General features: G+C 64.9%; 436 protein-coding genes, 7 tRNA genes and 1 riboswitch. Of the genes, 245 read left to right on the top strand and 198 right to left on the bottom strand.

Translation table 11 applies throughout. The features are described from left to right. Positions 1 to 70: 70 nt before the first annotated feature. Together FHW64_RS21630 and kdpE are read left to right on the top strand one after the other, a co-directional pair. Positions 71 to 2,806 (top strand): DUF4118 domain-containing protein, encoded by a 2,736-nt coding sequence (locus FHW64_RS21630; protein WP_184530024.1) that lies wholly within the window; start codon positions 71 to 73, stop codon positions 2,804 to 2,806. Positions 2,807 to 2,810: 4 nt separating this feature from the next. After that, complete coding sequence (kdpE, locus tag FHW64_RS21625) at positions 2,811 to 3,503, top strand: two-component system response regulator KdpE (protein WP_184530022.1); 693 nt, start codon at positions 2,811 to 2,813, stop codon at positions 3,501 to 3,503. On the opposite strand, the gene FHW64_RS21620 is transcribed toward kdpE, so the two are convergent. After that, positions 3,485 to 4,336, bottom strand: a complete 852-nt coding sequence (locus tag FHW64_RS21620; protein ID WP_184530020.1) for a DMT family transporter — start codon at positions 4,334 to 4,336, stop codon at positions 3,485 to 3,487. The genes kdpE and FHW64_RS21620 overlap by 19 nt on opposite strands. Positions 4,337 to 4,423: 87 nt before the next feature. On the opposite strand from FHW64_RS21620, the gene FHW64_RS21615 reads away from it, so the two are divergent. Continuing rightward, positions 4,424 to 5,191, top strand: a complete 768-nt coding sequence (locus FHW64_RS21615; RefSeq protein WP_184530019.1) for a pseudouridine synthase — start codon at positions 4,424 to 4,426, stop codon at positions 5,189 to 5,191. Positions 5,192 to 5,298: 107 nt separating this feature from the next. Here the strand turns inward: FHW64_RS21615 and FHW64_RS21610 are convergent, their stop codons facing one another. Further along, positions 5,299 to 5,778 (bottom strand): DUF3761 domain-containing protein, encoded by a 480-nt coding sequence (locus tag FHW64_RS21610; RefSeq protein ID WP_184530017.1) that lies wholly within the window; start codon positions 5,776 to 5,778, stop codon positions 5,299 to 5,301. Between the two features lie 166 nt (positions 5,779 to 5,944). Between FHW64_RS21610 and FHW64_RS21605 the strand changes: the two genes are divergently transcribed. The 4 genes from FHW64_RS21605 (at position 5,945) to FHW64_RS21590 (ending at position 9,530) form a co-directional block, all read left to right on the top strand. Further along, positions 5,945 to 6,604, top strand: a complete 660-nt coding sequence (locus FHW64_RS21605; RefSeq protein WP_184530015.1) for a response regulator transcription factor — start codon at positions 5,945 to 5,947, stop codon at positions 6,602 to 6,604. A gap of 58 nt (positions 6,605 to 6,662) precedes the next feature. Beyond that, a complete protein-coding gene (locus tag FHW64_RS21600) occupies positions 6,663 to 8,024 on the top strand; it encodes a HAMP domain-containing sensor histidine kinase (RefSeq protein ID WP_184530013.1) in 1,362 nt (453 codons plus the stop codon). Between the two features lie 70 nt (positions 8,025 to 8,094). Continuing rightward, positions 8,095 to 8,430, top strand: coding sequence for a hypothetical protein (locus FHW64_RS21595; RefSeq protein ID WP_184530011.1), 336 nt, complete (start codon positions 8,095 to 8,097; stop codon positions 8,428 to 8,430). A 62-nt stretch (positions 8,431 to 8,492) separates the two neighbouring features. Further along, a complete protein-coding gene (locus tag FHW64_RS21590; RefSeq protein ID WP_184530009.1) occupies positions 8,493 to 9,530 on the top strand; it encodes an ABC transporter substrate-binding protein in 1,038 nt (345 codons plus the stop codon). 13 nt (positions 9,531 to 9,543) lie between these two features. Here FHW64_RS21590 and FHW64_RS21585 read toward each other — a convergent pair whose 3' ends face one another. The 7 genes from FHW64_RS21585 to FHW64_RS21555 form a co-directional block, all read right to left on the bottom strand. Further along, a complete protein-coding gene (locus FHW64_RS21585) occupies positions 9,544 to 9,888 on the bottom strand; it encodes a hypothetical protein (protein ID WP_184530007.1) in 345 nt (114 codons plus the stop codon). Positions 9,889 to 9,996: 108 nt separating this feature from the next. Next, the gene (locus FHW64_RS21580) at positions 9,997 to 12,075 is read right to left on the bottom strand and encodes an SdrD B-like domain-containing protein (RefSeq protein ID WP_184530005.1); all 2,079 of its coding nucleotides are present in this window, start codon (positions 12,073 to 12,075) and stop codon (positions 9,997 to 9,999) included. Next, positions 12,072 to 12,905, bottom strand: a complete 834-nt coding sequence (locus FHW64_RS21575) for a hypothetical protein (protein WP_184530003.1) — start codon at positions 12,903 to 12,905, stop codon at positions 12,072 to 12,074. The genes FHW64_RS21580 and FHW64_RS21575 overlap by 4 nt, the downstream gene beginning before the upstream one ends. Beyond that, positions 12,902 to 13,396: a hypothetical protein gene (locus FHW64_RS21570; protein ID WP_184530001.1), complete on the bottom strand. Its 495-nt coding sequence runs from the start codon at positions 13,394 to 13,396 to the stop codon at positions 12,902 to 12,904. The genes FHW64_RS21575 and FHW64_RS21570 overlap by 4 nt, the downstream gene beginning before the upstream one ends. Beyond that, complete coding sequence (locus FHW64_RS21565; protein WP_184529999.1) at positions 13,393 to 14,052, bottom strand: hypothetical protein; 660 nt, start codon at positions 14,050 to 14,052, stop codon at positions 13,393 to 13,395. The genes FHW64_RS21570 and FHW64_RS21565 overlap by 4 nt, the downstream gene beginning before the upstream one ends. 19 nt (positions 14,053 to 14,071) lie before the next feature. Further along, the gene (locus tag FHW64_RS21560) at positions 14,072 to 14,713 is read right to left on the bottom strand and encodes a hypothetical protein (protein ID WP_184529997.1); all 642 of its coding nucleotides are present in this window, start codon (positions 14,711 to 14,713) and stop codon (positions 14,072 to 14,074) included. Between the two features lie 47 nt (positions 14,714 to 14,760). Further along, positions 14,761 to 15,387, bottom strand: a complete 627-nt coding sequence (locus FHW64_RS21555; RefSeq protein WP_184529995.1) for a hypothetical protein — start codon at positions 15,385 to 15,387, stop codon at positions 14,761 to 14,763. Between the two features lie 264 nt (positions 15,388 to 15,651). On the opposite strand from FHW64_RS21555, the gene htpG reads away from it, so the two are divergent. After that, positions 15,652 to 17,691 (top strand): molecular chaperone HtpG, encoded by a 2,040-nt coding sequence (gene htpG / locus FHW64_RS21550; protein WP_184529993.1) that lies wholly within the window; start codon positions 15,652 to 15,654, stop codon positions 17,689 to 17,691. 40 nt (positions 17,692 to 17,731) lie between these two features. Here htpG and FHW64_RS21545 read toward each other — a convergent pair whose 3' ends face one another. Continuing rightward, the gene (locus FHW64_RS21545; protein WP_184529991.1) at positions 17,732 to 18,637 is read right to left on the bottom strand and encodes a DMT family transporter; all 906 of its coding nucleotides are present in this window, start codon (positions 18,635 to 18,637) and stop codon (positions 17,732 to 17,734) included. A 183-nt stretch (positions 18,638 to 18,820) separates the two neighbouring features. Here FHW64_RS21545 and FHW64_RS21540 point away from each other — a divergent pair, with 183 nt between their 5' ends. Then, complete coding sequence (locus FHW64_RS21540) at positions 18,821 to 19,594, top strand: DUF2189 domain-containing protein (protein ID WP_184529989.1); 774 nt, start codon at positions 18,821 to 18,823, stop codon at positions 19,592 to 19,594. A 5-nt stretch (positions 19,595 to 19,599) separates the two neighbouring features. On the opposite strand, the gene FHW64_RS21535 is transcribed toward FHW64_RS21540, so the two are convergent. The 3 genes from FHW64_RS21535 to FHW64_RS21525 are packed head-to-tail and all read right to left on the bottom strand — an operon-like array spanning position 19,600 to position 23,469. Continuing rightward, positions 19,600 to 20,736 (bottom strand): CaiB/BaiF CoA-transferase family protein, encoded by a 1,137-nt coding sequence (locus FHW64_RS21535; protein ID WP_184529987.1) that lies wholly within the window; start codon positions 20,734 to 20,736, stop codon positions 19,600 to 19,602. Between the two features lie 22 nt (positions 20,737 to 20,758). Then, on the bottom strand, positions 20,759 to 21,736 hold the full coding sequence (locus FHW64_RS21530; protein ID WP_184529985.1) for a tripartite tricarboxylate transporter substrate binding protein: 978 nt from the start codon (positions 21,734 to 21,736) through the stop codon (positions 20,759 to 20,761). A 38-nt stretch (positions 21,737 to 21,774) separates the two neighbouring features. Further along, positions 21,775 to 23,469: an acyl-CoA dehydrogenase family protein gene (locus tag FHW64_RS21525; RefSeq protein WP_184529983.1), complete on the bottom strand. Its 1,695-nt coding sequence runs from the start codon at positions 23,467 to 23,469 to the stop codon at positions 21,775 to 21,777. 105 nt (positions 23,470 to 23,574) lie between these two features. Between FHW64_RS21525 and FHW64_RS21520 the strand changes: the two genes are divergently transcribed. Next, a complete protein-coding gene (locus FHW64_RS21520) occupies positions 23,575 to 24,462 on the top strand; it encodes a LysR substrate-binding domain-containing protein (RefSeq protein WP_184529981.1) in 888 nt (295 codons plus the stop codon). Positions 24,463 to 24,967: 505 nt separating this feature from the next. After that, entirely contained in the window at positions 24,968 to 25,258 is a 291-nt protein-coding gene (locus FHW64_RS21515; protein WP_184529979.1) for a hypothetical protein, read from the top strand. Positions 25,259 to 25,270: 12 nt separating this feature from the next. Here the strand turns inward: FHW64_RS21515 and FHW64_RS21510 are convergent, their stop codons facing one another. From FHW64_RS21510 to FHW64_RS21485, 6 genes are all read right to left on the bottom strand, one after another. After that, positions 25,271 to 26,302, bottom strand: coding sequence for a serine/threonine protein kinase (locus FHW64_RS21510; protein ID WP_184529977.1), 1,032 nt, complete (start codon positions 26,300 to 26,302; stop codon positions 25,271 to 25,273). Positions 26,303 to 26,315: 13 nt separating this feature from the next. Further along, positions 26,316 to 27,437, bottom strand: coding sequence for a DUF2855 family protein (locus FHW64_RS21505; protein ID WP_184529975.1), 1,122 nt, complete (start codon positions 27,435 to 27,437; stop codon positions 26,316 to 26,318). Positions 27,438 to 27,566: 129 nt separating this feature from the next. Then, positions 27,567 to 27,995 carry an organic hydroperoxide resistance protein gene (locus tag FHW64_RS21500; RefSeq protein WP_184529973.1) on the bottom strand — a complete coding sequence of 143 codons (429 nt, stop codon included), beginning with the start codon at positions 27,993 to 27,995 and terminating at the stop codon, positions 27,567 to 27,569. A gap of 49 nt (positions 27,996 to 28,044) precedes the next feature. Continuing rightward, positions 28,045 to 28,506 (bottom strand): MarR family winged helix-turn-helix transcriptional regulator, encoded by a 462-nt coding sequence (locus FHW64_RS21495; protein ID WP_184529971.1) that lies wholly within the window; start codon positions 28,504 to 28,506, stop codon positions 28,045 to 28,047. Between the two features lie 83 nt (positions 28,507 to 28,589). Continuing rightward, positions 28,590 to 29,405 carry a crotonase/enoyl-CoA hydratase family protein gene (locus FHW64_RS21490; protein ID WP_184529969.1) on the bottom strand — a complete coding sequence of 272 codons (816 nt, stop codon included), beginning with the start codon at positions 29,403 to 29,405 and terminating at the stop codon, positions 28,590 to 28,592. Positions 29,406 to 29,437: 32 nt separating this feature from the next. Continuing rightward, positions 29,438 to 30,286 (bottom strand): 3-hydroxybutyryl-CoA dehydrogenase, encoded by an 849-nt coding sequence (locus FHW64_RS21485; RefSeq protein ID WP_184529967.1) that lies wholly within the window; start codon positions 30,284 to 30,286, stop codon positions 29,438 to 29,440. A 164-nt stretch (positions 30,287 to 30,450) separates the two neighbouring features. Here FHW64_RS21485 and purT point away from each other — a divergent pair, with 164 nt between their 5' ends. The 9 genes from purT to FHW64_RS21440 all read left to right on the top strand — a co-directional run bounded on the left by purT (position 30,451) and on the right by FHW64_RS21440 (position 40,569). Further along, complete coding sequence (gene purT, locus FHW64_RS21480; RefSeq protein ID WP_184529965.1) at positions 30,451 to 31,665, top strand: formate-dependent phosphoribosylglycinamide formyltransferase; 1,215 nt, start codon at positions 30,451 to 30,453, stop codon at positions 31,663 to 31,665. A 29-nt stretch (positions 31,666 to 31,694) separates the two neighbouring features. Beyond that, positions 31,695 to 32,636: an alpha/beta hydrolase gene (locus FHW64_RS21475; RefSeq protein WP_184529963.1), complete on the top strand. Its 942-nt coding sequence runs from the start codon at positions 31,695 to 31,697 to the stop codon at positions 32,634 to 32,636. A gap of 176 nt (positions 32,637 to 32,812) precedes the next feature. Further along, positions 32,813 to 33,556: an AraC family transcriptional regulator gene (locus tag FHW64_RS21470; RefSeq protein ID WP_184530462.1), complete on the top strand. Its 744-nt coding sequence runs from the start codon at positions 32,813 to 32,815 to the stop codon at positions 33,554 to 33,556. Between the two features lie 91 nt (positions 33,557 to 33,647). Further along, positions 33,648 to 34,523 (top strand): branched-chain amino acid ABC transporter permease, encoded by an 876-nt coding sequence (locus FHW64_RS21465; RefSeq protein ID WP_184529962.1) that lies wholly within the window; start codon positions 33,648 to 33,650, stop codon positions 34,521 to 34,523. A gap of 12 nt (positions 34,524 to 34,535) precedes the next feature. Next, the gene (locus FHW64_RS21460; RefSeq protein ID WP_184529960.1) at positions 34,536 to 35,612 is read left to right on the top strand and encodes a branched-chain amino acid ABC transporter permease; all 1,077 of its coding nucleotides are present in this window, start codon (positions 34,536 to 34,538) and stop codon (positions 35,610 to 35,612) included. Further along, a complete protein-coding gene (locus FHW64_RS21455) occupies positions 35,609 to 36,424 on the top strand; it encodes an ABC transporter ATP-binding protein (protein WP_184529958.1) in 816 nt (271 codons plus the stop codon). The genes FHW64_RS21460 and FHW64_RS21455 overlap by 4 nt, the downstream gene beginning before the upstream one ends. Positions 36,425 to 36,707: 283 nt before the next feature. After that, complete coding sequence (locus tag FHW64_RS21450; protein WP_184529956.1) at positions 36,708 to 37,481, top strand: ABC transporter ATP-binding protein; 774 nt, start codon at positions 36,708 to 36,710, stop codon at positions 37,479 to 37,481. A 3-nt stretch (positions 37,482 to 37,484) separates the two neighbouring features. After that, positions 37,485 to 39,362 (top strand): long-chain fatty acid--CoA ligase, encoded by a 1,878-nt coding sequence (locus FHW64_RS21445; protein WP_184529954.1) that lies wholly within the window; start codon positions 37,485 to 37,487, stop codon positions 39,360 to 39,362. A 34-nt stretch (positions 39,363 to 39,396) separates the two neighbouring features. Continuing rightward, entirely contained in the window at positions 39,397 to 40,569 is a 1,173-nt protein-coding gene (locus FHW64_RS21440) for an ABC transporter substrate-binding protein (RefSeq protein ID WP_184529952.1), read from the top strand. Here the strand turns inward: FHW64_RS21440 and FHW64_RS21435 are convergent. Then, a complete protein-coding gene (locus FHW64_RS21435) occupies positions 40,475 to 40,996 on the bottom strand; it encodes a cyclophilin-like fold protein (protein ID WP_184529950.1) in 522 nt (173 codons plus the stop codon). The genes FHW64_RS21440 and FHW64_RS21435 overlap by 95 nt on opposite strands. 74 nt (positions 40,997 to 41,070) lie before the next feature. Continuing rightward, on the bottom strand, positions 41,071 to 42,039 hold the full coding sequence (locus tag FHW64_RS21430) for an AraC family transcriptional regulator (RefSeq protein ID WP_184529948.1): 969 nt from the start codon (positions 42,037 to 42,039) through the stop codon (positions 41,071 to 41,073). Positions 42,040 to 42,179: 140 nt separating this feature from the next. On the opposite strand from FHW64_RS21430, the gene FHW64_RS21425 reads away from it, so the two are divergent. Beyond that, a complete protein-coding gene (locus FHW64_RS21425; RefSeq protein ID WP_184529946.1) occupies positions 42,180 to 42,605 on the top strand; it encodes a PaaI family thioesterase in 426 nt (141 codons plus the stop codon). Positions 42,606 to 42,612: 7 nt separating this feature from the next. Further along, the gene (locus FHW64_RS21420; protein WP_184529944.1) at positions 42,613 to 44,196 is read left to right on the top strand and encodes a phospholipase D family protein; all 1,584 of its coding nucleotides are present in this window, start codon (positions 42,613 to 42,615) and stop codon (positions 44,194 to 44,196) included. 14 nt (positions 44,197 to 44,210) lie between these two features. Here the strand turns inward: FHW64_RS21420 and FHW64_RS21415 are convergent, their stop codons facing one another. From FHW64_RS21415 to FHW64_RS21405, 3 genes are all read right to left on the bottom strand, one after another. Further along, positions 44,211 to 44,657: a universal stress protein gene (locus tag FHW64_RS21415; protein WP_184530460.1), complete on the bottom strand. Its 447-nt coding sequence runs from the start codon at positions 44,655 to 44,657 to the stop codon at positions 44,211 to 44,213. A gap of 95 nt (positions 44,658 to 44,752) precedes the next feature. Further along, positions 44,753 to 45,781, bottom strand: coding sequence for an RNA methyltransferase (locus tag FHW64_RS21410; RefSeq protein ID WP_184529942.1), 1,029 nt, complete (start codon positions 45,779 to 45,781; stop codon positions 44,753 to 44,755). A gap of 27 nt (positions 45,782 to 45,808) precedes the next feature. Next, complete coding sequence (locus tag FHW64_RS21405) at positions 45,809 to 46,795, bottom strand: ABC transporter substrate-binding protein (protein ID WP_184529939.1); 987 nt, start codon at positions 46,793 to 46,795, stop codon at positions 45,809 to 45,811. Positions 46,796 to 46,979: 184 nt separating this feature from the next. On the opposite strand from FHW64_RS21405, the gene FHW64_RS21400 reads away from it, so the two are divergent. The 3 genes from FHW64_RS21400 to FHW64_RS21390 are packed head-to-tail and all read left to right on the top strand — an operon-like array spanning position 46,980 to position 50,955. After that, a complete protein-coding gene (locus FHW64_RS21400; RefSeq protein WP_184529937.1) occupies positions 46,980 to 49,457 on the top strand; it encodes an ATP-binding protein in 2,478 nt (825 codons plus the stop codon). Beyond that, positions 49,454 to 49,831: a response regulator gene (locus FHW64_RS21395; RefSeq protein ID WP_184529935.1), complete on the top strand. Its 378-nt coding sequence runs from the start codon at positions 49,454 to 49,456 to the stop codon at positions 49,829 to 49,831. Before FHW64_RS21400 ends, FHW64_RS21395 begins: the two co-directional genes overlap by 4 nt. After that, positions 49,828 to 50,955, top strand: a complete 1,128-nt coding sequence (locus FHW64_RS21390) for an adenylate/guanylate cyclase domain-containing response regulator (protein ID WP_184529933.1) — start codon at positions 49,828 to 49,830, stop codon at positions 50,953 to 50,955. Before FHW64_RS21395 ends, FHW64_RS21390 begins: the two co-directional genes overlap by 4 nt. Here FHW64_RS21390 and FHW64_RS21385 read toward each other — a convergent pair. After that, positions 50,952 to 52,379, bottom strand: coding sequence for an NAD(P)/FAD-dependent oxidoreductase (locus tag FHW64_RS21385; RefSeq protein WP_184529931.1), 1,428 nt, complete (start codon positions 52,377 to 52,379; stop codon positions 50,952 to 50,954). The genes FHW64_RS21390 and FHW64_RS21385 overlap by 4 nt on opposite strands. A gap of 141 nt (positions 52,380 to 52,520) precedes the next feature. Here FHW64_RS21385 and FHW64_RS21380 point away from each other — a divergent pair, with 141 nt between their 5' ends. Continuing rightward, entirely contained in the window at positions 52,521 to 55,826 is a 3,306-nt protein-coding gene (locus FHW64_RS21380) for an autotransporter outer membrane beta-barrel domain-containing protein (RefSeq protein ID WP_184529929.1), read from the top strand. A gap of 77 nt (positions 55,827 to 55,903) precedes the next feature. Here the strand turns inward: FHW64_RS21380 and FHW64_RS21375 are convergent, their stop codons facing one another. From FHW64_RS21375 to FHW64_RS21350, 6 genes are all read right to left on the bottom strand, one after another. After that, entirely contained in the window at positions 55,904 to 56,248 is a 345-nt protein-coding gene (locus tag FHW64_RS21375) for a DUF4148 domain-containing protein (RefSeq protein ID WP_184529927.1), read from the bottom strand. A 148-nt stretch (positions 56,249 to 56,396) separates the two neighbouring features. Continuing rightward, complete coding sequence (locus FHW64_RS21370) at positions 56,397 to 56,738, bottom strand: hypothetical protein (RefSeq protein ID WP_184529925.1); 342 nt, start codon at positions 56,736 to 56,738, stop codon at positions 56,397 to 56,399. A gap of 204 nt (positions 56,739 to 56,942) precedes the next feature. Beyond that, positions 56,943 to 58,454, bottom strand: a complete 1,512-nt coding sequence (locus tag FHW64_RS21365; protein WP_184529923.1) for a tripartite tricarboxylate transporter permease — start codon at positions 58,452 to 58,454, stop codon at positions 56,943 to 56,945. Positions 58,455 to 58,464: 10 nt separating this feature from the next. Then, entirely contained in the window at positions 58,465 to 58,953 is a 489-nt protein-coding gene (locus FHW64_RS21360) for a tripartite tricarboxylate transporter TctB family protein (protein ID WP_184529921.1), read from the bottom strand. 110 nt (positions 58,954 to 59,063) lie between these two features. Next, on the bottom strand, positions 59,064 to 59,279 hold the full coding sequence (locus FHW64_RS21355) for a DUF3820 family protein (RefSeq protein ID WP_184529919.1): 216 nt from the start codon (positions 59,277 to 59,279) through the stop codon (positions 59,064 to 59,066). Further along, entirely contained in the window at positions 59,276 to 60,478 is a 1,203-nt protein-coding gene (locus FHW64_RS21350) for a low temperature requirement protein A (protein WP_184529917.1), read from the bottom strand. Before FHW64_RS21350 ends, FHW64_RS21355 begins: the two co-directional genes overlap by 4 nt. 56 nt (positions 60,479 to 60,534) lie before the next feature. Here FHW64_RS21350 and FHW64_RS21345 point away from each other — a divergent pair, with 56 nt between their 5' ends. Next, a complete protein-coding gene (locus FHW64_RS21345; protein WP_184529915.1) occupies positions 60,535 to 61,782 on the top strand; it encodes a DEAD/DEAH box helicase in 1,248 nt (415 codons plus the stop codon). Positions 61,783 to 61,785: 3 nt separating this feature from the next. Here FHW64_RS21345 and FHW64_RS21340 read toward each other — a convergent pair whose 3' ends face one another. Next, the gene (locus FHW64_RS21340) at positions 61,786 to 62,946 is read right to left on the bottom strand and encodes an acyl-CoA dehydrogenase family protein (protein WP_184529913.1); all 1,161 of its coding nucleotides are present in this window, start codon (positions 62,944 to 62,946) and stop codon (positions 61,786 to 61,788) included. 74 nt (positions 62,947 to 63,020) lie between these two features. After that, positions 63,021 to 64,022 (bottom strand): NAD(P)H-binding protein, encoded by a 1,002-nt coding sequence (locus FHW64_RS21335; protein WP_184529911.1) that lies wholly within the window; start codon positions 64,020 to 64,022, stop codon positions 63,021 to 63,023. A 95-nt stretch (positions 64,023 to 64,117) separates the two neighbouring features. Here FHW64_RS21335 and FHW64_RS21330 point away from each other — a divergent pair, with 95 nt between their 5' ends. Continuing rightward, positions 64,118 to 65,026 carry a LysR family transcriptional regulator gene (locus tag FHW64_RS21330; RefSeq protein ID WP_184529909.1) on the top strand — a complete coding sequence of 303 codons (909 nt, stop codon included), beginning with the start codon at positions 64,118 to 64,120 and terminating at the stop codon, positions 65,024 to 65,026. Positions 65,027 to 65,037: 11 nt separating this feature from the next. On the opposite strand, the gene FHW64_RS21325 is transcribed toward FHW64_RS21330, so the two are convergent. From FHW64_RS21325 to FHW64_RS21310, 4 genes are all read right to left on the bottom strand, one after another. After that, the gene (locus FHW64_RS21325; protein WP_184529907.1) at positions 65,038 to 66,675 is read right to left on the bottom strand and encodes a hypothetical protein; all 1,638 of its coding nucleotides are present in this window, start codon (positions 66,673 to 66,675) and stop codon (positions 65,038 to 65,040) included. An 82-nt stretch (positions 66,676 to 66,757) separates the two neighbouring features. Next, positions 66,758 to 67,582 carry an ABC transporter permease gene (locus FHW64_RS21320; protein WP_260306022.1) on the bottom strand — a complete coding sequence of 275 codons (825 nt, stop codon included), beginning with the start codon at positions 67,580 to 67,582 and terminating at the stop codon, positions 66,758 to 66,760. A gap of 36 nt (positions 67,583 to 67,618) precedes the next feature. Then, positions 67,619 to 68,563 carry an ATP-binding cassette domain-containing protein gene (locus FHW64_RS21315; protein WP_184530458.1) on the bottom strand — a complete coding sequence of 315 codons (945 nt, stop codon included), beginning with the start codon at positions 68,561 to 68,563 and terminating at the stop codon, positions 67,619 to 67,621. Positions 68,564 to 68,568: 5 nt separating this feature from the next. Further along, positions 68,569 to 69,459, bottom strand: coding sequence for a LysR family transcriptional regulator (locus FHW64_RS21310; protein WP_184529903.1), 891 nt, complete (start codon positions 69,457 to 69,459; stop codon positions 68,569 to 68,571). 107 nt (positions 69,460 to 69,566) lie between these two features. On the opposite strand from FHW64_RS21310, the gene FHW64_RS21305 reads away from it, so the two are divergent. Next, positions 69,567 to 70,211, top strand: coding sequence for a glutathione S-transferase family protein (locus FHW64_RS21305; protein WP_184529901.1), 645 nt, complete (start codon positions 69,567 to 69,569; stop codon positions 70,209 to 70,211). Continuing rightward, complete coding sequence (locus tag FHW64_RS21300) at positions 70,208 to 71,191, top strand: pyridoxamine 5'-phosphate oxidase family protein (protein ID WP_184529899.1); 984 nt, start codon at positions 70,208 to 70,210, stop codon at positions 71,189 to 71,191. The genes FHW64_RS21305 and FHW64_RS21300 overlap by 4 nt, the downstream gene beginning before the upstream one ends. Here the strand turns inward: FHW64_RS21300 and FHW64_RS21295 are convergent. Then, on the bottom strand, positions 71,163 to 72,314 hold the full coding sequence (locus FHW64_RS21295; protein WP_184529897.1) for a cytochrome P450: 1,152 nt from the start codon (positions 72,312 to 72,314) through the stop codon (positions 71,163 to 71,165). The two genes, FHW64_RS21300 and FHW64_RS21295, sit on opposite strands and share 29 nt — an antisense overlap. A 51-nt stretch (positions 72,315 to 72,365) precedes the next feature. On the opposite strand from FHW64_RS21295, the gene FHW64_RS21290 reads away from it, so the two are divergent. Further along, a complete protein-coding gene (locus tag FHW64_RS21290) occupies positions 72,366 to 73,052 on the top strand; it encodes a helix-turn-helix transcriptional regulator (protein ID WP_184529895.1) in 687 nt (228 codons plus the stop codon). A gap of 1 nt (position 73,053) precedes the next feature. On the opposite strand, the gene FHW64_RS21285 is transcribed toward FHW64_RS21290, so the two are convergent. From FHW64_RS21285 to FHW64_RS21255, 7 genes are all read right to left on the bottom strand, one after another. Next, a complete protein-coding gene (locus tag FHW64_RS21285; RefSeq protein ID WP_184529893.1) occupies positions 73,054 to 74,571 on the bottom strand; it encodes an AMP nucleosidase in 1,518 nt (505 codons plus the stop codon). A gap of 29 nt (positions 74,572 to 74,600) precedes the next feature. Beyond that, on the bottom strand, positions 74,601 to 75,956 hold the full coding sequence (gene gorA, locus FHW64_RS21280; protein WP_184529891.1) for a glutathione-disulfide reductase: 1,356 nt from the start codon (positions 75,954 to 75,956) through the stop codon (positions 74,601 to 74,603). Between the two features lie 61 nt (positions 75,957 to 76,017). Continuing rightward, positions 76,018 to 78,210, bottom strand: coding sequence for a DUF6600 domain-containing protein (locus FHW64_RS21275; protein ID WP_184529889.1), 2,193 nt, complete (start codon positions 78,208 to 78,210; stop codon positions 76,018 to 76,020). 147 nt (positions 78,211 to 78,357) lie between these two features. After that, complete coding sequence (locus FHW64_RS21270) at positions 78,358 to 79,332, bottom strand: PHB depolymerase family esterase (RefSeq protein ID WP_311733344.1); 975 nt, start codon at positions 79,330 to 79,332, stop codon at positions 78,358 to 78,360. A gap of 45 nt (positions 79,333 to 79,377) precedes the next feature. Continuing rightward, entirely contained in the window at positions 79,378 to 81,276 is a 1,899-nt protein-coding gene (locus FHW64_RS21265) for a TRAP transporter large permease subunit (protein WP_184529887.1), read from the bottom strand. After that, entirely contained in the window at positions 81,273 to 81,929 is a 657-nt protein-coding gene (locus tag FHW64_RS21260) for a TRAP transporter small permease subunit (RefSeq protein ID WP_184529885.1), read from the bottom strand. The genes FHW64_RS21265 and FHW64_RS21260 overlap by 4 nt, the downstream gene beginning before the upstream one ends. Positions 81,930 to 82,014: 85 nt before the next feature. After that, positions 82,015 to 83,124: a TRAP transporter substrate-binding protein gene (locus FHW64_RS21255; RefSeq protein ID WP_184529883.1), complete on the bottom strand. Its 1,110-nt coding sequence runs from the start codon at positions 83,122 to 83,124 to the stop codon at positions 82,015 to 82,017. Positions 83,125 to 83,281: 157 nt separating this feature from the next. On the opposite strand from FHW64_RS21255, the gene FHW64_RS21250 reads away from it, so the two are divergent. Continuing rightward, the gene (locus tag FHW64_RS21250; protein ID WP_184529881.1) at positions 83,282 to 83,716 is read left to right on the top strand and encodes a rhodanese-like domain-containing protein; all 435 of its coding nucleotides are present in this window, start codon (positions 83,282 to 83,284) and stop codon (positions 83,714 to 83,716) included. On the opposite strand, the gene lysM is transcribed toward FHW64_RS21250, so the two are convergent. Further along, positions 83,713 to 84,180, bottom strand: coding sequence for a peptidoglycan-binding protein LysM (gene lysM / locus FHW64_RS21245; RefSeq protein ID WP_184529879.1), 468 nt, complete (start codon positions 84,178 to 84,180; stop codon positions 83,713 to 83,715). The two genes, FHW64_RS21250 and lysM, sit on opposite strands and share 4 nt — an antisense overlap. A gap of 126 nt (positions 84,181 to 84,306) precedes the next feature. Here lysM and FHW64_RS21240 point away from each other — a divergent pair, with 126 nt between their 5' ends. Beyond that, positions 84,307 to 85,080 carry a type III pantothenate kinase gene (locus FHW64_RS21240; protein ID WP_184529877.1) on the top strand — a complete coding sequence of 258 codons (774 nt, stop codon included), beginning with the start codon at positions 84,307 to 84,309 and terminating at the stop codon, positions 85,078 to 85,080. A gap of 4 nt (positions 85,081 to 85,084) precedes the next feature. Here FHW64_RS21240 and FHW64_RS21235 read toward each other — a convergent pair whose 3' ends face one another. From FHW64_RS21235 to FHW64_RS21225, 3 genes are read right to left on the bottom strand one after another with little or no spacing between them, the layout of a single operon-like run. Further along, positions 85,085 to 86,185 (bottom strand): M14 family metallopeptidase, encoded by a 1,101-nt coding sequence (locus tag FHW64_RS21235; RefSeq protein ID WP_184529875.1) that lies wholly within the window; start codon positions 86,183 to 86,185, stop codon positions 85,085 to 85,087. Continuing rightward, the gene (locus FHW64_RS21230; protein ID WP_184529873.1) at positions 86,182 to 87,396 is read right to left on the bottom strand and encodes a M20 aminoacylase family protein; all 1,215 of its coding nucleotides are present in this window, start codon (positions 87,394 to 87,396) and stop codon (positions 86,182 to 86,184) included. The genes FHW64_RS21235 and FHW64_RS21230 overlap by 4 nt, the downstream gene beginning before the upstream one ends. Positions 87,397 to 87,450: 54 nt before the next feature. Then, entirely contained in the window at positions 87,451 to 88,641 is a 1,191-nt protein-coding gene (locus FHW64_RS21225; protein WP_260305997.1) for a glycerophosphodiester phosphodiesterase, read from the bottom strand. A gap of 112 nt (positions 88,642 to 88,753) precedes the next feature. On the opposite strand from FHW64_RS21225, the gene argE reads away from it, so the two are divergent. Both argE and FHW64_RS21215 read left to right on the top strand, forming a co-directional pair. Further along, complete coding sequence (gene argE, locus FHW64_RS21220) at positions 88,754 to 89,962, top strand: acetylornithine deacetylase (RefSeq protein WP_184529870.1); 1,209 nt, start codon at positions 88,754 to 88,756, stop codon at positions 89,960 to 89,962. Positions 89,963 to 89,975: 13 nt separating this feature from the next. Then, entirely contained in the window at positions 89,976 to 91,199 is a 1,224-nt protein-coding gene (locus FHW64_RS21215) for a DUF445 domain-containing protein (RefSeq protein WP_184529868.1), read from the top strand. Here the strand turns inward: FHW64_RS21215 and FHW64_RS21210 are convergent. Then, positions 91,196 to 92,317: an ABC transporter substrate-binding protein gene (locus tag FHW64_RS21210; protein ID WP_184529866.1), complete on the bottom strand. Its 1,122-nt coding sequence runs from the start codon at positions 92,315 to 92,317 to the stop codon at positions 91,196 to 91,198. The two genes, FHW64_RS21215 and FHW64_RS21210, sit on opposite strands and share 4 nt — an antisense overlap. A gap of 74 nt (positions 92,318 to 92,391) precedes the next feature. Here FHW64_RS21210 and FHW64_RS21205 point away from each other — a divergent pair, with 74 nt between their 5' ends. The 3 genes from FHW64_RS21205 to FHW64_RS21195 are packed head-to-tail and all read left to right on the top strand — an operon-like array spanning position 92,392 to position 95,895. After that, positions 92,392 to 94,437, top strand: coding sequence for a molybdopterin-dependent oxidoreductase (locus tag FHW64_RS21205; protein WP_184529864.1), 2,046 nt, complete (start codon positions 92,392 to 92,394; stop codon positions 94,435 to 94,437). Beyond that, positions 94,434 to 95,591 (top strand): aminopeptidase, encoded by a 1,158-nt coding sequence (locus tag FHW64_RS21200; protein WP_184529862.1) that lies wholly within the window; start codon positions 94,434 to 94,436, stop codon positions 95,589 to 95,591. Before FHW64_RS21205 ends, FHW64_RS21200 begins: the two co-directional genes overlap by 4 nt. Then, positions 95,572 to 95,895, top strand: coding sequence for a polyhydroxyalkanoic acid system family protein (locus FHW64_RS21195; RefSeq protein WP_221210435.1), 324 nt, complete (start codon positions 95,572 to 95,574; stop codon positions 95,893 to 95,895). Before FHW64_RS21200 ends, FHW64_RS21195 begins: the two co-directional genes overlap by 20 nt. 21 nt (positions 95,896 to 95,916) lie before the next feature. Here the strand turns inward: FHW64_RS21195 and FHW64_RS21190 are convergent, their stop codons facing one another. Next, a complete protein-coding gene (locus tag FHW64_RS21190; protein ID WP_184529860.1) occupies positions 95,917 to 96,171 on the bottom strand; it encodes an acyl-CoA-binding protein in 255 nt (84 codons plus the stop codon). A gap of 94 nt (positions 96,172 to 96,265) precedes the next feature. Here FHW64_RS21190 and FHW64_RS21185 point away from each other — a divergent pair, with 94 nt between their 5' ends. Beyond that, a complete protein-coding gene (locus FHW64_RS21185) occupies positions 96,266 to 97,561 on the top strand; it encodes an O-antigen ligase (RefSeq protein WP_184529858.1) in 1,296 nt (431 codons plus the stop codon). A 12-nt stretch (positions 97,562 to 97,573) separates the two neighbouring features. Here the strand turns inward: FHW64_RS21185 and FHW64_RS21180 are convergent, their stop codons facing one another. From FHW64_RS21180 to FHW64_RS21140, 9 genes are all read right to left on the bottom strand, one after another. Continuing rightward, positions 97,574 to 98,485 (bottom strand): 4-deoxy-4-formamido-L-arabinose-phosphoundecaprenol deformylase, encoded by a 912-nt coding sequence (locus FHW64_RS21180; RefSeq protein ID WP_184529856.1) that lies wholly within the window; start codon positions 98,483 to 98,485, stop codon positions 97,574 to 97,576. A 5-nt stretch (positions 98,486 to 98,490) separates the two neighbouring features. Continuing rightward, entirely contained in the window at positions 98,491 to 99,531 is a 1,041-nt protein-coding gene (locus FHW64_RS21175; protein ID WP_184529854.1) for a bifunctional UDP-4-keto-pentose/UDP-xylose synthase, read from the bottom strand. 29 nt (positions 99,532 to 99,560) lie between these two features. Beyond that, positions 99,561 to 100,511 (bottom strand): formyltransferase, encoded by a 951-nt coding sequence (locus tag FHW64_RS21170; RefSeq protein ID WP_184529852.1) that lies wholly within the window; start codon positions 100,509 to 100,511, stop codon positions 99,561 to 99,563. Further along, entirely contained in the window at positions 100,508 to 101,491 is a 984-nt protein-coding gene (locus FHW64_RS21165) for a glycosyltransferase (protein ID WP_184529850.1), read from the bottom strand. The genes FHW64_RS21170 and FHW64_RS21165 overlap by 4 nt, the downstream gene beginning before the upstream one ends. 18 nt (positions 101,492 to 101,509) lie before the next feature. Further along, positions 101,510 to 102,640 (bottom strand): DegT/DnrJ/EryC1/StrS aminotransferase family protein, encoded by a 1,131-nt coding sequence (locus FHW64_RS21160; RefSeq protein WP_184529848.1) that lies wholly within the window; start codon positions 102,638 to 102,640, stop codon positions 101,510 to 101,512. Next, complete coding sequence (locus FHW64_RS21155) at positions 102,637 to 104,367, bottom strand: glycosyltransferase family 39 protein (RefSeq protein ID WP_184529846.1); 1,731 nt, start codon at positions 104,365 to 104,367, stop codon at positions 102,637 to 102,639. The genes FHW64_RS21160 and FHW64_RS21155 overlap by 4 nt, the downstream gene beginning before the upstream one ends. 130 nt (positions 104,368 to 104,497) lie before the next feature. Beyond that, positions 104,498 to 105,328 carry a hypothetical protein gene (locus FHW64_RS21150; protein ID WP_260305986.1) on the bottom strand — a complete coding sequence of 277 codons (831 nt, stop codon included), beginning with the start codon at positions 105,326 to 105,328 and terminating at the stop codon, positions 104,498 to 104,500. Between the two features lie 17 nt (positions 105,329 to 105,345). Further along, positions 105,346 to 106,020 (bottom strand): TetR/AcrR family transcriptional regulator, encoded by a 675-nt coding sequence (locus FHW64_RS21145; RefSeq protein WP_184529845.1) that lies wholly within the window; start codon positions 106,018 to 106,020, stop codon positions 105,346 to 105,348. Positions 106,021 to 106,137: 117 nt separating this feature from the next. After that, positions 106,138 to 106,623, bottom strand: coding sequence for a phasin family protein (locus FHW64_RS21140; protein ID WP_184529844.1), 486 nt, complete (start codon positions 106,621 to 106,623; stop codon positions 106,138 to 106,140). Between the two features lie 156 nt (positions 106,624 to 106,779). On the opposite strand from FHW64_RS21140, the gene rfbB reads away from it, so the two are divergent. The 8 genes from rfbB (at position 106,780) to FHW64_RS21100 (ending at position 114,973) form a co-directional block, all read left to right on the top strand. Beyond that, a complete protein-coding gene (gene rfbB / locus FHW64_RS21135) occupies positions 106,780 to 107,850 on the top strand; it encodes a dTDP-glucose 4,6-dehydratase (protein WP_184529843.1) in 1,071 nt (356 codons plus the stop codon). Continuing rightward, on the top strand, positions 107,847 to 108,737 hold the full coding sequence (rfbD, locus tag FHW64_RS21130; protein ID WP_184529842.1) for a dTDP-4-dehydrorhamnose reductase: 891 nt from the start codon (positions 107,847 to 107,849) through the stop codon (positions 108,735 to 108,737). The genes rfbB and rfbD overlap by 4 nt, the downstream gene beginning before the upstream one ends. Before the next feature lie 22 nt (positions 108,738 to 108,759). Further along, the gene (gene rfbA, locus FHW64_RS21125) at positions 108,760 to 109,644 is read left to right on the top strand and encodes a glucose-1-phosphate thymidylyltransferase RfbA (protein ID WP_184529841.1); all 885 of its coding nucleotides are present in this window, start codon (positions 108,760 to 108,762) and stop codon (positions 109,642 to 109,644) included. Then, positions 109,644 to 110,192, top strand: coding sequence for a dTDP-4-dehydrorhamnose 3,5-epimerase (gene rfbC / locus FHW64_RS21120; protein WP_184529840.1), 549 nt, complete (start codon positions 109,644 to 109,646; stop codon positions 110,190 to 110,192). Before rfbA ends, rfbC begins: the two co-directional genes overlap by 1 nt. A gap of 198 nt (positions 110,193 to 110,390) precedes the next feature. Further along, entirely contained in the window at positions 110,391 to 111,104 is a 714-nt protein-coding gene (locus FHW64_RS21115) for a class I SAM-dependent methyltransferase (RefSeq protein ID WP_184529839.1), read from the top strand. A gap of 146 nt (positions 111,105 to 111,250) precedes the next feature. Beyond that, positions 111,251 to 112,654 carry an MBOAT family protein gene (locus FHW64_RS21110; protein ID WP_184529837.1) on the top strand — a complete coding sequence of 468 codons (1,404 nt, stop codon included), beginning with the start codon at positions 111,251 to 111,253 and terminating at the stop codon, positions 112,652 to 112,654. A 19-nt stretch (positions 112,655 to 112,673) separates the two neighbouring features. Continuing rightward, positions 112,674 to 113,804 carry an alginate O-acetyltransferase AlgX-related protein gene (locus FHW64_RS21105; protein ID WP_184529835.1) on the top strand — a complete coding sequence of 377 codons (1,131 nt, stop codon included), beginning with the start codon at positions 112,674 to 112,676 and terminating at the stop codon, positions 113,802 to 113,804. Positions 113,805 to 113,926: 122 nt separating this feature from the next. Then, positions 113,927 to 114,973: an FkbM family methyltransferase gene (locus FHW64_RS21100; protein ID WP_184529833.1), complete on the top strand. Its 1,047-nt coding sequence runs from the start codon at positions 113,927 to 113,929 to the stop codon at positions 114,971 to 114,973. A gap of 116 nt (positions 114,974 to 115,089) precedes the next feature. On the opposite strand, the gene FHW64_RS21095 is transcribed toward FHW64_RS21100, so the two are convergent. The 7 genes from FHW64_RS21095 to FHW64_RS21065 form a co-directional block, all read right to left on the bottom strand. Further along, positions 115,090 to 116,055 (bottom strand): glycosyltransferase, encoded by a 966-nt coding sequence (locus tag FHW64_RS21095; RefSeq protein ID WP_184529831.1) that lies wholly within the window; start codon positions 116,053 to 116,055, stop codon positions 115,090 to 115,092. Positions 116,056 to 116,067: 12 nt separating this feature from the next. Then, a complete protein-coding gene (gene gmd / locus FHW64_RS21090) occupies positions 116,068 to 117,105 on the bottom strand; it encodes a GDP-mannose 4,6-dehydratase (RefSeq protein ID WP_184529829.1) in 1,038 nt (345 codons plus the stop codon). A 49-nt stretch (positions 117,106 to 117,154) separates the two neighbouring features. Continuing rightward, entirely contained in the window at positions 117,155 to 118,804 is a 1,650-nt protein-coding gene (locus FHW64_RS21085) for a hypothetical protein (RefSeq protein WP_184529827.1), read from the bottom strand. Beyond that, complete coding sequence (locus FHW64_RS21080) at positions 118,801 to 123,537, bottom strand: glycosyltransferase (protein ID WP_184529825.1); 4,737 nt, start codon at positions 123,535 to 123,537, stop codon at positions 118,801 to 118,803. The genes FHW64_RS21085 and FHW64_RS21080 overlap by 4 nt, the downstream gene beginning before the upstream one ends. Positions 123,538 to 123,654: 117 nt before the next feature. Next, positions 123,655 to 124,356: an ABC transporter ATP-binding protein gene (locus FHW64_RS21075; RefSeq protein WP_184529823.1), complete on the bottom strand. Its 702-nt coding sequence runs from the start codon at positions 124,354 to 124,356 to the stop codon at positions 123,655 to 123,657. Between the two features lie 5 nt (positions 124,357 to 124,361). After that, a complete protein-coding gene (locus FHW64_RS21070; protein ID WP_184529821.1) occupies positions 124,362 to 125,165 on the bottom strand; it encodes an ABC transporter permease in 804 nt (267 codons plus the stop codon). After that, positions 125,162 to 126,580, bottom strand: coding sequence for a mannose-1-phosphate guanylyltransferase/mannose-6-phosphate isomerase (locus FHW64_RS21065; protein ID WP_184529819.1), 1,419 nt, complete (start codon positions 126,578 to 126,580; stop codon positions 125,162 to 125,164). Before FHW64_RS21065 ends, FHW64_RS21070 begins: the two co-directional genes overlap by 4 nt. A gap of 153 nt (positions 126,581 to 126,733) precedes the next feature. On the opposite strand from FHW64_RS21065, the gene FHW64_RS21060 reads away from it, so the two are divergent. Together FHW64_RS21060 and FHW64_RS21055 are read left to right on the top strand one after the other, a co-directional pair. Next, positions 126,734 to 128,053, top strand: coding sequence for a hypothetical protein (locus tag FHW64_RS21060; RefSeq protein WP_184529817.1), 1,320 nt, complete (start codon positions 126,734 to 126,736; stop codon positions 128,051 to 128,053). 71 nt (positions 128,054 to 128,124) lie between these two features. Then, positions 128,125 to 129,255, top strand: coding sequence for a glycosyltransferase (locus FHW64_RS21055; protein ID WP_260305955.1), 1,131 nt, complete (start codon positions 128,125 to 128,127; stop codon positions 129,253 to 129,255). On the opposite strand, the gene FHW64_RS21050 is transcribed toward FHW64_RS21055, so the two are convergent. Continuing rightward, on the bottom strand, positions 129,239 to 129,985 hold the full coding sequence (locus FHW64_RS21050) for a hypothetical protein (protein WP_184529814.1): 747 nt from the start codon (positions 129,983 to 129,985) through the stop codon (positions 129,239 to 129,241). The two genes, FHW64_RS21055 and FHW64_RS21050, sit on opposite strands and share 17 nt — an antisense overlap. Positions 129,986 to 130,234: 249 nt before the next feature. On the opposite strand from FHW64_RS21050, the gene FHW64_RS21045 reads away from it, so the two are divergent. Both FHW64_RS21045 and FHW64_RS21040 read left to right on the top strand, forming a co-directional pair. Beyond that, the gene (locus tag FHW64_RS21045; RefSeq protein ID WP_260305945.1) at positions 130,235 to 131,281 is read left to right on the top strand and encodes a glycosyltransferase family 2 protein; all 1,047 of its coding nucleotides are present in this window, start codon (positions 130,235 to 130,237) and stop codon (positions 131,279 to 131,281) included. Positions 131,282 to 131,303: 22 nt separating this feature from the next. Beyond that, entirely contained in the window at positions 131,304 to 132,356 is a 1,053-nt protein-coding gene (locus FHW64_RS21040; RefSeq protein WP_184529812.1) for a glycosyltransferase family 2 protein, read from the top strand. Here FHW64_RS21040 and FHW64_RS21035 read toward each other — a convergent pair. Beyond that, the gene (locus FHW64_RS21035; RefSeq protein WP_184529810.1) at positions 132,338 to 133,108 is read right to left on the bottom strand and encodes a glycosyltransferase family 2 protein; all 771 of its coding nucleotides are present in this window, start codon (positions 133,106 to 133,108) and stop codon (positions 132,338 to 132,340) included. The two genes, FHW64_RS21040 and FHW64_RS21035, sit on opposite strands and share 19 nt — an antisense overlap. Positions 133,109 to 133,152: 44 nt before the next feature. Here FHW64_RS21035 and FHW64_RS21030 point away from each other — a divergent pair, with 44 nt between their 5' ends. Further along, entirely contained in the window at positions 133,153 to 134,247 is a 1,095-nt protein-coding gene (locus FHW64_RS21030; RefSeq protein WP_184529808.1) for a glycosyltransferase family 4 protein, read from the top strand. Between the two features lie 50 nt (positions 134,248 to 134,297). After that, the gene (gene argB / locus FHW64_RS21025; protein ID WP_184529806.1) at positions 134,298 to 135,191 is read left to right on the top strand and encodes an acetylglutamate kinase; all 894 of its coding nucleotides are present in this window, start codon (positions 134,298 to 134,300) and stop codon (positions 135,189 to 135,191) included. A gap of 11 nt (positions 135,192 to 135,202) precedes the next feature. Here the strand turns inward: argB and galE are convergent, their stop codons facing one another. Then, the gene (galE, locus tag FHW64_RS21020; protein WP_184529804.1) at positions 135,203 to 136,222 is read right to left on the bottom strand and encodes a UDP-glucose 4-epimerase GalE; all 1,020 of its coding nucleotides are present in this window, start codon (positions 136,220 to 136,222) and stop codon (positions 135,203 to 135,205) included. A 124-nt stretch (positions 136,223 to 136,346) separates the two neighbouring features. Between galE and slmA the strand changes: the two genes are divergently transcribed. Further along, complete coding sequence (gene slmA / locus FHW64_RS21015) at positions 136,347 to 136,991, top strand: nucleoid occlusion factor SlmA (RefSeq protein ID WP_184530448.1); 645 nt, start codon at positions 136,347 to 136,349, stop codon at positions 136,989 to 136,991. A 16-nt stretch (positions 136,992 to 137,007) separates the two neighbouring features. Here slmA and FHW64_RS21010 read toward each other — a convergent pair whose 3' ends face one another. Then, entirely contained in the window at positions 137,008 to 137,406 is a 399-nt protein-coding gene (locus FHW64_RS21010) for a DUF2501 domain-containing protein (protein ID WP_184529802.1), read from the bottom strand. A gap of 138 nt (positions 137,407 to 137,544) precedes the next feature. Between FHW64_RS21010 and FHW64_RS21005 the strand changes: the two genes are divergently transcribed. Next, on the top strand, positions 137,545 to 138,906 hold the full coding sequence (locus FHW64_RS21005; RefSeq protein WP_184529801.1) for a TAXI family TRAP transporter solute-binding subunit: 1,362 nt from the start codon (positions 137,545 to 137,547) through the stop codon (positions 138,904 to 138,906). 65 nt (positions 138,907 to 138,971) lie between these two features. Here the strand turns inward: FHW64_RS21005 and FHW64_RS21000 are convergent, their stop codons facing one another. Beyond that, complete coding sequence (locus FHW64_RS21000) at positions 138,972 to 139,322, bottom strand: alpha/beta hydrolase (protein ID WP_184529800.1); 351 nt, start codon at positions 139,320 to 139,322, stop codon at positions 138,972 to 138,974. On the opposite strand from FHW64_RS21000, the gene FHW64_RS20995 reads away from it, so the two are divergent. Then, complete coding sequence (locus tag FHW64_RS20995) at positions 139,321 to 139,554, top strand: hypothetical protein (RefSeq protein WP_184529799.1); 234 nt, start codon at positions 139,321 to 139,323, stop codon at positions 139,552 to 139,554. The genes FHW64_RS21000 and FHW64_RS20995 overlap by 2 nt on opposite strands. A 17-nt stretch (positions 139,555 to 139,571) precedes the next feature. Here the strand turns inward: FHW64_RS20995 and FHW64_RS20990 are convergent, their stop codons facing one another. From FHW64_RS20990 to FHW64_RS20980, 3 genes are all read right to left on the bottom strand, one after another. Further along, positions 139,572 to 140,630: a malate/lactate/ureidoglycolate dehydrogenase gene (locus FHW64_RS20990; protein WP_184529798.1), complete on the bottom strand. Its 1,059-nt coding sequence runs from the start codon at positions 140,628 to 140,630 to the stop codon at positions 139,572 to 139,574. Positions 140,631 to 140,642: 12 nt separating this feature from the next. After that, positions 140,643 to 142,169 (bottom strand): UxaA family hydrolase, encoded by a 1,527-nt coding sequence (locus FHW64_RS20985; RefSeq protein ID WP_184529797.1) that lies wholly within the window; start codon positions 142,167 to 142,169, stop codon positions 140,643 to 140,645. 141 nt (positions 142,170 to 142,310) lie between these two features. Continuing rightward, the gene (locus tag FHW64_RS20980) at positions 142,311 to 143,012 is read right to left on the bottom strand and encodes a FadR/GntR family transcriptional regulator (RefSeq protein ID WP_184529796.1); all 702 of its coding nucleotides are present in this window, start codon (positions 143,010 to 143,012) and stop codon (positions 142,311 to 142,313) included. Between the two features lie 165 nt (positions 143,013 to 143,177). On the opposite strand from FHW64_RS20980, the gene FHW64_RS20975 reads away from it, so the two are divergent. From FHW64_RS20975 to FHW64_RS20965, 3 genes are read left to right on the top strand one after another with little or no spacing between them, the layout of a single operon-like run. Next, positions 143,178 to 143,912, top strand: coding sequence for an SDR family oxidoreductase (locus FHW64_RS20975; RefSeq protein WP_184529795.1), 735 nt, complete (start codon positions 143,178 to 143,180; stop codon positions 143,910 to 143,912). Then, on the top strand, positions 143,909 to 144,655 hold the full coding sequence (locus tag FHW64_RS20970) for an SDR family NAD(P)-dependent oxidoreductase (RefSeq protein WP_184529794.1): 747 nt from the start codon (positions 143,909 to 143,911) through the stop codon (positions 144,653 to 144,655). Before FHW64_RS20975 ends, FHW64_RS20970 begins: the two co-directional genes overlap by 4 nt. 33 nt (positions 144,656 to 144,688) lie before the next feature. After that, positions 144,689 to 145,537 carry a fumarylacetoacetate hydrolase family protein gene (locus tag FHW64_RS20965; RefSeq protein ID WP_184529792.1) on the top strand — a complete coding sequence of 283 codons (849 nt, stop codon included), beginning with the start codon at positions 144,689 to 144,691 and terminating at the stop codon, positions 145,535 to 145,537. Here the strand turns inward: FHW64_RS20965 and FHW64_RS20960 are convergent. Then, a complete protein-coding gene (locus tag FHW64_RS20960; protein WP_184529790.1) occupies positions 145,527 to 145,928 on the bottom strand; it encodes a LapA family protein in 402 nt (133 codons plus the stop codon). The two genes, FHW64_RS20965 and FHW64_RS20960, sit on opposite strands and share 11 nt — an antisense overlap. Positions 145,929 to 146,088: 160 nt before the next feature. On the opposite strand from FHW64_RS20960, the gene FHW64_RS20955 reads away from it, so the two are divergent. From FHW64_RS20955 to FHW64_RS20915, 9 genes are all read left to right on the top strand, one after another. Beyond that, a complete protein-coding gene (locus tag FHW64_RS20955) occupies positions 146,089 to 146,772 on the top strand; it encodes a TetR/AcrR family transcriptional regulator (protein WP_184529788.1) in 684 nt (227 codons plus the stop codon). 65 nt (positions 146,773 to 146,837) lie between these two features. Further along, positions 146,838 to 148,634 carry an acyl-CoA dehydrogenase C-terminal domain-containing protein gene (locus FHW64_RS20950; protein WP_184529786.1) on the top strand — a complete coding sequence of 599 codons (1,797 nt, stop codon included), beginning with the start codon at positions 146,838 to 146,840 and terminating at the stop codon, positions 148,632 to 148,634. 5 nt (positions 148,635 to 148,639) lie between these two features. Then, positions 148,640 to 149,074 (top strand): DUF2147 domain-containing protein, encoded by a 435-nt coding sequence (locus FHW64_RS20945; protein WP_184529784.1) that lies wholly within the window; start codon positions 148,640 to 148,642, stop codon positions 149,072 to 149,074. 33 nt (positions 149,075 to 149,107) lie between these two features. Continuing rightward, positions 149,108 to 151,507 (top strand): 3-hydroxyacyl-CoA dehydrogenase/enoyl-CoA hydratase family protein, encoded by a 2,400-nt coding sequence (locus FHW64_RS20940; protein WP_184529782.1) that lies wholly within the window; start codon positions 149,108 to 149,110, stop codon positions 151,505 to 151,507. Positions 151,508 to 151,518: 11 nt separating this feature from the next. After that, positions 151,519 to 152,718 (top strand): acetyl-CoA C-acyltransferase, encoded by a 1,200-nt coding sequence (locus FHW64_RS20935; protein WP_184529781.1) that lies wholly within the window; start codon positions 151,519 to 151,521, stop codon positions 152,716 to 152,718. 78 nt (positions 152,719 to 152,796) lie between these two features. After that, positions 152,797 to 153,630, top strand: a complete 834-nt coding sequence (locus tag FHW64_RS20930; protein ID WP_184529779.1) for an acyl-CoA thioesterase II — start codon at positions 152,797 to 152,799, stop codon at positions 153,628 to 153,630. A 4-nt stretch (positions 153,631 to 153,634) separates the two neighbouring features. Next, positions 153,635 to 154,381, top strand: a complete 747-nt coding sequence (locus FHW64_RS20925; RefSeq protein WP_184529777.1) for an SDR family oxidoreductase — start codon at positions 153,635 to 153,637, stop codon at positions 154,379 to 154,381. 12 nt (positions 154,382 to 154,393) lie between these two features. Then, the gene (locus FHW64_RS20920; RefSeq protein ID WP_184529775.1) at positions 154,394 to 154,987 is read left to right on the top strand and encodes a 2-hydroxychromene-2-carboxylate isomerase; all 594 of its coding nucleotides are present in this window, start codon (positions 154,394 to 154,396) and stop codon (positions 154,985 to 154,987) included. A 27-nt stretch (positions 154,988 to 155,014) separates the two neighbouring features. Next, on the top strand, positions 155,015 to 155,779 hold the full coding sequence (locus tag FHW64_RS20915) for an enoyl-CoA hydratase (RefSeq protein ID WP_184529773.1): 765 nt from the start codon (positions 155,015 to 155,017) through the stop codon (positions 155,777 to 155,779). A 5-nt stretch (positions 155,780 to 155,784) separates the two neighbouring features. Here the strand turns inward: FHW64_RS20915 and FHW64_RS20910 are convergent, their stop codons facing one another. Then, positions 155,785 to 156,204 carry an acyl-CoA thioesterase gene (locus FHW64_RS20910; protein WP_184529771.1) on the bottom strand — a complete coding sequence of 140 codons (420 nt, stop codon included), beginning with the start codon at positions 156,202 to 156,204 and terminating at the stop codon, positions 155,785 to 155,787. Between the two features lie 40 nt (positions 156,205 to 156,244). Here FHW64_RS20910 and FHW64_RS20905 point away from each other — a divergent pair, with 40 nt between their 5' ends. Continuing rightward, positions 156,245 to 158,077, top strand: a complete 1,833-nt coding sequence (locus FHW64_RS20905; RefSeq protein WP_184529769.1) for an ABC transporter ATP-binding protein/permease — start codon at positions 156,245 to 156,247, stop codon at positions 158,075 to 158,077. Positions 158,078 to 158,100: 23 nt separating this feature from the next. Beyond that, complete coding sequence (locus tag FHW64_RS20900) at positions 158,101 to 159,039, top strand: 2-hydroxyacid dehydrogenase (RefSeq protein ID WP_184529767.1); 939 nt, start codon at positions 158,101 to 158,103, stop codon at positions 159,037 to 159,039. Here FHW64_RS20900 and FHW64_RS20895 read toward each other — a convergent pair. Next, on the bottom strand, positions 159,036 to 160,490 hold the full coding sequence (locus FHW64_RS20895) for an amidase (protein WP_184529765.1): 1,455 nt from the start codon (positions 160,488 to 160,490) through the stop codon (positions 159,036 to 159,038). The two genes, FHW64_RS20900 and FHW64_RS20895, sit on opposite strands and share 4 nt — an antisense overlap. Before the next feature lie 38 nt (positions 160,491 to 160,528). Here FHW64_RS20895 and FHW64_RS20890 point away from each other — a divergent pair, with 38 nt between their 5' ends. From FHW64_RS20890 to FHW64_RS20870, 5 genes are all read left to right on the top strand, one after another. After that, a complete protein-coding gene (locus tag FHW64_RS20890) occupies positions 160,529 to 161,503 on the top strand; it encodes a LysR substrate-binding domain-containing protein (protein ID WP_184529763.1) in 975 nt (324 codons plus the stop codon). 341 nt (positions 161,504 to 161,844) lie between these two features. Next, complete coding sequence (locus tag FHW64_RS20885) at positions 161,845 to 162,738, top strand: amino acid ABC transporter substrate-binding protein (RefSeq protein WP_184529761.1); 894 nt, start codon at positions 161,845 to 161,847, stop codon at positions 162,736 to 162,738. A gap of 81 nt (positions 162,739 to 162,819) precedes the next feature. After that, positions 162,820 to 163,581: an amino acid ABC transporter permease gene (locus tag FHW64_RS20880; protein ID WP_184529759.1), complete on the top strand. Its 762-nt coding sequence runs from the start codon at positions 162,820 to 162,822 to the stop codon at positions 163,579 to 163,581. Between the two features lies 1 nt (position 163,582). Next, the gene (locus FHW64_RS20875) at positions 163,583 to 164,251 is read left to right on the top strand and encodes an amino acid ABC transporter permease (protein WP_184529757.1); all 669 of its coding nucleotides are present in this window, start codon (positions 163,583 to 163,585) and stop codon (positions 164,249 to 164,251) included. Positions 164,252 to 164,281: 30 nt separating this feature from the next. Next, complete coding sequence (locus FHW64_RS20870; protein ID WP_184530447.1) at positions 164,282 to 165,019, top strand: amino acid ABC transporter ATP-binding protein; 738 nt, start codon at positions 164,282 to 164,284, stop codon at positions 165,017 to 165,019. A gap of 53 nt (positions 165,020 to 165,072) precedes the next feature. On the opposite strand, the gene FHW64_RS20865 is transcribed toward FHW64_RS20870, so the two are convergent. Further along, positions 165,073 to 165,921: a GNAT family N-acetyltransferase gene (locus FHW64_RS20865; RefSeq protein WP_184529755.1), complete on the bottom strand. Its 849-nt coding sequence runs from the start codon at positions 165,919 to 165,921 to the stop codon at positions 165,073 to 165,075. Positions 165,922 to 166,039: 118 nt separating this feature from the next. Between FHW64_RS20865 and FHW64_RS20860 the strand changes: the two genes are divergently transcribed. Further along, positions 166,040 to 166,867 carry a DUF4399 domain-containing protein gene (locus tag FHW64_RS20860; RefSeq protein WP_184529753.1) on the top strand — a complete coding sequence of 276 codons (828 nt, stop codon included), beginning with the start codon at positions 166,040 to 166,042 and terminating at the stop codon, positions 166,865 to 166,867. On the opposite strand, the gene FHW64_RS20855 is transcribed toward FHW64_RS20860, so the two are convergent. The 3 genes from FHW64_RS20855 to FHW64_RS20845 form a co-directional block, all read right to left on the bottom strand. After that, on the bottom strand, positions 166,854 to 167,657 hold the full coding sequence (locus FHW64_RS20855) for an HAD-IIB family hydrolase (protein WP_184530444.1): 804 nt from the start codon (positions 167,655 to 167,657) through the stop codon (positions 166,854 to 166,856). The genes FHW64_RS20860 and FHW64_RS20855 overlap by 14 nt on opposite strands. A 35-nt stretch (positions 167,658 to 167,692) precedes the next feature. After that, positions 167,693 to 169,324, bottom strand: a complete 1,632-nt coding sequence (locus tag FHW64_RS20850) for a peptide chain release factor 3 (RefSeq protein WP_184529751.1) — start codon at positions 169,322 to 169,324, stop codon at positions 167,693 to 167,695. 120 nt (positions 169,325 to 169,444) lie between these two features. After that, positions 169,445 to 170,083: a hypothetical protein gene (locus tag FHW64_RS20845; RefSeq protein ID WP_184529749.1), complete on the bottom strand. Its 639-nt coding sequence runs from the start codon at positions 170,081 to 170,083 to the stop codon at positions 169,445 to 169,447. 95 nt (positions 170,084 to 170,178) lie between these two features. Then, positions 170,179 to 170,248: riboswitch (S-adenosyl-L-homocysteine riboswitch) on the top strand. A 63-nt stretch (positions 170,249 to 170,311) separates the two neighbouring features. Here FHW64_RS20845 and ahcY point away from each other — a divergent pair. From ahcY to FHW64_RS20825, 4 genes are read left to right on the top strand one after another with little or no spacing between them, the layout of a single operon-like run. Further along, positions 170,312 to 171,742: an adenosylhomocysteinase gene (gene ahcY / locus FHW64_RS20840; RefSeq protein ID WP_184529747.1), complete on the top strand. Its 1,431-nt coding sequence runs from the start codon at positions 170,312 to 170,314 to the stop codon at positions 171,740 to 171,742. Positions 171,743 to 171,762: 20 nt separating this feature from the next. After that, positions 171,763 to 172,560, top strand: a complete 798-nt coding sequence (locus FHW64_RS20835) for a TlyA family RNA methyltransferase (RefSeq protein ID WP_184529745.1) — start codon at positions 171,763 to 171,765, stop codon at positions 172,558 to 172,560. Beyond that, positions 172,538 to 173,371 (top strand): methylenetetrahydrofolate reductase [NAD(P)H], encoded by an 834-nt coding sequence (metF, locus tag FHW64_RS20830; protein ID WP_184529743.1) that lies wholly within the window; start codon positions 172,538 to 172,540, stop codon positions 173,369 to 173,371. The genes FHW64_RS20835 and metF overlap by 23 nt, the downstream gene beginning before the upstream one ends. Beyond that, a complete protein-coding gene (locus FHW64_RS20825) occupies positions 173,368 to 174,021 on the top strand; it encodes a septal ring lytic transglycosylase RlpA family protein (RefSeq protein WP_184529741.1) in 654 nt (217 codons plus the stop codon). The genes metF and FHW64_RS20825 overlap by 4 nt, the downstream gene beginning before the upstream one ends. A gap of 8 nt (positions 174,022 to 174,029) precedes the next feature. Here the strand turns inward: FHW64_RS20825 and FHW64_RS20820 are convergent, their stop codons facing one another. Next, on the bottom strand, positions 174,030 to 174,923 hold the full coding sequence (locus FHW64_RS20820; protein ID WP_184529739.1) for a 23S rRNA (adenine(2030)-N(6))-methyltransferase RlmJ: 894 nt from the start codon (positions 174,921 to 174,923) through the stop codon (positions 174,030 to 174,032). Positions 174,924 to 175,117: 194 nt separating this feature from the next. Between FHW64_RS20820 and rplM the strand changes: the two genes are divergently transcribed. The 4 genes from rplM to mdtD all read left to right on the top strand — a co-directional run bounded on the left by rplM (position 175,118) and on the right by mdtD (position 177,939). Next, the gene (gene rplM, locus FHW64_RS20815) at positions 175,118 to 175,549 is read left to right on the top strand and encodes a 50S ribosomal protein L13 (protein ID WP_184529737.1); all 432 of its coding nucleotides are present in this window, start codon (positions 175,118 to 175,120) and stop codon (positions 175,547 to 175,549) included. Positions 175,550 to 175,561: 12 nt separating this feature from the next. Further along, complete coding sequence (rpsI, locus tag FHW64_RS20810; RefSeq protein WP_088955203.1) at positions 175,562 to 175,954, top strand: 30S ribosomal protein S9; 393 nt, start codon at positions 175,562 to 175,564, stop codon at positions 175,952 to 175,954. 121 nt (positions 175,955 to 176,075) lie between these two features. After that, positions 176,076 to 176,441 carry an iron-sulfur cluster insertion protein ErpA gene (erpA, locus tag FHW64_RS20805; RefSeq protein ID WP_088955204.1) on the top strand — a complete coding sequence of 122 codons (366 nt, stop codon included), beginning with the start codon at positions 176,076 to 176,078 and terminating at the stop codon, positions 176,439 to 176,441. 79 nt (positions 176,442 to 176,520) lie between these two features. Further along, a complete protein-coding gene (mdtD, locus tag FHW64_RS20800; protein WP_184529735.1) occupies positions 176,521 to 177,939 on the top strand; it encodes a multidrug transporter subunit MdtD in 1,419 nt (472 codons plus the stop codon). A 19-nt stretch (positions 177,940 to 177,958) separates the two neighbouring features. Here mdtD and FHW64_RS20795 read toward each other — a convergent pair whose 3' ends face one another. Then, positions 177,959 to 179,068, bottom strand: coding sequence for an anhydro-N-acetylmuramic acid kinase (locus FHW64_RS20795; RefSeq protein ID WP_184529733.1), 1,110 nt, complete (start codon positions 179,066 to 179,068; stop codon positions 177,959 to 177,961). A 36-nt stretch (positions 179,069 to 179,104) separates the two neighbouring features. Continuing rightward, positions 179,105 to 180,454, bottom strand: coding sequence for a M23 family metallopeptidase (locus FHW64_RS20790; protein WP_184529732.1), 1,350 nt, complete (start codon positions 180,452 to 180,454; stop codon positions 179,105 to 179,107). Positions 180,455 to 180,621: 167 nt separating this feature from the next. Here FHW64_RS20790 and tyrS point away from each other — a divergent pair, with 167 nt between their 5' ends. Next, positions 180,622 to 181,854, top strand: coding sequence for a tyrosine--tRNA ligase (gene tyrS, locus FHW64_RS20785; RefSeq protein ID WP_184529730.1), 1,233 nt, complete (start codon positions 180,622 to 180,624; stop codon positions 181,852 to 181,854). Between the two features lie 39 nt (positions 181,855 to 181,893). Here the strand turns inward: tyrS and FHW64_RS20780 are convergent, their stop codons facing one another. Together FHW64_RS20780 and FHW64_RS20775 are read right to left on the bottom strand one after the other, a co-directional pair. Further along, a complete protein-coding gene (locus FHW64_RS20780; protein WP_311733343.1) occupies positions 181,894 to 182,505 on the bottom strand; it encodes an OmpA family protein in 612 nt (203 codons plus the stop codon). Next, a complete protein-coding gene (locus FHW64_RS20775) occupies positions 182,502 to 182,990 on the bottom strand; it encodes a FecR domain-containing protein (protein WP_184529728.1) in 489 nt (162 codons plus the stop codon). Before FHW64_RS20775 ends, FHW64_RS20780 begins: the two co-directional genes overlap by 4 nt. Positions 182,991 to 183,112: 122 nt before the next feature. Here FHW64_RS20775 and FHW64_RS20770 point away from each other — a divergent pair, with 122 nt between their 5' ends. Both FHW64_RS20770 and dtd read left to right on the top strand, forming a co-directional pair. Next, the gene (locus tag FHW64_RS20770) at positions 183,113 to 184,054 is read left to right on the top strand and encodes a cation diffusion facilitator family transporter (RefSeq protein ID WP_221210433.1); all 942 of its coding nucleotides are present in this window, start codon (positions 183,113 to 183,115) and stop codon (positions 184,052 to 184,054) included. Continuing rightward, positions 184,051 to 184,494 (top strand): D-aminoacyl-tRNA deacylase, encoded by a 444-nt coding sequence (dtd, locus tag FHW64_RS20765; protein WP_184529726.1) that lies wholly within the window; start codon positions 184,051 to 184,053, stop codon positions 184,492 to 184,494. Before FHW64_RS20770 ends, dtd begins: the two co-directional genes overlap by 4 nt. 15 nt (positions 184,495 to 184,509) lie before the next feature. Here the strand turns inward: dtd and ybeY are convergent, their stop codons facing one another. Beyond that, entirely contained in the window at positions 184,510 to 184,962 is a 453-nt protein-coding gene (gene ybeY, locus FHW64_RS20760; RefSeq protein ID WP_184529724.1) for an rRNA maturation RNase YbeY, read from the bottom strand. Between the two features lies 1 nt (position 184,963). Then, the gene (locus tag FHW64_RS20755; protein ID WP_311733342.1) at positions 184,964 to 185,905 is read right to left on the bottom strand and encodes a PhoH family protein; all 942 of its coding nucleotides are present in this window, start codon (positions 185,903 to 185,905) and stop codon (positions 184,964 to 184,966) included. Positions 185,906 to 185,939: 34 nt separating this feature from the next. Between FHW64_RS20755 and ruvA the strand changes: the two genes are divergently transcribed. Continuing rightward, the gene (gene ruvA / locus FHW64_RS20750; protein WP_184529720.1) at positions 185,940 to 186,512 is read left to right on the top strand and encodes a Holliday junction branch migration protein RuvA; all 573 of its coding nucleotides are present in this window, start codon (positions 185,940 to 185,942) and stop codon (positions 186,510 to 186,512) included. Positions 186,513 to 186,524: 12 nt separating this feature from the next. Here the strand turns inward: ruvA and FHW64_RS20745 are convergent, their stop codons facing one another. Then, complete coding sequence (locus FHW64_RS20745) at positions 186,525 to 186,959, bottom strand: hypothetical protein (protein WP_184529718.1); 435 nt, start codon at positions 186,957 to 186,959, stop codon at positions 186,525 to 186,527. A 101-nt stretch (positions 186,960 to 187,060) separates the two neighbouring features. Between FHW64_RS20745 and ruvB the strand changes: the two genes are divergently transcribed. After that, positions 187,061 to 188,116, top strand: a complete 1,056-nt coding sequence (gene ruvB, locus FHW64_RS20740; RefSeq protein ID WP_184529715.1) for a Holliday junction branch migration DNA helicase RuvB — start codon at positions 187,061 to 187,063, stop codon at positions 188,114 to 188,116. On the opposite strand, the gene FHW64_RS20735 is transcribed toward ruvB, so the two are convergent. Then, positions 188,086 to 189,852 (bottom strand): lysoplasmalogenase family protein, encoded by a 1,767-nt coding sequence (locus FHW64_RS20735; protein ID WP_184529699.1) that lies wholly within the window; start codon positions 189,850 to 189,852, stop codon positions 188,086 to 188,088. The genes ruvB and FHW64_RS20735 overlap by 31 nt on opposite strands. Before the next feature lie 144 nt (positions 189,853 to 189,996). Here FHW64_RS20735 and FHW64_RS20730 point away from each other — a divergent pair, with 144 nt between their 5' ends. The 15 genes from FHW64_RS20730 to FHW64_RS20660 all read left to right on the top strand — a co-directional run bounded on the left by FHW64_RS20730 (position 189,997) and on the right by FHW64_RS20660 (position 203,609). Continuing rightward, on the top strand, positions 189,997 to 190,875 hold the full coding sequence (locus tag FHW64_RS20730; protein ID WP_184529697.1) for a UDP-2,3-diacylglucosamine diphosphatase: 879 nt from the start codon (positions 189,997 to 189,999) through the stop codon (positions 190,873 to 190,875). Beyond that, positions 190,872 to 192,041 carry a glycosyltransferase gene (locus tag FHW64_RS20725; RefSeq protein ID WP_184529695.1) on the top strand — a complete coding sequence of 390 codons (1,170 nt, stop codon included), beginning with the start codon at positions 190,872 to 190,874 and terminating at the stop codon, positions 192,039 to 192,041. Before FHW64_RS20730 ends, FHW64_RS20725 begins: the two co-directional genes overlap by 4 nt. Before the next feature lie 122 nt (positions 192,042 to 192,163). Further along, the gene (locus FHW64_RS20720) at positions 192,164 to 192,361 is read left to right on the top strand and encodes a hypothetical protein (RefSeq protein ID WP_184529693.1); all 198 of its coding nucleotides are present in this window, start codon (positions 192,164 to 192,166) and stop codon (positions 192,359 to 192,361) included. A 60-nt stretch (positions 192,362 to 192,421) separates the two neighbouring features. Beyond that, on the top strand, positions 192,422 to 193,069 hold the full coding sequence (locus FHW64_RS20715) for a protocatechuate 3,4-dioxygenase (RefSeq protein ID WP_184529691.1): 648 nt from the start codon (positions 192,422 to 192,424) through the stop codon (positions 193,067 to 193,069). A gap of 172 nt (positions 193,070 to 193,241) precedes the next feature. Then, positions 193,242 to 194,519 (top strand): phage integrase central domain-containing protein, encoded by a 1,278-nt coding sequence (locus tag FHW64_RS20710; RefSeq protein WP_184529689.1) that lies wholly within the window; start codon positions 193,242 to 193,244, stop codon positions 194,517 to 194,519. Between the two features lie 77 nt (positions 194,520 to 194,596). Continuing rightward, a complete protein-coding gene (locus FHW64_RS20705) occupies positions 194,597 to 194,773 on the top strand; it encodes a hypothetical protein (protein ID WP_184529688.1) in 177 nt (58 codons plus the stop codon). 134 nt (positions 194,774 to 194,907) lie between these two features. Further along, a complete protein-coding gene (locus FHW64_RS20700) occupies positions 194,908 to 195,315 on the top strand; it encodes a hypothetical protein (RefSeq protein ID WP_184529686.1) in 408 nt (135 codons plus the stop codon). A 459-nt stretch (positions 195,316 to 195,774) separates the two neighbouring features. Further along, positions 195,775 to 196,002 (top strand): AlpA family transcriptional regulator, encoded by a 228-nt coding sequence (locus tag FHW64_RS20695; RefSeq protein WP_184529684.1) that lies wholly within the window; start codon positions 195,775 to 195,777, stop codon positions 196,000 to 196,002. Between the two features lie 183 nt (positions 196,003 to 196,185). After that, positions 196,186 to 197,079, top strand: a complete 894-nt coding sequence (locus FHW64_RS20690) for a hypothetical protein (RefSeq protein WP_184529682.1) — start codon at positions 196,186 to 196,188, stop codon at positions 197,077 to 197,079. After that, entirely contained in the window at positions 197,076 to 197,321 is a 246-nt protein-coding gene (locus tag FHW64_RS20685; protein WP_184529680.1) for a hypothetical protein, read from the top strand. Before FHW64_RS20690 ends, FHW64_RS20685 begins: the two co-directional genes overlap by 4 nt. Further along, the gene (locus FHW64_RS20680) at positions 197,318 to 198,184 is read left to right on the top strand and encodes a hypothetical protein (RefSeq protein ID WP_184529678.1); all 867 of its coding nucleotides are present in this window, start codon (positions 197,318 to 197,320) and stop codon (positions 198,182 to 198,184) included. Before FHW64_RS20685 ends, FHW64_RS20680 begins: the two co-directional genes overlap by 4 nt. Beyond that, positions 198,156 to 200,054, top strand: coding sequence for a ClpP-like prohead protease/major capsid protein fusion protein (locus tag FHW64_RS20675; RefSeq protein ID WP_184529676.1), 1,899 nt, complete (start codon positions 198,156 to 198,158; stop codon positions 200,052 to 200,054). Before FHW64_RS20680 ends, FHW64_RS20675 begins: the two co-directional genes overlap by 29 nt. 188 nt (positions 200,055 to 200,242) lie before the next feature. Further along, positions 200,243 to 203,035: a phage tail tape measure protein gene (locus tag FHW64_RS20670; RefSeq protein WP_184529674.1), complete on the top strand. Its 2,793-nt coding sequence runs from the start codon at positions 200,243 to 200,245 to the stop codon at positions 203,033 to 203,035. A gap of 38 nt (positions 203,036 to 203,073) precedes the next feature. Continuing rightward, positions 203,074 to 203,355: a hypothetical protein gene (locus FHW64_RS20665; RefSeq protein ID WP_184529672.1), complete on the top strand. Its 282-nt coding sequence runs from the start codon at positions 203,074 to 203,076 to the stop codon at positions 203,353 to 203,355. Further along, a complete protein-coding gene (locus FHW64_RS20660) occupies positions 203,352 to 203,609 on the top strand; it encodes a hypothetical protein (RefSeq protein WP_184529670.1) in 258 nt (85 codons plus the stop codon). The genes FHW64_RS20665 and FHW64_RS20660 overlap by 4 nt, the downstream gene beginning before the upstream one ends. Positions 203,610 to 203,815: 206 nt before the next feature. Here the strand turns inward: FHW64_RS20660 and FHW64_RS20655 are convergent. Beyond that, positions 203,816 to 203,892: transfer RNA gene (locus FHW64_RS20655), tRNA-Met, on the bottom strand. 129 nt (positions 203,893 to 204,021) lie between these two features. On the opposite strand from FHW64_RS20655, the gene FHW64_RS20650 reads away from it, so the two are divergent. After that, positions 204,022 to 204,678 carry a sigma-70 family RNA polymerase sigma factor gene (locus FHW64_RS20650; RefSeq protein ID WP_184529668.1) on the top strand — a complete coding sequence of 219 codons (657 nt, stop codon included), beginning with the start codon at positions 204,022 to 204,024 and terminating at the stop codon, positions 204,676 to 204,678. After that, positions 204,675 to 205,832, top strand: a complete 1,158-nt coding sequence (locus FHW64_RS20645; RefSeq protein WP_184529666.1) for a hypothetical protein — start codon at positions 204,675 to 204,677, stop codon at positions 205,830 to 205,832. The genes FHW64_RS20650 and FHW64_RS20645 overlap by 4 nt, the downstream gene beginning before the upstream one ends. A 6-nt stretch (positions 205,833 to 205,838) precedes the next feature. On the opposite strand, the gene FHW64_RS20640 is transcribed toward FHW64_RS20645, so the two are convergent. The 4 genes from FHW64_RS20640 to FHW64_RS20625 are packed head-to-tail and all read right to left on the bottom strand — an operon-like array spanning position 205,839 to position 210,348. Further along, on the bottom strand, positions 205,839 to 206,618 hold the full coding sequence (locus tag FHW64_RS20640) for an enoyl-CoA hydratase (protein ID WP_184529664.1): 780 nt from the start codon (positions 206,616 to 206,618) through the stop codon (positions 205,839 to 205,841). A 51-nt stretch (positions 206,619 to 206,669) separates the two neighbouring features. Then, positions 206,670 to 208,463, bottom strand: coding sequence for a M61 family metallopeptidase (locus FHW64_RS20635; protein WP_184529662.1), 1,794 nt, complete (start codon positions 208,461 to 208,463; stop codon positions 206,670 to 206,672). Then, positions 208,463 to 209,188, bottom strand: a complete 726-nt coding sequence (locus tag FHW64_RS20630; protein ID WP_184529660.1) for a DsbC family protein — start codon at positions 209,186 to 209,188, stop codon at positions 208,463 to 208,465. The genes FHW64_RS20635 and FHW64_RS20630 overlap by 1 nt, the downstream gene beginning before the upstream one ends. A 17-nt stretch (positions 209,189 to 209,205) precedes the next feature. Beyond that, positions 209,206 to 210,348: an FAD-dependent monooxygenase gene (locus FHW64_RS20625; protein ID WP_184529658.1), complete on the bottom strand. Its 1,143-nt coding sequence runs from the start codon at positions 210,346 to 210,348 to the stop codon at positions 209,206 to 209,208. Between the two features lie 80 nt (positions 210,349 to 210,428). On the opposite strand from FHW64_RS20625, the gene FHW64_RS20620 reads away from it, so the two are divergent. From FHW64_RS20620 to FHW64_RS20610, 3 genes are all read left to right on the top strand, one after another. After that, positions 210,429 to 211,310, top strand: coding sequence for an MOSC N-terminal beta barrel domain-containing protein (locus FHW64_RS20620; RefSeq protein ID WP_311733341.1), 882 nt, complete (start codon positions 210,429 to 210,431; stop codon positions 211,308 to 211,310). Positions 211,311 to 211,378: 68 nt separating this feature from the next. Then, positions 211,379 to 212,470, top strand: a complete 1,092-nt coding sequence (ychF, locus tag FHW64_RS20615; protein WP_184529654.1) for a redox-regulated ATPase YchF — start codon at positions 211,379 to 211,381, stop codon at positions 212,468 to 212,470. Positions 212,471 to 212,500: 30 nt separating this feature from the next. Then, the gene (locus FHW64_RS20610; RefSeq protein WP_184529652.1) at positions 212,501 to 213,175 is read left to right on the top strand and encodes a glutathione S-transferase; all 675 of its coding nucleotides are present in this window, start codon (positions 212,501 to 212,503) and stop codon (positions 213,173 to 213,175) included. Between the two features lie 12 nt (positions 213,176 to 213,187). Here the strand turns inward: FHW64_RS20610 and FHW64_RS20605 are convergent, their stop codons facing one another. Next, entirely contained in the window at positions 213,188 to 213,658 is a 471-nt protein-coding gene (locus FHW64_RS20605; protein WP_184529650.1) for a YqaA family protein, read from the bottom strand. Positions 213,659 to 213,840: 182 nt separating this feature from the next. Here FHW64_RS20605 and dusB point away from each other — a divergent pair, with 182 nt between their 5' ends. The 3 genes from dusB to purH are packed head-to-tail and all read left to right on the top strand — an operon-like array spanning position 213,841 to position 216,746. Further along, positions 213,841 to 214,899: a tRNA dihydrouridine synthase DusB gene (dusB, locus tag FHW64_RS20600; protein ID WP_184529648.1), complete on the top strand. Its 1,059-nt coding sequence runs from the start codon at positions 213,841 to 213,843 to the stop codon at positions 214,897 to 214,899. A 32-nt stretch (positions 214,900 to 214,931) separates the two neighbouring features. Then, complete coding sequence (locus FHW64_RS20595) at positions 214,932 to 215,168, top strand: Fis family transcriptional regulator (protein ID WP_068683508.1); 237 nt, start codon at positions 214,932 to 214,934, stop codon at positions 215,166 to 215,168. Between the two features lie 6 nt (positions 215,169 to 215,174). Beyond that, on the top strand, positions 215,175 to 216,746 hold the full coding sequence (purH, locus tag FHW64_RS20590; protein WP_184529646.1) for a bifunctional phosphoribosylaminoimidazolecarboxamide formyltransferase/IMP cyclohydrolase: 1,572 nt from the start codon (positions 215,175 to 215,177) through the stop codon (positions 216,744 to 216,746). Between the two features lie 26 nt (positions 216,747 to 216,772). Here purH and FHW64_RS20585 read toward each other — a convergent pair whose 3' ends face one another. The 3 genes from FHW64_RS20585 to FHW64_RS20575 are packed head-to-tail and all read right to left on the bottom strand — an operon-like array spanning position 216,773 to position 219,559. Next, entirely contained in the window at positions 216,773 to 217,252 is a 480-nt protein-coding gene (locus FHW64_RS20585) for a hypothetical protein (RefSeq protein ID WP_184529644.1), read from the bottom strand. Positions 217,253 to 217,260: 8 nt separating this feature from the next. Further along, positions 217,261 to 218,547 (bottom strand): glutamate-1-semialdehyde 2,1-aminomutase, encoded by a 1,287-nt coding sequence (hemL, locus tag FHW64_RS20580; RefSeq protein ID WP_184529642.1) that lies wholly within the window; start codon positions 218,545 to 218,547, stop codon positions 217,261 to 217,263. A gap of 55 nt (positions 218,548 to 218,602) precedes the next feature. Further along, positions 218,603 to 219,559, bottom strand: coding sequence for a bifunctional hydroxymethylpyrimidine kinase/phosphomethylpyrimidine kinase (locus tag FHW64_RS20575; RefSeq protein ID WP_184529640.1), 957 nt, complete (start codon positions 219,557 to 219,559; stop codon positions 218,603 to 218,605). Positions 219,560 to 219,670: 111 nt separating this feature from the next. On the opposite strand from FHW64_RS20575, the gene FHW64_RS20570 reads away from it, so the two are divergent. The 6 genes from FHW64_RS20570 to FHW64_RS20545 all read left to right on the top strand — a co-directional run bounded on the left by FHW64_RS20570 (position 219,671) and on the right by FHW64_RS20545 (position 229,825). Then, complete coding sequence (locus FHW64_RS20570; RefSeq protein ID WP_088955233.1) at positions 219,671 to 219,841, top strand: rubredoxin; 171 nt, start codon at positions 219,671 to 219,673, stop codon at positions 219,839 to 219,841. Positions 219,842 to 219,922: 81 nt separating this feature from the next. Continuing rightward, positions 219,923 to 220,315 (top strand): PleD family two-component system response regulator, encoded by a 393-nt coding sequence (locus tag FHW64_RS20565; protein ID WP_088955234.1) that lies wholly within the window; start codon positions 219,923 to 219,925, stop codon positions 220,313 to 220,315. A 3-nt stretch (positions 220,316 to 220,318) separates the two neighbouring features. Then, positions 220,319 to 220,684 (top strand): response regulator transcription factor, encoded by a 366-nt coding sequence (locus FHW64_RS20560; protein WP_184529638.1) that lies wholly within the window; start codon positions 220,319 to 220,321, stop codon positions 220,682 to 220,684. 22 nt (positions 220,685 to 220,706) lie between these two features. Continuing rightward, positions 220,707 to 221,240 carry a chemotaxis protein CheW gene (locus tag FHW64_RS20555; RefSeq protein ID WP_184529637.1) on the top strand — a complete coding sequence of 178 codons (534 nt, stop codon included), beginning with the start codon at positions 220,707 to 220,709 and terminating at the stop codon, positions 221,238 to 221,240. 40 nt (positions 221,241 to 221,280) lie between these two features. Beyond that, on the top strand, positions 221,281 to 223,620 hold the full coding sequence (locus FHW64_RS20550; protein ID WP_184529635.1) for a methyl-accepting chemotaxis protein: 2,340 nt from the start codon (positions 221,281 to 221,283) through the stop codon (positions 223,618 to 223,620). A 16-nt stretch (positions 223,621 to 223,636) separates the two neighbouring features. Then, entirely contained in the window at positions 223,637 to 229,825 is a 6,189-nt protein-coding gene (locus tag FHW64_RS20545; RefSeq protein WP_184529633.1) for an Hpt domain-containing protein, read from the top strand. A 15-nt stretch (positions 229,826 to 229,840) separates the two neighbouring features. On the opposite strand, the gene FHW64_RS20540 is transcribed toward FHW64_RS20545, so the two are convergent. Further along, complete coding sequence (locus tag FHW64_RS20540) at positions 229,841 to 231,343, bottom strand: deoxyribodipyrimidine photo-lyase (RefSeq protein ID WP_184529631.1); 1,503 nt, start codon at positions 231,341 to 231,343, stop codon at positions 229,841 to 229,843. Here FHW64_RS20540 and FHW64_RS20535 point away from each other — a divergent pair. The 6 genes from FHW64_RS20535 to FHW64_RS20510 are packed head-to-tail and all read left to right on the top strand — an operon-like array spanning position 231,342 to position 235,901. Then, positions 231,342 to 231,941, top strand: coding sequence for a YqgE/AlgH family protein (locus FHW64_RS20535; RefSeq protein WP_184529629.1), 600 nt, complete (start codon positions 231,342 to 231,344; stop codon positions 231,939 to 231,941). The genes FHW64_RS20540 and FHW64_RS20535 overlap by 2 nt on opposite strands. After that, a complete protein-coding gene (gene ruvX / locus FHW64_RS20530) occupies positions 231,938 to 232,375 on the top strand; it encodes a Holliday junction resolvase RuvX (protein WP_184529627.1) in 438 nt (145 codons plus the stop codon). The genes FHW64_RS20535 and ruvX overlap by 4 nt, the downstream gene beginning before the upstream one ends. Next, the gene (pyrR, locus tag FHW64_RS20525; protein WP_184529626.1) at positions 232,372 to 232,869 is read left to right on the top strand and encodes a bifunctional pyr operon transcriptional regulator/uracil phosphoribosyltransferase PyrR; all 498 of its coding nucleotides are present in this window, start codon (positions 232,372 to 232,374) and stop codon (positions 232,867 to 232,869) included. Before ruvX ends, pyrR begins: the two co-directional genes overlap by 4 nt. Continuing rightward, entirely contained in the window at positions 232,869 to 233,831 is a 963-nt protein-coding gene (locus tag FHW64_RS20520; RefSeq protein WP_184529624.1) for an aspartate carbamoyltransferase catalytic subunit, read from the top strand. Before pyrR ends, FHW64_RS20520 begins: the two co-directional genes overlap by 1 nt. A 35-nt stretch (positions 233,832 to 233,866) precedes the next feature. Further along, positions 233,867 to 235,138 carry a dihydroorotase gene (locus tag FHW64_RS20515; protein WP_184529622.1) on the top strand — a complete coding sequence of 424 codons (1,272 nt, stop codon included), beginning with the start codon at positions 233,867 to 233,869 and terminating at the stop codon, positions 235,136 to 235,138. 19 nt (positions 235,139 to 235,157) lie between these two features. Further along, a complete protein-coding gene (locus tag FHW64_RS20510) occupies positions 235,158 to 235,901 on the top strand; it encodes a 1-acyl-sn-glycerol-3-phosphate acyltransferase (RefSeq protein WP_184529620.1) in 744 nt (247 codons plus the stop codon). A 270-nt stretch (positions 235,902 to 236,171) separates the two neighbouring features. Here the strand turns inward: FHW64_RS20510 and FHW64_RS20505 are convergent, their stop codons facing one another. The 4 genes from FHW64_RS20505 to FHW64_RS20490 all read right to left on the bottom strand — a co-directional run bounded on the left by FHW64_RS20505 (position 236,172) and on the right by FHW64_RS20490 (position 239,549). Next, complete coding sequence (locus FHW64_RS20505) at positions 236,172 to 237,230, bottom strand: NUDIX domain-containing protein (protein ID WP_184529618.1); 1,059 nt, start codon at positions 237,228 to 237,230, stop codon at positions 236,172 to 236,174. 82 nt (positions 237,231 to 237,312) lie between these two features. After that, positions 237,313 to 237,852 (bottom strand): Rrf2 family transcriptional regulator, encoded by a 540-nt coding sequence (locus FHW64_RS20500; protein ID WP_184529616.1) that lies wholly within the window; start codon positions 237,850 to 237,852, stop codon positions 237,313 to 237,315. Positions 237,853 to 237,985: 133 nt separating this feature from the next. Then, positions 237,986 to 238,336, bottom strand: a complete 351-nt coding sequence (locus FHW64_RS20495) for a hypothetical protein (RefSeq protein ID WP_184529614.1) — start codon at positions 238,334 to 238,336, stop codon at positions 237,986 to 237,988. 319 nt (positions 238,337 to 238,655) lie between these two features. Then, positions 238,656 to 239,549, bottom strand: a complete 894-nt coding sequence (locus tag FHW64_RS20490; RefSeq protein WP_184529612.1) for a DUF72 domain-containing protein — start codon at positions 239,547 to 239,549, stop codon at positions 238,656 to 238,658. Positions 239,550 to 239,808: 259 nt separating this feature from the next. Between FHW64_RS20490 and FHW64_RS20485 the strand changes: the two genes are divergently transcribed. Next, entirely contained in the window at positions 239,809 to 240,072 is a 264-nt protein-coding gene (locus FHW64_RS20485; RefSeq protein ID WP_184529610.1) for a hypothetical protein, read from the top strand. 6 nt (positions 240,073 to 240,078) lie between these two features. On the opposite strand, the gene FHW64_RS20480 is transcribed toward FHW64_RS20485, so the two are convergent. From FHW64_RS20480 to FHW64_RS20450, 7 genes are all read right to left on the bottom strand, one after another. Further along, complete coding sequence (locus FHW64_RS20480) at positions 240,079 to 240,288, bottom strand: hypothetical protein (protein ID WP_184529608.1); 210 nt, start codon at positions 240,286 to 240,288, stop codon at positions 240,079 to 240,081. Positions 240,289 to 240,351: 63 nt separating this feature from the next. Continuing rightward, positions 240,352 to 240,426: transfer RNA gene (locus FHW64_RS20475), tRNA-Arg, on the bottom strand. Between the two features lie 36 nt (positions 240,427 to 240,462). After that, positions 240,463 to 244,500, bottom strand: a complete 4,038-nt coding sequence (locus FHW64_RS20470; protein WP_184529606.1) for a translocation/assembly module TamB domain-containing protein — start codon at positions 244,498 to 244,500, stop codon at positions 240,463 to 240,465. 2 nt (positions 244,501 to 244,502) lie between these two features. Beyond that, the gene (locus FHW64_RS20465; protein ID WP_184529604.1) at positions 244,503 to 246,356 is read right to left on the bottom strand and encodes an autotransporter assembly complex family protein; all 1,854 of its coding nucleotides are present in this window, start codon (positions 246,354 to 246,356) and stop codon (positions 244,503 to 244,505) included. A 78-nt stretch (positions 246,357 to 246,434) separates the two neighbouring features. Continuing rightward, complete coding sequence (locus FHW64_RS20460) at positions 246,435 to 247,622, bottom strand: VWA domain-containing protein (protein ID WP_184529603.1); 1,188 nt, start codon at positions 247,620 to 247,622, stop codon at positions 246,435 to 246,437. A 6-nt stretch (positions 247,623 to 247,628) separates the two neighbouring features. Then, positions 247,629 to 248,237, bottom strand: coding sequence for a GNAT family N-acetyltransferase (locus FHW64_RS20455; RefSeq protein ID WP_184529601.1), 609 nt, complete (start codon positions 248,235 to 248,237; stop codon positions 247,629 to 247,631). Positions 248,238 to 248,246: 9 nt separating this feature from the next. Continuing rightward, positions 248,247 to 249,089 (bottom strand): MoxR family ATPase, encoded by an 843-nt coding sequence (locus FHW64_RS20450; RefSeq protein ID WP_184529599.1) that lies wholly within the window; start codon positions 249,087 to 249,089, stop codon positions 248,247 to 248,249. A gap of 153 nt (positions 249,090 to 249,242) precedes the next feature. On the opposite strand from FHW64_RS20450, the gene FHW64_RS20445 reads away from it, so the two are divergent. Continuing rightward, entirely contained in the window at positions 249,243 to 249,926 is a 684-nt protein-coding gene (locus tag FHW64_RS20445) for a cytochrome c (RefSeq protein WP_184529597.1), read from the top strand. 66 nt (positions 249,927 to 249,992) lie between these two features. On the opposite strand, the gene FHW64_RS20440 is transcribed toward FHW64_RS20445, so the two are convergent. After that, the gene (locus FHW64_RS20440) at positions 249,993 to 250,427 is read right to left on the bottom strand and encodes a DUF1841 family protein (RefSeq protein WP_184529595.1); all 435 of its coding nucleotides are present in this window, start codon (positions 250,425 to 250,427) and stop codon (positions 249,993 to 249,995) included. Positions 250,428 to 250,489: 62 nt separating this feature from the next. Between FHW64_RS20440 and FHW64_RS20435 the strand changes: the two genes are divergently transcribed. The 16 genes from FHW64_RS20435 to FHW64_RS20360 all read left to right on the top strand — a co-directional run bounded on the left by FHW64_RS20435 (position 250,490) and on the right by FHW64_RS20360 (position 265,709). After that, on the top strand, positions 250,490 to 251,437 hold the full coding sequence (locus tag FHW64_RS20435; RefSeq protein WP_184529593.1) for a LysR family transcriptional regulator: 948 nt from the start codon (positions 250,490 to 250,492) through the stop codon (positions 251,435 to 251,437). A 9-nt stretch (positions 251,438 to 251,446) separates the two neighbouring features. Then, positions 251,447 to 251,815, top strand: a complete 369-nt coding sequence (locus tag FHW64_RS20430; RefSeq protein ID WP_184529591.1) for a hypothetical protein — start codon at positions 251,447 to 251,449, stop codon at positions 251,813 to 251,815. Positions 251,816 to 251,990: 175 nt separating this feature from the next. Next, positions 251,991 to 252,500 carry a hydroxyquinol 1,2-dioxygenase gene (locus FHW64_RS20425; RefSeq protein WP_184529589.1) on the top strand — a complete coding sequence of 170 codons (510 nt, stop codon included), beginning with the start codon at positions 251,991 to 251,993 and terminating at the stop codon, positions 252,498 to 252,500. A gap of 24 nt (positions 252,501 to 252,524) precedes the next feature. Then, positions 252,525 to 253,532, top strand: coding sequence for a hydroxyquinol 1,2-dioxygenase (locus tag FHW64_RS20420; protein WP_184529587.1), 1,008 nt, complete (start codon positions 252,525 to 252,527; stop codon positions 253,530 to 253,532). A gap of 132 nt (positions 253,533 to 253,664) precedes the next feature. After that, positions 253,665 to 254,135 (top strand): nuclear transport factor 2 family protein, encoded by a 471-nt coding sequence (locus FHW64_RS20415; protein ID WP_184529585.1) that lies wholly within the window; start codon positions 253,665 to 253,667, stop codon positions 254,133 to 254,135. 56 nt (positions 254,136 to 254,191) lie between these two features. Further along, positions 254,192 to 255,655 (top strand): aldehyde dehydrogenase family protein, encoded by a 1,464-nt coding sequence (locus tag FHW64_RS20410; RefSeq protein WP_184530438.1) that lies wholly within the window; start codon positions 254,192 to 254,194, stop codon positions 255,653 to 255,655. A gap of 9 nt (positions 255,656 to 255,664) precedes the next feature. Beyond that, a complete protein-coding gene (locus tag FHW64_RS20405; RefSeq protein WP_184529584.1) occupies positions 255,665 to 256,732 on the top strand; it encodes a maleylacetate reductase in 1,068 nt (355 codons plus the stop codon). Between the two features lie 51 nt (positions 256,733 to 256,783). Next, positions 256,784 to 258,043: an ABC transporter substrate-binding protein gene (locus FHW64_RS20400; protein WP_184529581.1), complete on the top strand. Its 1,260-nt coding sequence runs from the start codon at positions 256,784 to 256,786 to the stop codon at positions 258,041 to 258,043. 10 nt (positions 258,044 to 258,053) lie between these two features. Then, positions 258,054 to 258,773, top strand: a complete 720-nt coding sequence (locus FHW64_RS20395; RefSeq protein WP_184529579.1) for an ABC transporter ATP-binding protein — start codon at positions 258,054 to 258,056, stop codon at positions 258,771 to 258,773. Further along, positions 258,770 to 259,471, top strand: coding sequence for an ABC transporter ATP-binding protein (locus FHW64_RS20390; RefSeq protein WP_184529577.1), 702 nt, complete (start codon positions 258,770 to 258,772; stop codon positions 259,469 to 259,471). Before FHW64_RS20395 ends, FHW64_RS20390 begins: the two co-directional genes overlap by 4 nt. 15 nt (positions 259,472 to 259,486) lie before the next feature. Then, positions 259,487 to 260,344, top strand: coding sequence for a branched-chain amino acid ABC transporter permease (locus tag FHW64_RS20385; RefSeq protein WP_184529575.1), 858 nt, complete (start codon positions 259,487 to 259,489; stop codon positions 260,342 to 260,344). Positions 260,345 to 260,351: 7 nt separating this feature from the next. Then, positions 260,352 to 261,956: an alkaline phosphatase family protein gene (locus FHW64_RS20380; protein ID WP_184529573.1), complete on the top strand. Its 1,605-nt coding sequence runs from the start codon at positions 260,352 to 260,354 to the stop codon at positions 261,954 to 261,956. Between the two features lie 33 nt (positions 261,957 to 261,989). Then, positions 261,990 to 262,961 (top strand): tripartite tricarboxylate transporter substrate binding protein, encoded by a 972-nt coding sequence (locus FHW64_RS20375; RefSeq protein ID WP_184529571.1) that lies wholly within the window; start codon positions 261,990 to 261,992, stop codon positions 262,959 to 262,961. Positions 262,962 to 262,968: 7 nt separating this feature from the next. Further along, positions 262,969 to 264,054, top strand: coding sequence for a branched-chain amino acid ABC transporter permease (locus FHW64_RS20370; protein WP_184529569.1), 1,086 nt, complete (start codon positions 262,969 to 262,971; stop codon positions 264,052 to 264,054). Further along, positions 264,038 to 264,904, top strand: coding sequence for an intradiol ring-cleavage dioxygenase (locus tag FHW64_RS20365; protein ID WP_184529567.1), 867 nt, complete (start codon positions 264,038 to 264,040; stop codon positions 264,902 to 264,904). The genes FHW64_RS20370 and FHW64_RS20365 overlap by 17 nt, the downstream gene beginning before the upstream one ends. Positions 264,905 to 264,956: 52 nt before the next feature. Beyond that, positions 264,957 to 265,709 (top strand): class I SAM-dependent methyltransferase, encoded by a 753-nt coding sequence (locus FHW64_RS20360; protein WP_260305819.1) that lies wholly within the window; start codon positions 264,957 to 264,959, stop codon positions 265,707 to 265,709. Between the two features lie 3 nt (positions 265,710 to 265,712). Here FHW64_RS20360 and rbsK read toward each other — a convergent pair whose 3' ends face one another. Next, positions 265,713 to 266,651 carry a ribokinase gene (rbsK, locus tag FHW64_RS20355; RefSeq protein ID WP_184529563.1) on the bottom strand — a complete coding sequence of 313 codons (939 nt, stop codon included), beginning with the start codon at positions 266,649 to 266,651 and terminating at the stop codon, positions 265,713 to 265,715. A 117-nt stretch (positions 266,652 to 266,768) separates the two neighbouring features. Between rbsK and FHW64_RS20350 the strand changes: the two genes are divergently transcribed. After that, positions 266,769 to 267,785 (top strand): tripartite tricarboxylate transporter substrate binding protein, encoded by a 1,017-nt coding sequence (locus FHW64_RS20350; RefSeq protein WP_184529561.1) that lies wholly within the window; start codon positions 266,769 to 266,771, stop codon positions 267,783 to 267,785. Positions 267,786 to 267,794: 9 nt separating this feature from the next. Here FHW64_RS20350 and FHW64_RS20345 read toward each other — a convergent pair whose 3' ends face one another. Next, positions 267,795 to 268,580, bottom strand: a complete 786-nt coding sequence (locus FHW64_RS20345) for an IclR family transcriptional regulator C-terminal domain-containing protein (protein ID WP_184529559.1) — start codon at positions 268,578 to 268,580, stop codon at positions 267,795 to 267,797. Between the two features lie 143 nt (positions 268,581 to 268,723). On the opposite strand from FHW64_RS20345, the gene FHW64_RS20340 reads away from it, so the two are divergent. Genes FHW64_RS20340 through FHW64_RS20325 form a run of 4 tightly spaced genes read left to right on the top strand, consistent with a single transcriptional unit; the run spans position 268,724 to position 272,298 of the window. Beyond that, positions 268,724 to 269,425 carry a 3-oxoacid CoA-transferase subunit A gene (locus tag FHW64_RS20340; RefSeq protein WP_184529557.1) on the top strand — a complete coding sequence of 234 codons (702 nt, stop codon included), beginning with the start codon at positions 268,724 to 268,726 and terminating at the stop codon, positions 269,423 to 269,425. Then, positions 269,422 to 270,072, top strand: coding sequence for a 3-oxoacid CoA-transferase subunit B (locus tag FHW64_RS20335; protein ID WP_184529555.1), 651 nt, complete (start codon positions 269,422 to 269,424; stop codon positions 270,070 to 270,072). Before FHW64_RS20340 ends, FHW64_RS20335 begins: the two co-directional genes overlap by 4 nt. Positions 270,073 to 270,109: 37 nt before the next feature. Further along, positions 270,110 to 271,315 (top strand): 3-oxoadipyl-CoA thiolase, encoded by a 1,206-nt coding sequence (gene pcaF / locus FHW64_RS20330; protein WP_184529553.1) that lies wholly within the window; start codon positions 270,110 to 270,112, stop codon positions 271,313 to 271,315. Beyond that, entirely contained in the window at positions 271,315 to 272,298 is a 984-nt protein-coding gene (locus tag FHW64_RS20325; protein WP_184529551.1) for a tripartite tricarboxylate transporter substrate binding protein, read from the top strand. The genes pcaF and FHW64_RS20325 overlap by 1 nt, the downstream gene beginning before the upstream one ends. A 3-nt stretch (positions 272,299 to 272,301) precedes the next feature. Here FHW64_RS20325 and FHW64_RS20320 read toward each other — a convergent pair whose 3' ends face one another. Continuing rightward, positions 272,302 to 273,246 (bottom strand): ornithine cyclodeaminase family protein, encoded by a 945-nt coding sequence (locus FHW64_RS20320; RefSeq protein WP_184529549.1) that lies wholly within the window; start codon positions 273,244 to 273,246, stop codon positions 272,302 to 272,304. 57 nt (positions 273,247 to 273,303) lie between these two features. On the opposite strand from FHW64_RS20320, the gene FHW64_RS20315 reads away from it, so the two are divergent. From FHW64_RS20315 to FHW64_RS20305, 3 genes are all read left to right on the top strand, one after another. Beyond that, on the top strand, positions 273,304 to 274,062 hold the full coding sequence (locus FHW64_RS20315; RefSeq protein WP_184529547.1) for a sulfite exporter TauE/SafE family protein: 759 nt from the start codon (positions 273,304 to 273,306) through the stop codon (positions 274,060 to 274,062). A gap of 66 nt (positions 274,063 to 274,128) precedes the next feature. Continuing rightward, positions 274,129 to 274,356, top strand: coding sequence for a hypothetical protein (locus FHW64_RS20310; protein ID WP_184529545.1), 228 nt, complete (start codon positions 274,129 to 274,131; stop codon positions 274,354 to 274,356). After that, positions 274,353 to 274,730, top strand: coding sequence for a hypothetical protein (locus FHW64_RS20305; RefSeq protein ID WP_184529544.1), 378 nt, complete (start codon positions 274,353 to 274,355; stop codon positions 274,728 to 274,730). Before FHW64_RS20310 ends, FHW64_RS20305 begins: the two co-directional genes overlap by 4 nt. A gap of 10 nt (positions 274,731 to 274,740) precedes the next feature. Here the strand turns inward: FHW64_RS20305 and FHW64_RS20300 are convergent, their stop codons facing one another. From FHW64_RS20300 to FHW64_RS20255, 10 genes are all read right to left on the bottom strand, one after another. Next, positions 274,741 to 275,229: a MarR family winged helix-turn-helix transcriptional regulator gene (locus FHW64_RS20300; RefSeq protein ID WP_184529542.1), complete on the bottom strand. Its 489-nt coding sequence runs from the start codon at positions 275,227 to 275,229 to the stop codon at positions 274,741 to 274,743. 52 nt (positions 275,230 to 275,281) lie between these two features. After that, positions 275,282 to 277,006, bottom strand: a complete 1,725-nt coding sequence (locus FHW64_RS20295; protein WP_184529539.1) for an acyl-CoA dehydrogenase family protein — start codon at positions 277,004 to 277,006, stop codon at positions 275,282 to 275,284. Positions 277,007 to 277,016: 10 nt separating this feature from the next. Continuing rightward, positions 277,017 to 278,828: a tannase/feruloyl esterase family alpha/beta hydrolase gene (locus tag FHW64_RS20290; RefSeq protein ID WP_184529537.1), complete on the bottom strand. Its 1,812-nt coding sequence runs from the start codon at positions 278,826 to 278,828 to the stop codon at positions 277,017 to 277,019. Further along, a complete protein-coding gene (locus FHW64_RS20285; RefSeq protein WP_409350636.1) occupies positions 278,825 to 279,550 on the bottom strand; it encodes an ABC transporter ATP-binding protein in 726 nt (241 codons plus the stop codon). The genes FHW64_RS20290 and FHW64_RS20285 overlap by 4 nt, the downstream gene beginning before the upstream one ends. A gap of 148 nt (positions 279,551 to 279,698) precedes the next feature. Further along, positions 279,699 to 281,510 (bottom strand): ABC transporter permease subunit, encoded by a 1,812-nt coding sequence (locus FHW64_RS20280; RefSeq protein ID WP_184529535.1) that lies wholly within the window; start codon positions 281,508 to 281,510, stop codon positions 279,699 to 279,701. Positions 281,511 to 281,512: 2 nt separating this feature from the next. Continuing rightward, positions 281,513 to 282,553: a branched-chain amino acid ABC transporter permease gene (locus FHW64_RS20275; protein ID WP_184529533.1), complete on the bottom strand. Its 1,041-nt coding sequence runs from the start codon at positions 282,551 to 282,553 to the stop codon at positions 281,513 to 281,515. A 34-nt stretch (positions 282,554 to 282,587) separates the two neighbouring features. Beyond that, positions 282,588 to 283,730 (bottom strand): ABC transporter substrate-binding protein, encoded by a 1,143-nt coding sequence (locus FHW64_RS20270; protein ID WP_184529531.1) that lies wholly within the window; start codon positions 283,728 to 283,730, stop codon positions 282,588 to 282,590. Positions 283,731 to 283,766: 36 nt separating this feature from the next. After that, on the bottom strand, positions 283,767 to 284,531 hold the full coding sequence (locus tag FHW64_RS20265; RefSeq protein WP_184529529.1) for an SDR family NAD(P)-dependent oxidoreductase: 765 nt from the start codon (positions 284,529 to 284,531) through the stop codon (positions 283,767 to 283,769). Positions 284,532 to 284,555: 24 nt separating this feature from the next. Then, entirely contained in the window at positions 284,556 to 286,442 is a 1,887-nt protein-coding gene (locus FHW64_RS20260; RefSeq protein ID WP_184529527.1) for a feruloyl-CoA synthase, read from the bottom strand. Positions 286,443 to 286,459: 17 nt separating this feature from the next. Then, on the bottom strand, positions 286,460 to 287,233 hold the full coding sequence (locus FHW64_RS20255; RefSeq protein WP_184529525.1) for a crotonase/enoyl-CoA hydratase family protein: 774 nt from the start codon (positions 287,231 to 287,233) through the stop codon (positions 286,460 to 286,462). Between the two features lie 115 nt (positions 287,234 to 287,348). Here FHW64_RS20255 and FHW64_RS20250 point away from each other — a divergent pair, with 115 nt between their 5' ends. Continuing rightward, the gene (locus FHW64_RS20250) at positions 287,349 to 288,215 is read left to right on the top strand and encodes an amidohydrolase family protein (protein WP_184529523.1); all 867 of its coding nucleotides are present in this window, start codon (positions 287,349 to 287,351) and stop codon (positions 288,213 to 288,215) included. Between the two features lie 10 nt (positions 288,216 to 288,225). Here the strand turns inward: FHW64_RS20250 and kefC are convergent, their stop codons facing one another. Together kefC and FHW64_RS20240 are read right to left on the bottom strand one after the other, a co-directional pair. Continuing rightward, the gene (gene kefC / locus FHW64_RS20245) at positions 288,226 to 290,073 is read right to left on the bottom strand and encodes a glutathione-regulated potassium-efflux system protein KefC (RefSeq protein WP_184529521.1); all 1,848 of its coding nucleotides are present in this window, start codon (positions 290,071 to 290,073) and stop codon (positions 288,226 to 288,228) included. Positions 290,074 to 290,075: 2 nt separating this feature from the next. Then, positions 290,076 to 290,714, bottom strand: a complete 639-nt coding sequence (locus FHW64_RS20240; RefSeq protein WP_184529520.1) for an NAD(P)H-dependent oxidoreductase — start codon at positions 290,712 to 290,714, stop codon at positions 290,076 to 290,078. A gap of 67 nt (positions 290,715 to 290,781) precedes the next feature. Between FHW64_RS20240 and FHW64_RS20235 the strand changes: the two genes are divergently transcribed. Both FHW64_RS20235 and FHW64_RS20230 read left to right on the top strand, forming a co-directional pair. Next, the gene (locus FHW64_RS20235) at positions 290,782 to 291,402 is read left to right on the top strand and encodes a ParA family protein (protein WP_184529518.1); all 621 of its coding nucleotides are present in this window, start codon (positions 290,782 to 290,784) and stop codon (positions 291,400 to 291,402) included. Positions 291,403 to 291,492: 90 nt separating this feature from the next. After that, positions 291,493 to 291,951: a MaoC family dehydratase gene (locus FHW64_RS20230; protein WP_184529516.1), complete on the top strand. Its 459-nt coding sequence runs from the start codon at positions 291,493 to 291,495 to the stop codon at positions 291,949 to 291,951. Positions 291,952 to 291,972: 21 nt separating this feature from the next. On the opposite strand, the gene trmL is transcribed toward FHW64_RS20230, so the two are convergent. Both trmL and FHW64_RS20220 read right to left on the bottom strand, forming a co-directional pair. Continuing rightward, the gene (trmL, locus tag FHW64_RS20225; RefSeq protein ID WP_184529514.1) at positions 291,973 to 292,434 is read right to left on the bottom strand and encodes a tRNA (uridine(34)/cytosine(34)/5-carboxymethylaminomethyluridine(34)-2'-O)-methyltransferase TrmL; all 462 of its coding nucleotides are present in this window, start codon (positions 292,432 to 292,434) and stop codon (positions 291,973 to 291,975) included. Positions 292,435 to 292,463: 29 nt separating this feature from the next. Further along, positions 292,464 to 293,180, bottom strand: a complete 717-nt coding sequence (locus FHW64_RS20220; RefSeq protein ID WP_184529512.1) for a ComF family protein — start codon at positions 293,178 to 293,180, stop codon at positions 292,464 to 292,466. A gap of 22 nt (positions 293,181 to 293,202) precedes the next feature. Here FHW64_RS20220 and FHW64_RS20215 point away from each other — a divergent pair, with 22 nt between their 5' ends. The 8 genes from FHW64_RS20215 to FHW64_RS20185 all read left to right on the top strand — a co-directional run bounded on the left by FHW64_RS20215 (position 293,203) and on the right by FHW64_RS20185 (position 299,546). Continuing rightward, the gene (locus FHW64_RS20215; RefSeq protein ID WP_184529510.1) at positions 293,203 to 294,117 is read left to right on the top strand and encodes a biotin synthase; all 915 of its coding nucleotides are present in this window, start codon (positions 293,203 to 293,205) and stop codon (positions 294,115 to 294,117) included. Between the two features lie 121 nt (positions 294,118 to 294,238). Continuing rightward, entirely contained in the window at positions 294,239 to 294,715 is a 477-nt protein-coding gene (locus FHW64_RS20210) for a DUF2244 domain-containing protein (protein WP_184529508.1), read from the top strand. Positions 294,716 to 294,781: 66 nt separating this feature from the next. Continuing rightward, positions 294,782 to 295,960 carry a cytochrome c oxidase subunit II gene (gene coxB / locus FHW64_RS20205; protein WP_184529507.1) on the top strand — a complete coding sequence of 393 codons (1,179 nt, stop codon included), beginning with the start codon at positions 294,782 to 294,784 and terminating at the stop codon, positions 295,958 to 295,960. A 41-nt stretch (positions 295,961 to 296,001) separates the two neighbouring features. Next, complete coding sequence (ctaD, locus tag FHW64_RS20200) at positions 296,002 to 297,639, top strand: cytochrome c oxidase subunit I (RefSeq protein ID WP_184529505.1); 1,638 nt, start codon at positions 296,002 to 296,004, stop codon at positions 297,637 to 297,639. A 13-nt stretch (positions 297,640 to 297,652) separates the two neighbouring features. Continuing rightward, complete coding sequence (locus FHW64_RS34225; RefSeq protein WP_221210430.1) at positions 297,653 to 297,763, top strand: cytochrome oxidase small assembly protein; 111 nt, start codon at positions 297,653 to 297,655, stop codon at positions 297,761 to 297,763. Between the two features lie 10 nt (positions 297,764 to 297,773). Beyond that, positions 297,774 to 298,403: a cytochrome c oxidase assembly protein gene (locus tag FHW64_RS20195; RefSeq protein WP_184529503.1), complete on the top strand. Its 630-nt coding sequence runs from the start codon at positions 297,774 to 297,776 to the stop codon at positions 298,401 to 298,403. After that, on the top strand, positions 298,400 to 298,612 hold the full coding sequence (locus FHW64_RS20190; protein WP_184529501.1) for a DUF2970 domain-containing protein: 213 nt from the start codon (positions 298,400 to 298,402) through the stop codon (positions 298,610 to 298,612). Before FHW64_RS20195 ends, FHW64_RS20190 begins: the two co-directional genes overlap by 4 nt. Positions 298,613 to 298,664: 52 nt before the next feature. Then, positions 298,665 to 299,546 (top strand): cytochrome c oxidase subunit 3, encoded by an 882-nt coding sequence (locus FHW64_RS20185; protein ID WP_184529499.1) that lies wholly within the window; start codon positions 298,665 to 298,667, stop codon positions 299,544 to 299,546. 71 nt (positions 299,547 to 299,617) lie between these two features. Here the strand turns inward: FHW64_RS20185 and FHW64_RS20180 are convergent, their stop codons facing one another. Beyond that, on the bottom strand, positions 299,618 to 299,839 hold the full coding sequence (locus tag FHW64_RS20180) for a twin transmembrane helix small protein (RefSeq protein WP_177142633.1): 222 nt from the start codon (positions 299,837 to 299,839) through the stop codon (positions 299,618 to 299,620). 102 nt (positions 299,840 to 299,941) lie between these two features. Here FHW64_RS20180 and FHW64_RS20175 point away from each other — a divergent pair, with 102 nt between their 5' ends. Genes FHW64_RS20175 through FHW64_RS20150 form a run of 6 tightly spaced genes read left to right on the top strand, consistent with a single transcriptional unit; the run spans position 299,942 to position 304,901 of the window. Next, complete coding sequence (locus FHW64_RS20175; RefSeq protein ID WP_184529497.1) at positions 299,942 to 300,673, top strand: SURF1 family protein; 732 nt, start codon at positions 299,942 to 299,944, stop codon at positions 300,671 to 300,673. Beyond that, complete coding sequence (locus FHW64_RS20170) at positions 300,615 to 301,340, top strand: hypothetical protein (RefSeq protein ID WP_184529495.1); 726 nt, start codon at positions 300,615 to 300,617, stop codon at positions 301,338 to 301,340. Before FHW64_RS20175 ends, FHW64_RS20170 begins: the two co-directional genes overlap by 59 nt. A gap of 7 nt (positions 301,341 to 301,347) precedes the next feature. Further along, the gene (locus tag FHW64_RS20165; RefSeq protein WP_184529493.1) at positions 301,348 to 302,529 is read left to right on the top strand and encodes a heme A synthase; all 1,182 of its coding nucleotides are present in this window, start codon (positions 301,348 to 301,350) and stop codon (positions 302,527 to 302,529) included. Beyond that, positions 302,526 to 303,431, top strand: a complete 906-nt coding sequence (cyoE, locus tag FHW64_RS20160) for a heme o synthase (protein WP_184529491.1) — start codon at positions 302,526 to 302,528, stop codon at positions 303,429 to 303,431. Before FHW64_RS20165 ends, cyoE begins: the two co-directional genes overlap by 4 nt. Next, positions 303,428 to 304,054, top strand: a complete 627-nt coding sequence (locus FHW64_RS20155) for an SCO family protein (RefSeq protein WP_184529489.1) — start codon at positions 303,428 to 303,430, stop codon at positions 304,052 to 304,054. The genes cyoE and FHW64_RS20155 overlap by 4 nt, the downstream gene beginning before the upstream one ends. A 10-nt stretch (positions 304,055 to 304,064) precedes the next feature. After that, positions 304,065 to 304,901, top strand: a complete 837-nt coding sequence (locus FHW64_RS20150; RefSeq protein ID WP_184529487.1) for a DNA alkylation repair protein — start codon at positions 304,065 to 304,067, stop codon at positions 304,899 to 304,901. Between the two features lie 44 nt (positions 304,902 to 304,945). Here the strand turns inward: FHW64_RS20150 and rpoH are convergent, their stop codons facing one another. The 3 genes from rpoH to ftsY all read right to left on the bottom strand — a co-directional run bounded on the left by rpoH (position 304,946) and on the right by ftsY (position 307,823). Continuing rightward, a complete protein-coding gene (gene rpoH / locus FHW64_RS20145; protein WP_184529485.1) occupies positions 304,946 to 305,884 on the bottom strand; it encodes an RNA polymerase sigma factor RpoH in 939 nt (312 codons plus the stop codon). A gap of 135 nt (positions 305,885 to 306,019) precedes the next feature. Continuing rightward, a complete protein-coding gene (locus FHW64_RS20140; RefSeq protein ID WP_184529484.1) occupies positions 306,020 to 306,481 on the bottom strand; it encodes a DUF962 domain-containing protein in 462 nt (153 codons plus the stop codon). Between the two features lie 79 nt (positions 306,482 to 306,560). Then, on the bottom strand, positions 306,561 to 307,823 hold the full coding sequence (gene ftsY, locus FHW64_RS20135) for a signal recognition particle-docking protein FtsY (RefSeq protein ID WP_184529482.1): 1,263 nt from the start codon (positions 307,821 to 307,823) through the stop codon (positions 306,561 to 306,563). 29 nt (positions 307,824 to 307,852) lie between these two features. On the opposite strand from ftsY, the gene FHW64_RS20130 reads away from it, so the two are divergent. Genes FHW64_RS20130 through pcp form a run of 8 tightly spaced genes read left to right on the top strand, consistent with a single transcriptional unit; the run spans position 307,853 to position 315,003 of the window. Next, positions 307,853 to 309,310, top strand: a complete 1,458-nt coding sequence (locus FHW64_RS20130; protein WP_184529480.1) for a pitrilysin family protein — start codon at positions 307,853 to 307,855, stop codon at positions 309,308 to 309,310. A 17-nt stretch (positions 309,311 to 309,327) separates the two neighbouring features. After that, positions 309,328 to 310,674 carry a pitrilysin family protein gene (locus FHW64_RS20125; RefSeq protein WP_184530434.1) on the top strand — a complete coding sequence of 449 codons (1,347 nt, stop codon included), beginning with the start codon at positions 309,328 to 309,330 and terminating at the stop codon, positions 310,672 to 310,674. Between the two features lie 55 nt (positions 310,675 to 310,729). Next, positions 310,730 to 311,386 carry an RsmD family RNA methyltransferase gene (locus tag FHW64_RS20120; protein ID WP_184529478.1) on the top strand — a complete coding sequence of 219 codons (657 nt, stop codon included), beginning with the start codon at positions 310,730 to 310,732 and terminating at the stop codon, positions 311,384 to 311,386. A 46-nt stretch (positions 311,387 to 311,432) separates the two neighbouring features. Next, on the top strand, positions 311,433 to 311,936 hold the full coding sequence (coaD, locus tag FHW64_RS20115; RefSeq protein WP_184529476.1) for a pantetheine-phosphate adenylyltransferase: 504 nt from the start codon (positions 311,433 to 311,435) through the stop codon (positions 311,934 to 311,936). Next, on the top strand, positions 311,933 to 312,595 hold the full coding sequence (gene pxpB, locus FHW64_RS20110; protein WP_260305744.1) for a 5-oxoprolinase subunit PxpB: 663 nt from the start codon (positions 311,933 to 311,935) through the stop codon (positions 312,593 to 312,595). The genes coaD and pxpB overlap by 4 nt, the downstream gene beginning before the upstream one ends. Beyond that, a complete protein-coding gene (locus tag FHW64_RS20105) occupies positions 312,592 to 313,632 on the top strand; it encodes a biotin-dependent carboxyltransferase family protein (RefSeq protein ID WP_260305742.1) in 1,041 nt (346 codons plus the stop codon). Before pxpB ends, FHW64_RS20105 begins: the two co-directional genes overlap by 4 nt. After that, positions 313,622 to 314,359: a 5-oxoprolinase subunit PxpA gene (gene pxpA / locus FHW64_RS20100; protein WP_184529472.1), complete on the top strand. Its 738-nt coding sequence runs from the start codon at positions 313,622 to 313,624 to the stop codon at positions 314,357 to 314,359. Before FHW64_RS20105 ends, pxpA begins: the two co-directional genes overlap by 11 nt. Then, positions 314,353 to 315,003 (top strand): pyroglutamyl-peptidase I, encoded by a 651-nt coding sequence (pcp, locus tag FHW64_RS20095; protein ID WP_184530430.1) that lies wholly within the window; start codon positions 314,353 to 314,355, stop codon positions 315,001 to 315,003. The genes pxpA and pcp overlap by 7 nt, the downstream gene beginning before the upstream one ends. On the opposite strand, the gene FHW64_RS20090 is transcribed toward pcp, so the two are convergent. Next, the gene (locus FHW64_RS20090) at positions 315,000 to 315,725 is read right to left on the bottom strand and encodes an alpha/beta fold hydrolase (protein ID WP_184529469.1); all 726 of its coding nucleotides are present in this window, start codon (positions 315,723 to 315,725) and stop codon (positions 315,000 to 315,002) included. The genes pcp and FHW64_RS20090 overlap by 4 nt on opposite strands. Positions 315,726 to 315,793: 68 nt before the next feature. On the opposite strand from FHW64_RS20090, the gene FHW64_RS20085 reads away from it, so the two are divergent. From FHW64_RS20085 to glxR, 6 genes are all read left to right on the top strand, one after another. Then, positions 315,794 to 316,465 carry a histidine phosphatase family protein gene (locus tag FHW64_RS20085; protein WP_184529467.1) on the top strand — a complete coding sequence of 224 codons (672 nt, stop codon included), beginning with the start codon at positions 315,794 to 315,796 and terminating at the stop codon, positions 316,463 to 316,465. Between the two features lie 49 nt (positions 316,466 to 316,514). Next, entirely contained in the window at positions 316,515 to 317,549 is a 1,035-nt protein-coding gene (locus FHW64_RS20080) for a LacI family DNA-binding transcriptional regulator (protein WP_184529465.1), read from the top strand. A 97-nt stretch (positions 317,550 to 317,646) separates the two neighbouring features. After that, positions 317,647 to 318,615: a tripartite tricarboxylate transporter substrate binding protein gene (locus FHW64_RS20075; RefSeq protein WP_184529463.1), complete on the top strand. Its 969-nt coding sequence runs from the start codon at positions 317,647 to 317,649 to the stop codon at positions 318,613 to 318,615. Between the two features lie 13 nt (positions 318,616 to 318,628). Further along, complete coding sequence (gudD, locus tag FHW64_RS20070; protein ID WP_184529461.1) at positions 318,629 to 319,960, top strand: glucarate dehydratase; 1,332 nt, start codon at positions 318,629 to 318,631, stop codon at positions 319,958 to 319,960. 38 nt (positions 319,961 to 319,998) lie between these two features. Then, positions 319,999 to 320,787 carry an HpcH/HpaI aldolase/citrate lyase family protein gene (locus FHW64_RS20065; protein ID WP_184529459.1) on the top strand — a complete coding sequence of 263 codons (789 nt, stop codon included), beginning with the start codon at positions 319,999 to 320,001 and terminating at the stop codon, positions 320,785 to 320,787. An 11-nt stretch (positions 320,788 to 320,798) separates the two neighbouring features. Continuing rightward, a complete protein-coding gene (gene glxR / locus FHW64_RS20060) occupies positions 320,799 to 321,680 on the top strand; it encodes a 2-hydroxy-3-oxopropionate reductase (protein WP_311733348.1) in 882 nt (293 codons plus the stop codon). Position 321,681: 1 nt separating this feature from the next. Here the strand turns inward: glxR and FHW64_RS20055 are convergent, their stop codons facing one another. Next, a complete protein-coding gene (locus FHW64_RS20055; protein WP_184529455.1) occupies positions 321,682 to 323,022 on the bottom strand; it encodes a tetratricopeptide repeat protein in 1,341 nt (446 codons plus the stop codon). Positions 323,023 to 323,082: 60 nt separating this feature from the next. Beyond that, entirely contained in the window at positions 323,083 to 323,481 is a 399-nt protein-coding gene (locus FHW64_RS20050; protein WP_184529453.1) for a tautomerase family protein, read from the bottom strand. Between the two features lie 107 nt (positions 323,482 to 323,588). Here FHW64_RS20050 and FHW64_RS20045 point away from each other — a divergent pair, with 107 nt between their 5' ends. Continuing rightward, positions 323,589 to 324,458, top strand: coding sequence for a LysR family transcriptional regulator (locus FHW64_RS20045; protein ID WP_184529451.1), 870 nt, complete (start codon positions 323,589 to 323,591; stop codon positions 324,456 to 324,458). Positions 324,459 to 324,466: 8 nt separating this feature from the next. Here FHW64_RS20045 and FHW64_RS20040 read toward each other — a convergent pair whose 3' ends face one another. The 6 genes from FHW64_RS20040 to FHW64_RS20015 all read right to left on the bottom strand — a co-directional run bounded on the left by FHW64_RS20040 (position 324,467) and on the right by FHW64_RS20015 (position 331,086). Then, positions 324,467 to 325,873, bottom strand: coding sequence for an amidase (locus tag FHW64_RS20040; RefSeq protein ID WP_311733340.1), 1,407 nt, complete (start codon positions 325,871 to 325,873; stop codon positions 324,467 to 324,469). Continuing rightward, positions 325,870 to 327,357, bottom strand: a complete 1,488-nt coding sequence (locus tag FHW64_RS20035) for an ABC transporter substrate-binding protein (RefSeq protein ID WP_184529449.1) — start codon at positions 327,355 to 327,357, stop codon at positions 325,870 to 325,872. Before FHW64_RS20035 ends, FHW64_RS20040 begins: the two co-directional genes overlap by 4 nt. Positions 327,358 to 327,443: 86 nt before the next feature. After that, positions 327,444 to 328,265 (bottom strand): ATP-binding cassette domain-containing protein, encoded by an 822-nt coding sequence (locus tag FHW64_RS20030; protein WP_184529447.1) that lies wholly within the window; start codon positions 328,263 to 328,265, stop codon positions 327,444 to 327,446. Next, a complete protein-coding gene (locus FHW64_RS20025; RefSeq protein WP_184529445.1) occupies positions 328,262 to 329,251 on the bottom strand; it encodes an ABC transporter ATP-binding protein in 990 nt (329 codons plus the stop codon). The genes FHW64_RS20030 and FHW64_RS20025 overlap by 4 nt, the downstream gene beginning before the upstream one ends. A 6-nt stretch (positions 329,252 to 329,257) precedes the next feature. Continuing rightward, positions 329,258 to 330,139, bottom strand: a complete 882-nt coding sequence (locus FHW64_RS20020; protein WP_184529443.1) for an ABC transporter permease — start codon at positions 330,137 to 330,139, stop codon at positions 329,258 to 329,260. Beyond that, on the bottom strand, positions 330,136 to 331,086 hold the full coding sequence (locus tag FHW64_RS20015; protein WP_184529441.1) for an ABC transporter permease: 951 nt from the start codon (positions 331,084 to 331,086) through the stop codon (positions 330,136 to 330,138). Before FHW64_RS20015 ends, FHW64_RS20020 begins: the two co-directional genes overlap by 4 nt. 133 nt (positions 331,087 to 331,219) lie before the next feature. Here FHW64_RS20015 and FHW64_RS20010 point away from each other — a divergent pair, with 133 nt between their 5' ends. Further along, positions 331,220 to 331,513, top strand: coding sequence for a YfhL family 4Fe-4S dicluster ferredoxin (locus tag FHW64_RS20010; protein ID WP_184529438.1), 294 nt, complete (start codon positions 331,220 to 331,222; stop codon positions 331,511 to 331,513). Between the two features lie 9 nt (positions 331,514 to 331,522). Here the strand turns inward: FHW64_RS20010 and FHW64_RS20005 are convergent, their stop codons facing one another. The 8 genes from FHW64_RS20005 to FHW64_RS19970 form a co-directional block, all read right to left on the bottom strand. Beyond that, positions 331,523 to 331,930: a hypothetical protein gene (locus FHW64_RS20005; protein WP_184529436.1), complete on the bottom strand. Its 408-nt coding sequence runs from the start codon at positions 331,928 to 331,930 to the stop codon at positions 331,523 to 331,525. A gap of 93 nt (positions 331,931 to 332,023) precedes the next feature. Continuing rightward, complete coding sequence (gene pth / locus FHW64_RS20000) at positions 332,024 to 332,656, bottom strand: aminoacyl-tRNA hydrolase (RefSeq protein WP_184529434.1); 633 nt, start codon at positions 332,654 to 332,656, stop codon at positions 332,024 to 332,026. A gap of 83 nt (positions 332,657 to 332,739) precedes the next feature. Further along, positions 332,740 to 333,390 (bottom strand): 50S ribosomal protein L25/general stress protein Ctc, encoded by a 651-nt coding sequence (locus FHW64_RS19995; RefSeq protein WP_184529432.1) that lies wholly within the window; start codon positions 333,388 to 333,390, stop codon positions 332,740 to 332,742. 94 nt (positions 333,391 to 333,484) lie between these two features. Next, a complete protein-coding gene (locus tag FHW64_RS19990) occupies positions 333,485 to 334,459 on the bottom strand; it encodes a ribose-phosphate pyrophosphokinase (RefSeq protein ID WP_093163190.1) in 975 nt (324 codons plus the stop codon). 77 nt (positions 334,460 to 334,536) lie between these two features. Further along, positions 334,537 to 334,613 (bottom strand) — tRNA-Gln (locus FHW64_RS19985). A gap of 66 nt (positions 334,614 to 334,679) precedes the next feature. Further along, positions 334,680 to 335,540, bottom strand: a complete 861-nt coding sequence (gene ispE, locus FHW64_RS19980) for a 4-(cytidine 5'-diphospho)-2-C-methyl-D-erythritol kinase (protein WP_184529430.1) — start codon at positions 335,538 to 335,540, stop codon at positions 334,680 to 334,682. Continuing rightward, positions 335,537 to 336,019, bottom strand: coding sequence for a lipoprotein insertase outer membrane protein LolB (locus tag FHW64_RS19975; RefSeq protein ID WP_184529428.1), 483 nt, complete (start codon positions 336,017 to 336,019; stop codon positions 335,537 to 335,539). The genes ispE and FHW64_RS19975 overlap by 4 nt, the downstream gene beginning before the upstream one ends. Before the next feature lie 11 nt (positions 336,020 to 336,030). Next, positions 336,031 to 337,851 (bottom strand): tetratricopeptide repeat protein, encoded by a 1,821-nt coding sequence (locus tag FHW64_RS19970; protein WP_184530426.1) that lies wholly within the window; start codon positions 337,849 to 337,851, stop codon positions 336,031 to 336,033. 79 nt (positions 337,852 to 337,930) lie between these two features. Between FHW64_RS19970 and mutM the strand changes: the two genes are divergently transcribed. The 3 genes from mutM (at position 337,931) to mutY (ending at position 341,854) form a co-directional block, all read left to right on the top strand. Beyond that, positions 337,931 to 338,746, top strand: coding sequence for a bifunctional DNA-formamidopyrimidine glycosylase/DNA-(apurinic or apyrimidinic site) lyase (mutM, locus tag FHW64_RS19965; protein WP_184529426.1), 816 nt, complete (start codon positions 337,931 to 337,933; stop codon positions 338,744 to 338,746). Positions 338,747 to 338,835: 89 nt separating this feature from the next. Then, positions 338,836 to 340,797 carry a dynamin family protein gene (locus tag FHW64_RS19960; RefSeq protein WP_184529424.1) on the top strand — a complete coding sequence of 654 codons (1,962 nt, stop codon included), beginning with the start codon at positions 338,836 to 338,838 and terminating at the stop codon, positions 340,795 to 340,797. Next, complete coding sequence (mutY, locus tag FHW64_RS19955; RefSeq protein ID WP_311733339.1) at positions 340,787 to 341,854, top strand: A/G-specific adenine glycosylase; 1,068 nt, start codon at positions 340,787 to 340,789, stop codon at positions 341,852 to 341,854. Before FHW64_RS19960 ends, mutY begins: the two co-directional genes overlap by 11 nt. 20 nt (positions 341,855 to 341,874) lie before the next feature. Here mutY and rapZ read toward each other — a convergent pair whose 3' ends face one another. Genes rapZ through FHW64_RS19940 form a run of 3 tightly spaced genes read right to left on the bottom strand, consistent with a single transcriptional unit; the run spans position 341,875 to position 345,327 of the window. Then, a complete protein-coding gene (rapZ, locus tag FHW64_RS19950; RefSeq protein WP_184529422.1) occupies positions 341,875 to 342,750 on the bottom strand; it encodes an RNase adapter RapZ in 876 nt (291 codons plus the stop codon). Further along, entirely contained in the window at positions 342,747 to 344,429 is a 1,683-nt protein-coding gene (gene recN, locus FHW64_RS19945) for a DNA repair protein RecN (RefSeq protein ID WP_184529420.1), read from the bottom strand. The genes rapZ and recN overlap by 4 nt, the downstream gene beginning before the upstream one ends. A 1-nt stretch (position 344,430) precedes the next feature. After that, entirely contained in the window at positions 344,431 to 345,327 is an 897-nt protein-coding gene (locus tag FHW64_RS19940; protein WP_184529418.1) for an NAD kinase, read from the bottom strand. A 28-nt stretch (positions 345,328 to 345,355) separates the two neighbouring features. Here FHW64_RS19940 and hrcA point away from each other — a divergent pair, with 28 nt between their 5' ends. The 3 genes from hrcA to FHW64_RS19925 all read left to right on the top strand — a co-directional run bounded on the left by hrcA (position 345,356) and on the right by FHW64_RS19925 (position 346,652). After that, entirely contained in the window at positions 345,356 to 346,360 is a 1,005-nt protein-coding gene (gene hrcA, locus FHW64_RS19935; protein WP_184529416.1) for a heat-inducible transcriptional repressor HrcA, read from the top strand. A 38-nt stretch (positions 346,361 to 346,398) separates the two neighbouring features. Next, a tRNA-Ile gene (locus FHW64_RS19930) sits at positions 346,399 to 346,475 on the top strand. Positions 346,476 to 346,575: 100 nt separating this feature from the next. Further along, positions 346,576 to 346,652, top strand: a tRNA-Arg gene (locus FHW64_RS19925). Positions 346,653 to 346,751: 99 nt separating this feature from the next. Here the strand turns inward: FHW64_RS19925 and FHW64_RS19920 are convergent. Continuing rightward, entirely contained in the window at positions 346,752 to 346,919 is a 168-nt protein-coding gene (locus tag FHW64_RS19920) for a hypothetical protein (RefSeq protein WP_184529414.1), read from the bottom strand. A 729-nt stretch (positions 346,920 to 347,648) separates the two neighbouring features. Here FHW64_RS19920 and greB point away from each other — a divergent pair. Further along, complete coding sequence (greB, locus tag FHW64_RS19915) at positions 347,649 to 348,221, top strand: transcription elongation factor GreB (protein ID WP_184529412.1); 573 nt, start codon at positions 347,649 to 347,651, stop codon at positions 348,219 to 348,221. Between the two features lie 13 nt (positions 348,222 to 348,234). Here the strand turns inward: greB and FHW64_RS19910 are convergent, their stop codons facing one another. The 4 genes from FHW64_RS19910 to FHW64_RS19895 all read right to left on the bottom strand — a co-directional run bounded on the left by FHW64_RS19910 (position 348,235) and on the right by FHW64_RS19895 (position 352,368). Beyond that, positions 348,235 to 350,490, bottom strand: a complete 2,256-nt coding sequence (locus FHW64_RS19910; protein WP_184529410.1) for a bifunctional (p)ppGpp synthetase/guanosine-3',5'-bis(diphosphate) 3'-pyrophosphohydrolase — start codon at positions 350,488 to 350,490, stop codon at positions 348,235 to 348,237. Between the two features lie 92 nt (positions 350,491 to 350,582). Continuing rightward, positions 350,583 to 350,786, bottom strand: coding sequence for a DNA-directed RNA polymerase subunit omega (gene rpoZ, locus FHW64_RS19905; RefSeq protein WP_093162973.1), 204 nt, complete (start codon positions 350,784 to 350,786; stop codon positions 350,583 to 350,585). Between the two features lie 35 nt (positions 350,787 to 350,821). Next, positions 350,822 to 351,442 carry a guanylate kinase gene (gene gmk / locus FHW64_RS19900; RefSeq protein ID WP_184529408.1) on the bottom strand — a complete coding sequence of 207 codons (621 nt, stop codon included), beginning with the start codon at positions 351,440 to 351,442 and terminating at the stop codon, positions 350,822 to 350,824. An 11-nt stretch (positions 351,443 to 351,453) separates the two neighbouring features. Continuing rightward, positions 351,454 to 352,368, bottom strand: a complete 915-nt coding sequence (locus tag FHW64_RS19895) for a YicC/YloC family endoribonuclease (protein WP_184530423.1) — start codon at positions 352,366 to 352,368, stop codon at positions 351,454 to 351,456. A gap of 88 nt (positions 352,369 to 352,456) precedes the next feature. Between FHW64_RS19895 and FHW64_RS19890 the strand changes: the two genes are divergently transcribed. The 13 genes from FHW64_RS19890 (at position 352,457) to FHW64_RS19830 (ending at position 363,614) form a co-directional block, all read left to right on the top strand. Then, a complete protein-coding gene (locus tag FHW64_RS19890) occupies positions 352,457 to 353,464 on the top strand; it encodes a serine/threonine-protein kinase (RefSeq protein ID WP_093162977.1) in 1,008 nt (335 codons plus the stop codon). After that, a complete protein-coding gene (locus FHW64_RS19885) occupies positions 353,461 to 354,366 on the top strand; it encodes a PP2C family serine/threonine-protein phosphatase (RefSeq protein WP_184529406.1) in 906 nt (301 codons plus the stop codon). The genes FHW64_RS19890 and FHW64_RS19885 overlap by 4 nt, the downstream gene beginning before the upstream one ends. A 28-nt stretch (positions 354,367 to 354,394) precedes the next feature. Next, complete coding sequence (rph, locus tag FHW64_RS19880; RefSeq protein WP_184529404.1) at positions 354,395 to 355,123, top strand: ribonuclease PH; 729 nt, start codon at positions 354,395 to 354,397, stop codon at positions 355,121 to 355,123. A 24-nt stretch (positions 355,124 to 355,147) separates the two neighbouring features. After that, positions 355,148 to 355,747 (top strand): non-canonical purine NTP pyrophosphatase, encoded by a 600-nt coding sequence (locus tag FHW64_RS19875; RefSeq protein ID WP_184529403.1) that lies wholly within the window; start codon positions 355,148 to 355,150, stop codon positions 355,745 to 355,747. Positions 355,748 to 355,824: 77 nt separating this feature from the next. After that, positions 355,825 to 357,000: a radical SAM family heme chaperone HemW gene (hemW, locus tag FHW64_RS19870; protein WP_184530421.1), complete on the top strand. Its 1,176-nt coding sequence runs from the start codon at positions 355,825 to 355,827 to the stop codon at positions 356,998 to 357,000. Positions 357,001 to 357,014: 14 nt separating this feature from the next. Beyond that, complete coding sequence (locus tag FHW64_RS19865) at positions 357,015 to 357,683, top strand: TetR/AcrR family transcriptional regulator (protein ID WP_184529401.1); 669 nt, start codon at positions 357,015 to 357,017, stop codon at positions 357,681 to 357,683. A 39-nt stretch (positions 357,684 to 357,722) separates the two neighbouring features. After that, positions 357,723 to 357,807: transfer RNA gene (locus tag FHW64_RS19860), tRNA-Ser, on the top strand. 153 nt (positions 357,808 to 357,960) lie between these two features. Further along, positions 357,961 to 359,253: a CdaR family transcriptional regulator gene (locus FHW64_RS19855; RefSeq protein WP_184529399.1), complete on the top strand. Its 1,293-nt coding sequence runs from the start codon at positions 357,961 to 357,963 to the stop codon at positions 359,251 to 359,253. A gap of 175 nt (positions 359,254 to 359,428) precedes the next feature. Next, positions 359,429 to 361,780: a hypothetical protein gene (locus FHW64_RS19850; RefSeq protein WP_184529397.1), complete on the top strand. Its 2,352-nt coding sequence runs from the start codon at positions 359,429 to 359,431 to the stop codon at positions 361,778 to 361,780. A gap of 168 nt (positions 361,781 to 361,948) precedes the next feature. Further along, on the top strand, positions 361,949 to 362,302 hold the full coding sequence (locus FHW64_RS19845; protein WP_311733338.1) for a hypothetical protein: 354 nt from the start codon (positions 361,949 to 361,951) through the stop codon (positions 362,300 to 362,302). Between the two features lie 22 nt (positions 362,303 to 362,324). After that, positions 362,325 to 362,678, top strand: a complete 354-nt coding sequence (locus FHW64_RS19840; RefSeq protein WP_184529395.1) for an SH3 domain-containing protein — start codon at positions 362,325 to 362,327, stop codon at positions 362,676 to 362,678. A 147-nt stretch (positions 362,679 to 362,825) separates the two neighbouring features. Next, positions 362,826 to 363,128: a DUF4124 domain-containing protein gene (locus FHW64_RS19835; protein ID WP_184529393.1), complete on the top strand. Its 303-nt coding sequence runs from the start codon at positions 362,826 to 362,828 to the stop codon at positions 363,126 to 363,128. 108 nt (positions 363,129 to 363,236) lie between these two features. Continuing rightward, complete coding sequence (locus FHW64_RS19830) at positions 363,237 to 363,614, top strand: HU family DNA-binding protein (protein ID WP_184529392.1); 378 nt, start codon at positions 363,237 to 363,239, stop codon at positions 363,612 to 363,614. A gap of 60 nt (positions 363,615 to 363,674) precedes the next feature. On the opposite strand, the gene FHW64_RS19825 is transcribed toward FHW64_RS19830, so the two are convergent. The 5 genes from FHW64_RS19825 to ureE form a co-directional block, all read right to left on the bottom strand. After that, positions 363,675 to 365,918: a cation-translocating P-type ATPase gene (locus FHW64_RS19825; protein WP_184529390.1), complete on the bottom strand. Its 2,244-nt coding sequence runs from the start codon at positions 365,916 to 365,918 to the stop codon at positions 363,675 to 363,677. 34 nt (positions 365,919 to 365,952) lie between these two features. Further along, positions 365,953 to 366,225: a hypothetical protein gene (locus tag FHW64_RS19820; RefSeq protein WP_184529388.1), complete on the bottom strand. Its 273-nt coding sequence runs from the start codon at positions 366,223 to 366,225 to the stop codon at positions 365,953 to 365,955. 128 nt (positions 366,226 to 366,353) lie between these two features. Next, complete coding sequence (gene ureG, locus FHW64_RS19815) at positions 366,354 to 367,004, bottom strand: urease accessory protein UreG (RefSeq protein ID WP_184529386.1); 651 nt, start codon at positions 367,002 to 367,004, stop codon at positions 366,354 to 366,356. Positions 367,005 to 367,009: 5 nt separating this feature from the next. Continuing rightward, on the bottom strand, positions 367,010 to 367,699 hold the full coding sequence (locus FHW64_RS19810) for an urease accessory protein UreF (RefSeq protein WP_184529384.1): 690 nt from the start codon (positions 367,697 to 367,699) through the stop codon (positions 367,010 to 367,012). Then, on the bottom strand, positions 367,699 to 368,298 hold the full coding sequence (gene ureE, locus FHW64_RS19805) for an urease accessory protein UreE (protein ID WP_184529382.1): 600 nt from the start codon (positions 368,296 to 368,298) through the stop codon (positions 367,699 to 367,701). Before ureE ends, FHW64_RS19810 begins: the two co-directional genes overlap by 1 nt. A 72-nt stretch (positions 368,299 to 368,370) precedes the next feature. Between ureE and FHW64_RS19800 the strand changes: the two genes are divergently transcribed. Beyond that, positions 368,371 to 368,598, top strand: coding sequence for an AbrB/MazE/SpoVT family DNA-binding domain-containing protein (locus FHW64_RS19800; RefSeq protein ID WP_184529380.1), 228 nt, complete (start codon positions 368,371 to 368,373; stop codon positions 368,596 to 368,598). Beyond that, entirely contained in the window at positions 368,595 to 368,999 is a 405-nt protein-coding gene (locus FHW64_RS19795; protein WP_184529378.1) for a type II toxin-antitoxin system death-on-curing family toxin, read from the top strand. Before FHW64_RS19800 ends, FHW64_RS19795 begins: the two co-directional genes overlap by 4 nt. A 3-nt stretch (positions 369,000 to 369,002) precedes the next feature. Here FHW64_RS19795 and ureC read toward each other — a convergent pair whose 3' ends face one another. From ureC to FHW64_RS19775, 4 genes are read right to left on the bottom strand one after another with little or no spacing between them, the layout of a single operon-like run. Then, positions 369,003 to 370,721 (bottom strand): urease subunit alpha, encoded by a 1,719-nt coding sequence (ureC, locus tag FHW64_RS19790; RefSeq protein WP_184529376.1) that lies wholly within the window; start codon positions 370,719 to 370,721, stop codon positions 369,003 to 369,005. Next, positions 370,721 to 371,026 (bottom strand): urease subunit beta, encoded by a 306-nt coding sequence (locus FHW64_RS19785; RefSeq protein ID WP_088958853.1) that lies wholly within the window; start codon positions 371,024 to 371,026, stop codon positions 370,721 to 370,723. Before FHW64_RS19785 ends, ureC begins: the two co-directional genes overlap by 1 nt. A gap of 10 nt (positions 371,027 to 371,036) precedes the next feature. After that, complete coding sequence (locus tag FHW64_RS19780; protein ID WP_184529374.1) at positions 371,037 to 371,636, bottom strand: HupE/UreJ family protein; 600 nt, start codon at positions 371,634 to 371,636, stop codon at positions 371,037 to 371,039. A 34-nt stretch (positions 371,637 to 371,670) separates the two neighbouring features. Next, positions 371,671 to 371,973 carry an urease subunit gamma gene (locus tag FHW64_RS19775; RefSeq protein WP_184530417.1) on the bottom strand — a complete coding sequence of 101 codons (303 nt, stop codon included), beginning with the start codon at positions 371,971 to 371,973 and terminating at the stop codon, positions 371,671 to 371,673. Between the two features lie 79 nt (positions 371,974 to 372,052). Between FHW64_RS19775 and FHW64_RS19770 the strand changes: the two genes are divergently transcribed. The 4 genes from FHW64_RS19770 (at position 372,053) to FHW64_RS19755 (ending at position 378,158) form a co-directional block, all read left to right on the top strand. Further along, positions 372,053 to 375,547 (top strand): ATP-binding protein, encoded by a 3,495-nt coding sequence (locus tag FHW64_RS19770; protein WP_260306272.1) that lies wholly within the window; start codon positions 372,053 to 372,055, stop codon positions 375,545 to 375,547. Then, on the top strand, positions 375,544 to 376,560 hold the full coding sequence (locus tag FHW64_RS19765; protein WP_184529370.1) for a response regulator transcription factor: 1,017 nt from the start codon (positions 375,544 to 375,546) through the stop codon (positions 376,558 to 376,560). The genes FHW64_RS19770 and FHW64_RS19765 overlap by 4 nt, the downstream gene beginning before the upstream one ends. Positions 376,561 to 376,631: 71 nt before the next feature. Then, positions 376,632 to 377,300 carry a hypothetical protein gene (locus FHW64_RS19760; protein ID WP_184529368.1) on the top strand — a complete coding sequence of 223 codons (669 nt, stop codon included), beginning with the start codon at positions 376,632 to 376,634 and terminating at the stop codon, positions 377,298 to 377,300. Between the two features lie 321 nt (positions 377,301 to 377,621). Continuing rightward, positions 377,622 to 378,158 carry a hypothetical protein gene (locus FHW64_RS19755; RefSeq protein ID WP_221220712.1) on the top strand — a complete coding sequence of 179 codons (537 nt, stop codon included), beginning with the start codon at positions 377,622 to 377,624 and terminating at the stop codon, positions 378,156 to 378,158. A 23-nt stretch (positions 378,159 to 378,181) separates the two neighbouring features. Here the strand turns inward: FHW64_RS19755 and recJ are convergent, their stop codons facing one another. Both recJ and FHW64_RS19745 read right to left on the bottom strand, forming a co-directional pair. Further along, positions 378,182 to 379,891 carry a single-stranded-DNA-specific exonuclease RecJ gene (gene recJ, locus FHW64_RS19750; protein ID WP_184529364.1) on the bottom strand — a complete coding sequence of 570 codons (1,710 nt, stop codon included), beginning with the start codon at positions 379,889 to 379,891 and terminating at the stop codon, positions 378,182 to 378,184. 2 nt (positions 379,892 to 379,893) lie between these two features. After that, positions 379,894 to 380,865, bottom strand: coding sequence for a hypothetical protein (locus FHW64_RS19745; protein ID WP_184529362.1), 972 nt, complete (start codon positions 380,863 to 380,865; stop codon positions 379,894 to 379,896). A gap of 121 nt (positions 380,866 to 380,986) precedes the next feature. On the opposite strand from FHW64_RS19745, the gene FHW64_RS19740 reads away from it, so the two are divergent. Both FHW64_RS19740 and lolD read left to right on the top strand, forming a co-directional pair. After that, a complete protein-coding gene (locus FHW64_RS19740) occupies positions 380,987 to 382,243 on the top strand; it encodes a lipoprotein-releasing ABC transporter permease subunit (RefSeq protein ID WP_184529360.1) in 1,257 nt (418 codons plus the stop codon). After that, on the top strand, positions 382,236 to 382,931 hold the full coding sequence (gene lolD, locus FHW64_RS19735; RefSeq protein WP_184529358.1) for a lipoprotein-releasing ABC transporter ATP-binding protein LolD: 696 nt from the start codon (positions 382,236 to 382,238) through the stop codon (positions 382,929 to 382,931). Before FHW64_RS19740 ends, lolD begins: the two co-directional genes overlap by 8 nt. A gap of 21 nt (positions 382,932 to 382,952) precedes the next feature. Here the strand turns inward: lolD and FHW64_RS19730 are convergent, their stop codons facing one another. From FHW64_RS19730 to FHW64_RS19695, 8 genes are all read right to left on the bottom strand, one after another. After that, positions 382,953 to 383,711: an SDR family NAD(P)-dependent oxidoreductase gene (locus tag FHW64_RS19730; RefSeq protein WP_184529356.1), complete on the bottom strand. Its 759-nt coding sequence runs from the start codon at positions 383,709 to 383,711 to the stop codon at positions 382,953 to 382,955. A 24-nt stretch (positions 383,712 to 383,735) separates the two neighbouring features. Beyond that, on the bottom strand, positions 383,736 to 385,382 hold the full coding sequence (locus FHW64_RS19725) for a bifunctional aspartate transaminase/aspartate 4-decarboxylase (RefSeq protein ID WP_184529354.1): 1,647 nt from the start codon (positions 385,380 to 385,382) through the stop codon (positions 383,736 to 383,738). Positions 385,383 to 385,432: 50 nt separating this feature from the next. Then, positions 385,433 to 387,121 carry an aspartate-alanine antiporter gene (gene aspT, locus FHW64_RS19720; RefSeq protein WP_184529352.1) on the bottom strand — a complete coding sequence of 563 codons (1,689 nt, stop codon included), beginning with the start codon at positions 387,119 to 387,121 and terminating at the stop codon, positions 385,433 to 385,435. 27 nt (positions 387,122 to 387,148) lie between these two features. Further along, positions 387,149 to 388,864: an aspartate-alanine antiporter gene (aspT, locus tag FHW64_RS19715; protein ID WP_184529349.1), complete on the bottom strand. Its 1,716-nt coding sequence runs from the start codon at positions 388,862 to 388,864 to the stop codon at positions 387,149 to 387,151. Between the two features lie 142 nt (positions 388,865 to 389,006). Continuing rightward, a complete protein-coding gene (locus FHW64_RS19710; protein ID WP_184529347.1) occupies positions 389,007 to 390,047 on the bottom strand; it encodes a VWA domain-containing protein in 1,041 nt (346 codons plus the stop codon). Beyond that, on the bottom strand, positions 390,044 to 391,036 hold the full coding sequence (locus tag FHW64_RS19705; protein WP_184529345.1) for a DUF58 domain-containing protein: 993 nt from the start codon (positions 391,034 to 391,036) through the stop codon (positions 390,044 to 390,046). Before FHW64_RS19705 ends, FHW64_RS19710 begins: the two co-directional genes overlap by 4 nt. Next, positions 391,017 to 392,027, bottom strand: coding sequence for a MoxR family ATPase (locus tag FHW64_RS19700; protein WP_184529343.1), 1,011 nt, complete (start codon positions 392,025 to 392,027; stop codon positions 391,017 to 391,019). Before FHW64_RS19700 ends, FHW64_RS19705 begins: the two co-directional genes overlap by 20 nt. A gap of 24 nt (positions 392,028 to 392,051) precedes the next feature. Beyond that, positions 392,052 to 393,056, bottom strand: a complete 1,005-nt coding sequence (locus FHW64_RS19695; RefSeq protein WP_184529341.1) for a S1C family serine protease — start codon at positions 393,054 to 393,056, stop codon at positions 392,052 to 392,054. An 86-nt stretch (positions 393,057 to 393,142) separates the two neighbouring features. Here FHW64_RS19695 and FHW64_RS19690 point away from each other — a divergent pair, with 86 nt between their 5' ends. Next, complete coding sequence (locus FHW64_RS19690; protein ID WP_184529339.1) at positions 393,143 to 394,003, top strand: TatD family hydrolase; 861 nt, start codon at positions 393,143 to 393,145, stop codon at positions 394,001 to 394,003. A 140-nt stretch (positions 394,004 to 394,143) separates the two neighbouring features. Beyond that, entirely contained in the window at positions 394,144 to 394,557 is a 414-nt protein-coding gene (locus tag FHW64_RS19685; RefSeq protein ID WP_184529337.1) for a hypothetical protein, read from the top strand. Positions 394,558 to 394,624: 67 nt separating this feature from the next. Here FHW64_RS19685 and FHW64_RS19680 read toward each other — a convergent pair whose 3' ends face one another. Continuing rightward, the gene (locus FHW64_RS19680; protein ID WP_184529335.1) at positions 394,625 to 395,461 is read right to left on the bottom strand and encodes a mechanosensitive ion channel family protein; all 837 of its coding nucleotides are present in this window, start codon (positions 395,459 to 395,461) and stop codon (positions 394,625 to 394,627) included. A 44-nt stretch (positions 395,462 to 395,505) separates the two neighbouring features. Between FHW64_RS19680 and FHW64_RS19675 the strand changes: the two genes are divergently transcribed. Genes FHW64_RS19675 through FHW64_RS19660 form a run of 4 tightly spaced genes read left to right on the top strand, consistent with a single transcriptional unit; the run spans position 395,506 to position 398,862 of the window. Then, entirely contained in the window at positions 395,506 to 396,039 is a 534-nt protein-coding gene (locus FHW64_RS19675) for a DNA-deoxyinosine glycosylase (RefSeq protein ID WP_184529333.1), read from the top strand. Continuing rightward, positions 396,036 to 396,779: a spermidine synthase gene (locus tag FHW64_RS19670; RefSeq protein WP_184529331.1), complete on the top strand. Its 744-nt coding sequence runs from the start codon at positions 396,036 to 396,038 to the stop codon at positions 396,777 to 396,779. The genes FHW64_RS19675 and FHW64_RS19670 overlap by 4 nt, the downstream gene beginning before the upstream one ends. A gap of 21 nt (positions 396,780 to 396,800) precedes the next feature. Beyond that, on the top strand, positions 396,801 to 398,585 hold the full coding sequence (locus FHW64_RS19665; protein ID WP_184529329.1) for a GspE/PulE family protein: 1,785 nt from the start codon (positions 396,801 to 396,803) through the stop codon (positions 398,583 to 398,585). A 55-nt stretch (positions 398,586 to 398,640) separates the two neighbouring features. Further along, entirely contained in the window at positions 398,641 to 398,862 is a 222-nt protein-coding gene (locus FHW64_RS19660; protein ID WP_184529327.1) for a hypothetical protein, read from the top strand. Positions 398,863 to 398,883: 21 nt separating this feature from the next. Here the strand turns inward: FHW64_RS19660 and FHW64_RS19655 are convergent, their stop codons facing one another. Then, positions 398,884 to 399,696 carry a plasmid replication/partition related protein gene (locus FHW64_RS19655; protein ID WP_184529326.1) on the bottom strand — a complete coding sequence of 271 codons (813 nt, stop codon included), beginning with the start codon at positions 399,694 to 399,696 and terminating at the stop codon, positions 398,884 to 398,886. 155 nt (positions 399,697 to 399,851) lie between these two features. Between FHW64_RS19655 and FHW64_RS19650 the strand changes: the two genes are divergently transcribed. Next, on the top strand, positions 399,852 to 400,340 hold the full coding sequence (locus FHW64_RS19650; RefSeq protein ID WP_184529324.1) for a tripartite tricarboxylate transporter TctB family protein: 489 nt from the start codon (positions 399,852 to 399,854) through the stop codon (positions 400,338 to 400,340). Positions 400,341 to 400,350: 10 nt separating this feature from the next. Next, positions 400,351 to 401,868: a tripartite tricarboxylate transporter permease gene (locus FHW64_RS19645; protein ID WP_184529322.1), complete on the top strand. Its 1,518-nt coding sequence runs from the start codon at positions 400,351 to 400,353 to the stop codon at positions 401,866 to 401,868. Between the two features lie 55 nt (positions 401,869 to 401,923). Here FHW64_RS19645 and FHW64_RS19640 read toward each other — a convergent pair whose 3' ends face one another. Beyond that, positions 401,924 to 402,835, bottom strand: a complete 912-nt coding sequence (locus FHW64_RS19640) for a LysR family transcriptional regulator (RefSeq protein WP_184529321.1) — start codon at positions 402,833 to 402,835, stop codon at positions 401,924 to 401,926. A 112-nt stretch (positions 402,836 to 402,947) separates the two neighbouring features. On the opposite strand from FHW64_RS19640, the gene FHW64_RS19635 reads away from it, so the two are divergent. Genes FHW64_RS19635 through FHW64_RS19620 form a run of 4 tightly spaced genes read left to right on the top strand, consistent with a single transcriptional unit; the run spans position 402,948 to position 407,258 of the window. After that, positions 402,948 to 403,916, top strand: coding sequence for a tripartite tricarboxylate transporter substrate binding protein (locus FHW64_RS19635; protein WP_184529319.1), 969 nt, complete (start codon positions 402,948 to 402,950; stop codon positions 403,914 to 403,916). 2 nt (positions 403,917 to 403,918) lie between these two features. Then, complete coding sequence (locus FHW64_RS19630; RefSeq protein WP_221210427.1) at positions 403,919 to 405,532, top strand: gamma-glutamyltransferase family protein; 1,614 nt, start codon at positions 403,919 to 403,921, stop codon at positions 405,530 to 405,532. A gap of 3 nt (positions 405,533 to 405,535) precedes the next feature. Then, complete coding sequence (locus FHW64_RS19625; RefSeq protein WP_184529317.1) at positions 405,536 to 406,444, top strand: DMT family transporter; 909 nt, start codon at positions 405,536 to 405,538, stop codon at positions 406,442 to 406,444. Between the two features lie 16 nt (positions 406,445 to 406,460). Further along, entirely contained in the window at positions 406,461 to 407,258 is a 798-nt protein-coding gene (locus tag FHW64_RS19620; RefSeq protein WP_184529315.1) for an SDR family oxidoreductase, read from the top strand. Between the two features lie 8 nt (positions 407,259 to 407,266). On the opposite strand, the gene FHW64_RS19615 is transcribed toward FHW64_RS19620, so the two are convergent. After that, a complete protein-coding gene (locus tag FHW64_RS19615) occupies positions 407,267 to 408,166 on the bottom strand; it encodes a DMT family transporter (RefSeq protein WP_184529313.1) in 900 nt (299 codons plus the stop codon). A gap of 99 nt (positions 408,167 to 408,265) precedes the next feature. Here FHW64_RS19615 and FHW64_RS19610 point away from each other — a divergent pair, with 99 nt between their 5' ends. Further along, positions 408,266 to 409,249, top strand: coding sequence for a quinone oxidoreductase (locus FHW64_RS19610; protein WP_184529311.1), 984 nt, complete (start codon positions 408,266 to 408,268; stop codon positions 409,247 to 409,249). Between the two features lie 4 nt (positions 409,250 to 409,253). On the opposite strand, the gene FHW64_RS19605 is transcribed toward FHW64_RS19610, so the two are convergent. The 4 genes from FHW64_RS19605 to FHW64_RS19590 all read right to left on the bottom strand — a co-directional run bounded on the left by FHW64_RS19605 (position 409,254) and on the right by FHW64_RS19590 (position 415,457). Beyond that, positions 409,254 to 410,912 carry a Na/Pi cotransporter family protein gene (locus tag FHW64_RS19605; RefSeq protein WP_184529309.1) on the bottom strand — a complete coding sequence of 553 codons (1,659 nt, stop codon included), beginning with the start codon at positions 410,910 to 410,912 and terminating at the stop codon, positions 409,254 to 409,256. Positions 410,913 to 410,965: 53 nt separating this feature from the next. Next, the gene (lspA, locus tag FHW64_RS19600) at positions 410,966 to 411,466 is read right to left on the bottom strand and encodes a signal peptidase II (RefSeq protein ID WP_184529307.1); all 501 of its coding nucleotides are present in this window, start codon (positions 411,464 to 411,466) and stop codon (positions 410,966 to 410,968) included. Next, complete coding sequence (ileS, locus tag FHW64_RS19595) at positions 411,466 to 414,309, bottom strand: isoleucine--tRNA ligase (protein WP_184529305.1); 2,844 nt, start codon at positions 414,307 to 414,309, stop codon at positions 411,466 to 411,468. The genes lspA and ileS overlap by 1 nt, the downstream gene beginning before the upstream one ends. Positions 414,310 to 414,419: 110 nt before the next feature. Next, positions 414,420 to 415,457, bottom strand: a complete 1,038-nt coding sequence (locus tag FHW64_RS19590) for a bifunctional riboflavin kinase/FAD synthetase (RefSeq protein WP_184529303.1) — start codon at positions 415,455 to 415,457, stop codon at positions 414,420 to 414,422. A gap of 162 nt (positions 415,458 to 415,619) precedes the next feature. Between FHW64_RS19590 and FHW64_RS19585 the strand changes: the two genes are divergently transcribed. Further along, entirely contained in the window at positions 415,620 to 416,177 is a 558-nt protein-coding gene (locus FHW64_RS19585; protein ID WP_184529301.1) for an HNH endonuclease, read from the top strand. 6 nt (positions 416,178 to 416,183) lie between these two features. Here FHW64_RS19585 and FHW64_RS19580 read toward each other — a convergent pair whose 3' ends face one another. From FHW64_RS19580 to FHW64_RS19570, 3 genes are all read right to left on the bottom strand, one after another. Next, a complete protein-coding gene (locus FHW64_RS19580) occupies positions 416,184 to 417,563 on the bottom strand; it encodes an alpha/beta fold hydrolase (RefSeq protein WP_184529299.1) in 1,380 nt (459 codons plus the stop codon). Between the two features lie 85 nt (positions 417,564 to 417,648). Beyond that, positions 417,649 to 418,764 carry an acyl-CoA dehydrogenase family protein gene (locus FHW64_RS19575; protein ID WP_184529297.1) on the bottom strand — a complete coding sequence of 372 codons (1,116 nt, stop codon included), beginning with the start codon at positions 418,762 to 418,764 and terminating at the stop codon, positions 417,649 to 417,651. Positions 418,765 to 418,788: 24 nt separating this feature from the next. After that, a complete protein-coding gene (locus FHW64_RS19570) occupies positions 418,789 to 419,970 on the bottom strand; it encodes an acyl-CoA dehydrogenase family protein (protein ID WP_184529295.1) in 1,182 nt (393 codons plus the stop codon). Between the two features lie 143 nt (positions 419,971 to 420,113). On the opposite strand from FHW64_RS19570, the gene purN reads away from it, so the two are divergent. Further along, positions 420,114 to 420,704, top strand: a complete 591-nt coding sequence (gene purN, locus FHW64_RS19565; RefSeq protein WP_184529293.1) for a phosphoribosylglycinamide formyltransferase — start codon at positions 420,114 to 420,116, stop codon at positions 420,702 to 420,704. Positions 420,705 to 420,759: 55 nt separating this feature from the next. Here purN and FHW64_RS19560 read toward each other — a convergent pair whose 3' ends face one another. Continuing rightward, positions 420,760 to 420,996 carry a DUF1653 domain-containing protein gene (locus FHW64_RS19560; protein ID WP_184529291.1) on the bottom strand — a complete coding sequence of 79 codons (237 nt, stop codon included), beginning with the start codon at positions 420,994 to 420,996 and terminating at the stop codon, positions 420,760 to 420,762. 35 nt (positions 420,997 to 421,031) lie between these two features. On the opposite strand from FHW64_RS19560, the gene FHW64_RS19555 reads away from it, so the two are divergent. The 3 genes from FHW64_RS19555 to FHW64_RS19545 all read left to right on the top strand — a co-directional run bounded on the left by FHW64_RS19555 (position 421,032) and on the right by FHW64_RS19545 (position 425,537). Continuing rightward, positions 421,032 to 422,891 (top strand): M48 family metalloprotease, encoded by a 1,860-nt coding sequence (locus FHW64_RS19555; RefSeq protein WP_184529289.1) that lies wholly within the window; start codon positions 421,032 to 421,034, stop codon positions 422,889 to 422,891. Positions 422,892 to 422,919: 28 nt separating this feature from the next. Further along, positions 422,920 to 424,191: an RsmB/NOP family class I SAM-dependent RNA methyltransferase gene (locus FHW64_RS19550; RefSeq protein ID WP_184529287.1), complete on the top strand. Its 1,272-nt coding sequence runs from the start codon at positions 422,920 to 422,922 to the stop codon at positions 424,189 to 424,191. A gap of 131 nt (positions 424,192 to 424,322) precedes the next feature. Next, complete coding sequence (locus FHW64_RS19545; protein ID WP_184529285.1) at positions 424,323 to 425,537, top strand: fatty acid desaturase; 1,215 nt, start codon at positions 424,323 to 424,325, stop codon at positions 425,535 to 425,537. Between the two features lie 131 nt (positions 425,538 to 425,668). Here the strand turns inward: FHW64_RS19545 and rpmG are convergent, their stop codons facing one another. The 3 genes from rpmG to trxB form a co-directional block, all read right to left on the bottom strand. Beyond that, positions 425,669 to 425,842, bottom strand: coding sequence for a 50S ribosomal protein L33 (rpmG, locus tag FHW64_RS19540; RefSeq protein ID WP_007830291.1), 174 nt, complete (start codon positions 425,840 to 425,842; stop codon positions 425,669 to 425,671). 11 nt (positions 425,843 to 425,853) lie between these two features. Beyond that, entirely contained in the window at positions 425,854 to 426,087 is a 234-nt protein-coding gene (rpmB, locus tag FHW64_RS19535; protein WP_088955402.1) for a 50S ribosomal protein L28, read from the bottom strand. Positions 426,088 to 426,286: 199 nt separating this feature from the next. Next, the gene (gene trxB / locus FHW64_RS19530) at positions 426,287 to 427,237 is read right to left on the bottom strand and encodes a thioredoxin-disulfide reductase (protein ID WP_184529283.1); all 951 of its coding nucleotides are present in this window, start codon (positions 427,235 to 427,237) and stop codon (positions 426,287 to 426,289) included. Between the two features lie 163 nt (positions 427,238 to 427,400). Here trxB and FHW64_RS19525 point away from each other — a divergent pair, with 163 nt between their 5' ends. From FHW64_RS19525 to FHW64_RS19490, 8 genes are all read left to right on the top strand, one after another. Continuing rightward, a complete protein-coding gene (locus FHW64_RS19525; protein ID WP_184529281.1) occupies positions 427,401 to 428,075 on the top strand; it encodes a Crp/Fnr family transcriptional regulator in 675 nt (224 codons plus the stop codon). 132 nt (positions 428,076 to 428,207) lie between these two features. Beyond that, on the top strand, positions 428,208 to 430,586 hold the full coding sequence (locus FHW64_RS19520; protein WP_184529279.1) for a DNA translocase FtsK: 2,379 nt from the start codon (positions 428,208 to 428,210) through the stop codon (positions 430,584 to 430,586). A 28-nt stretch (positions 430,587 to 430,614) separates the two neighbouring features. Next, entirely contained in the window at positions 430,615 to 431,253 is a 639-nt protein-coding gene (gene lolA, locus FHW64_RS19515) for an outer membrane lipoprotein chaperone LolA (RefSeq protein WP_184529277.1), read from the top strand. 17 nt (positions 431,254 to 431,270) lie between these two features. Next, positions 431,271 to 432,560, top strand: a complete 1,290-nt coding sequence (locus FHW64_RS19510) for a replication-associated recombination protein A (protein WP_184529275.1) — start codon at positions 431,271 to 431,273, stop codon at positions 432,558 to 432,560. 248 nt (positions 432,561 to 432,808) lie between these two features. Beyond that, complete coding sequence (locus FHW64_RS19505; RefSeq protein ID WP_184529273.1) at positions 432,809 to 433,738, top strand: branched-chain amino acid ABC transporter permease; 930 nt, start codon at positions 432,809 to 432,811, stop codon at positions 433,736 to 433,738. A 10-nt stretch (positions 433,739 to 433,748) separates the two neighbouring features. Next, the gene (locus FHW64_RS19500; protein WP_184529271.1) at positions 433,749 to 434,930 is read left to right on the top strand and encodes an ABC transporter permease subunit; all 1,182 of its coding nucleotides are present in this window, start codon (positions 433,749 to 433,751) and stop codon (positions 434,928 to 434,930) included. Positions 434,931 to 434,947: 17 nt separating this feature from the next. Next, complete coding sequence (locus FHW64_RS19495) at positions 434,948 to 435,718, top strand: ABC transporter ATP-binding protein (RefSeq protein WP_093163080.1); 771 nt, start codon at positions 434,948 to 434,950, stop codon at positions 435,716 to 435,718. A gap of 1 nt (position 435,719) precedes the next feature. Then, positions 435,720 to 436,436 carry an ABC transporter ATP-binding protein gene (locus FHW64_RS19490; protein WP_184529269.1) on the top strand — a complete coding sequence of 239 codons (717 nt, stop codon included), beginning with the start codon at positions 435,720 to 435,722 and terminating at the stop codon, positions 436,434 to 436,436. 104 nt (positions 436,437 to 436,540) lie between these two features. Here FHW64_RS19490 and FHW64_RS19485 read toward each other — a convergent pair whose 3' ends face one another. Both FHW64_RS19485 and FHW64_RS19480 read right to left on the bottom strand, forming a co-directional pair. Next, complete coding sequence (locus FHW64_RS19485) at positions 436,541 to 437,515, bottom strand: tripartite tricarboxylate transporter substrate binding protein (protein ID WP_184529267.1); 975 nt, start codon at positions 437,513 to 437,515, stop codon at positions 436,541 to 436,543. Positions 437,516 to 437,547: 32 nt separating this feature from the next. Continuing rightward, positions 437,548 to 438,612, bottom strand: a complete 1,065-nt coding sequence (locus tag FHW64_RS19480; protein WP_184529266.1) for a CDP-6-deoxy-delta-3,4-glucoseen reductase — start codon at positions 438,610 to 438,612, stop codon at positions 437,548 to 437,550. 36 nt (positions 438,613 to 438,648) lie between these two features. Between FHW64_RS19480 and FHW64_RS19475 the strand changes: the two genes are divergently transcribed. Beyond that, the gene (locus FHW64_RS19475) at positions 438,649 to 439,578 is read left to right on the top strand and encodes an SDR family oxidoreductase (RefSeq protein WP_184529264.1); all 930 of its coding nucleotides are present in this window, start codon (positions 438,649 to 438,651) and stop codon (positions 439,576 to 439,578) included. Between the two features lie 49 nt (positions 439,579 to 439,627). Here FHW64_RS19475 and FHW64_RS19470 read toward each other — a convergent pair. Then, positions 439,628 to 439,712: transfer RNA gene (locus FHW64_RS19470), tRNA-Leu, on the bottom strand. A gap of 40 nt (positions 439,713 to 439,752) precedes the next feature. Here FHW64_RS19470 and cysM point away from each other — a divergent pair. Genes cysM through FHW64_RS19455 form a run of 3 tightly spaced genes read left to right on the top strand, consistent with a single transcriptional unit; the run spans position 439,753 to position 441,475 of the window. Then, positions 439,753 to 440,655, top strand: a complete 903-nt coding sequence (cysM, locus tag FHW64_RS19465; RefSeq protein ID WP_184529262.1) for a cysteine synthase CysM — start codon at positions 439,753 to 439,755, stop codon at positions 440,653 to 440,655. An 18-nt stretch (positions 440,656 to 440,673) separates the two neighbouring features. Continuing rightward, on the top strand, positions 440,674 to 441,225 hold the full coding sequence (locus tag FHW64_RS19460) for an NUDIX domain-containing protein (protein WP_184529260.1): 552 nt from the start codon (positions 440,674 to 440,676) through the stop codon (positions 441,223 to 441,225). Between the two features lie 22 nt (positions 441,226 to 441,247). Next, a complete protein-coding gene (locus FHW64_RS19455) occupies positions 441,248 to 441,475 on the top strand; it encodes a sulfurtransferase TusA family protein (RefSeq protein WP_093163094.1) in 228 nt (75 codons plus the stop codon). A gap of 23 nt (positions 441,476 to 441,498) precedes the next feature. Here the strand turns inward: FHW64_RS19455 and galU are convergent, their stop codons facing one another. After that, entirely contained in the window at positions 441,499 to 442,389 is an 891-nt protein-coding gene (galU, locus tag FHW64_RS19450; RefSeq protein WP_184529258.1) for a UTP--glucose-1-phosphate uridylyltransferase GalU, read from the bottom strand. Positions 442,390 to 442,492: 103 nt separating this feature from the next. Next, positions 442,493 to 445,363, bottom strand: a complete 2,871-nt coding sequence (locus FHW64_RS19445) for a valine--tRNA ligase (RefSeq protein WP_184529256.1) — start codon at positions 445,361 to 445,363, stop codon at positions 442,493 to 442,495. Positions 445,364 to 445,487: 124 nt separating this feature from the next. Between FHW64_RS19445 and yaaA the strand changes: the two genes are divergently transcribed. Genes yaaA through queF form a run of 4 tightly spaced genes read left to right on the top strand, consistent with a single transcriptional unit; the run spans position 445,488 to position 448,895 of the window. Continuing rightward, entirely contained in the window at positions 445,488 to 446,294 is an 807-nt protein-coding gene (gene yaaA, locus FHW64_RS19440) for a peroxide stress protein YaaA (RefSeq protein ID WP_184530413.1), read from the top strand. Beyond that, positions 446,291 to 447,127, top strand: a complete 837-nt coding sequence (locus tag FHW64_RS19435; protein WP_184529254.1) for a 2OG-Fe(II) oxygenase — start codon at positions 446,291 to 446,293, stop codon at positions 447,125 to 447,127. Before yaaA ends, FHW64_RS19435 begins: the two co-directional genes overlap by 4 nt. A gap of 20 nt (positions 447,128 to 447,147) precedes the next feature. Next, entirely contained in the window at positions 447,148 to 448,041 is an 894-nt protein-coding gene (locus FHW64_RS19430; RefSeq protein WP_184529252.1) for an alpha/beta fold hydrolase, read from the top strand. Further along, positions 448,038 to 448,895 (top strand): NADPH-dependent 7-cyano-7-deazaguanine reductase QueF, encoded by an 858-nt coding sequence (gene queF, locus FHW64_RS19425; RefSeq protein ID WP_184529249.1) that lies wholly within the window; start codon positions 448,038 to 448,040, stop codon positions 448,893 to 448,895. Before FHW64_RS19430 ends, queF begins: the two co-directional genes overlap by 4 nt. Positions 448,896 to 449,149: the final 254 nt, after the last annotated feature.

The following is a 449,149-nucleotide window of genomic DNA, read 5'->3' as shown; positions in this document are numbered from 1 at the left end:
CCGCATGGCCTGCTCGGGGGTAGCCGCACACCTGGTGCGTTGGTCGATGCGGTAACCTGCCCTCGACTCGATGAACGACGACGCCCGCCCCGACCCCGACGTGTTGCTCGCGCAATGGCGCGCCGAGGAGGCGCGCGCGCGGCGGGGGCGGCTGCGCATCTACTTCGGTGCCAGCGCGGGCGTCGGCAAGACGTGGGCGATGCTGAGCGCGGCGCAGCGCGAGCGCACGTCGGGCCGCGACGTGATGGTCGGCGTCGTCGAAACCCACGGCCGCAGCGAGACGGCCGCCTTGCTTTCCGGGCTCGACGTGCTGCCGATGCGCAGCGTCAACCATCGTGGCCGCACGCTGGCCGAGTTCGACCTCGACGCCGCGCTGGCACGCAAGCCGGCGGTGCTGCTGGTCGACGAGCTCGCGCACACCAACGCCCCCGGTTCGCGCCACGCCAAGCGCTGGCAGGACGTGGAAGAGCTGCTCGCTGCCGGCATCGACGTGTGGTCGGCACTCAATGTCCAGCATCTGGAAAGCCTCAACGGCACGGTCGGCGCGATCACCGGCGTGCGCGTGCACGAGACGGTGCCCGATTCGGTACTCGACGAAGCCGACGAGGTGGTGCTGGTCGATGTCACGCCCGACGAGCTGACCGCACGACTCGCGGCCGGCAAGGTCTACGTGCCCCACCAGGCGGAGCGCGCGGCGCAGAACTTCTTCCGCAAGGGCAACCTGATCGCATTGCGCGAGATCGCCCTGCGCCGCACCGCCGAGCATGTGGAAGACGATGTGCGCAACTGGCGCATCGAGCAGTCCGGCCCGCTCGGCGATGCAGGGCCGCCGGCCTGGAACACCTCCGGCGCGATCCTCGCCTGCGTCGGCCCGGACGAAGGCGCGGCGCAAACCGTGCGCACTGCCGCGCGGCTGGCCGGCCAGCTCAATGTCCGCTGGCATGCGGCGTATGTCGAAACACCGCGCCTGCAGCGCCTCGATGCGACGCAGCGCGACCGCGTTCTCGCCGTGCTCAAGCTCGCGGAAGGCCTCGGCGCGGAAACCGCGGTGCTGACGGGCGAGGACATCGCCGCCGCGCTCGCGGCCCAGGCGCAGCGGCTCAACTGCGCGACGCTCGTGGTGGGGCGTGCGACGCCCGCGACCGGTTGGGCGCGCTGGTGGCCCGTGCCTCCGCTTGCGCGTCGGCTCGCACGCGATGCGCCGGGGCTCGACATCGTCGAAGTCGCGCGTGCCGAGAGTTCGCGGCGCCTGTCGAATGGTCCGGTGGGCGTGCGGCGCGCCGATTCGCCGATGGAAGACCGGCCCCGCGCACGCTGGCCCGGCTATGCCTGGGCGGTCGCGATCAGCATCGCGGTCACGCTGCTCGCGGCGCCGCTCGTGGGCGTGCTGGAGCTTGCGAACATCGTGATGGTTTTCCTGCTCGGCGTGGTCGGCGTCGCGATGCGCTTCGGCCGCGGGCCGGCGGCGCTGTCTGCACTGCTCAATGTCGCTGCGTTCGATTTCTTCTTCGTCCCGCCGCGCCTGTCGTTTGCAGTGGGCGACATCCAGTTCGTGCTGACCTTCGCGGTGATGTTGGCCGTGGGCTTGCTGGTGGGGCAGCTCACTGCGGGCCTGCGCTTTGCGGCGAGCGTTTCGGCGAGCCGTGAGCGGCGCGCGCAGTCGCTCTTCGAGCTGACACGCGAGTTGTCGGCGGCGCTGGAGAGCAGCCAGGTCGCGGAGATCGGCGCAGCCGCGGTGCAGGGGCATTTCGGCGGTCGTGCGCTGGTGTTGCTGACCGATGCGAACGATCGCCTCGTGATGCCACAGGATGCCGCGTCAGGCTTCGACGCGAGCGTGGCGGACTGGGCCTTCCGTCATGGCCAGCCCGCCGGTCTTTCCACTGCCACGCTCGCGGCACAGCCCTGGCACTACGTTCCGCTGAAGGCGCCGATGCGCGTGCGTGGCGTGCTCGCGCTCGAACCAGCGCAGCCGCGCTGGCTGCTGATCCCCGAGCAGGCACAGCAGCTCGATACGCTGGCGCGGCAGATCGCGATCGCGCTGGAGCGGGTGCACTACGTTGAAGTCGCGCAGCAGGCCGTGGTGGAAATCGAATCGGAACGGCTTCGCAATGCGCTGCTCGGCGCGATCTCGCACGACGTTCGCACGCCGCTGACGGCGCTGATCGCGCTCGCCGAATCGCTGCAGACGTTGCCCGAAGGCGGCGAACAGCGCGAGGCCGCGCGCGCGATCGTCTCGCAGGCGCACCAGCTCCATGCGCTGGTCAGCAACCTGCTGGACATGGCGCGGCTGGAGAGCGGCATCGGCGGCGGCGCGGTCAATCTGCGGCGTGACTGGCAGTCGGTCGAAGAGGTCGTGGGCTCCGCGATCCGCGCCGCGCGGCCCGCGCTGGGCGACCTGGCCGTGCGGACCGATCTGCCGGCGGACCTGCCGCTCGTGGAGTTCGATGCGGTGCTGATCGAGCGCGTGCTGGTCAACCTGCTCGAGAACGCTGCGAAATACGGCGCGCCGCCAATCGTCGTCAGCGCACGTGCGCCCGAAGGCACGCTGGAGCTGAGCGTGCGCGACCATGGCCCGGGGTTGCCGGCCTCGCTCAAGGGCCGCGAGCAGACGCTGTTCGACAAGTTCACCCGCGGCCAGGCTGAATCGGCGACGCCGGGCGTCGGCCTGGGGCTCGCGATCTGCAAGGCGGTCGTGAGCGCCCACGGCGGCCAGATCGAGGCGGCCAATGCGGAGGCCGGCGGGGCAGAATTCACGGTGACACTGCCGCGTCGCACACCCCCTGAACCCGTCGAAATCCCGCTCTGAAGCCATGCCCACCCCCACCGCCATCGTGATCGAGGACGAACCGCAGATCCGCCGTTTCGTGCGCGGCGCGCTGGAGGCCGAAGGCTGGCAGGTGCACGAGGCTGGCACGTTGCGCGATGGCCTTGCGGCGGCAGGGACGCGCCAGCCCGACCTGGTGGTGCTCGATCTCGGATTGCCCGATGGCGACGGCGTGAACCTGATCCGCGATGTGCGCGGCTGGTCGGGCGTGCCGATCATCGTGCTCTCCGCACGTAGTGATGAGGCCGACAAGATCGCCGCGCTCGATGCCGGCGCCGACGACTACTTGACCAAGCCTTTCGGCACCGGCGAACTGCTCGCGCGCGTGCGTGCCAACCTGCGCAGGCCGCGCGCCGCGGTCGGCGGCGAAGAGCCCGAGCCGGTGTTCCGCTTCGGCGAGGTCGAGGTCGATCGCGCGGCGCGCATCGTGCGGCGAGCGGGTGCGGAGGTGCACCTGACGCCGACCGAATACCGGCTGCTGTCGGTGCTGATCGCGAACGCCGGCCGCGTGCTCACTCAGCGGCAGCTTCTGCGTGAGGTGTGGGGCCCGTCGCATGGCGAGCAGAGCCACTACCTGCGCATCTACATGGGCCATCTGAGGCAGAAGCTCGAAGCCGATCCGGCGCAGCCGCGCCATCTGCTCACGGAAACCGCGGTGGGCTACCGGCTGGTGGCCTGACGGCTGCGCACCAGCAGCACGATCGCCACGCCGCCGAGCACCAGCACCGACGCCACCATCAGCCGCACGCTCGCGGATTCGCCGAGAAAGGCCACGCCGCCGAAGGCCGCGATCACCGGCACGCTGAGCTGCACTGTCGCGGCGCTGGTCACCCTGAGTTCGCGCAGTGCGGCATACCAGATCACGTAACCGAGCCCTGAGGTCAGCGCGCCCGATGCGACTGCATAGGCGATGCCGGCGGGGCTCCAGCGCATCGACGAGAGCATCGCGGCGCTGACGGCCAGCGCCATCGGGGCGGAGCGCGCGAAGTTGCCTGCGGTGACCTGCGTCGGATCACCCGCGCCCTTGGCGCGCAGCGAATAGGCCGCCCATGCAATGCCCGCCAAGATCATCAGCAGTGCACCCTGCAGCGGCGGCGCCGCGATCCCCGGCAGGAGCAGGAAGACCAGCCCGCCCACCGCCAACATGAAACCGATCGCCTGCCAGCGCGAGAACCTTTCGCCCTTCGACAGGCCCCAGCCGAGCATGCTGATCTGGACCGCCGCGAACAGCAGCAGCGCGCCGGTGCCGGCCGGCAGGCTGATGTAGGCGAAGGAAAACGCCTCGGCATATGCGAACAGGGCGAATGCCGAGAGCCATCCGCCTGCGAGCCGCCGAGGCTGTGCGGTGGCCTGTCGCGATGCGATCACCCAGAGCACCAGCGCACCCGAGACCAGCCGCACGGAAGTGAAGGTGGCCGCGTCGATGCCGGTGTGCTGCAGCGCGAGCCGGCAGAGCAGCGAGTTGCCCGCAAAGGCCAGCATGGCGACCGAAGTGAGGACGACGATGTTCATCGAGGCAACGGGCAGCGAGGACGGTGCGATTGGAACACCGGCGCACGGATGTCGGAAAATCGCCGCATTCCGAGTCCGCCGATCCTCATGTCCGATACCGCTGCACCCTCCCGCCTCAACAAACGCATGGCCGAGCTGGGCCTGTGCTCGCGCCGCGAGGCCGACGACTGGATCGCGAACGGTTGGGTCAAGGTGAACGGGCAGGTGGCGGAGATGGGCGTCAAGGTCACGCCGGCCGACCGCATCGAAGTCGATCGCAAGGCTCAGAGCCAGCAGCAGCAACAGGTGACCATCCTGCTGAACAAGCCCATCGGCTACGTGAGCGGGCAGGCCGAGGACGGGCACGACCCCGCCGTGGTGCTGATCAACTCACGCACCCACTGGCGCGAAGACCAGAGCCGGAACCGCTTCGCGCCGCAGCAGCTCAAGGGATTGGCGCCGGCCGGCCGGCTCGACATCGACTCGGTCGGGCTGCTGGTGCTCACCCAGGACGGCCGCGTGGCGCGGCAGCTCATCGGCGAAGACTCGACGATGGAGAAGGAATATCTCGTGCGCGTCTCCTACGGGCCGGTGGCGCAGAACTCACAGGCCGCCTTCCCGCGCGAACAACTCGCGAAGCTGCGCCACGGCCTGAGCCTCGACGGTCAGGCGCTCAAGCCGGCGCGCGTGGACTGGCAGAACCCCGAGCAACTGCGCTTCGTGCTGACCGAAGGCAAGAAGCGCCAGATCCGCCGCATGTGCGAACTCGTTGGCCTCAAGGTCGTCGGCCTGAAGCGCATCCGCATCGGCAACGTGGTCCTAGGCAACCTGCCGCTGGGACAGTGGCGTTACCTAGCCCCGAACGAACGCTTCTAGCGGAGGCCAGGAACCCCGCGGAACCGGCTTAGCCGGGCCGCCGGGGTTGCCCCCGGAGAGGGGGTGCCCGAGCCACACGCAGTGGGCGAGGCTGGGGGTGAACTCAGTCACCCACAGGCTTTGTTGTGCGAGGCGTGCATCCCCTTGGCCTTGGCATCGGCCTCGGTCATGTATTCGCCCTTCTTGGTCTTGCCGTAGTAGCGGTCGCCCATGCAGTGATAGACCTTGGTCTCGTCGTTGGCCCAGACCTTGCCGGCGCCGCCGCCGGGTGCTGCGGCCATCTTCGACGGGTCGGACTTGGCGGCGGGCGCCGCAGCCGGGGCAGCAGCGGCCGTCGCTGGGGCTGCTGCTGCCGGTGCTGCTGCAGCTGCAGCTGGCGCGGCCTTGGCGTCGGCCTTGCCGTACCAGGTCTTGATGCCCTTGTGGCCGCGGCAGGCTCCCGACTTGGTGTCGGGTGAGGCGTAGCTTCCATCCTTGCACTGGACCGTGGTGCCGGCGGGCGCATCCGCCGGGAGTTGTTGTGCCTGGACGCAGAACGCGCCCAGGAGGCCAGCGGCGAGGAATACAGCCTTGAGTTGGAACTTCATCCCGATTTGCTCCTGAAACCTTGTGTGTGGACAGACACCTCCATGTTCTGGACCCAATCCCAGCAGAAGCTGACCAAATGGCGCGATCGGCCGTCCGCGACTCATGCAAAGCTAAGAAAACGGGCGTAGCCTCGCGGGAACCGTGTTCGCGTCACAAGGAGACCCCGTGCGCGCATTGCTTGTGGAAGACGATGAAATGATCGGCCGCAGCCTCTCGCATGCGCTCGACAGCGCCGGCTGGTCGGTGGACTGGGTGCGCGACGGCGCCTTGGCGCACAGCGCGCTTGCCGATGGCGGCTACACCTGCGTGCTGCTCGACATGGGCCTGCCGAAAGTGGACGGGACCGAAGTGCTTCGGCGCGCCCGCCAGCGTGGCGACGCGACGCCGGTGCTGGTGCTCACCGCCCGCGACGGACTCGACGACCGCATCGAGACACTGGACCTCGGCGCGGACGACTACCTGCTCAAGCCCTTCGAACTGCGCGAGCTGCTGGCACGCATGCGCGCCGTGGTCCGGCGGCGCGACGGCGCGGCGCATTCGGTCATCGGCACCGCCACCTTGCAGCTCGATCTCACCACACGCGACGTGGTCGTCAACGGCGTGCGCGAGGTGCTCACGGCGCGCGAGTTTGCGCTGCTGCATGCGCTGCTGGAGCGCCCCGGCGCGATCCTGTCGCGCGAGCAACTGGAGGACCGCATCTATGGCTGGGGCGAAGAAGTCACGAGCAACGCCATCGACGTGCTGATCCACGGCATGCGGCGCAAGCTCGGCGCGGAAGCGATCCGCAACGTGCGCGGCCTCGGCTGGCGCGTTGCGCCGGCGTGAGCCCCCGCCCGGCCGCTCCGAAGGGGGCTCGCACCGCAGCGCGAAGCGCGGAGGTCCAATGAACCGCGTGCTGCCGCGCTTCAGACTCCGATCGCTGCGCAGCCGCCTGCTGCTGTGGCTGGTGGCGCTGTACCTGGTGGCGATCGCGGCGACCGTCTGGTTTTCGTATGGCGCCTACGGCCGTCTGGTCAACAACTTCATGGATGACCAGATGCGGCTGGTGGCCGAGTCGCGTGCGACCCACCACCGTGCGCCGCCGCTGCAACCGGTGACGAGCGACGAGGTGATTCGCCGCGGCGCCTTTGTCGTGCAGGTCTGGAGCGGTGACGGGCGCACGCTGCTCGGCACTTCGTGGCCCGATCTCGAGGTTCCGCTGCAGTCGGATGCGGGCTTCAGCGACGTGCGGGCGGGGCCGCGCAACGAGGATGCATGGCGCGTCTTCACCGCCGAACCGGGCGCCGCCGCTGATGCCCCGCGCGTGCAGGTGGTGCAGAACGACGGCTTCCGCCGCAACCGCATCGTGCGCCGCGCCTTGCTGGAGAGCCTGCCGATCCTGCTGATGCTGCCGATCACGTTGCTGATGTTGCTGTTGATCGTCTCGGCTGCTTCGCGCTCGCTGCGCGCGGTCGCGCGCGACGTGGCGGCGCAGGAGGTGGGCGATACGGCTGAGGTCGGGAGCGCTCGGGTGCCGGAAGAGATATCGCCGCTGGTCGATGCATTCAACAGCGTGCTCGGGCGTTTGCGCAGCGCACTGTCGACGCAGCGCCGGTTCATGCAGGACGCCGCGCATGAGCTGCGCACGCCGATGGCTGCGATCCGCCTGCAGATCGAGAACCTGCGAGGCCACGTCCCGGCTGGAGACGCAGCCGAGCGCTTCGCGCAGCTCGAAGGCGGCGTGGAGCGCGCGCAGCACCTCATCGAGCAGCTGCTGCGACTGTCGCGGCAGGAAGGCCCGCCCCCGGCCGCACGAGGGCCGGTCGATGTCGCAGCGTTGCTGCGCGACAGCGTGGGCCAGCTCATGGTGCTCGCGGACCAGCGCCGCGTCGACGTGGGCTTCGAGGGCCGCGTCGCGCCGCTGGTGTCGGCACCGCCGTCGGAGCTGCGCAGCGTGTTCGACAACCTCATCGACAACGCGGTGCGCTACGCGCACGAAGGCGGCGTCGTCGACGTGCGGCTGCACATGATCGACGGACATCCGGTGGTCGATGTGCTGGACGACGGGCCCGGCATTCCGCCGGAGCATCTCGACCGTGTGTTCGACCGCTTCTTCCGCGTCACAGGCGCGCCTGTCGGTGGCAGCGGGTTGGGCCTTGCCATCGCTCGCACCGCAGCGTTGCGCAACGGGCTGCGCATCGTGCTTGCGAATCGCGCCGATGGCCCGGGCTTGCTGGCACGCGTGTACTTGCCGGCCTCATCCTGATCTCATTTTTCGCTCACGTCGGTCTCAGACTGCCTGCCTAGAGTGGCAGGCGTAACTTCAGGAGACCCAAATGCATGCTTCCCTCAAGGTTCTGGCACTCGGAACCTTCGCGACCCTTGCGGCCTTTGCTTCGTTCGGCGCAATGGCCCAGTCGGACGGATCGGACTATCGCCCGATGCAGACGAGCAACACGGCCTCGATGCCCGAGGTGGACGCGGGTGCCATGGCTGCGGCCCGTCCGACCGGTACCGAGGCAGTCGGTCAATCGACGAGCGCGCCGCTGCCCGGCCAGCGCACGCGCGACGAGGTCTACAAGGAAGCGGTCGAGGCAGCACACCCGATGCAGACTGAAGCGATCGGCCAATCCACTGGCATGGCCGGCATTACCGGCGGCACCGCCCACTGATTGGCCGGCGCGAGCGGCTAGCGGCTATCCTGCGGTTTCCTTCGTGAAACCCGGGATGGCCGATGCACGTTCTCGCTTCCAGAAGAATCATTGCCGCCGCTGGCACCTTGTTGGGCCTGCTGACGGCGACGAGCGCAAGTGCGCAGGGCACGGTCAATGCGCTGTGCAGCACCGACGCAAGTTGGTGCGAGGCGGCCGCCGCCGAGTTCACGCGCGCCACCGGCATCCGCGTGTTGCAGGCGCACAAGGGCACCGGCGAGATCGGCGCCCAACTGCGCGCTGAAGCGGCCAACCCCAAGACCGACATCTGGTGGGGCGGCACGGGCGACCCCTTCCTCCAGGCGGCCGAGCAGGGGCTGCTCGACCCCTACCGACCGGCGTACATCAACGACCTCTATGACTGGTCGGTGCGCCAGTACGCGATGTCGCAGAACATGGTCGGCGGCTTCTACACGAGCGCGATGGGCTTCGGCTTCAACACCGACGTGCTCAAGAAAAAGAAGCTGCCCGAGCCGCACTGCTGGGCCGACCTCATCAAGCCCGAATACAAGGGCGAGATCGAGATGTCGCATCCCGCGACCAGCGGCACCGGCTACACGATCGTGGCCGGCCTCGTGCAGCTCATGGGCGAGGACCAGGCCTTCGACTACCTGAAGAAGCTGCATCGCAACACCATCGCCTACACGCGCAGCGGGCAGGCGCAGGCGCCCAACGTGGCCAAGGGCGAAGTCGCCATCGGCATCAGCTTCATCTTCGGCTTCGACCGCTGGCGCTATGACAAGTACCCGGTCAAGTCCGTCGCGCCGTGCGAGGGCACCGGCTACGAGATCGGCGGCATCGCGCTCGTGAAGGGCGCACGCAACAAGGCCAACGCGCTCCGCTACTACGACTGGCTGATGAGTCCGGCCGGCCAATCGATCGGCGCCAAGGCGGGCAGCCTGCAGTCGCCGGCCAACAAGACTTTCAAGCCGGATCCACGCATTCCGTCGATGAGCGACGTGCGGCTCATCAAGTACGACTTCGAGAAATACGGAAGCGCGACAGAGCGCAAGCGGTTGATCGACCGCTGGACGCGCGAGGTCGAATCGCAACCGAGGTAGCGTCCGCCCCGGCTCAGAGCCCGTGGACGACGAAGATGCCTTCCGGCGGGGCGGGAATGGTCAGCGTCGTCTCGCCGACGCGGGTGAAGCGGTATTCGATGCCGTTGAGCAGGATGGACGGCATGTTGGTCCAGATGCGGTACTGGTAGCCCTCCTTGACCGGCGTGATCTGCATCACGCGGAACACCGGCGGGATGACGATCCTGAAAGAGAGATGGGCGGACGCGCTGTTGGCGCCCGGCGCGGCGATGCCGGTCTCCGCCGCGCAGACCATGGGCGCGAGCATCAGCGCGAGCAGAAAGCTCCTGGCTTCGCGTCCACCAACGCGGCGATTCGCACCGATCTCGTTCCCCGACATTGAGCACCACCCTCGCTGACATGGCGCGACGTCCCAACGACGCCGACCTCGGGATATCGGCAGTTTGATCCAAAAGTGAAGGGTGCGACACCCTCCTTTGGAAGGAGGTCAGCGGTCGCGCTGGATGGCGAAGTCGGCGGTTGTGGTGTCGCGCACGAACACGTCGATGCGACGCGTCGCGGGGCCCGGATTGCTCCACGGCAGGGGCAGGTTGTCGGGGATGAGTTCGATCTCGTGATGGCCGGGCGCCACGGCCGGGAAGCTGTACAGCCCCTGCGCATCCGTGCGCGCGACGAAGCGGCCGTTGAGCACCACCGTGACGCCGGCGATGCCGCCTTCATTGGCTTCGCGTACACCGTTGCCGTTCTGATCGAAGAACACATGGCCTTCGAGCCGGCCGGAACCACCGGCCGAACTGCCGCCGATGGGCACCGTCGTCGTGCCTGCGCGCGCCTCGTAGCGGATCGCCATCAGCAGCGTCCGGCTGGACGGCAGCACCACCACGGGCGGCAGGGTGGCCGCGGTCAGCGCCGACACCACGGCCGGATTGAGCGATTCCTGCCCGTTCGCAGCGGTGTATTGGACGTAGAACGACCAGCCCGCACCCAGCGCCCAGCTCACGCGTGCGTTGCCGCTGAGATAGCGCGCGTTGTAGCTGCCGATGCCGTTGCTGCCGCGCACGCTCAGGTCGAGCCGGCCGCTCGCGAGAAAGGGCAGGCTGCCGAGCGCGCCCCAGATCACCGAACGCGCGGTGACGCCGAGTTGCTCGGCTTGCTCGACCGCGAGCGTGGTCGACAGCGAGCTGTTTTCCGCCACCTGCCAGGCCTGGTCGAGGCCGAAGCGCACCACTTGCGAATCGCGGCCGTGCGCGATGTCCGTGCGCCACTGACTCTGGCCCCAGGTCGGCGAGATGTGTTCCCACGTGACCTCGATCGACTGCGCCGCCTGGCTGCCGGTGCGCGCGGCGAAGGTGGAAGAGATCGCATCGCGCGAATCGAAGCGGTAACGCCCGAAGACATTGCCGAAGAGCGAGCGCCCGGTGAGGCCGCTCACGCTTTCGCTCAACTCCAGGTTGGTGCCGAGCTGCCATTGCCGGGTCGAGACGTCACCGCGCCAGCTCACGCCTTGCAGGTCGCCCGCGATCGGCGTGCTGCCCCAGCGAAGCGCCGGATCGAAATAGAAGGCGCTCGCGCTCTGGCGCGCCCAGTCGCCGCGCCAGTCGGCATCGACCCAGAAGCCATTGGCCGAATCGCGCGGCGCGAGCGAGCCGATGGTCGACGGCTGGCCTTCGCTGTGTGCGTAGTTGGCCTGCACGCGCATCCCGCCAGGGCGTTCGGTCAGTGGGCCGATCCCGGAGCCGACCGAATCGGCCCAGGGCGACACGCCCTGCCACGAAAGCGCGCCCCAGTACGAGCGCGTGTTCTGCGCATAGCCGGTCACGCCGTTCAGGTTGACGTCGCGCGCGTCGACCCACTGGAAGGCGGCGTCCGTGCGATTGATACCGAGCGGGTTGTCGTCTCCGGTGAGCTGCTGCTGCGCGCCGAAGGTGGATGCGTTGCCGCGCCCGACAGTGAAGCCCTGCGAGTTGATCCCGTCGAAGAAGCCCAGCCGGCCGCTGGACGCGTTGATGCTGGTGCGGCCCGGGTTCTCGAAGCTCGTTGAGAAGCCTTCGATCGGCAGCGATGGGAGGAAGACGCGCCCCAGGCCGCGCGACATCGGCGTGGCGGCGGTATTGATGTCGCCGATGCTGTTGTTGGCGTACCAGCCGTTGTTGAACGGCATTGCGCGCTGGTCGATGCGGCCGGTGTTGCCGCTCAGATACGAGAGGTTGTAGAGCGTGCCATTGAGCCCGGTCTGGTCGAACACCGTCACCGGACTGCGGTAGCGGTTCAGGCTCACGTCGGCGGAGAAGGCGCCGTAGTTCGGCGTGTCGAGAAAGCCGGTGAACTGCAGTGTCTGGTTGCGCGTTTCGCTGACCACGCGCTGGCGCTGCGATTGCAGCTCGACGCTGCCGCCACGCGGCCAGCCGGTGGAGGGCGCTTCGACCGCGGATTCGTCGACCTCTGCTTGCGGACCGCTTTCGAGCACGCGGTCTTCATAGGCTGGCGCCGGCTCTTCGGCCCGGCTGTCCAGCGCGGAGCCCGCGCCGAGCATGCCGAGCGCGAGGCAGGCGAGCCGGCCCCTCATGGAGCGAATCGCTGATCGATCTCTGTCGACCCGGAATCACCCCATTCGAGCTTGCCGCGCACCGTCACCGGAAAGCTGACCTGCACCGCGGCATCCGCATTGCCGGGGCGCGCCGCGCTCAAGGCGATGTCGCGTGTTTCCCCGGGGAGGATGGGCAGCGTGGCGGCGGTGAATTCGAGCGCGGTGCCGCTGGCATCCGTGCCCTTGAGGAAGCCGGCGAGCCTGCCGTGCGCGGTGCCGTCGTTGCGCACCTTAAGCACCGGCACCTTCATGCCGTTGACCGTCTGCACCGTGGCGCCGACCACGCTGAGCGCCGGCTTCACGTCACCGACTGCCACGTAGACGACGACGCCGACCCGGGCCGACAGGCCGATCGGCATGTTCGCGCTCGCAGCCTGCTCCTTGCCTTCGACGAGGATCGCAAAGCGGCATTCCATCGGCGGCGTGTCCGCCGGCGGAGTGACCTCGAAGCGGAACCGGTAAGGCCGCCCGGGTGTGACGTTGATTTCCTTGCGTTCGATGGCAACCCACGGACGGCAGCTGTCGGGTGCCAGCGTATCGATGAAGTCGACGGTGGCGTCGGGCTTGAAGGTCCAGTCCGCTGTGCGCACCGTGTAGACGCCCGGGCGTGCGTCGATCTGCGACAGCTCGATCACTTCGCGGATCGGCGTGCCGGGTTTGCCCTTCAGCTCGAAGCGCGGCGGCGAGACCGCGAGCGCGAACTGCGCGAAGGCGGCTTGACTCAGCGCGCCGAAGCCCAGTGCGAGCAGGGTCAGCGATCGAAGGCGTCCGGGTTGGCGGAGCAGGCGAAGTGCGGTCAGTCGGTTCAAGGCGATACCTCGATCTCGAAATAGAACTGGAGCTGCTGAGTGCGCGTCAGCAGCCGGCCATCTGCCATCAGGTTGAGCTGGATGGTTTCATTCAGGAAAGGTTCGAGGACCACGCCATCGAACACCAGCGCGCGCCCGCCGCCACGCACTGAGCCCGGCAGCAGGCGGCCCTGTGTGCGCCAGGTGGCGATGAGCTGTTCGCCCTCGGTGGGCGCGAGCACCATGTAGATGCGCGCCGGACGATTGATCCAGTTGGTGAGATTGAGGCGCAGTGAAACGCTCAGCTGGCCTTCCACCGCGTTGTCGCCGGTGCGCGACGGCACCACCTGGCGCCATTTCATCGACGTGACCGGCTGGCTGACCAGCGTGCCGGTGTCGTCCACGCGGAACGTTGCGGCTGGCGCCAGCGAAGGCATGGCCAGGAGCGCGAAGATGATGGCGCACAGCGCGAGGAAGATGCCCTTGAGGATCTGGCGCGGATTGATCTTCACGGTGCCACCAGTTCGTAAACGGCGCGGCCGGTGAAAGTGCCGGCGGGCGCGAGTTGCGCGTTGGAATAGGTGAAGGTCAGGCAGCTCTCGAACCAGTTGTTGCGCGCCACCGAGAGCAGCAGCTGGCGCGAGCCATTGAAGGTGCCGCTCGGGATCGTCGCCGATGTGTCGCCGGTACCACTGGACACCCACGAGATCGTGCTGATCGGGATGGTGTCGCTGGTCGCGTTGACGAGATAGGCCGGCGCAGTCACCGTCAGCGTCGCGTTCTGGCTGGAGTTGTTCGACCGGTAGAAACCGCCCACGTAGACCTGCCCGCTGCTCGGGGTGCAGAACGCGTAGTTGTCGTAGGGGCTGTTGGTGGTCGTGCTGTTGGTCGCCATCGTCTGCGGACCGGTGCCGATGGCGTTGGCCGGGACGGTGGCGGTGACCGTATTGACGGTCGTGTTGTTGCCCGGCGTGCCGCCGCCGGTGTAGGTGCCGCTGAAAGTGCCGGTACCCACCTGCAGGTAGATCGCTCGTGCACCCGGCGTGATGCTGACCAGGTAGGCCTGGGCGCCCGTCGCGGCAAAGAGCCCGGCGACGGCCAGCCCAGCGGCCGCAAAGGCTCTGGCACCGGAAGCGGAGGGCGGTGGAAGGCGCATCACGTTGGGCATTGTCGCGATCTCCCGGGGTTCAGGGCATGGTCGCCGTGTAGGTGACTCGGCCATTGTTGACGCCGGCGCCACCGTAGGTGCCGGCCGCCACCACATTGTTGTTCGCGTAGCTGTAGGTCCACTTGCCCTCCTGCCGAACCATCTTGTTGGTTGCAGGCAGGAGTACCGATGAGCCCGCACCGCCCGTGGCATTGAAGCTCGGGTGGGTGATGCTGCCATTGTTGAAGTTGGCCGTGGTGTTCGGCAGTGCGGCGCTGGCGACGTTGATCTGGTTCCAGCCGATCTGCTGGCTGGCCGTGCCGTTGTTCAGCGGGCCGGTGGTGCTGGAATTGAGCGTGATGTCGCCGCCGTTGCCCATGACGCGCACCGTGACGGCGCCGTTGCCCAGGTCACCGCCGGTGCCCGCCACCGCCGTGCCGTTGCCGACCGAAGCGGCCGGTACGGCGAAGTTGATCATGTCGACCGTGCCGTTGTTGGCGTACTCGGTGCCGGTGCCCACGCGCAGGTACAGGATGCGCGGGATGGTCACCACGAGATCGAGCTTGGCCTGCGCCGTCAGCGTGGCGCTTGCGCCACTGACGAATTGAGATTCGGCGTGGGCCGAGCCCAGCGCAGCAGCGGCGAGCCCGGCCAGCAGCGCCAGCCGCGCCCAGGTCCGCATGATCGTTTACGAAGGTTGAATGAGTCGGAAGTCGGGATGCCGCTCGCTCAGGGCATCGTGGCGGTGTAGACCACACGGCCGTTCTGCGTGTTCACGCCGCCGTAGGTACCGGCTGCGGCCACGTTCTGGTTCTTGTAGCCGTAGGTCCACTTGCCTTCCTGGCGGACCAGACCGTTGGTGGCGGTCAGCGTGGTGGCGGTGCCGTCGCCGCCGCTCGCCGCGTTCGTGTTGAACGCAGGGTGCGTGATCGCGCCGTTCGTGTAGCCGCTGGTCTGGGCCGGCAGTGCGGCTTCAGCCACGGTGATCTGGTCCCAGCCGATGGTGCTGCCGGAGCCGTTGTTCATCGCACCCGTGGTCTTCGAGTTCAGTTGCACGCTGCTGGCGCCGTTGGCAAGCACGCGAACCGTCACCGCGCCGTTGGTCTGGTCACCGCCCGTCGCCGACACCGCGGTGCCGTTGCCGATGCCCGCGGCCGGAACCTGGAAGTCGAGCAGGTCGACGCTGTTGGCCGCACCGATCTGCAGCGAGAGAAGACGCGGCACGGTGATCTTGAAGTCCAGGTTCGCATTGGCCTTTGCATTCGAGCCTGCGTTGGTGACCACACCGGAATCAGCCAGTGCTGCCAGCGGCGAAACGAGAGCCGCAACGATCGAGACCAGGAGAAGCTTTTTCATGATTGATTTCCTAAATTGGAGGGGGCACAGCGATGAAGTCGATGGGTGAACTGTAGGAGGCCTCCCACAAACGGCGTAGGACATAGTTCTCAGAAAAGTCTCAATGAGTACTTTTGGGGGCCCTTTTGTGATGTAAGTCTTTGTAGCTGTAGGTTGGTGCCCACTACGGCCGTGAATTCGGTCACGGTTGGTAACGCCAAGGGCCTTTAGTAAAGTTGTCGGTTCGCCATCGGCGATGTGTTTTCTCTCGACTGACAACGCGTCATGACAATTTCCAAGACCAAACTTCCTTTTCAGGCTGAAGTCGCGCAACTTCTTCACCTCGTCACGCATTCGCTCTACTCGAACAAAGAGATCTTTCTGCGTGAGCTGATCTCGAACGCGTCGGATGCTTGCGACAAGCTCCGCTTCGAGGCGATCGACCAGCCCGCGCTCTACGAGGACCAGCCCAACCTCGAAGTGCGGGTGTCCTTCGACCAGGCCGCCAAGACCATCACCATCGCTGACAACGGCATCGGCCTGAGCCAGCAGGAAGCGATCGACAACCTCGGCACCATTGCCAAGAGCGGCACGCGCGAGTTCATGAGCAAGCTCTCGGGCGACCAGAAGGCCGACGCGCAGCTCATCGGCCAGTTCGGCGTGGGCTTCTACTCGGGCTTCATCGTGGCCGACAAGATCACCGTCGAATCGCGCCGCGCGGGACTGCCGGCCGAAGAGGGCGTGCGCTGGGTGAGCGCGGGCGCCGGTGACTTCGAAGTCGACAGCATCAACCGCCCGCAGCGCGGCACCAGCGTCACGCTGCACCTGCGCGACGACGCGGACGAATACCTCAACGCCTGGAAGCTCAAGTCGGTGATCGGCAAGTATTCCGATCACATCTCGCTGCCCATCCTCATGGAAAAAGAGGAGTGGAAAGAAGGCGAGGAGAACAAGGGCGGCTCGATGGTCAAGACCGGCGAGTGGGAGACCGTCAACCAGGCGAACGCACTCTGGAGCCGTCCGAAGAAGGACGTCACCGAAGAGCAGTACGTCGAGTTCTACAAGAACATCAGCCACGACTACGACGCGCCGCTCGCATGGAGCCACAACCGCGTCGAAGGCAACACCGAGTACACGCAGTTGCTGTACATCCCGGCCAAGGCGCCGATGGACCTCTGGAACCGCGACAAGCACGCCGGCGTGAAGCTTTACGTCAAGCGCGTCTTCATCATGGATGACGCCGAATCGCTGCTTCCGAGCTACCTGCGCTTCGTCAAGGGCGTGATCGACTCGGCCGACCTGCCGCTCAACGTGAGCCGCGAACTGCTGCAGGAAAGCCGCGACGTGAAGGCCATCCGCGAAGGCAGCACCAAGCGCGTGCTCGGCATGCTGGAAGACCTCGCGAAGAAGCAGAAGACCGGCAGCGAAAGCAGCGAAGGCAAGATCGACGTGGGCTCGGGCGAGGCCGTGCCGTCGCCCGAACCGACCGAGGGCGTGACCGACGTGGTCGACAAGAACGCCAAGCCGACGCCCGCAGCAGAGGCCGCCGCGGACTTCGCCGACGAATCGGGCAAGTACGCGAAGTTCTACGCCGAGTTCGGCGCGGTGCTCAAGGAAGGCCTCGGCGAGGACTTCGTCAACCGCGAGCGCATCGCCAAGCTGCTGCGCTTTGCATCGACCACCAGCGACACCGCAACCGTGAGCCTGGCCGACTACAAGTCGCGCATGAAGGAAGGCCAGGACGCGATCTACTACATCACCGCGGATACGCTGGCGGCCGCCAAGAACAGCCCGCAGCTCGAGATCTTCAAGAAGAAGGGCATCGAGGTGCTGCTGATGACGGACCGCGTCGACGAATGGGCGCTCAACTACCTCACCGAGTTCGACGGCACGCAACTCCAGAGCGTGGCCAAGGGCGCGGTCGATCTCGGCAAGCTGCAGGACGAGTCCGAGAAGAAGGCGGCCGAGGAAGCAGCCGAATCGTTCAAGCCGGTGCTGGAACGCCTCAAGGAAGCGCTCAAGGACAAGGCCGAGGACGTGCGCGTGACCACGCGTCTCGTCGATTCACCCGCCTGCCTCGTCGTGCAGGACGGCGGCATGAGTACGCAGCTCGCGCGCATGCTCAAGCAGGCCGGCCAGGCTGCGCCCGAAGTGAAGCCGGTGCTCGAAGTCAACGCCGACCACCCGCTCGTGAAGAAGCTCGAAGGCTCGGCACACTTCGACGATCTGGCGAACATCCTGTTCGACCAGGCGCTGCTCGCCGAGGGGGGCTTGCCGGCCGATCCGGCAGCCTATGTGCGACGTGTGAACGCACTGCTGGCCTGAGTCAGCGTGCCGGGCCGACCGAGGCGCGAGAACGCGCGCGTCAGGTCGCCCGGCCGTTCAGCCACACGGTTCCGATGCCACCCAGCCCGATGAGGCAGATGCCTGCGACCGCCCAGATGTCAGGCGCATGGGCGAACAGCAGCCACCCGATCGCGGTCGCAAAAATGATCTGCGCGTAGGCGAAGGGCATCAGCACGGAAAGCGGCGCGAGGCGAACCGCGCCTGCCATGCTGACGTGGCCTGCGGTTGCGAAGGTGCCCATCAGCAGCAACAGGGCCCATTGCTTGCCGCTCGCGAGGCGTAGCGTCGGCGCGAGATCGAGCGGAAGCGCCAACAGAACAAGCCCCAGCACCAACGTCACTAGCAGCGCCGAAAGGAAGTTGGTGACGACAAGATCGTCAGCGCTGGCGATGCGGCGCGTCACCAGCTGGAAGGCCGCATAACAGAGCGCGCTGGAGATAGGCAGCAGCGCACCCCAGCCCAACGCACCCGCACCTGCGGGCCGAACGACGGCCAGCATGCCGACGACGCCGAGCGCGACCATGGCCCATCGCGCCGGGGAGACCCGCTCCTTGAGCACGAGCGCACTCAGCACGGTGGTGGCCACGGGCGCGAGCAGCATGAGGGCGGTGAATTCGGCGAGCGGAATCAGCTGAACGCCGTAGAACGAAGCCGCCGAATTGCAGAGCAACAAGACGGCGCGCAGGCACTGCAGCGCGGGCACGCGGCTTCGGACCTTGAGCGCGCCGCCCCGCATCAGATGCCATCCCGCCATCGTGGCGGTCTGGAACATGTAGCGGACCCACAAGAGGACCAGCACGGGAATCGATCCACCGAGGTACTTGATCGTCGAGTCGCTGCCGGCAAACATGCATGTGGTCAGCAGGACGAGCGCGATGCCGGTGCTCAGGTCCGGGGCTTTTGGGGCCTTGTTCGCGGGGGACATTCCAGGAGAGGTGAGGTGGTCGCAGGCAGCGCATCGCGATCACGTCGGCACCTGGCCGCACATTATCTCCGCCGGAAGCCCGGGCCCTGGAAAGAAGGCAAGCCTTGATTGGCGTCAAACCGCAGCGATGCGCATTGACTATGCTGGTCATCGCGCCGAGGGCACGGCGAAGGAGTGCGCGCGATGGACCATCCGCTCGACAGTCAATCCCCTCTGGAGGCTCCCGCGGTGCGCCGGGTCGGCGCGCTGCGACCATTCGCATGGCTGTGGATGGGGGCACGGGACCTTGCGTTCCGTCCCGGTGTGAGCTTCGGCATCGGTGCGGTGGTTGCGGTCCTCGGCCTGATCCTGACGACAGTGACTTGGCAGGCCACCTACCTTGCACCAGCGCTGCTTGGCGGATTCCTGCTGGTGGCCCCCTTCATTGCCATGCCGATGTATGCGCTGTCGCGCCAGCGGGAGCAGTCCGCCGCTCCGGACACCACGCAGGCCTTTCAAGCGTGGCGCGGCAACGGGGATTCGATTGCGATGTTCGGTCTGGTGCTTGCGCTGGCGTACCTGGCCTGGGAGCGCCTGGCGGCCATCGTGTTCGCAATGTTCTTTACCGAGCAGGTGCAGCGCGTGCCGCATCTGCCTCCGTCCCTGCTCCTGCCGGGCCAGCCGGTCAGTCTCGTGCTCGCCTTCCTCGCGGTAGGCGCCGCGGTGGCTGCGGTGGTTTTTGCGCTGGGTGTCGTCAGCGTGCCGTCGCTGATGGATCGGCCCGTGGACGTGATCACCGCGGCGCTGACCAGCTTGCGGTGCTGTGCCCGCAATCCGGTAGCCATGCTGCTGTGGGCTGCGTTGATCGCAACCCTGACAGCCGCGGGCTTCGCGACGTTCATGCTCGGGCTCATCGTGACCTTCCCGTGGCTCGCACATGCGAGCTGGCATGCCTACCGCGAGATGGTCGACACCTAGAGGTCTCAGCAGGTCGGATCGATGAAGCGCTCGCCCGGCGTGAGCGGCGCATGCCGGTACGTCGCCGGCGTGCGACTGAGCTTCACCGGTGAGCCGATGCCGCGATAGCCGCCTTCGAGCTCCACCACCATGCCGCGATGCGCGGTGTGCGGATGCGTGAGCGCGGCGTCCACCGGCAGCACTGGTGCCGCGGGCACGCCGGCCGCCATCAGCGTGTCGACCAGTTCGCGGCCATCGAAGTCGGCCAATGCGGCTTCAAGTTGCTGCTTGAGTCCATCGCGGTTGACGGACCGCTGCCCTGCAGTGGCGTATCGCGGGTCTTCCGACAGTGGCTGCTGCCCGATGCACGCGCAGAAACTTGCGAACTGCCGGTCGTTGCCCACGGCCACGAAGATCGGATCGGTACGCGTCTTGAGCGCGTCGTAGGGGTAGATGTTCGGATGCGCATTGCCGGTGCGCTTCGGCGCGGTGCCGTCCATGAACCAGTTCGCCGCATGCGGATGCAGCAGCGAGAGGCCGCTGTCGTAGAGCGCCGCTTCCACGAATTGGCCGCGTCCGCTGCGCTGGCGTTCGTTCAGCGCGAGCAGCACGCCGATCACCGCGTTGAGGCCGGTCACCATGTCGACCACCGGCAGTCCCACCCGCAGCGGGCCGCCATCCGCTTCGCCGTTGATGCTCATGATGCCGGTCATCGCCTGCACCGCAGCGTCGTAGCCCGGTAGCGCGCCGAGCGGGCCATCCGCGCCGAAGCCCGAGACGCGGCACCAGACGAGGCGCGGGAAGCGCTTCGACAGCGTGTCGTAGCCGATGCCCCAGCGTTCCATCGTGCCGGTCTTGAAGTTCTCGATCAGCACATCGGCCTCGGCGACCAAAGCCAGCAGTGCCTCGCGCCCCTCGGGCGATCCGAGATCCAGATGCTGGACGCGCTTGTTGCGATTGAGCCCGTGGTAGTAAGACGCCACGCCCTCGCGGAAGGGCGGGCCCCAGGTGCGCGTGTCGTCGCCTTGCGGAGGTTCGACCTTGAGCACGTCGGCGCCGTGATCGCCGAGGATCTGGCCGCAGTAAGGGCCACCGAGGATGCGGGAGATGTCGAGCACGCGGACACCCGCGAGGGCGCCGGTGGGGCGGGCGTTCGTGGTCATGGCTATGGCTCCTCGATCCGGCTCAGTCGAGCTGCGCGCCCGATTGCTTGACCACCGACGCCCACATGTTCATCTGCTCGGGGATGAACTTGCCGAGCGCTTCAGGCGAAGTCGACGGCGCGGGCTCCAGGCCCTGGCTTGCGAACTGCTGCTTCACCTTCGGCGATGCGAGCACCTTCGCGAAGGCCTCGTTGAGCTTCTTCACGCGGTCCGGCGGCGTACCGGCGGGCGCGACGATGCCGAAGAACACGCTCACGTCATAGCCCTTCAGGCCTTGCTCGGCGAGGGTAGGCACGTCGGGCAACGCCTGCGAGCGCTGGGCAGTGGTCACGCCCAGTGCGCGCAGCTTGCCGGTCTTGAGGTAGGGCATGGCGGTCAGAACGTCGGTGAAGCTCATGCTCACCTGGCCGCCCAGCAGATCGGTCAACGCCGGACCGGTGCCTTTGTACGGAATGTGCTGCAGGTCCACGCCGGCCATCGAGTTGAACAGCACGCCCGCGAGGTGCGACGAAGCGCCGTTGCCCGACGAGGCGTAGCTCAGCTTGCCCGGATTGCTCTTGGCGTAGGCGATCAGCTCCTTGACGTTCTTGACCGGCACCGAGGGATTCACGACCAGGATGTTCGGAAGGTGACCGACCTGGATCACCGGCGCGAAGCTCTTCGACGGGTCGTAGTTGATCTTGCGATAGAGGCTCGAGTTGATCGCGAGCGGCCCGGAGGTGCCGAACAGCAGCACATAGCCGTCCGCCGGCGCGCGCGCGACCAGCTCGGCACCGATGTTGCCGCCCGCGCCGCCTCGGTTGTCCACGATCATCGTCTGGCCGATGACCTCCTTGATCTCGGCGGCGAGCGTGCGCGCCATCGCATCGGTCGGCCCGCCTGGCGGGAAGGGCACGACCAGCGTCAGGGGCTTGTCGGGAAAGCTGTCGGCGTGGGCTGCAGGCACCATGGGCAGCACCGAGGCGCAGGCAACGAGAAGGGGTGCGAGGAATCGTTTCATGAATGTCTCCTGTAGTCGTGATCGTGGAATGCGCAGATTCAGGCAGTGGCGAGCGCGGGCGTCGCGGCTTTCGCGGACCAGTCGGCAGGCACCGCGTCGGGCGTGAGCGGATCGCGCGGCAGCACGCGATGCAGCAGCACCAGCTGTGCCCACTCGACGCGCTGCGCGGAGCCCGTGCGAGAGCCCTCCCAGGCCATCGCGATCGCACTGCAGGTGTGATAGAGCGCGGATGCGGCCTGGCGCGCGATGACATCGCCGCTTTCCTGCGTGGCGGTTGCGGCCAGTGCGGCGGCGCGAGTGAGCGCGTCGCGCAGCGCGGTCGCAAAGGCCGGTGCGATCGTCGCTTCGTCAAGCAGCTTGCCGAAGTGCGCCTGGAGTGCAGTCAACGAATCCTCGCGCTTGATGGCGCGCAGGACGTCGAGCGCGACGATGTTGCTCGTGCCTTCCCAGATCGAGCCCAGGTGCGCATCGCGCACGAGTCGCGGATCGGACCATTCTTCGATGTAGCCGCAGCCGCCGCGCACTTCCATTGCGTCACCGGTCACCTTGCGTGCATCGCGGCAGGCGCGGAACTTGATGAGCGGCGTGAGGATGCGCAGCAGCGGATAGGCAGACGTGTCGCCGCCGTCCGAACGCGCGAGCGCCAATGCGGTCTGGAACACCATCGTGCGCGCCTGCTCGGCCGGCAGTCGCAGCTTGGTCAACTGGCGCTGCATCAGCGGCATGTCGACGAGGCGCTTGCCGAAGGCGCGGCGTTCGCTCGCGATGTATTCGGCTTCGGAGACCGCGCGGCGCATCAGCCCTGCGGCGCGCACGCCGTTCGACAGACGCGAATTGTTGACCATGTCGGCCATCTGCACGAAGCCGCGGCCCTGTTCGCCGACGAGGTACGCGACGGCTCCTTCGAGCCGGATCTCGCCGCTGGCCATCGAGCGCGTGCCCAGTTTGTCCTTGAGCCGGATGATGCGGTAGTGGTTGGCGCTGCCGTCGTCGAGCTGGCGCGGCAGCAGGAACAGCGACACACCCTTCATGCCCGCCGGCGCGCCTTCGACGTGCGCGAGCACCATCGCGAAATCCGCGTCGGGGTTGGAGCAGAACCACTTGTCGCCGGTCAGGCGCCACTGGCCTGATGCGTCTTGCGCGGCGCTGGTCGCCGTGGCCGCGATGTCGGAGCCGGCGGCCTGCTCGGTCATGAACATCGCGCCCTGCGCCAGCGTGTCGAAGTCGACCGACTGGAAGCGCGGCAGGAAGCGCTCGACCAGCTCGGGGCTGCCGAACTTCTTGAGCGTGCGCGCCAGCGAGTCGGTCATCGAGACCGGGCAGCACAGGCCGAACTCGGCCTGCACGAAGAGATAGGTCAGGATGTACTTGACCAGCGGCGGCATCTTGCCCTTCCAGCCCAGGGTCTCTTCGCGGTGTGACATCGCGGCAAGGCCGAACTCGCTCAGTGCGAGGCGTTCCATCTCGACATAGGCCGGATGCTTGATCACCTTCTGGTCGTCGATGCCGGTGCGGGTACGCAGCTTGAGCGTCGGCGGATTGCGGTCGGCGGTCTGGGCCAGCTCATCGAGCGGGCCGCCGGCGAGTGCGCCGAGGCGCTCGAAGTGCGGCTGCATGTGCCGCGCCAGATCGGGCGGAAGGTACAGCGCGATGAGCTTGTGCAGCTCGGTGTCGGTGGTGAAGAGGTTCTGCCCGTGGCGGTCGGGCACGGGGTGGGCGGCGGTGCTGAACATGGCTCGTCTCCTTTGTGGATGGATGTTCGAGCGCGCGACGATTCTTGTCCAATATCGAATTGGTCTCGATTGATCCGATTTGCCTATCGTGGGAGACTGCGCCGCATGGAACTGCGACATCTGCGCTACTTCGTTGTCCTAGCCGAAGAGTTGCACTTCGGACGTGCCGCGCGTCGGCTGTCGATTTCGCAGCCACCGCTGAGCGTCGCAATAAGGCAGCTGGAAGACTCCGTCGGCGCGCGGCTGTTCGACCGCAACAGCAAGGAAGTGCGCCTGACTCCTGCCGGCGATGCATTGCTGGCTTCGGCCCGCGCGCTGCTGCGGCAGGCCGAAGAGGCAGCGCTCGAGGCGCGCGATGTCTCGCAGGGCTCGGCCGGACGGCTGCGCATCGGTTTCGTCGGCGCGATGCTCTACCGGGGGTTGCCGCAGGCGCTGCGCAAGTTCCAGGCAAAGCACCCGGCGGTGCGCGTCACGCTGTCAGAACTCAATTCGGGTGAACAGATTTCAGAGCTGCTGCATGACCGCCTGGACTTTGGCTTCGTGCACACGAGTCGCATGCCGGCGGAGCTTCGGCATGTGCTGTTGATGTCCGAACCCTTCGTCGCCTGCCTGCCGGTCGGTCATCGCCTTGCGCGGCGGCGCACCGTGCCCACGGCGAGCCTGCGCGATGAACCGTTCGTGCTCTTTTCGCGCAATGTGTCGCCGGACTATCACGAGCGCATCCTCGCCATCTGCGCCGACGCGGGATTCCGGCCGGAAGTGCGCCATGAAGTGCGCCACTGGCTGTCGGTGGTGTCGCTGGTGTCGCAGGGGATGGGCGTCGCGCTGGTTCCGAATGCGCTGCATCACTCGGCATTGCGCGGCGCAGTCTTCCGGCCGCTGGAAGAGCAGGGCGCGCACTCCGAGTCCTATTGCGTGTGGCGCGACGGACCGGAGAACGCAGTGGTGCAGGCTTTTCTGCGCACTGTGCAGGCCGGCCGCGGGAACGCTTAGGGCTAGATTCGCAGTGAGTTGGTGCTTGAGAGCCAGAACGGTCCGTCATGCGTCCGCCGGCTACTCGCGGTCCAGACTCGCTGCAGGACTTCGACGTGGCCAAGGAGTTCGACTGCTTCAATGTGATTTTCGGACGAGCACGTCTCGCCGGATGCGCTCGCCGCCTATCTGTCCGGCTCACGCGAGCGAAGCCTACTGACGGTGGTCGCCCCATGCGCGGTAGCTGGTGCGCCAACCCCATGGCTATACTGCGCCGGTCACGTCAGAGAAAAACGTGATCGGGATTGGACTCCCGCAAACCCGCTGCGATGCAAGCCGCAGCAACCGCAGAGGTTCTGCGGCTTCGTCGTTCGTGCCACCATTTTTTGGCGGCTCGGGCGGGGAGCCGCGAGGCTCGCCGGTTCGCGCAAGCGGGTTCCCGGTAGTCCAACCCGTTCGAGTCGCCGCCTCCGATTGGACTCGGTAGCGGCGGTTCTTTAAAACCGAACCCGCAGGGAGGCCATCCATGGCTAAATCCAATCGCGCACCCGTGTCACCGCTGCGCAAGGCGTCGTTATCTGCTGTGCAGCTCGACGACGATTTCTGCAATCTCAAGCGAGCCCTTCGCGCCGTCACATGCCTCGAAGGCCTGCTGACGCCGATCTACCTGACGCCACCTCACGAGCAGTTCAGCTTCGAGCCCGGCGATTTGCGCGCGCTGGTCGCGGTGATCAACGCAGAAGTGGTCCGCTGCACAGAGCCCGTCGACGCTTCCATTCGCTCGTTGCGCAAGGCCCTCAAGCACAAGGTGCACTGAGCGGGGTTCGGGTCAGGCGTAGAGCGGATCTTCCGCCATCGCCTCGCACTGGTCCTGCAGCATCTGGATCTGCCCCTTCCAGTAGTCGCTGGTGCCGAACCACGGGAAGTTGATCGGGAAGATCGGGTCTTCCCAGCGACGCGCAAGCCACGCGCTGTAGTGGATGAGCCGCAGCGTGCGCAGCGGCTCGATCAGGGCCAGTTCGCGCCGGTCGAAGCTGCGGAACTGCTCGTAGCCGTCGAGCAGGCCGCTGAGTTGCCCGGTGCGCTGCGCGCGGTCGCCAGACAGCAGCATCCAGAGGTCCTGCACTGCGAAGCCCGTGCGCGCGTCGTCGAGGTCGACGAAGTGCGGGCCGCCGTCGGGCCGGTCAGTCGGCGTCCAGAGGATGTTGCCGGGGTGCACGTCGCCGTGCAGCCGGAGTTTGGCGAGCGGTGGGTCGGCATCGCCCGGCCCGTCGCCGAGCGCCGTCGAGGCAATCATCTGGAACGCTTCGCTGCAGGCCGCTTCCCATTCGCGCTGGACATCGAGCGGCACCATGTGATGCCCGATCAGCCAGTCGCGCGACGCGATGCCGAAGGTCTGCAGATCGAGCGCGGGCCGCGAAACGAAGGGCTTCTGCGCGCCGACTGAATGGATGCGCGCGAGGAAGCGGCCGATCCATTCGAGCACTTCGAAATCGTCAAGCTCCGGCGCGCGACCGCCGCGATAGGGGCTCACGCTGAACGCGAATCCGCCGTGGTGGTGCAGCGTGCGGCCATTGATCGCCATCGGTGGCACGGCAGGTACTTCTGCGGCGGCGAGTTCGGTGGAGAAGCTGTGCTCTTCGAGGATCTCGGCTTCGGTCCAGCGACCCGGCCGGTAGAACTTGACCACCACCGGGACGCGGTCTTCCAGGTAGACCTGGTAGACCCGGTTCTCGTACGAATTGAGCGCGGTGAGCCGGCCGTCGCCGTAAAGGCCGAGCGTGGCCAGTGCGTCGAGCACCACGTCCGGCGTGAGGCTCTCGTAAGGATGGGCGTTGGCGGGTGCCGCAGACTGGGTCATGCGGAGATTGTCGCTAGCTTGAGACCGGATTCCTCGCGAACGAAAGGATGTGGCCGACGCGCGGGTCGCCCTTGCCGGCGAGCACTTCGGCGTAGGCGGCCTGCACAGCGGCGTCGCCGTCGTGGTGTTCCACCCGCAGCCACGGCGTCTTCGTGTCCGTAACCCGGCCGGTGAAGGTTCGCCAAGCCTCGGCCAGCCGCTGGCCGAAGGTCGCTTCGCCCCATTCGCCGACACGCTTCTTGATCTGCGCTGGAGCGAAGAAGAAGGTCGCGCGTGGACCGGGAAGTTCCTTGGCGGTACCGCCCGGCGCAAGCTGCTCGACGTGCGTGCCGCCGATCACGGCGCTGTGCTTGAGCTGGGTGAAGCGCGTGTGGATGGCGCGCCGCAACTCGCCATTGCCAGCGAAGTCCACGTAGACGGAGGGCGTATCGGCCGGTATCTGGTCGAGTTCGTCGTAGGCGAGCACGCGGTGGTAGCAGCCGAGGCTCGTGCAGAAGTCCTTGTTGGCCGCCGAAGTCAGGCCGACGACCTGGATGCCCTCGCGTTGCGCAAGCTGGAAGGCGGTGCCATAGGCCGTCTTGCTCGAAGCGCTCGACAGCAGCACCGCGCCCGGCCGTGCACCGAAGAAATCGTTGTCGTGCAGGAAATCGTCGATGAGCCACGACGTGATGTAGAGCGGCCGCAGCAGCGCCTGGATGTCCTCGGTGTCGGCGGTGTAGAGCGGGTCGGACTTGCAGCGGAAGTACTGGTTGTAGACCGCGGGCAGCGCGGCCCGATGCTCCGCGCCCTCGGAAAGCATGCCGGGCGACAGACGCTTGGGCGTCAGCACTGCGCCGGACGCCATCGGGAAGTAGCCGTACAGCCGCTCGCCGACCGCGACGCCGGGGTGCAGCGAAGCCACCACCGTCGCGAAACCCCACACCGGAATGATTCCCCAGCCTTCCTCGCCGCTCGGGAAGAACTGCCAGTAGCTCATCGAATCGCCGAACGCAGCGTAGGTGATGTTGTTGGAGGTGAGGGCGAAGCTGTCGATGCGTACGCGGACCTGCCCGTCCGCAAGACGTTGATCGTCGGCGGTGTGCAGGCGCGTGGAAGAGAGGTTGTCCTTGCGGACCAGGAAGTGGGTCGTGCTCACGAGGTTCTCCTGTTGCCTTGGGCGGGGAGCACCTTAGCGCAGCGCCGCTTCGGTTGCATGAAAAAAGCCCACCGGGCCGTCGCATAGGCGACGCCCCGGCGGGCTCTTGTCGATGCGCTGGAGAGCGGATCAGTTGACGGTCAGTTCGACCTCGACGTTGCCGCGGGTCGCGTTGGAGTACGGGCACACCTGGTGCGCGGTTTCAACGAGCAGCTTCTTCTGCGCGTCGTCGAGGCCGGGCAGCGTGATGGCCAGCTTGACCGCGATGCCGTAGGCGGCGCCGCCGTCGATCGGGCCGAGCGACACGCTGGCCTCGACCGCCACGTCTTCAGGCACCTTGACGTTGATCTTGGGCGACACCGCCTTCATGGCACCGATGAAGCAGGCCGAGTAGCCGACGGCGAAAAGCTGCTCCGGGTTGGTGCCAGGCTTGCCGGAACCGGGTGGGTTGAGCTTGACGTCGAGCGCGCTGTCGCTGCTCTTGCCGGCGCCGCCGTCACGGCCGCCAGTGGTGTGGGCTTGTGCGGTGTAGAGGACCTTGTCGAGTTTCTTGACCATGATGCTTCCTTCAGGTTGGTGGGTGGAACGGGAACAAAAAAATGGGTAACTAGCGCGCCTTGATGCGATCGCGCAGATGCTGCACCTGCTGCGTGAGCGATGCGATCTCGTCGAGTGAGCATTCGGATGCAGCCAGGAGACAAGCGGGGACTGCGACGGCGCGCGACTTGAGCTTGCGGCCGGCGGCGGTGAGGTTGACATGCACGCGGCGCTCGTCCGCCACGTCGCGGATGCGGGCCACGAGGCCGCTGGTTTCGAGCCGCTTCAGGAGCGGAGTGAGCGTGCCGGAATCGAGCGAGAGCTTTTCGCCGAGTTCGGACACCATGAGGCCGTCGCGCTCCCAAAGCACCAGCATCACGAGGTATTGCGGATAGGTGAGCTTGAGCTTTTCGAGCAGCGGCTTATACAGCTTGGTCATTGCCAGCGAGGCGGAATAGACCGCGAAGCACAGCTGGTTGTCCAGGCGCAGCATCTCGTCAGCAGTGGGAGCAGAGGAGGCTGAGGTACGCATGGGGCGAATTGTAGACAGCAATTTAATTGCGTGCAATTTAATTTGTAGCGAGATGTTTGGGGCGGCCCGCAGGCCGCTCCAACTCAGCGGCCGGTAAAACGCGCAGGGCGGCGTTCGACGAACGAGCGCACGCCTTCCGCAGCATCCTCGCTGTTCGCGAGCTGCTGCTGCACCGGGATGAAATCCTCGACCGCGGAAAGCGGCCCCTTCTCGATCGCCTTCATCACGTTGAGGCGCGTCGCGACGACGGCGAGCGGGGCTTGCGCCGCGATGCGTTGCGCGATGCGCAGGGCCTCGTCGAGCTCCTGGCCGGCAGGGACGACCCGCTGCACGAAGTTCAGGCGAAACGCCTCGGCGCTGTCGAACTCATCGGCAGTGAGCAGATGCAGCATCGCATTGCCAAGTCCCGCGCGTTCGGCCATGCGCAGCGTCGCGCCGCCCGTGGCCATGATCCCGCGCTGCACTTCCATCTGCGAGAAGCGGCAGTTGTCCGCCGCGACCACGATGTCCGCGCCGAGCATCAGCTCGATGCCCACGGTGAAGCAGATGCCCTTGACCGCCACCACCATCGGCTTGGTGCGCCGGCGATAGCCCGGCAGGCCGAAGTCGTGCGGCTCGACGAGCCCTTGCGGCACGGCCTTCTCGCCGCGCTTCATGAACTCGGCGACTGCCGGAAGGTCCAGTCCTGCCGTGAAGTGATCACCGAAGGCATGCAGCACGCCCACGCGCAGCGAAGGATCGTCATCGAGCCGCGTGTACGCCTCGGCCAACTGGCGGAACATCGGCGGTGTCCAGCCGTTGCGCTTGGCAGGGCGGTTGATGCCGATCAGCAGCACATGGTCGAGCACCTGCGTATCGATACAGCCTTCGGGTGGCGGCGTGGTGGGCGTGGCGGTCATTCAGCTTGTCTCCTTCTTCTTCTGTCCTGGCCTCAGTACGTGTACACGCCTCGGCCGGTCTTGCGACCGAGTTGGCCTGCAGCGACCATTTCCTTGAGGAGGGGGCAAGGACGGTACTTGGAGTCACCGAACTGCTCCAGGTACACCTCCATCACCGCCAGGCACACATCGAGGCCGATCATGTCGGCCAGCGCCAGCGGGCCGATCGGCTGGTTGCAGCCGAGCTTCATGCCCGCGTCGATGTCTTCCGCTGTGGCAAGCCCTTCTGCCAGCACGAAGAAGGCCTCGTTGATCATCGGCACGAGGATGCGGTTGACCACGAAGCCCGGCGCGTTCTTCACCGTGATCGGCGACTTGCCGAGGCGTTCGGACAGCGCCTTCACCGTATCGTGCGTCGCATCACTGGTGAGGTAGCCGCGGATGATCTCCACCAGCGCCATCATCGGCACCGGGTTGAAGAAGTGCATGCCGATGAAGCGGTCCGGACGCGAGGTCGCCGCGGCGAGCTGCGTGATCGAGATCGACGAGGTGTTCGACGCGACGATCACCTCGGGCGGCAGCATGGCGTCCAACTGCTTGAGGATCTTGAGCTTGAGCTCGTAGTTCTCGGTGGCGGCCTCGATCACGAGCTGCGCGCTCTTGAGGTCGTCGTAGCTGGTCGAGCCCTTGATAAGGGCCAGCGCCGCTTCCTTCTGGGCGGCGGTGAGCTTGTCCTTCTTGATCAGCCGGTCGAGGCTGCCCGCCACGGTGGCGATGCCCTTGTCCACGGCGGCCTGTGCGATGTCGACCATGACGACGTTGACACCGGCAACCGCGCATGCCTGCGCGATGCCGTTGCCCATCGTTCCTGCGCCAATGATGCCGACGGTCTGAATGGTCATGGGATTGCTTTCCTAGAGATGAAAAATGAAGGGGCGCCAAGCCCACTGTGCCGGCGCCGCATGCAGCGATTGTGAAACAGCCTTGGCAGGCACCCGTTGCCGCGTGTGACAGGCCCGGGTGATTTACAGTGCCGCGTTCACCCTGCAAGCGACGGAACCGCACCATGACCACCCTTGGAACGCCCCTTTCCCCCTCTGCCACCCGCGTGATGCTTCTCGGCTCCGGCGAGCTCGGCAAGGAAGTCCTTATTGCCCTCCAGCGCCTCGGCGTGGAAACCATCGCGGTCGACCGCTACGAAAACGCGCCCGGCCAGCAGGTGGCGCACCATGCCCGCACCATCACCATGAGCGATCCGGAGCAGCTCAAGGCGCTGATCGAGGCCGAGAAACCCCAACTCGTCGTGCCCGAGATCGAGGCGATCGCCACGCCGATGCTCCAGCAGCTGGAAGAAGCCGGCGTGGTGCGCGTGATCCCCACCGCCCGCGCGGCGCGCCTCACGATGGATCGCGAAGGCATCCGCCGTCTCGCCGCCGAAACGCTCGGCGTGCCGACCAGCCCTTACAAGTTCTGCGATTCGCTGGCCGAGCTGCAAGCGGCCATCGACGGCGCGAATGGGGAAGCAATAGGCTACCCGTGCATCGTCAAGCCCGTGATGAGCAGCTCCGGCAAGGGCCAGAGCAAGATCGACGGCCCCGCGGACGTGCAAAAGGCCTGGGACTACGCCATGGCCGGCGGCCGCGTGAGCCACGGCCGGGTGATCGTCGAGGGCTTCATCGACTTCGACTACGAGATCACGCTGCTCACCGTGCGCGCGCTCGACGCCAGCGGCGCGGTGCAGACGCACTTCTGCGACCCGATCGGCCATGTGCAGGTCAGCGGCGACTACGTCGAAAGCTGGCAGCCGCACCCGATGTCGCCGGTGGCGCTCCAGAAGGCGCAGGGCATCGCACGCGCGGTCACGTCCGACCTCGGCGGGCAGGGGCTCTTCGGCGTGGAATTGTTCGTGAAGGGCGAGCAGGTCTGGTTCAGCGAAGTCAGCCCGCGTCCGCACGACACCGGCATGGTGACCATGGCGACGCAGTGGCAGAACGAGTTCGAGCTGCACGCCCGCGCGATCCTCGGCCTGCCGGTCGACACCAGCCTCAAGAGCCCGGGCGCAAGCGCCGTGGTCTATGGCGGTGTGGATGCCAAGGGCATCGCCTTCGACGGCGTCGCGCATGCGCTGGCGGTGCCGGGCGTCGACGTGCGGCTCTTCGGCAAGCCTGAAAGCTTCGTCAAGCGCCGCATGGGCGTGGCGCTCGCGCATGCCGCCGATGTCGACACCGCGCGCCGAAACGCCAAGGAAGCGGCGTCGCGCGTCAAGCCGCGCCAAGCCTGATCTGATTCGACAACAACGGAGACCTCCTCATGCTGCATCCCCAAGCCAAGGCCTTCATCGACCTGCTGATCGAGAAAGGCGTGCCGCCCACGCACACGCTGCCATACACCGACGCGCGCAGGTTCTACCGCGAGCGGCGGGCTCTTGCGCAGCCAGAGCCGGGCGAAGTGGCATTGGTGCAGGATCTGAGCGCCGAGGGGCTGCACGGGGCGATTCCGCTGCGCTACTACCGGCCACTGGGTTCGGATGCATCGGCGGTGCTGCCGGTGCTCGTCTACTACCACGGCGGCGGCTGGACCATCGGCGACCTCGACACGCACGACACCCTCTGCCGGGAGCTGTGCAATCTCTCCGGATGCGCGGTGGTCGCGGTGGACTACCGCATGGGGCCGGAGCATCGCTTTCCTGCGGCGGTGGACGACGTGCTCGCCGCCACCCGCTGGGTGCGCCAGCAGGCGGCCTCGCTCAAGGTCGATGCCAACCGTCTCGCGGTCGGTGGCGACAGTGCAGGCGGCAACCTCGCTGCTGTGGTCTCGATCGCCGCGCGCGAAGCGGGCAACCTGCCGATCGCTTTCCAGCTGCTGATCTACCCGGCCACCGACATGCGGCGCGGCCACCCTTCGCACACCACCAACGGGCAGGGCTATGTGCTGACCAGCGACAGCATCACCTACTTCCACGACCACTACATCGACGATGCGAAGCACGATCTCGACTGGCGCGCTTCCCCGCTGCTGCACGAAAACCTCAAGGGCCTGCCGCCGGCACTGGTGATCACCGCCGGCTACGACCCGCTGCGCGACGAAGGCCTGGACTACGCACGCGCGCTCACCGAAGCCGGCAACCGCGCGAGTTACGTCTGCTTCGAGCGCCAGATCCACGGCTTCATCACCATGGGCCGCATCCTTGACGAAGCCAACGTGGCAGTGGGACTTTGCGCGGCTGAACTGCGCCGGGCGCTGAAGCCCTGAGGGGTGGCCTGAGTCGCCTTTGCGACAGCAAAGTGGCCGCTTAAGGGAAAGTCCCCGCGTCGCCATCGGGTGCTGAAAGTCCGCCCGCCGCTACGATCCTCCGCGCGGAGGGCGACATCTTGGTCAGTACCCAATCGACGCTTGCGCCGCGCGGCAACCGCCGCGGCGAGCGCCTCATGTGGATCACGACGGAGCGCGTGTTCTACGCCGGCCTGCTTGGTGATGCGGCGGAGCGCACCATGGGCGGGCATGGCGTCTACGTCTCGCCGACTGGCGCGCCGCTCTCCATTCGCATCGGAGGCGGTGCCTGGCAAAGCGGCGAACTGCTGGTGGTGCCGCCGCAGGTGCCGCACCAGGTCAAGACCGAGCACCGGCTGGTGCTCAACCTGCTCATCGAAGCCGACTCTGTAGATCCTTCGCGCCTGCCGCACTTCATGCAGCACTGCGGCCCGGTCGATGCGCCGGCCTTCGTGCGGTGCGTCCGCGAGGCCTATGCGCGGCTGCTCGATGCCTCGGGCAGCGGCAGCTTCGAGGGCTTCGAGTTCGACTCGCTCTTCTTCGACGAGCCGCTGGCGCCACGCGCCATTGACGCGCGCATCCGCGCGGTGGTCGACCGTATCAACGCCGATCCGGCCGCGCAGACTTCGGCTGAGGAGTGCGCCGCCGCGGTCAAGCTCTCGTTTTCGCGATTCCTCCATTTGTTCAAGCAGGAAACCGGCGTGACCTTTCGCGCCTTCCGTGCATGGAAGCGCGCGCGCAGCCTGTTGCGCTATGTGCGCCAGAGCGCGTCGTTGACGGACATCGCGCTCGACACCGGCTACCCCGATTCGACTCACTTCAGCCATTCGATCCGGCAGGTCTACGGCCTCCGGCCCAGCGACATCCTCGCCGGGTCGAGAAGGCTGGCGCTGATTCAGTAAGGCGCGGCGGCCGCGGCCGTCGAATGCGGGACAACCCTCTGCGCGGCGTGGCGGACCCGCCGCTATAAACCGCGAAACCCGGACGAGACCCTTGCAACTACTCCAGCTTTTGCTTTCAGGCGTCGCTCAAGGCTGCATCTACGGCCTGATCGCTCTGGGCTTCGTGCTGATCTACAAGGCCACCGAGACTGTGAGCTTCGCGCAGGGCGAACTCATGATGCTCGGCGCTTTCGCTGCCTTCGCGGGCATGTCGCTGTTCGGGCTGCCGTTCTGGCTCGCGGCGCTGCTGGCCATTGGCGCGATGGTGGCCTTCGGCGTGCTGCTGGAGCTTGTCGTGATCCGGCCCATCCTCGGCCAGCCGCAGTTTTCCATCGTCATGCTGACCATCGGCATCGGCTACGTGGCGCGCGGGCTCATCACGATGATCCCGGCCATCGGCACCGAGACGCACACGCTGGCCGTGCCCTACAAGGATGAGATCTGGAAGCTCGGCGAGTTGGTGCTCAACGTCGAGCAGATGGTGATCATCTTCGCGACCGCGGTGCTCTGCGCGCTGCTGTTCGCGATGTTCCGCTACAGCAAGCTCGGCATCGCGATGCAGGCGTCGTCGCAGAACCAGCTCGCGGCCTACTACATGGGCATTCCCGTGAAGCGGCTCAACGGGCTGGTGTGGGGTTTGGCTGCAGCGGTTGCCGCGATCGCAGGCATGCTGCTCGCACCGATCACCTTCGTGCACGCCAACATGGGCTTCATTGGCCTCAAGGCCTTCCCGGCAGCGGTGGTCGGTGGTTTCGGAAGCCTCCCGGGCGCGATCGTCGGCGGGCTGATCATCGGCATCGTCGAATCGCTCGCGGGGTTCTATCTGCCCGACGGCTTCAAGGACACCGCGCCGTACATCGTGGTGCTGATCATGCTGATGGTCAAACCCAACGGCCTGTTCGGCGAAAAACTGCGCAAGAAAGTCTGAGGGCGAACCGGAATGCGCTTCATCTTCAAGACCAGCTACGCGCAGGACATCAACCTCGCCAAGCACGGCGGGCATGTGTTCTGGTACAGCCTGCTCGGGGCGGCGCTGATCGTTGCGCCTTGGACGTTGCCCGAATACTGGCTTGCGCAGCTCACGTTCGTGCTGATCTACGGCATCGTGGGGTTGGGGCTGATGCTGCTCGCGGGGTTCACCGGGCAGTTCTCGATCGGGCATGCGGCCTTCCTCGGTACGGGGGCTTACACGCAGGCGGTGCTGACGAACATGGGCGTGCCGTTCCCGCTCGCACTGGTTGCGGCGGCGGCGCTGTCGGCCGCAGTCGGCGTGGTGGTCGGTTTGCCGGCGCTGCGCGTGAAGGGTATCTACCTCGGCATTGCCACGCTAGCCTTCGGCTTCATCGTGGAAGAGGTGTTCGCGCGTTGGGAGTCAATCACCGGCGGCAATTCGGGGCTGCATGTGAAGTCGCCCAGTCTGCTGGGCATCGAACTGGGTTCGAGCGAAAACTTCTACCTCGTGTGCCTGATCGTCGCGGTGCTGTGCACGCTCGCGATCCTGAACCTGCTGCGTTCACCGACCGGCCGTGCCTTCGTCGCGATCCGCGATTCGGAGATTTCGGCGCAGAGCATGGGCATCCATCTGGCGCGCTACAAGACGCTGTCGTTTGCGATCTCGGCCGCGCTCGCGGGCCTGGGTGGTGCGCTGTATGCGCACAAGCTGAGCTTCATATCGCCGGATCAGTTCAACATCCTCCAATCGATCGACCTGCTTCTGCTGGTGGTGATTGGCGGGCTCGGGTCGGTGCACGGCGCGTTCCTCGGCGCGATCTTCCTGATCGCGATGCCGCAGTTGATTTCGCTGGGCAAGGACTGGCTGCCGCCGGTGATCGGGCAGGCGCCGGGGCTGCAGGGGCTGGTGTATGGCCTTGTGCTGATTGCGTTCGTGCTGTTCGAGCCGCTCGGGCTCTACGGGCGGTGGCTCAAGGTTCGCACCTGGCTGCAGCTCTTCCCGTTCTACCGCCGAGGTTTGTTCAAGCGGCAGAAGTCCTTCACCAAGTCGGATCGCCTGAGATGAGCCAGGCGGACATTCTTCTTTCGGCGAAGGACCTGAGCGTGCGCTTCGGCGGCGTGCTCGCGGTGAACAAGGTGAGCTTCGACGTGCGGCGTGGCGAGGTGTTCACGCTGATCGGGCCGAATGGCGCGGGCAAGACGACGGTGTTCAACCTGATCAGCCGCATCTACACGCCGACCACCGGCGAGATCGTGTGGCATGGCGAGGGCTCACCATTGCCGCTCACGCAGCGGGCACCGCACGAGATCGCGGCGCTGGGGATTGCGCGTACGTTTCAGAACATCGAACTCTTCGAGCATGCGACGGTGTTGCACAACCTGCTGATCGGTCGGCATACGCATCGCAAGACAGGCTTCTGGAGCGAGGTGTTCTTCACGAAGGCCACCCGGCGTGCGGAGATCGAGGCGCGCGAGGTGGCGGAGCGGGTGATCGATCTTCTGGATCTGCAGCACCATCGCGATTCGATGGTGGCGGGGTTGCCCTATGGCGTCCGCAAGGTGGTCGAGCTCGCACGCGCGTTGTGCACCGAGCCGAAACTGCTGTTGCTCGATGAGCCGTCTTCGGGGCTCAACGTCGAAGAGACGGCGGACATGGCGTTCTGGATTCAGGACATCCAGCATGAACTCGGTATCTCGGTGCTGATGGTGGAGCACGACATGTCGCTCGTGTCCAAAGTGTCGGATCGGGTGCTGGCAATGAATATGGGGGAGGCGCTGTCTACAGGAACGCCTCGTGAGGTTCAGTCGGATCCTCGGGTTGTCGAGGCCTATCTGGGGACTGTCGATGATGTGAGCAACTTGCGGAGGGTGGCTTGATGGGGGGCTTCTTTGTTTCCCATGGGGGCACGCCCGGCACGCGGTGCCCGCCCGGCGACCCCACCGCGCCGGCCCTTCGGGCTCCCTTCCGGTGCTCGCTTCAGGCGGGGGCCGCGCAAACTCGCTTCGCTCAAACATGCGCAGCCCTTTTTCCGCCTGAAGCTGCGCTCCTCAGCGGCACAGAGGGGTCGCCGGGCGGGCACCGCATGCCGGGCTCAGGGATGAGGATGGGGCCTTGCACGCCCTGTCGATGCCGCCTCGAACGAACGACGAGGACGATGCAATGACAGACGTAGTCCTCCAACTTCTCAACGTGGAGAGCGCCTACGGTCCCATCAAGGCCATCCGAGGCGTCAGCCTGAAAGTGCGCCAGGGAGAGATCGCCACAGTTCTGGGCTCCAACGGCGCGGGCAAGACGACGATCCTCAAGACCATCTCCGGAATCATCGATCCCAGAAAGGGAAGCATCGAATTCAGGGGTCAGAACATCACTGCGAAAGACCCGGCGTTCATCGTCCAGCAGGGCCTGAGCCATGTTCCCGAAGGCCGGGAAGTATTTCCGCTGCTCTCGGTGCGCGACAACCTCCTGATGGGCGCCTACACCCGAAAGGACAGGGACGGCGTCGCGCGCGACATCGAGACGGTCTACAGCTACTTCCCCATCCTCCAGGAGCGCGCCACGCAGGATGCCGGTTTGCTCTCCGGCGGCCAGCAACAGATGCTCGCCATCTCGCGCGCCATCATGGCTGCGCCGCAACTCATCCTGCTCGACGAGCCCAGCCTGGGGCTGTCTCCCAAGCTCACCAAGGAAATCTTCGAGATCGTCGTGCGCATCAACCGCGAGCGCGGCACCACGATCCTGCTGGTTGAACAGAACGCCAACATGGCCCTCAACGCCTCCGACTACGGCTACGTCCTCGAGAACGGTCGGATCGTCATGGAAGACACCTGTGAGCGGCTCCGCGAGAAAGAGGACATCAAGGAGTTCTACCTCGGCCTCAAGGATGACGGCGTGCGCGGTGAACGCCGGTGGAAGAAAAAGAAGACCTGGAGATAAGGCATGAGCACACGGGCCGCCACATCACCCGGGCTCTGGGACATGAGCCACATCCAGCCGCGACGGGACATCGTGGTGCCGGGCGAAACCATTCCTGCGATGTTCTGGAATGCCGCCCGCATGCGCGCCGACAAAGTGTGGATGCGCCAGAAAGAACTCGGTATCTGGAAAAGCTGGACCTGGCGCCAGACCGGCGAAGCCGTCGCGGAAGTGGCAGGCGGGCTCATGGCCATCGGCTTCGCGGCCGGTGAGTGTGCTTCGATCCTCTCGAACACTGTCATCGAATGGGTCCTCGCCGATCTTGCGGTGCTCAGTTGCGGCGGGGTCGCCAACGGCATCTATCCGACCGATGCCGCGTCGCAGGTGCACTACCTCTGCGAAGACTCCCGCACCACGGTGCTCTTCGTCGAGGACGACGAACAGCTCGACAAGGCACTCGAAGTCCGCGCCGGGCTGCCGCGCCTGCGCAAGATCGTCGTCTTCGACATGGAAGGCCTGCGCGAGCTCGACGACCCGGCAGTGATGAGTCTTGACGACCTCCGCGCGCTCGGCCGCGAATACAACAAGGCTCACCCCGACGCGCTGGAGCAGCGCGTCGCCGCGTGCCGGCCTGACGATCTTGCGATCCTCGTCTACACCTCCGGCACCACCGGCAAGCCCAAGGGCGCGATGCACAGCCACCGTGGCCTTGTGTACACCGCGCGCGGCTACAACACCCTCGTCGCGCAGGACGAGCGCGACGAGCGCATGTGCTTCCTGCCGCTGTGCCACATCGCCGAACGCATGGGCGGGGAGTACTTCGCGCTGTATGCGGGATCGATCCTCAACTTCGTCGAGAACCCCGAGACCGTGCCCGAGAACGTGCGCGAGATCGCGCCGACCGTCTTCACCGCGGTGCCGCGCGTGTGGGAGAAGTTCTACTCCGGCGTGATGATCGCGCTCAAGGAAGCCAGCGCGCTCCAGCAGGCGGCGTATCGCTGGAGCATCGGGGTCGGCACCACGATCGCCGATCGTGTACTTGCAGGCCAGCCGGTGGGCGGCATGTTGAAGTTCAAGTTCCGCATCGCGCGTTGGCTTGCGCTCGACAACGTGCGCAAGATGATCGGCATCCACCGTTCGCGCTTCCTCGTCACCGGCGCTGCGCCGATCTCGCCTGACCTCGTGCGTTGGTATCTCGCGCTCGGCGTGCCCATGCTGGAGGTGTGGGGCATGACGGAATCCTGCGGCGCCGCGACTGGAGTACCTGCGACGCGCATCAAGCCTGGCGCGATCGGCCCGGCTGCCGAATACAACGAAGTCCGCATCGACCCTGCCACCAGCGAAATCCTGGTGCGCGGCCCGAACGTCTTCATGGGCTACCTCAACCTGCCCGAGAAGACCGCCGAGACCATCGATGCCCACGGCTGGCTGCACACGGGCGATGTCGGCAGCGTCGATCAGGACGGGTATTTCCGCATTACCGACCGCATGAAGGACATCATCATCACGGCAGGCGGCAAGAACATCACACCCAGCGAGCTGGAAAACGAACTCAAGTTCAGCCCCTACATCACCGATGCGGTCGTCATCGGCGATGCCAAGCCCTACCTCACTGTGATCGTCATGATCGACCAGGAGAACGTCGAGAAATTCGCGCAGGACCACGACGTGCCGTTCAGCAACTACCAGAGCCTCACGCGCTCGCGCGAAGTTCAGGACTTGATCCAGTCCGAGATCGATCGCGTCAATGCCAAGTTCGCACGAGTGGAGCAGATCAAGAAGTTCTTCCTGCTCGAAACCCAGCTCAGCGCCGAGGACGAAGAACTCACGCCCACGATGAAGCTCAAGCGCAAGCTGGTGCAGACCAAGTACGCCGATCGCATCGAGGCGATGTACGCATAGCCCTTGTTTTTTAGCCAACTCAGGAGACAGCGGTATGAAGATCAAGACCCTCATCCCCATTGCCGCGGCCACCGGCCTTGCGATGGTTTCCGGCGCAGCCTTCGCGCAGCAGCAGGGCGTGAGCAAGGACGAGATCCGGATCGGCACGATCCAGGATCTCTCGGGCCCGCTCGCGGGCTTCGGAAAGCAGGCGCGCAACGGCATGCAGCTCGCGGTGGATGAGCTCAACGAGCAGGGCAGCGTGCAGGGCCGCAAGCTCAAGCTCTACGTCGAGGATTCCGGCTACGACCCCAAGAAGGCGGTGCTCGCCGCGCAGAAGCTGGTCAACCAGGACAAGATCTTCATCATGGCCGGCCACATCGGCACCGCGCAGAACATGGCGGCCATGCCGGTGCAGTTCGAGAAGAACGTGATCAACTTCTTCCCGATCACCGCCGCGCGCGAGATGTACGACCCCTTCCACAAGCTGAAGTACTCCTTCGCGGCGACCTACTACGACCAGATCCGCCTGGCGTTGCCCAAGATGATCAAGGACAAGGGCGCGAAGAAGGTCTGCACGATCTACCAGGACGACGAATTCGGGCTCGAAGTGCAACGCGGTGCCGAAGCCGGTCTCAAGGCGGCGGGCATGGAGCTCACCGAGAAGACTTCGTACAAGCGCGGCGCCACCGACTTCTCTTCGCAGGTCGCCAAGATGAAGGCCGCCGGCTGCGATCTCGTGGTGCTCGGCACGATCATCCGCGAGACCATCGGCACGGTGGGCGAGGCGCGCAAGACCGGCTTCAATCCGATCTTCCTCGGATCGAGCGCGGCCTACACCGATCTCATCCACAAGCTCGGCGGCAAGCCCATGGACGGCATCTACGCCACCATGACCGTGCAGAACCCCTACACCGACGAGCAGGCGCAGAACATCCGCTTCTGGGCCAACAAGTACAAGACCAAGTTCAACGAAGACCCGACCGTGTTCTCGGTGTACGGCTATTCGATCATCCAGGACTTCATCCAGGCCGCGAACAAGGCGGGCCCCAACCTGACCACCGACAGCTTCATCAAGGCCATGGACAGCAGCACCTTCGAGCCCGACATGTTCGGCAGCCCGAAGATGACCTTCAGTGCGACCAAGCGCCTTGGCAACGACCAGTCGCGCCTGTCGCAGATCGTGGACGGCAAATGGAAGGTGGTGTCGGACTACGTGGCGCCGTGATGCGTCCCGCTGTGCGGCTGTCACGGCCGCACACCTGAATCCCGCGCGGTGGCCCGCGGTCGTCGCGGGGCTTCTCTTCGGCCACTTCGATCCGCACCTCGATCGGACCGGGCTCCCGGAAGGCTTCGATGCCGGCATCGATCCGGCCGAGCACCTGGATCGCGCCGCTGATCGTCTGCCCGTCGTGGCCGTGGAAGATGGTGAGATCCGGCCCCGGCGACCAGCAGATCATGTCGCCGACCTCATAGTTCTGCGTGCTCGTTCCGTTGCCCGAGATCGGCTTGGGCAGCGCGCCGAATTTCTCGCGCCGGAACATGTCGTGCATCGTGATCGTCATCGGGAGCATCGCGACGAATTCGCGCGCCGTGTCGTTGTCGGCCAGCGTGGCCGCGATCACCTTGCCATTCAATACCAGATGAACCTTCATGGTGAACCTCGTCAGGAATCGGAAATGCGCAGCCGGCCGTCGCCTGCGCGGCGACGGCCGGCTTGCGGGATGTTTCAGTTGTTGGGGCGGGCGCCGAGCTGAAGCTCGCGCAGGCGCTTCACGTCGCGCGCCGGCGGCAGCCCGAAGAAGCGGCTGTACTCGCGGTTGAACTGCGACTGGCTCTCGTAGCCCACGCGATGCCCTGCGGTCGCGGCATCGACGTGCTCGCTGATCATGATCCGCCGCGACTCCTGCAGCCGGAGCTGCTTCTGGAACTGCAGCGGGCTCATCGCGGTCACCGCCTTGAAATGCTGGTGCAGCGACGACACGCTCATGTGCACCGAATCGGCGATGTCCTCGACGCGCAGCGGCTCCTGGTAGCGCTGCGACAGCAGGCTGATCGCCTGCGCAATGCGCTGGGAGTGGCTGTCCACCAGCGCCATCTGCGCCAGCCGCCAGCCGTCGGGCGACCTGAGCAGGCGATAGAGGATCTCGCGCGTGATCAGCGGTGCGAGTGCCGATACGTCCTCGGGCGTGTCGAGCAGCTTGACCAGCCGCAGCAGCGGATCGAGCAAGGTCGTCGAGAGCTCGCCGGTGAAGATGCCGCGCTCCGACGCGCGCCGCTGCACCTGCTCGCCGAGCTTGAGTTCCAGCCCGAGCGCCGCGATGTCCTTCGGGTCGAAGCTCAGTCGCAGGCCGAGGTAAGGCGCTTCGGGCGATGCGTCGATCACCTGGCCCGACACCGGCAGGTTTTGCGACACGACGAGGTACTGACTGCTGTCGTAGACATAGACCTCGTCGCCCAGCAGCACCCGCTTGCTGCCTTGCGCCAGCACGCAGAAGGCCGGTTCGTGCATGGCGCGCACCGGCTTCTGCATCTGCGTCGCGCGGGCCAGGGCGAGGCGCGGGATCGCCGTCGCGTGCGATCCGTCGGTCGGGGCCTTGCGGTCGATCATCGCGGCGAGCTCGGCCCGCATCACCGTGGCCTGCAAGGGGCCGGAGGGGCGATCGCTGCGCAGTACGTTGGGGGTGGAAGTGAGCATGGGTGGAAGCTTAGGCATCTGGCCGCCACTTGTCTGCGGCTACGCGCGATGACCGGACGATCGTGCAAAGATCTTCAACGATTCTGCAAGCCGCCCGTCCGTGGCAGGATGAGCGCCGGCTTTCACTCCACGGGATTTTCATGGGCGACCTTCAGCAGCGCGTTGCAGCCAGCTTTTCCGCGCAAGGGATGATGACCACGATCGGTGCGCGTCTCGCGCTGGTCAGCGATGGGGAGGTTCATATCGAGCTGCCGTTCTCCAGCATCCTGTCGCAACAGAACGGATTCCTGCATGCTGGCGCGACCACGAGCATCGTCGACAGCGCTTGCGGCTACGCGGCCTTGACCAAGGCACCCCCGGGGTTCGACGTCGTGACGGCGGAATTCAAGCTCAACCTCATGCGGCCCGCGGTGGGTCAGCACTTTCTGGCGATCGGGCGTGTGGTCAATGCGGGCAAGTTCCTCACCGTGTGTACGGGCGAGGTGAGGGCGTTTGCCGATGCCGGCGAGGCGTTCAAGGTCGTCGCGCTGATGCAGGCGACCATCGCCAACGTGAAGCCCAACTAGAGACCCCATGCGTCGCTTCGCCCGTCTCCTGGCGGCTCTTGCGCTGGCGGTCCTGATCACCGGCTGCTCGCTGCCGCCGCTCGAAGGGCGCAGCGAGTCGCGTGCATTGCCGGCGGCAGAAGCGCGCCACACGACACTGGGGCAGGCGGTCGACACGGCCGCGGAGCGGCATCCCGGCCTGACTGGCATTCATACGCTGCTGGACGCGCACGAAGCATTCGCCGCCCGCGTACAACTGGCACAGCATGCCGAGCGCACGCTGGACGTGCAGTACTACATATGGCGCAACGACACGACGGGCCATCTGCTGCTGGAGGCACTGCGCGCCGCCGCCGATCGTGGCGTGCGAGTGCGTCTGCTGCTGGACGACCTCGGTGTCGCGGGCCTGGATGAAGAGCTGGCCGCGCTCGATGCCCACCCCAACATCGAGGTGCGCCTCTTCAACCCGTTCGTGCTCCGGCCCTTCAAACCGTTGGGCTTCGTGACCGATTTCTCCCGCGCCAACCGGCGCATGCACAACAAGAGCTTCACCGCGGACAACGCCATCACGATCCTCGGTGGGCGCAATGTGGGCGACGAATATTTCGGCGCCACTGACGGCGTGCTCTTCGCCGATCTGGACGTGCTGGCGACTGGGCCGGTGGTCGACCAGATATCGAACTCGTTCGATGCCTACTGGGCCAGCGCATCTTCGTATCCGATCGCATCGATGGTGAAGGCGCCCTCCGCGGAGACCGTGGCCGCGATCGCCGCGCGCGAAGCGCTGATCGACCGCTCCGAACAGGCAGCGATCTACAAGAAGGCGGTGCGCGAACTGCCTTCCTACGGCGCGCTGATCCGGGGTGATCTGCTGCTGATCTGGGCGCCCGCGCATCTGCTGGTGGACGACCCATCCAAGGGCCTCGCACTGGCCGAGCCCGAGCAACTGCTGCTGCATCACATGAACGAGGCCGTCGGCATGCCGGTGCGCGCGTTGGACCTCGTCTCCCCGTACTTCGTGCCGACCGACGCCGGCACGGACTATTTCGTGGGTCTGGCCCGCCATGGCGTGCGCGTGCGCATCCTCACCAACTCACTGGCCGCCACCGATGTGCTGCCGGTGCATTCGGGCTACGCGCGCCATCGACAGCGGCTGCTGGATGCAGGCGTCGTCCTGTACGAACTGAAGCCCGACCCCGCGCAGCCCACCGCCAGGAGCGTCCGAAAGGAAGAAGGGAGCTCCTGGATGCCGGGCGGTTCGGGCAGCGGTGGCAGCTCAGGCTCCAGCCTGCACGCCAAGACCTTCGGCGTGGACAAGGAGCGCATCTTCGTCGGCTCCTTCAATTTCGATCCGCGCTCGGCACGGCTGAATACCGAGCTCGGGATCATCATCGACAGCCCCCAGTTGGCCGTCGCCATGGCCGAGATCTTCGAGAAGCGCGTGCCGTTGAGTAGCTGGGAGGTGCAGCTGAATCCGCGCAACGGCGCGCTGCAATGGTTCGACGCAGGGGCCACGCCGAGCCAGACGCTGTCGGTCGAGCCCGGAACGACATGGTGGGAGCGCACCGCCGTGCGGCTGCTCGACGCCCTGCCTATCGATTGGTTGCTGTAGGGCGGATCGCCCGATCAGCGCAGGACCAGCACCGGTATGTGCGAGTGCGTGAGCACCTGCAGGGTTTCGCTGCCCATCAGCATCCGCTTGAGGCCCTTGCGACCGTTCGAGGCCATGACGATCACGTCGCACTGCTGGTCGCGCGCGGTTTCGATGATGGCGTCCGAGACGGTCTCGGATTGAACGACGAGGGCCAGCGTCTTCTTCACGCCCTTGGCATCGGCGGCGGCCTTGACCTGATCGACCGTGCGCTGCGCCTCGGCGTTGATCTGCTCGATCAGCCCGGCGACATCCACCTGCGGGAGGACGACCGAGCCTTCGAAGTAGCTGTTGGGGTCGCGGCGCACGACTCTCACGACGACCAGCTCCGCCTGCATCGAGAGGGCCAGATCGATCGCGCTTTTGACCGCCAGGTCCGAGAGCTCGGAGGCATCGGTGGCAACGAGGATGCGGTTGTACATCGACATGGTGTGCTGCTCCATAGGCTGGAAAAGGCCAGCCGCGGAGGCAGCCTAGCGCACACTCGGGCGGCGGGCAAGGCGCATGAAGAGCGGGCTCAGAGGCGTACCGGCATGCGTACTTCGCGCGTTCCGGTGACGCGCGCCCGCAGCTGCCCGCAGCCGCCGTCGACGTCCTGCCCTGCCGAGTAGCGCAGCTTCGTCAGGATGCGCCGATCGAGCAGCGTGCGGGCGATCTGCTTGCAGCGCTCGAATGACGGACGGCTGAAGCCCGTGCCATCGACCGTGTTGAAGGGAATCATGTTCAGCACGCAGTACTTGCCGGAGAGCAGCCGCACGATGCCTTCGATCTCGTCATCGCCGTCGTTGATACCTTCGAGCAGCGTCCACTGGTACTGGATGGGGTAGCCGGTGGCGCGTGCGTAGCGCTCGCATTCATCCGCCAGCTCCTCGGGCGTCAGGTTGGGTGCGCGCGGCAGGAGCTTCCGGCGCAGATCGGCCTTGGTCGTGTGCAGCGACAGCGCGAGCGCCGGCTTCACCCGGCCCTGCTGGAGCCGCTCGAAGGCGCGCGGGTCGCCCACCGTGGAGAACACCAGGTTCTTGTGCCCGATGTCGCCTGCGGTGCCGAGGAGGTCGATCGCCTCGATCACGTTGTCGAGGTTGTGCGCCGGCTCGCCCATGCCCATGAAGACGACCTTGCGCACCGGCCGGCGCTGGCGCGCGAGTGCGACCTGGGCCACGATCTCGGCGCTGCCGAGCTGTCGCAGAAGGCCGCTCTGCCCGGTCATGCAGAACTGGCAGCCGACCGCGCAACCGACTTGCGACGACACGCAGAGGCCCTCGCGTGGCAACAGCACGCTTTCGACCGTCTGGCCGTCCGCCAGCGCGACGAGCAGGCGCTCCGAACCGTCCGCACCCGGATGCACCGAGTGAATTCGCGCCAGCGCCGCCAGATCCGCCTCGATGCCGGGCAGTGCCGCGAGCAGCGACGACGGAAAGAAGCTCTCGGGCAGCCGGCGGCCGCTGTTGCGCGGCAGCGCATGGGACCACAGCCGCAGCACCCGGTGCTCGTGGAGTGGGCCCGCGCCGGCTTCGTGGAGCCGGCGCTTGAGTTCGTTGATTCGCATGAGGGCCGATATTGTGCCTAGCGAGTGTTACTGGATCACCTTGTCCGCCCGGCTCAGCACCGACCTTGGAATCGCGTAGCCAAGCCGGTTGGCGGTCTTCAGGTTGATGAGCAGCTCGAACTTCGTCGGCTGCTCGATCGGCAGGTCGGCCGGCTTTGCGCCCTTGAGGATGCGCACCACGTAGCGCGCGCCGTCCTTGCCCTCGTTGCCGTAGCCGGGGCCATAGGCCATCAGGCAGCCGTTCTCGGCGTAGTCGCCGCGTGCGCAGATCGAGGGCAGGTTGTTCTCGATCGCCAGTTCCGCGATCAGCTTCTGGTTGGAATTGGCGACCGGGTTCAGCGTGACCCACACCGCATGGGCGCGCGCCTTGACGGCTTCCTTGAACGCGGCCGCGTAGCTCTCCGCGCTGCTCGCTTCCATCGAATACAGCTCCAGCCCCAGTTGCCGCGCCGGCTGCTGGCTGGCTTCCCACTGGGGAATGGAGCCCGGCGCCTTCGGATCCCACAGCACGGCGACGCGCACCATCTTCGGATTCGTCTCCTTCAGGATCTCCAGCCGCTTGCCGGTGAGGATCGCCGCCACGTTGGTGACACCGGTCGCGTTGCCGCCCGGCCGCGCGAGACTTTCGGCCAGGCCGGTGGTGATGGGATCGGTCACGCCCATGAACACGATCGGCACGGTGGAGGTGGACTTCTTCGCCGCCTGCGCCGCGTTGGTCGTCACGGCCACGAGCACGTCGATCTTCATCGCAACCAGATCGGCGGCGTGGTTCGGGAGTCGTCCGAGATCCTCGCTTTCGTGGCGATAGTCGATTTGCAGGTTCTGTCCTTCGACATAGCCGAGATCGCGCATGCCCTGCCGGAAGGCCTCCAGCCGCGGCGCATCGGCGGTTGCGGAGACGGCCGCCAGATAGCCGATGCGCACCGCCTTCTTCGGTGGCTGCTGCGCCGGGGCAAGGGACGCGGCCGCCAGCAGCGCGGTGCAGAACAGAAACCGCGGGGACTTGCTGCGCATTGGCGTCTCCTGGTTGCCGGCGGGCCTCGGAAGCCGATTTTGCGCCGCTTCGGTCGCTTTGCCTGTGTCACTTCCGCGCTGGCGAATCGGCCATCCCTCAGCCGTCCCTCGGCCGTCCCTCGGCCAATAGGTGTAGCGGCGCGCACTTCCCTCGGCGCGGGCGGCGATGTCCAATTGCAGGTCCATGACGACCCCGGACTCGTCTCCCTCCTCGCTTTCGGGCGAGCTTGCGCCGACGGCCAACGGCAACGGCCGTCGCTTCACGGTCTTCTCGCAGGCCACGCGGGAGGTGCATCGCGGGCGGCTGTTTCGCAAGTACTTCCTGCTGATCCTCTCGCTGGTCACGATGGTGCTGCTGGCGTCGAGCGCGATCAGCCTCTACTTCTCCTACCAGGAGAACAAGGCGGCGGTCGCCAGCCTGCAGCACGAGAAGGCGGTCGGCGCCGCGTCGCGCATCGAGCAGTACGTGCAGCACATGACGCAGCAGCTCGCCTACGCATCGCTCGCGCAACTCGACGCCTCGGACGTGGAATCGCGCCGGACCGAGTTCTGGCGGCTGTTGCGCCAGGCGCCGGAGGTGACCGACATCGCCCAGATCGGCCGCGACGGGCGCGAGCAGATCGCGGTGTCGCGACTCGGCATGGACGTCATGGGCTCCGGCAAGGACCGTTCGGGCGATGCGGCTTTCCGCAATGCGGTGCCCGACACGGCATGGTTCGGGCCGGTGTACTTCAACCGCGACACCGAGCCCTACATGACGGTCGCGGTGCGCGCCGGCGGCGAGAAAGGGCCGGTCACGGTGGCGGAGCTCAACCTCAAGTTCATCTGGGACGTGGTCTCGCGCATCCAGATCGGCGAGAAGGGCAAGGCCTACGTGCTCGACAGCAACGGGCTGCTCATCGCCGACCCGGACATCGGCCTCGTGCTGCGCAAGACCAGCTTCGCCGCGCTGCCGCATGTGCAGGCCGCGACCGCCGACGCGAGCGCGCTGGAAGGCGATGCGATGGTCTCGCGCGATCTGCAAGGCGCGCGTGTGCTGACATCGATGGCGCCCATCAAGCCGCTGGGCTGGAAGGTGTTCGTCGAGCAACCGATCGGTGAGGTCTACGCCAAGCTCAACGCCTCCTTCCTGCGTGCCGCGGTGCTGCTGCTCGCGGGCCTGCTGATCTCGGCGGTGGCGGCTTCGGTGCTGGCGCGCAGCATGGTGCGGCCGATCCGCACGCTCGCGCGTGGCGCGCGGCACATCGGGCAGGGGGATCTCAACCAGCAGATCGTGGTCAATACCGGCGACGAACTCGAAGGGCTTGCCGAGCAGTTCAATCGCATGTCGGCCAAGCTGCGCGAGTACTACGGCGGGCTCGAACGCAAGGTCGAGCGCCGCACTGCTGAGCTGAGCGCGGCGCTCGAACACCAGACCGCGACGGCCGAGATCCTCCGCGTCATCAGCCGTTCGCCGACCGACCTGCGGCCGGTGCTGTCGGCAGTGGCCGAGCGCTCGGCCACGCTCTGCAAGGCCTACGGATGCCGGATCTGGCTGCCCGAGGGCGACCACCTGCGATCGATGACCGGCTACCTCGGCGCGACTGGCGATGTGGTCGCGGGCCGGGACGAGGTGCTGCCGCTGACGCGCGGATCGGTGGTCGGCCGCGCCTTCGTCGATCGCCGCACGGTGCACGCCGAAGACGTGGTGAGCGAGCTCGACGCCGAATTCCCCGATTCGCGCGAGCCGCAATCGCGCCACGGCTTCCGCACCGTGCTGGGCGTGCCGATGATCCGCGAGGGTGCATCGGTCGGCGTCATCGCGGTCATCCGCAAGGAAGTGCAGCCGTTCTCGCGCGTCGAGATCCGGCTGGTCGAGACCTTTGCGGACCAGGCGGTGATCGCGCTGCAGAACGCGCGGCTTTTCCAGGAGATCGAGGACAAGAGCCACCAGCTCGAAATCGCCAACCAGCACAAGTCGGAGTTTCTTGCGAACATGTCGCACGAACTGCGCACACCGCTGAACGCGATCATCGGTTTCTCGGAAGTGCTGGTGGAGCGCATGTTCGGCGAGGTCAACGACAAGCAGATGGAATACCTGCGCGACATCCACTCGTCGGGCCAGCACCTGCTGACGCTCATCAACGACGTGCTCGACCTGTCGAAGATCGAGGCCGGCCGAATGGAGCTCGACCTCAGCAGCTTCGACCTCGGCCTCCTGCTCGAAAACGCACTCACACTCGTGCGCGAACGCGCGCAGCGCAACGGGCTCGGACTCACGCTGGAGGTCGGTGAAGGGCTCCAGGAGTGGGTCGCCGATGCACGCAAGGTCAAGCAGATCATGGTGAACCTGCTTTCCAACGCGGTGAAGTTCACGCATTCGGGCGGGCAGGTACGCGTGACTGCGCGTCGGATCGAATCCGCCGGCCATCCGGCGGCCGAGGTTTGCGTGACGGACACCGGCGTGGGCATCGCACCGAAAGACCACGCGCTGATCTTCGACGAGTTCAAGCAGGTCGGCGGCGACTATCTGCGCAAGGCCGAAGGCACGGGGCTGGGCTTGTCGCTCGCGCGGCGATTCGCGGAGCTTCACGGCGGCACGCTGACGGTCGCGAGCCGGCTGGGCGAGGGCGCGACGTTCACGCTGCTGCTGCCCCTGAAGCATGCGGAGGCCGTCGAATGAGCACCATCCTGATCATCGAGGACAACGAGAAGAACATGAAGCTGGTGCGCGACATCCTCCAGCACTACGGCTACACCACGCGCGAGGCCACCAATGGCGTGGATGGCGCACGCCTCGCCATCGAGAGCCCGCCCGACCTCGTCCTCATGGACATCCAGCTCGCCGGCATGGATGGCATCGCGGTGCTGCAGCGGCTGCGCGAGGAACGCGCGCTCGATGCGGTGCCCGTCATCGCGGTGTCGGCATCGGTGATGCCGGACGACCAGCGCGTGATCGCCAGCTCGGGCTTCGATGCGTACCTCACCAAGCCGATCTCGCTCAAGCCGTTCCTGGCGGTGGTGGAGCGACTGCTCAACGAAGGGCGACAGACATGAATGCGCACATCCTCGTGGTGGATGACGTGCCCAGCAACGTCAAGTTGCTGACCGACATCCTCACCGCGCGCGGCTACCGGACGACCACGGCGACATCCGGCGAGCAGGCAATGGCGAGCCTCGCGGCCGATCCGCCGGACCTCGTGCTGCTCGACGTGATGATGCCGGGCATGAACGGCTACGACGTGTGCCGCGCGATCCGTGCCGACCCGCACTTCACGGTGCTGCCGGTGGTGCTGGTCACCGCGCTCGACCCCGAGCGGGAACGCGTCAACGGGCTGAATGCAGGCGCCGACGATTTCCTGAGCAAGCCGATCCACCAGGCGGAACTGATGGCGCGGGTGCGATCGCTGCTGCGCGTGAAGACGCTCTATGACGAGGTGCAACGCCAGCGGACCGAACTGCAGGCGTGGAACAACACGCTGGAGCAGCGCGTGGCCGAGAGCGTGCAGCAGCTCGAACGGGTGGGCCAGCTCAAGCGCTTCTTCTCGCCGCAGTTGGCGGAGGCGATCCTCGCGGGCGGCACGGACGATCCGCTCAAGAGCCACCGGCGCGAGATCACGGTGGTGTTTCTCGACCTGCGCGGCTTCACCGCTTTCACCGAGACCGCGGACCCCGAGGAAGTGATGGCGGTGCTCGCGCAGTACCACGCGGCAATGGGCCGGCTCGTGATCGAGCACCAGGGCACGCTGGAGCGCTTTTCCGGCGACGGGATGATGATCTTCTTCAACGACCCGCAGCCCGTGCCCGATGCGCCTGCGCGCGCCCTGCGCATGGCGGTGCGGATGCAGCGCGAGATGGTGGCACTGTGCAACCAGTGGAGCCGCCGCGGCTACGACCTGCACATGGGCGTCGGCATCGCGCAGGGGTTCGCGACGCTCGGTGGCATCGGCTTCGACGGGCGCATCGACTACGGCGCGATCGGTACCGTCACCAACCTCGCGGCGCGGCTGTGTGGGGAGGCTGCGGGGGGCGAGATCCTAGTCTCGCAGCGCGTGCACGGCGCGTTGCAGGACCCGGCGTTCGACGGCGAATGGCGTTTCGGGGAAGCCGGCGAACTGGAGCTCAAGGGCTTCCAGCGCAAGGTGCCGGCCTGGCGGGTCGTGCCGGCGGCTGCTGCCTAGCTGGCGGACGCCGCCGCCATCGCGAGGAGCTCGGGCGAGCGCGCCGTGGCCTGCGCCGCCCGCGCTGCGATGGCCCCGAGCTTGTCCTTCACCTCGGGCGTCACCTCGACGCCCCTCAGGATCACGGCCTGCGCGTTGAGGCGGCACTTCGACAGCCAGCCCATGAGTTCCGGGTTCTGCCGCCACCGCGCGGCGTTCGCGAGCGTTTCGACCCACATGTAGATGAAATCGGCAGGCCGCTCTGGTCCTCGTACGGCCCTGCAAAGGGTGCTCTGCTCGGCCGTGTCGGTGACGTGCGCCTCGACCCACGCGATCACGCTTGCGCTCATCAGGGGCTGGCAGAAGCGCACCATCAGCAGATTGATCGTGCCCGGCTCGAAGATCGGCACGTCCGGCAGCGGCTGGATGGCCGACGCCGAGCAGTCGATGTAGAGCGTGTCGGGGTCCGACGCGCGCTCGCCGCGGTCGAGCACCATGCGTGAAGGCTCGATGCTGCGCACGCGGCCGAGCCGCACGATGCCGCCCGCCTCGCCGATCCGCCGAAGTTGTGCGAGTTCGCCGCGCGAGACCACGGCGCATCGGTAGGTGGAGGGCTTCACCTCGGGGTCGATGCGCATCAGAGCACCGCTTTCCTCGAGCCGGTGGAACAGGTCCGCCAGATCCGTGGCGTCGCACATCGCATCGAACTGCGCCATCGAGTACGCGAAGTTGCGTCGCCAGCCGTCGGGGCCGGGCTGCAGGTTGGCGCGGTCCATCATCCACGGGTCGCGCGGCACCACCCAGCGGATGCGTTCGTGCGGCACGCCGTTCTCCACCAGCCAGATGCAGGCATCCATGCCGGTCTTGCCCGCGCCGACGACGGTGTAGTTCGCATAGGCGCGCGTCACTGCGGGCAGCCCGTTGAGCGGAATGCAGGTCACGCCCGGCGCCACCGTGTACTTCGGCGGATGGGTGGAGGGCACTTCGATGCGTGCGTGCGTCGCGTTCACCAGCTTGCGGCGAACCTTCACCGTGCGTGCCTCGCCGGCCATGAGGGAGCGGACGCGATGCACGCCGTCTTCCGCGCCAAGCCATTCGCACTTCGGAAGCCACTGCACGCGGCCGCTGGAAAGAAAGCGGTGCTTCATCACGTGCTCGAAATGCGAGAGCACTTCAGGGCCGGACGCGAGGCTCCACATCCCGGTGTTGAAGCCGGAGGTCTCGCGGTGCCAGTCGCTCAACTCGTACGACGCGACGCCGTACCAGGCGGCGGGCTGATGCAGGCGCACGAAGGAATAGGCGTCGTTCCACTGGCCGCCGGGACGGTGGTGGCGGTCGACCATCACGATCCGCGCTTCCGGGTCCTCGGTGAGCAGCGTGTCGACGAACGCCATCGCGCTGCCGCCGGTGCCGATCACGAGGTAGTCGGTCTCGATTGCTGCCATGCCGCGCTCCTGTCGAGCAAGGGGAGCAGGGAGTATGGGCAGCACCGCATCCGACTCGAGCGTGAACAAACTCACGGCATCAGTTGATACAAATGAATTACATTTGCTACCGTTTTAGAACGAATTGCTTCACTTCCCGCCATGAACAAGACCTTTCGCACGCTCTGGAATCCGGCTCTTTCCACTTGGGTTGCCGCCCCTGAAAACGCGCGTGGGCACGCGCGCACAGCCAGCGTGGGCAGCGTCTGTGCCGCAGCCGCCGTTGTCGTCGGACTGTGGGCCGGTCCTGCGCTGGCTGCGGGCGGCGCGGGAGGCGTGTCGGCCGGTGCACAAGGCAACCTCCATTACTACGCGGGAAGCGGGGGAAGCAACGGGCAGGGCGGCGCGGGTGCCCTGAACGACTCCGGCGTGGGGGCCTACGGCGGCACGGGGGGCTCGGCGAACGAATCGACTTCGACCGCAGGCACCAGCGCGAACAGCGGTGGCGTGTACGGCGGGACCGCCGGGGTGGGCGGCGCTGCCGGTGCATACGCCGGCCAAAGCGGTGCGGATGGGGAGAGCCGGTTCGTGGCCAATGGCTATGGTGGTGGAGGTGGTGCAGGCGTTGTGGGCGATCAGTTTCCGAGCAACCTTGGTGGCGCCTATGGGGTCTTCGCGGGTGGTAGCGGTGGCAACGGCGGCGATGGCGACTGGGCCGCGGGCGGAGGGGGTGCCGGTGGCTATGGCGTCACGCTCGCTTCTCCCTTGTACGCGTGGTCACTCGGCGGGTCGATCCTCGGCGGCGCGGGCGGCAAGGGCGGGGATGCCCACTCGCAGGCCGGCGGCGGCGGCAGTGGCGGCGGTGGATTGTTCATCAGCATCGGCGGCGCCACGGCTCCTTTCACCAATACCGGCTCGATCATCGGCGGCGCCGGTGGTGCTGGTGGCTCCGAGACCGCTGCGTACTACAACGCGACGGGCGGCGGCGGCGGTGAAGGTGGGTTCGGTGTGGTCTTCTCCGGCAATCGCGGGACCTTGAGCAACAACGCCGGTGGCGCCATCCTGGGTGGCGCCGGGGGCGCGGGCGGCGTGGGAGGCGGCGGAGGCGGGGGCACCGGCGCGCCGGGCGGTGGCGGTGACGGCGGTATCGGCCTGTGGTCGCAAGGCGCGGGCGCCTCGATCACCAACGCAGGCTCCATCACGGGCGGCAACGGCGGCGTCGGCGGCGTGAACAGCAATGGCGGCCCCAGCGGTGCAAACGGCGCTGGCGGCGTCGGCATCCTTGGCGCCAGTCTCGACATCACCAACAGCGGAACCATCTCGGGCGGCTTGGGCGGCGATGGCACGACCCGCGCTGCGGCCGTGCAGTTCACCGGCGGCACCAATTCGCTCACGCTCAGCGGCGGCTCGCTGACCGGCGCAGTCGTCATCGACAGCGCCGCGACCGCGACCATCCGCGCGGGCGCAGCCGGCCAGAACCCATCCAACGCGCTCATCATGAACGGCGCCGCGACGGTGGACACCAACGGCAACGACATGGGCTGGTCCGGCGTGATCTCGGGCGGTGCAGAGCTGACCAAGACCGGCACCGGCGCGCTCACGCTCAGCGGCAACAACACCTACACCGGCGGCACCGCGCTCAAGCAGGGGCGCCTGAACGTCGGCAGCAACACCGCGCTCGGCACGGGCGAGCTGGCGATGGACGACGGCACCACGCTCGGCTTCGCGGCGGACGGCCTCACGATCAGCAACGCAGTGCGCCTCACGGGCACGAACGATCCCGTGATCGACACCGGCGCGTTCAACGCCACGGTGGCCGGCGCGATCACGGGCGCCGGCTTCCTCACCAAGCAAGGCACGGGCGCGCTGACGCTCACCGGCGCCAACAACTACACCGGCGCGACGGACGTGGCAGCGGGCACGCTGCGCGCTGGCGCGGCCAACACCTTCAGCTCGGCATCGGCATACACCGTCGCGGCGGGTGCGACGCTGGACCTGGCGGGCTTCAGCCAGACGGTGCAGTCCGTCACCAACGCGGGCACGGTGTCGCTGGTCGGCGCGACGCCGGGCACCACCTTGACCGTCACCGGTCCGTGGGTCGGCAACGGCGGCACCTTGCGCGTGGGCACGGCGCTCGGCACCGACGGAAGCGCCACCGACCGGCTGGTGCTGCGCGGCGCGACCGCCATCGCCAGCGGCGCGACGGGCGTGCTCGTGACCAACCTGGGCGGCCTGGGCGCGCAGACGACGGGCAACGGCATCGAGATCATCAGCACCGAAAACGGCGGCAGCATCCAGGCCGGCGCGTTCGCGCTTGCCGCGCCCGTGGCCGCGGGCGCCTACCAGTACCGGCTGGACACGACCGGCACCGCGGCCTATCTGAGCAACACGATCACGGTTGTGGCGCCCACCACCCCGCAGACATCGACATCGCCCACGACAACGACCGCACAGGCGGCGTCTGCACCGACGCCGGCAGCGGCAGCGGTCGTGGTTCCCATGTACCGCGCCGAAGTGCCGCTCTTCGCCGCTCTGCCGGCGCAGCTTCGCCAGGCCGACACCGCGATGCTCGGCAACATGCACCAGCGCATCGGCGACACCGACGTGGTCGCCGGCGGTGCGACGCCGCCGGCTGCGGGCCAGCGCCGTGCGTGGGGTCGCGTCGTCAGCACCGACATGGATATCCGGCAGGACGGCACCGTGAATCCATCGAGCGAAGGTCGGCTCAACGGCTTCCAGGCCGGCACCGACCTCTGGGCCGACGGCCGCTGGCGCGCGGGCGTCTACGCCGGCCAGCTCGACGGCAATGTCGACGTGAACGGTTTCGCTCGCGGCATCAGCAATCTGTCCGTGGGCTACAACGACCTGCGCAGCCAATACCTCGGCGTCTATGGCACGTACATGACGGAAGGCGGCTTCTACGCCGATGCGGTGCTGCAGGGCTCGCGCCATCGCTACACGGTCAATCCGGTGTCGGCCCTTCCGGTGGACGGCAAGGGCAGCGGCTTCCTCGCCTCGCTCGAAGTGGGGCAGGCCTTCGCACTAGCGCCGGGGTGGACCATCGAGCCGCAGTTGCAGGTCGCTCACAGGCAATTGAGCCTGGACGACACCCTCATCTCCGGTGCTTTGGTTCAGAACGACAGCGAGAACGGCTGGCTGTTGCGCGCCGGTGTGCGCGTCAAGGGCGAGATCGCAACCGGCGCGGGCATGCTCCAGCCGTATGCGCGCTTCAACGTCTATCACGCCGGCAGCGGCACCGACGTGGCGCGCTTCATCGGCCCAGCCGCATCCACCGACATCAGCTCGCGCACTGGCTACACGACCACCGAGGTGGCGGTGGGCGCGACGCTGCAACTCAACGCGTCGACCAGCGTGTACGGCGAAGTGGGCCAGCTCTTCGATTCCGGCGGCGATCAGCGACTCAAGAGCGGCGTGCAGGGCTCGGTCGGGTTGCGCGTCAACTGGTAGGCGCCGGCCCGACGCCAAAGAAAAAGCCGGATGGGCACATGGCCCATCCGGCTTTTTTGTTGCTCGCTTGCGGCCGATTACTTGGCGGCGACGGCGGCGTTGTTCAGGCCCGGGTTCTTGAAGGTGGAGATCACCTTGCTGTTCACGCGCGAGCCGGGCACCACGTTCGTGTCCGAAGCGTAGGCGGTGGAGACGGCTTCCGCACGCACCTTCGCGCTGTCGGCGACCGACTTGAAGGGGAGCGCGCCGCGCGAACCGGGCACCACGTTCTGGTCGGGTGCGCTTGCCGTTGCAACGGCTTCGGCGCGAGCAGCGTCGGCGCTCTTGGTGGAAACGAACTGGTTCACGCCGTCGTAGGTTTCGGCTTGGGCGGCTGCGGCGATCAGGCCGAGGGCTGCGATGGCGAGGAGGTTCTTCTTCATGATCGAGGTGAGGGTTGAGGTTTATCGGTTGGCGCGTGCGCGCCTGCCGCGAATTCTCGTGGCCTTCACCCCTGCGACTAAGGGTAAACCCGCGAACGGATTGTTCGCGTTCTCGAAACAAGCGCGTCCGTCGACGGTTTCGGGATCCCTATCGGCCCATGTACCGGTCGTAGCTGCGCGAGACGCGGTCGATCAGGTTGGGATCGCGCGGCCCGTTGGCGTCGAACTGCACACGCACGCTCCCGTCGGCCTGCTGGCGCACGCTGGCCGTGACGGTCCCATTGCCTTGGGTGCCGACGATGGTGCCGTTGGCGCGGTCTTCGGAGCGGATCGTGAGGCCCTGTTCGCGCATGGCGTTCGAAGCCGCGCTGAACGAGCGGTCGAAGCTTGCAGGGGTCGACGCGGGATACGCGACCGGCGGGTAATAGCAACCCGACACCGACAGCGAGAGGGCGCAGATCACGGCGCCTTGAATCAACCAGCGTTTCATGCGCAGCCTCCAACGAGAGTCACATCGGTTGCGCAGTTTAGAGCCCGCAAGAAAAAAAACGGGTCCCGAAGGACCCGTTGAAACTGCGTCGCCATCAGCGACCAGGAGACACTCGCCCTCGAAGGCGAAGCCCGATTGTGGGCGGGGGCTCCCGTCTGCCGAACGAACGGATCCGCATACGCAGATCCGTTTTTGTTCTTTGCGTCAGTCCTCGACGAAGGCTTCTTCGCGCTTCGACTTGACCGCAGGCAGCAGCACGATCCCCAGCAGCAGACACGCTGCCAGAAGCAGCCCCGCCGACAGCGGCCGCGTGACGAAGACGGCCCAGCTCCCGCGCGACAACAGCAGCGCACGGCGCAGGTTCTCTTCCATCATCGGCCCGAGGATGAAGCCCAGCAGCAGCGGTGCGGGCTCGGCGCGGAGCTTGATGAACAGATAGCCGATGAAGCCGAAGGCCGCGACCATCCAGATGTCGAAGGTGTTGTTGTTGGTCGAGTACACCCCGATCGCGCAGAACAGCACGATGGCCGGGAACAGGAACTTGTAGGGCACTGTCAGCAGCTTGATCCACATGCCGATCAGCGGCAGGTTCAGGATCACGAGCATGGCGTTGCCGATCCACATCGAGGCGATCAGGCCCCAGAAGAGTTCGGGGTTGCTGCTCATCACCTGCGGGCCCGGCTGGATGTTGTGGATGGTCATCGCACCCACCATCAGCGCCATCACGGCGTTCGGCGGAATGCCCAGCGTCAGCAGCGGGATGAACGACGTCTGCGCGCCGGCGTTGTTGGCCGACTCGGGCGATGCGACGCCGCGGATGTTGCCCTTGCCGAAGGCGATCTCGCCGGGGCGCATGCGGATCTTCTTTTCGAGCGCATAGGCGGCGAACGAAGCCAGCAGCGCGCCGCCGCCCGGCAGGATGCCGAGCGCCGAGCCGAGCGTGGTGCCGCGCAGCACGGCGGGCGCCATGTTCTTGAAGTCTTCCTTGGTCGGCCACAGGCCCTTCACCTCGGAGGTGAACACCTCGCGCTCCTCGTCCGGCTGCGAGAGGTTGCCGATGATTTCGCCGTAGCCGAAGACGCCCATGGCGATCACCACGAAGCCGATGCCGTCGGTGAGTTCCGGCACATCGAAGCTGAAGCGTGCGACGCCCGAATTCACGTCGGTGCCGACGATGCCGAGCAGCAGGCCCAGCACGATCATCGCCACCGCCTTGAGCAGCGAGCCCGAAGCCAGCACCACGGCGCCGATCAGGCCCAGCACCATCAGCGAGAAGTACTCTGCCGGGCCGAACTTGAAGGCCAGCTCGGTCAGTGGCGGCGCGAACGCGGCCAGGATCAGCGTGCCGACGCAGCCCGCGAAGAACGAGCCGAGACCGGCCGCTGCCAGCGCCGGACCCGCACGGCCCTGACGTGCCATCTGGTAGCCGTCGATGCAGGTCACCACCGAGGACGATTCGCCCGGCAGGTTGACCAGGATCGCGGTGGTGGAGCCGCCGTACTGCGCGCCGTAGTAGATGCCGGCCAGCATGATCAGCGCCGACACAGGCGGCAGCGCATAGGTGGCCGGCAGCAGCATCGCGATGGTCGCGACCGGGCCGATGCCCGGCAGCACGCCGATCAGCGTGCCGAGGATGCAGCCGATCAGGCAGTAGAGGAGATTGGTCAGCGTGAACGCGACACCGAAGCCGGTCGCGAGGTTCTGGACGAGTTCCATGGCAGCCTCCTCAACCCGAGATGAAGGTGGGCCACACCTGGATCTGCAGCTTCAGCGCCCAGATGAAGGCGACGTAGCTGCCGGCTGCCAGGATGGTTGCGAGGATCAGCACGTCCTTCAGATTGAAGTGCTCTCCCGCGAGGCTCGAGATGATCGTCAGCGCGTAGATCGCGATGATCATGCCCATCGCCGGCACGCCGATGCTCGGCAGTCCGCCGAGCAGCACGCCGAATGCGAGGTTGGCCGCCAGCACGAAGAACAGCGGCTTCCATGCCCACTTGCCGATCGGGTCGCCGTCGACCGTCTCGACCACCAGCGACTGGAACAGCACCGCTGCCCCGAGGATCGCCAGGAGGATGCCCAGCATGAGTGGAAAGTAGCCCGGCCCCATGCGAGCGCCGTCGCCGATGGTGTAGGAGGTAGCGCCTATCGCGAAGGCCGCGCCTGCGGCCATGAACATGACGCCTGAATAGAAGTCTGCTTGACTCTTGATACGCATGTCTCTTGTCTCTCGACCCTCGTTCTTATGAATTCGAGAAGAGTCATCCTGCGTACCTGACTTTTAACTGACTCGATTTGTACGCACTTCCACGTACCGTCCGCGGGCCTTCAGTTCTTGCGGCGCAAGGGTGCAAGCAGGCCCTTGAGGCCGTTGTGATCGATCTCCTGCATCAGCGCGAGCAGTCGCCCGATTTCCCCTTTGGGAAAGCCTTCGCGCGCAAACCAGTTCAGGTAGTTGCCGGGCAAGTCGGCGATCACGCGGCCCTTGTACTTGCCGAAGGGCATCTCGAGGGTGACGAGCTTTTCGAGGTCTTCGGGCTTCATGGTGCGACTGCCGCTTGCTGCGCCTTCCGCCTTGCGCGGCTCGTGCGGGTATCGGAAGCGGCGACACCGATGACGATGAGCGAGGTCAGCACATTCATCGTCAGCAGATCGAGCTTCGATGCGATCGCGATCAACACTAGGCAGGCGAGCAGGCCCGCGATGTGCGACACCGGGAAGCGTCCGTACACGATGCGCTTGTAGAGCCCGTTGCCGAGCAGATAGGCGACCGGCGCGCCGACCATCACGATCAGTTCGGCGAGATCCGTGTGTCCATGCGGATGCGCAATGACGAGTTCGTTGCCCACGGCCGTGACGATGATCCCACCCACCAGCAGCACGTGCACGTAGTGGAAGAGGGCGCCAATGCGGCCCGGGTCTTCCGAATGCTCGATCACGTGGCTGCCATCCGCGCTGCTGGTGTCGAAGTACAGCCACCACATCGCGAGGCTGCCGACAAAGGCACAGAGGAACGCGACGGTCGAGAGCGTGCCCAGTGCCTGGGTCTTGGCGAAGGTGTCGCCGGTGATGAGGATCGACTCGCCCAGCGCGATGATCACGAAGAGCTGGCAGCGCTCGGCCAGATGGCCGCCTTCGATGGTCCAGTCCGACGTCCGTGAGCGCCCCAGCCCCGGCAGGCGGAAGCCGAACATCGGTGAGATGTATTCGCACGCGACCGCGACTGCCCACCAGCCGAGCCGTGCGGGCCCGGCCGCGAATGCGCCTCCGATCCAGAACACCGCCGCGATGCAGTTCCACCACAGGATGCGCTGGAAGTTGGCCGCGAGCACGTGTGGCTCGCGCACCATCAGGCAGACCGCGAGCGATCGCCCGACCTGGATCGTGACGAAGGCCGCCGCGAACGTCGCCCCGCGTTCCGCGAAGGCGCCCGGGATCGCTGCCGACATCACGAGGCCCACGAGCATCACGGCGAAAAGCAAAAGTCGCACGGAGGTGGTTCGCGGATCGAACCAGTTGGTCACCCAGGCCGTGTACTGCCAGCCGAGCCACACCGCGAACCACAAGAGCAGCGTCTCGAGCGCACCCAGCGGCGTGAGGTGGCCGAGCAGGTAGTGCGAAAGCTGCGTGACCGCGAAGACGTACACCAGGTCGAAGAACAGCTCCTCGGAGGTGACCTTCGCTTCGCCGCCGTCGCGGCGCCGCAGCGCGGGATGGGTGTCGGGGTTGGCGTGGCCGTGCATGGCTGGATTCTCTACGGCCCCATTCATCTGCGTCCAAGGCTCTGTTCCAATCCACCATGTCTTTCGAAACCCTGGGGCTCGACCCCGCCCTGCTGCGCGCCGCTGCCGACAGGGGCTACGCCACGCCCACCGCCATCCAGCGCGAAGCCATTCCACCGATCCTGCAAGGGCGCGACGTGCTTGGCGCGGCACGCACTGGCTCCGGCAAGACCGCGGCATTTGCGCTGCCACTGCTCCAGCGACTCGCGCAGCAGGCGCCGCAGGCACCCCGTGTGCTGCGCGCACTGGTGCTGGTGCCCACGCGGGAACTCGCGGCGCAGGTCGGCGAGGCGATGCGTGGCCTGGCCCAGCACCTGCCGGTGCGTCCGAAGATCGCCGTCGCGTTCGGTGGCGTGTCGATCAATCCGCAGATGATGGCCCTGCGCGGTGGCGCCGACGTCATGATCGCCACGCCGGGCCGCTTGCTCGACCTGGTCGATCGTCGGGCGCTTCGGCTGTCGGGGGTGTCGATGCTCGTGCTCGACGAGGCCGACCGGCTGTTCGACCTCGGCTTTGCGGACGAACTCGGGCGCATCCTCGCGCTGCTGCCGGCGCGTCGGCAGAACCTGCTGTTCTCGGCCACCTTTCCGCAGACGATCCAGTCGCTGGTCGAAGCGCAGCTTCATGACCCGGTGCACGTGGAGAGCACAGAGGAGAAGACCGCGGAGGCCACGATCCTGCAGCGCGCGATCGAGGTCGATCCGGCAAGGCGCACGCAGCTTCTGCGGGAGCTCATCGAGAAGAGCGGTTGGTCGCGCGTGCTTGTCTTCGTCGCGACGAAGCATGCGTCAGAGATCGTGGCCGGCAAGCTGCGCAAGGCGGGCGTCGAGGCCGAGGCTTTTCATGGCCTGCTGAGCCAGCGCAAGCGCACGCAGGTGCTCGCGGATTTCAAGGCGTCCCGTGTCAAGGCGGTGATCGCGACCGATCTGGCGGCGCGGGGGATTGATGTCGTCCAGTTGCCGGTGGTCGTCAACTACGACCTTCCGCGTTCGGCCGTCGACTACGTGCACCGCATCGGCCGCACCGGCCGCGCCGGCCAGAGCGGCCTGGCCGTGAGCTTCGTCGGTGCCGCCACCGAAGCGCATTTCAGGCTCATCGAGAAACGACAAGGCCTGACGGTGCCGCGTGAACGCGTGGCGGGATTCGAGCCGGTGGAAGCCGCGCCGCCCGCCGACGCAGGCACGGGTGGCATCAAGGGGAAGCGACCGAGCAAGAAGGACAAGCTGCGCGCAGCCGCTGCTGCAGCGGCGGCTTCGTCCCGCTGAACTTCACTCCCTCGCCGGCCGCTTCGCAATGCCCATCGTCTTCGCGAGGATGCCGAGCATCACCTCGTCCGCGCCGCCGCCGATCGAGCCCAGCCGCCCATCGCGATACAGGCGCGAGACGCGGTTCTCCCAGGTGAAGCCCATGCCACCCCAGAACTGCAGGCACGTGTCTGCAACCTCGCGCGTGAGGCGCCCGGTCTTGAGCTTGGCCATCGAGGCGAGCTCGGTCACGTCCTGGCCTTGCACATAGAGCTCGCAGGCGCGATAGGTGAGGGCGCGCAGCGCCTCGACCTCGGTCTTGAGTTCGGCGAGCTTGAACTGCACCCACTGCTGGTCGGCCAGCGTGCCCCCGAAGAGCTTGCGCTGCTGCGCCCATTCGATGGTGTCCGCGATGCATTCGTCCATCGGCAGCAGCGAGCTGGCGGCGCACCACAGGCGCTCTTCCTGGAACTGCTGCATCTGGTAGACGAAGCCCTGGCCTTCCTCGCCGACGCGATAGCGCTGCGGCACGCGCACCTCGTCGAAGTAGATGAGGCCGGTGTCGCTCGAATGCATGCCGATCTTGCGGATCTTCTTCGCCTTGGTGATGCCTGGCGTGTTCATCGGTACCAGCACCAGCGACTTGTTCCGGTGCACCGGGCCATCGCTCGTGTTGACGAGCATGCACATCCAGTCGGCCTGCAGGCTGTTGGTGATCCACATCTTCTGGCCGGTGATGACGTAGTCGCCGCCGTCCTTGCGTGCGTGGCTCTTCAGGCCCGCGACGTCGCTGCCGGCGCCGGGTTCGCTCACGCCGATGCAGCCGACCGTCTCTCCCGCGATCGCGGGCACGAGGAATTCGCGACGCAGCGCATCGCTGCCGAAGCGCGCGAGCGCCGGCGTACACATGTCGGTCTGCACGCCGATCGCCATCGGAACGCCGCCGCAGCTCACATGGCCCAGCGCCTCGGCCATCGCCATCGCGTAGGAATAGTCCAGGCCCGAGCCGCCGTACACCTCGGGCTTGTTCAGCCCCAGCAGCCCAAGCGCGGCCAGCTTCCGAAAGACCTGATGCGCCGGAAACTGCTCGGCCGCCTCCCATTCGTCGACATGCGGATTGATTTCCTCGTCGATGAAGCGGCGCAGCGTCTTCTGGATCTCGAGGTGTTCGTGGGTGTACTGCATGCCTGTCTCCGGTCGATCCGGAGACTGTAGGGCGCGCCCGGCTTGGCGCGCTTGCGGGAAGTGGCTACAGGGTGTTACGCCGGCTGCCGCTTTCCGTGCGGGCGGGTCGCCTCCAGGCAGCCCAGCCCTTCGAGCGTCGCGCCGACCGCGGCGTCGAGCGGCGTGTGCGGCTCGCTGCCCAGCAGCGCCACCAGACGGCCATTGCGCAGGTGAACCGGCTTCTGCCAGAGGTACCGCATCTCGCGCAGCTCGCGGAACATCGGCACGAAGGGCGAGGCCAGCGCCACGAGCCACCACGGAAAGCGCTTCACCGGGAGGTCGGGCCGGCCACTCGCGCGCCGGATGGCCGCTTGCATGCGCGTGCCGTCCGCATCCCAGTGGCCCTCCATGTGGAAGGTGTCGAAGACGGTGAGCGCGCTCTCGCGTTCGACGAGTTGCGCGATGGTCTCGGCCACGTCCGGCAGGTACGCCCATTGGTGGCCGACGCCTCGGCGAGCCGGATCGGCGATTGCCGAGATCGGCTTGCCCGGTTTCACCAGCCCCTGCGCGAACCAGTTGTTGCCCGCCCGTGGCCCGAAGAAATCGCCGGCGCGCACCACGAGCGAGCGCACGCCACGCGCCGCTGCATCGCGCAGGCGCTGCTCCATCTGCACGCGGATGGCCCCCTTGCGGCTGATGGGGTTCTGCGGAGCGCTTTCGACGAGGTCGGGGAAAGCGTCGGGCCCGTAGTTGTAAACCGTGCCCGGCAGCACGATCCGCGCGCCGCTGGCTTCGGCCGCGCGCACGGTGCTGTCGAGCATGGGCAGCACCAGCGTTTCCCAGTTGCGATAGCCGGGCGGGTTGACCGCATGCACGATCAGGTCGGCGCCGCGCGCCGCGGCGATGACGCTGTCGGCGTCCATCGCATCACCCGAGACCCATTCCGGCCGCAGGGTGCCCGCGGGCCACTGCGCCGCCGCCTTCGCCGGATCGCGGGCCAGCGCCCGCACCTTCCAGCCCCGCCGCAGCAACGCTGACGCGGTTTCCCCGCCGATGCCGCCCGTTGCGCCCAGCACCAGGGCCGTACCTCTTTCCATGACTGCTTCCTTTTGTGTTGCCGATGAAGCGATTCTTCGGCCAGGCATGGATAAACACAATTGTCTTAACTGTGCAGGCGGCTAGTATGAAATGTATGAACCCGAATTCACTGGATTGGGAAAGCCAGCGCGCCTTTCTGGCCGTGCTGCGAGAAGGCAGCCTCTCCGCCGCCGCGCGCGCGATGGGCGTGGCGCAACCCACGGTGCGGCGCCGCCTCGACGCGCTGGAGCGCTCCATCGGTGTCGCGCTCTTCACTCGCTCGCCCTCCGGCCTGACACCGACCGATGCGGCCCGCGATCTCGGCGGCCATGCAGAAGCCATGGCCGCCGCGGCCGATGCCTTCACGCGTGCAGCGTCGGCCGACACCGGCGCGGCGTCCGGCACGGTGCGCATCACTTCCAGCGAGGTGGTAGGCGCCGAAGTGCTGCCTTCGATACTGGCCGGCTTGCAACGCAAGCACCCCGGCCTCGCGTTCGAACTGAGCCTGACCAACCGCAACGAGGACCTGTTGCGGCATGAAGCCGACATCGCGGTACGCATGGCGCAGCCCACGCAGGCGGCCCTCGTCGCAACGCGCGTGGGCATGGTCGAACTCGGTTTCTTCGCGCGGGCGGACTACCTGAAGAAGCACGGCACGCCGAAGAGCCTCGATGAGCTTGCCCGCTTCGCGCTGATCGGGCCCGATCGCGAGACATGGGTGCTGCGCTGGTTTCGCGATCTCGGCATCGACCTCAAGCGCTCGATGTTCAGTTGCCGCACCGACAACCAGATCGCGCAGCTCAGCGCGATCCGCGCAGGGCTGGGCATCGGCGTCTGCCAGAAGGCGGTGGCCGCACGCGACCCGAAGCTGGTGCCGGTGCTGCCGCGCGCGTTCAGCCATGGGCTCGACACCTGGGTCAGCATGCACGAGGACCTGCGTCGCGTGGGCCGCGTGCGCGTGGTCTTCACGCACCTCGTTGCCGCCCTGTCCGCCTACTACGGCACGGCTGCGCCTGGCGGCTGAGCGGCGGAGGCTCAGCGCTGCGGGCGGATGCGGTAGAGCGCGTTGTTGCGGTCCGCGGTCACGTAGACCGTCCCGTCGCCGCCCACCGCGACGCCCGTGGGCACGTAGGGCGGCGGCAAGCCGGGGCCGCCTTCGAGGCCGATGGGCAGCCCTTCCGCGACGGTGCGTCGTGTGCCGGTGGCAGGGTCGATCTCTACCACCCGTCTTGCAGCACTCTCCGCGACGATGAAACTGCCCCACGGCGTCTGCGCGACGCCCTCGGGCAATGCCAGCCCTTCGGCGACTGCGCGCAGCGGCGCACTGGCATCGAGCGGGATGCGCGTGAGCTTGCCCGCGGCTTCGGTGACGTAGAGCGCGCCGTCCTTGCCGAGCGTCATCTGCACCGGGCCACCGAGTCCGCTGGCGATGACTTCCTTCTGCTCGAACTTCGGGCCGCTGGCGCGCGTGATGCTGCCGGTCGCGATCTCGGCATAGATCACGCTGCCGTCGGTCATCGGGATGGCGTCGTAGGGTGCCTTCAGGCCGTGGATCACGGCAGTGGTCTTCAGGCTCTTGCGATCGACCAGTTGCACCGTGCCGGTGAACCACGAGGCCAGTGCGAAGTGCGTCGGCGACAGGCCGACCGAGAACGGGTATTCGAGATCCGGATCGCGTTGCATGCGGAAGATGTCGCGCACTGCGCCAGTGGACGCATCCACCTGCCGGAAGCCGAAGACGTCGGCGACGAAGAGATCGTTGCCGTCGATCTTCATGCCAGCGGGCACCGAGAGCTTGCCGCTGGTGAGCGTGCGCAGCTCGCCGGTGTCGGGGTTGAAGGCTTCGACCGAGTTGTCGGCCATGTTCGATACATAGATCGTGCCTTCGGGCGCGATCGCGAGGTTGTCCAGCGAAGGCTTGAGCTGCTTCGCCACCGTCTTGCGACCGGTGGCCAGTTCAACCCGCGTCAGCTCGCCGCTGCGCGCATCGACCACCCACAGGTTGCCCTTGCCGTCGAGGTTGGCTGCAGCCGGGATCTTGAAGCCATCGGCGATCACGGTCATCGCGCCGTTCGCCGGGTCGATCTTCACCACCTGCCCCTTGAACCACAGCGGCCCGTAGAGCATGCCGTCCGGCCCCACCTCGAAGCCGTTGAATCCGCCCATGTCCTTCTTGATGAGGCGCGGCGCCTTCTGGCCCGCGGGGTCGATCTCCCACAGTGCATCGCCGAGGAACACCTGCGACGCGTAGAGCTTGCCGTTGCGCCGGTCGAAGTCCAGCGAGTTGAGGCCGGGCAGGTCCTTCGCGACCACGCGCATCGGCGCGGTGTCGCTGTCGCGCATGCGCAGCATGCCCATCAGGTAGTTGGTCCAGGCCAGCTCGCCCTTGGGGCCGACCGCGATGTCGTCGGCCTGGCCTTCGACGCTCGGGATCATCACGCGCGTGGCGCCGGTCTTTCGGTCGACCTCCCACATGGCGTTGCCCACCACCGACCCCGCGAGCAGGCGGCCCTGCTTGTCGATCGCAAGGCCGTGCACGCCGTTGAAGGACGATGGCGCGACGATCGCTTCGGGCGCCGCCCAGGCATTCGGCCGCGCGGGTGGTGCGACGGTGGTGCAGGCGCCGAGAAGAAGTGCCGATGCCGCGAGGGCGCCGCAGATGATCCGCTTCATGCTGTCTCCTGGTTGTGGTTGTTGGCCGGTCGCAGTCTAGGAGCCGCTTCAGCCTTTGCAGTCACCCGCGGGACAAGGTGAATCAGGCCCGGAAGCGCTTGCGCGTGAGGCCGAGTGCGATCCAGTACGCGGCGACCGTATAGGCGACAAGAACCACCGCATGCCGCAGCCAGTCATCGGGCCACTGGTCCATGAAGAGCGGCCGTACCAGCATCACCGCGTTCGTCAGCGGCAGCCATGCGGCCACCGCACGCACCACGGCCGGCAGTTGCTCCAGCGGGAAGAACACGCCCGACAGGAACATCATCGGCGTCATGAAGAGCGTGAAGTAGTAGGTGAAGAAGTCGTAGCCCTTCGCGAGCGCATTGAAGATCAGCGCGATGCACGAGAAGGTGATGCCGCAGCCCACCAGCACCAGCCACGCGATGATGAGCTTCGGCGTGTGACTGATGCCCAAGCCCAGCATCACGAAGAGGATCGCGGTGGTGGTGAAGATCGCCTTGAAGCCGGCCCAGAGCATCTCGGCCAGCACCACGTCGTCGAGGCCGACCGGGGCGTTCATGATGCCGTCCCAGGTCTTCTGCACATGCATGCGCGAGAAGGCCGAATAGAGCGCCTCGAACGATGCCGCGTTCATCGCGCTCATGCAGATCGAGCCGCTTGCCAGGAAGAGGATGTAGGGAATGCGCGTGCCTTCCACCTCGACCTGCCCCACGAGCGCACCCATGCCGTAGCCGAAGGCCACCAGCCAGATCAGCGGCTCGGCGATGTTGCCGATCAGGCTCGGAATCGCGAGCTTGCGCCACACCAGCAGGTTGCGCAGGAACACCGGCCACCAGCGCATGGAGAGCTCGGGCGGGCGCCAGACGGAGCGTGTGGGCGGCATCTGATCAAGCACTACAGACATGACGTTCATTCTCCTTTCGAGGAATGCGCGGAACCGTCAGCCATCCTCACGGATCTGGCGTCCCGTGAGTTTGAGGAACAGGTCTTCCAGATTCGCCGGGCGATGGAACGTGCGCAGGCCGCTGCGGTCGCCCAGCGCCGCCATCAGGCCGCGCGCGTCCTGGGTGTAGAAGAACACCGTCTCGCCGCTCACTTCCACACGGGCTGCGTAGTCCTTGAGCGGTGAATGCGCGAGTTCGAGCGCGCCGTCGCCATAGAGCTCGACAACATCCGGCTCCAGGTACTGCGCGATCAGGTCGCGCGGGCGGCCTTCTGCAATCTTGCGCCCGTGGTCGAGCACCAGCAAGCGCGAGCACAGCCGCTCGGCTTCATCCATGAAGTGCGTCGTCAACAGGATCGACTTGCCTTGCTGCAGCAGCACCTGAAGGCGCTCCCACATCAGATGCCGCGCCTGCGGATCGAGGCCCGTGGTGGGTTCGTCGAGCATCAGCAGCTTCGGATCGTTGACCAGGGCGCGTGCCAGCGAGAGGCGCCGTCGCATGCCACCAGAGAGTTCGCCCGGCTTGGCATCGGCCTTGTGCGACAGCGCCGCGAACTCCAGCAACTGCGGAATGCGCGGCATGATCTCCGAGCGCCGCATGCCGAAGTAGCGCGCGTAGACCATGAGGTTCTCCGCGCAGGTGAAGTCGGGGTCGAGCGTGTCGAACTGGCTCACCACGCCGAGTTGCGCCTTGATCGCGCGCGCATCGCGCGGCATCGAAAGCCCGCCCAGTGCTTCGATCGTGCCGTTGTCTGGCGCGGTAAGGCCGAGGCACATGCGGATGGTCGTCGTCTTGCCCGCACCATTGGGGCCGATCACGCCGAGGCATTCGCCGGGCGCGATCTCGAACGAGAGGTCGTTGACCACCACGGACTCGCCGTAGCGCTTGTGCAGCCCGTGGGCTTGGAAGAGGGGTGTGGGCACCGGCCCATTGTGGCGCATGCCCGTCAGAGGCGGATGCCGGCGAATTCCTGCTTCATCCATTCGACGAAGACCCGCGTGCGCGCAGGCAGCAGCCGCGCGTGCGGATAGATCACGCTGACCGGCCGCGGTGGCGGCTCGAAGTCTTCGAGCACGATCTCCAGCCGCTTCTGCGCGATGAATGGCAGCACCTGGTAGGAGAAGAAGTTGCCGAAGCCCATGCCTGCCGCGCACGCCTCCAGGGCGGGCGCGATGTGGTTGAACTCCAGGTTGCCTTGCACCGCCACCGACAAAGGCCGCCCTCCATCGCGGAAGCGCCAGGGGCCGATGGTGGTGGGCATGATGCGGACGCAGTTCGCCTTCATCAGCTCGTTCGGGTGACTCGGGCGGTCATGCCTGCGCAGGTAGTCGGGGCTCGCGACCACCACGCGGCGGATGCTGCCGAGCTGTTGCGCCACGAGGGACGAATCCTCCAGCGCGCTGATGCGAATGCCGACGTCGACGCCTTCTTCCAGCAGGCTCACCGGCCTGTCGTGCAGGAGCACGCTGCAGCGCATCTTGTCGTAGCGCTGCAGGAACCGGACGATGGCCGGCGCAACGTACATGTGGCCGAAGAGCACTGGCGCAGTCACGGTGAGCTGGCCCGTGGGCTCGGTCGCACCCTGCGTGAGGGCGCGGTCAGCCGCATCCGCTGCGGCCAGCACTTCGCGCGCGCTCTGCAGGTAGGTGCGGCCCTCGGTGGTGAGCGAGATGCGGCGCGTGGTGCGGTGGAACAGTCGCACGCCCAGATGCGCTTCGAGTCCCGCAAGCGAGCGCACGACGGCGGGAAGCGAACTATCGAGCGCATCGGCGGCCTTGGTCAGGCTGCCCTGGTCGGCGATCTGCACGAAGGTGTGCATGGCTTTGAGTCGGTCCATGGCGCGATTAAACCGGAAATCGGAGTAGTCAAGTGCAGTCCGCGCCATTGCTCCTTGGCGGGAAGCAAACAAGAATGCCCTCATCGAAGCCCGTCAGGAGAAACCACATGAGTGCAAGTCGCCCCACCCAACCGATCAAGGTCTACAGCGCATCGCTGTCCGGCCACGCGCATCGCGTGCGGCTCTTTCTTTCGCTGCTCGACTTGCCGTTCGAAGTCATCGAGGTCGATATGCGCGCCGGCGCGCATCGCGCACCTGAATTCCTGCGCCGCAATGCATTCGGACAGGTGCCGGTCATCGAGGATGGCGACGTGACCGTGGCCGACTCCAACGCGATCATGGTCTACCTGAATGAGCGCTATGCGGAGGATCCGGGGCGCTGGTATCCGCGTGATCCGGTCGGCGCTGCGCAGGTGCAGCGCTGGCTCTCGGTCGCTGCCGGGCAGCTTGCGGGTGGGCCTGCAACGGCGCGCGTCATCGTGCTGTTCGGCCTGCGCAGGGATCCCGCCGAGATCGTTGCGCGATCGCATGATCTGCTGCGCGTGATGAACGACGAACTCGCCACGCGCCCCTTCCTCGCAGGTGCATCGCCGACGCTGGCCGACGTCGCGAACTACAGCTATGTCGCGCATGCGCCGGAAGGCAATGTGTCGCTCGCGGACTATCCGCACGTGCGCGCATGGCTCGCGCGCATCGAGGCGCTGCCGGGCTTCCAGCCGATGGCCGCGTCGCGCGTCGGGTTGGCGGCATGAACGCCCGTCCCTGGCACGAGGGCGAACGCGCGTTGCAGGCCCGCGAGGGCGTCGCTGAACGGCTTGCCGAGATCGGTCCGCGCATCATGCGTGACTTCATGCCGGACCAGCACCGCACCTTCTTCGCGCAACTGCCCTTCATGATCGCGGGCAGCCTCGACGAAGCGGGTCAGCCGTGGGCGAGCGTGCTCGCGGCGCCGCCGGGATTCGCGCACTCACCGGACGCGCACCACCTTCGCATCGACGCGCTGGCGGCTGCGGGCGACCCGCTCTCGGCTGCGCTGGTTGCCGGCGCGCCCATCGGCCTTCTTGGCATCGAGCCGCATACGCGGCGGCGCAACCGGATGAATGGCATCGTCTCCGAAATCGATGCGCGCGGCTTCACGGTTGAAGTGCGCCAGAGCTTCGGCAACTGCCCGCGATACATCCAGGCGCGTGAGCCAGTGTTCGTGGGCGAAGCCCACTCAGCGTTGGAAGCGCGACGCATGGATCGTCTGGATGCCGAGGCCCGGCGCATCATCGAAAAGGCCGACACGTTCTTCATCGCGACCGCGCATCCGTCGACGGGGGACGGTGACGCATCGCACGGCGTCGACGTATCGCACCGCGGCGGTAAGCCAGGCTTCGTTCGGGTGTCGGACGACGGCACGCTGACCGCGCCGGATTTCAACGGCAACACCTTCTTCAACACGCTTGGCAATATCGCTGTGAACCCACGGGCGGGGTTGTTGTTCATCGACTTCGAGACTGGGGATCTTCTTCATGTCGCGGTGCGTGCCGAGGTGGTGTTGGAGGGGGAAGAGCTGACCGCGTTCGAAGGCGCCGAACGGCTGCTTCGCATGCAGGTCGTCTCGGCGCTTCATCGCCGGTCGGCGCTCCCACTGCGCTGGGGTCGCGCGGAGTTGTCGCCGTTTCTCGCGGACACCGGCACCTGGGCCCAAGTCGCGCGCCTCAATGAAAGCGCGGGATCCGTGCATTGACGGATGGCTGGTAGTCCCATCCGCTCGCGAGAAGCTCTTCGGTGCGGAGGCCGCCCGACAGCAACGCCCGGAGCCCTGCAGCCGCGATCGTGAACGCAAGCATCTGACCCGGGCAGGCGTGCGGACCGTAGCCGAAGCCGAGTGATTGCCGGTGGGTTCGCATCAGCTCGAAAGTCGCTGGCGCGGGGTTGAGCGCCGGATCGCGGTTTGCTGCTGCGAGCACGAGCAGAACCGCGTCGCCAGGCGCGAGCACGTTGCCATCGACGAGGGTGGATCGCGCAACGAAGCGACGCGTGTTCTGCACCGAGGGATCGTGGCGGGCGACTTCCTCGATCAACGCCGGCAGCAGTTCCCACCGCGAGGCCAGCTTGCGCCGAAGATCCGGCTCGCGCGCCAGTGCCGCGAGGCTGTTGCCCAGGAGGCCGGCGGTCGCTTCGCAGGTCTGCGACATCAGCCCGACGAGATTGGCTTGCAGCGTGCGTGAGCGCGGAGTCGGTGCTTCGGCCTGCACGGCCGCGAGCAAGCTGCCATGCGGCGCGGGCCGGACATTCGCGATGCTTGCGAAGCGGTCCATCAACGCCGCAGCGGCGCTGCTTGCGGCATCCAGCTGTGCGGGCGTCGAAAGCGGCGACAGGCATGCGACGAACTCGCGCATCCAGTCGGACAGGATCGGCAGTTCGTCATCCGCGAAGCCGAGCAGGTGCGCCACCGCACGCACCGGATACGAAAGGCAGAAGCCGGACAGTGGCGCGTGCGGCATCTGCGCCGCGATCCGCCCCGCAGCCTCGTGTGCAGAGACGAGATCCAGTCCGGCCAGCGCGCGCTGCAGCACGGGCTTGTGCGTCGTATGGGTTTCGCCGTCATTCATCCGCACCAACTGCCCGAAGACTTCGCCCGCGGGCGTACCCGCAATGGCAGTCGGTACCGGCTCGGCGACCGGGCGTACGCGCAGCGCGTCGTTCGTCAGCAGGTCGCGCACCACGTCGGCGCGGCTTGCGACCCAGAGCCGCAGCCGCTCGTCGCGGACCAGCGCCGGCCCGCTTCGCAGCGTGGCGTACCAGGGATAGGGGTTGGGATGCGTGACGGCCGCGATGGCGTCGCTGGGTGGCGCTGTGTGTGTCATGGCGAGAGTGTGGGCTTTCTCTTGCAGACACACTTCGCTTACGATCGAAATATGGATGCAAACGCCGACATCGATCTGGCCCGCCTTGCAGGCGCTATTGCCGAGCCCGCCCGTGCACGCATGCTGTGCTGCCTGATGGACGGCCATGCGCGCACGGCCACTGAACTTGCGACGGTCGCTGATGTGGCGGCATCGACCGCCAGCGCGCATCTGTCGCGCCTCAAGGAGCAGCGCCTCGTCGAGTCGGTCGCGCAAGGCAAGCACCGCTACTTCCGCCTTGCGAGCGGCCAGGTGGCGACCGCGCTCGAAAGCCTGCTCGTCGTTGCCGGCACGCCGCGTGGTGAATTCAAGCCGACCACGCCGAACCGCCTGCGCAGCGCGCGCACCTGCTACGACCACATGGCGGGCGCCGCCGGTGTCGCGTTGCACGATCGGCTGCATTCACATGGCTGGCTGCAAGGCACATCCGACGACGGCGACTACACCTTGACTTCAGAAGGCGCCATCGCACTGGAAACCCTGGGCATCGATGTCGACGCGTTGCGTACCTCGCGTCGCCGCTTCGCCTGCGCCTGCCTGGACTGGAGCGAAAGGCGCCCGCATCTGGGCGGTGCGCTGGGCGCAGCATGGCTGCAACTCGCACTGCGCCGCGACTGGGTCCGCCAGGACCTCGACGACCGCGCGCTCGCTGTCACCGCGAAGGCGCAGCGAGAACTCCCCGAACTCTTCGGCGCCTAGGCTACTGGAACGCTACCTCAGCGAAGCTGCGCAGCTTGCGGCTGTGGAGGCGGCTTGATCCTTCCTTGCGCAGCACGTCGATCGCGGCCATGCCGATGCGCAAGTGCTGCTCCACCCGCTCACGGTAGAACTGGTTGGCCATGCCGGGCAGCTTGATCTCGCCGTGCAGCGGCTTGTCGCTCACGCACAGCAGGGTGCCGTAGGGCACGCGGAAGCGAAAGCCGTTGGCGGCGATGGTGGCGCTTTCCATATCGAGCGCCACCGCGCGGCTCTGGCTGAAGCGGCGCTGCGGCTGGTTGCCGGGCAGCAGTTCCCAGTTGCGGTTGTCGGTGCTCGCGACCGTGCCGGTGCGCATGATCTTCTTGAGCTCGGTGCCCTGCATGCCGGTGACGTCCGCCACCGCCTTCTCCAGCGCAAGCTGGATTTCCGACAGCGCCGGGATCGGCACCCAGAGTGGCAACTCTTCGTCCAGCACATGGTCCTCGCGCACATAGGCATGCGCGAGCACGTAGTCGCCGAGCTGCTGCCCCTGCCGCAGCCCGGCGCAGTGGCCGAGCATCATCCAGGCGTGCGGCCGCAGCACCGCGACGTGGTCGGTGATGGTTTTCGCGTTGGCCGGGCCGACGCCGATATTGACCATCGTGATGCCGGTGCAGTCCTCGCGCACGAGGTGGTAGCCGGGCATCTGCGGCAGGCGCGCGGGCGGCGTACCCTGCGTGCCGTCGAGCAGGCTGCCGTACAGGTCGCTCGCGCCTGGGGGAAGGCCGCGACGCCGTGTGATCACGTTGCCGGGCTCGATGAAGGCGATGTATTCGCTGTTCTCGTCCGCCATCGCTTCGTGCCCCAGCCGTACGAATTCATCGATGTAGAACTGGTAGTTGGTGAAGAGCACGAAGTTCTGGAACCAGTCCGGCGCGGTGCCGCTGTAGTGCCGCAGGCGGTGCAACGAGTAGTCGACGCGCGCGGCGGTGAAGAGCGACAGCGGTTGTGCCTCTCCAGGCTTGGCCTCGAAGGTGCCGTTGGCGATGCCGTCGTCCATCGCACCGAGATCCGGCAGGTCGAACACGTCGCGCATGAGGGCGCGGCGTTCGGCGCTCATCGTGCCTTCGATGTGATCGTTCTCCGCGAAAGAGAAGTGGATCGGGATCGGCTGCGTGCTGGTGCCAACCTCGAGTTCGACCTGGTGGTTTTCGAGCAGCAGCCTGAACTGCTCGCGGTAGTAGCGCTGGAAGAGGTCCGGCCGGGTCAGCGTTGTCTCGAAGCGGCCTGGGCCCGAAACGAATCCGTAGCTCAGCCCGGCGTTGGCTGCCGGTGTCTGTCGCGAAGCGGTGTGCGTGTGCACCCGCACGAAGGGGTAGCAGGCCCGCACCCGTCCGGGAAGGCTTTCGCCGGCAACGAAGCGCTGCATCGCATCGCGCAGGTGCTGCAGGCCCCCGGCGTAGATCTGGCGAACCTGTTCGAGAGCGGCGTCCGGGTCCGTGAAACGGGCCGGCGCGATGAAGGCGGGCATGTAGGGCATCGCCGCATTGTGCAGCGAGCCGGTGACACTCAGCCGGGCATCGGTTCACGCATGGTGACGAATTCCTCTGCCACTGTGGGATGGATGCCGATCGTGCTGTCGAACATCGCCTTGGTCGCACCGGCGCGCATCGCGACCGCGAAGCCCTGCACGATCTCGCCGGCGTCTGGGCCGACCATGTGCAGGCCCACCACGCGGTCGCTCTTCGTGTCGACGATCAGCTTCATGAAGGTGCGCTCCTTGCTGCCGGAGATCGTGTGCCGCAGCGCGCGGAATTCGCTGGAAAAGAGCGTGACATCGCCGAACTTCATGCGCGCACCGGCCTCCGTGTAGCCGCAGGTGCCGACGTTGGGGTGCGTGAAAACGGCGGTCGGCGTGAATTCGTAGTCGAGCTGCCGCTTGCCCCGCCCGAAGAGCGTGTCCACCACCACCATGGCCTCGGCCAGTGCCACAGGCGTCAGTTGCTGCCGGGTGGACACATCGCCAACCGCGAAGATCGAAGGCACCGAGGTTCGATAGTGCGTGTCGACGACCACGCTCCCGCGTGCGTCGAGCTTCACGCCGGCGGTTTCGAGGCCAAGCCCCTGCGTATTGGGCACGCGGCCGGTCGCGAACAGGATGGCGTCGGCTTCCACGCGCTGGCCGCGCGAGAGCAGGGCGCACAGACCGCTTTCGATGCGGTTCACCATCGTCACTTCGCTGTTGTAGTGGATGTCGATGCCGGTGCGCAGCATTTCCCGGCCGAGGAAATCGCGCACGTCTTCGTCGAACCCGTTGAGCAGATGCGCGCCGCGCTGGACCTGCGTGACCTTCGCGCCGAGGCCGTTGAAGATCGAGGCGAACTCGCAGGCGATATAGCCGCCGCCGACGACCAGCAGCCGCTTCGGGAACGGATCGAGATCGAACATGGCATCGGACACCAGCACATGCTCGCGCCCCGGCAGCTCGGGCACGAACGGCATGCCGCCGGTCGCGATCAGCACATTCTTCGCCGTGTATTGCCTGTCGCCGGCCTGCACCGTGTGCGCGTCCGTGAGGTGTGCCCAGGCCTGGATCAGCGTCACGCCCGCGCCTTCGAGCAGGCTGCGGTACACGCCGTTGAGGCGCTGGATCTCCTGCGCGCGATTCGCCTTCAGGCGCGCCCAGTCGAAGCGGGTTTCGCCCACGTGCCAGCCGTAGCCCTTCGCTTCCTCGAAAGACTCGCCATAGCCGGCGGCGTAGCTATAGAGCTTCTTGGGAATGCACCCCACGTTGACGCAGGTGCCGCCGAGCTCGGCGCATTCGGCAACCGCCACGCGGGCACCGTGCTGGGCGGCCATGCGCGCCGCTCGCACGCCGCCGCTTCCGCCGCCGATCACGAAAAGGTCGAAGTCGAATGTGCGCATCGGGAACTCCTTGGTGGCGAGACTTTAGCCCGCCGCCCGAAGAAGCCGATGCGCCGGGTCTTCAGGGCCTGTCCGGTTGGGCCTGGTCCCTGTCGGGTCGCCCAGGGCCGCGTTGCCGTCCTTCCTGCGCCTGCCGGATTGCCTGTTGCTGTTGCGCCTGCTGCATCTGCTGAGCCTGCTGTTGTTGGGCGCGCATCGCGGCCTGTTGCTGCTGTTGCTGGAGCTGCTGCATCTGCTGGGCTTGCGCCTGTGCCGCGCGCTGTTGCATCTCCATCTGCTGCCGCTGCATTTGCTGGGCCTCCTGCTGCTGACGTTGCGCCTGCATGGCTTGGGCGGCGGCGCGTTGCTGCTGCGCTTCCATCTGCTGGCGCTGCATCTGCATCTGCTGCGCTTGCTGGGCTTGCGCAGCTCGCTGCTGGGCCTCCTGTTGCTGCTGCTGTGCCTGCTGCATCTGTTGCGCTTGTTGCGCCTGCGCCGCTTGTGCTGCTGCGCGTTGCTGGGCTTCCTGCTGTTGCCGTTGGGCCTGCATCGCCTGCGCCGCGGCACGTTGCTGGGCTTCAGCTTGCGCGCGCTGCGCTTGCTGGACTTGCTGCGTCTGCTGCTGCATCTGTTGCGCTTGCTGCGCCTGCGCGGCCGCGCGCTGCTGCGCTTCCTGCTGCTGGCGTTGAGCCTGCTGGAGCTGCTGTGCCTGCGCCGCCTGTGCTGCCTGCGCGCCTGCGCGTTGCTGGGCTTCGAATTGCTGGCGTTGGGCCTGCTGCATCTGCTGCGTCTGGGCCTGCATGGCCTGCGCGGTGGCGCGCTGCTGCATGTCGGTCTGCTGTCGCTGAAGCTGTTGAGCCTGCTGCACCTGCAATGCCTGCTGGAACTGATGCTGCTGTGCCGCCTGGATCGCCGCCGGTGGTGGCGCAACCTGTCGGCCGAGGCCGAAGCGGCTGCCGGAGGGGTGTTCGCCGCCGGCTCCGCGCGGTGGAATCGGCACCCCCATCCCGACGGGCACGTTCACCAGGCGATCGTGCGGAATCTGGACCACCTCGCGCCGTCCGACCGGACCGCGTCCGAATGCATCCACCGGAACGATGGTGGTCGCACCCGGCATCTGCCGGTTGGCGAACGCGACGTTGTTCGGCGGCACGCGCGAGCCGAGCGCGGCGCGATTGGCGGCGTCGACATAGCGCTGGCTCGCGCGATAGCCCGGCCGCCAGGCTTCGCCCGGTGCGAGCGGGAACCAGCCCACACCCTGTCGGCCGCCGCTGATCGCGAGATTGGCGCCGGCGACGCCGCCACCGACGAACCCCACCAGCGCAGGCGCATAGACCGGCCGTGCGTGCTGACGGCCAGGCACCCAGCCCCAGCGCGGCCCGATGCGCGCCCAGCGGCCATAGTGCATGGGCGCGAAGCCCCAAGGCGCGGCGTCGACCCAGGTCCAGCCCCAGGGCGCGATGTCCACCCATTGGCCGTATTGGTAGGGCGCCCAGCTCGCATCCACGCCTCGCGGATACCAGACCTCGCCATAGGTCGGGTCGCTTTGCCAGTCGCCGTAGGTGTCGAGCTGCTGGTAGCCAGGCATGTCGCGAGACACGTACCGTGCGGAAGGCGATTGATCGTCGAGGCGATCCCGCTCCGCGACCCAGCGGTCGAAGTCGCTCGAGGCACGCGGCGGCGCTCCGGTGGCTTCGGCGAGGTTGCGGCCGGACACCGTCACCTGCTGGTGGGCGTCCAGAGGCATCGATTCGCCGTTTTCGCCGAACAGCGTGACGTGGCCTGCAGCAACGGCGATCTGCGTGGTTCCGGCGCCCGCATCGGTGTCGATGCGAAAGTCGCCCGGCCCGTCGATGACTGCAGCGAGGTTGGCGGTGCCGATCTCGATGCGCTGGCCGGCGAGTTCGTCGCGAACGCGCATCTGGACGTCGCCCTGCGTGGCGGTCAGGCGGAATGTCTGGTCGTCCAGCTCGGACAAGGTGATGGCGGTCTGCTCGTTGAGCCTGACCGCAGTCGATCCGACGTAGATCTCGGCCCGCGAATTGCGATCGGTCCACAGGCGGTCGCCGGTGGTCAGCGGGCGGTTCGGGTCGGCCTGGTACCAGTTGTCGTCGCCGGCTGGCGACACGCTCACGGTGCCCTGCTGGAAGTTGAGTCGTCCTACGCGCCCCGGCGGATCCTGCTGCGCTGCCGCATTCAGTCCGACGAAGAGCATGAAGAGTCCCAGCAGCCAGCCGGTCGTGCGGCGTGGGAGGAGGGGACGGCGTGGATTCATGATGGCGCTCCCTTGGTTCTGCCTACTCAACGCGCCAGGTCCGCCCGGCGCTGTCGTCTGCAATGCAAACCAGGATGAATATCTCGCGCAGAAAGAAACCGTATGTAAGTCCAGCGCGCGCCTGCGCGTGGGCTGAGCCGCAGCCAATCAGGCCGCGAACGCCGTCTGGCGATCGGTGCGCGGATGAGCGAGAAAGAAGCGCAGCATCTCGGCGCTTGCATCGGGCCCCGACGGATCGGTGAACGAACCTTCGGGATTGCCGCCCGCCCATGCGTGGCCGCCGTCATGCAGCAGCCAGTACTCGACGGCGTCCCGGCCGTATGCATCCGCGTAAGTGCGGCGCGTCACGCTGCGGCCGTTCAGGGACTGCGTGCGCGATTCAGCGGTGTGCGATGCGCCCCGATGCCCGGCGAGCGCGGCGGCAACCACGTGCTCGCCGTTGCGCGGATGGACGGTCGAGTCGGCATCGCCATGGAACACGATCGTCGGCATTGGAGGGCGCTCGCCCGTGCCGGGTCGGCCGGACTTCATCGCCGAAAGCGCCGAGCCAAGATCGGTCGCCGCCCCTGCGGACACACCCGAATGGATGCCGACCGCTGCAAACAGGTCCGGATATGCACGTCCGAGGATGTCCGCCATCGCGCCGCCGGCCGAAAGACCCGCCACATAGACGCGCGCCGGGTCGACGTCGTACACCGACATCACGAATTGCGTGAGCGCCGCGAGCACCGCCGGCTCACCGCGATCGCGTTGCTGGTGCTGCGCCTTGAACCAGTTCCAGCAACGATGTGCATTGGCATGCCGCGTCTGCGCCGGATACAGCACGAGAAAACCATGCGCCTGCGCGAGCCGGTTCATCTGCGTGCCGGTCGCAAAATCCTCCGGGTTCTGGCTGCAGCCATGCAGCATCAGCACGAGCGGACGCCGCCGGCCGGTGTTCTTGCGCGGCACGAAAAGCTTGTAGGCGACGGAGCGGTGCTGATGCGCAAAGAGGCCGTCAGCCCACTCGTCGCCGGTGGGGCCCCCCGCGGTCTCCGGCGCCTGCGCGAGACCCATGCCGCGCAGCGCCGTCCCGGCAAGGCGGCGAGCGGCGCGCGCCAATCGATCGAGAAACGAATTCACCGCCCCATGCTAATGGGGTTGCGTTGCAGAGATGTAGGCGCGGAGCTAGCCGCCGTACAGGTACTTCGGCAACCACAGCGTGAGGCTGGGCCAGAGATACATGAACACCATGCAGAGGATCACGATGAGCATGTACGGCATCATCCCCGCGAAGATCTGGTTGATGGTCACGTGCGACGGTGACACCCCCTTGAGATAGAAGGCGGACATCGCGACCGGCGGCGAGAGGAACGCGGCCTGCAGGTTGACGAACACCAGCACGCCGAAGAGCAGCGGGTCGATCTGGAAATGCGCCAGCAACGGCAGGAAGATCGGAATGAAGATCACGATGATCTCCGTCCATTCGAGCGGCCAGCCGAGGATGAAGATGATCGCCTGCGACAGCAGCAGGAACTGCAGCGGCGTCAGGTTCATCCCCAGCACCCACTCTTCGATGATGCGCTGACCGCCCAGCAGTGCGAAAACCGCCGAGAAGAGCGCCGAGCCCACGAAGAGCCAGCACACCATCGCGGTGGTCTTCGCCGTGAGGAACACCGCCTCCTTGGTCCGCTGGAAGTTCAGCGTCTTTGCCTGCCACGCCATGAGGAAGGCACCCGCGGCGCCCACCGCCGCGGATTCGGTCGCGGTCGTGATGCCGAAGAGGATCACGCCCAGGACCACCAGCGTCAGGATGCCGAGCGGCATGACCGAGGACACCAGCATCCGCAGGATCTCGAACTGTTCCGCATCCATCTTCCAGTAGTACCAGGCGAGCAGCGCGATCACGAAGGCGCAGGTGAGCCAGAAGCCGGAATAGAAGGATTCGGGAACGGGTTCCGCGTGCGGTGCGGCGACCGGCTCGCCGAGCGCCTGCAGCGGGGCGTCGGGTTTGGCCGAGTCGCTTTCCGCGCCCGGCGGTTCCGCGAGGGCGCTCGACGTGCCCAGCTCCTGCAGCGTTTCGGGCGGTTCCTGCACGCCACCTTCCTGCGGTGGTTCGGCAAGGCCCGAGGGTTCCTTGGGCGCATCGCGCGACTGTTCGATGGTCGGTGGCGGTGGCTCGTTGCCGGCCTGCGAATAGATCGTCACGTACCACCACACCGAGCCCAGCGTCACCACCGCGAGAAGGACGGGTGTGATCGCCTGCGTCAGATAGCCGAGCAGCGACCACCAGCTCATGCGTGCGTTGTGGACGCCGGCTGCGAGTGCCTTGCGCGGGGCAAGCACCGCGAAGGTGAGTGCGGGCAGGAGTCGCGGGGAGTAGTTCGCGGCAATGTGCGCGATCTGCGGCGAGATCGGCGCCCGCTGCGCGTCGAGTGGCAGCTTCGGCGCCACCTTGGGCTGGATCAGCGCCCAGCCGACCACATACACGAGGTAGAGAAACGCGAGGAAGAAGCCCGGGAACATCGCGGCCGCATAGAGCTTGACCACCGACTGCCCAGCCACTGCCGCGTACACGATGATCATCACCGACGGCGGTATCAGGATGCCGAGCGTGCCGCCCGCGGTGATCACGCCGGCCGCGAGCCGTGTGTCGTAGCCCGCGTTGAGCATCGGCCGCATCGCGATCACGCCCATGAGCACGACCACTGCGCCGACCAGCCCGCTCGCGATGCCCCAGAAGGTGCAGATGATGAGCGTGGCGACTGCCAGCGAGCCCGGCACGCGGCGGAAGGCGAGCTGCACGCTGTGGAACATCTTGTCGACGAGTGCGCCGCGCTCCATCACGTAGCCCATCAGCACGAACAGCGGGATCGACAACAGCGTTTCGTTGGTCATCGCGCCGTAGGTGCGCTGCACCATCAGATCGAAGACATGGTTGTCGAACCAGGGCACGGCCGGGTCGTAGAACGCGACGAAGCCGAACAGCATGCCGAGGCCCATGAGCGTGAATGCGGTCGGAAAGCCCAGCATGATCACGACCACGATGAGGGCCAGCATCGTGAGGCCGAGCATGGCATTGCTCATGTGGCCTCCCTTCCGCGCTGGCGTGCGGCCTCGTCGACGTCCTTGGCGCGCTCGATCACGTCGCGCCGCGCTTCGTCATCGACGTAGGTGCTGCCGGCGAGTTGCTGCTCGACCACATCCATCTCCTCGGCGTCCTTCAGGCGCGGCGTCCACTCGCCGGTGCGCAGGCACACCACGCATCGGATGATTTCGGCGATGCCCTGCATCATCACGATCGCACCGGCGAGGGGGATGACGAACTTGAAGGGGTAGAGCGGCAGCGGCGTTGCGTTGAACGTCTGCTCGCGCATCCGCAGCGAATCCTGGAAGTAGTCCCAACCGGCCCAGGTCAACGCACCGATTCCAGGAAGGAAGAACGCGATGTAGAGCACGAGGTCCAGCGTCGCCTGCGTTCGCGGCTTCATGCTGCCGTAGAGGAAGTCGCCGCGCACGTGGCCGTCCTGCGCGAGCGCATACGCGCCGCACATCATGAAGAGCGTGCCGTACATCATGTTGTTGGCGTCGTAGATCCACGCGGTGGGCGCATTCAGCGCGTAGCGCTTGAAGACCTCGGCGCAGACCACCAGCATGAGCGCGACGATGAGCCACGCGAATGTCTTGCCGGTCCAGGTACTGATCCGGTCGGCCGTGTGCAGCAGTTCTTGAGTGTTCATCGATAGCCCGGTAATCCCGAAAGGGGAGGCGAACAAGAACATGCCTTCCGGCCGGAACCGGAAGGCATGGCGACGATGGAGGGACTCAGGTCTTCTTCTGGCCGAAGTAATGGTTGTAGGCCATCTTGAAATCGACCATGTAGTCGTTCTGCCACTGGCCGGTGCGCTGCGCATAGGCCTTCTGCGAGGCCAGCACCTTCTTGAAGAGCGCGTTCTCTTCCGATTTCTTGGCGATGGTCTTGTCCCATGCCGCGAGCTGCGCGCGCAGGATCGAGTCGGGCGTCTTGTAGAACTTGACGCCGGACTTTTTCATTTCCTCGTAGTCGGTGGTGTTGCGGTCCACCGCCTTCCAGCTCATGTCCGCGCTTGCTGCCTGCACCGCATAGTCGACGATGGAGCGCAGCTCCTGCGGCAGGGTGTTGAACTTGGTCTTGTTGAACAGGATCTCGAACTGCTCCCCGCTCTGGTGGAAGCTCTGCAGCATGCAGACCTTCGCCACGTCCGGGAAGCCGAGCACCCGATCGCTCGATGCATTGTTGAACTCGGCCGCATCGATCAGGCCGCGGTCCAGCGCTGGCACGATCTCGCCGCCGGGCAGAGGGTTCACCGCCGCGCCGAGCTCAGTGAAGATGTCGACCGCGAGGCCGACCGTGCGGTACTTGAGTCCCTTGATGTCCTCGGCCTTCGCCACCGGCTTCTTGAACCAGCCGAGCGGTTGCGTCGGCATCGGCCCATAGAGATACGACACCACGTCCATGTTGATGGACTTGTAGATCTCCTCGAGCAGCGCCTTGCCGCCGCCGTAGTAGTGCCAGGCGAGCACCATGTTCGGGTCCATGCCGTAGGCCGGGCCCGAACCCCAGAGCGCAAGCGCGGAGTTCTTGCCGTAGTGATAGGCCACCACGCCGTGCCCGCCGTCGAGCGTGCCCTTGTTGACCGCCTCCAGCAGCTGGAACGCCGGCACCACCGCACCGGACGGCAGCACCTCGATCTTGAGGCGGCCGCCGGCCATGTCGTTCACCTTCTTGGCGAAGTCGTTGGCGTATTCATGGAAGATGTCCTTCGCCGGCCACGTACTCTGGAAGCGCAAAGAAGTGGTTTGCGCCATGCTCACCATCGGTGCGCTCATCGCGCCTGCCGCGACGGCTGCTCCTTTCAAAAGACTGCGCCGCCGATTCGATTTGATATCTGTCATTGCATGTCTCCGTTAGGTATCTGGGACGTCCAGATGCCGCCATCTTTGGGAGGTGAACATTTGTGACAAAGAGGGTTTTCACGAACCAGTCAGAATTTCGGCCATGCGACAGCGATCGCGCTAGTACTAACCCGAGGACCAAGAGGAACCAATCAAGATGAGCAACCCGGAATCGAATTCGCGGCTCGGCGTCAGACCGGCAGCCGGCTACGCCGGCGACGTGACGCCAGAGCAGGCAGCGCAGTGGATGGCGAGCGGCGAGGGCGTTCTCGTCGATGTGCGCACCGACGCGGAACGCGAGTGGGTCGGCTTTGTGCCGGGCTCTATCGGTCTGGCGTGGAAGCAGTGGCCGGGGATGGCTCTCAACAGTGGCTTCGATGAAGGCGTGCGCGCTTCCGTGCCGGCAGGCAAGAAGGCGCTCATGATGTGTCGCAGCGGAGTTCGTTCGATCGCCGCGGCCAAGCGTGCGACCGAACTCGGCATCGAGGCCTACAACATCCTCGAGGGCTTCGAGGGCGACGCCGATGAAGAGGGCCATCGCGGCCGCAAAGGCGGCTGGCGCCTCCGCGGCCTCCCCTGGAAGCAGAACTAGAGCTTCGGGATACGGAGCTTTTGCCCCGGATAGATCTTGTCCGGGTGCGTGAGCATGGGCTTGTTGGCCTCGAAGATCGCGTTGTACTTGTTGGCGTCGCCGTAGTACTTCTTCGAGATCGCCGAGAGCGTGTCGCCCCTGACCACGTCGTGGTATTGAGCCGGATCGGCGGGCGGCGCGACGAGCTTGTTGTCGACCTGAGTCACGTTCGCCACATTGCCTGCGGCGAGCGAAGCCTTCTCGCTTGCTTCCTGCGAAGGCGCATTGCCGTTCAGCGTCACCACGCCGTTTGCGGCCGCATAAGACACCTCGAGGCTCGTGAGTCCGAGGTTTTGCGTCTCGATATAGGTCTTGATTGCCGCGGCAGCAGCCTGCTCCGCGTCGGGGGTAGGGGTGGCCGCCTGTGCCGACGAGCCGCCGAACAGCTTTTCTCCTGCTTCCTTGATGAAACTCAGCAAGCCCATGTCGCTCTCCTTCGGTTGCAGTGGTGAAGAAGGGGCACTTTAACGGCGGTGGATGACGGTGCGACGTAGGCCGTCGCCGGATGTGCAAGCGGCCGTAAACGCAACTCGCAGGCAATAATGCCGCGCATGGCATTCCTCGCGATCGACATCGGCAACACCCGCCTCAAGTGGTCACTCTATGACGCGGCGCGACCCGGCGCCGTCGTGCTGGCACATGGCGCGGAGTTTCTCGACCACATCGAACGCCTCGCCGAAGGGCCCTGGGCCGACCTCGAAGCACCTGCGTCGATGCTCGGTTGCGTGGTCGCAGGCGATGCAGTGCGACGACGTGCCGAAGAGCAGGTGATCGAGCGCTTTGATTGCTCGTCGCGATGGGTGGTGTCGAGCGCCGCCGAAGCCGGCATCGTCAACGGCTACGACCATCCGACCCGCCTGGGCGCCGACCGCTGGGTCGCGATGATCGGTGCGCGGCATCGCATGCTCTCGCAAGGTCCGGTGCGACCGATGGTGGTGGTGATGATCGGCACCGCGGTGACGGTCGAGGCCGTCGATGCGAACGGAAAGTTTCTTGGCGGCCTGATCCTTCCGGGCCACGGGATCATGCTGCGCGCGCTCGAATCAGGCACTGCCGGCCTTCATGTGCCCACCGGCGAGGTGCGCGAGTTTCCGACGAACACAAGCGATGCACTCACCAGTGGCGGCACCTATGCCATTGCAGGTGCGGTGGAACGCATGGTGCAGCACGTGCGCGCGCACTGCCACGCGGAACCGGCCTGCTACATGACCGGTGGGGCAGGCTGGAAGATGGCGCCGAGCATGAATGGCGATTTCGAACTGGTCGACAGCCTCATCATGGATGGGCTTCTGGTCATCGCCGAAGAACGGATGCTGCCGGGCTGAGCCTTCAGGCGCCCGCGTTCAAACCATCTACCGCCTGGAACATCGCCTGGCGTGCCTGGCTCACGATCTGGCCGCGCCACGCATCGGTGTCGGTGTAGAACGCCTCCAGCGTGGCGGCGCGAATCTTCGTTGCGAGTTCTTCCGGCGCATCCGGGTGGTTGTGCAGCCAGTGGTCGCCGCGTAGTGCGGCCATGACTTCGAGCAGGGGCTGGGTGCCGTATTCGAGCGCCATGCCGGTGTACTCGGCCTTCGGACACTCCTCGTAGATCGCGCTCCAATTGAGCCCGGTGAGAAAAGCCGACGCCGACGAGCCGTCATAGATCGAGGTCACGGGCGTGCTTGGCGAACCCCACCATGCATTGGCGCGCGCGAAGGCCTGCTTGTCGTCGCGGCAGGCGAAGATGCGTTCGCCGATGCCGTTGGGCCCGAGGCCAGTGTGGATGTCGATCCATGCCAGCCTGCGTGCACGCTGGCCGTGTGCGCGCAGCACATCGCGGAAGGTCTTGTTGCTCCACGTGGGCGCGTTGCCGCCGAAGAACATGCCGTCCTCGAACTGGTATTGCCCACGCGTGACCGCTGCCTGATAGGCCTCGACGCCGTGCTGCCCGATCCACGCCGCGATCGCAGCGTTGTTCTCATCGGTCGGCGGCCATGCATCCGGCAGAAGCAGCGGATGCAGGCTGGCGTAGGGTTCGTTCACCGGTAGCGACTTCTCGAAATCGAAGAAGTTGCGATTGAGGTCGACGTTCTCGTTCGTCACGCGCCGTCCATGCGAAAAGCCGTGCGGGTTGAGCGCATGCACATAGAGCACTGCCACGCCCTGCGAGCGCGCCTTCTCGCGCCATTCATCGTCATGCAGCGCGAAGACCTGCACGCCGCTGCCGCAATGGCCTTCGACGCCGTGGCAGCCGCTCGTGACCAGCAACATGCGCTCCGCATTCGGATTGCCATCGAGCGCCACGTCCATCGCGAGTTCCTCGCCGTCGCGGCCCTTCAGCGGATGTACATGCGATTGCACCGCGAGCCCGGCACTCGCGCAGGCCTGCAGGAACTTCTGCCGCGCGAGAAAGTAGCGCGAAGAGAAGGCTTCTCCGATGCCGATCATGCGGACTTCCCTTCCGACAGCTTGGGCGTGTTGAGGAACTGCTCCGCCAGCTGGACCCACATGGTCGCGCCGAGCGGAATCAGGTTGTCGTTGAAGTCGTAGCTCGCGTTGTGCAGCGTGCAGGGGCCGGCGCCGTGATGCATGTCGCGATGCGTGCCGTCGCCGTTGCCGATGAAGGCGTACGCGCCGGGCTTGGCCTGCAGCATGAAGGAGAAGTCCTCCGCGGTCATCGCGGGTTCCTGCAGCAGCACGTTCTCGGCGCCGACGATGCCGGACATCACGCGCCGTGCGAAGTCGGCTTCGGCCGGTGTGTTGATGGTGGGCGGATAGGTGCGGATGAACTCGAAATCCACCTGCGCACCGTGCGCCGCGCAGATGTTCTCGGCAATCTGCCGCATGCGCGATTCGATGAGGTCGAGCACTTCGATGGTGAAGGTGCGCACCGTGCCGCGCAGCTCGGCATCGTTCGGCGTCACGGTGGGTGCTTCGCCCGCATGGAACATCGTGACCGAGATGACGCCCGCGTCCACCGGCTTCATGTTGCGCGTGAGGATGGTCTGGAAGGCCTGCACCATTTCGCAGGCGATCGGCACGGGGTCGATGCTGGTGTGTGGCAGTGCAGCATGGCCGCCCTTGCCGCGCACGACGATGTGGAACTGGTTGCTCGACGCCATGACCGGACCGGGGCTCACCGCGAACTGGCCGGCCTTCATGCCGGGCCAGTTGTGCATGCCGAAGACGGCCTCCATGGGGAACTGCTCGAACAGTCCCTCCTTGATCATCTCGCGCGCGCCGCCGCCGCCTTCCTCGGCAGGCTGGAAGATCAGGTAGACCGTGCCGTCGAAGTTGCGGTGCTTTGCCAGATGCTGCGCCGCCGCGAGCAGCATCGTCGTATGGCCGTCGTGGCCGCAGGCGTGCATCTTCCCGTGGTGCTTGCTCGCGTGCTCGAAGGTGTTGAGCTCGGTGACCGGCAGCGCGTCCATGTCGGCCCGCAGCCCGACAGCGCGGTCGCTGGTGCCGTTCTTGACGATGCCCACGACGCCGGTCGTGCCCAGTCCGCGATGGATGGGAATGCCCCACTCGGTCAGCTTGGCCGCGACCACGTCGGAGGTGCGGACTTCCTGGAAGCAGAGTTCGGGATGGGCGTGCAAGTCACGTCGCACCGCGGCCATGCCGGGAGCCTGGGCGACGAGGGAGTCAAGGAGTTTCATGAGCACAGTCTAGGCCTTGCGCAAGACGCAGGCAAAGACCGTGCCTTGCGCGCTTTACTTGCCGGTTTCCCGCAGCCACGTGCCGCGTGCGGCGAGCGCGGTGTCCGTGAAATCGGTGAAGACGCCGTCCACGCCGAGCCGGTAGAACGCGATGTACTCGTTCGCGCCGTCGCCCTTGTAGTCCGACGCGAGGCGCCGCGACTCGTTGCGGAAGGTGAAGGGGTGGACGAACAACCCCGCCTTGTGGGCGTCCTCGACGAGCTGCGTCGGCGCGGCGGAGGTGGCATCGGCGTCGTTGATCTTGCCGTCGCGGTTGACGTCCACCGGCTTGCCGTCGGGACCGATGGTGCCCTTGATGGTGACGATGTAGCGCTTCCACGGGCCGATTCCGTCGGCGTAGGTCTTGATCTCGGCAAGCCCCGCCGGCGTGACCATCACGTCGAAATTGCGGCGGTCGCCGGCCTTGGTCCATTCATAGGGCCGGTCCACCGGCACGGCATAGGTCATTGCGCCGGTCTTCATGTCGATGCCGTCGCCATCGATGAGCTGGACCGTCTTCGTCTTCAGCCCCTTGGACTTCATGTACTTGAGGCTGCCCGGCTCAAAGGATTGCACGAAGACCGGTGCGCCGCGGTTGTTCCAGCCGGCCGCGTCGAGCGTGGCGATGAGCTTGTCTTCCAGCGGCAGGCCGAGATCGCGGAAGTAAGTGGGGTTCTTGGTCTCGGGATAGATGCCGATGGTGCGCCCGGTTTCCTTCGACTTGGCCTTGGCGAGGTCGACCACCTCCTGGAAGGTCGGCACCTTGTACCGGCCGTTGAACTGCTGGGGCCGCTCGGCATCGGTCGAGATCGCGCCGAGCCGCTTGATTTCCTCCAGGGTGAAGTCGTTGCTGAACCAGCCAGTCTGCGTTTCGCCGTCGACCTGGATCGTCTTCTTGCGCGAGGCGAATTCGGGTCGCGTGGCCACGTCGGTGCTGATCGCGAGGTTGGGGTCATGGCGCGTGATGAGCACGCCGTCCTTGGTGGAGATCAGGTCCATCTCGATGTAGTCGGCGCCGAGTTCGATGGCTCGCGCGTAGGCTTCGAGCGTTTCCTCCGGCAGGTAGCCCGATGCGCCGCGATGCGCAATCACCAGCGGCTGCTGGCCGTCGAGCGTGGCGAGCTTGCCCGAGGGGGCGGTGGCCGTGGTGCAGGCCGAAAGGCACAGGGCGGCGATCGCGCCCAGGGTCAGGGTGGTCGGCTTCAAGACTTCTTCTCCTTCCGGATTTCCGGATTCCAAAAGGGCGGAGGCTATCCCGCCGAGATGACACTTCCGTGGATGTGGCCGCAGTCCGCGGACTTCCGGGACAATGCCCCGCATGTCACATGTGCTTTCAACCCGCAGCCTCGAACTCGCGCAGACGCTCGTGCGCATGAACACCGTGAGCACCAACAGCAATCTGGAGCTCATCGATTTCGTACGCGATCACCTGGCGGGCCTCGGCATCCGCAGCCGGCTGACCTACAACGCCGACAAGACCAAGGCCAATCTCTTCGCCACGCTGGGCGCTGGCAAGAAGGCCGGCGTGATCCTCTCGGGACACACCGACACGGTGCCGTGGGACGGCCAGGCGTGGAGCGTGGACCCACTTGCTGCCATCGTGCAGAACTGGCCGCAGACCGACGAGAACGCCGAGCGTGTCGTCGATGAGCCGCGGCTCTACGGGCGCGGGTCGGCGGACATGAAGAGCTTCATCGCGGTGGCGCTCGCCAATGCCGAGCGCTTCATCGAAAGCGAATCGCCCTTCGCGGTGCACTTCGCCTTCACCTACGACGAGGAAGTCGGCTGCTTCGGCGTGCGGGAGCTGATCGCCGACATGAAGGACCAGGGCATCAAGCCGCTGGCCTGCATCGTCGGTGAGCCGACGATGATGGTCCCGGCCATCGCGCACAAGGGCGTGTATCGCTTCAAGTGCTGCGTGCGCGGCAAGGAGGCGCATTCGTCGCTCACGCCGCAGTCGGTCAACGCGATCGAGATGGCAGCCCGCGTGGTCGGCAAACTGCGCGACATGGCGGAAGGTTTCGAGCGCGACGAGCCGCGCTACGAAGGCTTCGATGTGCCATTCAGCACCGCGAGCGTGGGCCAGTTCCATGGCGGCATTGCGGACAACGTGGTGCCGCGCGACGCGGAATTCCGCTACGAATTCCGCAACCTGCCGACCAGCGACGTAGCGAAGATGCAGAAAGAGGTGGTCGCCTACGCGCAGCGCGCTGAGGTGGCGATGAAGAAGGTCGCGCCCGATACCGGCTTCCGCTTCGAGCCGATCTGCGAAGTGCCGAGCTTTCTCGGCTCCGCAGGCGACGCAGTGACGCGCCTCGCTCAGAGGCTGGCCGGGGAGTCCCGCACCACGTTGGTCGGTTTCGGCACCGAAGCGGGCATCTTCAAGAACGCGGGCATCCCGACCGTGGTGTGCGGCCCGGGCAGCATCACGCAGGCGCACCAGCCGGACGAGTACGTGACGCTCGAACAGCTCGGGCGCTGCGAAGCCTTCCTGCGCGGCCTTGCCGCGACAAAAGAGATCCGCTGAGCCACTGGGCATCATGAAGCGGATCGCGCTCGGTCTGCTCTGCGCCGCGGCGCTGCTCTATGCGGTCGCGACGGCGCTCGAAGCGCGGCATCCGGCCTGGGGCTACGTCGCTGCCTTCGCCGAGGCGGCGATGGTGGGCGCGATCGCGGACTGGTTCGCGGTGGTGGCGCTCTTCCGGCATCCGCTGGGGTTGCCGATTCCGCACACCGCGATCATTCCGGCGAACAAGGACCGCATCGGCGCGAAGCTTGCCGGCTTCATCTGCAACAACTTCCTGAGTACGCCGCAGGTGCTTGCGAAGCTCGCGGAATTCGATCCATCCGCGCGGCTTGCAGACTGGCTCTCGCGGCCGGATCGCGCGGAGAAGCTCGGCGACCACCTCGTCGCAGCAGTGCGCTACGGGCTCACCGCCTTCGACGATGCCCGGGTGCGCGACTTCCTCGGCCGGATTGCATCGGCCGGCCTCGTTCAGCTCGATATGTCGCGCCTTGCCGGACAGGCACTCGACGCTCTGACCGCCGGCGGACGCCACCAGGCGCTGCTCGACGATGTGCTCGCGCAGGTCGCGCATGTCGTCGAGGGCGACGAGGTTCAGGAGCGCATCACCGAAGCCATCGCGCGCGAGATCAAGGCGCTGCGCTACGTGGGGCTCGACCAGGTGGCGGCCCGGGTCGCCACCCGCAAGATCGTCGACGCAGTGGCACGCACCATCGCCGATCTGGCGGCAGACCCGGCGCATCCGTTGCGGCTGCGATTCGACGAGTTCATGGCCGGCTTCATCGCGCGGCTCAAGACCGATCCGGAATTCCGCAGCCGCGGCGAAGCCATTCGCGCGGACCTCCTGGCGCATCCTGCGCTTGGCGACTATCTGCATGGCCTGTGGAGCGAACTGCTCGCATGGCTGCACACCGATCTCGCGAAAGACGATTCAAGCATCCGCCAGCGCATCGTCTCGATGACCGGCAGCTTGGGCGCGAGGCTGAGCGCGGACGAAGCGATGCGTCGCTGGATCAACGAGCAGGTCATGGACGCTGCTCCGCGTGCGATCGAACGCTATCGCGAGGACATCCGCCGCTACATCATCGAACGCGTTGCCGAATGGAACGCCGACGAGATGACCGTCGAGCTCGAACGCAACATCGGGCGCGACCTGCAGTTCATCCGGGTGAACGGCACGCTGGTCGGCGGGCTGGTGGGGCTGGGCATTCACGCCGCCACCCAGCTCCTGAAGTCCTAGGTCCGGATCTTTCCGTCGCCGGTGATCATCGACAGCTCGACGAACTTCGAGGCCACATGATTCTTCGGTGAGAACGAGACGTCGAACCCGGCGAACTGCTGGCGCTCGATGCTTTCGAGACCGGCGATCAGTCCTTCGCGCGAGGGCTTGCCGGTGGAGCGCCGCAGGCCTTCGGCCAGCACCTTCGCGGCGAGGAAGCCTTCCACGCTCGAGAAGTTGGCCTTGGTCGTGCTGTTGGCCTTGCGCACGGCGTCGTTGAACTCACGCGTGATGCCGTTCGCCGCGTTGTAGGGAGAAGGCACGACCTGCGTGACCACCACGCCGGCGCCCTCCTTGCCGAGCTCGTCTGCAAGCGCTTGCGTGCCGACGAACGACACGTTGAAGAACGTCCCGCCGTAGCCGGTCTTGCGTGCTTCGCGGATGAACGCCGCGCATGACTTGTAGGCGCTGACCTGGACCACCGCGTCCGGCTGCGCCGCGACGATGGACTTCACTGCCGCCGACACGTTGACCGAGTTGCGCTCGACCGTGGCGAGGGCGACCGGCTTCAGGTCGAGTTGCGACAGCGCGAGCGTCACGCCGTCCAGGCCCGCCTTGCCGTAGGCGTCGTTCTGATAGAAGACCGCGATCTTCTTCAGGCCGAGATTCGTGAGCTGCTTGACGATCACCGCGGTCTCGTCGTTGTACGAGGCTCGCAGGTGGAACACGTTGCGATGGAACGGCTCGCGCAGCGACATGGCACCGGTGAAGGGCGCGATGAACGGCACCTTGGCGTTCACGGCCTGCGGTAGCGCCGCGAGACTGGTCGGCGTGCCGATGTAGCCGAAGAGCGCGAAGACGTCCTCGTCGATCAGCTTCTTCGTGTTTTCCGCGCAGCGATCGGGCTCATAGCCGTCGTCGAGGAATTTGATGACCACGTCGCGGCCGGGCTGGGCGTTGTACTGGTCGAGAAAGAGCTTCGCTCCTTCGTAGAACTGGATGCCCAGTTGCGCAGCCGGCCCGGTGAACGGGGCGGACTGGCCGAGCACCAGTGGCGTCTCGCTCTGGGCGCGGGCGAACTGGAAGCCGGCGAGCGCCGCGGCGCCCGTTGCGATTGAAAACTGTCTGCGACTCAGCATCGTGAAAACCCCTCCGCGCGCTTTCCTGGCGCACAACTTAGACTCAGCCGGTTCCTGCTGCCCCGGCTGATTTCATGACCTCCCCAACCCGCGTTCTCGGTGCCTGTCCGCACGACTGTCCTGATACTTGCGCGCTCGTCACCACCGTGCAGGACGGCGTGGCCGTCAAGCTGCAGGGCAACGAAGCGCACCGGCACACCGCCGGCGTTCTGTGCACCAAGGTCTCGCGCTACATCGAACGCAACGACCATCCGGAACGTCTCGTCCAGCCGATGAAGCGTTCGGGTCCCAAGGGGAGCGGCCGCTTCGAACCGGTGAGCTGGGACGTCGCACTGGACGACATCGCTGCGCGCCTCAATGTATTGAGAAGTAACAATCCGGAAAAGATTGTGCCCTACAGTTACGCGGGCACCATGGGTCTTGTGCAGGGCGAGTCGATGGACCGTCGCTTTTTCCACAAGCTCGGTGCGTCGCTCCTGGACCGGACGATCTGCTCCACCGCTGGGGGTGAGGCCTTAGGTTTTACTTTGGGCGGCAAGGTCGGCATGCGGACCGAATTCTTCGCCGAATCGAAGTTGATCCTCATTTGGGGCAGCAATTCGATCGCGAGCAATCTCCACTTCTGGCGACATGCGCAGGCGGCCAAGCGCGCCGGCGCGCGGCTGGTGTGTATCGATCCGCGCAAGACCGAAACCGCCGACAAGTGCGACGAGCACGTGGCGCTGCTGCCCGGCACTGATGCCGCGCTGGCGCTCGCGCTGATGCACGAGCTCATCGTCAACGACTGGCTCGATCACGACTACATCGAGCGCTACACCCTCGGCTGGGGGCAGTTGCGCGAGCGCGCGCTGCAATGGCCGCCGTCGCGTGCGGCCGCGGTCTGCGGCGTGCCGGAAGAGCAGATCGTTTCGCTGGCGCGCGCCTACGGCACCACGAAGCCCGCCGCGATCCGACTCAACTACGGCATGCAGCGCGTGCGCGGCGGCGGCAACGCCGCGCGCGCCGTCGCTTGTCTGCCGGCGCTGGTGGGTGCCTGGCGCGAACGTGCCGGCGGCCTGCTGTTGAGCAGCTCGGGGCTCTTCCCGGTGGACCGCGCGGCCTTGCAGCGGCCCGACCTGCTCGCCGGCCAGCGGCCACGCACCATCAACATGAGCACCATCGGCGATGCGCTGCTCGACACCGCGAATCCGATCGAGGCGGTGATCGTCTACAACAGCAATCCGGTCGCGGTGGCGCCGGAGTCGGGCAAGGTGGTGGCTGGCTTCGCGCGCGAGGACCTTTTCACCGTGGTGCTCGAGCAGTTCCAGACCGACACGGCCGACTACGCCGACTACGTGCTGCCCGCCACCACGCAGCTCGAGCACTGGGACATCCATTTCAGCTACGGACATACCGACGTGTTGCTGAACCGCCCCGCGGTGGCGCCGCGCGGCGAGGCGCGCAGCAATACCTGGGTCTTCAGCGAACTCGCCAGGCGCATGGGGTTCGACGAACCCTGCTTCTCGGACGACGACGAGACCCTGTGCCGCGCGGCCTTCCCGCCTGCGGCAGTCGACTTCGATGAACTGATCGCGAACGGTTTCGCCACGCTCAAGCTGCCGGACGCGCCCTATGCCGAAGGCAACTTCCCGACGCCGTCCGGCCGCTGCGAATTCTTCAGTGCACGGCTTGCGGCGATGGGCCAGGACGGCCTGCCGGACCATGTGCCCAACTACGAAGCGAAGGGAAGCTCCAGCGAGTTCCCGCTCGCGATGATCTCGCCGCCGGCGCGCAATTTCCTCAACTCCAGCTTCGTCAACGTGCGGAGCCTGCGGTCGATCGAAGGCGAGCCTTTGCTGGAGATCAACGAGGCCGATGCCAGTGCGCGCGGCATCGCAGACGGTGCAACGGTGCGTGTCTTCAACCAGCGCGGCGAATACCGCTGCCGCGCCGAAGTCTCGCGTCGCGCACGGCCGGGCGTGGTGCATGGTCTCGGGATCTGGTGGCGCAAGCTCGGTCTGGACGGCACCAACGTCAACCAGCTCACCAGCCAGCGGCTCACGGACATCGGGCGCGGACCGACCTTCTACGACTGCCTGGTTGAAGTGGAAAGCGTTGCCGAAGCAGCGGTGCCGACATGAAACGCATGCGCTGGGCGATCGTGGCAGGCGTCGCCCTAGTGGGGGCCGTCATGCTCGCGGGCTGCGCGGATCTCCGCTACTACTGGCAATCGGCCAGCGGCCACATCGACCTGATGCGCGCGGCGCGCCCGGTGCCTGAATGGCTTGAGGACCCGTCAGCATCCGAAGCGCTCAAGGCCAAGCTCGAGCTCACCCAACGCATCCGCCGCTATGCGGTGGCCGAACTCGGCCTGCCCGACAACGCGAGCTACAAGGCCTACGCCGACCTGCATCGGCCGGCCGCGCTCTGGAACGTGGTCGCAGCGCCGCCGCATTCGCTCACGCTCAAGACCTGGTGCTTTCCAGTCGCTGGCTGCGTGGGGTATCGCGGCTACTACGACGAAGCCGCCGCACGGGCCGAGGCCGCGGAGCTGACGGCGCAAGGCCTGGAGGTCGCGGTGTATCCGGTGCCGGCGTATTCGACGCTCGGATGGATGAACTGGGCCGGCGGCGATCCGCTGCTGTCCACCTTCATCGGCTACCCCGAGGGCGAACTCGCGCGCATCGTGTTCCATGAACTCGCGCACCAGGTGCTGTACGTGCAGGGCGACACCATGTTCAACGAGTCCTTCGCGACGGCGGTCGAGCGCATCGGCGGCGCGCGCTGGCTGAAGACCCAGGCAAGCGAAGCTGCACAAAACGAATACGCGCAGTTCGACGCGCGACGGCAGCAGTTCCGTGTGCTGGCGGCTGACACGCGCCGCGCGCTGCAGGAGATCTATGCCTCCGACGAGGCCAAGGCGCAGGACTGGAAGACGGTCGATGCCCGAAAGGCCGCCGCGATGGATGAATTCCGTCGCCGTTATGCGGCGCTTCGCGCGACATGGACGGGACCGCGCCAGGGCGCCTACGACGCGTGGGTTGCGCGCGCGAACAACGCGGCGTTCGGTGCGCAAGCGGCCTACGACGAACTCGTGCCGGGCTTCGAGGCGTTGTTCGAGCGCGAAGGCGAGAACTGGCCGCGCTTCTACGCCGCGGTCAAGGATCTGGCCGCGCAACCCAAGGAGGGGCGCCATCAGGCGCTGCGCACGCCGACATCGCAACCGGCCGACCTCATGCAAACCCAGTCGCCTTGCTGCAAGCGCGACAACAACAATGGAGATCGAGGTGCCTGACATCCAGATCGAGCGCCAGCATCAACTGGGCCTCCCTGCCGCGCGTGCTGTCGCGCGCAAGCTCATGCAGAAAGTCGAGCAGGACTTCGGGATGGAATGCACCTACGACGAAGGCGAGGTGCGGGATACGGCGCGTTTTGGCCGGGCCGGCGTCGACGGCAATGTCGAGGTCAGCGCCGACACCTTCAGGCTCGAAGCCACGCTGGGGATGCTGTTCGCAAACTTCAGCGACGAGATTCAGCGGCGCCTGGCCTCAAGCCTCGACAAGCTGCTCGGCGGAGCGCCGGCGGCGGAAGATGCCTGAGGCCGGCCGGCCCCAAGAACTTCAGCGCAGCGATTCGATCAGGTCGATGTATTGCTGCTTGGCGTCATCGGCGCTCAGGCCCTTGCGCGAGGTCCAGGCGTCCCACTTGGCGCGCGCGACGATGTCGCTGAAGCTGGGCTTCTTCTCGGTGTTGTCGCCCGCGGTGGCCTGCTTGAAGAGGCCGTAGATCTTGAGCAGCGTCGGATTGTCGGGGCGCTCGGCGAGCAGTTTGGAATTCGCCTGGGCGGCTTCGAAGAGGGTGTTGAGGTCGGACATTTCGACTGGGTTGGCGGAAAAATCATCATCTTAAGTGACGACAACGTTCAAATATCGCGCGGTGCCATAGTCCCGGGCGAACAGAGGTTCATTCATGACGAGATCGCAAGCCCCCTCCACTGAAATCGAGCGCGCGCTGGCTGCCTCCGCGCCGCGCGCCCGATTCGTGCAGGCGGCCGCGCTGTTGTGGGGCTGCGTGGTCTTCATGCCGGTCGGGCTCAACTACGGCGCGGCGGGGCTGCTGATTCTGGCCTTGCTGACGGCGGGCGGCTATCGCGAGCGCGCGGCGCGGTGGCGGAGCGACCCGCTGCGGTGGCCGATCCTCGCGTTCGTGGCGTGGGTGCTCGTGGTGCTGGCGCTTCGGCCGCATCATGCCGAGACCGGCCTGAGCCTGTGGCACGACGGGCGCATCGCGGTGACGCTTTCGCTCACGCTGCTGCTGTCGGTCGAAGAAACGGTCTGGGCGCTGCGTGGATTCCTGCTCGCCGCCGCGTTCGCGGTGGTGGTGATCATCCTTGGACACACGGTGGGCCTGCCGACCCTGCCGATCTGGCACAACGTGCTGGTGATGAAGGGCAACAAGTCGATCAACGACGCACTCCTGTTCGCCCTGATCGGCGCATCCGCCGCGGTCTGGGGACTGGCGCACCTCAATGACACCCGCGACCGTTGGCACTGGGCGGGTCCGGCGTTCGCCGTGACCATCGTGACCGCGGTGATCGTGACGGTGACGCTGCCCAATCGCACTTCGCTGCTCGGGCTGCTGCTGGCGGTCTTCGCGGCCTGCGTGCATCAGTGGCGCGGGCGGCTGCGGGTGCTGGCCGTGGCACTGTGCGTCGGTGCGGTGGTGGCTGCAGGGCTGGTGTGGCAGGCGCCTTCGGTGCAGGAAAAGTTCACCCTCGGCATCCACGAACTCGAGGCCGCGCAGGCCGGCGCGGTGTCGGAGGGGAGCTGGGTGGTCCGCTTCCACATGTACCGCGAGACGACCCGGATGATGCTCGACGCGCCGCTCGCCGGCTTGGGGCTCGGAAGCTGGACGCCGGAATGGCACCGGCGCGGGCCGAAGCTGTTGTACGACTACAGCATGCCGCACAACGACTTCCTGTGGCTGGGCGCGGAGACCGGCGTGCCGGGGCTGCTGATCCTTGTCTCGCTCTTTGTCACCGGGCTCGTCATTGCCTGGCGGCGGCGCGACATCACGGGCAGGCTGGCCTTCGTGGCAATGCTGATCCTGCTGGTCGCCACCTGCGTCAATTCAGCGATGCGCGATGCGGCGATCGGCCTGAGCCTGCCGTGGATCGCTTTCTTGTACCTGCACCTCGCGCGCGCGCCGGGCAACCCCTGGGTCGGGGTGCCGCCGGGCAAGTGGGGCGCGCTGCTGCGCGGCTAGGCTTTTCGGGGCTCAGGCCGGCAAGGCCTTGCCCTGCACGGCGAGCAGGCCGGACCGGCCTGGCACGGTCCCGAGTTCAAGGACATGCCGGGGCAGCGTCGGGGCGGGCGCGCTGTCGCGCAGCTCGCCGAGGTCCACCAGCGAATGGCCCTGCGCGCGCCAACCTTCGATCAGCCGCCGGAACACCGGCAGAAGCTTCATCCCTTCGAGCTCGGCGTGCAGCGTGTAGACGTGGTCCTGCGTGGCGCCTTCGGTCAGCGCGAGCAGATGTGAGTGCACGTTGTCGACGGTGATGCCGTCGATGCCGATCAGCTCGTCGAGCGTCGGCAGCGTGGTCGGGTACTGCGCGGGGCCGAGCACCGTGCCGCGATCGTCCACAGGCACGAAGGGGTGGGTACCTCGCGTGTCCGACGCATAGGTGATGCCGAGCATCGCCTCGGCGCGCGCGGCGGCCGCGTTGAACTGCCAGCCCGCCGCGCCGTGCAGCCGGGGCGGCGTGCCGAAGATCTCGGCGTGGCGGTCGGTGGCGCGGCGCATTTCACGCAGCGCCCAGCCCTCGTCGCGTCCGATGAGGTTGTCCTGCCAGAGCACGTGGTCCCAGCAGTGCACACCGACCTCGAAGCCTTCGTCACGAACCGCGCGCAGTGCCGCCGCCTCGCGACGGCCGATGTCGGGCCCGGGCAGGAGCACGCCGTACATCAGCGTCTTCAGGCCGTAGTGCTCGACCACCGAGGTGCGCGAGACCTTGCTGAGGAAGCCCGGCCGGAACACCCGGAGGATGGCGCGGCCGGTGTGGTCCGGGCCAAGGCTGAAGAGGAAGCTGGCGCCGGCGTCCATGTCGGCGAGCAGCTTCACCAGCGGCGGGACACCCTCGCGCGTGCCGCGCAAGGTGTCGACATCGACTTTCAGTGCGATGCGCGGCATCGCACTCAGGCTTCCAGGTCTGCGGAAGCGACGTGGTCGCTGTAGTAGGCGAACAGCGCGCGAAGCGCTTCTTCCATGCCGACCGTGGGCTTCCAGCCGAGATCGGCCACCGTGTTGCGGATGTCGGGCACGCGCTGCAGCACGTCCTGGTAGCCGGCGCCGTAGTAGTCGGCGGCGGCAACGTCGATCAGCTCGACCTTGGCTGCGGCTTCGCGGTACTCGGGCAGGGACGCCGCGAGGCTCAGCATCATGTTGGCGAGCGCGCGGATCGAGTGGTTGTTGTCCGGATTGCCGATGTTGTAGATCTTGCCGTCGGCGATGCCGTCCTTGTTGGCGATGATCTTTACCAGCGCGGAGATGCCGTCATCCACATAGGTGAAGGCGCGCTGCTGGCTGCCGCCGTCCACCAGACGGATCGGCTCGCCGCGGACGATGTGGCCCAGGAACTGGGTGATCACGCGGCTCGAACCTTCCTTCGGCGCATGCAGGCTGTCCAGGCCGGGGCCGATCCAGTTGAAGGGGCGGAAGAGCGTGTACTGCAGCCCTTCCTGCTGGCCGTAGCCGTGGATCACGCGGTCCATCAGCTGCTTGGCACAGGCGTAGATCCAGCGCGGCTTGTTGATGGGGCCGTACACGAGGTTGGAGGCTTCCGGATCGAAGGCCGCGTCGCTGCACATGCCGTAGACCTCGCTGGTCGACGGGAAGACCACCCGCTTACCCCAGCGCACGCAGTGGCGAATGATGGGCAGGTTGGCCTCGAAGTCGAGCTCGAACACGCGCAGCGGCTCGCGCACATAAGTGGAGGGCGTGGCGATCGCGACCAGCGGCAGCACCACGTCGCACTTCTTCACGTGGTATTCGATCCACTCCTTGTTGATGGTGATGTCACCCTCGAAGAAGTGGAAGCGCGGGTTGTCGAGCCACGGTGCGACGCGGTCCGACTGCATGTCCATGCCGTGGACTTCCCAGTCGGTGGTTTCCATGATGTGGCGCGTCAGGTGGTGGCCGACGAAGCCGTTGACGCCGAGGATCAGGACTTTGAGCATGTTTGAGGTTTCCTGGATAAATGGGAGATTCAGGCGTCGGCCGCGAGCCAACTGCCGGAGGAAAGGGATTCGAATGCGGCCGCGTCGAGCAGCTCGCTGTCGCCATCGCGCCGGGCTGCCAGCACGCGCAGCGCGTGGCCGTCGTCCGCGATCAGCCACAGTGCCGCGCCGTCATGCCACAGGCGCAGGCCGCGGCCGGGCGCGTCGGGCAGGGTGTCGGTGCGCAGGGTGCGCTCGATGAAGATGCGCTGCCCGCCGAACGATGCGAACGCAGGCGGGTAGGGGGGCGCGACCGCACGCACCAGGTCATGGATCTGGCGTGCACTCGCGTGCGGAGGGATGCGGCCGTCTTCCGGACGCCGACCGCCGAAGTAGCGGCCCTGCGAGAGGTCCTGCGGACGCTCGACCGCCGTGCCGTCGAGCATCGCCGGCAGGGTTCGTGCGAGCACGATTTCAGCCGCCAATGTCACCTTGCCGAAGACCTCGTGCGCGGTGTCGTCCGAGAGGATGGGCACCGCGAACTGGTCGACGATCGCGCCGTTGTCGGGCTTCTCGGTCATGCGGTGCAGGGTCGCGCCGGTTTCGCGCTCGCCGTGGAGAACCGCCCAGTTCACAGGCGCGCGACCGCGATAGCGTGGCAGCAGCGAGCCGTGCATGTTGAAGGCGCCGCGCGTGGGCAGATCGAGCCAGTCGCGCTTGAGCATCTGCCGGTAGTAGAACGAGAAGAGGAAGTCGGGCTGCATCGCGCGCGCGGCCTGCAGCAGCTCCGGGTCGTGCGGGTCCGCGGGCGTGACGCAGCGCAGGCCGCGCTCCGCCGCCACCGTGGCCACGCTGCGGAACCAGATCGTCTCGTTGGACGAATCGGTGTGCGTCACCACCAGGGGCACGTCCACGCCGGCGTCGAGCAGCACGCGCAAGCAGCGCACGCCGACGTCGTGGTAGGCGAAGACGATCGCGCTCGGTCTGCGTTCCGCGCTCATCGGCGGCGCTCCAGCACGGCGTTCACCTGGTAGCGGGGCCGCGCTCGGACTTCCTGGTAGATGCGGCCGATGTATTCGCCGAGCAGCCCGATGCCGAACAGCGCGAGGCCGACCAGCAGGAACACCAGCGCGAACAGCGTGAACACACCGCCCACTTCAGGTCCGAGGATGAGGCGCCGGCCGGCGAGGATCACGAACAGCACGCCCGACAGCAGCGAAACGATGATCCCCAGCATCGAGAAGGCCTGCAGCGGCACCAGCGAGAAGCCGGTGACGAGGTCGAAGTTCAGGCGGATCAGGCTGTAGAGCGAGTACTTCGATTCGCCCGCGTGGCGCGCCTCGTGGCCGACTTCCACCTCGGTGGGGTTCTTCGAGAACTGGTAGGCCAGCGCGGGGATGAAGGTGTTCATCTCCTCGCACTGGTTGATGAGCTGCACGATGTCGCGGCTGTAGGCGCGCATCATCGAGCCCTGGTCGTTCATCACGATGCCGGTCAGGCGAAAGCGCAGCCGGTTCATTGCGCGCGAGGCCCAGCGGCGCCAGGCAACGTCCTGCCGGTTGCGGCGGACGGTGCCGACGCAATCGAAGCCCTCATCCATGGCGGCGAGAAGCAGGCGGATGTCTTCCGGCGGGTTCTGCAAGTCGGCGTCGAGCGTGAGCACGCGGTCGCCGCGGCAATGCTCGAAGCCCGCCAGGATCGCGCGGTGCTGCCCGAAGTTGCCGTTGAGCAGCACGACGCGGGTGACGTCGGGTCGCAGATCGAACTGCTGCGCCAGCAGCGAGGCCGAGCGGTCGCGGCTGCCGTCGTCGATGAAGACGATTTCGTAGTCGATGGCCAGCGCGTCGAGCGCCGGATAGAGCCGGTCGAAGAGCGCGGCCAGGCCGAGTTCTTCGTTGTAGACCGGGATCACGACACTCAGCGTGGGGCGATCCGGCGCGACAGTCGGCCGGCTGATTGCGGCGTGGGCTGCGTCGTTCATGGTCGTCGTCACCTCCTGTCAGGACAGTGCGGCGGTCACCGTGGCGACCGCGTCGATCACGCGGTCCACGTCGGCGTCGGTCATCGCCGGGAAGAGCGGCAGCGTGATCGTGCGCGCGCCGATGTCCTCGGCCACCGGAAAGTCGCCAGCCGCATGGCCGCGCTGCCGGAACAGCGAAAAGAGATGCATCGCCGGGTAGTGCACGCCAACGCCGATACCTTGCGCCTTCATGCCGGCGATGAATTCGCCGCGGCGCGGTGCGAGCCGGGCCGGCAGCAGCGGTTGGAACATGTGCCAGTTGCCGTGGCCTTCGACGTCCCTTGGCGGCAGGGCGAAGCCGAGCGCCGGATCCCAGCGGGCGAAATAGCGTTCAGCGAGCTCGCGCCGCCGGCGGTTGAAGTCATCGACCTGGCGAATCTGGCCGAGGCCGATCGCGGCGGCCACGTCGGTCAGGTTGGCCTTGCTGCCCCAGGCCTCGACTTCCATGCCTCCGTCCGGAAGGCGCGTCACGCCCTGCAGACGCAGCTTCTCGAACTGCCGCGCCTCTTCCTCGTTGTTGAGGACCAGGCAGCCGCCTTCGGAGGTCGTGAAGTTCTTGTTGGCGTGGAAGCTGAACGAGACCAGGTCGCCGAAGCTGCCGATCTCGCGATCGCCCCAGCGAGAGCCGAAGGACTGCGCCGCGTCTTCGATCACGCGCAATCCATGCTTCTGGGCGAGGGCGTTCAGCAGGTCGCGATCGACCGGCAGTCCGGCCAGATCGACCGGAATCAGCGCGCGGGTACGCGGCGTGATGGCGCGCTGGACCTGGCTCAGGTCGATGTTGCGGGTGACCGGATCGGCATCGACGAACACAGGCGTGGCGCCGACGGCGAGCACGACGTTGGCGGTCGCGACCCAGCTCAGCGGGGTGGTGATGACTTCGTCGCCGGGCCCGATGCCGCACAGCCGCAGCCCGAGTTCGAGCGAGGCCGTGCCGGAGTTGACGAGGCGGACCGGCCGGCCGCCCAGACGCTCCGACAGCGCGGCTTCGAGCTGAGCGCACTTGGGGCCGGTCGTGATCCAGCCGGAACGCAGCACCTCGCCAACCTCGGCGATCGTGCGCTCGTCGATCGAGGGGCGGGTGAAGGGAAGAAAGGTTTGGTTTGTCATTTCTTGAGGACGACGACACGTCGCTGGTCTTCGAACACGATGTGCATCGGCAAGCCGCGCTGCTGGAGCTCCAGCCAGGTCGGCTTGGTCATGTAGGCAGCCGCCTGCGGCAGGGATTGCCACTTTGCGGCGAATTCGTCGAGGGTCTTGATCCACCGCTGCGGTTCCACTGTTTGGCCCAGGGTGAATTCGTCTTCGTAGTCGACCAGAACCACGTTGCGGCCGAGATAGAACGGAAGCGTCTGGTCATAGGTGCGGACGGCGAAGACGGGCGTGTCCGGCGTGATTTTCGATTGCAGTGCCGCGGCAAGCGGTGCTGCGCTCTTGAGCTGGCCGTAGGTGTTGTGCGCCTGGATGACCATCGAGCTCGCAATCAGATGCGCGAAGGCGACGCACAGGACGGCCACCGTGACTTTGCGCCGTCCGAGGCACCACCATGCAGCCAGTGCGCCGACGAGGAAGATCACCGCGCCCAGCCGTGCCGCATTGGCGAGCGGCTGCAGCACTTCGATCGGAGAGTTGACGGAAGCGAAGCGCGCGGGATTGATCGCCAGCGCAAGCAGCAGAACCCATGCGAGCGTTGGCAGCAGCAGGTGCCAGCGGAGCGTCGAAGGGGCAGCGTTGCGCAGCTGCATGGTCACCAGCAAGGCCAGCGCCGGGAACATCGGGAGGATGTAGGAAGGCAGCTTGGAGCCGGACGCGCTGAAGAACAGGAAGATGAAGGCGCACCAGACGAGCAGCACGTCGCGCGTCTGGATGCGTGACGGTCCATTCTGAGCGGCAGGGTCTTTGCGGAACAGCCAAGGCAGCGCGCCCGTCCAGGGCAGCATTCCGCCCAGCAGGAATGGCACGTAGTACCACCATGCGCCTTCACGCTGATGCACTTGCGTCAGATACCGAGCGAAGTGCTCGTGGATGAAGAAGAACTCGGCGAAGCTCGGGTTGCGCATCGAGACCAGCACGAACCATGGCGCCGCGAGCGCAAAGAAGATCACCAGGCCCGAAGCCCAGTGCATCCCCCGCCATAACCCTGCGTCGCGCCGCCACAGGCTGACAACGACCAGCACCGCGCCGGGGATGACGATGCCGACGAGTCCCTTGCTCAGCACGGCGCCGGCCATCGCAGCCCAGGCCAGCCAGATCCAGCGGCGGCGGGCGCGCGGCTCGGGATTGGCGTGCGCCAACAGCACGGCGCACAGCGCCAGCGTGAGGAACAGGGTCAGGCCGGTATCGAGCGTGAGGAAGTGGCTGTTGCCGATGATCCAGGTCATCGACGCCGCAACCGCCAGCGCCTGGATGCCGGCCTCGCGACCCCAGAGGCGGCCAGCGGTGAAGCCAACGGCCAGCAACGTGAGGAAACCCGCCACGCCCGGCCACAGCCGTGCGGTGAATTCCGACACGCCGAAACCGAGGAAGGCCAGCGCGCCGATCCAGTACTGCAGGATCGGCTTCTCGAAATAGAGGAGGCCGTTCAGCCGCGGGGTGACCCAGTCGCCGCTGCGCGCCATCTCGAGCGCCAGCGAGGCGTAGCGGCCTTCGTCGGGGCTCACGAGGGAACGGGTGCCGAGCGTGGCGAACCAGACGAGGCCAACGAGCACGAGAAGCGCAAGAAGGCCCAGCGAAGTCCAGGTGGCGGCGCTGCGTGGACCCGGCGTGGCCGGGGTATTCCGTCGGGAGTCAGTCTCGGCGGCAGTCGCGCCCAAACCCTGATGGGCTATCGTTTTCATGAATCGTTGGCAGGCAGGAAATCAAAAGTGGCGTTGTCGAGACGGGACCTTGCCCCTGCGAAGCCGCCCCGAAGGTGCCGTATTCGGATGAATCTGAGGTGAACACACCGGCAGGCCGGCGGAAATGGGCCTAGTCCGAAAGCCCCGCGCGCGCCAGCTCCACGTCCAGGCGCTCGCGCGCGTCGGCGGGTTCGAGACCGGCCGCCTTCTCGTACAGTCGCGTCGCTTCGGCCATGCGCGAATCGCCGTGCAGCATCAACAGGCCGCGAGCATATTCCATCAGCGCGCTGGCTGAATGCGGGTTCAGCTGCAGGCCGCGCTCGAACAACTCGACCGACGTTTCAGCACGCACCCCGTAGGTCATGCGCCCGACCAGGCTGCCGACCTTGTCGATGACCTCGGCATGGAAGGCGCCCAGCGCGATGTGTGCATCGGCATGGCGCGGTTCCAGCTCGATCACACGCTCGAGCGCGCCCTTGACCTTCGATCCCAGTCCCTGCGCCAGCGCGCGGGCGACGCTGATGCCTTGGCTGTAGCGACCCAATGCATAGGCCTGCCAGTAAAGCGCCTGACAGTTGTCCGGCTCGGCGGACGCCTGCGTGGCGGCCCGCTCGGTCACCTGCTTGAACAGCGCGAGCCGTACAGCTTCGCGCGGCTCGAGGTAGTTCGCGTAGACCGCGGTGGCCTGGTTCGCCAGCGCCAACCCGTCGGGTCCCTGCTTCAGCGCCAGCGCGACGGCCTGCTCGAATTCCCCGCTGTGATAGAGCGCCCAGCCGTCAACCAACGGCCCGGGCGCAGGTGGCTGCACCCATTGGCCGGCGTGCAGTCGGTCCCATTTCGCGAGCAGGCTGGCGGCATCGAAACGCGGGCTGTCCCGATAGGGCAGCCGGGTCCACGCGCCGGACGGGTTGCCGCTGCCGGCAGCCTGCACGGTGGTGGGATGAAGATCCGATGGCGTCATTCGTCGGGGGAGTGAGGTCAGACCGTCGCTGTTTGATCTTCGCCCGAATAGGCGTTGCTAAGTGTCAGCAAATGCCTCCGCTGCTCCTGCGCAAGATAGGGCGCCATCAGGTGCAGCGTATGGTGCGCGCCGCGCAGCAGCGCACCCTGTGCATGTGCGGGCTCCAGTGCTTCGCGAGGATTGCGCACGTACTCGTAGCTGAGCCAATAGGTCAGCACCACCACCATGCTTTGCGCAAGCGTGTCGACCTCGGGCGCTTCGATGTCGAGATGTCCGGCGCGGCTGAGGCCGGCAAGAAGGGTTCGAATGGCGCGCGCTTTGTTCTTTAGTACTACTTGAAACTGCGTTTCGAGGTGCCGGTTCTTGCTCAGGAGGTCGTTGAGATCGCGGTACAGAAAGCGGTAGCGCCAGATCAGCTCGAACAGGCTGTGCATGAAGAACCACGCATCCTCTACATCGTGCACGCCCTCGCTGGCATGCAGCAATTCGTTGAGCTCGGCCTCGTAACCCTCGTAGAGCCGGTTGATCAGCTCGTCCTTGGCCGGGTAGTGGTAGTAGAGATTGCCGGGACTGATATTGAGCTCGCTGGCTACGAGCGTCGTTGAAACGTTCGGCTCCCCGAAGCGATTGAACAGGTCAAGTGCGGCTTCGAGGATCCGTTGTGCAGTGCGGCGTGGCGCTTTCTTGGCCATGTCGTAGCCCCGGGGGTTGTCTCTGGCGGAGACTCTAGCGCAAGTCCTCGACGATGGGGCGCGGATTCACGGCCGATCGCGCGGCTGCGTGCGAGGTCAGGGCAGCGTCAGACCCCTTCAGCCACCAGTGGACTTGTGGCGCTGCGAGGGCTTGGATGCGGTGTCGGCAGACTTGCGCGGTGCCGTCTTGCGCGCCGCGGCCCGCGCGGGCTTGGCGGCGCCATCGCGCCGCTTCAGTTCCGCTTCGAGCGCCTCGACGCGCGCCTGGAGCGCCGCCACCTCCTGCGCCGACGGCATGCCCAACTTCTCGAGCGCACGCGCGACGCGATCCTCGAAGATGTTCTCGAGCTTGCCCCAGCCGCCAGCCGCCCGATTGCTGAACTCGTTGGCAAAGCCTGTCATGCGCGCCTGGGCCTGGGCCAGCGTTTCTTCGGCGGCCTGCTGCGTCCGCTTCTGCACGCCGACGCCGTCCTTCACCAGCGCCTCGAATGCCTTGCTGCCCTCCTGCTGCATCTTGGCGAAGGCGCCGAGGCCGGCGAGCCAGATTTGCTGGGCGGAGTCTTTGATGCGGTCGGTGGATTTGTCGTCGTCGGATGCAGCCATGGTCATTCCTTTGGGTGATCGGAAGAATCTAGACCTGGAGGGGTGGCCTCGTGTAGAGGCAGCGGTCTAGCTTCGAATTGAAACATTCTTCGAATGGGATAATGCCCCGCTTGACCCGCCGGCAGGCGATTATTTCGACAACAAAGAGGGACCCACATGATCCTGGTCACCGGCGGCGCCGGCTTCATCGGCGCCAATTTCGTACTGGACTGGATTGCGCAAGGCACCGAGCCCGTCGTCAATCTCGACAAGCTCACCTATGCCGGCAATCTCGAGACGCTTTCATCGCTCGATGGCAATCCAAAGCACGTCTTCGTCCGCGGTGACATTGGCGACAGCGCTCTCGTCGACAAGCTGCTGGCCGAGCACAAGCCTCGCGCAGTCGTGAATTTCGCGGCCGAGTCCCATGTGGATCGTTCGATCCATGGCCCCGAGGATTTCGTGCAGACCAATGTGCTGGGCACGTTCCGGTTGCTGGAGTCGGTGCGCGGCTACTGGACAAGTCTGCCGGCCGACCAGAAAGACGCCTTCCGTTTTCTCCACGTGTCGACGGACGAGGTCTATGGCTCTCTCAAGCCCTCTGACCCCGCTTTCACCGAAGAGAACAAATACGAGCCCAACAGCCCTTACTCCGCGAGCAAGGCCGCGAGCGACCATCTCGTGCGCGCGTGGCACCACACGTATGGCCTGCCCGTGCTCACCACGAATTGCTCGAACAACTACGGGCCGTTCCATTTCCCCGAGAAGCTCATTCCGCTGATGATCGTCAACGCACTGGCGGGCAAGGCCCTTCCGGTCTACGGCGACGGTATGCAGGTGCGCGATTGGCTCTACGTCAAGGATCACTGCAGTGCGATCCGCCGGGTGCTCGAGGGCGGGCGGCTTGGCGAGACCTACAACGTCGGCGGCTGGAACGAGAAGCCGAACATCGAGATCGTGAAGACGATCTGCGCGCTGCTCGACGAACTGCGTCCCCGTGCGGATGGCAAGAGCTACGCGGAGCAGATCACCTACGTGACCGACCGCCCCGGGCATGACCGCCGCTATGCGATCGATGCGCGCAAGCTCGAGCGTGAGCTGGCCTGGAAGCCGGCAGAAACCTTCGACACGGGCATCCGCAAGACCGTCGAGTGGTACCTGGCCCACGGCGAATGGGTGCGCAACGTGCAGAGCGGGTCGTACCGCGATTGGGTGCAGAAGCAATATGGGGGCGCGACGACCGCATGAAGATCCTTCTGTTCGGCAAGGGCGGCCAGGTCGGCTGGGAACTGCAACGCAGCCTGGCGCCGTTGGGCGACCTCGTGGCGCTCGATTTCGACAGCACCGAAATGCATGCCGATTTCAGCCAACCTGAAGCCCTGGCAGACACCGTTCTCCAGGTTCGCCCGAACGTGATCGTGAATGCCGCGGCGCACACCGCCGTCGACAAGGCCGAGAGCGAGCCCGACTTGGCGCGCAAGCTCAATGCGACGTCCCCCGGCGTTGTTGCGAAAGCGGCGCAGCAGATCGGTGCGCTGATGGTGCACTACTCGACCGACTACGTTTTCGACGGTAGCGGCACGAAGCCATGGAAAGAAGACGATGCGACCGGACCGCTCAGCGTCTACGGCAGTACCAAGCTGGAGGGCGAGGAGTTGGTTGCACAGCACTGCGCACGACACCTGATCTTCCGCACCAGCTGGGTCTACGCCGCACGCGGCGGCAACTTCGCGAAGACGATGCTCCGCCTTGCGAAGGAGCGCGAAAGGCTCACCGTCATCGACGACCAGTTCGGTGCGCCGACTGGAGCCGAGCTGCTGGCCGATGTCACGTCGATCGCCATCCGCGCATCCCTTCTGGATCCTGCGAAGGTCGGCCTCTACCACCTGGTGGCCGGCGGGGAGACGACCTGGCATGGATACGCGCGGTTTGTGCTCGAGCAGGCGCAGGCGGCAGGTGTCGAGCTGAAGGCTTCACCGGCGGCTGTCGACCCCGTGCCGACCAGCGCATTCCCTACGCCCGCGAAGCGTCCGCACAACTCACGGCTGAATACGGACAAGGTGCAAAGCACCTTCGGAATCAAGCTGCCCGAGTGGCAGCGCGGGGTGGCGCGCATGCTCGCCGAAACTCTCTAAACACAACAAGAGACCAGACAGAATGACTCAACGCAAAGGCATCATCCTCGCCGGCGGCTCCGGCACCCGGTTGCACCCAGCGACGCTGGCGATGAGCAAGCAACTGCTGCCGGTGTATGACAAGCCGATGATCTATTACCCGCTGAGCACCCTGATGCTGGGCGGCATGCGGGACATCCTCATCATCAGCACGCCGCAGGACACGCCGCGTTTCCAGCAGTTGCTCGGCGATGGAAGCCAGTGGGGCATCAACTTGCAGTACGCGGTGCAGCCGACTCCGGACGGGTTGGCGCAGGCGTTCATCATTGGGGACAAGTTCGTAGGCAATTCGCCAAGCGCGCTGGTGTTGGGCGACAACATCTTCTATGGCCACGACTTTGTTCATCTTCTTTCGGATGCAGACAGCGCGCAGGCTGGCGCGACGGTGTTCGCCTATCACGTGCACGATCCAGAGCGGTATGGCGTGGTGGCCTTCGATTCGAACGGCAAGGCCAGCAGCATCGAGGAGAAGCCTGCCAAGCCGAAGAGCAGCTATGCAGTGACGGGGCTGTACTTCTATGACAACCAGGTCGTCGATATTGCGAAGGCGGTGAAGCCGAGTGCGCGCGGCGAGTTGGAGATCACTGCGGTCAATCAGGGCTACCTTGAGCGTGGGCAACTCAATGTCCAGATCATGCAGCGCGGCTATGCGTGGCTTGACACCGGGACGCACGAGAGCCTCCTAGAAGCCGGGCAGTTCATTGCGACGCTCGAGCATCGTCAGGGACTGAAGATCGCCTGTCCGGAAGAAGTGGCTTGGCGCAACGGATTCATCGATCGAGAGCAACTGACCCGCCTCGCGGCGCCGCTCGAGAAAAGCGGCTACGGGAAATACCTCAAGCACCTGTTGGCGGAAGAGGTTCGCTGATGAGAGTCACAGCCACCTCGATTCCCGAGGTTTTGATCTTCGAGCCGAAGGTGTTCGGCGACGCGCGTGGATTCTTCTTCGAGAGCTTTAATCAAAAGGTATTCGATGAAGCTCTAGGTAGGCATGTCGCCTTTGTTCAGGACAACCATTCTCGATCGAGGAAGGGCGTTCTGCGTGGGCTGCACTACCAGCTGCAGCAGCCGCAAGGCAAGTTGGTTCGCGTGACACGCGGAGCGGTCTTTGATGTCGCGGTCGATATTCGGAAGTCTTCGGCGACATTTGGACAGTGGGTGGGTGTCGAGCTTACTGAGGAGAACAACAGGCAGTTCTGGGTGCCAGAAGGATTTGCCCATGGCTTTCTGGTGCTCAGCGATTCTGCGGACTTTCTCTACAAGACGACCGATTTCTATGCGCCTGCGCATGAGCGCGCAATCTCATGGAATGACCCCGCGATCGCAATCGCATGGCCTGACGTTGGGGAGGCTCCTCAATTGTCAGCCAAGGACGCCCAAGGGAAGAGGTTGAGCGACGCCGACGTATTCGTCTGAAAGGTTGGGCGAAAGTCAATCCGGTTGCGGGTATGTGGGGGCGCGTGTGAGCTGCAGTCGTGACGAGCAAAGCGCCGGACTTAGTACGAGAAGTGGGGCAAGTCTCTTTGGCGCCATCTCAGCCGCAGCTTCGTCCATCTGACCCGGTTCCGCGAGGTCTAGGAGGCACGTGACGCGCGCCCAATATAGGAGTAGGAAATGTTTTCGATCTTCAAGCGCTCGCCCGAGCCTGCGACGCCCACTGCATCTACACCGGTCGCCGCGCCGCAAGAACGGGCTGGATTTACCCCGGAGTTCAGCAGTGACTGGTTCAGCCATAACACGCCGGCTTGGACTAAGTTCTTTCACCTGATCGGATGGAACCCCGAATCACCTGACAATCTCGGCATTGAGATTGGTTCCTACGAAGGACGCTCGGCCCTCTGGCTGCTCGAGAATCAGTTTCGCCATCCGGCCAGCAAGCTGATTTGCGTTGACGTATTCGCAGATGCGGATCAGTCGGACGGCTACTACTGCAAGTTCAAGCACAACATCATGGACCAGCCGCACGGCCTGCGAGTCGAGGTCTACAAGGGCTACTCCTTCGACTTCCTTTCGAAGTTCGTCACAGACGGAAAACGTTGCGACTTTGTCTATGTTGACGGCTCGCACCGTGCCGCGGATGTCCTCGAGGATCTAATACTTGGGTTCCGCGCCCTCAAGCCGGGCGGTCTGCTGATTTGCGACGACTACATGGGCGGAGCCGGCTCAAATGCAAACCTCACATTGGGCAGCCCGAAGATCGCTGTCGATGCCTTTACCAACATTTACCGGGACCGCATTGAGATCTTCGGCTGGCAGCCGATTAATCAATGCGCTTTCACAAAGAAGGGGGAGCGAGACGATGACGATCCGGCATCGCGCGGGCGTTGAGGCCGACAGTTAGTCGGGCCCAAGGGTTAACCGAGCGCCGCTGCAACGCGCGGCGGGCAGCCACTGTAAGGCGGAGTGATCAGCGCTCGCGTCAAACGCCCGATTACTAATATTGCGTGCTAGTGAGAGTGGACGGGACAACATAAATGACTTTCAGCTCCCCGGGGTTCCTTTTCTTCTTCATGCCCCTGGTCTTCATGCTGTACTTCGCGATGCCGAAGGGCTCGCGCAACGCGTTCCTGATGTTGGCGAGCTTTGCGTTCTACTTCGTGGATGCTGGCTTTGTCACTGCGGTCCTGCTGGGCTCGGTCATCCTCAACGCCGTTGTCGGGAATGCGCTTCACGCTACGCCCCCCGGCAAGCGAGCGCATCTGATCCTAACCTTCGGCGTCATCGCCAATCTGGCCCCGCTCGTCTACTACAAATACTGGAACTTCTTGCAAGGCGCTGCAGCCGACGCAGTCGGTGCATCCTGGACGCCGAGCGCGATCGTTCTGCCGGCCGGCATTTCTTTCTTTACCTTCCAAGGCATCTCGTACATCGTCGACATCTATCGGCGCCACTCTAATCCGGCACCAGGCCCCGTCGGCTTCGGCATGTACCACTCCCTCTTCCCGCAACTCATCGCCGGCCCCATCGTGCGCTACGTCGAAGTCGCGCACGAGATTACGGACCGGCCCATCCGACTCGTCGATGTCCACGAAGGGCTGATTCGCTTCTGCGTGGGCCTCGCCAAGAAGATGATCATTGGCGACAACGTCGGCATGATCGCCGATCGAATGTTCGGCGTGCCTGCCAACGAACTCACCATGGCCGCGGCCTGGGTGGGCATCCTCGCCTACACGCTGCAGATCTTCTTCGACTTCTCGGGCTACTCCGACATGGCGATCGGCATGGGCCGCATGCTCGGATTCAAATTCCCGGAGAATTTTGACCAGCCCTACCGCTCGCAGAGCATTACCGAGTTCTGGCGTCGATGGCACATGACCCTGTCGCGTTGGTTCCGGGACTACGTCTACATCCCGCTTGGCGGCAATCGGGCGGGACCGATCAATACCTACCTCAACTTGCTGATCGTCTTCACTCTTTGCGGCCTGTGGCACGGCGCTGCGTACACGTTCCTGATCTGGGGTCTCTTTCATGGGGCGCTGCTGGTCATCGAGCGCGTGGCAAAGAACCGGTTCAACCTGGTACCGCATGGGCTCAGCGGGTGGGCAGTCACCTTCGTGCTGGTCATGATTGGCTGGGTCTTCTTCCGGGCCCAATCTGCGCATGGGGCCATGCAGTACCTGGCGGCTATGGCCGGGCTATCGTCGGCCCCAACAATTGAGGACGTCTGGAACGTCGTGACACCCGACAAGGCCCTTTGCCTGTGCCTCGGCACCGTGATCGCGCTCCTGCCGCCTCGACTGGACCACGGCCTGTGGGCAACCGAGCGGCGACCTTTCGCCGGCCCCCTGCTCTCGGCCGGCGCGCTGGTCCTGTTCGCCTACTCCGCGGTGCTCATCGCGGCCAATGGCTTCAATCCCTTCATCTATTTCCGGTTCTGAGATGCGCGCTACCTCTCGCATGCTCTTCATCGGCGCGTTCCTGGCGCTCACGCTCCTGCCTGGCATCCAGATGCTGACCCGTATCGCATCGGATGAGCCAGTCAACGAGCAACGCTTCCTTGCGCCCGAGCCCAAGACCGATGATCTGAGCAAGTTGCCTGCTCGGGCCAATGCCTGGTTCTCGGATCACTTTGGGCTTCGGTCCCTGATGATCCGGATCAAGGCCGAAATCGACTATCGCGTCTTCAGGTTCTCCGACCGGGTACATATCGGCAAGGATGGCTATCTCTTTTATCGCAACACCCTGGACAACAACAAGCCGACGATCGAGCGCAAGCTCGAAGCCGCACAGCCAGCAATGGTTCGCAACCTACAGCACTACGCCGAGGCGCTGGACAGGAAGGGCATCCGTCTCATCGTGTCGGTGAACCTCCTAGGGGATCGCTTCTTTCCTGAGAAGCTGCCGGACGACGTCGCATCGAGAACCCCGCTCCGTCGCATCGATTCGTTCATCGAACAGATCGCGGCCATCCCCAACCTCACGTTCATCGATACGACAGCGCTGCTGCGCGCCGACGAGAAAGTGCGCCCGATCTTCCACCGGACAGACTTTCATTGGAATGATCCTGCCTCCTTCTCGACCGCTAAGGCGATGGTGGCCGAGATCGGGCGCATAGAGGGCCGAGCACAATCGCCGTGGAGCCATGAGCTTAAATACGACACTCGCGAGTTCAGCGGAGGCGTCGCCCTGTTCATGCCTCTCTTCCACCCGCTGACTGAGGTGTCGATCTTCACACACGACAACTGGAAGGTGCCGAAGGGCTTTAAGCGGGATTTCAACGTAGGCGCCTACGAAAAGGTGACCACCAGCGATCCATCGAATCAGGGCCTGCTTCCCAAGACCTACGTGATCGGCGACAGCTTCATGGACTGCATTGAGCGCAATGGGTTCTCGGAGTATTTCGCGGAGACCTACCGCTTGCGGTGGGGGCCGAACCTGACTGTCTCTAAGATCACTGAAGCAATTCCGCATGGCACGCGCTCGATGGTCTGGCAATTCATCGAAGTCAACCAGCCTGTTTTCGACGGTCTCGCGAACACGGCAGACGTTGACGATGCGATCGCGATACTCGAGGGTAAGGAACGCTGAACCAGACGGCCGAGCCTGACCGGAGGGAGCGTTGTTCCGAGTCTCCACTCTGTGCGCTTTTCTCGAAAAGCTCTGCGTATGCCAAAACGCTAGACTCAGTTATTCGAAAGCGAGGAGACAGGATGACCGAGGGGAAAGAGACTACGAGGCCGCTTCGCGTGGGACGGCAGACTTTCGAGGTAACGACCGACGATGCCTATCTCGACGAGATGAACGGTGTCTTCGAGCCGCACACTGTCGCGCTCTTTAAAGCCATCGTGAAGCCCGGCGACGTGGCGCTCGACGTTGGCGCGAACATCGGGTGCACATCCCTTCTTGTTGGCCAGACGGCTTCTAAGGTTTTCGCATTTGAACCCGGCAGCCGGACCTACGCCCTTCTTGCGAGGAATATCGCCCAGTCCGGTTTGCAGAACGTGCAAGCAGAGAACGTCGGGCTCGGCTCGAAAGCCGCTGAGTTTGATCTGGTCTTCAACCCCGAGAATCGCTCAGGTGGCTTTGTCTCCACCAGCAACGCCGACGCCGGCCAGGTTGGACACCAGAAAGAGCGGATTCGGATTCTGCGCGGCGACGACTACGTACGCGAGCACGGCATAGAGCGGGTTGACTTCATCAAGATCGATGTCGAAGGTTTCGAACAGGACGTTGTGATTGGTTTGGCCGAGACGATTGCCAATCACCGCCCGGTAGTCACGCTGGAACTCAATCATTGGTGCCTGAATGCCTTTCAGCGCTCGAGCGTACCTCAGTATCTCGACTTCCTACGTTCAGTGTTTCCTGTGCTCTATGCCTTCCACGTCGATGAGGCAAAGAACCTTCACGACGAGGCAGAGGGCTTCGAGGTGCTGCGCGACCATGTGCTTGGATTCAAATACATGGTCATCGTCGGTGCCTTCGATGAGTCTCAGATCGAGGACTTTCTGCAGCTCTATTGGCGAAAGAGTCGGCGGTACATCCAACTCGAGCAGCAGCACGAGACTGACCTGCGCGAAATCGCTGAATTGCGGGCCACGGGACACGACCTACGCGCGGAAATCGCGCGTCTCAGTATTGCGTTATCGGCTTCCGAGGCCAAGGAGCGAGAAGCCTTGAGTGAAGTCGCCGCTATGCTGAGATCGAAGAGCTGGAAGATCACCGCGCCCCTCCGCGCATTACGACGACGGGCGGGATGAGTTATTTCGCTACCCCTTGAGGTTCTTGCGGCTGCGGAATATCCGGTCCCCAGCGCGGCAGCCAAGGCATGAACCATAAATCAAATCGCCTCGCGAGGCGATTAGTGACTGCTGCATCAATAACCGCGACCAGCGGCGTCCCCAACTGAAAGATAGGCCAACTGCTTGGCTTCATGCCGGCCACGGGTGACGGTAACCAAGATCAATCCGCAAGCAAACGACTGCATGGCTGCGAGCATGAGAGAGGCCGAAAGAATTGCAGTAGGAAACCTCGGCACGATACCGTGCTGAAAATATTCGATGAAGATCGGAATGGCCAGAATGATCGAAACGGCTGCCAGAAGCAACGAACACAGGCCGAAGAACGAAAACGGACGCTCGCTGACATAAAGCTTGGCAATTGTTTTGAGAATTCGCCAACCGTCCCTGTACGTGGATAGCTTGCTCACAGAGCCTTCAGGTCTCGCGCCATAGGCCGTCATGACTTCTCCATAGGGCATTCGGAGCTCGAGCGCGTGGACGGTCAACTCGGTTTCGGTCTCAAAGCCATGAGATAGGGCCGGAAACGACTTCGCGTATCGCCGCGAGAATGCCCGATAGCCGGACAACATGTCCGTGAACATACCGCCAAAGATTCGCACGACGCTTCCCGTCAGCATCTTGTTGCCCCATTGATGGCCTGATCGGTATGCCGCTTCTGCGTGTTCGGCCTGACGACAGCCGACCACCATGTCCAATTGCTCGTCAATCAGCTTATCGACCAGTTGTGGGGCGGCTGCAGCGTCGTAGGTTGCGTCTCCATCCACCATCAGATAGATGTCCGCATCGACGTCGGCGAACATGCGACGCACCACGTTTCCTTTGCCGCGCATCTTGACGGACAGGACGGTGGCACCTTCTTCGCGCGCAATCTCGGCAGTACGATCTTCGGAGTTGTTGTCGAATACGTAGATATCCAGACTTGGCAGCGACAGTCTGAATGATTGAATGACTGATCGAATCGCCGCTTCTTCATTGAAACACGGGACTACCAGGGCAATGCGTCTGCCTCTATACAGCTTATCGGGGGTTCTGCTTTCCATTTCAGTCGACTGTCAAAAGGAATGACCTTGGGTGTTTCGGCGAAGGTCGGCTTCAACCATCATGGTGCAGAGTTGTTCGAGAGTCGTTCTTGCCTCCCATCCGAGCTTTTCCTTTGCCTTGGCAGGATTTCCGATCAGAAGATCAACTTCGGCTGGGCGGTAGAACTTGGGGTTGACGCGAACCAAGGCTTTTCCCGTTTTGGTATCGATGCCGACTTCGTCTTGTTCTTCGCCTTCGAATCGCAATTCATAACCAGCAGCACGAAACGCCATATCAACGAAACTACGGACAGTTTCGGTGCGATTCGTTGCAAGAACGTAGTTATCAGGCGTGTCGACTTGCAGCATCCGCCACATTCCTTCGACATATTCTTTGGCAAATCCCCAATCTCGCTGGGCACCAAGATTTCCGAGTTCCAGTACGTCGATCTTTCCGAGCCGAATCTTTGCAACGCCGTCCGTGATCTTGCGGGTCACGAATTCGCGTCCACGGAGGGGGCTTTCGTGATTGAACAGGATGCCACTGCATCCAAAAATTCCGTAGCTTTCGCTGTAGTTGATGGTCATCCAGTGCGCAAAGAGTTTTGCGACGCCATATGGACTTCTGGGATAAAACGGCGTCTCCTCGGTTTGGGGAATAGCCTGCACTTTGCCGAACATTTCAGAAGTGGAGGCCTGATAGAACCGGATCTTGGGGTTGAGCAAGCGAATTGCTTCCAGTAGGTGAAGTGCACCCATTCCGGTGATTTGAGCCGTAGCATCTGGTTGGCTGAAGCTGACGCCAACAAAGCTCTGTGCGGCGAGGTTGTAGACTTCATCCGGTTCGGCATCCTTGATAAGAGACAGAGAGCTGCCAAGATCTGTCAAATCATGCTCATAGAGAATCAGATTGGGATTCTTGTTGATTCCCAGCTCTTCAATTCTCCAGAAATTTACGGAGCTGGTGCGCCTAAAGGTTCCGTAAACAACGTAGCCTTTGCTCAAAAGTAATTCCGCAAGATATGCGCCGTCTTGTCCGGTGATCCCTGTGACTACTGCACGTTTCGTCATATATCTATTTTTCAAAGTCTAGATTAATTAACCAAGCACATCGCACCGTTTAAGGTGAAAGGGCCTTGGGCCGGAGTTCGCACATCAGTAGGATGCCATCCTCGATATTCGACCGCAGCTGACTGCAGGGCTGGACTCGTGTGAGCCCATAGTGAAGGAGCGTTGCATCTGCCATGCCAGGAAATGCCGGCGGAAACTCGAGGCCCCAGATGGTGCCAGGGGCAGAACGAATGGCGGTCTCGACACGCCGCTGCAGCATACCCCGGTCACCCGGGTGAACAATGTTGTTGTTGGCGCCGATGAATCGAGTGTCCGCGGGGAAGAAGGGCACCAGATAGGACATCGCGTAGGCGTCCAGGAACACTACCGTACTAGCAGGCGGGAGAGAGGGGAGCGGCCCAATGGCTACCGCTTCCTTCGCGGGACTGGACCGGCTCCACCACGGATAGACGGCCGTGATTGAAACCAAGCACATGATCAGAAGCAGGAGGACATTGAGGCCATGCCGCTTCAGTGCTTTGACCGCGGGCAGAAGGGCGAGAAGGAGCAGCAGTCCCGATAGAGATTCGAGGACCGCCAAGTAGCGATAGATCGAGAGCAACCGTTCCCATAAAACGAACGAGACCGCGTAGAAGATTGGGAGGAAGATATAAAAGATCAGGTCCAGACGACTATTCGCCTTCCTCGAACGTCGGAACAATCCGACCGCGGCGATGACTGGTACGCAGATATACGCGAGGGCCATTCTGGCGTCACGAGTTGCCAACTCGATGGCCAGGCCGGAAGGGACGAACGCCCAATAGAACGGATAGAACAGCGCCATCAGCCCGTTGCGCGGCTTGAAGCGGTCATCGGACCAGCGACCCCATTCGACAAGATCCGACTTGAAGATGTCGTTGAAGGCCGGAAACAACGGATTTCCGTAGAGGGTGTAGTTTCGCCACCACCACGCCCCGCCAATAGCGACGATGGTCAGGCCGCCGATCATGCAGAAGAGGAGGATTCCGCGGAACCATCTATCTCCTGCGAGCCAGCGAGAAACGGCAATGGCAACAGCAAAACCGATGAACAACGGTGCGCTGGTGAGCTTCAACCCGACCGCGACGCCGCAGAAAAGACCGCTCAGGAGTACGGCAGCGTCCTTCCTCGATGGGTCAAAGTATAGAAAGCTGCACAAGCCCAAGAGCACGAACATCCCGGGGGTGATGTCGCTCATCGATGTACCCAGAGTCGGAAGGCTGGCCGCTCCGCATACTCCAAACAGTGCCACAGCGATCGAGATCAACCTGCGCCACGGCCAATCCTGCGGCAGCACGGCTCTGGCGAGCACATATACGCACGTTGCCGCGATAACGTACGGTATGGCGAGTACAGCCCTCAGCGTCCGCGGCATCTCGTTCAGCCACGTTGTCAGCCAGTAGTACAGAACATCCATTCCCGGGAAGAAATAGGTCTGTAGTTGCGCAGCGGCGATGTCCTGAGGTCTCCCACCGGATGCGGCTGCGTAGCCGTTGTAGAAGTGGTAAATGCGAAAGTCGGGAGAGCCATCTCCGCCCAGATGAATTGAGGTCGCGCCCAACACGAGCGCGATCAAGAGCAGAGCGACTGAATCGCCGAAACGCAGTGCGAATACCGAGGACATCGTGTGGGTCCCGTCGAATCCCTCGTTCGATCGGGAGTTGTACGAGACAGCTTTCACTTCGATTCCGCCAATGCCGCATTCGTCAAGGAAGTCTCCGACGCATCATTGCTTCGGTCGATGAGTTCGAGGAGCATTTCTGCAAAGCGAGCGTGCGAGAAGTCGCGTGCGCGCCGCTGCGCTGCACTAGCAATCTCGATTCGGTGCGCTTGGGCGTTCGGCTGCAACAGGTCGACAGTCTTGTTGGCTAGTTCCGCTGCGGAACTGAATAGGAATCCGTTCAGTCCATCCTCGATGATTTCGCGCGGTCCTCCGGAATTGAATGCGAGCGAAACGCAGCCGGCCGACATGGCCTCAACGAGGCTGATGCCGAAATGCTCCGCCGCCTCGGGCTGGGATGCGAGATCGCCACCCATCCCTGCAGCATGCCAGTAGATCGCAGATTCAGCGTATAGCGAAGCGAGCTTCTCTGGCGTGGCATTGACATGGAAAACCACCGGAATGCCTTGTGCCATCTTCTTAAGTCGCGAAAGGTAGTCCAACTGAGTCGGATCCGGAATGGAAGAGCCGACGAGGTGTAGCTCGACATTGCCGTTGCGCTTCGCGACCTCCTTGAAAGTCTCGATCATCAAATCGTGGCGCTTGTTGTGTCCGCCGGTAAAGAATCGGCCGACGGAAAGTATGACATTGCGCTTTGACTCAGCGTCGCCTCGCATTGGTGCTACTGCCGGATGTACGACACTAATCGGTCGGGCCGGCAATTGATTGGCACTCAACGAGGAGAAGATATGCGACTTTGCATACGCGGAATATGCGATAAATTCATCGTAGGACGCCAGCAGTTTCCGGCCTTCGTCCTTAACCTTTTCCGGCATCGGGAAGGGGAACTGGCAAATATAGACATTGCGGGCAGCAAATCCTGCAATCGGCGGAACCACATGATTGCCCAGGGTTACCATCAGTTCGGGAGCTGAGAGCGCATCGGGCTTGTTGGCAGTGACGAGCCTGCACGAGGTTAGATCGACCTGAAACTCTCGGCCGAGGCTGATGAGCCGCATATGGCTGTAAGGATGCGGGGTCCCGATGGTCACCTCGTAGGTTTGAGCGAGGACGGCAGCTAAAGTCAGTAGATACCTTTCTCCGCCGCCAGGCGTGAGCGCGAAAGGTGAATATAGGAAGGCCCTCGGTTTGTTTCGAGCATGCTGGCTGGCCTGCGGGATCAGCAGATCAGTGTGCGTGAAGCTGTGGGCAGCTTGCTGCAGATTCGCGGCCGTACGATTCTTCAGATAGTGGCCCCATCGGCCCGTGAACTTGTCGCGGTTCAGATCGCCTAGTGCGTTGCGTCGCGCGATGGCAATTTCACTATGGTTGCTTGATGCGCCCTCAATATGCGTTACGGCAACTGAAGGCCAGCACAGGATGGGCCGGCCGATGGATGTCAACTTGAAGCACAGATCGGTGTCCTCGTAGTAAGCGGGCTCGTAGGCCAAGTCAAAACCGCCCACCGACAGGAAGAGCTGCTTCTCAACCAGAAGGGCCGCAGCCGAGATGTAGTCGACGAGACGTGGCGTGAGAAGCTCCGGACTGGGCGCCGCAGCGCCGCGGCCCATGCGCTCGGGGAAGCCGTCCGCGTTAATGAAGCCGCCAATCTCTTGAACTGTGCCGTCGGCGAAGAGGAACATCGGGCCGACCGCTCCTGCCTTCGGCCACTCGCGCAGCCCGTCGAGCAAGCCCGTCAGCCACCCCTGCTCCACGAAAGCATCGTTGTTCAGCAGGCAGACGTACCGTCCAGTTGCTGCTTCAGCCGCAATATTGTTTGCCTCGCCGAAGAAGCGGTTGGTGCCCAGTTTGAGCAATTTCACGCCCGTGCCCGCGAAGTCCAGTAGGTCAAGATCTTCGCGCGAGCTTCCGTTGTCCGCGACGATGATTTCGTATGACACATCTGTCGTGTTTGCCCAGATATGGCGCAGACAAGCCCGCGTGAGCGGTGCGGCGTTCCAGTTAACGATCAAGATCGAAACCTCGGGCGATTCGAACGTGCACCAGCGTCGAGCATTGGCCAAAATGTCCGATTCCGGAACCGTGAGTGCGATGGGGAAGTTAGCTTGTTCGCATGACCTTGGAACGGTTCCCAGGACACCATTCAGCGATTCAGTCACCGCTTTCAGAGTGACTTCCCAAGTTGGTCGGACGAACTCCTTCGCAATTCGGTCCTCCGCCTTCGATCGAGCCTCGTGGTCGGCGATGGCCTCTCGGATCCGAGCGCATGCGTCTTCAAGGTCATTTGAGACGAAATACCACGGCAGCGCGCCGGCATGCTCCTTTAAGGGCTCGAGATTGGCGCAGATGCACAGCTTCCCGTACGCGAGACTTTCGGCAACAGGAAGCCCATAGCCCTCGCTGACAGAAGGAAACACCGTGAAAAGGCACTCACTGTAGAGCTGTGCGAGCGAGGCATCGTCGATACCGGAGAGCACGAGGATCTTGTCTTGCGAAATCAGCTCGCGCACTTCGGCACTGATTTCACCGACATCAAGGTCTGCCCGACCGACAAGCACCAGTTGAGGAAGCTCGTTCCTGAATTCCTTCGCGAGTCTTGCCCAAGCCTCACAGGCAAGGCGCTGGTTCTTGCGCTTGTCAATCGTTCCTACACACAGAACGAAGCGCGAAAGGTCGACCTTGTCCAGTGCTCCCGGTGTTGTTTCTGTCTTATTCAGGTCCTTGGGTTTGTCCATCCCAAACATGATCGGGTGAATACGAAGTGGTCGCTCGATGCCGGCAATCACCGTCCACCTGGAGAGTTGGGTCTCGACAAAATGATTCGACACGAACAGACGCTCGGCTCGCGCGACTGCGACTTTCAGCCAGTCTCGGAAGAGCTGCTCATACTCCGGCCCTACTAGGTCGGGCCTTTCGATTGGGATGATGTCGTGGATCAAGACGCTGAAGCTGATGCCGTTGGCATTCAGCTTTTCGAAGAGGGCGCTGTAGCTTGGCCCCCACACGGCACCTGAGAAGAAGATGTGATCACCGCGCCTCGGCGCACGCAACATTGCAGGGGTGGAGCGCAAGTTTTCCATGAAGCGCTTCCCATCGCTCGTAAGCGAATGGCTGCTCAAGGCGGCTACCTGCGTCTGCCCCACGGCGATTAGGCCGGAATCCGACTCGCCGAGGGTGCATGCTGGCAGCGCCTCCGTTCCCCTGAGTAGGTTAGACGCGAAGAGCTCTGTCGAAACCTTGCCGACGCCCGTGAGATGGTCGTGATGCATCAGCCACTCGAGCGTGTCCCCCACATAGAACCATACTCGAGCCTGGCTCACATCGATGGGACGCTCAACGGTTTGTTCAAGCGCCTGTTCAGTTGCTGGCGCGGAGGTTGGCGCCTGCTCCGCAACCGGCGAAGAGGGAAGGATCGATCGTTTGATCAAACGCACTCCGCGGCCGAGAGTGCGACGAATCGTCGGATGCGCTGCAGAGAACTGTCTCAAGGCGGAGAGAACACCGGGATGACGTGCTGAGAGTGCGCGCGCCGGCGCTGTGACGCGCCAGCTCAGCGACCGTTGGTGAGCGCCCAATCGCTCATTCAAGATCGCGTTGACTGCCTCGATATGCTGAGCTTGATTGAGAATCGTGAGCTGCTCCGCCTTTAGATTCGCTAGTCGTTCGCCTTCGGTCGCTAACAAGATCTCCATCTTGAGCAACTGCTCGCGCAATTCAGTCTGTTCGGAGTGGAGGCGAGCCGAATCCATCTCGTGATACTTGCGATTGGCGTCGAGAAGCTCGCGCAGGTCCGCTTGGGCCTGATGGGCGTTTTTATCGGCCAGTTCGGCCATGGCGACTACTTGGCGCAGCGCATCTCGCAAGCTTGTGACGTCCTGCGTTCCTTCCCGCGCAGTTTGATCGGACGCGATATTCACTTCTTGCACGAACTCCGTTGGAGATCGTTGCAACCGCGCTTTGGCGCGCGGCAGGTCTCGGAATTCGTTGGAATAAGCGCGAATCAGTTCGTCGCTCTTTTGCTGCAGAAGCTCAGCAGTTCCTAGTCCGTGATCGGCCTCCCAGATTTTCAGTCGATCGACTATGTCGTAGATGGCTCGCAGCACTGCCATCGCCTCGGGGTAGCCGTCCGTCGGACCGCTCTTTGTGCGACCCAGCCACAGATCGATTGCGCTCTTGGCTGCCGGGGCAATTGAAAGCGGCGATGGTTCGGGCCGAATGCGATCGGGTTGTGATGTGTATCGATTGGTCTTTTCAATCCAGTGATGCACATTGCGATGCGACAGATGGTGGATGCAGACCCCATCGTCCGGCGGGATCCGGTAAACCTTAGTGGACTTGAAGATCGTGCCGCCGTGCACTGTGGGCTGAAAATCGACGGCTCCCCTACGGAAGAACCTAGCCTGCTCGTCGGGCCAGTAGTAGGCTGCCTCGTCATGTACTCCGCAGATGTAGTGCCGCTGCGGCAGAAAATAGGTGTCTGCCCGAGGTGCGTCGAGCTCCTGCTGGATGAATCTAATCGCCTCGACGCTTAGACACTCGTCGTCGTCCAGGCACAGGATCCAATCATGAGTGCAGCGAGCGATCGCGAAGGCGCGAGTTTCTTCTACGACCGGCGACCATGGTGCGACGTAGACCTTGTCTGCAATTTCAGACGCGATTGCGGCAGTCCCATCGTCAGAGGACTTGTCGACCACGATCAACTCGTCCGCGAAGGCAAGCGCCGTCAAGCACGCCCGAATGGTGTCGACCCTGTTGTAAGAGATGACAACTGCGGAGAGGGGAGGACGAGGCATGGAGGGGGATCTAGGTTGCATGAATATGACTCAAGCCTCGCACAGGGTCGCGTGCGATAGGCGCTACAAATTTCGACCAGAGCGGCCCGCGATCAGTAGCGGGCGAGCATAAATTCGCTACTGTTCAACGATCCGGCCGTGTTCGAGATGAATGACGCGATTGCACTCCTTGGCGATGAGTTCTGGGGAGTGTGAAGCGAGGACAAGAATGCCCGATTTGGAGACAACTTCCCGCATCCGGATCTCGGCTTTCTCGGTGAACTCAGCGTCGCCGACCGAGAGCCATTCGTCCATAAGCAGGATGTCGGCCTGGATGCTGGTCGAAATGGAGAACGCGAGCCGCATCAGCATGCCGGTGGAGTAAGTTCTTACCGGCATATACACGTATTCGCCGAGACCGCTGAACTCGCAGACCGCAGGAGTGAGTTCGTCGATCTGCTTCTTGCTCATTCCCATAACCAACCCGCGGAGCATGATGTTCTCGATTCCCGTGGCATCGGCTTCAATTCCCAGGGCTGGATCGATCAAGCTCGAGACCGTGCCCTGTCGCGCGAAGTCGCCGGAGGACGGCTCGTAGACGCCAGCGAGTGTCCGCAACAATGTTGACTTGCCGGCGCCATTGTGTCCAACAAGGCCGAGCCGATCGCCGCTCCGAAGCTCCAGATTGATATTGCTGAGTGCTTGAACGACGTTGACACCGGTTTCCTTGCCAAACCGTCCGCCCGTCACGGAAGCGGCAAGGGTTTTCTTGAACGATGCTGCACCTGCCCCGTAGATAGGGAAGTTGACAGAGACGTTCTTTAGGGAGATGAATGCCATATGTCTTAGAGCCAATAGACGACGCGTCTGCGGTATTTTGCAAAAAGGAAGCTGGATATAACTAGGCTCAGCGCCGTCCACGCCAACATGCCCCACCAATTGTGCATTTCAGCGATCCCCCCCATGAGAGGCGTACGCAGCAAATCGAGCATTTGCGCAAATGGATTCCAGAGAATGTATTTGGCACGTCCAGGCAGGTTTTCCGGCAGCCAGAAAACCGGCGTCAAGAACATCAGCATCTGCATCACGCTCGTGACGATCTGCGTGACGTCTCGAAATCGGGTGCAAACTAGACCCAAGGCAAGTCCTAGCGCCTGCGCGTTGACCAGGACAAGGAGGAATGCTGGAATAAAAAGCAGCGATGACCAGGATAGTGTAATTCCCGCCCAAATTGCTACTGGCACATAGAGCACAATATGATGCGCAAACTGGATGAGATTCCGCGCCATTGCCCTCCAGACGAAAAGACTAATGGGAAAATAGCCTTGTTTCAGATAGTTCGATGACCCGATGAACGCACTGCAAGCGTCGGTCACAATGCTCGAAAAAAGCCCCCAGAAGATGATGCCGAGTGCCAAGTGGGGGAAGAATTTGGACAGCTCCGTGCCGAACAGGGAGCTATACAAAGGCCCCATGCCGCCAATCATCGCTCCCATACTCAGCGTGAGCCACAACGGCCCCAGCATTGAGCGTCGATAGCGCAGGATGATGTCGAACCAAGCGAGGGTCCACCAGATGTCGGTTCGTCGAGTGCCTTCCCACCAGTCGGACCAAGGAGTGCGATGTAAATTGGAATGTGCTTGGCTCATGCGCGTCCGTATGTGTCTGCGAGGCGAACGATGTCGTCTTCACCGAGGTAAGTGCCGCATTGAACTTCGACCAGGACAAGTTCGTCCTCACCGATGTTCGTAAGGCGATGTTTTTCTTTCAAGGGTATGTACCGGTACTCGCCTGGCATGGTCTGATACTCCGCATCTCCGATTTGGACCATCGCCGCGCCTTGGACGACCACCCAGTGCTCGGCCCTGTGATGGTGGTATTGGAGCGAGAGCGATTGTCCCGGCTTCACGGTGATGCGTTTCACCTTGTAGCCGTGTTCTTCTTTGAGTGATGCATAGGTTCCCCAAGGTCGGTGAACCGTTGCGGGGAGATTGATCGCCTCGTGATTCCTAGCCTTCAACGCCTCGATGATCTTCTTGACGTCTTGAGCGCTGCTCTTGTGCGCCACAAGCAGAGCATCTGGTGTGTCCACGATGACAAGGTCGTGTATCCCCAACGTGGCCACCAGCTTGGGACCGTGGCTTTCCACGTGGGCGTGGGTGCCGGTCGTGTCGATGGCCACGGAATCCGGCGGCATCGTATTTCCGCTCGAGTCAGAAGGATGCGCTTTCGCCACTGAGGGCCAAGTGCCCACATCCGACCAGGCGAATTTCGCAGGAACCACCTGCACGTTGTCGGCGCGCTCCATCACGGCATAGTCGATGCTTATGTCCGGCTGAAGCCCAAACGTGTGGGCATCGAACTGTATAGCTTCGTCCACCATTCTTGACGTGTCCATGGCGCGCCGGGCAGCGGCTAGAACGTCGGGCGCGTGTGTGTCGAATGCGGCGATGATCGCATCCGCCGTGAAGCAAAACATGCCGCTGTTCCAGTAGTAGCGGCCAGTTGCAAGAAAGTCTTGCGCGGTCTGAAGGTCCGGCTTCTCAATGAAGCGTCGAACGGGTTGGCTTTCTCTTGAAGCGTTTGCTACTTCCACATAGCCGTAGCCGGTGTCCGGGCTGGTTGGGGTGACGCCGAACACCACCAAAGCTCCTTGCGACGCAAGCCGGAACGCTTGGCTGGCGCTTGCGACGAACGCCTCGACGTCAGGGACTAGGTGATCTGCAGACAGCACCAGCATGACGGTATCTCCGCCAATCTGGCGTTGACATTGAAGTGCCGCAAGGATGATGGCTGGAGCTGTATTGCGTCCCTTGGGCTCCAGAAGTAGTGTCGCCTGGGGCGGATCAGCGATCTGCTTTAACACGTCTTTTGTCAGGAAGACGTAGTCCTTGTTGGTGACGATCATGACGTCGCCGATCCCGCACGCTTGCCCCCGCTCCACGGCCTTTTGCAGCAGGGTCGAGCCGCCGAGCTTCATGAACGGTTTCGGAAACGCTTGTCTGGAAAGCGGCCAGAGCCTCGAACCTGCTCCGCCCGAGAGCACGACTGAGAGCAATCGCATGTGTATCCTTTGCTGAGGGAGGCGCGATTTTACGAGGTGAGGGAAAGCACCGATCCCGCGCATGTTCCGTGGATAATTTGGCTCCCACAGTCCGGGCGGGAGGGGCAACAGCCATTCGAGTCGGACCTTAGAACAACAGAAGGTAAAGCAGAGATGAATATCCGAGCCCGTCGGTTTGTGTCGTTTTGGCGGGACCAGGGGACCGCCGCCGTAATTCGTCTCCTTCGAGTCAAGGCTGGCAACGCGATTGCCGGCCGCCCGCTGTTCAATCCGCTAGACGACGCGGCAGATGCACGTGTTTCAGTCGCACGCATGATCAGCAAGCGGTTTCCGGCGCTTCGGCCCATTCCCACCTACTTCATCCCCAAGCCATCGCTTCGTCGTGTCAGCCTGATCACGGACAGCATTGGACCAAGCAGTCTATTCGGCGGGGTGGGTACTGGTCTGTTGTTGGCAGCCCGTCTTGCTAACCGGATGAATGCGACTCTTCGCATCGTTACACGGACCGAGCGGCCGTCGCCCGAAAATGCTGGTCAGATCCTGCGAGCGTACGGCATCGATTTGCTGCACGAGATCCAGTTTGCGTATGTGCCGGAAGGGGGGGTAAGCCCCGACGACGCCGGACCACCACTAGACATCCATTCAGAGGATATCTTCATCACGACCTCGTGGTGGACCACGGCAGCAAGCTTGAGTGGTATCCCCTCCCACTCAATCCTCTATCTCCTCCAAGAGGACGAGCGGATGTTCTATCCGTTTGGTGAGGATCGCTTTCAGTGCGAGCAGGTTCTTCGCAATGAGTCGATCCGCTTTCTTGTGAATACCAAGCTCCTCTACGACCATCTGATCTCCAGCGGTCTTGAGCACTTGAAGCGCACGGGCCAATGGTTCGAACCAGCGTTTCCGCCTTCGCTATTCCATCGACGAACACGCGCCGGCGGAAAGCGACGCTTCTTCTACTATGCTCGTCCGCACAACTCTCGGAACTTGTTCCATGTCGGTCTCGCCGCCATCGATCGCGCTGTAAATGAGGGCATTCTTGATCTGGATCACTGGGAGATATTCTTGGTCGGAAAGGACATTCCTCCGGTTAGCGTCGGCAGTAGCGGGTACGAGCCGGTCCGATGCGAGGGGCTCCAGTGGCAGGCGTATGCGGACCTTGTCGGTTCGATTGATCTAGGCCTAAGCCTGATGTACACGCCTCATCCGAGCTACCCGCCACTTGATCTTGCTGCGAGCGGCGCCGTCGTTGTGACCAACAAATTTGCCAACAAGATCTCGTTGGCGGGGTATTCGCCCAACATCCTGTGCTCCGAACTTCAGCCTGATGCGTTGGTGGACGCAATTCGTACAGGCGTTCTACTAGCGGAGGACGACGAGGCTCGAGAGCGCAATTTCCAGGCGAACCGACTGAGTGCCGATTGGGCTGATTCGTTCGAGAGCATCATCGCTTCATTGACGGCCGAGGATTGATGTTCGCTCTAGATCTTGCTCCTGTCCCATATGCGGACCCATGGCTACAGCCGCTGGAGTCGCGTCTTCGGATGCTTCGGCGGCGCAACGTCGGCGTGGCGTACTTTTATGAGGAGCCGAACAACAGCACGTTCCGCTACCGCGCCTACAACATGGCCCAAGTCCTTAACGCGGACCCGGATGACGATGTCTGCGCGAGCTACTTCTTCCTCGCGGATCGAGAGTATTTCGATGAAATCGCTGATACGGCGGAAGTCCTGGTCATCTGCCGATCGCGCTACTGCCACGAAATCAGCGGATTGGTGAGTCGGTTCCGCGCTCGTGGAAAGCGAGTGCTGTTCGATGTTGACGACCTTGTCTTCGATACTGACTATGCGCACTTAGTGATGGCCACACTGGGTCTCGACCTGACCCATCCGAGTGTTTGGGACGATTGGTTTGCGATGATCTCTCGCATGGGTCAGACGCTGAAGATGTGTGACGGCGCAATTACGACGAATGACTTCCTCGCCGACAGGCTCGCAGATTTTTCTCGCCTTCCGGTCCATGTCGTTCCGAACTTCATGAATCAAGAGCAACTCGGCGTGGCCGGACGTGCGTACGAGCAAAAGCAGTCGAGCGGCTTTGCCAACGACGGCAAGATTTGCCTCGGATACTTCAGCGGCTCGCCGTCACATCGATTGGACTACGCCATCGTCGAGCCGGCGCTGGTGGAGGTGATGAGTCAGCGTGCGGATGTAGATGTGACCGTGGTTGGGTACATCGAGACCAGTTCCTCGATGCAGAAGTTTTCGGACCGGATCCATCGTCAGCCGTTCCACGACTATGTCAACTTGCAGCGCCTGCTGGCTCGCGTCGAATTCAACCTCATGCCGCTGCAATCGAATGCTTTCACGGACTGCAAGTCGGAGCTCAAGTACTTCGAGGCTGCGAGCGTGGGGACGCTAAGTATTGCGTCGCCGAGCTTTACTTATCGTCGTGCGATCCGCGATGGCGAGAACGGCTATCTGGCCAAGGCCCACGAATGGGCCGAAACGATCCTTCGAGCCCTGGACGGGTGGAGCGCTTACAACCTGATGGCTGAAGAAGCCAGGCGTGACGCGTTGCAGCGATTCGCTTGGCAGAACCAACGCAAGACGATCCTGACCGCGCTTGGGCTGGCTTTGCGGGCCAAAGGCCCGGTGCCTAGCGTCGTTTCTTGACGACGATCGTCATGCTGTCAGCCTCGTGCATGAGATCGACTCCGCACTCACACTTGAATCGGTGATAGTCGAACGCCGTGGAGCCGCAGCGCCAGCACGACGATGGCATCGTTGTGCGCTTGTAGACCTCTATCGATCCTATCTGCGCAAGAAGCTGGGACACATCGGCGACTGAAAAGTGGCTACCGTTTGCCAGTGCGTCGATTTCCCGGGTCGTGGCCGGTTGATTGCGTCGAAGAAGATGCTCAACGCCTAGCAGGACAGAAAGCGACGTCTGGCCGAGCGTGTTTCCGAACTCGTCTTTGTATTGCGAATGTGCGGGGTGACTGGTGTGAATGTCCTCTAACACATAGGTGCCGCCGGGCATCAGCGCTGACATGCCGTGCTTCAGGCAAGTCGATTGGTGTAGAGGAACGTGCGAGCCATCTTCAATGATCAACTCAAGGTGGTCGATGTTTTGGACGAGTTCGGCGACCTGCGCCTCGTGGCCTTGATCCACTTCGATGTAGGTCACGCGCGCGTCTATGGGCCATTCTGGTTGGACGGGCAGAATGTCGGCGCCGAATATCGTTGCATTTGGAAACTCGGTCAGCAGCCAGCGAATCGAGTTTCCTTTGAAAACGCCGAACTCGAGTATTGAGCCTTTGATCTCTTTAGGAAAATGCCTTGCATAGAAGCCTGTGTAGCCGTGCCAAAAGGACTTGTCGCTCGTTGCCAGCAGGGGGCTCATGATCGGGTCTCGAGATTTCGCCATCGTAGACGGTTCTCGATGAGGTTCGATAGGACCTGGTTCGAGACGTCATGAATGGTTTGTTGGTGTGTTGCTTCGCCGCGCCGGAAATCCCGGCCGAAAGCGGGGTGAGCAGTCTACGCGAGAACAATTTCTTCCCAAGGGGATGGCGGCGAAGGCTGAGGTAGCGCTCGCCGCTACGTGGCGCCAAACTAGAATCTTCCAACATCCGGTTCCCCCGCTCCCTTCATGGCCGCCGTCGAACGTGTCGGGCTTCATTGTTCCACCTGCCGCCCCGTTCCTATGGCTCTCTCCATTTCCGTCGCTCTCTGCTCTCACAATGGTGCCCGGTATATTGGTGAGCAAGTGCAAAGCATCTGCCGACAGACCTTTCCGCCGGTGGAGATCGTTCTGTCCGACGATGCGTCCACAGACGACTGCGTGAGCGTGGCGCAATTGGCACTGGAGACGTCCATGCGCGAACTTCCAGGGTTGAAGATTGGCTTTCGCGTGCTTCGCAACACCACAGCCTTGCGCGTCACCAAGAACTTCGAGCAAGCGGTCAGCGCCTGCTCTGGTGACCTGATCGCGTTGAGCGACCAGGATGACGTCTGGCATCCGGAGCGTCTCGCGCAAATGGCGGCCGAATTCGAGAAACGCCCCGATCTGCTCCTGCTGCACTCCGATGCGCGCCTGGTCGACGGCGAGCGACGCGATCTCGGGCAATCGCTCTTCCACGCGCTGGAGGTCAAGCAGTTCGAACTGGACTGGATTCACGTTGGCCAGGCCTTCGATGTCTTTCTGCGCCGCAATCTTGTGACCGGCGCCACGACACTCTTCCGCCGGTCGCTGCTTGAGCACGCTCTGCCTTTCCCAAAAGAATGGATTCACGACGAGTGGCTGGCGATCGTCGCTTCGTCGGTCGGCCGCGTCGACGTGCTCGAAGACGAGTTGATCGAATATCGCCAGCATGGTGGCAACCAGATCGGCGCCCGCCGCGACACCTTCCTTGGCAAGGTGCGCAAGGCGCTGGCATCGCGGGGCGACACCCATGTCAAGCGCGCGATCAAGGCGGAGCTGCTGCTCGATCGGCTGCTGTCCCTGGGCGACCTCGTCGCGGCGGATACGATCCAGAAGTTGCGCGAGAAGATCGAGCACCAGCGCTTTCGTGCAGCGCTCCCGCCCTCCCGGCTGGCGCGCTGCGTACCCGTGCTTCGTGAGGCGATGACCGGCCGCTACAACAAGTTCGGCCGCGGCACGCGCGGCGTCGTGCGCGACCTCTTCGAGTCCGTCTAGAAAAACCAACACAGTCCCCGGAATGTCCGACGCGAACGCTTCCAACCACGCATCCAGGCCCACGGTCGTGGTCGTCATCCCGTTCTACAACGGCGCCGACTTCATCGAGCGCTCGGTCAAGAGCGTGTTCAACCAGACAGTCCCGGCCGACGAGGTGATCGTCGTCAACGATGGTTCGCGGCCCGAGGAGCGTGAAGCCCTGGGTGCCTTGAGCACGCGCTATCCGTTCAGGATCGTCGACAAGGAAAACGGCGGCCAAGGTTCGGCCCGCAACGCCGGCGTGGCGGCTTCGACCTCGGCCTACATCTGTTTCCTGGACCAGGACGATTTCTATCTTCCGAACCATATCGAGCTGCTGGTCAACGCCATTCCGGCTGGCGATGCGCGCTTCGGGTACGTCTACGCAGACCTGTACGAAGCCGACGTCGATGGCAACGTGGTGCGCACCGAGCTGGTGAAGCAGCACGCAAAGCACAACCCCAAGACGAGCATCTTCGACCTGCTGCGGTATGACATGTTCGTGTTGCCTTCGGCCACGATCGTCGGTCGGGCGGCATTTGATGCGGTGGGCGGATTCGATCCCCAGTTCATGGGGTTCGAGGACGACGACCTGTTCCTTCGTATCTTCCGCAAGGGCTACAGCAATCACTATTTGGACCGCGCGGTGACGGTCTGGTGCATCCACACCGAGAGCACTTCGTTCGGCATCCGCATGATTCGAAGCCGCTACCGTTTCTTCAAGAAGCTTGCGCAGACCTTTCCCGACGAGCCCAAACGCGGACGCTTCTACCTGCGCGACTACCTCATGCCGCGCTTCGGCAAGCTCTTCGTGGACCATGCGATCCAAGCGATCAAGCTCGACAACGAATATCGCGGCGAGATGTTCGAGCACCTCGACGACTACGTTCACATGGTGGTCACCAACCCGTATGTGGGTGTTCGCGCCAAGACCAAGTTGCGGATCACCCGCTTCTTGCTGGCCCATAGCTCGCCTGGAATGGTGCGCGCCATCGGCACCGCCACCAAATTCCCCCTGATCCGCGGCTTCCGCCGGATCTACCGCACCGAAGCTTGATTCCTTCGCATCGCGGCGCGAAAGCGCCAGAACGCGCCGGAGGTCCACACCTTGAGCAGGCTGGTCACGTGCCAGTAGAGATGCTTGGCGTCGGTCCTGCTGGCGCGTTGGGCGTCGTGGCGCGCGAGAAGGTCTTCGGCGACCTGAAGCTTCCAGCCCGCGAGCTGGGTGCGAGCGCAGATGTCGAAATCCTCGCCGTACATGAAGAAGCGCTCGTCGAAGCCGCCGATCTCGCGGTACGCCTCGCTGCGAAACAGCATGAAGAGCCCTGGAATCCAGTGCGGCACAACAGGCCGGACATAGTCGGGCCGCTTGCGCGTGAGGATTTCACTCGGCGTGATGATGGCCCGATGCTGCTCGGGCGCGTCCTTGCCGGGTTCGAGGATGCGCGGCGTCAGCAGGCCGCTGCGTGCCTTGGCTTGCGCGATCAGCGGCCCAAGCACGTCCCCGTCGAAGCGGATGTCCGGATTGAGCACGAGGAACCACGGCGTTCCGCAATGCTTGAAGGCCTGGTTGTGATTCGCCCCGAAACCCATCGGCCCCGGGTTGTCGATCCGCTCCAGCGCAAAGCGCCAGGTGGCGCCATCGAGCACGTCGGGTTCCGGCACGTTGATGGTCAGCACGACCTTCTCGACCACGGTGTGGCTGAATCGGTCGAGCTGCTCCAGCAGCGGCTTCACCAGCGCAAGCTGACCGTGGCTCACGATCGACACGGTGATGGGTTGGGTCAGGGAGGAGGCGGGCGTCGGCATGGTCTAATTTCGCCCGGGAATTCTAGGGTTCCCGCTCCATACCCATGATTGCATTGATCGTCATCAGCTTCCTCATCTCCGCCCTGGGCGTGCAGATCTTCATGCGCCGCGGGCGCAGGTATGCGCGGCGCTACGCGGCCGACATGCCGCAGCGCTTTCACAAGGGGCATGTGCCGCGCCTCGGTGGCGCGGGCATCCTGATGGGGATGGGCGTCGCCTGGCTGGTCGCGGGGATCCCTTCCGATCCCTTCAATGTGTCGTGGCCGCTCAAGACGTCCCTTCTCACGCTGCTGTGCATCTCGCCGGCGGTACTCGGCGGCATCATCGAGGACGTGACGCAGCAGGTCTCCGTCCGCTACAGGCTCAGTCTCACGATCGGTTGCGCGCTGGTGGTGTGCTGGGTGCTCAACATCGGCGTGTCGCGCACCGGCTTTCCGGTCCTCGACGGGTGGCTCCAGGCGATGCCCTACGTGGCTCTGCTGTTCGCGGCGTTGGCAATCGGCGGCCTGCCGCACGCCTTCAACATCATCGACGGCTACAACGGCCTCGCGGGCACGGTCGCCGTGCTGGTGTGCCTTGCGATCTCGCACGTCGCGCTGCAGGTCGGCGATCGGCAACTTGCGGCCATGGTGATCTGCCTGGTCGGCGCCACGCTGGGCTTCCTGATGTGGAACTACCCGCGCGGCAAGATCTTCGCGGGAGACGGCGGCGCCTATGTTTGGGGAATGGTGATCGCCATTGCGGCGGTGACGCTGGTTCAGCGGCATCGGGTCGTCTCGCCGTGGTTTCCGATGCTGCTGCTGATCTATCCGGTGTGGGAGACCGTGTTTTCCATCTACCGGAAGGTCGCGCGTGGCCAGTCTCCGGGCATGGCGGACGCCCTGCACTTCCACCAGCTGATCTTCCGCCGCATCGTCCGCGTGGCCTTTGCGGATGACGAGGCGCGGCAGATGCTCGCGCGCAACAATCGAACTTCGCCCTACCTGTGGATCTTCGCCGCGCTGACGGTGGTGCCGGCTGTGCTGTTCTGGAACAACACACTCGTGCTGATCGCCTTCTGCATCCTGTTCATCGCGACGTACGTGGCGGCGTATCTCATGATCGTGCGCTTCAAGGTGCCGCGCTGGTTGCGGCCCTGAGTTCCGCGTCACAATTCCCGAATCCGGACTTCGTCTTTCGACTGCCCAACATGACCGATTCCGTCCTCAACATTGCCCCGCGCGACAAGGCTGAAATCCTGGCCCAGGCGCTGCCGTACATCCGCAAGTTCCACGGCAAGACCATCGTCATCAAGTACGGCGGCAACGCCATGACCGATCCTGAACTGCAGGCGGACTTTGCGGAAGACGTGGTGCTGCTCAAGCTCGTCGGCATGAATCCGGTCGTGGTGCACGGCGGAGGCCCGCAGATCGAGGCAGCCCTCAACCGGCTCGGCAAGAAGGGCCACTTCATCCAGGGCATGCGGGTGACGGATTCCGAGACCATGGAAGTCGTCGAATGGGTCCTGGCCGGCGAAGTCCAGCAGGACATCGTGGGCCTCATCAACCAGGCCGGCGGCAAGGCGGTGGGATTGACCGGCCGCGACGGCGGCTTGATCCGCGCCCAGAAGCTCAAGATGGCCGACCGGAACGACCCCAACCTGCACCACGACGTTGGCCAGGTCGGCGACATCGTCTCGATCGACCCGAGCGTGGTCAAGGCGCTGCAGGACGATGCCTTCATCCCGGTCGTCAGCCCGATCGGCTTCGGCGAGGCGAACGAGAGCTACAACATCAACGCCGACGTCGTTGCCGGCAAGCTGGCCACGGTGCTCAAGGCCGAGAAGCTGATGATGCTCACCAACACGCCCGGCGTGCTCGACAAGAACGGCAATCTGCTGACCGACCTAAGCGCGCGCGAGATCGACGAGCTCTTCGCCGACGGCACGATTTCCGGCGGCATGCTGCCGAAGATCGAGGGTGCGCTCGATGCGGCCAAGAGCGGCGTGAACGCGGTGCACATCATCGACGGTCGCGTGCCGCACGCCATGCTGCTCGAAATCCTGACAGAGCAGGCATTCGGCACGATGATCCGGGCCCGGTAGGCCCGTCTTTCTCAGCTTTCGTAGCCGCTGGGATTGGCCTGCTGCCAGCGCCAGCTGTCGGCGCACATCTGGTCCAGACCGCGGTGGGCGCGCCATCCCAGGACGTTCCGGGCCATTGAGGGGTCAGCCCAATAAGCTGGGACATCGCCGGGCCGGCGGGGGCCGATCTCGTAGTTGAGCGGCCTGCCGCTCGCGCGTTCGAAGGCTTTCACCACGTCGAGGACCGAAGCGCCCTCGCCGGTGCCGAGGTTGACCTTGAGCAGGCCGGGTTGCTTCTCCGCGTGCCGCAGCGCAGCGACATGGCCCTCGGCGAGATCCATGACGTGCACGTAGTCGCGCACACCTGTGCCGTCCGCGGTGGGGTAGTCGCCGCCGTGGATTGCAAGCTTTTCCCGCAATCCGACAGCGACCTGGCACACGAAGGGCATCAGGTTGTTGGGCTTGCCTTGTGGATGCTCGCCGATCAAGCCACTTTCATGGGCGCCGACCGGATTGAAATAGCGCAGCAACGCGATCCGCCAGTCGGGGTGCGCGTGCTGCAGGTCGGACAGGGCCTGCTCGACCATCAGCTTCGACCACCCGTACGGATTGGCCGGGCGCAGCGCCGCGTTCTCGGGGATCGGGGAGCGTTCGGGGTCACCATAGACGGTCGCCGACGACGAGAAGATCAGCGTCCGCACGCCAGCGGCCTGCATCGCCGCCGCGAGCACCAGGGTGCCGTTGACGTTGTTGTCGTAATAGGTGATCGGGTCTGCGACGGAGTCGCCCACCGCCTTCAGCCCCGCGAAATGGATGACGCCGCCGATCCGGTGTTCGCGAAACAGGCGGTCGAGCAGGTGTCCGTCACGAACGTCGCCTTCGATGAACTCCGGCTTCTTGCCGATGATCCGCTCCAGCCGCTCGAGCACCCGCACATCGCTGTTGACGAGGTTGTCCAGGATGACTGGCGTGTACCCTGCCTGCGCCAGAGCCACGCAGGTGTGGCTGCCGATGAAGCCGGCGCCGCCAGTGACAAGAATGCTTGTGCTCATCGAATTCGTTCCGGGGCGGGTTGAAAGAAGATGTGTCGATTCTGCGCGACAAGCAGGGCTTGCCCGGTTGGCAGCCGCTAACAGCCCTGTGCGAGAATCATTTTTTTACATTTTGCGCGTGCCCATGCAGAACGACGAGCCCAGCGCCGTTGGCGCCCCCAGCACTTCAGACCCGGTGGCCGCACCGATGCGAAAACGGCCCAAGCCGGGAGAACGGCGCGTGCAAATTCTCCAGGCGCTTGCGTCGATGCTCGAACAGCCGGGCGCCGAACGTGTGACCACCGCCGCGCTGGCAGCGCGCCTCGAGGTAAGTGAGGCCGCGCTTTACCGGCATTTCGCGAGCAAGGCACAGATGTTCGAGGGGCTCATCGACTTCATCGAGCAAAGCGTCTTCACGCTCGTCAACCAGATCGTCGAGCGTGAGGGCGCGGGCCGTGATCAGGCTGCGCGCATCGTCGCGATGGTGGTGCAGTTCGCCGAGAAGAACCCGGGCATGACCCGCGTGATGGTCGGCGATGCACTGGTCTTCGAGAACGAGCGGTTGCAGAACCGCATGAACCAGTTCTTCGACAAGATCGAGGCCACCTTGCGGCAGGTCTTGCGCGACGCGGCGGCAGACGATGGCGCCGCGACGCCGACCGTCGATGCGCAGATTCGCGCCTCCGCTATCACCGCCTTCGTCGTGGGACGGCTTCAGCGCTTCGCGCGCTCGGGATTCCGGCGCCTGCCTTCCGAGCACCTTGACGCTGCGGTCGCGCTAATGCTCTGAAGGCTGCGCCGCCAAATCAGATCATTGACTTCGCCTGGTTCAGGACAAAGTCGCAGGCCTTCTTGGTGAGTTCCGCCTTGAGGCCGCTCCCGGTCAGGTCCATCTTCTTGCCGTCGCTGCTTGTCAGGATGCCCTTCGATCCATCGACGTAGCCCGCGTCCGAAGCCGGCTGGCCGCCGGGGATCTTGCTCATGAGCTGGTCCTTGACGGAGGAAGCGTTAGCGCCGCTCAAGTAGTTGTTCTTCAGGCAGTACTCCAGCACGCCCGCGGCGTTGCCGAGACTGCCCGACGCCATCGATCCGGCACCCGTCGAGCCTCCGGCGAGGCCCTTGAGAGCGTCGAGACCTTGCGCATTTGCGCAGCTGAGTGCGCCTGCGAAGACGAGTGCCAAACCGTGTCGGGTGAAGTGGTTCATGTGTACCTCCTTGAAATCGAAAAAACGCGCGAAGACTAGCGCAACCCCGAGGCAGGACCACGACGACATTGCAACAGTTCGTGGGCAGAATGGGCGATCTCAAATGCGAGCGTCTGTTGAAGCATGAAGACTCCGCCAATGCCAACGCTGCCCACTGGCCGACGACTCGTCCTCTGGCTCGCGTTGATCGCCGTGCTCATCGTGGCGATCTGGCTCGTCGTTCGCTATGTGAGCCCGCTGCCGCCGCGCTCGATCGTCATGAGCACCGGCGCCACCGACGGCGCCTATCACCGCTTCGGCCTGCGGTATCAGGAGCTCTTGAAGGCGGAAGGCATCCGGCTTGAATTGCGGCCGTCGAGCGGTGGGGTCGAGAACCTGCAGCGGCTCAATGACGGAACGGTCGAAGTGGCTTTCGTGCAGGGCGGCACGGGCATCTTGGCGCTTGACCCGGACGCGCCTGTGGATTCGACGCCTCTACGCTCGCTCGCGACGGTGGCCTTCGAGCCTGTATGGATCTTCACGCGCACGCTCGATGTGTCGAAGGGGCTGGAGGTCCTGGCCGGCAAGCGCATTGCTGTCGGCGTGGCGGGCAGCGGCAACTATCAGGTCGCGCACCAGTTGCTGGCCGTCTATGGCGTCACCGTGCCCGATGGTCAGCAAGGCGCGGTCGACGGCACGACCTTCGTGAGCGCCGGCGGCCTTGCAGCCGCGGACCTGCTGACGAAAGGCGAGGTAGACGCGGTGATCATCATTGCGGCGCCGCAGGCGGCGGCGGTCCAGAAGCTGCTGGCCGACCCGGCCGTGCGGCTTGCGTCGCTCGATCACGTGGAGGGGCTGGCGCGCCGCTATCCATATTTCCAGCCCGTCAGCCTGAAGCGGGGTTCCGTTAATCCGAAGCTCGATCTGCCCTCGCAAGACATCAAACTGCTCGCGACGACGGCCAACCTCGTGGTGCGCGATGAACTGCATCCCGCGCTGGCCTATCTGCTGCTGGAAGCCGCGCGCCAGGTGCATCGCCAGCCCAGCCTCATCAACCGGCCGGACGACTTCCCGAGTGCGCAGGGGACCGACTTTCCCTTGTCGGACCAGGCGGATCGGTACTTCAAGCACGGTCGGCCGTTCCTGCAGAACTACCTGCCGTTCTGGGCCGCTAACTACGTGCAGCGCCTGCTTCTGCTGCTGGTGCCGCTGATTGCGATCCTCGTGCCGTTGGGGCGCGTGCTACCGGGGCTCATCGGATGGCGGCGCCGAAGCCGGCTGTATCGGCGCTATGGCGAGCTGAAGTTTCTGGAGCAGGACCTCGCGTCGCGCAAACTCGATGCCGCAGAACGCAGCGAAGCGCTGTCACGACTCGACCACATCGAGGAAGAGATCATCGAGACCAAGTTCCCGCTCGATTTCTCGGACCGCGTCTACACGCTGCGCCAGCATGTGGACTACGTCCGCGCGCAATTGAACCGGCAGATGGAAGCCGCCGGTGATCGCCGCGAAGCCCAATGACCCGCGCATGAAAAAAGCCGAGGCCGCATTGCTGCGGTCCCGGCTTTCTTTGGCCCCGACGCTGATTACAGGGCGGCTTGGCGGGTGAAAGAAACCTTCGGCTTCAGGTAAGCCGCCGGCACTTGGTCGCGGTAGAAGGCGCGACGGTCAAGGCTTTGCAGCGGGTTGTGGGCAGCTGCGACAGCTTGTTCCTTCACGACGGCGCGGTTGGTCGTCGATGCGACGGTTTCCACGCCTGCGTCGGCTGCGTCACCGTATTCATTGCCGGCACGGGCGGCAGCTACGGCGCCACCTTGGACGTCGGCGCGGCTGTTGGCCGTGGTCAGGGGATGCACGCCGTCATAGGTTTCGGCGTTGGCGCCAGCGACAGCCAGGAGGGAGAGCGCAGCCGCTGCGAGGATCTTCGAGGTGTTCATGTCAGGTTCCTTCAATGCGTTTTGGACGATTCCGAACCGGTCGCGGGGTGTGTCGCCATCCCTTCTCGGGGGCCACAGCGCTCAGTGCCTGTTCGTCCAGATCAGCTTGCTGGCTGGTCCGTGGGATGAAGTTTGCGCGCTTTTTCTAGGTAAAAACCCGCAGAAAAAGAAGCGCGGCGTCACCAAATTGGAAACAATCGACCAGCGCGCCGGCGGTGCCGCCGGGCGCTGAAACGCATCGAAAACCCCTCAATCGACGGTAACGCCGACCTTTTTTCCTGCTTCGACGATCTCGCGCCAGGTGGCGTCGTCGAGCCAGATGCCCTCTTGCTCACGGGTTGCGCGCGCCTGGCGTTCTGGCTCGCCGGCGATCTGAACCGCCTCGAAGCCGGCGCCCGGCGGACTCTGGCGCAGCCACTCGATGAAGGCTGTGGCCTCCTGCTCGAAGGCCGCCTGCGTGCCGAGCTTTGCGGGGTCGATGAGAACGGTGAGCATCCCGTTGAGCACCGTACGCGCCGTATCGGCCGGCCGATGCCATGTACCGCCCCCGGTGAGTGCGCCACCGAGCAGTTCGCAGGCCACCGCCATGCCATAGCCCTTGTGCTCGCCGAAAGTCATGAGTGCACCGAAGAGACCGTTGCTCTGCGGAACGACGACCACGCCCGGATCGGTCGTCGGCGCGCCGTGCTCGTCGATCAGATAGCCGGTCGGCACGTGCTCGCCCTTGTTGTGCGCGACGCGCATCTTGCCTTGCGCCACGCGGCTGGTCGCGAAATCGAGGATGAACGGCTGTGCGCCTGCGAGTGGCACGCCGATGCAGCAGGGGTTCGTGCCGAAGCGCCCGTCGCCGCCGCCCCACGGTGCGACCACCGGCCGCGACAGCACGTTCACGAAGTGCATCGAAACCAGGCCTTGCGACGTTGCCATCTCCGCGAAATGGCCGATACGCCCCAGATGATGCGATTCAGCGAGCGAGACGATGCAGCTGCCGTTCTGCTTCGCGCGTGCGATGCCGAGCTCCATCGCCTGCACGCCGACGATCTGGCCGTAGCCGTGCTGACCGTCGATGGCGAGCATCGCGCCTGCATCGAGCTTGACCCTGATCGAGGCGTTCGGCTTGAGCCCGCCCTCGGCCACAGCGTCGACATAACGCGGCACCATGCCGACGCCGTGCGAATCGTGCCCGCTCAGATTGGCCAGGACGAGATTGGCTGCGACTTGCTCGGCCTCGGCCGGGGAACTCCCTGCCGCCTGGACGATGGCTGCGACTTGCTTTCGCAGGATGGTGGCCTGAATGGTTCTGGACATGATCTCTTTTTCCTACATGACTGCGCCGACTTGCCACGGCACGAATTCGTTCTGGCCGTAGCCGTGCTTCTCACTCTTCGAAGGCTCGCCGGACGCAGTCGCCAGCACAAGCTCGAAGATTCGTTGCCCCATTTCCTGGATCGACACCGTGCCTTCGACGATTTCCCCGCAATTGATGTCCATGTCCTCTTCCTGCCGCTGCCAGAGTGCCGAGTTGGTCGCGAGCTTGAGCGAAGGCGAGGGCGCGCAGCCGTACGCCGAGCCGCGGCCGGTGGTGAAGCAGATCATGTTCGCGCCGCCCGCCACCTGCCCGGTGGCACTGACCGGGTCGTAGCCGGGCGTGTCCATGTAGACGAAGCCGTGTGAGGTGACCGGCTCGGCGTATTCGTACACCGCCTCGAGGTTGCTGGTCCCGCCCTTGGCGACCGCGCCGAGCGACTTCTCGAGGATGGTCGTCAGCCCGCCTGCCTTGTTGCCGGGGGAGGGGTTGTTGTTCATCTCGCCCTCGTTGATGGCGGTGTAGTGCTCCCACCAACGGATGCGCTCGACGAGCTTTTCGCCGACCTCGCGGCGCACCGCGCGCCGCGTGAGCAAATGCTCTGCACCGTAGACCTCCGGCGTTTCGGAAAGGATGGCAGTGCCGCCATGCGCCACCAGCAGATCCACCGCCGCGCCGAGCGCAGGATTGGCGCTGATGCCCGAATAGCCATCCGAGCCGCCGCACTGCAGGCCGATCGTGATGTGCGATGCGCTGCAGGGCTCGCGCTTCACCGCATTGGCGCGCGGCAGCATCTCGTCGATCAGCGCGATGCCTTTCTCGACCGTCTTGCGCGTCCCGCCGGTGTCCTGGATGTTGAACACGCGTAGGTTCTCGCCTTCCTTGAGATTGCCGGTCGCGAGCCATGCATTGATCTGGTTCGCCTCGCAGCCCAGCCCGACGACGAGAACGGCCGCGAAGTTGGGGTGCGTGGCGTAGCCGGTGAGCGTGCGTTCGAGGATCTGCATGCCAAGCCCGCCGGTGTCCATGCCGCAGCCGGTGCCGTGCGTGAGCGCGACCACGCCGTCGACGTTCGGATAGTCCGCGAGCGCCGCCGGATTGGTCTTGCGCGAGTAGTGGTCCGCGATCGCGCGCGCGGCAGTGGCCGAGCAGTTCACGCTGGTCAGCACGCCGATGTAGTTGCGCGTCGCCACGCGTCCATCGGCACGGCGAATGCCCATGAAGCTCGCTTCGCGACGCGCAGGCGGCGTCTTCACATCGGCGCCGAAGGCGTAGTCGCGATCGAAGTGGCCCTTGTCCGGCCCCATGTCGAGGTTGTGCGTGTGCACGTGTTCGCCGGGCGCGATCGGCCGGCTCGCGAAGCCGATGATCTGGTTGTAGCGACGCACGGGCTCGCCCTGCGCGATCGCGCGCACTGCGATCTTGTGACCCGGCGGGATCAGGCCGCGTGCGGTCACGCCTTCGACGGGCGTGCCGCCGAGCAACTGGCCGCGCGCGATCACGACGTCATCGGCGGGATGGAGTCGGATGAACGGATTCATATTTCCTCTTTTGGTTGTCGCTGCGAGGCCGGCGAAGCCAGGCCCCTTCGTGGAATCCCGCGGAACCGGCTTTGCCGGGCCGCAGGGATTGCCCCCTTGAGGGGGTGCAGAGCCACACGCAGTGGGCGAGGCTGGGGGTGGTCATCTTGCCTTGCGCCAGCTCGCGCTGAATCGCTGGTGCGACTTGTCCATGTGCTCGTGCATTGCACGGCGAGCGGCGTCGGCATCACGGTCGGCGACAGCATCGCGGATCGCTTCATGCTCGGCGATGGCGCTGCGCCACGACTTGACGGTTTCGAAGTAGCCGCCGAGCCGCGTGAAGATCGGACCCTTGCGCGAGTCCCAGAAGGCTTGCACCGTCTCCGACAGCACCACGTTGCCGCAGGCGTCGACGATCGCGAGATGGAAGGCGCGGTCGCCTTCGAGCGGCATGACGTTGCGGTCAGCCATGTCGCGCATGGCGTTGATCGCACGCGTCATCGCATCGACATCCTTGCGCTTGCCGAGCGTTGCTGCGAGCGCTGCAGTCTCACCCTCGACCACGCGGCGCGCGCGAATGAGTTCGAGCGGGCCCCATTCCGCAGCAGCCACCGGCTCGGCGGCACGATTCGCACGATCGAGCACGTAGACGCCCGAGCCCGTGCGCACTTCGACCCAGCCTTCGACCTCCAGCGCGATGAGGGCCTCGCGCACCGAAGGGCGGCTCACGCCGAGCTGGTTGGAGAGATCGCGCTCGGCCGGCAGACGGTCGCCGACCGCGAACTCGCCGCTCGCGATCAGTGTGCGAAGCTGGTCGGCGATCTGTCGGTAGAGGCGACGGGGCTCGACGGTCTGGAGAGGCACGGCGTGGGGCTCTGGGATGGGGCTCTAGGGTTGTCCCTGAATTGGACAAGTGGTCAGGCCAATTCAGAATACGGAGCGCGACGTGCGGCAGCCATCGGGCGAAACCCTGAACGCTTCAGCCGCTGCGACAGAAGGCCATTCCACAAGCTTCAACGAGGACACTCCATGAGACTCCAGGGCAAGACCGCGCTCGTGACCGCGGCCGGGCAGGGCATAGGCCACGCAAGCGCGCTCGCGCTTGCGGCAGAGGGCGCGCAAGTCTGGGCGACCGACGTGAACGAGAAACTGCTCGAGCGCTTTGCAGGCATCGCCAACATCCACGTCGCGAAGCTCGACGTGCTCGACAAGGACGCGATCGGTGCTTTCGTCAAGGGCATCCCCGCGCTCGACGTGCTCTTCAATTGCGCGGGCGTGGTGCACAACGGAGCAGCGCTCCAGGCGAGCGACGACGACCTCGACTTCGCCTTCCACCTCAACGTGCGCGCGCAGTTCCGCATGATCAAGGCGGTGCTGCCGGGCATGCTTGCAAAGGGGCAGGGCAGCATCATCAACATGGCCAGCGTGTGTTCGAGCATCAAGGGACTGCCGAACCGCTGCGTGTACGGCACCACCAAGGCGGCCGTCATCGGCTTGACCAAGAGCATCGCCGCGGACTATGTGGCACAGGGCGTTCGCTGCAATGCTGTGTGTCCCGGCACGGTCGACACGCCATCGCTTGCCGACCGGATCAACGCCAATGTCGACCCGGTGGAAGCGCGCAAGGCTTTCATCGCGCGGCAGCCGATGGGACGCCTCGCGCAGGCGGAGGAGATTGCGCCCCTGGTCGTGTTCCTCGCAAGCGACGAATCGCAGTTCGTCACCGGGCAGGCCTATTCGGTCGACGGCGGCATCACGATATGAACCAGCTCGACTTCTCCGGCCGGCACGCCGTCATCACCGGCGGTGCGACCGGGCTCGGCTACGGCATCGCGCAACGCCTGCTGGCCTCCGGCGGAAGCGTGACCATCTGGGATTGCAACGGCGAAGCGGCGACCAAGGCCGCCTGGTCGCTGGGCGCCAAGGCCTTTGCGCTCACCGTCGACGTGACCCAGCAGCCTTCGGTTGCGAAGGCGGTCGCGGCGACGCTGGCGCAGGCCGGGCGTATCGATGCGCTCGTCAACAGCGCTGGCATCACCGGGCCGAACACCCGGCTCTGGGACTACCCGGTCGACGCATGGCGGCAGGTGATCGACGTCAATCTGAATGGCCCCTTCATCTGCTGCCGCGAAGTCGTGGGCCAGATGCGCTCGCAAGGCTTCGGGCGCATCGTCAACATCGCCTCGGTCGCGGGCAAGGACGGCAACCCCAACGCCAGCGCCTACAGCGCAAGCAAGGCCGGATTGATCGCGCTTACCAAATCGCTCGGCAAGGAGCTCGCCGACACGGGGGTGCGCGTCAACTGCGTGACGCCTGCCGCGGTGAAGACCGCGATCTTCGACCAGATGACGCCGGACCACATCGCCTTCATGCTGTCGAAAATCCCGATGGGCCGCTTTGGCAAGATCGAGGAGATCGCGGCGATGGTCGCATGGCTCTGTACCGAGGATTGCTCGTTCTCGACCGGCGCCGTGTTCGACCTCTCCGGCGGCCGTTCCACTTACTGACACTGATATCACGCACAACGAAAGGACAGACTGATGAAACTCGTTCGCTATGGCAACCCTGGCAAGGAGAAGCCGGGCCTCATCGATGGCGATGGCAAGCTGCGCGACCTGAGCGCGGTGGTCAAGGACATCGGGCCCGAGCAGCTCAGCGACGCCGCGCTCGCCAAGCTGCGCAAGGTCAAGGTCGACAAGCTCCCGCTCGTCAAGGGCAAGCCGCGCTATGGCAGCCCGGTCGCGAACGTCGGCAAGTTCATCGCCATCGGCCTCAACTACGCGGACCACGCAGCGGAATCGGGCCTACCCATTCCGGCGGAACCGGTGGTCTTCATGAAGGCGACGAGCTGCATCCAGGGGCCGGACGATCCGGTCATGCTGCCCAAGGGTTCGGTCAAGAGCGACTGGGAAGTCGAACTCGGCGTGGTGATCGGTGCGCGCGCCCGCTATGTGTCGCAGAAGGATGCGCTCAACTACGTCGCCGGTTACTGCGTCATCAATGACGTGAGCGAGCGCGAATTCCAGATCGAGCGCGGCGGTACGTGGGACAAGGGCAAGGGCTGCGATACCTTCGGCCCGATCGGTCCGTGGCTGGTCACGCGCGACGACGTGCCCAATCCGCAGAAGCTCTCGATGTGGCTCGACCTCAACGGCAAGCGCATGCAGACCGGCAGCACGAAGACCATGATCTTCAACGTCGCGAAGATCGTGAGCTACCTGAGCCAGTTCATGACGCTGATGCCCGGTGACGTCATCACCACCGGCACGCCGCCCGGCGTCGGTCTCGGCATGAAGCCGCCGCTCTACCTGAAGAAGGGCGACGTGATGACGCTCGGGATCGAAGGCCTGGGCGAGCAGCGCCAGGAAGTGGTTCCCTTCAAGCTCTGAGGCGGTCTTCGAGTTGCCCGATGCGCAGGAGCAACGCATCGTGGCGCTCCACATGGCGGGCCATTTGCGCGCTTTCCTGTGCATTCAGGAAGCCGCGCAGCTCGGTGAATCGCGATGCTTCCGCCCTGTCAGCGAGTTCGCGCTGGGCCTGCATTTCCTTGGTGTGCCGGCGCGTTTCGAAAAGGATCGACCCCTGCAGGAAGATCACGTAGGCGAAGAAGAACAATCCCATGATCGCCGTGAGCCCCAGCATGACCAGCCCGAGCGGCGCATGCACCTGGGTGAATCCGAGCGAGATGTCGGCCGTCGCGGCAAGCAGCGACCAGTTCAAGGTGGCCAACAGCGACATCGACAGCAGAACAACGAACAGGACAGCGGCAACGACTCCCATGGGATCTCTTTCTAGTGGACAAGGTCGTCTTTGTCGTTGCCCGACGGGGGAAGTTCCAGGCCCAGGAAAGACCAAGCAAAGTTAGAGGTCTTTCTGCTTTCCGAAGGAGGAAAACTCCTGCAAAATAGTACGACCGTTCGTTTTATTTTTTGACAGTTCGATGTCACCTCGCCCCGCCTCCGCCAAAACTGCTCGCGCGCCCCAGAAAGGGCAGCAGACCAAGGCCGTCATCATCGATGCGGCCCTGAATCTCGCAGCTCAGATCGGCCTCGAAGGTCTGTCCATCGGCGCGATCGCGGAGGTCACGCAAATGAGCAAGTCGGGCGTCTTCGCTCACTTCGGCTCACGCGAAGAACTGCAGATTTCGGTGGTGCGCGAATACCACACGCGCTTCGAGCAGGAGGTGTTCTACCCGGCACTCGAGGCGGAGCGCGGACTGCCCCGTTTGCGCGCCCTGTTCGCCAACTGGATGAAGCGCACCTCGGCCGAAATCGATTCCGGCTGCATCTACATCAGCGGTGCGGTGGAGTTCGATGACCGGCCCGGTCCGGTGCGCGATGCGCTGGCCGATTCGGTGAACACCTGGCTGGCCGCGATGTACCGCGCGGTGGTGCAGGCCAAGGCCGAGGGGCACCTTCGCGAAGAGGCCGACGAAAAGCAGATTGCCTTCGAGATCCACGCGCTGATCCTCGCCTTGCACTACGAAGCGCGCTTCCTGCGCTCGCCCGAATCGCTCGAGCGCGCCAATGCCGGCTTTGACAACATCCTCGCGCGTTCCGCATCGCCGGACGCGCCCGGTGTCATTGCCGACGCGGCGGACCACCGCCTCAAGACCGTCCGCTAACCGCGGCGGTCTCGACCCATTTCTTTCTCTTTCAACTTTCCACTTTCACTTCCGGAGATCTCCACATGCCCGCCTACACCCCTCCTCTTCGCGACATGCAGTTTGTGATGCACGAGGTCCTGAATGTCACCGAGGAGCTCAAGGCCATCCCCCGGCATGCGGAAGTCGACGTGGACACCATCAACGCCGTGCTCGAAGAAGGCGGCAAGTTCGCCTCTGAAGTGACCTTCCCGCTCAACATCAGCGGCGACGAAGAAGGCTGCGTCCTCGACAAGACCACGCACGAAGTGAAGACGCCCAAGGGCTTCAAGGAAGCCTATGCGCAGTACGTCGAAGGCGGCTGGGCGGCGCTGTCGTGCGATCCGGCTTTCGGTGGCCAGGGCCTGCCGTTCGTGGTCAACCAGCAGTTCTACGAGATGCTCAACTCGGCCAACCAGGCGTGGACGATGTATCCCGGCCTCTCGCACGGCGCCTATGAAGCCCTCGCTGCGCACGGCACCGACGAGCAGAAGAAGACCTACCTGCCCAAGCTCACCACCGGCGAATGGACCGGCACGATGTGCTTGACTGAACCCCATTGCGGCACCGACCTCGGCATGCTCCGCACCAAGGCCGAACCGCAAGCCGACGGCACCTACAAGCTGACCGGCAACAAGATATTCATCTCGGCCGGCGAGCACGACATGACCGAGAACATCATCCACCTGGTGCTTGCGCGCCTGCCGGATGCGCCGAAGGGCAGCAAGGGCATCAGCCTGTTCGTCGTGCCCAAGTTCAACGTCAAGGCCGACGGTTCGCTCGGCAGCCGTAACGGCATCTACTGTGGCGGCCTCGAGCACAAGATGGGCATCCACGGCAATGCCACCGCGCAGATGGTGCTCGAAGGCGCTGTCGGCACGCTCGTGGGTCAGCCCAACAAGGGCCTGGCCGCGATGTTCGTGATGATGAACGCCGCCCGCCTCGGCGTTGGCAACCAGTCGCTGGGCCTGACGGAAGTCGCGTTCCAGAACGCGCTGGCCTATGCCAAGGACCGCATCCAGATGCGCTCGCTCTCCGGCGTGAAGGCCAAGGACAAGGAAGCCGATCCGATCATCGTGCACCCCGACGTGCGCAAGATGCTCATGACCGCCAAGGCCTATGCCGAAGGCGGCCGCGCGCTCGCATCGCTCTGTGCGCTGCTGCTCGACAAGGAACACGGCCACCCCGACGAGAAGGTCCGCAAGGACAGCGGCGAACTCGTCGCGCTTCTCACGCCGATCGTGAAGGCCTTCATCACCGACAACGGTCACATCTCGACCAACGCCTGCATGCAGGTCTTCGGCGGCCATGGCTTCATCAAGGAATGGGGCATGGAGCAGTTCGTGCGCGACAACCGCATCAACATGATCTACGAAGGCACCAACACCATCCAGTCGCTGGACCTGCTGGGCCGCAAGGTGCTGGGCAACAACGGCGCGACGCTGAAGAAGTTCGGCAAGCTCGTCGGCAAGCTGGTGGAAGAAGAAGGCGTGAACGAGAAGATGAGCGAGTTCATCACCCCGATCGCGATCCTTGGCGACCAGCTCACCAAGTTCACGACCGAGATCGGCTTCAAGGGCTTCCAGAACCCCGATGAAGTCGGTGCTGCTGCTGTCGACTACCTGCGCGTTGCGGGCCACTTCGTGTTCGGTTACCTCTTCGCACTGATGGCACGCACCGCACTGCGCGAGATCGCGGCCGGCAACACCGACCCGTTCTACAAGGCCAAGCTGCAGACCGCGCGCTTCTACTTCGCGAAGCTCTTCCCCGAGACCGCGACGCTGATGCGCACCGCACGCGCTGGCGCTGCGCCCCTGATGAACACCGACGCCGCACTGGCCTGAACGCCATGAAGTCCTTGCTCGCATCGATCCTCCTGCTCGCCGGCAGTGCGTCGGCGATGGCGCAGATGAGCCCCGTGGGGCTCTGGCGCAGCGTCGACGACAAGACCGGCGAATCGAAGGCCGAGATCCGCATCGCCGAATCGGGCGGCGGGTTGCAGGGCCGCATCGAGAAGACGCTCCGCAAGGATGCGAAGCCCGATGCAGCCTGCGACGAGTGCACCGACGACCGCAAGGGCAAGCCCATGGTCGGCCTCGACATCATCCGCGGCGGCAAGAAGGCCGAGGGCAAGGACGTCTGGGAAGGCGGAAAGATCCTCGACCCCGAGAACGGCAAGGAGTACCGCGCGAGCTTCACCCCTATCGAAGGCGGCAAGAAGCTGGAGGTCCGAGGCTATCTAGGCCCCTTCTGGCGCACCCAAACCTGGAACCGCGTGCAGTGAGCGCGGCCCATCAATCCAAGTAGCAAACACACCATGTCCAGATTCCAAGTGAAAAAGGTCGCCGTGCTCGGCGCCGGCGTGATGGGCGCGCAGATCGCGGCGCATCTCGTCAACGTGCGCGTGCCGGTCGTGCTGTTCGACCTTCCGGCCAAGGAAGGCCCGAAGAACGGCATCGTCAGCCGCGCCATCGACAACCTCAAGAAGCTCAAGCCCGCACCGCTCGGCGACGTCGCCGACGCTGGGCTGATCGAACAGGCCAACTACGAAGACGATCTCGCCAAGCTCGGCGAATGCGACCTGGTGATCGAAGCGATCGCCGAGCGCATGGACTGGAAGCTCGATCTCTACAAGAAGATCGCGCCCCATGTCGCGAGCCACGCGATCCTGGCCTCGAACACCTCGGGGCTGTCGATCACCAAGCTCAGCGAGGCGCTGCCGGAGTCGCTCAAGCCACGCTTCTGCGGCATCCACTTCTTCAACCCGCCGCGCTACATGTTCCTGGTCGAGCTGATCAACACGCCGACCACCCAGCCGCAGGTGCTCGACCAGCTCGAAGCCTTCGTGACCAGCACGCTCGGCAAGGGCGTGGTGCGCGCGCACGACACGCCCAACTTCATCGCCAACCGCGTCGGCATCGCCGGCATGCTGGCGACGCTGAAGGAAGTCGAGAAGTTCGGTCTCACGCCCGACGTGGTGGACGACCTCACCGGCAAGAAGCTGGGCCGCGCGAGCTCGGGCACCTTCCGCACTGCGGACGTAGTCGGCCTCGACACCATGGCGCACGTCATCAAGACGCTGCAGGACAACCTCGACGAGAAGACCGATCCGTTCTATCCCAACTTCGCGACGCCGCCGGTGCTCGCCAAGCTGCTCGAACTCGGCAACCTTGGCCAGAAGACCAAGGCCGGCTTCTTCAAGAAGGCAGGGCGCGACATCCTGCGCTTCGACCTCGCGAAGGGCGAGTACGTGCCTTCGGGCGAGAAGGCCGACGAGGTCTACGGCCGCATGCTCAAGAAGCCGGCCGGCGAACGCCTGAAGCTGCTGCGCGAGAGCGAAGGCGCGCAAGGGCAGTTCCTGTGGGCGATCCTGCGCGACAGCTTCCACTACGCAGCAGTGCATCTCGCGACCATCGCTGAAAGCGCGCGCGACATCGACTTCGCGATGCGCTGGGGCTTCGGCATGAAGCAGGGCCCGTTCGAACTCTGGCAGGAAGCCGGATGGAAGCAGGTCGCGACCTGGATCCAGGAAGACATCGACAGCGGCAAGGCCCTGTCGAGCGCGCCGCTGCCGAAGTGGGTCTTCGAAGGCCCGGTGGCCGAAGCCGGTGGTGTGCATACGCCGCAAGGCTCGTGGAGCGCATCGGGCAACGCCTTCGTGCCGCAGCGCCGTCTGCCGGTGCACGAGCGCCAACTCTTCCCCGAGAGCGTGCTCGGTGCGAACGCGCTCGATGCCAACAAGGCCGGCACGACGATCCAGGACGAAGGCGAAGTGCGCGTCTGGACGCTCGACGGCGAAGTGCTGATCGCGAGCATCCATTCGAAGATGCATGCCATCAGCCCCGACGTGGCCGAAGGCCTCTCCGCCGCGGTCGATCTGGCGGAGAAGGAATACAAGGGCCTCGTGATCTGGTCGCCTGACGAGATGTTCTCGGTCGGCGCCGACCTGCAGGCGATGCTGCCGGCCTTCGTGGTCGCGGGCATTGGCGCGGTCGAAGCGGCGGAAGAAGAGCTGCAGAAGGTCATGCTCAAGATCCGCTACGCCAACGTGCCGGTCATCTCCGCAGTGCGCGGCATGGCACTGGGCGGTGGCTGCGAGCTTGCAGTTCACTCCGCCAAGCGCGTTGCCGCGATGGAAAGCTACATCGGCCTCGTCGAAGTCGGCGTGGGCCTGATCCCCGGCGCCGGCGGCCTGACCTACATCGCGCGCCGTGCTGCTGAAGCCGCTTCGGCATCGACCGGCACCGACATCCTTCCCTTCCTCACCGAAGGCTTCACCGCCGCGGCAATGGCAAAGGTTGGCACCGGTGCACTCGATTCGAAGAAGCTCGGCTACCTGCTGGATAGCGACGTGATCGTGCCGAACAAGGACGAACTGCTCTACGTCGCGCTGCAGCAGGCCAAGGCGATGGCCGATGCCGGCTGGCGTCCGCCGCTGCGCCGCCAGTTCAAGGTGGCCGGCCGCAGCGGTGCCGCGACGATCAAGGGCCAGCTCGTCAACATGCGTGACGGCGGCTTCATCAGCCAGCACGACTTCCACATCGCGAGCCTGATCGCGGAAGTCGTCACTGGCGGTGACGTCGACGCCGGATCGCTGGTCACGGAAGAGTATTTGATGACGCTCGAGCGCAAGGCGTTCTGCTCGCTCATCGTGCATCCCAAGACGCAAGAGCGAATCATGGGAATGCTCAGCACCGGCAAGCCTGTGCGCAACTAAGGACACACACCATGAGCAAGCAAATTCAAGACGCTTACATCGTCTCTGCCACCCGCACGCCGATCGGCAAGTCGCATCGCGGCTACTTCCGCAACTACCGTCCGGACGACCTGCTCGCGACCACGCTGAAGTCGGCGCTCGCGGCGGTGCCGAACCTCGACCCGAAGGTGATCGAGGACATCATCTGCGGCTGCGCGATCCCCGAAGCGCAGCAGGGCCTGAACGTCGCGCGCATCGGCGCGGTGCTTGCGGGCTTGCCGACCAGCGTCGGTGGCATCACGGTCAACCGCTTCTGCGCTTCGGGCCTCTCTGCAGTGCAGATGGCGGCCGATCGCATCCGTGTCGGCGAAGCCGAAGTGATGATCGCGGCCGGCGTGGAAAGCATGAGCATGGTGCCGATGATGGGCAACTCGCCATCACTGTCGCCGTCGATCTTCGAGCGCGACGGTGATGTCGGCATCGCCTACGGCATGGGCCTCACGGCCGAGAAGGTGGCGCAGCAATGGAAGGTGAGCCGCGACGCGCAGGATGCCTTCGCTCTGCAATCGCACCAGCGTGCGCTCGCCGCGCAGCAGGCCGGCGAATTCGCGGCCGAAATCACGCCGATCGAAGTGACGGACCGCATTCCCAATCTGGAGACCGGTGAAGTCATCAGCAAGACGCGCACCGTCAACCTCGACGAAGGCGCGCGCCCTGACACCACGATCGAAGGCCTCGCCAAGCTGCGCACCGTGTTCGCTGCGCGCGGCACCGTCACCGCTGGCAACAGCTCGCAGACCTCCGACGGCGCCGGCGCGCTGATCATTGCGAGCGAGAAGGCCTGCAAGCAGTTCGACCTGAAGCCGCTCGCGCGCTTTGTCAGCTTTGCGAGCAAGGGCGTGCCGCCGCACATCATGGGCATCGGTCCGATCGAAGCGATCCCGGCTGCGCTGCGCTATGCGGGCCTCACGCAGGACCAGATCGACTGGATCGAACTCAACGAAGCCTTCGCCGCGCAATCGCTAGCGGTGATGAACACGCTGGGCCTTGATCCGGCCAAGGTCAACCCGATGGGCGGCGCGATCGCGCTGGGCCATCCGCTGGGTGCGACCGGTGCGATCCGTTCAGCCACCGTGGTGCATGCCCTGCAGCGCAAGAAGCTGAAGTACGGCATGGTCACGATGTGCGTGGGCATGGGCCAAGGCGCTGCGGGCATCTTCGAGCGCGTCTGATCTTTCAGGGTTTGTGAGCAGGCGCGGCGTCTCCAAGACGACTGCGCCGCTCTTTGTCACGGAGGCACACTGAGCGCCATGAAGACAACGCATCCCCTCGACAAGACCCTCGCGCTGGTGCACAGCGACATCCGGGCGGGGCATTTCACCGGCAACATGGGCCAAGAGTACTGGAACATGGTCGGGCCGTTCGGCGGCACGACGGCGGCGATCATGCTGCAGTCCGTGCTGAAACACCCCGACCTGCTCGGCGACCCTGTGGCGTTGACCGTGAACTACGCCGCCGCCGTGGGCGCCGGGGAGTTCGAAGTCCAGGCGACCCCGATCCGTACGAACCGGTCGACGCAGCACTGGACCATCACCATGTCGCAGGCGGATGCGGAAGGCCATCTCCGGGTCACGACGACCGGCACGGCAGTCACGGCGATTCGCCGCGAGACATGGGGTGCGAACGATCTCCCCATGCCTGAAGTTCCATCGCCCGAGGCGGTTCCGCGCCTTTCCATCGGACCGAAGGGCGTGGCGTGGCTTCAGCGCTATGAGATGCGCCCCGTCAGCGGCACGCTTCCGACGAAATGGGACGGGAGCGGCGACCACAGCGAAACGCTCATGTGGCTGCGCGACGATCCGGTTCGCCCTCTCGACTTCGCATCGCTCGCTGCACTGAGCGACACCTTCTACCCGCGCGTCTGGCTCAGGCGCGCCACGGCGGTGCCGATCGGCACGGTGTCGATCACCACCTACTTCCACACCGATGCCTCGTTGCTCGCGCAGGTTGGCAATGGTTACCTGCTCGGCCGCGCAACAGGACAACAATTCAGCAACGGCTACTTCGATCAGGCTGCGCAGCTGTGGAGCGAAACAGGCGCGCTGCTCGTGACCAGCAACCAGATCGTCTACTTCAAGGAGTGAAGCGATGGCATCCACCAAGGCGGCACTGATCGTCGGCGCGGGCGACGCGACGGGCGGGGCGATCGCGCGCAGGTTCGCTCGCGGCGGCTACGCCACATGCGTCACGCGCCGCAGCCTCGACAAGCTCCAGCCGCTGGTCGCGCAGATCGAGGCCGAAGGCGGCAAGGCGCACGCCTTCGCGAGCGATGCACGCAAGGAGGAAGAAGTCGTCGCGCTAGTCGAGCAGATCGAAGCGAACATCGGCCCGATCGAAGTGCTGGTGTTCAACATCGGCGCGAACGTGCCCGAGAGCATCCTGACCGAATCCGCGCGCAAGTACTTCAAGGTCTGGGAGATGGCCTGCTTCTCGGGCTTCCTGAACGGGCGTGAGGTCGCGAAGCGCATGGTGGCGCGCGAACTGCCCGAGGGCGCCCATCGCGGCACGATCATCTTCACCGGCGCGACTGCGTCATTGCGCGGCGGCGCGAACTTCGGCGCGTTCTCCGGCGCGAAGATGGCGTTGCGCGCGCTCGCGCAGAGCATGGCGCGCGAGCTCGGCCCACGCGGCATCCATGTCGCGCACTCGATCATCGACGGCGCGATCGACACGGAATTCATCCGCAGCAACTTCCCCGAGCGCTATGCGATGAAGTCGCAGGATGGCATCCTCAACCCCGAGCACATCGCCGATGCCTACTGGATGCTGCATTCGCAGCCGCGCGATGCCTGGACCCACGAGCTCGACCTGCGCCCGTGGTCCGAGAAGTTCTGAGGAGACAACCCCATGACGAAATCGGTCGAGTTCTACTTCGACTTCGGAAGCCCCGCTTCGTACCTCGCCGCCACGCAGCTGCCGCGGCTGTGTGAGGAGGCGGGCGCCGAACTGGCCTGGAAGCCGATGCTGCTTGGCGGCGTGTTCCAGGCGACCGGCAACCACTCGCCGGCGACGATCCCTGCCAAGGGGCCGTACATGATGAAGGACCTGGCACGCTTCGCGCGGCGCTACGGCGTGGCCTTTCAGTTCAACCCGAGCTTCCCGATCAACACGCTGCTGTTGATGCGCGGCGCCATCGGCATCCAGCTGCACGAGCCCGCGCGCTTCCCGGCCTACGTCGATGCGATGTACCGCGCCATGTGGGTCGAGCCGCGCAACCTGAACGATCCCGCGACAGTGGGTGCAGTGCTGCAGGAATCCGGCTTCGATCCCGCGAAAATGATCGCCCTGGCCAGTGCCCCGGATGTGAAAGACCGCCTCAAGGTGGCCACGCAGGAGGCGGTGGAGCGCGGCGTGTTCGGCGCGCCGACCATGTTCGTCGGCAAGCAGATGTTCTGGGGCCAGGACCGACTTGATTTCGTGCGCGAGGCGCTTGCCGCCTGAGCGCTTCTTTTTTTGCAAGGACTCACCATGAGCGACATCCTCGTCCACACCGAAGCCGGTGTGATGACCATCACCTTCAACCGCGTCGACAAGAAGAACTCGATCACGAGCGCGATGTACGCCGAACTCGCCGATGCGCTGGCGAAGGCCGAGCAGGACAGTGCGGTGCGCACCGTGCTGATCCAGGGCGACGCCACCATCTTCAGCGCGGGCAATGACATCGGGGACTTCCTCAACGCCCCGCCGTCCACGGAAGAATCACCGGTGTTTCGTTTTCTGCGCGGCATCGCGGGCTTCCCGAAGCCGATCGTCGCGGCGGTCTGCGGCCCGGCGGTGGGCATCGGCACCACGCTGCTGTTCCATTGCGACCTCGTCTATGCGGGCGACAACGCGGCGTTCTCGATGCCTTTCGTGAACCTGGGTCTGTGCCCCGAAGCGGCGTCGAGCCTTCTGGTGCCGCAGATGTTCGGCTATCACCGTGCGGCAGAAGCACTCCTGCTGGGCGATCCGTTCATGGCCGAGGCGGCGCTTGAGATCGGCTTCGTCAATCGCGTGGTGCCGCCGACCGAATGCAACGCGATCGCTCAGGCCCAGGCCCGCAAGCTCGCGGCCAAGCCGCTGAGTGCCCTGATCGAGACGAAGCGTTTGATGAAGAAGTCGCAGCAGCCGGCCGTGCTGGAGCGCATGGGCGAGGAAGGCAAGAGCTTCGGCCGCATGCTGCGCGAACCGGCCGCGCGCGAGGCCTTCACGGCCTTCATGGAAAAGCGCAAGCCGGATTTCTCGAAGGTCTGATCAGGCTAGCCTGCTATCGGACGCGGGCGGCCGTTGTCGTCGATGGCAACGTAGGTGAAGGTGGCTTCGGTCACCTTGATGTACTCGCCTTGCGAGTGGAAGCGCTCGGCGAACACCTCGACCGTGACCGTGATCGAGGTGCGCCCGATCTTCACCAGCTTCGAATAGAACGACAGGATGTCGCCTAGTCGCACCGGCTGCTTGAAGACGAATTCATTGACCGCGACCGTCGCCATGCGACCTTTGGCGAAGCGCGCAGGAATCACCGAGCCGGCGAGGTCGCACTGCGCCATGACCCAGCCGCCGAAGATGTCGCCGTTGGCATTGCAGTCGGCCGGCATCGGGATGACTTTGAGCACCAGCTCCATGTCGGCGGGGAGGCTCTTGAGCGTGGCGGCCACGTTGGCACTGGAAGAAGCGGACATGGGCACAATCTGGTGAAACAAAACCCCACGATTGTCCCCCATGCGCCGCAGCGGCGAAGCCATTTCATCCCCCCATAACGTATCTGCAGGTGAGCCCGCGCGGAGCGACCGCTCCGACTGGGCGACGCTCCGACGGCTGTTTCCCTATCTCTGGCACTACAAATGGCGCGTCCTCGCGGCCCTGTCCTTCATGGTCGGCGCCAAGGTCGCGAACGTCGGCGTGCCGGTGCTGCTCAAGAATCTGGTCGATGCGATGTCGATCAAGCCCGGCAGCGCGGCGTCGCTGCTCGTGGTGCCGGTCGGGCTGTTGCTGGCCTACGGACTGCTGCGGCTTTCGACTTCGGTCTTCAATGAGCTGCGTGAACTGGTCTTTGCCAAGGCAACGGAAGGTGCGGCGCGCAGGATATCGCTGGAGGTGTTCCGCCACCTGCATGCGCTGAGCCTGCGGTTTCATCTGGAGCGCCAGACAGGCGGCATGACCCGAGACATTGAGCGCGGCACCCGCGGCGTTCATTCGCTGATCTCGATGTCGCTCTACAGCATCGTGCCGACGATCATCGAGCTGACGCTGGTGCTCACCGTGCTCGGCGTCAAGTTCGATGCGGCCTTCGTCTGGATCACGCTGGCCGCGCTGGTGCTCTACATCACCTTCACCGTGACGGTGACCGAGTGGCGCACCCAGTTCCGAAAGACGATGAACGAGCTCGACACGATGGCGCAAAGCCGCGCGGTCGATTCGCTGCTCAACTACGAAACGGTCAAGTACTTCAACAACGAGGACTTCGAGGCCACACGGTACGACGCAAGCCTGGAGCGCTACCGTAGGGCCGCGGTCAAGAGCCAGACCACGCTGAGCATGCTCAACACCGGCCAGCAGGTCCTCATCGCGATCAGCCTCGTCGCGATGCTCTACCGTGCGACAGAGGGCGTGGTCGACGGGCGCATGACGCTGGGCGATCTCGTGATGGTCAACGCCTTCATGATCCAGCTCTACATTCCGCTGAACTTCCTCGGTGTGATCTATCGCGAGATCAAGCAGAGCCTGACGGACCTCGACAAGATGTTCCTGCTGCTCGAAAAGGAGCGCGAGGTGCGCGACGCACCTGGTGCGCGTCCGTTGGCGGGAATGGATTCGACGGTGCGCTTCGAGAACGTGAGCTTCGCCTATGAAGCCGCGCGGCCGATCCTCAAGAACGTGAGCTTCGAGATTCCGGCGGGCAAGACCGTTGCGGTCGTCGGACCGTCCGGCTCGGGCAAATCCACGATGGCCCGATTGCTCTACCGCTTCTACGACGTGCAGCAGGGCCGCATCACCATCGGCGGCGAGGACATCCGCAAGGTCACCCAGTCGAGCGTGCGGCAGGCGATCGGCATCGTGCCGCAGGACACGGTGCTCTTCAACGACACGATCGAGTTCAACATCGCCTACGGCCGCCCCGGTTCGAGCCGTGAAGAAGTCGAAGAGGCCGCACGCGCCGCGCGGATTCATGACTTCATCGCGCATACGCCCAAGGGCTACGACACGATGGTCGGCGAGCGCGGGCTGAAGCTCTCGGGCGGGGAGAAGCAGCGCGTGGCGATCGCGCGTACGCTGCTGAAGAACCCGCCGATCGTGATCTTCGACGAGGCGACGTCGGCGCTGGATTCAGCGAACGAGCGGGCGATCCAGGCCGAGCTCAAGAGCGCAGCGCGCAACAAGACCACGCTGGTGATCGCGCACCGCCTCTCGACGGTTGTCGATGCGCACGAGATCCTCGTGCTCGAGAGCGGCGTGATCGTCGAGCGCGGCACGCATGCCGAGCTGCTTGCCAGCCAGGGCAAGTACGCGCAGATGTGGAGATTGCAGAAGCTCGAGGCGGAGCCGGTGCTTTGATTTCTTTTTGAGGAGTTGTTCGAATGTCCGGGAAGATCCCACTTTTGGTATTGAGCAGTCTTTCGAGTGCGCATCGGGCGCAGGTCGCGGAGGTCTATGACCTGACCTACGCACCGACGCCCGCCGAGCGCGCAGCCGCCATCGCCGAGCATGGCGCGAAGTACCGGGCGGTGCTGACCATTGGTGTGGTCGGCCTCACGGCGGAAGAGATGGCGGCAATGCCCAAGCTCGAACTGGTGTGCGCCATGGGCGCCGGCTATGAACTCATCGCGCTGGAGGCTGCGCGCTCGCGGGGCATCGTGACTGCAAACGGCGCCGGCACGAATGACGACTGCGTCGCTGACCACGCCTTCGGCTTGCTGATCGGCACCGTGCGACGCATTCGCACGCTCGACCGTCTGTGCCGCGAAGGCGTCTGGCGCGAGGAGATCCCGCAGCCCCCGAATGTCTCGGGCAAGAAGCTCGGCATCCTCGGGCTCGGCACCATCGGGCAGAAGATCGCCAAGCGCGCCGCGGGTTTCGACATGGAGGTCGGCTATCACAACCGCAAGCCGCGCGAAGGCTCGGCGCATCGCTATTTCGACAGCCTGGAGGTGCTGGCCCAGTGGGCCGACGTGCTGGTGGTGGCGACGCCCGGCGGCTCGGGCACGAAGCATCTGGTCAACGCCAGAGTGCTCGATGCGATTGGGCCGCAAGGCTATCTGGTGAACATCTCGCGCGGCAGCGTCGTCGACACGCTCGCGCTGGCGGAGGCGCTGCGCTCAGGTCGCATTGCCGGTGCAGGGCTCGATGTGTATGAGAGCGAGCCCCATCGGCCCGAGCCGCTGATCGGTCTCGACAACGTCTTGCTCACGCCGCACATGGCCGGGTGGTCGCCCGAGGCGACCCAGGCGTCGGTGAACCGGTTCATGGCGAACGCCGAAGGCCACTTCGCCGGCCGCGGCGTCGTGTCGCCGATCTAGGCGGGCAGTTCGTCGAGCACGGGCGGGTGGACGTCGCGCCACTCGCAGGACTTGTCGTAGGCACTACCCAGTCGCAATACCTCGAGGTCGCCGTGGATCGGCCCTGCCAGCTGGAGACCCATCGGCAGGCCGCCGTCACCGAATCCGGCACGCAGGTTGAGCGTGGGCAGCCCGGCCAGCGTGAAGGGGGTCACGATCTCCATCCAGCGGTGATAGGTGTCGCTCGCCACGTCGCCGACCTTGTCGGGCCATGGCAGCTGCGCATCGAAGGGGAAGACCTGTGCCGTCGGCGCAGCCACGAAATCGAAGGTCTCGAACACGCGCACGAAGGCGCGGAAGACATTCGATCGGTACACCGTTGCCCGATAGATGGCCGCCGCATCGAGCTTCAGGCTCTGTTCGACTTCCCATTGCGCCTCGGGCTTGAGTCGCTTGCGCAGGGCCGGATCGGCATACACCGCGCCCAGCTTGCCGCCGACCAGCATCTGCCGCAGATGCAGCCAGGCGGTCCAGTTCTGCTCGCGCGGCACATCGAGTTCGCACGGTTCCACGACGCAGCCGAGGTCGCTGAAGGTCTTCAATGCGCGCTCGCACAACTCGCGCACGCCGGGCGCCAGCGGCAGGTCCGGCCAGATGCTGCCGAGCCAGCCGATGCGCAGGCCCTTCGTGTCGCCTTTGAGCTGCAGCGCATCCGGCGCGGGCAGGCCGCCCGGAAGCGAGAGCGGCACGCGCCGATCAAAACCCGCCTGCACCGAAAGCAGTCGGGCGGCGTCCTCGACGGTGCGGGCCATCGGGCCTTCACTGCCCAGTTGCTGGAAGAACAGCTCCTCGTCCGGCGAGCCTGGCACGCGGCCCCGGGAGGGGCGAAAGCCGATCACGTTGTTGAACGCGGCCGGATTGCGCAGCGATCCCATCATGTCGCTGCCATCGGCCACCGGCAGCATGCCGAGCGCCAGTGCGACCGCGGCACCGCCGCTGCTGCCGCCCGCGCTTTTCGTCGGGTCGAAGGCATTCAGGGTGGTGCCGAACACCGTGTTGTAGGTGTGCGAGCCGAGGCCGAATTCGGGGGTGTTCGTCTTGCCGATCACGATGGCGCCAGCGTTTCGTGCGCGAGCGACGTGCAGGCTGTCCGCGCGCGCCGGTGTACGTGGAGCGAGTGGGGAGCCCATCGACGTCGGCAGCCCGGCTGCGTGGCTCAGGTCCTTCACCGCGAGCGGGAATCCGTGCATCCACCCGAGGCGCTCGCCGCGCGCGAGCTGTGCATCGCGCTCATCGGCCTCGGCCAGCGATTGCGCTGGATCGCGCAAGGAAACGATCGCGTTGAAACGCGGATTGAGCGCTTCGATCCGCGCCAGAGTGGCGGTCATCAGCTCGCGGCATGACACTTCGCGTGCCGCGATGCGACGGGACAGGGTGGTGGCGTCAAGGGCGAGCAGGTCGGCGGAGCGCATGGCGGGAGTATGTCGCAGCGCTCGCATAATCGGCGTTCATGGAAACCAAGTGGCTTGAAGACTTCGTCAGCCTTGCCGAGACGCGCAGTTTCAGTCGCTCGGCTCAGTTGCGTCACGTAACGCAGCCTGCCTTCTCGCGGCGCATCCAGGCGCTCGAAGGCTGGGCGGGCACCGACCTCGTGGATCGCAGTTCCTACCCGACGCGACTCACGCCGGCCGGCCAGACGCTCTACGGGCAAGCCATCGAAATGCTCCAGGCGCTGCAGAGCACGCGCGCCATGCTGCGGGGCCATTCGGCAGCGGCGCAGGACGTGATCGAGTTCGCCGTTCCGCACACGCTGGCCTTTACCTTCTTTCCGTCTTGGGTGACGAGCTTGCGCGAGCAGTTCGGACCGATGAAGAGCCGGCTCATTGCGCTGAACGTGCACGACGCCGTGCTTCGACTGGTCGAAGGTAGCTGCGATCTGCTCATCGCGTATCACCATCCCTCGCAGCCGCTGCCGCTCGATGCCAACCGCTACGAGATGGTGAGTCTCGGTGAAGAGGTGGTGGCGCCGTGGGTCAAGCCGGACGCCGATGGCGCGCCGCGTTTCCGCCTCCCGGGGCGCGCTGGACAGCCGCTGCCTTACCTGGGCTACGCGCCGGGTGCATACCTGGGGCGCGTGGTCGACCAGTTGCTCAGGGATTCGGGCACGGCCATTCATCTCGACCGCGTCTACGAGACCGACATGGCCGAGGGCCTCAAAGTCATGGCGCTGGAAGGGCACGGCATCGCTTTCCTGCCCCAGAGCGCCGTGCGCAAGGAAGCCCGCGCCCGCACCTTGGTGAGTGCGCTGCCGCCGGAGATCGACAGGCTCGAAGCGACCATGGAGATCCGTGCGTATCGCGAGCGCCCGGCGACCTCGGCCAAGGGAGCGAACCGCACGGGTAAGGCCGAGTCCGCACCCGCGCAGACCAAAGGCACGGTCGAGGCCCTGTGGGCCTATCTGGTCCAGACGCAGCCCGCGCGCTGAGTTGCGCTCCCACGATTTGTGCGCTGCACAAATCTATGTAGCCACCGCATGCCGTGCATTGCATACGGCATTGGCGTTGGCGACGCGTCTTCCTTAAAGTTCGCGCAGTTCGCTGTCGCACTGGCCCGCGTGCAGGGAGGCGATCTCGCAAGCAGATCGAGCACCGGGCACAAAGGCTGCTTCATGAGCAGCTGCGAGGCATTTGGCATCGCCTGAGTGAGATGCTTCTGCACGCGGAATGCACCCACTTCGGTGCGTGAATGCACCGGGTTCGTCCCGGTTTGCCACAGAATGTGAATGTCTAGAATCCCGACCTACCTTTCAGTCACTCAGGAGTCCTTATGAAGAAGCAGGTATTGGCATTGGCCGTCTTTGCGCTGGCCGCAGGCGGCGCGTTTGCGCAAGCCAATGACACCCTCGCCAAGATCAAGGCAAGCGGAACGATCAACCTCGGTGTGCGCGATTCGTCCGCGCTGTCCTTCACGCTCGGCAACGGCAAGTACGTCGGCTTCCACACGGAGATGGCCGAGCACATCATCGATGACCTCAGCAAGCAGGTCGGCAAGAAGCTCAACATCAACTACGTGTTGGTGACGTCGCAGAACCGGGTTCCGCTGGTGCAGAACGGCACCGTCGACCTCGAGTGCGGCTCGACCACCAACAACCGGGCTAGAGCCAAGGACGTCGAGTTCGCCTACAACACCTACATGGAAGTGGTGCGCGTGGCGGTCCGGGCCAACTCGGGCATCAAGGAACTGAAGGATCTGGCCGGCAAGACCGTAGCCACCACCACGGGTACGACCTCCGTGCAGATCCTGCGCAAGAACGAACGTGCCCAGGGCATCGACTTCAAGGAAGTCATGGGCAAGGACCACTCCGACAGCTTCCTGCTGCTCGAATCCGGTCGTGCTGACGCCTTCGTGATGGACGCATCCATCCTTGCCGCCAACATCGCCAAGTCCAAGAGCCCGAAGGACTTCGCCATTGTCGGCCCCGAACTGTCGGTGGAGCCGATCGCCTGCATGATGCGCAAGGAAGATCCGCAGTTCTCCAAGGCCGTGAATGAGAGCATCGCCCGCCAGGTCAAGGACGGTTCGCTGGCCAAGGTCTACGACCGCTGGATGATGCAGCCGGTGCCGCCGAACAATGTGTCGCTCAACCTGCCGCTGTCGGATGCCACCAAGGCTGCCTGGGCCAATCTGAACAACAAGCCGGCCGAGGACTTCGCGAAGTAATCTGCAAGCCGAGGGAGCAGGCGCCCGCCCGCGTGGCGGGCGTTTGTTTATAGAAGAGCAATCAAGACAGAGGAGTTGCGAATGGCGAATTGGCGATGGGATGTGTTCTGCCAGGACACCCTAGACAACGAGGTGGTCAAGGGGTGCTTCGCCTCCGGACATGACCAGACCTACTTGCAGTGGATGCTGCACGCCTGGGGCTGGACGGTGTCGGTGTCGCTCGCCGCGTGGTTCGTCGCGCTGATCGTGGGGTCCATCATCGGCACGTTGCGCACGCTGCCCAACAGTCCCGGGCTGGTCCGCTTCGGGAATGCATGGGTGGAGTTGTTCCGCAACATTCCCCTGCTGGTCCAGGTCTTCCTCTGGTATTTCGTGCTCCCGAAGATGATCCCGCCGATGCGGGACTTCCCGCCCTTCGTGCTGGTGGTCTGCGCGCTGGGTTTCTTCACTTCGGCTCGTGTGGCCGAGCAACTCCGTGCCGGTATCCAGGCCTTGCCGCGCGGGCAGCGATATGCCGGCATGGCCATGGGCTTCACAACGCCGCAGTACTACCGCTACGTGCTGCTTCCGATGGCCTATCGCATCATCCTGCCGCCGCTGACCAGCGAGGCAATGAACATCTTCAAGAATTCCTCGGTGGCGTTTGCCGTGTCGATTCCCGAACTGGCCCAGTTCTATCTGCAGGCCGGCGAGGAAACCTCGGCGCAGATCGAGATCTACCTCGGCGTCGTGGTGCTCTACGTCATCAGCGCGATGGCAGTGAACCGGCTCATGACCTACATCGAGCGCAAGCTCCGGGTGCCGGGCTTCGTTGCTGCGGGCGGCGCAGGGGGAGGCCACTGAAATGCTGAACCTCGACTTCTCCTTCTACAGCTGGGAGCTGATCCGCACGTATGTGCTGAAGGGCTTCTACTTCAGCATCTTCCTCACCGTGGTGGCGACGCTCGGCGGCGTGTTCTTCGGCACGCTGCTCGCGCTGATGCGGTTGTCTGGCCGAAAGTGGCTCGACACGCCCGCGGCAGCCTACGTCAACGGCATGCGCTCTGTGCCGCTGGTCATGGTGATCCTGGGCTTCTTCCTGCTGGTGCCCTTCGTTATCGGCCGGCCCATCGGCGCCGAGACCTCGGCCATCATCACCTTCATCTGCTTCGAGTCGGCCTACTTCTCGGAGATCATGCGTGCCGGCATCCAGTCGATCCCTCGCGGCCAGGTGTTCGCCGGCCAGGCGATGGGCATGACCTACACCCAGAACATGACCCTGGTGATCCTGCCGCAGGCCTTCCGCAACATGCTGCCGGTGCTGCTGACGCAGACCATCATCTTGTTCCAGGACACCTCGCTGGTCTACGCCATCGGCGCCTACGACCTGCTCAAGGGTTTCGAGACCGCCGGCAAGAATTTCGGCCGTCCCGAGGAGGCTTACCTCCTTGCGGCCGTCGTTTACTTCGTGATCTGCTTTGCGCTGTCGTACGTCGTCAAGCGCATCCACAAGAAGATCGCCATCATTCGCTGAACACCGAAAGGGAAAGTCATGGCTGACAACATGATCGAAATCAAGAACGTTTCCAAGTGGTACGGGCCCGTGCAGGTGCTCAACGATTGCTCGGTGAGCATCGCAAAGGGCGATGTGGTCGTGGTGTGCGGGCCATCCGGCTCGGGCAAGTCCACGCTCATCAAGACGGTGAACGCGCTGGAGCCGATCCAGAAGGGCGACATCACGGTCAATGGCGTTCGCGTCAACGACCCTAAGACCGACTTGCCGAAGCTGCGCTCGAAAGTGGGCATGGTGTTCCAGCATTTCGAGCTGTTCCCGCACCTGTCGGTCACCGAGAACCTGACGATCGCGCAGGTCAAGGTGCTGGGTCGCAGCCTCGACGAGGCGAAGGCCCGCGGCCTCAAGATGCTCGACCGCGTGGGCCTGATGGCGCACAAGGACAAGTTCCCGGGCCAGCTCTCCGGCGGCCAGCAGCAGCGCGTGGCGATCGCGCGTGCGCTGTCGATGGACCCGATCGTGATGCTGTTCGACGAGCCCACTTCGGCACTCGACCCCGAGATGGTGGGCGAAGTGCTGGACGTGATGGTGTCGCTCGCCAAGGAAGGCATGACGATGATGGTCGTCACGCACGAAATGGGCTTTGCGCGCAAGGTGGCGAGCCGCGTGATCTTCATCGACGTCGGCGGCCGCATCCTCGAGGACTGCTCGAAGGACGAGTTCTTCGGACATCCCGAGAATCGTCAGCCTCGCACCAAGGACTTCCTCAACAAGATCCTCCAGCACTGAGCTGCAACGATCGAACAACGAAAGCCCCGCAATGCGGGGCTTTTTTGTTGGCGCTAGCCGAGCTCGAAGGTCGTGATACCGTAGACCCGCTCCAACTCGCAGGCCGGCGCCGGACCCGCGTACATGCGGGCAGTTTCGAACACGCTTTGCATCCCGCGCGCGTCGACCAGTGCCATCGCATCGGCGTTGGGCAGCGGGATGTCGAGGTAGACCGTGTCGTCCGGCGGCACGCCCGCGCATAGCGCATCGAAGAGCGCGTTCGCGATGTCGTGACTCTCCGCCACGAGGGGACCGATCTTGTGGCCCTGCCTGCAGCGGCGAATCACACCCCAACCAGCGAGACGGCCCCGATCCACCCATGCGAGGGCAGTGGAATCGGGCATCGAAATCCAGCTCTGTAGAAAGCCTTCGCGCGGCGCGGGGAACACGCGGCGATCTTCGGCGCAGAGGACACCGAAATCGACGCGGGCAAGAGGGACGATCTGCGCCGCGCTTCCTCCCGCGTTCGTATCCCGCGCGAGCCCGGCAAAGCGCGCGTTGTTCCATGCAAGCTCGAAGCCGCTGCGCCGGTAGTTGTCCTGCTGCGCCGGAACGCCATCGAGGCCGACGACTTGACCCTTGAGCCTTCCCATGCCGGCCTTCCAGAGCTGCATCCCGATGCCCCGTCCGCGCCAGGTCGGCGCGACGATGTAGAGGCCGATGAAGCCGAACTGCCCGGCATACGACACCGCACTGATGAAGCCCACGGGCAGGCCGTCGTGTTCGGCGACCAGGAAGCCGTTTGCGTCAGCCGCGTGGAAGCAGCGCGCGTCGTGCAGGCCGGGGTTCCAGCCTTCGAGTGCGGCCGCGTCGATCGCGAGCTGAATCTCGTCGCTTCGCAGTGTTCGGATCGCAACATCCATGGGTGCATTGTTCCGGGTCGAGGCGACATGGTGTGACCGAATTTCCAGAACGAGGGACTGCGTTGCCACGAAAGCAGTAACTCAATGACACAATTTGCCGACTTCTGGAGGAGTTGGCATGTTGGATGGAATTCGCCGCACAGCCGGCATGGGGGTGTCCTTGGTCGTGGCTTCGCTGGCGGCGGTGACTGCGACCGCCCAGACGAGTCCACCAACGGAGGCCGTCGAAGTCGTCACGCATCCGTGGGTGGTGCCGCCGCCGAACTGGTCGCCGGAGGCCTACTTCACCAATCTCAAGGATGGCGCGACGGTCGAATCGCCATTTGTCGCGCGGTTCGGCTTGTCGATGCGCGGCATCGTTCCAGCCGGCAAGACGGCGGGCACCGCGGGCCATCACCATCTCTTGATCGATCAGCCACTGCCGCTCGATTTCACGAAGCCGCTGCCGTTTACCGAGCACTACATCCACTTCGGCAAGGGCCAGATGGAGGCGGTGGTGAGTCTGCCGCCGGGCACGTACACGATGAGGCTCGTGCTTGCGGATCAGGGGCACATTCCGTACTTCGTCTACAGCAAGCCGTTGAAATTCACGGTGAGCAAGCAGAACGCGGGAGTGACGGCGGCCAGCCTGCAAGGGGTGCCGCGCATCGAGGTGCTGAGCCCGGCCGATCGCACGACGGTGCAGACGCCGCTGCGCGTCCAGATGCACGCGATTGGCTTCAACATCTCGCACGCCGGGCCCAAGGTGCCGGACACCGGCCACTTCCGACTCGTGCTCGAGCGTGCCGGCCAGAAGACCGAAATCATCGACCTCGATGGCGGACAGACCGAGCTGTGGCTGAACCCGCCGAAGGGTGACTACAGCGCGAGGCTCGAGCTCATGAGCAACACGGCCACCGGCAACGTGATCGCGCGCGCGAAGACAGTCGCCTTCAGCGTGCGCTGAGGCTTCTCGCGGAGAGTACTGCGGCAGCCGCTTCCGCGAAGCCGGCGCCGCGCTCGTGCTTCGAGACATACCGCGGGAGGTGCGACAGCGCGCCCTCGAAGCGGCGAACGTTGGCCACGCCGATGCTGTGCGCGAAGTGCTCGAACATCAGCGCATCGTTGGTCGAATCGCCGACGTAGGCCCAAAGGTCCATTTCGTCATCGAGCCGGCGATCCCAGAGCTCGCGCACGATCCATCGCGCGCCCGCCAGCTTGTTGTGATCGCCGTACCAGCCGTTGATGTGGATGCTGCTGACGGTGGCGTGCATGCCGTCGTCACGCATTGCGGCAGCGACTTCGGCGATCGTCTCGTCGCTGAGACGGGTGAACTCGCTGTGATCGATCGCGATGTCGCATTCGCGGCCCGCCGAATCGGTGGCGCGGCGTGCGCCGGGGATGGTTTTCTCGATGCGATCGAGCACAGCCTGCATGCGCGCGAAATTCCGTTCGCGCGTGGCGCTGTCCTGCTGATAGCGCTTCTCGAGTCGGCCGTCGCCGACGGGCACCAGCGCGACCGCACCGTTCTCGGCGACGATGGCGTCGATCGGCCACGCCGCCGCGAAGGGCTCGCTCCAGCCGACGGGGCGACCTGTCACGGCCACCACATGCAGGCCGGCCGCTTTCAGCGCGGCCATGGCTTCAAGCGCGTCGGCAGTGATCGCGCCCTCGGTCGTCAGCGTGTCGTCGATGTCGGTGAAGACGCCGACCAGCCCTTGCCGTGCCTCAAGAGGCCAGTCCGCGAGCGGCTGCATCAGCCGCCGCCCGTTCGTGTCGGCGGTCGCGGTGCTCATCCGCCTGCTGACTGCAGTGCCAGGCCCGCGTGTTCGCGCAGCGGATGGAAGTGGATCTTCGGAAAGCGCTCCTGCGCCAGCCGCACGTCGTACGGCGAGGTGCAGAGGAAGGCCAGCGTATCGGCCGCATCGCGCGACATGCGCTGCGGATAGGCGTCGACGAAGGTGCGCAGCTCCGCGGGCGTGTCGGCGGTGATCCAACGCGCCCCGGTGTACTGGCAGCCTTCGAGGCGGATGTCCGCGTCGTATTCGGTCTTGAGGCGATGCTGCACGACTTCGAACTGGAGTTGCCCGACCGCGCCGAGCAGCATCGGGCCGCCGATTTCGGGTCGGAAGACCTGGATCGCGCCTTCCTCGCCAAGCTGGGCGAGCCCCTGCTGGAGCTGCTTGGTACGCAGCGGGTTCTTGAGGATGACCGTCATGAACAGCTCGGGCGCGAAGAAGGGCAGGCCGGTGAACTGCAGCGAAGCGCCGTCCGTGATCGTGTCACCGAGCTGCACGCCGCCATGGGTGGTGAAGCCGACGATGTCGCCCGCATAGGCTTCCTCGACGGCCTCGCGCCGCTGGCTCATGAAGGTCACGACGCTGGTCGGGCGAAGCTCCTTGGCAGTGCGTTGCACCTTGAGCTTCATGCCCGGCGTGTACTTGCCCGAGGCCATGCGCACGAAGGCGATGCGGTCGCGGTGATTGGCGTCCATGTTGGCCTGCACCTTGAACACCACCCCGGCGAAATCCTTGTCGTCCGGCTGGATCTCCTTGGTCACCGGCTGGCGGTTGACCAGCGTGGTGCTCACCCGTGGCTGCGGCGGCGGCGCCAGGTCGACCAGCGCATCGAGCACTTCCATCACGCCGAAGTTGTTCACGCCGGAGCCGAAGAACACCGGCGTCTGCTTGCCGGCGAGGAAGGCCTCGCGATCCCACTCTGGCGATGCGCCGGTCGCGAGCTCCATGCTTTCCATCGCGGTATCGAATTCATGGCCGAAGCGCTTCTGGAGCTGCTCGCGCTCGGTCAGCGGGATGGTCTCGAAGTCCTGCGGCAGGCGTTCGCTGCCCGATTCGAACACCGTCATCGCCTGCGTACGCAGGTTGATGATCCCGCCGAAGGACTTGCCCTGGCCCACCGGCCAGGTCATCGGTACGCAGGGCATGCCGAGTTCGCGCTCGATCTCGTCGAGCAGTTCGAGTGGCTCGCGGACTTCGCGGTCCATCTTGTTGACGAAGGTGAGGATCGGCGTGTCGCGCTGGCGGCAGACCTCGATCAGGCGCCGCGTCTGCGCTTCGACGCCGTTCGCCGCGTCGATGACCATCAGCGCCGAATCGACTGCGGTCAGCACACGGTAGGTGTCTTCGGAGAAGTCCTTGTGGCCGGGCGTATCGAGCAGGTTGATGACGTGCTCGCGATACGCCATCTGCATGACCGACGAAGCCACCGAGATGCCGCGCTGCTTCTCGATTTCCATCCAGTCCGATGTGGCGTGCCGCGACGCCTTCCGCGCCTTGACGGAGCCCGCGATCTGGATCGCGCCGGAGAAAAGCAGCAGCTTTTCGGTCAGCGTGGTCTTGCCTGCGTCAGGGTGGGAAATGATCGCGAACGTGCGGCGGCGGCGGGTTTCGGAGGCGAAGGTCATGGGGTGAACGCCAAAGGGTGAACGTAGGGCGCTCACGGGCGCGGGCGGCGAAGGCAAAGCCCGCGATTTTACCGGCCGGGCCCTTGCAGCGGGTGTTGCCGGCCGCGCCGACCCTCGGAATCACATGGGCGGGGTGAACCCGTTGCGACCGACCAGCATGCGCATCGCGGTCGGCTTGCCGTCCTTCACTTGCGCGGTCACCACCACCTTCGCGCCTGGGACCACCAGTGCGGCCTGGTCGGCATTGCCGGGCTTGAATGTCACGATCGGCGTGCCGGGCGGAACGATGACGGTCTGCTCGCCATCCTTGTAGCGCAGCACCATCTTCTGGCCGCCTGGTGTCGACGACGGGGCTTCGGCAAGCGTGGCGACAGTGGCGTTCGTCATCGTGCCGTTGGGCATGTAGTCCCAGGGGCGGAAGCCTTCGCCGGTGCCGCGTGCGGCTTCGGGAAAGACCAGGACTTCCACCGCGCGCTGGGTACCGTCCGGCTGCGGCGTGGCGCCGGCGCCGACGAAGCTGTTGGGCTTGATGTCGGCCATGGTGAGCGGAACCACTTCCGACACGTTCATGTCGGCCGGACGCACGAGCGTCACCACTTCGCCGCTGCGGTCCTTGACCGTCATGGATTTCGAATCGACCTGTTCGATGACGCCGCGCACCCGCACGGTGGGCTCCTGCGCCTGTGCGAGACCGATGAGCGGAACTGCCGCCGAAGTGGCGACGAACAAGGATGCTGCAAGAAGTCGAACTCTGAACATGTCAACCTTCGCGAAAGATAGGGTGCCTGGCAGTCTAGGACGAACCGGAAACCACCGCTGGCAGCGTTCTGGCAGCACGCGGTAAAATCCGCCGCTTATCCGAGGAGCGTTGCAGCGCCGGCAGGCGTGAGGCTCGGACACACATCGCAACCACGCTCACCCGCTGTTCTCGCGGTGAGTCCTTCCCCGAAACGCAGTGGCATCTTTCAAACTTGCTTTGGAGCCGACATGAGCGCCGTTCTCAAATCTTCTTCCGCCGATCAGGCCATCGCTGACATTTCCCTCGCCGCCTGGGGCCGCAAGGAAATCCGCATCGCCGAAACCGAAATGCCCGGCCTGATGGCCATTCGCGAAGAGTTCGCGAAGAGCCAGCCGCTGAAGGGCGCACGCATCACCGGTTCGCTGCACATGACGATCCAGACCGCGGTGCTGATCGAAACCCTGCAGGCGCTGGGCGCCACCGTGCGCTGGGCTTCTTGCAACATCTTCTCGACGCAAGACCACGCGGCCGCCGCGATCGCGGACAAGGGCACGCCGGTGTTCGCGATCAAGGGCGAATCGCTCGAAGACTACTGGGACTACACCCACCGCATCTTCGACTTCGGCCCCAAGGGCTCGGCCGGCGAAGGCCCGAACATGATCCTCGACGACGGCGGCGACGCCACGCTGCTGATGCACCTGGGCCAGCGCGCCGAGAAGGACCAGAGCGTTCTCGCCAATCCGACCAGCGAAGAAGAACGCATCCTTTATGCAGCGATCAAGGCCAAGCTGGCCGTCGATTCGACCTGGTACACCCGCAAGTCCGCCGAGATCATCGGCGTGACGGAAGAAACGACGACCGGCGTGCACCGCCTGAACGAAATGAGCGCCAAGGGCACGCTGCTGTTCCGCGCGATCAACGTCAACGACTCGGTCACCAAGAGCAAGTTCGACAACCTCTACGGCTGCCGCGAATCGCTGGTGGACGGCATCAAGCGCGCCACCGACGTGATGGTCGCCGGCAAGGTCGCCTGCGTGGCCGGCTATGGCGACGTGGGCAAGGGCTCGGCCCAGGCGCTGCGTGCGTTGAGCGCGCAGGTGTGGGTCACCGAGATCGACCCGATCAACGCACTGCAAGCCGCGATGGAAGGCTACAAGGTCGTCACGATGGAATACGCGGCCGACAAGGCCGACATCTTCGTGACCACCACCGGCAACCGTGACGTGATCCGCCACGAGCACATGGCTGCGATGAAGGACCAGGCGATCGTCTGCAACATCGGCCACTTCGACAACGAGATCGATGTCGCCTCGCTCGAAAAGTACGAGTGGGAAGAGATCAAGCCGCAGGTCGACCACATCACCTTCCCCGATGGCAAGAAGATCATCCTGCTGGCCAAGGGCCGCCTCGTGAACCTGGGCTGCGGCACGGGCCACCCCAGCTTCGTGATGTCGTCGTCGTTCGCCAACCAGACGATTGCGCAGATCGAGCTCTTCACCAAGCAGGACGCCTACCAGGCCGGCAAGGTCTACGTGCTGCCGAAGCACCTCGACGAAAAGGTCGCTCGCCTGCACCTGAAGAAGGTCGGCGCCATGCTCACCGAACTCACCGACTCGCAGGCTGCCTACATTGGCGTTAACAAGAACGGCCCTTACAAGCCGGACACCTACCGCTACTGAGCGGGGACGGGCGTAGCGTTTTGCGCGCCGATCAGTTGCTCGTCGAACGCGGCCTCGCCGCATCGCGGTCGCAGGCGGTTCGCCTCATTGCGGGCGGACTCCGCTGGCGCGATGGCGCCGACTGGCGCACCGTCGCGAAGAACCGCGACGATGTGCCGGAGTCAGCCGAGCTCGAGTTGCTCGACGCCGCCGAGGCGCGCTTTGTCTCGCGCGGCGGCCTGAAGCTCGAAGGGACTCTTGCGTCGGCTGGCGTCGATCCCACGGGCAAGCGATGCCTCGACGTCGGGCAGTCGACCGGTGGCTTCACGGATTGCCTGCTGCAGAAGGGCGCTGCGCACGTGGTCGGCGTCGATGTGGGCCACGGCCAGTTGCATCCGCGCGTGCAGGCGGATGCGCGTGTGACGGCGGTCGAGGGGGTCAACGCCCGGTCGCTCACGCGTGATGCCTGGGCCTCGCAGTCGCCCGAGGATTCGTCTTTCGACCTCATCGTTGGCGACCTGTCATTCATTTCGTTGACTCTCGTCCTCCCGGCGCTGGCGCCGCTGCTGAAGCCCGGTGGCGACCTGCTCATGCTCGTGAAGCCGCAATTCGAGCTGCAGCCCGGCCAGATCGGCAAAGGGGGCATCGTTCGCGATCCCGTGCTCTACGGTGCGGTCGAACAGCGTTTGCGAGACGCTTGCGCATCGCTGGGCCTGCGCGTTGCGCAATGGCTCGACAGCCCGATCGCGGGCGGCGATGGCAATCGAGAGTTTTTCATTCATGCTGTTCACGCGAACAGCGAACAAGGAGCCGGCCGTGCGCCTTCCGCTCAGTTTTGAGTTCTTTCCCCCCAAGACGCCCGAAGGCGCAGCCAAGTTGCGCAACGTGCGGCAGCAGCTCTACGCGATGGCGCCCGAGTTCTGCTCGGTCACCTACGGTGCGGGTGGTTCCACGCACGAAGGCACTTTCGCCGCGGTGCGCGAGATCCTCGGCGAGGGCGTTTCCGCCGCTTGCCATTTCTCGTGCATCGGCGCCACGAGGGAGACGGTGCGTACGCAACTGGCCGAGCTGAAGGCCATGGGCGTCAAACGCCTCGTCGCCCTGCGCGGCGACCTGCCGAGCGGTTACGGCATCGGCGGCGAATTCCTTTATGCGAGCGATCTGGTTGCCTTCATCCGCGCAGAGACGGGGCGCGACTTCCACATCGAGGTCGCGTGCTATCCCGAAGTGCATCCCCAGGCGAAGTCGCCTGAGGCCGATCTGCAGGCCTTCGCGGCCAAGGTTCGCGCGGGCGCGGATTCGGCGATCACGCAGTATTTCTTCAGCCCCGAGGCGTACTGGCGCTTCGTCGATGAAGCGCGCGCGCTGGGCATCGATACGCCGATCGTGCCGGGCATCATGCCGATCACGAGTTCGACGCAACTGATGCGCTTCTCGGACGCCTGCGGTGCGGAAATCCCGCGCTGGATCCGTCTGCGCCTGCAGAGCTTCGGCGACGACACGGCGTCGATCAAGGCCTTCGGGCTCGACGTGGTCGCTGCGCTGTGCGAGCGACTGCGTGATGGCGGCGCGCCTGCGTTGCACTTCTACACGATGAACCAGTCGGTCGCGACGCTGGGCGTGCTGGAGCGCCTCGGCTGGAGCGCATGAGTTCGGGCATCCGGCTCGCCAGGCTCGTCGCCGCGGCCTCCGTGGCCGTGTTGCTTGCCGCCTGCTCGACGGCGCCTCCCGATGGCTCGGGCGATGGCAAGCCAAAGGGGCTTCGTCCACTGGTCAAGCAGCCGGCGCTTCCGCCCGGCGCGCCGCCACGGTCGCAAGTGCCCTCGGTTCGCTACGACCTTGCGGTGTCGGGCGCAGGCGAGCAGGACGACGGACTGCCGCAGGATCCCAATCGCGAGATCTTCGAGCGCGGCGGCGCCTCGTGGTACGGCATTCAGTTCCATCAGAAGAAGACCGCGAGCGGCGAGCGGTTCGACATGACCGCGCTCACCGCCGCGCACAAGACACTGCCCTTTAACACCCGCGTGTGCGTGCGCAGTCTGGTGAATGGTCGCGAGGTGCTGGTCCGCATCAACGACCGAGGCCCCTACGCCGCGGGACGGATCATCGATCTGAGCCGTGCTGCAGCCGAAGCCATCGGCCTCGTGGGCCTCGGGATCAAGCAGGTGGCCCTGTCGGTCGTCGACAAGGACGACAACTGCGCTGGTGCGGCCGTCGGGGAGGCCGACTCGCCATCGCTGGACGTGCAGGACACGCCGACCCGACCGAAGCGCAACGTCGCCCCGCGCAAGCGGCGCTGAAAGAAGCGTCAGCCCCCGCTGTCGACCGAGAACGCGGCGTTGCGGTCCTGCGCCAGCAACTCCGCCATCTGGGGAAGCGCGGCCTGTAGCTGGGCCTTCAGCGTGTAGGGCGGGTTGATGAGAAACATTCCGCTCGCCGGAAGGCCGGGCCGATGCTTGGCGCCGGAAGAGTCCGTGACGATCTTGCTCGACTTGACCGTGAGCGTGGCGTGCAGCCATGGCTTGGCAGCTTTGGTCGCGAGCGTCTTGAGGCGGCGCGGCAGATCGTGCGCTTCGGGGCGGGGGATGATGGGATACCAGATCGCATAGGTCCCTGTCGCGAAACGCTTGAGGGCACCAGTGACGAAATCGAGCACGCGTGCGTAGTCGCTCTTGATCTCGTAGCTCGGATCGCAAAGCACCAGTGCCCGGCGCGAAGGGGGCGGCAGGAACTTGGTCGTGCTGCCGAATCCGTCCTCCCGCAGCACGGCAATCTGGCGTCCCGCGTCGAGCTGGGCGATGTTGGCGTCGAGAGAACGCGCATCCGTCGGGTGCAGTTCGAACAGCTTGAGCTTGTCCTGGTCGCGGAGCAGGTGATGCGTGATGAAGGGCGAGCCCGGGTAGATCCGCGCGCCGCCCTTGGGGTTGAAGTCACGCACGACTTCGACGTAGCGCGCCAGTGCATCGGTGAGCGGCGTGGCGCCGTCGGGACGGGCAAACAGCCGCTGCACGCCATCGACCGCTTCGCCACTGGTGCCGGCGTAGTCGCCGTCGAGGCGGTACAGACCGGCGCCGGCATGGGTGTCGACCACGGTCAAGGCCGCGTCTTTTTCGAGCAGATAGTCGAGCGTGGCAATCAGAACCGTGTGCTTGAGCACGTCGGCGTGGTTGCCGGCGTGGAATGCGTGGCGGTAGCTGAACATCCCTCGATGGTAACCATCCCGCGCGCTTGGACCGGGCCAATTGCGGCCTTGGGCCTGTTTTTCGTATAATCGCGGGCTTCGCAGCGTTTTTGTGGCCCCGCGGCGAAGTACTTTCACCCACCTAAGAGATTCCCAACAGAGGAATTCCGACCGTGGAAAAGGGCCCGCCAAACCCTCTTTTAAAGAGAAAGCTCATGACCAAAACGTTCAGCGCCAAGCCCGCTGACGTGACGCACGAGTGGTTTGTGATTGACGCGACCGACAAGGTCCTCGGACGAGTAGCCAGCGAAGTTGCTCTCCGTTTGCGCGGCAAACACAAGGCCATCTATACGCCTCACGTCGATACCGGTGACTTCATCGTCATCATCAACGCATCGCAACTGCGTGTCACCGGCGCCAAGCCGCTTGACAAGGTGTACTACCGTCACTCGGGCTATCCGGGCGGCATTACGGCCACTAGCTTCCGCGACATGCAAGCCAAGCACCCCGGCCGCGCGCTGGAAAAGGCGGTCAAGGGCATGCTGCCCAAGGGCCCGCTCGGCTACGCAATGATCAAGAAACTCAAGGTGTACGGTGGCGCAGAGCACCCGCATACCGCCCAACAGCCCAAAGTGCTGGAACTGTAAGGAGCCTTGAGAATGATTGGTGAATGGAACAATGGCACCGGCCGTCGCAAATCCAGCGTCGCCCGCGTGTTTCTGAAAAAGGGCACCGGCAAGATCACGGTGAACGGCAAGGACATCCAGGATTTCTTTGGCCGCGAAACGTCGATCATGATCGCCAAGCAGCCTCTCTACCTGACCAACAACGTCGAAACCTTCGACATCCTGGTCAACGTGGCTGGCGGCGGTGAATCGGGTCAGGCCGGCGCAACGCGCCACGGCATCACCCGCGCCCTGATCGACTACGACGCTTCGCTCAAGCCGGTGCTGAGCCAAGCCGGCTTCGTCACCCGCGATGCGCGTGAAGTCGAGCGTAAGAAGGTCGGCCTGCACTCCGCACGTCGCCGCAAGCAGTTCTCGAAGCGCTGATCCACAGCGTTCTTGGGCCTACCGCCCGAACTGTCAAAAGAGCCGCCTTCGGGCGGCTTTTTGCTGGTTGAAGTAGCATTCAATTATTCGGCCGCGTACCGGCCGCACAGGAGTTCTCTCGATGAGTGCCGTTGCAGAAAATGTTCAAACCCAGATGCCCGACCCGATCGTCTTCACCGACAGCGCCGCGGCGAAGGTGGCCGATCTGATCGCCGAGGAAGGCAATCCCGATCTCAAGCTGCGCGTGTTCGTGCAGGGCGGTGGCTGTTCCGGGTTCCAGTACGGTTTCACGTTCGATGAAATCACCAACGAAGACGACACGACGATGACCAAGAATGGCGTGTCGCTCTTGATCGACGCGATGAGCTATCAATACCTCGTGGGCGCCGAGATCGACTACAAGGAAGATCTCCAGGGCGCACAGTTCGTGATCAAGAACCCGAACGCTACGAGCACCTGCGGTTGCGGATCGAGCTTCTCGGCTTGATGCGATCAGCCACGTGGTGCTGTTTGTCAAAGCCGCCTACGGGCGGCTTTTTGTTGCCCGTCTCTTTCTGAACTGACCCATGGCGCCCACCGAATCTCCGAGCAAAAGCCTGCTGTGGCTCGTTGCCGTCGGCTTCTTCATGCAGACGCTCGATGCGACGATCATCAACACGGCCTTGCCGGCGATGGCGGCCAGCCTCGGAGAAAGCCCGCTGCGGATGCAATCCGTGGTGGTGGCTTATGCGTTGACGATGGCGATGCTGATTCCGGCCTCCGGGTGGCTGGCGGATCGCTTCGGAACGCGGCGCGTTTTCTTCTTTGCCATCGTCCTGTTCGTCGCGGGATCCGTGCTGTGCGCCTTGTCCCGGAGCATCGGGCAACTGGTGGCCGCACGGGTCATTCAGGGCCTGGGCGGGGCGCTTCTGCTGCCGGTGGGACGCCTCGCACTTTTGCGCTCAGTGCCGCGCGCAGAGTTCCTGGCTGCGATGAGCTTCGTGGCCATACCCGGACTGGTTGGCCCTCTGCTTGGCCCGACCCTTGGTGGATGGCTGGTCCAGTACGCCTCATGGCATTGGATCTTCCTGATCAACGTTCCGGTCGGGCTCATCGGCTGCTTCGCGACGCTGCGCATCATGCCGGACCTGCGCCTGGCGGAGCAGCATCGCTTCGACGGGGTCGGATATGCCTTGCTCGCCTTTGGCATGGTCGCGGTCTCGCTGGCGATCGATGGCGTCTCGGGGCTCGGCTTGCGCCAAGCCGGCGTGTTGGTCCTACTTGTGTTTGGCTTCGCAAGCATCACCGCTTACTGGCTGCATGCCGTCAGGCGACCCTTTCCTCTCTTCGAGCCCGCGCTGTTTGGCATTCCGACGCTGAGCATCGGCTTGCTCGGCAATCTCTTTTGCCGACTCGGAAGCGGCTGCATGCCCTTTTTGGTTCCCTTGCTGCTTCAGGTTTCGATGGGCTATTCGCCGCTCCATGCCGGGCTGATGATGCTGCCCATCGCACTCGCCGGCATGAGCATGAAGCGCTTCGCCACGCCGTTGATCCAGCGGAATGGCTATCGCAAGGTTCTGGTGGTCAACACATCGCTCGTCGGCTTGACGATGGCGAGCTTCGGACTGACGACGCCCGAGCAGCCGATTGCCCTCCATATCGGGCAACTGCTTGTCTTCGGGGCGGTGAACTCGCTGCAGTTCACGGCAATGAACACCATCACGCTGAAGGATCTCGACGGCAGCATGGCAAGCGCCGGCAACAGCCTGTTGTCGATGGTGCAGATGCTGGCGATGAGCCTGGGTGTAGCCGTCGCGAGCGCGGTCCTGGCCGGTTACACCGGCGTATTTGGAAATGCGACGCCTTTGGCGACCCTGCATGCTTTCGAGGCCACTTTTGTCACCATGGGGCTGGTCACCTTGGCGTCGGCACTAATCTTCTGGAACCTTCCGCCCGAAGCGAGGGCGGTTCAGGCGGCCCAACCAGAGGTCTCTGGACAGGGCTGAGGCCGCGCTTTCGAGCGGCTCAGGCGGGGTAGACAGCGCCGAGAACGCGCGGACCGCGGGCGCCGGTGACGCTCGCGAGATTGCCCGGCGTACCGTGCAGCGCGCTGCGTGCCAACCACGCAAAGGCTGCGGCTTCGACTTCCTGCGGCGGGAGGCCGCGCTCCACGGACGACACGACTTCGACCGTTGGCAGCAATGCGCGAAGCCTGGAGAGGAGATGCTGGTTGAGCGCGCCACCCCCACAGACGATCAGCAATTGGCTACCTGCTCCATACCGTTTCAGGTGGTCCGCACATACCGATGCGGTCAGCTCCGTCACGGTGGCCTGCACGTCAGCGGGATCTGCTTCCGAAGTTCCGAGATGTGCCGCCAGCCAGTTCGGATTGAACAGGTCGCGGCCGGTGCTCTTCGGCGGGTTTTTGGCGAAGTACGGATCGCCAAGAAGTCGGGCCAATAGTTCGGGCACGACACGGCCGCTTGCCGCCCACTGACCCCCGACGTCGTAGGGTTGGCCGATGTGCGCCTGGCACCAATGGTCGATCAGTGCATTGCCCGGTCCGCAATCGAAGCCGAGCACCGTGCCCTCACCCGCCGGAAGAATGCTGAGGTTGGAAATACCGCCGACGTTAAGCACGGCAACAGCCTGGTCGTCGCGGGCGAACAGCGCGCGATGAAAGCCCGGAACAAGGGGCGCCCCTTGACCGCCTGCAGCGACGTCGCGACTTCGGAAGTCGGCGACAACCTGAATGCCGGTCAGTTCGGCGAGGAGGGAGGGGTTGTTGATCTGCAGCGTGTAGCCGACTTCGTCGAATTCGCCGGGCCGATGGCGCACCGTCTGGCCGTGCACGCCAATCGCGCTCACCGCTCCGGGAGGCAGGCCGGCGTCGGCGATCAGCTGATGAACCACGCCAGCATAGGCGCGCGCGAGCCCGTTGCTGGCCAAGGCTGCCCGATGCAATTCGTTATCGCCGGGGGTGTTGAGCGCCATGAGTTCGGCGCGCAGCCCGACTGGGAAGGGCGCCGCCGCGTAGCCCTGGACCGCAATACGCTCGCCCGAAAAGTCTGCGAGGACACCGTCGACACCATCCATCGACGTCCCCGACATCAGGCCGATGAAGAATTCAGCCATCGCGGTTCGAGAGGAGCTCGGGTGCTGCGTGGACCGTCAGTCGGCGCTTGCCTGAACCACGGAGAAGGCCGCGGACAGCTCGGCGCGTGTCGCAACGGCAAGCCGCTCGAAAGCGGGGCGCGATGCAGCGCTGATCGGAGCACCTCCGTCCTGCTGGGCAATCGTTGCCGGATCGTGATACTCGCCGTTCACGCGGAATTCGAAATGCAGGTGGGGTCCCGTGGCCCAGCCGGTCGAACCGACGGCGCCCACGGTCTGGCTCTGGCTCACGCTCTGGCCGACCTTGACGTCGATGCGACTCAGGTGCGCGTACGCGGTTTCCTGGTTGTTGCGGTGCTTCAGGATCACGATGTTTCCGTAGCCGCTCTGAGTGCCAGCGAATTCAACGGTTCCGTCGCCGACCGCACGAACGGGCGTTCCGGTCGGTGCGGCGAAATCGATGCCGTGATGCTGGCGCCAGCTATTGAGGATCGGGTGAAGGCGCATCGCGAATCCGCTGCTCACCCGAGTGAACTCGACTGGCGAAGACAGGTAGGCGCGACGGAGGCTATCGCCGTTCGGGCGGTAGTAGGCACCTTTTTGCCCAGACTCCTGGTACCAGAGCGCCTGATGCAGCTTGCCGCCGCTTTCAAATTCGGCTGAGAGAACGCGGCCGGTGCGCAGCGTCTGGCCATCGGCGTCGAAGGTCTCGTAGACAACGGCGAATCGATCGCCCTTACGCAGAGAGCGAAAGTCGACGTCGCCGGAGAACACGTCTGCCAATTGGCTCGCGACCGCATCGGGAATGCCGGCGTCGTCCGTTGCCGCAAACAGCGAGGTTCGCACGATGCCGCTGGCGAGCCGGGTGCCGGGCGTCAGGGTGTCGGTCTCGGACTTGGTCTGGAAACCCTTGGGAGTTTTCTCGATGACGACGCGCTTGAAGTTGCCGTCACCGTCCGGTATCCAGCGCGCGCTGAGCTTTTGCAGCGCGTTTTCCTGTGTTGCCTCGGCAGTCACAGTGCGTCCTGCGCGGCTCAGGAAAGCGCTGCGCGCGTCTGAATTGCCTCGCAGGAAGCTGGCGGCCGCAGGGTCGGCAATCCCCAGACGCTGAAGGAGCGCCTCGGCGGTGTCGCTCGAACGGGTGATCTCGGTGCGGAAGAGGGTAAAGCTGTGGTTGTCGAGCGCTTCGACCTGATCGGCGAAGGACAGCGGGGTGACCGCTTCGAATACCTGCTTGACGGGGAGGTCGGCCGCATCGGGGCCGAGCGAGGCAACGGCAAAGGCGCCGCCGCCAGCGGACAGAAGCAGTACGGCAACGGCAGCCGTGATCTGCTTCGGATACGTCCGAAATATATGGGCCACACGGGAAGCGATCAGCTCCTCGGCGGCAAGAATGCCGTTGATCAAAACTTCGAATCCAGGTCAGGTTCTGCAAAACCGTGCTGCGAGGGCCGTGTCGAACGGGCGGCAGGACGGTGCGGGAGCGGCGCCGCTTAGAATTCGGCGCTTGAAAAAGTCGGGCAAGTATAGCCGTGGCATCACTTATGTCATATAAGCACTCGCCCTAAAGCCCAATGAAAACCGGTTTTGTTACATCCGCAAGTCTGTCTGAAGGCGTAGGAAAAGCGCTCGAAATTTCGCTTCGTGGAACCAACGAGCTTCTTCCCCAGGACGAGTGGATCAAGAAGCTCCAGCGGTCCGAGGCGACGGGAACGCCGCTCAGAATCAAGCTGGGTCTGGATCCGACCGCGCCGGACATCCACATCGGTCACACCGTGGTGCTCAACAAGATGCGCCAGCTCCAGGATCTGGGGCACACGGTCATCTTCCTGATCGGGGATTTCACGACCACCATCGGCGACCCCTCGGGCCGCAATACCACCCGGCCGCCGTTGACTCGCGAGCAGATCGAGGCCAACGCCCAGACCTACTATCGTCAAGCCAGCCTGGTGCTCGACCCTGCCAGGACCGAGATTCGCTACAACTCGGAGTGGAGCGACCCACTTGGCGCGCGCGGCATGATCCAGCTCGCTGCCAAATACACCGTGGCTCGCATGATGGAGCGCGAGGATTTCAATAAGCGCTTCAAGGCTGGCCAGTCGATCTCGGTGCATGAGTTTCTTTACCCGCTGATGCAGGGCTACGACTCGGTCGCGCTGCGATCCGACCTCGAACTCGGCGGGACCGACCAAAAGTTCAACCTGCTGATGGGGCGACATCTCCAGCAGGAGTATGGTCAGGAGCCGCAGTGCATACTCACTATGCCGCTCCTGGAGGGCCTCGACGGCGTCGAGAAGATGTCGAAGAGCAAGAACAACTACATCGGCATCAGCGAAGACCCAAACACGATGTTCGCCAAGGTGCTATCGATCTCGGACACCTTGATGTGGCGCTGGTACACGCTGCTGAGCTTCAAGTCGATCGCCGAGATCGATGCGCTCAAGGCCGAGGTCGAGGCGGGCCGCAATCCCAAGGATGCCAAGGTGGCCCTCGCCAAGGAGATCACCGCGCGCTTCCATAGCGTTGCGCTCGCGGATGCCGCCGAGCAGGATTTCATCAACCGCAGCAAGGGCGGCGTGCCCGATGAAATCCCCGAGGTGAACCTGTCAGGCGCTCCGTTGGGCATCGCCCAGTTGCTCAAGCAAGCGGGACTCGCGCCTTCGACGTCTGAAGGCAACCGGCTCATCGATGGGGCCGGCGTGCGAATCGACTCCAGCGTAGTCAGCGACAAGGGCCTGAAGCTGCAGGCAGGAAGCTACGTCGTGCAGGTCGGCAAGCGCAAGTTCGCGCGCGTTCACCTTAGCTGAGCCAGTCGGGACGCCGAGAAGGCGTCCCCCATCGACCGGTCAGCGGACTTCGATGGTCACGCGGCGGTTCCGCGGTTCCGGGACCTCGTCGCCCGTCTGCACGGCAAGCTCGCGCTCCCCTCTGCCGACGGCTTCGACGTGGTTGGGCTGAAAGCCCTTGTCCACGAAGATTTGTCGCACCAGCGATGCTCGTACGCGCGAGAGTTCATCGTTGTGCGCAACCGTCCCGACCGTATCGGTATGGCCGGTCACGACGATCTCGCCGCCGCTGCGGGCCTGCGCTGCCGCTAATGCTTCGTTCAACACCCGCTGCGATGCCGCGGTCAGCGCTGTCTCGTTGGCTTCGAAATAGAGGGTAAATCGCTGCGGCGGGGGCGGCATGAGCTCGAAGAGCGCCTTGTTCTCGGTTTCCACGCGGGCGGGGTCGGCCTTGTCGACGATCGGCGCCCCGCGTGCGTGGGCCTTCGCAGTTGCGCGCTGGAAGGGTTCGGACAGCGTCTCTTCGCCATCCTCGGTGGTGACGATGACGGCGGATGGCTTGCCGTCGGGCTGCGGCAGCAGCACCACGCGCGTGCCAGGGGTTGAACATGCCGCGAGGATCAGCGTCGTGATCAGTCCGGCGAGCAGTGACGTGAGGCGGCGAACTGTCACGGCTGAGGGTCAGCTTGAACGATGAAGTCGGTCCCGCGGATCCCGATGACCGCAGTGGGCGTTTCGACGCGAACCGCATCCGGATGGGCCTTGCCGATCAGGCCACTGACCATTCGCGCCGATCCTTGAAGAAGCGAGACGAGCATGCCGCCGTCCTGCGTGGTCGAGTCGAAATGGAATTCCTTGAGGTCCAGCCGCGAGGACGGGCCCACGACCAGCTTCGTGCCGTCGCGAAGGACGACGCTGGCACCCGAATCAGGACCGGTCACGATGCGGTCGATGGGGGCGACGATGTCCCCGGACTTGCCGGCGCGGGTCGATCCATCAGGTGCGAGCAGCCGGACGTCGCCGCGCACGGACTTGAGGATGCCCGCGCGTGCCTCGGGCTGTGGCTTGGTGGTGGTCGTGGCTGTCTGGGCCTGCGAACTCGTGTTGGCGCAAACGAGAACGAGGGTACACAGAGCCGTGACGATGCTTTTGATCACGTAGGAATCTGCTGTGGTTTTCTGGTGGCAAATAGTACGCGAGTATTACCGCTGGCTCAGAGAGCGTAGTTCGTCTCACGATAATTCGGCTGCTCTTCAAAGAAATTGACTCGCATCCATTCTTGTCCTCGATCCTCCATTTCTCGAAGCTTTCCACGCTGAGTCCGCGGACGCTCCTTCGCGTCTCGATCGCGGTCGCGCTTGTCACGATCGTGCTGAAGGGATGGGCGGGGTACATCACGAACTCGATGGGCCTGATCTCGGACGCCATGGAGTCGTTCGTCAACCTCGCGAGCGCGACTTTCGCCTTGGCCATGGTCACGATCGCCATGCGTCCGGCGGACGAGGACCATCCTTATGGGCATCACAAGGCGGAGTACTTCTCCTCGGGCTTCGAAGGCGTCCTGATCATCGGCGCCGCGGTCGCGATCATCTGGGCGGCAATCGTGCGCCTGTTGTCACCTCAGCCGCTGGAGCAATTGGGGTGGGGTCTGGCGCTTTCGGTCCTGAGCTCGGTCTTCAATGGGCTGCTTGCGGCCGTGCTGTTCCGAGCGGCGAAGGTGCACCATTCCATCGCGCTGGAGGCTGACGCTCGGCATCTGCTGAGCGATGTCTGGACTTCCGCCGGGGTGCTGGTCGGCGTCATCGCCGTGGCGTTGACGGGCTGGCTCTGGCTCGACCCGGTGCTGGCCATTGCCGTGGCGCTCAACATCCTGCGCGAAGGCGTGAAGCTGGTCTGGCGGTCGTCGCAGGGGCTGATGGATGAAGCGCTGGACGCCGAGACCCAGTCCACGTTGCGGGCCACGCTGGAGCGCTTCGCCGCTGGCGTGCCGGAAGGCGCGCAGCTGCGCTTCGACGACATGGTGACCCGGCGCGCCGGCCAGCGTCGTTTTGCCGATCTGCACATGCATGTGCCGGGTGCGTGGTCTCTGGAGCGCGCCGCCGGTCTGCGCGACGCGCTCGAACAGGCCCTGATGGATGCCGTGCCCGGTCTTCGCGTGACCATCCAGCTCCTGCCGCTCGGGATGGAGGCGCGCGCCACACAAAAGGAACATTCGCCATGAAGGCCATCCTGCAGCGCGTCGGAAGCGCACGCGTCGACATCGACGGCCGCACCGTCGGCGCCATCGATTCGGGTTTGCTTGTTCTGCTGTGCGCCGAACGTGGCGACACCGATGCCCAAGCTGATCGAATGCTCGCCAAGATCCTGAAGCTGCGCATCTTCTCGGACGACGCCGGCAAGATGAACCTGAGCTTGCAGGACGTGGGTGGCGGATTGCTCGTCGTGAGCCAGTTCACGCTTGCGGCCGATGCGAGTGCCGGCAACCGGCCGAGCTTCACGCAGGCCGCAGCGCCGGATGAGGGCCGGCGGCTGTACGAATACTTCGTCTCAAAGGCTCGGGCCGCCCATCCGGTAGTTGCGACGGGTGAGTTCGGCGCAGACATGAAGGTGCATCTGGTCAACGATGGTCCGGTGACCATTCCACTGCAGATGACGCCGTGAGCGCGGGGCTTCCGGTCAGTACGGGTTCTTGATCCCGAGCCGCGCGAGGATCTCGATCTCGCGAGCTTCCATCGCTTCCGCGTCTTCGTCGCTGGTCTCGTGGTCCCAGCCTTGCGCGTGGAGGGTGCCGTGCACCAGCAGGTGCGCGTAGTGCGCGGCGAGCGTCTTGCGCTGTTCCTTCGCCTCTTTGGCGACCACAGGCGCGCACAGCACCAGGTCGGCCATGACCACAGGCGATTGCGCGTAGTCGAAGGTCAGCACGTTGGTCGCGTAGTCCTTGCCACGAAATTCGCGATTGAGCTGCTGGCCTTCGTCCGCATCGACGATGCGCACGGTGATTTCGCCGTCGCTGTCGAGCGCGTGGCGGATCCAGCGCGCGACGCTGTGGCGCGGCAGCGCGCCGCGATGACGCTCCACGCCCTTGAAGCGACCGAATTGCAGCGACAGGGAAAGGTCCGGCAGTGCCATCTCAGTCGTTCCGCTTCTTCACGGCGTCGTAGGCGTCGATGATCCGCGCCACCAGCGGATGGCGCACCACGTCCGCACTCGTGAAATGCGTGATCGCGATGCCGTTCACCCGCTTCAGGACGCGCTCGGCATCGATCAGCCCGCTCAACTGTCCTTTCGGCAAATCGATCTGGCTGACGTCGCCGGTGACCACTGCCTTGGCACCGAAGCCGATGCGCGTGAGGAACATCTTCATCTGCTCCGGCGTGGTGTTCTGGGCTTCGTCGAGGATCACGAAGGCGTTGTTGAGCGTGCGGCCGCGCATGAATGCCAGCGGCGCGATTTCTAGCGCATTGCGTTCGAAGGCCTTCTGGACGCGGTCGAAGCCCATCAGGTCGTACAGCGCGTCGTAGAGCGGCCGAAGATACGGATCGACCTTCTGCGTCAGGTCGCCCGGCAAAAAGCCGAGTCGTTCGCCGGCCTCGACCGCCGGGCGTGTCAGGACGATGCGCTGGACGGCACTGCGTTCCAGTGCGTCCACGGCACTCGCCACGGCCAGGTAGGTCTTGCCGGTGCCGGCGGGGCCGATGCCCAGCGTGATGTCGTGACTTGCGATGTTCTGCAGGTAGACGCTCTGGTTCGGCGTACGCGCCCGCAGGTCGGAGCGCCGCGTGGCGAGGATGACGGCGCCGTCATCCGCCTCGGTCATCGAGCCGTCGCCGGCCAGGGTGAGCTGGACCACCGCCGCATCGATCGGCCGCTGCGCGATTTCATAGAGCGCCTGCAGCACATCCATCGCGCGCTGTGCATTCGCCTTGGCGCCGTCGACCTTGAACTGCTCGTGCCGGTGCGCGATCTTGACGTTGAGTGCTTCCTCGATGCGCCGCAGGTTCGCGTCGAGCGGACCGCAAAGATGGCCCAGGCGAGTGTTGTTGGGCGGGGCGAAGGTGTGTCGCAGAATCACGCGAGTTTCATTTTCAAAAGCGAGAAGGGCACCCATGATAGGCAAACTCACCGGCATCCTGGCCGAACGCAATCCCCCGCAGATCGTGGTGGACTGCCATGGCGTCGGCTACGAGGTGGATGTGCCCATGAGCACCTTCTACAACCTGCCGGCGGCGGGCGAGCGGGTCTCGCTGCTCACGCATTTCGTGGTGCGCGAGGATGCGCAGATCCTGTACGGCTTCGCAACCGCGACGGAGCGCGCGGCCTTCCGTCAGTTGATCAAGATCTCCGGCGTGGGTCCGCGTACGGCGCTGGGCGTGCTCAGCGGCATGAGCGTGAGCGAGCTGTCGCAGGCGATCACGCTTCAGGAAGCAGGGCGACTGGTGAAGATCCCCGGCATCGGCAAGAAGACCGCCGAGCGGCTGCTGCTCGAACTCAAGGGCAAGCTCGGTGCCGATATTGCGCTGCCGGCGCATGCGGCCACCGACAACCAGGCCGACATCCTTCAGGCGCTGGTCGCGCTCGGCTACAGCGACAAGGAAGCCGCCGCGGCGCTCAAGGCCCTCCCGAAGGACGTCGCGGTTGGCGAGGGGATCAAGCTGGCCCTGCGGGCGCTCGCCAAGTAGCGGCGGTGCCGGTCAGCGCCAGTCCTGCACCGCAAGGGCCAGCGCGAACATCACGGTCTGCACCGTCACTGCGATGCCGTGCCGTTGCATCAGTTGTCGGGCAAGAAGCACCCGGTCGGCCAGTGGGCGCGAGGCATCGGCGGGGCGCCGCAGTCCCAGTCTCTCGAGTGCGCCGTCGAGGCTGTCCAGCGAACCGATGGCGTCTCTTGCCAGCGCCTCGTACATCCCGGCGTCGAGCCGCAAGCGCAGCGCCAGGTAGCGTTCGAGCAGGCCGACCAAAGCCACCACTGCGTAGGCACCCCATGACACCGAGGGCAGCGAGCGGCCCGTCAGCGCGAGCACCAGCCCGGCGATGAAGGAGAGCGCCAGCCCCCAGTTGGCGAGCATTCCGCTGGCGCGCAAAAGGCCCGCCGTGGCGGCGCACAGCGCGCGATCGTTGTCATTCATGCTGGTGATCGACAAGGTACGGGCCCCTTCACGGTGGCGCATTCTGCCGCATGCGCACACGGCCGGCGGCCGACTAAACTGCTCGCTCAGCCCGCACGCCCATGACCATCCAGACCGACGATTTCGCCCCGGCACCCCAGCGCGTGGTGTCCGCCGCGCCCGCCTCTCCCAATGAAGAAGCGATTGAACGCGCGTTGCGACCCAAGCTGCTCGACGAATACGTCGGCCAGGCCAAGGTGCGCGAGCAGCTCGAAATCTTCATCGGCGCGGCAAGGCATCGCAAGGAAGCACTGGACCATGTGCTGCTCTTCGGTCCGCCAGGTCTCGGCAAGACGACGCTGTCGCACATCATCGCGGCCGAGCTCGGCGTGAACCTGCGGCAGACCTCCGGGCCGGTGCTCGAAAAACCCAAGGACCTCGCGGCGCTCCTCACCAATCTCGAGCGCAACGACGTGCTCTTCATCGACGAGATCCATCGCCTTTCGCCAGTGGTGGAGGAAATCCTCTACCCCGCGCTGGAGGACTACCAGATCGACATCATGATCGGCGAGGGCCCCGCGGCACGCAGCATCAAGCTGGACCTGCAGCCGTTCACGCTCGTCGGCGCAACCACCCGTGCGGGCATGTTGACCAACCCGCTGCGCGATCGCTTCGGCATCGTTGCGCGGCTCGAGTTCTATACGGCCGAGGAACTGGCGCGCATCGTTCATCGCAGCGCGGGCCTGCTCGGGGTGCCGGCGGACGAAGCGGGCGGCCTGGAAATCGCGCGCCGTTCGCGCGGCACGCCACGTATCGCCAACCGGCTCCTACGCCGCGTGCGCGACTACGCGCAGGTCAAGAGCGACGGCCGCATCACGGCCGACGTGGCGCACAAGGCGCTGGCCATGCTCGACGTCGATCCGCAGGGCTTCGACCTGATGGACCGCAAGCTGCTCGAAGCGGTCATTCATCGCTTCGACGGCGGCCCCGTTGGCCTCGACAACATCGCGGCAAGCATCGGCGAAGAGGCAGGCACGATCGAGGACGTGATCGAGCCCTATCTGATCCAGCAGGGCTACCTGCAGCGCACGCCGCGCGGCCGCATCGCAACGCTCGCCGCCTACCGCCATCTCGGCGTTGCCGCGCCTCAGCGTGACGGCGACATGTTCGGGAGCTGATCGGGCACCTGTTCGCCAGCCGGACGCACATTGGCCGCAATCAGCCACTGTGCCGCGTAGTAGGTCGCAAGCACCCACAGCGAAGCCACCGGCAACGGCAGGACGAATCGATTGGTCGCCAGCAGCGAGTCGCTCAGCATGAAGAAACAGGCGCCGACGGCGACCTTGAGCGACGACGGATCGCCGACGACCGCCGCACGCCCGATGGCCTGAGCCGCCATGCAGGCGATCACCACCACGTAAAGGCCGACTGGAACGCGCAGCCCGCCCGGCAATCCGCCCCACCACAGGAACGCATACATGACCGCGCCGATGCCGAGCGTCGCGGCCAGCGCACCGGGGCGCGGAAACAGGCCGACGCCCTTCGCGAAGAGCCCGATATAGGCCAGGTGCGCGAGCAGGAAGCACACGAGCCCCGGCACGAACAACTGCGGCCACATCAGCAATACATCACCTGCAAGCGAGGCGACGAGCCCCGTGAGCAGCAACGACGAGAAGTTGCCTGGCGCGTCGAGCGAGCGAAGGCGCTTTGCCGCAAAGCCGATGAGCACGACGAGCGCGAGGGGCTTGAAGACCGCATGAAGCGCCCCGATGCCCAAGGCGCCGCTGGCCGTCGCCAGTGCTGCCGCGTCGACGAAGAGAACCTCCGCCACGCTCAGCCGGCCCTGCAACGCCGCACCCGTCGCCCACAGCCCGGCGGTCAGCGCCGCAAGCCACACCACCGAAGTGGTGAGTGGCAGCGCATCTGAAAACCACAGGAAGGCGATGGCGCCCGCGAGCAGCGCGACAAACTGCGCGGCAGCGAAGGCCCGGATGCCGCCGGAAGCCACCGGGTCGTAACGCTGCACCTGCCCGATGTCGAAAGCCGGCTTGGGATCGATCGCCGCCACGTCCGCTGGCCGCCAGCCGGGCGGCTTGATCCAGACGCGCAGCTTGTCGCTCCACCTGCGGGTGCGCCAGCTGTCGCGGGCGAGTGCCCAGTAGACCTCGGCATTGGCCCAGATCGGGTCCCAGCTCCGCAGCGGGCTGCGCGTGCCGTAGACGCAGGGCTCGTCTTCTTCCTTGAAAGTGCCGAAGAGACGATCCCAGATGATGAGGACCCCGCCGTAGTTGCGATCGATGTAGCGGTCGTTGACCGCGTGATGCACCCGGTGGTTCGACGGCGAGCAGAACCACCGGTCGAACCAGCCGAGCTTGCCGACCTGCTCGGTGTGCACCCAGAACTGGTAGAGCAGGTCGATGAGCGCAACCACGCCGAAGACCAGCGGCGGCACGCCCGCGATCGCCATCGGAAGATAGAAGATCCAGCCGAACAGCGCACCGCTCGAGGTCTGCCGCAGCGCGGTCGAGAGGTTGTAGTGCTGACTCTGGTGATGGACCACATGCGCGGCCCACAACACCGCGCTTTCATGGCCGAAGCGGTGCAGCCAGTAGTAGCAGAGGTCGTAGAACACCAGCGCCAGCAGCCAGCCGTACCACTGCATCCAGAAATGTTCGTTGGGGAAGAGCGCGAAGGCCGACCAGCAGGCGGTGTAGATGCCGATGCGCAGCAGTCCGGTGAGGACCGCGCTGATCTGGCTCAGGATGCCGAGCCCAAGGCTGTTGATCGTGTCGGGCAGGCGGTAGGTGTCGTGGCCTGTCCCGAGCTTCGCGCGGCGGCGGCCGACGAAGAACTCGATCCCGATCAGCAGGAAGAAGATGGGTGTTGCGAGAACGATGATCTGGCCGGGGCGCATGAGCTCGATTGTCCCGGTCGGCGGTCATGTCGCCGTCACTGCAGTGTCATGGTTTGCCCCAAGACGGCACCTGCGCGGCGGTGTCGTCGGCGCGTCATCGTGCTGCCATGACCTCGTCACGGGCCGCTGCGAACGTGCAGGGCCATGCAAAGAGATGACGCTTTTCTTCGTGCATGGAGCGACAGGATCCCGCAGATCCCAGATGCTGACGAGGCCGACTTCACCCGGCCGGTGCAGCGCTTCCGCACCCTGTGGATCTCGGACCTGCACCTGGGCACGCCCGGCTGCCAGGCGCGGATGCTCCTTGACTTCCTGAAGCACACCGAGTGCGAGACGCTGTTTCTCGTCGGTGACATCATCGACGGCTGGCAGCTCAAGCGTCACTGGTACTGGCCGCAGGCCCACAACGACGTCATCCAGAAGCTGCTGCGCAAGGCGCGCAAGGGCACGCGGGTGATCTTCATTCCGGGCAACCACGACGAGTTCGCGCGCAAATACCTGAACCACAACTTCGGCGGGATCGACGTCGCGGATGAGTGGATCCATGAGACCGCCGACGGCCGCAAGCTCTGGATCATGCACGGCGACCTGTTCGACGGCGTGATCCAGTGCGCGAAGTGGCTGGCACACGTCGGCGACTCGCTCTACGAATTCACCCTCAAGCTCAACCGCCATCTCAATTCGATGCGGGCGCGCTTGGGGTTGCCGTACTGGTCGCTGTCCAAGTACCTCAAGTTGAAGGTCAAGCGCGCGGTCAGCTATGTTGGCGATTTCGAGAACGCCGTGGCCCGCGAAGCCCGTCGGCGCGGCGTGCACGGGGTGGTGTGCGGACACATTCATCACGCCGAACTGCGCGACATCGACGGCATCCTGTATGCCAACGACGGCGACTGGGTCGAGAGCCTGACCGCCCTCGCGGAAGGTGCAGACGGAACGCTCGAGATCCTGCACTGGGCCGACCAGATGCCGGTCGCGACGCAGTCCGGGCGCGCATCCTCGCAACGGGAGCCGGTGCACGCATGAGGGCGACGCGTACCGTCGACCTCGTGTACTTCAATGCCGGCGGCGGTCATCGCGCCTCTGCCCTGGCACTCGAATCGGCGATCCGGCGCGCGGGGTTGCCGTGGACGGTGCGGCTGGTCAACCTGCGCGAGGTGCTCGACCCCAAGGATGGTTTCCGCCGGCTGACCGGCATGGACCCGGAGGACGTCTACAACAAGCGCCTGGCACGAGGGTGGACGCTCGGGCTCGCGCAGGAGCTCAAGCTGCTGCAGGGAATGATCCGCTGGTGCCACACGACGCTGGTGCGGCAGTTGCAGGAACATTGGCTGGCGACCGAGCCGGACATGGTCGTGTCCCTGATTCCGAATTTCAATCGCGCGCTCTGCGAGGCGTTGGCATCGACGCTGCCGGGCGTGCCCTATGTGACGGTCCTGACCGATCTGGCCGACCATCCGCCGAATTTCTGGATCGAGGAGGGGCTGGACCAGGACTTGATCTGCGGCTCCGCCAAGGCAGTGACGCAGGCATTGGCCGCCGGCCATCCACGGGAGCGGATCCACGCCAGTTCGGGGATGATCATCCGCGCGTCTTTCTATGACGAGCAGCCGGTCGACCGCAATGCGGAGCGCGCGAAGCTCGGCCTCGACCCCGGTCGGCCGACAGGCATCGTGCTTTTCGGCGGGCAGGGCTCGAAGGCGATGCTCGGCATTGCCAAGCGCCTGCCCGACACGCAGCTCATCCTGGCCTGCGGCCACAACACGAAGCTGGCCGACGCCCTGCGCGAACTGCCTGCCCGGGCGCCGCGGCTCGTGCTCGGATTCACGCCCGACGTCCCTCGCTACATGGCGCTAGCGGATTTCTTCATCGGCAAGCCCGGCCCCGGCAGCCTCAGTGAAGCGGTGCAGATGGAGCTGCCGGTGATCGTGGTCCGCAACCGCTGGACGCTGCCGCAGGAGCGTTACAACACCCAATGGGTTCGGGAGCACGGCCTGGGGATGGTGTGCAGCAGCTTTACCAAGGTGGAAGAGGCGGTCGCCGAACTCGTCCGGAAGCTCGATCACTACAAGTCCGCGACACGCCGGATGCAGAACCGCGCCGTATTCGAGCTTCCCCTCATGCTCGAAGAGATCCTGTCGCGTGCGGAGCGGCCGTTGTCGGGCTCATCCATGACGCCAGTCGGTTTGTAGTCGATAGAGTTACTTTTTTGCGACAGGTCGGGGTTTCATTAGTACTTTGAGTTTACATATCGGTTACAGTCCGCGCATCGGCGTAGGCCAGGTTTCAGGCCCGCAACTTCGAGGACAAGACCGTGAGAAAAACATCCTGGTTCGTGGTGGCGGGTTTCCTGGCGATGGCTGCATTCCTCGGTGGATGCACCAACGGAAGCGATGCCACCTCGGCCTCGGCGACGACGACCGCGCCTGCCACGAAAAATCTCGTGATCGTGACTTGGCGGCCTGTGGACAAGACGTCTGAGTTCCTCAGCGCCTGGCGCGCCAAGGAATAGCCACCGCGGCAGCGTGGCCGCGCACCGGAACTTGCCCTCGGGCGTGTCGATCCGATGGCCATGCGCAAAGCCTCCCCAGATTCCCCTGTTCGTCTTCAGCGCCGCACGGTGGCTGCCGCCCTGGTCGGCGTTCCAGCGCTCTGGCTCGGTGCACGGGCACAGACACCGCCTCGGCGCCGGATGCTGACACCAGCGCAGACCGAAGGCCCGTTCTACCCCGTCGAGATCCCGAAGGATTCGGACTACGACCTCCTGCGCAACGGGAATCGTCCGCCCTATGGCGGCGGGCATCCTGCCTGGGTCGATGGCACCGTCACAGACATCGCCGGCCGGCCGGTCGTTGGTGCGCAGATCGAGATCTGGCAGTGCGACGATCACGGGCACTATCACCACCCGCGCGACGGCGATCGTGCGGATGCGGGGTTCCAGGGCTTCGGTCGCGTGGCGGTCGGTGCCGACGGTCGCTACCGTTTCCACACGATCCGCCCGGTTCCCTACAGCGGTCGCACCGCTCATATCCATGTGAAGGTGAAGCTCGACCGGCGCGAGCTGCTCACGACACAGCTCTACGTGGCTGGCGATCCCGGCAATGCGCGCGACGGAATATGGCGCAGCCTTGACGAATCAGCTCGTGCGGCGGTGACGATGCCGTTCACGGCCGGACCGGATGGCCTTCAGGCGCATTTCCCGATCGTTGTCGGGGCCTGAGCGGCAGCTCGCCAAAAAGAAAAAGCCCCGCAGGTCATTGACTTGCGGGGCTTTGATTTGGTGGCTCTTCACACTATCGAAAGATCTGGTGGAAGGCGCATAAACACTATATGTTCGGTTGGGTGCGAAATCGAGTTACTGCATCGGTTACTGCACTCAACGTTCGACGAACATGCCACGCAACCTCATCACCTCAGATCTCCTCCTTCGACAAATCAAGCCTGGTGACATTCGTCGCCGCATCTCCGATGGTGATGGCCTCTACCTGCTCCTTTTCGTCAAGGGCGGCGCGCACGGCTGGCGATTCGATTACACCTTCGCCGGCCGGCGAAAGACGCTGTCCCTAGGCACCTACCCCCGTGTTGGGCTCGCCCTGGCGCGCAGCAAGGCCGAGGCCGCGCGCACCACGGTCGCGGAGGGGCGTGACCCCAGCGAGCAGCGCAAGGCCACCAGAGCGAGCCACATCGCGGCCAAAGAGGCGGAGGCGCGAACGGCGGCAGGTTTGCCGGCGCTGAATAGCTTCGAGCACGTCGCCCGAGAGTGGTTTGGCGTGCGCAAGGGCGAATGGGCTGAGACGTACTCGAGCAAGGTCATTGGCCGCCTTGAAGCGGACGTCTTCCCATACGTCGGAACGCGGCCGATTGCGGAGATCGGTGCGCCCGAGTTGGTGGAACTGCTACGCCGTATCGAGGCGCGCGGCGTCGTTGAGACGGCCCACAGGGTCCACATCAGCATCGGGCAGGTCTTTCGCTATGCCATCGCGACCGGCCGTGCCTTCACCAATCCGGCCCGCGACCTCAAGGACGTGTTGAAAAAGGCGGTGGTGAAGCACTTCCCGGCGATAACCGATCCGAAACGCTTGGGGCACCTTCTGCGGGCCATCGATGGCTATCCCGGAACTATGGTTGTCCGCTCGGCCTTGCGCCTTGCGCCAATGGTTTTTGTTCGGCCAGGTGAGTTGCGCAAGGCGAGGTGGGAGGAGTTCGACTTGGAGGCGGGAATGTGGACGGTGCCTGCGGCCCGAATGAAGCGCACGCGCGAGGGCAAGCTAAATGGCGAGCCGCACATCGTGCCGTTGGCCACTCAGGCTGTGAAGGTGCTGCGGGAATTGGAGCCCCTCACGGCGCATGGGCCGTTCGTCTTTCGAGGCGAGCGCCATCATGATCGTCCCATGAGCGATGCCGCGGTGAACGCGGCTCTGCGAGCCATGGGTTTCGACGGCGAAGAAGTAACCGGCCACGGGTTTCGGGCAACGGCTCGGACGATCTTGGTCGAGCACCTCGGCGTTGCCGAGGTGGTGATAGAGGCGCAGTTGGCGCACACGGTCAAGGACACGCTCGGCCGCGCGTACAACCGAACGGAGTTTCGCGTGAAACGCGCTGAGATGATGCAGACGTGGGCCGATTATCTGGATGGACTACGCGCGGGCAGCGACGTTGAGGCGCCGTGACGGGCGTTGATGTAGCGGATTAATCGACTACGAAATATCTCACCGACAGCATCTTTTTCGACTACACTAAATCGCAAATGACGAAGGCCGAAATGGAGAAGCGAGGCAGGGGCCGTCCTGCTTTGGATCCTGCCGAAAAGACGCAGGCAGTAACTGTCCGCCTGACGCTGGCTCAGCGCGAAAAGCTTACGCAGCTCGGCGGTCCGGTTTGGATTCGGGATCGTATCGACAAGGCCAAGTTGCCGAAAGAATGACGCCGCTCCTCGGGGCGCCTACTGCTGGTGGAACAGCGGGCAAGGGATCTGAGGGAATTTAGGCGGCCGGAAAGGTGGTGGAACACCTGACCGACCTAACCACAACGTGCAAACCGTGAGAGGAACCGCACATCATGGCTAAAGCTACTGTAGAACATTTTGTCCATCGCGAGACCGCCGAGGGGAGGATGGGCCTGCGCGAGATTGCGCGCAGAGCCAAATCGCGCAAGCCTTGGATCAGCATCGATCGGAAGACGACTGTAATCGTCAGGACCGACTGGCGATTGCAGGCTTATGAGCGCGAGATCCATGAACCAAGCACGTTCCATCGTGACGAAGGCTGCGTGAACCCTCAAGGGGAAGTTCTATTGGTCGTGCGGGGCTATGGCACACACAAGGTGGATGGCGAGCTGCGCCAAGGCTACGTTGCGTGGAATCCCGAGAGGGGCACCTTCTTTCATTCCGCTGGCGAGCTATTCACCCAGCACGGTGAAGTGCGACATCTGCGCCTGGCGGCTGTCGATGGCAAGCAGGTGAGATAGACGTGACCAACGCGCGCAAGAGCGTGTCCGCCGCCGGGAGAGTCGCTGCGAAGCCGCGAGGGCTTCCTAGGCGGCTGGCCGATCAGTTCACCAATCCTGGCGGCTTCTGGTATCGCGTGCATGACAAGTGCAGGCGTGTCCCGATCTTGAAGGCGGCTAGCTGGAATCGTTGGGAACGTCGGGCATGAGTAGCACCGGCCCGCGAGCTCGGTCGAAGTAGGAGGCCGTCCGCGTGGCGTACCGGTCCGCGCGGCGGATTGGTGGTCCGGCACGCGGCCAGGCACGGCTATCACTGCGCATCCAATCGATTGGCAATGCCGCCTTCGCTCGGGAGAGCGGCCAGTTGTCCACCGATCGGGCGCAAATTGTCCGGTTTCTTCCCTAGAAACCGGACAGCCCTTGATTCACATTCCCCCTCACCCGGGCTCACCCGGGCTCACCCGGAAAAGGAAATAGCAGATGGACGACGATGTGGTGCAACTCCAGCCGAAGGAGCGGCTGATTCGAATTGACGAGGTCATCGGACGCGTGGGAATCAGGACGACCGAGATCTACAGGCGCATGGGTGAAGGCAGCTTCCCGCGCGGCATTCGCTTGGGCCATCGGACGACTGTGTGGCCTGAGTCGGCTATCGACCAATGGATCGCCAATCAGGTCAACTGTGGTTCGGTTGGACAGGGTCGATAGGCGTATGGCTCAAGAGTGGGCGCGCTTTGCTGTGTATCGCAGACTGGGCGCGGGCGCTGAGTGTGTCGGCGATGCAACGCCAAAAACATTTGCTCATCTTTTCCAAGGACCGGACAGCATTGGCTGCATGAATACATCGCCCCTTGAGGCCTCGATTGCGCCTCTGAATGGAGTCTGCTGCTGATGGCAAATCAATGGCTTCGCCTCTGGCATGACCTGCCCAACGATCCGAAGTTTCGGACGATCGCCAAGATCTCAGGTCAGCGGATCGGCGACGTGATCACGGTCTATGTGCACTTGCTGGTGTGCGCATCATCGAACGCAACCGAACGCGGACGAACGCAATCGTTCAAACCGGAAGATGTGGCGAGCGCACTCGACATCGACACCTCACAAGTAGATGCGATCGTGGCTGCCATGCAGGGCCGCGTGCTCGACGGCGAGCATGTCTCCGCGTGGGAAAAGCGTCAGCCATTGCGTGAGGATGGATCTGCAGAGCGGTCCCGAGAATGGAGAGCAGAACAAAAACGCCTGAAGGCGGGGCGAAAGCAGGACGAACAGGCAGATAGAACGCAGGCGAACACCGGCGAACGAAATCGATCGCTAGATAAAGATACAGATAAAGATAAAGAACCCCCTTCGGGGGTGGCGGGGGGAGGGAGTGGGCAAAGCCCAACGAAAGCGGGAGCCATCTGCAGAGCCATCAAGGCCGCGGGTGTGATGGATGTCAACCCGTCAAACCCAATTCTCCGTGAGCTGATCCTGAAGGGCGTCGACGAGGCAACCTTTGTTGCCGCCGCAGAGGTCTGCGTGAAGTCAACGCCGCCGAAGGGCATGGCCTACCTGCTGGGCATCGTGCGCCGCCAGCTCGAAGAAGCCGCTGCGATCTCCTCCGGCGGAGGCATGCCCCAGAAGCCATGGGACACCGATCGCCCGTCAATTGAAGCGAAGGGCGTTGAACTCGGCCTGGGCAAGTGGGACGAGGCCGACCTGAGTCCGAACCGAGAACGCTTTGATCAGTACACGGCGCGCGTGCGGCGCGCAGTCGAAGCCGAGACGGCGGGAGCGAACGCATGAAGCTTCAGATAAATCCAAGGCTCAGCGCGGCCATCAATGCGGCATGCAGGGCGCGAGGCGAGTCCGAACTGCAGCGACTGGCGTTACTGGCCGAGGCGGCGGAAGTGCCGGTCGAGTGGCATGACGATCTGGCCGAACACTTCGAGCTCGAGGCGCGCGGGTCCTCCGGACAGGCCTTGAGTACGGGTAATTCGAGCCGCGCTCTCGGACTGTTCACCGAGGTTGCTAAGGGGGTTAAGTGAAGAGCACCATCTCGATGGACAGCACAACCGAAATAGACCTAGCCGAGGGCCTTCTCGCATCGTTGCTTGGCCTTCTGACCGTTCGCGTGCGATCGGACGTAGCGTTCACTGAAGCGAACCTCGCCGACCTGAGCAACGGGCGGTGCGCCCTGCGCTTCGAGGTCGTGGCGGACGTAGCGGGTGCGAGCGTGAAGGGTGCGCTCGTGGGGGCGAATGGCGGTCCGACACGCGATTTGCTTTCGATGCGCATCGCGCCCAAGTCTGGGCTAGAGCATGGCGGCTCGCGGCCCCAGAAGGCTCCCCCGCTGGAGCGACTCGGGGTGGTGTATGCAGCGCTCGGCGAGTCTTCATTGGCCAGCCATATCCCTTACGAGACTCGACAGTGGCTTAGGCAAGCCATTGGGGAGAAGGTCCGAAAGGGAGGCTCGTTGGATGTACATGCCGGACTTTCAGGCCGCGGCCTGGCCGATGCGGCGACGGTCCTCGACCAATGCAATCGAGATCGTGCACTCTTGCGCGCATTGGATGCTGTCGCCGCGGAAGGGGCGTCGATCGACCTGTGGGCGCGTTGCAAGCGGCTCGCTCCCCTGATTCGCTCTTTTGCCAAACATGATTGGCCCTTGGCCTATGCGTTGGCGCAGGCTCCCAGCGACTGGCCGGGCTACAAGGTGGCGCTCTTCGAAGCCGCACGTTGCGCGCCAGGCAGCACGCGAAGAGATCCGAAGTTGCCGTCGTCGGAAAGGCGCTTGCATCAAATCGCGAAATCAAATGGCCCGTTTTCATTTCACGGGCCCGGCGTGACAGTTCTTGCCGCACATCGCGGAACTGGCGCCAATGACCAACTCGATTCAAATCTTCGCTGACATCGGTGGATCCCTCACCGCCGAGCTGATCGCACAACAACTCGCGAGCTCGGACCGCTCGCGCCCGCTTGACGTTGCCATCAACAGCGAAGGCGGGAGCGTGGCAGACGCGATCGCAATCTACAACCTTCTCAGGGCTTGGCCAGCGGGTGTCGAGGTCAGCATCATCGGCTGGGCCCTCAGCGCCGCAACCATCATCGCTATGGCTGGGCGCGTGATCCGTATCCACGAGGCCTCACTCATGATGGTCCACGCACCAATGGTGGCCGCCTCTGGCAACGCTAGGGATCTGAGGCAGTCGGCTTCAGTACTGGAGCAGGTTGCAGCGACGATGCGGACGGCCTACGGCCGGACCGGACAGAAGCCGGAGGCGATCGACAGCTGGCTCAGTGGCGACGACCACTGGTTCACGGCTCAAGAGGCGTTGGCGGCCGGGTTGGTCGACGAGATCATCGCCGCCGATGCGCTTGCTGCGGCCCCCATCAATGTTTTCGCGTGTAGGCACGCAGTGCCGCCCATCATCAAGGAAAGGATCCAGGCAATGACAACTGCCACTCAAACTCCCGAAGAAATTCGTGCTGCTGCCGTCAGGGCTGAAGGTGAGCGGCGAACCGGCATCCGGGCTTCGTTTGCCCACTTCATGGCCAGCGACGGTGTTGCTGAGTTGCTTCGCGTGTGTGAAGACGATCCCTCTGTCACTGTGCAGGCAGCCGGTCAGCGGTTGCTCGCTCATATCGCGCGAGGCGCATCGCCCGTTGCTGGGCGCTATGTGCCTCCGATGGACGTGCTTCCAACGGGGGACTCGCGCATCTCGGATTTCAAGGCGGCTGCGGTTGACGCACTCCTGATCCGTTCGGGCATCCGGATTGCGAAGCCGCATCCTCAGGCGGCGGACCTCAGGCGGATGTCGGTTGTCGGAATGGCAGAGCGGGTGCTGAGCATGCACGGTCGGAGCTCTGCATCAATGAGCCGCGACGAAGTAATTCGGGCTGCGCTGTCCACGAGCGACTTTCCTTTGTTGCTTGGCAACCTGGCCAGCACCGCGTTGCGCACGGGCTATTTGCAGGCCCCTGCCACTCACGCGGGCTGGACTGGCGAGCGCGAAGTGCCGGACTTCCGTCCCCGCACGCTCGCCATGCTGTCGGCGTCTCCTTCGCTGCTCAAGGTGCCCGAAGGCGCCGAATACAAGTACGGCAGCTTTTCCGAGTCTGCCGAGTCATTCAAGGTCGAGACGTTCGGTCGTCTTGTCAGTTTCACGCGCCAGGCGCTGGTGAACGACGATCTTGACGCCCTGACGTCCACGCCCAGCACGCTTGGCGCGGCGGCGCGGCGCCTCGAGGCCGACATGGTCTATGCAAAGCTTGTCTCGAATCCCGCGATGAGTGACGGCAAGGCGCTTTTTCACGCCGACCATGGGAATTTGGCGTCGAGCGGTGCTGCGCTGTCCGTCGATTCACTCGGCTTGGCTCGAGCGGCTATGCGGAAGCAAAAGGGTCTGGCGGGAGAGTTCATCGACCCTCAGCCGCGCTATCTCATCGTGCCTGTCGCTCTCGAGACGAAGGCCGAACAGTTGCTGAATTCGACCGTGGATCCGTCCAAGTCGAACAACACTGAAAACCTCGAATGGGTTCGCCGGTTGGTGCTTGTGGCCGACCCGCGCCTTGATGCTGCGAGTGAGACGGCGTGGTACTTGGCCGCCGAGCCGCGCCAAGTGGAGGGCATCGTGCGGGCCTATCTGGAGGGAGAGGCGCGCCCGTTCCTCGATCAGCAAGAGGGATGGTCGCGCGACACGATGGAATACAAGGGGCGGCTTGACATCGGCGTCGGCGTCGTCGACTACCGCGGCCTGTACAGGAATCCTGGCGCGTGATGTGCCCGACTCGGCGGGCGAGAAGATAGCCATAGCCCGCTTGGTCTGATTGCCCCGCCTCGGGGCACGCATGGCCGTCACCCCGCGGGCTTTACCGGCCCGCGCGCAATCAGGGGGCGCCCTTCATTTCTCCTTCAGCGGGAGTTTGGGCTTTACGGTTGCGCACCTTATCCCCGGGGGTGCTCCAAATGGCTATCAAGCCGATCCAGATCCTGATCAACGCCAAGGACGATGCGTCTGCGGTGTTCGACAAGCTCCAGAACAAAGTCGCGGCCGTAGGTGCGGCGATCCTGGGCTACTTCGGCATCCAAGCGTTCGCCGGCGTGGTCAAGGGCGCGGCGGATCTTGAAAGCGGCCTGAGCCGCGTCCAGGCCGCAACCAACGCCAGCTCGCAGGAGATGCAGCAGCTGCGCGCCACGGCTGAGGCTGCCGGCTCGAGCACGAAGTTCACTGCGGTCGAAGCGGCCGGCGCGCTGGAAAACCTCGCCAAGGCCGGTCTGAGCGCCAAAGACGCTATGACCGCACTGCCTGCGGTGCTGCAACTGGCGCAGGCTGGCGACGTGGATCTCGCGACATCAGCCGAGTTCGTCACCAAGGCCATCAACGGCATGGGCCTGGCGTTCACGGACGCGGGCCGCGTGGCCGACGTGCTGGCCAAGGGCGCGAATGCGACGAACACCAGTGTTGCAGGCTTGGCGCAGGCCTTGAGCTACGCGGCACCTCTGGCGAACACCTTGGGCATCAGCCTCGAGTCGACGGTTGCGATCATCGGCAAGTTCGCCGATGCCGGCATTGACGCGAGCCGTGCCGGTACCGCGCTGAACAGCATCCTTGCGCAGTTCAGCGACCCGGCGAGCAAGTTTCGCGTGGAACTTGCTGCGGCTGGGATCACGACCACGAACTTCGAGGCAGCGCTGCACCAGCTTGCGAAGGCGGGGCCCATTGGTGAGCGCGCAATTGCGGCGGTAGGGCAGGAGGCCGGCCCGGCGCTGCGGGCGTTGCTGAATCAGGGCGTCGGCAAGCTAGACGAACTCACCAAGGCGCTGCAGGACGCAAAGGGGAGTGCGGCTGAGACTGCGCAGATCATGCAGGCGAACCTCAACGGATCCCTGCAGGCGCTCGGCTCGTCGTGGGACACGCTGAAGAATGCGCTGGCCACGCCGATCCTCCCGGTCCTGCAAAAGGGCGTGGAGCAACTCACGGGCTCGCTCAAGGCTGCGATCGCGGACGGCACGGTCGGCCGGTTCGGCCAAGCGCTGGCCACCGGCTTCCAGAGTGCGATCACCTGGGCGCGCAACTTCGCTGCGAGCGTCAACTGGGGCGACCTCGTTGCGCGCATGAATGCGTTCGCCTCGGAGGCGCAGCAAACATTCGATCGCATCGGCCAATGGGTGACCAACGCCGGCAACGTAGTGAAGACGGCCTATGGCGTCATGGCTGCTGGCACCAACGTCGTGCTGTCCATCATCTACAAGCTGGGCCAGGCGTGGGCCGAGGTTGCGGCGAACATCCAGTCGGGTCTTGGGACCTTGATGGAGTGGCTGTCCAAGATTTCCTTTGGGGGTGTGTCGGCTGCGTTCAAGTCCGCCGCCGAGGAGATCCGCCTTTCGGCGGGCGGTACGGCGGCTGCCGCCAACGCGCTCGGCAAGAAGGCCGGCGAGGCGTTCGATGCGGCTGCGGATGCAGCTCGGCTTGCCCAAGAGGGTTTTGCTGGCTTGGCCAGCGCGACGGACGACGCGGCAAAGACGGCCGTCGGCACCAGTTCCGTGATGACGACTGTGGCGGTCGAGCTGGCCCGGGCTGGCGATGCCGCGGCCGCCGCAAGCGCGAAGACTGGTGCCGCCGCCAGCAAGCAGGCAGAGGCAGCGGATGCCGCTCGCGCCAGCGTCGCCACTTTGCGCGCCGAGTACCAGAAGGAGATCGCCACCGGTAACGTGCAGCGTGCGGCCGAGGTGCTGGTGCAACTGCGACAGGCTACGGATGCGGCCGCCACTGCTGCGGAGAAGAACACGCAGAAGCAGCAGGAGCAGGCCAAGGCCATCGAAGCTGCTTTCGCCCGCATGGGGATTCAGACCAAAGAAGCCCTGCGAGTTGCTGCGGAGGTGGCGCGACAGGATTTTGAGACTATTCGAGACAGCGGCCAAGCGACAGCGGATGCCATTGCGGCAGCATGGGCGAAGGCGGCCCAAGCGGCGATCGATGCGAACGAGGGCGTCGTTCCTTCCTGGGTGGAGGGTGAAGCGGCGGTCAAGGGCTATGCCGTTCAAGTTGATGCCGCCGGCAAGGCCACATTGGAACTCGTGCGAACGTCAGCCGCGCTCAAGGGGCTAGTCGGCGGCTACGATGCGGCGGCTGCTGCTGCCGGACGCTATACCCAATCGTTGCAGACGCCTGGCCCCGGTTCTTTGCCTGGCAGTCGCGGCGGCGGCGGGCCCAACCGTGGTCGCGACCAAGGCTTCAATCAAGCCGAGCAAAATCGTCGGGACGGGTACTCCGACCAGAACGTTTTTATCGTCGATCACAATGCGGCTCGAGCTGCGGAACTTGCTGCCAGCGCTGCAGCGGCGCAGGCGGATCGTGAGAAGCGGCTCGGTGGTCAAAACGCCGTAGACGCGAGCCTCCAGTTTCAACTGCGCGACAAGTTGAAGGCGGGCGCGCTATCGGCAGCCGATCTTGAGAGCCTGATCGCGGTCAGCAGATCGCTGGATCAGCAGAACCAGGTGAACGGCTATGCCATGCAGCACGGGGCCCTCAGTACCGAGGGTATCCAGTCCGCTCGCGAGTGGCAGAACCTCAACGCCCAGTTCAAGGAAGCCATTCAGCGCCTGAGCGCGCCGTCTTCGATGGCTGCGGCGGCCCAGCATGTGACGATTAACATCCCGGGATTGGCGCAGCGCACAGTTCGAACCGATTCGGAGGGTGCAGGGAATCTTGAGGCCCTTTTGCGCGAATTGGCGACGGCCAAAGGAGTGGCAAACTGAGCAACATCATTCAATTCCCCGGGCTGTCGCCCGAGCAGGTGACCCAAGTCACTCGAGCGATCGATGTCACCCACATCGCGTTTGTGCCGCTGGCCGAGCTTGAGCGCGTGTTGATCGAGTCCATAAATACGATGAAGGACCCGACGACTTTGATTCGCGTCATCTGCCGAATCGCTCACTCGTTGCTCGACCCATCGGACACGGAGTCGCAGGCGAGAACGCAGGGTTGGGCGAGTTTGGCGGTCCGGCACCAGCGTGGGCGAGACATGATCGAGATCATCGCCAGGCTGCCGGCCGCGCCTATTCGCGACCTCGCATGATCGGAGCCCAGCCAACCGGCGCCATCGATGGCGTAGTGATCACCGCTGTTTCTCACGAGGGCCTGCGCGTCGTCGTCGACGGCAAGCCTGCGCGCTTGGCAATCGTTCTGGACGACGGCACTATCGTCGCGGCCGGGGCGGCGGTCGCCCGGGAGGCTCTAAACGTCGCGGTGAACTGCTATCGCAACGTGCTCAAGGGCGAGGGATTTCTGAGGGTCTACAGCGGGCCGATCTCTAAAGATTCCGAGGTCTGACGGCCTGGCCATGCCGCCGAGCCACGGGGGTGGATGCAGTAACTTCCTGATGTTGCCATGTGCCCGCAAGGGGTTACTGCGACAGTTGCTGCACAATCGGCCGGAAGTACCCGAATCCATGCGAAAGAAGTCGGAAAGAAAAAAGCCCTAAGTGCTTGATTCACCTAGGGCTTTTTGAAGTTCGCGAATCCTCGCGAAACTAGTGTTGGTGGCTCTTCACGGACTCGAACCGCGGACCTGTGGATTATGATTCCATCGCTCTAACCGACTGAGCTAAAGAGCCGAGCCCGCGATTATAGCCGTTCGGAAGACCTGGTTCTCGCTCCCGGCCGCAACTTTTACGAACTTTGGGCTCTCCGGCGGGAAACCGGCCTGCATCGCGAGCCGCGCGACCTGCGGTAAAAATCGAACGATGTCTGCGACTGCCGCCATCCCGGAACGACTCGACGAACTGCCCGACGACCAGCTCATGCTGGGCTATGCGGGCGGCGATGCGTCCGCCTTCGACCTTCTGTACACGCGCTATGAAAGCGAGCTTTTCCGGTTCGTGCGCCGGCTTCTCGGCGTGCGTCTTGCTGCCGAGGTCGGCGAGGTGTTCCAGCAGACCTGGTCGCGAATCGTCGAGACCCGCGACACCTTTTCGCCGGAGGATGCTTCGTGGCGCGTCTGGGCGTTTACGATCGCGTACGAGATTTCCATCGAGCAGCTCCGCCTGAGCGGCCGGCAGGCGGTGTTCTACGCGCACGATGAGGATGGCGACGGCCTCGATGCCGCACGCATCTTCGGCCTCGGCGCGCTTCGAAGTGGCTCTCCCGATGCGCATCCTTCCGCGGACGAACTGGCTTTCTGGCGTGCCGCGGGGCGCCGGCTGCAGGCCTGCCTCGACGAACTCCCCGATGACCAGCGCGCTGCCTTCCTGCTTCATCACGAAGAAGGCTTCACGGTCGAGGTGCTGGCCCGTGCGCTCGGCGTCGACATCGAAACCGCCAGCGACCGCCTCCGGCGTGGCCTCGATCGATTGCAGGACTGCATGGAGCGCTATCTGACGGTGCTGGAGCGCCACGCATGAGCCCCGACGATACCGGCGACCTGCACGACCCCCGCCTATGGCGGGCCCTGGAACACGCGCCGGATCGGAGCGTGGCGCCCGACTGGCGGGTGCGCAAGGAGATCCTGAAGCAAGCACACGCCGCGATCGGCGAACCCGATCCGGAAGACGCCGAAGCCGATCTCGAACGCGCTGCGCAATCGTGGTGGCATCGCCTCGGCGAGGGGCGCGGCGTCCGCGAGAGGCCGAGACGGCGCTGGCCTGCGGCGGTTGCTGTGGCGATGGTCGCCTTCGTGGCGGTCATGCTCTGGCGCCGCGAGCCCGCTCTCCCGTCCGCGCCGTCGATCGATGACAAGACGGCAGTGGCCGCGAATTCGACCAGGATCGAAGAGTTGACTCCGGCGCCCGCGGCATCCCGGCCGCCGCCGACCGATCCCTCGTCGGTCCCGCTGCTGCCACCGAGCTTCTTCACACCGCCCAAACTGCCCGAGCCGGCACCTGAAGCCGAACCGCAATCCGCGCCCAACCGGGAACCGGTGCCGCCTCCCAAGAAGACTGCCGCAATGGCGCCTGCGACCCCATCGGCGCCTGCTCAGGCCGTGCCACCGCCATCTCCGCAGAAGGCTCAGAAGACCCCGCAGCCGACTTCGCCACCATTGCCTCCTGCAGCACCGCAACAGCAGCGCGAGGCGACGGCATCCGTCAAGCAGCCGCCGGCCGTTGCTGAGGCACCGTCGCCGGCTCCCACGGCTGAGATCGAGCTGCCCACCTTCGATGCGCTTGGAAAGTGGAATCGCATGACGATCTCGAAGCGCGGTGGCGAAAGTCGGAGCCTTGCGCGTGCCGAGGCGGGCGATGTCAGCCCGCTGCTGAACTCGGCAGCGCTTTCCGCGGTCGGGCCGCAGCCGTTCAAGGGCACGCCGGAATGGCGCGTGACGCTGGAGCGCGGCCCCGAAGTGCTGGCGGTTCTCGAAGTCTCAGGCTCGCAGATACGGTGGCGCGAGGGCCACGTGCCGGCGGCCACGGGCGTGCCGTCTGCGGGCGCGATCTCTGCGCTGCGCGATGCACTCGGTCATGCGGTGCAGCAACCGAAGGCTGCCCCGAGCGAACCGCCGATGGAGCCGCCTGGCGAACAGCCCAGTGAATCGGCGGGCGAGCCCCCGCGCAGCCCCTGAGCCGACTTATTCGTGCTTGAAGTTCGGCGCCCGCTTGCTCAGGAAGGCGTCCATGCCTTCCTTCTGGTCGGCGGTAGCGAAGAGTGAGTGGAACAGGCGCCGCTCGAACATCACGCCATCCGACAGGCCGCTCTCGAAGGCGCGGTTGACCGACTCCTTGGCCGCCATCACCGAAAGCTGCGAGTAGCCCGAGATCACGAGCGCGGCGGCCAGTGTCTCTTCCATGAGTTTGTCCAGCGGCACGATGCGGCTCACTAGCCCGGCACGCTCGGCTTCGGCGGCATCCATCATGCGGGCGGTCAGGACCATGTCCATCGCCTTCGATTTGCCGACCGCGCGCGGCAGGCGCTGCGTGCCGCCGGCACCGGGGATCACGCCGATCTTGATCTCAGGCTGGCCGAACTTCGCGTTGTCGGCCGCGATGATGAAGTCGCACATCATCGCCAACTCGCAACCGCCGCCGAGCGCGAAGCCCGCGACCGCGGCGATCACCGGCTTGCGGATCGAACGGATGGTTTCCCAGTTGCGGGTGATGAAGTCGCCCTTGTACGCATCGAGGAAGGTGTACTTGGCCATCGCCGCGATGTCGGCACCGGCGGCAAACGCCTTTTCGCTGCCGGTGACGATGATGCAGCCGATGGCTTCATCGGCGTCGAAGGCCTTCAGCGCCTGGCCGAGTTCGGTCATCAGCGCGTCGTTCAGCGCATTGAGCGCCTTGGGGCGATGGAGCGTGATGATGCCGACCTTTTCGGCTTCGACCCGTACTTCGATGTTCTCGTAGCTCATGCGTATCTCCTTTGTCCTTGAAAACAGATCTGAATCGGGGCCGGTGGTGCGCTAGGGCCGGGTCAGCCACTGCGCGAGCTTCGCGGCGTCCTGCGCGAAGAGCCGCCACGTCGTCACGTCGGTCGGCAAGGTGAGCGGCAGCCGCAACAACCGCCGATCGCGCGCGACCAGCGCCGTGAATTTTTTCAGCGGACCGAGATAGAGCGCGAGATCGTCGAGCCGCGTGATCCGCCAACCTTGCGCCTGACGTCCCTTGGCAGCCGGCATTTCGATGCCGATCCATTCATCGTTGGCCGAGAACCCCGCCTGTTCAGCCGCGCCGTTGCGAAGCACGGCCTTGATCTGGACGGAGCCGTTCGATTCGGCCACGCGCAGCCCCAGTTCCTGGGCGCGCTGCGCCGGATCGTCCAGCGTGGCGACGCCATGGGCGCGGAGCAGGTCGGACAGAGGCAACTCGTCCGTCGAGTGAACCCAGCGCGCGATCTCCTTCGAGAACGATCGCCCGCCTGCCGTCTCGAGCGCAGCGGCGAAATCGGCCTCGTCGATCGGGCCACCCTCGCTCCGGTTCCAGAGGAGGCGCATGACCTGGTCGAGCGTGCCCTTGCCCTCGGCGCGCAGCGTGAGGTCGAAACACAGCGCGACCAGCGCACCCTTGGTGTAGTAGCTGACCGTAGTGTTCGGCGTCTGCTCGTCCTGCCGGTAGTACTTGACCCAGGCGTCGAAGCTGGCCTCGGCCACGGACTGCACGAACCGGCCTGGCGTCTGCAGCACCTGGTTGGCCGTCTTGTTGAGGAGCCTGAGATAGGTGCTGTCATCGACGAGTCCCGCACGGCGCAGCAGCAGGTCGTCGTAGTAGCTCGTGAACCCTTCGAACAGCCAGAGCAGGCGCGTGTAGTTCTCCTGGCCGTAGTCGTAGCGCGAGAAGTCGGCTGGCCGCAGGCGCTTCACGTTCCAGGTGTGGAAGTACTCGTGGCTGATCAGGCCCAGCAGCGTGGTGTAGCCCTCCGGCTGCTTGCGGGCTTCGAGCTGCGGCAGATCACGGCGTGTGCAGATGAGCGCCGTCGAATGGCGATGTTCGAGGCCGCCGTAGCCGTCGTCCACCGCATTGAGCATGAACACGTAGCGGTCGTGCGGCGGCTTGGGGCCATGGCGCTTGCCGACCTTGTCGCCATGCCAGAAGCGCATCTGCGTCTCGCAGATGGTGCGGGTGTCGGCCAGAAGGCGGGCACCGTCGAAGGAGGCCGGTGCACCGGCGACAACGAAGCGGTGCGGCACGCCGCAGGCTTCGAATTCACCGCTCCAGAAGTTGCCCATCTCGACCGGGCTGTCCGCCAGTTCGTCGTAGCCGGAGGCGGCGTATTTGCCGAAGCCGTGGCGGTCGGCGTGCGTCGCCTTCAGTGCAGTGGCGCAGGACCAGCGCGGCCCATCTTTCGGCGTGGCGGGCGCGACGATCTCGATGTGATGCGGCACGTCGGCCTGGCCTTCGACGCGCAGGCAAAGGCTGGTGCCGTTGAAGAAGCCGCGGTCCTCGTCGAGCCATGCGGTGCGCACCGAGTTGTCGTAGGCGCACACCTCGTAGCGGAGCTCCAGCGGCTTGCCGGGCGAGCATTCGAATTCCCAGGTGCACTTGTCGATCTGGCGCGCGGCGAGCTTGCGGCGGCCCTGGGTTGCGCGCAGGTTCTGCAGATTCTTGGAGAACTCGCGCACCAGGTAGCTGCCCGGAATCCAGACCGGCAACGAGACCCGCTGCAGTGCAGCAGGTTCGTTGATCGACAGCGTGATGCCGAAGAGGTGCGCCCTGCGGTCCGCGCACTCGACGCGGAAGTGGATGGCCGGCGCGGCCATCAATTGAGCGCGGCGAGTTGTTTCTCGACCTGTGCCGCGGGAATCGCACCCGGCGCGCGCGTGCCGTCGCTGAAGATCAGCGTCGGCGTGCCGGTGATGTTGTGTTTCTGGCCGAATTCGCGATTGCGGGTCAGCGCGACGGTGTCGCATTCGGCGCCGGTTTCAGGCACCACGCCGCGCTGCATCCAGTCGTTCCATGCCTTTGCCTTGTCCTTGGCGCACCAGATGTTGCGCGCCTTGACCACCGAGTCAGGACCCAGCACCGGATACAGGAAGAGCTGGATGGTCACGTTGTCGACCTTCGTCATGTCGCGCTCGAACTGCTTGCAGTAGCCGCAGTTGGGATCCGCGAACACGGCGAGTTGCCGCTTGCCATTGCCGCGGACGATCTTGATGGCGTCCTTGGAGGGCAGCTTGTCGAATGCCACTTCGCTGAGCTTCTCGATGCGTTCCTCGGTGAGGTTGCGCCGTGCCTTCACGTCGATCAGGTTGCCCTGCAGCAGGTAGTTGCCCTGCTCATCGGTATAGAAGATCTCGAAGCCGTTGATGCGCACTTCATACAGGCCCGGGAGCGGCGACTTGGTGATCTCGTCGATCTTGGCGAACTGCGGGATGCGCGCCGCCAGGTTCTTGCGGATCTCGGCTTCGCCGGCCGACGCGGTCAAGGCATGGCCCAGGGTGAGCGCGGCGAGCGAGGCGAGGAGAGTGCGTGCGAGTTTCTTCATGATGGTGTTCCCGGCATTCATTGCAGGCCCATGGCCTGCCGAGCGATCCAGTTCTTGACGAGCCGTGTGCGGTCGAAGCCGCGCATGCCCCAGTTGCGCAGCGCCGGCAAAGGGTCGGCGCTGTGCGCGAAGAGTTGCTGAAGCCCGTCGGTGGCGAGGCTCATCGACAGCACGCCGGTGCGGCGTGCACGCTCATAGCGGCGCAGGAGGCGTGGATCGCCGACGCTGCGCCAGTAGTCGCGCGACTTGATGACTTCCGCGAGCGCTGCAGCGTCGCCGAGGCCCAGATTCAGTCCCTGGCCGGCGAGGGGATGCACGGTATGAGCGGCATCGCCGGCGAGCGCCCATGCCGCACCGTTTTCGAAGCGGCCTGTCCAGCGCTCGGCAATGGCCCGCTGCAGCGGCCAGGCCGCCCGTTCGCTGGTCAGCTTGAGGGCGCCGAGCGCGTCATGCGTGGCTTCGCGCAGGCCGGCACAGAACTCTTCGACGCCCTGTGCGAGCAGTTCTGGCGCGCGGAGCTGGTCGACCGACCACACGAGTGCGAGCGAGCGGTCGAGCGCATGGGCGTCGGCGGGGCGGTTCGCATCCGCGAGCGGCAGCAGCGCCAGCACTTCGCCCTTGTCGTTGAACCATTGCCGTGCGGTGCCGTCGTGCGGACGCTCGGCTTCGAGCCGCGCGGCGATTGCATGCTGGGGATAACGCGCGACGTCATGGCCGACGCCGAGCGCTTCGCGGGTGGCGCTCAGGCGTCCCTCGCAGATGACCGTGAGCGGCGCCGCGACCGGCGCGTCTACCACTTCGATGCGGGGCTGGAAGCGCACTGCGTCGCTCAGTTGCCGTTCGAGCGCGGGCACGTCGACGATCCATGCCAACGCTTCGACTTTCTGGCGAGCGGCGCTGAACTGGACGCGGCCGCCTTCGTCTCCGTAGACGAGCATTTCGCGCACGGGCGAGGCGTGTGCGCTGTCGGGCCAGGCTCGCAGCGATTCAAGCAGGGACTTGGAGGCGGCATTGAGCGCGTAGGCGCGAACGTCCTCCGCGGCGGGTTTCGTCTCAGGCGCCACGAGTGCCACGCGCACGCGTTCGCGCGCCAGCAGCAGGGCCAGGGTGCGTCCGACGATACCGGCGCCGCGAATGCAAACCTCGGGGGGGAGAGCCATCGCGGCATTGTAGGAGGCCCTCCGGTGGCCGGTGGCATGCGGGAGAATCGCCGCTTCTGAATATTTGGATGCGCGTTCCCGTGAAAACCTCCGAATTCGACCTGCAGGCCACGATCGCCCGCCTTTTCGTCTACCCCGTCAAATCGTGCTCCGGCGTCGAGGTGTCGGAGGCGCTGCTGATCGAGACCGGTCTCGAGTTCGATCGCGCATGGATGGTGGTCGACGAGACAGGCGAATTCGTCTCCCAGCGCGAACTGCCGCGCATGGCGCTCATCCGTCCGCAACTCAAGCATTCCGAAATGGTGCTTCGCGCGCCGGGCATGCTGGCCCTGCACATCGCCTTCGACCGCGTCGAGGCGCCGGCGCGCGTGCGCGTCTGGAAGGACGAGGTGTCCGCCTACGACATGGGCGATCTGGCAGCGCAGTGGTTCAGCGACTTTCTCTCTGAGCCCGGCAAGTCGAGAAAGCTGCGCATGGTGCGCTTCGATCCTGAGGAGCGGCGCTTGTCGAGCCTCAAATGGACCGACGGCGTGGAAGCCCTCAATCAGTTCGCGGATGGCTTCCCGGTGCTCGTCGCCAGCGAAGGATCGATGGTCGAGCTCAATGCGCGCCTGGCGGCGGGCGGCCACGACGCGGTGGGCATCGAGCGATTCCGCCCCAACGTGGTTCTCGCTGGCATCGAGGCGCACGACGAGGACCGTGTCGACACGCTCCACATCGTGACGGAGGAGGGCGAGGCCAGCCTGAAGCCGGTCAAGCCTTGTGCGCGCTGCCCGATTCCCGACATCGATCCCGCGACCGCAACAAGCAGTCCTGAGGTGGGCGACACGCTGCGCACCTATCGTGCCGATCCGCGCGTCGATGGCGCGATCACCTTCGGGATGAACGCGATCGTGCTCGCGGGCGTGGATCATGCTTTGCGCGTCGGCCAGCGCGTGGGCGCCAACCTGCGCTTCGAGTGAATCGGGCGGCCCGGAGACCGGGCGCCTAAAATCCCGGGTTCCCCCAAAGATTTCTGAAAGCATCCGCCATGAGCCTCCAGTGCGGCATCGTCGGCTTGCCCAACGTCGGCAAGTCCACCCTTTTCAATGCCTTGACCAAGGCTGGCATCGCGGCCGAGAACTACCCCTTCTGCACGATCGAGCCGAACGTCGGCGTGGTCGAAGTGCCGGATCCGCGCCTCCAGCAGCTGGCTGAGATCGTCAATCCGGAGCGGATCGTTCCGGCCATCGTCGAGTTCGTCGACATCGCGGGCCTGGTGGCCGGCGCGAGCCAGGGTGAAGGCCTCGGCAACCAGTTCCTTGCGCATATCCGCGAGACCGACGCGATCGTGAACGTGGTGCGCTGCTTCGAGGACGACAACGTGATCCACGTGGCTGGCAAGGTCGATCCGATCTCGGACATCGAAGTCATCCAGACCGAGCTGTGCCTCGCCGACCTGTCGACCGTCGAGAAGGCGCTCGCTCGTCACACCAAGACCGCGCGCTCTGGCGACAAGGAAGCCATCAAGCTCGTTGGCCTGCTCGAGAAGTGCCAGGCCGCGCTCAACGACAACAAGCCGGTGCGCTCCGTCGAATTCAGCAAGGAAGACCGGCCGCTGATCAAGCAGTTCTCGCTCATCACCGCCAAGCCCGCGATGTTCGTCGGCAACGTGGCCGAGGACGGCTTCGAGAACAACCCCTTCCTCGATCGCCTGCGCGAATACGCTGCAGCGCAAGACGCGCCGGTCGTGGCGATCTGCGCCAAGATCGAAGCCGAACTGGCCGACATGGACGACGAGGATCGCAAGATGTTCCTCGCCGAGATCGGCCAGGAAGAGCCGGGCCTGAATCGCCTCATCCGCGCAGCCTATTCGCTGCTGGGCCTGCAGACCTACTTCACCGCCGGCGTGAAGGAAGTGCGCGCATGGACCATCCACATCGGCGACACCGGCCCGCAGGCGGCCGGCGTGATCCACACCGATTTCGAGAAGGGCTACATCCGCGCCCAGACCATCAGCTTCAGCGACTACATCGCCTACAAGGGCGAGCAGGGTGCCAAGGATGCGGGCAAGATGCGCGCGGAAGGCAAGGAGTACGTCGTCAAGGATGGCGACGTGATGAACTTCCTCTTCAGCTCCTGAGCACGCTTCCTGCTTGCGAAACGCGCACTGATGATCACCGTCCACCATCTCGACAACTCGCGCTCGCAGCGCGTCCTGTGGCTCCTCGAGGAGTTGGGCGTGCCTTACGAGATCGTGCGTTATCAGCGCGACCCGAAGACGATGCTTGCGCCAACTTCGTTGCGCGCGGTGCATCCGCTGGGAAAGTCGCCGGTGGTGACCACGGAGGATGGTGTGACGCTGGCCGAGTCGGGCGCGATCGTCGAGACGCTGATCGAGCGCTACGGCCAGGGTCGGCTCATTCCGCCTGCCGGCACGCCTGAAGCGATCCGCTACCGCTACTGGCTGCACTTCGCGGAAGGATCCGCGATGTCGCCGCTGCTGCTCAAGCTGGTGTTCGATCGGATCGAGAAGGCGCGCATGCCGTTCTTCGCGAAGCCGATTGCGAAGTCGATCGCGCAGAAGGCCAAGACCAGCTTCGTCATGCCGAACATCCGGGCGCACCTGGACTACATCGAAGCCGAGTTGGGCAAGAGCCTGTGGTTCGCGGGTGATTCGTTCACCGGCGCGGACATTCAGATGAGCTTCCCGGTCGAAGCCGCTGCGGCGCGTGGCGGGCTCGACGCATCACGGCCCAAATTGATGGCCTATCTCGAACGCATCCACGCGCGTCCCGCGTATCAGCGCGGGCTTGAACGCGGCGGCCCTTATGGCCTTTTGAGCTGAGCGGCGGCTGCTTCAGTTCGGCCAGATATAGAGCAGCGCCACGGTCATCGTGACGTAGCGCAGGAACTTGCCGATCGCCATGTAGACGACGCACGGCCAAAAGGACAGCTTGAGCCATCCGGCCACCGCGCACAGCGGGTCGCCGACGATCGGCAGCCAACTCAAGAGACACGCCTTGGGGCCGAGCCGTTCCAGCCAGGTGAGCGCGCGCAGGTGCGTCTTGGAATGCGAGTACTTGTCCGCGACCTGGTGAGCGCCGTAGCCCATCCACCAGGTGACCGCGCCGCCCAGTGTGTTGCCTGCGGTAGCGACGAACACCGCCGGCCAGAACAATTCGGGATTGAGCTTGAGCAGTCCGAACAGCGCAGGCTCGGAGCCCACCGGGATCAGCGTTGCCGACACGAATGCGGCCATGAAGAGCGTGCTGAGGCCGTACTGTGGCAGTGCGAGAACGCCGAGAAGTGATTCGAGCCAGGCTTGCATGAGCGCCGGAGTATAGAAAGGCGCTCATGCAATGGCGCGTAGGTGCAAGTATGGATACCGACTGTCGCGGACTTGGCATCAGGATGCGCAATGAGTGCAAATCGTTGCAGCCGACGCATGCCCACCCCGCTACAATCGTGCCTCATTTTTCAGCAGCCCGGCGCGAGCGCCACTCTCCTTTCATGACTTTGCACATCGGCAACATCGCGCTGGAAAACGGCCTGTTCGTCGCGCCCATGGCGGGTGTCACGGACCGGCCGTTTCGCATGTTGTGCCGAGAGCTCGGTGCGGGTTATGCGGTGAGCGAGATGGTCACTTCGCGCAAGGAGCTCTGGAACAGCCTCAAGACATCGCGACGCGCCAATCACGACGGCGAGCCCGGCCCCATTTCGGTGCAGATCGCAGGCACCGACGCCGAGATGATGTCGGAGGCCGCGCAATACAACATCGATCGCGGCGCGCAGATCATCGACATCAACATGGGCTGCCCGGCCAAGAAGGTCTGCAACAAGTGGGCCGGCTCTGCATTGATGCGCGACGAACCGCTCGCGCTCGAGATCGTGGAAGCGGTCGTCAAGTCCGCTGCGCCGCACAACGTTCCGGTCACGCTCAAGATGCGTACCGGCTGGAGCGAAGACCATCGCAATGCCGTCACGCTGGCGCGGCGCTTCGAAGCGGCCGGCGTCCAGATGCTCACCGTGCACGGACGCACGCGCGAGCAGGGCTACAAGGGTCATGCCGAATACGACACGATCGCGGCGGTCAAGGCCGCGGTCAGGATTCCGGTTGTCGCCAATGGCGACATCACATCACCAGAGAAAGCGCGCGACGTCCTGGCGCTGACTGGCGCGGACGCCATCATGGTCGGCCGTGCTGCACAGGGCCGGCCATGGATCTTCCGCGAGATCGCGCATTTCCTCGACACGGGTACGCATCTGGCCCCGCCGTTGGTGGCCGAAGTGCGTCGTCTCATGCTCGATCACCTGAAGGAGCACTACGCCCTCTACGGCGAATACAGCGGCGTGCGAACTGCGCGAAAGCACATCGGTTGGTATGTGCGCGCGCTACCCGGTGGCGAGGCGTTCCGCTCGGCGATGAACGCGATCGAGGATTGCGATGCGCAATGGCATGCGGTCGCGGCGTTCTTCGACGAGCTTGCCGGACAGATGGACCGCATTCCTGCCGCAGCCGAGGGCTCACCCGATCCGGTGGACGAACAACAAGCCGATGCACTGGCGTAAGAAGAGCAGAACGAGGAGAAGAAGAGAAAGCCATGAGCAAGAAACACATCGAAGACTGCGTACGCAGCAGCCTGGATAGCTATTTCCGTGATTTGAGAGGGACTGAACCGGACGGCATGTACGACATGCTCGTCCGCGTCGTCGAAAAACCGTTGCTCGATGTCGTGATGACACGCGCCGAAGGCAACCAATCCAAGGCCGCGCAATGGCTCGGCCTGAACCGCAACACGCTGCGCAAGAAGCTGGTCGAACACAAACTGCTGAAGTAACTCCTGATGAACGCACTGATTTCCGTCTCCGACAAGACCGGCATCCTCGAATTTGCCCAGGCGCTGCATGCGCTGGGCATCAAGCTCCTTTCCACCGGCGGCACTGCCAAGCTGCTCGCCGATGCCGGTCTGCCGGTGACCGAAGTGGCCGAAGTCACGGGTTTTCCCGAAATGCTCGACGGCCGCGTGAAGACGCTGCACCCCAAGGTGCACGGCGGCCTGCTCGCGCGTCGCGACGTGCCCGCACACATGGCGGCGCTCAAGGAGCACGCCATCGACACCATTGACTTGCTGGTGGTCAACCTCTATCCGTTCGAAGCGACAGTGGCCAAGCCGGGCTGCACGCTCGAAGACGCCATCGAGAACATCGATATCGGCGGACCCGCGATGGTTCGCAGCGCGGCCAAGAACTGGAAGGACGTCGGCGTTCTCACCGACGCTTCTCAATATCCGGTGGCGTTGGCTGAACTGAAGGCGAGCGGCAAGCTGAGCGACAAGACGAAGTTCGCCTTCTCGGTCGCGGCGTTCAACCGCATCAGCCAGTACGACGGTGCGATCAGCGACTACCTCTCGCGCATCCAGGAAGACGGCTCGCACACGTTGTTCCCTGGCCAGAGCAACGGCCGCTTCGTGAAGCTGCAGGACCTGCGCTACGGCGAGAACCCGCACCAGCAGGCCGCGTTCTACCGCGACCTGTATCCGGCGCCGGGTTCGCTGGTGACCGCGAAGCAGCTCCAGGGCAAGGAGCTCAGCTACAACAACATCGCCGATGCCGATGCGGCATGGGAATGCGTCAAGAGCTTCGATACACCGGCCTGTGTGATCGTGAAACACGCCAACCCGTGCGGCGTCGCCGTGGGCAAGGATGCACTGGAGGCCTACAGCAAGGCCTTCAAGACCGACCCGACTTCGGCTTTCGGCGGCATCATTGCCTTCAACCGCCCGATGGACCGCGCTGCCGCTGAAGCAGTGAGCAAGCAGTTCGTCGAAGTGCTGATGGCGCCTGGCTATTCGGCCGATGCGCTTGAAGTGTTCAAGAGCAAGGTCAATGTGCGCATCCTCGAGATCGCCCTGCCGCCGGGCGGCAAGACCGACTGGGAGAACGGCCGCAATGCGGTCGACGTGAAACGCATCGGTTCGGGCCTCCTGATGCAGACCGCCGACAACCGCGAGCTGTCGGTCGATGAGCTCAAGGTCGTGAGCAAGAAGCAGCCGACGCCGCAGCAGCTTCAGGATTTGCTGTTCGCCTGGAAGGTCGCGAAGTACGTCAAGAGCAACGCGATCGTGTTCTGCGCCGACGGCATGACGATGGGTGTCGGCGCGGGCCAGATGAGCCGTCTCGATTCCGCGCGGATCGCCAGCATCAAGGCGCAGCACGCGGGGCTGACGTTGTCAGGCACTGCAGTCGCGAGCGACGCGTTCTTCCCGTTCCGTGATGGTCTCGATGTGGTGGTCGATGCGGGCGCCACTTCGGTGATTCAGCCCGGTGGCTCGATGCGCGACCAGGAAGTCATCGACGCAGCGGATGAGCGCGGCGTCGTCATGGTGCTCTCCGGCGTTCGCCATTTCCGCCACTGATCCACGGCGGCAACCGGCCGTACAGGCTAGTTGCTGCGGCCGTCGGAAAAACGGTACTTGAGCTGGAAGCTGATCGCCCCGTAAAGGCGATCCTTGTAACTGGGGATGATCGCCACGTTCAGGCCCCAGTGCGTGCCCTCTAGTGCGGCGACGGGAATCAACGCCGGGAACCAGCCGCCATCCTTGTAGTTCGGATAGCCGTTGAAGCCTCCCACCACGGCGCCGAGCTTCACGCCGTAAAACTCGAAAGGCATCACGTAGACGCCGATGTAGTTCGAGTACTCGCGGTCGCTGTTGCGGAACCTGCCGGCCGTGGCTGAAAACGTCTTGTCGATCGGCCATTCGATGCCGATGCCGGGATTCGCATCCTCGAGGCCCTTGTCGCGATCGAAGTGCAGCGAATAGAAGCCCGGATTGATCCAGACCTGACTGATATCCGCGACCTGCGCGAAGGCAAGGCCTGGCAGGAGCAGGCTGGCGCCTGCCAGCATCGGCAACAACTTCATGGTGATGGTCAGAGGGTTGCGAAGATCTGGCGCGCTGCGTCGATCGTGGCGGCGATGTCCTCATCGCTGTGCGCCGCGCTGACGAAGCCTGCCTCGTACAGCGCCGGCGCAATGTAGACGCCGCGGTCCAGCAGGCCGTGGAAGAGGGTGTTGAATTTCGTGCCGTCGCTCTTCATGACTGCCGTGTAGTTCTGCGGCAGTGCATCAAGCAGGAAGAAGCCGAACATGCCGCCTTCGCTGTCTGCGCAGAAGGGCACGCCTTCGGCGGCTGCCGCTGCCTTGAGGCCATCGACGAGCGCGCGCGTCTTTTTCGAAAGCGCGTCGTAGAAACCGGGCTTGGACACTTCCTTGAGCGTTGCGAGTCCGCACGCGGTCGCCACCGGGTTGCCCGACAACGTGCCGGCCTGATAGACCGGACCCAGGGGCGCGAGCTGCTCCATGATCGCGCGCGGCCCCCCGAATGCAGCCAGCGGCATGCCGCCGCCGATCACCTTGCCCAGCACCGTGAGATCGGGCGTGATGCCCAGAACCCCTTGCGCGCCCCGTGCGCCGACGCGAAAGCCGGTCATGACTTCGTCGAACACGAGTAGTGCGCCGTTCTGGGTGCAGAGCTCGCGGCATCGCTTGGCGAATTCCGCACTGGCGCGCACGAAATTCATGTTGCCGGCGATCGCCTCGATCACGAGGCAGGCGATCTCGTGGCCGTGCAGCGCGAAGGCTTCTTCGAGTTGCGCGATGTTGTTGTATTCGAGCACCAGGGTGTGCTGCACGACCTCGGGCGGCACACCGGCGGAAGTCGGGTTGCCGAAGGTCGCGAGGCCGGAGCCAGCCTTGACCAGCAGCGCATCGGCGTGGCCGTGATAGCAGCCCTCGAACTTGATGATGTACTTGCGGCCGGTCGCGCCACGCGCGAGGCGCAATGCGCTCATCGCGGCCTCGGTACCCGAGCTGACGAGTCGCACCATTTCCATCGAAGGCACGAGCGCGAGGATCGCTTCCGCGAGTTCGATCTCGCGCTCTGTCGGCGCGCCGAACGAAAAGCCATCGATGACGGCACGCTGCACCGCCTCGACCACCGCGGGATGTCCGTGGCCCAGGATCATCGGACCCCACGAACCGATGTAGTCGATGTAGCGCTTGTCCGCCGCATCCCAGAAGTACGCGCCCTGCGCGCGCTTGACGAATCGCGGCGTGCCGCCGACGGCCCGGAAAGCGCGCACCGGCGAATTGACACCGCCGGGAATGACAGCGCGGGCGCGCTCGAAAAGGACTTCGTTCTGATCAGTGTGTGCCATCGGCCGAGTATCTGTCATGAACCGTGAAGGACATGCGACTCGGGCGCACGACTGATCAATGTCGGGTGTCGTGCGGAGGCAAGGCGAAGTCTGGCTGCGAACCCGCATCGCCGTTGTCTTCATCCTCGGGCTGAGCCCAGAAGAGTCGGTCGGGCAGCACATGACCCATGCCCGGCCGGAAGCCGGCGTCCAGGCAGCGGTCCATGTAGCTCAAGGCCTCGGTGGCGGCGGCCGCGAGATCGGTGCCACTCGCGAGCAGCGCAGCGAGTGCGGCCGAGAGCGTGTCGCCTGCGCCTGCGAAGATGGCATCGAGGCGCTCGTATTTTTCGCTGGCGAGCACCGATTGGGGTGACGCCAGCACGTTGTCGATGAATTGCTCCGGCAGCACGATCCCGGTGACCAGCGTGTAAGGAACGCCGAATTCACTTGCCGCCTTGGCGATGTCGCGCGCGGTGGGCGGGCGCTCGCCGCTCCAGTCGGGCAGAAGCCAGCGCCACAGCGTGCTGTGGTTTCCGACCAGCACGGTGGTTTGCGGCAACACGAGGTCGCGAAAAGCGTCGAGGTAGGCATCGATCTGGGTCTCGTCCCACCAGGAGAGATTGGGCATATAGGCCACGACCGGGACTTCGGGATAGTCGGTCGCAGTCTCGGCCACGTTGCTCAGGTTCTCGGGCGAACCGACGAAACCGACCTTGATGAGCTGGACTTCCACGTCTTCGAGGATCGATCGCGCCTGCTCCGACACCGCTTCTTCATCAAACGCAAAGAAGTCGAAGATTTCGGCTGTGTCACGCGCGTAGGCACCTGTGACGACGGGTAGCATGTGAGCCCCCACGGAGGCCATTGCCACCGCGTCTGCGGCCAGGCCGCCCGCGCCGCTCGGATCGTTCGCATTGAAGACGAGCACGCAGGGTGGATTTGCGTCGTTTTCCGCAGTGTCTTCGTCGTTCTGGGGGTCGGTAAGATCGCTCACTTTGTGGTCGTGCTCTGCTGGTAGTAGGGAAGTTTTCATACCCAAACAAAACTCACCGGCATGGTGGCATATCTGAGACGCTTATCACGAGATTTATTGATACGTTTGGATACGATCGTTGCATTTGATGAACAGGGACTTTAAGCTGCGATGAATACGAAAACCTGGATGTGCCTGATTTGCGGGTGGATCTACGACGAGTCGGTCGGAGTACCAGAAGATGGTATTGCGCCCGGTACGGCGTGGGCAGATGTTCCGATGAACTGGACCTGCCCGGAATGTGGGGCACGCAAGGAAGATTTCGAGATGGTTGAGATCTGAAGCATGGCATAGGGCCGCGCTTCCTGTGCTCCTGATCGAGCACAGCGGTCCATCCAAGAAGCGTCACAAGGAGCTGTGCAAATGAGCGCGAATGGATCCGGCTACAAGGTGCTTGTCATCGACGACAGCAACACCATTCGGCGCAGCGCCGAGATCTTCCTCAAGCAGGGCGGTCACGAGGTTCTCCTCGCGGAAGACGGTTTCGATGCCCTCTCCAAGGTCAACGACCACAAGCCTCATCTGATTTTTTGCGACATCCTGATGCCGCGCCTGGACGGCTATCAGACTTGCGCCATCATCAAGCGCAATTCGCACTTCTCCAATGTCCCCGTTGTCATGCTCTCGTCCAAGGACGGGGTCTTCGACAAGGCGCGCGGCCGCATGGTCGGCTCGCAGGACTACCTCACCAAACCCTTCACCAAAGACCAGTTGCTCAACGCTGTGCAGCAATTCGGCACCCTTCAGGAAGCGTAGTAAATGCCCATTCGCAAAGTGCTCGTGGTCGACGACTCGAAGACCGAGCTGGTTTTTCTCTCCGACCTCCTCCAGAAGAACGGCTTCTCGGTGAAGACCGCGGAGAACGCGGACGACGCCATGCGCCGCCTCGAGGAAGAGCAGCCTGACTTGATCCTGATGGACGTCGTGATGCCCGGCCAGAACGGCTTCCAGCTCACGCGTGCGATTGCCCGTCACCCGCAGTACGCGACCGTGCCAATCATTTTGTGCACCAGCAAGAACCAGGAAACCGATCGCGTCTGGGGCATGCGTCAAGGTGCCAAGGACTACATCGTGAAACCGGTCAATCCGGCAGAGTTGATGGCCAAGATCAGCGCGCTGGTCTGATTCCCGCCAGTTTTCGATTCCCATGGCCAATCGAGACGCTCTCCGTGCATTCCAGTCCCGGCTTGCCGGCCGCTTGCAGGCTGCGCGCACGTCGGGTGTTTCCGCGTCGTGGCTCGCGGTCGAGGCTGGCGATGCCAAGTACTTGTTCCCGCTCGGGCACGCGGGCGAAATCTTCCCCTGGGTTTCGCCGCAGCAGGTGCCCTACACCGAGCCGTGGTTCCTCGGCGTGGCCAACCTTCGTGGTGGCCTGTACGGCGTCGTGCAGCTCGCGGGCTTCGTGACCGGCGCGCAAGTTGCGCCGGCAACCAGCGAGGCGGCGCATGCGCAGTCCCGACTCGTTGCGCTCAACGAGATGCTCGAAACCAACTGCGCCCTCCTGATCGACCGATTGGTCGGTTTGCGCGGTGTGGATGCCTTCGTGGCCTCCGAGGCGCCGGACGCCGATGCGCCCGCATGGCTCGGCCATTCATACACCGATTCCGCGGGAGCGCGTTGGCAGGAGATCAATCTCCAGGCGCTTTCCCAGCAACCCCGTTTTCTGAGCATCGGCGCCTGAGCGCTGGGCCCTGCACCGACTACAACCTGAAGGACTGACCGTGAGCTCGATCGCTGACAAGTTCAAGAAGTTCATGCCCGTGAGCGGCGGCAACGTCAGCGTGGGCGCCGACAGCGCAGCCACACTGTCGATGGATAACATCGAAACCGTGCAGACACCGGATGAATCGACAGTGGCGATTCCGCGCGATACCGCGAAGTCATCGGCCACGCCTGCGGCGGACGCGAGTCCGGGTGGCGACGCGGGCGCTGCGTCGAAGGACCCGGGTCCCCAGATCGAAGACGCAGTCCCTGCCGCATCGGCAAGCAGCACCTCGAAGTCCCGTTCCAGGCGCTCGCAGCGTTCTAGTCCGGCGCGTCAGCAGCGGATTCTTGCGCTGGCGTTGGCGGGTGTGGTGCTGTTGCTGATGTTGGTCGCTGGCTCTGCCATCTTGCGTGCAGAACGTCTTGCGCAACAGGTGGCCGCCACCGGTCAGTCGCTGATGCAGTCGCAGCGTCTCGCCAAATCGGTCTCGCAGGCCTTGGTCGGCAACGTGAGCGCCTTCACGGAAGTGAAGGAAAGCTCGGAAGACTTGAGCCGCCGTGTGCAGGGTCTGGCGAGCGGTGACGATTCGCTCAAGCTGGAGCGTGTCGGCAGCCAGTACGACATCGAGCTTGGCAAGATCACGCCGCTGGTCGAGCGCGCGGACAAGAGCGCCAAGGCGGTCATGGCTCAGCAGAAGATCCTCACGCAGGTGGGCAACGCGCTTCGCGACATCAACCGCCAGTCGTCCGATCTGCTCGAAATGACCGAGACCGTCGCCTCGCTGAAGATGCAGCAGAACGCGACGCTGCCGGAAATTTCCGCGGCCGGCCAGTTGGTCATGCTGACCCAGCGCATCGGCAAGTCCGCCAACGAATTCCTGACGGTCGAAGGCGTGAGCCCCGACGCTGTGTTCCTGCTCGGCAAGGACCTGAACTCGTTCCAGGAAATCACGCGCGGCCTGCTCGACGGCAGCTCGCAGCAGCGCCTGCCTGGGACCCGCGACGCACAGACGCGTCAGCAGCTCGAAGCCATCCTCAAGATGTACGAACAGACCCGCACGCAGGCCAGCGCCATTCTGGGCAACCTGCAAGGTCTGGTTGCCGCGCGTGAAGCGCAGGCAGCGATCCTGGCGGACAGCGAACCCCTGCGGAATGCGCTGGGCGACCTGCAGGAAAAACTCTCGGCGCGCACCGGCCTGGGCGCCGGCACTGTCGTGATGCTCTTCGTGCTGTCGCTGGCTGCATTGGCGCTCGCCGGCGCGATCGGTTTCGTGCAAGTCCGCGAAGGTCGCGAGCGTGCAGCATCCGCCGAACGCGAGCGTGTCGAAGCCGAGCGCGCCAGCGAAGACGCCGCGCGCGTCAATGCCGCCAACCAGGCCGCGATCTTGCGCCTGATGAACGAACTGCAGACCGTCGCCGAAGGCGATCTGACACAGGAAGCCACCGTGACCGAGGACATCACCGGCGCCATTGCCGACTCGGTGAACTACACGGTGGAAGAACTGCGCCTGCTGGTGGGCAACGTGCAGAACACGGCGACCCGCGTCGCGCACACCACGTCGCAGGTGGAAAGCACTTCGACCGAACTGCTCGCCGCATCGACGGAACAGCTTCGCGAGATCCGCGAAACCGGCCAGTCGGTGCTCACGATGGCCGAGCGAATCAACGGTGTGTCCTCGCAAGCGCAAGAGTCGGCGACTGTGGCGCGCCAGTCTCTGCAAGCAGCTTCTTCCGGCCTTCAGGCTGTGCAGAACGCGATCGGCGGTATGAACGCCATCCGCGACCAGATCCAGGAAACCTCCAAGCGGATCAAGCGCCTGGGCGAATCGTCGCAGGAGATCGGTGAAATCACGGAGCTGATCTCGGACATTACCGAACAGACGAACGTGCTGGCTCTCAACGCCGCCATTCAGGCCGCATCCGCTGGTGAAGCCGGCCGAGGCTTCTCGGTGGTGGCGGAAGAAGTGCAGCGACTGGCAGAGCGCTCCGCGGACGCGACGCGTCAGATTGCGGCACTCGTGAAGGCGATTCAGACCGACACGCAGGATGCGGTGGGCGCCATGGAGCGTTCGACGCAGGGTGTGGTGCAGGGCGCGATGCTGTCCGACAACGCCGGCACGGCGCTGTCCGAGATCGACCGCGTGTCGCGCCGCCTCGCTGACCTCATCGAGCAGATCTCGATGTCGGCTTCCCGCGAAGCCGATTCCGCCAACGTGGTGGCGGCCAACATCCAGCACATCTTCGCCGTGACCGAACAGACCGGCGAAGGCACGCGCACCACGGCGCAGCAGGTCCGCGAGCTCTCGCACATGGCCGAAGAGCTGCGTCAGTCGGTGGCTCGTTTCAAGATTTCCTGAACGCCGAGCGCCCAACGTGTCGATTCAAAGTCCCGCTGCCCACACCGCCGGCAACGCGCCGGCAACGGAGGATCTTGGGCCGCTGGCCTGGGTTCTCGGAGAAATCCAGAAATCGCTCGATGCCGTGGGCAAGACCTTGCGGCGCTTCTCGCGCGATGCTGCGTCGGCCCTGCCGGGTTCGGAAATCGACTCCATGCCGGTGCGACAGGCCCGGCAGCAATTGCATCAGGCCGTCGGCGCGCTGCAGATGGTGGGCCACACTGCGCCCGCTCTCGTGCTCGGCGCGATGGAGTTCGCGGTGCAGAGCTTCGTCACCGAGCCGTTGCGCTGCAACGATGCCGCGGTCCAGAAGATCGAGCGCGCAGGCTTCGCGGTTGCCGATTTCCTGAACGCGGTGGTGGCGGGCAAGACGGTGTCGTCGGTTGCCCTCTTCCCGCAGTACCGCGAAGTCCTAGAACTGGTCGGCAACGAGCGGGTCCATCCGGCCGACCTCTGGAACATGACCTGGCGCTGGGTCGAAATCAAGCCCGCGCCGACCCAGACCGCGCTGGTGTATGACCCCGCGGTGCGTTCCAAGCTCGACCGGGAGGTCCTCCAGGTCGTCAAGAGCGGCGATGACAATGCGGCGCGCCGCCTGCAGGCTTTGTGCCTCGGCCTCGGCCGCGGCGCCTCGGTGCCGAGGGTGGCCAGCTTCTGGACGCTCGCTGCCGGCTTCTTCGAGGCGCTGGCACTGGCGCTCATCCCTGCCGATTCGCATGTGAAGCGCGCCGCTTCGCGTGTGCTGTTGCAATACGCCACGCTGGCACGCGGCGACAACACGGTGTCCGACCGCCTCGGCCAGGACCTGCTGTTCTTCTGTGCACAGGCCGCTCCCGGAACGGGCGACGAAGCCGCGACGCTGCGCGCCGTGCGCGCCGCATGGGGCATTTCGAACGAGCAGAAGGTCGACTACACGATCGAGCAGTTCGGTCGCTTCGATCCGCTGGTGCTCGCGCAGGCGCGCAAGCGCATTGAGACCGCGAAGGAAATGTGGTCCGCGCTGTCCGGCGGCGACGTCGGCCGCACGCGACAGGTCGTGGACACCTTCGCGCAGCTCGGCGAGTCCTTGCAGAAGCTGCATCCGCCGAGCCAGCCGATGGTGCAGGCGCTCAACAACGCGGTCGATGCCTCGGTTCGCTCCGGTCAGCCGCCCGGCACCGAACTCGCGATGGAAGTCGCGACCTCGGTGCTCTACCTCGAGGCCGCTTTCGAGGATCTCGATCCGCAGGACAGGCAGCTCACCGCCCGTACGATCCAGCTCGCCGGACGCATCGAACGCGCGCGCGACGGTGGTCGCTCGGAGCCGCTGGAGCCCTGGATGGAGGAGCTCTACCGCCGCGTGAGCGATCGTCAGACCATGGGCACCGTGGTGGGCGAGCTGCGCAGCCATCTGAGCGAACTCGAAAAATCGCTGGACCAGTTCTTCCGTCGGCCGACCGAAAAGGGCCTCCTGCGCAACGTGCCGTCGCAGCTCCTGCAGATGCGCGGCGTGTTCTCGGTACTGGGCCTCGACCAGGCGGCCCAGACCGTGCAGCGCATGCGCGAGAACGTGGACCAACTGCTCGCCGAAGAGTCGCCGACCGACGAGATCCGCGCCTTCGACTCGCTCGGCAACAACCTGGGTGCGCTGGGTTTCCTGATCGACATGCTCAGCTACCAGCCTGCGCTGGCCAAGCGGCTGTTTGTGTTCGACGAGGAGATTGGCGAACTCAAGCCGCTCATGGGCCGGCAGGCAAGCGACGCATCGGCCGAAGCGGCCGCGCCGGCGGCCTTCGCATCGGCATCCGGTCCGGTCGCGATCACCGAAGCGGTCATGAGCGTCGAGCAAGTCGATGCGCAGATCGCGGCAAAACTCGCCGCGCTCGCAACGCCTGGGTCGCGCAAGCCGCCACCGTCGCCGATCGAGGAATTCAGCCAGGCGGCCACGAGCTGGACCTCCAAGATCACCGGGCCCGCGCCGCTCGAGGCGCTGCCCGACACCGAAGTGACCGAACTGGAGGAAGACGACCTCCAGAACATCTTCCTCGATGAGGCCCGCGAAGTTCTGCACAACGGCCTGGCGGCCGTGTCTGCGCTCGGCGCGCGTCCGGACGATGAAGGTGAGCTGACCATCCTGCGCCGTGCATTCCACACGCTGAAGGGCAGCTCGCGCATGGTCGGGCTGATGGATTTCGGCGAAGCCGCCTGGTCGCTCGAGCAGGTGCTGAACACCTGGCTGGCCGACCAGCGTCCCGCAACGCCGCAGTTGATCACCGGCACCCGCAATGCGCTCCAGGACTTCGCCAAATGGGTCGAAGCGATCGCCGCGGGCGGTTCGCACAGCTGGAAATCGGCGCCTTTCCTCGCGATCGCCGAATCGCTGCGCACCGGCGAGCCTTTGGAGGTTCCGGCCCGTGTGGCGGATGCCGAGGCGCTCGTCGCCGCCGCGCGCCACATCGCCGCCGAAGCCGCGGCTGAAGTGCCGTCGGCTCCGATGGAGCCCGTACCGCTGCCCGAGTTGCCGGACCTTCGTGACCTGGAACTCGAACTCGATCTGAGTTCGAAGGCTGAAGAGGCGCCGCTTGCCGCTGAACCGGAAGAAGCGCCGGCCGAGGAGCCCCTGGTCGCGCGCGCCGAAGAGCCCACTGTGTGGTCCGGCCTCGATCAGTCCAGGGATCAGTCTCCGGAAACCGTACCGGAACAGCCCCCTGTGGAGTCTCAGCGTTCCGACGACGGATTCGCATCGACAGACTTCCTGGACTTCGACACCAAGCCCGAGCCGCCGCCCGAAGAGGTTGCGCCCTTGGGCGAGTACGACGACGGCGATTTCCTGGAGACCGTGCACACGGCGCTCGAGCCGTCCCTCGTGGCGGCTGCGTCGCGGCCGGCACCCGAGCGCGACGAGCTGCCGCCGCTGGAGCTGGAGCCCGAACCGCTGGTAGACGAGCCTGCGGCTGATGCGGCAGTGGCGTCCACGCCGGAGCCCGAGCCTGCATTTGCACTGAGCCTCGAACCCGAAGCTCCGGCTGTGCCCGAACCGACGCTCGAAGTTGAGGGCTCCGCGCGTGTCGAAGCGCCGGTCATCGACGAGTTGCCGGCCATCGACGAACTGCCGCCCGTTCATGAAGAGGCAGCGGTCGAGACGGCTGCGGTGGAGTTGCCACCTATCGACATGGCGGAGCCGTTGCTTGCCGAAGCAACCCCCGCCGAGCCAGTTGCCGAAGCGACCGAAGAGCCCCAGGCCGAGCCCGCATCGGCCCAGAGCGCGGAAGAGCAGGTCAAGGTCATCGGCCCGCTGCGCATTGGCATCGCGCTCTACAACGTCTATCTGAACGAAGCCGACGAATGGTCGCGCCAGCTCGCGACCGAGGTGGGCGAATGGGCGCTCGAAACGCACGAGCGCGTTCCGATGTCGGCGATCAGCCTTGCGCATTCGCTGGCCGGTAGCTCTGCCACGGTGGGCTTCCAAAGCCTCTCGGGCATGGCGCGCTTGTTCGAATCCGCGCTTCAGCATCTGCACACGCAGGGTCGCGGCACACCCGAGCAGGGCGCGGTGCTGATCGCTGCCGCCGAGGAACTGCGGCGCCTGCTGCACCAGTTCGCGGCCGGGTTCCTGCGAGAGCCTGCCGAAGAAACTGTGGAAGCGCTGCGCAATGTCGAGGCGTCGCAGCTGCCCGCGGAGACGGTCGAGCCGGTTGCCGCGCCGCTTCACTTGGTGCGCAACGTCGGCTCCGATGTGTTGCTCGACGATTCCGACGAAGCCTCGGATGTCGCCGATGCGGTCGACATGGACCTCTTCCCGATCTTCGAGGAAGAGGCCAACGAACTCCTTCCGCAATTGGGCGCCGCACTGCGCGATTGGGCGCAGGATCCCGAAAACAAGGCGCCGCGCAGCTCCGCGCTACGCACGCTGCACACGCTGAAGGGCAGCGCGCGGCTGGCTGGCGCCATGCGCCTGGGCGAGCGTGCCCACCGCATGGAGTCGGAGATCGAAGGGATCGGCTCCGAAGGCGCCGATCGGCACGCGATCGAGCAGTTGCTCACGCGCTTCGACGCCCTGCAGGCCAACTTCGATGCGCTGCGGGCCGCGGACGATGCGACGCAGGCCGAACTGGTCCAGCGCGCTGCCACGCCTGTGGCAGTGGTGGCTCCGGCGACGCCCTCGGTCGTCGAGGCGGCTACGCCTGAACATGAAACGCCGGCGGAAGCCGAACCGGTTGCTGCTGCGCCGACCCCCGCGGAACCGCTCGTGGAGCGCGCCGCGATCGCCATGCCTTCGCCGTCCGTGCTCACGCCGCTGCGTGCGGTGTCGAGTCAGGCGGTCCGCATCCGCACGCATCTGCTCGACCGTCTGGTGGCCCAGGCGGGTGAAGTCATCATCACGCGTTCGCGCCTCGAGGCCGAGCTGGGTCAATTGCGCAGTTCGCTGACCGACCTCACCGGTAACCTCGACCGTCTGCGCCAGCAATTGCGCGATATCGAGGTGCAGGCCGAAAGCCAGATGCAATCGCGCCTCGCGCAGGCCAAGGATTCGCAACAGGGCTTCGACCCGCTCGAGTTCGACCGCTTCACCCGCGTGCAGGAGCTCACGCGCATGATGGCCGAGTCGGTCAACGACGTGGCGACCGTGCAGCGCACGCTCCAGAAGACTGTCCAGGCGACGGAAGACGACCTGAGTGCGCAGGCGCGGCAGACGCGTGAACTGCAGCGCGGGTTGTTGCGTACGCGCATGGTGGAGTTCGAGGGCATCTCGGACCGTCTGTATCGCGTCGTGCGCCAGGCGTCGAAGGACACCGGGAAGCAGGTGCGGCTCGACATCACCGGCGGCTCGATCGAGATGGACCGTGGCGTCCTCGAACGGATGACGCCGGCCTTCGAGCATCTGCTGCGCAACTGCGTCGCACACGGTATCGAGGATGCGACGGCGCGCGAGAAAGCCGGCAAGGATCCGAGCGGCCTGATCGTCATCGAACTGCATCAGGAAGGCAACGACGTCTCGGTGAGCTTCCAGGACGATGGTGGTGGCCTCAAGTACGACCGGATCGTCGCCCGTGCTCGCTCGCTCGGCCTGGTCGCCGAAAGCCAGCAGCTCAGCGAAGAAGAAGCGGCGGAATTGATCTTCCAACCAGGCTTCTCGACCGCCGAGCAGGTGTCCGAGCTGGCTGGCCGCGGCATCGGCATGGACGTGGTGCGCGCTCAGGTCGCGGGCCTCGGCGGCCGAATCGAGACGCACAGCAAGCCGGGGCACGGGACCACCTTCAAGCTGGTCCTGCCGCTCACGACGGCGGTGACGCACGTCGTGATGATGCGCGCAGGCGCGGTCAACATCGGCGTGCCTTCCAACCTGGTTGAACTGGTGCTGCGCGCCGGTGCGTCCGAGCTCGAGAAGGCCTACCTGGATCAGCACTACCCGTTCGGCGGCGAACAGGTGCCGTTCTACTGGGCCGGTGCGCTCTTGCAGTCTTCCCCGCGCAGCGAACGCGCGCCGGGCAAGGCGAACACGATCGTGGTCGTGCGAAGCGCCGCGCAGCGTGTGGCGCTGCACGTGGACGAAGTGCTGGGCAACCAGGAAGTCGTGGTGAAGAACCTCGGCCCTCAGCTTTCTCGGCTGCCGGGCATGGCAGCGATCTCGGTGCTCGCATCGGGTGCCGTTGCGCTGATCTACAACCCGGTCGCGCTGGCGGCAGTCCATAGCGACAAGGCCCGCGCGTTCCAGGCTTCGGTAAATCGTGGCGCTGCGACTCCGGAGGTCGGAGGTGCTCAGCCGGCGACCCCGGTGACCCAGGCCCCTGCACAGGTGCCGCTGGTGCTGGTGGTCGACGACTCGATCACGGTGCGACGCGTCACGCAGCGCCTGCTGCAGCGCGAAGGCTATCGCGTGGCGCTGGCGGCGGATGGCCTGCAAGCACTCGAACGTCTGCAGCAGGAACGCCCCGCGGTCGTGCTGTCGGACATCGAGATGCCGCGCATGGATGGCTTCGACCTTGCGCGCAACATTCGCGCGGACGCATCGCTGGCTGATCTCCCGATCATCATGATCACTTCGCGGATCGCCGAGAAGCACCACGACCATGCGCGCGCGCTGGGTGTGAATCACTACCTTGGCAAGCCGTATTCGGAAGAAGAGCTGCTGCGTCTCGTGCGCAGCTACACGGGCGTCGAACTGCCCGTAGCGTTGGTAGCCTGATCGAGGAGGGTGGCGCTAGCGCGAGTCGCGCTGCGCCTCCTTCACGACCGCGTAGCGCTGGAGCGTGCGCTCCCGCGCTTCGGCGTGATCGACGATCGGGTTGGGGTAGTTCTCGCCCAGCTTGACGCCTGCGGCTTCCAGTTCCAGCGGTGCCGCCGTCCACGGTGCATGGATCACCGAGTCGGACAGCTTCGAAAGCTGCGGCAGGTAGCGTCGGATGAACTTGCCCTCAGGATCGAACTTCTCGCTTTGCGTGACGGGATTGAAGATTCTGAAATAGGGCTGGGCGTCGCACCCGCTCGAACTCGCCCATTGCCAGTTGCCGTTGTTCGACGACAGCTCGAAGTCGTTGAGGTGGGTCTCGAAGTAGCGTTCGCCGCGCCGCCAGTCGAGGCCGAGGTCCTTGCACAGAAAGCTCGCGACCACCATGCGAAGGCGGTTGTGCATGTAGCCGGTCTGGTTGATTTGCGCCATGGCGGCATCGACGAGCGGGTACCCCGTCCGTCCCTCGCACCAGGCATCGAACAGCATGTCGGCGTGCTTGCCGTGGTGCCACTGGATCTTGTCGTACTCGGGCCTGAAGCTGCGCCTCTTGCCGCCTTCGACCATGTGGGGATGGTGCGTGAGGATCTGGAAGAAGAAGTCGCGCCAGATCAGTTCGCCCAGCCAGGTTGCCGCGCCTTCATCGCCCTGCTGCGACAACTGGTGTGCAGCGCCCGCGAGTTGTCGGACAGATACCGTCCCGAAGCGCAGGTGAATGCCCAGGTAGCTCGGCCCGCGCACCGACGGGAAATCGCGCGCCTCGCGATAGCGGTCGATCCGTCGTGAGAAGTCGTCGAACAGCGCCGAGCCGCCCTGGCTGCCCGTCGGAATCTCCAAATCGGCGAGATTGGTTTTCTCGAAGCCAATGTCCTTCAGTGACGGGACCGCGTGCCTGAACTTCTCGGGTGGGCGCGCGAGCGCTTCCGTATAGGTTCGTACCGGGTACGCCTTCAGGTAGAAGGCGTCGAGCTTGCCGAGCCAGGCGCGCTTGTAGGGTGTGAAGACGGTATAGGGCTGTCCGACCTGCGTCAGGACCTCGTCCCGGTCGAACACGGCCTGATCCTTGTAGGTATGAAAGGCGATACCGGCATTCGCGAGCGCGCCGAGCACCTTGGCGTCGCGGTCGAGCGCATCGGGCTCGTCGTCGCGGTTCGCGAACACCGCCTGCACGTCCAGCGCGTGAGCCAACGGGGCGATCTCGTCTTCCGCAACTGCGTGACGGACGATCAGGCCGCCGCCGAGCGTGTGCAGTTCCGCGTCGAGCTCCACCAGCGATTCGCGGATGAATTCCACCCGCCGGTCGGCGCGCGGCAGCGAATCGAGGATCGCGCGGTCGAACACGAACACGCAAACCACCTGCCGGCAGGCTCGCAGCGCCTGGTAGAGCGCTGCGTTGTCGTCGACGCGGAGATCGCGACGAAACCACATCAGGCCCTTGGGGTAGATCTTGTCGACGGCCAGTAAAATCGGCGGCATGGCCTCCGATTCTGCCCCGATGAACTTGACGCATCATTTCCTGATTGCGATGCCGGGTCTGGAAGACAAGGCGTTCAGCCGCAGCGTGGTCTATCTCTGCGAGCACAGCGAGCGCGGCGCGCTCGGCCTTGTGATCAACAAGCCCAGCGACATCAACCTCGGCGTTCTGTTCGAAAAGATCGAACTGCATCTTTCCAGCCCCGAGATCGGCAAGGCGCCGGTCTTCCAGGGCGGCCCCGTGCAGACCGAACGCGGTTTCGTGCTCCACGAACCGGTCTTTGCGCGCGCTGACCAGCCGAACGAATCCGTCTACGCCTCCACCATGACCATCCCGGGTGGGCTGGAAATGACCACTTCAAAGGACGTGCTGGAGGCGCTCGCCACCGGCGCGGGTCCGCGCAAGGTGCTTGTTTCGCTCGGTTACGCGGCCTGGGGCGAAGGCCAGCTCGAATCCGAACTTGCCGAAAACAGCTGGCTGACGGTCGGTGCCGACCCGGCCGTGATCTTCGATACCCCCGTCGAGCAGCGCTACGACAAGGCGCTGTCGCTCCTGGGCCTGCAGGCCTGGACGCTCTCGCCCGACGCGGGGCATGCATGAGTGGATTGGCGATGCCTGACGGCGCAGCCCCTCCGCTTTCCGTTCCTTCCCACTTTCAAAGCTTTCTGGCCTTCGACTTCGGCCAGAAGCGCACCGGCGTGGCAAGCGGCAATCGCCTGCTGAAGACCGCAACGCCGCAAGCCACCATCAAGGCCGAAGGCGACGCACGCTTTGCGCAGGTCGAGGCGCGCATCCGCGAGTGGCAACCCGACGCGCTGGTCGTCGGCGTGCCCCGCCATCCTGACGGCGCGCCCCACGACAACACCCGCGCGGCGCAGCGCTTTGCGCGCCAATTGCACGGCCGCTTCAAGCTGCCGGTGTACGAGGTCGACGAACGCTACAGCACGACCGAGGCGCTCGCCTCGGGCGCGCGCGACGCCGATGCCGCATCGGCCTGCATCATTCTTGAACAGTTCCTGAGGAGCCTTCCGTGAACTCCATCCCTGACGCCGAGGCGCTTTACGTCGAGTTGCTGCGCGGCGTGAAATCCCTGATGCGCGACAACACGCGCCTGGTCGGCGTGACCTCCGGCGGTGCCTGGCTGGTCGAGCGCCTGCAGAAAGACCTCGGCCTTGCTGGCGCGCCCGGCATCATTTCGTCCGCGATGCACCGCGACGATTTCGCGCGTCGTGGTCTCTCGGCGAGCGCGCAGACTTCGCTGCCTTTCGATGTCGACGGCGCCGATGTGCTGCTGCTCGACGACGTTCTCTATACCGGCCGCACCATCCGCGCGGTGCTCAACGAGCTGTTCGACTTCGGCCGCCCGGCGCAAGTGCGCCTCGCCGTCATGATCGATCGCGGAGGCCGTGAGCTTCCGGTCGCTGCGGACTTTGCAGCCCAGAAGCTCGAGCTGCCGGCGACGCAGCTGCTCGCGCTCGCTCGCGCAGACTCCGGCGCGTTCAGCTTCAAGGTGGAGGACAACAAGTAATGCTCTACAAACGAAACCCGCAGCTCAACAAGAACGGCGAGCTGATCCACCTGCTCTCGATCGAGGGCCTGCCGAAAGACATCCTCACGCACATCCTCGATACCGCCGCGAACTTCACCAGCGTGAGCGACCGCGAGGTCAAGAAGGTGCCGCTCTTGCGCGGCAAGAGCGTGTTCAACCTGTTCTTCGAGAACTCCACGCGCACGCGCACCACCTTCGAGATCGCGGCCAAGCGGCTGTCGGCCGACGTGATCAACCTCGACATCTCGCGTTCGTCGGCCTCCAAGGGCGAATCGCTGCTCGACACCATCGCCAACCTGAGCGCGATGGCGGCGGACCTCTTCGTCGTGCGCCACAGCGAATCGGGCGCGCCCTACCTCATCGCGCAGCACGTCGCGCCGCATGTGCACGTGGTGAATGCCGGCGACGGACGCCATGCGCATCCGACGCAGGGCCTGCTCGACATGTACACGATTCGTCACTACAAGAAGGACTTCGCGAACCTCACGGTGGCGATCGTCGGTGACGTGCTGCATTCGCGCGTGGCGCGTTCCGACATCCATGCACTGACCACGCTCGGCTGCGCCGAAGTGCGCGTGGTGGGCCCCAAGACGCTGGTGCCAGGTGACCTCGCTCAGATGGGCGTGCGGGTCTTCCACTCGCTCGAAGAGGGCATCAAGGACTGCGACGTGGTGATCATGTTGCGTCTGCAGAACGAGCGCATGAGCGGTGCGCTGCTGCCGTCGTCGCAGGAATTCTTCAAGACCTACGGGCTCACGCCGGACAAGCTGCAACTCGCGAAACCGGATGCGATCGTGATGCATCCGGGTCCGATCAATCGCGGTGTGGAGATCGACTCCGCCGTGGTCGACGGGCGGCAGAGCGTGATCCTGCCGCAGGTCACTTTCGGCATCGCGGTCCGAATGGCCGTGATGAGCATCGTCGCAGGGAATGAAGCCTAGCCATGCCCGGGTTGCGCTCGACAGAGGACAGAACAATGAATATTCAGATCATCAATGGGCGCGTGGTTGACCCGGCGTCCAGGCTCGACAAGAAGGCCGACGTGGCGATTGCTGACGGCAAGCTCGTCGCCATCGGCAATGTCGGCAGCGACTTCCGCGCGGACCGCACGCTTGATGCGCAAGGGTGCATCGTCGTGCCGGGGCTGGTCGATCTCGCGGCGCGGCTGCGTGAGCCCGGCTATGAGCACGAAGGCATGCTCGACAGCGAAATGGCCGCAGCGGTGGCCGGAGGCGTGACCAGCCTCGTGTGCCCGCCCGACACGGACCCGGTGCTCGATGAGCCGGGCCTCGTCGAGATGCTGAAGTTCCGCGCCGAGAAGCTCCAGCGCGCGCGCCTGTTCGCTCAGGGCGCGCTCACGCGCGGGCTGGCGGGCGAAGTGCTCACGGAGATGGCCGCGCTCACCGAGGCCGGCTGCGTGGGCTTCGGCCAAGCCGATGTGCCGTTCGGCAATACGCAGGTGCTCCTGCGCGCGCTTCAGTACGCGAGCACGTTCGGCTACGCGGTGTGGCTGCGTCCGCAGGATCGCGATCTCGGCAAGGGCGTTGCAGCAAGCGGACCGCTTGCGACACGCCTCGGCCTTGCCGGCGTGCCGGTGGCGGCGGAGACGATCGCCATCTTCACGATCGTCGAGCTCGTGCGCGCGACCGGTGCGCGCGTACATCTGTGCCGGCTCTCGAGCGCGGCCGGTGTGGCGCAGGTGCGCGCAGCCAAGGCAGAAGGTCTGCCGCTGACCTGCGACGTGAGCATCAATTCGCTGCATCTCGTCGACACCGACATCGGCTATTTCGACAGCCGCGCGCGGCTCAGCCCGCCGCTGCGGCAACAGCGCGACCGCGATGCGCTCTCTGCGGGACTGGCGGACGGGACCATCGATGCGCTCGTCTCCGACCACACGCCCGTGGAAACCGATGAGAAGACCTTGCCGTTCGCCGAGAGCGGAGCGGGCGCGACAGGCCTCGAGCTGCTGCTGCCGCTGGCGCTGCAATGGGGCGAGCAGAGCGGCGCCGGATTGATGCGCGCGATCGAGGTCGTCACGGCCGCGCCCGCGGGGCTGATCGGCTCCGAGGGCGTGGGGCGCCTGGCGCAGGGCGGCGTGGCCGACTTGTGCGTCATCGATCCTGCGCATGAATGGCAGGTCACGCCCGATGCGCTTCGCAGCCAGGGCAAGTTCACGCCGTTCGGCGGCTACGCGATGCATGGACGCGCCCGTTTCACGGTGGTCGGCGGCCGCGTCGTCCACGGTTGATCGGGCTTTTCCCAACACGATGCACGCACTTTCCGCGAGCCTGAAACTGCTGCGCGCCATCGCGCATGTGTCCCGGGGCTGGTGGATCATTCGCTCGAAGTTTCCGTCGCTGTCGGTGGCGGAGCGCGAGGCGCACGTCCAGCGCTGGGCCGAGCGCATGCTCAACCTCATGGGCATCCGGCTCACTGTGCAGGGCACGCCGCCGGCGCATGGGCCGGTGCTGCTGATCTGCAACCACCTGTCGTGGCTGGATATCCTCACCATCCACGCGGCGCGGCATGTGCGCTTCGTTTCGAAGTCCAACGTGCGGCAGTGGCCGGTGATCGGCACGCTGTCGGACGGCGCCGGCTCGCTCTACATCGAGCGCGAGCGGCGACGCGACGCCATGCGGGTGGTGCACCACATGGCCGAAGCACTGCGTGACGGCGACGTGATTGCGGTCTTCCCCGAAGGCACGACCAGCGACGGCCACGTGCTGCTTCCCTTTCATGCCAATCTGCTGCAGGCGGCGATTTCTTCCGGCGCACCGGTGCAACCTGCCGCTCTGCGATTTGCCGATGCGGAGTCGGGCGAGACGAGCTATGCGCCGCGTTACATCGGCGACGACAACCTGCTTTCATCCGTCTGGAACACGCTCAAGTCGCCGCCGCTGCTGGCCATCGTGCGCTTCGGCGAAGCCCAGTCCTCGCATGGGCGCGACCGGCGAGCCTGGGCGAAGAGCCTGCACGCCGATGTGCAGGATCTGCGTCGCGACATGAAGTAGCGCGACTCGGCGGCTTCTCGATCCACCAAAAAAACAGCGCCCCGGAGGGCGCTGTAGAACGGCGCAGGGATGCGCCGGGAGGAGGAATCGTCGCTCAACACTCAAACTCAATTCGGCAAGCCAGTCACCTCACGCAGACGGAACCATGGAAGGATGATGCCTTCCATCCACGGAGGTCCGGTGTGTGTTTGAAAACAGAATAGGCGCCGGTTGGCGCCTCCGCTGCCGGAGAAGATTGGGGGACTGCGTCGGCGCGTGCCTACAGGCGGCCTAGCGCGGCAGCAGCGCCAGATAGTGGTCGAGCATCTGGAAATGGTCGTCCAGGAAGCGTTCTTCGCTCGCGCAGAGCTGATCGATCGGCATCCAGCTCGCCGCCGCGGCATCGTCGTCCGCGCGGATGGACGGCGGTTCGCGGTCGCCGAGATCGAAAAAGAAGCCGTGCGTGATCGTGCGGCCGCGCTGGCTCCGGTCGGGGCGGTCGAACACGTCGTTACCTTTGAGGCAGCTCTGTAGCGTTGCGTGCGGGACTGCGAGATGCGTTTCTTCCTCGAGTTCGCGCAGGGCCGACTGGAATGTGGTTTCGCGTTGTTCCAGAAATCCTCCCGGCACCGCGAGGAGACCCTTGCCGGGTGCGTGCCCGCGCTGGATCACCAGCACGCTGTCGCGGCATTTCACGACGCAATCGACAGTGACCAATACCGGCGGATAGGGTGCGACCGACCACGCGATGTCGTACTCACGCAGGATGGCCGCTTCCTGACGCAAGTTCTCGAACGAGGGGCGAGCGATCCATTCATTCAGGAAATCAACAGTGCCGGCTGGCACCTCCGCGGAAATGTCGGCGAGCCCGTCTTGGCCGCGCGAGAACACGGCATCGCGCAGCGCGCTGGCCCGCCGGATCGGCGTGCCTTCCAGCGTGTGCAGCGTCCAGTCCGGAAAGTCACGCAGGTAGTCGCGCGTCGGATCGCGAAAGTGGCCGAGCAGCACTGTCGACGCGGGCGGTGCCACATGGTGCTCCGCAAGAACTTGCGCGACCGCACTGCGCACCGCGCGCACCCAGCGCGCTTCATCGAAGTGATCGCGCACCGGCACACAGAGGATGCGCGCGCGTTCGGATTCAGGGACCGCAGCGTGAATCATCCGCGCGCAGTCGAGCCAGTCGAAAGGCAGCTTCGGCGAGCGCGCGCTGAAGGCCGAACCGATCACCACGACGACACGCGGCGCAAGACGAAGCGCCTGTTCCAGGAGTGAAAGATGGCCGTTGTGAAACGGCTGGAAGCGGCCAATGAGGACCGCGAGATCGTGAGGGCTGGAAATGGAAGCGGTCATGGAGATGCGAAGCATAGGCGCTCGCCCGGCCGAAGTCCCGAGCGGGGCGCCGGCTTCGCATCCTCGGAACCGCCGTGCGGCGTCAGGAGCGCTTCGCGAGCATCGCCCCGAGTGCGAACACCGAGTTCGGCGCGTTGATTGGTGCGGGCTTCACGCGTGTCGTGGGAAGCGGGTCGCGGCGCACGCTGCGCTCGCGTTCGACCTCGACACCGCGCGCGATCTGCTCGTCCACCAGGCTCTGCAGCGTGACGGTGTCGAGAAACTCCAGTGCGCGCTGGCTGACCGAGGCCCAGAGTTCATCAGTGGCGTGCCGGTTCACCGCGCCCGGAAGCGGGGGATGCCGGGGCGAGGTCTTCTCCTGGCCGTCGCCATCGATGGCCTTGATGATGTGCGCGACGGTGATTTCTGTCGGTCTGCGGCTGAGCGAATAACCGCCGCCGGGGCCGCGCGTGGACTCGACCAGATCATGGCGACGCAGCCTGGCGAAGAGTTGTTCGAGATGCGACAGCGAAATCCGCTGTCGCCGGCTGATGGAGCCGAGGTTGACTGGCCCTGCAGAGCCCTGGAGCGCCACGTCGATCATGGCCGTCACGGCAAAGCGGCCTTTGGTGGTGAGACGCATCGTTGATTCCTTCCTACATTCCTGATGGGGTCGGCGGTGGACCGCCGGATCGATCGCATCGCGCGCACGAGTGCTGCGATGCAAGGTGCTCGCATCGGGAAATCGAAGGCCGAACGGCCTCCGAAGCGGCGAGCTAGACGAGGAGGAAGGTGCCCCGAGGCGGCCGCTTGGGCCGTTCGAGCAGAGGCGGGGGCGCAGTCAGTGCTGTCAGGCGCGGAGGCCATACCGCGGCGACGGCCGGGACGAGTAGCGGGCGAACGCCCGTGAGGAATTCGGTGAAATCGGACCCGCCTTCGTCGAGATTCGCGATCTCGTCCTGCGCGGCTGCATCGTCGGCCGGGGTCGTGTCGTGCTGAATCGATGCCACCGTCACCTTGCATTCATCCGCATGGTGAAATCCGCTCGTCCTGTCTTGCGCGGTGGCCGCGAAGCCGAAGCAGGAAAGCAAAAAGACGATCAAAGAGGCAATGAGCCAGCGGGGCATGGACGTTGAATTCTAGCCGCGCTTGCGTGACAGTAGCCTCTGCGGCCCGCTGCCTATTTCATGAGCATCGTGTTCGGGGCCGCTCCAGATGTCGATCCGATGCGAATCCAGTGCTGTTTTCCCCAAACTTGTCCCCAGCGGGCAGGGAAAACCCGCAAGTGGTGTTCCGAGCAGGCAAAAAGAAACCCGCCGAAGCGGGTTGAAACAGCCGGATGGTGGAGGGAGTGGAGGGGTCTGTGAAGACTTCCGGCCGCGGAACGCAGTCTGCGGGCCCATCTGGGAGAAATCTCGGAGCTGACGCGCAATTTCCGCGGCGTCTTCAGCCATGCGCGAGAAGCATCTTCAGGAAGGTCATGCCGTTGCGCTGGCCTTTGTCTTCATCGCAGTTGTTGAAGATGATGTGCTTGTTGCGCACGCTGTAGGCGATCCGCACCAGTTCGGCCGCAAGTTCGCCGAGTTCCCGGTCAGGGTAGTCGTAGTCGAAACGCTCGGCCGCCGTCTGGGCCGGGGCGTTGTAGGTTTCGACGTTCCGGCCGTGCAGGCGCAGCAGCAGGTAGTCCGGGTGCGTGGTCTCCCAGACGGCCGGGACGCTGTTGTCGGCACCCTGGGGGCCATCGACGATGGTGTGCACCAAGCGGTGTTCCCGCAGGAACGCCAGCGTGCTGGCCGTGCGATCCGGGCTCTCCCACCACGACCTGTGACGGAACTCGATGCTCAGGGTGGCGTCCGGCATCCATCCGATGCAACGCTCGATATGCGCCATCGCCTCCTGGCTGTACTTCAATCGCGGAGGAAACTGGAAGTGCACGAGCCCCAGCTTGCCTGCCAGTCGCAGTGGCTCTAGGGCCTCGACGAAGCGCTTCCAGAGCTCGGCGCGGATCTCCTCCGGAACGTCCTTGTAGTAGAGCTTCCGGCCGGCACCGAGCGCCAGCTGCAGGTCCTTGTGCATCACCTTCGTTTCGGTGAAATGGCCTGTAAAGAGACGAAAGGCCTTGACGTTGAAGACGAAGCGGTCGGGCGTGCGAAGCGCCCATTGCTGCGCCGTCATCGGCGTCGGGATGGCGTAGTAGCTGCTGTCCACCTCCACCAGCGGAAAGATCGACGCGTAGTAGCGAAGGCGCGCCTCGGGCGTCTTGCAGTTCGGAGGGTAGAAGCGCCCGCACTCGATCAGCGTCTTGTCAGTCCACGAGGCGGTGCCAACGAGGATGCTCATGCCGGCATGCTACCGGCGAGATGCCGCTGGCGGGGCGCGCAATAGGGCGGATGCACTTTGAAACCTGCACGACTCCCGCACAACTCAGGCCCAGGTCAGCCCCTTCTGCGATGCTCGGCTGTGACAGCCTTCCATGTCTCGGCTGTTTTAAACCCGCTTCGGCGGGTTTTCTTTTTGGGGCCGCGCAAAGGGGCTCCGCAAGACAATCGCCCCACTTCGTTCGAGTTGCGCAGCCGCTCCTGAAGTTGGACAAAGCGGCATGGACACCCTGCCGCCCGAAAGTCTTGGCTACGCCAGAGCACTCATCGTCGCGTCAATGTCGAAGCCGCGGGCTGCCGATCTGAGGGGTCTCGAGCGCCGGCATCTTTCGTTCGCGGTCTACTGCAAGCGTCGCGCCCTTGGGCAACCAGAGTCGACCTTGGAGCGATATCTCGCGCCTGTCCGCGAGGCTGGGGAGCTGGAGGCCGCCATGAAGGCGCTGGAGCGCCTGGCCTTCCGTCTGCGTGCCGACTCCGGGAGCTGAGTCGCGTCACCAGAAGCGCCACCATGGTCGCCGCTTCTGCGGTAGTTCGGGTCGGGTCCACAACTCGCCGTGCATCGAAGGCGTCGGGCCGATCCGCTTTTTCAGTTCCGCCTCCAACATGTCCGCAATGTCGGCGGCTTCCTGGTCGCCCAGCGATGCCTTTGTGCGCCAGACGTAGACAGCAGCGGCGAGCTGCTCATCGTCCATCTCGTCCATGAAGGGAATTGTGGCGATCGCGGCTGCCCCGCGCCATCTGCCATTTGGCCGCCCACGGGTCTGTGGTGCCCTCGACAGGAATCGAACCTGTATCTGAGTCTTAGGAGGACCCCGTTCTATCCATTGAACTACGAGGACGAAGGCCCGCAACTTTACCAGTTCGGTCTTGCGGGTTCAGTCGAACTGCAATGTGTAGATCAGGTCGATGCCGCTGGGCTGGCCGGCTTGCGCGCGCAGCGTGAGGTTGCGGGTGAGGTCGTAGAACACGAACAGCGTGCCGAGCGTGCCCGCGAGGCTGCGTTCGTAGGTGATGTAGAAGTCGCGCGCGATGCGTTTGCCGACGGTGACGGACGAATCCTTCACTTCGCCGCCGTTGCTCGGTCCGCGGAAGCCAATCTCGTCGAGCCCGAAGCGGCTCGCCAGTCCGCCACCCGAGCCGCCGCTGCCAAGGCCGCCGAGCAGGGCCAATGCGGCCTGCTGGAGGACCGCCGATTCGCTGCCGCTGGTTGCGGAGGCGCGTCCCAGCACCAGCCACGACAGCGTTTCCTGGTCGGACAGCTGGGGCTCGGAAAACAGGCGTACACGTGGCGATTGCGCCGTGCCGCTGATGGCCACGCCCACACGCTGCTGGATGTTCGGGCGGATGGCGAGGATGTCGAGCTGCGGGTTGTCGATGGGCCCGTTGAACCGCGCGATGCCGGTTTCGATGGTGAGCTGCTGCCCGTAGGCGCGGTACTGCCCGGCGACGGTGCGCACTTCGCCGGTCACGCGCGGCGGGGCATCCAGGGCGGTGCTCTGGATGTTGAGCTTGCCGGTCAGGCGTGTCGTGATGCCGCGCCCTTGAACCGCGAAGTCCTGGCCGAGGTCGAAGGTCACCATCACATCGGGCGGCTTGGCCGTCTGCGGCCTTGCGCCGAGGCGTCCGGTGGCTTCGGCGAGGCGCTCGGCCTCTTCCTTTGCCTCGCGATCGCGGACCGCGGACCGGATCACAACGTCGCTGCCGAGGCTGGGCGCGGTCTGGTCCGGCAGGATGATGACCGCGCGATCGGTGCGCAGGTCGCCGCGCACGGTGAACTGGCCGTTTTCGAGGCGCGCTTGCACGTCGCCGGAAAGCGTGAGTTGCCGGTCCGATCGCACCAGGGTCCGCAGCGAGCGCAGTTGCGCCTGCATCGACATGCGGATGCCGCTCCCGGCGCCCGGAGCCGGCGCGGGGCCCCAGGCCATGTCGCCGCGCACCGTCAATGTGCCGCCGTCCTTTGCGGCTTCACTGGCGGCGGTGCTGAGGTTGCCGCTCTGGCCGGGGATGCGGGTCTGGCTTCCGAGGCCGCCCTTGAGGGTGAACTCGCTGATCTCGACGTGGTTGCCCGCCAGCGTCGCGCGCAGACGGCCATCGCGGAGGTCCAGGCCATCGACCAGCGCGCGCAGCGCGAGCTGATCGGCCCCGAGCGTGCCGTTCCAGCGTGGGTCGTTCCGGTTGCCCGAGAGCGTGGCATCCGCCTGCAGCGTGCCGGCGATGCGCCAGCCCGGTGGTGCCAGCATCGACCAGACCCCGAGGTTGGGCATCTTCGCGGTCACACGGCCCGCGAGCGGCGCGTCAGGGGCCCATTGCCAGCCGCCGGGTCGTTGCAGGAGGCGCGTGCTCGCCTCCACGCGGATCTGGCCGGCGCGCTCGCTTTCCCACGCCAGAAGGCCGCGCACGGTGTCGCCCTCGGCATCGAGCCGCAACTCGGCCTGCCGTAATCCGGCCGGCGTGCTGACGCCCGGGCCCGCCGCGTCCATGGTGATCTCGCTGCGCGCTCCGGTGCCGGTGCTGTGAACGCGCGTGACAAGCGCCGCTTCGCCGGCCTGCACGCGCAGGTCGCCGCTCTGACGATTGATGCGCACATGGCCGCGCAGCGTGTCCGCGGCGTCGATGTCCCATTCGCCGCTGAACATGAGGTCGCCGCTGAAGCCGATGCGCTCGAGCGTGTCGGTTTCTCCGAACGCTTCGGCCCAGGCCATGGGAAGGCCCTGGAACTGGCCCTTGGACTGGAGTCGCGTCGAACGGGTCGCACCCGAGCCGCTCTGGCTGAACCGCAGCGGCTGCCAATCGATCTTGAGCGTCCCCGGCAGGGGGCCGGTCACCTCCGCGCCGGCGCCCGATGCCTCGATGTCGAGGCGCGGCGTCTGGCCGTTGACCGAGCGGATCGTGGCGTTGAAGGCGCGATTCAACGCGAGTGTCCAAGGGCCGGGCCGCGTGCTGTCCTTGAATTGCACGCTGAAGGTGGCCAGCGCCGCGCGCCATTGGTTGGCGCGGTCGATGCCGCCGCTGCCGCGCGCGTCGAGCGTGATCTTGCGGGTGCTCGTGGTGGCCTCGCCCTTGAGCGCCAGCGTGGATTGGGCAAGGCTGCCCGCCAGTTCAGCCCGGACGTTGGCGAAAGCGATGGGGGTGGCCTCGCCACCCTCAGTCGGTGGAAGCGTGAGTTCCAGCTTGGGCACGGTCAGCGTGGCGTCGATGGTCGGTTCGGTGGTTCCGCGCGGAGCCGGCTCGGTGGCGGTCTGAAGGCGTCGCTGCACCGCCTGCCAGCCGCCTTTCCAGCCCGCTTCGAGCCGTGCATTGCCCTGCATTCGCGCGCCGGCGAAGAGGTTTTCCATCTCCGGCAGGCTTTCGATCCATCGCTGCAGCGCGGCGGCGTCATCGATCTGCGTGCGCACCTGCCCGTTGCCGCTGGCCGGTGCGATGCGGCCCTGCACCTGCAGGTTGCCGCCGGGCACCACGAGCCTGAGATTGCCGTTGCCGCCTCGTTCGGCCACCTGGACCTGCAACTTGCCGTCGAGGGTCGCGTGCCGGGCCTCGATGCGCAGCGTTCGCAGGTCGAGCACCTGGTTCTGCCATTGGCCCTGAGCGATAGCGCGTTCGAGAAGCACGCCCTGCACGCCGGCGCCGCCCTCGGCGCGCAGCGCAACGTCGAAGCGGATCGTGTCGCCTGCCTGATCGGCCTTGAGGGTTCCGCCCAGCGGCGCGCCGGTGAGGTCGGAATGGAGTTGTCCGAGTTGCACACCGCGCACCGTGGCGCGTGCTTGCCAGGGTTCGGGCGCGGGGCTCCAGCTTCCCGCTGCCTCGATACTGCCGCCGCCGAGATGCACCGTGGCTTCGGGCACGGTCCAGGTCGTGCCGTCGAACCCGGCTTGCGCCTCGACCTGTTCGATGGGCAGCTTGCCCGCGTCCCAGGGGCCGGCGATCACGTTGCGGATATCGGCGGCGACCTTCCAGCCCGCGGCGGCGTCCGGCCCGGCTTCGATGTCGCCACTGAGCAGCGTGGCCGGCGCGTCGGGCCATAGCCGGGCGAGGTCGACGTTTTCGAGTTCCGCCTTGGCGTCGATGACCGGCTGCGATTGCCACGGTGCGATGTTGGCCCGCAACTGCGCGCGCATGGGCGCTTCGGCGCTTTCGTCGACGGGCTGCAAGTCCGCGGCAACAGCGAGACGGGCATCCGCCCCGGACAGCGTGCCGGTCACGCTGGCGTTGGCCAGCACGTCGAGTGGGTTCTCCTTCGTGATCGAAGCGCGTATGCGGCCGTTCAGCTTTGCATCGATCGCCATCGGCGCCGGGCCCTGCAGGTCGACGTGCGCGCCGTAGTGGCCCTCGGCCACGTCCACACCGTTGATCTCGAGAACGTGATGGTGCTCGCTGGTGTACCGGTAGCTGCCGGCGAGTTGGGTGGCCTGCAACGCCGGAGGGCCGACCCAGCGCAGGTCGTCGATCGAGAAGGGCAGCTCGATCTGCACCGGCAACACGATCTGCTCGAGCGGCTCGACCGGCTTTTCTTCGGGCTCGCCGCGCCGCTCGATCACGACCTGTCCCGCGTGGACTTCGCCCAGTTGCACTCGGCGCCGCAGCAGCGGCGCGAGCTGCCAGCCGATGCGCGCGTCGCTCACTTCGACCGCGAGCGTCGGGCTTTGCCAGCGCAGCCAGCCGATGCGGCCGCCGGCGCGCAGCGAGCCCGAGACATCCCGGCTTTCGAGCGTCTGGTCCGCTGGCAGGTAGCGCGCGGTGCGCGACAGCGCAAAGGCGAGGGATTCGTCCGTTCCCAGCCACCACCATGCGCCGGCGAGGAGTGCGATGACCAGCGTGACTAGGGCACCCACGAACCACCCGAGCCCGCGCAACACGCGGCGCAGGCGCGAGCGCTTCTGCGGTGCGGGCGTGGTTTCGGGGGTCTCGTCTGCCATGGTCAGAAGGTGAAGCCGAAACGGAAATGAAGCCGGAACGCCTTCACGTCGACCCCGTACGCGAGGTCGATCTGGACGGGTCCGATCGGGCTGCGCCAGCGTGCACCGACACCGACGCCGACCTTGGCTTCGAGATCGCCGACCTTGTCCGCGACCGAGCCGGCGTCGACGAATACGGTGCTTTCCCAGTCGGTGATCTTGCCGTTGTAGACGAAGGGCCGCTGCCACTCAATGCTCGCCACGCCCAGATAGCGGCCGGCGATGACGGTGCCGCCCGGCCGCACTGTGCCGATGGAGCGGAAGCTGTACCCACGCACCGTGGTGTCGCCGCCGGTCAGGAAGGCGAGTGTGCTGGGGATCTGCGCGGCGTCCTTGGCGATGAGTGCGCCGATTTCCGATCGGAGCTGAATGCGCGCGCCGCGCGATTGCGTGCCGTCGTCGCTGTACACGGTGCCTGCCGGAATGAAGCCCACCCAGCGCGCGTAGGTGCGCGTGAAGGGCAGGCGTTCCCCAGTCAGCGTGTAGCCCGCGGCCAATTCCAGCGCGATGCCCTGGCCGCGGGTCGGCGCGTTCGCGTTGTCGAAATAGCGGCCGGTCCAGTTCCAGTTGAGGCTCAACGCCGAGGCCGACGGCGGCGGATTGATGCCGTGGTTCGTCGCGTAGTCGTACTGCACGAAGAGGCTTCGGTCGATGTGGTCGCTGGCCTTGCTCTCGCCGCCGCGCAGCCGGCCGCTGTCGACCTTGTAGTCGCCCGAGACCTCACTCTTGAGTTGTGCCGCCGTGAAGGTGCGCCAGCCGCTGTCGCGCGGGACGGCGCTCCATTCCGTGCCGAGCGATTGCGTGTCGCGATCGAGATAGAGCCTGGACACTGCCCGCCACCCCAGCAGCGGCATCTGGTTGTGGATGTGGTCGAGCGACAGCCGTGGTCCGCTGTCGGTGGTGTAGCCCACGCCGGCGACCACCTTCTGCAGGGGTGCCTCCTGCACCTGCGCAATGACAGGCGCGTTGAGCGGGTCATCGTGCGTGGTGTCGAGCGTGAGGAAGACCGAATTGAAATAGCCGCTGCTCGCGAGCCGCTGCTGGGCATCGAGCAGTTGCTGCTGGTCGTAGTCGGACCCCGTTGGAACGCGCGCGATGCGGCGCATCGCATCCGGGTCGTAGCGCTGGTAGCCGCGCACCACCAGCGGGCCGAAGCGATAGGCGGGGCCGGAATCGTAGGTCGCGCTCAGGCGGGCCTCGCTCTTGTCGGCATCGACTTCGGCACGGCTCGTGACGATGGTGCCCGTGGGGTAGCGCCTGGCGGTAAGACTGCGCAGCGTGGTCGACTTGGCGTTGTCCCAGCCCTGCTGGCTGAAGGGCTGCCCTACCCGCAGCGGCCAGTCGGTCCGGATCGCGTCGCGCCTAGCTTCCGATTCGGTCGTCTGCGCGATGGGGCCGGTGAAGTCGATCTGCACGTCGCTCACATGCGTGATCTCGCCCGGCACGACCGTGATCCTGACTTCGCGGGACGCCTTGCCGTCGGGCGTTTCGCGCAACTCGAGCGTGAGCGTGGGCGTGAAGTAGCCCATGGTGTTGAGCAGCTCGCGCGCGTTGGCTTCGGCCGCAACCATCAGCCGCGAAAGCTCGACCGGCCCGAGGTCGTTGAGCTTGCGGTAGCGCTGGATCTCCAGGTTGCGCGTGAGGAAGTCTTGCACCGGACCGGGCGCCTCGACGTCGACGGTGAATGCTTCGCGACTCGAAGTGCTCGATTCGCTCGCCACCGGGCTGTCGGCGGCATCGCGTTGCTCGGGTTCTTTTTGCGACAGCAGGCTGCATCCCTGCAAAAGAAGGATGGCTGCAAACAACAACGCCGGCATCCAAGCCGGCGTGAGAGATGGAACAACCCGACGCACCCCGCCGATTCTGACAGCAAGGCGCGCCAGTTCAGGCGCGGTTCATTTAGAAAGCAGCCGCATCGCGTCCTCGAGGCCTCGCAGGGTCAGCGGGAACATGCGGTTCGACATCAGTTGCTGGATCACCGCAATGCTCTGGCGGTATTGCCAGACGCCCTGCGGCTCGGGGTTGATCCACGCGAACTTCGGGAAGGCGTGCGTCAGGCGCTGGATCCATTCCGCACCGGCTTCCTCGTTGTTGTATTCGACGCTGCCGCCGGGCTGAAGGATCTCGTAAGGGCTCATCGTCGCGTCGCCGACGAAGACCAATTTGTAGTCCTTGTTGTACTTCCGGATGATGTCCCAGGTCGGGAACTTCTCGGAGTAGCGCCGGCGGTTGTTCTTCCACATGAAGTCGTAGACGCAGTTGTGGAAGTAATAGAACTCGAGGTGCTTGAACTCGGTCTTGACGGCCGAGAACAGCTCTTCGACGCGCTGGATGTGCTCGTCCATCGTGCCGCCGACGTCCATCAGCAGCAGCACCTTCACATTGTTGTGGCGCTCGGGCCGCATCTTGATGTCGAGGTACCCCGCGTTGGCGGCGGTCTTGCTGATGGTCTCGTCGAGATCCAGTTCGTCCTCGTGGCCTTCGCGCGCGAACTTGCGCAGCTTGCGCAAGGCCATCTTGATGTTGCGCGTGCCGAGTTCCTGGCTGTCGTCGTAGTCCTTGTAGGCGCGCTGTTCCCAGACCTTGACTGCGCTGCGGTTCTTGCCAGCACCACCAATGCGCACGCCCTGCGGGTTGTAGCCGCCGTGGCCGAAGGGCGAAGTGCCGCCGGTGCCGATCCACTTGCTGCCGCCTTCGTGGCGCTCTTTCTGCTCCTCGAAGCGCTTCTTGAGCGTCTCCATGAGCTCGTCCCAGCCCATCTTCTCGATCTTGGCCTTTTCCTCGGCGGTGAACTCGCGTTCCAGCGTCTTGCGCAGCCAGTCGAGCGGCACTTCCTTGGTGAAGTCGGCCAGCATCTCCACGCCCTTGAAGTAGGCGGCGAAAGCACGGTCGAACTTGTCGTAGTGCTTCTCGTCCTTTACCAGTGCGGTGCGCGAGAGGTAGTAGAAGTCGTCGAGGCCAAAGGCGTCATCGGAATTGGGACCGACGACATCGGCCTGCAGCGCTTCGAGCAGGGTCAGGTATTCCTTGACCGACACCGGCAGCTTGGCCGAGCGCAGCGTGTAGAAGAAGTCGATCAGCATGGCGAATCACTCCTGTGCAGGAGGCCGGGGCTTGTCCAGCAGGTAATTCAGTTGCGCGCGCACCTCGGGCCATTCGCCCGAGCGCAGGCTGTACATCACGGTGTCGCGGATCGTGCCGTCGCGGCGCAGCGCGTGGCCGCGGATCACGCCGTCCTTCTTCGCGCCGAGGCGTTCGATGGCGCGCTGCGACGCGTGGTTGAAGTTGTCGGTGCGCCAGCCCACTACATGGCAGCCCAACGCATCGAAGGCGTGCGTGAGCATCAGCAGCTTGCAGGTGGTGTTGATGTGCGTGCGCTGGCAGCGCTTGGCATACCAGGTGTAGCCGATCTCGACGCGCTTCACGGCGGGCAGGATGTCGTGGTAGCTCGTGCTGCCGAGCACAGTGCCAGTGGCTTCGTCGGTCACCGCGAAGGCGAAGCGGTTGCCATCGTCGCGCATCTTCAGCGCGTTCTCGATGTACATGCGCGTCTCGTGCGGCTCGGGCACCGAGGTCACGCGGATCTTCCACAACTCGCCATCGGCCGCCGCTGCGCGCAGGCCTTCTTCATGACTGAGCGTGAGCGGCACCAGCGCAATGCCGCGCGCCTTGAGCGTGACGGGTTCGACAAACGCCATCGCGACGCCTCAGCGGTTGTGGCGTTGCATGAAGACGAGCTTCTCGAAGAGCGTCACGTCCTGTTCGTTCTTGAGCAACGCACCTACGAGCGGTGGCACCGCGACCTTGTCGTCCTTGCTTTGCAGCGCTTCGAGCGGGATGTCTTCCGCGACCAGCAGCTTGAGCCAGTCGAGCAGTTCGGACGTGGAAGGCTTCTTCTTCAGGCCGGGGAGATTGCGCACGTCGTAGAACGTCTTCATCGCCGCCGTCAGCAGTTCCTGCTTGAGGTCCGGGAAGTGCACCGCGACGATGCTCTTCATCGTTTCCGCATCCGGGAACTTGATGTAGTGGAAGAAGCAGCGGCGCAGGAATGCGTCCGGCAGTTCTTTCTCATTGTTGGAGGTGATGAAGACGACCGGCCGGTGCTTGGCACGAACGAGCTCGCGCGTCTCATAGCAGTAGAACTCCATGCGATCGAGTTCGCGCAACAGGTCGTTCGGGAATTCGATGTCGGCCTTGTCGATTTCGTCGATCAGCAGCGCCACCGGTTCGTCCGCCGTGAACGCCTGCCACAGCACGCCCTTGACGATGTAGTTGTGGATGTCCTTCACGCGCTCGTCGCCGAGCTGCGAATCACGCAGGCGGCTCACCGCGTCATATTCATAGAGACCCTGCTGGGCCTTCGTGGTGGACTTGATGTGCCACTGCAGGAGCGGCAGGTTGAGCGACTGCGCCACTTCTTCGGCGAGCATCGTCTTGCCGGTGCCCGGCTCGCCCTTGACGAGCAGTGGTCGTTTCAGCGTGATGGCCGCGTTGACCGCGAGCATCAGATCCTGTGTGGCGACGTAGTTGTCAGAACCCTTGAATTTCATGGATGGCTTCGAGCGGGATGGTTGGTTGGGGGAACACAACATCGATTCGCGAGACGAGTCTCTCAGGGAGACTCCTGCATGGGTTCCTAAAAGGGCGACCCATATAATCAAACGTTGATTTGCCCTAAAACTCCACGAGATTGTGCGCGCAAAATGAAGAAGTTGTTGACCACGATGTTTGCCTTCACTGTCGCTTGCGTGACGGTCTCCGCCCAGGCACAGAAGATCACCGGCAACGCGGAGGCAGGCGCCAAGAAGGTCGCCATGTGCATGGGATGCCACGGCATCATCGGGTACCAGGCCAGCTTTCCTGAAATCCACAAGGTCCCGATGATCGCGGGCCAGAGCGCTTCCTACATCATCTCGGCACTCACCCAGTACAAGGGCGGTGAGCGCAAGCACCCCACGATGCACGCCATCGCGGACACCCTGACCGAGCAGGACATGGCCGATCTGGCCGCCTACTACAGCCAGTTGGGCCTCAAGGAAGGCGACGCCCCGCCGCCGGCCACCGCCGCCGCACCGAGCCCGCGTGTTGCCGACCTGATCGCGCGCGACAAGGACAACTCCTGCACCAAGTGCCACGGCGCCAACTTCAACACGCCGAACGACGGCTCGGTGCCGAAGCTTGCCGGTCAGCACGCCGACTATCTCTATGTCGCGCTGAAGTCGTACAAGGTCCAGAACCGCCTGCAGGTCGGCCGCTCGCACCCCGTCATGGGCAGCCAGGCGAAGAAGTTCACCAATGCGGAAATCAAGGAACTCACGAGCTACATCAGCTCGCTGCCGGGTGACCTGAAGACGGTGCCGGAATCGCGTTTCCACGAATCCAAGTAGTCCCCGCTTAGGCAGGTACTCAAAACAAAGCCCGCTTCGAGCGGGCTTTGTTGTTCATGGGGGTAGTTAGTCTCTTGTCGCCCGGCGCTGGACGCAGGCCACGTAGCCGTCGCCGTCGGGTGGACGGCCGGCGCGCTGGCTCTCCCACATCATCTGGCCGAGGCATTCCATCGCCTCGTGATGCGCATCCATCAGCGAATCGCGCCGCTTGGCCAGCAGCTCGACCGCCTGCCGGATGCCGCGGGGTTGGTCGATGGAGCATTGTTCGCTGATCGACAGGTGCATCGACAGATGCAGGAACGGGTTCTCGCGCCCGTCCTTGCCGTCATAGATGCGCGCAACCGCCGCATCGGCATCTTCGAGGTCGGCGTGGTATTCGGGGTGCTCGTCGATCCAGCGGGAAGCGATGATCTCGAGCGCCTCCATCGGCTGGCCGCTTCGGCTCTTGGCGAAGACTTCGCAGAAGAAGCGACGGACTTCTTCCTGGGTGGGATTGAACATGGACGGAGATTAGCACCGACCCTCACCCCACATCGCGCGTCGCACGGCTACATTGCCAGCCCATGGATCGCCTGGAAAACATCGAGACCTTCGTTCGCGTCGCGCAGACCCAGAGCTTTGCGGAAGCGGCGCGGCAGATGCGCGTGGCGAAGTCGGTAGTCACCACTCGCGTGAAGCAGCTCGAAGACCACGTCGGTGCGCCGCTCTTTCACCGAAGCACGCGCGTGGTGCGGCTCAGCGACGTGGGGCAGGCCTTCCTGCGCGATTGCACCGAGCTGGTCGGGCGAGCGAACGACATCATGGACCAGATGCGCGACGCCCGTGCCGGTCCGACGGGCACGCTGCGCATCCATGCGTTGACCGGCTTCGTGCTCGGCCATTTCGCGACGCTGCTGCGCGCATTCCAGGTCAGCTTTCCGGACATCCACCTCGAGCTGATCGTGAGCGATGCGGTGGTCGACCCGGTCAAGGCCGGCGTCGATTGCGCGCTCCAGATCTTCCCGGCCGCTTCGACAGAACTCGTGTCGCGCCCGCTCTTCCCGGTGCGCCGCGTGTTCTGCGCCACGCCGGAGTACCTCCGCGCGCATGGCGTGCCGGAAAGCCCGCGCGATCTGCACAAGCACACGCTCGGGCTCTATTCGGGCTATCCGACGCGCGACCGCTGGACCTTCCACCACGGGGGCGAGCAGATCACGCTCTACATGAGCGCGGCATTGCTGACCAACAGCGTGCATCTGCTGCGCGAATACGCCATGGAGCACGCAGGCATCGTCTGCCTGCCCACGCTGGTGGCCGGCGACGCGATCCTGCGCGGCGACCTGCAGGTGGTGCTGGCCGAGCATCAGCTGTCGTCGTTCTCGCTCAATGCGGTCTATGCGGGGACCTCGCGCAACGCGTTCAAGCTGCGCCTCTTCATCGAGCACCTGACGGCGGCTTTCACGCGCGTGCCACCCTGGGACGCGGCGATGATCGATCGCGGGCTGATTCCCGAAACGCTGATTGCGGACTAGATTGCAGCCATGAGCGACGCAGCCACGCCACCGCCCGCACCGGAACCCGCCTCCGCGCCTGCTGCAAGGCGGCCGCTGCCGCCCGGCTACCGCGAAGGGATCATTACCGCGGTCACGGTGATCATCGGCTTCTCCCTCTCCTTCGTGCGTTACTGGGCCTTCGAAGCACCCGGCGACTGGACCGTGCGCTCGGTCATTGCGCTCATCGCACTCCTGATTCCGATCGCCGCCGAGATCTACACGCTCTACCGCGCGCTGCTCGTCGAGGACGACGACGAGGCCACCTACAAGGTCACGGTGAAGTGGTTCATCGGCTCGGTGTGCGGGATGCTGGTCTCGGTTTCGCTGGCGGCCATCGTTCTCTCCGGCCGACCCTGAAACCGGGGTAGAGCGCCCGCTGTACGAGGCGAGATGCCCGGGTAAACCCTGCCGATTGATCGGATTCGCCGAACAATGCGGCCCGCATTTGGTCCCTACCGAAGGCGGGTTCCGTTTCCTAAAGTTCCATCACCGCAGCGAGATCGCTGCACCGTTGGCACCCGAGGAGACAAACATGACCGCTGCCTATCAGACCCGCTTCGGCTCGCTCAAGAGCTACGAAAAGGGCCACGTCGAGCCCATCGCCGATGACGTCCGTCACTACGCGTTCTCGAACTGCTTCGACATCGCGAGCAAGAGCAAACCCTACGAAAAGGTGGTGTTCGGCCAGAACCAGATCTACGTGCTGGAAGCGCTGCGCGCCGAAGGCACGTCGCCCTGGTTCACCAGCGCACACGACGAGTTCGCACTGGTGATGGACGGCGACGTCGAGGTGCACCTGGTGAAGCTCGACGCGAGCCAGACCGTCCAGGACACCGAGAAGAACGGCGCCGTGCTCGTGAAGGGCGAGCCCAAGGGCCAGAAGATGGGCTGGATGAAGCTCTCGCGCGGCCACCAGGGCCTGCTTCCGAAGAACACCGCCTACCAGTTCCGTGTAGCGGGCGATCCGGGCGTAGTGGTCCTCCAAACCTGCAAGGGCGACCTCTCGGTAGAGAAGTGGGCCGACATCTGCCAGACGCACTGAACCATCGCATCGAGGAGTTTCACCATGAACGCACCCGCTGAACTCGCCAAGGTCATCGCGTCCAAGCCGGACGCCACGCTCGGCTACAAGGATTTCACGCTCGGCAGCTTCGGCTTCCACCGTGACGAATACTTCGCGCACATCACCTGGAAGACCCGCGACGGCCGGCCGATGAGCCACACGATGGACGTCGGCAACTACCTGCGCGCATTGATGCGCGACGTGGCCTGGGGCTTCTTCTACGGCTGGGTCAACTTCGACGACGTGGTCGGCACTGTCAACCACTACCAGTCGGTGGACCTCTACGCCGGCAGCTACAACGGCACGATGAAGGAAGCCGGCATCGACCTGCTGGAGAACTTCCCGACCGCGCAGATCCGATCGACCTTCGAGGCGATGCTCGACGACTGGACCAACCAGACCTTCGATCCGTTTGCCGCGCCGCAGGAAACCGGCACACCGTACGGCCGCAAGAACGGCAACAACACCGCGAAGATCACCCGCGCCCGCGAGCTGGCCACGCGCTGCGTCGGCCTCAAGGGCGACCTCGACCTGCGCAGCGACGAGCGCGGTGCGCCGATCAACCGTGCCTTTGCCGATGTGCCGCAGGCCCAGCCTGAACTGCATCCCGAGCCGGGCTTCGAGAACGAAGTGCATGCCTTCAATCTCTTCGGCTTCCTGAGCCGGTCGCAGGTCACCTGGAACCCGAGCTTCACCTCCGTCGTGAAGTACAGCTACATGTGCCCGACCACCGAGGAGCACATCCTGCCGATCATCCACGGCAACGACCGCGTCGAGTGGTTCTTCCAGATGACGGACGAGATTCACTGGGACTGCGGCGACAAGAACACCGGCAAGCCCATGGCCCGCGTGATCATGAAAGCCGGCGACATGGCTGCGATGCCCGCCTATTGCCGCCATCAGGGCTTCAGCCCCAAGCGCTCGATGCTGCTGGTCTGGGAGAACGGATCCCCCAGCCTCGTCTACGAGATCCAGAAGGGCGAGAGCCCCGAGATCCCGGTGGAGTTCTAAGGACGGACGCGAACGCCGCGCGGGGGCTCGCGCGGCCGTCACTGCGAAAGACCGAACACGGCAGCCGCGTCCGGCCGCATGCCGGGGGGTCGTCACGCCAGTCGAAGTCGTCATCGAAGAAGGAGACACACCATGGCACTCACACGTCAAACCATGACCGACGAGCAGCGCAAGTCGGTGGCCCTCGAATACCTCAAGGCCTATGACAACGGCGGCGTCACGTCCACCGGCGGGTCGATCCTCGATCTGTTCGCGGACGACGCGCAGGTGTATTTCCCCAAATGGGGACTCGCGAACGGCAAGGAGCAGATCGGCAAGCTGTTCGGCGATGTCGGCAGTCGCGGCAAGGCCATCCGGCACGACTACGCGGGCTTCAACTGGGTCATGACGCACACCGATCTCTTCGCCTGCGAAGGCACGAGCCACGGCGAGCACGCGGATGGCCCCTGGCGCGCCGGCGTGCCCGAGTGGGGCGCTGGCCGCTGGTGCGATGTCTTCGAAGTGCGCGACTGGCTGATCCAGCGGTGCTTCATCTATCTCGACCCCGACTACGCAGGCAAGGACACGGGGCGCTATCCCTGGCTTGCCGGCAAGACCGAATGAAACCTGACGCCATGAACCTCGCAGATATCCAGAACGCCGCGGGCCTGAATACGCCCATCCGCCACCAGCTCTTCATCGACGGCCGCTTCGTCGATGCCGAATCGGGCGAAACGCTCGCCACGCTGAACCCGCACGACAACTCGACCATCGCGCAGGTCGCACTCGCCGGCAAGGCCGACGTCGACAAGGCGGTGGCCGCGGCGAAGCGTGCCTTCCCGGCCTGGAGCCGCATGGCGGCGGCGGACCGCGGGCGCATCCTGTTGAAGCTGGCCGACCTCATCGAAGCCAACGCTGAAGACCTTGCGCGGCTCGAATCGCTCGATACGGGGCATCCGGTGCGCGACTCACGCAAACTGGATGTGCCACGGACGGCCGCGTGCTTCCGCTACTTCGGCGGCATGGCTGACAAGTTCCAGGGCGAGACGATTCCGGTCGAGTCCGGCTTCCTGAACTACACGCTGCGCGAGCCGGTGGGCATCGTCGGGCAGGTGGTGCCGTGGAACTTCCCGCTGATGTTCACGAGCTGGAAGATGGGCCCCGCGCTTGCGGCCGGCAATTGCATCGTGATGAAGCCGGCCGAGATCACGCCGCTGACGTCGCTCCGGATCGTCGAGCTGATGTCCGAAGCCGGCATGCCGGATGGCGTGGTCAACATGGTGCCAGGGCTGGGCCACGTGGTGGGCCAGTACATCGCGGAGCACCCCGAGATCGCGAAGATCGCCTTCACCGGCAGCACGGCGACCGGCAAGCGTGTGGTGCAGGCAAGCGCGGGCAATCTGAAGAAGGTGCAGCTCGAACTCGGCGGCAAGGGGCCGAACATCGTGTTCGAGGATGCCTTCCTGCCTGCCGCGGTCAACGGCAGCGCCTGGGCGATCTTCCACAACCAGGGCCAGGCCTGCATCGCGGGATCGCGGCTGATGCTGCACGAGAAGATCGCCGACGAATTCCTCGACAAGTTCCTTCCGCTCGCGAAATCGATCCGCCTCGGCAATCCGCTCGATGACGCAACCGAGATGGGGCCGCTCACCAGTGCCCTGCACCAGGAGCGCGTGCTGAGCTACGTCGAAGTCGCGAAGGGCGACGGCGGTGAAGTGCTCGCCGGCGGCAAGGCGCCGGGCGGCGAGCTGCAACGCGGCTGCTATGTGGAGCCGACCATCGTGCGCGCCAAGTCGTACCGCGACCGCGTGGCGCAGGAAGAGGTCTTCGGCCCCTTTGTCACCGTGCTGACCTTCAAGAACGACGAGGAGGCAATGCAGATCGCCAACGGCACCGACTACGGCCTGGGCAGCGGCCTGTGGACCGCCAACCTGCCACGGGCCCATCGCTTCGCGCGCGACCTGCATGCCGGCATGGTGTGGATCAACAGCTACAAGCGCGTGAACCCCGGCTCGCCCTTCGGCGGCGTCGGCCAGAGCGGCTATGGGCGCGAGATGGGTTTCGATGCGATGCGCGAATACACGCAGGTGAAGAGCGTTTGGGTGAACATCGACGCACAGATTCCACCCCATTTCGTTCGTTGAAGGAAACCCATGCGCGACTTCGTCTACACCAGCCATCCGCAACGCGTCGTCTTCGGCGCGGGCTCGCTGCGCCATCTCTCCCGGGAAATCGATGCACTGGGCGCGAAGCGCGCGCTCGTGCTTTCGACGCCCGAGCAGCGGGGGCAGGCCGAGCGCGTGGCCGACATGCTGGGCGCGCATGCCGCAGGTGTTTTCGATCGCGCGGTGATGCATGTGCCGATCGAGACGGCGCGTGAAGCACGCGAGGTCGCGAGAAAGCTCGGAGCGGATTGCGCAGTGGCCATAGGCGGTGGCTCGACCACCGGCCTTGGCAAGGCGATCGCACTCGATTCGGGCCTGCCGATCCTCGCGATCCCGACCACCTATGCAGGCAGTGAGATGACGCCGATCTACGGCCTCACCGAAGCCGGCCTCAAGAAAACCGGCAAGGACCCGCGCGTGCTGCCGCGCACCGTGATCTACGACCCCGAACTCTCGCGCAGCCTGCCGGTGGGCCTGAGCGTGACCAGCGGCATCAACGCGATCGCGCACTCGGCCGAAGGGCTCTACGCGCAGGACAGCAACCCGGTGATGGACTTGATGGCACAGGAAGGCATCTCTGCGATTGCACGCGCTCTGCCAGCGATCCGGAAGCAGCCCGACGACATCGAGGCGCGCGCCGATGCGCTCTACGGCGCCTGGCTTTGCGGCACGGTGCTCGGCAGCGTGGGCATGGCGCTGCATCACAAGCTCTGCCACACGCTCGGCGGCAGCTTCAACCTGCCGCATGCCGAAGTGCATACCGTGGTGCTGCCGCATGCGATCGCCTTCAACGCCGAAGCGGCTCCGCGCGCGATGGACCGCATCGCCAAGGCGCTCGGCGCGGCATCCGCACCCGCCGGCCTGCAGGCACTGGCACGCGACAACGGCGCACCCGTGGCGCTCAAGGACATCGGCATGAAGGCCGAAGACCTCGACCGTGCCGCCGACATTGCCGTGAGCAACCCCTACTGGAACCCGCGGCCCTTCGGAGCCGCCGAGCGCGATGCGATCCGTGCGCTGCTGCAGCGCGCCTTCGACGGCGATCCGCCGCGCTGAATCCCCGCGATTTTTTGTGCAGGAAGAGAAAGAACAGAAAAGGAGACGACCATGACATTGAATCGCAGACAGTTCACCCAGGCCGCCGCCGCGCTGGCCGCCACCAGTGCCGTGCCGCACGCGTTCGCGGCGGACACGATCAAGATCGGCTACGTGTCGCCGCAGACCGGGCCGCTCGCGCCCTTCGGCGAGGCCGACAAGTGGGTCATCGACCAAATGAAGGCCGCGTTCAAGGACGGCATCCCGATCGGCGGCAAGAAGTACGCCGTGCAGATCGTGCTCAAGGACAGCCAGTCGAATCCGAACCGCGCGGGCGAGGTGGCGAACGACCTGATCCTCAAGGACAAGGTCGCGCTGGTGCTCACGGCAGGCACGCCCGAGACGGCCAATCCGGTGAGTGACGCCTGCGAGCTGAACGAGCTGCCGTGCATCTCCAGCGTGGTGCCGTGGCAGCCGTGGTTCTTCGGCCGCAAGGGCGATCCGGCGAAAGGCTTCAACTGGACGTACCACCTCTTCTGGGGGCTGGAGGACGTCATCATGAATTTCACCAACGGCTGGAAGACGGTGCCGACCAACAAGAAGGTCGGCGGCCTGTTCCCGAACGATGGCGACGGCAATGCCTGGGGCGACAAGGAGCTGGGCTTCCCGAAGCCGCTCTCGCAAATGGGCTTCACGCTCATCGACCCGGGCCGCTTCCAGAACGGCACGCAGGACTTCAGCGCGCAGATCGCAGCCTTCAAGAGCGGCGGCGTGGAGATAGTTACTGGCGTGGTGATTCCGCCCGATGCGAAGACCTTCCTCACGCAAGCCAGGCAGCAGGGCTTCCGGCCGAAGATCATCACGCTCGGCAAGGCGCTGCTCTTCCCGGGCGCGATCGAAGCGTTGGGCGACCTGGGCGATGGGCTTTCGACCGAAGTCTGGTGGAGTCCGTCGCATCCGTTCACTTCGAGCCTGACGAAGCAGACCGCGAAGTCGCTTTCCGAAGCCTACGAGGCCGGTACCAAGAAGCAGTGGACGCAACCGATCGGCTTCGCGCATGCGTTGTTCGAAGTGGCGGCCAGTTCGCTCTCGCGCGCCAAGTCGACGAAGGCCGCGGATGTACGCGACGCCGTGGCTGCGACCTCGCTCGACACCGTTGTCGGGCCGGTGAAGTGGGGCGGGCAGGGCCCGTTCAAGAACGTCAGCAAGACGCCGCTGGTGCTCGGGCAGTGGGGCAAGGGCAAGAAGTTCAAGTACGAGCTGACCATCGTGAGCAACGAGGCTGCGCCGAACATTCCGACCGGCGGCACGCTCCGTCCAATGCCTGCTTGAGAGCCGAGCGATGCCCCTTCTCGCACTTCATGCCGTCAGCAAGTCGTACGGCGCGCTCAAGGTCACTGACGACATCACGCTTGCGGTGAGCGAGGGCGAGACGCTGGGCATCCTCGGGCCGAACGGCGCGGGCAAGACCACACTGTTCAACCTGATCTCGGGCGACGCGCGCGTGGATGCGGGTCACGTCGAGTACGACGGCGTCGATGTCACCGCGCTCAAGCCGCACCAGCGTTGCCACGCCGGCATCGGCCGCAGCTACCAGGTGCCGCAGCCCTTCGGCAACATGAGCGTGTTCGAGAACCTCGTGACGGCTGCGTGCTTCGGCGCGCAGGAGGGTGAGCAGGAGGCATGGCAGACCGCGCATGAAGTGCTCGTGCAGACCGGGTTGATGGCGCATGCCAACAAGCCTGCGGGCGGGCTCACGCTGCTCGATCGCAAGCGGCTCGAACTCGCGCGTGCACTCGCGACGCGGCCCAAGCTGTTGTTGCTCGACGAGATCGCGGGCGGCCTCACAGAGCCTGAGGCAAAGCAACTCGTCGAGGAACTCAAGCAGATCAAGGCGCGCGGCGTGACCATGATCTGGATCGAGCATGTGGTGCACGCGTTGCTCTCGCTGGCCGACCGGCTCTTCGTCATCAACTTTGGCCAGAAGCTCGCGGAAGGCGAGCCGCACGCGGTGATGAACGACCCTGAAGTGCGGCGCGTCTACATGGGGGTGGAGGCATGACGGCATTGCTTTCCACGCAAGGGCTGAAGGCGTTCTACGGCGACGCGCAGGCGCTGTTCGGCGTCGACTTCTCGCTCTCGCAGGGCGAGGTGGTCGCGATCATCGGCGCGAACGGCGCGGGCAAGTCGACCTTGCTCAAGTGCCTCACGGGACTGGTGCGCGCACCGCGTGATGCGATTCAGTTCAAGGGTGAGGCGATCGGAAGTCTGCCGCCGGGTGAGATCGTGCGCCGGGGCCTCGCGATGGTGCCGGAAGGCCGGCGCCTCTTTCCGAGCCTGAGCGTCGAGGAGAACCTGCAGATCGGCGGACTCAGCGCACGCAAGGGGCCCTGGAACCTGAAGCGCGTCTACGAGCTGTTCCCGATTCTTGCCGAGAAGCGAAGCAATCCGGGCACCGCGCTTTCGGGTGGGCAGCAGCAGATGGTCGCGCTGGGCCGCGCGCTGATGAGCAACCCCGATGTGTTGTTGTGCGACGAACTCTCGCTGGGCCTCGCGCCCATCGTGATCCACGAGATCTATGCGGCGATGCCGACGCTGGTGCGCGAAGGCATGACGGTGGTGATCGTCGAGCAGGACGTGACGATGGCGCAGCGTGTGTCAAAGCGCATCTATTGCCTGCAGGAAGGCCGCGTGTCGCTGCAAGGGCGTTCCGATGCGCTCACGCGTGAGCAGATTTCGCAGGCCTATTTCGGCCTCTGAGCGGGGAGACATCCAGTGCTTGAAACCATCGTCCAGGGCGTGCTGCTCGGCGGCCTCTACACGCTGTTCGCGCTCGGGCAGTCGCTGATGTTCGGCGTCATGCGCCTCACCAACACCGCGCAGGGCGACTTCATCATCCTCGGCGCGTTCGCGGTGATCGCGGGCACGTCGCTGTTCGGCGATGCGCCACTGCTGATCTCGCTCGCGGTATTGCCAGTTGCCTTCGGCTTCGGCTATGTGCTGCAGCGCTATGTGCTCAACGGAACGCTGGGCAAGGATCCGCTGCCTTCGCTGGTCGTGACCTTCGGGTTGTCGATCGTCATTCAGAACCTGCTGCTGGAGCTGTTCTCCGCCGATCCTCGTTCGATCGAAACGGGTGGCCTCAACACGCAGGGGCTGCATCTGGGCGAGTCGCTGTCGGTGGGTGTGCTGCCGCTGATCGTCCTCGCGATCGCCCTCGTGGCAACAGGAGGACTTCAGTGGCTGTTCGCGAATACATCGCTCGGGCGTTCGTTCCGCGCCGTGTCGGACGACCGCGAGATCGCGGAGTTGATGGGCCTCAATGCGAAGAAGGTCTATGCGCTGGCCACTGCCATCGCCTTCGTGCTGATCGCCATCGCCGGTGCGCTGCAAGGCATGCGAACGACGGTGTCGCCTTCCGACGGGCCGCTGCTGCTGCTCTTCGCGTTCGAGGCCGTGATCATCGGCGGCATGGGCTCCTTCTGGGGCACGCTGGCCGGCGCAATGATCCTCGGCATCACGCAGCAGATCGGCTTTCGTCTCGACCCGGGTTGGGGCATCTGGGTCGGGCATCTCGTGTTCCTGCTGATCCTGGTCTTGAGACCGCAGGGGCTGTTCCCGAAAACGCGCTGAGCCATCCATGAAAGACGTGACTTCTTCCAAAGCCCCACGCGCGCTTCGCAACGTGCTGTTCATCATGTGCGACCAGCTGCGTGCGGACTATCTGTCGTGCTACGGCCATCCGCGCTTGCACACGCCGAATATCGATGCATTGGCAGCACGTGGCGTGCGCTTCGACCGCGCTTACGTGCAAGGCTCTGTGTGCGGCGCATCGCGCATGTCGACCTACACCGGCCGCTACGTCAGCACCCATGGCGCGATGTGGAACTTCGTGCCCCTGTCGGTCGGGCAGAAGACGCTCGGCGAACATCTTCGGCCGCACGGCGTGCGTTGTGCGCTGGTCGGCAAGACGCACGTGGAAGCCGATGTCGAAGGCGCGAAGCGGCTCGGCATCGACGTGACGCAGGGTGAAGGCCTCCTCGCAATGGAAGGCGGCTTCGAGCCTTACGCACGCGACGACGGCATCTGGCCGCCGGGCTTCAAGGTCAGCGGCAATGCCTACTGCGACTGGCTGCGCGAGCGCGGCTATGTGTCCGACAACCCATGGCACGACTTCGCGAATTCGGGCCGCGGGCCCAACGGCGAGATCCTGAGCGGCTGGCAGATGCGCTGGGCCGACAAGCCCGCCGCGATCGAGGAGCCGCACAGCGAAACGCCTTACACCACGGACCGCGCGATCGACTTCATGAGGGAAGCGGGCGACACGCCGTGGGTGCTGCACCTGTCGTACATCAAGCCGCACTGGCCCTATGTCGTTCCCGCGCCGTATCACGACATGTTCGGGCCCGACGATGTGCAGCCGGCAGTTCGCAGCGATGCAGAGCGCGAGGGCGCGCATCCGGTGCTCGAAGGTTTCCGTCGCGACACAGCGAGCGAGAGTTTCAGCCGCGACGAAGTGCGCCGCACCGTGATCCCGACCTACATGGGGCTCGTGAAGCAGGTCGACGACCAGCTCGGACGCCTGTTCGCGTTCATGCACGAGCAGGGCATCGATCGGGAGACGCTGGTGATCTTCACGAGCGATCACGGTGACTATCTGGGCGATCACTGGCTCGGCGAGAAGGAGCTGTTCCACGAGCCGATCGTGCGCGTGCCGTTGATCGTTTCTGATCCGCGCGTGGAGGCCGACGCTACACGCGGCACCGCCAGCGATGCGCTGGTGGAGTGCATCGACATCGTGCCGACGGTGCTCGAATCGCTGGGCATCGAGCGCCCTTCGCAGTGGCTCGAAGGAGCCTCGCTGCTGCCTCTGGTCCACGCGCACGAGGGGGCATCCGGCAAGGAGTTCGTCGTCTGCGAGAACAGCTACGCCTTCCGCGATACGGTGCGTCTACCGATCGGGCAGCCCGTGGAGCGCTGCCACATGACGATGCTGCGCGACAGGCGCTGGAAGTTCGTGCACTTCGAAGATTTGCCGCCGATGCTCTTCGACCTCGAGAACGATCCGCAGGAACTGGTCGATCTCGGACGCGACCCCGCGCATGCGGCGGTGCGTGAACAGATGCTCGCGCGGCTCTTTGCCTGGCTGCGGGCGCGCCACCGCTTTCCCACCATCGCGCCGGCCGCGATCGCGGCCTGGAACAGGCGCGAGCGAGACGCCGGCATTCTCATCGGCGCCTGGTGAGCGCTGCCAAAAGACAGACACAACGGAGACTTCATGCGATTCATTGCCAGAACCCTGACCGCCGCGCTCGCCGGTGCCGCGATGCTGCCGCTCGGCGCCGCGGCCGCCGATGGCGCATGGCCGACCAAGCCGGTGCGCCTCGTGGTCGCCTTTCCGGCCGGCGCGCCGGGTGACATCATTTCGCGCCTCATCCAGCCGAGCCTGCAGAAGGCGCTCGGCCAGCCGGTGGTGGTCGACAACAAGCCCGGTGCGGGCGGCAACATCGGCATGCAGGAAGTGCTGCGGACCAACGATTCGCATACTGTGCTCGTGGGCCCGGACACGATGTTCACGATCAACCCCTACCTCTACAAGAAGCTGGCGTTCAAGCCGATGGAGGACTTCGTGCCGGTGACGCAGCTTGCGAGCTTCAGTCAGGAACTGGTGTGCCATCCCTCCGTCGGCGTGAAGACCTTGCCGGAGCTGCTCGCGGTCGCGAAGAAGGCACCGATGAGCTATGCCTCGGGCGGCCCGGGCGTGCCGGGCCACATGGCGATGGAGATGCTGCTTTCGACCACCGGCGCGAACATGCAGCACGTGGCCTACCGCGGTCCTGGCCCGGCGATGCAGGATGTGCTCGGCGGTTCGGTGCCTTGCGGCTTCCTCGCATCGCCTGTGGTGGGCCCGTTGATCAAGGACGGCAAGCTGGTGCCGATCGTCGTGTCGGGCTCGAAGCGACTCGCGAGCCAGCCGTCGGTGCCCACGGCCGCCGAGGCCGGCGCCAAGGGTTACGAAGCGACCTTCGCTGAAATGATGGCGATGCCGCGCTCGACGCCGCCAGCGGTGATCGATCGACTGCAGGCCGAAGTGGCCAAGGCGATGGCGGCGCCCGAGGTGCGCGAGCGCCTTGCCATCCTCGATCTCGACCCGCTCGCGAATACGTCGAAGGAAGCGTCGCAACGCCTGCGCGCCGAGAGCGATCGCTGGGGCAAGGTGGCCGAGCGCATCAACCTGCAACTGGATTGAGCACGCCATGACGCCGTCGCTTCCGTTCGCAGTCGAGCGCGCCACGCCGATGAGCCGTGTGGCGGGCGTGGGTGGGCTCGTGCTCGCGTTGCTTGCCGCAAGCCTGCCGTTCTGGGGCGAATCGAGCTGGATGCGCGAGTTCGTCGAGATCGCCTGCTACTTCATCTTCGCGATGATGTGGAACCTGCTCGCGGGCTATGGCGGCATGGTGAGCATCGGGCAGCAGGCCTTCTTCGGGTTCGGCGGGTACGTGATGCTGATGCTCGGCAACTTCGTCGGGCTCAATCCCTTCGTTGCCATTCCGCTCGGCGCGCTTGCGGCGGGGCTGATCGCGGTGCCGGTGTCATTCGTGGCGTTCCGGCTTTCGGGCGGGTACTTTGCGATCGGCACCTGGGTGATCGCCGAAGTGTTCAGGCTCAGCTTCGCCAACGTGTCGGCAGTGGGTGGTGGCTCGGGCACGACGCTGACGGCGCTTCGCGGCATCGAGCGCGCGACGCGCGAAAGCGTCACCTACTGGATGGCGCTGGCTTGCGTCGTCGCGGCGATTGCGCTGGTCTATCTCTTCCTGCGCAGCAAGCGTGGGCTGGCGCTGCTAGCGATCCGCGACAACGAAGTCGCCGCTGAATCGCAAGGCATCCCCGTCGCGCGGATGAAGCTCGCGGTGTACGTGGTCGCTGCTTTTGGCGCGGGGCTCGCGGGTGCGCTCTATTTCGTCGGCAACCTGCGCATCAGCCCCGATGCGGCCTTCAGCGTCAACTGGACCGCGTTCGCGATCTTCATGGTGGTGATCGGCGGCATCGGTCGCATCGAAGGGCCGATCGTCGGTGCGGTCATCTTCTGGGCGCTCAACAAGTTCCTGAGCGACTACGGCACCTGGTATCTGCTGGGGCTGGGTCTGCTCGCGATCGTGACCACCATCTTCTTCAAGCAGGGGCTGTGGGGATTCGCGCAGCAGCGTTGGGGCTGGTCACTCTTCCCGACGCAGCGGCGGCTGGTGTTGCGCGATGCTGCAACGCCCAGGCGCGCGATTCCGGCGGCTCCGTCATCCCACGCATCCAACCTGGAGTTTCACGCTCATGCGAAACATCAATGAAGACACCATCACGCCCGCCGTGCTCGCGCGGATGGCGGATTGCCCGAATCCGCGCCTGAAGGAGATCATGTCGGCGCTGGTCCGCCACATGCACGACTTTGCGCGCGAGGTGAAACTGACCGAGGCCGAATGGGCGGCGGGCATCGACTTCTTGACCGCCACAGGCCAGAAGTGCACCGACAAGCGGCAGGAGTTCATCCTGCTGTCGGACACGCTGGGGCTGTCGATGCTCACGGTGGCCATGAACCATGCGAAGAGCCCGCAGGCGACCGAGGCGACGGTGTTCGGACCTTTCCATGTCCCCGGTGCGCCGACGCTCGCATTGGGCGACGACATCTCGGGCGGTGCCAAGGGCGATCCGCTCTTCGTCAACGCGACGGTGCGTGGGCGCGACGGCGAGCCTGTCGCCAATGCTCAGGTCGACGTGTGGGAAGCCGATGCCGAAGGCTTCTACGACGTGCAGCGCGCGGACCTCGACCGGCCCCAGGGGCGCGCGGTGTTTCGCACCGATGCGGAAGGGCGGCTGTGGTTCCGGGGCGTGATGCCCGTCGCATACCCGATCCCGACCGATGGCCCTGTGGGCACGATGCTGAAGGCCACCAAGCGGCACCCGTGGCGACCCGCGCATGTGCATTTCATGATCCAGGCGCCGGGCTACGAGACGCTGATCACGCACGTGTTTCGCGGCGACGATCAGTACCTCGACAGCGATGCGGTGTTCGGCGTCCGTAACTCGCTGATCGGCAATTTCGAATCTCATCCTGACGGCGTTGCTCCGGACGGGAGCGTGCAGGCAAGACCTTTCCACACGCTGGCCTTCGATTTCGTGCTGGAGCCAAGCCCGAACTGAGTCGACGCCTTGTTGGCGGGTCGCCATAATCGCCCGCATGCAGGAATCGCATTTGCCCACCGCTTCGAACGAGGTGCTGCCACCGCACGCGCCGTTGCACGACTATTACGGCGACGAAGCCGATCACCAGCGGTTCCTGCGCCGCATCTTCGACGACACAGCGCCCGACTACGACCGCATCGAGCGCGTGCTCGCGATGGGGTCGGGCCCGTGGTATCGGCGCTCGGCGCTGCAGCGCGCCGGATTGGCCAAGGGCGCCGAAGTGCTGGACGTCGGCATCGGCACGGGGCTGGTGGCACGCGAGGCAGTCAAGCTGATCGGTCCGCAAGGCCGGCTCGTCGGCGTCGACCCGAGCCCCGGCATGATGGGCGAGGTGTCGCTCCCCGGCGTTGAACTGGTGCAAGGCCGCGCGGAAGCGATTCCGCGGCCCGACGCGAGCTGCGACTTCGTCAGCATGGGCTATGCGCTGCGGCACATCTCCGACGTGCACGCGGCGTTCGCAGAGTTCTTCCGTGTGTTGCGTCCGGGCGGTCGCCTGCTGGTGCTCGAAATCACCAAGCCGGCAGGTCGTGTCGGCACCGCGGTGCTCAAGGCCTACATGCGCAGCGTGGTGCCTGTGATCGCAAAGGTGGTGGCGCATCGCCACGACACGGCCGAACTCTGGCGCTACTACTGGGACACCATCGAGGCGTGCATCGTCCCGAACCTGGTGCTTGCGGCACTGCGCGAAGCGGGCTTCGAGCAGGTGAGCCGCCATACCGAGCTCGGGATCTTCTCGGAGTACACGGCGGTCAAGCCGGGCTGAAGCTCAGCGAATCGCCACGGTCGTCGGTCGATCGACCGGCGCGAGCGACAGAAGCTCCGCGCGACGCGGGATCGAGGCTTGCGCACCGGCGCGCGTCACGCATAGTGCTGCGGCCTGGATGCCGAGCGCGATGCCGACATCCATCGATTCACCTCTCGCGAGTGCGGCGCACAGGGCACCGATGAAAGTGTCGCCCGCGGCGGTGGTGTCGACGGCATTCACTTTTAGCGCGGCGAAGTGACGGCAGCCTGTGGCGTCGCAGGCGACGACGCCTTCGCTGCCCATGGTGAGGATCACCCGCGGTGGTCCGCGACGATGCAGTGCCTCGGCGGCGCGCGCGGCGCTGGTGATGTCATCGATGGCGAAGCCGCAGAGCAGCGCGGCCTCCGTCTCGTTCAGCACCAGCATGTCGAGCAGGCCCCACATCGCGTCCGGGAGGGGCTGGGCGGGCGCTGGATTCAGCACCACGGTGCAGCCCTTCGAATGAGCAAGCGTCGCGGCGTCCAGCACGGCGTCCATCGGCACTTCGAGTTGCAACAGGAGCAGGCGCGCGCTGCGCAGGTCGTCCTGCAGGCGCGCGATGTCCTCATCACTCGCGAAGGCATTGGCGCCTGGAATGAGCGAGATGCGGTTCTGCGCGCTGTCGTCGACCATGATGAGTGCCACGCCGGTCGAGTCGGGCGCCGTCGCGACGTGACGCGTCTCGATGGCGTCCGCTTCGAGCGATGTCCTGAGCGCAAGCCCGAAAGCGTCTTCGCCCACGCGCCCGACCATTGCAACTCGGGCACCTTGCCGCGCACATGCGACGGCCTGGTTCGCACCCTTGCCGCCCGGGTTGGTCATGAAGCTGTGCGCCTGCAGCGTTTCGCCCGCATCGGGAACGCGAGGGACGCGCACGACGAGGTCCATGTTGAGGCTGCCAAAGACTGCGATGTCTGTCATGGCTGGAGATATTGCCTCACTCGGGGCGTCGAAAAAACGAACTATTTGGACTGACTTGCACGGCACGGAGGGCTGACGTAACGTCCTGTAACTCGATTTTTGACCCTCTCCGTAGTCATGCTCACCAAACGCCGCCTCCTGCAAGCCCTTGCCGCAACGCTCTGCACTTCGAGCGCATGGGCCCAGGACGCCGCGCGTGCGCGCAATGCCCGACCGTCATCGGCGCCATCGAATTCGTGGCCGACCAAGCCGGTGCGGTTGCTCGTGGGATTCCCGGCCGGTGCTTCGCCGGACCTCGCGGCCCGCGCAATCTCGGAGCCACTTTCGAAGCTGCTGGGTCAGCCCGTGATCGTCGAGAACCGTCCGGGCGCGAGCGGCAATCTCGCGGCCGATCAAGTCGCGAAGGCGCAGGACGACCACACCATCGGTGCGCTGATCAACGGCAATCTCACGATCGCGAAGCTGCTCAACCCGCACACGCCGTTCGATCCCGAGAAGGATTTTTCGCCGGTGAGCCTGATCGGTACCGCGCCGCTGGTGCTTGCAGTGTCGGGGGACGCGGTGGGCGCCAATCCTGAAGAGCTGCTCCTCTGGGCCCGCAATCTCGGCGATTCGGGGAAGTACGGCACGCCAGGCGTCGGCACCGTCGGCCATCTGGGCATGGAGCTACTGAAGACCCGCACAAGCATTCGCGCGGTGCATGTGCCGTTCACCGGCAACCCCCAGGTCATCGAGGCGATGCTCGCGGGCAAGATCCAGTTGGCGCTGCTGCCGCCGGGCCTGGCCAAGCCGCATGTGAAGTCGGGCAAGCTCAAGGCTGTGGGCGTGACTTCGCCGGAACGCAGTCCGCTCTTCGCCGAGTTGCCGACGCTGCGCGATGCCAATGTGCGTGGCGCCGATCTCGAAATCTGGACGGCGATCGCCGCGCCTGCGAGCCTGCCGCAGACGGCAGTCGCCAGGCTCAATGCCGCGCTTGTGGAGGTCGTCCACTCCGCCGAAGTCCAGCAGCGCCTGCTCTCCGCCGGCTGGCAGGCGAACGCAGGCACGCCGCAATCATTGGCCTATCGCATGCGCAGTGATACCACCCAACTCGGCGGCGTGATCCTGATGCGAGGCATCCACTCCGACGCCTGACCGGCGCCGCTACAGCAGGCGCGAGATCGTCCGCGCCGAATCAAGCAGCGCGGGCAGCATCGTCTCCTGCATCACCTTCGCGCTCGTTCGGTTGGCCTGCCCGCTGATGTTGAGTGCCGCCACTGCACGCCCGGCGCGGTCGACGATGGGTGCGGCGATGGAGACCAACCCTTCTTCGAGCTCCTGGTTGACCAGGCACCAGCCGTGCCGACGCGCCTGCATCACCTTGGCGAAGAGGGCATCGAGGTCGGTCACCGTGTGCTTGGTGAAGGCCTCTCGTGGCGAAACCGACAGCCTCTCGCGGATCTCGTCGTCTTCCAGATCGGCGAGCAGCAGCCGACCCATCGAGGTGCAGTAGGCCGGCAGGCGCGAACCCACGCCGAGGCTGATGCGCATGATCTTGTGTGTCGGCACCCGCAGCACGTAGACGATGTCGGTTGCGTCGAGCACTGCGGCCGAACACGATTCCCGCACCTGCTGTACCAGCGCTTCCATGACGGGCTCGGCGCGGTCCCAGATCGGCATCGACGAGAGATAGGCAAACCCCAGGTCGAGGATGCGTGGCGTGAGGCTGAAGAGCTTTCCGTCCGACGCGACGTAGCCCAGCGTCTGCAGCGTGAGCAGGATGCGCCGCGCGCCCGCGCGCGTGAGACCGCTTGCGGCGGCGACTTCGCTGAGCGTCTGGCGTGGAGCGGTCGCGCTGAAGGAGCGAATCACCTGCAGACCGCGCGCAAATGATTGCACGTAGCTGTCGCCGGGCGCGGGTGCAACGTGATGTTTCTTGTGGGTTGCCATAGGGGATGAGCTTGCCTAGAATTCATTGTAAGAACAACTGTTCGTATAGCGAACAAAATATCGAACGTAGCGGCGAGAAATTCTTCAGGCTCGGCGCGTTCGAGTTCTCAATCGGCTCTCTTCCCTTCCCGGAGACAGATTTCATGATCAACAAGATCGCACATTCGATCGCCGATGCCATGTCTGGCATCCAGGATGGAGCCACGGTGCTGATCGGAGGTTTCGGCACCGCCGGCATCCCCGGTGAACTCATCGACGGCCTGATCGAGCAGGGCGCCAAGGACCTCACCGTCGTCAACAACAACGCGGGTAATGGCGACGCCGGGCTGGCCGCGCTTCTCAAGGCGGGGCGCGTGCGCAAGATCATCTGCAGCTTTCCGCGTCAGGCCGACAGCTACGTCTTTGACGAGCTCTACCGCACGGGCAAGCTCGAGCTCGAACTCGTGCCGCAAGGCAACCTCGCCGAGCGCATCCGCGCGGCCGGCGCTGGCATCGGCGCATTCTTTTGCCCGACCGGCTTCGGCACGCAACTCGCAGGCGACCGCGAGACGCGCGAGATCAACGGCAAGCAGTACGTGCTCGAGTACCCGATTCGTGGCGACGTCGCGCTCATCAAAGCCGAACGAGGCGATCGCTGGGGAAATCTCACCTATCGCAAGGCCGCGCGCAACTTCGGTCCCGTGATGGCGATGGCTTCGAATCGCACGATCGCCACCGTGCACGAGATCGCCGAGCTCGGCGAAATGGATCCGGAGACCATCGTCACGCCCGGCATCTTCGTCCACAAGATCGTCAAAATCGATCGCGTCGCCACCGTGGCGGGCGGCTTCAAGCAGGCAGCATGATCATGGCAACCTACACCCGCCGCACCAAGGACCAACTCGCCGCCCGCGTCGCGCAGGACATCTTCGACGGCGCAGTCGTCAACCTTGGCATCGGCCAGCCCACACTCGTTGCCAACCATCTGCCCGCTGGGCGAGAAGTCATCCTGCACAGCGAGAACGGCATCCTCGGCATGGGCCCCGCACCCGCCGAAGGCTCGGAGGACTACGACCTCATCAACGCCGGCAAGCAGCCCGTGACGCTGCTGCCGGGCGGTGCTTTCTTCCACCATGCTGACAGCTTCGCGATGATGCGCGGCGGCCATCTCGACATCTGCGTGCTCGGCGCGTTCCAGGTGTCGGTCACCGGCGACCTCGCCAACTGGAGCACCGGCGAAGAGGGTGCGATTCCCGCCGTCGGCGGCGCCATGGACCTGGCCATCGGCGCCAAGCAGACGTGGGTCATGATGGATCTGCTCACCAAGAAGGGTGAAAGCAAGATCGTCGAGAAATGCACCTATCCCCTGACCGGCATCGGTTGCGTGAAGCGGGTGTACTCCGATCTCGCAACCATCGAATGCACGCCTTCGGGCCTGAAGCTGATCGACAAGGTCGACGGCCTCGAGCATGCCGAACTCGAAAGGCTGGTCGGCTTGCCGATCGCCGTTTGATCCGAATCACTGAACCGACCTGAGAGAGAGACACACCATGACCAAAGAAGCCTTCATCTGCGACGCCATCCGCACGCCTTTCGGCCGCTACGGCGGCTCGCTGTCGAGCGTTCGCGCCGACGACCTCGCTGCCCTGCCGATCAAGGCGCTCATGGAGCGCAACAAGAACGTCGATTGGCAAGCCGTCGCCGACGTGCTCTACGGCTGCGCAAACCAGGCCGGCGAAGACAACCGCAACGTGGCGCGCATGGCCGGCCTGCTCGCGGGCCTGCCGATCGAAGTTGGCGGTGGCACCATCAACCGCCTCTGCGGTTCGGGCCTCGATGCAGTCGGCACGGCCGCGCGCGCCATCAAGGCGGGCGAAGCCGGTCTGATGATCGCCGGCGGCGTCGAAAGCATGAGCCGCGCGCCCTTCGTGATGCCCAAGGCCGAGAGCGCGTTCAGCCGCAACAACGCCGTGTACGACACCACCATCGGCTGGCGCTTCGTCAACAAGCTGATGAAGGCGCAGTACGGTGTCGACTCGATGCCCGAAACGGCCGAGAACGTCGCGACCGACTACAAGATCGAGCGTGAAGCGCAGGACCGCATGGCCCTGGCCTCGCAGCAGCGCGCAGTCGCCGCGCAGAAGTCGGGCTTCTTCGATGCCGAGATCGTGCCGGTGAGCGTCGCTCAGAAGAAGGGCGATCCGATCATCGTCTCCAAGGATGAGCATCCGCGCGACACGAGCCTCGAGGCACTCGCCAAGCTCAAGGGCGTGGTCCGCCCCGACGGCACGGTGACGGCTGGCAACGCCAGCGGCGTGAACGATGGTGCCTGCGCGCTGCTGCTGGCCGATGAAGCGACCGCCGCGAAGAACGGCCTCACGCCGCGCGCCCGCGTGATTGGGATGGCGACCGCCGGCGTTGCGCCGCGCATCATGGGCATCGGCCCGGCGCCCGCGACGCAGAAGGTGCTCGCGCAAACGGGCCTCAAGCTCGACCAGATCGATGTAATCGAACTCAACGAAGCTTTCGCCGCACAAGGTCTGGCGGTGCTGCGTCTGCTGGGTCTCAAGGACGACGATGCGCGCGTCAACATCAACGGTGGCGCGATTGCGCTCGGCCACCCGTTGGGCGCCAGCGGTGCACGTCTTGCGACCACCGCGATCAACCAGCTGCACAAGGGCGGCGGCCGCTATGCGCTGTGCACGATGTGCATCGGCGTCGGCCAAGGCATCGCCGTCATCCTGGAGCGCGTCTGATGTTGCGTTGCACTCGCCGTGCGCTCGTGGTGAGCGTGGCGGCATCTCTGGGCTTGCCTGCATGGGCGCAGTCGTCACTGCAAGGCAAGCTGATCCGCATCGTCGTGCCGTTTACCCCGGGTGGCGGCAACGACGTGTTCGCGCGTCAGATGGCCAAGAGCCTCGGCCAGTTGCGCAACCAGAGCGTGGTGGTCGAGAACAAGCCCGGCGCCGGCGGCAATCTCGGCACTGAATACGTGGTGCGAAGCGCGCCCGACGGCGCGACCCTGCTGCTGGGCCATTCGGGCACGGTGTCGATCAACCCGGCGCTCTACAGCCAGCTCAAGTACGACACGCAGAAGGACCTCGTGCCCGTCGCGATGTTCGCGTCGTCGGCCTTGCTGCTTGTGGTCCCTGCGAGTTCGCCGATCAAGACGGTCGCGGATCTGGTAGCTGCCGCCAAGTCGAACCCCGGCAAGATCAACTTCGCATCGAGCGGCAGCGGCACCGGCGGGCATCTCACGGGCGAGATGTTCGGGCAGAGGAGCGGCGTCAAGCTCAGCCACATCCCCTACAAGGGAACCGCGCCGGCATTGACCGACCTGGCCGGCGAACAGGTGCAGCTGATGTTCAGCGTCATCCCGCCTGCGCTCGCGCTGGTCAAGAGCGGTCGCCTGCGCGCCGTCGCAGTTACCGGAAGCAAGCGGTGGCCGTCACTGCCCGATGTGCCGACGGTCGCCGAGTCCGGTGTCCAGGGGCTTGGCGGGTTCGAGAGCACACTGACATACGGCATCCTCGCGCCGCGCGGCACGCCCGATGCCGTCGTGACGGAGCTGTCGGGGCAGATGCTCAAGATCGCAGCCACCGAGGAGTTCCAGTCGCGTCTCGGCGTCGAAGGTGCGGTGCCGCTTCTGGGCGGCAGCGCGGACTACGCGGCGTTGATCCGCAGGGAGAGCGCCCAATGGGCCGAGATCATCAAGGTCTCCGGCGCCACTGTGGAGTGAGCTTCAATCTTCTTCCCCCGCGGCGCCGGTCCACACCAGCGTCGCGGCGGCGAGGTCCTCGAGCGCGCTGCCGACGGCCTTGAAGACCGTGCGCTCTGATTGAGACATCCTCCCGGGGCTGTCGCCTCGACAGAGTTGCGCGAGCGTCGCCTGGATCTCCTCTGGTGCGAGCGTCTTCGCGGCGAATGCGTCGAGCAAGTCGCCGGCCTTGGTCGGCGCTTCTTCCGTATCGACGAAGACCCTTGCGTTCGCAAAGCAGGAAGGGTCCGCTTCCTTCATCGCCGGCGTGAAGCTGCCGATCAGGTCGAGATGCGATCCCGGCGCGAGCCATTCGCCGCGAACCAGCGGCGCGGTCGCGAGCGTCGCGCAGCTCACGATGTCGGCGGCGCGCACGGCAGCCGCAAGATCGTCGACCGCCTCGGCATCCCAACCTGCTTGACGCCATTCGGCGGCTAGCGCACGGGCACCCTCGGGCCGATGGTTCCAGACATGCACCTTGTCGATCGGGCGGGTGCTCGCATGTGCAGCGGGCAGCAGGCGCGCCACGCGGCCAGTGCCGAGGACCAGCAATGTGCGGGCGTCCTCCCGCGCAAGAAAGGATGCGCCCAGTGCCGACGCGGCTGCCGTGCGATGGGCGGTGATCTCATTGCCATCCATCTGTGCCAGCGGCACGCCGGTGCGGGCGTCATACAGGACATAGGTCGCGTGCAGGCCGGGCAGCCCGAGTGCGCCATTGCCGGGAAAGATATTGATGGTCTTGATGCCGAGGAAGCCGGCTTCGCTCCACGCCGGCATGATCAGCACGGTACCGTGCGCACCGCCGCTTTCGATCGAATGCACGTGGCGCTTGGGCACCGACGCATTGCCCGCGAATGCCTCGCGCAGCGCGGGTACAAGCCGGTCGAAGGCAAGGTGGGAGCGGGTCCGCTGGGCATCGAAGATCTTCATGAGTGGAGAATGTAGCCTTCGCGCTTCCCCCGCGCCGCTTGGCCGGCCGTCGTCATCTTGAGCCTCCCCGTCATCACCGATCCGCATTTCTATGCGGTTGCCATCCCTGCCGTGCTGCTGCTCGGCGTCAGCAAGAGCGGCTTCGGCGCCGGGTTCGGATCGCTCGCCGTTCCGCTCATGGCGCTGGCAGTCACCGTGCCGCAGGCGGCCGCGATCCTCATGCCGGTGCTGCTGCTCATGGACCTGCTGGGGCTTGCTGCGTTCCGGCGCGATTTCGACAAGCGACTGCTGTGGTTCCTCATTCCGTGCGGGTTGGTCGGCACGCTGATCGGCACCTTGCTCTTCAAGGCGCTGCCCGCGCACACGGTCGCGGGCATCGTCGGGGTGTTCACACTGGTCTTCCTCGTGCAGCGGCTGGTGTTCCCGCCGAAGTCGAACGCGTCCCCGCCATCGAAGACCACCGGCGCGGTGCTGACCACGATCAGCGGCTTTACCAGCTTCATCGCGCATGCCGGTGGCCCACCGGTGACCGCGTATGTCATCCCGCTTCGCCTGTCGCCTTTGGCCTACACCGCCACGATGGCGTATTTCTTCTTTGTCGTGAACCTCAGCAAGTGGGTGCCGTATGCGTGGCTCGGCCTGCTCGACTGGCGCAACCTCGCGACCTCGCTGGTGCTGCTTCCGATCGCGCCGTTGGGCGTGTGGGTGGGCATTCGCATCGCGCGCCGCATCGATGCCAAGTGGTTCTACCGGTTCGTCTACCTCGGCATGCTGCTGACCGGACTCAAGCTCACCTGGGACGGCTTCATCGCTTGATCGCTCAACGATGTAATGCAAATCTCTACGATTGTCGCGATGTCTGCCAATCGGCAGAATTTCGGTATGTCTGCCCCGTCGACAACGCCCGCCAACCTCGATGACGATGAGCTCCAGAGCCTCGCGTCGGAGTGGCGTCTTCGCGCAATGCGGGGAGATCAGCTTGCGCATCGCATGGCGCAGGCGCTCGAGGCGGAACAACGGCGCCGAATCCGCGACACCGGCCTTCAGACGCTGCCGCCCGCCGCATCCTCGATGTATTCGCGCAAAAGGCCCTGGTGGAAGTTCTGGTGAGCAAGATTGATTTCGGCATTGGGCTGGCGCTCCTCAGCCTCTTCGGCGCCACATTCCTCTCGAATCTCCTGGCCTATCTTCGCGACAGGTCGCGAGAGGTCGATCCGATCACGCGTGAAGCCCGCGAACTGCTGATGCGCGAGAGTGCGGCACCGGTGCCCGACAGCCCGACCTTGTCTGCAGCGCACTGGGCGCGCCTGGAATCCATGCAGCCGAACTGGCGCAAGGCCGCGATGCAGACAGCGCGCAGGCGCTACGACGATGCGCGCTCCGCGTACGCCCGTCATGATTTCAACGGGGAGCTCTACTACCCCAATCCCGCACTCGTCGCCAACGCCGCGCACGAACTGCTGCGGATGACCGAGCGCTTCTAGCGCCCAGCCCCTAGGACGGCAGATAGACCTTCTGCAGCAGGCGGATCAGCGTCTCGCGCTCGCGCGCCGTGAGCCGCGCGCTGGCATCGGCTTCGAGCTGCGTCACGGTCCGCTCCGCCTCGCGGATCAACTCCTCGCCGGCCGGCGTGAGATGCAGGCCGATGGCGCGTCCGTCATGCGGATGCGGACGCCGCTCGATCAGGCCCCGGCTGTCCATCGCCGCGATCAGGCTCACGAGGTTGGGCGGCAGGATGTCGAGGGTGGAGCAAAGCTGCCGTGAGGTCGCGCCCGGGTTGTGGGCGAGCAGCGACAGCACCGAGAAATCCACCTGCTTGAGCCCGTAGACGGCCATGCGTTCGGCGAATACCTGGCTCACCACGAGCCAGGCTCTGCGCGCGTTGTAGCCGACGAATGTCTCTAGCACACGGGTATCCAGATGATCGGACCGTGGGACCTGTGCATGGGCGACGGGCGTGGTTTTCTTGCGGGGTGCTGGCATGGATGCGAGCGTAACTGCCTTCCGGGCGCTTGCGGGCGTTTTCCGGGGCAGCTCAGGCGGTGGCCGGCACGGTCACCGCCTCGCAGGCACGCTTAACGATGCCGAGCCGCATCTCGAATTCAGGCAGGACCCAGCGCCGGAAGGCGGCGGCCGGTGCGGCCCAGCGGGCGTCGCCGGGCGCGGCGTGCTCCAGCCTCGCCCAGGCCCATGCCATGAACGCCAGCATCACCACGCGCAGATAGTCGTCGGCCACCTCGTAGGCCAGCCTGGGGTCCTGGTGCGACGCCATGGCGATCGTCGTCGTGAGATAGCGCAACTGCGCCAGCCGCCGCTGCACGTCGGCATCGATCTCGCGCGAAGCGTCGAGCTCGTCACGCAACTCGATCAGCACGCCCGACATGCCAGCACCGCCGTCGGCGAGCACCTTGCGCACCAGCAGGTCGATCGCCTGGATCTCGTTGGTGCCCTCGTAGATCATGGTCACGCGCGAATCGCGCACCACCTGCTCGATGCCCCACTCGCGCACATAGCCGTGGCCTCCGAAGACCTGCAGGCATTCGCTCGCGCCCGTGAAAGCCTGCTGTGTGCACGCGGCCTTGATGACCGGCGTGACGAGCGCGCACCAGCGCTGCGCCCGTTCGCGCGCCCTGGCATCTTCGTCGTGGCGCGCAATGTCGAGCTGCACGGCAGTCCGGTAGGCGATGGCGCGCGAGCCGTCGATCCAGGCGCGCTGCGTATCGAGGATGCGGCGGATGGCTGGATGCTCCGCCACGAGGTCGGCTGCTTCGGCGCCGCGGCTTGCAGGCGTCGGTCCGGGCGCCCGCATCTGGCGTCGTTCGTGCGCATAGGCATCCGCCTTCTGCCAGGCCGCGTCGAGCAGGCCGATGCCCTGCAGCGCGACGTGCAGGCGCGCTGAGTTCATCATCACGAACATCGCAGCGAGCCCGCGGTTCGGCTCGCCGATGAGCCAGCCCGTCGCATCGTCGAAGCGCATCACGCAGGTCGAGCTGCCGTGCAGGCCCATCTTTTCTTCGATGCGCTCGCAATGCACTGCGTTGCGCGAACCGTCGGGCAGCACCTTCGGCACCAGAACCAGCGACAGGCCCTTGGGGCCAGCAGGTGCGTCCGGCAGCCGGCACAGCACGAGATGGACGATGTTGTCGCTCAGGTCGTGCTCTCCGCCGGAGATGAAGATCTTGCCGCCGGAGACGCGGAAGCTGCCGTCGGCTTGCGCAACCGCACGCGTGCGCACCTGGCCGAGATCGCTGCCCGCGTGCGCCTCGGTGAGGCACATCGTCGCGAGCCATTCGCCGGTGGCGATCTTCGAGAGATAGCGCTGCTTGAGCTCATCGCTGCCGTGATGCCGGATGCACTCGTAGGCGCCATGGAGCAGCCCCGGCGCCATGGTCAGGCCATGGTTCGCTGCGCTGAGCCATTCGTAGAGAACCGCTTCGAGCACCGAAGGCAGGCCCTGGCCGCCATCTTCGGTCGCGGCCGAGAGCGCAGGCCATCCGCCATCGACGAAGGCCCGGTAGGCATCGCGAAACCCCGGGGGCGTGATGACCGCGCCATCGACCAGCCGGCATCCGATCTCGTCGCCGTCACGGTTGATCGGCGCGATGACTTCGCCGACGAACTTGCCTGCCTCTTCGAGCACCTGGCTTTGCAGTGCCTCGTCGTAGTCGGCAAAGGCGGGCAGGGCACGCAGGCGGGGCACGGTGCCGAGCACCGCATTCAGGATGAAGCCCACGTCTTCGGGGCGAGGTTGGTAGTTCATGGCAAAGACTTCAAGGCGTGCGCGCGCGGCAGGCGAAGCTCGCGGCGGATTCCGCGTCGCCGCCGCTGTAGACCGCGACTTGCGGATAGGGGCACAAAGGGCGTGTGCGTTGCGGCGACCAGTTGGCCGGCACCTCGGTGTTGACCTGCAATGCGCCCGGTCCGCGCGCCGCGGCGATCACGCGCTCGGGCGCCTGACCTTGCTCGACCCAGTTCACCAGCGCGGTGAGCATGTCGAACCGGTCGGTGGCCGGGCCACCCGAGCAGTGGTTCATGCCCGGCACGGGGAAGTAGCGCGCGAAGGACGATGCGTCGCCGCCATTCGCGGTTTGCAGCCGCGCGTACCAGTCCGCGGTGTCGTCGGATGAGAACACGGGGTCGCTCGTGCCGTGGTAGACGATCATCTTCGCGCCGCGATCACGCAGCCTGGAAAGGTTCGACGCATCGGGAGGGGACATGAAGGACATCGCCGATTCGCGGTAGATGCCGCTCGTCGCGTCGATCAGCGGAGCATCCTTGTCCATGTCGAAGCCCAGTGCGAAGGGCAATCCGCCGGGGCGGTCCGAGAGCGGCAGCGTGGTGAAGATGAATTGGACGGCGCCCGCATCGCGCGTCGGCGGGCTCACGAACTTCCATTCGCGCCAGTTGCTGCCGTTGACACCCGAATCGAACGGGAAGCTGTTGTAGATCGGCTTGCCGGCGCTGTTGCGCGCACCGGCGAAGACATTGCCGAGGGCGGTCTTCTGCTGCGACGTGAGGCACTGGCCGTCGCGCGCGCCGGTGCAGGTCGGCACGTCGGTGTCGAGGTGGAAGCGCGTCTGGCAGGCTTTCACGTCGGAGACGATGCCGTCGGCGAGCCCGTCGAGTGCATCGCAGCGCGCGAGCACGCGATCGGCGACCAGCTTCATCTCCGCGGGCGTGAAGGCGCTCTGCAGGTCGGGCTGGCCCGCCGCGGTTGTGGTGCTCGCGACCTTGGCGTATTGCTGCGCGCCGTAGAGCTGCGCCACTGCGGCACGCGGCAGGTTGTAGCCGGGGTCGCCGGCCAGCACGCCGTCGTATTGGTCGGGTGTGCGCGCCGCCGCGACCATCGCGTGCCGCCCGCCGTTGGAGCAGCCGACGATGTACGACCGATCGGGCCCTCGCCCATAGGCCTGCGTGATGAGGTTCTTCGCCATCGGCGTGAGCTGCGCCACTGCGTTGTAGCCGTAGTCGAGCCGCGCCTGCGGGTCGATGCCGAAGCGCGGACCGAGCGACCCTGCATGGCCCGCATCGGAGCTGATGACCGCGAAGCCCATCTGCAGTGCGGTCGTCGTCGGACCACCACCGCCGATGCCGCCCATCGCCGGGATCACGACGCCATCGAGACCACCGTTGGCCTGATAGAAGAAGCGGCCGTTCCATGCGAGCGGAAGGCGCATCTCGAAGCCGATGGCGTAGCGATTGCCATCGACGGGGCTCGTGCGTTCGTTCATCTGGCCTTGCACGAGGCAGTGCGCCGGCACCGGGACGCTCGCGTTGCCGACCGTGACGGAGCCTGCTGCAACCGACGAAATCTGCGTATAGACCGTGCCCGGCACCGCGGCCTTGCTCGCGAGGTCACCGCAGGACAGCAGTGCACCGGGCCGTGCGGCACCGAGCTTGGGTGGCGAGCCACTGGGCTGCCCCGTGCCTGCGCATGCGGCGAGCAGAGCCGCACCACCCAATGCAAGTACCCATCGCCCATGCGGGAGCACCCGCGGAACCGGCTTCGCCGGGCCGCAGGGGTGCGCCCCCTTGAGGGGGTGCAGAGCCACACGAAGTGGGCGAGGCTGGGGGTGGTTCATTTCTTCTTGGCACCCAGGTACGTATCGATCACGCGCGAATCGCTGGCGAGCTGGCGGGCTTCGCCTTCGACGCTCACGCTGCCCATCTCGAGCACGTAGCCGTGATCGGCCACCTCGAGCGCCGCACGTGCGTTCTGCTCCACGAGCAGGATCGTCACGCCGGTCTGGCGCAGCGCGCTCACGGTGCGGAAGATCTCCTGCACCACCAGCGGCGCGAGCCCGAGGCTGGGTTCGTCGAGCATCAGCAGCGATGGCCGCGACATCAGCGCGCGGCCCACCGCGAGCATCTGCCGCTCGCCGCCCGAGAGCGTGCCCGCGAGCTGCGTGCGGCGTTCCTTGAGGCGCGGAAAGATCGTGTAGACCTCGTCGATGCGTTCGCGCCACTGGCGGTTGCCGAGGCGCACCTGGCGGAAGCCGCCAAGCACGAGGTTGTCTTCCACCGGCATCGTGCCGAACAGCTCACGCTTCTCGGGAACCAGTGCAATGCCGAGCATCACCCGCTCTTCGAGCGACAGGCCATCGATCGGCTGGCCGCGGAACTCGATCACGCCCTTGGAAGGCAACACGCCCATCAGCGCATTGAGCAGCGTGGACTTGCCCGCGCCATTGGGGCCGATCACGGTCACGACGCTGCCCTGGCCGGCTTCGAGGTCGATGCCATGCAGCACCTCGGCGCGGCCGTACCCGGCGCGAAGGTTTCGGATTCTCAAGAGAGGAGTCATCAGTGCTCCGCCGGAAGTGTGGAAAAAGCCATGCGCGCTGGGAGCCAGGAACCCCGCGGAACCGGCTTTGCCGGGCCGCTGGGGTTGCCCCCGGCGAGGGGGTGCCTGAGCCACACGGAGTGGGCGAGGCTGGGGGAGAGCTTCATGACTAGTGTTCCGTTCCGAGATAGGCGGCGCGCACTTTGGGGCTCTCTTGCACTTCGGCCGGCGTGCCTTCCATCAGGTGCGTGCCGAACTCCATCACCACGATGTGGTCGCAGATGTCCATCACGAGGTCCATGTCGTGCTCGACCAGCAGGATGCTCATGCCTTCGTTGCGCAGTGTGCGGAGCACGTCGGCCAGCGCCTGCTTTTCCTTGTGCCGGAGGCCGGCGGCGGGCTCGTCGAGCAGCAGCAGGGCAGGGTCGGCGCACAGCGCGCGGGCGATCTCCAGCAGACGCTGTTGGCCCATCGCGAGGTTGCCTGCGAGCTCATGCAGGTAGTCGCCCATGCCGACGCGCTGCAACTGCCGCTCGGCTTCGCGGAACAGCTGGCGCTCTTCGGCGCGGTCGGTGTGCAGCATGGCCGCGACCGCGCCCTTGCCGCCGCGCAGATGCGCGCCCAGTGCAACGTTCTCGAGCACCGTCATGTCCGGCACCATCTTCACGTGCTGGAAGGTGCGCGAGACGCCACGCTGCGCAATGGCGCGTGACGAAAGGCCGCCGATGGCTTCGCTACGGAAGCGAACCTGGCCGCTCGAGAGCGACAGCACGCCGGTGACGAGGTTGAACGTGGTCGACTTGCCCGCGCCGTTCGGTCCGATGAGGCCGACCACCTGGCCTGCGCGCGTCTGGAAGCTGATGTCGTTCACCGCGACGAGTCCGCCGAAGGTCTTGCGGATCGACTGCACGTCGAGCACGACTTCGCCCTGCGTGGGCTTGGAACGAACAGGCAGGTCTGCCGCGTCGTGCCAATCCACGGTGCGCTGCCTGCGCGGCAGCCGGCGGTCGACGAAGTCCCAGAGCCCGTCGGGCAGGTACTTGAGCACCAGCACGATCATGATCCCGAAGACGATCAGCTCGTAGCTGCCGCTGGTGCCGATGAGCTTCGGCAGCAGCACCTGCAGTTGGTCTTCCAGCAGCTTGACCACGCCGGCGCCGGCGATCGCACCCCACACATGCGCTGCGCCGCCGAGCACCGTCATGAAGAGGTACTCGATGCCCATCTTGATGCCGAAGGGCGAGGGGTTCACGGTGCGCTGGAAGTGCGCGAAGAGCCAGCCCGAGATCGATGCCAGCATGGCGGCCAACACGAAGATGCCGACCTTGTGGCGCAGCGTGTTCACGCCCATCGCCTCGGCCATCTGCGAGCCGCCGGCCAGTGCGCGGATGGCGCGGCCGCTGCGTGAATCGAGAAGACGGATCACTGCAAACGCGGCGAGCAGCGCGAGCGTCCAGGTCACCGCGTAGAACACGCGCTGCTGGCCGACTTCGAGGCCGAAGAGCGTCAGGCCCTTCACGCCGAGGATGCCGTCGTACTTGCCCAGCGCTTCGAGGTTGCCCATGAGGTAGTAGAGCGACAGGGCCCAGGCGATGGTCGCGAGCGGTAGGTAGTGGCCGGACATCCGCAGCGTGATGCCGCCGATGATCGCGGCGCTGATGCCGGTGAGGGCAAGGCCGATGAACAGCGTGAGCCACGGCGAGAGGCCGAAGTTCACGCTCAGATAGGCGGTGGTGTAGGCACCGATGCCCACGAACGCCGCCTGCCCGAAGGAAGTGAGGCCGCCCACGCCGGTGAGCAGCACGAGGCCCAGCACCGGCAGCGTGTAGATGCCGATGTAGTTGAGCTGGATGATCCAGAAGTTGGGCAGCGGCAGCAGAGGCAGCACCGCGAGCACGATCACCAGCGCGAGCGGGCCCCAGGTGCGAAGTCCGCTCTTGCGCGGGGCGGTGGTCGCCGTTGAAGAAAGCGTGGCTTGCATGATCAGTGTTCTTCGTCGGAATGGCCGCTGCGCAGCGAGCGCCACAGGAGAACGGGAAGGATGATCGTGAAGACGATCACTTCCTTGAAGGAGCTGGCCCAGAACGAGCCGAAGGATTCGATGACCCCCACGCCGAGCGCTCCGATCAGCGCGCCCGGGTAGCTCGCAAGCCCCGCGATCACGCCGGCCACGAAGCCCTTGAGGCCAATGAGAAAGCCCGAGTCATAGAAGATGGTGGTGGTCGGACCGATCAGCAGGCCAGAGAGCGCGCCGATCAGTGCCGCCATCGCGAAGGTGAGTTGCCCCGCGGCCTGCGTCGAGATACCCATCAGCCGCGCACCGAGCCGGTTGACCGCCGTGGCGCGCAAGGCCTTGCCGTAGAGCGTGCGCTCGAAGTAGAGCCACAGCATCACGATCAATGCGGCCGAGGCAAGAAAGATGATGACCGCCTGCCCGTTCACGTTGAGCGGGCCGATGGAGAAGCGTTCGTCCCAGAACGGCGGATTGCGAAATCCTTCCGCGCCGAAGAACAGCAGACCGAGTCCGGTCATCGCGAAATGCACGCCGACCGAGACGATCAGCAGCACCAGCGAGCTCGCACCCGCGAGCGACTGGTAGGCGACGCGGTAGACCAGCGGTCCGTAGGCCGTGACGATGCAGAGCGTCAGGAACGCCTGCACCGCGAGCGGCAGGTTGCGCGGCGCGGCCCACGCCGACACCGCGCAGACGATGGCGGGCAGCACGAACATGCGCGCTGCAGCCTTGATCGCCGGCGCAATGTGGCCTCGGTGACGCCAGGTGCTCACGAGTTCCATGGCGGCCGCGACACCGGCGAGGATCAGCAACAGCCAGACCGTACCGGGCACCTTGCCGGTCTGGAAGATGGCGAGCGTCAGCGCGCCATAGGCGACGAATTCGCCCTGCGGAATGAAGATGACACGGGTCACCGTGAACACGAGCACGATGCCCATGCCGAGCAGCGCGTAGATCGCCCCGTTCGTGAGTCCGTCCAGCGTCAGGATGCTGGCAATTGAGAAGTCCATGGCGGGGCTCTATCGCGCGAAGCGCTTCCTGCGATTACTGGGGCTGCTCGACCTTGAACTGGCCGTTGACGACCTTCAGGATCACGCCGGTTTCGTTGGTGTAGCCCCAGTGGTTCTGCGGCGTCCACTCGAGCACGCCGTGCGCGATCGTCGTGCGGCCCATCGTCTCGAATGCGTCGCGCAGTGCGGAACGGAATTCGGGCGTGCCGGGCTTGGCTTTCTTGAGCGCGATCGGCACCGCCTTTTCGAGGATGGTGAGCGCATCGGCGCTGTGCGCGGCGAACTGGTTGCGCGAGTTCGGGCCGTAGGCCTTCTCGTATTCGGTGACGAAGGCCACTGCCTGCTTCTTCGACGGATGGGTCTCGGGCAACTGCTCGGCGACGGTGGCGGGGCCGGAGACGACGAAGGTGCCTTCGGCGTCCTTGCCGGCGGTGCGCATCAGATCCTGGGTCGCGGCGGCATGCGTCTGGTAGACCTTGCCCTTGAAGCCGCGCTCCATCACAGCCTTTTGCGGCATGCCCGCGCCGCTGCCCGAGGCCACGATCAGGATCGCATCGGGATTGGCCGAGGTGATCTTCAGCACCTGCGCGGTGACGCTGGTGTCGGCGCGACCGAAGCGCTCGGTGGCGACGATCTTCATGCCGTTCTTCTCGGCTTCGGCCTGCAGCGCCTTGAGCCACAGCTCGCCGTAGGCGTCGGTGTAGCCGAGGAAGCCGATGGTCTTCACCTTCTGGCTCTTCATGTGCTGTACGACGGCGTAGGCCATCACGTCATTCGACTGCGGCAGGCGGAAGGTCCACTTGTCCTTGCCTGGCGGCAGGCCGGCCGGCGAAGCAGCGAGCTGCGCAGTGCCCGATTCGGCGGCCACATCGGCCATGGGGATTGCGACCGGCGTCGCGGCCGAGCCAATGATGACGTCGACCTTGTCCTCGGTCACGAGGCGCTGCGCGTCCTTGACGCCCGTGGTGGGGTCGGTGGCATCGTCGAGCACCACGAGCTTGAGGTTCTCGCCGGCGATGGACTTGGGCCACAGCGCGATCTGGTTCTTCATCGGAATGCCGAGGCCCGATGCAGGGCCGGTGAGCGGCAGCACTACGCCCACGGTGAGGTCGGCATGCGCGATGCCGAAGAGGCCGAGCGCGAGCGCGGCGGCGAGGGATGCTTTCTTGAAGTTCATGAGGACTGTCTCCTTGGGTCGCTACAAAAGTTCGGTTCAGCGCGGTGCCATGCGCAGGGCGCCGTCGAGGCGGATCACTTCGCCGTTGAGATGGCCGTTGGTCACGATGTGGCAGGCCAGCTCGGCGAATTCCGAAGGCTTGCCAAGGCGCGGCGGGAAGGGGATCGATGCGGCGAGCGACTGCTGGACGGGCTCCGGCAGTTCCTTGAGCAACGGCGTCGCGAACAGCCCCGGCGCGACCGTGCAGACGCGGATGCCGTGCTGCGCGAGATCGCGCGCCATCGGCAGCGTCATGCCGACAAGGCCACCTTTCGAGGCGCTGTAGGCCTGCTGGCCGACCTGCCCATCGAATGCCGCGACCGATGCGGTGAACATCATCACGCCGCGCTCGCCGCCTTCCAGCGGTTCGAGCTTGGCGCACCGTGCTGCGTACAGGCGGCTGATGTTGTAGGCGCCGATCAGGTTCACGTTGACCACGCGCGTGAAGTCTTCGAGCGGTGCAGGGTTGCCGTCCTTGCCGACGATGCGCTTGGCGCTGCCGATGCCGGCGACGTTCATCAGGATGCGCGCGGGGCCGTGAGCGGCCTCGGCCTTGTCGAGTGCCGCATTGACGCTGTCGGCCTGCGTGATGTCGCAGACGCAGGCGATGCCGCCGATCTCGGCCGCAACCTTCTCCGCGAGCGCGGCGTTCACGTCCAGCACGGCGACCTTGGCGCCGAGCCGCGCGAGCTCGCGCGCAGTGGCTTCGCCGAGGCCGGATGCGCCGCCGGTGACGAGTGCGGCTTGTCCTTGGATGTTCATGTCGGGTGTCTCCTTGGGTTGTGCTTACTGGGGCTTCAACGTGAAAGGCAGCGCGTCGGTGTGCAGGGCTTCCACCAAATCGGCGCGGTGCTTGAGCACGGCGCGCTGGTTGATCGAGCCCTTGTCGGTCACCTCGCCCTTGTCGATCGAAGGCGGCTCCGAAACGACGTGCGCGCGCGCAATGCGGTTAGCGCTGCCGGTGCTCGATTTGGCGAGCGTGTCGAGCAGTTGCTGGATCTGCGCCTGCACCGGCGCGCTCTCGACCACCGCGCGCATCGGCGCGTCGGACGCAAGGCCTGCGAGCTGGCGCACTGCCTGCGTCGGGAAGATCAGCGCGCCGACTTCCTTGAGGTTGATGCCCGTCAGCACCACGTCCTGCACATAGGGCGCGCCGGCGGCAATGATCCTTGCGCGGAGCGGGCCGACGCTTACGAAGGTGCCGGTGGCGAGCTTGAAGTCCTCGGCGATGCGTCCGTCGAAGCGCAGGCCGCGGTGCACGTCGTTCTCGTCGATCCACTTCACCGCGTCGCCAGTGCACAGATAGCCTTCTTCGTCGAAGGCCTCGCGCGTGGCTTCCGGCGAGCGCCAGTAGCCTGGCGTGACGTTGGGGCCGCGATAGCGCACTTCGACCTTGCCGTCGACGTCGATGAGCTTGAGCGTCATGCCCGGCGTGGGCACACCGACATCGCCGGCACGCACGTCTGGGCTGTTGATGAACATCGCCGAAGGGCCGGATTCGGTCATGCCGAGGCCGGTCGCCATCACGATGCGTTCGCCGATCTCGGCTTCCTGGATTTCATGGAGCAGGTCCCACACCGGCTGGGCAAGCGCAGCACCGGAGTAGAAGAACATGCGCACGCGCGACAGCAGCGTCTTGCGCAGTTGCGCATCGGTCCGCATCGCATTGGCGATGGCCTCGAAGCCGGTCGGCACGTTGAAGTACACGGTCGGTGCGATCTCTCGCAGGTTGCGCAGCGTCTCGGCCATGCCGGCGGGGGTTGGCTTGCCGTCGTCGATGTAGAGCGTGCCGCCGTGATAGATCGTGATGCCGACGTTGTGGTTGCTGCCGAAGGTGTGGTTCCATGGGAGCCAGTCGACGAGCACCGGGGGCTCGTCGGCCAGCGATGGCATCGACTGCGCGATCTGCACCTGGTTGGCACACCACATGCGCTGCGTGTTGACGACCGCCTTGGGCATCTTGGTCGAGCCCGAGGTGAAGAGGAACTTGGTGATCGTGTCCGGCCCGGTGGCGGCCATCGCAGCGTCGACCGCCGGCGTGGCGGGTGTGTCCAGCAGGCTCTGGAAGGTGGTGATCGCGCGGCCTGCGAGTTCGGATGAGGGCGTTTCGTTGTGCAAGACCACTTCGACATCGGACGGCACCACCGACGCGATCGCACGACCGAAACGACTCGCGTCGCTTGCGAAGACCAACCCGGGCGTCAGCGTGTTGAAGATGTGGCGCAGCTTCTCGTAGTCCTGGCTGACGGTGGAGTACGCGGGCGAGGCAGGGCAATAGGGGATGCCGGCGTAGATGCAGGCGAGCGCGAGTTGCGCGTGCTCGAGGCTGTTCTCGCTCAGGATCATCACGGGCCGCTCGGCGTTGAGGCCGCGGTTGAGCAGCGCCTGGCCGATGCGGCGTGCGTCCTGCAGCACCTTCGCATAGCTGAGGTGTTGCCACTCGCCGGTCGTGCCGTCGGGCAGTTGCTCGCGGCGGGCCATGAAACTGCGGTCGGGTGCGGTCTCGGCCCAGTGCATCAGGCGGTCGGTGATGCGCTCCGCGTAGCTGCCGAGCGGCTCGGCTGCTTCGAGGTAGCGCACGCCGGCGGCGCCTTCGCGCACGTTGACGTGACGCACGCCGAAGGTCACCGGGCGGTAGCGCGGCGTGATGGTGGGTTGGCGGGTGACTGACATGGGAGTTCCGGGATGTCTCAGTTCTTCTGCACTTTGTTCGCCTTGCCTTCGAGGAAGGCGCGCACGCGCTCCTTGGCTTCGGGCGCGCTCTGGGCGATGCCGGCCATCAGCGCTTCGGTGAAGAAGCCATGGTCGGCCGGCTGCTCGGCGATTCGCGGCAGGGCGTGCATCAGTGCGTAATTGGTCAGCGGCGCATTCGTTGCGACGCGTTTGGCGAGTTCGACGGCCTTGTCGAAAGCAGTGCCCTCGGGAACGAGGTATTGCGCAAAGCCGGCGCGTTCGCCTTCCTCGGCGTTGTAGACGCGGCCTGTGAGCATCATGTCGGTCATGCGTGCCGCACCGATGAGCTTGGGGATGCGTACCGAGCCGCCGCCGCCGACGAAGATGCCGCGCGAGCCTTCCGGCAATGCGTAGAAGGTGGTGCTGTCCGCGACGCGGATATGGCAGGCGCTCGCGAGCTCCAGGCCGCCGCCGACGACCGCGCCGTGCAGCGCCGCGATCACCGGGACCGGGCCATGCTGGACGAGTTCGAGCGCCGCATGCCACGTGCGCGAATGGATGAGGCCCTGGCCCGCATCGCGCTCCTGGAGTTCGGAGAGATCGAGGCCGGCGCAGAAATGCGGGCCCTCGCCGTCGATGACCGCGGCGCGAACCGAGGACGGGAGGTTTTCAAACGTGTTGCGCAGCGCGAGGATCAGCGCATCGGACAACGCATTGCGCTTGCTGGCGCGGGTGAGGCGCACGATGGCGATGTTGTCCTGGAGTTCGAGCTGGAGATCGGTGTGGGTCATGATTGCATTCCGGGTTGCGATCGATTATGGTTATGAAAAATAACCAATTCAAGCCGCACATTGACCCGCGGCATGAGGACTTACCCTAAGCCTAAAACCCGTTGGAGACAACGCCATGGACTACGAGAACCTGATCGCCATCGACACTCACACGCATGCCGAGGTGAGTTGCTGGAATCCTTTCGACAACTACGGCGAGGAATACGACCGCGCGGCCGACAAGTACTTCCGTTCGAGCCGCCGGCCGACCATCCAGGAAAGCATCGACTACTACCGCGAACGCAAGATCGGCCTCGTGATGTTCATGGTCGACGCGGAGTCGAACCTCGGCCGCCGACGTATCCCGAACGAAGAGATCGCCGAGGCTGCGCAGAAGAACCCGGACATCATGATCGCCTTCGCCAGCATCGATCCCCACAAGGGAAAGATGGGTGCTCGCGAAGCGCGGCGGCTCATCGAGGAGCACGGTGTCAAGGGCTTCAAGTTCCATCCGACGGTGCAGGGCTTCCACCCGTACGACCGGATGGCATGGCCGATCTACGAAGTCATCAACGAGTACGGCCTGCCGGCGGTGTTCCACACCGGCCACAGTGGCATCGGTTCCGGCATGCGCTGCGGCGGCGGGCTGCGGCTCGAATACAGCAATCCGATGCATCTCGACGACGTGGCCATCGACTTCCCCGACATGCAGATCGTCATGGCCCACCCGAGCTTCCCGTGGCAGGACGAGGCGTTGAGCGTGGCAACGCACAAGCCCAACGTGTGGATCGACCTCTCCGGCTGGAGCCCGAAGTACTTCCCGAAGCAGCTGGTGCAGTACGCCAACACGCTGCTCAAGGACCGCGTGCTTTTTGGTAGCGACTATCCGCTGATCACCCCTGATCGCTGGATGAAGGATTTCGAGGAAGCCGGCTTCAAGCCGGAAGTGATGCCCGGCATCCTCAAGGACAACGCGATTCGCCTGCTAAAGCTCGCGAAGTAAAAGCGCGGACTCAGGAGGTCCGCTCGTCATCGATGCGGTCCCAGTCCACATGGGATCGCTCGCGCCGCTCTTCGCGCTCGCGCGCCATCTGCTCCTGGAACTGCTGTCGACCTTCCTTGGCAACCGCGATGAGCTTCGCGCGGTCCTTGTAGTGCGGATAGGTCTCGTGCATGAGCTGGATGTTGCGCAGCCGAAAACGCATCGCGGTTTCACGCGCTTCGTGCGCAGGCCAACCCAGCCCCTCGAGAACCGAGCGGGCGCTGCGCAGCGAGGACTCGAAGACTTCGCGTTCGATCGATTCGATCTTGCGGTCGAGCAAGTGGTAGAGGTGCGCCACGTTTCGCGCCCGCGCGACGATCTTCGCGTTGGGGAAGTTGTCGCGCAGCAGGTCGACGATCTTGAGCGACTGCTCCATGTCGTCCACCGCGACCACCACGACCTTGGCGGTGCCCGCGCCCGCCGTGCGCAGCAGGTCGAGCCGGGTTGCATCGCCATAGAACACACGGAAGCCGAACTCGCGCAGGCTTTCGATGGTGTCGGGGTCGTGGTCGAGCACGGTGATCTTCAGCCCTTGCGCGCTCAGCATGCGGCCGATGATCTGCCCATATCGGCCGAATCCGCAAATGACCACCTTCGCGTCCTGCTGTTCGGAGATTTCTTCCATCGAGCTCGGTTTCTGGACGGTGTGGCGCGCCAGCACCCACTTGTCGACGGCCACCAACAGCAGCGGCGAAATCAGCATCGACAGCGCGACCGCGCCGATCAGGAACGAGGCAACGTTGGCCGGTAGCACGTCCGGCCCAGCCGCCTGGAACACCACGAAGGCGAACTCGCCGCCCTGCGCGAGCAAGAGCGTGAACACCGGGCGCTGCTGGTAGGGCACATGCATCAGCTTGGCGAGTCCATAGATCACCGCGGCCTTCAGCGCCATGAATCCGATCACCACCGCCGCCATCAGCAGCGGATGCGCGATCAGCACGCCGAAATCGATGCTCATGCCCACTGCGATGAAGAAGAGGCCGAGCAGCAGGCCCTTGAAGGGCTCGATATCGGTTTCGAGCTCGCGGCGATATTCGCTTTCCGCCAGCAGCACACCGGCGAGAAAGGCACCGAGCGCCATCGACAGGCCGATGAATTGCATCAGCGCGGCAATGGCAACCACCAGCAGCAGAGAGGCGGCGGTAAAGATTTCGGGCGTCCTGCTGCGTGCGATCCATCGCAGCAATGGACGCAAGGCCAGCCGGCCGCCGATCACGATGGCGGCGATCACGGCGACGATCTTCAACCCTTCGATGAGCCGATCGGAACTGCTCACACCCGAATCGACGTCGTGACTGATGGCCAACAGCGGCAGCAACGCGAGGATCGGAATCGCGGCCACATCCTGGAACAGCAGGATCGAGAAGCCCGACTGGCCGCTCGGCGTCAGCAGCAGGTTGCGCTCTCCGAACACCTGCAGTGCGATCGCGGTCGACGAGAGCGCAAGTCCGAGCGCCGCCACCAGTGCGACTCGCCAGCTGGCGCCCGCGAGGCACCCGGCAAAGAACAGGATCGCTGCACATCCCAGCACCTGCGCCGAACCCCAGCCGAAGATCGGCCCGCGCAGGCTCCAGAGTCGCTTCGGCTCCAGTTCGAGTCCGACGAGAAACAGCATCAGCACCACGCCGAATTCGGCGAAATGAAGGATGTCCTCGACGTTCGTGACCAGCCCGAGTCCCCACGGCCCGATGGCGATGCCCGCCGCGAGGTAACCGATGATCGAGCCCAGCCCGATGGCTTTCGACAGCGGCACGACCAGCACCGCGGCGCCAAGATAGATGAGCGAGTTGAGCAGCCAGCCCGGCAGGTGGTGTTCCATCGTCAAGCTTCTTCCTGGCCGACAGGCCGATCGGTTTCGGGCACTACGCAGCTCGCGCATCCGTCGAGGTCGTCCAGCTCGGGCCAGTTCGGATAGGTCTGCAGCCGGTCCTTGAAGACGGCCACGTGCTCGGCCACGGCCGCATCCGACGCGCTGCGGGCGCCATGAAAGATCAGCGGCGGCAGGAAGCGCATGCCGCACAGGGCCGCGGTCTGTTCGTAGGGTGGCAGGAAGGCATCGAAGAAGTAGCGGTTGTAGCGCTGCGGGTGGTAGCTCTCTTCCGGGCCGCCGGTGGTCGCGACGAGCCAGACATCCTTGCCTTCGAGCTTGTTGCCGCCCCTGCCGTAGGCCCAGCCGTAACTGAGAACATCGTCCAGCCAGAGCTTCTGCAGCGATGGCATCGAGTACCACTGGATCGGATGCAGCAGCACGACCATCTCGGCGCGGGCGAGGCGTGCCTGCTCGGTCTTCACGTCGATCGCGTAGTCGGGGTAGCTGTTGTAGAGGTCGTTCACGTCGATGCCCGGGACATCGCGCGCCGCCTTCACCAACTGCAGGTTGACGCGGGAGTCGCGCCATCGGGGGTGGGCGGCGATCACGTAGACGCGGGCAGCGCTTTCCGTATTTGTTGTTGTCGGCATGGCGAGAACATAGCGCACTCGGCGGGCCGCTACCATGACGCCTGTCTTCAGTCTCGAGGAGTCACAGATGCCGGTGGTTCTGGTCGCCAATCCCAAGGGAGGGGTCGGAAAATCCACGCTCGCAACGAACATCGCGGGCTACCTCGCCAGCCGAGGTCATGCGGTGATGCTGGGCGACATCGATCGCCAGCAGTCTTCCAGACTCTGGCTGAGCCTGAGGCCGCCCGAGGCGCGCGAAATCCGGAGCTGGGATGCCTCCGATGATGGCGATGTGGTCCGCCCGCCGCGGGGCACGACGCACGCCGTCCTCGACACGCCGGCTGGCTTGCATGGCTCGCGCTTCAAGGAGGCGGTGGCGGTCGCCGACAAGGTGCTGGTTCCGCTTCAGCCCAGCATCTTCGACATCTACGCGACCCGCGACTTTCTCGACAAGCTGCTTTCGCACCGCCGCATCGACAAGACGCAGGTCGCGATCGTCGGCATGCGGGTGGACGCGCGGACCCTCGCAGCCGAACGCCTGAGGGAATTCGTCGCCGGGCTCGACGTGACCGTGCTCGGCGAGCTTCGCGACACGCAGAACTATGTGCAGCTCGCGGCGCGCGGGCTGACGCTGTTCGACATCGCTCCGGGCCGGGTTCAACGTGATCTGGAACAGTGGGAGCCGATCTGTCGCTGGCTCGATCAGTGACCTTTCGCTCGAGGCGCTGCTGGTTTTCCCTTATGGGGCATGTCGCGGCGCGGACAAGAGTCGCTTCAACCGGCCGCTAAAGTGAACCGCATGAAAAAGACCTTCCAGACCCTTCAGGATCTGGCCGCGTGCGTCGGCCAGGAAGTCGCGGTGAGCGAGTGGATCACCATCACGCAGGAGCAGGTCAACCTGTTCGCCGAAGCGACGGGCGACCATCAGTGGATTCACGTCGACGTTGAAAGGGCCAAGGCGGGACCTTTCGGCGGCCCGATCGCCCATGGCTTCCTGACGCTCTCGCTGGTGCCGCGCATCTTCGAAACCGCGATCAGCGTGGTCGAGTCGAGCATGGGTGTGAACTACGGTTTGAACCGCGTGCGCTTCATGTCGCCGGTGCCTGTCGGCGGACGGGTGCGCGGTCGTCTGAAGCTGCTGACCTCGGAGCCGATCCCGAACAACGGCCTGCAGATGGCGTGGGAAGTCACGATCGAACTCGAAGGATCGTCCAAGCCAGCCTGCGTCGCGGAGTCGGTGGCGCGGCGCTATCCCTGATCGACCGATCCGCCGCCGTGCCTACGCGAATCCGTTCTGGCGCCACGCCTCGAAAACGGTGACCGCGACCGCGTTCGACAGGTTCAGGCTGCGCTGACCTTCGCGCATCGGCAGGCGCAAGCGCTGCGCCAGCGGGAAAGATTCGCGCAACTCTGGAGCCAATCCGCGGGTTTCAGCGCCGAAGACGAGCCAGTCGCCAGGGCGGAATGAGATCTGATGCACCGGCTGGGACCCGTGTGTCGTGAGCGCGAACATGCGGTCGGTAGGTGGATGCTCTGCGTCCAGCAATGCCCGCCAGCTCGCATGCCGCAACACCTTCGCATACTCGTGATAGTCCAGGCCGGCCCGACGCAGCAGCTTGTCGTCCATGGAAAAGCCGAGCGGTTCGACCAGATGCAGCGTGCAGCCTGTGTTGGCTGCGAGCCGGATCACATTGCCGGTGTTCGGGGGGATCTCAGGCTCGACGAGAACGATATGGAACATGGCTGCGATTGTCCGCGCCGCCGCGGCGATCAGGCGGGTGGATCCGTTCGAGCCAGCACGATCGCCGTGATGTGCGCTGCACCGCCCCGGCGCAGGACCTCGGCAGCAGTGAAGACGGATGCGCCAGTGGTCATGACGTCGTCGACCAGCACGACACGCCGATCGCGCACGGCGCCAGCCCTGAGCGGCTCGAGGGCGAACATGCCTCGGAGATTGCGTAGCCGCTGTGCGCGAGACAGTTCGCTTTGTGCGGGCGCATCGCGGGTTCGGAGAAGAATTCCCGGGTCATGAATGGCCGGCGCGAGCCGCTTGGCCAGTTCGTGTGCCTGATTGAAGCCCCGCTCGCGCATGCGGGTGTTGGTCAGCGGCATCGGCAGCACGATATCGGCCTGTTCGATCGCCGCTTCGACCCACAGCGAGCTTTTCAGGAGCGTGGCGAGCGGCGTCGCGAGTCCGGGGTTGCCGCGAAACTTGAACTCTGCGATGCGCTCCGGCCAGGGCCAGGCATAGGTGCATGCGACATGGCAGGCGTCGACCGGCGGCGGGTTCGACACGCAGGCGCCGCAGCGCGCAACACCGGTGGGGACGGGTAGTGCGCAGGTCGTGCATCGTGGCATCGGCGGCGCGAAGCGCGCGACGCACGCATCGCAGATCGGCTGCGCCGGCCAGGCGCGGCAGATCGCGCACTGGCTCGGCAGTCCGGCGGCGATCGATTGAAAAGCCCTTGGGGCCCAGCGTCTGAGCATCCCTCAATATACTGAGCGGCCCATGCCTCCTGTCTCTCCTCAGCGCCCGCCGACCATCGATGCCCCGGCGGCCGCGCGGTGGAGCCGGCTTGCACCGCCTTCAGGATCGCCTTGGTTGCACGAGGAGATCGGGCGCCGCATGGAGGATCGGCTCCAATGGATCAAGTCACGCCCGGGCCGATGGGCTGACTGGTCGCCGCTTCGAGGCGGATTGGAAGCCCACGAATTGGTGGCGCGCCGGTACCGGGATGCTCCCGCCTATGTCATCGAACGCGAGCCTTCATTGGTCGCGCCGACCGAGAAAGCGCTGACCGCGCCGTGGTGGACCGCCCGGCGATGGCAGGGTGGCCAGCCGACGTTCGAAGCCCCGCCGGAAGATGGGGTGGATCTGCTCTGGGCCAACATGGCACTGCACATGGCCGCCGACCCCGGTGCGCTGATCAGTCAATGGCACAAGCTGGTGGCGACCGATGGTTTCCTGATGTTCTCCTGCTTCGGACCGGACACCCTGCAGGAACTGCGCGCGCTTCACGAGCGCCTCGGCTGGCCGCCGGCCAGCCACCAATTCACCGACATGCACGACTGGGGCGACATGCTGGTCGGCGCCGGTTTCGCCGAGCCTGTGATGGACATGGAGCGCATCGTCCTGACCTGGACGAGCGCGGATGCGGCGCTGACCGAACTGCGTTCGCTGGGTCGCAACCTCCATCCAGCGCGCTTTCCGGCGCTGCGTGGCAAGGCTTGGCGGAAGGCGCTGTGCGCGGCACTCCCCGCCCTTGCGCCCGCCGAAGAGGGTGGAGGGAAGATCGCGATGACCTTCGAAATCATCTACGGACACGCCTTCAAACCCGCGCCGCGAGTGGCGCTTTCCGCCGAGAGTGCAGTGTCGTTGCGCGAGATGCGCACCATGCTTCAACGCGGTCGCCCAGGTGCGTGAGTTCACGCGTGTTCACCCGCTACAATCCGGCGCTGCGTGAACTCCGGGTATTGTCCCGTGACCGAGGCCTGTCGAACATGGGTTTGACAGCGATCGACGCACCGATTTGCTGAACTCGCCCGTGTCGAATTCCGTGTTTCGTTTTGCCACCGTTTCAGGACAGAGCGTTCATTGGTTTCTGAAGCGCAATTGCTCGGTCACGCCGAGCCAGCTGGGCTGGCTGTACGTTTCTCTCTGCGTAGTTTCCCTAGGCATCAGCGCCGTCTTCTGGCTGAACGGTGCGCGCCTCGTCCTTCCATTCGCCTGGCTCGAGCTCACCGCAGTCGGGATCGCATTCATCCTCTACGCTCGCCACGCCACTGATGGCGAGAAGATTGCCCTGCAAGGCGGGCGGCTCGTGGTCGAGCTCGAAAACGGCGGCCACTACGAGCGCACGGAATTCTTGCCGCACCAGGTGCGGGTCGAGCCTCAGGACAGCGACCGTTCGCTGATCGAGGTCTCGGGTCAAGGTCGTTCGGTCAGGGTGGGGCGCTATGTGCGCCCGGAGTTGCGCGCGGCGCTGGCGCGCGAAATTCGCATGGCATTGCGTAGCGCCTGAGGGGGCCTGCGCAGTGCATCACCGTGGGGACCGGTGGGTTAACAGGAAAATGAAGAAGTGAACACGATGAAGAGCAATTGGCGGAACAAGATTTGGCCAGCGAATCTGCTGCTGGCGGCCAGTGCGGCGTTCAGCGGCGCAGCACACGCAGTCAATGACCTTCCCGGCGGTCCGTCGGTGCGTCAGCTGAATCTTCCTGTGGGTGTCACCAAGATCGCCCAGGAGCAGCACTTCCTCCACACCGTGATGCTGGTGCTTTGCACCGTCATCTTCGTGGCCGTGTTCGCCGTCATGTTCTATTCGATCTGGAAGCACCGCAAGTCGGTCGGCCACAAGGCGGCCAACTTCCATGAGTCGGTGGTGGTCGAAGTCATCTGGACGGTTGTCCCCTTCATCATCGTCATCCTGATGGCGCTGCCGGCAACCCGGGTTCTGGTGGCACAAAAGGACACCACCAACGCCGATCTCACGATCAAGGTCACCGGCTACCAGTGGAAGTGGGGCTACGACTATCTCAAGGGCGAAGGCGAGGGCCTGTCGTTCATCTCGACGCTCGACGCTTCGCACCGTGCCCTGTCGGATGCGGGTGCCCGCGGTGACGTGCCGGACAACTTCCTGCTGAAGGTCGATAACCCGCTGGTCGTTCCGGTTGATACGAAGGTTCGCATCATCACCACCGCCAACGACGTGATCCACGCCTTCGCCGTGCCGCAGTTCGGCGTCAAGCAGGACGCGATCCCCGGTTTCGTGCGCGACACCTGGTTCCGTGCCGAGAAGGTCGGCGACTACTACGGTCAGTGCCAGGAGCTTTGCGGCAAGGAACACGCCTACATGCCGATCCATGTGAAGGTGCTCGCCGCCGCTGACTACACCGCCTGGGTCGATGGCAAGCGCAAGGAAGCCGCGGCCAAGCAGGACGATCCCAACAAGGTCTGGACGCTGCCCGAAATGCTTGCGCGCGGCGAGAAGGTCTACGCCGCCAACTGCGCTGCCTGCCACCAGGCCAACGGCAAGGGCGCCGGCCCGATCAAGCCGCTCGACGGCTCGGCGACCGTGCTCAACGCGGACCACAAGCTGCAGCTCCATACGGTGCTCAATGGTCAGAACAACGGCGCAATGCCTGCCTGGAAGCAACTCAGCGACACCGATATCGCCGCCGTGGTGACCTTCACGAAGAACGCCTGGTCCAACAAGACCGGCCAATTGGTGCAACCGGCCGAAGTGCTGGCGGAGCGCGGCAAGTAAGCCGCCCGCCCCGTGAAGAAGAGTTTGAAGGAATACCCAAGATGAGCGCAGTCCTCGATCCCCACGGTCAAGCACACGGCCACGGCGACCATGCCCACGACGATCACCATCACGCGCCGACCGGTTGGCGCCGCTGGGTGTTCGCGACCAACCACAAGGACATCGGTACGCTGTACCTGCTGTTCTCGTTCACCATGCTGATGGTGGGCGGCATCCTGGCCCTGCTGATTCGCGCCGAGCTGTTCCAGCCCGGCCTGCAGCTGGTCAACCCCGAGCTGTTCAACCAGTTCACCACGATGCACGGCCTGATCATGGTGTTCGGCGCGATCATGCCGGCCTTCGTCGGGTTCGCGAACTGGATGATTCCGCTGCAAGTCGGTGCGTCGGACATGGCGTTCGCGCGCATGAACAACTTCAGCTTCTGGCTGCTGATCCCCGCGGCGCTCATGCTCGTCGGCTCGTTCTTCATGCCCGGCGGCGCACCCGCCGCAGGCTGGACGCTCTACGCGCCGCTTACGCTGCAGATGGGTCCCTCGATGGACGCCGGCATCTTCGCGATGCACATCATGGGCGCCTCGTCGATCATGGGCTCGATCAACATCATCGTGACCATCCTCAACATGCGCGCGCCCGGCATGACGCTGATGAAGATGCCGATGTTCTGCTGGACGTGGCTCATCACCGCCTACCTGCTGATCGCCGTGATGCCCGTGCTTGCCGGCGCCATCACGATGACGCTGACCGACCGCCACTTCGGCACCAGCTTCTTCAACCCCGCCGGCGGCGGCGACCCGGTGATGTACCAGCACATCTTCTGGTTCTTCGGCCACCCCGAGGTCTACATCATGATCTTGCCGGCCTTCGGCATCATCAGTCAGATCGTCCCGGCCTTCGCGCGCAAGAAGCTCTTCGGCTACGCCTCGATGGTTTATGCCACCTCGTCGATCGCGATCCTGTCGTTCATCGTGTGGGCGCACCACATGTTCACGACGGGCATGCCGCTCACCGGCCAGCTCTTCTTCATGTACGCGACCATGCTGATCGCGGTGCCGACGGCCGTGAAGATCTTCAACTGGATCGCCACGATGTGGCAGGGCTCGATGACCTTCGAGACGCCCATGCTGTTCGCAGTCGGCTTCATCTTCGTGTTCACGATGGGCGGCTTCACCGGCCTGATCCTCGCGGTCGCGCCGATCGATACGCAGCTGCAGGACACCTACTACGTTGTCGCCCACTTCCACTATGTGCTGGTGGCCGGCTCGCTCTACGCGATGTTCGCCGGCTTCTACTACTGGGTGCCGAAGTGGACTGGCGTGATGTACAACGAGACGCGCGGCAAGGTTCATTTCTGGTGGTCGCTGATCTCGTTCAACATCACCTTCTTCCCGATGCACTTCCTTGGCCTGGCCGGCATGCCTCGTCGCTACGCCGACTACCCGATGCAGTTCGCCGACTTCAATGCGGTTGCTTCGGTCGGCGCATTCGCGTTCGGGCTCGCGCAGGTCTATTTCTTCTTCTTCATCGTGCTGCCGACGATGCTCGGCAAGGGTGAAAAGGCGCCGCAGAAGCCTTGGGAAGCCGCCGAGGGTCTGGAATGGGAAGTGCCGTCCCCCGCACCGTTCCACACCTTCGAGACCCCACCCAAGCTCGACGCCACCGCCACCAAGGTGATCGGCTGAGGCAGGACGCGTGATGACACCCGAGCAAAAGAGGAACAACCGCCGCCTGGGGCTCACGCTGGCCTCCATCGCGGTGATGTTCTTCATCGGCTTCATCGTCCGCATGGTCTGGGTCGGCCACTGAGGGCGTCGAGATGAAGATCGGCCAGCGCATCCGCCGGGAAAACGTCCGCATGGTCGGCAAGCTGGCCGTGGTCGCGGCCGGCATGTTCGGCTTCGGCTATGCGCTGGTTCCGATGTACCGGGCCATCTGCGAGATGACCGGCATCAACATCCTCGCGCGGTCCGAGCTTGAAGTCCCCGGTGGTGCTTCCGGCGGCAAGGATGTGCGCCTGCCCGAGAACACGCAGGTCGACACGAGCCGGACCATCACCGTCGAATTCGATGCCAACGCGCACGGGCTGTGGGACTTCCAACCCGCCCAGAGGTCGATGCAGGTGCATCCCGGCGAACTGCACACGGTCATGTACGAGTTCCAGAACGTACAGAACCGCCGCATGGCCGCGCAGGCGATCCCGAGCTACGCGCCGCAGCAGGCTGCGCCGTACTTCAACAAGCTCGAATGCTTCTGCTTCAACCAGTACACGCTCGATGCGGGCGAGAAGAAGCAGTGGCCGGTGGCCTTCGTGATCGATCCCAAGATTTCGAAGGACGTGAAGACGATCACCCTGTCGTACACCTTCTTCGAGGTGGGCGGCAAGACGCCTCCGGCGCCCGTGGCCAACAACGCCGCGACGCCCAGTTCGACGGAGCCGCGCTCATGACCGCGTCGCCGGAAACGCCGCCCAAGGGATCGCTATGGCGCACGGTGCGCGCGGTCGGCTGGTCGTTTTTCGGCGTGCGCAAGAACAGTGCCTTCCAGGACGACGTCACAAAACTCAATCCGCTGCACATCATCGCGGTCGGCCTCGTGGCCGTTGCGATCTTTGTCGGCGCATTGATCCTGTTCGTTCGCTGGGTCGCCACCTCGTGAAGATCACCCCCACAAGAAACTGAACCGAGAGAGAAGAAAGCCAGGACCTGATATGAGTTCAACGACGCACGGCACCACGCCCTACTACTTCGTGCCCGGGCCCTCTGCCTACCCGGTGATGGCCGCTACCGGCCTGCTCTTCGTGATTCTCGGAGCGGCCCAGTGGATCAATGGCCACCAGTGGGGCGCATGGTCGCTGCTGCTTGGCATGATCGTCTGGCTCGGCACCTTGTTCGTGTGGTTCCGGACAGCGATCGGCGAAAGCGAGAGCGGCAAGTACGGCTACAAGGTCGACCTGTCGTTCCGCTGGAGCATGAGCTGGTTCATCTTCTCGGAGGTGATGTTCTTCGGCGCGTTCTTCACCGCCCTGTGGTGGGCGCGCACGCACGCGCTGCCTGCGCTTGGTAGCCTCGACAACGCGATCCTCTGGCCCGACTTCAAGGCCGTGTGGCCGACCGTCACCGCTGGCGCGACCGGCTCGCCTGCGGACATCGTCGAGCCGTTCCAGACGGTTGGCCCGTTCTGGCTGCCGACCATCAACACCGCGCTCCTGCTGAGCTCGGGCGTCACGCTCACCATCGCGCACCACGCACTCCGCGCCGGCCATCGCGCGCAGACGGTGCGCTTCATGTGGCTGACGGTGCTGCTGGGCCTCACCTTCCTCTTCGTGCAGGGCTACGAGTACCACCACCTGTACACCGAGCTGAACCTCAAGCTCAGCTCCGGCACCTACGGCTCGACGTTCTTCATGCTGACCGGTTTCCACGGCCTGCACGTGTTCATCGGCATGCTGATGCTCTTCTTCATTACCCTGCGGATTCGCGCGGGTCACTTCACGCCCGAGCGTCATTTCGGCTTCGAAGGTGCCGCCTGGTACTGGCACTTCGTCGACGTCGTCTGGCTCGGCCTTTACATCACGGTCTACTGGCTTTGAGCAGCATCGACGGCACAATAAAAAAGCGCCGCAAGGCGCTTTTTTCATGGTTCTCGCGCAACGAGAGCGATCTACTTGCCCACCGGCAAGCCCCCTGGCTGGATGTATCCGAGTTTCCAGGCCACCAGGATGCACAGGAACAAAACAACCGACAGCCCGATCCGAACCGTCAGCGCGCGCGCCATGCCGCCACCTTTGGCGCGGCCGTTCCGCCCGTCTCTCAGCATGAAGAACAGCGCGAACCCGAGGCTCGCCAGGATGCCAGCGAAGGCGAGGGCGACAAAGTACTTCATGAATCACATTATCGGCCGCAGCGACGGCCTCACGGTTTGAACACTGATATCCCTGTCACCACATCGCCCGCACGTCGCGGCCGCTTCTGGGTGGTCACATTGATGGCTGCCATTGCCATCGCGGGCACCTTCTCGCTCGGCCGTTGGCAGCTCTCCCGCGCCGCGCAGAAGGAGGCCATCCAGGCCGAGATCGACGAGCAGAAGAACCTGGAGCCGCTCGATCAGGCCGCCTTCATGGCGCTGGACAACGCTTCGTCGTCGGCACTCCATCGCCCGGTTCGCCTGCGCGGGCTCTGGCTTGCGCCCCACACCGTCTATCTCGACAACCGGCAGATGCATGGGATCCCTGGGTTCTACGTGCTGACGCCATTCGCCATCGAAGGATCCAACCAGACGGTGATGGTGCAAAGGGGCTGGATCCAGCGCAACTTCAACGACCGGGCCCAACTCCAGCCGGTCGTGACGCCGCCCGGCCTGGTCGAGGTGGTCGGCACCATTTCGCCGCCGCCGTCGCACCTGCTGGACCTCGGCAAGGCCGAGCCGGGAGCTCCAATGCCCGGCGGCGCGGGGTCTTCCCCCATCCGGCAGAATCTCGACCTTGAAGCGTATCGGGCCGACACCGGTCTGCCCTTGCGGACCGATATCTCCCTGCAGCAGACCGGCGAGGCGTCCGAGGGACTGCAGCGAGACTGGCCGGCTCCCGCGCTGGGTGTTGAAAAGCACTACGGCTATGCGTTCCAGTGGTTCGGGTTGTCGACCCTCGTCCTCATTCTCTATGTCTGGTTCCAATTCATCGCCCCCTACCGTCGCGCACGCCTTGCCCGCCGCGGCTGATGAGCCGCTCGGGCTGACCGTGCACTCGATGCCGTCGCCGCGCCAGGCGCTGGACGCCGCGTCGACCCGTCGCACCGTGACCGGTCGGTGGAAGATGATCCTGGTCTTGCTGTGCTGCGCGGCGCCGGTCATTGCCTCCTACTTCACGTACTACGTGATCCGACCCGAGGGCCGGAGCGTCTTCGGCGAACTCATCGATCCGCAGCGCCCGATGCCCAACATCCAGGCGACCTCGGCCGACGGCACGACGATCCAGCTTCAGTCGCTGCAAGGACAGTGGCTGCTGGTCGCAGTGGCGGGCGCCGCTTGCGATTCGGTCTGCGAGCAGCAGCTCTACCTGCAGCGCCAACTGCGCGAAAGCCTCGGGCGCGAGAAGGACCGCCTCGATCGCGTCTGGATCGTCAGCGACGCGGCGCCCATCCCAAACCGCCTCGAAAACGGCCTGCATGGCGCGACGGTCGTCCGCGTGCCAGAGGCGCAACTGGCGCAATGGCTTGCGCCGGCTTCCGGTCACGTGCTGGCAGATCACCTCTACGTGGTCGATCCGATGGGTCACTGGATGATGCGTTTCCCGCCACGCATGGACACCGCCGGTGCGAGCCGCGCAAAGCGCGATCTCGACAGGCTGATGCGTGCCTCCGCTTCGTGGGACGAGCCGGGGCGCTGATCGAGCCATGGACACCACCTCGCTCTACGACCTCACCCCGATTGCCTGGCTCCTGGCGGTCGGCGTGCTGCTTGCGCTCGGGCCCCTCATCTGGGTCTGGCGGCGCAACGCCGGCGCTGGTCCAGCGCGCAGGTTGCACGCCCTGACCGTTCTCACGCTGTTCCTGACCTTCGACCTCACGCTCTTCGGTGCGTTTACCCGTCTCACCGATTCCGGACTCGGCTGCCCTGACTGGCCCGGCTGCTACGGCAATGCGAGCCCGGTCGGTGCGCGACACGAGATCGCGATGGCGCAGGCCGCGCAGCCGACAGGCCCCGTCACACACAGCAAGGCCTGGGTCGAGATGATCCATCGCTATCTGGCGACCGGTGTTGGCGCGCTCATCCTCGCGCTGGCCGTCGCCACGTGGCTTGCGCGACGGCGACAGCTTGCCGAACACACGGGCGCGAGACCGCTCAGCGCCTGGTGGCCTGCGTCGACCTTGGTGTGGGTCTGCCTGCAAGGCGCTTTCGGTGCGATGACCGTGACGTGGAAGCTCTTCCCTGCCATCGTCACGCTTCATCTGCTCGGCGCCATGGTTCTGCTCGCGCTGCTGTGCATCCAGGCCGTGCGCTACCAGCAGGATGCGATGCGACGTGTGCCGACGCCGGTGCCGTCGGCGCTGCGCAACCTACTGATCGCGACGACTGTGCTGCTGGCCCTCCAGATCGCTCTTGGCGGCTGGGTCAGCACCAACTACGCGGTGCTGGCCTGCACGCAGTTTCCGACCTGCCAGGACAGCTGGTGGCCGCCCATGAACTTCGCGCAGGGATTCCAGATCTGGCGCCACCTCGGGGAAACGGCGGATGGCACCCCGATCGACTTTGCTGCCTTGACCGCGATTCACTATGTTCACCGCCTCATGGCTTATCTCGTCTTCATCGCCATCGTGCTCTTGGTGCGATCTCTTCTTCGCATCCGGCCGTTGCGCCCGCAGGCACGCTGGCTCGGCGGACTCGCGCTGCTTCAGCTCGCGACGGGCCTCGGCAATGTGCTGCTCGGCTGGCCTCTCGCGGCGGCCGTGCTGCACACCGGCGGCGCCGCAGCGCTCGCGGTGGTGCTGACTTGGACCTTGTGTGAAAGCCGGCGCGAGAGCGCAGCAGTCGCGGCCACTATCGCCGGCCGACGCGAAGGAATGGAGGCTGCATGAGCGCACCGGCTTCCGTCCACGGCTCGCACACCGCCAGCGTGATGCGCCAGTTCTATGCGCTGACCAAGCCGCGCGTGGTCCAATTGATCGTCTTCTGTGCGTTGATCGGCATGGTGCTCGCCGTGCCTGGCGTTCCCGGCTGGGCCGAACTGCAGCAAGCCGTGTTGGCCTGCATCGGCATCTGGCTGGTCGCCGGCGCGGCTGCGGCGTTCAACTGCCTTGTCGAAAAGGGCATCGACGCCAAGATGAAGCGAACCGCATGGCGCCCGACCGCGCGCGGCGAGCTGAGTGACCGCCAGGCACTCATCTTCTCGATCGTGCTCTGCGCCTTGGGTTCCGCGATCCTCTGGTTCGCGGTGAATCCGCTCACGATGTGGCTGACCTTCGCGACCTTCGTCGGTTACGCGGTGATCTACACGGTGATCCTGAAGCCGCTGACGCCGCAAAACATCGTGATCGGCGGTGCGTCTGGCGCGATGCCTCCAGTGCTCGGTTGGGCCGCCATGACCGGAGAGGTCAGCCCCGAGGCGCTGATCCTTTTCCTGATCATCTTCCTGTGGACGCCTCCGCACTTCTGGGCGCTGGCGCTCTATCGCGTGGAGGACTACCGCAAGGCCGGACTTCCGATGCTCCCGGTGACGCACGGCAACGAGTTCACGCGGCTGCACGTGCTGCTCTATACCCTGATCCTCTTCGCGGCATGTCTGATGCCGTTCATCTACGGCATGAGCGGCTGGCTCTATCTCGTGGTGGCTTTCGGCGTGAGCATCGGCTTCACGGGCTATGCGTTCGCGCTGTGGCGCAACTACTCTGACGCGCTTGCGCGCAAGACTTTCCGCTTTTCGCTTATCCATCTGAGCGTGCTGTTCGCTGCACTGCTCGTCGACCACTATCTCCGATGACTTCATCCATCAACAAGCGGCAAGCCCTTCGCTGGATCGCCATGGCTGCAGGCGCAGCGGCTGCCGTTGGCGCGGGCATCAGCCTCGCAGGCTGTACCGAATCCAAGCCGACCTTCAACGCGGTCGACATCACCGGTGCCGACTACGCGAAGGACTTCTCCCTCACCGACGCCAATGGGCGCGTGCGCACGATGGCGGACTTCAAGGGCAAGGTGGTCGTGCTGTTCTTCGGCTACGCCCAGTGCCCGGATGTCTGCCCGACCACCATGACCGAGATGGCGCAGGTCAAACAGCAGCTCGGAATCGATGGCGACAAGTTGCAGGTGGTGTTCGTCACCGTCGATCCCGAGCGCGACACGCCGGAGGTCATGAAGGCGTACATGGGCGCATTCGATCCGTCGTTTGTTGCGCTGATCCCGACAGCCGAGCAGCTGCCGCCGCTCGCCAAAGACTTCAAGGTCTACTACAAGAAGGTCGACGGCAAGACGCCGACCAGCTATTCGATGGACCACTCCGCCGCCAGCTTCATTTACGACCCGCAGGGCCGGTTGAGGCTGTACGCACGATACGGCGCCGGCATCCCGCCGATGTTGGCCGACATCAAGGCCCTGCTGAAGTCCTGAGCGCACGACTGTGAGCGACAGCGTCGATCACCTCAAGCTGCGCAAGGGTGCGTTCCGTATCGCGCTGATCCCGGCGGAAGTGCTGGAGGCGCTCAACGACGGGAAGCTCGAAACCGTCAATCTCAACGAGTTCCTTGCATTGGAGCTGCCACGGCTGGCGCGAAACGTCGCGGTGCACATCGGACTCGATCCCGACAGTGAACGCCTGGGCGATACCTTCGCGATGCTGCCGTCTTTCAAGCCAATGCAGCGCCACGGCCATATCGCACGCGCGCTTTACGACATGACGGCCGACCATGCCGAACGGGACGCGGTCGCACATCGGCTCGCGACCCATCCGAGTGACGTGGCGCGTTGCTGGGCGACGCATTGGATTCAGATGTCGGGGCTTCCGCTGCAGAAGCAGCTGGAGGCCACCTGGCGTTTCGCGGCGGACCCGCATTTCGGTGTCCGGGAGATGGCATGGATGGCTGTGCGCGATTCGACGATCCGCTCGTTGGACGAAGCGTTGCGACTCCTGCAGCCTTGGGTGCTGAACCCCGACGCGAACATCCGTCGCTTCGCGAGCGAGCTGACGCGTCCGCGTGGTGTGTGGTGCGCTCAGATCGAGCAGCTGAAGGCGGAGCCGTGGCTGGCGATCGAGCTCCTCGAGCCCTTGCGGGCCGATTCCAGCCGCTACGTCCAGAACTCCGTGGCCAATTGGCTCAACGACGCGAGCCGGACGCAGCCGGAATGGGTCGAAGAGACGTGTGCGCGATGGCAGCGCGAAAGCGACCTGCCGGAAACCCGCTACATCACGCGTCGCGCACTGCGCACCTTGTCCAAACAGGTGCCCGAGGCGACCTGAAAAAGAAAAAGCCCGGCGGGGCCGGGCTTTCGGGGCAGGGGGGCTCAAGCGTATTCCGCGAGCGCCTTCTTCATCTTCTTCATCGCCGCCACTTCGATCTGGCGTATGCGTTCAGCACTCACGCCATAGACCTCGGCGAGGTCGTGCAGCGTCATGCCGCCGGAACCGTCGTCGTTCACCTTCAGCCAGCGTTCTTCGACGATGCGACGGCTGCGGTCGTCGAGCGACTCGAGCGCGGTCGTGATGCCGTCGGTCGACAGGCGATCACGCTGCCGCGATTCGATCAGGGCGGTCGGCTCCTGGCTGGCGTCCGCGAGGTAGGCGATCGGGCCAAAGCCTTCTTCGCCATCGTCGGACGGGCTCGGGTCGAGCACCACGTCGCCACCGGAAAGCCGGGTTTCCATCTCGAGGACTTCTTCCGGCTTCACGTTCAGGCGCGTGGCCATCTGCGTGACTTGATCGGCGCTCAGGGTGTCGCGGTGCGATTCGCCGTCAATGGCGGCTTCGGCCTTGAAACCCTGCTTCATCGAGCGCAGATTGAAGAACAGCTTGCGCTGGGCCTTGGTCGTCGCGACCTTGACCATACGCCAGTTCTTCAGGATGTACTCGTGGATCTCGGCCTTGATCCAGTGCATGGCGTAGCTCACCAGCCTCACGCCCTGATCTGGATCAAACCGCTTCACGGCCTTCATCAGACCGACGTTGCCTTCCTGGATCAGGTCGCCGTGCGGCAGCCCGTAACCCAGGTACTGGCGGGAAATGGAAACGACCAGGCGCAGGTGCGACAGGATCAGCGCACCGGCGGCTTCGAGATCGTTGTTGTCGCGCAGTTTGCGCGCGTAAGCCTGCTCTTCCTCGAGCGTCAGCAAGGGCAACCGGTTGGTTGCCGAGATATAGGCGTCCAGGTTACCCAGCGGAGGCACCATCGACCACGGATTGGCGACGGCAAGCTGGTTGGCAGAGGCTCCAGACGGTGTTGTCATTCGGGAAACTCCTTCGTTCTTGGCCATATTAGCACTCGATTAGACGGAGTGCTAAGGCAAGGGTTCCCTGACCGCCTCAATGGCGACGATAGCTTGACGGCACCTCTTGCAGTGCCTTTGGAGGCGTCCTCGGTATCACCAATGGATACCAAGACGCTGAAAAATCTTGGAAAGTACAAAAAGTGGTCCGACCCAGAGGTATTGGATGTCCTCGAAGAAGGAGGGCCTCTTGCCCTCGAGCTTGTGACCGACGAACTGGAAGATCCAGGCCACCACGAAGATGGCGGCGGAAACCGGCAAAACAAGGTTCCCCATGGCGTGCACCGCAGCCAGGAGCAGCGCGGTGCCCACGAGCATGGTGATCAAAAAGGCGGGGACGTGGAGCTTCGCGTAGTACACCAGGCTGGCAGCCACAAACATATAGGCCACCCAGGGATGCAAGGCGAAGAGAAGCCCGACGATGCTCAGCATGATTGCCGGTATCGCCACCATGTGGATGACTTCGTTGACCGGGTGCCTATGGCTCTCCTCGTAGTGGGCGAGCAGGCGGTCGACCTTTCGGTCGGCGCCGGTGAGTGGGGCGGCAGTGGTGTCCATGCTGTCTCCTTGTTCTGGTGCCGGGGACATGATGCCAGACCGGCCCCCGCGCAACAGGAGGATGAACCCGACCGTTTATTTAACCGAGCAGCGCCTGCGCGAACTCGCGCGCGTTGAAGGTTTCGAGGTCTTCAAGCTTTTCCCCGACACCAATGAAATAGACGGGAATCGGCCGCTCGCGCGCGATGGCGCATAGCACGCCCCCCTTGGCCGTGCCGTCGAGCTTGGTGACGACCAGCCCTGTCAGGCCGAGCGCCTCGTCGAACGCCTTGACCTGCGCCAGTGCGTTCTGACCCGTATTGCCGTCGATGACCAGCAGCACCTCGTGCGGCGCGGTCGCGTCGGCCCGGTTGACGACGCGCTTGATCTTCTTGAGCTCGTCCATGAGATGGATCTGCGTCGGAAGCCGGCCGGCCGTGTCGACCAGCACCACGTCCTTGCCGCGCGCCTTACCGGCGTTGACCGCGTCGAAACTCACTGCTGCGGGGTCGCCGCCTTCCTGGCTGACGATCTCGACCGTGTTGCGATCTGCCCAGACGAGCAATTGCTCGCGTGCGGCCGCGCGGAAAGTGTCGGCTGCGGCCAGCAGGACCGAGGCGCCCTCGTTGGCGAGGTGCTTGGTCAGCTTGCCGATCGATGTCGTCTTGCCGGCGCCGTTCACGCCTGCAACCATGATCACGGTCGGCGTGTACTCGCCGATCACGAGCGATTTCTCGAGCGGGCTCAGCAGGTCGGCGATCGCATCCGCCAGCAGCGCCTTCACCTGGCTCGCATCGGTGGCCATGTTGCTCTTGACCCGGCGCCGCAGGTCCTCCAGCAGATGCTCGGTCGCCTTGACGCCCGTATCAGCCATCAGGAGCGCTGCTTCCAGCTCTTCGTAAAGCTCGTCGTCGATCTGGGCGTTGACGAACGCCGCGGTGATGCTGTTGCCGGTCTTGCGCAGGCCGCTCTTGAGTTTGCCCAGCCAGCCGCTGCGCTCGGGCTGCGCTGGTGCTGGTGCGGGGGCGGGGACGGGCGCGACCACTGGCGCAGCGGGAACGGGTGCCGGAACCGACGCAAGGCTGGGTGCAGGCTCGGCAGGCGCTGGCGGCGGGCTCTCGGGCTCGACAGGAGGCGTCGGCACCGGCTCTTCGGGGGAAATGGCCGGAGCGGGGACCGGCTCGACCTCGGCTACCGTCGCGGGTGCCGGCGGAGCGGCTTTGCCGAACCAACTGGATGGCGAAAAGACCGATCTCGCCGGCGTGGCTGGAGCCACCGGCGTTTCACCCGATGAAGTCTCGGGAGAAGGCTCCGGGGCCTGGACGGCATCGGGCTGCGGTTTTTTCTTGAAGAAACTGAACATTGGCGCGTTTTTACAATCCGAGCCATTCTATGAAACACCCCTCGCCACGCCGCGCTGCGCTGGGTGCGGTGCTGGCCTTGGTGCTCTCTGCACCCTGGGCGCTGCCCGCCTTCGCGCAGTCTTCTCCCCCGAAATCCGCAACCGCGTCGCCCTCCAACGGGACGCCGGTCGCCGAGCAATTCACCCTCAGCAATGGCATGACTTTGATCGTGCAACCTGACCGTCGCGCGCCGACCGCAGTCCAGATGATCTGGGTCCGCGTCGGGTCGATGGACGAGGTGGACGGCACTTCCGGCGTCGCGCATGCGCTCGAACACATGATGTTCAAGGGCAGCAAGGACCTCAAGGCCGGCGAGTTCTCCCGTCGCGTCGCGGCACTCGGCGGGCGAGAAAACGCATTCACGACGCGCGACTACACCGGCTACTACCAGCAGATCCCGGTCGAGAAGCTGGAGCAGATCATGAAGCTCGAATCCGACCGCTTCGCCAGCAATCAGTGGCCGGACGACGAGTTCAAGCGCGAAATCGAGGTCGTCAAAGAAGAGCGCCGCATGCGCACCGACGACCAGCCGCGCTCGTTGCTCGGCGAGCAGCAGAACGCCGCGGTGTTCACTGCCTCTCCGTACCACCGCCCGGTGGTTGGCTGGATGAGCGATCTCGACGCGATGACCCCGGACGATGTCCGCGCCTTCTTTACGCGCTGGTACACCCCGGCCAACGCCGCGATCGTCGTGGTGGGTGATGTCGACGTCGCGCAGGTCCGCGCGATGGCGGAGAAGTACTACGGCTCGATCCCGGCACGCGCAGTGCCGACGCGCAAGCCTCGCACCGAGCCTGCGCAGCGCGGCGTCCGCCGTATCGAACACAAGGCGCCGGCCGAACAGGCCTATGTTTCGCTCGCTTTCCGGGTGCCGCAGATCGATACGGCCGACAACTTCAAGGGCGACATCGATCCCTACGCGCTGGTGGTGCTGGCAGCGGTTCTCGACGGCTATCCCGGTTCGCGGCTCGATCGCGCACTGACGCAGGGGCCCAATCGCGTCGCCGACTCCGCGGGTGCGTATTCGGGCTTCGTCGGGCGCGGGCCGCAGCTCTTCGTGCTCGATGGCGTGCCGGCTTCCGGCAAGACGGCTGAAGTGGTCGAGGCGGCCTTGCGCGCCGAGGTCGCGAAGATCGCGCGCGAAGGCGTCGGGGAAGCCGAACTCGCACGCGTCAAGACCCAGTGGGTAGCGAGCGAAACCTACAAGCTCGATTCGGTGATGGCGCAGGCGCGCGAACTCGGCAGCAACTGGGTGCAGGGGCTTCCACTCGATGCGAGCGCTCGAATCATCGAGCGGCTCCAGAGCGTCACCGTGGAGCAGGTGAAGGCCGTGGCGGCGAAGTACTTCGGCGATGACCAATTGACGGTCGCCACGCTGCGTCCGCTGCCTCCCGAGGCGAACCGACGTCCGCGCGGATTCGCGGCACCGATGGGCGAGATGCGTTGATGGAAGGCCCGAAACCCATGTTCAAGTTCCCGACAACCGGCCTTCGCGCCTTCTTCTTCGGCGCCGCTTTGCTGATGGGCGCGACCGCCCAGGCCGCCATTCCGATCCAGCAATGGACGCTGCCGAACGGCGCGAAGATCTATCTGGCGGCGACGAACGCATTGCCGATCGTCGATGTGCAGGCCGACTTCGATGCCGGCTCCCGCCGAGACCCAGCGTCCCAGGCCGGCCTCGCGAACGTGACCGCCACGATGGTCGAGAAGGGCATTCGCGCGAGCGGCAGAGAACCGGCGATGGACCAGAACGCGCTTGGCGAAGCCTGGGCCGATCTCGGCGCGAACTTCGATGTGAGCGCCGGTGGCGAGCGCACGAGCTTCACGCTGCGTACGCTGGCGCAGCCCGCGCTGCTCGACAAAGCGGTGCGACTTGCCGCGCGACAGATTGGCGAGCCGGCATTCCCGGAAGATGTGTGGATGCGCGAGCGAGAGCGGCTCAACGCGGCGATCAAGGAAGCCAATACCAAGCCCGCCACGGTGACCGAGCGCGCTTTCGCTCAGGCTGTCTACGGCACGCACCCGTATGGCGTCGAGACGACCGAGGCAACGCTGGCGCAGATCGACGTGGCGACGATGCGCAAGCGCTACGAACAACTCATCGTGCCTTGCAGGGCCAAGATCAGCATCGTCGGCGCCGTGACCCGCCCGCAGGCGGAAGACATCGCAAAGACGCTCTTGTCGCGCTTGCCATCTTCGGCGTCGTGCCCCGAGTTGCCCGCGGTGCCCGAAGTGGAGCCGCTCTCTGCCGCGAAGGAAACACGCATTCCCTTCGACTCCGCGCAAGCGCACGTTCTCATCGGCCAGCCGGGCTACCGGCGCGCGGACCCCGATCACTTCGCGCTGAACCTCGGCAACTATGTGCTCGGCGGCGGCGGATTCGTGTCGCGCCTCACCGAGCAGGTGCGCGAGAAGCGCGGATTGACCTACAGCATCTACAGCGGCTTCTCGCCGGGCCTCCAGGCGGGTGCCTTCCGCGTCGGCTTCCAGACGCGGCCGGATCAGGCTGACGAAGCCGTCAAGGTTTCGCGCGAGGTGCTGGCCAAGTTCGTTGCCGAAGGCCCGACCGAAGCCGAGCTCAAGGCTGCGAAGGACAACCTCATCGGCGGCTTTCCGCTGCTGCTCGACAGCAATCGCAAGCTGCTCGGAAATGTCGCGAACATCGCCTGGTATGACCTGCCGCTCGACTACCTGGAGACCTGGACCGCTCGCATGAACGCGATCACGGTGGCCGACGTCAAGGCCGCGTTCGCGCGCAAGCTGCAGCCGGAACGGATGGTCACGGTCATCGTCGGGGCCAAGCAGCCCTGATGAAGCGAGGGCTCGAAGGCGCGACCCACGCCTTCGATGCCGTTAAGCTTTGGGCGTGAAATCTGCGCCCCGAAAATCCGTCCCCGCCAAATCGACTGCCGCCGCGGCCAAGCTGGCCAAGGCGCCGCATTTCGTCCGCATCATCGGCGGCGAATGGAAGCGGACCCGCCTCGCCGTTGCCGACAAGGCCGGCCTGCGCCCTACGCCCGATCGGGTTCGTGAAACCCTCTTCAACTGGCTGGCCAGCCTCGCTGGCGCAGTCGGCGGCGAACTCCCTGGCTGGCGATGCGTCGATGCGTTTGCCGGCACCGGCGCGCTCGGGCTCGAAGCCGCATCACGCGGCGCCGAATCGGTCCTGCTGTGCGAACAGGACGCTGCGCTCGTGGCGCAGTTGCAGATCCTCAAGACCAAGCTCTCCGCGGAAACGGTCCGCGTCGAGCGCGGAAACGGCGTTACCGCGCTGGAGCGCACGCCTGCCGGCAGCCTGCATGTCGTCTTCCTCGATCCACCGTTCGACAACGTGGCTCTTTATGCGCCCGCATTGAGCGCGGCCGTGCGCGCGTTGCGGCCGGGAGGCGTGATCTACCTCGAGGCCGCACGACAGTGGGACGAGCAGGAGTTGGCCTCGCTCGGCCTCGTCGTCTACCGGCATCTCAAGGCCGGTGCGGTGCATGCGCACCTTCTTCAGCGCGCCGCGGACGCGGCTGCATAATCCGCCGAAACACAGGGCCGCGAGCGGCTGCATGAGAGGAGCAACCATGACCAGCAACGTGATCGCGGTATATCCCGGCACATTCGATCCGATGACGCTCGGCCACGAAGACGTGGTGCGGCGTGCAACCCAGCTTTTCTCGAAGGTCATCGTCGCCGTCGCCGCTGGACATCACAAGAAGGCGCTCTTTTCGCTGCAGGAGCGCATCGACATGGCGCGCAACGCGGTGAGCGCGTACAGCGACCAGGTGACCGTCGAGAGCTTCTCCGGGCTCCTGCGCGACTTTGTCGTCGCACGCGGCGGCAAGGCGATGGTGCGCGGCCTTCGCGCGGTGACCGACTTCGACTACGAATTCCAGCTCGCGGGCATGAACCGCTCGCTCATGCCGGAAGTCGAGACGGTGTTCCTCACGCCGAGCGACAAATACCAGTTCATTTCCAGCACCTTCGTGCGCGAGATCGCGATGCTCGGCGGCGAGGTCGACAAGTTCGTTTCGCCAAAGGTGCAGGAAGCCCTGCTCGCCAAGGTACGCAACCTCGGTCGCGAATGACCGGGGCGCTGCTGCCTCGCCTGCACCCCCTCGGCGAGGCGGCGCTGGTATGCGAGTTGCCGCCGCCGGCAACACTTGCGCAGCAGCAACAGATCTGGGCGCTGGCTGCAGAAGCCGTGCGATGGCACGGCGTTCGCGAGGTGCTCCCCGGCATGAACAACCTGAGCCTGCTCTTCGACCCCGAGCAGATCGATGGCGTCGAGCTCGAGATGCAGGTGCTGTCCGCGTGGCCGCAACTTGCGGCGGCAACGGTCGAGGGGCGGCGCATCGAGATCCCGGTGATCTATGGCGGCGAGTCGGGGCCCGATCTTGCCGACGTGGCCGCGCATACGAAGCTCACGCCTGCCGAAGTGGTCCGACGGCACAGCGAAGGCGACTACGTCGTGTATCTGCTTGGCTTCCTGCCGGGCTTTGCATTCATGGGTGGGCTCGCGCCGGAACTCGCCACGCCGCGTCGCGCGGCGCCGCGCGTTGCGGTGCCGACCGGCTCGGTGGGCATTGGTGGTGAGCAGACCGGCATCTATCCGCTGGTTTCGCCTGGTGGATGGAACCTGATCGGGCGGACCTCCGTGCCGATGTTCGATCCGACGGCCGAAGCACCCACGCTGCTGCGTCCCGGCGATCGTGTTCGCTTCGTCGCAGAAAGGGTGGAGCTTTGAGCGCGGCCGGGCTCACGGTCCTGCGACCGGGAATGCTGGCTTCAGTTCAGGACTTGGGCCGGCATGGTCTTAGGCAACTCGGCATCTGCCCCGGCGGTGCGCTCGACACGCTCGCGCTGGTGCTTGCGAATCGGCTGGTTGGCAATCCTGACGGGGCGGCGGGGCTGGAACTCACGATGGGCGGTTGCGAACTGCGCTTCGATGCGCCGACCCGCATTGCGTGGGCCGGCGACGACTTCGACGCCCGACTCGATGGGCAACCGGTCTGGCCGGGCTGGAGCGTGCCGGTGCGCGCAGGGCAAGTCCTCAAGTTCGGCCGCGCCAACCGGTCGAACGAGAAGACGGGCATCCGCACGTGGCTGGCAGTTGCTGGCGGTATCGATGTGCCGGAGGTCCTCGGGTCGCGCAGCACCGATCTAAAAGCCGGCTTTGGCGGGCACGAGGGACGGCCCCTGAAAGCCGGAGACACGCTCGCCTGCGGCCAGAGCGCGCTCACGGCGGCCCAGCTGGAGCGTCGCCCCTTCGGCGCGCGCATGCCGCATTGGCAGATCGATCCGGCCGTCGGCGTGATCGAGCTTCGCATCATCCCTGGCCCCGAGCTCGAACTTTTCACCGTTGCTTCGCGAGAGCAGCTTTGGCGCGATGCGTGGCGGATCACGCCGCAGAGCAATCGCATGGGAAGCCGCCTCGAAGGCCCGGAGCTCAAGCGCAAGCGCAACGGCGACATGCTCTCGTCAGGCGTGATCCCCGGCACGATCCAGGTGCCGCCTTCAGGGCAGCCGATCGTGCTGTTGGGCGACGCGCAAACGACTGGCGGCTATCCGCGCGTCGGCGTGGTCATTCGTGCCGACCTGTGGAAGCTCGCGCAGGCGCCGCTCGATGGTCGTCTGCGCTTTCGCGTGGTCGATTCCGCCGAGGCACTCGCGGCGTGGGACGAGCAGAAGCGCTATCTCGCCCACCTTGCGCAAGGCCTGGTGTCGATGGGGTGGCTTGCGCCGGCGCAGAATTCCACCCAAGGAGAAACGCATGCGGATTGATCTCAATGCCGATCTGGGCGAAGGCTGCGACAACGATGAGGCGCTGCTTGGATTGGTGAGTTCGGCCAACATCGCCTGCGGGTGGCACGCGGGTGACGCCAGCACGATGCGTCAGTGCGTGCGCTGGGCCATCGACAAGGGCGTGGCGATCGGCGCGCATCCGAGCTTCCCAGATCGCGAGAACTTCGGCCGCAGCACGATGAACCTGCCGCCGGACGAGATCGTCGCGGGCATGCTCTACCAGATCGGCGCGCTCTCGGCGATCGTTAAGGCCGAAGGCGGGACGCTCGCGCATGTGAAGCCGCATGGTGCCCTCTACAACCAGGCAGTGAAGGACCCGGTGCTGGCCGACGCGATCTGCGAGGCCGTGCGACGTTTCGATCCTCAACTGCGCTTTTTCGGCCTCGCCGGCAGCGGCATGATCACCGCCGCCGAGCGTGCGGGCCTGACGCCTGTCGAGGAGGTCTTCGCCGATCGCGGCTACATGCCGGATGGCAGCCTCGTCCCCCGCAGCCAGCCCGGCGCGCTGATCGAGGAGGAAGAACAGTCGCTCGCGCAGACGCTTTCCCTGGTGCGCGACCACAAGGTGACGGCGATCGATGGCAGCGTGGTCCCGGTCAATGCTCAGACCGTGTGCCTGCACGGCGACGGCGCACACGCGTTGGCCTTTGCCCGCCGCATCCGTGAGCGGCTCGCGGCCGAAGGCATCGCTGTCGCGGCATCGTGAACATCCTCCTCACCGGCTTCGAGCCGTTCGACAAGGACGCGATCAATCCGTCGTGGGAAGCCGTGCGCGCGCTGGATGGCTGGCGCTGCGAAGGCGCCACGGTGCACGCGCGGCGCATTTCGTGCGTGTTCGGAGCAGCTTTGCGCGATCTCGATGCGGCGATCGATGAGCTTCGGCCGGAGCTCGTGATCGCGGTCGGCCAGGCCGGCGGCCGCAGCGAGATCACGCCCGAGCGCGTGGCGATCAACATCGACGATGGCCGTATCTGCGACAACGCCGGTTGCCAGCCGATCGACGAGCCCGTGGTCGCGGGTGCGCCGGTGGGGTACTTATCGAGCCTGCCGATCAAGGCCATCGTGCGCGATTTGCGTGCGGCGGGTGTTCCGGCGTCGGTGTCGAACTCGGCGGGCACCTTTGTCTGCAACCACCTGTTCTTCGGATTGATGCATCGCATCGCGATGCGTCCGGTGCCGGGCATGCGCGGCGGATTCATTCACATCCCCTATCTGCCTGAGCAGGCGGCGCGATTGCCGGGGATGCCGAGCATGTCGCTCGACGCCGTGATTGCCGCGCTGCGAATTGCCGTCGCGACTTCAGTGAACGTGCGCGAGGACGCGCGCGAAACGGGCGGCCAGTTGCATTAGGCGGCGCGCCGTCCGGCGCGCTCGACGACCCGCTGAAGCCAGGGGCCGAGGGTTGCGTTGACGATGGCCGGTTTCTCCATCGTGAGCATGTGGCCGCACTCGGCGACCCAGACGAGCTCCGCGTGCGGCATCAGCGTTGCGATCTCGCGCGAGCATTCCGGCGGCGTGAGGCGATCGCCTTCGCCGCAGAGAACGAGCGTGGGGCAGCGCAGATGCGCGAGATGCGGCCGCGCATCGGGCCGCTGCATCAGCGCCCGGTTCTGTCGGATCAGTTGTGTCGCGCCCGCGTCGAGGATCAGGTCGACATAGCGCTGGATGAGTGCGTCGTCGCGCGCCTGCGTGGGGTGAAACGCAAAGCCGGCATTGAGTTCGATCACGTCGCGCGCCTCGCCGCGCTCGAACAGTTCGATCGCCGATTCGCGCAACTCGTACATCTCGGGGGTTTCGGGGCGTGCATTGGTGCCGAGGAGGGCGAGTCCGACGATGCGGTCGGGCGCCTGTCGCGCGGCCTCCATCGCGACCATGCCGCCCATCGATGCGCCGCAAAGAATCAGCGGTCCGGGGTGCTCTGCGAGCAGCGCGGTCGCCATCGCCTCGATGCGCTCGTGGCGCATGTGCACGTCGGTGACGTGGACTTCGAGCGTTGGCGGCAGGGCGGGAATCTGCGCTTCCCAGAGGCGCTCGTCGCAGGCGAGCCCGGGCAACAGGACAAGGCGTGGCATGCGCGGATTCTCCGCGATCGTGCGCGCGGACATCGCGACGTCACCCTATGCGCGGACAATAGGCGCCAATGCCCACGACCGAACTCATCCTGATCCGCCACGGCGAAACCGACTGGAACCGCGAACTCCGATTTCAGGGCCACATCGACGTGCCCCTCAACGACATGGGCCACGAGCAGGCCCGCCGACTCGGTCTGCGACTGGCGGGCGAATCCGTGGAATACCTCGTTTGCAGCGACCTCATGCGCGCGCAGCAGACGGCCGCACCGGCGGCGCAGCAGCTCGAACTGGCGGTCGCCACCACGGTCACGCTGCGCGAGCAGAACTTCGGTGTGGTCGAAGGCATGCGCGCCGATGAGATCCAGAGCCTGCATCCGCGCGCGTGGGAAGACTGGCTGCAGTTCCGTGAAGACCATGCGATGCCCGAAGGCGAGTCGCCGCGGCAATTCCACGCGCGGATCATGGATGCGCTCGGCAGCATCGCCTCGACTCACGTGGGTCAGCGCGTGCTGGTGGTGACCCATGGCGGCGTGCTCGACATGGTCTGGCGCACCGCCCGCGGGCTGGGCCTGAATGGTCCGCGCCAGAGCCAGATCCCCAATGCCGGTTTCAACCGCATCCGCCTCGCGGATGCCGCGGCGCCCGATCGCATCGAGATCGTCGACTGGGCCGACACGCGGCATCTGGCCGACCTGCCACCCCAGCCGACCTACGACCAGTCGCGCCACCTCAAGAAGTAGGCCGGCAGGAATCTCCGGTAGCGCTATCAGCGCGCCTAGAATGGCGCGCATGAGCAAAGATGGCGCCGCCCCCGTTCGACGCACCCGCCGTGGCAGCGGCGCGGTCACCTTGCACGATGTCGCGAAGCTCGCCGGTGTGGCGCCGATCACCGCATCGCGCGCGCTGAGTTCGCCTTCGCAGGTGTCGGCCGAGGTGCTCAAGAAGGTGACCGACGCCGTCAGCCGCACCGGCTACGTGCGCAACGTGCTCGCGGGCGGCCTGGCATCGACGCGCAGCCGGCTCGTCGCGGCGGTCGTGCCCACGATCGCGGGGCCGGTCTTCCTCCAGACGGTGCAGTCGCTGACAGAAGCGCTCGGCGAGCGTGGCTACCAACTCATGCTGGGCCAGAGTGGCTATGTGAATTCGCGCGAGGATGCGCTTCTTGAAGCCATCATCGGTCGGCGGCCCGATGGCATCGTCCTCACCGGCATCATGCATTCGCCCGAAGGTCGCAAGCGACTCCTGGCGGCGGGCATTCCGGTGGTCGAGACCTGGGATCTCACGCCGACGCCGCTGGACATGCTGGTGGGCTTTTCACACGCCGAAGTGGGCCGCAAGGTCGCTGGATTCCTGCATGCCAAGGGGCGCCGCCATCTCGCAGTGGTTGCGGGCGATGACGAGCGCGCGCGCCGGCGGCACGGCGCGTTCAGCGACACCGCGCGCGCGCTCGGCTTGCCCGATGTGCCGATCAAGCGCGTGCCAGCGCCGACCACGCTGAAGAGCGGGCGCGCAGCGCTGTCCGAGCTGCTGGGCGAGCATCCGACCATCGACGCGGTCTTCTGCAGCTCCGACCTGCTGGCGCTCGGCGTGATGATCGAGGCGCAATCGCGCGGCATCTCGGTGCCGGGGCAACTCTCGGTCGTCGGCTTTGGCGATCTCGAATTCGCGGCCGATCTCCAGCCTGCGCTGACCACGGTCCGCATCGATGGCGCCGCCATCGGCCGCCAGGCCGCGCAGTTCATCGTCGACCGGGCGGAAGGGCGCCAGGTCGACCAGCGCGTGGTCGACATCGGCTTTTCGATCGCCGAGCGCCAAAGCGCCTGATCCGCGTAAACCCTAGGTCTAAATGGCTTGCCGAACGGCACGGTAGCGCTATCATTCGCCCACCAAAGATAGCGCTACCATCGAAAGAGACATATCCATGACCTTCGGAAAACTGATTGCCGCGTGCTCCATCGCCTTCGCTGCTGCAACCGGCGCTCACGCGCAGGACTGGCCGCAGAAGACCGTCAGCATCGTCGTTCCCTTCCCGGCGGGCGGTTCGACCGACATGGTCGCTCGCGCCATCAGCCCCAAGCTCGGCGAAAAGCTGGGCCAGACCTTCCTCGTCGACAACAAGGCCGGCGCGACTGGCACGATCGGCGCGACGCAGGTCAAGCGGTCGCCGCCCGACGGCTACACCTTCCTCGTTACCTCGCTCGGCCCGCTGGTGATCGCCCCGCACCTCATCAAGGGCCTGCAATACGACGCGCTCAAGGACTTCGACCTGATCACCGTCGCGGTACAGGCGCCCAACGTGCTGGTGGTGCCGGCCAACTCGCCGCACAAGTCGGTCGCGGACGTCATCGCGAACCTGAAGGCGCATCCCGGCAAGATGAGCTTCGCCTCGTCCGGCAACGGTTCGAGCGACCACCTCACCGCCGAGCTGTTCTGGCAGCAGACCGGAACGCACGGCCTGCACGTGCCTTACAAGGGCGGCGCGCCGGCCATCACCGATCTGCTGGGCGGGCAGGTCGATGCGTCGTTCCAGAACGTCAACGCGGTGGTGCAGTACATCAAGGGCGGCAAGCTCAAGGCGCTCGCGGTCACGGGCGACAAGCGCTCGCCCGTTCTGCCGGATGTGCCGACCATCGCCGAGGCCGGCGTGAAGAACGTCGATGTCTATTCGTGGCAGGCTATCGTCGCGCCCAAGGGATTGCCTACGGCTGTCCGCGACAAGGCGCACAGTGCGATGGTCGCGGCCTTGAACGACCCGACGGTGAAGAGCCAATTCACCGCGATCGGCCTCGAAGTCGTCGGCAACACGCCTGCGCAGTTCGCCGCCTTCCAGCAACAGGAATACGCCCGCTGGAAGAAAGTGATTGAGACCGGCAAGATCACCGCTGATTGAGAGAGCACCCGATATGTCCAACTCCACGCCCAAGATCACCGAACTGCGCGTGATCCCCGTCGCCGGCCGCGACAGCATGCTGCTGAATCTCAGTGGCGCGCACGGCCCCTTCTTCACCCGCAACCTGCTGATCCTCACCGACAGCGCCGGCCGCACCGGCGTGGGCGAAGTCCCCGGCGGCGAGAAGATCCGTCAGACGCTCGAAGACGCACGCGATCTCGTCGTCGGCCAGGGCCTCGGCGGCTACCAGGGCCTCCTGCAGCGCGTGCAGAAGAAGTTCGCCGATCGCGATTCCGGCGGGCGTGGACTGCAGACCTTCGACCTGCGCACCACGATCCACGCAGTCACCGCGATCGAGTCGGCGATGCTTGACCTGCTTGGCCAGCACCTGGACATGCCGGTCGCGGCGCTTCTGGGCGAAGGCCAGCAGCGCGACGCGGTCGAGATGCTGGGCTACCTCTTCTTCGTCGGTGATCGCGACAAGTCCGATCTGCCGTATGCGCGCGAGCCCGAGGCCGACAACGACTGGTTCCGCCTGCGGCACGAGAAGGCGATGACGCCCGAGTCCATCGTTCGCCTGGCCGAAGCGGCGCGCGAGCGCTACGGCTTCAACGATTTCAAGCTCAAGGGCGGCGTGCTGCGCGGCGACGAGGAAGTCGACGCCATCGTCGCGCTGCACGAGCGCTTTCCCGATGCGCGCGTCACGCTCGACCCGAACGGTGGCTGGCTGCTGAAGGACGCGATCCGCCTGGGTCATCGCATGCGTGGCGTGGTCGCCTATGCCGAGGACCCGTGCGGCGCGGAGGAAGGCTTCTCCGGCCGCGAAGTGATGGCCGAATTCCGCCGGGCCACCGGCCTGCCGACTGCGACGAACATGATCGCGACCGATTGGCGGCAGATGGCGCACGCGCTCTCCCTGCAGTCGGTGGACATCCCGCTGGCCGACCCGCACTTCTGGACCATGGCCGGCTCGGTGCGCGTCGCGCAGACCTGTCGCGACTGGGGTCTCACCTGGGGCTCGCACTCCAACAACCACTTCGATGTGTCGCTCGCGATGTTCACCCACGTCGGCGCCGCCGCGCCGGGCCGCGTGACCGCCATCGACACCCATTGGATCTGGCAGGACGGCCAGCGGCTGACCAAGGAACCGCTGCGCATCGAAGGTGGCATGGTGCAGGTGCCGAAGAAGCCCGGCCTCGGTGTCGAGCTCGACATGGCCGAAGTCGAGAAGGCACATCAGCTTTACAAGCAGCACGGCCTCGGTTCGCGCGATGATGCGGTTGCGATGCAGTGCCTGATCCCGGGCTGGAAGTTCGACCCCAAGCGACCTGCCTTCGATCGCTGAGCTCTGCCGATCGCTCCACGACACGACAAGGAGACGACATGAGAGAAAACCGCCTGCGGACGCTCTGGAAATCGGGGGGCGCTGCGGTCAATGGCTGGCTCGCGATTCCCAACGGCTTTTCGGCCGAGACCATGGCCCATCAGGGCTGGGATTCACTCACCATCGACCTGCAACATGGCGTCGTCGACTACCAGTCGATGATCCCGATGCTGCAGGCCATCTCCACCACCGACACGGTGCCCGTTGTGCGCGTGCCCTGGCTCGACCCGGCGGCGCTGATGAAGACGCTCGACGCCGGTGCCTACGGCGTCATCTGCCCGATGATCAACACGGCAGATGAAGCGGCGAAGCTCGTCGCGTACACGCACTACGCCCCGCGCGGCACGCGCAGCTTCGGCCCGATCCGGGCGCTGCTCTATGGCGGCGCCGACTATCCGCAGCACGCCAACGACACCATCGTGACCTTCGCGATGATCGAAACCGCCCAGGCGTTGGAAAACCTCGACGCGATCATGTCGGTCGAGGGGCTCGACGCGGTCTACATCGGCCCGTCGGATCTGTCGCTGGCGCTCGGTTGCCGGCCCGTGTTCGACGATGTCGATCCCCCGGTCGCTCAGGCGATCGACCACATCCTCGAGCGCGCGAAAGCGCACGGCCTCGTGGCCGGCATTCACAACGGCACGCCCGAAGGCGCGCTCGCACGCATCGCCAAGGGCTTCCAGTTCGTCACCGTGAGCTCGGACGCACGCCTCATGGCTGCAGGCTCGCAGCAGGTGCTCGCGAAGATGCGCGCCTCGCAACCGGCCGCCGGCTCAACCTCTTACTGAAAGGACCATTGATCATGAAGATCGGATTCATCGGACTCGGCATCATGGGCGCGCCCATGGCGCAGAACCTCCTGCAAGCCGGCCACGAGATGTTCGTGCGCACGCGCAGCAAGGTGCCCGAGGCGCTCAAGACCGCGACCGCCTGCGCGAGCAACGCCGATGTGGCGCGCGCAGCGGATGTCGTGATCCTGATGTTGCCCGACACGCCGGATGTCGAGCAGGTGCTTTTCGGCGACGACGGCGTGGCCGCGGGCCTCTCGAAGGGCAAGACGGTGATCGACATGAGTTCGATCTCGCCCATCGACACCAAACGCTTCGCGAAGAAGATCAACGAACTCGGCTGCGATTACCTCGATGCGCCAGTGTCGGGTGGCGAAGTCGGCGCCAAGGCCGCGAGCCTCACGATCATGGTCGGCGGCGATGAAGCGGTGTTCGAGCGCGCGAAGCCGCTGTTCGAGAAGATGGGCAAGAACATCACGCTCGTCGGGGGCAACGGCGACGGACAGACCACCAAGGTGGCGAATCAGATCATCGTGGCGCTCAACATCGCGGCCGTCGGCGAAGCACTCCTCTTCGCGAGCAAGGCTGGCGCCGATCCGGCCAAGGTGCGACAGGCGCTCATGGGTGGCTTCGCGGCCAGTCGCATCCTCGAGGTGCATGGCGAGCGCATGATCAAGCGCACCTTCAATCCGGGCTTCCGCATTGGCCTGCACCAGAAGGACCTGAATCTCGCGCTCGCGGGTGCGAAGGCCATGTCGGTGGCGCTGCCGCAGACCGCGTCAGCCGCTCAACTCATGCAGTCATGCGCCGCCCACGGATGGGATCAGCTCGACCATTCGGCGCTGGTCAAGGCGCTCGAGCAGATGGCCGCGCACGAGGTCGCGAAGGGCTGATTCAGGCCGGCAGGCCGAGGCGCGCGTAGACCGCCGATGCCTGCCGCATCAGCCGGAGCGATTCGGGCTGGCGATTGACCTGCTGCTGCAGGATGCCCTGCGCGCCGGCGAGCGACGTGCTGGTGCCCCTGCGCACAAGTGCGTCGAGATACACCTGCTCGAACAGATCGCGCTGCGCATGGCTGCCGCCGATTTCGACGAGACGCGGCAATGCCTCTCCCAGCGCTTCGATCGCCATTCCCCAGTCTCCGCGCGCATGAGCTAGCAGTCCGCGTGCGGCCGGCACGCAAACGCGCTGCCACGCGTTGCGCGTCGAGAGCGGTGCATGGGGGGCGAAGCGTTCAATGTGCTCCAGCAGCACGTCCGCCTCCGATCGCCCGGCGCGCACGAGTCCGTAGAGATACTGCAGATCGAGAAAAGGCAGCACGTGATCGTCGAGCCGCTGTGCAAGATAGTTGCCCAAGTCCTGCCAACGATCGCCCACATCGATGCCCGCCAGTTCGAAGCGCGCGAGCAATGACACCGCGCCGATCTGGTCCTGCGAGTATTCCTTGACCACACCCCACACATGCTCGTCGTAGACCGCCAGCGCATCAGCATCGTGGCCCAGATCGATGAGGAAGAGCGCGACGTGCCACCAGTTGTGCGTGACCATGAACGAGTTGAGTCCGACCCACGTGTCGCTCACGCTCTGCATGAATTCGAGCCCTTCCGAGAGACGCCCTTCGGTGAGCATCACATGCGCAAGTGCGTGATGCGCCCAGGGCTCCTTGCGCACCAGCGCGATCGCACGGCGCGCGCTGGCTTCGGCCTCGCGCATGCGGTGGCATTGCTCATGGCCGAACGCAGCCATGCCGTGCAGATACGGAACGTCGCCGGCGTGCGGCAGCGCTGTCAACGCAAGGCGCAGCATGCCGGGGCAGTCGCCGACGTTGAAGCAGTGGTACTGCCCGAGCTTCAGCGAAGCGAGATCGCGCGGATGTTCCTTCGCCTGTTCCTCGTGCAGGGCGATGGCGCGCGTGATGTCGCCGTCGGCCCACGCGGCGATGGCGGCGATGTAGCGTTGTTCGCGTGAGGTGGCGCGAGCCGACGCTGCCTGCGCGCGCTCGATGAACGGGCGAGCATTCGCAACGGCATCGCCGGATTCCGCGAACAGATGCAGCGTGGCGCAATACGCCTGCACGATGGCACTTGGGTCGTGCGCGGCGGCCAGCACATCCACTGCGCGCGCTTCGCACGAGATGAAGCCTTCGACGAAATCGTTGACGGCGCCGAGGCTCGTCGGGTCATCGAGGCTGAGCGGATTGCCGAGACTGTCGGACAGACGGGGCGCAGAACTCAAGGCGGCTCCTGGCGTTGGTCGCAGAAGCAGCCATGTTGCCACGCCCCGCGTGTCCCGGCCTCAAACGCCGGCTTGCTGGTGCCGGTATTCCTGCGTTCGCCCGCCGTAGCCATAAGCCGCAGCGCGGGCATCGATCAGGTGCACGTACGAAACTTCGTGCAGGTTGCTTCTCAACGCGGCCATGGCTTCGTACACCTCCCGCAGGTAGCGCGCCTTCTCCGCCTTGGTGTTGGTTTCGTCCGTGATGCTGATGTCGAGATGGAAAGCCGACTTTCCCAATTCCGCGAGCGATTGCCCGCCGATGAACCAGGCATCGGCTGCGATGTACTGCACCGTGATGGCGATCACCGGCAGCTTCTTGTCGAGCACGGTCTGGGTGAGATGAGCGACCTTGTCGACCACGCCGCGCGTGAGTGCGGCGTCTGGGTTGCCTGACAGATGAATGACGATGTGAGGCATGGTGATGTCCTTTCTGCGTTGGATGTAGTGGATTCTGGAGATCCGTTAGTCATCTGAAAAGCGAGAAGATATGATGGCTTCCATCGGTTATTCAGATGGATGAAGCCATGCAGACGTTCGACATCGAACAGCTCCGGACCTTTGTGGAAGTCACCGAGGCGGGCAGCCTGACAGCTGCTGCCCCGAGGGTCTTCCTGTCGCAATCGGCAGTGAGCGAGCAGATCCGCAAGCTCGAAGAGAGGGCAGGGCAAGCGCTGCTCACCCGCAGCAAGGCGGGCGTCACGCCTACCGCTGCGGGCCTGCGGCTCGCGGGCCATGCGCGGCGCATTCTTGCGATGAGCGACGAAGCTTTTCGCGATCTGCGCGGCGAGACGTTGCAGGGCGAGTTGCGCCTTGCGGTCACGGACTACTTCCGGCCGCGTGATCTCACGGGCATGCTGAGCCGGCTTGGTGAAAGCTATCCGCAGGTTCGTCTGCGCGTGAACATTCTCAAGAGCGGCGCCATCGAAGCAGGCTACGCGCAGGGCGATTTCGACGTCGGCCTGTCGATGCGCATCACGGGAGGTGGCGCCTCTGGCAATGCGCCAGAGCGGGCGCAGGTGCTGCGGCGCGAATCACTGACCTGGATGGGCGCCGCCGGCATGCGGCTCGTGCGTGGCGAGCCGCTGCGGTTGCTGGTGTTGCCTGACACCTGTTCGCTGCACCAGTACACCGTCAAGCTGCTGAATCAGCGCCGCATTCCTTATGCAGTGGCGCATGTGGCTTCGGGCGTGGCGGGCCTCCAGTCGGCGCTCGCAGCGGGGCTGGGAGTGGCTTGCCTCAACGAGTCGGCGTTGACGGATGGTGTTGCCGCGCTCGCGGCGCCGCACGGACTGCCGGCGTTGCCGCGTGTGGCCTTTCACTTCTTGCCAGCCCGACGTGGCGAAAGCGACTTCGTCGCGCGCGCCCGCGAACTTCTGGTGACCCAATTTGCCTGAGTGGCGACTCAGGCTGCGGGCGGTTGTGGCCAAGGCCGCTGCGGTTCGCGTATGAGCTCGAACGCGCGCGAGACCTTGAGCACGCCCAGATCGTCGAAGCGCTTCCCGGCAATCTGCAGGCCGATCGGCAAGCCGTCCTTCGCATAGCCGCAGTTGATCGATGCGGCCGGCTGCTCCGACATGTTGAACGGCACGGTGAAGCCGATGTGCTCCAAGGGCCGTAATGGGTCGTTGGTCGGCGAAGGTGCTTCGGCGGAGGCCGGCATGTTCGGCGACACGGGCGAGATCACGTAGTCGTACTTCGCACAGGCAGCCACCGCCGCAAGGCGCGTCGCGTGAAACTGGCTGAAGGCGCGGAAGACGTAGTCGCCACCGAAGCCCTCCGCGCTCTCTGCCCACGCGCGGATGTACGGCAGGACCCTGTCGCGCTGCTCGGGCCGGAGCGCCTTCATGTCCACCAGCGAACGCATCCGCCAGAAGTGGTCCATGCCGTCGAGCATCGCCTGCGACATGAAGGGCCGCATCGGCTCGACGATGGCGCCGGCGCTTTCGAAACGCCTTGCGGCGTGCTCGACAGCCTGCTGGATCTCGGGGTCGACCGCGAGGCCGCAACCGGCGTCCAGCAACAGGCCGATGCGCAGACCGCGCAGGTGTTCGGTCGGGACTTCGAAAGCGTCCCACTCAATGTCCTGGGCGGGCAGGCTCATGCTGTCGCGCGCATCGGGCAGCGCGAGCGTCTTCATCATCAGCGCGGCATCGGCCACGGTGCGCGTCATCGGCCCTGCGGCGCGACCCATGTACGGTGGGTCGATCGGAATGCGGCCCAGGCTGGGCTTGAGCGTGAAGATGCCGCACCAACCGGCCGGCAGGCGCAGCGAGCCGCCGATGTCTGTGCCGATATGCAGCGGCCCGTAGCCCGCTGCCGCAGCCGCGCCGGCGCCCGCACTCGAACCCCCGGGCGTCTTCGACAGATCCCACGGATTGCGCGCCAGCGTGTGGAAGCTTGACAAGCCGGAAGACAGCATGCCGTAGTCCGGCATCGTCGTCTTGCTGAAGATCACCGCGCCCGCTTCCTTCAGGCGCGCGGCGGGCGGCGCATCGGCGGCCGCCGGTTGGAGCGTGACGGCGGCCGTGCCTGCGGGCATCGGATCGCCGCGCGTGGCGATGTTTTCCTTGATGGTGGTCGGCACGCCGTCGAGCGGGCCATGGGCCTCGCCACGCCGCCAGCGTGCTTCGGATGCACGTGCCTGTTCGAGCGCGGACTCGGGCCGCAGCAGCCAGGTGGCCTGCAGGTGCGGCTCCCAGCGCTCGACGTGATCGAGCACCGCCTGCGTCACCTCGACCGGCGACAGGTCTCCCTTGCGATACGCGGCAGCGAGTTCCCGTGCGCTCAGATCGTTCAGGGGACCGCTCACCACGACAGGGCCGACAGATCGTTGACGAAGATCGGCATGTCCTTCCACAGGCCCTTCACGCCCTTCTTGGCAACGGTCGGCCACTGCGGCTGGAACAGGAAGACGTTGGCTGCGTCGTTGGCCAGGATGCGCTGCGCATCGCCGAGCAGCTTGTTGCGCTCGGCCACGTTGCCGGTCGTCTTGATCTTGTCGTAGACCGTGTTGAAGTCCTTCGACTGGTACTGCCAGTAGTAGTCCGACTTGGCGTAGTTGCCAAGGTCGAAGGGCTCGACGTGCGAGACGATGCTGAGGTCGTAGTCCTTGTTGCCGTAGGTGCCGCTGAGCCACTGCGCCCATTCGACGTTCTGGATCTTCACGTTGATGCCGATCTTGGCGAGCTGCGCGGCGATCACTTCGCCGCCTTGGCGGGCGTACGGCGGCGGCGGCAGCGTCATCGTGAGTTCGAGCGGCGTCTTCACGCCGGCCTCGGCCAGAAGCTGCTTGGCCTTGTCGAGGTTGAAGGGGTTGACGCCGGTCGTGTCGACGTACCCGGGTGCGCCCGGCACGTAGTGGCTGCCGATCGGCACGCCGAAGCCGTCGACCGCGCCTTCGATCACGGCCTTGCGATCGATCGCCGCGGAAATCGCGCGGCGCACGCGCACGTCGTCGAGCGGCTTTCGCTTGTTGTTGATCGACAGGATGGTCTTCGCACGCGATCCGCTCAGGATCACCTGGAACTGCGGATTGGGCTTGAACTGCGGCACGATGCGCGTTGCCACGCGCGGGAACGCATCGATGTCGCCTGCGAGCAGCGATGCTGCCTGTGCGGCCGGGTCGGAGATGAAGCGGAAGGTGACCTTGTTGAGCTTGATCGCGCCCGCGTTGCGGAAGCCGTCCCACTTGCTCACGACCACCGAACTGCCCTTGTTCCAGTTGTCGAGCTTGTAGGGACCGGTGCCGACAGGCTTGGTTGCGTTGGCGTCCGCGCTCTTGGGCTCGACGATCACCGCGGTGGCCTGACCCAGCAGGAAGGGCAGGTCGGGGTCGATCTCCTTGTTGATGATCACGACCGTGTAGTCATCGACTACCTGTGTGCTCATGTTCGCGAAGGTGCGCTTGTCCTTGTTGGTGCTCTTCTCGGCGCCGGCGCGGTCGAAGGAGAACTTGACCGTCTGCGCATTGAAGGGCTCACCGTTCTGGAACTTGACGCCGCGGCGCAGCTTGAACGTGTAGGTGCGCAGGTCCGGCGAGACTTCCCAGCTCTCGGCCAGGAGGGGCGTCACGCTGCCGTCGGAGTTGATCTTGGTGAGCGTCTCCAGGATGTTGTACTGGACGATTTCCGCGATCGCGGACGCTGCGCCGGCCGTCGGATCGAGCCCCGGCGGCTCCAGCCCCATGCCGATCACCATCGAGTCCTTGCGGCCTTGCGCCAGTGCCATCTGCGGTAGCGAGAGCGGCACGGTGGCGAGTGCGGCGGTGGTCAGGAGGGTGCGGCGTTTCAACATGGTTTCGGGGCTCCAGGGAAAGGCTGTGGTGTGAAGAAACAAACGTTACATCATGGCGGGCCCGGACGGGCTCGGCAAGTATTTGCTCATGACATGGCGACCGGCTCTGCGCGCGGCACCGCTGCGAGCAGGGCCTGCGTGTAGGGATGCTCCGCATGCGCGAAGAGATGCTGCGGCTCGCCGCGTTCGACGACGAGGCCGCGATGCAGCACGCAGACTTCGTCGCAGAGGTGGTTCACCACCGCGAGGTCGTGGCTGATGAGGAGGTAGCTGATGCCGTACTGCTGCTGCAGGTCCTGCATCAGGTTGAGCACCTGCGCTTGCACCGAGACGTCGAGCGCGCTCACCGGCTCGTCGGCCACGATGAGCCTCGGCCGCGTGATGAGGGCGCGTGCGATCGCGATGCGCTGCCGTTGTCCACCCGAGAACTCGTGCGGGTACTTATGCAGGTCCGCGAGGCGCAGTCCGACCGCTGCGAGCGATTCACCTGCGAGCTCGCGTTGTTGCGCACGCGTGGTTTCGCCGAGCGCTTCCAGCGGTTCGGCCACGATGCGCTCGACCGTCTGGCGCGGATCGAGCGAACCGTAAGGGTCCTGAAAGACCATCTGGAAATTGCGTCGGGCCTTGCGCAGTGCATCTTTCTGCAAGGCGTGCAGGTCCTCACCCAGCAGCTTGACGGAGCCCGAGGTCGGCTTGTCCAGCGCCATCACGAGGCGGGCAATGGTCGATTTGCCGGAGCCTGATTCGCCGACGATGCCGAGGCTCCGTCCAGGGCGGACGCTGAAGCTCACGCCATTGAGCGCCTTGACCGTCGGCGGGGCGCTGAAGAGCTTCTCGCGCGGCAGCGCGTAGTGGCGCACGAGATCCGTGACTTCGAGCAAGGGTGCGTCGGCCGGCGCGTTCGTCATGCGGCGACTCCTTCCTCGGCGGCGATCTCGTCGAGGCGGATGCATCGCGCCAGATGGTCGTGTGGCAGCGGCACCGCTTGAGGCTTCGTGGCATTGCAGGCATCGACCGTGTACCGGCATCGGCCTGCGAAAGGGCAGCCCTTCGGCAAGTCGACCAGTTCGGGCACGCTGCCCTTGATGGTGGCGAGCCTCGCGCCGCGCGGTGTGCCCAGTTCAGGCCGCGCTGCGAACAGGCCGCGCGTATACGGGTGTGCGCGCTCGGCAAAGACGGATGTCGTCGGACCGCTTTCGACCACGCTGCCGCCGTACATCACGAGCATCTTCGAGACGTTCTGCGCGATCACGCCAAGGTCGTGCGAGATCAGGATCAGCGCCATGCCGCGCTCCGCGACGAGGCCGCGGATCAGGTCGAGGATCTGCTTCTGGATGGTGACGTCGAGCGCGGTCGTCGGCTCGTCGGCGATCAGCAGGTCCGGCCCGCACGCGAGAGCCATGGCGATACCGATGCGTTGTCGCTGGCCACCGGAGAACTGGTGCGGGTAGGCGTCGAGCCGCGATGCGGCATCGGGGATGCCAACCCGGTCGAGCAGCGCGAGCACTTCCTTGCGCGCATCGGCTGAGGACAGTCCACGATGCAGCCGCAGCGGTTCGCCGACTTGCCGCGCGATCGTGTGGACCGGATTCAGCGCCGTCATCGGCTCCTGGAAGATCATGCCAATGCGGTCGCCGCGGATCTTGCACATCTCGCGCTCGGACAGGCCGACGAGTTCGGTGCCGTCGAAGCGGATGCTTCCACTGACCTTGGCGGTCGACGGAAGAAGGCCCATCAGCGACTGCACCGTGATCGACTTGCCGCAGCCCGATTCGCCGACGAGGCCGAGGGTTTCGCCGCGCTCCAGCGTGAAGTCGATGCCGCGCACCGCTTCGGCGGGGCCGCGCTGCGTCTGGAGCTGGACGTGGAGGTCTTTGACTTCGAGGAGTGGCATGGCGGATCAGCGGGCGCGTGCGAGGCGTGGGTCGAGCAGGTCGCGGAGCCCGTCGCCGAGAAGGTTCAGGCCAAGCACGGCGAGCATGATCGTCGCGCCGGGGAACACCGGGAACAGCGGCGCTTGATACATCAGGGTCTGCGCCTCCGCGAGCAGGCGCCCCCATGAGGGCTGTGGTGGTTGCGTGCCGAGGCCAAGATAGGAGAGCGCCGCTTCCGCGAGGATCGCGATTGCGAAACGGATCGTGATCTGCACGATCAGCACCGCCGAGATGTTGGGCAGCACGTGCTGCATCGTGATTGCGAACGATCCCTTCCCGCAAGCGCGGGCCGCCGAGATGTACTCGCGCGACCAGACCGCATTGGCCGACGCGCGCGTGATGCGCGCGAAAGTCGGGATGTTGTAGATGCCGATCGCGATGATCGCGTTGACGATGCCCGCGCCGAAGACCGCGGTCATCATGATGGCCGACAGGATCGCGGGGAAGGCCATCGAGAAATCGGCGAAGCGCATGATCGCTTCCTCGACCCAGCCGCGTCGCGCCGCGGCGAGCAAGCCGAGCGCCGCGCCCACCACGAGGCCGATACCGACCGCGATAACCCCCACGAGGATCGAGGCGCGCGCGCCCACGAGCAGCAGCGATGCGACATCGCGCCCGTAGGCATCGGTGCCGAGCCAATGCGCTGCGCTCGGGTTCTGCAACTTGTTCGCGATGTCCATCTCGTAGGGTGACCACGGAGTCCAGACCAGCGAGATTGCCGCAGCGAGGAGCAGGAGCAGCGTGAGCACGCCGCCGACGACGAAGCTGCGATGGTGCAGCGCCCGGCGCCAGAAGCCCGGGATGCGAAGGGCGGCCGCGCTGGGCACTGCTGCTGGGACGGCGCTCATATGTCGTGGGCCTTGATTCGAGGGTCGATCACGGCATACAGCACGTCGACGACGAAGTTGACGATCACCACCATCGCCGCCAGCAGCATCACGCAATTGCGGACCACGATCAGGTCGCGGTTGCCGATGGCCTGGAAGATCAGGAGGCCGAGCCCCGGCAGGCTGAACACCCGTTCGACCACGATGGTCCCTGCGAGCAGCTCGGAGAACTGCATGCCCATCACCGTGATGACCGGGATCAGCGCATTGCGCAGCACGTGGCGCCAGAGCACTGCGCGCTGCGAGACGCCCTTCGCCCGCGCGGTGCGTACGAAGTCCTCGCGCATCACTTCAAGCACCGCCGACCGCGTGATGCGGGCAAGGATCGCGGCCTGAACCACGGCGAGCGACAGCGCAGGGAGCAGGAGCGATTTCAGGCCGGCGAAGATGCCTTCGTCCCAGCCCTCGAAGCCGCCTGCGGAAAACCATTGAAGTTGCACCGAGAAGACGAGGATCAGCAGGATTGCGAACCAGAAGTTCGGGATGGCGATGCCGACCTGCGTCAGTCCCATCAGACCCACGTCACCGAGCTTGTTGTGCCGCGCCGCGGCAGTCACGCCAACGAGAAGCGCGAGCACGGTGGTGAGGGTCATTGCCATGAGCGCGAGCGGAACGGTCAGCGCAAGGCGTTCGAGGATGAGATCGATGACCGGCGAGCTGTAGGCGTAGCTGTCGCCGAGATTCCCCGTCAGCAGGCCACCGATCCAGTGCCAGTAGCGGGTCCAGGCCGGCTGGTCGAGCCCGAGCTTGGTCGCGAGTGCCGCCACCGCATCGGGTGAGGCATCCGGACCCATCAGGATCTGAGCCGCGTTGCCCGGAAGGATCTCGAGCACGAGGAAAACGATGATGGAAGCGCCGACCAGTGTTGCGATCAGCGTCACGAAGCGCTTGAACAGGAACAAACTCATAAGGCGGGGCGCAGCATAACCGCAGTTACGCAACGACCGTGCCCGTGGTTGCCTGGGGCGGCGGCGTTTCACTGGCTGTGGGGGCATCGGGCGGCCGTGGGCGCGAGACGGTCGCCGCGCGGATAATCGCGCGATGGCTCTCATGATCACCGACGAATGCATCAACTGCGATGTCTGCGAGCCGGAGTGCCCCAACGACGCGATCTACATGGGCGAGGACATCTACGAGATCGACCCGCACAAGTGCACCGAGTGCGTCGGCCACTTCGACGAACCGCAGTGCGTGCAGATCTGCCCGGTTGCGTGCATTCCGGTCAACCCGGCGCACGTCGAGTCGCGTGAAACCCTGTGGCAGAAGTTCCAGCGGCTCACGGCCGCCAAGGATGCGGGCGAGGCGGGCTCCGCCGGCGCCGCCCCAGTGTCCTGAAGAACCTGGCTAGTCGCCAGCGCTTTTCTTTTTCGACTTCTTCGATTTCTTCTTTGGCTCGGGGTTCTGGCCGGCCTGCATGCTCGTGTAGAGCACTTCCTTTTTACCCCTGCGCAGCTTTGCGGAATCGTCCTTGCCGGTGCCGCTCTTTTGCTCGCTGCTCGCCTGTGCAGGGCTGTTGCTGATCAGGATCGGCCGATTGCGAGCCCCGGTTGCTTCCAGTCGCCGGCGATCGCCTTCCATGCGGTTGGCCGCTGCCTGCGCATCGCGGATCGTGTCGTCGGACTGCTGCTTCTGGCTGGCGTCGCGGATGTCATCTACCTCGACCAGCCTGCCTGACTTACACGGTTGATCGGTATAGGTGTTGCCGCAGCGCCATGTGCCGCCGCCATCGGCCGCAAAGGTGCTCCAGGGCATGCACGTCGCCATGAGAAACGCGGCGCATCGTGCAGTGATCGTTGTTGTGTGTGACAGCTTCATTCTTGTAACTCCCTTCTCTCTCTTCTTCCGCTATCCCGCGGCGGGTTCGCCTCCGCCGTCAGGCTCTCGCCTCGGTGGCTTGGGGCGCGGCGGCTTGCTCGTGTGGATGAGCAAGGTCGCCTTGTCCATTTCACCGGCCACCAGGGCCGGGAATGCATGCAGCGTGCGGACGATCGCGTCGTCGATCGCCTCCCTCTGTTCCTTGAGCGGCTTCTTCAAGACCCAGCTGACCACCTCCGACTTCACGCCTGGATGGCCAATGCCGAGGCGAAGACGCCAGTAGTCGCCGGTGCCCAACTGCGCATGGATGTCGCGCAGACCGTTGTGGCCGGCATGGCTGCCTCCGAGCTTCAGCTTGGCCTGGCCCGGCACCACGTCGAGTTCGTCATGGACGACGAGGATTTCCTTTGGCTCGATCTTGAAGAAGCGGGCCAGCGCCGCAACGGATTTGCCGGAGACATTCATGAAGGTCTGCGGCTCGAGCAGCCAGAGCGGCTTGCCATTGACTTGAGTACGCACGACGAGGCCGTGATACGAACGCTCCGGCGTGAGCGTGACCTTCAGGTCGCGCGCGAGCGCGTCGATCCACCAAAAGCCGGCGTTGTGCCGCGTGGCTTCGTACTCCGGGCCGGGATTCCCGAGGCCGACGAACAACTTGATCATGCGTGGATTATCTTGGTTGGGTTGTCCCCCAAAGCAAAATGGCCCGCACGGGGCGGGCCATCGGAACGCAGGGGATGCGCGAATTACTTCTTCTTGGCGGGGGCCTTGGCGTCTGCCTTGGCTGCAGCCGGAGCGCCTTCTGCGGTTGCGCCTTCTGCAGGGGCTTCTTCAGCGACCACCGGCGACACGGCGGACACGACGACGGGGTTGCCCTTGCCGTGGCTGATGAACTTCAGGCCCTTCGGCAGCTTGATGTCCTTGACCGTGAGGGTGGCGTTCTTGGTCAGACCCGACAGGTCGACTTCGATGAACTCGGGCAGATCGGCCGGCAGGCAGTTGACTTCGAGTTCGGTCATCACGTGATTCACGAGGTTGTGATCGAGCTTGACGGCCGTGGACTCTTCTTCACCCTTGAAGTGCAGCGGCACCTTGACGGTCATGCGGGTGCGGGCATCGACGCGTTGGAAGTCGACGTGCTGCACGAGCGGGCGGAACGGGTGGTACTGCACATCACGCAGCAGAACCTTCGCGACCTGGCCGCCGAGTTCCATCTCGAGGATCGACGAGTGGAAGGCTTCCTTCTTGAGGGCGTGCCACAGCGCGTTGTGATCGAGTTCGATCAGTTGCGGCTGGCCTTCACCACCGTAGACGATGCCGGGCGTCTTGCCCGAAATACGCAGACGGCGGCTCGCACCCGTACCCTGCTTTGCGCGCTCAAAAGCGACGAATTTCATAACTTGCTCCTGTGGAAGTCCACCGCGACCAGTGCGACTCCGGTTTAAAAAGGGCTTCCCGAAGGAAGCCCGGCTTTTTGCTCGGACCTGGACCTCAGAAGAGGTTTTCCTGGTCGGAGAACAAACTCATGACCGACTCGCCCTTGGCGATGCGCTGGATCGTCTCGGCGATCAGCGGTGCCACGGAGAGTTGGCGAATCTTGGTGCAGCCGGTTGCGCCGGCGCTCAGCGGGATCGTGTTGGTCACGACCACTTCGTCGAGCGCAGTGCCCTGGGCGATACGCTCGATGGCGGGGCCAGAGAAGATCGGGTGCGTGCAATACGCGTACACCTTCTTGGCGCCTCGTTCTTTCAGAACTTCAGCGGCTTTGACCAGTGTGCCGGCGGTGTCGATCATGTCGTCCATGATCACGCAGTTGCGGCCGTCGATCTCACCGATCACGTGCATGACTTCGCTCACGTTGGCGCGCGGACGGCGCTTGTCGATGATGGCGAGGTCGCAATTCAGTTGCTTGGCCAGCGCACGGGCGCGAACCACGCCGCCGACGTCCGGCGAGACCACGATCAGGTCTTCGTAGTTCTTCTGGCGCAGGTCGCCCAGAAGGACCGGCGACGCGTAGATGTTGTCGACCGGGATGTCGAAGAAGCCCTGAATCTGGTCAGCGTGGAGATCCATGGTCAGCACGCGCGCCACACCGACGGTTTCCAGCAGGTTGGCGACGACCTTGGCCGAGATCGGCACGCGGCTCGAACGCGGACGGCGGTCTTGGCGGGCGTAGCCGAAATAGGGGATCACGGCACTGATGCGCTCGGCCGAAGCGCGCTTGAGCGCGTCGACCATGATGAGCAGTTCCATCAGGTTTTCGTTGGTCGGCGCGCAGGTCGACTGGACAACGAAAACATCGCGGGCCCGGACGTTCTGGTTGATTTCGACGGTGACTTCGCCGTCAGAGAACCGGCCGACGCGGGCTGCACCCAGCGAGGTACCCAAGTGTTGCGAAATCTCGGCGGCAAGCCCAGGATTGGCATTGCCGGTGAAAACCATGAAATCAGGGTTATGTGCCTGCATGAGCGTCCCGGCGAAGTGCATCCGGCAATGCGAAATGGCTCTTAAAGGAGCCGCCAAAAATCTTGTGAATGAAGATTTGGCAGGGGAGAAAGGATTCGAACCTTTGCATGCTGGAATCAAAATCCAGTGCCTTAACCAGCTTGGCGACTCCCCTACACAGGTCAATGGCCAATGCCATTCACCGATATATGTCGCATCAGACCGCAGAGCGTTCTGATTTCTAGACCGCCCACCCCACCAGAGGATGAACTGCCAGATTGCTGCATCTGCGAATCTGCCAGCCCGGAGGGGCGTCGGCCAATTCTGCATCATGCCGCATTGCCGCAAACACTGAACTTCCGGAGCCGGTCATGCGTGCGTTCAATCCTTGATGACCGAGCCAATCGATGGCTTCGGTGACCGCGGGACAGAGCCGCTGCGCTACCGGCTGCAGGTCGTTATGACCGAAGTCAAAGCGAAAACTGTCTGCTTCCGCTTCACTGTATGCAGCAAAGCCAGAGAGTATAGCAGCAGGAGTTGTGCGCTGCAGGTCCGGCGCAGAAAAAATATCTCGCGTGTCGATGCCCTGGTTTGGCTTGACGACTGCGAAGCGCCCTTGCGGCAGCGAAATTGGCGTGATTTCCTCGCCGATCCCTTCGACCCACGCATTGTGGCCGCGAAGGAAAAACGGGACGTCCGCTCCCAAGCCGAGGCCGATCTGCTCGAGCTTCGAAAGTGGCAGATTCAGGTCCCAGAGGCGATTCAGCGCGAGCAGGCAGGTTGCAGCGTCGGAAGATCCGCCGCCCATCCCCGCCTGTGCCGGGACGTGCTTGGCAACGCCGATGTGCGCTCCCCGCGTAGTTTGTGCGAAGCCTTGCAGTGCTCGGGCGGCGCGGAGGACGAGATCGTCCGCCGGCAGGGGCGTTGTCAGGTCCTCGCGCGTGATCTGTCCGTCGCCCCGCTGCTCGAAATGAAGCGTATCGCTCCAGTCGATGAGCATGAACACCGACTGCAGCAGGTGGTAGCCGTCCGCACGCCGGCCGGTGATGTGCAGGAAGAGGTTGAGCTTGGCCGGAGCGGGGAGGTCGTAGATGGCCTTCATGCGCGTTCAAACACGATGCGCAGATCGGCGCGCGGCTCCGGCGACTCGCGTGTTGCCTGCAGTTTGCCGGCGCCGATCTGGGACAAGTCCGGTCGCCAGCCGGGTACACGCTCGTCGCGGCCCGCGAGCCATCCGAAGAGTGCGGCAACCGGGATCGCGGCACCCGTGGCTGCCTCGATCAGTTCGTCGACCGAGTCGTACCGTCGCGTTTCCTTGCCGTTCATGAGAAGCGCCTCGCCCGGCGCCCAGTGAAGCTGCGCCAGTGTGTTGCCGATCGGACTCGTGAGCGTGAGATTGCCGGCCTGAGGGGCGCCTCTCAGTTCGAACAGCGCGGCAAAGGTCTGGACGGGCTGACTATCGATCCGCAACGACAGGCGACCGTTCCATGCCTCGACCTGGCTCGTCCCGGCTTGCTTCGAAGTTCCCGGCGTCGCGCACCCGGCGACCATCAGCGCCCCGGCCCACGCGGCCAGCAGCATGGCACGTCGATTCAAAGCTTCACGCGCAGGCGCTTGAGCGTTTCCTGCAACGTCTCGTTATCGGCATCGGCGAGGTTGGCTTCCTTCCAGATGCTGAGGGCCCGGTCGCGCTGGCCGGCGGTCCACAGGACTTCACCGAGATGCGCACCGATCTCAGGGTCCGGACGGCGCTTGTAGGCGTCTTCAAGAATCCGCGTGGCCTCGGTCGTATTGCCAAGTCTGAATTCGACCCAACCGAGACTGTCGGCGATGAATGGATCATCGGGTGCAAGCTGAACAGCCTTCTGAATCAACGTCCTCGCTTCTTCAAGGCGCACCTTGCGATCCGCGAGCGAGTAGCCGAGCGCGTTGTAGGCGTTCTGGTTGTCGGGCTTGAGTTCGATCAGCTTGCGCAGCAGACGCTCCATGTCGTCGAGGCGATTCAGCTTCTCGGCGACCATGGCCTGGTCATAGATGAGATCCGTATCAGTGGGCGAGGATGCGCTTGCCTGGCCCAGCATGTCGTAGGCGGCCTGGTACTGCTTGGCGTCGCGCAGCAGTTGGACTTCGGCCAGGAACTTCTCGCGCTTCTCGTCGGGTGTGCGCTCGGGAAGGCTGCGGACGAGTTCCCGAGCCTGTGGCAGCTTGCCTTGCCGAGCCAGCAGCGAAGCGCGGCGGACTTGCGCGCCGAGGAGGTCGTCAGAGTTGTCGATGCGCGCCAGCCAACTATCGGCGGCCGCAAAGTCCTTGCGCCGCTCGGACAACTGCGCCATCAGCAGATAGGCCTGGGTCAAGCCTCGTTCCTTGGCGTCCTGGTCGCGTTGCGATTCGGCCAGTGACATGTACTTGCGCAGAGAGGCCTCGGCCGCGGCATCTTGCCGTGCCTGTGCCTGCAGGCTGCCGAGCAGCAGCCAGGGTTCCGGCAATTCGGGCTTGGCAGCGGTGAGCTTTGCGAGCTCTGCGGTCGCATCGGCGTAGCGGCGGCCTTCGACCAGCACGCGCGCATAGGCGATGCGCATTTCAGGCTGCGCCTTCGCACCCTCGAGGTAGCGCTTGACGATGGGTTCCGCCTGTGGCTGCGAGGGATCCATGAGTTCGAGCGCCAGCAGCGCCGGACCTTCTGAAGACGGATCCATCTCCTGGCCCTTGATCGCGGCGTCGAGCGCGCCGGCGGTGTCTCCGGCAGCGAGCTTGAGCCGGCCCACCGTCCCCCACGCCGCACCGGCGGTCGCCGGGTTTTTGAGTTCGTCGGTCAGCGCCTGCTCGACGACCGAAGCGGCCAGCTTCTTGTCGGTTGCGCGGCTGTAGTTGCGCGCGATCACAGCCATCAGGAAGGGGCGCTCGACCTGCGGCGTGGCCGCGATTTCTGCGCGAAGCGGTTCGACCGTTTCGCCGATGCGATTCAGGGCGATCAGGATCTGGAGTTCAAATCGCCGCGCGTCACGCGAATCCGGAACGGACTCCTTCCAGGCGCGGGCCGCAGCGAGCGCCGCATCCCCGGAGCGCGATTGCAGCGCAATCTCGACCGCGCGCTGGAACAGCTTGTCGTCGCGAGAACGCCGAGCTGCATCGAGGATCAGGCTGTAGCCACCGCCGGGATCGCCGCCGCGCGCGTTGAGCTCGCCCATCAGCACTTCGTAGAAGAGATCCGCGGTCAATGCGGAAGGTTGTACTTCCGACTTATCTGCAGGTGCCGCCGCCGGTGTGACCGCAGGTTCGGCGGGCTGAATGATCGGTGCGGGGCTGGTGGGCGCAGCGGGTGCCGGTGGTTCTGTCTGGGCCTGCGCAGCAAGGGCGACGAGTGCCGTAAGTGCGGCCGCCGCGAGGCGGGATCGGCGGAGCGGAAGATTCATCGAACCATAATAATCCACGCTTCTTAAACGAGAGCCACCCGCGCCGGATGCGGCGTGATTTACGTCAGGCTTTCCCGTCATGCCCGAACTACCCGAAGTCGAAGTCACCCGCCGCGGGTTCGCGGACCGCATCGCTGGCGCCCGTATCGAGGCTGTTCGTGTCGGCAAGCCGTTGCGATGGGCGCTATCCATTGATCCCGGAATGCTCGTCGGGCGCACGGTCAGGGGTGTGCGCCGACGCGGCAAATATCTACTAGTCGATCTCGATGCCGGTCTTTTGCTGCTGCACCTCGGCATGTCCGGCAGTCTTCGATTCGATGCGTCGCTGCCGCTCGCCGGCGTCCATGACCACTTCGACCTCGTAACCAGCCATGGCACGCTTCGGCTCAACGATCCAAGGCGCTTCGGCGCCGTGGTCTATGTGGAGGATGAGGCATCGCCGCTGGCCGGCAAGCTCCTGGGTGGCCTCGGCATGGAGCCGCTTGGCGACAGCTTCGACTTCGATGCCTTTCACGCGGGCTTGCGCCGGCGGCGTGCCCCTGTGAAGCAGGTGCTCCTGGCCGGCGACGTGGTGGTGGGCGTCGGCAACATCTATGCATCCGAGGCGCTCTTCCTTGCGGGTATCCGGCCGACCCTGGCGGCTTCGCGGATCAGCAGACCCCGGGCGCTTCGCCTTCATGCGGCCATCCGCGAAATCCTTGCGCGTGCCGTTGACCGCGGCGGCAGCACATTGCGCGACTTTTCGAATGTCGACGGCCAGAGCGGCTACTTCCAACTCGAAGCCACGGTCTACGGCCGCGCCGGCCAGCCCTGCAGAGTTTGCGCAACGCCGATCCGGCTGTTACGACAGGGTCAACGCTCCACTTTTTTCTGCCCAAGCTGTCAAAAGTCATGAGACCATTCGTCGGGAGTGGCTTCTGGAGGGCCTGCTGGAGCCCGACGCGGTGCTACCATCTTTTGTAAATTGTTTTTACATTTACGCCGTTGACCGCTTCCTTCACTCAGCAGTTCGACCAGCACGGCGCTTGGCGGCGTAATTTTGCGCACCGCCTCAAGTGGCTCACGCGCTGGCTGAACGAGAACGAACTGCTGAACCAGAGCGTCGCCGAACGGCTGCGCGACGTCGAAACGCAACTGCGCACCAGCAAGGTCATGGTTGCCTTTGTCGCCGAGTTCTCGCGCGGCAAATCCGAACTCATCAACGCGATCTTCTTTGCGGGCTACGGTCGCCGCATCATGCCGGCGAGTGCAGGGCGCACCACGATGTGCCCGACCGAACTTGGCTACGACCCCGGCCACACGCCCAGCCTGCGCCTGCTGCCGATCGAGACGCGGCTCGAGCCGTACTCGCTGGTGCATTGGCGCGATGAGCCCGCGCGCTGGACTCACATCGACATCGACGTCGACAACGCCGAGTTGCTTTCGCAGGCGATGGGCAAGGTCGCGGAAGTGCGCTGGGTTCCTGTGGAAGAGGCGAAAGCGCTGGGCTTCTGGAGCGACGACGCACCGGACGACAACCCCGTCCCGGATTCCGACGGCCGCGTCGAGATTCCTCGCTGGCGCCATGCGGTGCTGAACATGCCGCATCCGCTGCTGGAGCAGGGCCTGGTGATCCTCGATACGCCGGGCCTCAACGCCATCGGCGCGGAGCCAGAGCTGACTGTCAGCCTGATTCCGCAGGCACATGCCGTGGTCTTCATTCTCGGCGCCGACACGGGTGTCACGCGATCCGATCTCGCGATCTGGCGAGAGCACCTGGTCACGGAAGGGGATGCGAGCGAAACGCGCATCGTGGTCCTGAACAAGATCGACACGATGTGGGACATCCTGAGCACGCCCGCCCAGGTCGATGGCCAGATCCAGCGCCAGCGAAAGGGCGCGGCCGACGTGCTCGGCGTGCCGCTGACGCAGGTGCTTCCTGTTTCCGCGCAAAAGGGCCTGCAGGCCAAGATCCGCCGCGATGTGCCGCTGTTGCAGGCGAGCCGTCTTCCCGCGCTCGAGGCCATCCTTGGCGAGGGGCTGCTCGGCAAGCGCGAGACGATGTTGCGGCTGGCCGTTGATGCCAGCATTGCCGCCCTGCGCACCGAGGCCGCCCGCATCCTGAGCGTGCGTCAGCGCGATCTGTCCGAGCAGGCGCTGGAACTGCAAGGACTGCGGGGCAAGAACAGCTCCGTCATCCGGCACATGCGCACGCGCATCGAGCAGGAACAGTCGGAATTTGAAGGTAGCAACACCCGAATCCTTGCCCTGCGCTCGGTGCAGGGCAAGCTGCTGCGCGAGGTCTATGCAGTTCTCGGCAGCACCGCCCTCAAGGCGGACATGGGCCATCTGGCGACAGCGCTGAAGCGGCGCGGCATCAAGTTCAATGTGCGCAAGGTCTACGGCGAGACCTTCGATGCGCTGCGCAATAACCTGCGCGAAGTCCAGGCGACCACGGCCGAGATCCAGTCAATGCTGCACGCGACGTTCCGCCAACTCAATGCGGAGCATGGCTTCACGCTGCAGGCGCCGCCCGAGCCGGACCTGACGGACTTCGAGCAGCAGCTTTCGCAGATCGAACAGAGCCATGTGCACTACCTCGGCGTGAGCAACATGCTGAAGCTCGCGCAGCCTGACTTCTGCGACAAGCTGGTTCGTGCACTCGCGAGCCGGCTGCGCGTGGTCAACGAAGCGGCGATGACCGAAGTCGAACGCTGGAGCAAAGGCGCAGGCGCGCAACTCGACGCTCAGCTCAAGGAGCGTCGCCGCACCTTTACCAAGCGGATCGAGGCTGTGGAGCGTATTCAGGGCGCAGCCGGCAATCTCGATGAGCGACTGGCCGAACTCGCCGCGCAGGAGCGTGATCTTGCCGACTTGCACCATCGGCTCGAGGAGCTCACCGCGGTGCTGTTGAACCACGAGGCGCCGAACTCCGCTTCCTATCGCAGCGAACTCAGTGCCGCCTGAAGACCTGCGGTCGGCGGCGCCGCGTATCGCGCCGACCTTTGCCGACAACGTCGTCGCATGGCAGCGAAGCCATGGGCGCAGCGAGTTGCCGTGGCAGAACACGCGAGACCCCTACCGCGTCTGGCTCTCCGAAGTGATGCTCCAGCAGACCCAGGTATCGACGGTGCTGGGGTACTTCGCCCGGTTTCTCGATCGCTTTCCTACGGTGCAGGCGCTGGCTGGCGGGACAGAGGATGAGGTGTTCGCACTCTGGAGTGGCCTCGGCTATTACAGCCGCGCGCGCAACATGCATCGATGTGCGCAGGAGGTGTTGTCGCGTTTCGGTGGCGAATTCCCGCGGACCGCAGCTGAGTTGCAGACGCTGCCGGGCATCGGTCGTTCGACCGCGGCGGCGATCGCGGCTTTCTGCTTCGGCGAACGCGTCGCGATTCTCGATGGCAATGTGAAGCGGGTGCTTTCGCGGGTGCTTGGCTTCGACGGCGATCTCGCATCCGCCGCGCAGGAGCGCGCCTTGTGGAACGAAGCAACCGAACTCCTGCCGCCAGCTTCCGCGCCGAATGCGATTGGCTACTACACCCAGGGACTGATGGACCTGGGCGCCACTGTCTGCCTGCCGCGCAAGCCAAGCTGCATCATCTGTCCCGTAGCCGATGTGTGCGAGGCGCGGAAGGAGGGTGCACCTGAGAAATACCCCGTCAAGACTCGCAAGTTGCGCCGGACTGCGCAATCGCTCTGGATGTTGAACGCGCGCGATTCTCAAGGGCGGGTGTGGCTCGAAAAGCGCCCGGCGCGCGGGATCTGGGCGGGGCTCTATTGCCTTCCCGTTTTCGAAAGCCGGACCGCGCTGCTGGATGAACTGGCGCCTGCGGATCGCCTGTCTGCGCGCGACGAAGCGGGGTTCGTCCATGCGCTGACGCACAAGGATCTGCACCTGCATCCGATATCGGTTGTGTGCAGCGAGGTGCATGTCGCAACGGCAGGCGGCTGGTTTGACGATCGCGAGTGGCCGGCTCTCGGAATGCCGGCCCCCGTACGCAAGCTGCTCAGCGTGGTCTGACTCGCCTCTGAGAGACCGGATCAGACTCCATCAAGTTCGCGGTGCCGCTTGAGGGCACCCCACTTCGTGCCGAATGCGCGAGCCAGCTGTTCCACGAGAAAGACCGAGCGATGCTGGCCGCCGGTGCAGCCGATCGCGACGGTGACATAGCTGCGGTGATCCTTTGCGAGCGCATCGAGCCAGCGTTCGAGGAACTGCTCGATGTCGCCATACATGCGCGCGACGTCGTCGTGCTCGCGGAGCCAATCGATCACTGGCTGGTCGCGACCCGTCATCGGCCGAAGCGTGGACACGTAATGCGGATTCGGCAGCATGCGCACGTCGAAGACAAAGTCCGCATCCAGCGGCACCCCGCGTTTGAACGCGAAGGATTCGAACACCAGCGTGAGCGTGCTCTGCGGTGCCGAGACCAGCGCCTTGATGTAGCTCTGCAACTGGGCGGGCCGGATGATGCTGGTGTCGATCACATCGGCGCCATCGCGCAGGTCTGCGAGCAGTTCGCGTTCCAGCTCGATGGCCTGTGTCAGTGCGCGTTGCTGGTCCGGCACGTCGGTGCGGCCTTCCTGGCGCGACAGCGGATGTCGCCGCCGGGTCTCGGAAAATCGGCGCAGCAGCGCGTCGGTGGTCGAATCGAGGAACAGCGAGCGCAGCGATACCCCTTCGCCACGCAGGCCGTCCAGCTGTTGCGGCACGAGCGGCAGCGACACGCCGCTTCGCACGTCCATTGCGATGGCTACGCGCGCAGTCTGCTGCTGCCGCTGCAACGCGACGAAAGGCGCGAGCAACTCGGGCGGCAGGTTGTCGACGCAGTAGTAGCCCGCGTCCTCGAGCGCATGAAGCGCCACGGATTTGCCGGAACCGGACATCCCGGTGATCAGCACGAGGTCGAGGCTCACGATGACGCCTCCGCTGTCTTCGCGCCCAGCAATTCGCGCGCATGCGCCAGCGAAGTCTGAGAGACGCGTTCGCCCCCGAGCATTCGGGCAATTTCGTGAGTCCGGCCTTCGGCATCCAGCACCGTGACGCTGCTTTCGGTGCGAGTGCCTTCCTGGCCCTTGGTGCTCGTCTGCCGCTTGGCGACCACGAGATGGTGATCTGCGCAGGCAGCTACCTGCGGCAAGTGCGTGACCGCGAGCACCTGCCGGTCGCGACCCAGCTGCTTCATGAGCCGGCCGACGGTCTCGGCTACGGCGCCGCCGACACCGGCATCGACCTCGTCGAAGATGAGTGTCTGCGCAGCGCCGAGCTCGCTGGTGGTGACCGCAATGGCGAGCGCGATACGTGACAGCTCGCCACCGGATGCCACCTTGCCGATCGAACGCGGCGTGCTGCCTGTGTGTCCGCTGACCAGGAACGCGATGTCCTCGAGGCCGGATCGGGATGCCTGCTGCAGCGCTTGAAGCGCGACTTCGAAGCGCCCGCCCTTCATGCCGAGTTCCTGCATGGCTTGCGTCACCGCCTGGGCCAGTTTGGGCGCGGCCTGCTTGCGAGCCTTGCCGAGCGCCTTTGCTTCCTTCATGTAGGCCTGCTCGGCGGCCCGCTCAGCCCGCTCCAGCGCATCGATGTCGCTCTGCGCATCCAACGCCTGCAATTCGGACTGCCAGCCAGCGAGCAGGGAAGGGAGCTCCTCGGGCGGGCGGCGATAGCGGCGTGCCAGCGACATCCACAGGCCCATCCGTTCGTCGAGTTCCGCGAGCTTTTGGGGATCGGTATCGGCCTGCCTCAGATAGCCGTGCAGCGAATGCGCCGCGTCGGCGGCCTGCGCCACGCTCGACGCGAGGACTTCACCGAGGGCCTTGAATTCCGGCTCGATGTGTTCGCAGTTCTGCAGCAGCGTGACCGCCCGGCTCAACGCCGCCAGCGCGCCGTTGTCGTCGTCTTCGAGTGCATTGCTTGCGCCTTCCGCCGCATCGATCAGCGCCTGGGCATTCGAGATTCTCGAGTGGGCGGCCGAGAGTTCTTCCCACTCGTCGGCACCCGGCGCCAGCTTCATCACCTCGGAGACCTGCCATTGGAGCCGCTCGCGCTCGCGCTGCAGGGTGTCTTGCGCAGAGCGTGCGCTCTCAAGCGTCGAGATGGTTCGGCGCCACTCATGCCACGCTCCGTCGAGCGCGTCGGTGCTTGCACCCGCGTAGGCGTCGAGCAGGCCGCGCACAGCATCCGGCCGTGTGAGGCTTTGCCAGGCATGCTGGCCGTGGATGTCGAGCAGGCGATCGCCGAGTTCTCGCAATTGCGCGGCTGTGGCGGGGCTGCCGTTGATCCACCCGCGGCTGCGCCCCTGAAGATCGACGGTTCGTCGCAGGAGCAATGCGTCTCCGGCCTCGAATCCCCCTTCGTCGAGCCAGCCGGTCAGCATCGGATCGGCATCGAACTCGGCGCTCACGTCGAGTCGTTCGGCGCTTTCGCGGATGAAGCCGGCATCGGCTCGATTGCCGAGCGCGAGTTGCAGTGCATCGATAAGGATGGACTTGCCGGCGCCTGTTTCGCCGGTCAAGACAGTGAATCCGTTGGAGAGGTCGAGTTCCAATGCGCGCACGATCACGAAGTCGCGCATGGCGATACGGCGCAATGCCATCTCAGGAACCTCCTTCGTTCCAATGCAGTTTCTTGCGCAGGGTGTCGAAGTAACTCCAGCCGCGCGGATGGAGGAAGCGCACGCGGTAGTCCGACCGGCGCACCACGACGCGGTCGCCGATTGCCAGTGATGCGAGGGATTGCATGTCGAAATTGGCGCTTGCGTCGCGTCCGCCGACAAGTTCGATCGAGACTTCCTCGGCGTCCGGCAGAACGAGAGGACGATTGGAGAGCGTGTGCGGCGCGATGGGCACCAGCACCCAACCTGGAACGGCAGGATGCAGCAGCGGCCCCCCTGCAGAAAGCGAGTAGGCAGTGGACCCCGTCGATGAAGCGATGATCATCCCGTCGGCGCGCTGATTGGCCACGAAATGACGGCCCACGGTGACTCGCAGTTCCACCATGCCGGAGGTGGCTCCGCGATTGACCACCACGTCGTTCATTGCCAGCGCATCGAAGACCGATACGCCGTTGCGTATCACCTGCGCGTGCATGAGGTTTCGGTGGTCTTCCTCGTATTCGCCTGCGAGCATCGGAACCAGCGTTGCCTGGTAGTCGTCCAGCGCAATGTCGGTGATGAAGCCGAGCCGGCCGCGGTTGATGCCGATCAGCGGAACGCCGTAGGGTGCCAATTGCCGTCCGATGCCGAGCATCGTGCCGTCGCCGCCGACGACCAGGCCAAGATCGCATTCCTCGCCGATCTCTTCAACCGTGAGTGCCTTGTATCGGCCGACTGGAACACCATCGGCCTGCGATTCCTCGACGAATACCGTACAACCCTGTGCTTCGAGAAACGCGGCAATGTCTTCCATGACCACATCGAGCGCACCGCTCTGCGCACGCCCACCCGAAGCCTGGTATTTGCCAATGAGTGCGACGTGACGAAAGCGAGAGCTCATAAACAAATTACAACATTAAAATTGCCCGATGCTGGACGACCGCGCCAAGTTGCTGTTAAAGACACTCGTCGAGCGCTATATCGCCGAGGGCCAGCCCGTCGGATCGCGCACGCTGTCCCGGGCCTCCGGACTGGATCTTTCGCCGGCGACGATCCGGAACGTGATGTCCGACCTCGAAGTCCTGGGCCTGATCGCCAGTCCCCACACGTCCGCGGGTCGCGTCCCGACAGCAAGAGGTTATCGCCTCTTCGTTGACACCATGTTGACTGCTCAGCGCGAGCAGTTCGCCGCGCCCAGCCTTGCGCCAGATCAGCCTCAAAAGGTGATCGCCAACGCAGCGAACCTGCTGTCCAGCCTGTCGCAATTCGTCGGGGTGGTCATGGCGCCTCGGCGCGCTTCCGTCTTCCGGCAGATCGAGTTCCTGCGTCTTTCGGAACGCCGATTGCTCGTCATCATCGTTTCGCCTGACGGGGACGTTCAGAACAGGGTGATCTTTCCGGAATCGGACTACTCGCAATCGCAGCTGGTCGAGGCGTCCAACTATATCAACGCAAACTATGCGGGTCTCTCCATCGAGCAGGTGCGCGATCGCCTTCAGTCCGAGATGGAGCAGCTGCGCGGCGAAATTGCGGCGCTGATGCAGGCTGCCGTCAAGGTAAGTTCAGAGGTGCTCACCGAAGCGCAGGAAGAAGTGGTGATTGCGGGTGAGCGCAATCTTCTTTCCGTGAGCGACTTTTCCAGCGATATGGGTCACTTGCGCAGGGCATTCGACCTCTTTGAGCAGAAGGCACAGTTGATGCGCCTGCTCGATGTCTCTAGCCAGGCCGAAGGGGTTCGCATCTTTATCGGTGGCGAAAGCCAGATCGTGCCCTTTGACGACCTCTCCATCGTGAGCGCGAACTATGAAGTCGATGGACAAGTAGTCGGAACACTAGGTGTCATCGGGCCGACGCGCATGCCGTACGACCGCATGATTCAGATCGTGGACATCACGTCGAAGCTCGTCACCAACGCGTTGAGTCATCGCAAGTAAGGGCGCGTGGCGCTGGGCCACTAGAATCCGGGGCGCGTGGGCCGTTAGCTCAGTTGGTTAGAGCAGCGGACTCATAATCCGTTGGTCGCTGGTTCAAGCCCAGCACGGCCTACCACTGGATCCAGAATGCAAGTGCCATTGTTTGCATTAAAGATTCAACAAAGTTCAAGGCTTCGGCGAATGGCTCCAATTTGGATGCTATACTTGCAAGCTGTGCGGCTGTAGCTCAGTTGGATAGAGTACTTGGCTACGAACCAAGGGGTCGTGGGTTCGAATCCTGCCAGCCGCACCACTTCATAAAGGGTTGGTCCATTGCGGACCAACCCTTTTCCTTTTGGTGCGTCCACGTCGCATCTCGAGCGCAGCCTCCACTAGTGCCGCGCTCTTGGGTTCAGAGTCGCGTCACGATTCCAAAACTGATGATGCCGAGGAATCCCAGGATGCCGACCATCATGAGGCCGGGTCCCCAGCGCCGTTGTCGCGCAGCAAATCCAACAGTCATCACAGCGGCAAAGGCGACTGCTATCGCGGCGGTCAATTCCAGCGTGAGCTCAGGCATGGGCGGATGCTAATGGAAGGTGCCCGCGCAGTCAGTGGTCGCGATGAGGGCTCAACCCAGACGCCGATCGGCCTACCGTCTGTGCTCGAGTCGCCGATCGACTCATTGTGCGCGCCAGGCCCAGAAACGAAAAAGCCCGCCGGAGCGGGCTAAGGACCTTGGAGTCCAGAGGAGAGGCTTCATTGTGAACCACTTTGTGAGACAGGGAAAGGAACTACGTCACATGCTGCAACAAGGCGCTGCAGTTGACACTATCGCTGTCAGGGTCGAGCGTGCGGCCCCGCTCGTTGCCAAGCAATAATCCGACGGCGGTGAGCCAGAGCCGCCAGGAACGCAACCGTTCCAACTCTCCGACCGCCGAGTCGGAAGCATCCATCTTTCTGGCGCTCATGCATGGGGACGACCACGATGAGTTCATTGCAGATGTTTTTGCCGGCCTCGGAGCCAGCCCGCAGCGAGGCATTGGCCAAGCTACAGCGAACCCACCACCTGCCGCGTCATCTAGTCAAAGGCATCGCGCGAGGCGAGTCGGGTCGTCGTGCGCTCGTCGCGGCCGGCGTATCTCAAAGCCAGCAGTCGATTCCTGATCCAGATTTGACTGCGCCTGACCAGCAATCGGGTTGATTCGCGGCCCGTCGGGATTGACTCTGTTCAAGGGACGCTTCCTCGATTGCCGTCTTGCCGTGTGATACAACCAGCGCCCGACCTTGCGGGTCGGCAGTTGTACACATGAGCAAGGCTTTCACGAAGGAAAACGACGCCGACGACGATGATGGCGACGGCGGAGGATTGCCGCCGCTGCCCGCCGGCGGCAAGAACTACATCACGCCCACCGGTTACGCCCGGCTGCGGTCAGAACTTCTGGACTTGATGGACGTCGAGCGACCCAAGGTTGTCGAAGCTGTGCATTGGGCCGCGAAGAATGGGGATCGCTCCGAGAACGGCGACTATCTCTACGGCAAGAAGCGGCTGCGCGAGATCGATCGGCGGATTCGCTTCCTCACCAAGCGTCTCGAGATCGCGGAGGTGACTGATCCGTCCGTGCACTATGGCAGCGACCAGGTATTTTTCGGCTCTACAGTCCGCTACGCCGACGATAACGGTGAGGAGCGCGAGGTCACGATTCTCGGGATCGATGAAGCCAACAGCGCGCACGCGCAGGTGAGCTGGATCTCCCCGATCGCGCGGGCGCTGCTCAAGGCCCGCGAGGGCGATGTCGTCAAGCTCGCGACGCCAGGCGGCGTGCGTGATATCGAAGTGCTGGCAGTCAACTATCCGGCGTCTACGTCGAAGCCCCGCTGAGTGCTGGGGAATCTCAGGGGACCGGAATCATCCGCGCCGCAGCGAGCACTGATGAGGTGCGACGAACGGCGCGCAACACGGCCTCGAGATGAGTTCGATCGCGCACCGCAATCACGAAGCGAAGATCCGTCGAATCCTGGGGCGTCTCGTCGGCCATTTCGACGTGCGTGATATCGGCCTCAGCCTCGGCGAGAGCGGCCGCGACACGTGCGAGCACGCCCTTGTCATTTCTCACGGTGATCACGACACCTGCCTCGAAGGTCCGAACCGGATCGTCAGCCCATTCGACCGCGAAGAATCGCTCACTGTCCTTGTAGCGAAGCCGCTGGCCGACACCGCATTCCTCGGTATGCACCACAAGTCCCTCGCCGTGGCCCAGATAGCCCACGATGGGGTCGCCTGGGATCGGTCGACAGCACAGCGCGAAGCGCACGGAAGAGTTTTCGCTGCCGTCCAGCGTCACTGCGCCCTGTGACACCGCGTCGCTGGCTGCAAAGCGCTCACGGCTCAACATGAGCGCGTCGGGCTTCGCACCTCTTTCGGCGAGCAGGGCCATCAGCCGTTTCGCAACGATGCTGGCAATGCGTTTACCCAGCCCGATGTCTGTCAGCAGTTCGGATCGCGTCCGGTTGCCGGTGAAGCGCAGCAGTTTTTCCCAGATTTGCTGGTTGTCAGCGTCGTCCTCCGGGAGCTTGCCCAGCCCTTCGGCACGCAGCGCCTGCGCGAGGAGCTTCTCGCCAAGCCCTTCGGACTCGGCGTGGGCCAGTGTCTTCAGGTAGTGGCGGATCTTCGAACGCGCCCGCCCAGTGCGAACGAACCCGAGCCATGCAGGGTTCGGCGTGGAAACAGGCGCCGTGATGATCTCGACCACATCGCCATTCTTGAGTTCGGTCCGCAACGGAACCTGATCGCCATTGATGCGTGCAGCGGATGTGTGGTCGCCGATGTTGCTGTGAATGGCGTAGGCGAAGTCGACCACGGTGGCCCCACGCGGCAGCGCCATGATCTGGCTCTTCGGCGTGAACACATAGACAGCGTCGGGAAAGAGGTCGACCTTGACGTGGTCCCAGAACTCGGCCGCGTCGCGTGTCTCATCCTGGATGTCGAGCAGCGACTGGAGCCATTTGGCGCCGAGGCGGTCGCTGGTCGCCACCGTCGCCGGATCGGCCGCCTTGTACAGCCAATGTGCGGCCACCCCCGATTCGGCCACCACGTGCATGGCTTCAGTACGTAGCTGAAACTCGATGTTGACGCCGGCCGGGCCAACGAGCGTGGTGTGCAGCGACTGGTAGCCGTTCAGCTTTGCGATCGCGATGTGATCCTTGAACTTGCCAGGCAGTGGCTTGTACATCTGGTGCAGGATGCCGAGCCCGGTATAGCAGGAGATCACCGTGGGGACGATCAGGCGGAAACCGTAGATGTCAGTGACCTGGGCAAAGCTCAGGTGTTTCTCGACCATCTTGCGGTAGATGGAATAGAGCGTCTTCTCGCGGCCCGCGATGCGAACGCTCATCTCCGCGGCCGCGAAGGCGTTCTCGACTTCCTGCTGGACTTTCTGGATGAGGTCGCGTCGCCGTCCGCGAGCCTTTGCGACAGCCTTTGCGAGCACCGCGTAGCGCCAAGGTCGAAGGTGCCGGAAGGAAAGGTCTTGCAGCTCGCGGTAGGTCTGGTTGAGTCCCAGCCGGTGCGCGATGGGGGCATAGATCTCGAGGGTCTCGCGCGAGATGCGTGCCCACTTTTCGCGCGGCGCATCGTCGAGCGTGCGCATGTTGTGTGTCCGGTCCGCGAGCTTGACGAGGATCACGCGCACGTCGCGCGCCATCGCAAGCAGCATCTTTCGGAACGACTCGGCCTGGTTCTCCTCGCGCGTGTTGAAGCGAAGCTTGTCCAACTTGGTGAGGCCATCGACCAGTTCTGCAACCGGGGCGCCGAAGCGCTCGATCAACTCGGCCTTGGTCACGCCACAGTCTTCGATTGCATCGTGCAGCAATGCGGCCATCAAGGCCTGTGCGTCGAGCTTCCACTCCGCGCACTGCGCAGCCACCGCGATCGGATGAGTGATGTATGGCTCACCGCTGTTTCGCAATTGGCCCAAATGCGCTTCATCCGCGAAACGATAGGCGCGCCGAACCAGATCGATATCTTCCGGGCCCAGATAGTCCAGTCGATCGGTCAAGGCCGCGAAGCTGGCGGCGGCCGCGTTCAATGCCGCAGGGCTGGGCTGCGGGTTTCGACGGGTTTCGGACTGAGGCTTGACAACCGCGCTCATGAGCACCACTTTAGCGTGGCTGCGGCTAAGACGCATTCAGGCATAAAAAAAGCACCGCATGCGGTGCTTCCTTGTTGCACGGCTACGTCAGATCAGCCGGGAACCTTCTTGAGCATTTCGAGACCGATCTTGCCCTCTGCGATTTCGCGAAGTGCGGTAACGCCAGGCTTGTTTTTGCTCTCGATCTTGGGCGCATGGCCCTGGCTCAACATGCGTGCGCGATAGGTGGCGGCGAGCACGAGTTGGAAACGGTTCGGGATTTGTTGCAGGCAATCTTCGACGGTAATGCGGGCCATGATGATCTTTCGGCAGAGTGCAGACGTTGGGCGGATCAGGGGATGTTCAGTGCGGCAAAGGTGCTTGCACGTGCGCGGCGCTGTGCAGAGTAGCGAAGCCGCTGAGCGTGGACGATCGCTTTCAAGTCGAAAAGTGCGCGCTCAAATACCTCGTTGATTATAACGAAATCGAACGCCGAGGCTTGCGCCATCTCCTCAGCCGCATTGCGCAGGCGCAGCTCGATGACCTCAGGGCTGTCTTCGCCACGGCGTTCGAGTCGGGAGCGCAATTCCTCCCAGCTTGGCGGCAGGATGAAGATCATGACCGCGTTGGCGAAGGCCTTGCGGATCTGCAGCGCCCCCTGGAAGTCGATTTCGAGAACGACATCGGCGCCCTGGGCAATGCGCTCCTCGATGGCCTTCTTCGAGGTGCCGTATCGCCGCTCATGAACGTGCGCCCACTCCACGAATCCGTCGGCCGCCACCATGACGTCGAATTCGGGCTCGGACACGAAGAAGTATTCGCGCCCATGCTTTTCCTGGCCGCGCGGCGCGCGGGTGGTATGGGAGACCGAGGGCTGGACGGCGGAGTCGAGCTCCATCAGCGCCTTGACAAGGCTCGATTTACCCGCGCCGCTGGGAGCTGCGACCACGAAGATGTTGCCGGGGTAATCCATGGATTCCGTTTCTATTCGATGTTCTGGACCTGCTCGCGCATTTGTTCGATCAGGACCTTCATGTCCACGCCGATGCGAGTGAGTTCGAGCGTGGCGGATTTCGAGCCGAGCGTGTTGGCCTCGCGATGGAGCTCCTGGATCAGGAAGTCGAGCCGCTTGCCGATTTCTCCGCCCTTCTTCACGAGCCGTTCGATCTCGTCGAGATGGGAGTTGAGCCGGGTCAATTCCTCCGCGACGTCGATCCGGATCGCGAAGGCGGTTGCCTCGGTCAGGGCGCGGTCCTGGGCCGCCTCGGGCGGCGTGCCGCCGCTCAGGCCCATCGCTTCCCGCCAGCGTTCAAGGAAACGCGTGTGCTGCTGCTCCACAAGCTGCGGGACGAGCGGCAGGGCCTGGGTTGCAAGTGCGCGCAGTTGTGCAAGATGGTCCTGCAGCATGCGGGCGAGGCGTGTGCCTTCGCGCTCGCGCGCGGAGAGCAGGTCCTTGAGTGCCTTTTCAGTAACCTCGGTCAGATTCACGCCCCAGTCGCCCTTGGCGACGCTGTCGCCGGCGGAGAGCCGCAGCACGTCGGCCACGCTGAGATCACGCGCATCCGGCAGCCAGGCCTTGATGTGGTCCTGAACGGCGTTGAGGCGCTGAAGAAGCTTCGTGGACGGGTCGCCAATACCCGACGCGGCACCGCTCTCGATCGCCGCCCGAAGTTCGACCTTGCCGCGCTTCAGCTTCGCAGTGAGCATCTCGCGCAAGGCGGGTTCATGCTGCCTCAGTTCCTCCGGCAGCTTGAAGGTCAGGTCAAGAAATCGGCTGTTGACCGAGCGTATTTCGACCCCGAGCCGGGGGGCTGCATGAGCTCGTGGATCGGCTTCGGAGTGGCTGCCGGCGGGGCTGTTCTGCCCGCTGGCGTAGCCGGTCATGCTGTAAACTGGCATCGCGCCTCGCTGTGATCTGTTGTTGCACCGTGGCGTCGGCACAGCGTTCGCTTGCCGCACCATCGCCTTCGGGCGAAACTCCCGGATTATGTCAAAGGTCAAACCTTCGCCTCTGCTGCCTGACACGATGATCGGCGGCTACCGAATCGTGCGTCGGCTGTCCGCCGGCGGATTCGGAGTCGTCTACCTGGCCGTCGACCAGAGCGGACAGCAGGTCGCCATCAAGGAATATCTGCCTTCCTCCCTGGCAACACGGGGAACGGGGGAATTGGCGCCACAGGTTCCGCCCGAGAAACTGTCGCTCTATCGCCTGGGGCTGAAGAGCTTCTTCGAGGAAGGCCGGTCGCTGGCGCAGATTTCCCACGCCTCGGTGGTGAGCGTTCTAAATTTCTTCCGCGAGAACGAAACCGTCTACATGGTCATGAACTACCTGGAGGGCGCGACCCTGCAGGACTTCGTCGTTACGGCGCGCGACTTGAAGAAGCAGAAGGTATTCCGCGAATCGACGATCCGATCACTCTTCGACGAGATTCTTCGGGGCCTTCGCATAGTCCACCAGCACAAGATGCTGCACCTGGACATCAAGCCGGCGAACATCTTCGTGACCGACGACGACCGCGCGGTGATGATCGATTTCGGCGCGGCGCGCGAAGTGCTGTCGAAGGAGGGCAACTTCATCCGGCCGATGTACACCCCCGGCTTCGCAGCGCCGGAGATGTACCGCCGCGATTCCTCCATGGGCCCCTGGACCGATATCTACGCGATCGGCGCTTGCATCTATGCCTGCATGCAGGGTTATCCCCCAAACGATGCGCCGCAGCGTATCGAGAAGGACCGCCTCGGGCTTTCGCTCTCCCGGTTGCGCGGCATCTATTCGGACAATCTGATCGAGGTTGTCGAATGGTGCATGTCGCTCGATCCGCTTTCCCGGCCGCAGTCGGTGTTCGCGTTGCAGAAGGAACTGAGCCGCGAAGGAGAGCGGCGCTACACCAAGCTCACGGTGGGTGAGAAGGTCCGCCTCTCGATCGACAACATGCGCTCCCCTGAAAAGAAGGGGCTGCCGAAGGCGGCGGCTCCCACCACACGTCCCGCATGAAGTTTTCCGTCTTCCAGGTCAGTCGCAAGGGCGGTCGTCTCAAGAACGAAGACCGCATGGGTTACTGCTACACGCGCGAATCAGGCCTGTTCGTGCTGGCCGACGGCATGGGTGGTCACCCCGAGGGCGAGGTCGCGGCGCAGCTTGCACTGCAGACCATTGCGGCGCTCTACCAGCGCGAGGCGCGGCCAGTCGTCAAGGACGTCAAGGCGTTCCTCACGTCCTCCGTGATGGCCGCGCACCAGCAGATCATGCGGTATGCCGGCAACAAGGGCATGCTCGACACGCCCCGCACCACAGTGGTCGCCGCCGTCGTTCAGGACAACACGGCCACCTGGATCCATTGCGGCGACTCCCGTCTCTACGTTGTCCGCGAAGGCGCTTTGCTGATGCGCACCCGCGACCATTCGCACGCCGAGCGGCCTCGCGTGGGTGGCGGCCCGGAGCCCGTCAACCGGAACCTCCTGCTCACCTGCCTCGGTTCGCCGACGCCGCCGCTTTTCGATGTCTCCGCCCCCCTGCAACTGCAGCGCGGCGATCGCATCATGCTGTGCTCCGACGGCGTCTGGGGCGTGCTCGACGACAGCGTGATCGTCCATGTGCTCTCGACCGGCAAGCCGGTGTCCGATGCCGCGCCAGACCTCGCGGAGATGGCGCTGCGCAACGGTGGCACCCACAGCGACAACGTGACCCTCATCGCCCTCGAATGGGAAACGCCCGACGCCCCTGGGCAAAAGCGCGGCGTTTCTACCGACAGCATCAGCGATGGCGTGTTCGCGTCCACCATCCAGGCCGGCATGCCTTCGGACAGCGAGCTCGACGATCTCGACGAGGACGCGATCGAGCGCTCCATCGCCGAGATCAACGAAGCGATCAAGCGATCCGCTGCGCGCAAGGGCTAGGCCTTCTTTTCTTTTTTCGCTCATCACCATGACTGATTTCGTACGAAGCGGCGACCGCGCCGCAGACCAGTTGCGCCCGGTTCGCATCACCCGCGGCTTCACCATCCATGCCGAGGGTTCGGTGCTGATCGAGTTCGGCCAGACGCGTGTGCTCTGCACCGCTTCGGTCGAAGAGAAAGTGCCTCCGCACAAGCGCGGCAGCGGCGAGGGCTGGGTCACCGCCGAATACGGCATGCTTCCCCGCGCGACTCACACCCGCAGCGACCGCGAAGCCGCACGCGGCAAGCAGAGCGGCCGGACGCAGGAGATCCAGCGTCTCATCGGCCGGTCGATGCGGGCCGTCTTCGATCTGGCCGCACTCGGTGAGCGCACCATCCACCTCGATTGCGACGTGCTCCAGGCCGATGGCGGCACCCGCACCGCGGCGATCACCGGCGCTTTCGTGGCTGCACAAGACGCCGTCAACAAGCTGCTCGCTGAAGGCAAGATTGCCGCATCACCCATCCGTGGCCATGTGGCGGCCATTTCGGTCGGCATCGTGCAGGGCACGCCGCTGCTCGATCTCGAGTACGTCGAGGATTCGGCCTGCGACACGGACATGAACGTGGTGATGACCGGCGCCGGACACTTCGTGGAGGTGCAGGGCACCGCAGAGGGCGCCGCCTTCTCGCGCGATGAAATGAACCAGCTGCTCGCGCTGGCCGAAAAGGGCATTACCGAACTGATCGGCCTGCAGACCCAGGCGCTCGCGAGCTGAAGCCGGTCGAACACGGAATTCGCGATGAAACTGGTCCTCGCATCCAACAACGCCGGCAAGCTCGCTGAACTGCAGGCCTTGTTCGCGCCGCTTGACGTGACGCTCGTTCGCCAGTCGGAGCTCGGCGTCGGCGAGGCCGAGGAGCCATTCCGCACTTTCGTCGAGAACGCCTTGGCCAAGGCGCGTCATGCGTCCGCGCACACCGGGCTTCCGGCGATCGCGGACGACGCCGGCCTCTGCGTGGAAGCCTTCGGCGGCCTTCCTGGGGTGGATACCGCGTTCTATGCGACGAAATTCGGCTACGAGAAGGGCGACGCGAACAATGTGCGCGCGCTGCTCGAACAACTGGCCAACCAGGCCGATCGCCGCGCCGCGCTCGTCAGCACGCTGGTCGCGCTGCGCAGCGCCGACGATCCCGAGCCGCTGATCGCCGTGGGCCGCGTGGCAGGCCTCATTGCGAAGGAACCCGTGGGCGACAACGGCTTCGGCTTCGATCCGGTGATGTTCCTGCCGAAGTTCGGCAAGACCTTTGCCCAGCTTCCTCCCGACGTGAAGAACGCCAACAGCCATCGCGGACAGGCGGCGCGCGCGATGCTGGCGCTGATGCGCGAGCGCTGGTCGTGAGCGAGATCATCCCCATCGCAAGCAACGGCGACAGCGCGTCCGAGGGCGCCGCGAGGGCCAACGATGCGCTGCACCAGATGCGACCGGGCCCGCTCCAGCTTTCGGCATTGCCACCGCTTTCGCTGTACGTCCATCTTCCGTGGTGTCTTCGCAAGTGCCCGTATTGCGATTTCAATTCCCACGAGTGGCGAAACGACGCCGGCGAGCTGCCGGAGCAGTCCTATCTGGATGCGTTGGTGGCCGACCTTGACGCGGCGCTGCCGCTGGTCTGGGGCCGTGCCGTTCACACCATCTTCATTGGCGGTGGCACGCCGAGCCTGTTCTCGCCCGCCGCCATTGATCGGCTGATCGGCGACCTGCGCGCGCGGCTGAAGCTCGCGCCGGATTGCGAAATCACGCTTGAGGCCAACCCGGGCACCTTCGAGCGCAATCGCTTCCGTGCCTACCGTGCCGCGGGCGTGACCCGGCTGTCCGTGGGGGTGCAATCCTTCAACGACGGGCACCTGAAGGCCCTCGGCCGCGTACACGATCGCGCTCAGGCCATTGCAGCCGTGGAAGAGGCCGCAGCGACCTTCGACACCTTCAATCTCGACCTGATGTACGCGCTGCCCGGCCAGACGCTGGAACAGCTCGATGCCGACCTTGCACAGGCGCTGGCAATGGCGCCGCCGCACCTGTCGGTCTATCACCTGACGATCGAGCCGAACACCTATTTCGCCAAGTACCCGCCGCAGGTCCCCGAAGACGACACCGCGTACGCGATGCTCGACCGGATCACCGAGCGCACTTCCGCGGTAGGCCTCGGGCGCTACGAGATCTCCGCCTATGCCCGCAGAGGGCATCAGTGCGCGCACAATTTGAACTACTGGCAGTTCGGCGACTACCTCGGTATTGGCGCCGGCGCGCACAGCAAGCTCAGCTTTGCGCACCGGGTGGTGCGACAAGTGCGTTTCCGCGAGCCCCGGCTCTACATGGACAGGGCGCTCGCGGGCCATGCCGTTGCGCAGAGCGAAGATGTCGGCATCGCCGCGTTGCCATTCGAGTTCATGCTCAACGCCCTGCGCCTCAAGGAAGGGTTTACGCTTGCGCAGTTCGGAGAGCGGACCGGGATGGCGATTACCGCCATCCAGCGCGGCCTGGAGGAGGCCGAGCGGAAGGGGTTGATCGAGCGCGACCTCGCGCGGGTTTGGCCGACAACGCGCGGATTCGATTTCCTGAGCGACCTTCAGGCGATCTTTCTGCCGGACACATAAAAAGGGACACTGCCATGGACAACAACATCGAATCTCCTGAGATCAAGCGCCGGTCACGCGGAAGACCGAGCCCCGAGCAGGCCGTCGCGCTGCGCGAATCGTTCCTTGCGGCAGCGCTCGAATCCTTCCTGGAGAAGGGCTACGCGGCCACCAGCATCGAGGCGATCGCACGGGAGGCGGGTGTCGCCAAGATCACGATCTACCGCCAGTTCGACAACAAGGAAGCCCTGTTCCGCGAAGTCGTGCACCGCGCCGTGACGGGGGCCCGCGAAACCATGCAGGCCACGCTGGTGCGACACGACCACGACCAGCGGCAGGTGCTGCTGGACCTCATCGAGCGCATGTATCTGAGCGCCAGCGAGCCAAAAACGCTGGCGTTGCTGCGACTGGTGATCGCTGAGGCAGTGCGCTTTCCCGAACTCGCCAAGTCGCTTTACGCGGAAAACAGCTATGTGCTCGCGCCGGTCGTCGAGTACCTCGCCGAGGCCCATCGCGCGGGGACGTTGCACGTTCCGCAGCCCGAACTTGCGGCGGTGCAGTTGTCGACGCTCGCCTTCGGTGGCGTGCGGTTCTTCATCTCGAAGCCGCTGGCCGGTCCGGAAGAGCGCCGGGTCTGGGCCGAAGGCATCGCCGATCTCGTCCTGCACGGCTGGGCGCCGCGAAGTGACCAGCGCAGCGACTAAAATCCCGCTCCTGTCCTCGTGCAACGCGAGGACAGTCCAGGAGAGTTGGGTGAGTGGTTTAAACCAGCAGTCTTGAAAACTGCCGACGAGCAATCGTCCGTGAGTTCGAATCTCACACTCTCCGCCGGGCGCTTCGCGTCTCGAAATCCAAGACCCCCACTTCGGGTTCTCGCCTACTCGCTAGCACCCTTGCAACGCGCCGCGAGCGTGCTTCAAACTGGTGCGCCGCCGTCGTTCCGGGGCGGCGTACAAGAAGACCGAGTGGAGACAACCCAGCATGGAGACCTCGCGCACGACGCCCGAGAGCATGAGCCTGCCCGCCACCGACCCGCTGTCGCCGCGCTTGCGCGGACTGGTGCAGGAACTGCGGCTCGACAGCCCGAATCTTTCGACGCGCATGCTCGACACGCTGCGCAGCACTATCCCCGAGTACGGTGCGCTCGGCGGCGCGCTCGCGCATGACGTCTACCGCGTCGGCATACGCAATGCCGAACTCTGGTACGACGCGCTCTTGATTGGCGGCAAGCCGCACGACGACGACCTGCGCTGGATCGGCCGTTTCAGTCAGCGCCGACATTCGCAAGCGCTTTCGCTGGCCGCGCTGCTGCAGGCCTATCGCACCGGTACACGGGTGTACATGGATGCGCTGCTTTCGCGCGTGCGCCAGCAGCCAGCCTTGTTCGACGAAGTGCTGTTCCGGGTCTCGCCCTTCCTTCTGTACTACAGCGACCTCCTGAGCCGAACCGTGAGCGATGCCTATCTGGCGGAGCACACACGAGAGATGCGGTGGAAGGAACAGATGCAGGCCCGCCTCGCCGCCGCTGTGTTCGATCCCACCTGGGCGGGGGCATTCGAGGATGCAGCCTTCGCGCTCGGTATCCCGGCAGATCAGCCGCACGTGGCGCTGGCGTTGCGTATCGGACCGCACGAGCCAGCGACAGCAGACGCAGGCGCCGCCGGACGCGTACTCGATGCGATTGCTGCTGCGGCGCCCGACGACATGCCGCCGGCCGCGCTGACCTTGCACCGCGGGCATTGGGTGGCGTGGCTGCATTCGCCCGCCGACGAATCGGCGGAGGCACGCGAGCGCCGGCTGCTTGACGGTGCACGCCAGGCGATGCGGCTGTGTCCGGCGGTCGAGGCTGCGGGCCTCGGTCTTCCGGCTGTCGGGGCTGCCGGATGGCGAGGCAGCGCCGAGCAGGCCTTGGCTGCAATCGATCTGGGCCAGCGCCTGCGCCGTGGCGATGCGTGCTTCCGCTACTCGGAATTCGCGCTCGACACGTTGATGCGCCAGTCCACGGAGATGTCCGCGCTGTGCGGCGAAATGATCGCGGTGATCGCGGCTGAACCCCCGCTGCTCGAAACGCTTGAAGCCTATTTCGAGCACCGGCAGAACCACAAGGCGACCGCCGCCGCGCTGGGGATCCATCGCAACACATTGCTGCATCGACTTGCGCATATCGAATCGCTGCTGGGCGCACGCTTCGACGACATGGCTTGGCTGTCGCGCATGTACCTTGCATTGCGTCAGCGGCGGCTGGGGCGCGGCATTCCGCCGTCGCTGCACTGAATGCGCATGGCCGCCTGAGGTCCGCTCTTGTGCACGTGCACAGCGGGGCAGGGCACCTTGCCAATGGCGCGCGGCGCATCGTCTCCGTAGAGTGAGGGAGTCTCGGCGCGTCAGCGTTCTGTGTTGGCGGCTGGGGCGTTGATGCCCAAGAAGACCTACGAGGAGACAACACTTCATGTCAATGTTCGATCGAGAACAGGCCCCTTCAAGTCCTTTTCCTTTCCATACCCTTGAGCGCACGCCACGGTGGGGCACGCTGGCCGGCATGGCGCTGTTGGCTGGCGCAGCCGTGCTGGCCGGTTGCGGCGGAGGCAGCGGCAATTCCGGCTTTGCAGGACTGCCGCCGACCAGCAGTGCCACGACAACCCCCACCCAGCCTTCGGGCGGCGGCGTTCCGCCAACCGAGACGCCAATGCTCGCGAGCATCGACAGCGAGTTGCCTGTCGACACGGCCAGCACCGCCAGTCGTTGCGATTTCCTCGATTCGGCGCACTGCATGCTGCCGTTTCCGAACGACTACTACACGGTCGCCGACAAGAGCACCGACACAGGTCGCCGGCTGAATCTGCAGACTGCATCGATGCCGCTCAGCACAGTCGCGAACAAGCGCATCGACACCACCGAATGGAACCGCAACGACGGCTTCTCGCCTGGCGCGATGATCGTCACGCGCGTGCCGGGGGTGGACCTCGCGCGCACCGGTACGCCCCTGATCGGTGATCTCTCCGCTTCGCTCAAGGCGGATGCGCCAGTGGTGCTGATCGACGCCGACACGCTCGAACAGAAGCTGATCTGGGTCGAGCTCGACAAGAACACCGTCAGCTCGCCCGACAAACAGACACTGAATGTCCGCGTCGCAAAGAACCTCGAGTGGGGTCATCGCTACATCATCGCGATGCGCAACATGAAGAACGCGCAGGGCGACACCATCGAGGCCGGCCCGGCGTTCCGCATCTACCGCGATCGCCATCAAAGCGGATTGGATTTCGTGAACGACCGGCGCGATCACATGGAATCGATCTTTGCGACGCTCAAGAAAGCGGGCGTGTCGCGTGATTCGCTCTACCTCGCCTGGGACTTCACCGTCGCGTCGCAGCGCAACCTCACCGGCCGCATGCTCGCGATCCGCGATGCGGGCTTTGCTGCGTTGTCGAATGGCGTGCCCGCGTTCAACGTGACGCTTTCGCAGGATTACACGCCTGCGCAGGACGCGCGCATCGCTCGCCACATCGAAGGCACGCTCACCGTGCCGAAGTTCGTCGCGGCACCCACGGCGGGCGTGGCCGACATCTCGCCGGTGGTGGCCGCAGTCGCGCCGTACCTCACCAGTGGCTCGTTGTCGATCCCGAACATCACCGCGGCCTGGGCCACGCTCGGCGACAAGCCCTTGCCACTGGAGTCCTTCCGCTACGCATCGGCTACGCCGGGCCCGAATGATCTTCCGGTGTGGGACGGCAGTTCGACACTGACCGTGCCGTTCATCTGCAACATCCCGCGCGCTGCGATCAACGGCGACGGCAGCGTCAACCCGGCGCGCATCTCGCTGTACGGCCACGGCCTGTTCGGCAAGCCGACCGAGGTCAATGCGAGCAACGTGAAGGACATGAGCAACGAACACAACTTCGTTTTCTGCGCGACCAACTGGTATGGCTTCTCGCAGACCGAGCTCATCCCTTCGGTGTTCGCGTTCTTCGATCTGTCGAACGCACGCGTGCCGTTCGACACCACGCAGCAGGGCGTGCTCAACATGCTGATGCTGGGTCGCCTGATGCAGAACGCAAACGGCTTTGCAAGCAACGCTGCCTTCCAGATGGGCACCGCGCCGCAGAGCGTGCTCGATACCAGCGAGCTGTTCTACGACGGCAACAGCCAGGGCGGCATCCTCGGCGGCATGCTCATGAGCGTGGCGAAGGACATCCATCGCGGCGTCCTCGGCGTGCCAGGCATGAACTACTCGCTGCTGCTCGAACGCAGCGCGGACTTCCCGCAGTTCGCGGCGATGGTCTACGCGTCCTATCCGGACAGCATGGACCAGCAGTTCATCTTCTCGTTGTGGCAGACCCTGTGGGATCGCGCGGAGGCCAATGGCTACGCGCAGGCGATGACCGACAAGCCACTGCCCAACACGCCGCCGCACAAGGTGCTAATGCACGTGGCCTTCGGTGACCACCAGGTCTCGATGTGGTCGGCCGAAGTCGAGGCGCGCACCATCGGCGCGAAGCTGTTCTGCCCTGCAACAGCGCCTGGCCGGCATCCGGACGCGGTGCCGTACTTCCAACTGTCGTGCATGGACATGAGCAGCGGTGGCTATGACGGATCAGGCATCGTGGTGTGGGACAGCGGCCCGGGCCGGCTTGCGCCACCGCCGCAGGACAACCTCGCCCCGACTGCCGGGACTGATCCGCATGAGGATCCGCGCGCAACCCTTGCCGCGCGCACACAGAAGTCCGAGTTCCTCAAGAGCGCCGGCAAGGTGGTGGATGTGTGCGGCGGCGCACCGTGCAAGACGGATGTCTATACGCCTTGAAAACGAAAGTTCAATGACACAAACGGAAGGCGAGGCGCGCCTTCCGTTTGAGCAAAGCCTGCGAGCATGCCGTCCCGATCGCTTTCGCGCCTTCTCCAAACGAAAGACTTGGCAAACCTTGTCGACGGAGCCAAACTCCGCGCCGTCTCAACCCGCAAGGAGAAGCCTGTGAAGTCCATCTCTCACATTGCGTTGAAGGCTTTGATCGCAGGAGGTGTGGTGATGGTGACGGCAAGCGCCTTTGCTCAGGCCACCGTCACTTGCGAGGATCCGCGTGTCGACCGGACGGCTTGCTACCGCGAGGCAGCGGCTGCACAAGAGGCCAAGCGGCAGGGTCGTCTCAACAGCCCTGGCGGCTACGATGAAAACGCGCTGAAGCGCTGCCAGCGCCAGCCTGCAGGCAACGCACGCACCGCCTGCGAGAAGCGCGTGACGGGTGCCGGCAACACGACGGTCCACGGCAGCGTGCAGGGCGGAGGCAAGATCCGTCGCAACGAAATGCCGGTCGAGCCGAAGAAGTGAAGTATCCGTGGCAAGGGTGACGATGCTGCGAGCATTCATCCGGCCGGTCGTTGTCTTCGCTTCGCTGCTGTTGCCGTTGTCGTCGATGGCGTTCACGACGGCGACCACGCGGGCGCTCAACGTGCGCGCCGGGCCCGGGACTTCGTTCCGGGTCGTGACAGTGCTTCCTGCGCGCGCGCAGGTCCGCGTGAACAGTTGCATGCGCGGCTGGCGGTGGTGCGACATCACGGCGCGGCGCAATCGAGGCTGGGTGGACTCCCGCTACCTTCAGCATTCGGTGCGCGGCCGGGTTCCGATCGTGAATGACCGCGGGCGACCGCCGGGGCCTTCGCAGCCTACGCCTTGGCCGCAGCGGCCAGCCGGCCAGGCGCGTTAGCAGCAACCTCCGTGGGGCCCGCCGGTTGGCCGGGCTGATCGGGTGCGAGTGCGGCCTTTTTCACGAAGGGAGTGACGATCGTGAAAAACGCGCAGAAGAGTTGGACGATCTCGTTAACATGTCGTAACAACTCTGAAAGCGCGACAAATGCCATCCAAGGTTCTGCACGTTTTCCAGGCCAGCCTCGTCATTGCGTTGGGCATCACGAGTGTTTCGGCCTTTGCCGAGATCCATCGCTGCAAGGATGACAAGGGACAAACGATCCTGTCCGACCGGCCTTGCGGCGCGGCATTCACCGGCGACACGCTGCGCTCGTCCACGCTCGGAACCGGTGCCGATCGCGTGACCGCCGCCGAGATGCGCACCGGTCGCACGGGTGATGCCGCCGCACAGTATTCCTTCATGGCGGAGCAAGCTTCCCGGGCCTCCAGGAAGGCCTCGGAAAGGTAATTCGGCAGGGTCGTTTCCGCGCTGCCCTATACTCCGCGCCGCTTGCAGCTTGTGTCGAATGCTGCGCCGCCATTGGCAACATGGCGTTATTCAATCAAAGGAAACTCAGTGAACCGTATCGAACTGGTCGAAAAGATCGCAACCGCCCACAACGTCAGCAAGGCAGAAGCCGCCCGCATCCTGGAAACGGTGACGGGTTCCATCATTGCAGCAGTGAAGAAGGGCGACCCGGTTCAGCTCATCGGCTTCGGCACTTTCAAGCAAGTGGCCCGCGCCGCTCGCACCGGCTTCAACCCGCAAGCCGGCGCCAAGATCAAGATTGCTGCCCAGAAGGTGCCGAAGTTCGTGCCGGGCGCAGCATTCAAGGCCGCGATCGACCCGAAGGCCGCCAAGCGCAAGGCCGACAAGGCTGCGGCCAAGCCCGCTGCCAAGAAGGCTGCACCCGCCAAGAAGGCTGCTGCTCCGGCCAAGAAGGCGAAGAAGTAATTCGCCGCAGCCCATGGGCTGCATCCAATGAACAACGGCCCTGCGGGGCCGTTTTCTTTTTCAGCGCGACACGCCACGCAGGAGGCGCAGACCGTTGCCGACCACCAGCAGGCTCGCGCCCATGTCGGCAAACACGGCCATCCACATCGTCGCGCTGCCGAACACTGCCAGCACGAAGAACACGGCCTTGATCGCAAGCGCGAGGCTGATGTTCTGCCAAAGCACCGCATGCGTGCGGCGCGACAGGCGGATCGTCTCCGCGATGCGGCCGAGCCTGTCGTTCATGATGACCACGTCGGCCGCCTCCATCGCGGTGTCGGTGCCGGCTGCACCCATGGCGAATCCGATGTCGGCCTGTGCCAGAGCGGGCGCGTCGTTGATGCCGTCGCCGGCCATGGCGGTGGCGCCGTAGCGCTTGCGCATCTCGCGGATGGCATCGAGCTTGTCCTGCGGCAGCAGTCCGCCCCGTGCATCGGCGATGCCCGCTTCGCGCGCAACGGCCTGCGCCGTGGCTTCGTTGTCGCCGGAGAGCATGACGGGCGCGACGCCCAGTGCTTGCAGCTGCGAGATGGCAGTCGCCGCATCGGGCCGCAGCGTGTCAGCGACTGCCAAGATGGCGAGCACGTTGCGTTCGCTTGCCAGCAGCGTCACGGTGCGCCCGAGGGCCTCGTGCGTGGCGAGTTCCGCTTCGAGCGTCGCATCCGACAGGCCGCGTTCCCTGACGAGTCGGTGGTTGGCAAGCGTCAGTTCCTCGCCATCCACCGTGCCGCTGACTCCGCGGCCGGGCAGCGCCGTAAAGCGATCGACCTCGACGGCACCGCCTTCCAGCCCCTCGGCAATGGCCTTCGAAACAGGATGATCCGACCGCGCGGCCAGGGACTTCGCAAGGCGCAGCACGACGGCTTCGTCTGCTTGCGCGCCGCCCCACGTCTTGAATGCCACGAGCTTCGGCTCGCCTTCGGTGATCGTGCCGGTCTTGTCCAGTGCGACCGCCTTGAGCAGGCGGGCATCCTCCAGGTAGGTACCGCCCTTGATCAGGATGCCTCGACGTGCCGCCGCCGCGAGGCCACTCACGATCGTCACGGGCGTCGAGATCACCAGTGCGCATGGGCACGCGATCACCAGAAGCACCAGCGCCTTGTAGATCGACGCCAGCCATTCCCATCCGAGGAACAGCGGCGGCAGCACTGCCACCGCAAGTGCCAGCGCGAAGACCATCGGCGTGTAGACGGCCGCGAAGCGGTCCACGAAGCGCTGTGTCGGCGCGCGCGAACCCTGGGCCTCTTCGACTGAATGAATGATGCGTGCAAGCGTCGTGTCGCTCGCAACGGCCGTCACGCGGAACTCGATCTCGCCGTGCTCGTTGATCGTGCCTGCGAAGACGGGATCGCCGGGCTCCTTGTCGACCGGGATGCTCTCGCCGGTGACGGGCGACTGGTTGATGCTGCTGCTGCCCCGCGTGACGATGCCGTCGAGCGCCAGCCGCTCGCCGGGCTTCACGCGCGCGATGGCGCCGACCACGATGGCATGCGCCGGCACGCGCAGCCATGTTCCATCTGCTTGCTGCACTTCGGCATCGCTCGGCGCGAGATCGACCAGCGCCTTGATCGCGTTGCGTGCCCTGTCCACTGCGCGGGCCTCGATCAGCTCGGCGATCGCGTACAGCGCCATCACCATCGCCGCTTCGGGCCACTGTCCGATGACGAAAGCGCCAGTCACCGCGACCGACATCAGCGCATTGATGTTGAGCCGGCCCTGCCGCAGCGCGTTCAGGCCCTTGGCGTAGGTTTCGAGGCCGGCCAGGCCGATCGCGATGGCGGCGATCGCCATGCCGAACACTTTCCAGGGCGTACTGGCAGGCGCGAAGTAGGAGATGCCTTCGGCCGCCAATGCGAGCGCGAGCGCGGCGGCGAGGCGCAGGTAGCCGCTTGCCTGTCCGTGGTCGTGCTCATGCGCATGTTCGCCGTCGCCGTGCGCCGATGGCGCAGCCAATGGCGAGGGTGTGAATCCAGCCTTGCGGATCGCATCGAGCGCCAGGGTGACGGCGCCCGGCGTTCCGTCGATCCTCAGCGTGCGCTGGCCGAGCTGGAAGTGAAGTCCGCGGATGCCCGCGATCGGCTCCACTGCGCGTCGGATGTCGGATTCCTCCGCGCTGCAGTCCATGGTGGGAATACGGAACGTGTTGTCCGCGATGGGGCCGGGCACGATCGGGGCGGCGGCTTCGTGGGCGTGATCGGCAGCGCAGCAGTGGGAATGTGCGCCATGCGTGCCGCCGACCGGTGTTTCAGGGGAGCTTCTAGCCATGCCCCCGATTGGAAACCCTGAAGTGACTACAAGGTCAAGCCGCGGCTCCGATTGAGAAATCGGCGTTGTGCAGGCAGATCGCTTCGTTCGGATTGGCGCGGTAGCGCTCCACCGCGAGCGCGTCGATCGAATCCGAATTGAGCGCGTAGGCCTGAACCAGATCCCCCTGACCCTCCGGTGCATGAAAGCGTTTGTGAAGCGCCTCTTCGTCGATCCGCGCAATGATGCGCGCACCGTCGTAACCATCCGGGTAGATGGCGAACTGAACGCTGCCGGCCGCGGGGAGGAAGATTGCTTCGGAAGCCATGATGGTGCTCAACTGCTGACTCGTTTCAAAGAGTGTCTGGCGTAACTGCAACGCCGACCATAGGTCCTTTGTCCTATGACCCCTCAGCAAGTTGCGGACCATTTCACGGTCCGGCCGACCAACATGTTTCAGTGCGCGGTGAGCATGCCGCGGTCTTCGATGAAGGCCACGACGTCGGCCAGCCCCGACAGGGTCTTCAGGTTGGTCATGACGAACGGCCGTTGCTTGCGCATGCGCTTCGTGTCGGCCTCCATCACGCCGAGATCCGCACCGACGTGGGGCGCGAGGTCGGTCTTGTTGATCACGAAGAGGTCGCTCTTGGTGATGCCGGGGCCGCCCTTGCGCGGGATCTTCTCGCCGGCCGCGACGTCGATCACGTAGATCGTGAGGTCCGACAGCTCGGGGCTGAAGGTGGCGGCAAGGTTGTCGCCGCCCGACTCCACGAACACTACGTCGGCGTCGGGGAACTGCGCCAGCATGCGGTCGATGGCTTCGAGATTGATGGATGCGTCCTCGCGAATCGCGGTGTGCGGGCAGCCGCCGGTCTCCACGCCCATGATGCGTTCGGCGGGCAAGGCGCCGGCCACGGTCAGCAGCCGCTGGTCTTCCTTGGTGTAGATGTCGTTCGTGATGGCGACGAGGTCGTATTTCTCCCGCATCGCCTTGCAGAGCATCTCCAGCAGCGTTGTCTTGCCCGAGCCGACCGGCCCTCCGATGCCGACGCGCAGCGGCGGCAGCTTCTTGGTGCGATGGGGGATGTGGTGAAGGGCGGAGGACATGGTGTTCAGCTTCTGAAGAGTCGCGAGTATTGGGATTCGTGCCTGGACGAGAGCACTGCCAGCATGGGTGAAAAGGCCTGCCGTTCGTCATCCGACAGTGTGAGCGCATGCCGGACGGCCGTGGGGATTTCCGCTGCCAGCCGCGCCAGCATCCGCTGCCCGGCGCTCTGGCCGAGCGGCACCGCCTTGACCGCCGCGGCCGTCATGTTCTCGGCCCAGCCGAAGGCGAACGCGAGGCAGGCGTCGTGCGCGCTGGCATCGGTTCGGCTCGCGGCAAAGGCGAACGCGACGGGGTAGCTCGCCGGCAGCTTTTCGAAGATGCGAGCGGCGTCTTCGTGATGCAGCTTCAGCCATTCGACGAAGGAGCGGCCCATCTGCTCGGTCTGCAGCAGGAATTCGGACGATTCGCGCGTCTGGAAGACCCAGTCGTTGAGTGCCGCGATGCGTTCAAGGTCGCTCCGGCGCCACGCAGGGACGGCCTGCGCCACGATGGCGAGATCCGCTCGGGCAAGGCTCAGGTGGAGCTGGTCGCAAAGCCAGCCAGCTGCCTGTTGCTCATCGCCGATGCCGGCCCATTCAATGGCTGACTCGAGCCCCTCGGAATACGAGAACCCACCGACGGGAAGGGCCGGCGACGCCAGCCAGATCAGTTGCAGCAGGCTTGCGGCGGGGAGGGCGGCCGGCGCGTCGTCCATCAGTGCGAATGACCGTGGCCGTGGTCGTGACCGTGGTGGTCGTGCCCATGGTCGTGGTCGTGATGCGCATGCGAGCCGGAGTAGGCATCCGGATGCAGCACCGGCCCAACAGGTGCGGTGCCGTGTGAATGACCATGCCCGCCGTGCGCACCATAGGCGCCGCCTTCGGGCTCGAAGGCTTCCTCGGCTTCACGCACGATGAGATGCATCGAACGCAGCATCCCGGCCAGCACATGGTCCGGCTCGATCTTCAGGTGGTCGGGCTTCAGTTCGATCGGCACGTGCCGGTTGCCGAGGTGATAGGCCGCGCGCAGCAGGTCGAACGGCGTGCCATGTTCGGTGCAGTGCGTGATGACGAGCACCGGCTGGGGCGCCGCGATCACGCGGATCAGCGAGCCGTCTTCCGCGACCAGCACGTCGCCGCCGCGCACCGAGGTGCCGCGCGGCAGGAAGACGCCAACCTGGCGACCTTGCGAATCGGTGACGTCGAAGCGGCTCTTCTGGCGCACGTCCCAGTCGAGTTCGACCGTGGCGGCGCGCTTGAGCAGGACGGGCGCGAGGCCGCCGCCCTGGGGCATGAGTTTGTTGGCTGTGAGCATCGGTGCTTGCGACTTGGGAAGATGGACGGCTAATATAACGCTTGTTATAACTTTGAACCCACGGAGCAACGGATGTCCGCTCTCAAACTCACCCAGATCGGTAATTCGGTTGGCGTGATCCTCCCCAAGGAAGTCCTGGCAAGGTTGAATCTTGGCAAGGGGGACACGGTCTACCTCACCGAAGCCAGCAATGGGGGAGTGAATCTCTCGCCATACGACGACGAGTTCGAGCGGCAGATGGAGGCTGCGCGGCGCATCATGAAGAAGCGGCGCAACGTGCTGCGCGAGTTGGCCAAGTGACGGCGGCCAACCAGGCCTGGATCTGGCTCAGCGTACGCACCGTCCGCGCGGCTCATGAAGAGCAATTGGTCGAGCATGGAGGTCCGGGCGGTCTGCGTGACGAGGGACTTCTCGCTTCGGCCATGGCACGTCCCCAACACAGGGCCCTCTACGAGTCGCCTGACGCAGCCACGCTTGCGGCAAGTTATGCGTTTGCCATCGCTCGCAACCATCCGTTCGTTGACGGCAACAAGCGCACGGCCTTCGTCGCGATGGAACTCTTTCTCGACCTCAACGGGTACGAGCTCGACGCGTCCGACGAAGACTGTGTCCTTGCGATGCTCGGGTTGGCGGCCGGCCAACTGAGCGAAGAAGCCCTCGTCGAGTGGATCCGCATCCGCCTCGCAACCCGCAACGCCTGACATTCAGAACAAGAAATACCGCTGCGTCATCGGCAGCGCCGCTGTCGGATCGCAGGTCAGCAACTGCCCATCCGCACGCACTGCGTAGGTCTGCGGATCGATCTCCATCTTCGGCGTGTACGCGTTGTGCACCATGTGCTGCTTGCGAACCGCGCGGATGTTCTTCACCGCACTCAGGTGCTTCGCGAGGCCGTAGCGCTGGCCGATACCGGCCGCAAGCCCGGCTTGCGAGACGAAGGTCAGCGAGCCTTTCGCAATTGACCCGCCATAGGAGCCGAACATCGGCCGGTAGTGCACAGGCTGCGGCGTCGGGATCGATGCGTTCGGATCGCCCATGGCCGCCATTGCGATGGTGCCGCCCTTGAGGATCGCGAAGGGCTTCACGCCGAAAAAGGCCGGCTTCCACACCACGAGGTCGGCCCACTTGCCGACTTCGATGCTGCCTACTTCGTGCGATATGCCGTGCGAGATCGCCGGGTTGATCGTGTACTTGGCCACGTAGCGCTTGGCGCGGAAGTTGTCGTTGCGCTCGGCGTCCTCGGGCAGCTTGCCGCGCTGCGCCTTCATCTTGTGGGCGGTCTGCCAGCAGCGGATGATGACTTCGCCGACGCGGCCCATCGCCTGGCTGTCGGAGCTGAACATGCTGATCGCGCCCATGTCATGCAGGATGTCCTCGGCCGCGATGGTTTCCTTGCGGATGCGGCTCTCGGCGAAGGCGAGGTCCTCGGCGATGCCCGCATCGAGGTGATGGCACACCATGAGCATGTCGACGTGCTCGTCGAGCGTGTTCACGGTATAGGGCATCGTCGGATTGGTGGAAGAGGGCAGGAAGTTCGCCTCTCCAACCACGCGCAGGATGTCCGGTGCATGCCCTCCGCCCGCACCCTCGGTGTGGAAGGCGCAGATTGCACGGCCCTTCACCGCGGCGATCGTGTTCTCGACGAAGCCCGATTCGTTCAATGTGTCGCTGTGGATCGCCACCTGCGTGTCGGTGGCATCGGCCACGTCGAGGCAGTTGCTGATCGCGGCCGGCGTGGTGCCCCAGTCCTCATGCAGCTTGAGGCCGATGACACCTGCGTCGATCTGCTCATGCAGCGAAGCCGGCAGGCTGGCGTTGCCCTTGCCGAGAAAGCCGAGGTTCATCGGAAAGGCATCTGCGGCCTGCAGCATGCGTTCGATGTGCCAAGGACCCGGCGTCGCGGTGGTCGCGAAGGTGCCGGTCGCAGGGCCGGTGCCGCCGCCCAGCATCGTGGTCACGCCCGAAGCCAGCGCCTCCTCGATCTGCTGCGGGCAGATGAAGTGGATGTGGCTGTCGATGCCGCCCGCGGTGACGATGTTGCCCTCGCAGCTGATCACCTCGGTGCCCGCGCCGATCACGATGTCCACGCCGGGCTGCACGTCCGGATTGCCGGCCTTGCCGATCGCGACGATGCGGCCGTCCTTGAGGCCGATGTCGGCCTTCACGATGCCCCAGTGGTCGAGGATGAGCGCGTTGGTCATCACGGTGTCGACCGTGCCCTCGGCGCGCGTGCGCTGGCCTTGCGCCATGCCGTCGCGGATGGTCTTGCCGCCGCCGAACTTGACCTCTTCGCCATAGCCGCCGGCATGCAGGGTGTAGTCCTCCTCGACTTCGATCACGAGGTCGGTGTCGGCGAGCCGCACGCGATCACCCACGGTGGGGCCGAAGATTTCGGCGTACGCACGCCTTCCAATCGTTGCCATCAGAGCTTTCCTTGCACGAGTCCGCGGAATCCGTAGACCACGCGGTCGCCGGCGAAATCGACCAGTTCGACAGTGCGCTGCTGGCCCGGTTCGAAGCGCACCGCGGTGCCCGATGCGATGTTCAGCCGCATGCCGCGCGCGGCTTCGCGGTCGAAGCCCAGTGCGCCGTTGGTTTCTGCGAAGTGATAGTGCGAGCCGACCTGGATCGGCCGATCTGCGGTGTTCTGCACGACCAGCGTGATCGTGCGGCGACCGGGGTTCAGGACGTGGTCGCCCTCGTCGGTGATGAGTTCGCCAGGAATCATCGACGTTGCCTCAGGCGAGACCGCCTAGCAGCGCGACGCCGAAGACCGCCACGGCCGCGCCGGCCAGGCGCGGTGCCCAGCGATGGCCGTGGCGCAGCGCCCAGCCGATGGCGATGCCGGCGACATGCAGCAGCACCGTTGCGGCCAGCATGCCGGCCAAGGTCAGAGCGGCGCCCGATTCGCCAGCGAGTTCCTGTCCATGCGCCACCCCGTGGAACACGGCGAACGCGCCGACGAGCGATGCGGCCGCCAGGGCCGGCAGGCGGCGTTGCGTGGCCACCAGCAGTCCGAGCACCAGCAGCGACGCGGCGATCATCGGCTCCACCGCCGGCAGTTGAACGCCGGCCAACCCGACCAGCGCGCCCACCAGCAGCATCACCGCGAAGCCCAGCGGCGCCCACAGCAGATCGGGCCACGCACGGCGAGCGGTCAACGCGCTCCAGAGGCCCACCGCGACCATCGCGGCCAGGTGATCGGCGCCCGTCAACGGATGAAGAAAGCCGGCCGCGAAGCCGTGATGCATCCCGCCATCGACACCCGTGTGGGCGCTGGCGGCCAGCGGCAGGGCGACGAGCAGGGCGAGAGCGGAGGAGCGATGGAGTGAACGCATGGGATGAAAGTCCTTCGTTGTTGTTCGGGGTGGTTCAGACGATCGGTTGATGCACCGTGACCAGCTTGGTGCCGTCCGGAAAGGTCGCTTCGACCTGGATGTCCGGAATCATCTCGGGCACGCCGTCCATGACATCGGCCCGCGTCAGCACCGCGCGGCCTTCGCTCATGAGCGCGGCCACGCTCTTGCCGTCGCGCGCGCCTTCCATCACGGCAGCGGAAATCAGGGCCACGGCTTCGGGGTAGTTGAGCTTGAGCCCCCGGGCGCGGCGCCGTTCGGCCAGCAGGGCGGCGGTGAAGATGAGCAGCTTGTCTTTTTCTCGCGGTGTCAGTTCCATGGCGGAGATCGGCGGTTGAATGCGCCGGCCATTATGGGCAGGCATGACGCTTTGCAACAGTCGTGCCGTGGCACGACTGTTGCACCGTTTCCCCGTGCACCCGACCGCCGTTCCCCCCGCTCCGAGCGACGACGCGCCGCAGCGCATCGTCAAGGTCCGGCGCGACTACAACAGTTGGGTCGCGCGGGAAACGCTCGAGGACTACGCGCTGCGCTACACGCCGCAGCGCTTCCGCCGCATGCCCGAGTGGCGCGTGGCGAGCACGGCCTTCGGCGGCGCCGCATCCTTCCTGATCCTGGAGGCGGTCGGCGCGACGCTGCTGGTGCAGTACGGCTTCGTCAACGCCTTCTGGGCCATCCTCGTCACCGGGCTCATCATCTTTCTCGCGGGCCTGCCCATCAGCGTCTATGCGGCGCGCTACGGCGTGGACATGGACCTGCTCACCCGTGGCGCCGGCTTCGGCTACATCGGCTCGACGCTCACTTCGCTGATCTACGCCTGCTTCACCTTCATCTTCTTCGCGCTCGAAGCGGCGGTGATGGCGTATGCGCTGGAACTGGCGCTCGGCATTCCGCCGGTGTGGGGCTACCTCGTGTGTGCGCTGGTGGTCATCCCGCTGGTGACGCACGGCATCTCTGCCATCAGCCGCCTCCAGGTGTGGACGCAGCCCATCTGGCTGCTGATGCTGGTGGTGCCCTTCGGCTATGTGCTTGCGCGCGATCCTGGTGCGTTCCTGGGCATTGCGCACTATGTCGGTGTGAAGTCGTCCTCGACCGGGTTCGATTTGCACCTCTTCGGTGCTGCGCTCACGGTGGGCATTGCGCTCATCACCCAGATGGGTGAGCAGGCCGACTACCTGCGCTTCATGCCGGCATGCACGCCGGCGAATCGTGGACGCTGGTGGACAGGCGTCCTCGCGGGCGGGCCGGGTTGGGTGGTGCTCGGCGTGCTGAAGATGCTCGGTGGCGCGTTGCTCGCCTACCTCGCGATCAGCCACATGGTGCCGCCCGAGCGCGCCATCGACCCCAACCAGATGTACCTCGCGGCCTACGAGTACGTCTTTCCCAACTACGGCTGGGCGGTGATCGCGACCGCGGTGTTCGTCGTGATCTCGCAACTCAAGATCAACGTCACCAATGCCTATGCGGGCTCGCTCGCATGGAGCAACTTCTTCTCCCGCGTGACCCACAGCCACCCCGGGCGCGTGGTGTGGGTGGTGTTCAACGCGCTCATCGCCTTCATGCTGATGGAGATGAACGTGTTCGAGGCGCTGGGCGACGTGCTCGGCCTCTACGCCAACATCGCCATCGCCTGGATGATGGCCGTGGTCGCCGACCTGGTGATCAACAAGCCGCTGGGCTTGTCGCCGCCGGGCATCGAGTTCAAGCGCGCGCATCTGTGGGACATCAATCCCGTCGGCGTCGGCGCGATGGCGCTGGCATCGGTGGTGTCTATCACGGCGCACCTCGGTGTGTTCGGGCCGCTCGCGCAGGCCTTCTCTGCGTTGATCGCGCTGGGCACCGCTTTCATCGCCTCGCCCGTCATTGCGTGGGCCACACGCGGCAAGTACTACATCGCGCGCTCCTCCGACAGCGTCGTGCACTGGGCGCGCGTCGAGAACGATGCCGGCAGCTACCAGCGGCTGACCGTACAGCGCTGCGCGATCTGCGAGCGTGAATACGAAGGCCCCGACATGGCGCATTGCCCCGCCTACCAGGGGCCGATCTGCTCGCTGTGCTGCACGCTCGATGCGCGCTGCGGCGACCTCTGCAAGCCGGAGGCAAGCCTTTCATCGCAATGGTCCGGCGTACTGCGCTGGATGCTGCCGCGCCGCGTGTGGCCCTATCTCGATACGGGGCTCGGGCACTTCCTGCTGCTCATGCTGATCCTCGTGCCGCTGCTCGCAGCGGTGTTCGGCGTGCTCTACCAGCAGGAACTGCGCGCATTGGCCGAAAACGCGCTGACCGAGGCCGCGATGCTCGACATGCAGCCCGCCGCGCTGCGCTCCGGCTTCCTCAAGGCATACATGGCGCTGCTGCTGATCGCCGGGATCATCGCGTGGTGGCTGGTGCTTGCACACCAGAGCCGCAAGGTGGCGCAGGAAGAATCCAACCGGCAGACCCATCTGCTGATGCGCGAGATCGAACTGCATCGCGAGACCGATCGCGCGCTGCAGGAAGCCAAGCGCACCGCCGACCAGGCGAATCAGGCCAAGAGCCGCTACATCAGCGCGATCAGCCATGAGCTTCGCACGCCGCTCAACAGCATCCTCGGCTACGCGCAGCTGATGGGCGAAGACGCGGCGGTGCCGCCGCATCGCCGGCAGGCAGTCGCGGTGATCAGGCGCGGCGGCGAACACCTGCTCTCGCTGATCGAGGGCACGCTCGACATCGCGCACATCGAGGCGGGCAAGCTCACGCTCAGCGCGAAGCCGATGCAGTTCGCCGAGGTCATGCGCGAGCTGGCGGACATGTTCGAGCTGCAGGCCCTCGAGAAGGGTCTCGCCTTCCGCTTCGAACTCACCGGCACGTTGCCGGAGGTGGTGCGCGCCGACGAGAAGCGCGTGCGGCAGATCCTCATCAATCTGCTGGGCAACGCCATCAAGTTCACTTCGGCCGGCGAGGTCACGCTGCGGGTGCGCTATGCGCGCGAGTTCGCCGCGATCGAGATCGAGGACACCGGACCCGGCATGTCACCCGAGGAGCTGGGTCGCATCTTCGAGCCCTTTGCGCGTGGATCGACCGCGGCCGGCGCGGCGTCGGGCGCGGGGCTCGGACTCACGATCGCCAAGATGCTGATCGACCTCATGGGCGGCGAGATGACGGTGCAAAGCACGACCGGGGTGGGCTCGGTGTTCCGCGTGCGGCTGTTCCTGCCGCATGTGCACGAGGTGCCCGTGACGAGCGTGCGCCGCCTGCACACGCCGCGCGTACGCCGGGGCTACGAAGGCAAGCGCCGCCGGCTGCTGGTGGTCGACAACGAAGAGGCGGATCGCGACCTGCTGGTGCATGTGCTTGCGCCGCTCGGCTTCGAGCTGCGCACCGCGGCGAGTGGCCATGACGCGCTGGACCTGATCGCAGCCGGCTGGCATCCCGACGCGATGTTCGTCGACCTCGCAATGCCGGGCATCGATGGATGGGAGACCATCCGCCGGTCACGCGCTCTAGGCCTTGACGAAGCTGCCGTGGCGATCGTCTCGGCCAACGCCTTCGACAAGCGGCTCGAGAACGACGTCGGCATCACGCCCGACGATTTCTTCGTGAAGCCCGTGCGGCACAGCGAACTGCTCGATTGGCTCGAGCGCCGCTTGGCCCTGCAGTGGACCGACAACGCGGCGGCGCCGGCGCCGATCGAGCAGCCGCCGCGCATCGTCGTACCCACGCCCGAGCGCCTTCGCGCGCTCGAAGAGGCGGTGAGCCTCGGCTACTTTCGCGGAATCATGAATCAGCTCGATGACATCGATGCGGCCCAGCCCGAGTGCGCGGAATGGACTTCAGCCCAGCGCACGCTTGCCCGCCAGTTCCAGTTCGAAGCCATGACCCGCGCGTTGAATGCGGCGGCGGGTGCGGCATGAGTGCGACGCCGCCCCCCACTCCGCTCGTGCAGTCGCTCCGAGAGGGCGACGGCAACACCGACCTCGTCCTCATCGTCGACGACGTGCCCGACAACCTCGCGGTGCTGCACGATGCGCTCGACGAATCCGGCTACACCGTGCTGGTCGCCACCAGCGGCGAGCAGGCCTTGCAGCGGGCCGCGCAGGCCAAGCCCGACATCGTCCTGCTCGACGCGATGATGCCGGGCATCGACGGCTTCGAAGTCGCGCGCCGGCTCAAGGCCGATGCGGCGACGGCGCACATCCCGATCGTCTTCATGACCGGGCTGACTGAAACCGAGCACCTCGTCGCAGCCCTGGAGGCCGGCGGCGTCGACTACGTCACCAAGCCGATCAAGCCCAAGGAAGTGCTTGCGCGCATGAACGTGCATCTGCAGGGCGCACGCCGTGCGCGGCAGGACGCACGGCAGGCCGGGCAGGCGCGCAACGCGCTCGATGCCTTCGGCTATGCGAGCTTCACGGTGCGGATGCCCGAGGGCAAGCTGATCTGGCAGACCGTGCTCGCGCGCGAGCTGCTGTTGCGCTATTGCGGCACCAGTGCACCGGTGACGCCGCCCGCGGTGATCGAATGGCTGCAACGCCATCTGCCCGATGCGGTGGAGCGCCAGGTCGAGCCGCCGGTGCTGTCGATCGCGCAGGGCGCAGCGAGCCTCAGTTTGCGCCTGCACCAGCAGACCGGCCATGACGACGGCGGCGACGAGTGGCTGATCATCATGCGCGAGGTGTCCGACACCGCGGTGATCGAAGCCATGAGCCTGAGTCTGAAGCTCACGATGCGCGAAGCCGAAGTGCTGTACTGGGTGGTCAAGGGCAAGACCAACAAGGACATCGGCGAGATCCTCGGCAGCAGCCCTGCGACTGCCAAGAAGCACCTGGAGCGCGTCTACGTCAAGCTCGGGGTGGAAACGCGCACCGCTGCAGCCGGCGTGGCGATGAAGCGCATCCGGGAGTTGCAGCCGCAGTTCGAGATCTGAGCCACGGCCGCTGGCGGCGCTGTCGGAACCTGTTGCGATGGATTCACAAGTGCTCCCTAGAATGCGCCCGCATGTTCCCACGGATCCTCGCCGCCTCCCTTTGCACGCTGGCCTCTGCTGCGCAGGCGGGTGGTCACTTCGATGTCGATGACGCCGGCACGCTGGACCCGGGGCGTTGCCAATATGAGGTCTGGGCGGGGCGCTTCGGCGTCGACAAGATCACCGACTACCACCTGGGGCCTGCGTGCCGGGTCGGTCCGGTCGAACTGGGCCTGAACATCGACCGCTACTCAGTCCCCGGCGAGCACGCCTTCTTCGTCGGTCCGCAGGTCAAATGGACCTTCTTCGGCCAGGACCCCGAGGCAAAGCTCGCAGCGGCCGTCTCGGCCAGTCTGACCTACGACGTGACACGCGGCGGTCACACGGGCGGCCAATTCGTGATCCCGGTGAGCTGGCGTGCGCTCGACAGCCTGTGGATTCACGCCAATCTCGGTGCCGACTGGTCGACCGACACCGGCGAGCGCACCGGCCGGGGCGGCCTGCAGGCGGAGTGGGCGCTGAATGACACCATCTCGCTGATCTTCGAGCGCTTCCGGGCGGTCGGCGTGTGGACCTCGCGCGGCGGCCTGCGCTACAGCGTGAACCCGTCCATCAGCATCGACCTCAGCGCCTCGCGCAGTGGCACGCAGGGCATCTGGGGCTACGCGATCGGCCTCAACCACGAGTTCAAGGGCTTCTGAGCGACCGCAGCCCACCCGCGCCGACGACGTGGCATACACCCTGCGTCCGAGCCGAGTGAGCGCATGCATCCCCCGTACGGCGGATGCGCAAGTACCCCTGACGAATGCAGACTCCGCCTCGTCGCATGGAACAGGAGACGAAATGGGCGTTCCCGCAAAGCGCGGCGTGCAGTGGCTGCGCGTCATGGCTGCTTCATCCAACCGTGATGTAGTTCACGCTTATTGCGAGTGAGGACTGACAACGCTATGTCGCGATCCGAAGCATGCTTGCACACTGATTCGCAGTCGAAGAACACCCGCGAAAGGCTCGCTATGCGAATCGTGCGGACCCCGTCGAACAAGGTCGAAGGCCCGATTTCCGACTACCACGTGCTGACTTACGCCGACTCCGGTTTCGGCCCCTTGCCCCACTACACGAAGCGCCGCGTACCTCGTGACCAGGTCGAGGAAATCGTCAGCCGGATCAACCAGCGCGACGAGGCCGCTACCTTCTTCCCGCTCCCCCTGAGTGCCGTGCCGCGCAAGGTGATCTGGGACAAGCTGCATTGGTCGGAGCTTCGCGCGCACCTTGCGGACTTCCTCCAGGTCAACGCACGCGCCTTCGGCGCCCGCCGCATCCTCATCGATCTGCAATCGCCGCACGGGACCGCGCATGTCATGGAGGCGCTACGCGGCGCCGTGGAAGACGTGCCGCCGGTGTGCGTGGACGAGATCGTCGTCGTGACCGCAGCCGAGGCCGACGACGAGCAGCCACCTATTTCGAGGCGCCAGCGCGATGCCAACGTCATCGCGGCCATCGCGAAAGACCACGAAGCGCGCGCCGCCGAAGCCGAGAGCCGCGTGCGGCGGTCACGGTAGCTGGCGCACGTCCCGGGCGCGCGTCAGACCTCCGCGCCCTCCACCAGGAAGCGCACGCGCCGCACGCCCTGCCACTCGTCCGCATCGAGCCGGTACGCGATCACCACGCGCGGCGGCAGCGGCTCCGTGTGGCCGAACCATATGCCGTCCACCGGCTTGCCCTGGTGCCTGAGCTTGAGCGCGAGATGCTTCTCGCCCACCAGCCGTTGCGAGACGACTTCGACTTCCTCGCTGAAAGTCGGTGGCGCGAACCCCTGTCCCCACACCTCGCGGTGGAGCGTATCGACGAGATCCACGCGCAGGTATTCGGGCGCGAGCGGCCCGTCGGTGTCGAGCCTGCGCGTGAGTGTGGCTGCGTCGAGCCATTCCTGCGCCACCTGCGCGAGCGCCTTTTCGAACACCGGGAACTGGTCGCGCGCCACCGTGCAGCCCGCCGCCATCGCATGGCCACCGAAGCGCAGCAGCACGCCGGGATGTCGCTTGGCGACGAGATCGAGTGCATCGCGCAGGTGAAAGCCCGGGATGGAACGGCCCGAGCCCTTCAACTCGTGCTCCTTTCCGTCGGCAGCGCTGGCCGCGAACACGAAGGTCGGCCGATGAAAGCGCTCCTTGATGCGCGAGGCCACGATGCCCACCACGCCTTCATGGAAGTCGGCGCCGAAGACGCTGATCGCCGCCGGCGGCTGCCGGGTGTCGTCGAACATCGATTCGGCCAGCCGCAGGGCCTGGTCTCGCATGCCGCCTTCGATGTCGCGACGCTCGCGGTTGATGCCGTCGAGCATGCGCGCGAGTTCGTCCGCTCGGCCGGCATCGTCGGTCAGCAGGCATTCGATGCCGAGCGTCATGTCGGCCAGGCGGCCGGCGGCATTGATGCGCGGGCCGAGCGCGAAGCCGAAATCGAAGGTGGTCGCGATCGCCACGTTGCGACCCGCCGCCTTGAAGAGCGCCGCGACGCCGGCCGGCATCGCGCCCGCGCGGATGCGGCGCAGGCCCTGCGCCACCAGCCGACGGTTGTTTGCATCGAGCCGGACCACGTCGGCGACTGTGCCGAGCGCCACCAGGGGCAGCAGCGTGTCGAGCTTGGGTTGCTGCGTCTTGTCGAACACGCCGCGATTGCGCAGCTCTGAGCGCAGGGCCAGCAGCACGTAGAACATCACGCCGACGCCGGCGATGCTCTTGCTTTCGAAGTCGCAGCCCGGCTGGTTGGGATTCACCATCACGTCTGCGGCTGGCAGTTCGGTGCCGGGCAGGTGGTGGTCGGTCACCAGCACAGAGAGGCCGCGCGCCTTCGCGGCTGCGACGCCGTCGACGCTCGCGATGCCGTTGTCCACGGTGATGAGCATGTCCGCACCGCTATCCGCCACGCGCTGAGCGATCGGCGGTGTGAGGCCGTAGCCGTCGGTGACGCGGTCCGGTACGAGATAGGTCGCGTGCTTCGCGCCGAGCAGACGCAGGCCGCGGATGGCGACCGCGCAGGCGGTCGCGCCGTCGCAGTCGTAGTCGGCGACCACGCACAGGCGCTTGTCGTCACGGATCGCATCGGCGAGCAGTACGGCCGCCTCGCGCGTACCCCGCAGCGTGTCGGGCGGCAGGAGCAGTGCGAGGCCGTCGTCGAGTTCGGCCCGGCTCAGCACGCCGCGCGCCGCGTAGAGGCGCGCAAGCAGTGGATGAACGCCGGCCTGTTCGAGCGCCCAGGCACTGCGGGGAGGAATGTCCCTGGTAATGATCTTCATGGTCAGAGGCCTCCGAGCACAGCGATGGCGGAGGGCCGGCTGAACATGCTGCGGAGCCGCTGGCCGATGCCGCGCGACTGCACACTGAAGCGCTGCGCACCGCGATCGCCGCAAAGTGTGATCGCCACGTCCGCGCCGTTGGCGCACGCTGTCAGCAGTTGGAAGATCGGGCCGCTGTCGAGCGCTAGCCATGCCGCCGCCCACGCCGCGCCATCGTCTCGCAATGCGGATGACCGCAGCGCATCGATCACCTCCGGTTCCGCTGATGGGAGATCGGTGAAGGATGCCGGCAGGCTGCCAGTGCCGCTCAGCCAGAAGGAGTTGATCGGCGGCACGCCGCGCGCCGCGCGCTCGTCGTTCACGCGCTCGGTGTAGAGGAGCATCTGCATCTCGTTCTGAAGGCGCCGCAGGGGGCGCGCCGCATCGGACAGAGGCGACCACTCCGCAATTGGGAAGCCCACCGCCCGATCGATCGACGCCGTTGCGAGGCCGTCGAAGACCTTGCCGCATGCCAGCCAGCGACCCGGCACCGATGACCCATGCAAGGCGATGCCATCTTCGGCGAAGAAGGGCTGCGCCACAGCCAGCAACGCTGCCGATTCGGCCGCGTCGATCTCGATAGCCGAGGGATCTCCGAGCACCACGTCGTCGATGCCCACCTGCCAGTGGCAGAGCGTCGCCGTGCCCCAGCTCGCGCCGGGGTCCGTAGGCTGCAGGCCGAGCCTGCGTGCTTCGAGCGCAGCCCAGGGAATGCAGCCGTCGGCGGCGGAAATGCCCAACGCCTTGGCGAGTGCGCGCTCCTGCGGCGGCGAGAGGGTGGTGTCTTCCTGCGTATCGCCGCTCGCCAGCGCAAGTCGCGACAGCAGCGCTTCGAGCTTTGGCAGTCGCAACCCGGCCAGAGCTTCGCGGCAGGCGGGCGAGCCGCGGCCGGCAAAGGGAATCAGCAAATGGCGGGGAGAGGACGGCACAGACATGGGCCTATTGTCCGGGATGCCAAAATCGACAGATGATCTGCCCCCACGCTCCTCACTTCGTGTATTCGCTGCCCCCCGCGGGGGCGCAGGCCTCCCTAGGGGCGGCCCGTCGGGAGTCCTGATGCGACTTCCCTACGAACTGCAACTCGGCTGGCGCTATACGCGTGCGGGCCGGGCGACGCGGCGCAACGGCTTCATTTCCTTCATCTCCGGTGTGTCGATGTTCGGCATTGCGCTCGGCGTCGCGGCGCTGATCATCGTGCTCAGTGTCATGAACGGCTTCCAGAAGGAAGTGACCGACCGGATGCTCGGCGTGATCTCGCACATCGAGATCTTCTCGCGCGACGGCCAGGCGCTGGGCGACCTCGACGCAATCATGGCGGAGGCCCGCAAGAACCCGCAGGTGGTCGGCGTCGCGCCTTTCATCGCCGCGCAGGCGCTGATCGCGCGCGGCGAGGACATGAAGGGCGCGATCATCCGCGGCATCGAGCCGAAGCTCGAAGCCCAGGTGACGGATCTTTCGACAACCACGCAGCACGGCGCACTGGACAAGCTGGTGCCGGGCCAGTTCGGCATCGTGCTCGGCATCGAGCTCGCGCGATCGCTGTACGTGCGCGAAGGCGATCAGGTCACGCTGGTGGCGCCAGGTGGGCAGGTCACGCCAGCCGGCGTGGTGCCGCGACTCAAGCAGTTCACCGTGGTCGGCACCTTCGATTCGGGTCACTACGAGTACGACTCGTCGCTCGCGATGATCCACGAGGAGGATGCCGCACGCATCTTCCGCCTCGAAGGGCCGAGCGGCATACGCCTGAAGCTCAAGGACCTGCACCAGGCGCGCGAAGTGGCCGAAGAACTCGCCGCGACGCTGCCGGGCCAGTTCCTCATCCGCGACTGGACGCGGGCGAACAAGACGTGGTTCGCGGCGGTCCAGGTCGAGAAACGCATGATGTTCATCATCCTCACGCTGATCGTCGCGGTGGCGGCGTTCAACCTCGTTTCCACGCTCGTGATGACGGTGACCGACAAGCGCGCCGACATCGCGATCCTGCGCACGCTCGGTTCGAGCCCGAAGAGCATCATGGGCATCTTCGTCGTGCAGGGCGCGATGGTGGGCGTGATGGGCACGCTCGGCGGGTTGCTGCTCGGGCTGGGCATTGCCTACAACATCGACGTGATCGTGCCGGCGCTGGAGCGCTTGTTCCACGCCAGCTTCCTGCCGAAGGACATCTACCTCATCAGCAAGATGCCGAGCGATCCACAGCGCGGCGACATCATTCCGATCACCGTGATCTCGCTCATCCTCGCCTTTGTGGCAACGCTCTATCCAAGCTGGCGCGCGAGCCGCGTCAACCCCGCGGAGGCCCTGCGCTATGAGTGAGGCGAAGAAGAACAACGTGGTGCTGAAGGTCCGTGGGCTGACCAAGCGCTTCAACGAAGGCCGCAGCATCGACCTCACCGTGCTCCATGGCGTGGACCTCGATGTGCATGCGGGCGAGACGGTTGCCATCGTCGGCGCGTCCGGCTCGGGCAAGAGCACGCTGCTGCACCTGATGGGCGGGCTCGATGCGCCCACCAGCGGCAGCGTCGAGCTGCATGGCGAGAACATGGCGCTCGTCGATGCGGCGGAGCAGGGCCGGTTGCGCAACATGCACCTGGGCTTCGTCTACCAGTTCCATCACCTGTTGCCGGAATTCACCGCGCTCGACAACGTCGCGATGCCGCTGAGGATTCGCCGCATGCTGCCTGCCGAGGCGCATCAGGTCGCTACCGAGATGCTCCGCGCCGTCGGACTCGGCGAGCGCGTGCAGCATCGGCCGGCGGAGTTGTCGGGCGGCGAGCGTCAGCGCGTGGCGATCGCGCGTGCGCTGGTCACGCATCCCGATTGCGTGCTGGCCGACGAGCCGACTGGCAACCTGGATCGCGCGACGGCGGATGCGGTGTTCGCGCTGATGCTGCGTCTTGCGCACGAGCGCGGTACGGCGTTCGTGATGGTCACGCACGACGAGAGCCTCGCGGCGCGCTGCGATCGCATCCTGCGGCTCACGGCGGGGCGGCTCGCAAACTGAGCCCCCAATGAGCGGCGGCGGTCAGGCTGCGATCGAGTAGCCGCCGTCGACCGGAATCGCGGTGCCGGTGACGAAGTCCGAAGCGCTGCTGGCGAGGAACACCGCGATCCCCGCCAGATCCTTCGGCTGGCCCCATCGTCCCGCGGCGGTGCGCGCGATCACGCGTTCGTTCAAGCCTGGCACCTGTGCGCGTGCGCCGTCGGTCAGTTCGGTCTGGATCCATCCCGGCAGTACTGCATTCACCTGGATGCCATCGGCGGCCCATGAAGCCGCCATCGCACGCGTGAGTTGCACGATGCCGCCCTTGCTCGCGCCGTAGGCCGGCGCATAGGGCGCGCCGAAGATCGACATCATCGAACCGATGTTGATGATCTTGCCGCCGCCGGCCGCCTTCATCAGCGGATGCGCGGCCCGACAGCAGAGGAAGGCGCTGGTGAGGTTGGTGTCCATCACCTGGTTCCACTCGGCCAGCGCGAGTTGGTCCACCGGCTTTCGCACCGTGGTGCCCGCGTTGTTGACGAGGATGTCGAGTCGCCCGCAGCGCGACGCGAGTTGCTCGAAGAGCGCCTTCACCGAATCCTCGTTCGTCACGTCGGCTTCGAGCGCGAAGCTGTCGCTGCCCAGCGCCTTGAGCGCTTCGACTGCGGCGGCCGATTTCTGCGCATTGCGCGCCGCAATCAACACGCGTGCGCCAGCACTCGCCAGCCCCTGCGCCATGCCAAGCCCGATACCGCCGTTGCCGCCCGTGACGAGTGCGACCTTGCCTTTCAGATCAAACATCGATCGAGATTTCCTTCTGCTGCGTTACTTCCTGCCCTTCTTCGCAGCCTTGGCCGGGGCGCTCCGAACGGCGCTCTTGGCGCCCGCGCTGCCTTGCTTCTTGAAGATCGCGTAGTACTCGTCGATCAGCCTGCGAATGGACTTGCCGATGTTGGCATAGTCGTACTCGTTGAGGTTTGCGAGCGATACCCGGCCGGACGCATGCTGCGTGCCGAAGCCCTTGCCCGGCAGCAGCACCACGCCCGTGTCCTGCGCCAGCCGGAAGAGCGCCTCGTTCGGCCTGAACTGCTTGAGCGCCCACTTGGCAAATTCCGCGCCGTACATCTGCGTGATGATGTCGTCCATGTCGAGCAGGTGGTAGTAGCGCACGGAGTTCGGGTCGAACACCATCGGGATGCCCAGCTCCTTATAGAGCGCCTGCTTGCGGCGCAGCACGATGCGCTTCATCGCAGCCTTGTAGGCCTGCGGCTCGTCCATCAGCGAGAACAGCGAGAACATCACCATCTGCGCCTGCACTGGCGTCGACAGGCCCGCTGTGTGGTTCAGCGCGACCGTGCGGCTGTCGGCCACCAACCGGTCGATGAACTTCAGGCCACGCGGGTCCGTGGTGATGGAGCTGTAGCGCTCGTCGAGTTCCTTGCGCTTGGCTTCGGGCAGTGCGGCGATCTTGCGGTCGAGCACGTTGTCGTCATGCGTGGCAACAACGCCCATGCGCCAGCCGGTCGCGCCGAAGTACTTCGAGAACGAATACACCAGGATCGTGTTGTGCGGGCACATCGCGAAGAGCGATGTGAAATCGTCCGCGAAGGTGCCGTACACGTCGTCGGTCAGCAGGATCAGGTCCGGCCGCTTCTTCACGATCTCCACGATGTTGTCGAGCACTTCCTGGCTCATCCGCACCGACGGCGGGTTGCTCGGGTTGCAGAGGAAGAAGGCTTTCACCTTCGGGTCGAGCAGCTTCTGCAGCTCCTTCTTCGTGTACTGCCAGTTGGTCTCCGGGCCGCACTCGACGTTCATCTCGACCAGCTTGTAGTCGTTGAGATGCGGGATCTCGATGTACGGCGTGAAGATCGGCATGCCCAGCGCGATGGTGTCGCCGGCTGAGATGAGATGGTTCTCGCGCATGCTGTTGAAGAGGTACGTCATCGCGGCGGTGCCGCCTTCGACCGCATACATGTCGAACTTGCCCACGAAGGGGTGCGTTCCGATCATCTCGCGGTGGATGTAGTGCCCCACGATGATTTCCGATAACCGCAGCATACGGTCCGGCACGGGGTAGTTGCAGCCGAGGATCGCCTCGCACATCTCGTAGATGAAATCGCCGGCCGAGAGACCGAGCTGGTCGCGCACATACGAGACGGCGGCATCGATGAAGCGCACGCCGGGAACATGGCGGTTCTGGTTCACGTAGATCTCGAAGCGCGCCTCGATGCCTTCGCGTTTCGGGAAGCCGCCCACGTCATCCATGTACACGTAAGAGCGCTCGGCTTCGGTCATCGCGAACAGGCCGAACTGGAAGAAGCCGTGCCGCGGCGTGGTCGCGAGGAAGTTCGGATTGCCTCGCCCGGCATTCAGCATGAGCCGGTCCCCCTGCGACGCGACTTTGATCAATGCGTCCTTGAGTTCGAAGGGGCTCAGGCTACCCAGTTTTTCAACGTCGCTGAAGTCCATGGCTTGCTCCTTGGTTCGGTGTGCGAGAAAAAAGTGTTGGATGCGCGTGCTCAGGCGAGGGCCACGATCAGTGGTCCCAGCAGGGTGAGCAGCACATTCGCCAGCGCGTAGGTGATCGCGAACGGCACGGTCGGGATCGAGTTCTCGGCCTTGTCGAGCACTTCACCGAAGGCCGGGTTGGCACTGCGCGAGCCCGAGAGCGCGCCGGCGAAGATGGCCACGTTCTCGTAGCGCAGGAGGTAGCGGCCGATCAGCATCGTGATGATCATCGGCACGATGGTCACGATCACGCCGACGATGAAGATCGTGAGACCCTGCGCCTTGATCGTCTGCACGGCCTGCAGGCCGGACGACAGGCCCACCACCGCCACGAAGCCTGCGAGGCCGAGGTCCTTGAGCAGTTGCCCCGCCGCCGACGGCAGCGCGCCGAAGGTCTGCCGCTTGGCGCGATACCAGCCGAAGATCAGACCCGAGAGCAGTGCCCCGCCGCCGCTGCCGAGCGTGAGCGGAATGTCGCCCAGCTTGACGCTCACCAGGCCGATCAGCAGGCCCACGACAAGGCCGGCACCGAGGTAGACGAAGTCGGTCTTGGTGGTCTGCACGATCGCTTCGCCGATGCGGGCCGACACGCGTTTCAGGTCCTGCTCCGCGCCGAAGATCGTCACCATGTCGCCGAGCTGCACCGCAGTGCCGTCTTCCAGCGGGAGCGTCTTGCCGCCGCGGCTGATGCTCACGAGGAACACGCCGTGTCGAGTCGCGGTCGTGGTGGCATCGCGGATCTGGCCGATCGTCTTTTGCGCAAGTTCCTTGTTGGTCAGCACGATTTCGCGACGCTGCATGGTGAGCTCCATGCCTTCGACGTCGAAAAGTTCCTTGCCGAGCATCGATGTGGCATTCACCACTGCGTCGCGCTGGCCGACCACCAGGACGATGTCGTCCTTCTGCAGCTCGAGCTCGGGCCCGACCTCGATGAACCTGCCGCCGCGCTTGACGCGTTCGATGGTGATGTCCGTATTCGGCGTCGCGTACTCGATGGCTTCCACGGTGCGCTTCGGATCGGCGGTGAGCTGGTAGATGCGTCCCACCAGTGCAGGTGCCGCGGCCGACTGATCGGGGCCGAGGGCGGCCTTGCCGGCCTGCATCGCGGTCTCGGCGGCGATCGCGTCGTCGCGGATCGAGCGGCCCATGAACTTCGGCAGGATGTTGACGCACACGATGATCGCGCCGAAGGAGCCGAACACGTAGGTCACCGCGTAGCCGATCGCCACGTTGGCTTGCAGTCGCTGCGTTTCGTCGGCCGCAAGCCCGAGCTTGGCGATCGCATCGCCCGCGGTGCCGATGATCGCCGACTGGGTGAGGCCGCCCGCCGCGACGCCGGCCGCGAGCCCCTTGTCGAGCGAGAACATCTTCGCCATCACGATCACCGTCAGCAGGCCCGTGGCCGCCATCACGACGGCGAGAATGATTTCCTTGATCGATTGTTTGCCGAGCGAGCTGAAGAACTGCGGCCCGCTCTCGAAGCCCACCGCATAGATGAAGAGCGCGAAAAGCACCGCCTTCACGCCCGCATCGACTTCCACGCCGACCTGGCTGACGATCACCGCGACCAGCAGCGAGCCGGCCACGCCGCCGAGCTGGAACTTGCCGAACTTGAACTTGCCGATCCAGTAGCCGACGGCAAGCGAGAGGAAGAGCGCCATCTCTGGCGATCGCTTGAAGATGTCGTGAAGCCATTCCATGGTCGAGGTCCCTTTCGGTGTGCGTGCTCAGCCCGCCTGCATCGCGCTGACGATGCCCACGATCAGTGGGCCCATCAGCGGCAGGATGACGTTCGAGATCGCGTAGGTGATCGTGTAGCCCAGCAGCGGCGTGGTGTTGCCGGCGACGTTCTGGATCGCGCTCAGCGCGGGCGTGCTGCATTGCTGGCCCGCAATCGCGCCGAGCAGCACCGGCGTTTCGAGCTTCAGCAGGCGGCGCCCGACGAACAGCGAAATGCAGGCTGGCACCACGGCGATCGCAATGCCCAGCAGCGGCAGCGCGATGCCGAACTTGCGAATCAGCGTGAGCGCCTGCGGCCCCGAGGCCAGCCCGACGCAGGCAATGAAGGTCGCGAGGCCGATGTCCTTCATCAGCGAGAGCGCGCCTTCGGGAATGCTCAGGCGGTGCGGATTGCGCGCCTGGAACCAGCCGAACACCAGGCCGGTGAGCAGCGCGCCGCCGCCGGTGCCCAGTGAGAACGGAATGCCGCCGATCTTCACGCTGAAGCCGCCGATGAACACGCCGAGCAGGATTCCCGCGGCCATGTAGCTCATGTTGCTCTTTGTCGAATGCACCACGCGCAGGCCGAAGAGCGGCACCGCCTTCGGCATGTCGGCGGCGGGGCCGTAGAGCTTCAGCACGTCGCGCTTCTTCAGCTTGAGCGTCGGAAGAAGCGGCATGGTGTGTCCGTCGCGGATCACGCCGACCACGTGCAGGTTTTGCGGCAGCCGAGGAAGGTCCTTGATCGCGCCGATGCGGTCGGCCTTGAGGTCGCGCAGCTCGCGGTCGAACCACTCGGGCTGCGTCAGCATGACTTCGACGGTTTCGATCACGGCGTCGAAGTCCGCCGTGTCGGCGCGTTCCGGCCCGATCAGGCCCGCGACGCCGACCATCGCGGCGCGCAGCCCGACGACAAGCACGCGGTCACCGGCTTCCAGGCGCAGCGTCGAGGTGACCTCCATCAACCGGCCGCCGCGTTGCACGCGCTCGATGCCGACCTCTCGCTTGAACGGGTCCATCAGCTCGCCGACCGTGCGGCCCTGGCCGGTGGTGACGTCGAAGACGCGGCCCACCATTTCGGGCACAGCCATGGTCGCGCTGCCGTCTTCCTCGTTGCCGCCCATCGAACGCCAGAGCTTGTCGGCTTCCTCGCGCAGATTGATGCGCAGCAGCAAAGGGAAGACCTGGCTCGTGATGACCACGATCGCGATCAGGCCGAACACATAGGTGATCGAATACGCCGTGACGACGTTGGCCTGGAGCTGACGTATCTGGTCAGGCGGCAACGCCAGCTTGGAGATCGCATCGGTGGCCGTGCCGACTACGGCGGACTCGGTGGCGGCGCCGGCCATCAGGCCCGCGGCGGTGCCTTGGTCGAACCCGAAGGCGCGAGTCGCACTCACCACCAGCGCAATGACCGCCACGACTTCGATCAGGCACAAAAGGCCCATGCGCAGGCCCTTGGCGTCGAGGTTGGCAAAGAACTGAGGGCCGCCCGCGTAGCCGAGCGCGAAGATGAAGAGCATGAAGAACACGTTCTTCACGCCGTTGTCGAGCGTGATGCCGAGCTGCCCCACGAGCAGCGCGATGATGAGCGTGCCGCAGACGCCACCGAGCTGGATGGGGCCGAAGCGGATCTGGCCAAAGGCATACCCGAGCGCCAGCACCAGGAACAGCGCTATTTCCGGGTGTGATTTCAGTATGTCCACGAGCTCGCTGGTCACAGGGCCCTTCCTCCTCGCGCCGCGTCGTTGCGGTCATGGCTCCCCTGCCTCGGGGTGCCGAGGTGCTGGAAATTATTGCGAGGACGTGCGTGCGCGCCTACGCGCCCTAAGGGCAGGTTTCATTGCCCAAAGGTGCAACGAATCAGAGGATGCGGTTGAACCAGAGCAGCGAAAGTCCGGCCGAGAGCAGCGCCAGCCCGGCTGCCGCCATCGCGAAGAGTGCCGAGATTTCGGTCTCCTTCTTCTCGACCGTGAGACGCGAACTCAGGGAGCTGTAGACCTTCTTCAGATCGGTAGCCGTGCCGGCGTAGAAGTACTCGGCGCTGGTCTTGTTGGCGATGGCCTTGAGCGTCTCTTCGTCGAGCCGCACGCGCATCGACCAGCCCTCGAAGCCGATGGTCTCGCCATCGACCGTGCCGATGCCCACGGTGTAGACGCGCACGCCGCGGTCGGCGGCGACCTTGGCCGCGTCGAGCGGATCGACGCCGGTGGTGCGCTGGCCGTCGGTGAGCATGATGATCGCGGCAGAGGTGTACGAGCCGGGCGCGACCGGCGTGAACTCCTTGGCCGGCTGCTTGCCCGCCCGATCGATCGGCGTGCCGCGCTCGCGGCTTTGCGGGCCGAAGTCCGAGATGTCGATACCCGCATCGGGGAACAGCGTGGCGAGCGACACCACGATGGCGTTGCCTGTGGCGGTCGCGCGCTGGAGCTGGAAGGAATCGATCGCTGTGACGAGGTCTTCGCGATTGGTGGTCGGCAACTGCGCCACCTGCGCGCTGCCGGCGAACGCGACGATGCCGACCTTGACGGTGCGTGGGAGTTCCTTGATGAAGCTCTTGGCCGCCTCCTGCGCGGCAACCAGCCGGTTGGGCTGCACGTCGGCTGCTCGCATGCTGCCGGAGACGTCCATCGCGAGGATGATCGTCTGCTGGTTCGACGGCAGCACCACCACCGCCATCGGTCGCGAGGCGGCAATCAGCATGGCAGCCAGCGCGAGCATGAAGAGGAAGGGCGGGATGTGCCGGCGGATCGTCTGGCTCGCGCCCATCGCTTCGCGCACGATCGACAGGCTCGCATAGCGCAGCGCGAGCTTCTTCTTGCGCCGCAGCAGCCACAGGTACAGCAGCACCAGCAGCGGCAGTGCCAGCAGCAGCCAGAGAAATTGGGGCCAGAGGAAATTCATGCTGCCACCACGGTCGAGTTTGCAAGCCCGGTGCGTACGCGACGCTTTCGCATATCCGCAAATCGCACGATGGCTTCAACGAGGTCATCGTCCGTCGAGAGTTCAAGCGTGTCAACGCCCACCTTGGCAAGCGACTCGCGCAAGGTGACTTCCCGCTCTGCAGCAAGCCGCGCAAAGCGCTTGCGGAAGCCGCCATCATGGGTATCGACCCAGAGTTGCTCGCCGGTTTCGGCATCGCGCAGCGGCACCAAACCGAGGTCGGGCAACTCGAGCTCGAGCGGATCGAAAAGGCGCACCGCGACCACGTCGTGACGCTGCACCAGGTGACCGAGCGGGCGCTCCCATCCGGGCTCGCTCAGGAAATCGGAAACCACGAACACGGTCGAGCGGCGCGGCATCAGCATCGCGGCTGACTTGAGAAGGTCAGCCAGCCGGGTCATGCCCTGCTGGGGGAGTTCCGCCTTGCCGGAGCGGCGCTCCATGGCATGCAGCAGGTGCAGTACGTGGCGACGGCCGGTGCGCGGCGGAATCACCGCTTCGATGTCGTTGCCATAGACCATCGCGCCGACGCGGTTGCCATGGCGCGTGAGCAGCCGTGCAAGCACGCCGACGAAGCCGGCCGAAATCTCGCGTTTGGCGCGGATGCCGGAGCCGAAATCGACCGAGCGGCTCAGGTCGAGCACGAACCATGCGGCCATCTCGCGGTCTTCGGTGAAGACGCGCACATAGGGTGTCTGCAAGCGCGCGGTGACGTTCCAGTCGATGTGCCGCACGTCGTCGTGGTGCTGGTATTCGCGCAGGTCGGCGAGGTCGAGGCCCGCACCGCGCATCAGCGTGCGGTAGTCGCCCTGCAGCAGGCCGTCGAGGCGGCGGATCACGGTCCATTCGAGCCGGCGCAGCGCGCGTTCGACACCGCTCGCTGCCGCTTCGGCGGCCGCGAGGGCGTCGTCGTTGGCGGCTTTCCCGCGCCTAGGCCACCAGCTTTTCATGCTCGAGCGGCTTGGCGGGCGCGGGCACGGCCCGCATGATCTTGTCGATGAGACTGTCCGGCGTGAGCCCTTCCGAGAGCCCTTCGTAGGACAGCGTGACGCGGTGCCGCATCACGTCAGCCACCAGCGCGGTCATGTCCTCGGGCAGGGCGTAGTTGCGGCCGCGCAGCAGTGCGAGCGCGCGTGCGCCTTCGGTCAGGCTGATGCTCGCGCGCGGACTTGCACCGAAGGTGATGAAGCGGTGCAGGTCCTTCAGGCCGTGCTTCTCCGGCGTGCGTGTGGCTGACACAAGCCTGACCGCGTACTGGATCAGCGAAGGGTCGACATAGACGCGACGCGCCTCGGCCTGCAGCGCGGCGAGCTGGTCGGTCGTTGCCACCGGCATGGCCGAGACCGGTGGGCCGATCACGCGTTCGACGATCACGAACTCTTCCTCGTCCGTCGGGTAGTCGACCAGCACCTTCATCATGAAGCGATCCACCTGCGCCTCGGGCAGCGGGTAGGTGCCCTCGGTCTCGATCGGGTTCTGCGTCGCCATCACGAGGAAAGGACGCGGCACCAGGTGCGTTTCGCCGGCGATCGTGACCTGGCGCTCCTGCATCACCTCGAGCAGCGCGCTTTGCACCTTGGCCGGCGCGCGGTTGATTTCATCGGCCAGCAGCAGATTCGCGAAAACCGGGCCGAGCGACGTACTGAAGTCGCCCGTCTTCTGGTTGTAGATGCGCGTGCCGACCAGGTCCGCCGGCACGAGGTCGGGCGTGAACTGGATGCGCTTGAACTGGCCGCGCACGGTGTCGGCCAGCGTCTTGACCGTCAGCGTCTTCGCCAACCCCGGAACGCCTTCGACCAGCAGATGGCCGTTGGCGAGCATCGCCACCATCACCCGCTCGAGAAACCGGTCCTGGCCGACGACGACGCGTTTGACCTGATAGAGGATCTGCTCCATCAGCTCGGCCGTGGATGCGGAAGTCGGTTCGGTGTCTGTGCTCATGCGAATGCTCTTTCTTTCGATGGGTCAGAAGGGTGGCGAGCCGGCGGCGGAGGCGGCGTTCTCGATCGGCACGGCGAAACCGATCCCGATGAAAGTGCGCTGCTGGGTGGGATTGAGGATGGCGGTGACGATGCCGAGCACCTCGCCGTCCATGTTGATCAGTGGCCCGCCCGAATTGCCGGGATTGGCGGCAGCATCGAACTGGATCAGGTTGCCCAGCTCCTGCTTGCCTTCTGGCGAGCGGAACGATCGGTTCAGCCCCGAGACCACGCCGGCTGACACGGAAGGGCCGATGCCGAACGGGAAGCCGACGGCGACGACCTGGTCGCCCGGCTGAAGGTCGGCCGTGGAGCGCATCGTGGCGGGGATGAGGTCGTCAGGCAGCTTCTGCGCCTGCAGCACCGCGAGGTCGTTCTCGGGCTGCACGCCTGTGATGGTGGCCGGCGATTCGAGGCCGTCGGCGAACGTCACCTTGATCGTTTCGGAGCCCGCGACAACGTGCAGGTTGGTCAGGATGACGCCCTTGTCCACGATCACCACGCCGGTGCCGACGCCACGCTCGACCTGCTGTCCCGGTGCTTCGTCGGCGGGAGCTTCCGCGGGCTTGCCCTTGGCGAGATTGCGCCCGCGCTTCTCGACCTTGGCTTCGGGCGTGGTCTTCTCGGTGCCATAGCCGACCACGCGCACCACCGAGGGCCGGATGATCTCGGCTGCCTTGGCCGCGGGCGAGGGCAGCGTGGCGGTGTGCAAGGTGCGAAGCACCGCCTGGTCGATGTCCTTCTGCGTGAGTTGGCGGCCGGCCTTGGGCCACATCACCGCACCGGTGGCGCCCATGCCGACGACCAGTGCGAGGAGCAATGCGAAGCTGCGGCGTCCGGGTTGCCAGCGCTGGGGTGCGGCGGCGGTGAGTGCGGGTTGTGCTTGCGTCGTGTCGGAGCCGTCCGACGCATTCTGTGCGATGGTCGCGCCGGGGTCTGCCGCGTCGCGCGGCTCTCTGGGCGAGCGGCTGTAGAAAGCAGGCCTGCGCATCGGGCACCTCCGGCAAAAGAGAACGCTTGAGGAGGCACGGTAGCACGCTTTCCGCAGGTCTGCATGCCTTCGGGCATGATCGTGCGATGCCTGTCTTCGTCGATACCCACTGCCATCTCGATGCGCCCGAATTCGGCGCCGAGATGCCCCGGATCAGGGCGCGCGCGGCGAGCCTCGGCGTCGGGCTTTGCGTGATTCCTGCGGTCGCAGCGTTCAACTTCGCTGCGGTGCGGGAGCTCGCGCATCGCCAGGGCGACGCCTATGCGCTTGGCATCCATCCGATGTGCACCGGACAGGCGCTGGAGGCGCATCTGGATGAACTCGATGCCGAGCTGGTGCGTCGGCGTGACGACCCGCGGCTCGTCGCGGTCGGCGAGATCGGACTCGACTTCTTCGTCGAAGGCCTCGATGCCGACAGGCAGGCAATGTTTTTTCACACTCAGTTGCAGCTGGCCCGCAAGCATGAACTGCCGGTGATCATTCATGTGCGCCGCTCGGTGGACAAGGTGCTGAAGCATCTTCGCCAGGTCGCGCCGGGACAGCGCTGGCACGGCATCGCGCACGCCTTCAACGGCAGCGAGCAACAGGCGCAGGCATGCATCGATCTCGGGCTCAAGCTGGGCTTTGGTGGCGCGGTGACGTTCGAGCGGGCCCTGCAACTGCGTCGACTCGCGCAGGCTGTGCCGCTGGAGTCGATCGTCATGGAAACCGACTCGCCGGACATCCAGCCGCAGTGGATCTACCGCACGCAGGCCCAGCGCGATGCGGGCGAGCGCCAGGGCCGCAACGAGCCCGGCGAACTGCCCCGTATCGCCGAAGTGGTGGCCGACTTGCGCGGCATGCCGGTGGAGGCGCTGGCCGAGGCGACTACGCGCAACGCCGTGGCTGCGCTGCCACGTCTGTCTTCGCTGATCGATGTGTCGGCGGGTATGCTGCGCTCCGCGTAGGCCGATCGCTCGACTTGCGCGGCAGCGGCCCATGAGTGGGTTTTCGGTGTCATCCTTGGGCTCTGCGCAGTCGTTGAATCGCTGTGTGTATGCATCGGTGGCGATCCAAGCCACTTCAACCTAGCAAGGAGCTTTACAAGATGAACAAGACTTCCATCCGCATCCTTCCGGCCGCATTGACACTTGCCGTCGCATCGGTCGCATTGCCGGCCCTGGCACAGAACACCGCCGCGCCCACCACGACCGAAAAGGTGGAAAACGCCAGCAAGGAAGCATGGGATTCCACCAAGAGCGGTACCAAGAAGGCAGTGAAAGCCACCGAGCACGGCGGCGAGAAGGCCTGGGACGCCACGAAGGACACCAGTGAAAAAGCCTGGGACTCCACCAAGAGCGGCAGCAAGAAGGCCTGGAACGCAACCAAGAAGGGCGCGCATGCGACCGGCAAGGCCGTGAGCGACGCGGGCGGCGCAGCAGCCGACGCCACGCGTAAGGCCGGCGACAAGATTGGCGAACAGATTCCCGGCACCGCCCAGCACGACGCGAAGAAGCCTTGAGCGCCGCGCGTCTCTCGTGCCGCAATGAAGAAACCCGCCGGAAGGCGGGTTTCGCTTTTTCGGGGCTTCAGGCCGGTTTGATGGGCGGCGGCGTGAGGTGCCGCTGCACCAGCGGCGTCTCCGGCGTCGGGTAGCCGGCGGCGCCGAAGGTCTTGACGATCGCCTTGTGCGTGTCGAAATACACCTGCCAGTAGTGGTCGGTGTGCGTGTAGGGACGCACCGCAAGCAGCGGGCCTTCAGGCGTGAACTGCAGGATCTCCACATCCGGCGGCTGTTCCGTCGAGACGTTGGGGATCTCGCTCACCGCGGCCTTGAGCCGCTGGATGGCGTCGCCGACATCCACGCCGTTGGCGATCTTGGCCGTGACGTCGACACGCCGAAACTGCAGCGAGCTGAAGTTCTGGATCGTCTCGGACAACACCTTGTTGTTGCCGACGGTCACGACGGTGTTATCGGGCGAGATGAGCGTGGTGCCGAAGAGGCCGAGCTCCTTGACGGTGCCGGTCACGCCGCCGCCGACGGTGACGAAATCACCCACTCGATACGGCCGCAGGACTTGCAGGAAGACGCCAGCCGCGAAGTGCGTGAGCAATCCGCCCCAGGCGGTGCCGATCGCGAGACCAGCCCCAGCCAGCAGCACCGCGAAGGAGGTGGTGCGGATGCCGAACATGTCGAGGATCGCGAGGATCAGGACGATGTTGAGGATCACGCCGAGTATCGAGACGAGGTAGTTGCTCAGTGTCGGGTCCATGCGCTTGCCGCGTTCGAGCGCCTTGCCGACGAGCTTCTGCGCGATGCCGATGAGCCATCGACCGATGGCCCAGGCGATCAGGGCTCCGATCACTTTCAGGCCAAAATCGACGCCTTGCGTCGTTATGAACGTCCAGATCGCTTCCGTATTCAAGTCCTTCTCCTCACAGGTGCCGGCGGTTCACACCGGCAAGCGTTATGGATAAGCCAGCCTCGCGCCCAGTCGACGCGGACGCCGTGCTCACGGGCCTCGCACCGATCGTGTCCGAGAACACAGCCTTGTTGATCCTCGGCAGCTTTCCTGGCGCACGTTCGATCGCGGAGCAGCGGTATTATGCTCATCCGCAGAATCATTTCTGGAAGATTTTGCAGGCCCTGTGGCCCGCAAACCCGCTCCCAGTGGGCGTTGACAGCTATCAAAAGCGTAGCGCGTGGCTGCTCGACCGGGGGCTGGGCGTATGGGACGTCTATGCGAGTTGCCGGCGGGAAGGCAGCCTCGATACGGCAATCCGCGATGCGGTCGCGAACGACATCGCAGGCCTTCATCTGCCGAAGCTCGCGGCGATCGCGCACAACGGTGGCGAGAGCTTCAAGCACGCCAGGCACACGCGCATGTTCGGCGTGCCGGTCTATCGGCTGCCCTCGTCGAGCCCTGCCAACGCGTCGTGGAGTTTCGAGCGCAAGGTCCAGGCCTGGCGCGAAGTGTTTGAAAGGTATCTGGACATTCCATGAAGGTCTCCCTCCCCGAGGTCAACTTCTCCGATTGGGGAGACGTGCGCTACCTGCACCTGGGCACGGAATGGGTGCAAGGCTCGATGAAGCTCGACGCGCCTTTCGACATCGAGCTCGAATACGTGCAACGCATGATGGCGTGGCTTCTCTTCGTCGATCCGGCGAGCGTCGCGAAGCGCCATGCCATGCAACTCGGGCTCGGTGCCGCGAGCCTCACCAAGTTCTGCCGCAAGACGCTGCGCATGCGCACCACCGCGATCGAACTCAATCCCCAAGTGGTCGCGGCGTGCAGGGGCTGGTTCAAGCTGCCGGCTGACGACGCGAAGCTGCAGGTGGTCGTGGCCGATGCAGCCACCGAGATCCGCAAGCCGCAGTGGCTGGGCACCGTCGATGCGCTGCAGGTCGACCTCTACGACCACGAGGCCGCCGCGCCGGTGCTCGACAGCGAGGACTTCTATGCAGACTGCCGCGCTCTCCTGACCGAGGACGGCTGCATGACCGTCAACCTGTTCGGCCGCTCGTCCAGCTACGAGCGCAGTCTCGCGAAGATCGTCGCGGCCTTCGGTGAAGAAGCGGTGTGGGCGTTCAAGCCGACGCGAGAAGGCAACACGATCGTGCTCGCGCAGCGCGAACCTAGCCAGCCGAAACGGCCCGTGCTTGCCGACCGTGCGCAAACCATCCAGACTCGCTGGAGTCTGCCCGCTCCCAAATGGCTGCGCGTGTTCAAGCCTGTGGCTTGAGCGCCGTCAGGTTTGCCCTCTATGAACGCTGTGACCTTGCCTTCTTCTGATTCCCGGTTCGAAGGGCCGCTCGATCTGCGGCACCTCATCGAGTGGCTTGCCCGGGATGGCGTGATCTCGCCGCACGAGGCCAAGCGAACGCTCGCGCGCTGCGCGCAGGCCGAGAGCCGGCAGCCGCCGCTGGTGCGTCTCGCGAGCGTCGCGATGACGCGCGAGAGCGACGGCAAGCCGCTCGATCTGGAAATGCTGACCCAATGGCTCGCCGCGCGCGCGGGTCTCGCGTACTTGCGCATCGATCCGCTGAAGGTCGACGTGGGCAAGGTCGCCGACACGATGAGCGCAGCCTATGCGGAGCGGCACAAGGTGCTGCCTGTGCAGGTCACGCCGAGTGAAGTCGTGGTCGCGACCTCGGAGCCATTCCTCACGGACTGGATCGGTGAGGTCGAACGCCAGGCGCGTCGCTCGGTGCGGCGCGTGGTCGCGAATCCGTCCGACATCCAGCGCTACACGGCCGAGTTCTTCGCGCTCGCGAAATCGGTTCGCGCGGCGCAGAAGGCGGGCTCCGGCGCGAGCAGCGCGAGCTTCGAGCAGTTGGTGGAGCTTGGCAAGTCGAACAAGCAGCTCGACGCCAACGACCAGAGCGTGGTGCAGGTGGTGGACTGGCTCTGGCAATACGCCTTCGACCAACGCGCGAGCGACATCCACCTCGAACCGCGGCGTGACCAGGGTGTGATCCGCTTTCGTATCGACGGCGTGCTGCATCCCGCCTACCAGATGCCGATGGGCGTGATGAACGCGATGGTCTCGCGCATCAAGCTGCTCGGCCGCATGGATGTGGTCGAGAAGCGCCGTCCGCTCGACGGCCGCATCAAGACGCGCAACATACGCGGCGAAGAAATCGAAATGCGGCTTTCCACGCTGCCCACTGCCTTCGGCGAGAAGATGGTGATGCGGATCTTCGATCCGGACACCGCGGTCAAGGATCTCGATGCGCTTGGCTTCGCGCAGCACGACGCGAAGCGTTGGGAGCAGCTCGTGACACGGCCGCACGGCATCATCCTCGTGACCGGGCCGACTGGCTCGGGCAAGACGACCACGCTCTACTCGACGCTCAAGCGCGTGGCGACCGAGGAGGTCAACGTCAGCACGGTGGAAGACCCGATCGAAATGATCGAGCCATCGTTCAACCAGACGCAGGTGCAGCCGCAGCTCGACTTCGGCTTTACCGAGGGCCTGCGCGCGCTGATGCGGCAGGACCCGGACATCATCATGGTCGGCGAAATCCGCGACCTCGCCACGGCCGAGATGGCGGTGCAGGCAGCGCTCACCGGTCACCTCGTCTTCAGCACGCTGCACACCAACGATGCGCCAAGCGCGATCACGCGGCTGATGGAGCTGGGCGTGCCGTCGTACCTGATCAACGCGGTGATGCTCGGCGTGCTGGCTCAGCGGCTGGTGCGCACGCTGTGCCCGCACTGCAAGGCGCCCGATGAATCGGTCACGCGCGAGAAGCTCGCGGAATTCGTGGCACCGTGGCAGATCAGCGGCTCGGTGCGCGCCTATCGGCCAGTGGGTTGCGTGGACTGCCGCATGACGGGCTATATGGGCCGCATGGGCCTGTACGAACTGCTCACCGTGAGCGAGGCTTTCAAGAGCGAAGTCACCAAGGAGCCGAGCATGGCGCCGCTGAGAAGACAGGCGGTGGCGGATGGCATGCGTCCCCTGCGGTTGGCCGGCGCGCTTCGGGTTGCCGAAGGGGTGACCACCATCGAGGAAGTGCTGAGCGCGACACCGCCGCTCGAGTGAGCCGGAAAAAGGAAGAATTTCACGGTCCGCGCCGATAGCAACATCGGCTTTTTGGATGATTCCCAAGGGCCTCGGCAGGGCGCAAAGTCACGCCACGGACGACCCTTGGGAGATCGACATGGACTCTGAGGTTTTCACGATTGCTGCACTGGCACTGCTCGTTGCAGGAGGCTGGTTGATCGATCTTCTGAACCATCGTGAGGAGTCCCGCCTGAGCCGCGGCATGGCCCGGCAAATCAAGAAATCGGCAGACACCATCCACGGCATGCTGCACTGACTCCCAGGCGACCTTCGACGCTTACGCAGTTGCCAACGCGGCGAGTTGGCGCCGCAATGATTCGTTCTCCGCGGTCAGCTCGGCCACACGCTGCCGCAGCATCTGCAGTTCATCGACCTGGTCCGGCTCATCCGATGTAGCGGCGGATTCTTCCTTGGGCTTTCGCTTCGATTCCCGAACCCGCTTCGCGGCCTGCTTCAATTCATCCTTGCCGCCGGTCGCCGCGGCGACCTGCTCTTCGGCCGGCAACGTCGCCACCGCCGCAGCCGCGTTGATCGAGATCGTGCCGGCCTTCACTGCGGCCACCACCTCGGGCGCGGCCTGCTTCTGGATCTTCTCGATCATCACCACCTGATTGCTGCTGAGGCGCGCGGCCTTGGCCAAGGCTTCGCGGCTTTCGAAAGGCGCGGGCGGCGGCGCATCGACGGCGGCAGAGACTTCACGGCTGGCGGCTCCAGCGTCTTCCGAGGCCACCGCGGTTTCGTTCGCCGGGACGGTGCCGCGCGAACGCCGGTCCGACACGATCTCGCGCTTGCGCAGTGCCAGCACGCCGCGCTGGAAATCCGACAGGCTTCGGCGGCCGAGATGCTGCTCGATCATCCAGAGGTGCACGTCCTCCATCGACTTGAAGCGCGCGTTCTGCACCGTCTGAAAGGGCACGCCGTGTTTCTGGCAAATGCGATAGCGGTTGTGACCATCCACCAGCACGTTGCCCCAGAGCACGAGTGCGTCGCGGCAGCCTTCCGCGAGGATGCTTCGTTCGAGTGACTCTTCCTCCTCAGCAGTCAACGGATCGATGTAGGCCTTGAGTTCTTCGTTGACGACGATGTCCATGAGGGAGCGGCAGCGCGGGGCAGAGTGGGAAGGGGCCGCATTTTAGAGACGCAGGGGCAGGGATAACCCTCGACGCTCGGTAGGTGGAATCCACATCGACCTGACTTTTGGCTGACTTCACAATTCGCGATCGAATTTTTTCGTGGAGACTGTTCGTGAAAATCAAGAGTCAGAAAGACTTCTTCTCGGGGGTGATGTTCGCCGTCGTCGGAGTTGCCTTCGCCTGGGGTGCCACGACGTACAACGTCGGCACCGGCGCCCGCATGGGCCCGGGCTACTTTCCGCTGATGCTGGGCATCCTCATGGCCATCATCGGGCTTGGCGTCATGTTCACGGGCCTCACGGTCGAGACCGAGGACGGCGAAAAGATCGGCAAGTGGGCCTGGAAGCAGGTTGCCTACATCCTCGGCGCGAACCTCGCCTTCGGCGTGCTGCTCGGCGGTCTGCCGAGCATCGGCGTGCCAGCGATGGGCATGATCATCGCGATCTATGCGCTCGTGATCATCTCGAGTCTCGCGGGAGAGCACTTCAACCTGAAGGACGTGCTCATCCTTGCCACCGTTCTGGCGGTCGGCAGCTATGTCGCCTTCATCTGGGCGCTGAAGCTGCAGATCCAGGTGTGGCCTACCTTCATCACGGGCTGAGGACGGCGCCATGGATCTGATTACCAATCTCTCGCTGGGTTTTGGCGTTGCCTTTACCTTCACCAACCTTCTCTACTGCCTGGTCGGTTGCATTCTTGGCACCCTGATCGGCGTGCTGCCGGGCATCGGCCCGGTCGCGACCATCGCGATGCTGTTGCCGGCGACGTATGCACTGCCGCCTGTGTCGGCGCTGATCATGCTGGCCGGGATCTACTACGGCGCGCAGTACGGCGGCTCTACCACCGCCATCCTGGTCAACCTGCCGGGCGAATCGTCCTCGGTCGTGACCGTGATCGACGGCTATCAGATGGCGCGCAAGGGTCGTGCGGGTCCTGCTCTCGCGGCGGCCGGTCTCGGCTCGTTCTTCGCGGGTTGCGTCGGCACGCTGATCCTGGCTGCGTTCGCGCCGCCGCTGACCGAACTGGCCTTCAAGTTCGGCCCGGCAGAGTACTTCTCGCTGATGGTGCTGGGCCTGATCGGCGCCGTCGTGCTGGCCTCGGGCTCGCTGCTCAAGGCGATCGGCATGATCGTGCTGGGCCTGCTGATGGGCCTCGTCGGCACCGACGTGAACTCCGGTGTCGCACGCTTCAGCTTCGACATCCCCGAACTCACCGACGGCATCGGCTTCGTGACCATCGCCATGGGCGTGTTCGGCTACGGCGAAATCATCGCGAACCTGTCGCGCCCCGAGCATGAGCGCGAGGTGTTCACCGCCAAGGTGTCGGGCCTGTTCCCGACCCGCGAAGACTTCAAGCGCATGTTCCCTGCCGTGCTGCGCGGCACGGGCCTGGGCGCTGCGTTGGGCATCCTGCCCGGCGGCGGTGCGCTGCTGGCGGCTTTCGCGGCCTACACGATCGAGAAGAAGACCAAGCTGCACCCGGGCGAAGTGCCGTTCGGTAAGGGCAACATCCGCGGTGTGGCGGCGCCCGAGTCGGCCAACAACGCCGGCGCGCAGACGTCGTTCATCCCGCTGCTGACGCTGGGCATTCCGCCCAACGCGGTGATGGCGCTGATGGTGGGTGCGATGACCATCCACAACATCCAGCCTGGTCCCCAGGTGATGACCAGCAACCCCGAACTCTTCTGGGGCCTGATCGCCTCGATGTGGCTCGGCAACGCGATGCTGATCATCCTGAACCTGCCGCTGATCGGCATGTGGATCAAGCTGCTGTCGGTGCCGTACAAGTTCCTGTTCCCGGCGATCGTGTTGTTCTGTGCGATCGGGGTGTACTCGACCAACAACAACACCTTCGACATCTGGATGGTCGCGGCCTTCGGCTTCATTGGCTACATGTTCTTCAAGCTGGGTTGCGAACCTGCACCGCTGCTGCTGGGCTTCATCCTCGGCCCGATGATGGAAGAGAACCTGCGCCGCGCGCTGCTGCTGTCGCGTGGTGACTGGGTCGTGTTCGTCTCGCGCCCGATCTCGGCAGGCTTGCTCGCCGCTGCGCTCCTGTTGCTGGTGATCGTGCTGCTGCCGGCCGTGAAGTCGAAGCGGGAAGAAGCCTTCCATGAGGAGGAGGCCTGATTCCGGCCGCCAATCCTTCTTTGCTCAACGGCACCTTCGGGTGCCGTTTTTCATTTCAGGGCCTTTGCGTGCGCGGGGGGTTCATGTGCTGCCGCGCCATCGCCAGGAACGCCATCGCTGCGGGGCTGAGCGGATGCTTCGCGAGCCGGATCGCCACCACCGGGTATTCGAGTGCAGGGCGTGTCACGTTGACCACGCGCAGGTCGGCAGGCATCAGAACATCGACGTAGCGCGGCAGCAGCGCGACGCCCGCGCCGGACTGGATGAGGCCGAAGGCGGTCGAGAGCATCGAGACGTGGTGGACGACGCGTGGATAGACGTTGGCCGCACCGGAGAGCAGCCGGCTCACGGACCGCCAGACATTGGCATCCGGATTGACGTGGATGAAGGGCAGCCCGTCGAGTTGCCGCGCATCGATCACCACCCGTTGCGCCAGCGGATGGTCCGCGCGCATGAAGAGGCCCATGCGTTCGGTGAAGAGCGGCTCGGTGGCGAGTTCGGAGTGCTTCTGCCCGATGTCCGATCCGAAGCCGAGGTCTGCCTCCTGCGTGAGCACGCGCGAGATCATCTGCTCTGCGGTGCTGTCGAGCAGCGAGGTCGCCAGGCCGGGGTGGGTGTCCGAGAAGCGGCGCAACAAGGGCGGCAAGAGGGCGCCGGCCGTGAGATGGCCCACAGCCAGCACGACGCGGCCTTCGCGCAACTGGGACTGGGAGCGGCAGGCGTCCACGGATTCGTCGATCAGCCGGAGCGCGCGCACGGCGGTGTCGACCATCATCTGCCCCGCACTGGTCATCTGGATGCGCCGACCACGCACGACGAGCGCCTGGCCGAGTTCACTCTCCATGCGCTTGATGAGGTGGCTGATCGCCGGCTGCGTGAGTTGCAGGGTTTCCGCCGCGAGCGTGAAGCTGCCCGATTCGGCGACCGCCGCCAGGGCCCGGAGTTGTTGGAGGGAGATTTCTTCCATGCTGCGCCCTTGCCATAAGCAAGGCTCATAGTTGGATAAAGCAGATTATCTGGCTTGATGCGTCTGCGATGCATAGCATTCGGGGTTCATCACCGGGACACAATCCAGACCCATGAAACGCAACCAGTTCATCAAGGCCTGCGCTGCCGCGCTGTGCCTGGCCGCCTCGACCGCCAGTCTGGCGCAGGCCTTTCCGACCAAGCCGATCCGGTTGATCGTGCCGTTTCCGGCCGGCGGCGCGACGGACCTGTTCGCGCGCACCCTGTCGCAGAAGATGGGCGAGAAGCTCGGCGGCACGCTGGTCATCGACAACAAGCCGGGTGCTGGTGGCGCGATCGGCTCCGACCTCGCGGCCAAGGCGCCGGCCGATGGCTACACGCTGCTGCTGGCGACGACGAGCACGCACTCGATCGGCCCGTTCATCAGCAAGGTGCCCTACGACACGGTGCACGACTTCACGCCGATCGCGCATGTGGGCGACGCGCCGAGCATCATGCTGGTGCCGAACAGCTCGCCCGCGAAGACGGTGCGCGAATGGATCGACTACGCAAAGAAGAACCCCGGCAAGCTCAACTACGCGTCGAGCGGCAACGGCACCATCGTGCAGCTCACGGCGGAGCTCTTCAAGGCGCAGGCGGGCATCTTCGTCACGCACATTCCATACAAGGGTACGGCGCTGGCGATTCCCGACCTGATCACGGGGAAGGTCGACGTGCTCTTCGATGCGCTGCCCACGGGCATGCCGTACGTGCGTGATGGCCGCCTGCGTGCGCTCGGTGTGACTTCGCTCAAGCGCAGCCCGCTCGCGCCGGACCTGCCGCCGATCGCGGACACGCTGCCGGGCTTCGAGTCGAACACCTGGTTCGGCCTCTATGGCCCGAAGGGCCTGCCGGCGGATCTGGTGGCTCGCATCAACACGGCCGCGAACCAGGCGCTGTCGGATCCTGAAACACGCGACAAGCTTGCTCGCCTGGGCATCTCGCCGGCCACCGGCACGCCGGCCCAGTTCGCGAGCATGGTGGCTGAAGACGCCGCCAAGTGGAAAAAGATCATCGTCGAACGCAAGATCACCGGGGACTGAACATGAAGTTTGATTACGCCAATCCGTACACCTCGACGCGCATCCCGGTCTTTGCGCGCAATGTGGTCTCCACCTCGCATCCGCTGGCTTCGCAGGCGGGGCTGCGCATCCTCTATCAGGGTGGCAATGCCGTCGATGCGGCCATCGCGACCGCGGCTGCGATGACGATCGTCGAGCCGGTGAGCAACGGCCTCGGCAGCGATGCCTTCTGCATCCTGTGGGACGGCAAGAAGCTGCATGGACTCAATGGCTCCGGCTGCGCGCCGCAGGCCTGGACGCCGGACTACTTCCGCCGCAAGTACGGCAACGACGCCGCCACGCCGCCGCAGCGCGGCATGGACTCGGTCACCGTGCCGGGCGCCGTGGCGAGCTGGGTCGCGCTGTCGGAGCGCTTCGGCAAGTTGCCATTTGCCGACCTGATGGCGCCAGCAATCGAGATCGCGGAGCGGGGCTACCTGATGCCGCCGGTGGTGCAGCAGAAGTGGGCGGCGGCGACGCCGATCCTGCGATCGCAGCCCGGTTTCGAGCAGGGCTTCCTGCCGTGGGGGCGTGCGCCCGAAGTCGGTGAGCTGTTCCGCTTTCCTGCCGCCGGACGCGCGCTGAGGGCCATTGCCGCGACCAAGGGAGAGGCCTTCTACAGCGGCGAAATCGCAGCGGCGCTCGAGAAGTTCTCCACCGCGAACGGCGGCAGCCTGAAGGTGAGCGACCTCGCCAACTGGAAGCCCGAGTGGGTCGAGCCGATCGCGCAGGAATACCGCGGCCACACGCTGCACGAGATTCCGCCGAACGGGCAGGGCATCGCGGCGCTCATCGCGCTCGGCATCCTGAAGCACTTCGACATCGCCTCGATCCCGGTCGATTCGGTCGCTTCTCAGCATCTGCAGATCGAGGCGATGAAGCTCGCCTTCGCCGACACCTACCGCTATGTGTCCGACCCATCGTCGATGGAGGTGACACCGCTGCAAATGCTGGATGACGCGTACCTGGCTTCGCGTGCCAAACTCATCGATGTGAAGAAGGCGCAGGATTTCAAGGCGGGCAACCCGGTCAAGGGCGGCACGATCTACCTCACCGCCGCAGACGAGAGCGGCATGATGGTGAGCTTCATCCAGAGCAACTACATGGGCTTCGGCTCGGGTTGCGTGGAGCCGGAGTTCGGCATCAGCCTGCAGAACCGCGGCCACGGCTTCAGCCTGAAGGCCGACAGCCCGAACGTGGTCGCGCCGGGCAAGCGGCCTTTCCACACCATCATCCCAGCGTTCCTCACGAAGGACGGCGCACCGGTGATGAGTTTCGGTGTGATGGGCGGCAACATGCAGCCGCAGGGCCACATGCAGACGCTGGTGCGCATGCTGGACTATCGCCAGAGCCCGCAGGCCGCGTGCGACGCGCCGCGCTGGCGCTTCAACTCGGGCCTGGAAATCAACGCCGAGGCGGCGATGAATCCGGCAACGGTGAAGGGTCTCGTCGAACTCGGCCACAAGGTCGACGTGATCAACGATTCCTACCAGGACTTCGGCGCCGGCCAGTTCATCTGGCGTGCCGGCGATCCGGCGGTGGAAGGCTACGTCGCCGCGAGCGACGCGCGTCGCGACGGCCTCGCGGCCGGGTTCTGACAGGTGCCGGCGGAGCCGCACGCACATAAACGTCTCGGGCCGGGCCTCGCACTCGCGACGCTCGGCGCCATCGCCTTCAGCGGCAAGGCGATCATCGTCAAGCTCGCGTACCGCTACGGTGTGGATGCGGTCACGCTGATCATGCTGCGCATGCTCTTCGCGCTGCCGCTCTTCGCGGTCATGGCGTGGTGGGCAGGACGCGGCAAGCCGCCGCTCACGCGGCGCGACTGGTTCGGCGTGGTGGGGCTGGGTTTCTCGGGCTACTACCTGGCGAGCTTTCTCGACTTCGCCGGGCTGGCCTACATCACCGCGAGCCTTGAGCGGCTCATCCTCTATCTCAACCCGACACTGGTGCTGTTCTTCGGTTGGGTGTTCTATCGCCGGCGCATCACGCGCGGCCAGTTCATGGGCATGGCGATCAGCTACGCGGGTGTGCTGCTCGTCTTCGGTCATGAAGTGCAACTGGGGCACAGCGCGGCAGCGGCCTGGGGTGCACTGCTGGTGTTCCTGAGCGCGGTGAGCTATGCGCTCTATCTCGTTGCGAGCGGGGAGTTCGTCAAGCGCCTGGGCTCGCTGCGGCTCGTGGGGCTGGCGACGAGCGTGGCCTGTCTGCTGTGCATCGGACAGTTCCTGCTCCTGCGGCCGATCGGCTCGGCCTTCGATGTGGCGCCTCAGGTGATCTGGCTTTCCGTCCTCAACGCGACCCTGTGCACCGCGCTGCCGGTCCTTGCCGTCATGATGGCCATCGAGCGCATCGGCCCCGCCATGGCGGCGCAAACGGGTATGGTTGGGCCCATGTCGACCATCCTCATGGGGGTCGTCATCCTCGGCGAACCCTTCACAGCGTGGATCGCAGCCGGCACTGCGCTGGTGATCGCCGGGATCTTCGTATTCACACGCATGGGCCGTTGAGCCCGGAGGACACAACATGGATTTGGGAATCGCAGGCAAGACCGCGCTCGTGTGCGGCGCAAGCAAGGGCCTGGGCTACGGTTGCGCGGAAGCGCTGGTGCGCGACGGCGTCAATGTGGTGATCGTGGCGCGCGGTGCCGAGGCGCTCGACGCCGCAGCGAAGTCGCTGCAAGCCATCGCCGCGACGCATCCGGCCAAGCCTTTCGTCAAGCATGTCGCGGCGGACATCACCACGGCCGAGGGCCGCGCCGCCGCCTTCGCGCTGCACAAGGATTTCGACATCGTCGTCACCAACGCTGGCGGCCCGCCGCCCGGAGACTTCCGCGAGTGGGACCGTGAGGCATGGATCAAGGCGGTCGACGCCAATATGCTGACGCCGATCGAGCTGATCAAGGCCACCGTGGACGGCATGGCCGCGCGCGGTTTCGGGCGGATCGTCAACATCACGTCCAGCGCGGTGAAGTCGCCGATCGACATCCTCGGATTGAGCAACGGCGCTCGCAGCGGGCTCACCGGCTTCGTCGCGGGACTCTCGCGGTCGAGCATCGCGGCCAAGGGCGTGACGATCAACAACCTGCTGCCTGGAGCTTTTGATACCGATCGCCTGCGCGGGACGATGCTGGGCGCGGTCAAGAAGACTGGTCAGGACATGGACACGATCCGTGCGGCACGGCAGAAGACCATTCCGGCGGGGCGCTTCGGCACCGCCACCGAGTTCGGCGCGATCTGCGCCTTCCTCTGCAGCGTGCATGCGGGCTACATGACCGGGCAGAACGTGCTCGCCGACGGCGGTGCCTACCCGGGCACTTACTGAGTCGAGGGTCAGCGGCGGGACGACACCCAGATCCCGCCCACGATCAGGATGAACGCGGCGCCGTGGAACCACTGCGGCACCTCGCCGAGGAACGCCGCCGAAAGCAACGCAGCGAACAGCGGCGTGAGATTGCTGAAGAACCCGGCCGTCTGCGGTCCGGCGCGCTGCACGCCCAGCCCCCAGCAGCGATAGGCCAGCAGCGCCGGGCCGAGCGTGATGAAGACCAGCGCGGCGGCAAGCGGCCATCCCCAGTCGATGTGCGCGTCGGTCACTGTCCATTCACCGGCCGCGAACGCGGCTGACCACGCGAGTCCGAACACCATCTGCGCCATCAGGAACGAAGCCCAGTCGCGTCGTGCTTCTGCCGGCTCGGTGGTGCGCGACAGCATCCAGCTGTAGAACGCCCAGGAGATGGTGGCCAGCATCATGTAGAGATCGCCCGGCACCAGCCGCAATGCGGCGAGCTGCTCCCAATGACCGCGGCTCAGCACGAACAGGACGCCCACCATCGACAACGCGGCACCGAACAGCTGGCGTGCCGTGATCTTCGCGCCGAAGAAGAGCGTGCCGGTCGCGAGCATCCACAAGGGCATGCTGGACCCGACCAGCGTCACGTTGACCGGCGTCGATGTCTGCAGCGCAAGGTATTGGAAGGCGTTGTAGCAGCCGATGCCGAGCAGGCCGAGCACGGTGAAGCGCTTCCAGTGCGCCCACAACGGGCTCTTCGGGCTGATCATCGATGCGGCGAACGGCAGCAGCACGATGAAAGCCAGGAGCCAGCGGATGAAGTTGAGCGTCATCGGCGAGACGAGGTCCCGCACCACGCGGCCGACGACGGCATTGCCGGCCCACAGCAGGGGCGGCACCGCAAGAAGAAGGGCGGTGCCCGGACTCAATCTCTGCTGCATGGGCATGGACTGTAGCGGCTCCCTGCATCTTGTCCCGAGGCGGGCAGCCTCGCCCAGTCCGTGGCAGCATACGCGGCTCGTTCGAGAAGGAATCAAACCATGAGCAAAGCCGTCCGCATCGACCGCAATGGCGGTCCCGAGGAACTGAAGATCGTCGACGTCGAGGTCGGTGACCCCGGCCCCGGCGAGATCCGCATCCGCCACAAGGCGGTGGGCCTCAACTTCATCGACACCTACCAGCGCAGCGGCCTCTATCCGTTTCCGATGCCACTGCAGCTTGGCATGGAAGCCTCCGGCATCGTCGAGGCGGTGGGCGAGGGCGTCACGCACCTGAAGGCCGGCGATCGCGCGGCCTACGCGAGCCAGCCGCCCGGCGCGTACAGCGAGCTGCGCGTGATGCCGAGCCGCAACGTCTGCAAGTTGCCCGATGCGATCTCGTTCGAGACCGGCGCCGCGATGATGCTCAAGGGCCTGACCGCCCAATACCTGCTCAAGAAGACGCTGCCGGCGGAAGGCTTGCAGCCCGGCGATTTCATCCTGTTCCATGCAGCTGCGGGCGGCGTGGGGCTGATCGCCTGCCAATGGGCCAAGGCATTGGGTCTGAAGCTCATCGGCACCGCGGGCACCGATGCCAAGTGCCAGTTGGCGCTGGACCACGGCGCTGCGCACGCGATCAACTACAGCAAGGAGAACTTCGCGGCGCGCGTGAAGGAGATCACCGGCGGCAAGGGCGTGAAGGTGGTCTACGACTCGGTGGGCAAGGACACCTTCGAAGGCTCGCTCGAATGCCTCCGGCCTTTCGGTCTGCTCGCGATCTTCGGCAACGGGTCGGGGCCGGTGCCGCCGTTCAATCTCGGATTGTTGGGTGCGAAAGGCTCGCTCTACGTCACGCGGCCGACGCTCTTTACGCACATCGCCACGCGCGAAAGCACGCAGGCGATGGCGGACGATCTGTTCGCGGTGGTCGAGAGTGGCGCGGTGAAGATCCCGATCGACCAGCGCTACCGCCTTGAAGACGTACAACAGGCGCACCGCGATCTGGAAGCCCGCAAGACGACGGGCTGCACGATCCTAACCCTCTGACGGGTTAGCGAAGCTCGCTGAGCCGCGACTCGCGCACGCGGGTCGGCGCCAGCGCGCCAGCCGATTCGAGGATCGGGTAGGCGATCGAGCAGATATGCGAGTTGACGCGCTTGAGCTCGCTGATCAGGTCGATGTGCAGCGAGCTCGTCTCGATACTCGACGCGGTCTGCTCGGTCAGTCGGCCCAGGTGCGTCGTCGCATAGGCGCGCTCGAGGTCACGAAAGCGCGCCTTTTCCTCGAGCAGCCGCTGCGCATCGCGCACATTGCCGTTGAGGAAAACGCTCATGCTCAATCGCAGGTTGGCGACCAGCCGTTCGTGCAATTCGACGATCTCGCGCATGCCGGCATCGGAGAAGTTGCGCTGCGGTTTGATCTTCTTGTCCTCAATGTCGATGATCACCCGCTCGATGATGTCGCCGATCTGTTCCATGTTGATCGTGAAGCTGATGATGTCGGTCCAGCGGCGACTTTCTTCCTCACCCAGCGCCTCGCGCGAGATCTTGGTCAGGTAGTACTTGATGGCCGAATAGAGCTGGTCCACCGTGTCGTCGAGATTGCGCAGCTCTTGCGCGAGCTTGAGATCGTTGTTGCGGATCACATTGAGCATGCCGATCAGCATGGTCTCGACCACGTCTGCCTGGTGCAGCGCTTCGCGGGCTGCATTCGAGATGGCCAACGTGGGCGTCGAGAGTGCCGAAGGATCGAGGTGCTGCGGGCGTCGCGTCGCCGCGGGCTCTTCAGGCGTCGGCAGGAGGCGCGTGACCCACGCAGCCACGACATTCGTGAGCCCGATGAAGCCGATGCTGATGACGACGTTGAATGCGAGGTGATACAGCACGACAAACTGCGTGGCGTCGTTGACATACGGCCGGACCTCGCGGAGCCACAGCCCGACGAAGGGCGCTGCGATCGCGACGCCGAGCAGCTTGAAGATCAGGTTGCCGACTGTCACCCGCCGCACCTCGACTGATGACTTCGCTGTGGTGAGCACCGCGAGCAGCCCGCTGCCGAGATTGGCGCCAAGCACCAGCCCCAATGCGACATCGAGCGGCACGACGTTCGAGCTGGCCATTGCCGCAACCAGCAGCACGATCGCGAGGCTCGAATAGGCCAGGATCGCGAGCGCCGCACCGATGGTGATTTCGAGCAGCACATCGCTGTTGATCGAGGCCAGCACTGCGCGCATGGCCGGGCTCTCGAAGAGCGGCCCAGTTGCTTCGACGACGAGTTGCAGCGCCAGCAGCATCAGTCCCAAGCCAATGAGCACGCGCCCGACTCGGCCCGCGGGGCTCGACGACCGAGTGATGAACAGCACCACGCCGACGAAGATGAAGAGCGGCGACAGCCATGAAAGGTCGGCGGAGAAGAGCACCGACATCAACGCCGTGCCGACGTCCGCCCCGCGCATCACCGCCAGCGCCGCAGGGAGCGTGACGAGCCCCTGGCCCACGAATGACGAGGTCATGAGCGAGGTGGCGGTGCTCGACTGCACCAGTGCGGTGACCCCGATCCCCGATAGCGCTGCCGTGAAGCGGTTGCGCATGCTGTGCACAAGGATCCTGCGCAGGTTGGCGCCGAAGACCCGCAGCACCCCCGTTCGAACGAGATGGGTGCCCCACACCAGCAGCGCGATCGCCGCGAGCAGATTCAACAAGTGCTTCATGGAAGAGAAACACTATAGAGCACGCGACTTCGATCGCGTGCCGGATCAGGCCTTCACTTGCCGCGTCGTACGCGCCTTAGCTCATCAAGGATGAGGCAGATGGCGCCGATGGTGATGGCGCTGTCGGCCACGTTGAAGGCTGGAAAGTGCCGGCCGGCCAGATGGAAGTCGAGGAAGTCGACCACGTAGCCGTGCATCATCCGATCGATCACGTTGCCGATCGCGCCGCCGAGGATGGCGGCCATCGAGAAGCAGAAGAGCTTCTGCCCCGCGTGCGACTTCAGCATCCAGATGATGAAGATCGCGGCCCCGATGCCGATCGCCATGAAGAACCAGCGCTGCCAGCCGTCCGCGCCCGCGAGGAACGAGAACGCGGCACCGGTGTTGTGTGCCCGGACCACATTGAAGAAGCTGGTGACGTAGGTCGCGTCACCGTACTTGTAGTAGCCGAGGATCAGCGTCTTGGTGAACTGGTCGATGATGACGATGACCAGCGCAAGGCCGATCCAGGGCCAGATGCCGAGGCCCTGGGAGCCCGAGGAACGGCGGGCCATCAGGCGACGTTCCTTGCTTCGCCCGCGCCGTACAGATTGCTGGTGCAACGTCCGCAGATGGCCGGGTGCGCCGGGTCGTGGCCGACGTCGTCGCGCCAGTGCCAGCAGCGCTCGCACTTGGTGGCTTTGCTCGCGATCACGGTGGCTGCGAGCGCGTCGCCGGTCGCCAGCGCAACTGCCGAGGTGATGAAGACGAACTTCAGGTCGTCGCCCAGCGATGCGAGCAGCGCGTGGTCGTCGGCCTGCGCCGTGATCGTCACGTTGGCCTGCAGCGAAGAGCCGACCTGGCCTTCCGCGCGCACCGACTCGATCTCCTTGTTGACCGCGTCGCGGATCTCGCGGATGCGGTTCCACTTGGCGAGCAGTGCGTCGTCGGCCGTGCCGAGATCGCTGTAGGTCTGTACGAAGATCGACTGGCCGTCGCCGCAGAACTTCCACGCCTCTTCGGCGGTGAAGCTCAGGAAAGGCGCCATCCAGCGCAGCATTGCCTGCGTGATGTGCCAGAGCGCGGTCTGTGCGCTGCGGCGCGCGCGCGAGCCAGGCGCGGTGGTGTAGAGGCGGTCCTTCAGGACGTCGAGGTAGAACGCGCCGAGGTCTTCGGAGCAGTACACCTGCAGCTTGGCGACCACCGGATGGAACTCGTACACCTTGTAGTGCGCGAGGATCTCGGCTTGGAACTGCGCGGCGCGGCTGAGCGCATAGCGGTCGATCTCGAGCAGTTCGCCGAGCGGCACGGCGTCCTTCTTGATGTCGAAGTCGCTGGTGTTCGCGAGCAGGAAGCGCAGGGTGTTGCGGATGCGTCGGTACGCATCGACCACGCGGGCAAGGATCTTGTCGTCGCCCGCGATGTCGCCCGAATAGTCGCTCGCTGCCACCCAGAGGCGGGTGATCTCGGCGCCGAGCTTCTTGTTCACTTCCTGCGGGTCGATGCCGTTGCCGAGCGACTTGCTCATCTTGCGGCCCTGGCTGTCGACCGTGAAGCCGTGCGTCAGCAGGCCGCGATACGGCGCGCGGCCTTCGAGCGCGCAGGCGAGCAGCAGCGACGAGTGGAACCAGCCGCGATGCTGGTCATGGCCTTCGAGGTAGAGATCGGCTTCGGGGCCGGTCTCGTGGTGCACGTTCGGGTGCGTGCCGCGCAGCACATGCGAGAAGGTCGAGCCCGAATCGAACCAGACCTCCAGGATGTCGGTGCTCTTGGTGTAGTGCGGCGCGTCCGTAGCGCCGAGGATCTCCTCGGCCGTCACGCGGCTCCAGGCTTCGATGCCGCCCTTTTCGACGATGTCGGCTGCCTGATCGAGGATCTCCATCGTGCGTGGGTGCAGCTCGCCCGAATCCCTGTGCAGGAAGAACGGGATCGGCACACCCCAGCTGCGTTGGCGGCTGATGCACCAGTCGGGCCGGTTGGCGATCATGTCGTGCAGACGCGCCCGGCCGTTCTCGGGATAGAAGCTGGTCTCTTCAATCGCTTCGAGCGCAGTCTGGCGCAGCGATTTCTGCGCCTTGTCCTTGGTGAAGACGCCTTCGCCTTCATCCATGCGGATGAACCACTGCGCAGCCGCGCGATAGATCACCGGCGTCTTGTGGCGCCAGCAGTGCGGGTAGCTGTGGGTGATCTGCTCGGTCGTCATCAGGCGCCCGGCGTCACGCAGGGCGTGAATGATGACCGGCACCGCCTTCCAGATGTTCTGGCCGCCGAAGAGCGGGAAGTCGGCCGCATACGAGCCGTTGCCCTGGACCGGATTCAGGATGTCGTCGTACTTGACGCCATGCGCGATGCAGGAGTTGAAATCCTCCACACCGTAGGCGGGCGACGAGTGGACGAGGCCGGTGCCGTCGTCCGCGGTCGCGTAATCGGCCAGGTAGACCGGCGACAGGCGGCGGAAGCCCGCGTCCACGTCATACAGCGGATGCTCGAACTCGAGGCCGCCGAGGCGCTCGCCCTTGACGGTCGCGAGCACCTTGCCGTCGAGCGCATAGCGCGTCATGCACATCTCGACCAGCGAATTTGCGAGGACGAGCAGGCCGCGTTCGGTGTCGACCAGCGAGTACTCGAGCTCGGGGTTGAGGTTGATCGCCTGGTTGGCCGGGATCGTCCAGGCGGTGGTGGTCCAGATGACGGCGAAGGCGTCCTTGTGCAGCGCGGGCAGGCCGAAGGCTGCGGCGAGCTTGGCCGGATCGTGCGCCTTGAAGGCGACGTCGAGCGTCTGCGACTTCTTGTCGGCGTATTCGATTTCGAATTCGGCCAGCGACGAGCCGCAGTCGAAGCACCAGTACACCGGCTTCAGGCCGCGATAGACGAAGCCGCGTTCGATCACGCGCTTGAACGCGCGGATCTCGCCCGCCTCGTTCGCGAAATCCATTGTCTTGTAGGGATGGTCCCATTCGCCCAGCACGCCGAGGCGCTGGAAGTCGGTCATCTGCTGCGCGATCTGTTCGGTCGCGTAGGCGCGGCTCTTGGCCTGCATCTCGTCACGGCTCAGGTTGCGGCCGTACTTCTTTTCGATCGCGTTTTCGATCGGCAGGCCGTGGCAATCCCAGCCGGGCACGTAGAGCGCGTCGAAGCCTTCGAGCTGGCGCGCCTTGGTGATCATGTCCTTCAGGATCTTGTTGACCGCGTGACCCATGTGGATCTGCCCATTGGCATAGGGCGGGCCGTCGTGCAGGATGAACTTGGGGGCGCCGTGGCGCGCGTCGCGCAGGCGGTGGTAGATGCCTTGCTCTTCCCACTCCTTGACCCAGCCCGGCTCGCGCTTGGGCAGGTCGCCGCGCATGGGGAAGGGGGTGTCGGGCAGGTTCAGCGTGGCGCGGTAATCGGTGCCGCCGTCGGTCTTGTTGTCAGCCATGGAAGTTCCAGAAATCTGCGCTGCCGTGCAACGCGCGAAGGGATCGAAAAAGCGTTCGGCCTTCGCGGGACAAGGCTCGGCCGGACGCGGCGGAAAGCGAAGGTCCCGCTTTAAATTCGATCGCGCGTGGTCTGGCGATGGGTCTCGGCGTGGGTGGAAGCAAAGAATGCACGCGCGTCGCGACCGTCCTTCGCGATGCCCGCCGTGAGGGCCTCGAGGCTGGTGTAGCGCAATTCGTCGTGCAATTTGTGCAGCAGTTCCACGCGGACGATTTTACCGTAGGCCCCTTCGGAGCCGAGCTCGCTGGGCCAATCCAGGCAGTGGGTTTCGAGCAGCACACGGCCGCCGTTGACGTCGTTGGCGTCGAGAGAAGGGCGCACGCCGAGGTTCGCGACGCCCGGAAGCGGCTTCTCGGTCAGGCCGTGCACCAGCACCGCGAAGATGCCGTTGGCAGCGGGCTTCCAGTGCTTGAAGCGCAGATTGAGGGTTCGGAAGCCGTCGTTGCGGCCCGGCGCGGAGGCACCCAGCGCCCGGCCCAGCTTGCGGCCATGGACCACATGCCCCGAGATGGCATACGGCCGTCCGAGCAGGGCCTGGGCGTGGGCCATTCGTCCTTCGGCAAGCGCCTCGCGAACGGCCGAACTCGACACGCGCAGTCCGTGGACCTCGTAGCTGTTCATCCGCGCCACGTCGAAGCCGGACTGCTCTCCGGCGCGGTCGAGCATGTCGTAGTCGCCGGCGCGCTTGGCGCCGAAGCGAAAGTCGTCGCCGACCAAGATGTACTTGGCGCCCAGACCCTCGATGAGCACGTGGCGGATGAAATCTTCGGGCGATTGCGAAGCCAGCCGGGAGTCGAACGGAAGAACGATGGTCTGCCCGACCCCGCAGGCGGCCAATTCGCCGAGCTTGTCGCGCAAGGTGCCGATGCGGGCCGGCGCCAGTTCGGGCCGCTTGGTCACCGCCGCGAAGTAGTCGCGCGGATGCGGTTCAAACGTCAGGACACAGCTCGGCAACCCTCGAACCCGGGCCTCGGCATTGAGCAGCCCGAGCATGGCCTGGTGACCGCGGTGGACACCGTCGAAGTTGCCAATGGTCAGGGCGCAGGCCGGAGCCACCCCCGGATGCCGAAAACCCCGGAAAATCTGCATCGGTCGGTATCTTTTTGATAGCACTTCGAGCCCGCAGAATGGGCACAACAGCGCGTTTTGTCACAAAGCCGGTATATTGTGACGCACTGCGTCATGCGCAAGCCGTTCCGGCGGGCGACATGTCTTGGTCTTTCCGTGTTTCCTTCGAATGAGGAGCGTGTGGTGAAGGTCTTGAAGCTGTCGGCCCAAGGGCTGCCCCAATCGTGGATTTCGCTTGAACAGGCGGTGATCCACTATGCCTCCGACGAGGTTCGGTGGGAGGTGGGCGCTCAGGTGGCGGTGTTCAGGGGCGGACACAACGCGATCACAGGCCAGCAGTCGCAAATTGCGGTCAACAGCATCATCGGCACCAAGGGCGTGCCGCGCATCAATCCCTTCATGCAGCGGCCGGGGCTCACCAATGCCAAACTGTTTGCCCGGGACCGGAATGTCTGCGCCTATTGCGGCGGCCACTTCCATGAGGAAGAGCTGACCCGCGAGCACATCATCCCGTTTGCGCAGAACGGCATCGACACCTGGATGAACGTCGTGACCGCTTGCCGGCCTTGCAATCACCGCAAGAGCAGCCGCACGCCGGAGCAAGCCGGCATGGCGCTTCTGTACACGCCTTACGTTCCGAGCCTGTGGGAAGACTTCATCCTGCGCAATCGCCGCATTCTGGCCGACCAGATGGAGTTCCTGATGGCGCATCTGCCGCAGACCTCCAGACTGCACGGCTAACGACGCTCAATAAGTCAGTTCGAGCACGCTGACTTCGCCGCGCGACGCAGGCCATGTCTGGCCGACCAGCTTCTCCCCGTTGAATTCGGCTTCAACCGTGCGGGCGTCGTCGCTGGCGAGCTTGATCTTCGAGCTCGAAACCCCCGAACCCGTCGGCGGTACGCCAGGTGGCAAGGTTTGCCCGTCGAAACGCAAGCTGTCGCGCTCCACATCGAAGTAGCCGCGCGGGCGCGTGAACGTCACCAGCGCCTTGGCATCGCGATCGGTGTCGGCGATGCGCTCCGGCCGCAGATGGACCACGTTGCTAGAACGGGGGAACGGACTGCGATAGATGTGCGTCGTCGCGTAGCCCGGCGCGCTCAGCACGAATTCGTAGCGTGTGTCGGGCCGGCCTTGAAATGGTCCCCAGCGGCCGTCCTGAGAAATGGTCTGCTGCCAGACCGCAGGCCCGCTCCGCGCGCCGGTGGAGGCGTCGATGGCAAAGATTTCGAGTCGAGCGCCAACCAAGGGCAGGTTGTTGCTGAATGCGCCACTGTCCGGCTTCACCGGATCGAGGCCAAGGCCGGTGACGCGGCCGGACAGCGTGACCTGCGCTTCAGGCTCGACCTTGAGCGTGCGCGGCGCTTCGCCAGTGAGAAAGCGCCAGGTCGCGTCGAAAGCGGCCGGCGAGAACGAGGTTTCCCGATGGTCCACGCGCGGCAGCACCACGTTGGTCGCGCCTTTGAGTGCTGGGCCGTCGAAGCCGACGTTGGTGGGCGTTCCCTTGATGCCGATCCAGATGCCGTCGGGCTGTGCGTACTTGTCGTTCTTGTCGGAGCGCAGGGTCAGCCACTTCACGCCGGACGGTACTTCATCGCCATTCCCGTTCTTCGGCGCATTGAGCTGCTGGAGGAAGGGGCTCAGCCCCGAGAACTCACTGCGCTCCTGCCGCCCCTTGATCGACCAGATCCCGTGCGCCGGATTGCCGCCGAGCACGACATGGCTCACGACACGGTCACCTCCGCCGTTCTGGATGTAGTTCCGGATCGCGTTGCCGCCGCGCGAGTTGCCGATCAGCACCACCTGCGTCGCACCGGTCGTCTTCAGCATGCGCTCCACTTCCGCTTTCAGGAAGGCCATCGACTCCGCGGTGGAACTTCGGCCGGGCTGCGCCACGGTGTCGTCGTCACGCGCCAGCGGAAAGGGCTGGTCGAGCGCGAAGAGCCGGTCGCGCGGCCAGCCATTGGATTCGAAGCGCCAGATCGTCGTCTGCCACAGCGCGGCCGAATCGCCGTTGCCGTGTACGAAGACGATGGGGGGACGCTCGCTGCTGGAGGGCAGCGTGGTGCAGGCGGCGAGCATGGTCGTCGAGAAACCCAGAAGTAGCAGTTGGCGGCGAGTGTGCATGTTGAATGACTTTCCAAAGAAAACGCCCGCCAGCTTGGGGCTGGCGGGCGTTGCATGCTGTCGCGATCGGCAGGGGTTCGGGTTGTCAGGCGAAGACGCCTGCGTGGTCTTGCATGCGCGCCGACACTTCACCCAGATGATGCAGGCTGTCGCCGAAGGTCATCTCGAGTTGCGTGAGCTTCTTGAAGTAGTGGCTCCCGATGTATTCGTCTGTCACGCCGATGCCGCCATGCAACTGCACGGACTGCTGGCTGACGAAGCGCATCGAATTGCCCAGCTGGTACTTGGCGCGTGCCAGCGCCTGGCGGCGCTCGGCGGCGGGTGCGTTGAGCTTCAGCGTGGCGTAGTAGCTCATCGAACGGGCGAGTTCGAGCTGCATCTTCATGTCGGCCACGCGATGGCGAAGGGCCTGGAAGGTGGCGATCGCCACGCCGAACTGCTTGCGCGTGTTCATGTATTCGACGGTGATCTCGAGCGTCTTGTCCATCACGCCGACCGCTTCGGCGCAAGTGGCGGCGATGCCGATGTCCACCGCGCGTTCGAGCTCGGGAAGGCCGTCCTGCGTGATGAGGGTGGCCGCGGCCTTGTCGAAGACGACTTCGGCGGCGCGGCTACCATCCTGCGTGCCGTAGCCGCGAGCGGCGACGCCGTCGGCCGAGCGCTCGACCAGGAAGAGGGCGATCTTGCCGTCGACTTGCGCCGGCACGATGAAGGCGTCCGCTTCGTCCCCGGCGGGCACCAGACTCTTGGTGCCGCTGACGGTCCAGCCGTTGCCGGCCTTTGCGGCCCTGGCCTCGCAGACGTCGAGCCGGTAGCGCGCCTTGCGCTCTTGGTAGGCAAGTACCACCAGCGCCTGTCCGCCTGCGATGCGCGGCAGCCAGTTGTCCTTGGTGTCTTCATCGGCGTGGGCTGCGAGTACAGCGCCTGCGATGAAGGATTGCGAGAGCGGCTCCAGCACGATGCCGCGGCCGAGCTCTTCCATCACGACCATGCCTTCGACGGGGCCCATGCCCAGGCCACCTTCATCTTCGGGGATGTAGAGGCCGCCCAGACCGAGTTCGGCCAGTTCGTCCCATGCCTCGCGCGAGAAGCCGCCGGCCGCTTCGGTGGCCCGCCGACGTTCGAAGCCGTAGCCCTTTTCGACCCACTTGGCGACCGCGTCGCGAAGCTGTTGCTGGTCGTCGCTGAAATTGAAGTCCATTGCTTGATCCTTGTGAGTCCGCGTTCAGCCCAAGACCGTCTGCGCGACGATGTTGCGTTGCACTTCATTGCTGCCACCGTAGATGGTGGTCTTGCGCATGTTGAAGTAGGTCGACGAAAGCGGTGCAAGCTGCGGATGACCGCCAGGGAAGTCGCCCTGCCAGCCGGCTTCCATGGCTTCGCGCACCAGTGGCAGCGAGTAAGGGCCACCGGCCAGCATCATCAGTTCGGAATAGCGTTGCTGGATCTCGCTGCCCTTGATCTTGAGCAGGCCGGCGATGTCGAGCGAGTTCTTGCCCGAGGTCGCGGCCGAGAGGACGCGCAGCACCAGCATTTCGAGCGCGACCACGTCGACTTCAAGCTTGGCGATTTCGTCGCGGAAGCGCTGGTCTTCCCAGACGCCTTCGCTCTTCGCGATGCGCTTGAGGCGCTCCAGCTCGCGCTTGGCGCGGTTCACGTCCGCGATGTTGGTGCGCTCGTGAGAGAGCAGGTGCTTGGCGTAGGTCCAGCCCTTGTTCTCTTCGCCGATGAGGTTCTCAGCGGGCACCTCGACGTTGTCGAAGAAGACTTCGTTGACCTCGTGGCCGCCGTCGAGCAGCTTGATCGGCCGCACCGTGACACCGGGCGACTTCATGTCGACCAGCAGGAAACTGATGCCGGTCTGCGGCTTGCCTTCGTTGCTGGTGCGCACCAGGCAGAAGATCCATTCGCCGTATTGGCCGAGGGTCGTCCAGGTCTTCTGGCCGTTGACGATGTACTTGTCGCCCTTGCGCTCGGCCTTCGTCTTGACGGATGCCAGGTCGGAGCCCGAACCCGGCTCGCTGTAGCCCTGGCTCCACCAGACTTCGCCGCTCGCGATGCCGGGGAGGAAGCGCTTGTGCTGCTCGGCGTTGCCGTAGGCCATGATGACCGGGGCGACCATCACCGGGCCGAAAGGAATGATGCGGGGCGCGCCTGCGAGAGCGGCTTCTTCCTCGAAGAGATGCTTTTCGACCGCAGTCCAGCCGGGGCCGCCGAATTCCTTGGGCCAGCCATAGCCCAGCCAGCCCTTCTTGCCCAGGATCTTGGCCCATCGCTGCAAATCGTCGCGCGTGAGTTCGAGGGCGTTGTGCACCTTGTGCGAAATCTCGGCGGGGAGGTTTTCTTTGACCCAGGCGCGAATATCTTCGCGGAACTTCTGTTCTTCGGGTGTGAAGCTCAAATCCATGCGTGCCTCTCTGTGTTGATCGAACGCCGCGAAAGGCGGCGCGTCTCCGGAATCGGCGGTTTTAGCACGGTCGTGCTAGTTCGGGGTGTCCGCGCCGCGACAAGTCGGGGCGGCCCGAGCGAGCACAGATAATCCCGCGTCCCATGAAGAACATTGTGATCCTGATTTCCGGCGGCGGCTCCAACATGGAAGCGATCGTCAAGACCGCCGAGAGCGAGCGCTGGGCGGCTCGCCTCGATGCGCGGGTCGCCGCGGTCATCAGCAACAAGGTCGATGCGGGCGGGCTCGCGATTGCCCGGGCGCACAGTATTTCGACGGCCGTGGTTCCGCACAAGGATTTCGCAGGTCGCGAGGAATTCGACGCTGCCTTGGCCAGGGAGGTCGATGCTCACACGCCGGCGCTCGTGGTTCTTGCGGGATTCATGCGAATCCTGACACCATGGTTCGTGACGCGCTACGCCGGCAGGCTCATCAACATCCATCCGTCGTTGTTGCCCGCCTTTCCGGGGCTGAACACGCACCGGCGTGCGATCGAGGCGGGTTGCCGGGTGGCCGGCGTGACGGTGCATGAAGTGACCACCGAACTCGATCACGGGCCGATCCTTGCGCAAGCTGCGGTGCCTGTATTGCCCGATGACACTCCGGACGACTTGGCCGCGCGGGTGTTGGCTCAAGAACACAGGGTTTACCCTAGGGCGATATCTGAGTGGCTCCAGCGCATCGAAACAAACTGACACAATCCCCTCCTGGCGCGCGCGTGGGTGGAGGAGGTCGTTGCCTGCTTCTCGTCTAGTCGATCCTGACGAAGCGTTGGAGGCTCACTCCGTCCACGTCCACGGTCTCGCCGAACATGGCGGCCGGGCGAACCCAGAGTCCGCCTTCGCCGTATAGGGCGCGGTACAGCGTCATCGACTCCAGCGTCTCGCTGTGGCGGACTGTGCCGAGCACTTCGTATTCGCCGCCCTTGTAGTGGCGGTAGCGACCGGGTGGGGTTTCGAGCAATGGGGGAAGGCTGGCGTCTGACAAGCGGGGGCACTCCTTCGAAGGGCTGAAAGGTCAGGATGAATCGGGCGGATTTTGTACATCTGGTGCGGCTGAGCGAGCATGCCAGCGCCGACGACAGCCTCGGTTACCGGCGAGGCGTCGCCTTTTTCGCCGCCCTCGGATACCTGTGGGTTATCGCCTGCCTGGCGCTCGCGGTCGGCATCATCGCCTGGGTCATCGGCGGGTTGGGGCAGGGGGGGCGCTTCACCTTCACGCGCGGATGGCTGGTCCTTTTTGCGCTCGGCCTGCTGTGGGCCACCCTGCGCGCGCTGTGGGTCCGGCTGGAAGAGCCGGAAGGCGTGGAATTGCGGCGCGAGGACGCGCCCGGTCTTTTCGAAACGCTCGACCGCATCCGCCAGCGGATCGATGGTCCTCCGGTTCATCGCGTTTATCTCGACAGCGATTTCAACGCCAGCATCCGCCAGCTGCCGCGCTACGGCCTGTTCGGAGGGGCGATCAACTATCTCAACGTGGGGCTGCCGCTCCTCATGGCGTTGGACCGCCGCCGCCTGGTGTCCGTGCTGGCGCACGAGTACGGCCATTTGCGAGGCAACCATGGAAAGTTGAGCGCCTGGATTTACCGGACGCGCCTTTCGTGGCTCAAGCTCGATGCCAACTTCCAGCGTGACGAGGGCCTGATGGCTTTTGCGTCGCAGGCGTTCTTCCGCTGGTATTTCCCGCGCTTCGCTGCAAAGACCTTTGCATTGGCGCGGCAGGACGAATACGAGGCCGACCGCGTTGCAGCGCGCCTGCTCGGGACGCGCGTGGTGGCCGCAGCGCTCAAGGAAATTTCGATCAAGAGCGACTGGTATGCGGACCGGTTCTGGCCCGGCCACTGGGCCCGTGCGATCGATGAGCCGGTGCCGGTGGGGCCGTTTTCTTCCCTGGCGCCGAAGTTTTGTGCTCCGATCGACGAGGAGTTTGCTCGGTCGGCATTGCGCGGCGCGCTGCGCAGCATCAGCGACGTCGACGACACCCACCCCGTCTTGCGCGACCGGCTGGAAGCGTTGGACGAGAAATCCGTCGTGCCTTCGTGGTCGTCCAAATCGGCGCTGGCGCTCCTCGACGATGCGCCCAAGTGGATCGCGCATTTCGACGCCGAATGGTGCAGCGGTCATGCAAGCGACTGGAAGCAGCATCACGCCTACCTGGTGCGCGTGCGGGAGCGTGTGGCAGCGCTGACTGCGAGTGCTGGCCGCAACAACGCCGAGGAAATGGTCGAATGGGCTGATTGCGCCCGGCGACTCGATACCAAAGCCGAAGTTCGCGCGCTGTATGAGCGGGCGCTCGAAATCACGCCGAATCACCCCGGTGCCTTGCGCGGCCTAGCGCAGGTGCTGCCCGCGCGCGACCGTGCGCCGCGTCTCGCCATGCTCGAGCGCCTGCACGAGTCCAGCAACGCCAGCCAGTGGTGGGCCGCCAAGACCGCCGTTTCGATACTCGAGGACCCCGATGCGGGGGCGCACGACGAGCGCGCTCTCAAGCTCTGGCGCGAGCGGGCGAAGACGGCAGAGGCCGCCGAGCAACGGGCCTGGGAAGAAATGACGGCGACCCCGTCCTTCACCCAGATCGCACGCCATGACCTGAGCGACTTTGAGCTCGGCGAGCTGCGATCGGATCTCGTGCGCGCGAGCGCGGTCGCTCGCGCATGGGTGGTACGCAAGAACCTTCGGGAATTTCCGTGGCGGCGGGCTTACATCGTGTTCCTTGAACTGCCGGGGCTCACCGACGACGAGCGTTGGAGCCTTTGCCGTGAACTCGAACAGACGCTTTCGCTGCCCGGCGCGGCCCTGGTCTTGTGGGCGGGGCATTCGCCCACGCTCGCCGAGATCGAGAGGCATGCTTTTGGAGCGATCTGGACGCGCTCCTCAAACTGAGGCCGATGGTGGCTGAGACAATCGGGGGATGCATCCCAAAGCCCTGCTTGAGGCCACTTCCGACCTGGTCGGCCTCGTCCTGAAATTCGATCATCCGGCCGATCAGGTCGTCTCCCGCTTCTTCCGCGAACACCGCGAGCTGGGCCCGCGTGAGCGCGCGACGCTGGCCGAGACGGTCTATACCGTCCTGCGCAAGAAGCTGCTGTTCGAGCACCTGGCGCGCTCGGGTACCGGTCCGAAAGAGCGCCGGATGGCCATCCTCGGCTTCCACGGCCAAAGGGAGTTCCTCAAGAGCGCGTTGAACGAGACCGAAAGGCGCTGGCTCGACAACTGCGATTCGGTCAAGCCAGACGAACTGCTCGAGCGCCACAAGCACAACCTGCCGGAATGGCTCGTCGAGCCTCTCAAGGCGCAGTTGGGTGACGAGTTCTGGGCACTGGCGGAGAACCTGCAGCAGCCGGCGCCGCTGGACCTCCGGGTCAATGCGCTCACGGACAAGCGGGCCGATGTACAAAACGAGTTGGGCCTTGCCGGCATCAAGTCGACACCGACGCCGTATTCGCCCTGGGGGCTTCGGATAGAGGGCAAACCGGCGCTCACGAAGCTCGATGCCTTTGCCCGTGGCGCGGTAGAGGTCCAGGACGAGGGATCGCAATTGCTCGCGCTGCTCCTCGAAGCGAAACGCGGCGAGATGGTGGTCGATTTCTGCGCCGGCGCCGGCGGGAAGACGCTTGCCATTGGCGCGACCATGCGAAACACCGGCAGGCTCTATGCGTTCGATACCTCGGCGCATCGTCTGGATGCGCTCAAGCCGCGCCTGGCGCGTAGCAAGCTGTCGAACGTCCATCCGGCCGCCATCGCGCACGAGCGCGACGACCGCATCAAGCGGCTGGCGGGCAAGATCGATCGGGTGCTGGTCGACGCGCCCTGTTCGGGGCTCGGCACCCTTCGGCGCAATCCCGACCTGAAGTGGCGCCAGTCGGCGCAGTCGGTCCAGGAGCTCACCGCGAAGCAAGCCGCGATTCTTCAGAGTGCCTCGCGGCTCGTGAAATCGGGAGGGCGTCTCATCTACGCGACCTGCAGCGTCCTGCCCGAGGAGAACGAGGCGATCGCCGAAGCCTTTGGCGCCGCGAACCCGGATTTCGAGCCGGTCGATGCGGCCGAATTGCTGAATGGTCTCAAGGTCGACGGCGCCGAAAGCCTGTGCTCGGGCGGCGAGGTTGGGAAGCGCTTCCTTCGCTTGTGGCCCCATCGCCATGCGACTGATGGCTTCTTTGCCGCGGTCTGGAATCGGAAGTAGGTAAGAAGCTCCAAAGACGGCCAAAACTTGCGATGTATCAAGGATTTAAGCCCCTTTTCAGGGGGTGAGCCATTAAAATCGCGGGTTACCTGAGGGCTGCACCTTCGTGTGGCCATGGAGTACCGAATTCAATGTTGCTTCCTGACTCTGCCGTCCTGAGCGCGGCCATCGATTGGCTCGGAAACGGCTTGTGGGATCTCACCTGGTGGCAGATCGTGTTGTACACGCTCGTCACCACGCACATCACGATCGCGGCGGTCACGATCTTCCTGCACCGTACGCAGACGCACCGGGCCATGGATCTGGGCCCGATCCCGTCGCATTTCTTCCGCTTCTGGCTGTGGATCGGTACCGGCATGGTCACCAAGGAGTGGGTGGCCATCCACCGTAAGCACCACGCCAAGTGCGAAACCGAAGACGATCCGCACAGCCCGCAAGTGAAGGGCATCGACGAGGTCATGTGGCGCGGCGCCGAGCTGTACCGCAAGGAATCGAAGAACAAGGAAACGATGGAGCGTTTCGGCCACGGTACGCCTGATGACTGGCTCGAACGCAACCTGTATTCCCGCTACAGCTGGCAGGGCGTGGGCCTGATGCTGATCCTCAACCTCGCGCTGTTTGGCGCCCTTGGTCTGACGGTCTGGGCGGTCCAGATGCTGTGGATTCCGTTCTGGGCGGCTGGCGTGGTCAACGGCATTGGCCACTACTGGGGCTATCGCAACTTCGAAGCCACGGACTCCAGCACCAATCTGATCCCCTGGGGCATCATCATTGGCGGTGAAGAGCTGCACAACAACCACCACACCTATCCGACGTCGGCCAAGTTCTCGGTCAAGAAGTACGAATTCGATATCGGGTGGGTCTATATCAGCCTGATGCAGAAGATCGGCTGGGCCAAGGTCAAGAAGGTGCCGCCGAAGATGCAGATGGGCGATGTCCAGCCGGTGGCCGACGCCAAGACGCTGGAAGCCGTCATCGCCAATCGCTACGAGGTCATGGCGAACTTCGCGCGCGAAATGCGCCGTGCGACCAAGGGCGAGCTTGCATCGCTGAAGGCCAAGGGCGCGGACCTCTCCGTTCTCAAGGCGGCCAAACGTTGGTTGCACCGCGACGACGATAAGGTGCCCGCTGCGGCGCGGACCCATCTGGTTCAGGCGCGCGCGGCTCACCCGGCGCTCGACAAGATGATGACGATGCGCGAAGAGCTGCGTCAGCTGTGGCTCAATACTTCGCAATCGCGCGAGCAACTCGCGGCTGATCTCGCTGGCTGGTGCCATCGTGCCGAGGCGAGTGGTATTGCCGGCCTGCGAGAGTTTTCGACGCGCCTGCGCGCTGCCCGCGCATAACGGTCCGTCGTATTCTCAAAAGAAAAAGCCGGCTCATCGCCGGCTTTTTTGTGCCCCGTGCTTTTCGGCAATTCAACTGGGCAAAAGAAAACCCGCTGGATTGCAGCGGGTTTTTGATAAGGAAGCCTGAATTACTTCAGCTTGATTTCCTTGTATTCGACGTGCTTGCGTGCCTTGGGGTCGAACTTCATGATCGACATCTTTTCAGGCATCGTCTTCTTGTTCTTGCTGGTCGTGTAGAAATGGCCGGTACCCGCGGTGGATTCCAGCTTGATCTTTTCGCGTCCGCCTTTGCTCGTTGCCATGATTCAGCTCCTTAAGCTTGGCCGCGCGCACGCAGGTCTGCGAGCACGGCGTCGATGCCGTTCTTGTCGATCAAACGCAGGGCGGCGCTCGAAACGCGCAGGCGAACCCAACGGTTTTCGGATTCGACCCAGAAACGACGGTATTGCAGGTTCGGCAGGAACCGGCGCTTGGTTTTGTTGTTGGCGTGGGAAACGTTGTTTCCGACCATCGGGCCCTTGCCCGTTACTTCGCATACGCGTGCCATGAGGACACTCTTTCTTGAACAGCTGGCACCTGGCCCAACAGGGTGTTGAGAGGTGGTTTGCAGCTTGACCTCGCCAGAATCGGGTGGCGGTACCCCGGACTTGCCGCTCAGAGCCGGCCGGGACCAGCAATTTCAGCAAAGTCCGCGATTATAGCGCCACCAGCCCCGGGTCGGAAGTGCCTCGGGCCGGCTGGCGGTGTCATTCCTGTTCGAGGAACCGCTGCGAGTCCAGTGCCGCCATACAGCCTGTGCCTGCACTGGTGATTGCCTGGCGATAGACATGATCCTGCACGTCGCCTGCGGCAAACACGCCCGGGATGCTGGTCATCGTGGCGAAACCCTGAAGACCAGCTCGCGTGACGATGTAGCCGTCTTTCATTTCAAGCTGCCCCTGGAAGATGTCGGTGTTCGGGTGGTGACCGATCGCGACGAAGCAGCCCTTCAGATCGAGTTGTTCCGTTTCGTTCGTCTGGAGGTTCTTGATCCGGATGCCGGTGACGCCGGAGTCGTCGCCCAGCACTTCATCCAGCGCGCTGTGAAGCTTCAGTTCGATCTTGCCTTCGGCGACCTTCTCGTTAAGCTTGTCGACGAGGATCGGCTCCGCGCGGAACTTGTCGCGACGATGCACAAGGGTCACCTTCTTGGCGATGTTCGAGAGATAGAGCGCCTCCTCGACCGCGGTGTTGCCGCCGCCGATCACGCAGACCTCCTGCTCGCGATAGAAAAAGCCGTCGCAGGTCGCGCAAGCGGACACGCCACGCCCCATGAAATGCTGTTCGGATTCAATGCCGAGGTACTTGGCCGAAGCGCCCGTCGCGATGATGAGCGCGTCACAAGTGTAAGTGGCACTGTCGCCGGTCAGCGTGAAGGGGCGCTTGCTCAGGTCGACCTTGTTGATGTGATCGAACACGATCTCGGTCTTGAACCGTTCGGCGTGCTCAAGAAAGCGTTGCATGAGATCGGGGCCCTGCACGCCGTGAACATCGGCTGGCCAGTTGTCGACTTCGGTGGTCGTCATGAGCTGACCACCCTGTGCAATTCCGGTAATAAGCAGGGGCTGGAGATTGGCTCGGGCCGCGTAGACTGCGGCGGTATAACCGGCGGGGCCGGAGCCGAGAATGAGGACCTTGGCGTGGCGTGGCGTTGACATGAGTAGAAAACCTAGGATTGACGCTGCGTCAGCGTGTACATTTTCAGGGGTGATAGATATGGAGTATCACCGTTCGGTTCAAGACCGTGCGGGGGCTGTTTTCAATGCGCGCGATTGTATTAATCCATGGGGTTTGGATCGCGCGGAATCCGGGGATTGATGAATGTCGATGCTGTCCAATCTTGAATTGCTCCGTCGCGTGCCGCTTTTCTCAGCGCTGACGCCCACGCAGTCCGCGAGCATCGCCGATGCGATCGTCAAGAAGCGCTTCAAGCGCGCCGAGGTTGTGGTCGAGCAAGGCAAGAAGTCCGATGCCCTCTACATCATTCTGACCGGCCGTGCCCGGGTCATGAGCACCGACAGCCGTGGTCGCGAGGTCATCCTTGCGACGCTTCATCCGGGCGATTACATCGGCGAGATGAGCATGATCGACGATGAGCCGCACTCGGCCACGGTTCGCACCGAGATCCAGACCGACGTGCTGATGCTCGGCCGCGAAGCCTTTGCGCGTTGCCTGCCTGAGAGCTCCTCGATGTCATACAACATCATGCGTGGCTTGGTTACCCGCCTGCGTCATGCAGACCGGAAGATCGAGTCGCTGGCTCTCATGGACGTCTACGGCCGCGTTGCGCGCTCACTGCTCGAGTTCGCGGTGGACGATGGCGCCGGCAACATGAAGGTGCGTGACAAGATCTCGCGTCAAGACCTCGCCAAGATGGTCGGCGCATCGCGCGAAATGGTCAGCCGCGTCATGAAGGATCTCGAAGAGCGCGGTTTCGTGCAGACCCAGTCTGACGGGTCCATGATCATCAAGGAACGGCTCTCATCGCTGGCCTGATCGTTCTACCGGCCGCGCTTTGGCGCGCCGGCTTCTCTGCTTCGCCGGCCCTGACAACCTGGCCGCGATGGGTTTCGTTGTAGTTTCCTCAAGCCACCGTTCCGTTGCGCTGGGCGGGTCGCTTTGCCTTTCATGACTTATTCGCTCAATACCCTTCAATCGTCGTCGGCCGAGGGACAACCGGTCCGGGCGCGCGCGATGCGTTTCGCGCACGAGATCACGTTGATCGCGGGCTTTGTCGCATTGCTGTTCTGGCTTCTCGCGATGCTGAGCTTCACGCCTTCGGACGCGGCTTGGTCGACCTCCGGCACGGGCGGCGATGTGAAGAACTGGGGTGGACGCATCGGAGCGTGGGTTGCCGATGCGAGCTACTTCCTGGCCGGCTATTCGGTCTGGTGGTGCCTCGCGGCCGGCCTGCGCGTCTGGCTGTCTTCACTGGCCCACTGGATGCGCGGCGGCGGTTCGCCGCAGCCGGACGAGCCGCCCCGCGGCCGGTTCAATCGGAGCCGCCTTGCGTTCTGGTTCGGCCTGATCCTCCTTCTGTGCGCGAGCGCCGTTCTCGAATGGTCGCGTCTCTATCGCCTCGAATTCCGCCTGCCGGGCCACGGCGGCGGCGTGCTGGGCTATTTCGTCGGACCGGCCAGCGTCAAGTGGATGGGTTTCACGGGCTCGGCGCTCATTGCCATTGCCTGTGGCGTGATCGGTTCGGCGCTAGTGTTCCGGTTTTCGTGGGGTCAGATTGCCGAGCGCATCGGTTCCCGGCTGTATTCGCTCTTCGAGATGCGGCGCGAGCGACGCGAGATCGCTCAAGACATCGCAATGGGCAAGCAGGCCGTTCGCGAACGCGAGGAGGTGACGGCCTTCGACACGAGCCCGGAGCCCGATGCACCTGACGAGGAACTGCGGGCGGTCCCGCGTCCCAAGCGGCGCGCGCCATCCCCACCGGTCCAGATCGAGCCCGCGATGGTGGAAGTGCCCAAGAGCGACCGCGTCGCCAAGGAACGCCAGAAGCCGCTGTTCCGCGAACTGCCCGACAGCAAGCTCCCGCAGATCGACCTGCTCGATGCGGCTCAGACGCGCCAGGAGACCGTCTCGGCCGATACGCTCGAGATGACGTCGCGGCTGATCGAGAAGAAGCTGAAGGACTTCGGCGTCGAGGTGCGCGTCGTGCTCGCATCGCCGGGGCCGGTGATCACCCGCTACGAGATCGAGCCGGCCACTGGCGTGAAGGGCGCGCAGATCGTGAATCTCGCGAAGGACCTCGCGCGCTCGCTGTCGCTGGTGTCGATCCGCGTTGTCGAGACGATTCCAGGCAAGAACTACATGGCGCTCGAGTTGCCGAACGCCAAGCGCCAATCGATTCGCCTGAGCGAAATTCTCGGCTCGCAGGTCTACAACGAGGGCAAGTCGCTGCTGACGATGGGTCTCGGCAAGGACATCGTGGGCAACCCGGTCGTCGCCGATCTCGCGAAGATGCCGCACGTGCTCGTGGCCGGCACCACCGGTTCGGGCAAGTCGGTGGGGATCAACGCAATGATCCTGAGCCTGCTCTACAAGGCCGAGGCGCGCGATGTCCGCTTGCTGATGATCGACCCGAAGATGCTCGAGATGTCGGTCTACGAAGGCATTCCGCATCTGCTTGCGCCCGTCGTCACCGACATGCGGCAGGCGGCGCACGGTCTCAACTGGTGCGTTGCGGAGATGGAGCGCCGCTACAAGCTCATGAGCAAGCTCGGCGTTCGTAATCTTGCTGGCTACAACGCCAAGATCGACGATGCGAAGTCGCGCGAGGAGTTCATCTACAACCCGTTCAGCCTCACGCCTGACAGCCCGGAGCCGCTCGCCCGCGAGCCGCACATCGTGGTCGTGATCGACGAATTGGCCGACCTGATGATGGTCGTCGGCAAGAAGATCGAGGAGCTGATTGCCCGTCTGGCGCAGAAGGCGCGTGCGGCAGGCATCCATCTGATCCTCGCGACGCAGCGTCCGAGCGTGGATGTGATCACGGGCCTCATCAAGGCCAACATCCCGACGCGCATTGCGTTCCAGGTTTCCAGCAAGATCGATTCGCGCACCATCCTCGATCAGATGGGCGCCGAGGCTTTGCTTGGCATGGGCGACATGCTCTACATGGCCAGCGGCACGGGGCTCCCGGTGCGCGTTCATGGCGCGTTCGTGAGCGATGACGAAGTGCATCGTGTCGTCGCCTACCTCAAGTCCCAAGGGGAGCCGGACTACATCGAGGGCGTGCTCGAAGGTGGCACAGTCGACGGCGATGGCGATCTGCTGGGCGAGGGCGGCGAAGGCGGCGAGAAAGACCCGATGTACGACCAGGCGGTCGAAGTCGTGCTCAAGAATCGCAAGGCCAGCATTTCGCTGGTGCAGCGCCACCTCAAGATCGGCTACAACCGCGCCGCGCGGCTGGTCGAAGAAATGGAACAGGCCGGCCTCGTGAGTGCGATGAGCGGCAGCGGCCAGCGGGAGATCCTGGTGCCGGCCCGAACCGAGTGAGTCCGGCGCGCTTCCAGGGAGAACAGAGATGTTATTGAAGAAACTGATCGCGGGCATCGGCCTCGCGGCGTTCATGGCCAGTGCATCGGCCGGTGGCCTGGAAAGCCTCGAGGCCTTCGTGAAGAACGCCCGATCGGGCCGTGCCGAGTTCACGCAGACCGTGACCTCGCCGCCGAAGGAAGGCCAGACCGCGCGCGACAAGGTGTCGACTGGCACCTTCGAATTCCAGCGCCCCGGCAAATTCCGCTTCGATTACAAGAAGCCATTCGCGCAGAACATCGTCGCCGACGGCGAGACCCTCTGGCTCTTCGACGCCGACCTCAATCAGGTCACGCAGCGCAAGCAGGCGCAGGCGCTCGGTTCGACGCCGGCCGCGCTGATTGCGTCAGCGCCTGATCTGAAGGCTCTTCAGGCCGACTTCGCGCTCGAGTCCGCGCCCGAGCGCGACGGCTTGCAGTGGGTCAAGGCAACGCCGAAGAGCAAGGACGGCCAACTCCAGAGCGTGCAGATCGGCTTCCAGGGCGATTCGCTCGCCGCTTTGGAGATCCTCGACAGCTTCGGCCAGAAGTCGGTGCTGAAGTTCAGCAAGGTCGAGGTGAATCCTGCGCTTCCTGCGAGCACCTTCCAGTTCAAGCCGCCTGCGGGCGCCGACGTGGTTCGCCAATAGGGGATCACGCGCCTTCGATGGCAACTTCCGCGCATCAACCACTCGCAGAGCGTCTCCGCCCCAGGAACCTCGGCGAGGTCATCGGGCAACAGCATCTGCTCGGTCCGGGCATGCCGCTACGCATCGCCTTCGAGTCGGGCCAGCCGCACTCCTGCATCCTCTGGGGGCCGCCCGGCGTCGGGAAGACAACCATCGCGCGGCTGATGGCGGACGCATTCGACGCGCAGTTCCTCAGCATCAGCGCGGTGCTGGGGGGCGTCAAAGACATCCGTGACGCGGTCGAACGCGCCGCAGTAGCGCGCGACGGACTCGAGCAGCGCCGCACCATCGTGTTCGTCGATGAGGTGCACCGATTCAACAAGAGCCAACAGGATGCGTTCCTGCCGCATGTCGAGTCGGGCCTGTTCACCTTCATCGGAGCGACGACGGAGAACCCGTCATTCGAGGTGAATTCCGCGTTGCTCTCGCGCGCGGCCGTCTATGTGCTCCAGCCCCTGAGCGAGGACGACCTGAAGCAGATCGTCAGCCGGGCGCAGAACATCAAGGCGGTTCCCGCGGTCGAGGAGAAAGCGATCGAACGCCTCATCGCATATGCCGATGGTGACGCGAGGCGGCTGCTCAACACGCTCGAAACGCTCTCGATCGCGGCCGGCGCCGAGTCTCTCGATCACATCACCGACGAATGGCTTCTGCGCGTGCTCGGCGAACGGATGCGCCGTTACGACAAGGGCGGCGATCAGTTCTACGACACCATCTCCGCGCTGCATAAGTCGGTGCGCGGCAGCGACCCGGATGCGGCGCTTTACTGGTTCGTGCGCATGCTCGACGGCGGCGCCGATCCGCGTTACATGGCGAGGCGGCTCGTCCGCATGGCGAGCGAAGACATCGGGCTCGCTGACCCGAGGGCCTTGCGCCTCGCACTCGACGCCGCCGAAGTCTACGAGCGCCTTGGTTCGCCCGAGGGCGAACTCGCGTTGGCCGAGTGTGTCGTCTATCTTGCGATCGCGCCGAAGTCGAACGCGGTCTACAAGGCCTACAACGAGGTCAAGGCCTTCATCAAGTCGGATGGCACGCGGCCCGTCCCCATGCACCTGCGCAATGCACCGACGCGGCTGATGAAGCAGCTCGACTACGGCAAGGGCTACCGTTATGCCCACGACGAAGATGGCGGCTTCGCGGCCGGCGAGCGCTACATGCCGGATGGAATCGAGCCGCCGCCTTTCTACAGGCCGGTCGAGCGTGGCCTCGAAATCAAGATTGCCGAGAAGATGCGCGACCTGCGAAAGCGCAACGAAGATGCGCGCTGATACGCATTTGCGCGTCGGGTGAGCGAGTTGGTGACCCCGCGCGCCTGAGTTTTTGCGCCAGCGGGAAAACCCCGGTCCAAAACGGCCTAAATGTCAGGGAGCCGTGTCTAAAATTCCGCCCACAAAAAACCCGCCGTCGACACATGCTGGCGGGTTTTTTGCTAAGTGAAACCAGGCGTCAATCCGGTACGCCGGGCCGATCGAGGCACCTCTCAAGGGTGTCACCACAAAAAAAGGGAATCCTCGCTATGGACATCTTGCTGCAACAGATCATCAACGGTCTGGTTCTGGGCAGCATGTACGCCTTGATAGCCTTGGGCTATACGATGGTGTACGGCATTATCAATCTCATCAATTTCGCGCACGGTGAAGTGCTCATGGTCGGGGCACTGACCAGTTGGAGCGTCATCGGGCTCATGCAGCAGTCGATGCCGGGCACGCCGGGTTGGCTGATCCTGCTCCTCGCGCTCATCATCGCGTGCGTGGTCGCTGCGGCGCTCAACTTCGTGATCGAGAAGGTGGCTTACCGGCCGCTGCGCAACAGTCCCAAGCTGGCTCCGCTGATCACCGCCATCGGCGTGTCGATCCTGCTGCAGACGCTGGCCATGATCATCTGGAAGCCGACGAACAAGGCCTATCCCAACCTGCTCCCGACCACGCCGATCCACCTGGGCGGCGCGGTGATCTCGCCGACGCAGGTGATGATCCTCAGCGTGACCGCGATCTGTCTCGCGATCCTGACCTGGCTGGTCAACTACACCAAGCTCGGACGCGCAATGCGTGCCACCGCGGAGAACCCGCGCGTCGCAGCGCTGATGGGCATCCGTCCCGACATGGTGATTTCGGCCACCTTCATCATCGGCGCCGTGCTGGCGGCGGTGGCGGGCGTGATGTACGCCTCCAACTACGGCATCGCGCAGCACGCGATGGGCTTCATCCCCGGGCTCAAGGCCTTCACTGCCGCTGTGTTCGGCGGCATCGGCAATCTCGCGGGTGCAGTGGTCGGCGGCATCCTGCTCGGGGTGATCGAGGCGATCGGCTCGGGCTACCTCGGCGCTCTGACGGGCGACGTGCTCGGCAGCCAGTACAGCGACATCATCGCGTTCGTCGTGCTGATCATCATGCTCACGCTGCGGCCGTCCGGCCTGCTTGGCGAGCGTGTGGCGGACCGTGCCTGAGGAGACAGCCATGAAACAAGGCAAGAACCTCTTTTTCGTCCTGATCGGAGCCATCGCCCTGCTGGCACTGCCGTTGCTGCTGCAGACGCAGGGCAATGCCTGGGTCCGCATTGCCGACGTCGCGCTGCTCTATGTGATGCTGGCTTTGGGCCTGAACATCGTGGTGGGCTACGCCGGCTTGCTCGACCTCGGCTACGTCGCCTTTTTCGCGATCGGTGCCTATCTGTTCGCGCTGCTCGAATCACCGCATCTCTCCGAGACTTTCCCGGCCTTCAAGGCCATGTTCCCGGGCGGCTTGCACAGTTCGCTGCTGATCGTGATTCCATTGGCGTTCGGCGTCGCGGCATTGTTCGGCGTGCTGCTCGGTGCACCGACGCTGAAGCTGCGCGGCGACTACCTCGCGATCGTGACGCTCGGTTTCGGCGAGATCATCCGCGTGTTCCTCAACAACCTTGACCAGCCGTTCAACATCACGAACGGTCCGAAGGGCATCACTGCGATCGAGCCGGTGCACTTCTGGGGGCTCAATCTGGGCAAGGCGCTGAAGTTCGACGGCTTCACGATCTCGTCTGTCACGCTCTACTACTACCTCTTCCTGGCGTTGGTGCTTGTCACCATCCTGGTGTCGCACCGGCTGCAGGTGTCGCGCGTCGGCCGAGCCTGGATGGCCATCCGTGAAGATGAAATCGCCGCCAAGGCGATGGGCATCAACACCCGCAACATGAAGCTGCTGGCGTTTGGCATGGGCGCGAGCTTCGGCGGCGTTTCGGGCTCGATGTTCGCGGCCTTCCAGGGCTTCGTCTCGCCGGAGTCGTTCAGCCTGATGGAGTCCGTGATGATCGTCGCGATGGTCGTGCTGGGCGGCATCGGCCATCTGCCGGGCGTCATCCTGGGCGCGGTGCTGCTTGCGGCGCTGCCTGAAGTGCTGCGTTATGTCGCCGCCCCGCTGCAGGCCATGACCGATGGCCGCCTCGATGCTTCCATCCTGCGCCAGCTCTTCATTGCGCTCGCGATGATCATCATCATGCTGGTGCGTCCGCGCGGTCTCTGGCCGTCGCCTGAGCATGGCAAGTCGCTGGCCCGCAAGGGCACGGCGCCCGCTTCGGGCATGCCGGCCGCGGCGCCGGGCGTGGAAGTCCCGGCCGACGAAGTCCCGGGCGTGGCATCGCGTCCGATGTCGATCAATCCGTGAGCGATGGGAGAACGAACATGAGCGACACCATCCTCAACGTACAAGGCATTTCGAAACGCTTCGGCGGCCTGCAGGCTCTGTCCGACGTGGGCATGAAGATCACGCGCGGCCAGGTCTATGGCCTGATCGGCCCCAATGGCGCGGGCAAGACCACGTTCTTCAACGTCATTACCGGTCTTTACACGCCTGACAGTGGCACGTTCGAACTGGCCGGCAAGCCGTATCAGCCGACCGCGGTGCATGAGGTCGCCAAGGCCGGCATCGCACGCACCTTCCAGAACATCCGCCTCTTCGCGGAAATGACTGCGCTCGAGAACGTCATGGTCGGGCGCCACATCCGCACCCACTCGGGCGTGCTGGGCGCGATCTTCCGCACCGGCGGCTTCAAGGCCGAGGAGGCGGCGATCGCCAAGCGCGCGCACGAGCTGCTCGACTACGTCGGCATCGGCAAGTTCGCCGACTACAAGGCACGCACGCTGAGCTACGGTGACCAGCGCCGGCTGGAGATCGCCCGCGCGCTGGCGACCGATCCGCAACTCATCGCACTCGACGAACCTGCTGCCGGCATGAACGCCACCGAGAAGGTGCAACTGCGCCAGCTCATCGATCGCATCCGCAAGGACGACCGCACCATCCTGCTGATCGAACACGACGTGAAGCTCGTGATGGGCTTGTGCGACCGGGTCACGGTGCTCGACTACGGGAAGCAGATTGCCGAGGGAACGCCCGCGGACGTACAGAAGAACGAAAAGGTGATCGAGGCCTACCTCGGCACCGGAGGACATTGAGATGGCGCAAACCCTTTTGAAGATCAGCGACCTGAAGGTCGCCTATGGCGGCATCCAGGCCGTGAAGGGCGTGGACTTCGAGGTGCGCGAGGGCGAACTCGTGTCGTTGATCGGCTCCAATGGGGCTGGCAAGACGACGACGATGAAGGCCATCACCGGCACGCTGCCGTTCCTCGGCGGCAACATCGAATTCCTGGGCAAGAGCATCAAGGGGCGTGGCGCCTGGGACCTCGTGGGCGAGGGGCTGGTCATGGTGCCGGAAGGCCGCGGCGTGTTCACCCGCATGACCATCACCGAGAACCTGCAGATCGGCGCGTACATCCGCAAGGACAAGGCCGAGATCGCGCGGGACATTGACCGTGTCTTCACGACTTTCCCGCGTCTCAAGGAGCGCGCGAACCAGCTTGCCGGAACGATGTCTGGCGGCGAACAGCAGATGCTCGCCATGGGGCGTGCGCTGATGGCGCGGCCAAAGGTGCTGCTGCTCGACGAGCCTTCGATGGGTCTGTCGCCGATCATGGTCGACAAGATCTTCGAGGTGGTGAAGCAGGTGTACGACCAGGGCGTGACCGTGCTTCTCGTGGAGCAGAACGCCAGCCGTGCGCTGCAGCTGGCCGATCGCGGTTACGTGATGGAGTCAGGGCTGATCACCATGAGCGGCGATGCCAAGGTGATGTTGAGCGACCCGAAGGTTCGGGCCGCATATCTTGGGGAATAACCCCCAGGCTTGCTCGCTTCGCGTAGCCGCCAACCCCCTTGCAGGGGGCGCTGCCTGCGGCCCGGCTAAGCCGGTTCCGCGCCAGCCCTGGCTTCGGGCCCCGGTCAGTCGACCTGGGCGCCGGTTGCCTTGACGACCTTTTCGTATTTGGCGAGTTCACTTTTCATGAACGCGCCGAACTGTTCGGGTGAGCTTGCGACCGGCTCGGCGAGCAGCGTTGCGAAGCGGGTCTTCGTCTCCGGCGTCTTGAGCGCCGCGACGAACGCGTGATTGAGCTTCGCCAGCACGTCCGGCGGCGTGCCGGCCGGCGCGACCAGGCCCCACCAGGTGTCGATTGAAAAGCCCTTCAGCGTTGCAGCCACCGGGGGAACGTCGGGCAACGCGCTGCTACGCTCGGCGGTAGTAACGGCGATGGCCTTCAGCTTGCCCGAACGGATGTTCGGCGCAGCGGTCGCGAGGTTGTCGAAATTGAAGTCGACCTGCCCCGACAGCAGTGCCAGTTGTGCTGGATTGCCACCGTTGAACGGAATGTGCACGGCAAAGATGCCCGCTTCCTTCTTGAACATCTCGCCGGCCAGATGTCCGGCGCTGCCGTTTCCGCCGCTGCCGTAGTTGAGCTTGCCGGGATTCGCCTTGGCGTAGGCAATGAGATCGTGAAGGCTGTTGATGTTGAGGCGCTTCGCGGTGTCCGCATTCATCACCAGGACGTTGGGCACGCGGACCATCTGCGTGATCGGCGCGAAGTCCGTGGCCGCGTTGAAGGGCATCTTGGCGTAGAGCCACGGATTGACGGCATTCGTCGCCGTCGCTGCGATGCCGATAGTGAGACCGTCCGGCGCCGCTTTGGCGATTGCGTCCGCGCCGATGTTGCCGCCAGCACCGGGCTTGTTGTCGATGATCACTGTGCCGAGCGAATCCTTCACACCCTCAGCAAGCACGCGCGCCGTGACGTCGATCGGGCCGCCGGCTGCGTAAGGAACGATTAGCCGGATCGGACGGTTCTGTGCGATGGCGTGGGGGGCGGCAACGACGGCCGTGGTAGCTGCAAGCGCGGCGAGGAAGTGTCTTCTGGCGTTCATGTCTCTGTTGTTCGTTGATGTCTTGTTGAGGGTCAGGGAATGGCCTTGTCCGCTTCCGTCGTGAAGGCGTCGGCGAAGAACTCTTCCTCGGGCAGACCACGCTTCGACACGTAGTCGTGCTTGGCCGAATCGACGACCACGGGCGCACCGCAGGCATACACCTGGTGGCCCGACAGATCGTCGAAATCCTCCATCACCGCGAGGTGGACGAAGCCGGTGCGCCCGTTCCAGTTGTCTTCTGGCACGGCGTTGGAGATCACCGGTACATAGCGCAGGTTCGGCAACTCCGCGATCTGCGCGCGGACCCACTCGTCCATGTAGAGGTCTTCAGGGCGGCGGCCGCCCCAGTACAAGCTGACCGGACGCGTGATGCCCTTGAGCTTCATGTGTTCGATGACCGCCTTGATCGGTGCGAAGCCGGTGCCCGACGCGAGAAAGACCAATGGCTTGTCGGATTCCTCGCGCAGGAAGAAGCTCCCGTAGGGGCCTTCGACGCGGAGGATCTCTTTCTCCTTCATCGTGCCGAAGACGTGGTCCGTGAACTTACCGCCGGGCAAGTGCCGGATGTGGAGCTCAATGCCCGTCCCCGGCTCTTGCAGCGTGTGCGGCGCGTTGGCCATCGAATAGCTGCGGCGCGTGCCATCGCGAAGGATGAATTCGATGTACTGGCCTGCGTGGAACTGAAGCGGCTCGCCGGCCGGCAGTTGCAGGCGAAGCATCACGACGTCGTGTGACATCTTGGTGATGGCGGCCACGCGCACCGGCATCTTGCGGATCGGGAAAGCGCCCGCTTCGGTGACCTGGCGCGATTCGAGAACCACATCGCTTTCAGCGGTCGCGCAGCAGGTGAGGATGTAGCCGGCCAGTTCTTCGTCCGCACTCAGGGCCTTGCTCTGGTGCAATTTCATCGTGACTGCACCCGAGAGCTTCTTGCACTTGCAGGAGCCGCACGCGCCATCCTTGCAGCCGTACGGAAGACCGATGCCTTGGCGGATGCCTGCCGCGAGAATGGTTTCGTCCGAATACGCCTGGAAGTGGCGTCCGCTCGGCTCCACCGTGATATGAAAGCCCGACTCGTTCGGGACCGCACTGGTCATGGTTATTCTTTAGCGCTACTCAAAGGGAGATGAATTTTGCCCTCAATCAACAGCCCTCTCGGCGCGAGGCCCTCGCGCTTCCGCCGGGAGCGCGTGCTCGTGGTGGGATGCGGCGATGTCGGGCTGCGGGTGGTCGGGCTGCTGCGCGGGCGTGTCAATGTGCTCGCATCGACCTCGTCGCCGCCGCGCGTCAACGCGCTGCGACAGGCGGGCGTGAGGCCGATTGTCGCGGATCTCGATGATCCGACCTCTCTGAAGCGTCTTTCAGGTATCGCGACCCGTGTGCTGCACCTTGCGCCTCCGCCGCGCATCGACGGCGGCGAATGGTGGCGCGATACGCGCACGCTGGCGCTTGTGCGGGCATTGCGCCTGCGGTCGATGCCTGCTTCGCTGGTCTATGGTTCCACCAGCGGGGTCTATGGCGATTGTGGCGGCGCGCGGGTCACGGAGGCCCGTGCCGTGCGGCCCGATACGCCGCGTGCGCACCGACGGGTCGACGCCGAGCGCAGCGTGCGGTGGCTCGGGCGTGCGGGCGTTTCTGTACGCATCCTGCGCATTCCCGGCATCTACGCACCCGACCGCGAGGGTGGCACGCCGCGGGAGCGACTCCAGCGCGGCACGCCCGTGCTTCGCGAGGAAGACGACGTCTATACCAACCACATCCATGCCGACGACCTCGCTCGCATCTGTATGTCCGCCCTGTGGCGCGGCGGACCGCAACGCGTGTTTCATGCAAGCGACGACGGCGAGATCAAGATGGGCGACTACGTCGAACTCGCGGCCAGGCTGTATGGAATGCCCCCGCCGCCGCGCATCGCGCGCGAGGAAGCGCAGTCGCAGCTTCCGCTGTCGTTGTTGAGCTTCATGGGGGAATCGCGCCGGCTCGATAACAGCCGGTTGAAGCGCGAGCTGCGTGTCCGGCTGTGCTATCCGACGGTGGAGTCGGGGCTTCGGTCCGATCGCTGAGCGGCTTCGGATGTGGCGCCTGATGCGCCAAACCACCGCTGAAGAGCGATGGTGCCCGGGGCCGGAATCGAACCGGCACGCCTTGCGGCGGGGGATTTTGAGTCCCCTGCGTCTACCAATTTCACCACCCGGGCGGGAAGGAAGGAAGCCAGAAATTATGGCACAGTGACTCCCATGCAATATCCAACGATTGAAGACGCGATCGGCAAGACGCCCCTGGTGGCTCTGCAGCGCATCGATGCGGAAGCGAATGCGAAGCGCGGCAACGTGATCCTGGGCAAGCTCGAAGGCAACAATCCTGCAGGCTCGGTCAAGGATCGACCTGCACTGTCGATGATCAAGCGCGCCGAGGAGCGCGGCGAGATCAAGCCCGGTGACACGCTGATCGAAGCGACCTCGGGCAACACCGGCATTGCGCTCGCCATGGCTGCCGCCATCAAGGGCTATCGCATGGTCCTCATCATGCCGGAGGACCTTTCCGTTGAACGCGCGCAGACCATGAAGGCTTTCGGGGCCGAACTGGTGCTGACGCCGAAGAGTGGCGGCATGGAATACGCCCGCGATCTCGCGGAGCAGATGGTGCAGCAGGGCAAGGGGCGCGTGCTCGACCAGTTCGCCAATCCGGACAATCCGCGCATCCACTACGAGACGACCGGGCCCGAGATCTGGGCCGATACGCAAGGCCGCATCACGCACTTCGTGAGCGCGATGGGCACCACGGGCACCATCACCGGGGTGTCGCGTTTCCTCAAGGAGAAGAACCCGGCCGTTCGAATCATTGGAGCGCAGCCCGATGAAGGTTCGCGCATTCCGGGCATTCGCAAGTGGCCGCAGGAATATCTTCCGAAGATCTATGACCCGAGCCGGGTCGATCAGGTGGTCAACGTCAGCCAGGACAGCGCCGAGGAAATGTGCCGGCGCCTCGCGCGCGAAGAGGGCATCTTCGGCGGCATTTCGGCCGCAGGCGCGCTCTGGGTGGCGCTCGAGATTGCCAAGACGGTGGAGAACGCGACCATCGTCTTCGTCGTGTGCGACCGCGGTGATCGCTATCTCTCCACCGGCGTCTTCCCCGCCTGATTCCCCTGCCATTCAGTCATGAACCAACCTCGCTTCTGCCCCTCCTGCGCCACGCCGCTGGCTCATATCGAAGCGCTGGAGGACGGAGGCCCGAAGTCGCGCCTCCGTTGCCCTTCCTGCGACTGGACGCACTGGAACAACCCGACGCCGGTGCTAGCCGCGATCGTCGAGTACGGCGGACAGGTGCTGCTTGCCCGCAATGCCGCATGGCCTGCCAAGATGTTTGCGCTCATCACAGGCTTCATGGAAGCCGGAGAGACGCCGCAGGAAGGCATCTCGCGCGAGGTCAAGGAAGAAACCAGCCTCGACGTGAGCGAAGTGAATCTGGTGGGTGTCTACGACTTTCAGCGAATGAACCAGGTCATCATCGCCTACCACGTGGTGGCCCACGGCGAAGTGTCGCTGTCGCCCGAACTCGTGGACTACCGCCTCTACGATCTGCCTGATCTGAAGTGCTGGCCTGCCGGCACCGGCTATGCGCTGGCTGATTGGCTTCGTACACGCGGCCATGAGCCGATATTCTTTACCGCCGCCGAGAACGAGGAGCGCCGACGCGGGCTCGCCAGTTGAGCCCTGCGCAGGAGGAAATCACATGCAAGTGAACAAGGAAATCGACACCCGCGGGCTCAACTGCCCGCTGCCCATCCTCAAGGCCAAGAAGGCGCTCAACGAGATGCATAGCGGCGAACTGCTGAGAGTCGTGGCGACTGACGCAGGCTCGGTGCGCGACTTTCAGGCCTTCGCCCGGCAGACCGGAAACGATCTCGTTGACCAGCAGACGGTCGGCGACGAGTTCATTCACGTACTGCGCCGTCGCTGAGCGAGCGGCGCAGCAGTTGAGGCTCAGAGCTCCAGGCTCTTCAGATACTGGCGGAACGAAGCACCCACTTCAGGGTGCGCCAGAGCCAATTCGACCGACGCCTGCAGGAACCCTTCCTTGCTGCCGCAGTCGTAGCGCGTACCCGCATAGGAGTACGCATAGACCGATTCCTTGGTCATCAGCGCGGCGATGCCGTCGGTCAGCTGGATCTCGCCGCCAGCACCCTTGGGTTGATTCCGGATGTGGCCGAACACCGCCGGCGTCAGGATGTAGCGCCCCGCAACGCCGAGGCGCGAAGGCGCGTCCTCCGGCTTGGGCTTCTCGACCATGCGGTTGACCTTGACCAGGCCTTCCTCGACCACGTCGCCAGCCACGATGCCGTAGCGCTTGACGTGTTCCAGGGGCACTTCCTGAACTGCGAGCAATGAGCCGCCGAGCTTCTCGAATGCGCGGGTCATCTGTGCCAGCACCGGCTCGCCTCCCTGCGGGCCGACCATGAGGTCATCAGCGAGCAGCACAGCAAAAGGTTCGTTGCCGACGAGGTGTTCGGCGCACAGCACCGCATGACCGAGGCCCAGCATGCGCGGCTGGCGCACGTAGGAGCAGGTCATGTCGTCCGGCATGACCGAGCGCGCGATGGCGAGCAATTCTTTCTTGCCGCTGGCTTCGAGCTGCGATTCGAGCTCATAGGCGGCGTCGTAGTGGTCTTCGATCGCCCTCTTGTTGCGCCCGGTGACGAAGATCATGTCGCGGATGCCCGCGGCGTACGCTTCCTCGACCGCGTACTGGATCAGGGGCTTGTCCACCACCGGAAGCATTTCCTTGGGTTGCGCCTTGGTGGCCGGCAGAAAACGGGTGCCAAAGCCGGCTACGGGGAACACGGCCTTGCGAATGCGCGTCGGGGAGTTGGACATGTGAATTTCGTGTGAATCGAAGACGAAGATCGAAAAGGTGGGCGGCGTCGCGGACGCTCAACCCACATGCTCACATACTATTTGCCGCCAGGCCACACGTCTGTCAGCCTAGGCGGACAAGCTGATCCCGCAGGCGCTCGAGCGTGGCAGTGAAGTCGGTGAGCCGCTTGCGCTCCTGCTCGATCACCGCTGCCGGCGCCTTCGCGACGAAGGCCTCGTTGCCGAGCTTACTGTTGACCTTCGCGATCTCACCTTCGATGCGCGCCAGTTCCTTGCCGATGCGTGCCTTTTCCGCGGCCTTGTCGATTTCCATGTGCAGGCAGAGGCGGGCACTACCGACCACGGCGACAGGCGCGGCTTCAGCGGCTGCGGCCCAGGCCGCTTCGTCGTCGAAGACCTTCACTTCCTTGAGCTTGGCGAGTGCCTGAAGCACTGGCGCCGCTTCGCGCAGGAACGTGGCGTTTGCCGCATCGTCGGCAACGGCGTAGAGCGGCAGGCGCGTGGCCGGCGAGACGTTCATCTCGCCGCGCAGCGTGCGGCAGGCATCCACGAGCGACTTGAGTCGGGCGACATGGGCCTCTGCAGCCTCGTCGATCTTCTCGGGCTGGCTCTTCGGGTAAGCCGCCGTCATGACCGAATCGCCGGCCCGGCCAGCGACTGGCGCAACCTTTTGCCAGAGCTCTTCGGTGATGAAGGGAATGACCGGATGCGCCAGGCGCAGCAGCGTCTCGAGCGAACGGATCAGCGTGCGGCGCGTGGCGCGCTGCTGCGCGTCGTCGCCTTGCTGGATCTGGACCTTGGCGATCTCCAGGTACCAATCGCAGAACTCGTCCCATGCGAACTGGTAGATGGCGTTCGCGACGTTGTCGAGACGGTACTCCTCGAAGCCCTTCGCCACTTCTGCTTCGACGCGCTGCAGCTGGGAGGTGATCCAGCGGTCGGCCTGGCTGAATTTCAGATAGCCGTGGGCCGGCCCGCCGGGGGCGCATTCTTCCTTGGTGTGCTCGCGCAGGCCGCAGTCTTGGCCTTCGCAATTCATGAGTACGAAGCGCGTGGCGTTCCAGAGCTTGTTGCAGAAGTTGCGATAGCCTTCACAGCGCTTCGAGTCGAAGTTGATGCTGCGTCCAAGCGACGCGAGCGATGCGAAGGTGAATCGCAGGGCGTCGGCGCCGAAGGCGGGAATGCCGTCCGGGAATTCCTTCTGGGTGTTCTTGCGAACCGTGGGTGCCGTCTCGGGCCGGCGCAGACCTTGCGTGCGCTTGTCGAGCAACTCGGGCAGTGCGATGCCATCGATGAGGTCGACCGGGTCGAGCACGTTGCCCTCGGACTTGCTCATCTTCTTGCCATGCGAATCGCGCACGAGCCCGTGGATGTAGACGTGCTTGAACGGCACCTTGCCGGTGAAGTGCTTGGTCATCATGATCATCCGGGCGACCCAGAAGAAGATGATGTCGTAGCCTGTCACCAGCACGGTGGATGGGAGGTACAGGTCAAGATCCTCGCTCTTCTCGGGCCAGCCGAGCGAAGAGAAGGGGACGAGCGCCGACGAATACCAGGTGTCGAGTACGTCCTCGTCACGCGCGAGCTTTTTGCCGGGGGCCTGGGCTTGCGCTTCGGCCTCGTCGTGTGCGACGTAGACGTTGCCCTGCTCGTCGTACCAGGCCGGGATTTGGTGACCCCACCAGAGCTGGCGCGAGATCGTCCAGTCCTGGATGTTCTCCATCCAGTGGTTGTAGGTGTTGACCCAGTTCTCGGGGACGAAACGCACTTCCCCGGAGCGCACCGCCTCGATCGCCTTTTGCGCGATCGATTGACCATCGGCGTCAGGCTTGGTCATCGCGACGAACCACTGGTCGGTGAGCATCGGCTCCACCACGGCGCCGGTACGCGCGCAGCGCGGGACCATGAGCTTGTGTTTCTTGGTTTCGACAAGCAGGCCTAGCGCTTCGAGATCGGCGACGACCGCCTTGCGGGCCACGAAGCGATCCAGGCCGCGGTACTTTTCAGGCGCGTTGTCGTTGATGGTGGCATCGAGCGTCAGCACGCCGATGATTTCCAGACCGTGCCGCAGCCCGACGGCATAGTCGTTGTGATCGTGCGCCGGCGTGACCTTGACGACACCGGTGCCGAATTCCTTGTCGACGTAGTCATCGGCGATGACCGGAATCAGGCGATCGACCAGCGGCAGCTTCACGCGCTGGCCGACGAGGTGCTTGTAGCGCTCGTCTTCGGGATGAACCATCACGGCGACGTCGCCCAGCATGGTTTCGGGACGGGTCGTCGCGACCGTAAGCGAGCCCGATCCGTCTTCCAGCGGATAGGCGATGTGCCAGAGAGAGCCGTCCTCTTCCTCGCTCTCGACTTCCAGGTCACTCACGGCAGTCTTGAGCACCGGGTCCCAGTTGACCAGGCGCTTGCCGCGGTAGATGAGCCCCTCGTTGTAGAGCTGCACGAAGGTCTGAGTAACCACCTTCGACAGCTTCTCGTCCATGGTGAAGTATTCGCGGCTCCAGTCCACCGTGTCGCCCATGCGGCGCATCTGGTTGGTGATGGTGTTGCCGGACTTTTCCTTCCACTCCCATACCCGCGCAACGAAGTTCTTCCGGCCAAGGTCGTGCCGGCTGACCTTTTGTTCCTGCAACTGACGCTCGACGACGATCTGCGTTGCGATCCCGGCGTGGTCGGTGCCCGGCACCCACACGGTGTTGGCGCCCGCCATGCGGTGATAGCGCGTGAGGCTGTCCATGATCGTCTGGTTGAACGCGTGCCCCATGTGCAGCGTGCCGGTCACGTTTGGTGGCGGAAGCTGGATCGCGAAGGAGGGTGCGCCTTCCTTCGCCTTCTGAGTGCCGCGGAAGCCCGCGGCTGCGTAGCCGCGTCGCTCCCATTCAGGCCCCCAGTGCGCTTCGATGGCGGCGGGTTCGAAGGATTTGGACAGGCTTTCGAGGCCGGGTTGGGGCAAGGTCTCACTCATGGCAGTACAAAAACGAACGGCATCCCGCAGGATGCCGCTTGTGGGTGGAAGTGGAAAGATTTTATTCGACGGCACGACTGCGGCGACCCGGAGCGGTCATCCATGCGCCGCTGATAATCCGCCGATGCTTTTCCTGCTCTCGCCTGCCAAGTCCCTCGATTTCGAAACCCCCGTTCCCGACACTCTTCTGGCTACTCAACCCCGCTTCGAAGGGCCCAGGGGGCCAGCGGCGGAACTGATCAAGATCCTGAGGGAGAAGTCGCCCCAGCAGGTCGCCGAACTGATGCATCTGTCAGACAAGCTTTCAGCCCTCAATGTGGCGCGTTATGCGGTGTGGTCATCGAAGGGCACCAGCAGGAACGCGAAGCAGGCGGCGCTTGCATTCGATGGCGACGTCTATGGCGGCCTCGACGCAAAGACGCTCACGACCAGCCAGCTTTCGTGGGCGCAGGATCATGTCTGCATCCTCAGCGGGCTCTATGGCGTGCTGCGGCCGCTCGACCTGCTCCAGCCCTATCGCCTCGAAATGGGGACCCAGCTTGGCAACCGGCATGGCAAGGATCTCTATGCGTTCTGGGGCAGTCGCATTTCCGAGTACCTGAACGAGCGGCTTGCCGCGGATCGGACGCCGGTTGTCATCAACCTCGCTTCGCAGGAATATTTCAAGTCAGTCGATCAGGGCGTGCTCAAGGCGCGTGTCGTGGAGTGCGTTTTCGAAGAGTGGAAGGGCGGCACCGGTGCGGCTGATCCAGGGCGCTACAAGATCGTGAGCTTCTTCGCGAAACGCGCACGCGGTCTCATGGCGCGGTGGGCGGTCCTTCACAAGGCCGCGACGCCCAAGGCGCTGGAGAAGTTCGACCTCGAGGGCTATGGTTTCGACGCGTCGGCCTCCAAGCCTGATCGGATGGTGTTTCGACGGAGAGCATCATGAGTCAAGGACAAGTCATCAGCGCAGAGCTTCGCGAGTGGATCACGACCCAGTTGGCTGCCGGCCACTCGGTCCCGAGCCTGCGCGCGTCCATGCGGGCTGCCGGTTGGCACGATGCTGCGGCCGATGCGGCCCTGGCCGAAGTGGAGCGGGAGGCCGTTGGCACGACCGAAGCGACGAAGGCGATGCCCGGGCCCGATCTTTCGAACTCGCCGCTCTACATCGACGCGGGCGACCGCCGTGTCCACGTGCTGCAGACCATGCGGAATCCGCGCGTCATTGTTTTCGGGGACCTTTTGTCGGACGAGGAGTGCGAGGCATTGATCGCCGCGGCACGCCAGCGGCTTGCGCGCTCCCTGACTGTCGAGACGCAGACGGGCGGCGAGGCGCTCAACGTCGACCGGACCAGTGACGGGATGTTCTTCGAGCGTGGAGAGAACCCTGTGGTCGCAAGACTCGAGAAGCGCATCGCCGCACTGCTGCGGTGGCCGCTGGAGTTCGGCGAGGGGCTGCAGGTCCTTCGCTATTCACCCGGCGCGCAGTATCGGCCGCACTACGACTATTTCGACCCGAGCGAGCCTGGTACGCCAATCATCCTGAAGCGGGGCGGCCAGCGCGTCGCCACACTCGTGATGTATTTGCACGAGCCCGAGCAGGGCGGCGCCACCACCTTCCCCGACGTAGGGCTGGAAGTTGCACCCAAACGTGGGACGGGCGTCTTCTTCAGCTACGAGCGCCCGGATCCGGCGACGCGCACCTTGCATGGTGGAGCGCCGGTTCTTTCAGGTGAGAAGTGGGTCGCCACCAAATGGTTGCGCGAGCGCGAGTTCAATTGAACGGCTGAGCGCGCACCCGCATGAAAGTCTCCGCGAACGGCATCCAGATCGAGGTCGAGGACAGCGGCGGCGAAGGCCGCCCGGCGATTCTGCTCATCATGGGGCTTGGCATGCAGCTGATCGGCTGGCCGGCTGAGTTCGTCGAGACTCTGGTGGATGCCGGGTTCCGGGTGATCCGCCACGACAACCGCGACATTGGGCTGAGCCAGGGCTTCGATGAAGCGGGCACGGGTAACGTGATCTGGCAGAGCGTTCGGCAGCGTTTTGGGCTGCAGGTGCGCTCGGCCTATTCGCTTCAGGATATGGCCGACGATGCGCTCGGGGTGCTTGATGCACTGGGTGTCGAACGTGCTCATGTCATCGGGGCTTCGATGGGCGGCATGATCGCGCAGCGCCTTGCCGCGAGCGCGCCCCGGCGGATGGCCAGCCTGGTCAGCATCATGAGTTCGAGTGGTGCGCGCAACCTGCCGGGACCGCGGGCGGATGTCGCCGCCGCGCTCCTGCGGCGGCCTGCCAGCAGGACCGAGGCTGCCTTGGTCGAACACGGCCTTCGGTTTTATCGACTGATATCGAGCCCCGCCTATGCGCGGGACGAGCGCATCCAGGCGGACCGAATTGCCCGTGCGCTTCGCCGCGCGTATCGGCCGGCTGGCGTCACGCGGCAGATACTTGCAATCGCCGCGGACGGCGAGCGCGCCGAATTGCTCTCGCGAATAGAAAGCCCCTCCTTGGTCCTGCATGGTGAGGCCGATCCTCTGGTCCCGATCGCGTGCGGCGAGGACACGGCTCGGCGCATTCGAGGAGCGCGTTTCGTTGGCATTCCTGGAATGGGGCACGATTTGCCGCCGCCCGTGATCGAAATCCTCCTGCAGCACATCGTTCCCTTTCTACAGACTGCCCAGAGCCGATCATGAGCCTCGACAACACCCCTGAACAATCGCAGCTGGGCCGGGCTTCCGCCTACGCCGATCAATATGAGCCGAGCCTGCTTTTCCCGATCGCACGCGCGATGCAGCGCGAAGCGATGGGCATCAAGGAAGGCGCACTGCCGTTTTTTGGCGCTGATCTCTGGACCGCCTTCGAACTGAGCTGGCTCAACCCTCGTGGCAAGCCGCAACTTGCGATCGCGCACTTCACTGTGCCGTGCGAGACGCCGAACATCATCGAGAGCAAGTCGTTCAAGCTCTATCTCAACAGCTTCAACAGCAGCGTTTTCGTGGATCAGGATGCCGTTAGGGAGCGTTTGCGTGCCGACTTGAGCGAAGCAGTCTGGCGCGGGAGTGACCGCAAGGGTAGCGTCGGGGTGAAGTTGGTCTCGCCGGCAGCGTTCGAGACTGAGCGGGTGCACGAACTAGACGGGCTCGACCTGGACCGACTGGATATCGAGTGCACTCGATATCAGCCGGCGCCAGAACTGCTGGCAAGTGACACCACCCAGCCACCCGTGACGGAGACGCTGACCAGCCGCCTACTAAAGAGCAATTGCCTTGTCACCGGGCAACCGGACTGGGGGAGTGTGGAGATCCGCTACAGCGGACCGCAGATCGACCAGGCTGGCTTGCTGGCGTACATCGTCAGCTTTCGCAATCACAACGAGTTTCACGAGCCGTGCGCGGAGCGGATCTTCACGGACATCTGGCACCGCTGTCTGCCCAACAAGCTTGCGGTGTATGCGAGGTACACCCGTCGCGGCGGGCTCGATATCAACCCGTTCCGCACGAGCTGGCCGCAGGCCTTGCCTGAGAACGTCCGGACCGCGCGGCAGTAGGAGGGGGGAACAAAAAATTCCGACGGACTTGCCGGAAGGTCGAAAACGGTGCCATAATTCAAGGCTCCGCTGAACGTGACAGCGCTTATGAGGTCTCTCGGGGCTAAATGAGCACGGTGAAGAGGAAGAAAGAAATTTTCAAAGATTTCTCGATTCTTCAAAAACTCTGTCATAATCGAGGGCTCCGCAAAACACAGCGACGAGTTAGATCCTTCGGGGTGTGGCGAGTTGAGCGGAGGGAAGAAAAGAAAAAT

The organism is Variovorax sp. Sphag1AA (assembly GCF_014192575.1).
Classification (GTDB): domain Bacteria; phylum Pseudomonadota; class Gammaproteobacteria; order Burkholderiales; family Burkholderiaceae_C; genus Variovorax.
The sequence above is the reverse complement of the archived record's forward strand: the minus strand, read 5'-3'. Positions and strand labels throughout refer to the sequence as shown.

Coding starts and splice junctions, on each gene's coding strand:
- FHW64_RS20295 (WP_184529539.1), bottom strand. CDS start 277,006: ATGAACTACCAACCTCGCCCCGAAGACGTGGGCTTCATCCTGAATGCG.
- FHW64_RS19430 (WP_184529252.1), top strand. CDS start 447,148: ATGAAAGTCTCCGCGAACGGCATCCAGATCGAGGTCGAGGACAGCGGC.
- rfbC (WP_184529840.1), top strand. CDS start 109,644: ATGAGAGTCACAGCCACCTCGATTCCCGAGGTTTTGATCTTCGAGCCG.
- FHW64_RS19660 (WP_184529327.1), top strand. CDS start 398,641: ATGATTCCCAAGGGCCTCGGCAGGGCGCAAAGTCACGCCACGGACGAC.
- FHW64_RS20685 (WP_184529680.1), top strand. CDS start 197,076: ATGAAGCTTCAGATAAATCCAAGGCTCAGCGCGGCCATCAATGCGGCA.
- FHW64_RS19740 (WP_184529360.1), top strand. CDS start 380,987: ATGCGACTTCCCTACGAACTGCAACTCGGCTGGCGCTATACGCGTGCG.
- FHW64_RS21155 (WP_184529846.1), bottom strand. CDS start 104,367: ATGAAAACGATAGCCCATCAGGGTTTGGGCGCGACTGCCGCCGAGACT.
- FHW64_RS19785 (WP_088958853.1), bottom strand. CDS start 371,026: ATGATTCCTGGCGAACTCATCACCGACGAGGGCGACCACGTCCTGAAC.
- FHW64_RS21000 (WP_184529800.1), bottom strand. CDS start 139,322: ATGAACACCTCGAAGATCCTCGCAGCGGCTGCGCTCTCCCTCCTGGCT.
- FHW64_RS21610 (WP_184530017.1), bottom strand. CDS start 5,778: ATGAAGTTCCAACTCAAGGCTGTATTCCTCGCCGCTGGCCTCCTGGGC.
- FHW64_RS21515 (WP_184529979.1), top strand. CDS start 24,968: ATGGCTAAATCCAATCGCGCACCCGTGTCACCGCTGCGCAAGGCGTCG.
- FHW64_RS19975 (WP_184529428.1), bottom strand. CDS start 336,019: ATGCTGCTGGCCGCGTGGGCCGGGGCGCTGATGGTCGCCGGGTGCGCG.
- FHW64_RS21530 (WP_184529985.1), bottom strand. CDS start 21,736: ATGAAACGATTCCTCGCACCCCTTCTCGTTGCCTGCGCCTCGGTGCTG.
- FHW64_RS21145 (WP_184529845.1), bottom strand. CDS start 106,020: ATGGCCAAGAAAGCGCCACGCCGCACTGCACAACGGATCCTCGAAGCC.
- rfbB (WP_184529843.1), top strand. CDS start 106,780: ATGATCCTGGTCACCGGCGGCGCCGGCTTCATCGGCGCCAATTTCGTA.
- yaaA (WP_184530413.1), top strand. CDS start 445,488: ATGCTTTTCCTGCTCTCGCCTGCCAAGTCCCTCGATTTCGAAACCCCC.
- FHW64_RS20450 (WP_184529599.1), bottom strand. CDS start 249,089: ATGAAATTCAAGGGTTCTGACAACTACGTCGCCACACAGGATCTGATG.
- FHW64_RS21330 (WP_184529909.1), top strand. CDS start 64,118: ATGAACCCGAATTCACTGGATTGGGAAAGCCAGCGCGCCTTTCTGGCC.
- FHW64_RS19885 (WP_184529406.1), top strand. CDS start 353,461: ATGAAGTTTTCCGTCTTCCAGGTCAGTCGCAAGGGCGGTCGTCTCAAG.
- FHW64_RS19970 (WP_184530426.1), bottom strand. CDS start 337,851: ATGAATCTTCCGCTCCGCCGATCCCGCCTCGCGGCGGCCGCACTTACG.
- FHW64_RS20220 (WP_184529512.1), bottom strand. CDS start 293,180: ATGCTCAGACGCTGGGCCCCAAGGGCTTTTCAATCGATCGCCGCCGGA.
- FHW64_RS20505 (WP_184529618.1), bottom strand. CDS start 237,230: ATGACCGCTTCCATTTCCAGCCCTCACGATCTCGCGGTCCTCATTGGC.
- FHW64_RS19645 (WP_184529322.1), top strand. CDS start 400,351: ATGGATCTGATTACCAATCTCTCGCTGGGTTTTGGCGTTGCCTTTACC.
- FHW64_RS21450 (WP_184529956.1), top strand. CDS start 36,708: ATGACAGACGTAGTCCTCCAACTTCTCAACGTGGAGAGCGCCTACGGT.
- FHW64_RS21430 (WP_184529948.1), bottom strand. CDS start 42,039: ATGCTCACTTCCACCCCCAACGTACTGCGCAGCGATCGCCCCTCCGGC.
- FHW64_RS20165 (WP_184529493.1), top strand. CDS start 301,348: ATGGACACCACCTCGCTCTACGACCTCACCCCGATTGCCTGGCTCCTG.
- FHW64_RS20260 (WP_184529527.1), bottom strand. CDS start 286,442: ATGTCAGTCACCCGCCAACCCACCATCACGCCGCGCTACCGCCCGGTG.
- FHW64_RS20310 (WP_184529545.1), top strand. CDS start 274,129: ATGTCTGCCCCGTCGACAACGCCCGCCAACCTCGATGACGATGAGCTC.
- FHW64_RS20440 (WP_184529595.1), bottom strand. CDS start 250,427: ATGTTCAATCCCACCCAGGAAGAAGTCCGTCGCTTCTTCTGCGAAGTC.
- FHW64_RS19620 (WP_184529315.1), top strand. CDS start 406,461: ATGGATTTGGGAATCGCAGGCAAGACCGCGCTCGTGTGCGGCGCAAGC.
- FHW64_RS19445 (WP_184529256.1), bottom strand. CDS start 445,363: ATGAGTGAGACCTTGCCCCAACCCGGCCTCGAAAGCCTGTCCAAATCC.
- FHW64_RS19840 (WP_184529395.1), top strand. CDS start 362,325: ATGCTGCGAGCATTCATCCGGCCGGTCGTTGTCTTCGCTTCGCTGCTG.
- FHW64_RS20845 (WP_184529749.1), bottom strand. CDS start 170,083: ATGTTCAGAGTTCGACTTCTTGCAGCATCCTTGTTCGTCGCCACTTCG.
- recJ (WP_184529364.1), bottom strand. CDS start 379,891: ATGAAGATCATTACCAGGGACATTCCTCCCCGCAGTGCCTGGGCGCTC.
- FHW64_RS21320 (WP_260306022.1), bottom strand. CDS start 67,582: ATGTCTGTAGTGCTTGATCAGATGCCGCCCACACGCTCCGTCTGGCGC.
- FHW64_RS21380 (WP_184529929.1), top strand. CDS start 52,521: ATGAACAAGACCTTTCGCACGCTCTGGAATCCGGCTCTTTCCACTTGG.
- FHW64_RS20695 (WP_184529684.1), top strand. CDS start 195,775: ATGGACGACGATGTGGTGCAACTCCAGCCGAAGGAGCGGCTGATTCGA.
- FHW64_RS20900 (WP_184529767.1), top strand. CDS start 158,101: ATGTCCGGGAAGATCCCACTTTTGGTATTGAGCAGTCTTTCGAGTGCG.
- FHW64_RS20715 (WP_184529691.1), top strand. CDS start 192,422: ATGCGCAAAGCCTCCCCAGATTCCCCTGTTCGTCTTCAGCGCCGCACG.
- FHW64_RS21210 (WP_184529866.1), bottom strand. CDS start 92,317: ATGCTGAGTCGCAGACAGTTTTCAATCGCAACGGGCGCCGCGGCGCTC.
- FHW64_RS20690 (WP_184529682.1), top strand. CDS start 196,186: ATGGCAAATCAATGGCTTCGCCTCTGGCATGACCTGCCCAACGATCCG.
- FHW64_RS19480 (WP_184529266.1), bottom strand. CDS start 438,612: ATGACCAGTGCGGTCCCGAACGAGTCGGGCTTTCATATCACGGTGGAG.
- FHW64_RS20065 (WP_184529459.1), top strand. CDS start 319,999: ATGAGAGAAAACCGCCTGCGGACGCTCTGGAAATCGGGGGGCGCTGCG.
- FHW64_RS21030 (WP_184529808.1), top strand. CDS start 133,153: ATGATTGCATTGATCGTCATCAGCTTCCTCATCTCCGCCCTGGGCGTG.
- FHW64_RS20795 (WP_184529733.1), bottom strand. CDS start 179,068: ATGGCTGAATTCTTCATCGGCCTGATGTCGGGGACGTCGATGGATGGT.
- FHW64_RS21040 (WP_184529812.1), top strand. CDS start 131,304: ATGTCCGACGCGAACGCTTCCAACCACGCATCCAGGCCCACGGTCGTG.
- FHW64_RS21360 (WP_184529921.1), bottom strand. CDS start 58,953: ATGCGTATCAAGAGTCAAGCAGACTTCTATTCAGGCGTCATGTTCATG.
- FHW64_RS20645 (WP_184529666.1), top strand. CDS start 204,675: ATGAGCCCCGACGATACCGGCGACCTGCACGACCCCCGCCTATGGCGG.
- FHW64_RS19550 (WP_184529287.1), top strand. CDS start 422,920: ATGCATCCCAAAGCCCTGCTTGAGGCCACTTCCGACCTGGTCGGCCTC.
- FHW64_RS20175 (WP_184529497.1), top strand. CDS start 299,942: ATGGCTGCCATTGCCATCGCGGGCACCTTCTCGCTCGGCCGTTGGCAG.
- argE (WP_184529870.1), top strand. CDS start 88,754: ATGTCACATGTGCTTTCAACCCGCAGCCTCGAACTCGCGCAGACGCTC.
- FHW64_RS20985 (WP_184529797.1), bottom strand. CDS start 142,169: ATGAATCCGTTCATCCGACTCCATCCCGCCGATGACGTCGTGATCGCG.
- FHW64_RS19605 (WP_184529309.1), bottom strand. CDS start 410,912: ATGAAGCACTTGTTGAATCTGCTCGCGGCGATCGCGCTGCTGGTGTGG.
- FHW64_RS19725 (WP_184529354.1), bottom strand. CDS start 385,382: ATGGACTTCAGCGACGTTGAAAAACTGGGTAGCCTGAGCCCCTTCGAA.
- FHW64_RS20920 (WP_184529775.1), top strand. CDS start 154,394: ATGACGAAATCGGTCGAGTTCTACTTCGACTTCGGAAGCCCCGCTTCG.
- FHW64_RS19730 (WP_184529356.1), bottom strand. CDS start 383,711: ATGTTTGATCTGAAAGGCAAGGTCGCACTCGTCACGGGCGGCAACGGC.
- FHW64_RS20625 (WP_184529658.1), bottom strand. CDS start 210,348: ATGGCTCTCCCCCCCGAGGTTTGCATTCGCGGCGCCGGTATCGTCGGA.
- kdpE (WP_184530022.1), top strand. CDS start 2,811: ATGCCCACCCCCACCGCCATCGTGATCGAGGACGAACCGCAGATCCGC.
- FHW64_RS21140 (WP_184529844.1), bottom strand. CDS start 106,623: ATGGCTGCATCCGACGACGACAAATCCACCGACCGCATCAAAGACTCC.
- FHW64_RS21475 (WP_184529963.1), top strand. CDS start 31,695: ATGCTGCATCCCCAAGCCAAGGCCTTCATCGACCTGCTGATCGAGAAA.
- coxB (WP_184529507.1), top strand. CDS start 294,782: ATGAAGAGCAATTGGCGGAACAAGATTTGGCCAGCGAATCTGCTGCTG.
- FHW64_RS19820 (WP_184529388.1), bottom strand. CDS start 366,225: ATGGCTTCCGAAGCAATCTTCCTCCCCGCGGCCGGCAGCGTTCAGTTC.
- FHW64_RS21295 (WP_184529897.1), bottom strand. CDS start 72,314: ATGACACACACAGCGCCACCCAGCGACGCCATCGCGGCCGTCACGCAT.
- ruvB (WP_184529715.1), top strand. CDS start 187,061: ATGACCATCCAGACCGACGATTTCGCCCCGGCACCCCAGCGCGTGGTG.
- FHW64_RS19675 (WP_184529333.1), top strand. CDS start 395,506: ATGGATAAGCCAGCCTCGCGCCCAGTCGACGCGGACGCCGTGCTCACG.
- FHW64_RS19685 (WP_184529337.1), top strand. CDS start 394,144: ATGAACAAGACTTCCATCCGCATCCTTCCGGCCGCATTGACACTTGCC.
- FHW64_RS19655 (WP_184529326.1), bottom strand. CDS start 399,696: ATGGACATCGTCGTCAACGAAGAACTCAAGGCCTACATCGATCCGTTG.
- pcaF (WP_184529553.1), top strand. CDS start 270,110: ATGACCAAAGAAGCCTTCATCTGCGACGCCATCCGCACGCCTTTCGGC.
- ybeY (WP_184529724.1), bottom strand. CDS start 184,962: ATGGCACTGCCGGACCTTTCCCTGTCGCTGCAATTCGGTCGCTTCAAG.
- FHW64_RS20630 (WP_184529660.1), bottom strand. CDS start 209,188: ATGAAGAAACTCGCACGCACTCTCCTCGCCTCGCTCGCCGCGCTCACC.
- FHW64_RS21165 (WP_184529850.1), bottom strand. CDS start 101,491: ATGAACGACGCAGCCCACGCCGCAATCAGCCGGCCGACTGTCGCGCCG.
- FHW64_RS20895 (WP_184529765.1), bottom strand. CDS start 160,490: ATGCGCTCCGCCGACCTGCTCGCCCTTGACGCCACCACCCTGTCCCGT.
- cysM (WP_184529262.1), top strand. CDS start 439,753: ATGCAATATCCAACGATTGAAGACGCGATCGGCAAGACGCCCCTGGTG.
- FHW64_RS20825 (WP_184529741.1), top strand. CDS start 173,368: ATGAGTTCGGGCATCCGGCTCGCCAGGCTCGTCGCCGCGGCCTCCGTG.
- FHW64_RS20460 (WP_184529603.1), bottom strand. CDS start 247,622: ATGCTGATCGACTTCTTCTACACGCTGCGCTCGGCCAAGCTGCCGGTG.
- gudD (WP_184529461.1), top strand. CDS start 318,629: ATGTCCAACTCCACGCCCAAGATCACCGAACTGCGCGTGATCCCCGTC.
- ureC (WP_184529376.1), bottom strand. CDS start 370,721: ATGGCAACGATTGGAAGGCGTGCGTACGCCGAAATCTTCGGCCCCACC.
- FHW64_RS20155 (WP_184529489.1), top strand. CDS start 303,428: ATGACTTCATCCATCAACAAGCGGCAAGCCCTTCGCTGGATCGCCATG.
- FHW64_RS21060 (WP_184529817.1), top strand. CDS start 126,734: ATGAATATCCGAGCCCGTCGGTTTGTGTCGTTTTGGCGGGACCAGGGG.
- FHW64_RS20185 (WP_184529499.1), top strand. CDS start 298,665: ATGAGTTCAACGACGCACGGCACCACGCCCTACTACTTCGTGCCCGGG.
- FHW64_RS20635 (WP_184529662.1), bottom strand. CDS start 208,463: ATGGCCGCGCCGGCCATCCACTTCCGCGTCGAGTGCGCGGACCGCAGG.
- FHW64_RS21630 (WP_184530024.1), top strand. CDS start 71: ATGAACGACGACGCCCGCCCCGACCCCGACGTGTTGCTCGCGCAATGG.
- rfbA (WP_184529841.1), top strand. CDS start 108,760: ATGACTCAACGCAAAGGCATCATCCTCGCCGGCGGCTCCGGCACCCGG.
- FHW64_RS20855 (WP_184530444.1), bottom strand. CDS start 167,657: ATGCAGCCGCTCGCGGACTGGCCTCTTGAGGCACGGCAAGGGCTGGTC.
- pxpA (WP_184529472.1), top strand. CDS start 313,622: ATGCGGATTGATCTCAATGCCGATCTGGGCGAAGGCTGCGACAACGAT.
- FHW64_RS21325 (WP_184529907.1), bottom strand. CDS start 66,675: ATGAAGCGGATCATCTGCGGCGCCCTCGCGGCATCGGCACTTCTTCTC.
- FHW64_RS20050 (WP_184529453.1), bottom strand. CDS start 323,481: ATGCCTCACATCGTCATTCATCTGTCAGGCAACCCAGACGCCGCACTC.
- FHW64_RS21545 (WP_184529991.1), bottom strand. CDS start 18,637: ATGTCCCCCGCGAACAAGGCCCCAAAAGCCCCGGACCTGAGCACCGGC.
- FHW64_RS21050 (WP_184529814.1), bottom strand. CDS start 129,985: ATGAGCCCCCTGCTGGCAACGAGCGACAAGTCCTTTTGGCACGGCTAC.
- FHW64_RS20930 (WP_184529779.1), top strand. CDS start 152,797: ATGAAGACAACGCATCCCCTCGACAAGACCCTCGCGCTGGTGCACAGC.
- FHW64_RS21510 (WP_184529977.1), bottom strand. CDS start 26,302: ATGACCCAGTCTGCGGCACCCGCCAACGCCCATCCTTACGAGAGCCTC.
- FHW64_RS20745 (WP_184529718.1), bottom strand. CDS start 186,959: ATGAATGACAACGATCGCGCGCTGTGCGCCGCCACGGCGGGCCTTTTG.
- rfbD (WP_184529842.1), top strand. CDS start 107,847: ATGAAGATCCTTCTGTTCGGCAAGGGCGGCCAGGTCGGCTGGGAACTG.
- FHW64_RS20130 (WP_184529480.1), top strand. CDS start 307,853: ATGAAACACCCCTCGCCACGCCGCGCTGCGCTGGGTGCGGTGCTGGCC.
- coaD (WP_184529476.1), top strand. CDS start 311,433: ATGACCAGCAACGTGATCGCGGTATATCCCGGCACATTCGATCCGATG.
- FHW64_RS21200 (WP_184529862.1), top strand. CDS start 94,434: ATGAAACGCATGCGCTGGGCGATCGTGGCAGGCGTCGCCCTAGTGGGG.
- FHW64_RS20425 (WP_184529589.1), top strand. CDS start 251,991: ATGACCGCTGCCTATCAGACCCGCTTCGGCTCGCTCAAGAGCTACGAA.
- FHW64_RS21420 (WP_184529944.1), top strand. CDS start 42,613: ATGCGTCGCTTCGCCCGTCTCCTGGCGGCTCTTGCGCTGGCGGTCCTG.
- FHW64_RS20340 (WP_184529557.1), top strand. CDS start 268,724: ATGATCAACAAGATCGCACATTCGATCGCCGATGCCATGTCTGGCATC.
- FHW64_RS19510 (WP_184529275.1), top strand. CDS start 431,271: ATGGCAACTTCCGCGCATCAACCACTCGCAGAGCGTCTCCGCCCCAGG.
- FHW64_RS19505 (WP_184529273.1), top strand. CDS start 432,809: ATGGACATCTTGCTGCAACAGATCATCAACGGTCTGGTTCTGGGCAGC.
- FHW64_RS20265 (WP_184529529.1), bottom strand. CDS start 284,531: ATGAACATCCAAGGACAAGCCGCACTCGTCACCGGCGGCGCATCCGGC.
- FHW64_RS21590 (WP_184530009.1), top strand. CDS start 8,493: ATGCACGTTCTCGCTTCCAGAAGAATCATTGCCGCCGCTGGCACCTTG.
- FHW64_RS20320 (WP_184529549.1), bottom strand. CDS start 273,246: ATGAAGATCTTCGATGCCCAGCGGACCCGCTCCCACCTTGCCTTCGAC.
- FHW64_RS19435 (WP_184529254.1), top strand. CDS start 446,291: ATGAGTCAAGGACAAGTCATCAGCGCAGAGCTTCGCGAGTGGATCACG.
- FHW64_RS20470 (WP_184529606.1), bottom strand. CDS start 244,500: ATGGCAGACGAGACCCCCGAAACCACGCCCGCACCGCAGAAGCGCTCG.
- FHW64_RS21390 (WP_184529933.1), top strand. CDS start 49,828: ATGAATGCGCACATCCTCGTGGTGGATGACGTGCCCAGCAACGTCAAG.
- FHW64_RS19800 (WP_184529380.1), top strand. CDS start 368,371: ATGTCCGCTCTCAAACTCACCCAGATCGGTAATTCGGTTGGCGTGATC.
- FHW64_RS20535 (WP_184529629.1), top strand. CDS start 231,342: ATGGCCTCCGATTCTGCCCCGATGAACTTGACGCATCATTTCCTGATT.
- FHW64_RS20420 (WP_184529587.1), top strand. CDS start 252,525: ATGAACGCACCCGCTGAACTCGCCAAGGTCATCGCGTCCAAGCCGGAC.
- FHW64_RS20140 (WP_184529484.1), bottom strand. CDS start 306,481: ATGGACACCACTGCCGCCCCACTCACCGGCGCCGACCGAAAGGTCGAC.
- lolA (WP_184529277.1), top strand. CDS start 430,615: ATGTTATTGAAGAAACTGATCGCGGGCATCGGCCTCGCGGCGTTCATG.
- FHW64_RS20455 (WP_184529601.1), bottom strand. CDS start 248,237: ATGGCGTTTGTCGAACCCGTCACGCTCAAGGCGCGCGGCATTGCGCTG.
- FHW64_RS19460 (WP_184529260.1), top strand. CDS start 440,674: ATGAACCAACCTCGCTTCTGCCCCTCCTGCGCCACGCCGCTGGCTCAT.
- FHW64_RS20650 (WP_184529668.1), top strand. CDS start 204,022: ATGTCTGCGACTGCCGCCATCCCGGAACGACTCGACGAACTGCCCGAC.
- ctaD (WP_184529505.1), top strand. CDS start 296,002: ATGAGCGCAGTCCTCGATCCCCACGGTCAAGCACACGGCCACGGCGAC.
- FHW64_RS19895 (WP_184530423.1), bottom strand. CDS start 352,368: ATGCCAGTTTACAGCATGACCGGCTACGCCAGCGGGCAGAACAGCCCC.
- ychF (WP_184529654.1), top strand. CDS start 211,379: ATGAGCCTCCAGTGCGGCATCGTCGGCTTGCCCAACGTCGGCAAGTCC.
- FHW64_RS21365 (WP_184529923.1), bottom strand. CDS start 58,454: ATGGAACTCGTCCAGAACCTCGCGACCGGCTTCGGTGTCGCGTTCACG.
- FHW64_RS21525 (WP_184529983.1), bottom strand. CDS start 23,469: ATGTTCAGCACCGCCGCCCACCCCGTGCCCGACCGCCACGGGCAGAAC.
- FHW64_RS21260 (WP_184529885.1), bottom strand. CDS start 81,929: ATGAACACTCAAGAACTGCTGCACACGGCCGACCGGATCAGTACCTGG.
- FHW64_RS19640 (WP_184529321.1), bottom strand. CDS start 402,835: ATGGAAGAAATCTCCCTCCAACAACTCCGGGCCCTGGCGGCGGTCGCC.
- FHW64_RS20375 (WP_184529571.1), top strand. CDS start 261,990: ATGCGATTCATTGCCAGAACCCTGACCGCCGCGCTCGCCGGTGCCGCG.
- FHW64_RS21080 (WP_184529825.1), bottom strand. CDS start 123,537: ATGCCTCGTCCTCCCCTCTCCGCAGTTGTCATCTCTTACAACAGGGTC.
- FHW64_RS19810 (WP_184529384.1), bottom strand. CDS start 367,699: ATGGACGACGCGCCGGCCGCCCTCCCCGCCGCAAGCCTGCTGCAACTG.
- FHW64_RS19910 (WP_184529410.1), bottom strand. CDS start 350,490: ATGAGCGCGGTTGTCAAGCCTCAGTCCGAAACCCGTCGAAACCCGCAG.
- FHW64_RS21100 (WP_184529833.1), top strand. CDS start 113,927: ATGACCGAGGGGAAAGAGACTACGAGGCCGCTTCGCGTGGGACGGCAG.
- FHW64_RS20250 (WP_184529523.1), top strand. CDS start 287,349: ATGGACTACGAGAACCTGATCGCCATCGACACTCACACGCATGCCGAG.
- FHW64_RS20885 (WP_184529761.1), top strand. CDS start 161,845: ATGAAGAAGCAGGTATTGGCATTGGCCGTCTTTGCGCTGGCCGCAGGC.
- FHW64_RS21445 (WP_184529954.1), top strand. CDS start 37,485: ATGAGCACACGGGCCGCCACATCACCCGGGCTCTGGGACATGAGCCAC.
- FHW64_RS20960 (WP_184529790.1), bottom strand. CDS start 145,928: ATGGGAGTCGTTGCCGCTGTCCTGTTCGTTGTTCTGCTGTCGATGTCG.
- FHW64_RS21160 (WP_184529848.1), bottom strand. CDS start 102,640: ATGACAAACCAAACCTTTCTTCCCTTCACCCGCCCCTCGATCGACGAG.
- FHW64_RS21400 (WP_184529937.1), top strand. CDS start 46,980: ATGACGACCCCGGACTCGTCTCCCTCCTCGCTTTCGGGCGAGCTTGCG.
- FHW64_RS20370 (WP_184529569.1), top strand. CDS start 262,969: ATGACGCCGTCGCTTCCGTTCGCAGTCGAGCGCGCCACGCCGATGAGC.
- FHW64_RS20010 (WP_184529438.1), top strand. CDS start 331,220: ATGGCTCTCATGATCACCGACGAATGCATCAACTGCGATGTCTGCGAG.
- FHW64_RS20880 (WP_184529759.1), top strand. CDS start 162,820: ATGGCGAATTGGCGATGGGATGTGTTCTGCCAGGACACCCTAGACAAC.
- FHW64_RS20230 (WP_184529516.1), top strand. CDS start 291,493: ATGAAAAAGACCTTCCAGACCCTTCAGGATCTGGCCGCGTGCGTCGGC.
- FHW64_RS20345 (WP_184529559.1), bottom strand. CDS start 268,580: ATGGCAACCCACAAGAAACATCACGTTGCACCCGCGCCCGGCGACAGC.
- FHW64_RS21535 (WP_184529987.1), bottom strand. CDS start 20,736: ATGACCACGAACGCCCGCCCCACCGGCGCCCTCGCGGGTGTCCGCGTG.
- FHW64_RS20170 (WP_184529495.1), top strand. CDS start 300,615: ATGTCTGGTTCCAATTCATCGCCCCCTACCGTCGCGCACGCCTTGCCC.
- FHW64_RS19765 (WP_184529370.1), top strand. CDS start 375,544: ATGAGTGCGACGCCGCCCCCCACTCCGCTCGTGCAGTCGCTCCGAGAG.
- FHW64_RS20640 (WP_184529664.1), bottom strand. CDS start 206,618: ATGAGCTACGAGAACATCGAAGTACGGGTCGAAGCCGAAAAGGTCGGC.
- erpA (WP_088955204.1), top strand. CDS start 176,076: ATGAGTGCCGTTGCAGAAAATGTTCAAACCCAGATGCCCGACCCGATC.
- FHW64_RS21235 (WP_184529875.1), bottom strand. CDS start 86,185: ATGATCGGCATCGGAGAAGCCTTCTCTTCGCGCTACTTTCTCGCGCGG.
- FHW64_RS19695 (WP_184529341.1), bottom strand. CDS start 393,056: ATGCGCAGGCCTGCTTTCTACAGCCGCTCGCCCAGAGAGCCGCGCGAC.
- FHW64_RS19825 (WP_184529390.1), bottom strand. CDS start 365,918: ATGGCTAGAAGCTCCCCTGAAACACCGGTCGGCGGCACGCATGGCGCA.
- dusB (WP_184529648.1), top strand. CDS start 213,841: ATGACTTTGCACATCGGCAACATCGCGCTGGAAAACGGCCTGTTCGTC.
- FHW64_RS20215 (WP_184529510.1), top strand. CDS start 293,203: ATGCCTCCTGTCTCTCCTCAGCGCCCGCCGACCATCGATGCCCCGGCG.
- greB (WP_184529412.1), top strand. CDS start 347,649: ATGAGCAAGGCTTTCACGAAGGAAAACGACGCCGACGACGATGATGGC.
- argB (WP_184529806.1), top strand. CDS start 134,298: ATGACCGATTCCGTCCTCAACATTGCCCCGCGCGACAAGGCTGAAATC.
- FHW64_RS21005 (WP_184529801.1), top strand. CDS start 137,545: ATGCCAACGCTGCCCACTGGCCGACGACTCGTCCTCTGGCTCGCGTTG.
- rpmB (WP_088955402.1), bottom strand. CDS start 426,087: ATGGCACGCGTATGCGAAGTAACGGGCAAGGGCCCGATGGTCGGAAAC.
- FHW64_RS20965 (WP_184529792.1), top strand. CDS start 144,689: ATGAAACTCGTTCGCTATGGCAACCCTGGCAAGGAGAAGCCGGGCCTC.
- ruvX (WP_184529627.1), top strand. CDS start 231,938: ATGAGTGGATTGGCGATGCCTGACGGCGCAGCCCCTCCGCTTTCCGTT.
- FHW64_RS21300 (WP_184529899.1), top strand. CDS start 70,208: ATGAACGCCCGTCCCTGGCACGAGGGCGAACGCGCGTTGCAGGCCCGC.
- queF (WP_184529249.1), top strand. CDS start 448,038: ATGAGCCTCGACAACACCCCTGAACAATCGCAGCTGGGCCGGGCTTCC.
- FHW64_RS20605 (WP_184529650.1), bottom strand. CDS start 213,658: ATGCAAGCCTGGCTCGAATCACTTCTCGGCGTTCTCGCACTGCCACAG.
- FHW64_RS20270 (WP_184529531.1), bottom strand. CDS start 283,730: ATGAACTTCAAGAAAGCATCCCTCGCCGCCGCGCTCGCGCTCGGCCTC.
- FHW64_RS21355 (WP_184529919.1), bottom strand. CDS start 59,279: ATGAAGCCCGAAGACCTCGAAAAGCTCGTCACCCTCGAGATGCCCTTC.
- purH (WP_184529646.1), top strand. CDS start 215,175: ATGAACGCACTGATTTCCGTCTCCGACAAGACCGGCATCCTCGAATTT.
- FHW64_RS20430 (WP_184529591.1), top strand. CDS start 251,447: ATGAGCGACGCAGCCACGCCACCGCCCGCACCGGAACCCGCCTCCGCG.
- FHW64_RS21230 (WP_184529873.1), bottom strand. CDS start 87,396: ATGAAACTCCTTGACTCCCTCGTCGCCCAGGCTCCCGGCATGGCCGCG.
- FHW64_RS21370 (WP_184529925.1), bottom strand. CDS start 56,738: ATGAAACGCTGGTTGATTCAAGGCGCCGTGATCTGCGCCCTCTCGCTG.
- FHW64_RS19920 (WP_184529414.1), bottom strand. CDS start 346,919: ATGCCTGAGCTCACGCTGGAATTGACCGCCGCGATAGCAGTCGCCTTT.
- FHW64_RS21455 (WP_184529958.1), top strand. CDS start 35,609: ATGAGCCAGGCGGACATTCTTCTTTCGGCGAAGGACCTGAGCGTGCGC.
- FHW64_RS20435 (WP_184529593.1), top strand. CDS start 250,490: ATGGATCGCCTGGAAAACATCGAGACCTTCGTTCGCGTCGCGCAGACC.
- FHW64_RS21265 (WP_184529887.1), bottom strand. CDS start 81,276: ATGAGCAATGCCATGCTCGGCCTCACGATGCTGGCCCTCATCGTGGTC.
- kefC (WP_184529521.1), bottom strand. CDS start 290,073: ATGGAACACCACCTGCCGGGCTGGCTGCTCAACTCGCTCATCTATCTT.
- recN (WP_184529420.1), bottom strand. CDS start 344,429: ATGGCATTGCGCCGTATCGCCATGCGCGACTTCGTGATCGTGCGCGCA.
- FHW64_RS20180 (WP_177142633.1), bottom strand. CDS start 299,839: ATGAAGTACTTTGTCGCCCTCGCCTTCGCTGGCATCCTGGCGAGCCTC.
- gmd (WP_184529829.1), bottom strand. CDS start 117,105: ATGACGAAACGTGCAGTAGTCACAGGGATCACCGGACAAGACGGCGCA.
- FHW64_RS20575 (WP_184529640.1), bottom strand. CDS start 219,559: ATGAAAACTTCCCTACTACCAGCAGAGCACGACCACAAAGTGAGCGAT.
- FHW64_RS21315 (WP_184530458.1), bottom strand. CDS start 68,563: ATGCGCCACAATGGGCCGGTGCCCACACCCCTCTTCCAAGCCCACGGG.
- FHW64_RS20925 (WP_184529777.1), top strand. CDS start 153,635: ATGGCATCCACCAAGGCGGCACTGATCGTCGGCGCGGGCGACGCGACG.
- FHW64_RS20850 (WP_184529751.1), bottom strand. CDS start 169,324: ATGACCTTCGCCTCCGAAACCCGCCGCCGCCGCACGTTCGCGATCATT.
- rbsK (WP_184529563.1), bottom strand. CDS start 266,651: ATGACAGACATCGCAGTCTTTGGCAGCCTCAACATGGACCTCGTCGTG.
- FHW64_RS20480 (WP_184529608.1), bottom strand. CDS start 240,288: ATGGACGAGATGGACGATGAGCAGCTCGCCGCTGCTGTCTACGTCTGG.
- FHW64_RS20280 (WP_184529535.1), bottom strand. CDS start 281,510: ATGCAAGCCACGCTTTCTTCAACGGCGACCACCGCCCCGCGCAAGAGC.
- FHW64_RS20125 (WP_184530434.1), top strand. CDS start 309,328: ATGTTCAAGTTCCCGACAACCGGCCTTCGCGCCTTCTTCTTCGGCGCC.
- FHW64_RS21495 (WP_184529971.1), bottom strand. CDS start 28,506: ATGCGTACCTCAGCCTCCTCTGCTCCCACTGCTGACGAGATGCTGCGC.
- FHW64_RS21440 (WP_184529952.1), top strand. CDS start 39,397: ATGAAGATCAAGACCCTCATCCCCATTGCCGCGGCCACCGGCCTTGCG.
- FHW64_RS19575 (WP_184529297.1), bottom strand. CDS start 418,764: ATGGACTTCAATTTCAGCGACGACCAGCAACAGCTTCGCGACGCGGTC.
- FHW64_RS19705 (WP_184529345.1), bottom strand. CDS start 391,036: ATGAAAAGCTGGTGGCCTAGGCGCGGGAAAGCCGCCAACGACGACGCC.
- FHW64_RS20500 (WP_184529616.1), bottom strand. CDS start 237,852: ATGCGTCTCACCACCAAAGGCCGCTTTGCCGTGACGGCCATGATCGAC.
- tyrS (WP_184529730.1), top strand. CDS start 180,622: ATGAAAACCGGTTTTGTTACATCCGCAAGTCTGTCTGAAGGCGTAGGA.
- FHW64_RS20935 (WP_184529781.1), top strand. CDS start 151,519: ATGAGCAAGCAAATTCAAGACGCTTACATCGTCTCTGCCACCCGCACG.
- FHW64_RS20710 (WP_184529689.1), top strand. CDS start 193,242: ATGCCACGCAACCTCATCACCTCAGATCTCCTCCTTCGACAAATCAAG.
- FHW64_RS19940 (WP_184529418.1), bottom strand. CDS start 345,327: ATGAGCTCTCGCTTTCGTCACGTCGCACTCATTGGCAAATACCAGGCT.
- FHW64_RS20515 (WP_184529622.1), top strand. CDS start 233,867: ATGAATATTCAGATCATCAATGGGCGCGTGGTTGACCCGGCGTCCAGG.
- FHW64_RS21555 (WP_184529995.1), bottom strand. CDS start 15,387: ATGAAAAAGCTTCTCCTGGTCTCGATCGTTGCGGCTCTCGTTTCGCCG.
- FHW64_RS20350 (WP_184529561.1), top strand. CDS start 266,769: ATGCTCACCAAACGCCGCCTCCTGCAAGCCCTTGCCGCAACGCTCTGC.
- FHW64_RS19455 (WP_093163094.1), top strand. CDS start 441,248: ATGCAAGTGAACAAGGAAATCGACACCCGCGGGCTCAACTGCCCGCTG.
- FHW64_RS20335 (WP_184529555.1), top strand. CDS start 269,422: ATGATCATGGCAACCTACACCCGCCGCACCAAGGACCAACTCGCCGCC.
- FHW64_RS20510 (WP_184529620.1), top strand. CDS start 235,158: ATGCACGCACTTTCCGCGAGCCTGAAACTGCTGCGCGCCATCGCGCAT.
- FHW64_RS20395 (WP_184529579.1), top strand. CDS start 258,054: ATGCCCCTTCTCGCACTTCATGCCGTCAGCAAGTCGTACGGCGCGCTC.
- FHW64_RS20030 (WP_184529447.1), bottom strand. CDS start 328,265: ATGACGAACGCGCCGGCCGACGCACCCTTGCTCGAAGTCACGGATCTC.
- FHW64_RS21185 (WP_184529858.1), top strand. CDS start 96,266: ATGACGAGATCGCAAGCCCCCTCCACTGAAATCGAGCGCGCGCTGGCT.
- purT (WP_184529965.1), top strand. CDS start 30,451: ATGACCACCCTTGGAACGCCCCTTTCCCCCTCTGCCACCCGCGTGATG.
- FHW64_RS20465 (WP_184529604.1), bottom strand. CDS start 246,356: ATGCCGGCGTTGTTGTTTGCAGCCATCCTTCTTTTGCAGGGATGCAGC.
- FHW64_RS21285 (WP_184529893.1), bottom strand. CDS start 74,571: ATGCCCTACATGCCCGCCTTCATCGCGCCGGCCCGTTTCACGGACCCG.
- FHW64_RS19710 (WP_184529347.1), bottom strand. CDS start 390,047: ATGAATTTCCTCTGGCCCCAATTTCTCTGGCTGCTGCTGGCACTGCCG.
- FHW64_RS20445 (WP_184529597.1), top strand. CDS start 249,243: ATGAAGAAGTTGTTGACCACGATGTTTGCCTTCACTGTCGCTTGCGTG.
- rplM (WP_184529737.1), top strand. CDS start 175,118: ATGACCAAAACGTTCAGCGCCAAGCCCGCTGACGTGACGCACGAGTGG.
- FHW64_RS21490 (WP_184529969.1), bottom strand. CDS start 29,405: ATGACCGCCACGCCCACCACGCCGCCACCCGAAGGCTGTATCGATACG.
- aspT (WP_184529352.1), bottom strand. CDS start 387,121: ATGGAATGGCTTCACGACATCTTCAAGCGATCGCCAGAGATGGCGCTC.
- galU (WP_184529258.1), bottom strand. CDS start 442,389: ATGTCCAACTCCCCGACGCGCATTCGCAAGGCCGTGTTCCCCGTAGCC.
- FHW64_RS19835 (WP_184529393.1), top strand. CDS start 362,826: ATGCCATCCAAGGTTCTGCACGTTTTCCAGGCCAGCCTCGTCATTGCG.
- FHW64_RS20045 (WP_184529451.1), top strand. CDS start 323,589: ATGCAGACGTTCGACATCGAACAGCTCCGGACCTTTGTGGAAGTCACC.
- FHW64_RS21485 (WP_184529967.1), bottom strand. CDS start 30,286: ATGACCATTCAGACCGTCGGCATCATTGGCGCAGGAACGATGGGCAAC.
- rpoH (WP_184529485.1), bottom strand. CDS start 305,884: ATGACAACACCGTCTGGAGCCTCTGCCAACCAGCTTGCCGTCGCCAAT.
- FHW64_RS21560 (WP_184529997.1), bottom strand. CDS start 14,713: ATGCGGACCTGGGCGCGGCTGGCGCTGCTGGCCGGGCTCGCCGCTGCT.
- FHW64_RS21540 (WP_184529989.1), top strand. CDS start 18,821: ATGGACCATCCGCTCGACAGTCAATCCCCTCTGGAGGCTCCCGCGGTG.
- FHW64_RS21585 (WP_184530007.1), bottom strand. CDS start 9,888: ATGTCGGGGAACGAGATCGGTGCGAATCGCCGCGTTGGTGGACGCGAA.
- FHW64_RS20235 (WP_184529518.1), top strand. CDS start 290,782: ATGCCGGTGGTTCTGGTCGCCAATCCCAAGGGAGGGGTCGGAAAATCC.
- FHW64_RS21055 (WP_260305955.1), top strand. CDS start 128,125: ATGCTTCGGCGGCGCAACGTCGGCGTGGCGTACTTTTATGAGGAGCCG.
- FHW64_RS20005 (WP_184529436.1), bottom strand. CDS start 331,930: ATGCCCTGGAGCACCTTTGCGGCCGATGGCGGCGGCACATGGCGCTGC.
- FHW64_RS20915 (WP_184529773.1), top strand. CDS start 155,015: ATGAGCGACATCCTCGTCCACACCGAAGCCGGTGTGATGACCATCACC.
- FHW64_RS19545 (WP_184529285.1), top strand. CDS start 424,323: ATGTTGCTTCCTGACTCTGCCGTCCTGAGCGCGGCCATCGATTGGCTC.
- gorA (WP_184529891.1), bottom strand. CDS start 75,956: ATGCGCACATTCGACTTCGACCTTTTCGTGATCGGCGGCGGAAGCGGC.
- FHW64_RS20285 (WP_409350636.1), bottom strand. CDS start 279,550: ATGACTCCTCTCTTGAGAATCCGAAACCTTCGCGCCGGGTACGGCCGC.
- FHW64_RS19520 (WP_184529279.1), top strand. CDS start 428,208: ATGACTTATTCGCTCAATACCCTTCAATCGTCGTCGGCCGAGGGACAA.
- FHW64_RS19555 (WP_184529289.1), top strand. CDS start 421,032: ATGAATCGGGCGGATTTTGTACATCTGGTGCGGCTGAGCGAGCATGCC.
- FHW64_RS21175 (WP_184529854.1), bottom strand. CDS start 99,531: ATGCTCAAAGTCCTGATCCTCGGCGTCAACGGCTTCGTCGGCCACCAC.
- FHW64_RS21500 (WP_184529973.1), bottom strand. CDS start 27,995: ATGGTCAAGAAACTCGACAAGGTCCTCTACACCGCACAAGCCCACACC.
- FHW64_RS20570 (WP_088955233.1), top strand. CDS start 219,671: ATGAATACGAAAACCTGGATGTGCCTGATTTGCGGGTGGATCTACGAC.
- FHW64_RS19700 (WP_184529343.1), bottom strand. CDS start 392,027: ATGAGCACAGACACCGAACCGACTTCCGCATCCACGGCCGAGCTGATG.
- FHW64_RS21065 (WP_184529819.1), bottom strand. CDS start 126,580: ATGCGATTGCTCTCAGTCGTGCTCTCGGGCGGAGCAGGTTCGAGGCTC.
- FHW64_RS21275 (WP_184529889.1), bottom strand. CDS start 78,210: ATGAATCCACGCCGTCCCCTCCTCCCACGCCGCACGACCGGCTGGCTG.
- FHW64_RS20520 (WP_184529624.1), top strand. CDS start 232,869: ATGCTCTACAAACGAAACCCGCAGCTCAACAAGAACGGCGAGCTGATC.
- FHW64_RS19665 (WP_184529329.1), top strand. CDS start 396,801: ATGAACGCTGTGACCTTGCCTTCTTCTGATTCCCGGTTCGAAGGGCCG.
- rpmG (WP_007830291.1), bottom strand. CDS start 425,842: ATGGCAACGAGCAAAGGCGGACGCGAAAAGATCAAGCTGGAATCCACC.
- FHW64_RS20820 (WP_184529739.1), bottom strand. CDS start 174,923: ATGTTCAGCTACCGCCACGCATTCCACGCCGGCAACCACGCCGACGTG.
- FHW64_RS21565 (WP_184529999.1), bottom strand. CDS start 14,052: ATGCCCAACGTGATGCGCCTTCCACCGCCCTCCGCTTCCGGTGCCAGA.
- FHW64_RS20555 (WP_184529637.1), top strand. CDS start 220,707: ATGGCCAATCGAGACGCTCTCCGTGCATTCCAGTCCCGGCTTGCCGGC.
- FHW64_RS20495 (WP_184529614.1), bottom strand. CDS start 238,336: ATGCCCCGCTGGCTCATTGCCTCTTTGATCGTCTTTTTGCTTTCCTGC.
- FHW64_RS21170 (WP_184529852.1), bottom strand. CDS start 100,511: ATGAGCGCGGAACGCAGACCGAGCGCGATCGTCTTCGCCTACCACGAC.
- FHW64_RS19995 (WP_184529432.1), bottom strand. CDS start 333,390: ATGAAATTCGTCGCTTTTGAGCGCGCAAAGCAGGGTACGGGTGCGAGC.
- pxpB (WP_260305744.1), top strand. CDS start 311,933: ATGACCGGGGCGCTGCTGCCTCGCCTGCACCCCCTCGGCGAGGCGGCG.
- FHW64_RS21425 (WP_184529946.1), top strand. CDS start 42,180: ATGGGCGACCTTCAGCAGCGCGTTGCAGCCAGCTTTTCCGCGCAAGGG.
- cyoE (WP_184529491.1), top strand. CDS start 302,526: ATGAGCGCACCGGCTTCCGTCCACGGCTCGCACACCGCCAGCGTGATG.
- FHW64_RS20585 (WP_184529644.1), bottom strand. CDS start 217,252: ATGAAGTTGTTGCCGATGCTGGCAGGCGCCAGCCTGCTCCTGCCAGGC.
- FHW64_RS21115 (WP_184529839.1), top strand. CDS start 110,391: ATGTTTTCGATCTTCAAGCGCTCGCCCGAGCCTGCGACGCCCACTGCA.
- FHW64_RS19490 (WP_184529269.1), top strand. CDS start 435,720: ATGGCGCAAACCCTTTTGAAGATCAGCGACCTGAAGGTCGCCTATGGC.
- FHW64_RS21460 (WP_184529960.1), top strand. CDS start 34,536: ATGCGCTTCATCTTCAAGACCAGCTACGCGCAGGACATCAACCTCGCC.
- FHW64_RS20390 (WP_184529577.1), top strand. CDS start 258,770: ATGACGGCATTGCTTTCCACGCAAGGGCTGAAGGCGTTCTACGGCGAC.
- FHW64_RS21095 (WP_184529831.1), bottom strand. CDS start 116,055: ATGGAAAGCAGAACCCCCGATAAGCTGTATAGAGGCAGACGCATTGCC.
- galE (WP_184529804.1), bottom strand. CDS start 136,222: ATGAGCACAAGCATTCTTGTCACTGGCGGCGCCGGCTTCATCGGCAGC.
- FHW64_RS21110 (WP_184529837.1), top strand. CDS start 111,251: ATGACTTTCAGCTCCCCGGGGTTCCTTTTCTTCTTCATGCCCCTGGTC.
- FHW64_RS19890 (WP_093162977.1), top strand. CDS start 352,457: ATGTCAAAGGTCAAACCTTCGCCTCTGCTGCCTGACACGATGATCGGC.
- FHW64_RS21070 (WP_184529821.1), bottom strand. CDS start 125,165: ATGAGCCAAGCACATTCCAATTTACATCGCACTCCTTGGTCCGACTGG.
- FHW64_RS20195 (WP_184529503.1), top strand. CDS start 297,774: ATGAAGATCGGCCAGCGCATCCGCCGGGAAAACGTCCGCATGGTCGGC.
- purN (WP_184529293.1), top strand. CDS start 420,114: ATGAAGAACATTGTGATCCTGATTTCCGGCGGCGGCTCCAACATGGAA.
- FHW64_RS19580 (WP_184529299.1), bottom strand. CDS start 417,563: ATGCACACTCGCCGCCAACTGCTACTTCTGGGTTTCTCGACGACCATG.
- FHW64_RS19875 (WP_184529403.1), top strand. CDS start 355,148: ATGAAACTGGTCCTCGCATCCAACAACGCCGGCAAGCTCGCTGAACTG.
- FHW64_RS20400 (WP_184529581.1), top strand. CDS start 256,784: ATGACATTGAATCGCAGACAGTTCACCCAGGCCGCCGCCGCGCTGGCC.
- FHW64_RS20890 (WP_184529763.1), top strand. CDS start 160,529: ATGGAAACCAAGTGGCTTGAAGACTTCGTCAGCCTTGCCGAGACGCGC.
- rph (WP_184529404.1), top strand. CDS start 354,395: ATGACTGATTTCGTACGAAGCGGCGACCGCGCCGCAGACCAGTTGCGC.
- FHW64_RS21335 (WP_184529911.1), bottom strand. CDS start 64,022: ATGGAAAGAGGTACGGCCCTGGTGCTGGGCGCAACGGGCGGCATCGGC.
- FHW64_RS20735 (WP_184529699.1), bottom strand. CDS start 189,852: ATGCGCCCCGGCCAGATCATCGTTCTCGCAACACCCATCTTCTTCCTG.
- ileS (WP_184529305.1), bottom strand. CDS start 414,309: ATGGCTGACAACAAGACCGACGGCGGCACCGATTACCGCGCCACGCTG.
- FHW64_RS20540 (WP_184529631.1), bottom strand. CDS start 231,343: ATGCCGCCGATTTTACTGGCCGTCGACAAGATCTACCCCAAGGGCCTG.
- FHW64_RS21205 (WP_184529864.1), top strand. CDS start 92,392: ATGACCTCCCCAACCCGCGTTCTCGGTGCCTGTCCGCACGACTGTCCT.
- ispE (WP_184529430.1), bottom strand. CDS start 335,540: ATGAAGGCCATCTACGACCTCCCCGCTCCGGCCAAGCTCAACCTCTTC.
- FHW64_RS20910 (WP_184529771.1), bottom strand. CDS start 156,204: ATGTCCGCTTCTTCCAGTGCCAACGTGGCCGCCACGCTCAAGAGCCTC.
- FHW64_RS20870 (WP_184530447.1), top strand. CDS start 164,282: ATGATCGAAATCAAGAACGTTTCCAAGTGGTACGGGCCCGTGCAGGTG.
- FHW64_RS20725 (WP_184529695.1), top strand. CDS start 190,872: ATGAGGGCGACGCGTACCGTCGACCTCGTGTACTTCAATGCCGGCGGC.
- FHW64_RS20865 (WP_184529755.1), bottom strand. CDS start 165,921: ATGGATGTTGCGATCCGAACACTGCGAAGCGACGAGATTCAGCTCGCG.
- FHW64_RS20610 (WP_184529652.1), top strand. CDS start 212,501: ATGATCACCGTCCACCATCTCGACAACTCGCGCTCGCAGCGCGTCCTG.
- FHW64_RS21345 (WP_184529915.1), top strand. CDS start 60,535: ATGTCTTTCGAAACCCTGGGGCTCGACCCCGCCCTGCTGCGCGCCGCT.
- FHW64_RS20275 (WP_184529533.1), bottom strand. CDS start 282,553: ATGGACTTCTCAATTGCCAGCATCCTGACGCTGGACGGACTCACGAAC.
- FHW64_RS20995 (WP_184529799.1), top strand. CDS start 139,321: ATGTCAGGTTCCTTCAATGCGTTTTGGACGATTCCGAACCGGTCGCGG.
- FHW64_RS21435 (WP_184529950.1), bottom strand. CDS start 40,996: ATGAAGGTTCATCTGGTATTGAATGGCAAGGTGATCGCGGCCACGCTG.
- FHW64_RS20190 (WP_184529501.1), top strand. CDS start 298,400: ATGACCGCGTCGCCGGAAACGCCGCCCAAGGGATCGCTATGGCGCACG.
- FHW64_RS21105 (WP_184529835.1), top strand. CDS start 112,674: ATGCTCTTCATCGGCGCGTTCCTGGCGCTCACGCTCCTGCCTGGCATC.
- FHW64_RS21410 (WP_184529942.1), bottom strand. CDS start 45,781: ATGCGAATCAACGAACTCAAGCGCCGGCTCCACGAAGCCGGCGCGGGC.
- FHW64_RS21395 (WP_184529935.1), top strand. CDS start 49,454: ATGAGCACCATCCTGATCATCGAGGACAACGAGAAGAACATGAAGCTG.
- FHW64_RS20950 (WP_184529786.1), top strand. CDS start 146,838: ATGCCCGCCTACACCCCTCCTCTTCGCGACATGCAGTTTGTGATGCAC.
- FHW64_RS20860 (WP_184529753.1), top strand. CDS start 166,040: ATGTTGGATGGAATTCGCCGCACAGCCGGCATGGGGGTGTCCTTGGTC.
- FHW64_RS21375 (WP_184529927.1), bottom strand. CDS start 56,248: ATGAAGAAGAACCTCCTCGCCATCGCAGCCCTCGGCCTGATCGCCGCA.
- FHW64_RS20970 (WP_184529794.1), top strand. CDS start 143,909: ATGAACCAGCTCGACTTCTCCGGCCGGCACGCCGTCATCACCGGCGGT.
- FHW64_RS19775 (WP_184530417.1), bottom strand. CDS start 371,973: ATGGAACTGACACCGCGAGAAAAAGACAAGCTGCTCATCTTCACCGCC.
- FHW64_RS19495 (WP_093163080.1), top strand. CDS start 434,948: ATGAGCGACACCATCCTCAACGTACAAGGCATTTCGAAACGCTTCGGC.
- mdtD (WP_184529735.1), top strand. CDS start 176,521: ATGGCGCCCACCGAATCTCCGAGCAAAAGCCTGCTGTGGCTCGTTGCC.
- pth (WP_184529434.1), bottom strand. CDS start 332,656: ATGATCAAGTTGTTCGTCGGCCTCGGGAATCCCGGCCCGGAGTACGAA.
- hrcA (WP_184529416.1), top strand. CDS start 345,356: ATGCTGGACGACCGCGCCAAGTTGCTGTTAAAGACACTCGTCGAGCGC.
- ureE (WP_184529382.1), bottom strand. CDS start 368,298: ATGCTCACAGCCAACAAACTCATGCCCCAGGGCGGCGGCCTCGCGCCC.
- FHW64_RS20415 (WP_184529585.1), top strand. CDS start 253,665: ATGGCACTCACACGTCAAACCATGACCGACGAGCAGCGCAAGTCGGTG.
- FHW64_RS20955 (WP_184529788.1), top strand. CDS start 146,089: ATGTCACCTCGCCCCGCCTCCGCCAAAACTGCTCGCGCGCCCCAGAAA.
- FHW64_RS19525 (WP_184529281.1), top strand. CDS start 427,401: ATGTCGATGCTGTCCAATCTTGAATTGCTCCGTCGCGTGCCGCTTTTC.
- FHW64_RS19670 (WP_184529331.1), top strand. CDS start 396,036: ATGAAGGTCTCCCTCCCCGAGGTCAACTTCTCCGATTGGGGAGACGTG.
- FHW64_RS20240 (WP_184529520.1), bottom strand. CDS start 290,714: ATGCCGACAACAACAAATACGGAAAGCGCTGCCCGCGTCTACGTGATC.
- FHW64_RS20975 (WP_184529795.1), top strand. CDS start 143,178: ATGAGACTCCAGGGCAAGACCGCGCTCGTGACCGCGGCCGGGCAGGGC.
- FHW64_RS21415 (WP_184530460.1), bottom strand. CDS start 44,657: ATGTACAACCGCATCCTCGTTGCCACCGATGCCTCCGAGCTCTCGGAC.
- FHW64_RS21615 (WP_184530019.1), top strand. CDS start 4,424: ATGTCCGATACCGCTGCACCCTCCCGCCTCAACAAACGCATGGCCGAG.
- ureG (WP_184529386.1), bottom strand. CDS start 367,004: ATGTCCTCCGCCCTTCACCACATCCCCCATCGCACCAAGAAGCTGCCG.
- FHW64_RS20675 (WP_184529676.1), top strand. CDS start 198,156: ATGACCAACTCGATTCAAATCTTCGCTGACATCGGTGGATCCCTCACC.
- FHW64_RS20705 (WP_184529688.1), top strand. CDS start 194,597: ATGACGAAGGCCGAAATGGAGAAGCGAGGCAGGGGCCGTCCTGCTTTG.
- FHW64_RS21340 (WP_184529913.1), bottom strand. CDS start 62,946: ATGCAGTACACCCACGAACACCTCGAGATCCAGAAGACGCTGCGCCGC.
- FHW64_RS19850 (WP_184529397.1), top strand. CDS start 359,429: ATGTCAATGTTCGATCGAGAACAGGCCCCTTCAAGTCCTTTTCCTTTC.
- FHW64_RS20945 (WP_184529784.1), top strand. CDS start 148,640: ATGAAGTCCTTGCTCGCATCGATCCTCCTGCTCGCCGGCAGTGCGTCG.
- FHW64_RS20595 (WP_068683508.1), top strand. CDS start 214,932: ATGAGCAAGAAACACATCGAAGACTGCGTACGCAGCAGCCTGGATAGC.
- FHW64_RS20365 (WP_184529567.1), top strand. CDS start 264,038: ATGCGAAACATCAATGAAGACACCATCACGCCCGCCGTGCTCGCGCGG.
- FHW64_RS21045 (WP_260305945.1), top strand. CDS start 130,235: ATGGCCGCCGTCGAACGTGTCGGGCTTCATTGTTCCACCTGCCGCCCC.
- FHW64_RS21075 (WP_184529823.1), bottom strand. CDS start 124,356: ATGGCATTCATCTCCCTAAAGAACGTCTCTGTCAACTTCCCTATCTAC.
- ahcY (WP_184529747.1), top strand. CDS start 170,312: ATGAGCGCCGTTCTCAAATCTTCTTCCGCCGATCAGGCCATCGCTGAC.
- FHW64_RS19500 (WP_184529271.1), top strand. CDS start 433,749: ATGAAACAAGGCAAGAACCTCTTTTTCGTCCTGATCGGAGCCATCGCC.
- FHW64_RS20660 (WP_184529670.1), top strand. CDS start 203,352: ATGATCGGAGCCCAGCCAACCGGCGCCATCGATGGCGTAGTGATCACC.
- FHW64_RS20025 (WP_184529445.1), bottom strand. CDS start 329,251: ATGCCACTCCTCGAAGTCAAAGACCTCCACGTCCAGCTCCAGACGCAG.
- hemL (WP_184529642.1), bottom strand. CDS start 218,547: ATGGCACACACTGATCAGAACGAAGTCCTTTTCGAGCGCGCCCGCGCT.
- FHW64_RS19590 (WP_184529303.1), bottom strand. CDS start 415,457: ATGCAGATTTTCCGGGGTTTTCGGCATCCGGGGGTGGCTCCGGCCTGC.
- FHW64_RS20560 (WP_184529638.1), top strand. CDS start 220,319: ATGCCCATTCGCAAAGTGCTCGTGGTCGACGACTCGAAGACCGAGCTG.
- FHW64_RS21305 (WP_184529901.1), top strand. CDS start 69,567: ATGAGTGCAAGTCGCCCCACCCAACCGATCAAGGTCTACAGCGCATCG.
- FHW64_RS21520 (WP_184529981.1), top strand. CDS start 23,575: ATGGAACTGCGACATCTGCGCTACTTCGTTGTCCTAGCCGAAGAGTTG.
- FHW64_RS21595 (WP_184530011.1), top strand. CDS start 8,095: ATGCATGCTTCCCTCAAGGTTCTGGCACTCGGAACCTTCGCGACCCTT.
- FHW64_RS19855 (WP_184529399.1), top strand. CDS start 357,961: ATGGAGACCTCGCGCACGACGCCCGAGAGCATGAGCCTGCCCGCCACC.
- FHW64_RS19630 (WP_221210427.1), top strand. CDS start 403,919: ATGAAGTTTGATTACGCCAATCCGTACACCTCGACGCGCATCCCGGTC.
- FHW64_RS20490 (WP_184529612.1), bottom strand. CDS start 239,549: ATGAGCATCCTCGTTGGCACCGCCTCGTGGACTGACAAGACGCTGATC.
- FHW64_RS21035 (WP_184529810.1), bottom strand. CDS start 133,108: ATGCCGACGCCCGCCTCCTCCCTGACCCAACCCATCACCGTGTCGATC.
- dtd (WP_184529726.1), top strand. CDS start 184,051: ATGAAGGCCATCCTGCAGCGCGTCGGAAGCGCACGCGTCGACATCGAC.
- lysM (WP_184529879.1), bottom strand. CDS start 84,180: ATGGGCTTGCTGAGTTTCATCAAGGAAGCAGGAGAAAAGCTGTTCGGC.
- FHW64_RS20565 (WP_088955234.1), top strand. CDS start 219,923: ATGAGCGCGAATGGATCCGGCTACAAGGTGCTTGTCATCGACGACAGC.
- gmk (WP_184529408.1), bottom strand. CDS start 351,442: ATGGATTACCCCGGCAACATCTTCGTGGTCGCAGCTCCCAGCGGCGCG.
- FHW64_RS20905 (WP_184529769.1), top strand. CDS start 156,245: ATGCGCCGCAGCGGCGAAGCCATTTCATCCCCCCATAACGTATCTGCA.
- FHW64_RS20325 (WP_184529551.1), top strand. CDS start 271,315: ATGTTGCGTTGCACTCGCCGTGCGCTCGTGGTGAGCGTGGCGGCATCT.
- FHW64_RS21255 (WP_184529883.1), bottom strand. CDS start 83,124: ATGACAGATATCAAATCGAATCGGCGGCGCAGTCTTTTGAAAGGAGCA.
- FHW64_RS19485 (WP_184529267.1), bottom strand. CDS start 437,515: ATGAACGCCAGAAGACACTTCCTCGCCGCGCTTGCAGCTACCACGGCC.
- FHW64_RS21250 (WP_184529881.1), top strand. CDS start 83,282: ATGAGCAACCCGGAATCGAATTCGCGGCTCGGCGTCAGACCGGCAGCC.
- FHW64_RS21010 (WP_184529802.1), bottom strand. CDS start 137,406: ATGAACCACTTCACCCGACACGGTTTGGCACTCGTCTTCGCAGGCGCA.
- FHW64_RS20405 (WP_184529584.1), top strand. CDS start 255,665: ATGCGCGACTTCGTCTACACCAGCCATCCGCAACGCGTCGTCTTCGGC.
- FHW64_RS20290 (WP_184529537.1), bottom strand. CDS start 278,828: ATGAACCACCCCCAGCCTCGCCCACTTCGTGTGGCTCTGCACCCCCTC.
- FHW64_RS20300 (WP_184529542.1), bottom strand. CDS start 275,229: ATGCCAGCACCCCGCAAGAAAACCACGCCCGTCGCCCATGCACAGGTC.
- FHW64_RS19865 (WP_184529401.1), top strand. CDS start 357,015: ATGGACAACAACATCGAATCTCCTGAGATCAAGCGCCGGTCACGCGGA.
- FHW64_RS21470 (WP_184530462.1), top strand. CDS start 32,813: ATGTGGATCACGACGGAGCGCGTGTTCTACGCCGGCCTGCTTGGTGAT.
- FHW64_RS21350 (WP_184529917.1), bottom strand. CDS start 60,478: ATGCACGGCCACGCCAACCCCGACACCCATCCCGCGCTGCGGCGCCGC.
- FHW64_RS20380 (WP_184529573.1), top strand. CDS start 260,352: ATGAAAGACGTGACTTCTTCCAAAGCCCCACGCGCGCTTCGCAACGTG.
- FHW64_RS20075 (WP_184529463.1), top strand. CDS start 317,647: ATGACCTTCGGAAAACTGATTGCCGCGTGCTCCATCGCCTTCGCTGCT.
- FHW64_RS34225 (WP_221210430.1), top strand. CDS start 297,653: ATGACACCCGAGCAAAAGAGGAACAACCGCCGCCTGGGGCTCACGCTG.
- FHW64_RS20940 (WP_184529782.1), top strand. CDS start 149,108: ATGTCCAGATTCCAAGTGAAAAAGGTCGCCGTGCTCGGCGCCGGCGTG.
- FHW64_RS21180 (WP_184529856.1), bottom strand. CDS start 98,485: ATGCCGCGCATCGCACTGAAAGTCGATGTCGACACCTTGCGCGGCACG.
- FHW64_RS20485 (WP_184529610.1), top strand. CDS start 239,809: ATGGACACCCTGCCGCCCGAAAGTCTTGGCTACGCCAGAGCACTCATC.
- hemW (WP_184530421.1), top strand. CDS start 355,825: ATGCGACCGGGCCCGCTCCAGCTTTCGGCATTGCCACCGCTTTCGCTG.
- slmA (WP_184530448.1), top strand. CDS start 136,347: ATGCAGAACGACGAGCCCAGCGCCGTTGGCGCCCCCAGCACTTCAGAC.
- FHW64_RS21195 (WP_221210435.1), top strand. CDS start 95,572: ATGGAGATCGAGGTGCCTGACATCCAGATCGAGCGCCAGCATCAACTG.
- FHW64_RS21580 (WP_184530005.1), bottom strand. CDS start 12,075: ATGAGGGGCCGGCTCGCCTGCCTCGCGCTCGGCATGCTCGGCGCGGGC.
- FHW64_RS21310 (WP_184529903.1), bottom strand. CDS start 69,459: ATGGACCGACTCAAAGCCATGCACACCTTCGTGCAGATCGCCGACCAG.
- trxB (WP_184529283.1), bottom strand. CDS start 427,237: ATGTCAACGCCACGCCACGCCAAGGTCCTCATTCTCGGCTCCGGCCCC.
- FHW64_RS20080 (WP_184529465.1), top strand. CDS start 316,515: ATGAGCAAAGATGGCGCCGCCCCCGTTCGACGCACCCGCCGTGGCAGC.
- htpG (WP_184529993.1), top strand. CDS start 15,652: ATGACAATTTCCAAGACCAAACTTCCTTTTCAGGCTGAAGTCGCGCAA.
- FHW64_RS21150 (WP_260305986.1), bottom strand. CDS start 105,328: ATGACGCCATCGGATCTTCATCCCACCACCGTGCAGGCTGCCGGCAGC.
- FHW64_RS20730 (WP_184529697.1), top strand. CDS start 189,997: ATGCAAAGAGATGACGCTTTTCTTCGTGCATGGAGCGACAGGATCCCG.
- FHW64_RS20875 (WP_184529757.1), top strand. CDS start 163,583: ATGCTGAACCTCGACTTCTCCTTCTACAGCTGGGAGCTGATCCGCACG.
- FHW64_RS19745 (WP_184529362.1), bottom strand. CDS start 380,865: ATGTCTGTGCCGTCCTCTCCCCGCCATTTGCTGATTCCCTTTGCCGGC.
- FHW64_RS19635 (WP_184529319.1), top strand. CDS start 402,948: ATGAAACGCAACCAGTTCATCAAGGCCTGCGCTGCCGCGCTGTGCCTG.
- FHW64_RS20990 (WP_184529798.1), bottom strand. CDS start 140,630: ATGTCCAGAACCATTCAGGCCACCATCCTGCGAAAGCAAGTCGCAGCC.
- trmL (WP_184529514.1), bottom strand. CDS start 292,434: ATGTTCCATATCGTTCTCGTCGAGCCTGAGATCCCCCCGAACACCGGC.
- FHW64_RS19780 (WP_184529374.1), bottom strand. CDS start 371,636: ATGCGTTCACTCCATCGCTCCTCCGCTCTCGCCCTGCTCGTCGCCCTG.
- FHW64_RS21385 (WP_184529931.1), bottom strand. CDS start 52,379: ATGGCAGCAATCGAGACCGACTACCTCGTGATCGGCACCGGCGGCAGC.
- lolD (WP_184529358.1), top strand. CDS start 382,236: ATGAGTGAGGCGAAGAAGAACAACGTGGTGCTGAAGGTCCGTGGGCTG.
- FHW64_RS21620 (WP_184530020.1), bottom strand. CDS start 4,336: ATGAACATCGTCGTCCTCACTTCGGTCGCCATGCTGGCCTTTGCGGGC.
- rpoZ (WP_093162973.1), bottom strand. CDS start 350,786: ATGGCCCGCATTACCGTCGAAGATTGCCTGCAACAAATCCCGAACCGT.
- FHW64_RS19760 (WP_184529368.1), top strand. CDS start 376,632: ATGTTCCCACGGATCCTCGCCGCCTCCCTTTGCACGCTGGCCTCTGCT.
- ruvA (WP_184529720.1), top strand. CDS start 185,940: ATGATAGGCAAACTCACCGGCATCCTGGCCGAACGCAATCCCCCGCAG.
- ftsY (WP_184529482.1), bottom strand. CDS start 307,823: ATGTTCAGTTTCTTCAAGAAAAAACCGCAGCCCGATGCCGTCCAGGCC.
- FHW64_RS21240 (WP_184529877.1), top strand. CDS start 84,307: ATGGCATTCCTCGCGATCGACATCGGCAACACCCGCCTCAAGTGGTCA.
- FHW64_RS20090 (WP_184529469.1), bottom strand. CDS start 315,725: ATGCCACGCCTTGTCCTGTTGCCCGGGCTCGCCTGCGACGAGCGCCTC.
- mutM (WP_184529426.1), top strand. CDS start 337,931: ATGCCCGAACTACCCGAAGTCGAAGTCACCCGCCGCGGGTTCGCGGAC.
- FHW64_RS19990 (WP_093163190.1), bottom strand. CDS start 334,459: ATGCAGGCACATAACCCTGATTTCATGGTTTTCACCGGCAATGCCAAT.
- FHW64_RS20020 (WP_184529443.1), bottom strand. CDS start 330,139: ATGAGCGCCGTCCCAGCAGCAGTGCCCAGCGCGGCCGCCCTTCGCATC.
- FHW64_RS19690 (WP_184529339.1), top strand. CDS start 393,143: ATGCCTGTCTTCGTCGATACCCACTGCCATCTCGATGCGCCCGAATTC.
- rpsI (WP_088955203.1), top strand. CDS start 175,562: ATGATTGGTGAATGGAACAATGGCACCGGCCGTCGCAAATCCAGCGTC.
- FHW64_RS21600 (WP_184530013.1), top strand. CDS start 6,663: ATGAACCGCGTGCTGCCGCGCTTCAGACTCCGATCGCTGCGCAGCCGC.
- FHW64_RS21190 (WP_184529860.1), bottom strand. CDS start 96,171: ATGTCCGACCTCAACACCCTCTTCGAAGCCGCCCAGGCGAATTCCAAA.
- FHW64_RS20035 (WP_184529449.1), bottom strand. CDS start 327,357: ATGTTGAAACGCCGCACCCTCCTGACCACCGCCGCACTCGCCACCGTG.
- FHW64_RS19570 (WP_184529295.1), bottom strand. CDS start 419,970: ATGGATTTGAGCTTCACACCCGAAGAACAGAAGTTCCGCGAAGATATT.
- FHW64_RS20015 (WP_184529441.1), bottom strand. CDS start 331,086: ATGAGTTTGTTCCTGTTCAAGCGCTTCGTGACGCTGATCGCAACACTG.
- lspA (WP_184529307.1), bottom strand. CDS start 411,466: ATGGCCCGCCGTTCCTCGGGCTCCCAGGGCCTCGGCATCTGGCCCTGG.
- FHW64_RS20700 (WP_184529686.1), top strand. CDS start 194,908: ATGGCTAAAGCTACTGTAGAACATTTTGTCCATCGCGAGACCGCCGAG.
- FHW64_RS20255 (WP_184529525.1), bottom strand. CDS start 287,233: ATGACCCACACCGATCTCCAGCTCGAACTCCAGGACAACATCGCCATC.
- FHW64_RS21405 (WP_184529939.1), bottom strand. CDS start 46,795: ATGCGCAGCAAGTCCCCGCGGTTTCTGTTCTGCACCGCGCTGCTGGCG.
- FHW64_RS20085 (WP_184529467.1), top strand. CDS start 315,794: ATGCCCACGACCGAACTCATCCTGATCCGCCACGGCGAAACCGACTGG.
- FHW64_RS19615 (WP_184529313.1), bottom strand. CDS start 408,166: ATGCAGCAGAGATTGAGTCCGGGCACCGCCCTTCTTCTTGCGGTGCCG.
- FHW64_RS20670 (WP_184529674.1), top strand. CDS start 200,243: ATGGCTATCAAGCCGATCCAGATCCTGATCAACGCCAAGGACGATGCG.
- FHW64_RS21290 (WP_184529895.1), top strand. CDS start 72,366: ATGGATGCAAACGCCGACATCGATCTGGCCCGCCTTGCAGGCGCTATT.
- FHW64_RS21215 (WP_184529868.1), top strand. CDS start 89,976: ATGAAGCGGATCGCGCTCGGTCTGCTCTGCGCCGCGGCGCTGCTCTAT.
- FHW64_RS19610 (WP_184529311.1), top strand. CDS start 408,266: ATGAGCAAAGCCGTCCGCATCGACCGCAATGGCGGTCCCGAGGAACTG.